We start from the raw sequence: 338,420 nt of genomic DNA, 5'->3' as shown, positions 1-338,420 counted from the left end.
AGCGTTCATCCTGAGCCAGGATCAAACTCTCCATTGTATAAATTCCTACACTTACTCGTAAGTAAGCTGATGTCGAGTGCTGATCCGACTCGTATTAACGAGTAAGTCTCGTTTCGTTGTCGCTTGTTTGGACTCTCTACTCTTGCAAGCAGAAAGCCTTACCTATTTGTCATTTCCAACTATTCAAAGAACGTGTGCCTCACCCTGTTGGTGAAACCGTGCGCTAGCCAGGCTAGCCGTGTTCTACTCTCTATTTTCGAAGCTTGCCCGAGCGTCGTTCCGTTCGGGGTTGCAAAGGTAAGAAGAGTTTTTCATTTGGCAAGCGAGAGAGGAAAAAAATTTGAAGTATTTTTCGTTGCTCGCTTTTCAAACTTCCTGGCTTCCGACCGAAGCGGGGTGCAAAGGTAAGAACCTTTTTTCTTTCTTTCCAACTCCGAAACAAAGTTTTTTTTCGTTTCAGGATTTGTCGAGCCCCTCGATTGGGGAGGACAAAGGTAGCAAACCATTACCGACTTTGTCAAGTCTTTTTTTCGACTTTTTGAAGATTTCTCTTCGTGACAAGGGGCTTAACAATGAGCGCTAAGAAAGAAGTTCAAAAGATGTTTTCATCTTTTATCCCGTACCGCGTTTTGGTTTGGGAGTGCAAAAGTGCACGGTGTCCTTTAGATTTCCAAACCTGACGGCCAACTTTTTCGTTGAAGGCCGCTACTTAGTAGTAAGCTCATCCTACTGTAGGCTGTGGTATAACTACTTGCAAGCTCTTATTGGTTCACAGATAGTCGAAAAAAAATCAAGCTCCAATGAAAGTTGAGCTGTTAGTTAGTAACAAAAGAAAGGCGAGGCAGGGAAAATCTTCCCTGCCTCGCTTTTAAGGCCGTTATCAGCGCCTTTGTCTATGCCATGTGCAGGGTGCTTACCCGGTCGGGGCCCACGCTGACGATGCTGATGGGCACCTCCAACTGAGTCTCTAGGAAGCTTACATAGTCTTTAAGCTCCTTGGGCAAGGAATCCGCAGAGTTGATTTGCTGCAGATTTACCTTCCAGCCGGGTAAGCTCGTGTACACGGGCTTCATGGTTTGCAGGTCGCCGAGGTCGGGAAGCTGGTTGGTTTCCTCCCCTTCCGGGTTGCGATAATGCGTGCAGATACGGATTTCATCGAACTCATCCAGCACATCAGCCTTCATAAGGTGAATTTCGGTTACGCCGTTCAGCATAATGCTATAGCGTAGAGCTGGCAAATCAATCCAGCCGCAGCGACGGGGGCGGCCGGTGGTGGCACCGAACTCGCGGCCGGCGGCGCGGATTTGCTCACCGACCTCATCGTGGAGCTCCGTGGGGAACGGGCCGCTGCCGACGCGGGTGCAATAGGCTTTGCTGATGCCATAGACCTTATCGATGTGGCGGGGAGCAATGCCGAGGCCGGTGCAAGCGCCTGCTACTACCGTACTGGATGAGGTAACGAAGGGATACGTGCCAAAATCAATGTCCAGCAGAGAACCCTGGGCACCTTCTGCTAAGATCTGTTTGCCTTGGCGCAGCAAATCATTGAGCAGATATTCGGTATCGGCGAGCTGTAGGGTGCGCAGGAAGTCGACGGCGGAGAAGAACTCGGTTTCGGCTTGCTCGATATCAAGTTGCTGACCATGGAAGCTGGCCAGGGTAGCATGACGAGCTACGGCTTCGTTGTAACGTTCTTGGAAGTCGGCCAAGAGAATGTCGCCGACGCGCAGGCCGGTGCGGCCAATTTTATCCTGGTAAGTGGGGCCGATACCTTTTAAGGTCGACCCGATTTTGCCACCACCGCGGGCTTCTTCCAGGATTCGGTCGAGGGCGCGGTGCGAAGGCAGAATAAGCTGCGCTTTCTTGGAGATGTAGAGGTTTTTGGCCCACTCCACGCCCCGGTCGGTGAGCTTCTGGAGCTCGACGCGGAACACAACTGGGTCGAGCACCACGCCATTGCCGACGACATTGATAATATGCGGGTGAAAAATGCCCGATGGAACCTGGTGCAGCACGTGCTTGATTCCATCGAACGTGAGGGTATGGCCGGCATTGGGGCCACCCTGAAAGCGGGCCACTACATCGTAGGTAGGGGCCAGTACGTCAACAATCTTTCCTTTTCCTTCGTCGCCCCACTGCAGGCCTACAAGTACGTCAACGGGCATTAGTTAGCAGATTTGAGGGCTTCGGCGGCGGCCGTTTCGTTTTCAGCAATAGTAAAAATGGCGTTGAGCTTGGTCAAGGCCAGCATTTTGCGGGGATGGTCGGCAGGATTAATCAACACCAGTTCGCCACCGCGGCTGCGGAACTTGGTGAGCAAAGAAACCAGAACGCCGATACCGGTGCTGTTGATGTAGCGCACGCCCGAGAGGTCGACGGCGCAGAGCATGACGGACTCACCCAGGTGGTCGTCGACGGACTGCAGAAGCTGTTGGGTGTCGGGGCTGCCGATCAGGTCGCCGGTCAGGCGCACGTGCAGGATGCCGTTGCTTACGGTAGATTCAGTTTTCATTCGCTGGCTGCGCGGGCGGCTGCTTTAGCGCGGCAGTCGCCACAAACGCCGTAGAGGTTTAAAGAGTGGTGCAAGATATGGAAATTCAAAAGCTCCCCGACCATGGTCTGGATGCCGTGGATGCGCGGGTCGCAGAACTCGACGACCTTGTGGCACTCGGTACAGATGACATGGTCGTGCTGGCGGTAGCCGTAGGACTTCTCGTACTGGGCCAGGTTACGGCCAAACTGGTGCTTGCTAACCAGGCCATGCTCGACGAGCAAATCGAGGGTGTTGTAAACCGTGGCGCGGCTGACCTGCAGGCCCTGCGCCTTCATGCCGGCATACAGTTCTTCGACGTCGAAGTGGCCGGTCCGGGAATAGATTTCCTCCAGAATGGAATACCGTTCGGACGTTTTGCGCAGGCCCTTATTTTCGAGGTAAGCGGTGAAGATCTTCTTTACTTCCTCGAACTTCTCTTTATCCAACATTATGTGACCTTATATATAAGGAGTACCAAAGGTAGGGAAAACAACCCGTTTCGGAGGCTATAACCGGCAACGCAACGCATAGTTCCTCACTTACTTTCTCCGGCATGCACCTTTTGTACTGCTTAATACTTTTTAAACTTTTTAGTGCTCTACGACGCAAAACGCTCGACCAGCAGCACCCCGTTCACCTTGGAAAGTCGCTGAATCATCTTGTTGAGATGGTCGGTGTCGTTGACGAACACCATAATTTGTCCCTCGAAGAACCCGTCGTTAGAGTCAATGGTGATGGAGCGCATATTCACCTTCAGGCTGTTGGAGATGATGCGCGTCACGTCGTTGACGAGGCCCACCCGGTCGGAGCCCTTGATGCGGATGCCGGCCAGGAAAGCCAGTTCCAGCTGATCGGTCCACTTGGCGCGCACGATGCGGTTGCCGTAGTTCGACATCATGGCCACGGCTTTGGGGCAAGACGTGCGGTGAATCACGATACCCTGCTCCGTTTCGAAGCCGAAGACGTCGTCGCCGGGAATCGGGTTGCAGCAGGGCGCAATGGTGTAGTCGAACTTCTGGGTCTCCTCCCCTATCACCAGCATGTCGGCCCGCACCCCCCGGATTTTCTGCACCTCCTGATCAAAGGCTTTAGGTTCGAGCATCGATGGGCTGCGCGGGACTTCCTTAGTTGGGTCGAAAAGACTTTCCTTGATTTCGCGACCGTCGAGCTGGCCTATAGCAATGCGGTAGTAAAAATCCTGGGGGTTGTACACGTTGAAGTGGGCCAACATGCGGTTTAGGTTGTCCTGAGTATTTTCGACCCCGAGCAACTCCAAGCGCTTTTCCACGATGAAGCGGCCGTCTTCGGCTTTGACTTTCTTGTCGTCGCGCAGCCACTCCTTGATTTTACCGCGGGCCTTGGAGGTAATAACGTACTGCAGCCACTCCTCGGTAGGCCGCTGCTTTTGAGAGGTCAGAATCTCGACCTGGTCGCCGTTGCGGAGCTGGTAGCTGAGCGGCTCGAGCTTCTGGTTGACCTTGGCCCCCAGGCACTGCAGGCCGATGTGGGTGTGGATGTCGAAGGCGAAGTCTAAGGCGGTGGCTTTATCGGGCAGAATGACCAGCTTGCCCTTGGGCGTAAAGGCGTATACTTCCTTGACGAACAGGTTCTGGCGAAACTCGTCCATGAACTCCAGAGCGCTGGAATTGTTGGTTTCGAGCATTTCCCGCACCTTGGCAATCCAGGCCTCAAGCGTCGATTCGGGCTGCACCGAGCCGGTGTCCTTGTATTTCCAGTGCGCCGCGTAGCCTTTCTCGGCAATGTCGTCCATACGGCGGGAGCGAATCTGGACTTCTACCCACTGCCCAGTGCGCGACATGACCGTGGTGTGCAAACTCTCGTAGCCGTTGGCCTTGGGCGTACTCACCCAGTCGCGGAGCCGGTCGGGGTTGGGCTGGTAGAAATCCGTAACAATGCTGTAAACCTGCCAGCAGGCGGCTTTTTCCTGCTCCTGGGGCACGTCGAGGATGACGCGGATAGCAAACAGGTCGTAGACTTCGTCGAAAGTCACGTTCTGCTTGCGCATCTTGCGCAGGATGGAATAGATGCTCTTGGGCCGGCCTTTGATTTCGAAGCCGAAGCCCTGGGCTTTCAATTCCTCGTCGATGGGTGCCACGAACTCCTTAATAAAGCGGTTCCGGGCGCCGCGGCTCTGGCGGACTTTATTGGTAAGGTCGTTGTAAACCTCGGTGTCGGTGTATTTCAGGTATAAGTCCTCCAGCTCGCTCTTGATGGCGTAGAGGCCGAGGCGGTGGGCCAGCGGGGCGTAGAGGTAAATGGTTTCGGAGGCAATCTTGAGCTGCTTGTGGCGCGGCATCGAGTCCAGGGTCCGCATGTTGTGCAGGCGGTCGGCAATCTTGATCAGAATCACGCGCACGTCTTCCGACAAGGTGAGCAGCATCTTGCGGAAGTTCTCGGCCTGCTCACTGGTGCCGTACTCGAAGACGCCGGAAATCTTGGTCAGGCCGTCGACGATCTGAGCCACGCGGGGGCCGAATTCGCGCTCCACGTCCGAAATTTCCCAGGGCGTGTCCTCTACCACGTCGTGCAGCAGGGCTGCCACGATGCTGGTAGTGCCCAGCCCGATTTCCTCCACCGCAATCTGGGCCACGGCCAGTGGGTGCAGAATGTAGGGCTCCCCGGATTTGCGGCGCATCTCCTTGTGGGCTTCCAGGGAGGTGTTGAACGCCTTTTTAATCAGTTTGGCGTCGTTGCCAGACAGGTAGGGCTTAGCGGTACGCAGCAGGCGCCGGTAGTGGCGAAGAATCTCGTTGCGTTCTACTTCGGGGTCAATCAGAGTGGCCATTATGCGGGGTGAAGCCCGGGGCTTCGGTATTTACTACGCTTACGAAAGTACGAAGGGCGGGGCGGGTTTTACGCCCAAACTGCATTTATAACAAAGCTGAGCCGGAAATCCTTGCTCATTTCAGGAGTGCGAACTTTACAGCGCACCTGAATACCCGACAATCGGTCTGCCCCGCCAACCGCAAAGTTCGCGCTACCAATTTGTTAGCACACAAAAAGAGTCTTTGCCCCTACTTTCTCCACCGATTTCGAGCCGTGGTTTGAATATTCGCCGTGCTTGCGTAGCTTTGCGGCCCCGAGGCAATAGGCCCGGGAACCGCGGATGTGGCGAAATTGGTAGACGTGCCAGACTTAGGATCTGGTGCCGCAAGGCGTGTGGGTTCGAGTCCCTCCATCCGCACAGAATAGTTTTCAACAGTACCCTGAGCCCTCAACCCACCCGTTGGGGGTTTCTTTTTCGCCCCCTTCGATTCCTTTACTTTAACCGACGACCCCGCTTTGAATATCACCTTCGACAAAAACGACGATCAGCTTAGTGCCATCCTGACAGTACACCTGACGGAAGCTGACTACTCGCCCGCCGTGGACGAGAAGCTGAAAGAATATAGCAAGAAAGCCCAGATCAAGGGCTTCCGCCCCGGCAAAGTGCCGGTAGGGCTGGTGCGCAAGATGTACGGCAAAGGCGTATTGGGCGAGGAAATCAACAACCTGCTCGGTAAGGCTGTCGACGGCTACATCAAGGAAAACAACATCAAAATCCTCGGTGAGCCCCTGCCCGTGCCCAGCGACGTGAATTTTGATACCGACAAGGAGTTCGACTTCAAGTTTGAGCTGGGCCTGCTGCCCGACTTTGAGCTGCCCGCCGATCAGTCCATTACCATCGACCGCCACCAGGTAACCCTCGACGAGGCCACGCTGGAAGAAACCCACGACCAGATCGGCCGTCAGTTTGGCGAAAGCACCAACCCCGAGGTTTCGGAAGAAGGTGACTACCTGTACGGTAAGCTGAAGAAAGGCGAAGACGAGGCCACCGAGCGCCCCGTATTGCTGCCCATCAACAAGGTGAAGAACGGCGTGGAGAAATTCATCGGCGTGAAGCCCGGCGACGTGCTGACCTTCGACCTGTCGGATGCTTTCGGCGGCGACGCTTCGGCCATTGCCAATTTCTCGGGCCACTCCAAGGAAGAGGCCGCCAACATCAGCGGCGAGTACACGCTGACGGTGGAGAAAATCAACCGCACGACCAAGCCCGAGCACAACCAGGAGCTCTTCGACAAGGTATTCGGCAAAGACGCCGTGACTTCGAAAGAAGAGTTCGACGAGAAAGTACGCACCACGGTGCAGGAGAACTACGACCGGGAGTCAGACAACCTGGTAAATCGTCAGATAATCGACAAGATGGTGGACGCCACCACGGTGCAGATTCCGACCGAGTTCTTCAAGAAGTGGCTCGTTCGCGCCAACGAAGGCAAGCTGACCGCCGAGCAGGTGGAAGAGCACTACGCCGACTACGAGCGGGAGCTGAAGTGGTCCATGATCCGCAACAAAGTCGTTGAGGAGCAGGGCCTGAAGGTGTCGAACGAGGAAATCATCGAGCGCACCATGCAGAAGATTATGGGCCAGTTCAATCTGCCCGAAATCAGCGAGGAGCTGCAGGAGTCGGTCCGCGGCTTCGCCGACAACTATCTGCGCCAGGAGAACGGTAAGAACTACGTACAGGAGTACGAAGCCATTCTGGCAGAGAAAGTCATCGAAAACCTGCGCGGCAAAGTTGTTGTTAATGACAACCCGATTTCGGCCGAGGACTTCCGGACTCAGGGTGCAAGCTAAACCTTAGCCCGCATCTTGGTTTTGTAACCAACAAAAAAGCCCTTACTTGCCAGTCAGGGCTTTTTTGTTGCCCGACGGGTTCCGTTTCTAATCTTCTCTACCCTACATTTTTCCCATGCTGAATAAACAAGAGTTCCGCAAATTTGCCGTCAAAGGACAGGGCCTCAGCGGCCTGGGCGTGGATCAGTACCTGAACCACGTGGAAGGCCAGGTGCGCTCGGGCATGATGCTGCCCACGGGCATGACCCGCTCGGTAATTGAGGAACGTCCCACGCGCTTCGCCGAAATTGACGTATTCTCCCGCCTGATTATGGACCGTATCGTGTTCCTGGGCACGGCCGTCGACGATTATATTGCCAACATCATCACCGCCCAGCTCCTGTTTCTGGAGTCGGCTGATGCCAAGAAAGACATCCTGCTCTACATCAACTCGCCCGGCGGCTCGGTATACGCTGGCCTCGGCATCTACGACACGATGCAGTACGTGGGTCCCGATGTAGCTACTATCTGCACCGGCCTGGCCGCCTCGATGGGTGCCGTGCTGCTCGCCGGTGGAGCCAAAGACAAGCGTTCGGCCCTGCCCCACGCCCGCGTGATGATTCACCAGCCTTCGGGTGGTGCCCAAGGTCAGTCGACGGACATTGAAATCACGGCCCGCGAGATTCTCAAGCTGAAGAAAGAGCTGTACGACATTTTGGCCAAGCACAGCGGCAAGACCTACCAGGAAATCTACGACAACTCGGAGCGCGACTACTGGATGCGTGCCGACGAAGCCAAAGAATACGGCCTGATCGACGAAGTGCTGGAGAAAAAGACGGCGTAGGTTGTCTCAGATTCTCCAGAACGTCATGTCGAGCAAAGCGAGATATCTCGCGTGCAATGCTAATTAGTTGCTCTGGCAACGACCGCACGCGAGATTCCTCATCTCTGCTTGAAGCGCAGAATGTTCGGAATGACGTTCCAAGTCAGCCTTGACAAATATCCCCAAAGCCCGCTTTCGGTTGACAACCCGAAGGCGGGCTTTTGGTTCTTTTAAGTAGAGACCCGACAGTTAGCAACTTTTTTTGCTGCGTGCGGCGTTTGCGTTTTCGTACCTTTGAGTTGGCTTCGGGCAAAACGAGGCTTTCCTACCCCATCCTGAGAGTCCTAGCAATGGCAGATATAACGTGCTCCTTCTGCGGTAAGAGCAAAAAAGATGTCTCGGTCATGATTTCCGGCATCAACGCCCACATCTGTGAGCGGTGCGTGGGTCAGGCCCAGCAGATATTGAACGAGGAGAACAAGATCCGCTCGAACTCCAAGACGCCCAAGTTCAACCTGGTGAAACCCCGGGAAATGAAGGAGTACCTGGACCAGTACGTGGTAGGTCAGGACGAGGCCAAAAAGGTGATGTCGGTGGCGGTGTACAACCACTACAAGCGCCTGATGCAGCCCAAGACCACCGGTAAGGACGACGTGACGATTGAGAAGTCGAACATCATCATGGTGGGCGAAACCGGTACGGGCAAGACTTTCCTGGCCAAAATGCTGGCCAACATCCTGCAGGTGCCCTTCTGCATTGCCGACGCCACCGTGCTGACCGAGGCCGGCTACGTGGGTGAGGACGTGGAAAGCATCCTGACCCGCCTGCTGCAAGCTGCCGACTACAACGTGGAAGCCGCCGAGCGCGGTATCGTCTACATCGACGAAGTGGACAAGATTGCCCGCAAGAGCGACAACCCCAGCATCACCCGCGACGTGAGCGGCGAGGGCGTGCAGCAGGCCATGCTGAAGCTTCTCGAAGGCACCACGGTAAACGTACCGCCCCACGGCGGCCGCAAGCACCCCGAGCAGAAGATGATTACGGTGAATACCGAAAACATCCTCTTCATCTGCGGCGGCGCTTTCGTGGGTATCGACCGGATTATCAAGAGCCGCCTGAACACGAAGCCCATGGGTTTTGCCAAAACCCAGCTCTCAGACAAGGTGGATACCAACAACTTCCTGCGCTACGTGACGGCCGTGGATTTGAAGGCCTTCGGGTTGATTCCCGAGCTCATTGGCCGTCTGCCCGTGCTGACTCATCTCAACCCGCTGGACCACGCCACGCTGCGCAAAATCCTGACCGAGCCCAAGAACTCGATTGTGAAGCAGTACGCCCGTCTCTTCGAGATGGAAGACATTGAGCTGACTTTCACCGAGGAAGCCCTGGAGTACATCGTGCTGAAAGCCGATGAGTACCGCCTCGGGGCCCGCGGCCTGCGCTCGATCTGCGAGAGCATCATGACCGACGCCATGTTCGACATGCCTTCGGACGCCGACGCCAAGGAGCTCATCATCGACCTGGACTACGCCCAGAGCAAGTTCGAAAAGTCGCCGCTGAAGCAGTTGCGCGCCGCCTAGCGACAAGATAGTTTTAACAGAAAAGCCCCAGTAGGATATCCTGCCGGGGCTTTTCTGTTAAAACTATCTTTCATTATACCAACCAAAAACGCTAATGCGTGGCCCTAGTACGCTAAGCCTGCCCTAGTGCTCTGAGAGCTAAGACGCAACGCTCCAATCCTTAGCCATAATGGTCCAAGACTATGTCACAGTTGTTCAAGATGTGGCCGCAGTCGTTCGGGACTCAGCCAAGCGTTTTCCGACTGCTTACTTCTTCAAATACCCCACCATCAACTCGGCGGCTTTCTTAGCGGCGTTGTTACGACCCAGCTTCTCCTGTAGCTCGGCGTAGCCCGCCTTTTGCTTGGCAATAAACTCCTCGTCCTGCAACACCTTCTTGAGCTCCGTTACGAGGTTGCGGGAGTTGAATTCACCCTGAATAAGCTCTTTGACGACTTCCTTGCCGGCAATCAGGTTGACCAGGGAAATGTAGGGCACCTTGATAACGGCCTTGCCAATGGCGTAGGACACGGCGCTGGTGCGGTAGCACACCACCTGGGGCACGTTGAATAAGGCCGTTTCCAGCGTCGCGGTGCCGCTGGTCACTAGCGCCGCCTTGGCGTGGGTGAGCAGGTCGTAAGTCTGGTCGAAGAGGATGCGGACGTTGTTGCGCTCGAAATTGGCGTAGTAGTTCCGGTCGAGGTTCGTGACGCCGGCCACGATGAACTGGTAGTCGAGAAAGGGCGGAATGATGGCCGTCATTTCGTAGAGCATCTCCTCGATTTCCTGCTTGCGCGAGCCGGGCAGCACCGCAATAATGGGCCGCTGGGGGTCGAGGTTGTTGCGCTGGTAGAAATCGGGGCTGGGTACGTGCTCGGCAATGGCGTCCACGGTAGGGTTGCCGATGTAGTCCACCTTATAGTCGAAGCGCTGGTAGAAGTCGGACTCGAAGGGCAGAATCACGAACATTTTGTCTACCAGGGCCTTGACTTTGTGCACGCGGCCCTGATTCCAGGCCCAGATTTTGGGCGAAATGTAGTAGAAGACTTTGAAGCCCTGCTCTTTGGCAAACTTGGCCACCCGCATGTTAAAGCCGGCATAATCCACCAGAATCACCACGTCGGGCTGGTAGGCCGCAATGTCGCGCTGGCACTCCTTGAGGTAGCCCCGAAACTTCAGAATGCTGGTAGCCGCTTCCCAGAAGCCCATAATGGCCATTTCCTGGTAGTGGTGCACCAGCGTGCCCCCCTGGGCCTGCATCATGTCGCCGCCCCAGCCCCGGAACTCGGCCTGGGGGTCCTGCTGCCGCAGCTCGCGCATGAGGTGGGAGGCGTGGAAGTCGCCGGAACGCTCACCAGCAATCAGATAGTACTTCATTTTACAAGTGACATTTAGCAATTACCATTTAACATTCTGACGATTATCATCAACACTTTCTCAGACCGGATTACTAGGCTGGCAATGGCCCGTCAATCGGTTAAATGTTAATTGATACATGTTAAATGCCTACTCCCCGTAGTATTCTACGAAGTTGCGGGGGGTTTCGTAGAGCTTGATGCAGTGGAGCTGGGCGCTGGAAATCCGGGGAATTTCGCGGGCCAGAATCTGCCAGAAGGCCACGACCAGGTTTTCGGTACTGGCCAGCTGGTCCTTCATGAAGGGCACGTCGAGGTTGAGGTTTTTGTGGTCGACCTGGTCGACGACGTGCTGGCGGATGATGGTGCTGAGCTGCTTGAGGTCGATGACGAAGCCGGTTTCTGGGTCGGGCTGGCCTTTCACGGTCACGATGAGGTCGTAATTGTGGCCGTGCCAGTTGGTATTGGCGCAGGGCCCGAACACTTCTTTGTTGCGCTCCTCGGTCCAGGCAGGGTTATAGAGCTTATGAGCGGCGTTGAAATGCTCCTGCCGGCTGACGTAAATCATTCGATGGGTACTGAGGTGAATGGGGTACTTGTTGATTGCTATTGGTTGATTGTTGAAATCAGGCAGCTTTTGACTGCCCAATGCTGCAACAACAAGCCCCCGGTTAAAGCGCCACGCGCTTTTTGCGCAGCAAATATACGAAGAACGGTACGCCGAATAAGGCCGTGATGAGGCCCACGGGTAAGCCGGCCGGCGGATACAGCAGGCGGGCTAGCAGGTCGCAGCCCAGCAGGAAGTCGGCCCCGAGCAGGGCGCAGAAGAGCAGGTTGGCCCGGCCGGTGACGCCCAGCAGCCAGCGCGTGAGGTGGGGAACCATCAGCCCCACGAAGCCCACCGGCCCGCACAGGGCCACCACGCAGCCCGTGAGGGAAGCGGCCAGCACCACCAGAATCCAGCGGGTGCGGGCCACGGGCACCCCCAGGGTTTGGGCCCGCTCCTCTCCCAACAGCAGCACGTTAAGGTCTTTTTGCAGAAAAATCAGCAGAAACAGCGCCAGCGCCAACGCCCCGGCCGGGTAGGGCAGCACGTCCCAGCCGGCCCGCTCGAAGCTGCCCATGGCCCAAAACACCACCGTGCGCAGCTGGCCTTCGGAGCTGGCCAGAAAGGAAAGCAGGCCGCCCAGGGCCGCCGTCAGGGAGCTGATGGCCACACCGGCCAGCAGCAGTTGCCCGGGAATGAGCTGCCCCCGCTGACTGCCCAGGGCCACTACCAGCAACGTCGTGAGCAGGCCGCCGAGCAAAGCGGCTACCGGCGGCAGGTAAATTCCGGCCACGGTGACGTTGGTCAGCAGGGAAAAGCAGAGGATGGCGCCCAACGATGCGCCGGAAGCCGTGCCCAGCAAATACGGGTCGGCCAGGGCGTTATTGACCATGGCCTGCATCAGGTAGCCGCTCACAGCCAGGCTAGCCCCGGCCAGCAGAGCCATAACGATGCGTGGCAGGCGCAGCTCCACCAGCGCCAATTGGGCCGGATCCTGGGAATTATAATGCAGCAGGGTGCGGCCAATGAAGGCATAGTCGGTGGCGAAGCTGCCGATGCGCAGGCCCAGTACGAGCAGCACCAGCATGAGCACCAGACTGGCCAGAATCCAGGGCGCCGCCGGCCGGCTCATGGCTGCTGGAGTAACCGTTGCAGCTCCCGCACCGACTCCACTACCCGCGGGCTGGGCCGTTCCATCAAGTCACCGGTAATGGCGTAGACGCGGCGAGACTGGTAAGCCCGGATGCGCTTCAGCTCGGGGTAGGTCTTGAAAAACGTACTATCGAGCTTGCCGAAGCTGCCGCCGATGAGCACGTCGGGGTTGAGTTTGAGAATATACTCCCGGGTCAGGGCCGGGTAGGGCTGGGCAAAATGCTCGGTTACGGCGTTCTGCCCCCCGGCCAAGCGGATCCGGTCGGTGAAGAGCGTATTCTCGCCATACACGTAAATCGGGTCCTGCCAGGTAATGGCCAGCACCCGGGGCCGGGCGGAGGAGCCCGGCGGGCGTTGGGTTACCGTTTTCAGCTCAGCGGCCAGGGAATCGGTCAGCTTTTGGGCTTGCGCGGGGCGGCCCAACAGGCGGCCCAGGTCGGTAAGGCCGCGGAAAATGTCATTTACGGTAGTGTAGCGCTGGCAATACACCGGGATGCCGAGCTTTTCGAGGCGGGCAATGTCATCGAGGGACGTAATGCCTTCGGTGGTAAACACCACGTCGGGGTGCAGGGCCACGAGGCCTTCAATATCGAGCGGGTAGCTGTTGATAACGCGCTTGCGCAAGACGGCCTGCGGGTAGTCGCAGACCTGGGTGCGGGCCACGATGGTGCTGGTATCGGCCACGGCGTAGAGCATTTCCGTCATGGAGGCGGCCAGGCTCATAATGCGGCGGGGCTGGGCCGGGATGGTCAGCTGGTGGCCTAAGTCATCGGTGACGTGCTGGGGGGCGGCCCCGGTGGTAGCGGCAGCCGGCTTATCATTCGACTGGCAGCCGGCAGTGAGCAGCAGTGCCGACAACAGCAGCGCCGGCAGCGGAAACGGAAAACGCATCATGGGCCAAAGGTAGTAGCGCGAACTTAGTAGTTCGCGTGAATGAACGATACGCAGCACTGTTTGTCGTTCATTCACGCGAACTACTAAGTTCGCGCTACTCTGCCCTGCGGCTCAGCCCGGCGTTTTTCCCTACTTTTGGCCAAAATATCAGCCTTATGATTGTTGTCACCGGAGCGGCCGGCTTTATTGCCAGCTGCCTTGTTACCCGCCTGAACGCCGCCAACTTCAACGACATCGTGGTGGTGGACAATTTCGCCGTGGAGCGCAAACTCGCCAACCTCAAAGGCAAGCGCCTGCGCGAGTACGTGGACCGCAACGAGTTCTTCGACTGGCTCGACAAAAACCACGAGCAGGTGGAGTTCATCTTCCACCTCGGGGCCCGCACCGACACCACGGAGCAGGACAAGGCCGTTTTCGACTTGCTCAACCTGGAGTATTCGCAGAAAATGTGGCGGGCCTGCTGCCAGTACCAGCTGCCGCTGGTGTACGCCTCCTCGGCGGCCACTTACGGCTCGGGCACCCTGGGCTACTCCGACGACGACGCCCTGCTGCCGCTGCTGCGCCCCCTGAACCCCTACGGCGACTCGAAGAACGACTTCGACAACTGGGCCGTGCAGCAGCCCGAGAAACCGTTTTTCTGGGCCGGCCTGAAGTTTTTCAACGTGTACGGGCCCAACGAGTACCACAAGGGCCGCATGGCCTCGGTGATATTCCACGCCTTCGAGCAGATCCGGCAGCACGGCTCCATGACCCTGTTCCGCTCCCACAACCCCGATTTTGCCGACGGCGAGCAGCAGCGCGACTTTGTGTACGTGAAGGACGTGGTGGAAGTGTGCTACTTTTTGATGCACAACCGCCAGCACTCGGGCATCTACAACCTGGGCACCGGCGAGGCCCGTACCTTCCTGGACTTGACCCTGAACACGTTCAAAGCCCTGGACCGCACCGCCGACATCCGCTTCCGCGACACGCCCGAGGACATTCGCGACACCTACCAGTACTACACCCAGGCCGATATGAGCAAGCTGCGCGGCATCGGCTACGACCGGCCTTTCACCCGCCTCGAAGACGGCATCGACGACTACGTGCGCAACTACCTCGTGCCGGGCCAGTACCTATAAAATTGTGGCCCACGCGGCATTTTTGCCCGTTGAGCTCCGTCATTCCAGCCGCCCGACCGTATGTAGTTTACGGTCGGGCGGTTTGTTTTTGACCACCTGAATTCGGGCTCTACCGCGCGGCCGGATTTTTCAGACCGGATTTTTTCGCGCATTTTCTGGCCCTATTCCGTTCTGCTCCCACCCCACAACCAGCGCCGGTGTCATCAAGACGAACGATTACGATTCTGGGCGGAGGCTTCTCCGGCTCTATGCTCCTGGTCCAGCTGGCCCGCCTGCCCGGCGGGCCTTATCCGGTGGATGTGCACCTAGTGGAGCCCCGGGCCGTACCGGGGCCGGGGCTGGCGTACTCGGCCCGGCGCAAAGAGTATTTGCTCAACGTGCGGGCCCCATTTCTGAGCGCCTTTCCGCAGGAGCCCAACCACTTTATCGACTGGCTGAGGACCAGCAATAACCCGGCGTGTACGGGCGGCTTCTGCTCCCGGCAGACCTACGGCAAATACCTGCAGCAGTTAACTGAAAACGTGCTGGCCTGGCCCGCCGAAAACGGCATGCGCTTTTTTTGCCACCACCAGAAGGCCGTAGCGGCAACCCTGACCGAGGCTGGTGACGTGGCCACCGTACGACTGGCCGACGGGCACGAAATACCCAGCCAGCAGGTTGTGCTGGCCCTGGGCAACTTCCCGCCGGCCCCCGACCTGAAGCTCAGTGCGGCCGTGCGGGCTCATGCCGGCTACCATAGCAACCCCTGGGGCCCGCAGGCCCTGCAAAACATTGCGCCCCACCACTCGGTGCTGCTCATCGGCTCGGGGCTGACGGCCGTGGACGTGCTGCTGGGCCTGGCCGCCGACGGCCACCACGGCCCCGTGACGGTGGTGAGCCGCAGTGGCCGCTGGCCCTCGGTGCACGGGCCGCTGGGCCTTGCCTACCCCAGCTTTTACGCCCCGGAGCTGGCCGGCTTGACTACGGTGGCGGAAGTAGTGCGGGTGGTGCGCCGGCACGTGCGGGCCGCCACTGCCCAGGGTCAGGACTGGCGCCCGGTCGTCGACTCCCTGCGGCCGGATTTGGGCCGAATCTGGCAAAGCTGGCCGGCCCAGGAGCAGGCCCGGTTTCTGCGCCACGTAGCTTCTATCTGGTCGGTGGTGCGGCACCGCAGTCCGCCCCAGAACGCGGCGGCCGTGCAGCAGATGCTGGATGCGGGCATCGTGCGGATGAAGCTGGGCAAAGTGGCCACCATCGAAGCCAGCGGCAGCGACCTGCGGGTGGCCGTGAGCCGGGGCGGGCAGCGCCAGGAGCAGCTAGTGCAGCACGTCATTTCCTGCACCGGCCCCCTACTCGACTACAGCCGCATTCCGGACCCATTGGTGAGCGGCCTGCGCACGGCGGGCCACCTGGTGCCCGATGCCCTGCACCTGGGCGTTACCACCGACGAGCACGGGGCACTGTGCAATGCTCAAGGCCAGGTTTCGAGCGTGTTTTACACGCTAGGCCCCAGCCGGCGGCCGGCGTACTTCGAGTCGACGGCCGTGCCGGAGCTGCGGACCCAGGCAGCGGCCCTGGCCCAGCACCTGCGGCCGTGCCTAGCGGCCGGCTAAAGCACCACAGCCCGCACGGTTTGGGTGTAGCAGCCGTTGGTTAGCTGCAGAAAATACAGGCCCGGGGCCAGCCGTCCGCGCGGCCACCGCATGCGGTGCGTGCCCGGCGCCAAGGGCCCCTGGTGTAGCACGGCCACTTCCCGGCCGGTGGTATCGAGCACCCGGAGCGTGGTTTCGGCGGCTACCGGTACTCGCACTTCAATAGCGGCCGTTTCGGCTACGGGGTTGGGCAGCACCAGCAGGCCGGCGGGCGTGCGGGCCAGGGAGCCGGTTTGCAGCGCAGGCTGCTGCAACGAATACGTATCAATGACTTGGCCGGCCCGGGTCACAAACCGCAGCACCAGGCTGTCGGAGGTGGCGGTGCAGAGCATGGCGCCGTAGTCGTCGTTGTAGCGCACCTGGCTGCCGGGCACGGGCTTTTGCAGGGAGTAAATGCTTTTGCCGCCCAGCCCATTGACGAAGTAGGCTAAACCGTTAACCATAATCCGCTCGTAGAGGTGGTCGTGGCCGGCCAGCACGACGGAGGCGCCCCAGACGCAGAAGGGCCATTGCAGGTCGAGGCTGCTGCCGTGCTCCCCGGAGGAAAACGGCGGGTGGTGCAGGTACACCACTTTCCAGGGCGCGGTGGAAGCGGCCAGACCCTGCTGCAGCCACTGGGCCTGGCGCGAGGTGCTCAGGATACCGTCGGGCTCGGAGGCGTTGCTGTTGAGCACGAAGAAGTGGACGTTGCCCCGCACGAAATCGTAGTAGCGCTCCTGGCCCGGCAGAGTAAAATAGTCCAGGTAAGGCCGGCCTTCGGCGGTATAGGTGTCGTGGTTGCCCAGGGACGGAAAGAAGCGGTTTTCGGGAGCTCCAGCCCCGTATTTACCCTTGTAATTACCGATGTAGTCGTGGTAGTACTGCCCGATGTTGACGTCGATGGTACCGGCCTCCCCGTAGTCGTAGTTATTGTCGCCCAGGGTAATGATAAAATCGGGGCGCCAGCTGTGCACCAGCCTGGCCACGTCTTTTTCGGCGGAGCTGGCCGAGCCGTAGTCGCCGATGGCGGCAAAGCGCTGCCCGAAGCTACGGTGGGCTAACACCAGCAACAGCAGCAGGAATACCGGGGTAAGTGACTGGCGCATACGCGGAAGAAACGGAAGCATACCGGCGCGCAGTGGTGCGGCCCGCTCCTTGTTCGAGTCCTGGCCGGCGGATGTTGTTAGCGCCGAGCTGCTTTCTACCGCCGGCCGGAAAATAACAACGGGTGACTTCCACGCCGGAAATCACCCGTTGGGTAGCATATAGCGGGCCACCCGGCATGGGGTAGCGGCAGTAGCTTAGGCCGCCTGCTCCTGCTCAGCACCCTCAGGATACAACGGCAGCACCGGGGTAGAGCCGCTGGCTGGTACGTACTGGCTGGGCCGGGTATCGTCGGCGTGGCGGCGCAGGGCGCGCATCAGCAAATACTTGTACTTTTCCGCGTCGGCTAGAGCTTGCTCAATGGCGCGCACCGCGTCGTCGTAGGCTACCACCGGCTGCAATTCCTTGCGCGGACGACGGGCTTCAAAAACGTGATTTTCCAGGTACTCATCGGGGTTTTTCATAGTCTTCAGCAGCTTAGTCTAGCGTCTTTCTCTTGGCTGTATAAGTAACGTAAACCCGGGCTGTAACATTCCGAATACGCTGAATAAAAACTGTGTTTTTACCAATTTTTACTACCTGATTTTCAGCACGATCTTACCGAACTGCTGGCCCTCGTCCATGCGGCGCAGGGCGGCTTCGCCTTCGGCAAAAGCAAACACCTGATCCACGACTGGGAGGAGCTTGTGCTGCTCCACGAGGCGAATCATATCGGCAAAATCCTGCTCGGTGCCCATGGTGGAACCCATGATGTTGAGCTGCTTCCAGAAGATCTTGGCCGGGGGCAGATTCGTAATGGCCCCCAACGTGCCGCCGTAGAACACGATGCGCCCCCCGGGCGCGGCGGCGTCGAGCAGGGCCTCGAAGCCGGGCCCGGCGGCACTGTCGATAATAACGTCGAAGCTGCCGCCGGCCTCTTTTACCAGCCCGGTCGCCCACTTCTCGGCGGTATAATTGGCTCCGCCCCGGGCCCCCAACTGCCGGGCCCGCTCCAGCTTCTGGGGTGAGCCCGAGGTGACCCACACTTCGGCCCCGACGGCCACGGCCATTTGTAAGGCCAGCAAAGCCACGCCGCCGCCGATACCGGTAATGAGCACCCGCTCGCCGGCCTGCAGGCGGGCCCGGGTGAAGAGGGCCCGGTAGGCCGTAACACCGCCCAGGGGCAGGGCCGCGGCCTGCTCGAATGACAGGTGCTTGGGCAGGGGCCACACGTAGTGGGCCGCCACGCGCACGTACTGGGCAAACGTGCCTTGCTCGGGCAAGCCCAGAATGGTAAAGCTCCGACTCTGGGCGTGGGGGTTGTCGCCCCAGTTGTGCCCGGGGTTAATTAGCACGGCCTGGCCCCGCAGCGACTCGTCGGCGCCGGGACCCACGGCGGTAATCACGCCGGCTCCATCGGAACCCAAGATGCAGGGAAACCGCAGCCCCGCGTACTGGCCTTTCTGAATCCAGACGTCGCGGTGGTTGAGGGCGGCGGCGTGAATCTCGACCAGGACCTCACCCGCCCCCGGCTGGGGCGTCTCGACTTCCTGCAGGTGAAGGGGCTCATTGATACCGTTGAGTTGGAGGGCTTGCATGAAAAACGGGGAATGAAGGGTGGAAAGGGCGGTAGTATAGGGCAAGACGAAGTAAGCAAATGGCGCCTGGAAAGCCCCTAAGCTAGAAAGCGCTGGCGTAGCTCGGGCGTGGGCAGCAGGCAGGCTTCGCGCTGCCCAAACCACTGGTAGCGGTGCCGGGCCACGAAGCGGTAGGCCGCGTCGCGCAGGAACTTGGGCAGTACTATAAAAATGTAGAGCAAGGCCCAGGGCCCGCCGAGCTGCCGGGCAATGCGCAACACGGCCGTGGAATGGGTATAGACGTGGTTTTGCTCCACCAGCAGCACGGTTTCGGGGCCGGCGGGGCCCAGCGTCAGGCCGTGCTGGGCCAGTAGGGCCTGCCCCGCCGCCGACTGCACCGACGCAAACCGAAAATGGCCCGGGGCATCGCGCTGAATCACGAACTGTACGAAGCCGTTGCACAGATTACAGACTCCATCGAAAAGAATAGTAGCAGCGGGAGCGGCCATATAGTACAGAGTAGGAAGCAGGATGTAGCTGCTAACAACGTAAGTGGCCAAAAGTAAGCCAACCCAGCCGAAGCACAGACCAGCTTGGGGAAAACCCAAACGGCTGTCCAGCTGCTACCAGCCCCTTTTTACCAGCTGGTAGCCAGGCGCATCCGGCTGGCTTCGACCGGGCCTCTACAGCTCGTGCGTAGTTTCCACATCCGGATTTATTCTTGAAATTCAGTATTTATTTTTATACATTTTCTTGGTTATAGCTTATTATCAACCGTATAGCAAGGGCAAAACTATTCTTTCACGATTCTTCTGCCCTACTCCTATGTACAAACCCCGGATAATAATTCTGGCAGCAGCCCTCAGCGTGGGGGCCTTTACGTTTAGCGCCTGCGGCGACAACAACGGCAGCGGTACCGCCGAAAACGGCGGCGGTTCCAGCATGGCCACCGAAGAAGCCACTTCTACCAACGACGCCTCGATGAGTTCTGACTCGAGCGGCACTATGAGCAGCACTTCCGGCAGCGGCGACATGGGCGGCTCCGGCGACATGAGCAGTACCAGCGGCTCGGCTTCCACTTCCGGCAGCTCGACAGCCGGTGGCACCACGGCGGGCACCACCGACGGCTCGACTACGGGCACCACCACGGGCGGTACGACAGCCGGCGGCAGCACGGCCGGCGGTACGGGTAGCACGGGTGGCGGCACTACCGGCGGCCAATAGAACTAGCCTGCCAAAACCAGTCAAAGGGTGATTACCAACCGGTAATTGCCCTTTTTCACGGTTTGCGCCCCGCCTCACTGGTCTGCTTTCTAGCCCACGCCTGGCCTCCGCGCCTTCTCTGGCAGGCCCGCCTAAGGATATGTCGTCTTCTTGATTTGCATTCCTTCCATCCTTCAACCTACTCACCACTTCCTGCTATGAAAAAGAAACCTTTCGCCCCCTGGACCCTCCTCTTGGCTTCGGCCCTGGTAAGCGGCAGCCTGATGACGGCCTGCAACGCCAGCAAATCGGGAATGACCGACACGAGCACCGGCTCCACATCGGGCTCCAGCTCGGGAATGAGCGGCTCCGGCTCCACCAGCGGCAGCACGTCGGGCTCCTACGGCACTACTAGCGGCTCGACTTCTGGCTCGATGACGGACACCTACTCGACGACCAGCGGCAGCACTACCACGAGCGGCTCGACCACCACCTCGGGCACGACTTCGGGCTCCACCAGTGGTTCCATGACCAGCGGTTCGACTTCGGGCAGCATGGGTACGACTTCGGGTAGCATGACCAGCGGCTCGACTTCCGGCTCCATGACGTCGGGTACTACCTCGGGCACGTATGGTACCACGAGCGGCTCGACCACTACCTCGGGCTCAACCACCAGCGGTACTACTTCGGGCTCTACCTCGGGCAGCATGACCAGTGGCTCCACGTCGGGCTCTACCTCGGGTAGCACTTCCGGCTCAACTAGCGGCAGCACGTCGGGTAGCACCAGCGGCACGACCTCGGGCAGCACCACGAGCGGCACGACTTCGGGCTCGCGCCGCACTACCAGCGGCAGCACCACCTCGGGCCGGACTACTTCGGGCACGACCAGTGGCCGGACTACTTCGGGTACTACCTCGGGCCGCACCACCAGCGGCACGACTTCGGGCAGCACCAGCGGCTCCACGACGCGCTAGGCTGCTTTGCGGCTAAAACTGCCGCCGCTACGTAAGGGCGGGAAGACCCACCATCGGCTTCGATGGCGAGCCTTCCCGCCTTTTTGGTTTCACCTTCACCCGCACCCGAGGCAGTTTATGCCCGCAATCCTTACCCTACTCCGCCGTCCCTTTGTCGTTGATCTGCGCGCCCTGGCCCTGATGCGCATGGCCCTGGCCGCCGTCATCCTGCTGGACGTGGGCATTCGCAGCACCGACCTGGAAGCCCACTACGCCAATATGGGCGTGCTGCCGCTGCACGTGCTTTACCAGTACTGCTGGAATCCTTACCAAATCTCCTTGCACGCCATTAGCGGGCTATGGGGCGTGCAGGCCTTGCTGTTTCTGCTTGAGGCCCTGGGCGCCGTGGCCCTGCTGCTGGGCTACCGCACCCGCCTGGCCACCCTGCTGACCTGGGTTCTACTGGTGTCGGTGCAAAACCGCAACCCGCTTATTAACCAGGGCGGCGACGATTTGCTGCGGATGCTGCTGTTTTGGGGACTATTTCTGCCCTGGGGCCGGCTCTACTCCCTGGACGCCCGCGGCCAGGCCCCGCCCGCCCGGCTCACGTACTTCAGTGCCGCCACCGTGGCCTACATCGTGCAGATTGCGCTTGTGTACTGGTGCACGGCCCTGCTGAAAAGCGCCCCGGAATGGACCAGCGAAGGCACCGCCATTTACTACGCCCTGAGCCTGGACCAGGTGCTGATGCCCGGCGGCCGGCTGCTCTACCCCCACGCCAAGCTACTGCACTTTCTCACCTTTGCCACTTACTACACCGAGCTGCTGCTACCCTTCGTGCTCTTCATTCCGTTTCGGGTCACGTGGTGGCGCCTGCTGTTCGTAGGCGTGATGTACGGCTTTCACCTGGGCATCAGCCTGACGCTGTTCGTGGGCCTCTTCTTCCTGATCAACATGGCCTCGGTACTGGGCCTGCTGCCGCCGGTGGCTATGAACTGGCTCGATAAGCGCCTGGCCCGGGGCTCCGAGCGGCTGGGCCCGCGGGTGGGCGCCCGCCTAGACCGGCTGCGGCCCCAACTGGCCCGGTTCCGGATGCCACTGCGCCTGCGCGTGGAGCACCACTGGGACCTGCCCGACAGCACTCGCACCATGCTGCGGGGTGTGCGCAACGCCGTGGTAGCCGTGCTGCTGGGCTACGTCATCTGGTGGAACCTGGACAGCGTAAACCGGCCCTCGCTCTACATGTCGGACTCGCTGCGCTGGTTTGGCTACCTGTTTCGCGTGGATCAGCACTGGGGCATGTTTGCGCCGGCCGTGTTCAAGGACGACGGCTGGTACATTCTGGACGGCACTACCGCCGACGGCCGCCACCTGGACCTGAACCGCGACGGGCAGCCCGTGACCGAGCAAAAGCCCGCCTCGGTGGTGTCCTTGTTCAAGAATGACCGGTGGCGCAAGTATTCGGAGAATTACCTGTTCGTGACCAATGAATTTATGCGGCCCTACTACTGCAACTACCTGCTGCGCATCTGGCACGAAGACCCAGTACACCCGCCCCTGCGCCGGCTGGAGGTGGTGTACATGAAGGAAGTGTCTTTGCCTAACTACCAGGTTGGCAAAGCCCAGCGCGAAGTCCTCTGCATTTGCGAAGCGCCGCCGCAACCGGCGCCTAACCTCGACAGCGCCGCCGATTCGAGGCAGTAAATCCGGCATTTGAGCCACCCAAACCCGGCGGACTGCGTATTCCTGAGCGCGGCTCCGGGTTTGCGCCCGGGCACGCCGGCTGATTTTTCCACCCCACCTCATCCGTATGCCAAACACCGCAACCCGCGCCAATACCCCCGCCCTGCAGGCCGTCGTGCCCGGCGTCTGGGGGCTGCGCAACGTCTTTGTGAATCTGTACTTCGTGCGCGACACTTCTTCGCCCCTGGAGCCCTGGGTGCTGGTCGATGCGGGCCTGCCGGGTTCCGCGCCCAAGATCCGGCAGCACGTGGAAGCCATTTTTGGCCCTAATAATCCGCCGGCGGCCATCATTCTCACCCACGGCCACTTCGACCACGTGGGCGCCCTCAAAACCCTGGCCGAGGAATGGAACGTGCCCGTGTACGCCCACCCGCTGGAGCTGCCCTACCTGACCGGCCGCTCATCCTACCCGCCCCCCGACCCCACCGTGGGCGGCGGAGCTATGGCGGCCATGTCGTTTCTCTACCCCAAAAAACCTATCGACCTGGGTTCCCGGGTGCAGCCGCTACCAATTAACGGTACCGTGCCCTTTCTCTCGGAATGGCGCTGGATTCCAACCCCGGGCCATACGGCCGGCCACGTGTCCTTTTTCCGCGAGTACGACCGGACCCTGATTGCCGGCGACGCCTTCGTGACGGTACAGCAGGAATCGGGGACGGCCGTGTGGGAGCAGCGCCAGGAAGTGCACGGCCCGCCGGCCTACTTCACCCAGAACTGGGCCCAATCAAGGGCTTCGGTGGAAAAGCTGGCGGCCCTCGAGCCCCAGATTGCGGCCACTGGCCACGGCATTCCAATGCACGGCGAGGAGTTGCGCCGACAGTTGCACGACTTGTCGTTGCACTTCGAGCAGCAGACCGTGCCCAAGCAGGGTCGCTACGTAAGTCAACCCGTGGTAGCCGACGAAACGGGCACCGTGTCGGTGCCGCCCGCTACTGAAGCCCCGCTGCCCAAGTGGATTATCGGGGCTGCCCTGCTCGGAGGCCTGGGCTACTTGCTGCTGCGCGACAAAAATAAAGCCCGCCGCGGCTACTCCGAGCACCACGATGAATACGCCCGCCGCCACCGGGATTCGTACGAGTTTTAGCTCCAGGCCTGGCGAAATCTGAATGTCATGCTTGGCTCCGGCGTCCTCTTGCCGAAGCATCTCTACCGTACCAGTAATCAGAATTACTTTGGCAGTAAAGATGCTTCGGCAAGAGGACGCCAGATCAGCCCTAACGTGCCTTTCCTCAACTCCCCAAATTACCTTTCCGCTCTCCGCCCCTTTGCCCCTCCTTGCCCACCCACGCATAGCATTTGTATGGCCGTATCCCAACCCGACGCCCGCCAGGGGTCTGCCGTGGAGGAAACCAGGCACAAAATAGCGTCGCTCCAGCATCTGGATCTGCGCAAACATTCCATCGACGAGCTGGTAAGCCGGGTGCGTGACCTGCTGCAGGGCCACCCGCTACGCCTCATTGAGTTTGGTCCCGGCTTGCTGCTGTACCGCGGCAAAGCCTGCACTGAGCCGCCTACGCACTTGCAGCACGTGTCGTACCCGCCCGCCGAGCTGGTCACCACCGACCAGCGGGCCAACCGCGCGGGTCAGCCCATGTTTTACTGCAGCGCCACCTGGCATCCGCCGTTTTTCGAGGCCAGCGTGCAGCCCAAGGACCAGATTGTCATTACCCGCTGGCAAACCCAAAAGCCCCTACGCCTGGCTAGCTTCGGCTACGCCGACGTGTGCGCCGATGACCCCCACTCCGACCGGGAAAAAGCTTTGGGGCAGGCCCTGCAACAGTTGCCGGCCGAGGTGCGGCCCATTGCCGACTTCCTGACCAAGGCCTTCACCCGCTCCGTGCACGACGACAACCGCCACCACTACCGCCTGTCGGTGGCCATAGCCGAGGCTTGTGAACTGGGTACCGCCTTCGATGGGCTGCTGTACCCATCGGCAGCCATGCCCAGCCCAGCCCACAACCTCGCGTTGCACCCTAGCTGCCTTGATGAGGGCAAGGTGCGCCTGCAGTACGTGGAATACCTGACCGTAAACCGGGTGGAAACCGAAACCATCGACGTACAGTCCCACGACTTTGCCAACACCGTGCAGCCCGACGGCCGCCTGCACTGGCTGGGCCGGCCCGGCAACTGGGTGCTGCGCGAAGGCGGCACCGCCACCGACTGCCGCTTCGACGCCGGGCAGTGGCGGGTGCAGGGCCCGCCGTGCTGATGGTTAGACCGTAGCTGACTCGGCAGGCAGCAGGTCGCAGTACCAGAACCCGGCCTCGCCCCCGCCCGGGGCCGGGTAGGTGCGCCGCACGATTTCGCCCCGCTCGAAGGCAATAGGGGCCCGGAAGTAGGGAGCGGCAAACACGAAGCTGTGGTACTCGCCGTTTTCGCCGCAGGCATCCACACCCGGCGGCAGGTCGCGCAGAAAGTCCTCGTCGAGCAGGCGGCCGCAGAAGCTCTGGTCGAGCCACTGCTCATTGACGCACACGATGACGGCCTGAAAGCCCAGGGCCAGGTACTCGCGCAGAATATCGGCGCTACTGCGCTGCCAGAGCGGAAAGACGGCCTGCATGCCCACCCGGGCCAGCTGTTCCTCACGGTAGCGGCGCAAATCTTCCAGAAAAATGTCGCCGAAAATGGCGTGGTGCAGCCCCTGGGCCCGCAGGGGCGCCAGCGTGGCCTCCATGAGCTGCTCGTAGTCGGCCATGTCGGGCGCCTCGGGCAGCTCCAGCTTGGTTAGGGGCAGGCCAATCTGCCGGGCCTGGGCTTCGAGCAGAGCTACCCGCACGCCGTGCATCGACACGCGCTGGTAGTGCTTATTGACGCTAGTGAGCAGGTGGCGCACCTCGTAGCGGGCGTCGTGTAGGGCGTGGTAGAGCGCCAGGGCCGAATCTTTGCCCCCGCTCCAGTTCATCAGTGCTGGAATGGCCATGGGGCAAAGCTACGTTGCCGGTCAGAATAGTGCCGGGCGCGGGGTTCATTGGCAGCCTAAACTGCGCAACCAGCCCCGCACTTCAGCTACGGAGGGCCGGTTTTGCGTATACCCGTTTTCCAAATCTATCCGTACTCCAAACACCTGAATTATGAAACTCACTCAGCGCTTTGTGCTGGCTGCTGTGCTGGGCGCCGCGGCTTCCCTGACGACGGCCTGCGACCGGGCCGGCACCCCCGGCGACGACCGGCAAAACGTCAACGACTTCTCGACGGCCCCACCCGCCCGCACCATTGAAACCAACATGGACAGCGTAAATGGGCAGCAAAACGCGCCGGAACCCGGCGGTGTAGGCTCGGCCGCCGACCAGGCCCAGTCCACCGACAACGCCCTGAACTCCGCGCCCGGCGGCAACAGCTCGACTTCGCCCCAAGCCGCTTCGGGCACGCCCAACACGGTGGATAAAGTGACCAGCAACAACAGCCAGAACGGCAGCAAGGCCCCGTCGCAAAACAGCACTGCGCCCAGCACGGCCGCCGGCTCCACGCAAAACACGGGCACGGCCGACAAAAACGGCAGCTCAGGCCGCGTGCAGTAGCCCGCCTTACCTTTACAGAAAAGCCCCGCAAGCCAGTGCCTGCGGGGCTTTTTTGCGTTTTAGCAGCGGCTCAGCCGTTAAAACAGGGAAGAATAATTAGCGTGGTAGGAAGGCTGGGTGGGCAAGTGCCGGGGCACGTAGGCGTCGCGGCGGGCTTTGGTAGGTACGGCGTTGTGGCTGGCCGCCCGGCTGCTGCCGTACACCGTGGCATCTTCCACCAGGGCCCATACGGTGTCGGGCAGGTTGGTTTGCTTGCCAAGCTCTTTGCGCAGGTAAAAGCTGCCGTAGGTGCCGGCCACGGCCGAAAGCGCGCCCAGCAGGCCGCCCCCAAACCCAGAGCGGCGCTGCGCCTTATAGAGCACGGCCCCCAGCAGCGCCCCCGACAAGCCCCGGCCTAGCAGGGCGGTGGGTGAAATTCGGTCGGGCATGCCGGGCAGCTTATCGGCCACCATTTCGCCGGCGGCCAGCACGGTCAGGCCCCTGGCCGCCACCCCCGACTGCAGCAGCCGCAGCGGTGACGATGCCAGAGTTGAGGAGCGGTTTTTGGCTAAGGCCGTGCTGAGCACAGCTAGGGGCGTAAGGCTGCGCAGCCCGGCCAGGGTGCCCAGGCTCAGAGTTTTCCAGAAGGGAGAAGCCATATCGGAAGGAATAAGGTGCCAGAGAAAGATGAGCCTTCTTAAACGCACCAGCGCGGCCGGCGTTGGGCCGGCAGCCCGCTTATTCCCGGCCGGCTGCCTTATTTGGGCTGCGGCCCCTGCCCAGGCCGGGCGTAGGCAAACGAGGCCAGCGGGGTTACCTGGTGGTAGCCGTCGAGGCCGGAAATGCACACGGCCCCGGCTTGCTGCAAATCCAGGGTGCCGTCGGGCCGCAGCACGGTTTCGGGCAGGTACACGTGCTCTACCTCGCCCACCAGCAGCACCGTGCCGTTGTGAATGGGCAGCTCTTCCTTGAGGCGCAACCCCAGCCCGATACGGCACTCAGCCGCGTAGGGCGCCGCAAAATCGTCGCGGTACTCGGCCGTGAAGCCGCACTGCGCAAACTCGGACTCCTCACGGGGGAAGTCGGCGGAGGTGTAGTGGGCGGCGGCCACCAGTTCGGCGGGCACGTGGTTGATGGTGTAGCAGCCGGTGGCTTTGATGTTCTCGTAGGTGTGGCGCGGCACGGTGGCGGGCCGGGTCACGATGCCGAGCACGGCCGGATTGGAGCCCAGGTGAATGACGGAGCTGAAGATGGCCAGATTGGTGACTCCCGCGGCCGAGGCCGTACCAATCAGATTGGCAGGTTTGTAGCCAGTAATGGAGTTGACCAGGTTCAGGCGGTAAATCTTGTCGAAAGCGGCAATGTCGGCGGCGGTGAGGTGGCGCATGGCGGGAAGGTTGTACCCAGCAATGACCGTCAACCCCGGCTTTTGTTCAGCTGCCGGCCGGGGGCCGCCCGCCCGGCCGGGGCCAGGGCGCGGTGCGGGCCACGACCAAGACCCGAATTGTGTAAGTAAAATACTGATAACCACCGACAACCCTTTTGAAAAAATGCGGAGGCTGCGTTTTTCGCCTAGTAAATTCCGTGTTTCTTCAGTGGGTCGTAAGCCGGAAGCATCGGTTGGCGGGGCGTATAAAGGGCTGTTTACCAGATCATCTATCACCCTTTAAAACTGTCTTTCTGTATGAAAAAGACTTGGCTTCCACTGCTGACCGGCGCTCTGCTCTGCTCCTCCCTGGCCTTCACCGCCTGCGACGACGACGACGACGATAACACGCCTTCCACCACCTCCGGCAGCACCACTTCCGGTACTACCTCGGGCACTACGTCGGGTACTACGTCCGGCTCCACGTCGGGCTCCACAACCAGTAGCACATCGGGCACTACCTCGGGTACCACCAGCGGCTCTACCACCAGCTCGACATCGGGCACCACGAGCGGTACTACCTCTGGCTCTACGAGCGGTAGCACCACCGGCACCACCAGCGGTACAACTTCCGGCTCTACGACTGGTACGACGTCGGGCACTACGAGCGGCACCACCTCCGGTTCAACCACGGGTACCACCAGCGGCACTACGTCGGGCTCCACTACTGGCACCACCTCGGGCACAACCAGTGGCAGCACTACGGGTACTACTTCGGGTACAACTAGCGGCAGCACTACGGGTACGACCAGCGGCACCACCAGCGGCTCGACAACTGGTACTACCTCCGGCACCACCAGTGGCTCCACGACCGGCACCACGTCGGGTACAACTTCCGGCTCCACCACGGGCACGACTTCGGGTACTACCAGCGGCAGCACTACGGGCACGACCAGCGGTACTACGTCGGGCTCGACGGGCGGCTCAACTACTTGATAGAGTGTATTCTTTGTGTTAGTCCGCAACTCCGGCAGGTAGCCCGGTCTAGTAGGGCCGCCTGCCGGAGTTTTATTATCGGCTTATTTTATGGGTAATGCAAACGGCCCCTGTTCCGACTAGCTAGTCGGAACAGGGGCCGTTTTGCGGGGTATCCCCGGCTACTTCTGAGCGGCGGCCCAGGCGTCCATCTTGCGCTCCAGCACGGCCAGGGGCATGATGCCGTCCTTGAGAAACTCGTCGTGAAAGGCGCGCAGGCTGAATTTCGGGCCCAGCTGCTTTTTGTACTTGTCGCGCAGCTCCTGAATCTTGAGCTGCCCGATTTTATACGACAGGGCCTGCCCGGGAATAGCCATGTACCGCTCGATTTCGGCCGTGGCTTTCTGCTCATTGATGGCCTCATTGTCCATCATGTACTTGATGGCCTGCTCCCGGGTCATGCCCTTGGTGTTCATGCCCACGTCGACCACGAGGCGAATGGCGCGGTGAATTTCGTTGCTGAGGGCCCCCATATATTGGTAGGGGTCGGTGTAAAGACCCAAGTCCTTGCCCAGGCTTTCGGTATAGAGGGCCCAGCCTTCCGAGCTGGCGCTGTAGCCCCCAAACCGCCGAAACTTGGGCAGGGCAGTGTTTTCCTGCTGCAAGGAAATATGGAAGTGGTGCCCCGGAATGGCCTCGTGCAAAAACAACGACTCCATGCCCGGCGTGGTAAACGTGGCGGCATCCAGAATGGGCACGTAGAAAATGCCCGGGCGGGAGCCGTCGGCGGCGGCGCGGTTGTACTCGGCCGAGGCCGAGGCGGCGCGGAAAGCCTCCGTCTGCCGGATTTCAAACGGGCTCTTGGGCTGGCGGCTGAAGTACTTGGGCAGATTAGGCGTAATCCGGGCCTGGATGGCGCGGTAAGCCGTCAGCACTTCCTCGGGGGTTTTGTAGGGCATGAATTGCTTGTCGGTCTTCATGAACTGGAAGAAGGCCGGCAAGTCGCCCTGGAAGCCCACCTGCGCCTTGACCCGCTCCATTTCCGTGCGAATCCGCTTCACCTCCGCCAAACCCGTCTGGTAGATTTCCTCCGGCGTCTTCTCCGTTGTCGTCCAGTTCTTAACGTAGAATTTGTAGAGCTCGGGGCCGCCGGGCACGTCGGCCAGGCCGGTGGTGGTGCGGGCCTTGGGTAGGTATTCCTTTTCGAGGAAATCGGCCAGCTTCTGGTACGTCGGCACTACGTCGCGCAGAATCAGCTGCTGGTAGGCCGTGGTCAGGCGCTGCTTGTCGGCGGCCGAAAAGCTGGCCGGCAGCTTATTGATGGGCCCGTAGAAGGTACTCTTGGCCGGGTCCGTTACTACCAGGGCCCGGGCCTGGGGAATCATCTTCACCACCAGGGCCTTGGGCAGCACCACGCCGGCCTGCATGCCCCGGCGGAAGTTGCCGATGGCCGAGTCGGCCCACACCGGAAACTGCCGGGCCCGCACCAGCCAGTTGTCGTAGTCCTGCACGGTTTTGAAGGGCTGGGCGCCTTCGCCCGAGCCGTACTGCACGAAGGAAATCGGCAGGCCCCAGAACTGCTTGAACGGCGTCAGCCAGGCATTTTGCTTCCAGCCGTTGAGCTCGGTCTGGAGCTTGTACTGGAAGATGTCGTAGCTGATTTTGTCGTTGTCGGACAACTGGGCCCGCTTAAAACTCTGGAGTTTGTTCAGGTAGCCCTGGTAGAAGGCCCGCAGCGTGTCGCGGTAGGCCCGGGTCTGGTCGTTGGGCAGCTGGTCGTTGTAGCGGTTGTCGCCCTGGGAAGTGGCGCTGAGTGGAAACAGGCGGTTGTTGCGCTCCCAATAGGCATCAAACAGCGCGGCCAGGCGCTTATCGTCATCGGCCGGCCGCGGGGCGCGCGGACCAGCACCGGTAAAGGAAGCCAGCAGGGCGCACACGGCCACGCCGGTCAGAAGCGTTTTTCTCATGAGGAAGGAAGAAAATTTCTCCCAAGATAAGCTGCCCGACTTCTAAAAGGAAAGTCCCTGCTTTGCAGTATTAGCTGGCTTAAAGCTGATGTAGGCGCGGGCAAATTGTGGCCGTTGCACAAAAAAGGGAAGCCCGGCGGACTTCCCTTTTTATCACAATTCCCGAAAAGTCTATTTCTGGTCGGCGGCCCAGTCATCCATTTTCCGCTCCAGCACCTGCAGGGGCATCACGCCGTCCTTGAGTAGCTCGTCGTGGAAGGCGCTGAGGCTGAAATGCTCCCCGTTCTGGCGCGGGTACTTTTCGCGCAGCTTGCCCGAGGCCCCGGCCCCGAGCTGCTTCTGGTATTTCTCGCGCAGCTCCTGAATCTTGAGCTGCCCGATTTTATACGACAGGGCCTGCCCGGGAATGGCCATGTACCGCTCGATTTCGGCCGTGGCGCCCTGCTCACTGATAGCCTCATTGTCCATCATGTACTTGATGGCCTGCTCCCGGGTCATATTTTTGGTGTGCATGCCCACGTCCACTACGAGGCGAATGGCGCGGTGAATTTCGTCGCCCAGGGCGCCCATGTACTGGTAGGGGTCGGTATAGAGGCCCAGCTCCTTGCCCAGGCTTTCGGTATAGAGGGCCCAGCCTTCGCCCATGGCCCCGTACCAGGCAAAGCGGCGGAACTTGGGCAGGTCCTGGTTTTCCTGCTGGAGCGAAACTTGGTAGTGGTGGCCGGGAATGGCCTCGTGCAAAAACAACGACTCCATGCCCGAAGTCGTGTTGAAGGTTTTGGCGTCGAGAATGGGCACGTAGAAAATGCCCGGGCGGGAGCCGTCGGGCGTACCCTGGTTATATTCAGCTGAGGCCGAGGCGGCGCGGAAAGCCTCCGTCTGGTGAATTTCGAAGCCGGTTTTGGGCGTGCGCCCAAACATCTTCGGCAGGTTGGGCGTGATGCGCGCCTGAATGCCCCGGAACGCCGCCAGCACATCTTCGGGGGTTTTGTAGGGCATGAATTGCTTGTCGGTCTTCATAAACTGGAAGAAGGCCGGCAAGTCGCCCTGGAAGCCCACCTGCGCCTTGACCCGCTCCATTTCCGAGCGAATCCGCTTCACCTCCGCCAAACCCGTCTGGTAGATTTCCTCCGGCGTCTTCTCCGTTGTCGTCCAGTATTTTACCAGGTAGCGGTACTTGGCATCCCCGGCGGGCAGGCCGCTGATGCCGGTGGTGGCGCGGGCTTTGGGCAGGTATTCCTTTTCGAGGAAATCGGCCAGCTTTTTATAGGTCGGCGACAAGTCCCGCAGGATGGCTTCCTGGTAGGCTTTGGTCAGGCGCTGCTGGTCGGCCGCGGCCAGATCTTTCGGAAACATGGTAATGGGCCCGTAAAACAGGCTTTTGCTCGGGTCCGTCACCACTAGGTCCCGCATCTGCGGAATCATCTTCTCGACCAAAGCCCGGGGCAGCACCACGCCCGCCTGCATGCCCTGCCGGAAGTTGCTGATGGCCGAGTCGGCCCAGACCGGGAAGCCGTGGGCCCGGCCCAGCCAGTTGTCGTAGTCCTTGGCCGTTTTGAAGGGCTGAATCCCGGTGCCGGCTCCGTACTGACCCAGCGAAATGGGCAGGCCGCCAAACTGGGTGAAGGGAATCATCCAAACTGTGGGGTAGTCGGACCCGACCATGATGCCCTGTTTCATGCCGTCGAGGCGCATCTGCAAATCGTACTGAAACAAGTCGTAGCTCACCCGGTCGTTGGCCGACAGCTCGTCGCGCTTGAACTTGCCGAGCTGGCCCAGGTAGCGCTCATAAAACTGCACCAGTCCGTCGCGGAAGGCTTTGGTCTGGTCGTTGGGCAGCTGGTCGTTGTAGCGGTTGTCGCCCTGGGCCGTGGCGTTCAGCGGAAACAGCTTGGCCTGCTCCTCCCAATAGTTGTCGAACAGAGTGCTGAGGTCCTTCACGTCGGCGGAGCCGGTCGCGGCGGCCGTTTGGTCGGTAGTTTTCTGCTGGTTGCAGCCAGCCAGCAGCGCACAGGCGAGCAGGCCGCCCAGGGCAAGTTTTTTCATTCCGAAAGGGAGTGTGGTGGTTGAGGTCTGGAAGGTAAAGCGTTTGACTCAAAAAGACGCAACCTCCACCGTCGGGCTGCGGCCCGATTCAGTGGCTTTGGCTCGGCCGGCCCCTAACGCCAACAGGCCCCCGGAAAATCATTTCCGGGGGCCTGTCGAAAAAGTAACGGGCGGCTAAGTGCCGCGAAACTTAGTTGGTCAGCATTACCCGCTTGCTGACCATGCCTTGGCTGGTCAGGGCCTGCACGATGTAGACGCCACCGGGCACGGAACGGTCCAGGGTTAGCTGCCGGTTGATGCTGCCAGTCAGGCCAGCGGGCATTTGCTCGGTGCGCAGCACCCGGCCCATGTTGTCGAGGACCCGGATGGCCTGGCACACGCCGGCCGTTTGCAGATCTACGTTGAGCAGAGCCGCAGTACCGTACACTTCCAGGGCGGCCGGGGCCGCTGCATTCCCTTGCATATTCACCGTCAGAATGCGCGACAGGGACCAGGTACCATCGGTGTCGGTTTGGCGGAGGCGGTAGTAGTTCAGGCCCGGCAGCGGACGAGCATCCAGGCTGGAGTAGGTGCGCAGCGTGTTGGAGCTGCCCGCGGCCTCCACGGTAGCTACCGGCTCAAACTGGCGGCCATCGGCGGAACGCTCCACGGTAAAGGCCGCCGACCGCAGCTCGGAGGCCGTAGCCCAGCTGAGTAGCACGCGGCCCTCCTGGGGGCGGGCCGCAAAGCTTACGAGCTGCACGGGCAGCGGCGCCGCACAGGCATTCTGGGCTACTTCCTCCAGCGCAAACTCATTGCAAGTCAAGCCCTGAATACCGGTCGTGCCGCAGTCCGAACCCTGACCTTTGATGCAGACCTGCAGGTTATTGCCAAACAAGTCTTTCACCAGGCCGCGGCCGTTGCCCTGGGTCATCACGCAGCCATCAATGAAGACCTGGCCTGCGCCGTCGAGGTTGCCCGATTCGACGCTGTTATTGCCCTGCAGCAAAATAAGGTTGCCGTCGATGTTAACGCTGCTGTCGATGATGAGCGACGACTGGTTGGCCAGCGTGATGCTGCAGGCGGCTTCCAGCGGGGCGTTGATGTCGGCGTCGGCTTTGTAGAAGTTCAGGCTCGATACGTTCAGCACTCCGTTGGTCACCAGGCGCATTTTGTCGGGGCCGCTCTGGCTGCCGAAGCTCAGCGTGCGCCCAGCCACGTCTTGGACCAGCGAGCCGCCAGCATTAATGGTCAGCATGCCGTCGGGCCCAGTCACGGCGTAATCCTGGTTGAGCACCACGGCCGAGTTGATGACGATGACTTCGTTGGTTTCCTTACCGCGGGCAATGGTCGGGTCCGTGGGAACGGTTTGTCCGGTGGTGGTTCCGGTTACCGTCCATGTGGAAGCATCCGTCCACTTGCCGCCGCCGGGCTTGGAGGTAAAGGTAGTTTGGGCGTAGGCTTGACCGAAGGAGGCGGCGCTCAGAGCCAAAAACAGGACAAAAGAAAGTATATGAGATTTCATGGCAGTCAGGGTTTAAGATCCAAAATGTGGCTCTAAAATTTGCTATTCATACGTCATTGCGTATTTTGCGATACAAATAGACCGAAACAAAAGGGTAACTATTTTATTATAATTATATAACTATTACCGTATAAAGAGAATTTAATTAATATAACTTAAGCAACATAAAACATGCTTTAAAATCATTTAAGAGCCATATTTTGTAACTTTTATTATATTAAACAACAGCAATACTGTGGCGCTCCGCTACCGCTACCTCCGATAAAAAAGTAAAGAACAGGCACCCAAGGCGGCCCGCGGCCTAGCTTAAATGAGGTAATTGGGAAGGCCAGGGCAAGGGTTTTCACTTGGTAGCGCCCGAATTCCGGCCCAAACCCAAATGCCGGGGCCCGGTTATACTGCCACACTCCCAATTAACATTCTCCCCTATGGAAGTACTTACCGGCAAAACAGCCCTGGTAACGGGCGCAGGCAAAGGAATTGGCCGCGCCGTTGCGTTGGCCCTGGCTCAGGAAGGCGTGCGCGTGGCCCTGCTCGCCCGCACCCAACAACAATTAGAGGCCGTGGCCCGCGAAATTGAAGCCCAGGGCGGACAGGCTATGGTAGTCACGGCCGACGTGGCCGACCGCGCCGCCGTGGAAGCCGCCGTAGCGCAGGCCCTGGACCAGCTGGGTGGCAGCATCGACATTCTGATCAACAACGCCGGCATCGGCACCTTTGCCAAGCTCGTGGACATGGAGCCGACCGAGTGGGAAAAGATTATCCAGGTGAACCTGCTGGGTACCTACTACACCACCCGGGCCGTACTGCCGCAGATGATAGCCCGGGAAACCGGTGACATTATCAACATTGCCTCTACGGCCGGGCAGCGCGGGGCGGCCACTACCAGCGCCTACAGCGCCTCGAAGTTTGCCATTCTGGGCCTGACCGAGTCCCTGATGCAGGAGGTGCGCAAGCACAACATTCGGGTGTCGGCCCTCACGCCCAGCACCGTGGCCACGGAATTGGCCATCAGCAACAAGCTCACCGACGGCAACCCCGACAAGGTGATGCAGCCCGAAGATCTGGCCGAGTTCATCATTGCCCAGCTCAAGCTCAGTCGCCGCATCTTTATCAAGGAAGCCGGCATGTGGAGCACCAACCCGTAGCCGGGCTGGTAACCAGCCCAACTTAAAGCACAAAAAGCCCCCGGAAGTAGCTTCCGGGGGCTTTTTGTGTGTAAATGGCAAACGGGTTATTTCACTACCCGGCCGTCCTTGTCGATGCGTACGTCGGGCTTGGTTTCCGACTTGCCTTTGGTAACCATCGTACCGAAAGCACCTTTTTTCTCGAAGGACTGAATTACTTCATCCTCCACTGGGGTGCGCTTCACCACCGGGTTGTTGGCCCAGAACTCGGGGTCGTACTTGATGCTCTTGATGGCGGCCAAATCCCGGTCGTCGACGCTGACGCGGGCGTAGGGTACAGTGGTGGGCGTGGTGCTGGTATCGAAGAAGAACGTGAACGACGACACGGTGATTGGGGTGGCGGGCTTGCCGGGCGTGGTCAGGTCGGCGGCCAGGTTTACCTTCATGTATTCGAGCGGGGCCACGTCCTCCACGGTGTTCTGGAACGACATTTCGATGTCGAGCTTGGTGTTGCGGAATTTCTGGTCGGGGTTGGACGTGGTGGCCGTGAAGTTAGGCGTGGTCATGCGGTAGCGCACGATTTTGTAGCTATCCACGTCAATCCAGATGGTGCCTTCGGCCTTGTAGCGCGTCAGCTCGGGGCGGGTTATGAAGTCAATTTCGGCAATGCCACCCTTGGTCGTGTCGGGGCCGGCCACGATGCCTTTGAGCTCCAACAGGTAATTTTTCACCACGTTAGGGCTCAGCAGGGCCAGCGACTTAGTGGTGTCGGCATTGGCGTCATACAGGCCGTAGGACTTGGTGTAGAGCGAGAAGTTGCTGAAGCTGGTAATGCTGGGCTTGGCCGCGTAGCGCCCCTGGGCAATGGCCGTGCCCTCGATGCGGGCCGTGGTGGATTTCACGTTCCAGACTACCTCCTGCAGCTCGGTGGGGTCCCCGGCAATGCGGGTAGTTTGCCGGTAGAAGGCCTTGCCGTAGAACTTTTGACGGTTACTGCGCTGCAGCTGGCGGAAAGCCCGGTCGACGAGGCGGAAGGCGTAGCTGCCCACTTTTACCTCGGGCAGGGTGATGGTGGCCGAAGCCAGGGACACGCGCAGCAGCTCGGCGTTGGAGGTCACGCGCAGGGTGTCGCGCACGTGGCCCAGCTCCGAAATCAGCAGCGTCACGGGCAGCTTGTTGACCCGCAGGGAAAACTCGCCTTCGGTGTTGGTGGTGGTGCCCAGCGTGGTGCCGGGCACCGATACGCTGGCAAACGGCAGGGGCTGGTTGGAATCTTTGTCGAGCACGACGCCCCGCAGCTGCTGGGCCTGGGTTAGCTGGGTCAGGAGCAGCCCGAGCAGCACCAGAAAGAACGAGGGCCGAAACCGGCGGCACCGGGCGGCAACGGAAGTAACGAGAGCAGCAGAAGTCATCAAAACGGCGAAAAAGTGGACGGGAGCAATGCCCCGGGCTTACTGAACGACCAAGCCGGCGGGGTGCGTATGCGGCCTTGCAAAAGTAGGACCGGTTCGGCTATAGACCGGGAAAGTTTTCCAAGGTTGTTGGCCGCCGGGCTGGCGGCGGAGCTAAGCTTAATATATTCTTCACGCCGAAGCGCGGCCCAACCAGCATCTTTGCCCCATGAACTACCGGCTGTTATTGCTTTGCGGGCTTCCCTTACTTATTACCAATCCAGTCCAGGCTCAGCAGCCGAAGGTACTCACGCTGGCCTTTGGCTCCTGCAACCGGGTGGAGCTGCCCCAACCCCTGTGGCCCGTCATTGCCGCCGACAAGCCCGACGTCTGGCTCTGGCTCGGCGACAATATCTACGGCGACACCAATGACATGCAGGTGCTCAAGCGCAAGTACGACGCCCAGTTCAACCTGCCCGCCTACCAGCAGTTTCGCCGGCAGGTGCCCACTATCATCGGCACCTGGGACGACCACGACTACGGCCGCAACGACGCGGGCCGGGAATATCCTTTCAAAACGGAAAGCCAGCAGCTGGCCCTCGACTTTCTGCAGGAACCCGCGGGCAGTGCGCGCCGCCGGCAGCCGGGCCTGTACGCGGCCTATACTTACCGCGTGGGCTCGAAAAAGGTGAAAGTCATCCTGCTCGACAACCGCTACTTCCTCGACCCGCTGGAGCGCAACTTCGACCGGACCTACCAGCCCAACACCACCGGCGACATTCTGGGCGCGGCCCAGTGGCGGTGGCTGGAGCAGCAGCTCCGGGGCTCCGACGCCGACGTGCACATCATCGGCGGGGGTATCCAATTTTTGCCCCAGCAGCACCCCTACGAGAAGTGGGCCAACTTCCCCGCCGCCCGCCAGCGCCTGCTCAGCCTGCTGGTAACCAGCCGGGCCAAAGGCGTGGTGCTGCTCAGCGGCGACCGGCACATCGGTGAAGTTTCGAAGATAACCCTGGCCGGCCGCGCCCAGCCCATCTACGAAGTAACGGCCAGCGGCCTGACGCACTCGGCCACCCAGAATGCGGAAGAGCCCAACCAGTACCGGGTGGGTCCGCTCGTGAATCAGAAGCACTACGGGCTGCTGCGCTTCCGGCAGCAGGGCAAAAAGCTGCTGGCCACGGCCCTGCTCAAAGGCGAGGACGGTCGGGCCTTCTTTAGCCAGGAGTGGGAAGTCAACTAGGTTGGCGGCGGCACGGTTCTTCTTTGGCCGGGTTCGGTCGTTTTTAACATTGGTAAAAAGAAACGCGGGGTCCGGGCCCGACCTTTGCCGGCACACGTTTCCCTTCTGCCATGCCGTGGTTGTATTTACTCAAGCCCCAACACCTAGCCCCTGGCGCTGGCCGGCGCCTTCTTCAGCTGGGCCCGCACCCGGCTGAGCGTGACCTGGGTAATGCCCAGGTAGGACGCAATGTGGCCCAGAGCCACGCGCTGCAGCAGGTGCGGACTTTGCTGCAGCAGGTCGGCGTACCGCTCGGCGGCGGTGCGAAACTGCCGGGCAATGAGCTGCTGCTCGGTTTGGAGCCACACCCGCTCCACCATTACCCGCCCCCAGTTGGCCAGGTGCACATCCGTGTGGTAGAGCTGCTGGAGCCCGGCCATGGGCAGGCGAAACAAGCTGCTGTCTTCCAATAATTCGATGGTTTCGTAGCTCAGGGCCTGCTGGGTGTAGCCCCGAATGGAGGCCAGCACCGCCCCTTCGGCCGAAAACCAGAACGTCACCTCCCGCTCTGCCCGCCGGGCGTAGGCCCGGGCCAGGCCGCGCTGCAACACGTACACGTGCTGGGCGAGCTGGTCGTCCCGAAACAGGCGGGTGCCTTTGGGCAGCTCCACCGGCTCGGCCAGGGCCAGAACTTGCGCCAGCGAGGCGGGCGGCAGCGGATAAGTAGTTTGCAGAATCTCGGCCAGAGTTGGGGGCAGCATGGCAGGAAGTGGAAGCGGCAGGGCCCGCAGCGCCGGCGCACTGGTAGTAGCCACGGCAGCGTCGTGATTGATGACCGTTTTTACAAAGAAAGAAGAAATATGAGCCCGATTACCATCCGGCCCGCCACCGTGCAGGACCTGGCCCAGCTGCAGCAGATTGGCCGCCAAACCTTTTCCGAAACCTTTGCCGCCACCAACTCCGCGGCCAATATGCGCACGTATCTGGAGGAAGGCTTTGCCACGGAAAAGCTGACGGCGGAGCTGCAAAACCCCGACTCGCAGTTTTACTTCGCCGAGCTCAATAACGACGTCATCGGCTACCTGAAAGTCAACACCGGGGCGGCCCAGACCGAGCCCCAGGCGGCCGACGCCCTGGAAATAGAGCGGATTTACGTGCGCCAGGCCTACCACGGGCAGAAAGTCGGGCAGCTGCTCTACGAACAGGCTCTGCGGCTGGCCGACCAGGCCCGGGCCCGCTACGTGTGGCTGGGCGTGTGGGAGGAAAATCCGCGGGCTATCCGGTTCTACCAAAAAAATGGCTTCGTCGAATTCGGCCGGCACGTCTTCACCCTCGGCGACGAAGCGCAGACCGACATTCTGATGCAGCGGCCCATGACGAATAATTCCCACTAGCCAATGCTTCCCCAGCGGCCCCGGGCCCCAAAAGCAAAAACGCTCCGACCTGTTGGCCGGAGCGTTTACTACGGTTGGAACCGGGAAAAGACCAGGGCGCTACTCTTTCACGAACCGCTGGGAGGTAACCTGCCCGTTGCGGGTGATGCGCAGCAAATATACGCCCGGCTTGAGGCCCTCCACGGGCAGCCGCAGCTGCTTGCCTTTCGGGGTTCCCGCTACCCGGTGCTGACTTATTTCGTGCCCCTGCCCGTCGAGAATGGTTATTAGCACGGCTCCTTCGGCGGCGGGCACGGCGACGGTCAGCTCTGTTTGCGCCGGATTCGGGTATGCCGCTTCGGCCGCCGTTGCGGCCTGCCGGCTGGCCGGGGCCGGGCTAAAGCTCCACCAGTTCAGGTTGAAGCCCCCGGCCGGGATGCCAATGGCAATGTCCTGCCGGCCCGCGGGCAGCGTCACGGTGTGCGAAATAGTGGTCCAGGTTTGCCAGCCGCCGGTGGCGGGCACGCTCAACGTCCCCCGCTGGGTGGTGCCGGCGTTCTGCTCCAGGCTGATGCGCCCTCCGCCGCTGGGGCTGGCTACGCGGTACTGAATCAGGTAGCTACCGGCCGCCGGAATATCCACGGTATAGGCCAGCCAGTCGCCGGGGTCCAGCCAGCCCACGTTCAGGCCTCCGCCGGTGTCGGTGGTGGTTTCGGTTTGCACGCCGGCCATGGCATGGAAGCTTTCGGCCTGCACCACCGTGCCAGTGGTAGCCGGCGGAGTGGTGCCCCCGCCGCCCGTGCCGCCGCCGCCTCCGCCCGTGACGGTGCCGTTCCAGTTCTGGATGTAGCCCTTCACCAGAGCGCCCGACTGGGTCAGGAAACTATCCGACCAGGCCGCGCCGGGGCTGGTGCCGGGCTGCAGGGCCGAGGCCGACTCGGCCTTGTCGTTGAAGGCCCAGTTGGCGTGGCTGATGCCGTTCTGCTTCAGAAACGTCATCCACTCCTGGGTGGAGGCGGCATCAATGTAGCCGTTGCCGGAGGCTTCGGTGACGCCGTATTCCGTTACGAACAGGGGCACGCCCCGGCTGAGGGCCGTCTGGGCCTTGTCGCGCAGGCTCTGCTTGTGGGTGGCGGCGTAGAAGTGCAGGGTGTAGGCAATATTAGCGTACCGCGTAATCGGGCTGGCGGCGGCCACGTCCACGTCCTGCGACCAGGTCGGGGTGCCCACCACGATGATATTGTCGGGGTCAATGGCGCGGATGGCGCCGGCCACGGCTTCGGCGTAAGGCTTAATCACGCCGGTCCAGGAAACCTGCAGAGGCTCGTTATACACCTCGTAGATGACGTTGGGCGTATTGCCGTAGGTGCGGGCCATGTCCTGGAAGAAGGCAATAGCCTGGGTCTGGTAGCTTTCGGCGTGGTGGGAGTGCCAGTCGATGATGACGTACAGCCCCTGGGCCAGGGCGGCATCCACCACCGTTTTCACCTTTTGCCGGTTGCCGGTCGGGTTGCTGATGTAGCCGCCCGCGTCTTCCACGCCCATGGCCACGCGCACCACTTTGGCATTCCAGTTGTTGCGCAGCCAGCTCACGGTGTTGGCCGTGTAATATTTTTCGCCGCCCCAGCCGTCGTTGCTCCAAAACAGGCTGTTGCCGGCCAAGCTTACGGGTTGGCTGTTTTTGTCGACTATCTTATTGCCGGCCACCTGCAGCAGGCCGTACTGCTGCACCGGGGTTGAGGTTTGGGCCAGGGCGCCGTGGGCCAGCGTGGCAGCCACGCCCAGCAGCAGGTAGTTGGTCCACGCGTGGCGCGGACGGGGGAGGATGTTTTTCGGGGTTTTCATTGGAAGTACTGAAAGAATAGAGTGAATAGAAAGCGGCTTGCGGCAATAGGTGGTGCTTCTGGCAAGCGGCACTACAAGCCAGACGGGGCCGACGACTTCGACCGTAGCGGATAGGGCATAGCAAATCCCCCTGGACAGACCCAATGGGTTGTTTGGGGGCAATAGTTACGATAGGTAGCGGGCGGGGCCCGGAAGCTGCTGAACAGCCGCCGGCGCAGAGGGCAAGGAGCACGGCGGCTCCGACTGGTGTGGGTCGGGGCACGGGGCGTTGCGAGGGGAATGCCGCGGGGGCAGTAGATGGGGCAGCACTACAGGTGCGGGGAGTATAGCTTCAGAAGCCAATTCTCCCCCTAGAATCCTGTTCTGCCTCAATGTACGGCCCCGGCCGGAAAAAGGCTACGTAAATTGCGTCTATAGACGCAATAATAAAATACTTCCTATCAGTTATTTAAAAAGAACCATCCCGCCCGCTTTCTGGTAGCGGGGTCGTTTCTGACCAGCCCACCAACGGGCTTGGGGCCCCTGCCCTACCAGTGCTTCCAGCGGCTGGGGCCACCGGGCAAGGGGGAAGTGGCGCTTTCCCGTAAATTCGCCGTTTCACTAGCTCTGCGCCTGTTGTGACTTGCTCCCGCTTCTTTCCGCTTCTGTGGCTGCTTCTGGCCCTGCTGTATTCCCCGGACACGACGGCGCAGGGCCGCCGCAAATCCTCGACTTCCAAGAACAAGCCTCATCCGACGGCCAAGCGCGGCAAACTAAGCGCGGCGGCCCGGCGGCGCCAGGAAATCCTGGACTACCAGGAAGCCCAGGCCGCCAAGGCCCGCGCCCGGGCCCGGCAGACGGCTGCCAAAGCCAGTCCGGCTCCCGCCCCGACGGCCGGCCTTAAGCCCGCGGCCGTCAAAGCTGCCCCCGCCAAGCCCCGCGGCACCCAGCCGGTGCCCTTTGCCGCTCAGCTCAGCTCCTCGCGCTGGGTCGACTCGGTGATGAAGACCCTCACGCCCGACCAGCGCGTGGCCCAGCTCTTTATGGTGGCCGCTTATTCCAACCGCAAGCGCATCGACGAAGACTCGGTTTCGGCCCTGATTCAGCAGTACGGCATCGGGGGACTCATCTTTTTCCAGGGCGGACCGGTGCGGCAGAGCAAGCTGCTGAACCGCTACCAGAGCCAGAGCAAAGTACCTCTACTGGTGGCCATGGATGCCGAGTGGGGCGCGGGCATGCGCCTGGACAGCATCGTGAAGTTTCCGTTCCAGATGAGCATGGGCGGCATCCGTCAAAATCAGCTCCTCTACGACATGGGCCAGGAAGTGGCCGCCCAGTTTAAGCGCCTGGGCATGCACGTCAACTTCGCCCCGGTAGTGGATGTGAACAACAACGCGGCCAACCCCGTCATCGGCTTCCGCAGCTGGGGCGAGCAGCGCGAAAACGTGACTGAGAAGAGTTACCTCTACATGCGCGGCATGCAGGATGCGGGCGTGCTGGCCGTGGCCAAGCACTTCCCCGGCCACGGCGACACCGACACCGACTCCCACCTGGCACTGCCCCTGGTGCGCGTGGATAGGCGCCGCCTCGATACACTGGAGCTGTTTCCCTTCCGGGACCTGATGCGGCGCGGCCTGGGCGGCATCATGATTGCCCACCTCAACATCCCGGCCCTCGACTCCACGGGCATGCCCAGCACCTTGTCCAAGCCCATTGTGACGGGCATGGTCAAGCAGCAGCTGGGCTTCCAGGGCGTGATATTCACCGACGCCATGAACATGAAGGGCGTCATCAGCAAGTACCCGCCCGGCGAGGCCGACTTGCGCGCCTTGCTGGCCGGCAATGACATCCTGGAGTTTTCGAAGAACATTCCGCTGGCCCTGAAAATGGTGCGGGCCGCCATTACGGCCGGGCAGCTCAAGCAGGAAGACATTGATGCCCGCTGCCGCAAAGTACTGGCCCTGAAGCAGTGGGCCGGCCTGAACCACTACCGCCCCATCGAGCTGCGCAACCTCTACCAGGACCTCAACCCGGTGCACGCCCAGGCCCTGAGCCAGAAGCTGTCCAGTTTGAGCATCACGGTGCTGCGCAACCAGAAAAACTTCCTGCCCCTGCAGCGCCTCGATACCCTGCGCCTGGCCACGCTCACCATCGGCACCCGGGACACCACCGACTTCCAGCGCCTGGTGGGTGACTACGCCGCCGTGGACCACTACTGGCTGTCGGCCACGGCTACTTTGGATGAGCTGACCCGGATGCGGACCACCCTGCAACGCTACAATACCCTGCTGGTGGGCGTCAACAACCTGGGCCGCCTGCCGGCTACCAACTTCGGCGTGACGCCCGAAACCAACCTGCTGCTGCGGGAACTGACCAGCGCCAAGCAGCGGGTCGTCGTCAGCGTATTTGGCAATGCCTACGCCGTGGCCAAAATCCGGGACCTGGACCGGGCCGACGCCGTGCTGCTGGCCTACCAGGAAAGCCGCAACGCCCAGGAAATAACCGCCCAGGTAATTTTCGGCGGTATCGGGGCCAGCGGCCAGCTGCCCGTCACCGTCACCGATAAGTACAGCCAGGGCTACGGCCTGACCACCACCGGCGGGCTGCGTCTGCGCTACGGCTTCCCCGAAGACGCGGGCATGAACAACAACCTCGAAGCCCGCGTCGACTCCATCGTAAACCGGGCCCTGGCCGCCCGGGCCATGCCCGGCTGCGAGGTGGTCATTGCCCGCCAGGGCACGGTGGTGCTGCGCAAAAGCTACGGCACCTTCAGCTACTCTGACGCCCCGGCCCAGGCCGGCAAACCCAGCCGGGCGGTCCGCAATACCGATATCTACGACCTGGCTTCGCTGACCAAAGCCACGGCCGCCATTCCGGCCCTGCTCAAACTCCAGGAGCAGGGCAAATTCAGCCCCGACCAAACCCTGGGCTTCTACTTCCCCGAGCTCAAGGGCACCAACAAGCAGGATTTGAAGCTGCGCGACGTGCTAACCCACCAGGCCCGGCTCAAGGCCTGGATTCCGTTCTGGCAGGGCTATACCCAGCCCAAGGGCTTCCTGGCGGGCCTGTTTGCCGGCTTTAGTAAGCCCGACCCCAGTAAGAAGCCCGCTCCCGACGCTCAGCTTAGCCGCCGCTTCTTCCGCCCCGATTCCTCGGCCCGCTTCCCGCTGCAGGTAGCCACCAAGCTCTGGGGCCGCAAAGACCTGCCCGAGCAGCTCACCCGGCAGATTGGCGAGTCGGCGCTGAACGACAAGCCGGGCTACGTCTACTCTGACCTGTCGTTCTACCTCTACCCGCTGCTGGTGAAGCGCATCAGTGGCCTGCCCTTCGACCAGTTTTTGCAGCAGCAGGTGTATGGGCCGCTGGGCGCTACCACCCTGGGCTTCAACCCCACCCGCCGCTTTCCGCGCAGCCGCATTGCCCCCACCGAGTACGACTCCCTCTTCCGCCGCCAGCAGCTCCACGGCACCGTTCACGACGAGGGCGCGGCCTTGCTCGGCGGCCTCTCCGGCCACGCCGGCCTCTTCGGCAATGCCAATGACGTGGCCAAGCTGGCCCAGACCTACGCCTGGCAGGGCAAATACGGCGGCCAGCAAGTCCTGAAGCCCGAAATCCTGGCCGACTACACCCGCTGCCAGTTCTGCGACCAGGGCAACCGTCGCGGCCTGGGCTTCGACCGGCAGGCCGCCAAACCCGCCGGCAACACTGCCCACGACGCCTCGGCCAGCAGCTTCGGCCACTCGGGCTTCACCGGCACCTTCTTCTGGGTCGACCCGGAGCAGGAGCTGGTCTACGTGTTCCTCTCCAACCGCGTAAATCCCACCCGGCGCAACAACAAGCTCGGCGAGCTGAACGTGCGCACCGATATCCTGCAGGTGGCCCTGGAAAGTATCCGCAAGGCCCAGAAGGAACAGGTGGAGACTACGGTGGAGGAGTAGAACGCCCCCGTGTCCTTGCGAGGCGCAGCCGAAGCAATCCGTCCTCTGCGCAGCACAACCCGTCCTTTTACCAGACAGCCCTTTCCTACTGCGTGTAGGAAAGGGCTTTGTATTGGCGGAGTGTAGAGACGCAACCTTGCGTCTCGTCGTTGAACGATAATCGCAACAACGACAGCAACGATTGAGACGCAAGGTTGCGTCTCTACACCAGCCAACGAGAAAGGCCTTGTGGGTAAAGGTCAGGACTACCTGCGCAGAGGACGGATTGATTCGCAAGGACACGTAAAACGACCAGCTTATTCCCATATTAGCACATCAGCCCGTTCACCTCCCCTACCCAAACCGTATGCAAGGATTAATGATGAACGAGCCCCTGCGCATCGCCGGGCTCCTGCAGCACGCCGCCAAGTGGCACGCCGACACTGAAATCGTGACGCGCCTGACCGAGGGCGGCATCCACCGCTACACCTACCACGCCGCCCACCTGCGGGCTAAGCAGCTGGCCAATGCCCTGACAGATTTGGGTGTGCAGACCGGGGACCGAATCGGGACGCTGGCCTGGAACAACCACCGCCACTTCGAGCTCTATTATGGCGTTTCGGGTATTGGGGCCGTGTGCCACACGATTAACCCCCGCCTGTTTGCCGAGCAGCTCATCTACATCATCAACCACGCCGCCGACCGGTTCATCTTCTTCGACCTGACCTTTCTGCCCCTGGTGGAGAAGCTGGCCCCGCACTGCCCGCAGGTGGAAGGCTGGGTGCTGCTGACCGACCGGGCCCACATGCCCGAAACGAGCCAGCTGCCCGACCTGCGCTGCTACGAAGACCTGCTGGCCGCCCACAGCGCCGAGTTCGAGTGGCCTACCTTCGACGAGAATACCGCCTCCTCGCTCTGCTACACCTCCGGCACCACCGACCAGCCCAAGGGCGTGCTCTACTCCCACCGCTCCACGGTGCTGCACAGCTACGCCGCGGCATTGCCCGACTGCTTCAACTGCTCGGCCCGGGACGTGATTCTGCCCGTGGTGCCCATGTTCCACGTCAACGCCTGGGGTATTCCCTACCTGGCGCCCATGATTGGCTGCAAGCTGGTGCTGCCCGGCCCCGGCCTCGACGCGGCCAGCTTATTTGAGCTCTTCGAAAACGAGGGCGTGACCTTCTCGGCCGGGGTGCCCACCATCTGGTTTGGCCTGCTCACCTTCATGCGGGAGAAAAAGGCCCGCTTTAGCACCCTCACCAAGATGATTGTGGGCGGGGCCTCCTGCCCGCCGGCCCTGCTGCGGGCCTTCGACGAGGAGTTGGGCGTGACCATTCGCCACGCCTGGGGCATGAGCGAAACCTCGCCCCTGGGCACCGTCAACACGCCCAAGAGCCGGCAGCTGAGCCTGAGCCCCGACGAGCAGTTTGCCGTCAGCACCAAGCAGGGCCGCAGCATCTTCGGCATTGATATGAAGATTGTGGACGACGAGGGCCACGAGCTGCCCCACGACGGCACCGCCTTCGGCGACCTGCTCGTGCGCGGCCCTTTCGTGGCCGGCGGCTACTACCAGTCCGACAACCGCACCCAGTTTACCCCCGACGGCTGGTTCCGCACCGGCGACGTGGCCACCATCGACGCCGACGGCTTCATGAACATCACCGACCGGTCCAAGGACGTCATCAAGTCGGGCGGGGAGTGGATCAGCTCCATTGACCTGGAGAACCTGGCCGTGGCTCACCCCGCCGTAGCCGAGGCCGCCGTCATTGGCCTGCCCCACCCCAAGTGGAGCGAAAGGCCCCTGCTGGTAGTCGTCCGCAAGCCCGACACGGAGGTCAGCAAGGAGGAATTGCTCAACTTCTTCGAGGGCAAGGTGGCCCACTGGTGGAAGCCCGACGCGGTGGAGTTCGTCGACCAGCTCCCCCACACCGCCACCGGCAAGCTGCTCAAGACCAAGCTCCGCCAGGACTTCAGCGGCTACGAATTTCCCACGGCCGGCTAGCGGCAGCCACTTATTTACCCCGTTGTTTTATCTGTCATCCTGAACGAAACGAAGGGGAGTGAAGGTCCTTCACTCCCCTTCGTTTCGTTCAGGATGACGGGCGCGGGAGGACAGGACACACAACCCTGCTCCCGGCCTACTGCTTCGAATCCTGGCTTTGCATCTTCTTCTCGATGAGCTGTTGGAGCTCGGGAATGTTCTGCTGGAGGCGCTCCTGGCCCAGGCGCATGGTGGCCCGCAGCAGCTCGGGCTGCTTGTCGAGCAGCTTCTGCCCCGTCGGCGACTTATAGAAGGCCGTGAGGCTGCGCAGGTCCTTTTCGGTGAACTCGGTGGCGTAGAGCTGCACCATGTCGTCCTTGAGGGTGGCCCAGCTCATGTGCTTGGTCATGAACGTGCGCAGCTCGGGCTCCACGGCCTTCATATCGGGGCGCTGCTGCACCTGCATGGTCACCATCTGGTCGATGCTCTTGTTCGTGTTTTCCTCCATGTGCATCACCTGCAGCAGCTCCTCGGCGGCCTGCTGCTGCTTGGCGGATATGGCCACTACGGGCTTGGAGGCGGTAGTCGGTTGGGCGGCCAGGGGCAGCGCGCAGGTCAGCAGGGTGGCCAGGGTCAGGAGCTGTTTCATACCTGCTGGTACGCAAGGGGCCGCAAAGTGGCGGGCCGCCCGCTCATTTAGGAGCCGCGACAGTTCAGGTCCTGGTTGAGGTCGGGCACCCCAATTCCGCCGCCCGGCCTGGCCCCTGGCGCCGGGGAAGACCGGGAGTAGGTCCAGGGAAAGTGAATATTTCCGCTATACTCCCTCTAAGCTGCTTCTATACTGCCTCTATAGCGCCTCTATCCAAAGTGGCTACTAGGCGGCTTTTAGCGGGCCGCACCCAATTGGACTGGACTAAGACAGTCACCGAAAGCTTTGCCTACAGCGGGTAGCGGGCCAGGGCCGCGTTGCCGGGCCGGTCGGTGGCGCGCACTTCTACCGTGGTGCCGGGCAGGGTTGGAATGAGGGTCTGGGCGGGGTAGAGCCAGTGCAACCCATCGGGCTGGGGCTGGGCGGGGCCGGTTTCCAAGAGCTGCTGGTCGGGGCCCAGGATGCGGATGACCACGGCGGCTACGGCGAAGTTGTCGGTGGCCCGCACCCGGATAAGCTGGCCGGGCTGGCCGTGGTAGGCGCTCAGGTCGGTGGCGGTGATGGTGGGCGCGTGCATGTAGTCGGCCACGGCTACGTGGTAGGGCGCCCCGTGCCGGTCGTCGACGCCGGTGGCGTAGAGGGCGTACCCGGCGGGGTCGAGCACCTGGGCCGTGGCCCAGCGTTTGGCCGCGGCAAAGCGGTCCAGGTGCTCCTGCTGCTTTGGGGAGCGGGGCGCCTTTTTGGGCCCTTCGGCCACGGAGACGATGGTTTGGTCGCCGACCTGGCGGACGGTGATGTTGCCGAGAGTGCCGCTCAGGCCCCGCAGCAGGCTGTTTCCGGTTACACGAGCCATAGAGTAGTAGAATAGCAGGGGAAAGGTGGAGACGAACTACTCCTTAAGGTAGGAAAAGCCGGGCGGATTGGGGCCGGCTTCGGGGCTGTTAGGGGCTGACTAGCAGCCCGCTCCCACTGGGCGCGGCTCAGCTGCCCGGCTGCAGGGGCAGGCTGGCGGCCCCGATGATGCGGCGGGAGTCGTTTTCCTGGACCAGCACCACGGCCCGCAGGTGGGCGGGCTGCCACTGGGGGTTGAGCGGCAGGGCGGGCGTGGCGCGGAAGGTGCCGTCGGGGCGCACGGGGCCCAGGCTGCGCAGCTCCCGCACCACGGGGGCGTGGCGCAAGAGGCTGCCGGCATTTTCGCCCCGGCCCACCTGGGTCGAAAGGCCGGTTTCAGTAATAGCCAGCAGCACCGAGGCCGGGGCCGTGCCGGCGGGCAGGCTTCCCACGCTTACCTGCAGGCCGGTGCCGGCGCGGGTGAGCTGCACGGTGGCCCGGGGGGCCTTGGCGGCCTCGGCCACGGTGGTGGCCAGCTGCTGCTGGCGGCTGCCCACAAACTCGTAGCGCCCATTAACCACGGCCTGGGGCGTGTAGCTGTTGGTGTTGAAGTGGGCCGCGTACTGGCGCTGGCGCTGGGTAAACTGGGGAGAGGAGAACGGGTCCTGCCAGCCCAGGCGGTTCCAGTAGTCGACGTGCTGGCCCAGGGCAATGACCTCCACGCCGGGCACCGACTGGGCCGCTTCGAGCTGGCGCAGGGTGGCGTCGGCGGCGGGGCAGCTGGAGCAGCCCTCGGAGGTGAAGAGCTCCACCACGACCGGCACCCGGGCCGGGGCGGCGGGCGCGGGGCGGAAGCGGGAGCCGCTGAGCAGGGCGGCGGGCAGCAGGGCGGCGGCAAGGACGAGAAGGCGCATGGGCAGGGAAGCTAGAGGGTGGCTGGATAGACTGGTGCCGGGGCTGACGCGGACCGGACCGGAACCTTACGGCCGGCGGGCAAACTATTTGGGGGGTTGGCTGTAAGGAAGGGACGGGCCGGGCGTCTATCCGGTTGCAGGGCCCAAACGAGCCTGACTACCTGTAATTTACCATTCTATGCGCACTCTGTTGTTTTTGCTCGTGGCCGCGGCCCTCTTGGCCTTCACCGTGCTGCGCCCCGGCACCACCCGCCTCTCCGCGGCCGACAAAGCCGTGGCCGATACCTACCCCAAGCCCCGGCCGGTAACGGGCCAGCCTGGTGAGTTTCCGGTGCGCAAGACCGACGCCGAGTGGCGCAAGCAGCTCACCCCGGCCCAGTACTTTATTCTGCGCCAGCAGGGCACCGAGCCGGCCTTCCGCAACAAGTACTTCAACAACCACGCGAAGGGCCGCTACTACTGCGCCGCCGACCACAACCTGCTCTTCAGCTCGGAAACCAAGTTTGAGAGTGGCACGGGCTGGCCGAGCTTCTGGGCCCCGGCTGCCGAGGGCAGCGTGAAGGTTACGGCCGACAACACCCTGGGCATGAGCCGGGACGAAATTGTGTGCGCCCAGTGCGGGGGCCACCTGGGCCACGTCTTCAACGACGGACCCAAGCCCACCGGCCTGCGCTACTGCATGGACTCCGATGCCATGCTCTTCGAAGCCGCCAAGTAAGCTGTGCGCGCCGCTGCCCCCGGGTGGCGGGGCCTTTTCTTTGTCCTTGTCTTTCCCCCTACTCCCCGCTGCCATGAAACGCCTCGTCGCAAAGCACCCGCTGGCCATCCGCTGGTTTCACTGGCTCAACTTCCCGGTTCTGGCCCTGATGATCTGGAGCGGGCTGTGGATCTACTGGGCCAACGACGTGTACCGCCTCGGCTGGGGCCGCACGACGGTGCTCAAGTTCTTCCCCACCTCGTTTTACCAGGCCTTCCACATGGACCACAAGCTGGCCCAGGGCATGAGCTGGCACTTCGTGCTGATGTGGGTGTTTGCCCTGAACGGGCTGGCTTACGTGGCCTACACGCTCATATCGGGGGAGTGGCGCTACCTGCTGCCCACCCGTCACTCCTTCGCCGAGGCCTGGCAGGTGCTGCTCCACGACCTGGGGGTGCGCAAGGCGCCCCTGCCGGCGCGTAAGTTCAACGGGGCCCAGCAGATAGCCTACACGGCCGTTATCCTGATGGGGGCCGGCTCCCTGCTCACCGGGCTGGCCATCTACAAGCCCACCCAGCTGGCCGGGCTGACGGCGCTGCTCGGCGGCTACGAGTGGGCCCGGCTGGAGCACTTCGCTTTGACCATCGGCTACGTGCTGTTCTTTCTGGTCCACATTGCCCAGGTGGTGCGGGCCGGCTGGAATAACTTCCGGGCCATGGTAGCCGGCTTCGAGGTGGTGGACGTGCCCGAGGCCGGGCCCACGGCTCCCGCGGCGCCGGTTTCTTCTCCTACTGCTCCCCTTGCCTAAGCCATGACTGACCAACCCCAACCCGGCCGGCTGCTGACCGACGCCGAGGCCCAACAGGAAGCCGCCCGCCGCTCCCGCCGCTCGTTTATCACCCTGGGTCTGGCCGGCCTGGCCGGACTGGGCGGCTGGGGCTGGCTCGTAACCCGGCCCGCCGAGCAGGGCGTACCCCGGCCTTTGCGCAAGGTACTGGAAGCCAACGGGCAGCTGGCCGGCGAGTACCTGAGCAATGCCCAGCTGGCCCCGGTGTTTGCCAAGAGCCGGGCCCGGATGCCGCGCGTGAATGGGCACGTGGGGTTGAAGGACGAGCTGGACCTGGCCGCCTGGCGGCTGCGGGTGCAGGGCTACGCTCCCGGCGCCACGGCGCCCCGCCGCCAGGAGTTTACCCTGGCCGACATCCGGGCCCTGCCCCGGACGGAAATGACCACCGAGCTTAAGTGCATCGAGGGCTGGAGCACCGTAGTGACCTGGGCCGGGGCCCGGCTCGCCGACCTGCTGGCCCGCTACCCCCTGGCTACTGACCCCAACCCGGCCGCTGGCACCGGGCAGCCCGCCGACCAGGCCCGCTACGCCAGCCTGGCCACCCCCGACGGGAAGTACTACGTGGGCCTGGACCTGGCCAGCGCCCTGCACCCCCAGACCTTGCTGTGCTACGAGATGAACGGGCAGCCCCTGACGCTGGACCACGGCGCCCCCCTGCGGCTGGTTACCCCGCTCAAGTACGGCATCAAGCAGCTCAAGCGCATCGGCACCCTCACCTTCACCGACCAGCGCCCCGCCGACTACTGGGCCGAGCGGGGCTACGACTGGCATTCGAGTCTGTAGGGGGTTGGTTGATTGTTGTTTGCTGATTGCTGATTGCTGATTGTTGATAGTTGATTGTTGTTTGTTTCGTCTGTCATCACAAGCCTGCGAAGGACCTCCCGCACCTACCCCACAGTAGCTCGTGCCAATGTAGAAAGCGCTTTGCCGGCGTATGGGCAGGGCTTTTTTACATTGAACGACCTTTGTCACTTAGGGGAGGCAGGTCCTTCGCAGGCTTGTGATGACAGACGAAACAAACAACAATCAACTATCAACAATCAACAATCAACTACCAACTAAACCGTAGCCGGGTGGTTTTGCGTTAGGTTATCCGGAGCAGGGCCGCCTGCTTGCCTTTTGTTTTACCTGCTGCCCGCCGTGTCTTTGCCGTCCCGCCCGCCTGCTGCCGCCCCGGCGCCTCCCGAACCCCAGCTCTGGCTGACCCGCTACGGCGACGAGCTGTACCGCTACGCCCTGGCCCGCGTGCCCGACGCCGGCAGCGCCGAGGAGCTGGTGCAGGACACTTTGCTCAGCGCCCTGGACGGGCTGGCCGCGTTTCGGGCCGAGGCCTCGGAGCGCACCTGGCTGTTCGTGATTCTCAAGCGCAAGCTCATCGACTACTACCGCCGCCGGTCCCGCCGGGCCGAAGTCAGCCTGGACGCTCTGGCTCCCGCTGGTCCCGATGAGGCCGTCTTTTTCGAAGCTAACAACGGGCACTGGCGGCGCGAGCAGCACCCCAGCAGCTGGGCCGACCGCGCCGACGGGCCGCTGGAGCAGCAGGAGCTCCAGCAGGTGCTGCGCCTGTGCCAGCAGAAGCTGCCGCCCCAGCACGAGGCCGTCTTTGCCCTGCGCTTTATCGAAGAACTTTCCGCCGAGGAAATCTGTCAGGAGCTCGGGCTGAGTGCGGCCAACTACTGGGTTATCGTGCACCGGGCCAAGCTGCAACTGCGGCGCTGCCTCGAAAAAAACGGCCTGGGACGGGCTGCTTCCGCCTAACTGCTTATGCTGCGAATCATCTCCTGCCACCAGGCCACCCTGCTGCTCGAACAGCGCGCCGACCAGGCCCTGCCGCCCGTGGACCGGCGCAGCCTGTGGCTGCACCTGCGCTACTGCCCCTACTGCAGCCGCTACGCCCGCCAGACCGTGCTGCTGGCCGAGCTGGCCCGCGCCGCGGCCGTTGCGCGTCCTGAGCTGCCGGGTTTGTCGGCCGAAGCCCGGCAGCGCCTGCAGGAGCGCCTGCGCGAGGCCGGCCTGGACGGCCCCCGCTGATTTTTTTGGCGCCCGGCTGTAAGGATAGACCCGCGGCGGCGTCTGCCTGCCCGAACCGGCCTTTGAACCACGGCCGGCTTTTCCTGCTAACCCGACTTGCCCTATGAACCTGCTTAAATCCGGCCTCTCGGCCCTGCTTACCGCGGTCCTGGCTTTTACCACGCTGGCCCAGGCCCCCACCCGCTCCACAGCCGGGGCCGCGCCCAAAGACCTGAGTGGCCTGGCCGTAGCCACCTTTGCCGGCGGCTGCTTCTGGAGCCACGAGGAAATCTTCGAGGAAGTGCGCGGGGTGCGCGAAGTCGTGTCGGGCTACGCCGGTGGCACCACCAAGAACCCCACCTACGAGCAAGTAGGCAGCGGCCTGACCGGCCACGCCGAGTCGGTGCAGGTGTACTACGACCCCAAAGTGGTGACCTACGCCCAGCTGCTCGACGTGTTTTTGCTGGGGGCTCACAACCCGACGACCCTCAACCGCCAGGGTCCCGACGCGGGTACGGAATACCGCTCGGTGGCCTTTTACCGCACGCCCCAGGAAAAGCAGCTCATTGAAGGAGCCATCCAGCGGGCCACGGCCGACCGGCGCTACCAGGACCCCATCGTAACTCAGGTCACGGCTTTGACGGACTTCTGGCCGGCCGAGAAATACCACCAGGGCTACTACCGCCTCCACCCCACCCAGGGCTACATCGACCATGTGTCGCGGCCCAAGGTAGAGCACTTCCGCCACATGTTTCCCCAGCTGCTCAAAACCGAAAAGCTGCCCCTGTAACTCCCGGGCCACCTGCTGAGGCAGCACGACCTACCCGTTCGAAAAGCCCCCGGTTGAGTTTTCAGCCGGGGGCTTTGGCGTTTACTTTGCGGTTAAACCAACCCCGGCCGCCGCATGGATTTACCCGCCTACTACGACGAAATGCACCAGGCTGCCCTACCCTTGCTGGCCCGGGGCGCGGTAGTGCCCGACCCGCTGCTGCAGGCGCCCGAGCAGGACCAGCGCCGCGGCCTGACGCTGCTGACCCGCCCGCCGGCCCCGATTCTGGCGGCCCTGACTGGGCTGCTGGCCGATTTCGAGCGGCTGGAACCCGCGCAGTACTACTATCCCGCCACCGACATCCACCTGACCATTCTCTCGATTATCTCCTGCTACCCCGGCTTTACGCTCGACCAGGTGGACCCGGCGGCCTACCAGGCGGCAGGGCAGGCAGTGGTGGCCGGGGTCGGGCCGTTTCGGGTGGAGTACCGGGGCCTGGCCGCCACGCCCGGTGGAATTATCGTGCGGGGCTTTCCGCGGGGGCCGGGCCTGGAGGAACTGCGCCACAATGTGCGGCAGCACTTCCGGCACTCGGCCCTGCCCCAGTCCATCGACCAGCGCTACAGCATCCAGACGGCGCACTCCACCCTCATCCGGTTTCGGGCGCCGCTGCAGCATCCCGCGGCCCTGGCCCGGCTGGTGGAGCACTACCAGGAGCACGTCATCGGCAGCTTTGAGGTACATACCGTGGAGCTGGTCTACAACGACTGGTACCAGCGGGCGGCCAATACCATTCGGCTGGCCGAATACGCCTTATCTGGCGACTAGCGCGCTTTCCGCCGGCTCAGACCTTGATGATAATGCCCCGTCGGTACATCAGCCAGAGCACCCCAAACCAGATCAGCACGCAGACCAGGCCGCCGGCCAGGGAGGCCAGGTAAGGATTGGCAATGAAGGGCGTGAACAGGGTGTGGTACAGCCAGTCTTTCAGGCCCACGGCGCCGTCGGGGCCCGCCACCTGCCACCGGTTGAGGGCCCGGGCCAGCAGGCTGGAAAGAAAAAAGGCAGTAATGGCATTCACCCCAAAAACGACGAAGGGCGTGAGGCCACGCCGGTAGCCCTGCACGTCGATCAGCCAGTAAAAGGCCGCTAAGGTCATGGCCGCAATGCCGCCGGTATACAGCACGAAGGAGCTGGTCCATAGAGCCTTGTTCAGCGGCAGCCAGGTACTCCACACTATTCCCAGCACCAGGGCCGCGCCCCCGGCCACAAACAGCCAGGCGACTTTCGGGGCCGGCGCCAGGGTTTTGAGGCGCAGCAGCTGCCCGGCCAGCAGGCCCAGAATGCCGGTGCCCACGGCGGGCAACGTGCTGAGCAGGCCTTCCGGGTCCCAGGTCTTGCTTTCTTTCCAGAGGTGGGCCTCACCCAGCACCAGCCGGTCGAGCCAGGCGCCCAGGTTGGTTTCGGGGCCGAGGTTGGCCGCCCCAAGGCCGGGCACGGGCACCAGCTGCAGCAGCACGTTGTAGCCCACCAGCAGAGCGGCCAGCGTCCAGGCCTGCTGCCGCCAGGTGGTTTGCACGAACAGCGCACCGCAGACCAGAAATACCAGCGCAATGCGGGCCAGCACGCCCGGAATCCGGACCGTGCCCAGGTCCCAATCCAGGAACAGGGAGGCAAACAGCCCCAACCCAAACAGCACCACCGCCCGCCGCCCGATGCGGCGCAGCAGTGGCCCCCGGGGCCCTGCCCGCCGGGCCGAGTCCAGGGCATACACGATGGACACGCCCACGATAAAGAGGAAAAAAGGGAAAATCAGGTCGGCCAGGGTGCAGCCGTGCCACTCGGCGTGGGCCAGCGGGGCGTAGATGTGGCCCCAGTCGCCGGGATTATTCACCAGCAGCATGGCCATGACGGTCAGGCCCCGGAACACGTCGAGCGACATCAGGCGGCCGGGCCGCTCGGGCGACGCGGCGGGAGCAGCGGTAGAAACAGCAGCGGCAGTGGGCAGACTAGGCATGAGACAGAAAATTAAGGCCGCGGCCGGGCCGGTAAACGCTTCAGCAAACCGCCGGCGCGCCGCCAATTCGCAGCAGAACCAGCACTGCTAAAGATGGCAAAATTCGGCGGAGCGGCAGCGCGGCGCACTTTTCGGCCGTTGCGTTGTTACTGCTGCACCAGCCGCGGAGGCCGCCTAGCCGCGCTTCGGCACCAACCTCGTACTTTTGGCTTCCTCATGGCAACTCCCGACCATATTTCCCTGACTCTTGCCCGCCACGGCCTGCGCCAGACGCCCATGCGCCGCGCTGTGCTCAGCGTGCTCTTCAGCAAGGCGTTTGCCCTCTCCAGCAACGATATTGAGCAAAGTCTGGAGGAAGATACCGACCGGATTACGCTCTACCGCACCCTGCGCACCTTCGAGCAGAAGGGTGTTATTCACCGGGTGCTCGACAGCTCCGACGTTATCCGCTTTGCCGCCTGCTCGGCCACCTGCACCGAGCAAGCCCACGCCGACGACCATGTCCACTTCAAGTGTTCCGTCTGCCAGCACACCTACTGCCTGCAGCAAGTCGCCATTCCGGCCGTGCAGCTGCCCGGCGGCTTCCAGGCCACCCACCGCGACTACCTCATGTCGGGCGTGTGCGAGCAGTGCCATGCGGTGAAGTTGTGAGATGGTGAGATGGTGAGATGGTGAGTCCAGTAAGCACGTCATTCCGAGCTTGGCGAGGAATCTTGCGCGCCGCTGCTGGAAATTAGAATAAGACACCAGCCCGTCATGCTAAGCTTGTCGAAGTACCTTTCCCGCGGGAGTAATCAATTTTACTTTGGCAGTAGAAATGCTTCAACTGCGCAGACGACAGATCAAGCATGACCTATACTTTGGCAACCTCAGCTCGTGAGACGTCTCGCTAGGCTTGCCATGACGGTCAATAAAGTCCACGCAAAAGGCCCGCCCGGTAATCCGGACGGGCCTTTTGCGTGGACTGACTACCAGGGCTAGCGGTAGTTCGGGTTTTGGATAAACTCGCTCTTGTTGGTTACTGCGTCGAGCTGGCGCTGCGGAATGGGGCGCACCGTGTGGTAGTCCTGAATGCTGGCGCCGGCCTCGGGGTTGTTCTTCTTCACGCGCTCCACCAGCTTGTTGGTGCGTTTCAGGTCAAACCAGCGCAGCTGCTCGCCGGCCAGCTCCCGGGCCCGCTCGTCGAGGATGAAGTCCAGGCTCAGGTCGGCGGCGCTGATGCGCATATCGGCCACTTTGCCGGGCAGCGCGGCCCGCTCCCGCACGGCGTTGATTTGCTTGACGGCGTCGTCGGTCTTGCCCAGCTTGAAGTTGGCTTCGGCGGCCATCAGGTACACGTCGGCCAGGCGAATCACGTAGGCGTCACGGGCACTCTGCTCTTCCTGGGCCGTGGGCCGGGTGGGGTCGTCAAACTTGCGCAGGCACACGTACTGCAGGCGGTTTTTGCCGGTGCCGTTGGCATTGTAAATGTCGTTGACGTCGTACACGCGGTACTTCTTAGCGTTGCGCACGGCCGTCGATACCACCTTTTTGGTGGCCAGAATGGCCGTGTCGCCTTTGGACAAGGGCTTGGTGCCGGTCGTCACATCCACGTTGGCCAGCCACACCGTGCGGAAGGAAGCGGTGTAGCGCGAGTCCTTGGTTTCGTCGAAGAGGTTGAGTAGAAACTTGGTGGGCATGAAGCGGTTGAAGGGCCGGCCGTTGGCAATGTCGCGGGTCATGCCGGGCTGGTCGTCGTACTTCATCATCCACACCAGGTGGCCGTTGTTGCCGCCGCGGGGGTGGCCGTCGGGGTAGAGGCCCGTATCCACCCGGTCGTTCAGGGTCAGGTCGCGGGAGTAGTTCACGGCCCACACGATTTCCTTGTTTTCCAGGTTGCTCATCGACCACAGGTCAGCGTAGTTTTTCTGGAGAGAAAAGCCGTAGGTGGCAATAACCTTCTGGGCCAGTTCGGCGGCTTTCTGGTTTTCGCCCCGGGTCAGGTACATCTTGGCCAGGAAGGCCTCGGCGGCGGGCTTGGTCACGCGGCCGTACTCGGTGGCAACCTGGGGCGTGATGGGCAGGTTGGCCACGGCAATGTTCAGGTCCTCGAAAATCTGCTTGTAGAACTCGTCGACCGGCGTGCGGTTGGCCGTCTTCACGGCGCCCAGGGTTTCGGCGGTGGTGAAGTGCACGCCGCCCCAGCTCTCCACGATGTGCCAGTAGTAGAAGGCCCGCAGAAAGCGCAGCTCACCCTCCCGGATTTTCTTCGTCGCGTCGCTCATGCCCGACTGCCCCACCCGGCTGATGCCCGCGTTGCAGACGTTGATGCCAATGTAGAGCTTGCTCCAGAGCGACTCCACGGCCCGGGAGCTGGACTGCAGGGTGGTGTAGTCGGTTAGGTCGGGGTTTACGTCGCCGGCCCCGCGCAGCCACAGGTCGGTGCCCATTTCCGACATGCTGTAGCCGTCTTCCTTACCGTACCACCAGCGGGTGTAGGAGTAAGCGGCATTCACCAGGTTGTCGAACCCGGCCGGCGTGGTATACACCGATTCGGGCGTCAGACCCGAGGGATTATACTCCTCCAGCTGCTTTTCGCAGGAGGTAAGTCCGGCCAGCGTCACGGCGGCCAGGGTGCTATATATGTAGGTCGAGAATTTCATGGGAGCGTTGTTAGTTGTCAGTTGCTCGTTGTTAGTTGTTAGTTGCTCATTGTTGGTTGATGATTGTTGATTGTTGATTGTTCTAGTGGATACCAGCACGACCTAACAACTGACAACTGACAACGAACAACTATCAGCTAACCCCTAAAAACCAAGGTTGATACCGGCCAGCACGACGCGGGGAATGGGCGTGGTAATGGGGCCGCCCCGCTCGGGGTCGTAGTTGTCGATTTTGCTGACGGTGTAGAGGTTTTTACCCTGCACGTAGATGCGGGCCGTGCCCACGCCCACTTTCTCCAGCCAGCCCTTGGGCAGGTTGTAGCCCAGCGTCACGCCGCGCAGCTTGGCAAACGAACCGTCGCGGTACTGCAGCGTGGTGCCGTAGAGGCTGTTCTGCATCGTCGACTTCGAGAGCGAGGCGTCGGGGCGGGGGTAGTCGTTGCTAGGGTTTTCGGGGGTCCAGTAGTTGTGCACGCCGCTGTTTTCGATGCCCTGGGGGTCGAAGATCTGGGCGTACTCGTAGTTGATCATCTGGCCGATGCGGGCGAAAATCTGGAACGAGAGGTCGATGCCCTTGTAGCTGAAGTCGCTGTTGAAGCTGCCGCTCCACTTGGGCACGGCCGAGCCCAGCACGCGGCGGTCGGCGGCGGCCGTAATCTTGCCGTCCCCGTTGAGGTCTTTCACCTTGATCTGGCCGGGCTTCTGGCCGACGGCTTTGGCCGCGTCGGCCTCGTCGGTTTGCCAGATGCCGATTTTCTCGTAGTCGTAGAACACGCGCACGGGGTAGCCCACGAAGCGGTTGTTGACCAGGTCGTCGGCCCCGCCCAGCTCCAGGATGCGCTCCTGGTTTTTAAACCAGGTCACACCCACGTTCCAGCGGAAGTCGGGAGTTTCGTAGGCCAGGGCATTCAGGCCCACTTCCACGCCCCGGTTGCGGGTTTTGCCGATGTTCTCGGTGATGTTGCCCCGGCCCGTGGTCGAGGGCAGAAAGTTGTCGAGCAGCAGGTCGCTGGTCATGGTTTCGTACACGTCGATGGAGCCGGTGAGGCGGTTGCGGATCAGGCCGAAGTCCAGGCCGACGTTCTTGGTCCAGGAAATTTCCCAGTCCAGGTCGGTGTTGCCCACGCGCTTGTCGAAGCCGTAGCCGGCGGCGCTGGTTTCGCCGAAGCTGAAGGGAATGCGCGTCAGCAGGCTCTGGGAGGAGTACGGGGCCACGTCGTAGTTGCCGGCCTTCCCATAGCTCACGCGCAGCTTCAGGTCGGTGACGGGCGTCACGCCCTTCATGAATTCCTCGTCAACGATGCGCCAGGCCACGGCGGCCGAGGGGAAGAAGGCGAAATTGTTGCCCTGATAGAGCTTCGAGGAACCGTCTTCGCGGGCCGTGAGCGTGAGCAGGTAGCGGCTCTTGAAGCCGTACTGCACCCGGCCGGTGAGCGAAATCAGCTTGCTGCGGGTCAGGTTGGTGTAGGGCGTCACGACCTGGGCCGCGTTGGCCAGGGCGTAGTACTGCTGGTAGGGCACCGGGATGCCGCGGCCCTGGGCCAGGGAGTTTTCCTGGTTGAAGGTCAGCAGCGAGGTAACGCCGGTGGCCGAAATGGAATGGTCGCCGAAGGTTTTGCTGTAGTTCAGGATGTTTTCCCAGCTCCAGTTGGTTTCGAAGCCGGTACCGTAGGAAGCCTGGTTGACCTGCCCATTCCGGTCGATGGAGTACTGGCCCTGGTAGATGCCGGTGCGGTCATTGGACAGCGTCAGGCCCACGTTCGAGCGGAAGTTCAGGCTGGGCAGGATCTGGTAGCTCACGTAGGCCGTCGAGAACGTACGGGTCCGGCGGGTGTTGTTCGAGTAGGCGTCGGTCTGCTCGTCGGCCAGCGGGTTCAAAAAGGCCGCGTTGTTGGGGTAGTTCACGAAGTTGCCGTTGGCGTCGTAGGGCGTGAACAGCGGGTTGATTTTGTTGGCCAGGTTGGTGGGGTCCCGCCGGGCGTCGAGGTTGTAGTAGGTCAGCTGGTTTTGCAGGCCGATGCGCACCTTGTCGTTGATGGCCTGGTCGATGTTGGCCCGGAAGGAGTAGCGGTTCAGCTTGTCGTTGCGAAACAGGCCCTGCTCGTTGTAGTAGTCGCCGGAGAGGTAGAACTTGGTTTTCTCCGAGCCGCCGGCCACGCCAATCTGGTGCTCCTGCTGCACGCCGTTGCGCAGCAGCAGGTCGGCCCAGTTGGTGGTCGTGCCGCTGGCAATGGCCTGCAATTCCAGGGGCGTGAAGATTTTCGAGTCGTCGGCGGGGCTGCTCCAGTTGCCGGTGGTGCGGTTGGCTTCCCGCTTCTGGGCCACGTACTCGGCCCCGTTGTTCACCTTGGGGTAGTACACCTTGTCGGTCACGCCGTAGTAGGAATTCAGGGTGATGGTCGTTTTGCCGGCCGCGCCCTTTTTGGTGGTCACGATGATAACCCCGTTGGCGCCCCGGGCCCCGTAGATGGCCGTGGAAGCGGCGTCTTTGAGCACTTCCATGCTCTGAATATCATTGGGGTTGATGTCCTGAATCGAGTTGTACTGCACCCCGTCCACGATAAAGAGGGGGCCGTTGCTGGCCAGAATGGAGCGGTTGCCGCGCACGGCAATATTGACGGCCGCCCCGGCCGAGCCGCTGGCGCTGGTAATGTCCACGCCGGGCAGGCGGCCCTGCAGGGTTTCCATGACGTTGGCAGCCGGAATCTTCTTCAGGTCGGCTTCCTTCACCGACACAATGGCGCCGGTTACGTCGCTCTTCTTCACCTCCCCGTAGCCGATTACCACGACTTCGTCCAGGGCTTTCTGGTCGGTTTTGAGGCGCACTTTTATCGTGTTCGAGTTGTCCACGGTTACCGTCTGGGCCAGGTAGCCCACGTAGCTCAGCACCAGCGTGGGCTCGGTACCGGCCGGCAGGTTCAGGGAGAAGTTGCCGCTGCCGTCGGTGCCGGTACCGATGGTGGTGCCTTTCACCACCACCGTCACGCCGGGCAGACCCTGGCCCGAGGCTTCATCGAGTACCTGCCCGGTCAGCTGCCGGGCTTGCTGGGCCCAGGCGTGCCCGGCCAGGCCGAGCAGCAGCACCATTGTTAGTAACCAGTTTTTCATGGGGTTGGGAGTTGGGTGGAAATTTGACTTGCCGAAGAATGAGCAAGATTAGATTCGCTAGTAGTACTCCCATAAGGTTGCCGTATTCGGGTAAAAACCACAGAATTGCACCAGAATATTTTATGCAAACGTTGTCGGGAACGTTGCCAACGCCCCGGTTTTTTGTCTGCATGAGTAATTACTCACTCCTGGCACTTGTTTTCGGACCCCGAAAAATCGAGCTGCACTCACCTCGGCTACATGCAATTATTGCACTATACAGATACTACCTCATCCATTTCACCTCTTAAAGCCATTTCGCTTATCGGCAATACGCCAAATCAACGACCTCTATTTGCGGTAGCCGATTCTGTGTTAGCGGCTGTTCACCAAGACGTATGAACCCGTTTGACTATGTATTTTATCGATTTGCCAGGCACTACTACAAGAAGGATGGGCGCGACGCCTTCACAGCTCAAATCGTTGTATCACTGCTGCAAAGCCTCTGGGCAATTGCCATTATCTATATGATTCTGAGCGCTACTCTACCCTTCGTGGACAGAGTACAGTTCCTAAAAGCATCTTCTAAATACTTTATTCTCATCTCAGGCCCTATTCTGTATCTCAATTACCGGCGGTACCGCAATACGTATTGGGAGCTGGCGGGCAGGTGGCGCGAAAAAGAAACCGAAGCGCAGCTACTGGTACGAAGCCTTGGCCTTATCCTGTTTGTGCTCCTGCCCGGTATAGTTCTTATTCTGGTTCTCCAGTTTTTTGGCAACAAGTAGCTTCTTCGCCGCACCAGCTACCGGCCAACCCCAAACCCACCGGGTGTAGGCCGATACCCTACTGCACTAGCGCACCAAAGCCGCGGCCCTACTACAATTGCGAAGCCGCGGCTTTGGGGTAAATCAGTTATTCCCTCTTACCGCCGCCCAAACAGGCGGGCAAAGAATCCGCGCTTCTTGGCTTTGACCTTGACTTTGGTTACCCCCGCCGTTTCCGTTTCGGACTTCACCACTGCCGGGCGGGGCGGGGGCACCGGCCGCGGGGCTGCCACCGGCGGCGCGGGAGTTGGGGCGGGCGTCGGCGCCTGGGCCACGATTACCTCGGCAGCCTTGCCCTGGGTCGTCACCCGAACCGGGGTGCTTTCGTTGTGCAGCCGGTCGACGGCGGTGAGGTAGTAGGCGTAGTCGGTGCCGGGCACGGCGCTGGTGTCGACGAGCGTAGGCGCGGTGCCGGGGCGGTGCTGCACCAGGGCCACGATGTTGCGCGGGTCGTCGGGGGTGGGCTGCTGGTCTTTGGTAAAGCGGTAGACCACGAAGTAGCGGGCCACGTCGCCATCGGCAGCGGCCGGGCCGGGCTGCCAGGTTAGGGTCGTCACGGCGCCGGCGCGGGCCAGCACCAGGTTTTGGGCCGGGCGGGGCGGCACGGCGTCGAGCCAGGGCATGGTGGGCACCAGAGCCGGGTAGCGGAACAGATTCTGGCGCAGCGAGTCGCGGGTGTGCAGCGGGTTCGACATCAGGGAGCGGGCACTGAAAAACACGCTGCCGCTAACCTCCGTGGGGTACGAGCGGTTGAGGCGCACTTGCCGCGGTAATTCCCGTGGGTTGCGCCAGGTGGTATCGGAACGGGTGTTTTCCAGCATCCGGTAGGCGCCCTGCCCGATGTAGAGGTGGCGGCCGAAGTGGTTGCGGGTCCACCATTCAAGCAGCGTGGCGTAGGGCACCAGCTTAAAGTTGGTGCTCCAGTAGAGCTGGGGCACGATGTAGTCGATCCAGCCCTCCTGCAGCCACAGGCGGGAGTCGGCGTAGAGGTTGGCGTAGCTGGGCTGTCCGGCGCGGGTGTCGGAGCCCTCGGGGTGGGCCGACTTGTTCATCCAGACGCCGAAGGGCGAAATACCAAATTTGACCCAGCGCTTGGTGTCCTGAATAGTGTCGTGGAGGTGCTCAATGAGCTTGTTCACGTTCTGCCGGCGCCAGTCGGCCAGCTTGAGGCTGTCGGGATTGTACTGCCGGAAGGCCGCCTCATCCTGGATTTTGAGGCCGGGCTCGGGGTACGGGTAAAAGTAGTCGTCGAAGTGCACCCCGTCGATGTCGTAGCGCCGCACCACGTCCAGAATGACGGTAGTAATGTAGCTGCGCACCTCGGGCAGGCCGGGGTTGAAGAGCAGCTTACCGCCGAAGCGCAAAAACCACTCGGGGTGCTGCCGAAACGGGTGGCTGGGGGCCAGGCGGCGCGTAACGGAGTCCATGCTGGCCCGGTAGGGGTTAAACCAGGCGTGAAACTCCATGCCCCGGGCGTGGGCTTCCTCAATCAGAAACGGCAGCGGGTCGTAGGCCGGGCTGGGCGCCTTGCCCTGTTGCCCCGTCAGCCACTTGCTCCAGGGCTCCAGCTCACTCTGGTAAAAGGCGTCGGCGGCGGGGCGTACCTGCACAAACACGGCGTTGATGCCGTTGCGCTGCTGCACGTCGAGAATGCGGCGGTATTCGCGGCGCTGCTGTTCGGGCGTCAGGGTGCGGCTGCTGGGCCAGTCAATATTCTCGACGGTGGCAATCCAGACCCCGCGCAGCTCCCGCTTGGGGGGCCCGTCCTGGGCCCGCAGCGGCCGGCCGGAACCGAACAGCACCAGCAGCAGGAAAAAAACAAACCAAAGAGCAACAGGGCGGGCAGCGGCAATCAATCGGAACATCAGCACGAAAACGGGAAAATCGTCCGCAAATTACGCACCCTACTGCCGCCCGCCGCGGCCCGCCCGTAAAATCCGGCGCGGCCCGGCTTCTTACTGCGCTTCCGGAGAGAAGAAAACCGCTCTGCCGCCCTTAATCAGCCCTTGGGCCCCAGTAGCCGGCCCGCTGCTTTTTACAGCCGGATTTCAAAATACTGGTACAGGGCCCGGTCAAACTCGGCCGGGTCGACCAGCTCAGTTTCGGTTAGATTCGCCCCGTCCTTTATGCGCAGCGTGTGGCCGGTAATGGTAACGCGCCCGGTGAGCGTAGGCCGGGTACACAGCCGCTTACGGGTGAAGTGGGACTCGGGGCTGGTTTGGTGAAAGTGACACATAGCCGCAAATTCGGCTACCTCCCGCGGGGTTTCCTGGAATAGGTACTCGGGCTGAAAGCGGCGGCCATCGAATTTCTCCACCACCAGGTAGTGCGCGTCGTGGCGCCGGAGCCGGAACTGCCCGCGGGGGTCCTCTTGCTCGACATCGAGCGTCAGGGCCAGCGGCCCGAGGCTGAACTCTCCGAAGCCCACATCCACCAGATAATCGGTGCCGGGCAGCGTAACGAGGCAGGCCATATGGTCGAATTCGGGGCCAAATTCGCCGGCGGACGTGTGCACCCGGGCCGAAATCAGCCGGACCGTAAAGCCCAAGGCGCGCAGCAGCTCGGCAAACGCGCCGTTGAGCTCGTAGCAAAAGCCGCCCCGCCCCTGCCCCACGATTTTGGCGTAGCTGCCGGCCAGCTCGATGCGGCGGCCCAGGTGAATATCCAGGTTTTCGAAGGGCACCCGCAGCAGATGTGCCGCCTGCAGCTCCCGCAGCGTGGACAGGTTTACCGCGGGCTGGGCAGTGTACTGCAGCCGGGCCAGATACGGGAGTGGGTTCATCAGAAGCAGGTTAGCAGGAAGGTAAACCGCGCCGCTGGTGGGCCGCGCGGGGTTGTAAAGCTAAGAATTACCAAAACTGCTCCGGGGCCCGGGTCAACGTTGTTTCCGGGCTTAAAACCACCCAAAAAAGCCGCCCCGCTGCTGTTAGCAACCGGGGCGGCTCGTTGTCGGTTCAGGCTTCTGGCTCGAAGCCCTTAGTTATTGTTTTTGCGGGTGTCGTTCTGGTCTTTGTTGCCGGCGTTGCTGCCGCCTTCCATGCCGTTGGTCTGGCTGGCGTCGCCGTACTCGCCGCGGATACCGTCGCCGTTGCCCATGTTGCTCTGGGTGCTGGTGGTGGCGTCGTTTTGCTGGTCCTGCCCTTCCTGCTGGGCCTTCTGGGCGGCGGCGTAGGCCTCGTTTTTCGAGGTACCGTCCTGGCCGTGGTTGGTGGTGCTCACGCGCTTGGCACCGCTGTCTTCGGAAGTATTGCCGGGATTATTGGGTTTGCTGGACATGAGAGTGGGTTTTGGATGGTTGTTGGTTGTTAGTTGCTAGTTGTTAGTTGCTAGTTGTTGGTTGTCAGTTGTTCGTAAGAACGACCGAACAACTGACAACCAACAACTAACAACTAAAGCTGGGGCACTTGGCCGGTTTCGCCGCCCGATACGCCGGTGCCGGCCGAGGTGGAGCTGCCGCCCACGTCGCCGTCGGCCGCGTTGCCGGGCTGGTCGTAGTTGGGGCCGGTGCTCACGCGCTGGCCCTTAATTTCGTGGCCGCCTTCGGTGCCGCCGCTGCCGGAGTTGTCGTCGGCGTTGAGGCCGCGCAGGGCTTCGGTGGTGCCGGGCGCCTGCCGGCCTTCGGGTTGGCGCTGCTCCGACTGCGAGGTGGTGGCCTGCTGGATGTTGCGGCCGTCGGTGGGTATTTCCTGAGGATCTTGCATAAGCTGGGGGCTAGGGTAGCAAAGCACCGCCGCTACGGGCCGTGCCCTAGTCTATACGCCGGGCGGCCGGGCTGGTTAGGCCAGCGTGCTGGTTTTGCCCGCAGTTTTTCTCATCTTACGGGTTGATACTCCGCCGTATAGTTCAGCTTCGCCCATGTCTGCCCCGCTTTCCCCGAATTCCGATTTCCTGCTTTCCAAAACCGACGCCGAGCTGCTGTACCTGGTTCAGAATCCGGGCTTTTACCACGCCGACCTCATCATCCGGGCCCGGCACGAACTCAGCCGCCGGGGCATCTCGGTGGCCCCACCGCCCCTGGCGCCGGCCGCAGCCGAAACTGCGCCACCTTCCGGGGAGGCGCCGGCCCGCAACTGGCTGGCCCCGGCCCTGGGCGCGGGCCTGGTAGTAGCGGCGGCGGCTTTATTTTTCTGGCCCACGGCTCCCGCCAAGCCAGTGGCTGCGGCTAAGCCGACGCCCCCCGCGCCCCTGGCCTCGGTGGCCACGCACCAGCTGCCGGCCTTCGATTCGCTGACCACTGCCCAGCTGCGGCAGATGCCGGCCGCGTTGCCCGCCGCCGAGCGGGCCGATACCACCGCCCAGCGCAAGTTTCTGAACCTGGCCCGGCGGTTCTGGGAGGCCGAAAACCAGTCGAGCTACCTCTTCGACCAGGTGGTGGCCGGGAAAACCGACGCCACCTTTCCCGGGCAGGTGGCCATTACCCAGGACAAATGGCGGCGCCTGACCACTGCCCTGCGCTATAGCCACCGCCTGCAGCCCACGATGCTGCGCGAGTTGGCCCAGATGCGGCGCGTGGCCGTTATCCGGACGACCACCCTGGAAGCCCAGCGCGGGGCCTACGAAGTGGGGGCTCCGGTGCTGAACGAGTACTCCATGCTGCTGAACGACTCGGTGCTCTACCTGCGCCAGGGTTTGCTGGGCGTGCCGCCGGCCCGGCGCCTCACGCCGGGCACCCTCACCAAAACCCGCGTTAAAGTGGCTCCGGCGGTGAAAATTCAAACCCAGCTGCCCCCGACCCGCCCCGGCCACAACCCGGTGTACGTGCTGGACGGGGAGCTGCTGGCCAGCGACGCCCAAACCGGGGAAGCCCCCAGCCAGGTTCAGCAGCTGGCCCCCGACGATATTCAGCGCGTGACGGTCCTCGACGGGGACATGGCGGTGCGGGCTTTCGGGCCCCGGGCCCACTCCGGGGCCGTTATTGTTGTTACCAAAGCGGCGGCCCAGCGGGAGCAGTAGCGGCCTGGCCAAACTTTTGCCGTCCTTCCGGCTTTTAAATTTACTATGGCTGCCGAGTCAACATTTGCGGAGCTATTCGCTCAAAAAACGGACGCGGAACTGCTGTACTTCGCCCAGAATGCCCGCCGCTACCCACCCGCCCTGGGCCAGGCCGCCGTGCGGGAGCTGCAGCAGCGCGGCCTGGTGCCCACCGAGACGGTCGAGCCGCTGCCGCCGGCCCCTGCGGCAGCCCCCATCGAGCAGCCCTGGTACCAACAGGCCGCCGATACGCTCGGGAGCCTGCTGCGGCCCTCGGCCTCCTACTACATTACCCCGCTGCTGCTGGCCCTGAACTTTCTGGTGTTTGCCCTGATGGTACTGGCCGACGTGGATGCCTTTGAGCCCCGGGCGGCCGACTTGATTCGGTGGGGCTCCAACTTTTCGCCCCTGAGCCTGCACCAGCAGCCCTGGCGCCTGCTGACCAGCTGTTTCGTGCACGGTGGCCTGGCCCATTTGCTGCTCAATAGCCTGGCATTGCTGTTTCTGGGCCGGCTCACCGAATCCCTGGTGGGCCCCCGGGCGCTGCTGCTGCTATACCTGGCCAGCGGGGTGGGCGGCAGCCTGACCAGCGCCTGGTGGCACACGATGGGCGTCAACTCGGTGGGGGCTTCCGGGGCAATATTTGGGCTCTATGGGCTGCTGCTGGCCCTGGCCCTCACCGGCGCCGTACCCCTAAGCCGGCCGCAGCGCTACGGTTTGCTCTGGCTAGTTATGCTCCTGGTTCCAAGTCAGTTGCAGGCCGGCCTGGAGGGAGGCGGCCCCACCGACAATGCCGCCCACCTCGGGGGCTTGCTTACCGGCAGCCTGCTCGGATTGCTTTACGCGGCCGTTGCCCGTAAGTCCAAGCCAATAGAATAGCAACCCCTAAAGATGTGATTGAACTTTTTATTTATTAGGTTCTACCTTTGGGCCCTTGGCAACCTTATGCCTTATTCCTTCATCTAGTTTAAACAGCTGTCAGTACCTCATCCTCACTTTCCTCTTTCCTTACGTGCTATGAAAAAAACTTTTTTACGCCTTTTTCTTCTGGCCCTGACCAGTGCCGGAACGCTTACGGCGGCCTCGGCCCAGACCCTGCCCAACGGTAACCTCGAAACCTGGGTCACCCGCGGTACCGCCCTGGCCCCGACGGGCTGGGCCACATTTGATGACGTGCTGATTTCGCTTGGATTTCCCATTCCGACCGGCACGACGAGCCGCTCCACCGATAAGCACGGGGGGCAGTACGCCGCCCTGTTAGAAAATAAAGCCAACCCGCTGCTGGGCGTAACTTTCCCGGGCGTGTTGATTATTGGCTCCAGCGCCGACCTCAATGCCGACTTTCCAGGGGGAGTACCCTTCACGGCCCGGCCCGCCAACATGCAGTTCTACTACAAGCTCACGGGGGCTGCCGCAGCCACCGAAATGGCCGCCGCCCAGGTGGTTCTCACCCGCTGGAATGGTTCGGAATCGGTTATAATAGCTGCCGGCGGAACCGACCTCGCTCCGGCGGCCAACTACACGCTCCAGACGATTCCGCTGGACTACGAATCGAGTGCCGCCCCCGACTCGATTCGCATTCTGTTCGCTTCCAGCACCCAGGATGCGCCCACCGTGGGCAGCGCCCTGCTGATCGATGACGTGGTGATGACCGGCACGGCCCTGGCCACGGTCAACGCGGCCCGCAACGCGGCTATTACCGTGTCGCCGAACCCGAGCAACACGGGCCTCTTTACGCTCAGCACCTCGCGGGATGCCAGCTGGACGCGCTCGGCTTATACCGTGACCGACATAGCGGGTCGGGTAGTATTGCGCGGGGCGGCAGCTCCGGTCAACGCTTCGGGCCAGCGCACCGTAGACCTGCGCGGACAACGGGCCGGGTTGTATACCTTGCGCCTCGATACGCCCGAAGGACCGGTAGTTCACAAACTTCTGCTGCAGTGACCGATGTAACCTCACCTTCCGGTGATTCTTCCGACCGCCCTTCGCGCTGGCGCCGATTTTCGGCGGCGGCCCGAAGGGCGGTTTCGCTTCCAGCCCAGGGCCTCGACTACCTCTACCACACGGGCCAAGCCTACCGGCACTTCACCCTGCCCATTCTCAACGGCGCCATCGGCGACCAGCTTGCTGCCCGCCAGGATGCGCGAGCTATTCAGATGAGCTTCCGCCAGCTGGGTGCCGACGTGGCCGTGGCCGACCTGCACCTGCCCGGACCGCCGCGCACCACCGTGGTGTTTCTGCACGGCCTGATGGGCGACGAGCTGATCTGGCAGGCGGGCAGCCCCGCCGATGTGCCCCGCTACGGCCCGCTGCTGCAGCGCGAGGCCGGGGTGCGCTGCCTCTACGTGCGCTACAACAGCGGCCTGCACATTTCTCAGAACGGCCAGCTGCTGGCCGGGCTGCTAACCGAGCTCCTGCACCAGCACCCCCAGGACGTGGGCGAATTGGTACTGGTAGGCCACTCAATGGGCGGCCTCGTAATTCGCAGCGCGGGCTATTATGGCACCCATACGCCCACTGGCACGCCGGCCGAGTGGGTAAGCCGGCTCCGGTCGGTGTTTTTGCTGGGCGTGCCCAACGACGGCTCGTTTCTGGAGCAGAACAGCCACCTGACCTCCGTGATGCTGCGCAAGATAAACGTGGCCCCGACCCGCTTTCTGAGCAAGGCCATGGACCAGCGCAGCAACGGCATCAAAGACTTGCGGCACGCCTTTCTGGTGGATGCCGACTGGCAAAATCCGCACGCCGACGACCTGTTGATGCCGCCGCGCACGGTAGTGCCGCCCCTGCCCGGCGTGCGCTACCATGTGCTGGTGGGCTCCCTGCTCAAAACCGCTACTTCGGCCCTGCACCACTACTTCGGCGACGGGCTCGTGGGCGCCGGTAGCGCCGTGGGCCGGGTCTTCGGCGACCCGGCCCTGCCGCCCGAGGCCCAAGTGCAAACCCGCGTATTTGCCCAGCAAAGCCACGCCGGCCTGCTGTCGAACCCGGAGGTGTACCAGTACCTGCGGGAGCACCTGTAGTCGGGTCGCAGCAACGCCTCGTCGGCAACCTATAAAAAAATGCCCCAGTCGTAAGTCGACCGGGGCGTTTTTTTATAATTAATAAACACCTAATAAATAATAATACTCACTAATGATAAAAATTGATAAAATAACAATAATTATAATTCAATAAAGCTGTTTATAATTCAAATAATATAAAGTCAAATACATTATTGATAATCATGGTCATTTTATTCCAGTAGCGCTTTTTCATACAATCGTTGTTTGCAGTGCCTTTCTGATGATACAAACATATACCAGGCCTACACCGAATTGAAATTTATTACACCAAGTCGGAGTTTCTAGGGACCAACCTGGCCTTGGAGCAGCTATCTGACTTGGCAGCCACTCTAACGTCAGGTCAGAGGCAGGTACTAGGATTGAATAGGACAGGTCGACATTTGGCGCCACATTCTTTCCCAGTGCGGCTACCACCCGCTGGCCTAGCCAGCCAACGAAGCCGGCCTATATAGACTATGTGACAAAGCAAGAGGCCGGCCCGGGATAACCCCGGGCCGGCCTCTTCATAAAATAATTAATCCTAATAAAATAAGTTATTCACACTAATAATAATTCATACATAAACCAAGCCTAATCTAAAATTTTACTAGCAATAGACATTAATATAAACCCTAATTATCTTTGATATTTATTTTTACATAACCATTGGAACATAAGTCTACTGTCAGCTTAATTACATTCGCATGTACGGCTATTCTGTTTACTATTTCCGTGCTGATGATACAAACATACCTACCACCTTCAGCCCGCTGAAATTTATTACACCAATACCCGCTTTGGCAGGATAAACCCGCCCGATAGCAGGGAGCTACGGGCTGTGGCAAAGCAAAAAGCCCCGGGCCGTTGAATTCGGCCGGGGCTTTTTGTAGGGGAATGATGTCGCACTGGGACGTCCCGCGGGACTTAGCCGGCGCTACCGCTCAGGCTGAGCATGGTGAAGGCGCTGCTCACGCTCAGGGCGGGCACCACGAGTCCATTCTCGGTGGTTTCCTCGGTTAGCACCGCGGCGGCCCCATCAAGTGTTGCTTGCGCCGCCGTGAAGCTCAGCCCGTGCAACAGCACGCGGTAAGTGGCGAAAGACGGGGTGTAGTCGCCTTCAATAGCTTGGGTGATGCTCAGGCTGGTAGGAGTGCCCGCCACGGTGAAGTGGCGCGTGGTACTCTGGCCTTGCTGGTAGCCGTAGCCCTCCCCGCCGTCGTCGTACACCACGCTGGTTTCGGAGCCTTGCTTGAAATACACGTGCAGGGTCAGCTCTTCCACCTGTTTCTCGCCCACGTACTGCATCAGCGGGTACATGGGAATAACGGCGCCGGCTTTGACGAACAGCGGAATCCGGTCGAGTGGGGCGCTGGCCCACACTTCGGCACCGCCGGCTTTGGCCTCGTCGGTCCAGTAGTAGAACCAGTCGCCGCGGGGCAGATACATCCAGCGGCCATCGGCGCCGGCCTGGGTGATGGGGCACACCAGCAGGTGGTCGCCGAGGCTGAACTCGGCCATGCGCAGGTAGGTTTCCGTGTCGTTCTGGTCCAGGAACGTGAGGGGCCGCAGCACGGGCGTACCGTTTTGCACGTACTGCCAGAAGGTGGTGTACATGTAGGGCAGCAGGCGGTAGCGCAACTCAATAAAGGAGCGGGCCAAATCCAGGTACTGCTCGCCGAAGCTCCAGGGTTCCTGGTCGCCGTGGTCACCGCTGGAGTGGGTGCGGAAGAACGGGTGAAAGGCCGCCAGGGCCACCCAGCGCACGTACAGCTCGCCGTCGGGCGTGTCGATGAAGCCGCCCACGTCGGAGCCCACGAAGCTGAAGCCCGAGATGCTCAGGCGCTGGCACTGGATGTTGGCCAGCCACAGATGCTCCCAGCTGGCGATGTTGTCACCGGTCCAGGCCGAGGAGTAGCGCTGCCCGCCGGCGTAGGTGCTGCGCGTAATGGTGAAGGGCCGGTTAGGGTAGCTGAACTGCTTGACGCCGGCGGCCGTGGCCCGGGCCATTTGCATGCCGTAGATGTTGTGGGCCTTTTTGTGGGAAGCCGAGTGCCCGTCGTAGCTGAAGCGTACGTCGTCGGGGAAAGTACCCTTTTCGAACACGGCCGGCTCATTCATGTCGTTCCACACGCCCCGCACCCCGTCTTCCTGAATCAGCCCTTTGAACAGGCCCGCCCACCACTCGCGCACGTCGGGCCGGGTGTAGTCGGGGAAGTTGCACAGGCCGGGCCACACCGAGCCCTTCATCAGGGGGCCGTCGGCGCGGCGGCAGAAGTAGTCGTTTTCGAGGCCTTCCTTAAATACGCTGTAGTTGGGGTCAATCTTGATGCCGGGGTCGATGATGACAATGGTCTTGAAGCCATCCTCGGCCAGCTCCTTCACCATCTTCTTGGGGTCGGGGAAATGGGTGGGGCTCCAGGTAAAGCACCGGTAGCCGTCCATGTAGTCGATGTCCAGATACAGCGCATCGCAGGGAATTTTCCGGTCCCGGAAGCCCTTGGCGATGCCGCGGAAGTTGCTTTCGGGGAAGTAGCTCCACTTGCACTGGTGGTAGCCCAGCGCCCACATCGGGGGCAGTTCGGGCGGGCAGGTCAGGCGGGTGTACTCCTGGGTGACTTCGGTGAGCGTGGGGCCGTAAATGAAGTAGTAGTTCATTTCCCCGCCCATGGCCCAGAAGCTGGTCACGTCGGCCCGCTCGGCGGCGAAGTCGAACGAGGCCTTGAAGGTGTTGTCGAAGAAAATGCCGTGGGCAATTTTCTGCTGCAGCTCCAGATAGAACGGAATGTTTTTGTAGAGCGGGTCCGAGCCCTTGGTGTAGCCGTAGGTATCGGTGCCCCAGTTGGTGAAGCGCTTGCCGCGCAGGTTCATGTTGTCGGGCTTGTCGCCGAGGCCGTAGTAGTGCACCCCACTCTGCACCTGCTTGCTCATCTTGACGATGTCGTTGCCGGTTTCGTAGTCGTACTCCCAGTGGAAGCCTTTTTCATCGGCCGACAGCAAGGTGCCCGAGCGGTCCAGCACCCGGGAAGCGGCGTTTTGCTTGCTGATGGTGCAAATCAGGCGCTCGGTGGTGATGCGGTAGTGGTCGGGCTTTTCGCGAAACTCCAGAAACTCCAGCGCGGCCCGGGGCTGGTCGGCGGGCACGGCGTAGCTGAAGTCGGCGGCAAAGCCGGCTTCGGTGGCGTAACGGAAGCGCAGAATTTTGTCGGTAATGACCTGCACGCTAAGTTGCACGCCATTGTCGCAGGTAAAGAGGAAATCGGGGCCCTGCTGGGCGCAGGAAAGGACTTGACCGGGGAAGAATTCCTGCTTCCCTTTGGCGGCCAAGTCATTGACCATGTAGTTGTTTTCCTGAATCGAATCGGCCATCGATGGGTCGTCTGGAAGAAGTGGGCAAAAATAACTCCGGCCCGGCCGGAAGCACAACAATTAAGCCTGCAAGGTAAAAATGATTCCCGCGAATTTTGCCTAACATTAGCGCCTCAACCGCTGAAACCGTATTACAGGGCTACCAAGCCCTTTTTCTTTCGCTTCTCTTTCGCCGTCACCGCCTGATTCTTATGGAAAGCAATCCTCTCAATGTGTTATTGCTGGGCTGGGATGAGGCGGCGCCGGCGGCCGACGCGGCTTCGGTGGCGGCCCTGGACCTCTCGCGCCAGCTGGCCGAGCATGTTCCCGTATCGGTCATCGTACCTCGGCTGTCGGACTCCGAAACCCTGACTTCCGCCGACCAGGTTATCCGGCTCAACCTGCTCAGCGCCGCCCAGCTGGCCGCGCAGGCTATGGCCCGCCCCGCGGCGGCAGCCGGCTCGTGGCAGGCTCCGGCCGCCCCGTATGCCGGAGCCAGCGCGCCGCCAACAGCTCCCCAGTCTGAGGTAGCGGCGGCAGCCCAGCAAGGTACCGCGGCCCCGGCTTCGGCCGCCACGCAGGGCACGGCCCTTGCGGCAACTCCGTCCCCGGCTAGCCGCTCCGCTACTGCCCGCCCGACGTTGCTGAACGAGGATGACTTTGCCGAAGCCACGGCTGAAATCGGGGCGGATGAGGCGGCCGACATCCATCAGCCGGCCGACAACCTGACGCTGGAGGCTTCGGCGGTACCAACGGCGGCCAGCGTGGCGGGTCAGCCCGCTCCCGCCACACCGGCGGCCGCGCAAACGGCGGCCCAGGCCTCGTTTGTGCAGGCTCTCAACGCCCTGGACAACGCCGAGGACGATGCCGACCTCAACTTCCGCGTCATTCAATACGCCCGGTTTGCCACGCCGCTGGCCGTGAGTCAGCCGTTTGGGGTGGTGTACGCCGCCGACTGGCACGCCTGGCTGGCGGGCCTGGAAATCCGGCAGCTCACGGGCCGCCCCCTGGTGCTGCACGTGCAAACCCTGGCCGCCGACCGGGACTCGCCGGCCGACCGGGGCTGGATCTTGGAGCTGGAACGCTTAGCTTTGCGGCGGGCCGACCTGGTGCTGGCTTCGACCGAGGCCCTGGCCCAGCGCCTGATTTCATTCTACAACATTCCCGCGGCCCGGATTCGGGTAGTGGCGGCCGACGATACCACGGCCCTCAACGACGCGCTGACCCAGGTGACGCCCCGGTCGTAAGTACGGCGGTTCACCCTATTCCCTTTTTCATGTCCGAATCTTTCGAACAACGCTTTTCCGCCGCCCTGGAGCTGGATGACACCGACGGTGGCGTGCAGATCCTGATTCCCTTCGTCCCCGGCGAGACGTTTCAGCAGAAGCCCCCGTTTCACGTGCGCGGCACCATCGACGGGTTTCCCTTCCGCCTGACGCTGGTACAGAATGCCGACGGCGAGTACATGCTGCCCGTGGGCAAGCAAATCCGCCGGGCCATCGACAAAACCTGGGGCCACGACGTGGAAGTCATCATCCAGCTCGACACCGAGGAAGCCTCCTTCGAGCTGCCCGAAGATTTGGCCCGGGCTCTTTCCCAGGCGGGCTACCGGCCCAAGTTCGACCAGCTGCCCTACCCCTACCGCCGCGAGTACGTGCAGTGGATAGAGCGGGCCAAAAAGCCCGACACCCGGATGCGCCGCATCAAGGAGGCCGTGGAGCGGATCAGCGCCGGCAAGAAACTCGACTAACTTGCTGTTGCCCGATGGAGCAGGTGTATTCTTTCGAAGCCCAACTGGTAGGCCACGACAGTGGCGGCAGCTTCTGCATTCCGCCGCTGGATGTACCGGCCACCTTTGGCAAAAAAGGTCAGGTGCGGGTGCGTGGTACTATTGATGGCTACGCGTTTCAGTCGACGCTGGCTCCGATGGGCGGACGCCACCTGCTGATGGTGCACAAGGCCACCCGCGAGGCCATCGGCAAGCAGCCCGGCGAGGTGGTCAGCATCACGATGCAGCAGGATACGGCCGAGCGCACAGTGGAAGTACCCGAAGATCTGGCCCAGGCCCTAGCAACTGTGAGCGGCGCACGGGCGACGTTCGACCAGCTGGCCTACACCCACCGCAAGGAGTACGTCCGCTGGATTACGGAAGCCAAAAAAGCCGAAACCCGGCTGCGTCGCCTGACAGAGGCCGTAGCCCTGATTACTACGGGTAAAAAGCTGAGCTAGGAAAAGCTGTCCTAATTGACTAAAAAAGGCCGTCGGTACCGACGGCCTTTTTTAGTCAATTAGGACAGCTTCCGCTTACACCCGGGCCAGCACCAGGGCCGTGCGGTTGGTTACGTACAAGCTCAGCTTGTTGACCTCATCCTCCTGGAACGTTTCGTAGGTCAGCGAGTCATCCACGCGCTGGAAGCCACCGAACTGGGCTGCGTCGGAGGTGAGGACGATGCGGTAGCGGCCGGGCTGGGGCACGAAGAAGCGGTAGTCCGGGATGCTGGCCGTGACGTGGAAGTTGAAGATGAAGATCAGGCCGGCCCGCTCGAAGATGAGCACCTGGTTGGTGTTATCCTGGTTGAGCTCCTTGGCCGGCGGGGCCGACAGCAGGCGGCGCTGCCGGGCCGTCGTCACCATAGCCTTGTCGAAGGCCTGGAAGTACTGGTACTTCAGGTCGGGATTATCGGCCAACGACCATTGGCGGCGGGCGTGCTGGTAGCTCCAGTTGTTGCCTTGGCGCGGGAAGTCAACCCACTCGGGGTGGCCGAACTCGTTGCCGATAAAGTTGAGGTAGGCTTCCCCGCCCAGGGCCAGCGTCAGCAGCCGGATCATCTTGTGCAGGGCCAGGCCGCGGGCCACGATGTCGCTGGGGTCGTCCTTGTGCATGTTATGGTACACGGCGGCGTCCATGAGCCAGTGCGAGAGGGTTTTGTCGCCCACTAGGGCCTGGTCGTGGCTTTCGGCGTAGGCCACGGTTTTCTCGCCCAGGCGGCGGTTAGACAGCGTGTACCACAGCTCGCCCAGGTTCCAGTCTTCGTCGCGCTTGTGCTTGAGCAGCTTAATCCAGTAGTCCGGGATGCCCATGCCCAGGCGGTAATCGAAGCCAATGCCGCCTTCCGGAATGGGGCGGCAGAGGCCGGGCATGCCGCTCATGTCTTCGGCAATGAGCAGGGCACCTTTCTTGAGCTCGTGCACCAGCGTGGTGGCCAGTTGCAGGTAGAGCACCGCGTCCTCGTCCACGTCGGGGCCGAAGTACTGGTCGTAGCTGCCAAAGGCCACGCCCTCGCCGTGGTGGTGGTAGAGCATGCTCGTGACGCCGTCGAAGCGGAAGCCGTCGAAGTGGAACTCCTCGAGCCAGTAGCGCAGGTTGCTGAGCAAAAACTGCTGCACTTCGGGCTTGGCGTAATCGAAAAGTTTGGAGTCCCAGCCGGGGTGGTTGCCCCGCTCGCCGGGGTGGAAGTACTGCCCGCCGGAGCCGTCGAAGTTGGCCAGGCCCTCGGCTTCGTTTTTCACGGCGTGGGAATGGACCACGTCGAGCAGGACGGCAATGCCGCGGTTGTGGGCCTCGTTGATGAGGTATTTGAGGTCTTCGGGCGTGCCGAAGCGGGAGGAGGCGGCAAAGAAATTGGCCACGTGGTAGCCGAAGGAGCCGTAGTAGGGGTGCTCCATGATGGCCATCAGCTGGATACAGTTATAGCCCAACTCCTGTATCCGGGGCAGCACCTGGTCGGCAAACTCGCGGTAGGTGCCCAGGCGGTGTTCCTCGGTAGCCATGCCCACGTGGGCCTCGTAGATGAACGGCTCCCGGACGTAATTCTGGAGGCGGAATTTCTGGTCGGTCCAGGCAAACGGCGTGTCAGGGCGCCACACCTGCCCGGCAAAGTCCTTGCTGTGCTCGTCCTGCACGGCCCGGCGCAGAGTGGCCGGCAGGCGGTCCTTGCCCCCGTTGGCGGCCCCCACGTGCAGCTTGAAGCGGCTGCCGTGGGTGAGGCGGCCGGCGTAGTCCTTATCGGGCAAAAACACTTCCCAAACGCCATCCGCGCCCTTTTGCAGGGGGTTGGCGCCCCGGTCCCAGCCGTTAAAGTCGCCGATGAGGGACAGGTAGGTGGCAGCCGGGGCCCACTCCCGGAACCAGTAGCCGCGGCGGCGCCCGTCGTAGTTCAGACCCAGGCGCTGGTGGGCGGTGGCAAACTTGGCCAACGAGCCGCACTGGGCGGTAATAGCGGCCAGGCGCTGTTCCAGACGCTGTTGGCGGGCTTGGAGAATAGATTCGTAGGGGGCCAGCCAGGGGTCGTTTTGCACCAGGGGCAACGTGGGCTCGGCGGCAGTCGGCGAAGATGATTCCATAGCAACGGGAGAGGTTGAAGCCAAATCTACGATTCCCGGGGCAGAGCGGCCGGGTGGGCCCAAGGTAGTAGTGGGCCGGGACTGATTGCAAGGCGCCGGGCCTGATTTCCGGTTGTAAACGTTCTAAAAAATTAAATATACACCCGGCCTGAACGATGAGCCGCGGGCATTTTTCACCCATTGCCGCGCCGGGCACTTCCCGCTTTGCTTATCTTCACCGGATGAACTCTCGCCTTCCTTTGGCGGCCCTGGCCGCTTTGTTGTCTTGCGCCCGGGCCTCCACTCCCACTGCTGTTACTGTTCCGGCAGCCTCTGCAGCCCCGGCCCTGGGCGTGACGGCCGCCAAGGCCATGGTGGTATCGGCTCACCCGGCGGCCTCGCGCATCGGCCTCGAAATCCTGCAAAGGGGCGGCAATGCCTACGACGCGGCCGTGGCGGTGCAGTTTGCCCTGGCCGTGGCCTTGCCCGTGGCCGGCAACATCGGCGGGGGCGGCTTCCTGTTGTACCGGGGCAGCAACGGGCAGGAGGGCGCCCTGGACTTCCGGGAAACCGCCCCGACCGGAGCTTCGCGCAATATGTACCTCGACGCTCAAGGTAACGTGGTGCCCGATTTGAGCACGGCCGGCCACCTGGCCGTGGGCGTGCCCGGCACCGTAGCCGGCATGGAGGCCCTGCACCAGAAGCTGGGCAAGCTCAGCTGGGCCGACGTGGTACAGCCCGCCGTGGACCTGGCCGCCCACGGCCTGCCTCTTACGGCGAAGGAAGCCACGGGCCTGAACGCCAACCGGGCCGTTTTTCTTAAGTACAACCCTCAGAAAACCCTGGCCTACCTGGCCCCCGACAACGGTACCTGGCAGCCCGGCGACACGATACGCTACCCCGAGCTGGCCGCCACGCTGGCCCGCATCCGGGACCAGGGCCGGGCGGGGTTCTACGAAGGTCGTACCGCCGACTTGCTCACGGCCGAAATGCAGCGCGGCCGGGGCCTTATTACCAAGCAGGACCTGAAAAGCTACCAGCCCCAGTGGCGCACCCCGCTCCACGGCCAGTACCGGGGCTACGAAGTCACCACGTTTCCGCCGCCCAGCTCGGGCGGGGTGGCCCTGCTCCAAATGCTGCAGATGCTGGAGCCCTACAACCTGAGGAAAGCCGGCTGGCACTCGCCCACCGGCGTGCACTTGATTACCGAGGCCGAGCGGCGCGTGTACGCCGACCGCGCCACCTACCTCGGCGACCCGGACTTTGGCCGGGTGCCCGTAACCCAGCTGCTCGACAAAAACTACAACAAGCAGCGCATGGCCACCACTCTGGCCCACCGCGCTACGCCCAGCAAGGCCCTTACGGCCGGGCCGGGTTTGCCCGCCTACGAGAGTGACCAGACGACGCACTACAGCATTGTGGATGCCCAGGGCAACGCAGTGAGCTGCACCACGACCCTCAACGGGGCCTACGGCAGCAAGGTGGTCGTGGCCGGGGCAGGTTTTCTGCTCAACAATGAAATGGACGACTTCAGCTCGAAACCTGGGGTGCCCAACGCCTACGGGCTGGTGGGCGGTACGGCCAACGCCATTACCCCCGGCAAGCGGATGCTGTCTTCGATGACGCCCGCCATCCTGACCCGCAATGGCAAGCTGCAGCTGGTGGTGGGCACGCCCGGGGGCAGCACCATTATTACCAGCGTGCTGCAGGCCATTCTGCACGTCATCGACTACGACATGAGCATGCAGCAGGCCGTGGCTGCACCCCGCCTGCACCACCAGTGGCTACCCGACTACATCGACGTGGAAGCCGAAGCCCTGACGGCCGCCACCGCCGACTCCCTGCAGCGGCGCGGCTACACCCTGCACCCCCGCGGCGCCTGGGGCCGCATTGACGCCATCCGCATCTTACCCGACGGCCGCCTCGAAGGCGGCGCCGACCCCCGCGGCGACGACACTACCCTGGGGTATTAGGTGAACTGGTGAGATGGTGAGTTGTCATTCGATCTGCTTTTTTATACCGTCTGTCATCCTGAGCAGAGCGAAGGACCTTCCTCGCCTACCCCACTACGGCTAGTACCAACGCACAAAAGCCCTTTACCGCCGACGCGGTAAAGGGCTTTTCACATGTATTGAGCCTTGTTACGCAGGGGAGGAAGGTCCTTCGCAGGCTCAGGATGACAGTCGAAGACAGCCGAACGTCAAACTCACTCATTCACTCATTTACCATTTCACCGCTTAGTCCTGCTTAAGCTGACGGGCGGCGTTAGAGAGGTCCTGGCCCAGCAGGTTGAGGCGGGTGGCCACGACTTCGGTCTGGCCGTCGGCGGCGGCCGTGACGTACTCGCCCAGGGTAAAGAGGGAGTTGCCGATGCTGCCGGCGTCGTTGTTGCTGATGTGGCCCTGCAGGCTGCGCAGCTCGTCGGCAATGGCCGTGAAGACCTGCTCACTGCTGCCGCTCAGGGTCTGAATCCAGTCCTGGATATTGCTCAGCCCGTCGGTGGCCGATTCCTGAATGTTGCCGCGCAGGATGTTGAAGGCCGCATTAATGTGGTTTTCGGGATTATAGGTTGGCGTGGCCATAAGGTAGGGTTTGGGTGAAAGAATAGGAAGAAAAGCCGCCGCTAGGCAACCAACGACTTCAGGTTGCCGGCGGCCATAATCAGCAGCTGGCCCAGGTGGCGCAGCTGGTCGCCGATGCCGTTGTGCAGGTGGGGTCCGGCCCAGTCGTGGGTGTTGCTGGCGGCGCGGGAGGCCTGCTCGCCCAGGCGCTGCATGAGGGTGGCGGCCCCGGCCCGGTCGCCGTTTTGCAGGTAGTCTTTCAGCCGGCCCAGCTCGTTGGCGGCGGCTTGCAGCACGGCGCTGTTGGAGTTTTGGAGCTGCGGGCCCCAGCTGTCCAGAATCGGAATCAGGCCGCTGGGGTCGTGGGCGAAGGTGTGGTTGTTGAACAGGTCGCTCAACGAGAGGTTGGTGGAATAAAGGTGGTCGTTGAGGTTGTCGGAGGAAAGGGCCATGGTCGTAGGAATTGGGGTTGAGCTTTTCTGTACGGACCCGGCGGGCGGGTCGTTGCTCCCAGGCCTTGGGCCGGCTTTATTCGGGGTCGTATCTTGCCGGCCTCATTTGCTTTGCTGCCATGCACTCGTCTTTCCGCCGCGCCGGGGCCTTGCTGGGCCTGTTTCTTGCTTCCATTCCCGCGCTGGCACAGCATGAAGGCAGCGGCCGGCCCGGCCAAGACCCGTTTGCCCGCCCGCAAACTGCAGCCCCCACGCGCAGCATCGGCAACTACCGGAGCCACTCGTACCAAAACGGAATACTCACTATTCAAAGCACCGACGGCGGCACGCTGCGCATCCGGCCCTGGGCCGAAAGCATCGTGCGGGTGGAGTACTTTCCCAAGGGCCAGCCGGTGCAGGAAATTCCCTCGGTGAGCGTGGCGCAAACGCCGCAGTCGTTAGCGCGTTCCTGCAAAGGAGAAGGCTGGGACGGAGGACCTGTAAAAGGACAGCCTTACGTGGGAGCCAGAATTAACGACTCGCCGACAGCCATTCAGTGGCATCTCGATTGTCCAGGCGAAATTATCATCCAGAAAAATCCACTCCGCATCAGCTACCAGCGTGATGCTGAAACCCTGGTAGCGGAAGCGGCCGGCTCGTTTCAGCAGCTGGGGGCAGCCGGCAGTTCAGCGGCTGGCGTGGGCGTGTCGTTCCGGCTCACGCCCGACGAGCACCTCTACGGCACCGGCTCCCGGGCCCTGCCCCTGGACCGGCGCGGCCACCGCCTCAGTCTCTACAACGAGGCCCACTACGGTTACCAGAACGGAGAGTCGACGCTGAACGTGACCCTGCCCACGGTAATGAGCAGCCGGGGCTACATGGTGTTTTTCGACAACCACGCCCCAGGAGTGCTTGACTTGGGCGCCACCGAGAAAAATACGCTGGAATACCGCGCCGAAGGCCTGGGCAGCCTGGCGTACTTCATCATTGCCGGCGACTCCTACGCCGCCATCCTGGACCGCTACACCTGGCTGACTGGCCGGCAGCCGCTGCCGCCGCGTTGGGGCCTGGGCCTGATTCAAAGCCGTTTTGGCTACAAAACCGAGCAGGAAATGCTGCACGTGGCCCGCCGGATGCGGCAGGCCGGCTTCCCGCTCGAGGCCCTGGTGCTGGACCTCTACTGGTTTGGGGGCACCACCCGGCAGGGCGACTTCCGCTGGCAGCCCCAGCAGTTTCCCGACCCCAAACGGATGATAAGCCGCCTCGACTCCAACGGGGTTAAGACCATCCTGATTTCGGAGCCCTACGTGATGCGCACCTCCCTGAACGATTCCCTGGTGCGCCGCCGGGAATTGGTAGGGCGCGACGCGGCGGGGAAATCGTACACGGTTGGGTCATTTTGGGCGGGGCCAGCCACGTTGCTGGACATGGACCGGCCCGCCACCCGGCGCTGGCTCTGGCAGCAGTACGACCGGCTCAAGCAGGACGGCGTGGGCGGCTGGTGGAGCGACCTGGGCGAACCGGAAAATCAGCCCGCCGACATGCTCTACGACCAGGGCCCCACCCGCCAGATTCACAACGCCTACGGGCAGGCCTGGGCCAGCATTCTGCAGGAAGGCTACGCCGAAAAATACCCCCAGGAGCGCCTCTTCAACCTGGCCCGCTCGGGCTGGGCGGGCATGCAGCGGAATTCGGTCTTCCCGTGGTCGGGCGACGTTAGCCGGTCGTGGAGCGGCTTGCAGGCCCAGGTGCCCATCATGCTCAGCATGGGTATGGGCGGCGTGGGCTACATGCACTCCGACGCGGGCGGCTTTGCCGGTTCCAACGTCGACCCTGAACTATACACCCGCTGGCTGCAAATGGCCAGCTTCGGCCCCATCATGCGGCCCCACGGCGTGGTGATGCCCGAACCGTTCTGGTACCCCGAACCCTACCAAAGCATCGTGCGGCGCTACACCCACCTGCGCTACGAGCTGCTGCCCTACCTCTACACCCTGGCCTGGGAAAACGCGGAAACCGGCACGCCCCTGGCCCGGCCCATGAACTACGGCCCCACCAGCCGGGTTACGCTGCCGGTGCCCGTCCAGGTGCGCTCCAGCACGCCCCAGCCCCTGACGGAGGAAGAACGGGCAGCGGGTTTTACGGAGGAAGGCGGCGACTGGAGCTGGAACTCAAAAGCCTCCAGCAGCTGGGGCCTGGCCCGCCTCACGGCCCGGCAGCGCCAGCAGTTCAGGGCTAATAACACCGCGGCCCTGGCCAACGTCAACGACCAGTTTCTGCTGGGCTCGGCGCTGCTGGTAGCGCCGGTGCTGCAACCCGGGCAGCGACGGCGCAACGTGGTGCTACCCCCCGGCCACTGGATTGATTTCTACTCCCACCACACCTATGGCGGCAGTCAGACGGTGGGCATGGCGGCCCCGCTTGCTCAGGTGCCGCTGCTGGTCCGGGCCGGCGCCTTTCTACCCCGGGCCCCCTACGTAGCCAGCACCGCTCACTACCGCCCCGATACCCTGCACGTGCGCTACTACGCCGACTCTACCGTCCCCGAGTCGAGCTTCACGCTCTACGATGACGACGGCAAATCGGCCCCGGCCCGGCAATTGGGCACGTATGAGTCCATTGCGTTTGCGGGCCTGGTGGGCCGGGGGCAAACGGTAGTGCAGATTCGGCGCAGTGGTTCGGGCTACCCCGGCCGGCCGGCGCAGCACGTCATCAACCTGGAAATTCCGCGGGTTACGGCGCCGCCCGCGGCCGTGCTCCTCAACAGCCAGCCCCTGCCCGATTCCAGCTGGCAGTACCACGCCGGGACCCAGCTGCTGCTGCTGCCTATTCGGCTGACGGACCAGCCCGTACGGGTCACTATTCGGGGTCTGGCCTTGAATGAGCAGCTGACGGCCCCGACCCCGGAGCTCCTGACCCTGGAAGCGCCCAGCAACCGCACCTTCGGCGGCCACACCGAGCTGCGCTACACCCTGCACGCGCCCGGGAGCTACGCGCTGCGTATCCGCAACGCCGCCGGCCAGGTGGTCCGCACCTTTGTGCCCGGGGAGCAAGCTGCCGGCCCCCATTCGCTGACCTGGGACGGCACCAACGACCAGGGTCAGCCCCTGCCCGGCGGCGTCTACTCGGCCCACCTGCAAGACCAACACCAACGCCTGATCTTGCTGCGAGACTAGGTTGGTTGTTGGTTGTTAGTTGTTAGTTGTTGGTTCTTTACTCAAAGGCCAACAGAACGACCTAACAACAATCAACTAACAACAATCAACTAAAACCTCCGCAGGCGTTTTTTGCTGAGTTCGTAGCTCAGAATGGCCGGGATGTAGAAGGTAACGTCGGCCAGGACTTTGGCCAGCAGAATGCCGCCGGCCAGGCTGCCTACGGCGCGGGGCAGGTAGTACATCAGGGCCGGGCGCACCAGAAAACTGTCGAACACCTCGGCCAGGCCGAATTCTACGATTAGGGCCCGCAGGTTGCGCAATAGAGTTCGAAAAGTGTAGGGCTGGCCCACGGCCCGGAGCTGCCGGCGCGTCTGGCTCACGTCCAGCCCGAGCAGATAGCCAAAGTAGGCCACGTTGCCGGCCCAGGTGCCCGCCAGGGCCGTACTAACCGAGTTGCGGGTCAGGGTAAAGGCCAGAAAGGCGCCGCCCAGCGTGGCCAGCACCGACAGCACTTCGGCCGGACCGTAGCGCCGCAGCCATTCCCGGACGTTCCACTTCATCGGTCCGCAGTTGGTTTATGGCCCTTCCTACGTGGCACCGTTGCGGCCGGACGAGGCTTCATACTTCGCCTTAGTTGGGCAACAGGGCCAGCTCCTGCAGAATCTGCTCGGCAATAATCTGGCGGCCGGTGATGAATTTCTCGTCGGCGGGCTTGCCATCCTTGGGTTCGGCGTTCAGGGCAAACAGGTACACATTGCCACCCTGCTCGAGCCAGCCCACAAACCAGCCGTTGGTGAGCTTGGCGCGCTGGGTCCAGCCGCTGGCCCCGTAGAGCTTGTACTGGGGCGTCGACTTGAGCAAGAACAGCCGTTTGGTCAGGGCCTGGTTGCGGGGTGCGGGGGGCAGTTTTTCGGCGTAGAGGTGCCGCAGGAAAGTCACCATCTGAAACTGGGAAATGCGCGAAATTCCGCCCATCCAAAAGGTTTGAAGCACCTCGGGCGTCACCACCATCTGCCCAAACTTGAGCCGCAGCAACGCTTGCTGGTAGCGGGGCACGCCTACTTCCTGGGCTATCTGCTGCATGCAGGGCTGGCAATTCTGGCGCAGGGCCGCGCCCAGACGCACCGCCGGAGCCAGCTTCCCGTCGTCACGCTTCTGGTCCTGGGCCGGAAACACGAAGCTGGTATCGGGCAGCACCCCGGTTTCGAGGCCAATCAGCACGTTGGGAATGTTGAAGGTGGCACCCGGCAGGTAGCCCTGGTTGCAGCGGGCCACGTCGTAGGCCGTGTAGCGGTTGGCTTTCTGGTCGTACAACAAAAACGAGCCCCGCAGGCCGTAGCTGTCGAAGTACTTTTTGAAGTCGCGCTCGGTCAGCGCCTGCCCGCGGGCACTAAGGCCGCTGAGCAGCAAAAGAAATAAGGCCAGAAAACGCATCGGGCAACAAGCTGGAAAGGGTGGAGCCACGCAGGCAGAAGGAGCGCCCCGGCAAGCTTTGTGCCCAAATACGGCAATTACCGGCCCCGGCCCAAATGTTGTTGAGCTCCGTCCTCCGTTTCGACCAGCCGCCGCGGCCTAAGGTCGTCGGCCCAGCTCCTGTTTTTCCCAGGGGTAAATTTCCATTGTCAGGCTGCCAGCCTGCACGGCGGGGTCGGCCTGGGTCAGGCGCCGGGCTTCCTCCATACTACTGGCACTCAGAATGTACATGCCCCCCAGGGCACTGTCGGGGCCGGGACAGCGCCCGGCCAAGGTGAGCCGGCCTTCCCGGGTGAGCTGCTGCAAATGGGCCGCGTGCCCGGCCCGGATGGTGGACAGCCTTTCGACATCGGCCTGCCGCTGGGCTACATTTTTGAGCAGCACCAAATAATACGTCTTGGCCGGAGTAGCCGCGGGGCTGCTGGCTTTGCGGGACTGGGCCGCCCCGGGCCGCGCGCCCAGACTCACCATCAGGGCCAGGAGGAAGAAAGTCTGCTTGTTCATGGGAAAGACGTTCGGTGAAGCGTAGCCACGAGGAAATTGTACGGCGAATACCAGGCCGGAGGAGGGAGTAAAACCCGATTTCTGCCCTGCCAACGGTGTTATAAGCTGGCTTCGAATCAGTTATAACCCGGCAATTGGAACTCGGCAAAACAATTTACCCCGCTACCAGTACTACTACGCTGCTGCCCCTGGCAGCGGATTGCTCTTCACCTCTGCTCTTTCCCTCTACCATGTCTTCTACCCGCACCTTGGGTCGTTCCGACCTTTCTATTACGCCGCTCGTGCTGGGCGGCAACGTTTTCGGCTGGACGGCCGACCAAGCTACTTCCTTCCGCATCCTGGACGCCTTCGTGGCCGGGGGCGGCAACGCCATTGATACCGCCGACGGTTACTCGGTGTGGGTGCCCGGCCACGTGGGCGGCGAGTCGGAAACCATTATCGGGCAGTGGCTCAAGCAACGCGGCCGCCGCGACGACGTCATCATTGCCACCAAAGTAGGCTGGGAAGTAAACGCCGAGAACAAGGGCCTGGCCAAGGACTACATCCTGCGGGCCGTGGAAGGCTCCCTCCAGCGCCTGCAAACCGATTATATCGACCTGTACCAGTCGCACAAGGACGACCCGACGGTGCCCGTGGAAGAAACCCTGGCAGCCTACGCCCAGCTCGTGCAGCAGGGCAAGGTGCGCGTTATCGGGGCCAGCAACTTCACGGCCGAGCGGCTGCGCGAGTCCCTGGCCGCCAGTGAGCGGCACGGCTTTCCGCGCTACGAAACCCTGCAGCCGCTCTACAACCTCTACGACCGGGCCGACTTCGAGCAGAACCTGCGGCCCCTGTTGCAGGAGCAAAATATTGGTGTAATTCCCTACTACGGCCTGGCCGCGGGCTTCCTCACCGGCAAGTACCGCTCTGAGGCCGACCTGCAGAAAAGCGCCCGGGGCGGTGGCGTGGGCCAGAAATACCTTAACGACAAAGGCCTACGCATCCTTTCAGCCCTTGACGCGGTGGCCGCCCGCCAGCAGGCCACGCCCGCCCAGGTGGCCCTGGCCTGGATAATTGCTCAGCCCGGTCTGACGGCTCCCATTGCCTCGGCTACCAGCCCCGAGCAAGTTACCGAGCTGCTGAAGGCCACCGAGCTTCAGCTCAGCCCCGACGACCTGACCCAGCTGGGCGAGGCTAGCTCGTAAGCTGGTATTCAGCCGGATAGTAGCGCGAACTTTGTGGTTAGCGTACCTGAATGACCATCGTGCTGGCCCGCGGACTACAACCAAAGGTTGGCCTACCCAAAGTTCGCGCTACTGCCCAGAGCTCCTTATGCAAAAGTCCCGGCCCTAATCTGGCCGGGACTTTTTTGTGGGCGGCAACCTTTAAAATAGCTCGGCAGGCAGCCACGAGCGGGTTCTGTGCGTAGGAAAAAGCCCGTTTCCTTCAGCCCCAACCTCTGCCTGTCATGCCCCGCATTGAATCGTCCGCCCTGGCCTTTTTGGCGCTGCGCTGCCCGCGCTGCCACGAAGGGTCCTTGTTTACTAGCCGGGCCCTGAGCACCAAGTTTGCCCGGATGCCCGAGCACTGCCCCGTGTGCGGACAAGCCTACGAGCCCGAGCCGGGCTTTTATTGGGGCGCCATGTTCGTGAGCTACGGCTTTTCGGTGGCTATTTTTGCCATCAGCGGGGTGCTGTGCTATTACGTGCTCGGCGACCCGGCCGTGTGGGTCTACGTGCTGACGGTGGCCGTGGCCAGCCTCTTGCTCATGCCGCTGGTGTTCCGGTATTCGCGGGCCATTATGCTCTACCTGTTTGGCGGCGTGCGGTATAACCCGAACGCCACCTCCCGCACCCCGCTCAACCAACCGTCGGCTTCCTGACAGTAGGCAAGCAAGTTGCCCACGACTCCCAAACGGTCTTTTGCTCTGGCAGAAGGCCGTTTTTTTGGGCCTTAGCTAGGGCGTAGCCGTCGAAAAACTTTACTTGCCCGCATGCTCCACCGTCCTTTTGCCGCTTTGCTCGGTGCCGGCCTGCTGCTGGCCGCCTGCTCCTCCCCTTCTGCCGACACCACAGCCACCACGTGCGCCGACATTCCGGCCAAGTTCGCGGTGCGACACCCGGAGTGGGCCCAGAACGCCAGCATCTACGAGGTCAATATCCGGCAGTACACGCCCGAGGGCACCGTTAAGGCCTTCGAAGCCCACTTGCCCCGCCTGCAGAAAATGGGCGTGGGAATTCTGTGGCTGATGCCGATTCAGCCCATCGGTCAACAAAACCGGAAGGGCCAGCTGGGCAGCCCCTACTCCATCCGCGACTACCGGGCCGTGAATCCCGACCTGGGCACCATGCAGGACGTGCAGCACCTGGTAGCCGAGGCCCACAAGCTGGGCATGCACGTCATTCTGGACTGGGTGGCCAACCATACCAGCTGGGACAGTAAGCTGGCCCGGGAGCACCCCGACTGGTTTACCAGGGACGCCCAAGACCGGTTTCGCCCGCCGGTGGCTGACTGGCAGGACGTCATCGACCTCGACTACGGCCAGCCCGGGCTGCAGCGCTACATGCGGGAAAGTATGGCCTACTGGGTGCGGGAAGCCGGTTTCGACGGATTCCGCTGCGACGTGGCCGGCCTGGTGCCCACCCCGTTCTGGGAGCAAACCCGGGCCGAGCTGGCGAAAATCAAGCCCGTATTTCTGCTGGCCGAGTGGGACGAGCTGTTTCCGCCGACCTTTCTGAAGCCCGGCGAGTTTGACCCCAACACCCACCTGCTGGAAAAAGCCTTCGACATTACCTACGGCCTGCGCCTGCACGACGTACTCGACAGCGTGGCCCGCCATCAGCGCCCGGCCTACGACCTGAACGCCTACCTGGCCCGGGAGCGGCGAATGTATCCGCCGAGCGTGTACCTAATGAACTTCACCAGCAGCCACGACATCAACAGCTGGGACGGCAGCGAGTATGAGCGCCTGGGCCCCAACGTGCAGCCCATGGCCGTACTGGCCGCCCTGCTGCCCGGCATGCCGATGGTGTACAGCGGCCAGGAAGCCGGCCTAAAAAAGCGCCTCGCCTTCTTCGATAAAGACCTCATCAACTGGGCCAACTACCCGCTGGAAAACTTCTACACCAAGCTGCTCACCCTCAAAAAGCACCACCCGGCCCTGCTCAATGGCGACGCCTGCAGCCAGTTCCAGCCCCTGCCCACCCCCGATTCTACCGATGTCTACGCCTTCGTGCGCCGCAAGAACGGAGCCGCCGTGCTGGTAGCCGTCAACGTGGCCAGCAAGCCCCGGCAGCTGAGTTTGCCGCAGCCCCTCGAAGGCAATTCCCGGGAGCTGTTCAGCGGCAAAGTGCTGCGCCTGTCCGCCGGCACCAAGCTCCCCCTCCCACCCCACGGCTACGTGGTGTATGAGGTGAATGAGTGATTGATTGATTGAGTGAGTGAGTTCTTTGTTCTGTTTTTGCAAGGCGGCCCGACATTCCGGGCCTCACGCAGCGTCACTTCGTCCGCTCAAATGCGCTTAACCTTTTAAGTAAAAAGCCCTTTCTCGTTGCGACGGGAAAGGGCTTTCTGCTAAAAGGGAATTAGCCACTAGCAGAGGACGGATTGCTTCAGCCTTTGGCTTCGCAATGACATGAAAGCACCGTTCGCGCCAGCCGAACAAAGAACTCACTCATTCACTTCTTCCACTGCCCGAATTTGCCGCGGCGGTAGTCGTCGTAGGCCTGGTGGATTTCTTCTTCGGTGTTCATCACGAAGGGGCCCTGGGCTACCACGGGCTCGTTGAAGGGCTGGGCGTGACCGAAGAGCAGCACGCCGCCGGCGGGGCCGGCCTGGAGGTGAAGCGCGTCGCCGTCGTGGTTGAACTCCACCAGGTGCAGGGCCTCAATGGGCTGGCCGCCGGCGGTTATCTGGCCCCGGATGACGTAGAAGAGGATGTTGTGGACGGCCGGCACGGGGATGGTGAGCTGGCCCCCGGGCTGGAAGAAAATCGTGTTCAGCGTCACGTCCGACAGGGTTTCGAAGGCGGCCTGCTGGTCTTCCCAGGCGCCGGAAATCAGGTTGACCGTGACTTTTCCTTCGTCCAGGGTGAGGCTGGGAATGTCCTCTTTCTGCAGGCCGATGTAGCGCGGCTCGGTCATTTTGAGGCGGGCGGGCAGGTTGACCCACAGCTGCAGAATTTCCAGCGGGCCGCCGGTTTGCTTGAACTCCTGGGACGACACCTCGGCGTGAATCAGGCCGCGGCCGGCCGTCATCCACTGCACCCCGCCGGCGGTAATCACGCTTTCGTGGCCGCCGCTGTCCTGGTGCATAATGTCGCCGTCGAGGATGAAGGTGACGGTTTCCATGCCCCGGTGCGGGTGGGGGCCGAAGGGCAGGCCGTTGTTGCGGGGCTTGTACACCTGCGGGCCGTGGTGATTCAGAAACAGGAACGGGTCGACCTGATCGAGGGTGCGCGAGGGCAGCGGCGAGTAGGTAATCAGGTCGGCAATGGGCGAATACCCGGCCCGGTGAATTTTGTGGATGGAGCGCATGAAAAGCGGAAGTCAGAAGTTGCGGCTACTAAACCGGCGGCCGGCCGTTTTGTCGCCGGCCGCTCGGCTTTACCCGATAATTTCTGCTCTTACGCACCGTTTTGCCCGGAAGATGCTGCCTACTGCTTTGCCAGCCCGGTGGCCGCCACCATATCGAAGGCGAGCTGGAAGTCGTTGCGGATGGCATGGTCGCCCAGGTTCTGGAAAAAGGAGCTGGAGTTGAACTGCACCCCGAACTGGGTCCGGTCCACCGAGGCCGTGCCCTGCACCCGCAGCGTGCCGCCCGCCCGCGTGATACGTACTGGGAAGCGCAGGGGCCGGGTGATGCCCTTCACCGTGAGCTGACCCACGGCCTCAGTGCCCACTACTTCGCGCAGCTCGAATACGGCCGTTGGAAACTGCTCCACGGCAAAGAAATCAGTGCCGCGCAGGTGGTTTTGCAAGTCCGGGTTGGGGTGGGCAATGGTGCGCATATCTATTTCAAAACGGCCGTTGCGGAGGGTGTTGCCGCCGTATTCCAGTTGGCCCTGGCGCAGCTGCACCGTGCCCGAGGGCGCCCAGCTGCCCACTTCGGCGTAGCCGGTCCAGGTCAGCTTGCTGGCGGCGGTATCCACGCGGTACACTACGGGCGCCGGCCGGAAAGCCAGGCAAGAGAACAGGAGCAGGAAAAAGAACAGCGTTTTCATAATGAGGAATGCGGAATGAGGAAATGGCGGAGTGAGATGTTACAGAAAGGGCCGTCAGAGCGGCCCTGCTTGCCTTACTTGCCTAGCACGTCGGCTTCGGTTTCAATCAGGCCCAGGCCTTTGTAGAGCTTGCCGCTGGCGTCTTTGGCCAGGATGTACCAGAGCGCGTCGCCGCCGTAGAGGCTGCGGGCACTGCTGGCGTAGCGGTAGTTTTTGGCGAAGGTGTAGGTAGCGCCCGGCTTGAGGCGGCCCCGGGGGCAGTTGAAGAGCTCGGCAAACTCGGCGGGCGTTTCGGTCAGGTTGGCCTGCCAGCCGGCCTCGCTGTACCAGATAAAGCTGCCGCAGGCCACGATTTCGAGCTCCTGCCCGGTGTCGTTGCGCACCATCGTGCTGTGCTTCCACAGAAAATGCCCGGGCTGGGCGGGGTCGGGCTCGGGGTAGTTGGGATTGGGCGTGTGCCAAAGCTGCAGGCCCACCGGCACCCGGCGCAGCGGGTCGGGCAGGGCCCGGCGGTGGTCGGTCCAGACGGTAGCAGCCGGGGCGGCCGACTGGGCAATGGCGGGAATGGTGGCGCCGAGCAGCAGCGCCGGGAGGAGCATGTTCATGACCGTATTCGTGGGGGTTGAAGTACGGTCCAAAGGTGGGCGGCCCGGCGGCCTGAAGCGCCCCAGATTAGCCGGTGGGACGTCCCAAATCCGGATCTGGCACCAGGTTACTCCCGTCGGCCGGCGGCGTACTCGCTCGGTGCAACCCCGGCAAACTGCTTGAAAATGCGGTTAAACGTCGTTTTGGAGTTGAACCCGGACTCGAAGGCAATGCCCAACAGCGTGAGGCGGGCCGCATCGTCGGTGGTAGCCAGGCGGCGTTGCACTTCGGCCACCCGCAGCCCGTTCACGAGGTCGTTGAAGGACTGGCCGAAGCCCTGGTTGACGGTAAACGAAATCAGCCGGGGCGGCAGCCCGGTGTGGGCCGACAGCTCGGCCAGGGTCAGGGTGGGGTTGCGGAACAGCTGCTCGTCTTCCAGGGCCCGCCGGATTCGCTCCTGCACCGCCGCATCTACCACGGCCGGCTCCCGCGCGGCTAGGGTCGTGGGGGCCGCCGGGTCGGCTGCCAGTTCTAGTGCGCCACCCGGGCTGGCCGGCGGAGTAGTTTCGGCCAACGCCTCCTCTTCGGCAGCTTCGGGCACAAACTGCACAGCCTGCATATTGGCCTGCCGCAGCCCGACGGCCCCGATTACGAACACCACGATGCCCAGCAGCTCGGTGGAATAGTCGTAGCGGTAGTACAGGCCGAAAAACTCGCGCAGCACCAGCTCCACCAGCCACTGCAGGCTTACCAGGGCCAGGGCCAGCAGCAGGCCGCGCAGCCACTGCAGCCGCAGCTGGGAGGTTTCGGAAAAATGTTCGGGCAACCAGCGCCGGTACTGTTGCAGCCGCCGCAAGCTCAGCATCAGGTAGATAATCAGCGAAACCCAAGTACCGAGAAACTCCAGCCGGTAGGTGTAGGGCTGGTGCACGTGCTGCCAAAACCAGTTGCGGAAGCTGTAAGGCTGCAGGCTGAGTCCGCAGTACAGGGCGGCCTGCAGCAGCACCGGCAGGAAATGCCCGAGCTGCCGCGGCCGAAACCGAAATTCGTGGTTTATCAGGCTCTGCACGTAGAAATACAGCAGCGGGCCAAAGGCGAAGGAGTAGTAAATCGGCAGAAAATACCACGCCGGCCGCTGGGAGTACACGCCGGCCACCCGGAAAAACCCGTCGAGCAGCCACAGGGCAATGGCCAGCATGAGCAGGGCCAGAAACCGGTTGGGCACTCGGTTGGCCCGCCCAAACCAGAGCAGGCCCGCCGCAAAGCCCGCCTGCGCAATAACGGCAAACAGCAAAGCGGCCAGGGGCGTGAAGGTGAGCGGCATAGGTGGGAAAGATAGTAAACCAAAATGCCCGCGCAACGCTGCCCCACCCAGCCGGGGCCCCTGCTCCCGCCCCACTCGGGTAGCTTCAGCCCCCGCTGCCGCGGCAGTTTGGGCCCGCACAAGCCCGCAGCCGGGGTAAACCAGGCATTTTTTGCCGCTGGGCCTCAGCGCAATAATAGAAATATCCGAATGAATTAATGGTCCCGGCTGAACCTTCGCCGTTGAGCTCCGTTAAAGGCAGCTCGGAGCCGGTCCTCTCTCCTGGGCCGGTTCAATGGTTCAACGAAACTTTTGCTCCCATGAAGAAGCTGTTTGTTTTCGCCGCCTTGCTCGCCACGGGTGCATACTCGGCCCAGGCGCAGTCCTCCACCACGACTACGACCAAGCAAACGACCGTAACGCCGGCTACTCCGGCCGTTCCGGCTACTCCCGCCACGCCGGCCTCTCCCGCCACCACGACCGTCGAATCGACGACCACCACCGTGGAGCCGGCTACGACCGTAACTCAGGCGCCGCCGGTGCAGACCGTACCCAGCGACGTGAAGGTGAAGGACAAGCGCCGCAAGGATAAAATCAAGCCCAAAGACTAGGTTTTCGCCTGTTCCGTAAGCGTACCAACGCCCGGCCGCACTCGTTGCGGCCGGGCGTTGTGCTTTTACCCCGGTTGGTCTTAAGTATTTTCCGGGCGGCGCAGCTGGGTTAGCAGCCAGCGGAGCAACGCCTGGTCGACCTGCTCCCGGCATTCGTCCAGGCCGTGGCGGCAGCCGGGGTAAAGCACCAGTTCCTTGGGCTGCCGGGCCCGGGCATAAATCGTTTCGGAGCAGGCCGCGGGCAGGATTTCGTCGGCGGTGCCGTGCAGCAGCAGCAGCGGCCTCGGGCTCACCTGCGGGGCCAGGTCGGTGCCGTAGGTCTGGCTGCTCATGGCCACCACGGCTGCCACGTCCGGACTCAGGGCCCCGGCCGAAATCACGACGGCCCCGCCGAAGGAATGCCCCACCAGCGCAATGCGGCGGTATTGCCGCTGCTGCACCAGATACTGCACGGCCAGCAGGGTATCGGCCACGCACTCTTCCAGGTAGTTGGGGTGGCGGTAATGAATCCGCAGGGAGGCCATACCGTGGCCGCGGAGCTGCCCCGCCACCCGCGGATACAAACCCCAGGCCGGGCCGTCGAGGCCGCCGCCCGCACCGCCTACCCACACCACGGCGGCGCTGCCTGCGGCAGCCGGGTGCAGCCGGGCCGGCAGCTCGCCCCCGTTGGTGTGCAGGGTGAGTTCCTCTACCTCGTTTACCACGCCGTGCAGGGTCACGGTTTCCAGAATTAGTTCGAATACATTGCTTTTGCGCGTCATAACTCGGGCCCCACGGAAAATTTGCCTTCCCGGAAGTATACTCCGGACCGCCAATTATGATATAGCCGGGCTTCGGTTCCGCCCAACCGTATCGGCGCTTAATTACTACCAAACCAGCCCGGCAGAACCCGACTAGCTCAACGATACGCCCCGACTCTGCGTTAGCAAGCTCAACTATTCCGTTGTGCTATGCTGCTCGCTACTAAGATTGAGCCCTTCGACTGGCAGCGGCTGCTGCTCTCCGACGATGCCCCGCCCCTGTTTCTGCTGGAAGTAGTGCTGCGCTGCGTGCTGACTTACTTAATGGTCATCGGGGCGCTGCGCGTTACGGGCCGGCGCGGGGTGCGGCAGCTGTCCATCTTCGAGCTGAGCATCATCCTGGCCCTGGGCTCAGCCGCCGGCGACGCCATGCTCTACCACGATACCCCCCTGCTCTACGCGGCCATCGTGTTTGCCGTCGTGTCGGGGCTGTATTTGCTCTTCAACTGGCTCACCGAGAAATTCCCGAAGTTCAGCGACTGGCTGGAAGGCAAACCGGTGCTGCTGGTCGAGGACGGGCAGATTTGCCTGGCGCAGTTTCGCCAGCAGAACCTCACCCAGAAGGAGCTGTTTGGGGAGCTGCGGCAGTTGCAGGTCGAGCACCTGGGCCAGGTACGCCGGGCGTATATCGAGGCCACGGGCATTATCAGCACCTATTTCTACGCCGATGAGGACGTGAAGCCCGGGCTGCCCATCTGGCCCGAGCGCCTCACTCAGCTCCGGCAGCAAGCCGCCGCGGCCGGCCCCCACGCCTGCGCCACCTGCGGACAGGTGCGGGAGCTGCCCCGGGCCGGCGTGGCCCGCTGCCCCGTATGCCACGACGACCAGTGGATTCCGGCCTGCGACGCCAAGCGCATATCGTAGCGCCGCGGAGAATATCTGGGCTGATTCCCGTTTCTTCGCCCCAAAAACCGGCCTATGCTCCCGTTGCTCCACGTCCACCACATTGCTCTTATCTGCACCAACTACGCCGCGTCGAAGCATTTCTACACGGCGGTATTGGGCCTGGAAGTCGTCCGGGAAGTGTACCGGGCCGAGCGGCAGTCCTACAAGCTGGACCTGGCCCTGCGCGGCCACTACATCCTCGAGCTGTTTTCCTTTCCCGCGCCCCCACCCCGCCCCACCCGGCCCGAAGCGGCCGGCCTGCGCCACCTGGCCTTCGCCGTAGCCGACCTCGATGCCACCGTGGCCGGGCTTACCCAGCACGGGGTAGCGGCCGAGCCCATCCGCACCGACGAGTTTACCGGCCGGCGCTTCACCTTCATCCAGGACCCCGACGGACTGCCGGTGGAGTTTTATGAGCAGTAACGGGCCTTATTTAATCGAACGTCGAGCCTAGATGGTCAACCTTACTATTCCACTCCGAAGGCGGGCTCAGGGAGTAGATAACGTCGTCGTCGAGTAGGGAATAGGGCTTGTAGACCTTAGCATACACCGCGGAAACATGGGCCGAGGAATCGAAATGGACCCACAGCATGGGGTAGCGCCCCGCCCACGCCACGGGCCGGGTATAGGTTAAGGTCGAATTCCGGTCATGGGCCCGGGCGTCACCCACGTCACAGATATGCACTACCGAATCAGCCGTGGCCCGGCGCATCCAGGCCGCTATATCCAGGGTGTCGGTTACGGCGGCGGCGTACGAGCCTTCTTGGTCATTGCAGCGCACGTTTAGGGTATGCGTTCCGCTTCCTTTCACTGAAAGCATAGTGTAAGGCCGCCCTAGAATTTGGACTACCTGTGCCACGCTCATCCCGGGGCGCACCCGCCGGATGCGGGCTGCTGTGACCTTGCCGGCTACGTCGCGGCGGGAGAAACATTCCAGGCCAAGGCTGGTGCTCACCACAAAACCCAGGAAGCCCAGCACCACGCCGCCTATAATAAAAAGGCCCTTCAGTAAACGTTTCAGCGGCTGTAGCATGGGTGAAGGAGAGTGGCGAAGGTGTAAAACGCCACTCCGCTTGCAAGTATTGACAACAGGCTTCAAGTTCTGACTTTTCTTGGGCTTCCCAATTACAGCTCAGCTAGCCGAAACGCCAACCCCGCGCGGAATACCTGGGAATAGGCCTCCTCCGTGGTGCCCAGCTCACTTTCCCGGTAGTTCGTCACTCCGTAGGAATAGCCCACCGACAAGCCGACTTTCTGGTAGTAGGCCGTCAGGTTGAGGCGGCCGCGCAGGTCGAAGTCGGGCGCGTCGTGGCCGTGGCTGCTGCTGTAGCGGCCCCCGGCCGGGCTCTGGGCTTGGCCTTCCTCCTGGCTGTGCAGCAACAACCCCAGCTCCGGGCCCGCCGTCAGGTCCAGCTGCAGTTCCGACAGCCGAAAGCGCCGGCCGAAAAACGGGTGCACCGTGGCGAAGGAGTTGGTCAGAATAGTTTTGCCATCAACGGGCACCACCATGTTGGTCCGGTCCACGACGCTGACTAACTGCACCCGGCTGCGCAGCTGTTCGTAGCCGGCCTGCACGCCCAGGAGCGTCTGGCTGGCGGCCAGGCGCTGCACCTGCCCGGCCACGCCATAGGAGAAGGTCAGCCGGGAGCCGTACACGTTGCTGGTATACGGCCCGGTGCCGGCCTGGTGAGGCAAAACAATGGAGGAGTTGGCCGCCGCGGCGGAGCCCCGGAAGTTGGCCGCGCCCGAATTCAGGTGGAACGATACTTCGGTTTGCTGCCCGTAGCCGAGGTGGGCGCCCAGGGCACAAAGGAAAAACAGGGTATACTTCTTCATAATCAGGAATGCATAAAGGCTGGTTAGGGTAAGAGCTTCGGCCCGTTGTAAAGGTTGCCAAACCTGACTCAATATTTCCGCGGCGCATTTTTTCCGGTCCCGAATAAGTTTTGTGCCCGATATTACCGCCACTATGCCCCAACTGACCACCTCGCTGCCCTACCTCATCATCGACTTCGACAGCACCTTTACCCAAGTCGAGGGCCTCGATGAGCTGGCCGACATTGCCCTGCAGGGCCACCCCGACCGCTCAACAGTAGTAAGCCAAATCCGGGCCCTGACCGACCAGGGCATGAGCGGCAGCCTGAGCTTTTCGGAGTCGTTGAAGCAGCGGCTGGCCTTGCTGCCGGCCCGGCGTGAGCATTTGCCCCTTCTGGTGCAGCAGCTCAAGGGCAAAGTTTCGGAGAGCATCGTGCGCAACCGGGGCTTCTTCGAGCGGTTTCCCGGCCGGGTGTATATCGTCAGCAGCGGCTTCCGGGAGTTTATCGAGCCCGTCGTGGCCGACTTCGGCATTCAGGCCGACCACGTGCTGGCCAACACCTTCACCTTCGACGACACCGGCCGCATCACCGGCTTCGACCCCGAAAACGTGCTCAGCCGCGACGGGGGCAAGATTCTGCAGCTGCGGGAGCTCGACCTCGAAGGCGACGTGTACGTGCTCGGCGACGGCTACACCGACTACCAAATCCGGGAAGCCGGCCTGGCCAACCGCTTTTACGCCTTCACCGAAAACGTCAGCCGCGAAGCCGTGGTGGCCCGCGCCGACGAAGTTCTCCCCTCTTTCGACGAGTTTCTCTACCAGAACAAGCTACCCATGACCCTGAGCTACCCCAAAAACCGCATCAAGGTATTGCTGCTCGAAAACCCCGACGCCCGGGCCGCTGAGCTGTTCCGCGCCGAAGGCTACCAGGTGGATTCCGTGCCCGGCGGCCTCGATGAAGACGAGCTGATGGCGCGCATCGAGGGCGTGAGCATCCTCGGTATTCGGTCCAAAACCCAGGTCACGCCGCGGGTACTGGAGCGGGCCAACCGCCTGATTGCCATCGGCGCCTTCTGCATCGGCACCAACCAGATTGACCTGACCGAGGCCATGAAGCGCGGCGTGGCCGTGTTCAACGCGCCCTTTTCGAACACCCGCTCGGTGGTGGAGCTGGCCCTGGGCGAAATCATCGTGCTGGCCCGCCGCATTCCGGAGAAAAACCCCAAGATGCACCAGGGCGAGTGGGACAAGTCGGCCAAGGGCTCGTTTGAAATCCGGGGCAAGAAGCTCGGCATCGTCGGCTACGGCAACATTGGCTCCCAGCTTTCGGTGGTGGCCGAGGCAGTGGGCATGCAGGTGCTCTACTACGACGTGGCCGAGAAGCTGCAGCTGGGCAATGCCGTGCGCTGCCGCACCCTGCAGGAGCTCCTGCAGCAAGCCGACATCGTGACCCTGCACGTGGACGGGCGCAAGGACAACACTAACCTCATCGGCGCCGCCGAGCTGGCCCTGATGAAACCCGGCGCTATTTTGCTCAACAACGCCCGCGGCCACGTCGTGGACGTGCCCGCCCTGGCCGCGGCCCTGCGCAGCGGCCACCTCGGCGGCGCGGCCGTCGACGTGTTTCCCTACGAGCCCAAAACCAACGACGAAGGCTTCGAAAGTGAGCTGCGGGGCCTGCCCAACGTGCTGCTCACGCCCCACATCGGCGGCAGCACGGCCGAGGCCCAGCGCAACATTGCCGAGTTTGTGCCCGAGCGGATTATGCAGTACATCAACACCGGCAACACCCAGCAGAGCGTCAACTTCCCCAACATTCAGCTGCCCACCCAGCAGGCTCACCGCCTGATTCACATTCACGCCAACGTGCCCGGCGTGCTGGCCCGCATCAACAACGTGCTGGCTGCCCACCACGTCAACATCCTGGGGCAGTACCTGAAAACCAACGAGCATATCGGCTACGTCATTACCGACATCAACCAGGAGTACGACCAGGAGGTAATCCAGGCCCTGCGCGAAGTGGAGCACACGATTAAGTTCCGGGTGCTGTACTAGAACTGGCTGGGCTTTCACTGCGAACTTTCCGATTACAGTATTTGCTTCAGCTATGCTCAGCTTCCTTTTTGCACTTAGCCTCCACACTTTGGCAGCCCCGCCCGAGCTGCCGCAGTGGGCCCGGCAGCATTGGCAGACCGCCGGTTTGGACAAAGCTTATTCCCGCACAACCTACGTACAGCCGGGTTTTCTGGTCGCCGACTTCAATGGGGATGGCAAGCAGGATGTTGCCGTTTTGGTGGTGAAGAAGCAGAATCACAGCCGTGGCATCGTTATTCTGCACCAGGGTACGCCCCAGCCTTACGTGCTGGGTACCGGCTCCAACCTCAGCAAGGACATGCTGCAGGGAGATTTTGAGTGGGCTACCTATTGGCACCTCTACCGCAAGCCAACCACGTTTGAAGTTACGTTTGACAAGTCGGGCGACATTGCCGGGGACCGAACGGTACGCCTTCGTCACCCAACCATTGAGCTCGGGCAGGAAGAATCGGGGGGCGGAATGATCTACTGGAACGGGCAAAAGTATATCTGGCTGCATCAAACCTGCTGATACCTACCCCCCCTTTGCCGGTCTTGTACAGATACTCATAATTCACAAAAAAGCGTCTCCCTGCGGGGAGACGCTTTTCATTTTTACCTAAGTAGCCCGGCCGTTAGTTGCTACCCAGCGGCGCCGTGGGCACCGGGTCGGCTTTGGGGTTGCGCAGCTGCAGCTGCTCCCGGGTCGTGACGGTGCCCACGGTCATGCGCAGGTTGTAGTCGCCGGCGGGCAGGCCGGTGAAGTCCAGGGTTTGGTGGTGCGCCCCGGCGGGCTGCCGGCGGTAGTCGGATACGCGGACCGGAGCCCCGTTCTGGTTATAGAGCACCCAGCCCATCGGAATTTCCTCGGGCAGCTGGTAGCGCAGCTGCACCACGCCGTTGCTGGGGTTGGGGTAGATGCTCATCTTGTTGGCGCCTACGCCAGGGCGGCTGGTGGCCATATCCTGGGCCGTAGGTTCCTCCGACTTGGCGGGCTTGAGCTTCCACATCTGGTTTTCCTTGCCCGTGTAGCGCCACTGCTGCACGGTGCCCGCCGCCGAGTCGCGGGCGGTCAGGGCCTTATTGCTGTGCTTGGCCAGCAGCTTGTAGTAGCCGTCTTCGGTGGGCTCGATGCGCCATACCTGGTTGTTGCCGCTGTAGTAGGGCCACAGGTCCATTTCGGCCCCGTTGGAGGTAGAGCTACCCAGCACTTCCAGCACCCGGTTGTTGCCGGGCACCACGAGGCGGTAGTAGCCGTCGGCCAGTCGCTCGATGCGCCACTGCGGGGCCTGGTTGCGGCTGTCGGCGTTTTTGTCCACCCCGCCCACGGCGTCGTAGAGGCGGCTGTTGGGGTGGGAAGGATCCGTAATTTCGAGGGCCTTGCCGCTGGTACGCGAGGTCAGCACGTAAATGCCGGGCTCCAGGGCCGGAGCGGCGGGCGGCGTTTCTTTGGCAGCCTTGGCCGCAGCTTTGTCGGCTTTGGCTTTGTCGGCGGCGGCTTTAGCGGCGGCGACCTTAGCCGCGGCAATGGCCGGGTCTGGCTTAGGGGCGGGGGCGGCTTTGGCCACCTCGGCTTTGGGTTGCTCCACTGGGGCCGGGGCGGCGGGCTTGGCTTCGCGGGGCTTGGGCTCTACCTTGGCTTTGGCCACCACCTTGGCTGGCGCGGGGGCGGGCTTGGGAGCCGCGGGGGCAGCAGCTACGGCGGTGCCGGCCGGGTCGGGCAGGTTAGACGAGCCCTGCGGGTACAGATAAGTGGTCGGAATCACCTGGGGCGCCTGGCCGGGCGGGGCCCACAACATCTGAAACTGCGCATCGCCTTCGCCGGCGGCAAACTCAATCTTAATCGTGGTTTTCTCGCCGGCAGCCAAGCCTACGCCGCTACTGCCGGTAGCGCCGATTTTGCTGCCGTTGAAGGTGTCGATGATCTTCTTGCCATTGACCCACACGCGCACCTCGTCCACGGTTTTGCCGATGAAGCGGTAGCTGCCCGTCGAGGGGGCTGCCAGCAGGCCTTCCCAGCGGATGGAGAAGTTGTCGTCGGACAGGTCGGGGCCGGGGGCACCTTTGCCCCAGTTGAAGTTGATGGATGGGTCGAGGCGCTGCTGCAGGGGCATGCCGGCCAGGCTACCATTGGCAAAATAGCTGCCAGTCAGGCCCGTACCCGCGCCCTGAACAGGTAATGAAACCAGCAGTAGCGACGAGGTGCCTGGGGCGTACCCAAGCGTGGTGGCACCTGGAGCCAATGTTGTTGCGCCGGCCCAAAGACCGGTCACCAGCGAGCAAAGTATCAAGCGACGCACAGCGGAGTAATTTGAGGTTAATACAGTTGACAAACCGGCAGACATGTATCTTTTTCCGTCGGTAAGCAGCAAATGGCGGCCTGAATCTACCGATAATCGGGGAGCCATGCCAACTCGACAATGCTTTACCTTGATAACTAATCTACGGTTCTGGATAAAATGCAAATATCAGACTGCCAGCTGATTCCCCGACCCTGATTTGCCCGCTTTTCGGTTCCTGCCAGAATAGCAGGTAGTGGTGGGCCTGCCGAGCGTAGGTAAACAGCGGTTGGCAGCGGTGCTACTGGTCGCCCGCCCGGGTTGCGTAATCGTAATCAGCGAAGGCAACGCGGCCGAAGTCGCGGGTGGTATGGGCGAAGGATTCCACCTTGTCGGGGTCGGTGGCATGGAAGCTCTCGCCGCCCTCCCGGTGCAGAAACCAGGTGCGCCGGGCCGGGTCGTATTTAAAGGTAGTAATGTGCGTCCAGCGCCAGGCGCTGCCCCCGTAATACTCCAGCGAGAAGTAGCCGTTTTTGATGGTAATGCCCTGGTACGGGTCGCCCATCATGCCCCCGCAGCCGGTGCACATCAGGGCTTTATCGTTGCGGACGGCCAGGGTGTACTGCCCGGTGGCCGTACCCAGCAACAGCAGCAAGGGCCGGGGCACCTCGTCGCCCATCGTCGTAGTGTCGGCGTCGGGCCGGCGCAGCACCACAATTTGGTCGGGGTAAGCATCCCGGTTTAAGTTGCCCTGACTAACGTCTTCGACCCGGTAGCCCGCCGGGGTAAAGCGGGCCAGCTCCCGCAGCGAATCGGCCGGGGCAATACGTGGGCCGGCGGCCGACGATGCCGCAGCAGTTGGGGGCATTGGGGCCGAAGCCGGAGCGGGCTTGGCAGCGAGCGGCTCAGCAATGGCCCGGGCCGCGGCGGACTCCGCCGGGTGGCTGCGGTCGGCCGACTGGCAGGCTCCTAGCCCCCAAAGCCCGATTACCAGCCCCAGGAGTTGTAGGTTATGACGCATAAAGACGAGAGAAAGACAAAAGAAATAGTACAAAACTCTTTCGCGGCTCCTTGCTGGGGAGCCGCCGCCTAGAGCCGCTCCCGGACCTGGGTCAGGATAAGCTCCATTTCCCGGCGCACGGCACTGGTTTCGGCCACGTGGTTGTTGTTCATGAAGCTCACGGCCAGCAGCCGGCCTTTGCGGGTGCGCAGGTAGCCGCTCAGGTTGTGCACGTTGGTGAGCGTGCCGGTCTTGCCCCAAAACCAGGGGCCGCGGGCGTCGTGGTAGCCGCGGCGCAGGCTACCGTGCCCGCCCCCGGCGGCCAGCAAACTCAGCAACCGGGCCTCGGGCACTTCCCGGTGCAGCTTCAGAAGCAGGGCAGTCAGGTCACGGGGCGTAGCCAGGTTCAGGCGCGACAGGCCCGAGCCATCTACCCAGCGCGGGGCGTCGGGCAGGTCGGCCAGCCACTGCTGCCGCACTGCTTTGATGACCCGGGCCGTGTTCAACGAATCAGCGCCCAGACGGCTGGCGCACATAAGCAGCAGCTGCTCGGCCAGGAAATTGTCACTCACCTGCAGCATGCGGCGGTAAAGCGAATCCACGGGCAGGCCCGGCAGCGTCCGGATGCCCTGCGGCGGCTGCGGGCGCCAGGGCAAGGCCAGCACCGGGCGCCGCAGCGTGTCCTGCAGCAGCTTGAGCACTAGCTCGGGGCTGGTCCGGAAGGGCGTTTCATCGGTCCAGCTTTGCGCCGCAGGATACACGACGAAGCGGTTTTCGAGCAACGGCCGCCGCACGTGGTCGGGGCTGGTAGCACCGGGTGGCGCGGGCGTCACCAGGGGCGCGAAGAGGCGGGGCGCCACGCGGGCTGGCTGGCCGGGTGCGGCCCGGAAGCGCACGACGTTGCCGTAGATGGGGAAAGGGCTGCGCTCGGGTGAGAAGTAGTAGTTGTAGTCGTCCCAGCTCCAGCCCGGCCCGAAGGCCTCGACGGTAGGAATAGCGGTGTAAAAAAGCTTTTCGGGTCGGCTTTGCAGAAACGTAAATGCCCGGCGCGAAGGCACGTCGCCGTGCAGCAAGGTTGGGTCGCCGGTGCCCCAGAAGATGAGCGAATCGGCACGCACCACGTAGCGCAGACTGGGCAGGGAGTCGCCAAGCAGGTGCAGGCCCGCGTAAAGGCTGAAGAGCTTCATGGTGCTGGCCGGCTGGAAGTATTCCGCGCTGTTGAGCTCGTACACTACCTCGCCGGTGGCCACGTCGGTGATGCTCAGGCCCGTGTGGTGCTGACGCAGTACGGCCGAGCCCGTCACCAGCCGGTTGAGCCAACGCGGGCCCTGACCACGCTGCAGCGCGGTTTCGGTCCCGGTGGCCGCGGCCCGGTTTTGGGCCCGGGCCGCGGGGCCCGTCAGCAATGCGCAGAGCAATAAAGACAGGAGCAACAGGCGGGACATGCGCAGCGGGTTTGGGGCGCGCAATATGCAAACTCAACCACAACTTTTCCGCTTTTTCGGCCGGGGGCCGGCCCTACCGTTGCGGCCCGTTTAGCTGCCGGGAGTTGAAGTAAAGCCTGAAGCAAAAAACGGCTTGTTTCAAGCATTAGCCAGGCTTTATATAGCCCCGCCTGCGGCGGTATAAACCGGGCCAAAATGGATGCTGTAAACCAGTTCGCTCCCAAACAATTCTGCGCAAGATTCCGGCCGGCGGCGCGGCGCGCCCACATATTTGAGTAGCTTTGCGTCCTGTTATGCCAGACAGAACCCCTCCCCCCGCGACTACCGCCAAGTACATTTTCGTTACCGGCGGCGTGACTTCCTCCCTGGGTAAAGGCATCATTGCCGCCTCCCTCGCCAAGCTGCTGCAAGGCCGCGGCTTTCGGGTCACCATCCAGAAGTTCGACCCCTACATCAACATCGACCCGGGCACGCTGAACCCCTACGAGCACGGCGAATGCTACGTGACCGACGACGGGGCCGAAACCGACCTCGACCTAGGCCACTACGAGCGGTTCCTGAACGTGCCGACCTCCCAGGCCAACAACGTGACGACCGGCCGCATCTACGACCACGTCATCCGGCAGGAGCGCGAAGGCGCCTACCTCGGCAAAACGGTGCAGGTAGTGCCCCACATTACCGACGAAATCAAGCGCCGGATGCTCATGCTGGGCGAAAAAGGCGAGTTCGACATCGTCATCACCGAAATCGGGGGCTGCATCGGCGACATCGAGAGCCTGCCCTTCGTGGAGGCCGTGCGCCAGCTGCGCTGGGAGTTGCCCCCGAACGACTCCATCGTGATTCACCTCACGCTGCTGCCCTACCTGGCCGCCGCCGGGGAGCTCAAAACCAAGCCCACCCAGCACTCGGTGCGCGACCTGCGCGAGGCCGGTCTGCAGCCCGACATCCTGGTGTGCCGCTCCGAGCACCCGATTCCGATGGAGATGCGCAAAAAGATTGCGCTGTTCTGCAACGTGAAAATCAACTCGGTTATCGAGGCCCTCGACGCCGACAGCATCTACTCCGTGCCCCTGCTCATGCTCAAGGAGCACCTCGACGAGCGGGTTATCAAGAAAATGAAGCTCACCGGCGGCAGTGCCCAGCCCGACCTCGAAATCTGGAAAGACTTCCTGGGCCGCCTCAAGAACCCGACCGAGGAAATCACCATTGCCCTGGTCGGCAAGTACGTGGAGTTGCCCGACGCCTACAAGTCCATCAACGAGGCCTTCGTACACGCCGGCGCCCAGAATGAGTGTAAGGTCACGGTGCGCAGCATTCAATCGGACCATATTACCCCGGAAAACATCGGCCAGCTCCTCCACGGCGTCGACGGCGTGCTGGTAGCACCCGGCTTCGGCGAGCGGGGCTTCGAGGGCAAGGTGGCAGCCATCAAGTACGTGCGCGAAAACCGGATTCCGTTCTTCGGCATCTGCCTCGGCATGCAGTGCGCGGTGGTGGAGTTTGCCCGCAACGTGCTGCAGCTGGAAGGCGCGTCGTCCACCGAAATGGACCCCGCCTCGCCCTTCCCCGTCATTGCCATGATGGAAGAGCAGAAGAACATCACCCAGAAGGGCGGCACCATGCGCCTGGGCGCCTACGACTGTGAGCTGCGCCGGGGCTCGAAGGCCGCCAAAGCCTACGGCCGCAACCACATCAGTGAGCGGCACCGCCACCGCTACGAGTTCAACAACGAGTTTTTGAAGCAGTTCGAGGAAGCCGGCATGGTACCCTCGGGCACCAACCCCGACACGGGCCTGGTCGAAGTCATCGAAATTCCGAACCACCCGTGGTTTGTGGCCGGGCAGTTTCACCCCGAGCTCAAGAGCACGGTCCAGAACCCTCACCCGCTGTTCGTGCGCTTCGTGAAAGCCGCCATCCAGCACCACAAGAACGAGTTCTAGTAACGGTCAGTTACAATTGGCTGTCATCCTGCGCTTGCTGCGCATAAATGCCGGCACGAAGCAGAGCGAAGGACCTTGCTCGCCTATGTAACGAAGCGTTTTACTAACGTACAAAAGCCCTTTATTCCAGCCGGAGTAAAGGGCTTTTTCGTTGGGCGCAGCGCACGCGCCGGGTCGTTATTATGTTGTGCCAGCTAGCAGGGCTTGGTGGGTAAAGGCCGGTGGGCACACTTCAGAGGACGGATGGCCGCGCTTCGCTCGCCATGACACCCGTTTAAAATCACTTTCTGCCAAATACGCCGACCCGCGAATATTCTTCTGCCATTCCCGACCTTTGGCCCGGCTAGCCGGATTTTTGAGGCAAGCCCGGCTTTCCCCGTACCTTTGTGTTTCGTGGCGCCCCGCGCCCCTCACTTTTTCCCGTCAGTACCCTCCTTCGATGGACAAAAACCAAGCAACCGGCCTGTTTATAATCTCGGCCTTGCTCCTCGTCTACCTGTTCTTCTTCTCGCCCAAGCCGCCGAAAGAACAACCCGCCGCCAAGGCCACCACCGCCGCCAGCAAAACCGGTCCGGCCGCCCCCGCGGCCCCGCTCGACTCGGCCGCGGCGGCCCGCACCCTGGGTAGCTTTGCCGCCGCCGGCCAGGGCACGGCCCAGCAGGTGCAGCTCCAGAACGCCAACCTGACGGTGACCTTCTCCACGAAGGGCGGCCGGGTGGAAGCCGTGCGTTTGAACAAGTACAAGACCTTCTTCGGCAAGCCCCTCGACCTGCTCGACGCCCAGAGCGCCCAGCTCGATACCCGCTTCCGCACCACCGACGGCCGCACCATCAAGCTCTCGGACCTGTACTTCCAGCCCAGCGCCGCCCAGAGCGTGACGGCCGGGGAGCGGAAAGGCCAGCGCCTGACCTTCACGGCCGCCGTGCCCGGGGGCAGCATCGAGGAGGAATACACCTTGTTTGAGGACTCCTACGAGTTGGGCTACGCCCTGCGCATGCCCGGCGTGGCCTCAACCCTGGCCGCCGAGCCGCTGACCTTCACCTTCGACGACCACGTGCGCCAGACCGAGCAGGATGCCAAGCAGAACCGCAACCACTCGACCATCAACCACTACCTGGCCAAGGACGACCACGGCTCGTTGGCCGAAGCCTCGGAGAAGCCCGAGGAAATGACCATCACCGAGCCCGTGAAGTGGGCCGCCCACAAGCACGACTTCTTCGTGGCCGGCATCATTGCCGACAACCAGTTCACGACCGGCAAGTTCAACTCCAACGTTGACCTGGAAGACTCGACTTTCCTGAAGACGATGAGCACCACGCTCACCATCCCGGTGGCCGACGTGCAGGCTAACAAAGCCAACTTCCGCTACTACTTCGGCCCCAACTCCCTGCCCGTGCTGGAGAAGGTGACCCCCGGCTTTGAGCGCAACGTGTACCTGGGCTGGGGTCTCTTCCGCTGGGTCAACAAGGGCATCATTCTGCCCGTGTTCCACTTCCTGGAGCAATTCATCAGCTCCTACGGCATCATCATCGCCCTGCTGGTGCTGCTCATCAAGCTCGTGACCTGGCCCCTGACCTACAAATCCTACCTGTCGCAGGCCCGCATGAAAGTGCTGAAGCCCGAAATCGACCAGCTCAAGGAAAAGTACGGCGACGACCAGACCAAGATTCAGAGCGAGACGATGAAGCTCTACTCCGCGTTTGGGGTAAGTCCGCTGGGTGGCTGCTTGCCCACGCTGCTCACCATCCCAATTCTGCTGGCCATGTTCCAGTTCTTCCCCAACGCCATTGAGCTGCGCCAGGAGCACTTCCTCTGGGCTAAGGACCTGAGCAGCTACGACGTATTCATCAAGCTGCCCTTCTACATCAAGTGGTACGGCGACCATGTCAGCCTCTTCACCCTGCTCATGACGGCCTCCACCCTGCTCATGACCTGGCAGAGCAACCAGGTCAACACCCAGATGCAGGGCCAGATGAAGGTCATCGGCTACGTGATGCCAGTCGTCTACATGTTCGTGCTCAACAGCTTCTCGGCCGGCCTGACCTGGTACTACTTCGTCTCGAACATGGTCACCTTCGGCCAGCAGTTCATCACCCGCAGCTTCGTGGATGAGACTAAGCTGCGCGCCCAGCTCGAAGCCAACAAGGTCAAGAACAAGGACAAAAAGCCCTCGGGCTTCCAGGCCCGCCTGGCCGAGGCCATGAAAGCCGCCCAGGAGCGCGAGGCCCAGGCCAAGCAGGGCGGCTCGGAGCCCCGGGAGCCCAAGGGCGACAAGCCCCGCAAGCCCACCCGCCGCTCGTAGTAGCCGGTTTCGCTTTACCCGTTCTCCCCCAACGCCCTTTCACCCCCCGGTGGAAGGGCGTTGTTCGTTACGGCCCCCCGCCCACCCATCCCGGCTCCCCTGGCTTATCCCCAATTTATCCTAGTTCCGGCAGCTGGGGAGCTGGCTGCCGGCCCGGGTCTTTCCTAGGCCCTGTGTGGACTTTGATTAGCAGAACTATAGAGGCACTATAGAGCCAGTATAGAAGCAATCCGGAACTAGCCTGGGTCTACCCTATACCTACCAGCCACCGCCCATCCGGGTAAAGCACAACTTCGTAGGTAACTGGCGGCGGGCACCTATTGGTTAGTGGCTCGTTTTTTGGAACTTACGGAGCTGCTCACCTTTCCCCCGCCCCTGCCTTATGCGCCTTTTCCTGCTTTTGCTGCTGGCCACCCTGCTGGGCGCCGGCAGCGCCCCCGCCCAAAACCTGCTCGCCGATAAGAATAAGGCCAAAACCAAGACCGTGCTGCTGGGCCGGGAGCCGGCCAAGGGCAAGCTGAAGGTGGTAACCAAGAAGCCTGCGGCGGCCAAACCCGCCACCAAGAAAGTGGAGGCCGTGCCCGTCATCGTCTTTAAGCGTACGCCCTGCTTCGGCACCTGCCCCCACTACGAGGCCACCATCTTCTCCGACGGCCACGTGACTTACATCGGCTACCGCTACGTGCCACTGACCGGCCCCCACGAGCTCAAACTCCCCGTGGCTACCGTCAACACCATCCTCGACGAGGCCCGCCGGCTCAACTTCGCCACCTACGAGGAGCGCTACTCCCAGGGCTCCACCGATTTGCCGGCCACCATCCTGAGCATTCGGCAGCCCAACGGGCAGCTCAAGACCGTGCAGGCCGAAGAAGGCACCCCGCCCGAGCTCGAAGCCTTTATGAAGTCCGTGGCCGCCGAAATCGAGAAGGTATCCGGTGGCACCACCGCCGCGGATAGGTAGGTAGTTGATAGTTGGTAGTTGATAGTTGATAGTTGTTAGTTGTTAGGCCTGTCATCCTGAGGCGGAGCCGAAGGACCTTCCTTGCCTAGCCCACCACATCCAGTACCAACGCACGAAAGCCCTTTACCACGCAAGTAGTAAAGGGCTTTCGTGCGTTGAAAGGCGCTTGTCACTGAGACGAGGCAGGTCCTTCGCTTTGCTTCGCGTCGCTCAGGATGACAGGCCTAACAACGGACAACGAACAACTGACAACTAACAACTAGCAGACAACTACCCTAAAACTCGACGATAAAGCCGATGGTGGGCGTTACCAGGGCGCTTTCGTTGTCGATGAGGATGGGTAGGGCGTTGGTGCCGTCGGGGCGCAGGGGCTGGCCGTCGGTGGTGACGAAGGCCGAGTTATCCTCCGTGCGCTGGAAGCTGTAGCTGGGCGTGGCCGGCGACTTGGCCAGGAGCACATTCTGCACGTCGAGGTAGAAGTCCAGGGTCAGGCGGCGGAAGTTGTACTTCTTGTCGAGGCGGAAATCAACCTGCTGGAAGGAACCCAGGCGCAGGGTGTTGAGCCGACTGTAGTCGAGAATACCGGTGCCGATGGCCGAATAGTTCTGGCGGGAGGCCTCCAAGTCGAAGGGCGTGTAGGGTGAGCCGGCGGCAAAGCGGTACTTGAGACCCAGCTCCCAGTTGCGGCCCAGCTTGCGCCCCAGCAGCCCCGAGACGAGGTGGCGGGAGTCCCAGGCCGAGGGCCGGTAGCGCCCGTCCAGGCCGCTAAACTCGCTGCGGAACACGGTGTACGACACCACGGCGAAGGTTTTGCGGGTCAGCTTCTGCTGGAAGAAGAACTCGGCCCCGTAGGTGCGGCCCCGGCCGGTGCTGGTCACAGCCTCGTTGCCGAGGGCCGTGAAGTCGCCGCCCAGGTTGGCCAGCGAAATACCGTCGCGCACACTCACCGGGTAGTGGCTGTACTTTTTGTAGAAGCCTTCCAGAGTGAAGCGGGTGTTGGGCCGGGGCAGCAGCTCCAGGCCCGCTACGTAGTGGTCGGCGCGGATGTAGCGGTTGCCCTGGTTGACGAGCGTGCCGGCGTTGTCGCGGAAGCCCAGGATGGTGGAGGGCGGAATCTTGTAGTAGCGGCCCACCGAGGCGGTCAGGTTCAGCTTATCGGTCAGGGCGTAGGCGGCCGACACCCGGGGCGAGAGGGTGCGCAGCAGGTTGGCCCCGCCGGTGGTGAAGGAGTTGCCATCGGCCCGTACTCCGGCCGAGAGGGTGAGCCGGCCCGAGGGCAGCAGGGTGCGGGTGGCCTGGGCAAAGAGGCCGAAGCGCACGAAGTCCAGGTCGGAGGCAAACCGCACCGTGACTTCCGGGCTCAGCACCTGGCCCTGCCCGTCCCAGACCTCGTTGCGCAGGCGGCGCTGGAAGCGGTTGTCGTAGTGAATCAGCTGGCCGCTGGCCCCGTAGGCGTATTGCCAGCGGCCCACGGCGTGGTTTAGGTCGAGGCGCAGCTTGTTCTCGGTTTCGCCCGAGCGGGTCAGCAGCACCCGGTTGGCTTCGTCCTTACTTTTACCGGCCTCAAACAAATCGAGCTTGTTTTCGAGCTGGGTCCGGCTCAGGGCCACGTTCAGGTAGCCGTTGGGCAGCAAGTGGCGCAGGGCCAGGCCGGTGGTGTAGTTCCACTGGTCGTAGGTGGGTGTGGAGCGCAGCACGTACTCCTTATCGGGCGAGGAGTTGCGCGGGACGGCCAGCTCGAAGTGGTCCAGGGCGCCCAGCCCCAGGGCCGTCAGCGTGGTTTTGTCGGAGAGCTTGGTGGTCACCTTGAATTGCGAGTCCCAGTAGTTGGGCCGGATGGGCAGGTCGAGGGCCTGGAAAAGCAGCTGCAGATACGAGCGGCGCAAGGACACCAGGAAGGTGGTATTCTTCGCCAGCGGACCTTCCAGGGTGCCGGCTACCTCCGTCCCGCTCAGGCGCACGTTGCCCTGCACCCGCTCGGGGTTGCCGTCGCGCTGCCGGAACTGCAGCACGCTGCTTAGGGCGTTGTCGTAGCGGGCCTCGAAAGCCGAGGAGCTCAGCGTCACGTCCTCAATAAACGACACGTTAAGAATACCGGCCGGGCCGCCGGTGCTGCCCTGGGTGGCAAAGTGGTTGATGACGGGCACCTCGATACCGTCGAGGTAGTACACGTTTTCGTTGGGCGCCCCACCCCGGATGATGATGTCGTTGCGGAAGCCGGCCGTGCCGCCGGTGCCGCCCCCACCCACGCCGGGCAGGCTCTGCACCACCTTGGAGATGTCGAAGTTGCCGCCGGGAAAGGTCTTGATTTCCTCGGTGTTGAGGCGCTGCACGCTGAGCGGAGTTTCGGCCGTGGCCACCCGAATGGCCCGGCTGGCCGTCACCGTAACCTCGCCCAGCTGCTTGGCCCCGGCGCTGAGCTCCAGGTTGATGATGTTAGCGTTGCCGCTGGTCACGCTCACGTTGCTGCGCAGCAGGGCTTCGTAGCCCACAAACGAAGCCCGCAGGTTGTAGGAGCCCGTGGGCACGCCGGCCAGCTTGTAGCGGCCCTGCTCGTCGGTGGCGGTGCCGAAGTCAGTGCCTTCCAGCACTACCGTCACGCCGGGCAAGGCTTCCTGGGTGGCCCGGTCGCGCACCGTCCCGCTGATTTGCCCGGTGGTTTGGGCCCGGAGCGGCAGGGTGAGCCAAAAAAAGAAAAGCAGGAGCAACCAGTAGCGGTGGGGCATGCAAAATAGGGCTGGGTGAATATAGCAACAACCGTTAGCCGGCGGTTGGGTTCAGCGCGCGGCTGAATTCGGCCCACGGAAAGCCCCTGGGAATCCTACTCCTTACGCCCCCGCTCCAGCCCTCCTCCCCCCGCTGGCTACCTAGGCCCCGACATTGGCCGGGTCAGTTAATGTTTCCCCAACGCGCTTCTGCGCAGTGAGAATATACTTCCACCAGTTGCTCGATTATCAAAAATGGTAAATCAAGTAAAAGATATACTGAACCTGCGCGTAGGTCCCGCGAATAGCCGGGTTGGTGTAATTAAATTTTACTCTTTTTACGGCCCGTTATATTTGACATACTGATGCAATGCTAAATAAGAAAATAAGGTTTATTTAGCAGATTGAATTATGCGTTGCTTGAAACTATACTATTCTTTAGATACCTCATTTTCTTTTTTATTTATCCATCCTTAATTATTATCCCTGTATGATTACCAAAGTAAGAGAAACAGTATCCAATCTGCGGTTTATTGCGCCCGTGGCCGCGCACTTTCTGCTGGTTAGCTGCAACAGTGATGTTGTGGCTCCGAAGGGCGCTCCGCGTACCGAAACCAGCACGAAAGCAGCCACTTCGGTAAGCTTTTCGGGCGAGGACCTGTTCCGCGGTATTTTCCTCTTCCAAGGTCCCGTCGCCGAGCGGCTGCCGATTCTGGCCGAAACCCTGCACGCTTACGGTGCCAACAGCGAGGCTGACGGCAACGAAGAGGCCAAGGAATTCAGCAATGAAATGGTGCAGAGCGTAAATAAGCTGGACGAGACCTACTTCGCCCGCCTCAAGAAAGCCGTCGACTCGAAAGACCCCTTCATTGTGCATTCGGCCCTGGAAGAGGGTATGGTGTTGTTCCAGAAAGCGGGGCAGGCCTCGGAAAAATACGGCCCCACCTTTGCCGCCGCCGCCAAAGCTTATGAGTCGCTAGACCTGTCGAAGTACGACACGACCACGCCCGAAGGCCGGGAGCAGCTGTCGACCGACATCAAAAACAACATGGGCGACCAACTGCGCCGGCCCAGCTGGCTTTACATCGAGACGGCCGTTGTGGCCGTTGTGGCCATTGGGGTCTACATTCTGGTGGTGTTCGTTATCGTGGCCCGTCAGGACAAAAACCTGTGGGGCGACGGCCTGGAGAGCGAACAGTTTGTGGCGCAAATAATCGAGAACCTGGCCTCGTAAGGTTCGCCTGTCCGGTCTGCACTATTAGCAAGGCTATAGCTATTCCGTTATAGCCTTGCTACCACCCGGCCTGCTCATTTTATAGTATCCGTTTCGGCTATTATCAGCTACTAATGAATAAGACTCTATACCTAACGCTGTGTTTAGCGCTAAATGCGTTCCTGATATTCTGCGTGGCCGCCAGTACAACGAATACCAGCATTGGTAAAAAATCAATTCTGAATTCGGAAATTAAAATGCTGGTACCCGAGGGCTGGGGCTTTTTCACAAAAAATCCGCAGGAAGATATTGTCGACATTTATCTGGTCGACAATAAGAATCTGCACCGGGTAGTGTACCAAAGCGGCAGCTACCACAATGTATTTGGCCTGAGCCGCAAATACCGGCGCTTGGAGGCCGAACGAGAAATACTCCAAAGCCAGATTACCAAGGACAAATGGACGTACACCAAACCCGTGTCCGCCTCCGATATCCGCCAGCACACCACAATAGTTAGCGCCACCGCGGCCGTCAGAAATCTGCGCGGCACTTATTTACTCTGCAAGACCAAGCGCATTCCCTGGGCCTGGGCTTCCCTGAAAGCGAATTGCCATACCCTGACGCAGTACACCTACGTGACTGTAAAAGGCTGATTATCCTATACTTCCACACGCTACAGCCTGCTGGTGTCGTTATGTTTATCCTGGATAAGATTACCCGCTTACGGACCCGCTTTGAGCGCAACAGCCCTTTCGGGCTCACTTTTGCGCTGGCCCGGGCCCTGCTCGCGCTGAGCACCCTGCTGACGCTGGCGGTCAACACCACCGATACCCTGTTCCCGGCCAGCCTGCTCAAGGCTACCCCGCGCAGCTACGTCGATTCCATTACGCTTTATCACACGCTGTTCTACCAAAACCTGGTAGGCTATAAACTATTCGCCCTGCTGATTCTGGCGGCCGTTATCAGCGGCTGGCGCCCCCGCATCACCGGCGTTTTGCACTGGTGGGTATCCTACACCTTTTTCATGACCAGTGACTTGGTGGATGGCGGTGACCAGATCAATGCTATTCTGTGCCTGATCCTGGTACCGCTAACCTTGCTGGACAGCCGCCCCAACCACTGGAATTTCTCCGTTTTGGCCCAGCAAGCCACGCCCTACAAGAATATAGTGGGCAACAGTCTCATCAGCCTGGCCGGCGTGCAAATGTGCTACCTATACTTCCAGGCTGCCGTCGATAAACTCAAGGTCAGCCAGTGGGTTGACGGCACCTCGCTCTACTACTGGACGACGCACAACGTGTTTGGGGCTCCCGATTGGTTACAGACGATTCTGCATCCCATCACCCACAATGGCGTAACGCTGCTGCTCACCACCTGGCTGGTTTTGGTGCTGGAAGCCCTGCTGGCAGCGGCTATCGTAATGGGCAAATCCCGTAAGCTTTCTTTGCTGGCGGTGGGCATCGTTTTCCACCTTGGCATTGCCCTCACGCACGGCCTGATCAGCTTTTTCTTTTCCATGAGTGGCGGCCTGGTGCTGTATTTGCTGCCCCGCCACAAAAAATACAACGTGCGCTTTACCGAGGTGCGCGGCTGGCTAGTCGAGCTGCTCGCCGCCCTCACTGGCAGCCTGCGAAACTGGAAACTCCAGGGCGCCTCGCTGCTGACTGAGCCGAGCTTACTCAAACGCTTTGGCGCTGCCCTGGCCAAGCCGAAAAAGGCCCTGCCCCGCTAGCCCGGCCCCTATTCCTTGCGCACCCGCTCCAGCACCAGCTGGTTCATGGGGTTGGGCGTGAGGCCCCGGACGTTGTTCTGAGTCAGGCGCACTACCTGGTCGTAATACAGCGGAATGACCGGCGCCTGGGCCACCACCATCCGGTCCATCTGCTGGTAGAGGGCGTAGCGCCGGGCCACGTCCTGCTCCCGGATAGCCTGCTCGTAGAGCCGGTCGTACTCGGCGCTCTTGAAGTGGGTTTTGTTGGGCCCGGCCGGGGCGAAGTTCTTGCTGTAGAACAGGGCCAGGTAGTTTTCCGCGTCGGGGTAGTCGCCCAGCCAGCTTTTGGTGAAGAAGGCCGCCCGACCGTTGTCGACCATTTCCTGCTGGGCCGCCGACTGGTTCACCTCGATACTGACCTGCACGCCCACCTCGGCCCACTTCTTCTGCAGGTACTCGCACACTTCCTTGCGCTCGGCCACCGTGCCCAGCCGCAGCTTCAGGGGGTTCTGGGGCCCGAAACCGGCGGCCCGCAGCAGCTCCCGGGCTTTCTGGGGCTGGTAGGTGTAGCCCGGCACCAGCTGTTCACTGTACGAGGGCAGCGACGAGGGCACGAAGCCCGAATGACCCGGCACGCCCACGTTATTGAGGAAATAGGCCAGCAGCTCGGGCTTGTTGAGGGCGTAGCTCAACGCCTGCCGCACCCGCACGTCGCGCAGGGCCGGGCTGGCCGCGTCCCCGCGCAGGTTGGCCGGGTCCAGCTGGAAGCCCAGGTACTCGGTGTTCAGGTAGGGTGCCTTTTGCAGGCGAAACTTGCCCCGGAAGTCTTCTCGCACGGTGCCGTCGGGGTGCATGATAAGGTCCCGCGAGCCAGCCCGGATGCCCGAGAGAAAGTCGAGCTTGCCCTGCATAAAGGTCAGGAACTCGGTTTTGCGGTCCTGGATAAAGCTGATCTGCACGGCATCGACGTAGGGCAGCTGCCGGCCCTGCTCGTCCTTTTTCCAGTAGGTCGGGTTGCGGTGGTAGATAATGGCGTTGCCCTCGTCCCACTCCTTGAACCGGAACGGGCCCGTCCCCACCGGGTGCTCCCGGAAGTCCTTACCGTACTTGGCCACCGCCTCCCGGGGCACCACGTAGGCGTAGGGCATGGCCAGAATCCCGAGAAACGGAATAAACGGCGCCTGCAAATGAATGCGCAGCGTGGAGTCGTTCACGGCCACGAAGCAGGTATCCGACGGCTCCCCACCCGCTGTTGAAAGCACCTTGCCCCGGAAAATCCAGCCGCCGGGGCTGGCCGTGGGCGCGTCGAGCAACCGTTTGAAGCTATACACGAAGTCCTGGGCTACCACCGCCCGGCCCTTACCGCCGGCGAAGACTTCCGCGTCGTGAAACCGTACGCCCGGCCGCAGGTGGAAGGTGTAGTGCCGGCCGTCGGCCGATATTTCGTAGCGCCGGGCCAGGGAGGGCACCGGCTGTAAAGTCGAGTCCAGCTCCACCAAGCCGTTGTAGAGCTGGGTCACGGCCCAGATGTTGGCCTGCTTGTTGGAAAAAGCCGGGTCCAGGGAAGTCAGCGCCTCGGGCTGGTTGTAGCGGAAAACCCGCCGCGCGTCGGTAGCTTGGTCGCTACGGCCGCAGCCGGCTAACGCCGTGAGCAACGGGACAACATAACCGGCAAAACGGCGGACAGACAACAGCATGGGAACGGGGGAAACGCTTATATTTGTGCAAAACTAAGCGTATAGCTACTAGCTTTCGGCTATTAGTTGTTCTCTTTCCGTCCGGGGTTGCTTTTTACGGCCGCTTTGCTTGCAAAGCTGTTTCCTTAGCCGCTCCCGACCAACCGCTCCTCTATGAACCTGACGTACTACGGCCACGCAAGCTTCCTGCTCGAAACCGGTGGCAGTAAAATCCTCTTCGACCCCTTCATCCGGCCTAACCCGCTGGCCAAGGACATCGACGTAGCCGCCATTCAGGCCGACTACATCTTCCTCAGCCACGGCCACGGCGACCATGTGGCCGACACCGTCGAAATTGCCCAGAACACCGGCGCCGAGCTGCTGGGTATGGTGGAGCTGCTGAGCTGGTTTGGGGAGAAAGGCCTCAAGGCGACCTACCAGATGAACCTGGGCGGCTCCATCAAGCTGCCTTTCGGGACGGTGAAGCTGGTGGCTGCGGCCCACAGCTCCTCCCTGCCCGACGGCTCCTACGCCGGTCTGGCCGCGGGTTTCATCATCGAGTCGGAAGGCAAGACCCTGTACTTTGCCGGCGACACGGCCCTGACCTACGACATGAAGCTCATCGGCGAGCGGTACCAGCTCGACGCGGCCCTGCTGCCCATCGGTGACCATTTCACGATGGGCATCGACGACGCGCTAGTAGCGGCCGACTGGACCGGCACGAGCAAAATCATTGGCATGCACTTCGACACCTTCCCCCCCATTGCCATCGACCACGCCAGCGCCAAGGCCAAGGCCGAAGCCGCCGGTAAGGAGCTGGTGCTGATGCGGGTTGGTGAAACGATTACTTTATAGTTGAATGATGGGAGTTGATTGTTGATTGTTAATCGTTGCCAAGGCTAACAATCAACAACTGACAATCAACAACTAACAATCAACAACTAACAATCAACCATCACCCCTCATGGGAAAAATCATTGCGGTAGCCAATCAGAAGGGCGGAGTAGGCAAAACCACTTCGGCCATCAACCTGGCGGCCAGTCTGGCGGCGCTGGAGTACCGGACGCTCCTGGTGGATGCCGATCCGCAGGCTAACGCCACCTCGGGCGTGGGCTTCGACCCGAAGGACATCGAGAACAGCATCTACGAGTGCATGGTGGATGGCATCAATGCCCAGGACATTATCCTGAACACCAACATTCTGCCCCACCTCGACCTGATGCCCTCCCACATCGACCTCGTCGGGGCCGAAGTGGAGATGATCAACCTGCCCAACCGCGAGGAGAAGATGAAGGACGCCCTGCGCCCCCTCATCGACCAGTACGACTTCATCATCATCGACTGCTCCCCATCCCTGGGCCTGATTACGGTGAATGCCCTCACGGCCGCCCACTCGGTGATTGTGCCCGTGCAGTGCGAGTATTTCGCCCTCGAAGGCCTGGGCAAGCTGCTCAACACCATCAAGATCATCCAGAGCCGCCTCAACGAAGAGCTGGAAATTGAGGGTATCCTGCTCACGATGTACGACGTGCGCCTGCGCCTCTCCAACCAGGTAGTGGAGGAAGTAAAGCTCCACTTCCAGCAGCTCGTCTTCGATACTATCATTCCGCGCAACGTGAAGCTCTCGGAGTCGCCCTCGTTCGGCATTCCCGTTATCCTGCACGACGCCGAAAGCAAAGGCAGCATCAGCTACCTCAATCTGGCCCGCGAAATCGTGGAAAAGAACGTGGAAGCCGCCGGCGCCCCCGAAGCTACCGAAGGCGAAGCGGCGTAACGTTTTGTACCTCTTAAGTAAAACAAGAAAGGCCGGCGAGATTCGCCGGCCTTTCTTGTTTTATGCTTCCCTGGCTTTTTCAGCCATAGTTAAACCAAACTGTCGTGGCTCCTTTGCTTTGTGCATAGTTTAAATGCCGGCTGAAATTTCGCAGGTCCTGCCCAAAGTTATTCCCAATATAGCCTTCGCCCTTATCTACTTTAAAGTCCGAGAAGTAGACTTCGTTATCCAGGGAATCAAAGTCCGTTGGTCGTAACAAAGCCGGCAGACTTGGAATGGTCTCCAGCTTTTCAATTAAGTGGAGCAACATCTGTTTGACCGTATATATATTCCCCGTCAGCCGCTCTTTGTCAGCTTCAGCTTCGGCAATAATCGTGGCTCTCTCTTCTTCTGACTCCGCCACTCCGAGCTGAAACTCCAGAAACTCTTCGCTGGGGTAACTTTCCATATCATATAAGGGTGCAATATCCACTCCTGTTATCCGGCCGATTTGGTCAAGCTCCGTCTCGTGCTCCACTACATTTCTCCTACCCATAAAATGGCAGAACGTCCGGCTTAAGCTGTGCTCGTTAAAATAGTCATCCGCCTCATCCGCATACAGTTCTTCATCCTTATCGGTACTTACACCAATATCTAGGCCCATCTTTTTATTAGTTAGCGTGGTGGTATATCCAAACTTATTTTTCAACGAAGGTACATTGTGCCACTACGTCGGCGGCACCAACTAGTCATCATTTAGCAATCCCAGGCAGTCGCTCGGCTGTGCCGAGTGACCACCTACCCCTGAGCAGCTCCGCTGCGAATCCGTCAGCGACACATGCCCGGTCACTTCGAATTGACGCGAGGTCAGCGGCCATTGACACCTCGTCACGAGGCGTTGTCACCCGGTCACGGTCCCATGACGCCTCGACAGAACGCCTTGTCACGAGGGCAGAACGTAATGACGCCTGGTCAGCATCCATTGTCACCTCGTCACGGGTCATCGTCACGAGGTCAGCAGTCATTGTCACCCGATTACCGCACATTGTGCCTCGGTCATTACGCATTGCGCGACGGTCAGCGGCCATTGCGCGCCGGTCACCAGCCGTTGTGAACCGGACAGAATGTATTGTGAACAAGCCACGAGGCATTGTGAGCCGGTCAACGGTCATTGTGAAGAGGGCAGAAGCCATTATGAACAAGTCACAGGGCATTGTGAGCCGGTCAATGCCTCTTGCTACCCCAACCCGAACCGCCAGCCCCTACTTCCCCACTGCCTCCTTCACCGCCCGCAAGGACGAGCCCCGAATCAATAAATCGGGCTGGAGCACAATGCGGCGGGGCGAAAACAGGGCGCTGCGCTCCTCCAGCATTTCCAGAAACAGCCGCACGGCTGCCTGCCCCATCTGCTCACAGCGCTGATCCACGGTAGTCAGCATGGGTTCCGTCATGGAGGTGAACGTCTCGTTGCTGAACCCGGACAGCGCAATGTCCTGAGGTACCCGCAGCCCCTGCCGCTTCAACTCCTGCAAGGCGCCCACAATGGAAAAGTCACTGGCGGAAAAAATGGCGTCCGGGCGCTTCTTCAGTTGCAGCATGCGCTGCATACCCGTGACGCCGTCTTCCTGGGTCATGTCGCAGTGGTAAATCAGCTCCTCGTCCACGGGCAGGCCGGCCTCCAGCAGCGCGTCGATATAGCCCAGGCGCCGGTTTTTGTAGATATTCAGGTGCAGCGGACCGCCAAAATGCGCAATCCGGCGGCAGCCCTGGGCCAGCAGGTGCTTCGTCGACTGGTACCCCCCTTCCCGGTCGTCAATCACCACCGCGCTGACGTCGAGCCCGTCGAGCACCCGGTCGAAGAATACCAGGGGTATTTCCTGCTTGCGCACCTTGTCGAAATGCCGGGAGTCAAGCGTGTTGCGCGCCAACGACACCAGAATACCCTCGACCTGGGCACTGAGCAAGGACTCGATGTTTTTCTGCTCGTGCTTCACATCCTCATTCGACTGGCAGATCATCACGTTGAAACCCGCCTTGGTGGCTACGGTTTCAATGCCCTTGACGACCATGGTAAAGAAATGACCATCGATATGGGGCACAATTACGCCGAGCAGGTTGCTGCGGCCTTTGCGGAGGCCCGCCGCCATGTGGTTGGGCTGGTAGTGCAGCTCCTGAGCCAGCTTCCAAACCTTTTTCTTGGTGGCCGCACTGATGGTGGGATGGTCGCTCAGGGCCCGGGAAACGGTAGAAACCGAAACTCCCAGCTGCTTCGCCAGATCTGAAATAGAAGCTTTTGTGCGGGCCACAACCGTAATAAATTGAAAATGAAAAAACAGCTCGGGGTACAGGATGCGCAACGTTTTACGCAAATAGCTGGCCAAGCAACGCAAATTTTGCGGAAAGGATGCGCTTTTGTTTCGGGCGGAAGACCCTGCTTACTGACCCTCGGTGCCCAGGCGCGGCCCGCACCGACCTAGGGTAGCGGCTGGGGCGTGTAGGTAGGTCCCTGGCAGCGAGGCCCCTGGGCTGTCCAGGCCAGCTTGTCGATGCAAAGCTGCCGCTCCTTCATGGCCTTGTCCCAGGCATGGTAAACCAGGTACTCCGTTTTACCGTCCGGGCTTAAAACGTGGGAATGATGCCCCGGCCCGCGCACGTGTCCTGCCACGGCGTGCAACACCCGGGGTCCTTTTTCAGCGCCGGCATCCGAGTACGGGCCCATAATAGAATCGGCCACGCAGTAGTCGACTCCGTAGCGGGGCGTCAGGAAGTTAGCCCCGCTGTAGAAGCAGTAGTACTTGCCGGCGTGTTTGCGCACGAAAGGACCTTCCAGGGTGTGCCACTCGGCAAAGGTGCGGTTGCCGTAGAGCGGCATAAGGCGGTTTTTTTCGAACACCGTCCAGTCGTGGCGGGCGCGCATCACCGTACGGCTTTCCCCGGCCAGGCGGGTCATATCGACGAGGCGGTCGACGACCAGGCCAGTACCGGGGCGGTAGCCATTAGCAGAATCAATAAAGTCGCGGGCGTAGAACATATACCACTGCCCGTCCGTGTCCTGAAACGGGTGAGCATCAATGGTAAACTTGCTGTCGGGCACGTCGAGTAGGGCAACTTGCGCGTAGGGACCCTGCGGGGTTTTGCTGGTTGCCACGTGCAGCCGGTGCCCTACGGAGGCACCGATAGCGCCGCCACCCACGGAATAGTACATGTAGAAAGTACCCTGGTGGTAGAGCACTTCCGGAGCCCAGAAATCGGCTCCGGTGGCTCCTTCGGGCGGGGTAAGAGCTCCTCCCACCGGCTTCCAGTCGACCAGATTGGCCGAGGTAAGGACCGTGAAAATGCGCCCATCAGTTGTCCGCCCTTGCCCGGTAGTGCCAAAAGCATAGTAGCGCCCCTGATGACGCAGCACGAAAGGGTCGGGAAACTGCCCCGCGTATACTGGGTTGGTATACGTCCGGGCCGCGGCGCGCGCTAAGGCCTGGCTGTGCAGGGCCAGAGCTGCCAGGCCACTACCGGCTTGCTGAAGGAAATGACGACGGGAGGGCATGTGAGAAAGGTAGGTAGGAAGTGCAGAAAACAGGTTGGGCAACCAAATCAAGCTTTGATCAGACTAGCTAAACAATATGCAAACGTTTGCGTTAATACTTCCGTACACGGGCAATGCTGAGCTAATTCATCATTCTGATAATAAGCCGGGCGCTGGATGCTACTCAGGCAACAAACCTTAAACAGCGGAGCAATGGCAATAATATAGAATATATCTTAGAAAGATAAGAACTATATTCTTGCCACTGGACCACTTCAAAACTCCGAGCAGTTCTCAATCCAATTCGTTACACCCTTACTGTCCGCACGCAAACGTTTGAAATTCCACCCGTTTATTGTATGACGAAGCTGCTACTGTTTATTTCCCTGCTACTGACCTGTGGCAGTGCTTATGCGCAAACGCCCAAGGCCCGGACTAAGAGCCCGGCCAGTAGCGCGGCTCAGGCCGTTGGGCAGCGCTGGACGGCGGAAAAGGCGCAGGCATGGTACAAGGCGCACACCTGGATAAGCGGCGCCAACTTTACGCCCAGCACGGCTATCAACCAGCTCGAAATGTGGCAGGCCGATACTTTCGACCCGGCCACCATTGACCGGGAGCTGGGCCTGGCCGAAGGAATTGGCTTCAACACGATGCGGGTTTTTCTGCACAGTCTGGCCTGGAAACAAGACCCCAAAGGATTCAAGGCGCGTATCAACGCCTATTTGGCCCTGGCCGACAAGCACCACATCCAGACGATGTTCGTCTTCTTCGACGACTGCTGGAACAAGCAGGCCAACACAGGAGCTCAGCCGGTGCCGAAACCCGGAATTCACAATTCTGGTTGGCTGCAGGACCCCGGCGACCCGGCTTCGCGGGACTCGGCCACCTTTATGGCGCTGAAACCCTACGTGCAGGATGTGCTCAGCACCTTCAAGCACGACAAGCGAATCTTACTCTGGGACTTATACAACGAGCCGGGTAACTCGGGCAAGCTCACTACTTCCCTGCCCCTGTTGCGCAACGTGTTTGCCTGGGCCCGGGCCGTAAATCCCGACCAGCCGCTGAGCGTGGGCCTGTGGGCCTGGGACTTTCAGGCTCTGAACACCTATCAGGCGCAGCACTCCGACGTCATCACCTACCACAGCTATGATGAAGTTGCTATTCATCAGCGGCTTATCGAGCTGCTGGAAACCCACGGCCGCCCCCTTATCTGCACTGAGTACATGGCGCGCCCCCGCAACTCGCGCTTTGCCACCATCATGCCCATGCTCAAAACCCAGAACGTGGGGGCCATCAACTGGGGGCTAGTGGATGGCAAAACGAATACTAAATACCAGTGGGACACACCCTTGCCCGACGGCAGCGAGCCAGCAGAGTGGTTTCACGAAGTATTTCGGCGTGACGGTACCCCATACCGCAAAGAGGAAACCGAGCTTATCCAGAAGCTAAACGGGAAGTAACCCAGCAATAGATGGACGGCCCTCCTGACTAGGTTGATTTTTTTACGACCAGACCACACAAAGCTGTGCAAAAGGCAGAGCGACTACTTAAAGCAGTACTCATCTGATTACTACCCTCATCCGTACGGGCTTACTTACAATTGCTCCCTCTAAGCAACTCACACCACCAATGCTTGATTGCAAACGTTTGCGAAAGAAACTGCCGCGGCTAAACACCCGGTGTAACAGCCAATAGTATTCCGATTCGGCCTGAGTAGCAGGACGCACGTACTTGCCGGATCAAGCGCAACAATTGGTTTTTGTTATAAATACTTTATATAATTTCTTGACATTGCTTAAATTAGTCTCTATAGTTACGCAGAAACCCGGGTAGTATTGAGTTGGCCCTACCAATCCCACCCACCTTACCAGGGCCCGTAAAAGTGTCTGATTTCCCCTGCTGAACAGGGACTTTTTCAACTTCTCCACGCAAACGTTTGCAATTGACAATTTCCCTGCAAACGTTTGTAGCAGAATTCGCCTCTTTCCCCTCCATTCCTTCCACTCCTACCCACTCCAGTTATGAAGGACTCCTTACTCAGCTTACGCAGGCTGACTGTACCCGCCGCTACGCTTTGCGGTTTGCTCCTGCTTCCGGCAGTATCCGCCGACGCGGCTGCCTTCGCCCTGCCCCCCACCGGCGCAGCCCCGACCTCCCAGCCGATTGCTACCCCCGTGACTGGGCGCGTGCTTGATGAGAAAGGACAGCCCATGCCCGGGGTGACGGTACTTGAAAAAGGCACCACCAACGGCGTCACCACCGACCCGGATGGCCGCTACTCGCTCACCGTGGGCGACAATGCCACTCTAACATTTTCCTTTGTCGGCTACCTGAGCCAGGATGTGCCCGTCAGTGGGCGCAGTGAGGTGAATGTGGCTTTGGCCGTGGATGCCAAGCAACTCAGCGAAGTCGTAGTGGTGGGGTATCTGACCCAGAACCGCCAGGACGTAACCGGCTCGGTGGCCAGCGTCAGCGCCCAGGAAGTGCGCCGGGCCCCGGTAGCCTCCGTTGGCGAAGCCATTCAGGGCCGGCTGCCGGGCGTGCAGGTAACCAACTCCGGGCAGCCCGGGCAGGCTCCCAACATCAACATTCGCGGTTTGGGCACCATTGCCAGCGGCAGCGGGCCACTCTACGTTATCGACGGGCTGTGGGTGCAGGGCCAGGGTGGCCAGCGCGACTTCAACCCGGCCGACGTCGAATCGGTGCAGGTGCTCAAAGATGCCGCCGCCCTGGCGCCCTACGGAGCCTCGGGCGCCAACGGCGTCATCATCATTACGACCAAGAAAGGCAAGGCGGGTACGACGGCCATCAATTTCAGCGCCACCGGCGGGGTCCAGAACCTGGTCAAACGCCTCGACCTGATGAATGCCTCGCAGTGGGCGGCCGTCAACAACCAGGCGTATGACAATGCCGGGCTGCCCCGCCAGCCCTACGCGGCCAATCTGCCGGCCGGCATCGACACCGACTGGCAGGAGGAATTCTTCAAGCAAGGCTCGATTCAGGATTACAACCTGGGCTTTTCCGGTGGCGGGCCCAACTCGACCTTCAACGTATCGGGGGGCTACTTCAACCAGAAGGGCACCGTGCAAGGGCCCGAGTTTGAGCGCTACAGCTTCCGCGTCAACACCGGCTTTAACCGGGGCCGGTTCCGCTTCGGCGAAAACGCCATGCTTTCCCGCACTAACCAGATCCGCCTGAACGTTATTCCCTTCTATGGCTCGCCCTTTTATAACGTAGTGCAGATGCTGCCGGTAAACCCCGTGTACGACCCCACGGTACCGGGCGGCTACGGCATCGGCAACGCCAATGCCAGCACCTTCGGCCTCAACCCCATTGCCTCCCAAAACCTGCTTAACGACACCGGCACCTCCAACCGCCTGCAGGGCAACGTGTACGGGGAGGTATCCATCTTCGACTTCCTGCGCTACCGCCTCAACCTGGCCACCGAGTTTCACGCCTTCCACGACCAGCAGAAGCGCCAGTACGGCATCTGGCGGCAAAACGACATCACCCAGCTGTCGAATTTTGGCGAAAACCAGGGCACCGAGCTTTTCGGCATGGCCGAGCACACCCTGACCTTCGACAAGAGCTTCGGTAACCACAACCTGACCTTGGTGGGCGGCTACAGCCAGCAGCGCTTCCAGCAGGACTTTACCCGCGGCGTCAACTTTGGCTACGGTACTGGCCCCACCTACTACTGGGCCCTGGACGCGGGCAGTCAGACTCCGCAGGCCATCGGCTCGTCGTATGTATGGGCCAAGCAGTCGTTTTTTGGCCAGGCCACCTACGATTACGACCAGCGCTACCTGCTGACGGCCGCCTTCCGCCGCGACGGTTCGTCGCGCTTTGAGCCGGGCAAGCGCTGGGGCAACTTCGGGGCGGCTTCGGTAGGCTGGCGCGTGTCGAAGGAAGCCTTCTTTGAGGGCATCACCGCCGTTTCCGACCTCAAGCTGCGGGCCTCGTACGGCCGCCTGGGCAACGATTTGCTGGTTGGCGCTTACGGGGGTTCCTACCTGTCGCAGGGCTTTATTAACACCAACGCTAACTACGCGCTTAATGGCAGCGTGCAGAACGGCAACGGCGCCATCCAGACGGCCTACGCCAGCACCGGTATCCGGTGGGAAGACCGCCGCACCACCAACGTGGGCTTTGATGCGGGCTTCGTATCGAACCGCCTGACGCTGTCGGCGGACTACTACGTGTCGCAGACCTACAATGCGCTGATTAACCCCACCTTGCCCCTGACCTTTGGCAACGCCGGGCCGAACCCCTTCCGCAACCTGGGCAAGCTCGAAAACAAGGGCGTTGAGTTTCAGCTGGGCTACACCGACGACCGTAACCCGCTGCGCTACGGCGCCACGGCCAACCTGACGACCATTAAGAACACGGTGCTCGACCTGGGCCGGGCCGGCGGCGAAGGCAGCGGGGCCGCCAACTTCTTCAATGGCGGCCCGCGCGACATCACCCGTACCGAAGTGGGCTACGAAGTGGGCTCCTTCTACCTCTACCAGTTCGACGGCATTTACCAGACCGGCGACGCTAAAATCCCGGCTGGCCTGGCCCCCGGCGACGTGCGCTACAAGGATATCGACAACAACGGCATCATCAACGACAAGGACCGGGCCCACGTGGGCCGGGTGTTTCCCAAGCTGCAGTACGGCCTGAACCTGAACCTGGGCTACGGCGGCTTCGACCTGACGGCCTTCCTGCAGGGCGTGCAGGGCAACGACGTGATGAACCTGTCGAAATTCCTGACCGACAACACGGCCGACAACAGCAACTACCGCGCGGACTTCAGCCCCTGGACGCCCGCCAACCCCTCGTCCACCACACCCCGGGCCATCAAATCGGGTGGGCCGAAGAACGGCGATGCCGCCGGCAACAACGCCCGGTTTAACACCACGCGCTGGCTGGAAGACGGTTCGTACCTGCGCCTGAAAAACCTGCAGCTGGGCTACACCGTGCCCAAGACGCTGCTGGAAAGCACCAAGTACGTGACTTCGCTGCGGGTGGTGGCCACGGCCCAAAACCTGTTTACGGTGACCGACTACACCGGCTACGACCCTGAAACCGTGGGCAGCGGTGGCTTCAACACCCTGGGCAACAACCTGGCCCGCGGCGTGGACGAAGGCTCCTACCCCAACCTGCGCTCCTTCACGCTGGGCATTCAGGCCGGCTTCTAGGCCCTTTCCACTCTCTGTAAAAAATCAGCCTCTGATATGAAAGCTTCCTTTTTAACCCGGCTGGGCCTGGCTAGTGCCTTGCTGCTGAGTGCTACGGCCTGCGAGAAGAATATTCTTGACCAAGTGAACCCCAACCTACCTACCACGGAGGTGTTTTTCAAGACCGGCGACGATGCGGTGAAGGCCGCCAACGCCTGCTACGCCGGCCTGCAAGGCCTGGGCATGTACCGGCGCTGGCTCAACTTTGCCTTCGACTTGCGCGACGACACCGGCTTCAGCCAAAGCCCCTGGGGCGAGCTGGCCGACTTCACGCACTTCATCCAGACGAACTACGACTTTGAAGTGTCGAACAATATCTGGCGCGACCATTACCGCACCATTTACCGCTGCAATCAGGTCCTCGACAAAGTGCCCGGCATTCAGGGCATGGACGCCACCCTGCAAAAGCGGGTGCTGGCCGAAGCCCGCTTTCTGCGCGCCCTGTGCTACTTCAACCTAGTGTCGCTCTACGGCAACGTGCCGCTGGTGCTGGCCACCGCCACCGACCTGAACACCGTGCCCCCGCAAGGCAACGAGACCCAGATATGGAACCAGGTTATCAGCGACCTGCAGGCCGCCCAGGCCGACTTGCCGACTTCCTACACCGGCAACGACGTGGGCCGGGCTACCAAGGGCGCGGCCCAGACCCTGCTGGGCAAGGCCTACATGCAAAACAAGCGCTGGGCCGATGCCCAGGCCCAGTTCGCGCAGGTTATCAGCTCGGGCAAATACCAGCTGGTGCCCAACTACTCCGACAACTTCCGCCACACCACGGAAAACAATGCGGAGTCCATCTTCGAAGTACAGTTTACGGACGAGAAGAAGGGCGGCAACGACGCCGGTGGCGGACCCGATGCTACTTCCTCCCAAGGCGGGCAACGCTCCCAGTTCTGGGGCGTGCCCGGCTATGGCTTCAACGACGGCGAGGTGCGGCCCTGGGTGGTGCGCGAGTTTTTGCAGGAACCCACCACGACCGGGCAGCGCGACCCGCGCCTGGCCGCTACCGTGTTCTACAACCGCAAGGACCAAACCCAGTTCCCCACGGCCCTGGCTTCTGATGCCGATACGCTGGTCTACGGCGTGGGCTTCCTGACCCGCTACGGCAAAGACACTCGCAACCGCTCCCGCGTGTACTGGCGCAAGTACCAGACTGACTACTACCGCGACTTCGAGGACTTCGACTCGCCCATCAACCAGCGGGTGATGCGCTACGCCGACGTGCTGCTGCTCCAGGCCGAGGCCATCAACGAGCAAGGCAACCCCGGGGCGGCCATTCCGCTGGTCAACCAGGTGCGGCAGCGGGCCGGACTGGCCCCCTTAGCCACCACGCTGACCAAGGAAGCGCTGCGCACCCAGCTGATGCACGAACGGGTAACTGAGCTCACGGGGGAAGGAGTCCGCTGGTTTGACCTGCAGCGCTGGGGCCTGCTCACGGATGCTACCAACGTGAACCTGCTCAAGGCCCGCGACCCGGACTTCAACAACTTCATCGTGGGCAAGTCGCGCCTGCTGCCCTTGCTGCAAACCGAAGTTGACCTGAACCGCCTCCAGCAGAACCCGCAGTGGTAGCCAGGATTCCACGTACGCAATGAAAGAGCCGCTCCGGGCCCGTACCGGAGCGGCCCTTTCGTTTTCTATCTTCAGCAGCGCAGCTGCTGCTCAGCCAATGCGCTGCCCTGCTTTGTTCCGCTCCTTATCCCCTTTTCTATGTTCGCCCTTTCCCGCCTGCTGCCCCTGAGCCTGCTGGCCCTCACGCTGGCCTGCCAGAAGGCCGCCGCCCCGGCAGCCCCCGCGGTTACGCCCCCCACGACCACGACCTTTACCAATCCGCTGCTGACGGCCGGCCCCGACCCCTGGGTGATTCGCCGGGGCGACGTGTACTACTACATGCACACCACGGGCAACAGCCTGGCCATTCGCAAAACGGCGAAAATGTCGGACCTGGGCTCCTCGGTCAGCACCGTGGTCTGGACCCCGCAGCTGGCCGGCGTTAATCAGCGCGACATCTGGGCCCCGGAGCTGCATTTCTTCGATGGCAAGTGGTACATCTACTACTCCGCCGACCCCATGTGCTGCGACGGGCACCGCATCAACGTGCTGGAAAACGCCAGCGCCGACCCCACCACCGGCACCTGGGTCGACAAAGGCCGCCTTGCCGTGCCCGGCCAGGACTTGTGGGCCATCGACGGCACGGTGCTGGAGCAGAATGGCAAACGCTACCTGCTCTGGTCGGGCCACGAAGTAGCCAGCAGCCAGGTGCAGCGCCTCTACATTGCCGAAATGAGCAACCCCTGGACGCTCGTTGGGCCGCGCGTCGAGCTTTCCCATCCCGAATACAGCTGGGAGCAGAATGGCAGCCCGGCCGTGAATGAAGGCCCCGAAGTGCTCAAGCACGCCGACAAAACCTTTATCATCTACTCGGCCAGCCACTGCAGTACCGACGACTACGCCCTGGGCATGCTCACGGCCCCGGCCACCGCCGACCCGCTGAAGCCCGCTTCCTGGAGTAAATCAGCTCTGCCGGTTTTCGTAAAAAACCCGGCCGCCCATGCGTACGGCCCCGGCCACAACAGCTTTTTCCAAAGCAAGGACGGCACCGAGGACTGGATTCTCTACCACGCCAACCCGCAATCCGGCCAGGGCTGCGGCGACAACCGGAGCCCGCGCATGCAGAAGTTTTCCTGGAATGCCGACGGCACGCCTAATTTCGGCACGCCCGTCGCCACGGGTACGGCCCTGCCCAAACCGGCCGGCGAATAACGCGTAGCTGACCATCTGTTCTAAGCTTCCAACCTGACTGCTTCCTCCTTTCATGGTTCTACTTCCTAAAACCTCGTCCGCCCCCCTGCTGCTCGGCCTGGGCCTGCTGCTCGGCGCCTGCCAGAGCGCCACCACCAGCGTGAGCACGCCCACCGCTACCACGGCCGAAACTATTGCCGAAGCCGACCTGCCCGCTATTTCCATCGTCAACCCGGTGCTGCCCGGCGACTTTCCCGACCCCTCCATCACCAAGGTCGGTGATACGTACTGGGCCACGGCCACGTCGTCCAACTGGGGCCCGGCCTTTCCATTGCTGCAATCCACGAACCTGACCGACTGGAAGCTGGTGGGCCACGTGTTTCCGGGGGAGCTGCCGGCCTGGGCCGACTACTACTTCTGGGCCCCCGAAATCAGCCAGGAAGGCAACAAGACCTATATCTACTACACGGCCCACAAAAAAGGCGGCAACCTGGCCGTGGGCATTGCCAGCGCCGACCGGCCCGAGGGCCCCTACACCGACCACGGCCCCCTGGTGGCTCAGCCCGACGGCTCCATCGACGCCTTTCCGATGCGGGACGAAAACGGGCAGCTCTACCTGATCTGGAAGGAAGACGGCAACAGCGTGCAGCAGCCCACCCCCATCTGGGCCCAGCGCCTCAACGAGGAACACACCGCCCTGCTAGGCGAGAAAAAGGAGCTGTTTCGTAATACCGCCGCCTGGGAAGGCAACCTGGTGGAAGGCGTGTGCATGATCAAGCGCAACGACTACTTCTACGCCTTTTATGCCGGCAACGGCTGCTGTGGTCATACCTGCACCTACGGCATCGGGGTGGCCCGGGCCAAAAGCCTGCTCGGCCCCTGGGAGAAGTACGACAAGAACCCCATCCTGACCAAAAACGAGAAGTGGGCCTGCCCCGGCCACGGCACCATCTTCAACCGCGGCAAGCGCTGGTACATGCTCCACCACGCCTACGACACGCGCAGCTTTGAATTCGTGGGCCGCCAGGGCGTCATCAGCGAGTTTAGCTGGACCGCCAACGACTGGCCCGATTTCAAGAACGGCAATTCCATTCCCACCAAGGAAGCCCCCCTGGCCCCCCGCAACTTCAAGGACGAATTCGACCAGCCCACCCTGCTGCCGTCCTGGCAGTGGCCCATCGAGGAGCGGCCCACCGTGGCCGTGCAGGGCGGCAAACTCCTGCTCACCGCCCGCCCCCAGCACAGCGGGGCCGTCCTGGGCCAGCACACCACCACCGCCGACTACACCGCTACCACCACCCTGCTCAACCCGTCGAAACTACCGGCCGGCACCGTAGCGGGCATTGCCGCCCACGGCGACCCGGAAAATACCGTAGCCCTGACGGCCGGCAACGGCAAGCTCCAGCTTTGGCAGCTGGAGAAAGGCCAGCAGAAGACGCTGAGCGAAGTAAAGCTGCCCGCTGCCGCCACTGCCCTGACCCTGCGCTTGCAGGCCCAGAACGGCAACCTGTTCCGCTTCTCCTGGAGCTCAGACAACGGCCGCACCTGGCAAAATTTGCCAGGCGTCACGGCCCCCATCAACGGCACCTACCTCCCGCCCTGGGACCGGGGCGTGCGGGCCGGCATCCTGGCCAAAGGCCCCGCATCTGCCACCGTCGCGTTTGAGAATTTTAGCCTCGTAAATCAGCCCACCGTAGCTCGGACTACAGATAACTAAACGAAAAAGGCCGGCGGGATTCGCCGGCCTTTTTCGCGCCTCGGTACCGCGAGGTTTCACCGCGCGAGGTGGTCGCGCCGTCCCGATGCCTAGTCACGTTGTCCTTACCCAATCTTTAAAAGCGTTTCACTCTTAAGCTGAAACGCTTTTTCTGTTCTTGCTGGCAGTTTCTAAGAAGGCAGAAACCATAGCACGTTAAGCGGTATGTGCGCACTGCTTGTGTCAATATCAACGACCGTTTGATTAAACCGTGGACAGCCCGAAGTACTTCATTCACGCTAATTAAGAAGTTGAATCAAGGGAGCATAGGCACTACTGGTAGTGGATATTTCTCAATACCCTTTTTGAATCACGCTCCCGAATCATTTTTCCATTCGCCCATTCTTTCTTAATGTTACCCCAAAGCCCTTTACGGGTCACACTGTTGAGCTTACCTTTTTCATCCCAGCGATGTCGTATCTCGGTGTGAGGAAGACGATTAACAACTATTTGGCGCTTCCCATTTGGGTAGTAGAACACCCATTTTGCTGTGAGACGGCCTATGACGAGGGGCCATCGGGTTTTTCGTTTTAAATGGCCAGTGGAATCATATGAATAGTTTGTGGCCACGAGCAGCCTGTATACATCTCGTCCCACCAACTGGCCAGCATCGCCGTACCTAGTTACTGTCCTAATCGGGTAGAATGGTCCCCATCGCTCAGATAGAAAACCAGAGGGAAGCCTTTGAACCTTCTTCTGAGCCCTAACGCTAGAAATGCCCCCAGGCAGCAACCCCACTATGAGGACAAAAATCAGACAGCAGGTGTAGCAGCGGAGGCTCATGCCGCCAAGGTACGAGGGAAACCCTCCTTTGTCTGAACTGCTGCCCATGCATCTTTCCCGACGTGGCAAAGTGGTCTTGCAGACAATATTGAGTTCAAGAGACTCTTCACTTTTCAACGTTCAGAAAATTCAGCTTTACGATGAGTTTCCTGAATTGCCACGAGGTCAGCAGCTATTGTCACCCCGTCACTATGCATTGTCGCCTGGGCATTGCCAATTGACACCTCACCACTACGCATTGCCACAAGGTCAGCAGCCAATGACACCTCGCCTCTACGCGTTGTCACGAGGTTACCTCGCCTTGTCACCTGGGCAGAGCTGATTGTCACGAGGGCAACAGGCGTTGTCACCTAGGCCGTGGTCATCGACACCCGGTCAACGGCCGTTGCCATCGTTTCGCACTTACTCACGGCAGGGCTTCGGATAGTTCCAGTAAAACCTTGACGGCCAGCTGTCGGCGCCGATGTTCCACGAATATTTCCGGTCCGTGGAACATTTTTTCCGCCGCTTCCCCCGGGTTTGTGTATTTTTGACTCCGCCTTTCACCTGGTACTGGGTGGGGGTTGAATGTCGGTATGTCAGAGAAGAACGAAGAGAAAAACGCTCCGGCGGCAGTTCCCGCAGCAGCCAAACGCAAAATCGGGGGCCTGGGCCGCGGCCTCAATGCCCTGATTGAAGGAAGCTACGAGAAGAAGAGTGAGCGGACGGGCCTCGTGCCCCACCCCATGAACTCGGTGGGCTTTATTCCCGTCGGGCAGATCGAGGCCAACCCCTACCAGCCCCGCACCCACTTCGACCAGGAGGCCCTGCAGGAACTGGCCGAATCCATCAAGATTCAGGGCATCATCCAGCCCGTCACGGTTCGCCAGACCGGCACCAACGCCTACCAGCTCATCTCCGGGGAGCGGCGTTTGCAGGCCTCCAAGCTGGCCGGCCTCGACTCGATTCCCGCTTACATTCGCAAGGCCGATGACCAGCAGATGCTGGAAATGGCCCTGATTGAGAACATTCAGCGCGAAAACCTCAACGCCATTGAAATTGCCCTCAGCTACCAGCGCCTGGTCAGCGAGTGCAACCTCAAGCAGGAAGAGCTCGGCGACCGGGTCGGCAAAAACCGCTCGACCGTCACCAACTACCTGCGCCTGCTCAAGCTGCCGCCCGATATCCAGATTGGCCTGCGCGACACGGTTATCAGCATGGGCCACGCCCGGGCCCTGATCAACATCGACGACGCCGAGCAGCAGCTGGCCCTGTTTCACCGCATCGTGGCCGAGGAACTCTCGGTACGCAAGGTGGAGCAGCTGGTGCGCGCCGGCCTGGCCGCCCCCAAGAAAGCCGACGCCCCCAATGCTCAATCGGTACAGGAAACTCAGGTGCACATTCCCGTGGCCGAGCTGCGCCGCACCGAGCGGTTCCTCTCCGACCGGTTTGGCAGCAAAGTCCTGGTTAAGCCCGGCCCCCAGGGCAATGGGGAAATCAAAATTGCGTTTGACTCGGTAGAAGACATGCAGCGCATTCTGCATATTCTACAACCCGCTTAAACCTCTGTATTTGATGACCGGCAATCGGAGCCAACTCACCGCGGGAGCTACGCTGCTCGCCACCCTGTTGGCCGCCGCGGCTCCCGCCCGGGCCCAGGTCGTGACGGCCGGCCCCGACTCGGCCGTGGTCAGCACGCCGCCCGTCACGGATGCGTCCCGGCGCACGGCCAAGCTCTTTGGCATCGCCATGACCGAGCCCTCCAAGGCGGGCCTGTTGGCGGTTATGCTGCCCGGCGCGGGTCAGATTTACAACCGCAAGTTCTGGAAGCTGCCCCTGGTGTATGGCGCCATCGGGGGCACGCTCTACGGCGAATTTTTCTACCAGAGCCGCTACAAGGAATACCTCACGGCCCTGGACGACTTCGCCAACAAGCGCAAGCCCTCCGGCCCGAATGCGGCCCAGATTCGGGACAGCTCCTACGCCGTGCGCGGCCTGCGGGTGTACCGCACCCAGCGCGACGTATTCATTGCCTACTCGGCTCTGGCCTACTCCCTGACCGTGCTCGACGCCGTCGTCGATGCCCACCTCAAGGACTTCGACATCAGCGACGACCTGGGCCTGCAGTGGCAGCCCACCCTGATCTGGATGCCCACGGCGGCCGTCACGCCGGGCCTCTCCCTTACCCTTACCTTGAATAATACGCGCTCCAGGCGCCCCCTGAAATGAAGCTGCTCCTGATTGGCTACGGCAAAATGGGCCAGGCCATCGAAGCCCAAGCGGTGGCCCGCGGCCACCAGATTGCTGGTATCGTCGACCCCACCCACCCCGAAGCGCGCATCACCGACTTCGACTCCTCGACCGTGGATGCGGCCATCGAGTTTACCCACCCCGACGCGGCTTTTGCCAACGTGATGAGCTGCCTGCAGCAGGGCATTCCGGTGGTGTGCGGCTCCACGGGCTGGCTCCACCACTTCGCCGAGGCCCAGGCTTTGTGCCAGCAGCAGAATGGGGCCCTGTTTTACGCTTCCAACTACAGCGTGGGCGTCAACCTGTTTTTCCACTTCAACGAGTACGTCGCGGCTAAAATGCACCAGTTTGGCGGCTACGACGTGCAGGTTCGCGAAATTCACCATACCCAGAAAGTGGACCAGCCCAGCGGTACGGCCCTAACGGCGGCCGAAGGTATTCTGCGCAATTTTCCCGAGAAGAAAACCTGGCGCAACGAAGCCACCCAGAACCCGAGCGAGCTGGCCATTATTTCGGAGCGCGAAGGCCAGGTAGTGGGTACCCACATTGTGACCTATACCTCCGGCGTCGACCAAATTGAGCTGTCCCACGAGGCGTACTCCCGCGAAGGGTTTGTGCTGGGCGCCCTACTGGCCGCCGAGTGGCTGCCGGGTCACCAGGGCGTATTTGGAATGAAAGATTTGCTGGGATTGTAGTACGAAGGTCGACCCGGACGCCAGCCCAGCGGGCACCCCGAGCGGCGGGGGAGTTATATGCTTCCCACGTAATTATTCAGATATTACAGCGTTTTAATGCCGCCTGACCGGGTGGCAGCTTCGCTTTCATCTTTGCCGACATATGGCTGTTCAATCCTGGGAGGAGCGCCTTGCCGCTGCCAACGCCGCTGCTACTACCCCTACCGACACCTCAAAGCCCCTCAAAAAGCCCAAGGGCTTCTTCCGGGAGTGGGGCGACGCCATCCTGTTCGCCGTGGTGGCCGCCACGCTGATTCGCTGGGCCACGTTTGAGGCCTACACCATCCCCACGCCGTCGATGGAGCACTCGTTGCTGGTGGGCGACTACTTGTTTGTGAGCAAGCTGCACTACGGGCCGCGCACCCCGCAAACCCCGCTGCAGGTGCCCCTGACCCACCAGACGATGTGGGGCACCAGCTGGAAAAGCTATTCCGACGCTATTCAGCTGCCCTCCTACCGCCTGCCCGGCTTCTCGGAAGTGAAGCGCAACGACGTGGTGGTGTTCAACGTGCCCTTCGAAGACCAGCACCCCGCCGACCTGCGCACCAACTACATCAAGCGCTGCGTGGCCGTAGCCGGCGACGTACTCGAAATCAAGGACATGCAGGTGTACGTAAATGGCAAACCGGCCGTGAATCCGGCCCAGAGCCAGAACCGCTACTTCCTGCAGGTGAATGAGCCCGTGCGCGACAAAATCTTCCAGGAGCAGGGTATTTCCGACTTCAACAGCCCCACCGGCGTGCCCCAGGCCCAGATGACCCAGATGGGCCCGGCCTACGTGGTGGACGCCACACCCCAGACGGCCGACTACTTCAAGCAGCAGTCCTTTATCAAGGGAGTGGTGCTGGATAAAGCCCCGGCCGGCCAGGGTGAAGCCGAGGTATTCCCCAATAACCCCGACTACCCGCACAGCACCCCGGCGCTGACCGGCGTTGCCAAAACCTGGAACAAGGACAACTACGGGCCGCTGCAGCTACCCAAGGAAGGCCAGACGGTGCAGCTCACGCCCGAGAATACGCCCATCTACCAGAAAATCATCATGCGCTACGAGCACAACGAGGGCGTGACGATGCAGAACGGCGTACTGGTGCAGAACGGCAAGCCCCTAACCAGCTACACCTTCAAGCAGAACTACTACTTCATGATGGGCGACAACCGCCACGACTCCTTGGACTCGCGCTACTGGGGCTTCGTGCCCGAAGACCACATCGTGGGCAAAGCCGTGCTGATCTGGATGTCGGTTGACCCCTACGCCGACGCCTTCCACAAAATTCGCTGGAGCCGCCTGTTCAACTTCATCCACTAGCCCAAAGCCGGGTCATTGCTTCGGCTGCGCCTCGCAATGACCCGGGATTTTACCACTCAATCGGCGGCTCACCGTGCTGCTGGAGGTAGGCGTTGGTTTTGCTGAAGGGTCGGGAGCCGAAAAAGCCCCGGTCGGCGGCGTAGGGCGAGGGGTGGGCCGAGCGGATGACCAGGTGTTTCTTCTCGTCGATGACTTCGCCCTTCTTCTGGGCATAAGCCCCCCACAGGATAAAGACGACGTGCTCCTTCTGCTGGGAAATGCGTTGAATCACGGCATCGGTAAACTGTTCCCAGCCTTTTTTCTGGTGGGAGCCGGGTTCCTTGGCCCGCACCGTGAGCGTGGCGTTGAGCAGCAGCACACCCTGCCGGGCCCAGCGGTCCAGGTTGCCGTTGGCGGGCGGCGTGCTGGTCGGAATATCGTCCTGCAACTCCTTGAAAATGTTTTGTAGGGAAGGCGGCGTCCGGACCCCATCGGCCACGGAGAAGGAAAGCCCGTTGGCCTGGCCCTTGCCGTGGTAGGGGTCCTGGCCCAGGATTACGACCTTCACCTGGTCGAAGGGGCAGGCGTCGAAGGCGTGGAAAATGGCCGGGCCGGGCGGGTACACGGTGGCCGTGGCGTATTCACCGCGCACGAAATTCAGCAGATGCTGAAAATATGGTTTTTCGAACTCATCGGCGAGTACCTTGCGCCAGCTTTCTTCTATCTTTACGGACATAAGGGGAAAGTTTTTTGCGGATTGGCCGTCCATTTCGGAGTGCCGCTGCGTAGATAAACCAAATTCCGGACACGGTTGTTAGTCCTTCACAGAACCGCACAGGAGCCATGAATACGACGACTACGCAGGGCGTTACCGTTAGCGTTACGACCAATTATTTGCCGGACTATTCCAGCCCGGCCCAGGAACACTACGTGTTTGCCTACAAGATTGATATTCTCAACGGCAGCGAATATACCGTTAAGCTCCTGCGCCGCCATTGGTACATCTACGATGCCAACGGCGTGGTGCGCGAAGTGGAAGGCGAAGGTGTGGTAGGCCAGCAGCCCGTGCTGGAGCCCGGCGAGTCCCACCAGTACGTGTCGGGCTGCAACCTGAAGTCGGGCCTGGGCAAGATGTGCGGCTCTTACCAGATGGAGCGCCTCGTGGACGGCCGCGAGTTTAGCGTTGAAATCCCGGAGTTCACGCTCGTCGTCCCCTACCGTCTGAATTAAGCTTTTCAGTGTTCCGAGCGTAGTGCCTGGCGCTAGGCTCGCACGGTGATTCTACCTCACCAGGCACTATACTCCAGGCACTAAGCACCCGTTCTTGCTTTTCCAGGCTTTCAGTTACATCCGCTTCTTGTTCCGCTCGGGGAATGCACATGGGTTGCATTCCCCGTTCGTTTTTGGGCTCTATGCCCACGTCATCCACCACGACGGCACTTTTGCGGCCTACGCCCCCATCGAGAAGCGCCGGGAGCAGCTGCGCCAGGATAACACGCTCATTACGGTGCGCGACTTTGGGGCTGGCTCCCACACCGGCGCGGGCCGGCAACGGAGTTTGAGCAGCATCGTGCGGGCAGCGGCCAAGCCCCGCCCCTTCGGGCAGCTGCTGTTTCGGCTCGTCAACCACTTTCAGCCCCGCACCATTCTGGAGCTGGGCACGTCGTTGGGCATCACCACGGCCTACCTGGCCTCCCCCGATTCCCGGGCCCGGGTAGTCACCTTCGAAGGCTGCCCGCAGACGGCCGCCGTGGCCCGGCAAACTTTCGAGCAGCTGAACTTGCACAATATCGAGGTAGTCGAAGGCAACCTGGACCAGACGCTGGCCCCGGCCCTGGCTGCTTTGCCCGGCCCACTGGACTTCGCCTTTTTCGACGGCAACCACCGCTACGAGCCCACGGTGCGCTATTTCGAGCAGTGCCTGCCCTACCGCACCGAGCGCAGCGTGTTCGTGCTGGACGATATCCACTGGTCGGCGGAAATGGAGCGGGCCTGGACTACCATCCAGCAGCACCCCGACGTGCGCCTCACCATCGACCTGTTCTTTATCGGCCTAGTGTTTTTCCGCACCAATCAGCCCAAGCAACACTTTGTCCTGCGCTTCGACAACGCCGTGGACAAGCTCCTGAACCGCGTCAAGCAGCTGGCCCCTTAGGTTAGTAGTTGCTCGTTGTCAGTTGTCAGTTGTCAGTTGTTAGTTGTTAGTTGTTAGAACGACCTAACAACTGACAACTAACAACCAACAACTAAACCAAACCCTTACCGCACGGCTTCCCGCACCCGGGTGAGCTTTACCAGCAAGGCCTCCAGCTGGTCGAGGGCCAGCATGTTGGCGCCGTCCGACTTGGCCGTGGCCGGCGTGGGGTGGGTTTCGATGAACAGGCCGTCGGCGCCCACGGCAATGGCGGCTTTGGCAATGGTTTCAATCAGGGCGGGCTGGCCGCCGGTAACGCCGCTGGCCTGGTTGGGGCGCTGTAAGGAGTGGGTTACGTCCATGACCACCGGCACGCCGAAGCTGCGCATGGCGGGCAGGTTGCGGAAGTCCACGACCAGGTCGGAATAGCCGAAGGAGTTGCCACGGTCGGTGAGAATCACGTGCTCATTGCCCGACTGCTTGATCTTATCGACGGCAAACTGCATGGACTCGCCGTTGAGAAACTGGCCCTTTTTCACGTTGACCACCTTGCCCGTCTTGGCGGCGGCAATCAGCAAATCCGTTTGCCGGCAGAGGAAAGCCGGAATCTGGAGCACGTCCACGTACTCGGCCGCCAGGGCCGCCTCGTCGGATTCGTGGATGTCGGTAACGGTGGGCACCCCAATTTCGCGGCCGACTTTCTGCAGAATGCGCAGGGCCGTTTCGTCGCCGATGCCGGTGAAGGAATCGAGGCGGGAGCGGTTGGCCTTGCGGTAGGAGCCCTTGAAGATATAGGGAATCTGGAGCTTGTCGGTCATGTGCTTGACCTTTTCGGCGATGCGCAGGGCCATATCTTCACCCTCAATCACGCAGGGCCCGGCCATCAGAAAAAACTGGCCGGAGTTGGTATTGCGAAAATGGGGCAGCGCGGTGGCGAGGGATTCTATCATGGCAGAAAGCAGAAATGCGGATGTGGTGAGCAACAAGCGGCAGCTGAAAAGTAGCTGACAGCGGCGCCGCAAAGGCCCCGCAAAGATGGGACAAAACCAGCTAGCGAGTTTTACGCCGGAGCCTGGTAACATAGAGCCGGTAGGCCGAAACCAACAAGAGCAGGGTCAGCACCCCACACAGCAACGCCAAGCCGCCCGCCACCGCCACGATATCCTGGCTGTAGCGAATCCCGGTGCGGGGGCTGAGGTAGTTGCCGGCCGCATCATAGGGCAGCACCCGCCGCGCCAGATACAGTTGGGTGGCCCATACCGTCGCCGCTCCGCAGACCAGCAGCAATACCCCATTCAGAACTTTGCCTAACCAGGTAATAAAGGACGGAACGGGTTGGGGACGGGGCATGGCAATCTTATTTTTTTCGCAAGCAGATAAAAAGCTCCTTACCCTGCCGGGGCTTGATGGAATTGTAGGCCGACGCGAAATGCAGGAAGTCGAAGTAGGGCGCAAAGTAGGATTCGTACTCGGGGCGGCTGCCGCCAAACGGTGGGCCGGCCGTGGCAAACTCGGTGTCGAAGAGCAGGCCCATGAGCGTGCCGCCGGGTTGGAGCAGCGCGGCGCACTGCCGGGCGTAGGCAGGTCGCAAGCCAGGGCTCAAGGCGCAGAAAAAAGTTTGCTCCACGATTAAATCATAGGCGGGCGCGGAAGGCAGCGCGAAAAAATCCTGTTCCAACAGGTGAGCAACTGGAAATGAGGGAACCCGCTGGTGCAAGGCACGTAAGGCTTCGGGAGCAATATCGGCCACAAAAACATTCTCAAAACCGGCAGCATGCAGATATTCAGCCTCATAGCCTCGCCCTGCCCCCGGAATCAGGATGCGGGCGGAACCGGGCAGGCTCATTTGCTGAAAATAATCCCGCAGCGGCGGCGTTATCGCGCCAGTGTCTCAGCCGGTTTGGCCGGTGACGTAGCGCCCATTCCAGTAGGCGGCGTCAAGCTCTGAATCCGAATGCATGCGGATGTAGTATTTATTCGCGAAACTTGCCTAGGTAGGCAATCCCTTTATTTTTGTGCATAAAGGTAACCCACCGTCCGGACTGTCCGGGCTTCATTTAACCCTTTCCCGCAATGGAACAAGACCAAAGCACCGAGCCCAAGAACAACAACCGCGTCCTGCTGATAGTGGCCCTGATCCTGGTTCTGCTGGGTATTAACGGCGTGCTGTTTTACATGAACCAGCAAAAGGGCAAACAAAATGAACAGCTCACGGCCGACATCAAAGTCAAGGATGCCAAGCTCGAAGAGCAGATCAAGCAGTACGAAGCCCTGAAAGCCGATTTCGAGCGCCAGAGCCAGGAAGTGCAGGGCATGGGCCTGGCCAATGACTCCTTGGAAGCCAAAATTGCGTCCATCAACGCCGATTTGCTCAAGCTGCGCTCCTTCAAGGCCGGCAGCTTCTCCATTGCCGAGCAACGCCGCTTCAAGCAGCGCGCCGCCAACTTCGAAAGCCAGCTGCGGAAGAAAGACGAGGAAATTGCCCAGCTCAAGAGCGACAACGAAGCTCTCTACACTGAAACCAACACCCTGAAAGAGCGCCAGAACCGCCTCACGGACACCATTACGACGGTGGTGCGCTCCAACCAGGAGCTGACCGAGAAGGTGAATATTGCCTCGCGTCTGCAGGCCGAGAACATCCGCGTGGGCGTGATTAATGCCCGCAACAAGGAAAAGGACGACGACGACAACGAGTTTAAGGCCAAGCGCGTGGAGAAGGTGAAAGTGACCTTCAACCTGGCCCGCAACGACGTGTCGCCGAAGGAAACCAAGGAAATCATGATGCGCCTGATTGAGCCCGACGGCGCGGCCCTCTACAACCTGAGCACCGGCGGCGGCACGTTCATGATTGACGGCTCGGAGGCCTTCTACACGGCCAAGCAGGACATCGTGTTCGACAACACCCGCCAGCCCGTGCAGTTTCTCTACGCCAAAGGGGCGCCCTACAAAACCGGCCTGCACACCGTGGAGCTGTACTCCGGCGGCGTTATGATTGGCAAATCGACCTTCACGCTCAAGTAGGACCACGGATTCCGGCGGCTTCCTTCCCTGACTTAGGATATGCCTCCGCCTCCCCTTGATACCAATAAAAAAGCCCCGACCTGCGTCGGGGCTTTTTTTATTGGCTGCTGCCTTCCTCAGGAGGCTAGCTCCGCCGGAATCTTGGATTCGTACTCATCCAGCTTCTGCAGCGTGGCCTTGATGTTCTCCGTGAACAGCACGATAACTGAGCCCGGCTTGGCCGTCTGCATCACGTGGTCAATGGCGTCCATCTCATCCTCGATGTAGGTGATGGGCAGCTCGGGCTTGTCAAGCTTTAGGCCCCGGATCATAATATCCTTGAGTTCCTCCTTGGTTTTGCCGCGTAAGTCCCGGTCCTGGCGCAGAATTATCTCGTCGAAGATCCGTCCCGCCACCCGTGAGAAGCTGAGTGTGTCCTCGTCGCGCCGGTCGCCCAGACCCGACACCACCCCTACTTTGTGAGTCGCCTCGGTAGCGTCCAGGAACTCGGCAAATTTCTCGATGCCGTGGGTGTTGTGGGCGTAGTCGACGATGACCTCGAAGGTCGGGAACTTGTAGACGTTCATCCGGCCCGGGGTTTTGGCTGCTGAGGGCACAAATGTGCGCAAAGCCACTTTGATGTCGTCCTTGTCGAAGCCGTAGCAGTAGCAGGCTAGGGCCGCGGCCAAGCAGTTTTCGATATTGAACGTAGCCCGGCCGCCAAACGTGATGGGAAACTCGGCCGCCCGGTCGATGCGCAGCTTGTAGCTATTCTTGTAGATGGTGATGTAGCCTTCCTCGTGCACGGCAGCCAGGCCCCCATTTTCGACGTGCTCCCGAATGCGGGGGCTGTGCTCGTTCATGCTGAAGAGCGCCACCCGGCATTCCAGCTTCTCGCGCATGGCGTAGGTGTAGTCGTTGTCGGCGTTGAGCACGGCCCAGCCGTTTTTGCGCACGGTGCGGGGTAGTACGCCCTTCACCTGGGCCATTTCCTCTACCGTGTAGATGTCGCGCATACCCAGGTGGTCGGCCGCCACGTTGGTCACAATGGCCACGTCGCAGGTGTGGAAGCCCAGGCCCGAGCGCAGCATACCGCCGCGGGCCGTTTCGAGCACCGCAAAGTTAACGGTTGGGTCTTTGAGCACAAACTCGGCACTTTGCCCGCCGGTACAGTCGCCGCTCTGCAACTGCACACCCTGAATGTAGATGCCGCTGGTGGTAGTATGCCCTACTTTATAGCCTTTAGAAGCCACAATGTGCGACAACAGGTGGGTCGTCGTCGTTTTACCGTTGGTACCGGTCACGGCAAAAATTGGAATCCGGGCATTGGCGCCGGGCGGAAACAGCATGTCGACCACCGGCTCGGCCACGTTGCGGGGCAGGCCGTCGGCCGGGGAAATGTGCATCCGGAAGCCGGGCGCCGCATTTACCTCGATAACCGCGCCCCGGGTTTCGTTCAACGGAATGGCAATGTCGGAGGTCAGCACATCGATGCCGCAGATGTCGAGGCCCACGATGCCGGCCACGCGCTGGGCCATGAGCACGTTGTAGGGGTGCACCAAATCCGTCACGTCGGTGGCCGTACCGCCGGTGCTGATGTTGGCCGTGCTTTTCAAATACAGCTGTTTACCCTCCGGCAACACCGATTCCAGGGTTAGGTCCTGGGCCTTGAGAATGTCCAGCGTGTGCTGGTCGGCCTTGATGCTGGTCAGCACCTTTTCGTGGCCGATACCGCGGCGCGGATCCTTGTTGACCTCGTCAATGAGCTCCTGGATGGTATTGGTGCCGTTGCCGGTAACGGCGGCCGGGGTGCGCCGGGCGGCAGCAATGAGCTTGCCGTTCACCACGAGCAACCGATGGTCGTCGCCCTCGATGAACTGCTCCACAATAACGGCCCGGGAATACACCTGCGCTGCTTTGAGTCCTTCCACGGCGTCGTCCCAGTTCATGATGCGGATGGTTGCGCCCTTGCCGTGGTTGCCGTCGAGCGGCTTGGTCACGATGGGGAAACCCAGCTCTTCCACCGCGTCGCGCAGGCCGGCTTCCGAGTACACGGTGGTACCGTTGGGCACGGGTACCCCGGAGTCGCGGAGCATGGCCTTGGTGCGGTTCTTATTGCCGGCCACTTCCACCCCCGCGTGGGAGGTGTAGCTGGTTGTGGTGGCCCAGATGCGCTTTTGGTTCACGCCGTAGCCCAGCTGGATGATGCTGCTGTTTTTGAGCTGGATATAGGGAATGTTGCGCGAGGCCGCCTCTGAAACGATACTCCAGGTGCTGGGGCCCACAAACTCGTCTTCCCGGATTTCGTGCAACTCATCCACAATGGCCTTTACATCCACCGTTTTACCCTTGCACAAATCCTCCACGAGTTGCACGGCGGCTTCGGCGGCTACGCGGCCGGCCCGTTCCTCCTGGTAGGCAAACACGACGAATTCCACGCCCGCCTGATGGGCCGGGTACGACTTGCCCCAGTACACGGGCATGCCCGCCATCCGTTGCAGGGCCAGAGCCACGTGCTGAATTACGTGGCCCAGCGGCTCGCCGTCGAGCAGTTGCTCCGTAGTCAAGGGCGGGTGTTTATGAACTGATTTCTCGGTTTCGGTGGCCGGCACCTGGCCCAGCTCGGGCAGCAACGTCGGCAATTGCTCGGCCAAAGCCGGGAAGTGGTTCGACCACACATCGGCCTGCTCGCCCAGGTCGACTTTCATTACAATCAGCTTGTAATGCTTGACGGACCAGTAGCTTGGGCCGCGCATCGTGCGGAGGTCAATGATTTTCATAGGTTGAAAAGGGAGGGAAAGAATAGTTGCGTGCCCGCTTTTACGCGGGAATGAAATGTAGGGATAATGATTTAGGAAACCCTAGTTGAGCTGTTTTTATACCTTCCCCGCAAACCCTTTCAGTTTCAGCCTATCAGCGAGCCGAGCTCCGTATAAATCCCCGAAAAAATATGTATAGTTCGCTATATCAGGTCCCTGGAAAGCAAAAAACCCCGGTCGGGGCTAATCGACCGGGGCACAGAGCTACTGAAAACAGGAACTAAAAAAGAGAGGTGACGAGCGGATTCGAACCGCTGTAGGAGGTTTTGCAGACCTCTACCTAGCCACTCGGTCACGTCACCGGGTGTGGATTGGGTTGCAAAGCTACGGCATATTCTTCCTTTTCCAAATCACCGGGGCGTTTTTCGTTGCTGATATCGGTAAGGCACTGGCTTTCTGGCAAAAGAAATGCCCCGGGACTAACCCCAGCAAGCTGCACTGAAAACCCGGCGCGGCCGGGGCATAAAAAAGGCTCCGACTTGCGCCGGAGCCTCTTCTATTGTCGACTAGTCGAAAGCTTAGGCTTTCTCTTCGTCTTTCTTGTCAGCAGCGTCGTCGCCGGCCAACAGGTCTTTGGCACGGTCAACTACGTCGCCGGCCACTTCCTTGGCTTTCTCGAAAGCGGCGGAGTGGGTAGCAGCGTCGATGGCGTCGCCGGCTACTTCCGATACTTTATCGAAAGCGGCCGAAGCAGCACCGGTTACGGCGGCAAGGATACCACCTTCGGCGGGAGCCTCAGCAGCAGCGGGAGCTTCAGCCTTGGGAGCTTTGGTCTCGGCCGTAGCCTGCAGCTTCTGCTCGCCAGCCTGACGCTCGGTGCCCATCATCTTGTCGCGCAGAGCGGACAGAGCATCCAGGTCACCCAGGGTCGACTTCTCACCAGCGGCGGGCTTCTTCAGGTCGCTCAGCTTGCCTTCACCCTGAGCAGCAGCACCGGCACCGCCGGCGGGCTTCTTCTTGGTGAATTTCGAAGCGCGGCTTTCCTCTTCAGCCTGCTGGTTGTAAGCAGCCGTGTGCGAGAGAACGATACGACGGTCGTCTTTCGAGAATTCAACTACGCGGAAGTCCAGCGATTCGCCGTTCTCAGCCTGCGAGCCATCTTCTTTCTGCAGCGACTTGGGATAAGCGAAGCCTTCGATGCCGTAGGGCAGCTCGAGCACGGCACCCCGGTCGTTCTTTTCGGTGATGGTAGCCTTGTGAACCGAGCCGGGGGTGAATACCGTCTGGAACGTATCCCAGGGGTTTTCTTCCAGCTGCTTGTGGCCCAGGGCCAGACGACGGTTGGCTACGTCGAGCTCCAGAACCTGCACGTCCAGACGGTCGCCCACCTTCACCATTTCGGAGGGGTGCTTGATCTTCTTGGTCCACGACAGGTCGGAAACGTGCACCAGGCCGTCTACGCCTTCTTCCAGCTCTACGAACAGGCCGAAGTTGGTCAGGTTGCGCACCAGACCGTTGTGCTTGGAACCTACGGCGTACTTCGTGCCGAAGTCAGCGCGGGTCCATGGGTCCTCGGTCAGTTGCTTGATACCCAGGCTCATCTTACGGTCGTCGCGGTCGAGGGTCAGGATCTGAGCCTCTACTACGTCGCCCTGCTTGATGAAGTCCTGCGGGTTGCGCAGGTGCTGGCTCCAGCTCATTTCCGAAACGTGGATCAGACCTTCCACGCCGGGGATGATTTCCATGAACGCGCCGTAGTCGGCTACGTTCACGATACGGCCTTTCACCTTCGAGCCTACGCCCATTTCGGCAACCAGCGAATCCCATGGGTGGGGAGTCAGCTGCTTGAGGCCGAGCGAGATACGCTTCTTGGCTTCGTCGAAGTCCAGAACAACCACGTTGAGCTTCTGGTCGAGCTGCAGAACTTCCGAGGGGTGCGCGATGCGGCCCCACGAGATGTCCGTGATGTGCAGCAGACCGTCGACACCACCAAGGTCGATGAACACACCGAAGTTGGTCATGTTCTTGATAACGCCTTCGAGGATCTGGCCTTTCTCCAGGTTGTTGAGGATAGCTTCGCGCTGCTTCTCGAGGTCTTTCTCGATCAGGACTTTGTGCGATACTACTACGTTGTCGAAAGCGGCGTTGATTTTCACAACCTTCACTTCCATACGACGGCCGACATAAATGTCGAAGTCACGGATGGGCTTCACGTCAATCTGCGAGCCGGGCAGGAAGGCTTCTACGCCGTCCAGATCCATGATCAGACCACCTTTGGTCCGACGCTTTACCACGCCTTCGAGAATGGTGTCATTCTCCAGAGCGTCGTAGATAGACTTCCACGCCTGCTTGATCTTCGCCTTCTTGCGGCTCAGGATCAGCTGACCGTTGGAGTCTTCCTGGTCTTCAATGAATACCTCCACCTGGTCACCGATTTTGAGGTCGGTCAGGTCGCGGAATTCCGACAGGGGCACCAAGCCGTCCGACTTGAAGCCGATGTTCAGGATGACGTCGCGGTCGGTGATACCAACTACGGTACCTTTTACCACTTCTTCTTCCTGCACAGTCGTCAGCGTGTCGCCGTACATCTGCTCCATCTCGGCGCGCTGCTCAGCGGTATAGTTACCACCGAACTGCGAAGCTCCGACGTTGTCCCAATCGAAGTTGTCAACTACTTCTACTGCCATAATACTGGTTGATCCTACTATACACGGCCGGCTTAGGATCAAATCCGGGTCCGCGTTATGAGTAACTTCCTGAAGCACAGCCCCAGACCCCGCCACCCTGGCGGGGCGGCAAAGATACGGAGTTTACGGGAAGTTTACTAGAGGCCGAAGCACTTGAAAAGCACTACTTTGACGGCATGAAGAACGGGCTGCTTCTGGGGGTGTTGGTCGTACTGCTCGGGGCTTGCACGAAAGCGCCCGATATCCACTCCCCGGAATCGGAGTACTACCGCCAGCAGGAAGCGCAGGTGTTGTTAGACGTATTTGACGAGGTTGTTGCAGAGGGCGCCGTACTGCTAGTGCCACATAACTTCGAGCGCAACGCAGAGGTTGACACAATTCAATTCTCACTCTACCTGAACGACTCTTTGGTAGTAGCCAAGGCCATACATGATGATCTACCGCTTGGCGTGTCTGCTTCAGCCGTAGAAAACAGCATTCTGACGAAGCTCAACGACTCAATTCCAACTGCTGCTTCTATTCCTAAAAAGCTACTGCCGCTTATTAGGCAGCATAATTTTCGGTTGCTTTCAGGATCTGCATCCATTAAATCTCTTCCTGAAGACGAAGGCAAGCCTAATGCTAAGCTGACTATCTCCCGGATAAGTTTCAACGAAAACTTTACTCAGGCTTGCTTTATAAGGAGTTATGGGTGTGGCAGATATTGTGGTTCAGGCACGCTGCTATTTGCCCGCAAACAAAAAGGCCGCTGGGTGATTACCCAGCGGCACGGTCTGTGGATGGCCTGACGAAGCCCTTGGATTGGGCCCGCGGGGTGCGGCTAATCGTGGTGGCGCACGTCGAGAATCATCACGCCGCTGGACTCGACCTGGTACACGCGCCAGCCCAGGCTGTCGGCGTAGGGCTGGTTCTGGGTCCGGAAAGAGCCCAGGAAATAGCGGTTCTTATTGGAAGGCGTGACCGTAAACCGAGCGCGCTGCTCGGGCTTGAGGATGCCCAGATTGTTATCGAGCAGCAGCGTGTTGGGGGCATAAATCCGAATGGGCGTATTGGGCTCATTTTTCAGTAGCCACTCCAGCCCTTGCCGGTACGAGAGGCCCCAGTAGTCGCGCTCAAACAGCTGCTCAGTAGTGGCTGGGGGTAGAAAGGAGAAGTACACCTGCTGCTGGGGGTGGGAACGGACCATGCGCACCAGCGTATACACCACTTCGGCCCCGAACACCAACCCTAACACCAGGGCCACGCCTTTCAGCCAGACGTTGCGCTGCCCGGCCTGCGCTACGGCCACTATGCCGCGCACGGCCAGCAGCAGAAACCCAGGGTAGATAAAGTAGAGGTGGCGCCACCCGTCGTAAATGACCGAATCGAGGAAGATAATCATCAGCACGGGCAGAAAGAACCAGCCCATAAACAGGATGTCCAGGCGGCGCTCAAAGCTCCACAAGCCGGCAAACCGGCGTTGCACCAGGGCCACTATGGCGATGAGCGTACCAATGACCAGCGCCAGCGTGTAGGTCACGGGCGTAGTTATTAGAATCCAGACGGTGGCGTAGTGCCAGGGCAATTCTGGAGCGGGCATAATCTGCCCCATGTAGAGTACTTCACCGCTCCAGCGGTAATGCTTCAGGTTGTTGTAGGCGTGCACAAAATTGCCGATTGGGTTATCCCAGAGGTAAGGCCAGCCCACCACCGTTACCAGGGCCGTAGCAACCAAGTAGACGCCAAATAGCAGCAGCAATTTCCGCCAGGTTGCTCTTTCTTCCCGGCCAAACAAAGCCTCCAGCACCAGCATGCCGAAGGTGAGCCCAATGAGCAGAATGCCCAGAATACGCAGGTCGATGGCAACGGCGGTGGCTACGGCGTGCACCAGCGCCCGGCCCAGCGTAGGGCGTTGCAGCAGACGCACCAGCGTATAAATTCCTACGGTAAATAACACCAGGAAGCCTATATCCTTCACGTTGTAAAAGGACTCGGCAAAAAGCCGGGGCGAGAGCAGCAGCAGCGTCACCACGGCCAGCCCGATACGCCAGTCGCTGAAACGGATACGGCCGATATTATACAGGGCCCAGCACCCGAACATAAAGAGCAGGAAAATGCCCAGGTGGCGCAGCATGTAATAGTCGTGCAGCTCGGTTACGCCCAGGTTGAGCTTGACGATGGCCAGGGTCATTTCCAGAATTGCGCCGTGGTCGTTGTCGTCGAAGCTGTAGAGGTCGGGCACGTCCTTAAAGCTGTCCTGCTCCCTAATCCAGTTCGGAAAAAAGCGGCCACCGGCATACTTGGTGCTCACCATGCCGTTGAGGTGGTCCAGGGGTTCGTCCCACGCTACGCCGTAGTCTTTGTGCAGCACTAGTCCCAACAGCAGCAACAGCAGGAAGTAAGCCCCGACAAACCACCGGCGGCGGGAAGGAGTAACTGGGCTGCTGCCGGATTGGGGCGAACGTGAAAAAAGCATAGTAGGGTATTAACAAGCAACGGTTTTGAGGAGGTAGTACTAAGGGAGTGGCAACAGAGCAAACCACGCTACAAAGTAGGCAGTCCGGTTTGGTAATTCCGCATGCCGGCCCTAATCGGCCAATTAGCCCCGGGGGTTAAGCTGGGGTGGACGGCCGAAATACTCGGAGCCTTCCTCGGCCAGGTCCGTATCGTCGATGATGTAGAGGGGGCGCTGCCGGGAATTAGCCCCCAGCCGCGCGATATACTCGCCGATGATACCAATGGCCATGAGCTGTACGCCGCCCAGAAACAGCACGCTCACCATTAAAGAAGGCCAGCCCACGCCGTAGTTTTGCATAAAAAAGCGGGCGTACACGGCGTACAGCATCACGGCGAAGGCCACTCCCGACACGGCAAAACCGCCAATTGAGGCAATGCGTAGCGGCAGGTCGGAGAACGAGGTAATGCCATCCATAGCCAGCCGAATCAGCTTGCTGTAGGTGTAGCCCGGCGTACCCCCGGCCCGCTCCGACCGGTCGAATTCCAGGAAGGTCTGACGGTAGCCAATCCAGGAAATCTGGCCCCGGATAAACTTGTTCTGCTCCGGCATCTGCTTGAGGGCCCGCACCACTTTGCGCGAAACAATGCGAAAGTCCCCGGTATCGAGCGGGATATTGACGGATGTAATACGAGCCAGCAGGCGGTAGAAAAACTTGGCCGTCAGCTTTTTTACGGCACTTTCGCCCTGCCGGGAGCGGCGCTTGGCGTACACCACCTCATAGCCCTCCTGCAACTTGGCGTAAAGCTCGGGAATCAGCTCGGGCGGGTCCTGCAGGTCGCCATCCATTACCACAACTGCCGCGCCCGAGCAGATATCCAGACCGGCGGTAATGGCAATCTGGTGCCCGAAGTTGCGACTGAAGTTCACGTAATGCACGCGCGGGTCGTGGGCGGCCAAGTGGCGCATCAGTTCCAGGGACTTATCCTGCGACCCATCGTTGACGTAGATAATTTCCGCCTGCAGGGGCAGGGTATTCAGTACGGCCGTCAGGCGGGTATTCAGGGCAGACAGGTTCGTTTCCTCGTTGTAAATCGGAATGACGACGGATAGATCCACAGTAGTGCGAAATGGAGTGATTAGGCAGCCGGCAGCTTGCGAGCCAGGGCAAATACGCTCACGCCAACGGGGGCATTGAGGCGTTGCAGTAGCTGATTTTCGGCCGTGATAAAGCCGCTGAGCAGCTTGTTGAGCAAAGGCGGAGTGGCAAAAAAGTCATCCTTGGCGGGCTTGTTGTCGGCGGGCAGCACTCGTTTGAGCAGGCGCACGGCGGCCGTAGGAAAAAACAGTCCCACGTTCCAGTAAGAGCCCCGCTCTACCCGCAGGCCGGCCCCCACCAGCCCCTGCGCCAGCTGGCTTTTCGTGTAGCGCCGGAAGTGTTGATTAACTTCGTCGTGCTTGCCCCACAAGAAAGGAAAGGCCGGCACAAATACCAGCAGCTGGCCGCCGGGGCGTAGCACCCGCGCCCATTCGCGCAGGGCCTGGGCCTCATCCTCGATATGCTCGAGCACGTCGGAGGCAATAACTAGGTCGAAGGAGGCATCGGCAAAACCGAGTTGGGCGCCATCCATGCAGGAAACGTTGGGAATGCCACGCTGCTGAGCCACGGCAATGCCGGCTTCGCTAACATCAATGCCGGTAAGGGCAGAGTAGCCGGCTCCCCGCAGGCGCTGCAGCAAAGGACCGCCCGAGCAGCCAATTTCCAGAATGGCCGCCGAAGTGGGCAGGTGTAAATCCTGAATCAAGCGAAAAACCATGTCCCGCCGCGCCTGAAACCACCAGTAGTTTTCTTCGATCTGGTGATACTTTAATTCGTATTCAAGATTCATGGGGGCGCAAAAAACCGGACATTTCACCTGGGTGAGCAGCCCCGGCCAAGCTCCGGACAACTGCCCAATGCGGGTGTTGCAGCTTGGCCAAAAAGGTAGTTTAGAAATACTGCCTCCGCCTGCGGGGCCGGAGAAATAGCAAAGATAAGCTCTTGCCTGAGGATTGCATGCGTTGGCCGGACGTGGACGGCCGTGGCAGCAGTGGCGCGGGTAGCCTAACAAGGGCCCGGCCAGTGCTGCCAATGGATGATTTCTTGCCTAACGTAATGGCGGGACGGTGTGTAAAATTTTGTCCAGCACATTTTATTTCGCCCGCCCTACGGCTGGGTTTAACGCCCTCCCCACGGGGTTGGTCTGAAAACGGGGCTTGCGGCCTGCTCAGCGCCGAATTGGCGTAATAACCCGGCCGCAGCAGAAGTAGTATCTGACTACTCTAATCCTTTATTGCACTTCCCTAATTTTTCGCCCCATGAGCTACATTACCGCCGGCAAAGATGCCAATGGCCACGACGTTAAACTTCACTACACCGACCAGGGCCAGGGTAACCCCGTGGTTTTGATTCACGGCTGGCCCGCCTCCCACGAAATGTGGGAATACCAACTGGCCGAACTGCCCAAGCACGGCAACCGCGTTATTGCCTACACCCGCCGCGGCTTCGGTAACTCGTCCAAAACCTGGGAAGGCAACGAGTACGACACCCTGGCCGACGACCTGAAGGCCGTGCTCGACGAGCTGGACCTGCAGGACGTGACGCTGGTGGGCTTCTCGATGGGTGGCGGCGAAGTAGCCCGCTACATGAGCCGCCACGGTGGGGCCCGCGTCGGCCGTGTGGCCTTCGTGGCCGCCGTAACGCCCTTCCTGCTCAAAACCGACGACAACCCCGACGGCGCTCCGAAGGAAAACTTTGACAAGATGATTGAGGGCCTGCGCAAAGACCGGTTCGATTTCCTCTCCACGTTTGGCAAGCAGTTCTTCGGCGTGGGCACCCTGAGCCACCCCGTAAGTCAGGCCACGCTCGACTGGATGCAGGCTATGTGCCAGATTGCCTCGCCCCGGGCCACGGAGCAGGACGTGTACGCCTTTGCCGCTACCGATTTCCGCCAGGATCTGCAGAGTATCAAGGTGCCGACCTTAGTTATTCACGGCAGCAACGACGAAACCGTACCGGCCAAAGTAAGCGGGCAGCGCATGACCCAGTACCTGCCCCACGCCCAGTACATCGAGTATGACGGAGCGCCGCACGGCCTGTTCGTCACCGAAAAGGACCGCCTGAATCAGGACCTGCTCAACTTTATCGGCGTGCAGTCGAAGGTAGGCACGGCTGGCAACCGGTCTTTTTAAAAGTCAATTGTAATCATAGGTAATTAAAAAAGGCCCGCTCTGTGAGCGGGCCTTTTTTGGTAGCGTAAGCCGGCAGCCGAAGCTTAAGCCGCCCGTCCCATCTGGCGCAGGAAGGAGACGTGGGAGGCCACGGCGTAGCGCATCTTGGGATACTCGATGTACTCAATGTTGAACTCCTGGCACATCTGCTTGATGATCTTGCTGATGGCCGGGTAGTGCACGTGCGAAATCTTGGGAAACAAGTGGTGCTCGACCTGGAAGTTCAGCCCGCCCACCAGCCAGCTGATGACCTTGTTGTCGGTGGCGAAGTTGGCCGTCGTCTTGATCTGGTGAATGGCCCACTCGTCTTCCATTTTACCGGTGGTTTCGTGGGGTACCGGGAAAGCCGTATGCTCCACGGTGTGGGCCAATTGAAACACCAAACTCAGCACCAAGCCCGCAAAGCAGGTGGTAACGGCAAAGCCCGCCAGCCAGCCCAGGAAGCCGACCGTGTAGATGGGCAGGGCAATGTAGAGGAAGAGGTTGAGCACTTTGAAGCCCCAGAAAATGAGGTGGTCGGCCGTGTCCATCTTCTTGAGCGGCATGGCCCCGATTTTCTTGGTGAAGTACTTCTGGTAATCCATCACGAAAATCCAGGAAATGTACAGCATGCAGTACAAGAACCAGAAGTACAGGTGTTGAAAGCGGTGCAGCTTGTGGCGGGGCTGCCCCACGCTCATCCGCATCCAGGGTTGGATGTCAATGTCGTCGTCGGCACCTTCGATGTTGGTGTACATGTGGTGCACCACGTTGTGCTTGGCGTTCCACATATAGCTGCTACCACCCAAGATGTTCAGAGTAAAGGCCGCAAAGTGGTTGAGCCACTTGTTGTTGCTGAACGAACCGTGGGCGCCGTCGTGCATTACGTTGAAGCCGATGGCGGAAATGACGCCGCCCATCAGCACGCACTCCAGCAGGGCCCAGGCCGTGGCGGGCGTGAAAAACACCAGGTGCACGTACAGCAGCACGAAGGCCGAAGTCAGCAGCAGGGCTTTGCCGGCAATGCGGAAGCCACCAGTGCTGGACTTACCGGCTTCTTCGAAATATTGGTTGGTACGGGCTCGTAACTCGGCGTAAAAGTTACGCGGAGGAGCAAACTTGGGAAGCGACATCAACAAGGGAAATGGGTTGTGCAACCCGGCTCAGAGCCTGGGTCAGCGGCGCGGCAAGAGGCCGGCGGCGCTTATTCTGACGTCCACACCTTGCGGATATCTATTCTGCTTTTGACCCGAAAGTCAACAATACCAACGCAAAAGCCCGGCTTTTGCACTTTTTTTCGACCAGCTTAGGCCCGTCCCATCTGGCGCAGGAAAGAGACGTGGGAGGCCACGGCGTAGCGCATCTTGGGATACTCGATGTACTCAATGTTGAACTCCTGGCACATCTGCTTGATGATCTTGCTGATGGCCGGGTAGTGCACGTGCGAAATCTTGGGAAACAAGTGGTGCTCGACCTGGAAGTTCAGCCCGCCCACCAGCCAGCTGATGACCTTGTTGTCGGTGGCGAAGTTGGCCGTCGTCTTAATCTGGTGAATCGCCCACTCGTCTTCGAGCTTGTTAGTCGTCTCGTGCGGCACGGGGAAGGCGGCGTGCTCCACGGTGTGGGCCAGCTGGAACACGAGGCTCAGGCAGAAGCCGGCCACGCAGCCAAACACGACAAAACCTACCAGCCAAGCCCAAAAGCCGACCAGGTAAATCGGCATAGCCATGAACAGAAACAGGTGCAGCACCTTGAAGCCCCAGAACACGCCCTGGTCGGTGGCCGTCATTTTCTTAATCGGCACCTCCCCTATCTTGCCCTTGAAGTACTTCTGGTAGTCCATGAAGAAAATCCAGGCAATGAAGAGCAGGGCGTAGAAAAACCAGAAGTACAGGTGCTGAAACCGGTGAAAGCGGTGCCGGGGCTGGGTGGCACTCAGGCGCAGCCAAGGCTGGGCATCGATGTCGTCGTCGAAGCCGTCCACGTTGGTGTACATGTGGTGAATCAGGTTGTGCTTCATGTTCCACATAAAGCTGTTGCCGCCCATCACGTTGAGGGTAAAGGCGGCAAACTGATTGATCCACTTCGACTTGCTAAACGAGCCGTGGGCCCCGTCGTGCATCACGTTGAAGCCAATGGCCGAGCCCACGGCGCCCATCAGGGCACATTCGACCACGGCCAGCAGCGCCGTTGGAGTAAAGAATACGACGTGCACGTACAGGGCCACAAAGGCCACGGTCAGCACAATAGCCTTGACAAACAGGCTGGCAGTGCCCGTCTGCTCCTTGCCCGATTCCTCGAAGTAGGCGTTGATGCGGTTTTTTAACTCGGTATGAAAAGAGCGGGAAGCCGCAAACTTGGGTACTGCTGACATGAACTGATGCTGGGTGGATTGCTGCAAAGATACCGCTCTTAACAGCAGCTGCACCGTAATTGGTGCGCCACGCCCACATTTTGTACAATTCCGCCCTGCAGCCCAAGCATTGCCAGCTTCAGCTTCCGCCTGCAAATCTGGTAGTTAGCCAGCCCGCGCCAGTATTCAACCTACCTACTATATACGGCCTACAACACGCCCTTTCGGCCACTACGGGAAACCCCGCGGGCAAAAAAAAGCCGGAAGCTGCTGCTCCCGGCGTTAGTTAGTAAGATAGGCATGCCAATTTTGGTCGATGGTGCCGGCACTGAGCCTGAGGAAACCCGACAGCGTCGGTTTCTTGGGCACCTGCCTGATGGTGAGCCCGGCTTCCGAGGGCGTGCGGTGACCCTTGGCGTGGTTGCAGCGGGCACAGGCCGTCAGCAAATTGGTCCACGACGACTCGCCGCCGCGGGACCGGGGCAGCACGTGGTCCAGGGTGAGGTTTTTGGTGGAGCCGCAGTACTGGCACTCGAAATGGTCCCGCTTCATAATGTTATGCCGGCTTAGGGCAATGCCCTTGTAGGGCACGCGCACGTAGCGCTGCAGGCGAATGATACTGGGCTTGGGATAGGCAGAAGAAATGGTACGCAGCACCCCGTGGTCCGACTTGGCTATCATCTCGGCTTTGTCGAGGAAGAGTAGCACGAAAGCCTTCTGCACGCTGCACAGCGTAATGGCGGTGTAGTCGCCATTGAGAACTAGCACTTTTTGGTCCATACGCTCGGTGAAAAGATCATCTGATACAGCGAAAGCTAGATGATTCTAAGCGTATTAACAATACCCGCCAGCTTAAGTTTCCTCCGGCGAAAGAGGGATTAATGTGCGAATGTGGAGAATGTGCTAAATGTGGAAAATGTGTCCTTGCGAGGCGTGAGCCGTGGCAATCGGTCCGCTGAAATGTGCCGAACTCTCTAAACCGAAAAGCCCCTTACTACCGCGTGTAGTAAAGAGCTTTCTGATAAAAGGAAGTTTGTCACTAGCAGAGGACGGATGGCTTCGCTACGCTCGCAATGACACATTCTATACATTCAACCACATCAGCTACATTCAACCACATTCGCACATTAATCCAGGATGCGCTTGATGAGGCGGAGCTTGTGGGTGTACTTCTGGGTTTTGCGGTTGAAGATGCCGTTGTGGTCGAGGGGGTCGATGCGGACCTCGCCGCTGGCGTGCAGAATCTGCTGGTCGTCGAGAAGCAGGCCCACGTGGATGATGTTGCCGTCGGCGTTGTCGAAGAAGGCCAGGTCGCCGGGCTGGGTCTGGGACACGAAGTGCACGGTGCGGCCGTGGTCAATCTGCTGGCGGGCGTCGCGGGGGAGCTGCACCCCAATCAGGCCGTAGAGCTGCTGCATCAGGCCCGAGCAGTCGACGCCAAACAGGCTGCGGCCGCCCCAGAGGTAGGGCGCCTTGAGGAAAATCTGGCCGGCTTTGAGCAGTAGGGCCAGGCGCTTGTCGGTGGGGCCCTGCAGGCCGTGGCCGTTCTGAGGGTTGGTGGCGGCCCCATTGTAGAAGTACGTCTCCTCCCCTACCCGCAGCGTCATACCGTCGAAAAAGGGCAGCCGGGCCCCGATGGTGACCGGGATGCGGACCTGGGCGTTGCTCACCACCTGCACCACGTCGAGGCTGCGGGGGTGGTCCTGGGCGCTCCAGGCGGCCAGGTACTCGCTGGTCACGGGCTGGTGCTGCTTGGGGTCCATCCAGCCCACGTAGTTGTCGGCCGTGGTCCGGATTTGCTGCCAGTTGCCCTGGGTGATGAGCACGGTGTAACAGTCGCCGAAAATCAGCTGGGTGACAATTTCGGCTTTATCCGCAGGCTCGGCCCGCACCGGCACGACGCTCAGCGCGCAGATTCCGTGGTTCAAGGGGGAATGAGTGAATGAGTGAATGAGTGAGTTGTCGTTCTGGTATTTCACCCACGTAAATTTCTATTTCGGCGAGCCGTACGCGAAGCTCTCCTTTAAATATCAGTCAGGCAAACAAGCGCTGCAAAAACTGCCTTCACTCCTTCACCACTTCGCTCATTCGCCTAGTATTCCCGGGCGCGGTCCATTTCGCGCTTCTGGTCTTTGGCCTTGATGTCGTCGCGCTTGTCGAAGAGCTTTTTGCCCTTGGCCAGGGCTATTTCGAGCTTGGCAAAGCCCCGGTCGTTGACGAAGAGGCGCACGGGAATAATGGTGACGCCCTGCTCCTGGGTTTTATTGGCCAGCTGGCGCAATTCCTTTTTGTTGAGCAGCAGCTTCCGCTCCCGCTTGGGCTCGTGGTTGTTGTAGGTGCCCAGGGTGTACTGCGAAATGCTCAGGTTGTGGACCCACAGCGAGCCGTCGGGGTGGAAGGTGCAGAAGCCGTCCTGCATGTTGACGTTGCCTTCCCGGATGCTTTTGATTTCGGTGCCCTGTAGCATCATGCCCGCGTCGTATTTGGCCAGGAAGCTGTATTCGTAGCTGGCGCGGCGGTTCAGGATGTTCACGCGCTTGGGCGTATCGTCTTTTTGTTTGGCCATGATGGGGTGCAAAAGCCGCCGCGCAGCCGGAGCCGCGCGGCGGGTACTATATAGAGTAGCGTAGGTACGCAAATTAGCCGGCTTGGGCCATTAGAACGTGGTGGAGACGCCAACTTGCGGCTCGCCGTTGAACGATGGACAATGCATAATACGGCAGTACTGAGCAACTTCAGCAACGATTGAGGCGCAACTATGCGGCTTTACGTGAGCTTCAGGCGCGGGTCGGGGCTGACAAGCGGGCTGGCAAAGTCCTGGGCCTGGTACTGAAAATGGGCCGTCATGGCCACCATGCCGGCGTTGTCGGTGCAGAACTCGAAGTCGGGAATAAAGACCTCCCAGCCTTTTTCGGCGGCCAGCTCGGTCAGGGCGGCGCGCAGGCCGGAGTTGGCCGCTACGCCCCCGGCCAGAGCCAGCTGGGTCAGGCCATTATCCTGGGCGGCCCGCACAAACTGGCGCAGCAGGGTTTGGATAATCGTGTGCTGAATACTGGCGCAGAGGTCGGCCAGGTTTTCCTGCACGAAGTTGGGGTTCTGGGCCGTTTGCTGGCGCAAAAAGTAGAGCACCGACGTTTTCAAGCCGCTGAAGGAAAAGTCGTAGCCGGGCATGGCGCCCACCGGAAACGGAAAGCGCGTGGGGTTGCCCAGCTTGGCCTGCCGGTCGAGGTGGGGGCCGCCGGGATAGGGCAAGCCCAGCAGCTTGGCGGTTTTATCGAAGGCCTCCCCGGCCGCGTCGTCGATAGTTTGCCCGATGACCTGCATGTCCATCGGGCTGCGCACGATGACGAGCTGGGTGTGGCCGCCGCTGACGGTCAGGCACAAAAACGGAAACGCCGGCCGCGGGGCCCGGATAAAGTGGGCCAGGATGTGGGCCCGCATGTGGTTGACGGCAATCAGGGGCTTATCCAGGGCCTGGGCGAAGGTTTTGGCGAACATACTGCCCACCAGCAAGGAGCCCAGCAGGCCCGGCCCCTGGGTGAAAGCCACCGCGTCGAGGGCGGATTTGTCTACCTTTGCCCGGCGCAGCGCCTCCTGCACCACCGGAATCAGGTGCTGCTGGTGGGCGCGCGAGGCCAACTCGGGCACCACGCCGCCGTATTGTTCGTGCACTTGCTGCGTGGCTACCACGTTGGCCAGGATTTCACCGCCGGCCATAACGGCGGCTGACGTATCATCACAGGAAGACTCGATGGCCAGAATGACGGGGGAATGCATGCGTATCGGAAAGGTTAGAAGCGGCCCGGCCAGCCAGTTGACGGCGGCGGGCTGCATAATTTTACTACAAAGGTCGTTTAAAACACGTAACCCCGCTGTTTGTCCCGGATTCGGTTCCTAGTAATGAGCGAAGGCCGCCGCCGACGCGGTTTTTGAAAACTACGCCGCGGCCCAGGCAGCCATTGACTTAAAACCCGCATCTTCGTACGCAAGCCCAACATTTTCCAGTTCCCATTCCGTGCCCCGGTTCGTCTCCATCACGCTTAAAATTCTGCTGAGCCTGCTCCTGCTCCTGGGGCTGGTGGTGGGCGGCGCGTTAGTGGCCCTGCGGATTCCGAGCGTGCAAACCAACCTGGCCCACCGCGCCGCCGCCATGCTCACCGAAAAGCTCGGGCAGCGCGTCATCGTGGGCCGCGTGGACGTGCGACCCTTTACGCGGGTGGTGCTCGAAGGCGTGCGGGTGCTGGACCGGCAGGGCGGGGAGCTGTTCAACATTGGCAAGGCCGACGCCGACATCGAGCTGTTTTCCATCTTCGACCCCAGCCACCTGCACGTGGGCAAGCTCACGCTGGAAGAGCCCCGCTTTGCCCAGATAACCTACGCCAACCAGCCCGATTCTACCAACCTGTCGCAGTTTCTGGCCTCGGTCAAGCGCCTGATTGGGCCTTCCGACACAACCAAGGTTTCCAAGCCCTTCGACTTTCAGATCAAGGAAATCGGGCTGCGCAACGGCCGCTTCGTACTCGATAGGCGCAACCGGCCCCGGGCCGCCACCTACGGCCGCAGCATCGACTACGACCACATGTACATCGACAGCATCTACGGCGACGTGTCGCAGCTGTGGTTGCGGGCCGACACGATTCACGCCCAGATTGACGGGCTGCGGGCCGTGGACACGCCGTCGAAAACCCGGCTCAAGGAGCTGACGGCCAACATGACCTATGCTGACAAGTTCTGGGAATTTGCCGGCCTGGATTTGCGGGTGGGCAACAGCCGCCTGAAGCCCTACGTCAAGTTCGACTTCAAGCACTTCCTCAACTTCGTCGACTTCAACGACTCGGTGAAAGTCACGGCCCGCCTGGATTCGTCGCGGGTGTACTCCGACGATATTGCCCTGTTTGCGCCCCAGCCCTTTATGCGGGAGCTCAAGGAAACGGTGCTGATTTCGGGCGAGGCCAAGGGCTACGTCAAGAATTTCACGACCAAGAACCTGGACGTCGTCTACGGCCGCAACACCCGGGTGCGGGGCAACATCAACGTGCAGGGCCTGCCCAACCTGAAGGAAAGCTTCGTGGAAATGCGCCTCAAACCCTCCGTTATTGACGGGCGCGACATCCGGCGCTACATTCCGGCCTCGGGCTGGCCCTACGTGGCCCGTCTGGGCACGGTACGGCTCAACGGGCAGTTTCTGGGCTTCTACAACGACTTTGTGGCCAACGGCGCCTTCCGCACGGCCCTCGGTGACGTCGTCTCCGACGTGAATATCAAGTTCAAAAATGACCCGGCCTACTCCACCTACGAAGGCGAGGTCAAGACCACCGCTTTCCAGCTGGGCAAGCTGCTCGGCGACGAAACGATGGTGCGCGACATTACCATGAACGGCCGGGTCGAAGGCGTGGGCTTTACGCCCGAGCGGGCCCGGCTCAAGGCCAATGCCAGCGTGCAAAGCATCTGGCTCAACGGCTACCGCTTCCGCAACATCACCACCAACGGGCAGTTCAGCCGCCAGTCGTTTGCTGGCAAGCTGGCCGTGAATGACCCTAACCTGCAGATTGACGCCAACGGCACCATCGACCTGAACAAGGCCCGGCAAGCTTTCGACGTGAAGGCCCGGGTGCGGCGCGCCGACCTGCGGGCCCTGGGCCTGACCAAGCAAAGCGTGGTGGTGGCTACCACCGCCGACGTGAAATTCGAGGGCCTCAAGCTCGACGACCTGATTGGGCGCATCATTCTGCGCAACTCCCGCCTGAGCTTCGCCGGCCGCACCGTGCCCATCGACACGCTGGACGTGGTGAGCCAGCGCACCGGAGCCCAGCGCCGCGTGACGGTCCGCTCGGAAGTGCTCAACCTGACGGCCGACGGCAACTTCCACTTCAGCACCGTGGCCCGCGACGTGCAAACCCTGCTGACCGAGTACCAGCTCAACTTTGAAAGCAACGACGCGGCCATTGCCAGCTACTACCGCCGCAAGCAGCAGCGCCCCATTGCCGACTACCAGATTGCCCTGGACTTGTACCTGAAGCAGGCCAACCCGGTGCTCCAGCTGTTTGTGCCCAGCCTCACGCTGTCCGACTTCTCCCGCATCGAGGGCTCCTTCCGCAACGGCCCAACGTCGATTTTCTCCCTGGCCGGCCACTTCAATGGCATTCAGTACGACAGTGTGCGGGCCGTGAATACCGACTTCGAATTCAACACCAGCAAGCTGCCCTATAAGCCCGAGGTGCTGGCCCAGGCCAACATTACCTCCGAGCGGCAGGTGCTGCCGGGCCTGGGCAACACCGAGAAGTTCTATGTGGAAGGCGTCTGGGACCAGGAGCGCATCAACTTCTCCACTTCCCTGGCCCAAACCAACACCACCAACAAGGCCGCCATCAACGGTTCGTTGGCCTTTTTGCCCGAAGCCGTGCAGATTGTCTTCCGGCAGTCGGGCGTGAACCTGCTGGGAAAGGACTGGAACATTGCCGCCGACAACTCGGTCATCATTTCGGGCGGGGGCAAGGAATTCAACATCCAGAACTTCACGCTCAGCAACGGCCCGCAGAGCATCAGCGCCCAGGGCTTTCTGTCGACCGACCCCAGCAAGCAGCTGCAGTTGGCCGTCAAGGATCTGGACCTGACCACGCTCAACTCCCTGACCAACCAGGATATTGCCGGCCGGGTAAATGCCGCCGGTACCATCAGCGGGGTGTACGGCCCCCTGAAAATCAACAGCACCCTGGGCATCGACTCCCTGCAGTTTGATAAGGTGCTGATTGGCAACGTGCGCGGCAGCAGCGAGTGGAACAACCGCAACGGGCAGCTGCTGGTGGATGCCGACGTGCTGCGCGACCAGCAGCGGGTGGTGCGCGTGGCCGGTACTTACGCGCCCCAGGCCAAGGAGCAGCAGCTCAACCTGACCGCCGTGCTCGACAATGCCCCCGTGAAGCTGGCCGAGCCCCTGCTCAACTTCCTCTTCAAGGACATGGGCGGCACGGCCGCGGGCACCCTGCGCCTGACCGGCCGCCTGGCCGCGCCCAACCTGATTGGCAACGTGGACGTGACCAACGGCAAGCTCACCTTTATCTACCTGGGCACCACCTACACCTTCTCCGACCGGATCCGCTTCGGTGAGGACCGCATCAACTTCCGGGAAATCAAGCTGCGCGACCCGCTGGGCAATACCGGCGTGCTCGACGGCAACATTTTCCACCAGGGCTTTAAGAACATGCGCCTGGGCTTGCGGGCCGACTTCACCCGCCTGCTGGTGCTCAACACGACCCGCAAAGACAACGAGCTGTACTTCGGCACGGCCTATGCCACCGGCAACGCGGTAATCTTCGGGCCCTCCGACAACCTGGTGGTGAACGTACGGGCCCGCAGCGACGCCGGCACCCGCCTGTCCTTGCCGCTCGATAACGCCGCCAAAGCCGAGCAGGCTAACTACATCAAGTTTGTGAACCGCAACCTGCGCGACACCACGACGACCGTGAAAGTGCCCACGGCCTCGGAGGGCAAGATTGACTTGTCGGGCCTGCGCCTGAACATGAACCTGGACGTGACGCCCGACGCCTACGTGGAAATTCTGCTCGACGAAAGCACCGGCGACATTATCCGGGGCTCGGCGGCCGGGCAGCTGCGCCTCAACATCGACACCCGCGGCGACTTCAACATGTTCGGACAGATTGAGATTGTGCGCGGGGCCTACAACTTCACCCTTCAGGGTCTCATCAACAAGGAATTCGTGGTGCGGCCCGGGGGCACTATTTCCTGGAACGGCGACCCGCTGGCCGGCGAGATGAACGTCACGGCGGCCTACACCCAGCGCACGTCCCTGGCCCCGATTCTGGGCCAGGCCGCCCTCAACAGCCGGGCCGTGGTGCCGGTGACGGCCGTAATGAACCTGACCGGCCCGCTGCTGCTGCCCGTAATTCGCCTGAGCCTGGAGTTCAACGACGCGCCCTCGTCCCTGGAAGGCGACCTGACGGCCTTTACTTCCTCGCTTCGCAACGACGAGCAGGAGCTCAACCGTCAGGTATTCAGCCTGCTGGTATTCAAGCAGCTTTCCCCGCCCGGCCAGTTTACCCAGATCAGCCTGCGCGGCAACGACAACACGGTCCAAAATAGTCTGGGCCAGATTCTGAGCACCCAGCTGGGCTTGCTCACCTCCCAGATTGACCAGAACCTGGAAATCGACTTCAACATCAACGGCTTGTCGGCCGAGCAGCTCCAGGCTCTGCAGGTACGCCTGAGCTACAGCTTCCTCAACGGCCGCCTGCGCGTGACTCGGGAAGGTGGTTTCAACAACGGCGCCGCCACGAATGGCACCGGCACCGGTACGGGCACGGGCACTGGTAATACGACTGGCCAGGCCTCCCTGCTCGGCGACCTGAGCCTGGAATACTACCTGCGGCCCGACGGGAAATTCCGGGCCAAACTGCGCTACGAAACCACGCCCCGCGACTTCAGCGCCGACGAGTCGGCGCTGACCAACCAGGCCCGGGCCGGCGTCAGCTTGGTCAACACCGAGCAGTTCGACTCCTTCCGGGAGCTGTTTTCGCGCAAGCGCCTAAGCCGCCGCGCCGCCGCCGCCCGCAAGGCCCGCGAGGTGCTCAACGTGGACGACGACCCGCGCACGGTCCTGTAATTCTGAGGCTGCTTGTTGATTGATGCTTGTTGGACATCGAACAATAACAATCAACTCCCAACAATCACCAATCAACCTTACCTTTGCCGCATGGCCCAAAACCGCCCGACTCGTAAGAAAAAGCTTGGTAGCTACCCGCACCTGATGGTGGTGTTCAGCATCACGCTGTCCTTACTGGTCATCGGTTTGTTTGGCCTGTTGCTGATTCACGCCCACAAGCTGAGCAACCTGGTCAAGGAAAACATTGAAATGCAGGTCTACCTCGACCGGGACCTGCCGGAAACCCAGCTGCTGCGCCTGCAGCAGGATTTGAGCCGCAAAAAGTACGTGGCCTACAAGAATGACCAGCCCCAGGTGCGGTTCCTGTCGAAGGAAGAAGGCGCCAAGCAGTTTCTGGACCAGACCGGCGAAGACGCCGTGCAGTTCCTGGGTGATAATCCGCTGCGGGACGCTTACCTACTGAAAATCAGCGCCGAGTATACCGATTCGACCCAGATGCGGCGCATCGTGCAGGAGCTGCGGGCCGAGCCGGGCGTGTACGAGGTGGAATACGTGCAGAGCTTTATCGACTCGGTCAACAAGAATCTGCGCAAAATTAGTCTGGTGCTGCTGGGCTTTGCCCTGGTTCTGACGCTGGTGGTAACGGTGCTCATCAACAACACCATCAAGCTGGCCCTGTTCTCGCAGCGCTTCCTGATTCGGAGCATGCAACTGGTGGGCGCCACCTCGTTTTTCATCCAACGGCCCTTTCTGCGGCGGGCTACCTGGCAGGGCTTTGCCAGCGGCACCATTGCCGCGCTGCTGCTGCTGGCCCTGCTCCAATACGCCTACCTGCAGCTGGAAGAGCTGCGCCTGCTGCGCGACGAGCGCCTGATTGCCGGCCTGATGGTGGGCATGGTGCTGCTGGGCTGTGGCATTGGCTTTCTGAGTTCCTACCGCGCCGTGCGCAAGTACCTGGGCATGTCGCTCGACGATTTATATTGATTTTTCTAGTTGTTAGTTGCTGGTTGTCAGTTGTTAGAACAGAGCCGACCAGCAAAACAACCTAACAACTGACAACCAGCAACTAACAACTAACCATGGAACCCACGCAAACTCCCCGCTTTGCCTTCGGCAAGCGCAACTACCGCCTGATGTGGCTCGGGCTGGCTATTCTGGCCGCCGGCTTCATCACCATGACCCTGGACTCAGCCGATTACGGCGAAGGGTTCCTGGGCATCACCCTGGGCCCGATTCTGCTGGCCGTGGGCTTTATTATCGAGTTCTGGGCCATTATGGCCAAGCCCGGCGACGCCGCGCCCGTGGCTACCGACACCGTTACCCGCGCCGAAACCACGCCGCAGCCGAGTGCTCCCGCCGCACCGGTGGCTCCCGCTCCCACGGCTCCTACCTACAAGCGTTCCTAAATGAACTACTGGCACGCCCTGATTCTGGCTATTGTCGAAGGCTTAACCGAGTTTTTACCCGTTTCCAGCACCGGCCACATGATTATCGTGGCCAACCTGTTGGGTATCGGCCAATTGCCCTTTACTGAAACCTACATTACCTCCATTCAATTCGGCGCTATTCTGTCGGTGGTGGTGCTCTACTGGCGCCGCTTCCTGCAGAGCTTCGACTTCTACGTGAAGCTGGCCGTGGCCTTCGTGCCCTTTGGCCTGCTGGGCTTTCTGCTCAAGGACGTCATTGCCGAGCTGCTCAAAAGCGTGACGGTGGTGGCTTCCTCACTGGTGGTGGGCGGCATCGTGCTCTTGTTCGTGGACCGCTGGTTTAGTGAGTCGCGCAAGCAGGTAACCACGCCGAGCACGCTGCAGGCTCTCAAAATCGGCTTGTTTCAGTGCCTGGCCCTGGTGCCCGGCGTGTCGCGCTCGGCGGCTACCATCGTGGGTGGTCTGGCCCAGGGCTTCGACCGCCGCTCGGCCGCCGACTTTTCCTTTTTGCTGGCCGTGCCTACCATGTTCGTGATTACGGCCTACGAGATGTACAAAACCTACAAGGTCAACGCCCCCGTGGCCGGCGACCTGAAAGTGCTGGCCTTCGGCAACGTGGTAGCCTTTATCGTGGCCCTGCTGGCCGTGAAGTCGTTCGTGAACTTCGTGTCGAAGTTTGGCTTCCGCGCCTTTGGCCTCTACCGCATCATCGTGGGCATCACCATTCTGGTAATGATTGCCTTGGGCATTAATCTGCAATTAATATGAGCTCGGAAGAGACGCCCCAACAACGCCGGTTCGACTTCGAAGCCGGTGAGGTGCTGCTGCTCGACAAGCCCCTGACCTGGACCTCGTTCGACGTGGTGCGCAAGGTCAAGAACACGCTGCGCATCAAGAAAATTGGCCACGCCGGCACCCTCGACCCGCTGGCTACCGGCCTGCTGATCTTGTGCACGGGCAAGAAAACCAAGCAGATTGACTTGATTCAGGCCCATGAAAAAGAGTACACCGGCACCTTCCGCCTGGGCCAGACCACGCCCTCGTTCGACCTGGAAACCCCGGTGGATGCCGAGCTGCCCTACGCGCATATCACGCCCGAACAGCTCCAGGAAGCCGCCCGGGCCTTTACCGGCCCGATTCAGCAGACGCCGCCGCTGTACTCGGCCGTCAAAATCAACGGGGAGCGGGCCTACGAGGTGGCTCGCCGCGGCGACACGGCCGAAATAAAGTCCAAGGAAGTCACCATCAAGGAGTTTGAGCTGACCGGCATAGCGCTGCCCGACGTGCACTTCCGGGTGGTGTGCACCAAGGGCACCTACATCCGCAGCCTGGCCCGCGACTTTGGCCAGCACCTGGGCTGCGGGGCCCACCTGACCAAGCTCGTGCGCACCCGCATCGGGGAATACCGCGTGGAAGATGCCCTGACGATGGAAACCCTGGAAGCCCTGCGCCCACCGCGGCCCGAGGGTGAGGCCAGCCGCCCACCGCGCCCGGCCAAAGCCCGCCGCCCCGAGCCCCGCGCCGGCCTGGAGTATTATCAGGCCCAGACCAATCCGGCGCCCGACTCAGACCCGGCCGCCCCGGCTTCGTAAACAGCTACCCGGGCGAGACTTTGCTCATTCACCGCTTCACTCATTCACCGCAGATGGAAGTCTTTCACGACCCGGCGCAGTTTCCTCACCTCGGCAATGCCACCGTTACTACCGGCACTTTCGACGGCGTGCACCTGGGCCACCAGAAGATTTTGCGCCGCCTGCTGGAAGTAGCCCGGCACACCGGCGGCCCTTCGGTGGTCATTACCTACTGGCCCCACCCCCGCCTGGTGCTCGAGCCGCCCCTGACTCACCCCCAGCCCCTGAACATTCAGCTGCTTTCCTCGCTGGAAGAGCGCACCCAGCAACTGGCCGACTTCGGGGTGGATTACCTGCTCATCGTGCCCTTTACTAAGGAATTTTCGGAGCTGACCTCGGAGCAGTACATCCAGCAGATTCTACTCGACACCGTCGGGGCTCGTAAGCTGGTGATTGGCTACGACCACCGCTTCGGCAAAAACCGGGAGGGCAGCTTTGAGCACCTGCGCCAGCACGCCGACCGCTACGGCCTGGAAGTAGAGGAAATTCCGCGCGAGGACGTGGACGCCCTGGCCGTGAGCAGCACCCGCATCCGCCGGGCCCTGCAGGCCGGCGACGTGCTGACGGCCAACCGCTACCTGGGCTACAGCTACCCGCTCACCGGCACCGTGGTGCGGGGCAAGCAGCTGGGCCGCACCATCGGCTTCCCCACGGCCAACATGCAAGTGGAGGAACCCTTGAAGCTGGTGCCCGCCCGGGGCGTGTACGCCGTCATGGCCACCACGGCCGCCGGCACCCACCACCAGGCCATGCTCAACATCGGGGTGCGCCCCACCGTGGCCGGCAACCTCGACCAGACCATCGAAACTCACCTGCTCGACTTCGACGGCGACTTGTACGACCAGCCCCTGACCGTGCAGCTGGTAGCCCGCCTGCGCGACGAGCAGAAGTTCAACGGCCTCGACGAGCTCAAAGCCCAGCTGGCCAAAGACGCCGAGGATGCCCGCCAGCACTTGGTCGGCGGCTGACCTTGTTTATTCTGTCATCCTGAGCAAAGCACAGGACCTTCCTCACCTAGCCCAAGACGGCCTGCTTAAATGCCAAATCCCTTTCCCGCGCCGCCCGGAAAGGGATTTGGCATTTAAGCAGGCTTGTCACTCAGACGAGAAAGGACCTTCGCCTCCGCTTCATGCGCGGAATGTGCAGGATGATAGATAGGAATGCCGGCCTAGTTTGCTTCTCAGCGGACCGGGCGGCTTCAGTTCCCGGGCATCTTGCTATTTTCGACCCGCAAACCCTCCTTTCCCACCCCATGATCAACAAAGTAGTAGCCGATGCCCAGGCGGCCCTGCACGGCCTCACCGACGGCATGACCCTGATGCTCGGCGGCTTCGGCCTGTGCGGCATTCCCGAAAACTCGATTCAGGAAATCCTGCGCCGGGGCGTCAAAAATCTGACCTGCATCAGCAACAACGCCGGCGTCGACGACTTCGGCATTGGCCTGATGCTGCAAACCAAGCAAGTCCGCAAGATGATTTCGAGCTACGTGGGCGAGAATGCCGAGTTTGAGCGGCAGCTGCTCTCGGGCGAGCTGGAAGTAGAGCTGATTCCGCAGGGCACGCTGGCCGAGCGGTGCCGGGCCGGTGGCGCGGGCATCCCCGCCTTCTATACCCCGGCCGGCTATGGCACCGAGGTGGGTGAAGGCAAGGAAAGCCGGGAGTTCAACGGCAAGATGTACCTGCTCGAAACCGCCCTGCACGCCGATTTTGCCTTCGTCAAGGCCTGGAAGGGCGACACGGCCGGCAACCTGATTTACAAGGGCACGGCCCGCAACTTCAACCCGATGATGGCCACGGCCGGCAAAATCACCGTGGCCGAAGTAGAAGAGCTGGTACCGGCCGGTGAGCTGGACCCCAACCAGATTCACACCCCCGGCATCTTCGTGCAGCGCATTTTCCAGGGCAAAGACTACGAAAAGCGCATCGAGCAACGCACGGTCCGACCAACCTAATGTGCGAATGTGAGAAATGTGCTGATGTGCTAAGGGCTAGTGGCCGGCCCCACGTTCCAGCATCTTTTCCCTAATCCTTTCCCACAGTTTCACATTAGCAATTCACCACCTTAACATCATGCTTGACAAACACGGCATTGCCAAACGAATAGCCCAGGAAGTAAAAGACAACTCCTACGTCAACCTCGGTATCGGCATTCCGACGCTGGTGGCCAACTACATTCCCGAGGGCATCAACGTGGAGCTGCAGAGCGAAAACGGCCTGCTCGGCATGGGCCCCTTCCCCACCGACGACCAGGTGGACCCCGACCTGATCAACGCCGGCAAGCAAACCGTGACGACCCTGCCCGGCTCCAGCCTCTTCAGCTCGGCCGACTCCTTCGGCATGATTCGCGGGGAGCACGTGGATCTGACCATCCTGGGGGCCATGGAGGTGTCCGAAAACGGGGATATTGCCAACTGGAAGATTCCGGGCAAAATGGTAAAAGGCATGGGCGGCGCCATGGATTTGGTGGCCTCGGCCAAGAATATCATCGTGGCCATGCAGCACGTGGCCAAAGACGGCAGCAGCAAGTTGCTGCCCGCCTGCACCCTGCCCATCACGGGCCTGCGCTGCGTGAAGAAAATCGTAACCGAGCTGGCCGTGCTCGACGTGACGCCCGACGGCTTCGTGCTGCGCGAGCGGGCCCCGGGCGTAACGGTGGAGCAGATTCAAGCGGCTACGGCCGGCAAGCTGGTGATTCCCGAAAGCGGCGTGCCGGAGATGAGCCTGTAAAACGTTGGCAGGTCCGCGCTGCGGGGCGTATCTTGGAAGGAAACTTTCTCTTTACGCCCCGCAGCCGCTGCCTATGCGCCCTACGTTTTACTCTTTGTTGACCGCCGGGCTTATGCTGGCAGTTGCTCCGGCTCGGGCCCAGGTGTCGCCCATCATTACCCGCACCGACATGCCAGCCGTAACTACCCAGGTGCCCGTCGACTCACTGCGCCTGAGCCAGGTCGCGGCGCTGCCAGCCAGTGCCCCGCCCCTAAACCAACGCGGGGCCAACCAAACGTGGAATTACGCCGGCCTGCTGCCCACGGCCCAAACCGTGGACCGCTACGTAGCCGTCAGTGCCACGGCGCCCATCTACCAGCTTTCCTTCGGGGCTTTTGCCGGCCCGAACCGGGCCACGGTGGCCGCCCCCGAGCCCCTGCCGGTAGCCGCCACAGGCCTGTTTCCCATCACCGACCCCTACCAGTTTTACGCCGTAGCAGCTGCTACGGCAACCGTGCAGGACTACCGCTCGGTGGGCTTTGGCGGCACGCTGGCCGGCCTCACCGTGCCCGTGACGTACCGCAGCACCGCCGAGCAGGACGTTATTTACCGCTTTCCGCTCAGCTACGCCAGTGTACCCGATTCGAGTCAGTCGTTTTTTGAAACGCCCACTGCGGCCGCCGCTACCGGCTATCTGAACCGCAAGCGCAAGCGCGTAAACAAGGTAGATGCCTGGGGCACGCTCACCACGCCCTTCGGCACGTTTCAAACCATCCGGGTGGTGAGCAAGCTCCTCGACCACGACAGTATTGCCATCGGCGGCGCGCCCGGCCTGGGCTTCGCGGTGCCCGTCACGCGGGAGTACAAGTGGCTGGCCAAAAATCACCACGTGCCTCTGCTCACCATTACGACCCAGGAAATCGGGGGTGCGGAAACGGTGACGGCCGTGCAGTACCGCGACGTATACCGCCGCCTGGTGCTGAGCCGCACTCCGAATGCTACCCTGGCCGCCGTAGCTGCTTACCCCAACCCCGCCGCGGCAGGTGAGCCGCTCTCCGTGCGGGTACCCGCCGGGCCCCTCACGCTCCGGGCCACCGATTTGGCCGGCCGCCTGCTGTTTGAGCGCCAACTCACGGCCACCGGTGCGCCGGTAGTGGTGCCGGCCGCGGCCTTTGGCACCTTCCGCGGCTCGGCCCTGCTTTGTATCGGCACCCGTGAGGGCACGGTGGTGCGGCGGCTCGTGCGCCAGTAGCCTTACCGGCGCAAACCAGCCCGGGGCCCAGCCGCGTAGGTTGGCTTCTTTTCTTTTCCTGCCGTTTACACCTTGCCTATGCTTTACCTGCTCTTTCTGGCCGTGCTGCTGCTGACTTACTCCAACGGGGCCAACGACAACTTCAAGGGGGTGGCCACGCTCTGGGGCAGCGGCACGCTGGCCTACCGCCCGGCCCTGGTTTTGGCCACGGTAGCCACGTTTGCCGGCTCGGTGTGCTCGTATTTCTTTGCCTCCGAGTTGGTGCAAAACTTTTCCGGCAAGGGCCTGGTACCCGACGACATTATTCAGTCCACGGCGTTTATTCTGGCCGTGGCCCTGGCTGCTGGCATTACGGTGCTGCTGGCCACGCGCCTGGGCTTTCCCATTTCCACCACCCACGGCCTGGTAGGCGCCCTGGTGGGTGCAGGACTGGTGGCGGTGGGCCCGGCGGTAAACTTTGCCAAGCTGGGCACCACGTTTTTCCTGCCCCTCATTCTGGGCCCGGTGCTGGCCGTGGGCGTGGGTAGCGCGGTGTATCTGGGGCTGCGGCGGGGCCGGCAGGCGGCGGGCATCACCCAGGAGTCGTGCGTGTGCGTGGGCAGCACCTGGGTGCCCGTGGCCGCGCTGGATGCCCCGGCTTTTGCGGCCCTGCCCGGCGTGCAAACCACCCACGACACGCTGACCAACTGCCAGAGCCGCTACCAGGGCACGTTTTTCGGCCTGAGCTTTCAGCCCCTCATCAACAACCTGCACTACCTGAGCGCCGCGGCCGTGAGCTTTGCCCGGGGCCTCAACGACACGCCCAAGCTGGTGGGCCTGCTGCTGGTGTGCCGGTTTTTCTCGATGCCGGTCAACGTGCTGCTGCTGGCCGTGGCCATGGCCGTCGGGGGCCTGCTCAACGCCCGCAGCGTGGCCGACACGATGAGCAAGAAGATTTCCAGCCTCAACCACGGCCAGGGCTTTACGGCCAACATGGTTACCAGCCTGCTGGTCATCTTTGCCAGCAAGCTCGGCCTGCCGGTGTCGACGACCCACGTATCGGTAGGCAGCATCTACGGCATCGGGCTGGTCAACAAAACCGCTAATTCCCGCGAAATTGCCCGCATCGGCCTCTCGTGGGTGCTGACGCTGCCGGTGGCGGCCCTGCTGAGCGCGACGCTGTATTTCCTCATTCATACCTTCACTACCTAAGCCCGCCTCCGTGGCGGGGCGTCCCGGTTTCAACCAACTTTCCATGCGGCACTTTCTGCTTGTAATACTCCTGGTGCTGCAGTTGCCTGCCCGGGCCAGCCAGATTGCAGTGGGCATCTGGTCGAAGAACTTTCTGGCCTGGGACGTGTGGGAGCAGCAGCCTTCCCGGCTGATGCATCAAATGCTGCTCTACAATAAGGCCTCCCACGAGGTAGCGCTGGAAGTGCGGCTGCTGCGCTTCCGGGAAGTTAATACGCAGTTTGAAACCGTCCCCACGAGTAAAGTACTCTTTCGGGTGAAGCTCCAGCCCGGGCAGTTGCAGCAGCTCAAATACCCCAAGCAAGGCACCGGGCACGACTACATGGAGTTTTTCGAAAACGGCCAGCGCGTGGGCGTGCAGGAACTAAACGGCACCCCGCCGCCCGCCGCGGCAGTGCAGCCCGACTTCCGGTTTTACTCTGCTTCCAGCGCCAACTCCGGCCAATTGGGCTACTGGCTGGCCCTGGAGTCGCTTTACCAGCAGCCCGGGGCGGCGCGCTTGGCCCTGTTCATTCCCAAGGGCTACGACGAGGAATACCAGTTGGTGCGCATTACGGCGGGCCAGGATACGCTCGGCTCCCACCTGCCCAACCTGGACTCACTGCGGGTAATAGATGCCTCTATCATCCGGCTCGACAACCAGAACCGACGGGCCGTGGTGCCGCGCCCGGCCCTGCCGGTTTCCGCCGCCCCGGCCCTGTTTACGCTCGAAACCCAGTACATGAGCAATTCCTACTATTACGACGAACAAAAGGTGCGGCACCCGCGGCTGGAATCAGGGGGTGGGGCCCGGCGCTTCATTCCGGTGTTTGCCCGGCCCTAGGCCCTGCTCGCCGGATTCCGAGGGCCGGATGAGTCATTTTTCCGCCGAAGTTGTTGTAGGGCCGTAAAATACCAACCAGTGCTGTCCAGCCTGGTATCTTTGCCTCTTCTTCTGACCCCTTCTTTCCTGACTTATATGGCCACTTCTGCGAATGGCAAAACCGGCAGCCACGCCAAAAAACAAACGCTGCCCGGCATGCCCACAACCACCGAGCTGCTCACGCCCACGGCCGTACCGGCCCACAAGCTGGTACTGCGCACCCTGCGCCGCTCCGACTTCAAGGCCGTAAAGGCCATCATGGACAAGGTGTACTCCAACATGGAAGGCGCCTGGTCGGCCGAGGAATTCGGCGCCCTGATCCGCAAGTTTCCCGAAGGCCAGATCTGCATCGAGGACAACGGTGAAGTGGTGGCCGCCGCCCTGGCCATCATCGTGCAGTACTCCGACTTCGGCGACCGGCACACCTACGCCAAAATCACGGGGCACGGCAAGTTCAACACCCACAACCCCGACGGCGACACGCTCTACGGCGTCGACGTATTCGTGGACCCCGAGTACCGCTCCCTGCGCCTGGGCCGCCGCCTCTACGACGCCCGCAAGGAGCTCTGCGAAAACCTGAACCTGCGGGCCATGGTGGCCGGCGGCCGGATTCCGGGCTACGCGGCCTACGCCAACGAAATGACGCCGGCCAAGTACGTGGAGATGGTGCGCAACAAGGAAATTACCGACCCCATCCTCACTTTCCAGCTCTCCAACGAGTTTCACGTCCGCAAAATCATCCGTGGCTACCTGCCCTACGACTCCGAGTCCAAGGCCTTTGCTACACTCCTGGAGTGGATCAACGTGTACTACGAGGAAGAGGAAAAGCTCATCGGTAACCAGAAAAGCAACGTCCGCATCGGCATCGTGCAGTGGCAGATGCGCGCCACCCGCAGCCTGGAAGACCTCTTGCAGCAAATGGAATTCTTCGTGGATACCGTTTCGGGCTACAAAGCCGACTGCGTGATGTTCCCCGAGTTCTTCAACGCCCCGCTCATGGCCCTCACCAACGAGGACTCGCCGGCGGTGGCCATCCGGGCTATGGCCGCGTTTACCGAGCCCATCAAGGCCAAGATGATGGAGCTGGCCGTGAGCTATAACATCAACATCGTGGCGGGCTCGATGCCGGTGTACGAGGACGGCAAGCTGCACAACGTGGCCTACCTCTGCCGCCGCGACGGGACCGTCGACGAGCAGTACAAGCTGCACGTCACCCCCGATGAGGCCTCCTACTGGGGCATGCGCGGCGGTGACAAGCTCAAGTGCTTCGACACCGACTTCGGCAAAATCGGCATCCTGGTGTGCTACGACGTGGAGTTCCCCGAGCTGGCCCGCATGCTTTCGGACGAGGGCGTGAAAATCCTGTTCGTGCCCTTCTGGACCGACACCAAGAACGCCTACCAGCGCGTGCGCATCTGCGCTCAGGCCCGGGCCATCGAAAACGAGTGCTACGTGGCCATCACTGGCTCGGTCGGCAACCTGCCCCGGGTCGAAAACATGGACATCCAGTACTCGCAGTCGGCCGTGTTCAGCCCCTCCGACTTCGCCTTCCCCCACGACGCCATCGTGGCCGAGGCCACGCCCAATACGGAGATGACCCTGATTGCCGACCTCGACCTGGACCTGCTCAAGGACCTGAACACCAGCGGGGCCGTACGCAACCTGCGCGACCGGCGCAAGGACCTCTACTCCCTGAGCTGGACGATCAAGAAGTCGGACCGCGACGAGGAGCTGCTAGCCCAGGGCTCCGACGAGCGTCACCCCCGCGTGAGCAAGCGCAAAGCCATTGCGGCCGGGTAAAGCTGGCTTGTAGGTAAGCAAAAAGCCCCGCGTCCTGCGCTAGGATGCGGGGCTTTTTTGTGAGTAGTCAGTAGTGCCCGTCGCGCGCACTTTGTAGTGCGCATACCCCGCGCCGTTAGCATTATTCTGGCCCGCGAACTACAACCAACAGTCGGGGTAGCCAGTGCATCTCAACTATTAGCGCTCAAGTAGGATTTCTGCCCCTAGAATTACCATATCTACCCGGCCTTTCAGCGTCTGGTCGATGAAGGGCGTGTTCTGGGATTTAGATTTCATGAATTCCCGCGTGAAGGTTGTTTCCGCTTCGGTATCGAACAAGAGACAATCGGCTGGTTGGCCGACCTCAATGGCGGCTACTGGTAAGCCCATCAGGCGGCGGGGCTCCGCCGAATAGCGCTTGACCACCAGGTCCCACCCGAATTTTCCGGGCTCGACGAAGTGGTGATAGAGCGACACCAGGGCCGTATCCAGGCCGGTGATGCCATTGGGCGCGCTGATGAAATCCTGGGCTTTTTCGAACGGCGTGTGCGGCGCGTGGTCGGTGGCAATGAGGTCGAATACGCCTTCTTTGAGCCCTTCGAGTAGGGCATCACAATCGGCCTGCGTCCGCAGCGGCGGGTTCATCTTATAGTTCGTGTCGTAGTCGCCGATGTGCTCGTCGGTGAACATCAGGTGGTGCGGGGCCACTTCCGCCGTGACTTTCACATCACCGCGCGACTTCCACCAGCGGATGGTTTCCATGCCGAGCTTGCTGGACACGTGCTGGATGTGCACGTGCGCGCCCGCCGCCCGGGCCAGGCGGATGTCACGGTCAATGATAATTTCCTCCGCGCAGGCCGGTGAGCCCTTAATGCCAAGGCGGTAGCTCATCACCCCTTCGTTCAGGGCGCGCGGTCCGGCCAGTTCCGGCACTTCGCAGTGGCTGGCGAAAAACATCCCAAACTCGGTGGCGTACTGCATTGCCCGCAGCAGCACCGCCGGGTCGGCGGTGGTGTCGCCGTCGTCGGTGAGCATCTTCACCCCGAGCGTGCGCATGCCCTCGATTTCGGCCAGTTCCTTGCCCTCGCGGTTCTTGGTAACACAGCCGGAAGTGTACACCGGAATGCGGGACCGGTGTGTAGCATTTTCCAGCACGGTGGCTATGGCCGTCGCCGAGTCGAGGGCTGGGCGGGTGTTGGGCATCATGACCACACCGGTAACGCCGCCATTGATGGCTGCTTCGCTCCCCGTGGTAATGGTTTCCTTGTTCTCAAATCCGGGGGCGCGGAAATGGACGTGGGCATCAAACATGCCCGGCATCAGAATCCGACCGCGCGCGTCGATAATACGGGCGCCCTCGGGAATGGCTAGGCTTTTGCCGATGTCCTGAATTTTACCTTCGACAATCAGGACATCGCCTTCGAGCAGTACGGGTGAGTTTTCGGTGGCGATGCGGGCGTTTTGAAGGAGGAGCATGGATGGAGGAGTGCTGTAAACCGGCAAGAGATGGTGGGTATTCTGGCTGTTAGAAATGAAAATACACGGGTTGGCCGCCGCGTCCGGCGTTTAGGGCACAATCACCGGCGGGCTGGTTCGTTGCTGGGCGGCATACGCTTCCTGCCGCGGGAATTCCCCGCCCGGGGTGAGCCAGTCGAGTACGGCCATGCGGATGGAGATGCCATTTTCGACCTGGTTGGTGATGAGGCTACGCTCATAGTCCATAACGGCGTCGCACAGCTCGACTCCCCGGTTCACGGGGCCGGGGTGCATGATGTAGAGGCCCCGGTCACGGATTTCTGCCAGCCGGGTGTTGGTGATGCCGTAGACCCGGTGGTATTCCCGGACGCTGGGGAAAAACTGCACGTCTTGGCGCTCCATCTGCACGCGGAGCAGGTACACCACATCGGGCGCCCAGGTCATGGCCGCCTCGTAGTCGGTGAAGCGGCGGATGCTTGCCGGGACATACTTGGGCACCAGGGAACCGGGACCCAGGTAAGCGACTTCGACGCCCAGCTTTTGCAGCAGCGTGCTGGTGGAGCGCGCGACGCGGGAGTGGAGGATATCGCCGATGATGAGGACTTTTTTACCCCGGGGGTCGGGAAATTTCTCCTTAATGGTAAAGGCGTCCAGCAGGGCTTGGGTGGGGTGCTCGTGCGCCCCGTCGCCGGCATTGATGACTGACGCCGTGGTTTGGCGGGCAATCATGCCGGGCAGGCCGGAGTGACCATGACGAACGACGATGTAGTCGGTGCGCATGGCCTGGAGCGTCTCGATGGTCTCGCGCACCGACTCGCCCTTGGTGATGGAGGAGTGGTCGACGTTGAAGTTGGTTACCTCCGCCGAGAGGCGTTTGGCGGCGACCTCAAAGGAAGAGTGCGTCCGGGTGCTGGCCTCGTAGAACAGCATAAGCACGGACTTGCCCTCGAGGGCGGGGATTTTTTTCACCGAGCGGGTGAACAGTTTTTTAAAGGACGTGGATTGGTCGAGCAGGAACTCGATTTCCTCACGGTGAAGGGATGCGATGTCGAGCAGGTCTTTGCGTGCCATACCAAAGTTGAGGAAAGTAAGTACGTGGTCAGAATGAGGGACGGGTAAGACTATCTGTTTTTGATGGTCTTACACCACATTTGAGTTATGAAGTGCGACTTAGCTGTGGGGTAACTAACGAACTCAGCGGACATAAAAAAACCGTTTCGGAATCCGAAACGGCGGGGCAACACTCAGAAAAAACAACGGAAATACCAGTGGCAAAATCGGGAAAACAGATGGCGGCGAAGACCTTCCGGTCCTCCCACGGTTCCCTGCCGAGCAGGGTTCCGCGCTTCATCAACTGGTATTTTGGTTGAAGCATGACGCAAAGCTACGGAATTGTTAAGCCTGGCAATTCATCGGTAATGTTAAGTTTTTATTGCACCCTCTTTCTCAAGTTTTATTTCCGACCTAACGAGCTAAGCCACGCCCTTTTTGTCATCCTTTTCCCCATCAAAAAAAATTATGGCTTGCGTAACCAATTGCTTTGCAAGCACAATCCACCTTAACTTTAGCTCTTTATTCCGCAGGCTCAGCTGGCGGCTTACCACTTTCCGGTGGCAAACAGCCCCTCAAAAACTCAGTGTTTCAGGGGCGGCTTCGTTTTCGGGCGGGCCCCATTGGTTTCGGTTACACTGCCGTTCCGGTCGCATTCAAGAAAGGACTTGGCAAGAAAATCAACCCTTTCTGATGCCCTGCTCCTCCCCGCGCCAACGTCTGATTAATCCGGCTTACAAGCGCAGGGCCTCCGTAAATAAAGCCGGTGTACAGCTGCGCCCGCAGCTAGTTTTCCCTGCGCATCGGCCGCCGAGCGGCCACTGTCGGTTCTAGCGCCGCGCCAGCCGCGCGACAGTGGCCGCCGGGACGCCATTATTGAACCCCGTGCGGTTTACGAATGCTTAGCCGGGTATAGGGACGAAAGCTATAGGCCAAGCCAGTGGAACAGGGCGTTTACGAGCAGTAAGTAGAAGGCAGTGGCCAGCAGGGTGTAGAAAGTGTAGCGGGTAACGCGGTGTGCGGCCAGATCATGTCTCCAAGAATTCGTATTCTTCGCCACGTCGGCCACGTGCGTACGGGCTAAATAATCACCTAACCGCCTGCCTCCACTAACGGTCACCACGAGCACCTCCACGGGCCATATAATGACTGAAATGTTGCGCAAAAACGACTGCCACTCATTTGCGGGAGCTCCTGACGTCTCTTGCACCTGCGTATCGAGCAGGCGTTTTAGTGGGCTTTGACCGTTGAGAAAATCCTTGTTCAGATAAAGCACAAGCAGGCCATGGAACCCCCAATTTCCCCCAGCCGGAAAAAGCACCATTGGAAGCACGCCAATCATACATAGAAAAACATGTTCCCCTAACATGGAGAGCAAGCGAAACTTTCGGTTAACAGGTCTTTTTAGCAAGACGGGCGACGAGGTTGATAATAGCGAAACGGTGGTTAAGATATATCACCCGAACCACAGTGCCCTCCCCTTTCCCCTCGCGCAGTCGCTCGGCTGGGCTCTAATGGCCCAGCCAGCACGGGACGTTCGGAGCCCAGCCCCTTAATTCGGCAATAATCGAGTGACTGCCAGGGGGCTCTGAGGAGCGCTACCGGCGTAGTACAACTATTGCGGCACAGCTAACTGCCGCGTGCATTGATCCAGCCACCGCCAAGCTGGCAGCAACGAGTAAAACACCTTGGACTCGAACTGCTGATCGAACCGCATTAGTAGTTGGGTGTTGGAATAGGGCCAGGGCCGATCGGCGGCGAGCAGAAAGGCAATGCCGCGCAGGTTGGGGCACTTCGCTTTAATCTTGGGCATCCATTCGTACTCTATCCAGGCACTGGCCTCGCCCCACTCGCCGCTGCCCCCCCGCGTATCGTGAAACAGGCCCAGGGGCTGCCATTGCTGATTAAGTCGCAGCCCGACCTGAGCCGCGCGCACCAGCTCGTCGCTCGTCATGTGGCCATGCCAGCGCACGTAGAGCACCTGGTTGCGGGGGAAAAAGGTGTATTCGGCCACAACTGCCCCAAATGAATCATAGGTCGTGTGAACGTGCTGAGCCCTGCCGGGCGGCAGCGCTACGAGAGTAGTTGCCTGTGCCATAACCATGTATTTACTTTAATATACTGATTAATTCACTACATCGAAAGCCTCGTGGCTCGGCCGTGCGCGTCCCGCTCTATAAGCTCATTCCTGCGGCGGGGCTAATTCGCAGCAGAGGTGCTACCTCTTAAGGGTGACTCGGCACAGCCGGGCGACTGTGCGAGCAGTCCAGGCAATTCTTCCGGTAGCCTTTCGGGTATATTTGCCGAACAACTTTCTTCTAATTCCACGTGCGTTTCTATTTCGCAACTCTTCTCGTATTGCTGGCCCTGCCAGGCCTGGCTCAAAACGGCAGCATTGAAAAGGTTAACACCAAGTTTGAGAAGGGTACAGTTACTGATAATCGGCGCACCGGCCGCTGGGAATACTATGATGGTGCGGGCAGGCTAGAGCTGATTATGAATTATGATTCCAGCCGCGTTGCTTATATGCCCGCCGACACCGCGCATTATATCGTTTGGCTGGATAATGCGTGGAACTCTATTGTACCCAACCGCCCACCTCGCATGATGGCAAGCACGGTTGAGTATTTACTAGAAGCTGGCAAAACCATTCAAATCCCCCAACCGCAGACAGAGGGCCGCGTGGTGTACTCCTTCGTTGTGAATGAGCAAGGCCGGACGGAAGACCTAACCGTAGAGGAGGCTATGCCCACTCCCTTTATGGAACAAACGCTCCGGGCCTTTCAAAAAATGCCGCCCCAGTGGATACCGGCTATTGCCCGGGGCAGGGCCGTTAAAACGCGCTGCTATTTTGTTGTGTACTTTCTAAAGGGCAGCAGCTCTAAGCTTGAGAAGCTGAGCAAGTCGCTACCGAAGCTACCCAAAACATACCGTTCGGAGATAGTAGTCACGGCGCTGAGGTAATAACACGTCTGCCCCGATAGGAATGGCGAGACGCAGCTAGACGCTTCTACCTGGGCGTGGGTGGATGGATACCGGGCTTCTCAGTTGCCTTGCCTAGGGGCGGCGTTTCCGGCCGAGGTCGACTTCAACCAGGTCGACGTGCAGGCCCGCCACACCGCGCTGCCCGCCTTAGCCGGTTTCTATTCCGACCGTTCGGAACTTCGGCCCGGACGTTTTTTTTGCATTCGTACCGCCTTTGCGGCCCTTGCTCCCGCGTAATTTCTGCTCATCTTGTAGGCTAACTTTTAATCAACTTTATGCAACAGGACTACCTTGATCAAGACTACACCGACGACCGGGTTGAAAACCCTTCGGTATTTGCCGATCTGCTCGACTCTCCCCTGGCCCTGACCCTGGCCACCTCGGGCCAGCGCTTCGCCAACTCCGTTATTGACACCATTGCCTTTTACATGCTTTTCTTTGCCCTGGCCGTAGTCCTGGGCATTTTGTCGGCTGTTATCGGCAACGCGGCCATTGTTGACAGCCTGGATGGGCCCCTGGGTACGCTGTTGAGCCTAGGCGTGCTGTTTGCTTACTATTTTGGTATGGAGCTGCTCACGGGCCGCACGCTGGGCAAGCTCATCACCCGCACCCGGGTGGTAATGGAAGATGGCACCAAGCCCACGGCCTCGGCCATTGCCAAGCGGACCCTGTGCCGGATGATTCCCTTCGAAGCCTTCAGCTTTTTGACCGACGGGCCCGGCATGCACGACCGGCTGTCGAATACCCGGGTCGTGAAGACCAACTAAGGCTGCCCCGTTCTAGTGCCGCCACAAAAAAGCCGGTCGGGAACGTTCCCGACCGGCTTTTTTGCGCCTCACGGGCTTGTTCATTCCCAATCCGGCTTTTATTTACCTAAACTTCCGGGGGCAAACCCACTTTTGCCCTCGGTTTCGTCATTGTATTCCCTTAAGCTCTCCACCCATGAAATCTGTGCTTATCACCGGGGCCAACCGCGGCCTGGGCCTCGAACTCACCCGGCAGTACCTGGAGCGCGGCGACCAGGTCTTTGCCGCCACCCGCCAGCCCGAGGGCGCCACCGACCTGCAGGCCCTGGGCCAGCAGTACCCCGGCCAGCTCGTGGTGCTGCCCCTGGACGTGACCCGGGCTGAGTCGCTAACGGCGGCCTACGAGCAGGTGGCCGCCGCCACCGACCACCTCGACATTCTGATCAACAACGCCGGCATCCTGCCCGGCCACCCCGGCTCGGGCATCGACGACAGTTCCGAAACCCAGAAGCTGGGCCAGCTGCGCTACGACGACGCCATGCAGGTCTTCGCCACTAACGCCGTGGGGCCGTTGCTGGTGACCCAGCAGTTCTTACCCCTGCTCAAGGCCGGCCATAAAAGCCGGGTGGTGAGCTTGTCGTCGGGGCTGGGCTCGTTGGAGCTCAAGGCCTCGGGCAGCCACTACCACTACAGCGCCAGCAAGGCAGCCATGAACATGTACATGCGCACTCTGGCCGCCGAAGCGGGCCACTACGGCATCATCTCCATCATGGTGGACCCGGGCTGGATGCGTACCGACATGGGCGGTACCGGCGCGGCCCTGCCCGCTGCCGACTCGGCCCGGGGCATCATCCGCCTCACCGACCAGCTTCACGCCGAGGAAAACGGCAGTTTCGTGACCTGGCAGGGCAAGCCGGTGGCCTGGTAATTCCGGCCAACTGCTCATCACTACAGACGAGGGCAGCTTCCATTGGAGGCTGCCCTCGTCTGTTTAGGTCCCTCGCCGAACGGCGCCAAACCTCGGCTACAACAAGAGCTGCCAAGTCGGCTCCGTATTAAAAATTAATTAATTCAATCCAAAGTCGCCCGGATACCCGTAGAGGTCCAACAACCACATCCGGGCCGGTGGCTACCGGCCTTCAATTCTTCATCCCCAGTTGCCATTATCATGAAAAAAAACGTTACAAACCCATTGCTGGCTTTTAGCAAAGCCTTACTCGGTTTCACAATCGTAGGCCTGACGGCCGCTGCCGCCCCGGCCGCCGCCCAAACCGCCTACGCACTCACCATAAACCAACTCGGGGACTACGGCCTGGGCACGTTCCAGATTGCGACGCCGGGCACATTTACCCCCTCGTTACCGATTACCGGCCTGGGCGCCGACCAGGAGCTGGTGGGTATTGATGTGCGGCCGGCCACGGGGCAGCTTTTTGCCCTGGGTTACAACGACAACGTTACGACTAACAACGCCCAGCTCTACACCCTGGCTCCCACGGGCGCCCTCACGCCGGTGGGCGGTCTGATCAGCCTGAACCTGGGCCGGGACGGCGGCACCCGCGTCGGCTTCGACTTCAACCCCACCGTGGACCGGATCCGCGTAACGGCGGGCCTGACCCAGGCCAACTACCGCCTGAACCCCGTGACCGGGGCCGTGGCCGCCACCGACGGCAACCTGGCCTACGCGGCAACCGACGCAAATGCTGGTCAGGTGCCGGGCGTGGGCTCGTCGGCTTACACCAACTCCTACATTGGGGCCACGGGCACCACGCTCTTCAACCTTGATGATAAGTTTAACCGGCTCGTGCGCCAGGACCCGCCCAACAACGGTACGCTCAACACCGTGGGGCCTTTGGGGGAACCAATCAACACTAACTTCCAGGTATCAGACCTCGATATTTACTTCAACCCGACTTCGGGCCAAAACGAGGCCTACATGTCGGTATCGACGATTTCCCCAACTACGTTCACGGCTACCAACCTCCTTTTCTCGGTCAACCTGACCACCGGCGCTGCAACGGCCGGCCGCACCTTGGGAGCCAATAACGGGTTCAGCGTAGTAGATATAGCTCTGGCTATCAGCCGGCCCACTACCTTGCCGGTCATTACCGGTCAGCTGGTGTACGCCCTGGCGGGTACCAACCTGCTTACCTTCGACTCGGCCCAGCCCTCGTTGGTGCGCACGGCCGTGGGCATTACCGGCGTCGATGCGGCCCAAACCCTGGTGGGCCTCGACGTGCGGCCCCTGAATAACGCCCTGTACGCCCTGGGCTACAACTCTACGGCCCAGACGGCCCAGCTTTACACCATCAACGGCACCACCGGCGTGGCTACCCCTACCAGCGGCGTGTTTGCCCTGGCCCTGGGCACGGGCGGCGTCAGCTTCGACTTCAACCCCACCGTGGACCGGATTCGGGTGGTGGGCGCTAACCGTAACAACTACCGCCTCAACCCGGTAACCGGTACGCTGGCCGCCACCGATGGCCCCGTAGCTTACACTACTGGCACCAACACGCCTACCATCGGCGCCGTGGCTTACACCAACAGCTTCGCGGGCTCTACCACCACCACGCTCTACAACTACGACGAAGTCCTGAACCTGCTCAACACCCAGAGTACGGCCAACCCGCCCGCCGACGGGCAGCTGACCACCGTGGGCAGCTCCGGCATCGTGGCCAATACCAACCCGGCCAACGTGGATATGGATATCTACAGCACCGCCGGGGGTACCAACTCGGCTTACTTGGTGGCTACCACGGGCACATCGGCCAATAGCTCCTTCTACACCGTGAACCTAACTACCGGTGCGGCCACTTCCGTGGGCGTCATCGGCAACGGGATTACCGTCCGCGACATTGCCGTGGCCGCCGCCACGGGCGTTACCACCGGCACCCGCGAGCGGACGGAAGTAGCTGGCCTGGGCCTCTACCCCAACCCGCTGACGGCCGAAACCCGCCTAGCCTTCACGCTGGCCGCCCCGGCCCGGGTGACGCTGGTCGTGACCGATGCCCTGGGCCGGCAGGTCGACCGGATTGAAGCGGGCCGTTTGGGCGCTGGTACCCAGGGTATCCGCTGGAACAGCACTTCAAACCTGCGGCAGGGTGTGTACTTCTTCCAGCTGCTGCTCGATGGCCAGGCGGCCGGTACCCAGCGCGGCGTCCTGCTCGACTAAGTTTCGCTACGGTAGCTGAACACTAAAAAAGCCCCTTCGCAAGTTGCGAAGGGGCTTTTTTGCTTTTCAATACGGACCGTCTTAGCTTCCCTGGGCGGCCAGGTGGGCGTGGTCACGCAGAATAGTGCGCAGAAAGGCTTCGTCGTTCAGGTCGGTTTGCACGCCGGTTACTTGCTTGACGCGGTTGGCCACTTCGTTGATGAATAAGTAATTATCCCGCTCCAGCCCTTTGGCCAGTAATTGCCGGATGGTAGCCACGTCGTGGTCGGCGAGCAGGGCTGCCTGGGGAAACACCACCACGTAGTTGACGTCCGTCAGGTCGGGAGCCAGCAGGCTGCCCACGTTCTGGCGGGGGCGGGTACTGACCACGCAAGTACCCGCGGCCAGGTCGCCGACGCGCTGCCCTTTGCCGTTAGCCAGAATCACGATTACCGCCACCAAGCCGCCCATAAAGCCCATATCCACGATGCGCAGCACCCAGCGCAGCAGGTAGTCGCCGATGCGGGGCGGGGTGCCGTCGAGGCGGATAACCTTGATGTGCCGGGCTTTTTTACCCAGGCTCTGGCCATTGAACAGAATTTCGCAGAGCAGGTGGTAAAACATGTATGGCAGGCCTACCAGCAGGGCCACGATTAAAAACATAGCCTCCTCCTTGATGTCTAGCAGGGTAAGCAGCAGCACCCAGGCCACTGCCCAACCAATGATAATCAGGGTATCAACGATATTGGCCACGATACGCTCCCCAACGCTGGCCACCTCGTATTCGAGCGTGACGTTCTGGGTGGTCTGGACGCGAATGGTACTCATAACAGGACAACGGGAGAAAAGTACTAATTGCAGAAAAAGCCCAAGGGCACGCCAAGGACGGAATTTAGTCCTTATGTAAAGGCAATCAGGTCGAAAAATTTACCAATCTTCGCAAATCCGGGTCCGGTTGCGTACGGTCCCGGACCGGGCCTGATGCATTCGGAAAAGCCGGGCTCCTCCCGGCCTACCGGGCCCCAGCCACGCCGGTCGGCCGCTTGAAACGATGCTTGTTAGTTATGAACCCAGTATATGCGTGAGGCGGTATTTCTTCGGCAAAATGAAGCAAAATGGCGGCGCTACGAAAATGAGCCCCCCGCTGGTCCCGACGAGCTGGCCGCCCGCTTTATCGAGCTGACCGATGACTTGGCGTACGCCCAGACCTTTTACCCGGCTTCCACCACCACGCACTACCTGAATGAGCTGACGGCCCGCCTGCACCAGAAGCTCTACAAAAACAAGAGCGAAACTACCACGCGCTTCGGCCACTTCTGGCGCCACGAGCTGCCGCTGCTGGTAGCCCAGCACCACCGCAGCATGGCCTGGTCGCTGATCCTGTTTACGCTTTTCACTCTGCTAGGCGGACTCTCGGCCGCCTACGACGACACCTTCGTGCGCGTCGTGCTCGGCGACGAGTACGTGAACCGCACCCTGGAGAACATCGAGCGGGGCGACCCAATGGCCGTGTACAAGGGCGCGAGCGAGGCGCCGATGTTTCTCTACATCACCATCAACAACATTTACGTGGCCCTGACGGCCTATGCCCTGGGGGCTACGCTGGGTTTGGGCACGGTCTGGGCCCTGTTTCGCAACGGGGTAATGCTGGGCTCCTTCCAGTATTTTTTCTACCAGAAAGGGGTTCTGCTGCCCTCTTTGCTCACCATCTGGATTCATGGGACGCTGGAAATCTCGGCCGTGGTGCTGGCCGGCGGCGCCGGGCTGGTTATGGGGCGCAGCCTGCTGTTTCCCGGCACCTTCTCCCGGGCCGACTCCTTCCGGCAGGGCGCCCGCGACGGGCTGAAGCTGGCCCTGGGCCTGGTTCCGATTTTTATCGTGGCCGGCTTTCTGGAAGGCTTCGTGACGCGCCACACCGAAATGCCCATGCTGCTGAGCCTGCTGATTATTGGAACTTCGGCCGCTTTTATCATCTGGTATTTTATTCTGTATCCGCGGCAGCTGGCTCGCCGGGTCCGTACTTCCTGACCTGCTCTCTCCCTATGAAGTCGACTTTTACCACCGCCGCAGATTTTCGGCAGGAACGGGATTTTGGCAATAAAATCGCGGCCACCTTCGAGTTTATTACCAGGCACTGGCGCCCCCTGGGCAAATGTCTGGTGTACTTCGTGCTGCCCGCCACCCTACTCATGGGGGTAGGCCTGGGCCTTTTCACCAATATCGTTTTCAACCTGGCCGGACAGGCCGGTACCGGGAGCCAACTCGACTCGTCGGCGATACTCACGCCCTCTTATTTTTCGGGGGTGGGGCTCACTATGCTGGGTGCTCTGGCCGCCGGCGTGATGCTGATGAGCACCGTGTACGGCTACGTGCTGGTGATTCTGACCACCGAAGCCGTGCCCACACCCGCGCTGGTTTGGCAGGTTATCAAGCGGCGAGTGGGCCGGATGCTGGCGGCCTTTGGCCTGCTCTTCGGCCTCTATATCCTGGTGATGGTGACAATGGTCAGCCTGATGGCCATTACCTCGTACTTTGGCCTGCTCTTCCTGGTCATTTTTCCGGTCCTGCTCTACGTAACGGTGCCTCTAACGCTGTATTTCCCCATTTTGTGGCTGGAAGACGGCAACGTGTGGGACAGCCTGCGCCGCGCCTTTTACCTGGTACAGGGCAAGTGGTGGTCGACGATGGGGCTGCTCCTGGTCACGGGCATGATTCAGGGTATGCTGTGCTTCGTGTTCGTTCTGCCGCAGTACGCCGTCATCATTGGCAAGATGCTCAAAGTCCCGGGCCTCGACTCCGACGTGCTGGGCATCCTGACTCAGTGCGTGTACGCGCTGGGCATCATGTTTACGTATGCCATTCCGCTGTTGGCCACCGCCTTCCAGTACTTCAACCTGGTGGAACGCAAGGAAGGCCTGGGCCTACGCTCCCTGATTAACAACATCGGGCAGGGCATTGCCCCGTTGGCCTACAACCAGACCTACCGCGCGGATGAGGAAGGCGAGTATTAATTCCGGCGGGCCAGCTGTTGCCGCCTTATTTTCCCGCCGGGGTCCCCGCGGCCTTAGCACACTCCGCTTCGTTTTTTCCTTGCTAGTGCCTTTGCGTTATCACCTGCGTTTGTTCTGGACAAGTGGCTTGCTTCTGCTACTGCTGGCCGCTCCAGCCGGTTGGGCGCAGTCTACGCCGGCGGCCCGGCCCGCTAGCCGCGCCCAGCTTCTGCCCGCCGACCAAAGCTCCGCCGTGCGCCTGCGCCAGCCGGCCCCGGGCCACCTGCGGGAGTTGCGGGGCCAGCGCGAGTTTCAGTACGTGGAAGTGAAAAGCGAGCAAAGCGCCTGGAGCCTGTTCTGGCGCCGGGTGCTACACTGGCTCGACGGGGTACTCTCGACGCCCAGCGGCAAAGTAGTGTGGGAATACGGCATCTACGCCCTGCTGGTAATAGCCCTGGTGTTTGTGGTGCTCAAGCTTATGCAGGTCGACCTGACCCGCGCTTTCGGCCGGGCCCCGCGCACCATGCCCCTGCCCTACGATACGGCCACGGAAGACATTCACGGGCTGGATTTCGACGCGCTGCTGACCGAAGCCGAGGCGGCCGGCAACTACCGCCTGGCCGTGCGCCTGGGTTACCTCTACGTGCTCAAGCAACTCACCGACCAGGGCCTGATTCAGTGGCAGCCCGACAAGACCAACCACGACTACCTGCGCGAGCTGACGGCGAGTCAACTGCGGCCCGCTTTCCGGGAGCTGACCCAACAGTTTGAGTACGTTTGGTACGGGGAGCAGCAGGATTTGCCCCCGGCTCACTACAAGCTGGCCCGGGAAGCCCGCGTGGCCTTCCAACGCCAGCTCTCCACCGTGCCCCACGCCGCCTAGCTTTTCTATCTTTATATGACGACTTTCCGCTGGTATATACTGGGCCTGCTGCTCCTCTTTGGCGCCTACGTATCCGTGGAGTACAACCGACCCAAAGCTCTGGATTGGCGGCCTACTTACCAGAACAAGGATAAGATTCCCTACGGTACCTACGTGCTCTATCAGGTGCTACCCGAGGTGATGGGCGTAGCGGCCCGGGAAGTGAAGCCCATCCGGCTGCCCGTGTATAGCCAGCTCGAAGGGGAGGACGAAGTAGATCCGACTTCAACTACTGAGGAAGTGTATCTGGAGCAGGATGAGCAGGCGGAAGCTACCCCCGACAGCACCGCGGCGCCCACCGATTCGCTGGCGGAACCGGGGCGCGCAGTAACGCCGGCAGCCGACACCACCGAGGAAAGTGACTATGCCCAGGGCCTGGCCGAATCGGATTACCCCAAGGCGACTTACCTGTTCGTCAACGACGGCTTCGACCTGAGTTCGGCCGACACCCGCGCGCTGCTGCGGCACGTGGCCCGCGGTAACGACGTGTTTATTGCCGCCGAGCAGTTCAACTCCCGGTTTGCCGATACGCTCGGATTCCGAACCCAGGCCTTTCTAGGCCAGCCCCGCCTGCGCCGCAACAACTCCCAAGCTCTGCTCAACGACTCAGTTGAGATTTTTCTGAGCAATCCGCGGCTGGCTCGCCCGGCGGGCCGGTCTTTCCGTTTCCCCATTCTGGGCGCCTCCTACCGCATCGTGCCCGACAGCGCCCTGCAAGCCACCCAGCTGGCCGCCGACGCCCAGGGCCGGCCCGTGCTGGTCCGGATTCCGCACGGCCGGGGCCACGTCTACATCTGCTCCGTGCCGCTGGCATTTACCAACTACTTCGTGCTGCAGCCGCCCACCAGCAACCTGGCTTTTGCGGCCCTCTCCTACCTGCCCGCCGGCCGCCCCGTGTGGTGGGATGAGTACCAGAAGCAGGGCCGGCTGGGCGAGCAGTCCTTGCTGCGGGTGCTGCTGGCCCACGACGCCCTGCGCCGGGCCCTGTACCTGGGCTTGTTTGGGGCCCTGCTGTTCGTGCTGTTCGAGGCCCGGCGACGGCAGCGCATCATCCCAATTCTGAAGCCCCTGCCCAACACGACCCTGCAATTCACCCGCACCGTGGCCGGCCTCTACCGCCAGGGCAGCAACCACACCCTGATTGCCGAGAAAAAAATCGGGCTGTTCCTGGAGTTTCTGCGCCAGCGCCTCAACGAGCCCGGCCTCGACTTCAACGACGCCGAAGCCCGGGAGCGGGTAGCGCAGAAGTCGGGCGTGCCCGTGGCCGCGGTAGAGCAACTCGTGCGCCGCATCAATCTAATCCGGACGGCGCCCGAGGTATCGGACACCGAATTGCTGCTGCTCAGCCGCACGCTACACGAATTTCGCCAAGCCGTCAGCAAATAATTGTACTATGCTACAAAATAGAACTTTACCACTTTTCCACTATTCCGGCATGAGCTTCATTTGCGTTAAACTCCTATTTTACTTAAGCATAGCTCGTGGCTAATTAAATAATTCTCACCCTAATTTACTCTCACGCTCCGCTTAATCTTCGCATGGAAAATACGTTTGAACCCGAATCCAATTCCGTTGAGCCAATTGAGCCGGCTACTGCGCCGGAAACTGCCGCCTTCGTACCTCGCACCAATTTAAGCGGCCTGAGCCGGCACGCCGAGGCCATCCGCGGGGAGCTGAGCAAGGTCATTGTGGGCCAGCACGATTTGGCCGAACTGCTGCTGACGGCCGTGCTGGCCGATGGCCACGTGCTGCTGGAAGGCGTGCCCGGCGTGGCCAAAACCCTCACGGCCAAATTGCTGGCCCGCACCCTGGCCGTGCCATTCAGCCGCCTGCAGTTCACCCCCGACCTGATGCCCTCCGATGTGCTGGGCACGGCCGTGTTCCGGCCCAACACCTCGGAATTTGAGTTTCGACCCGGCCCCATCTTCGCCAGCATCGTGCTGATTGATGAAATCAACCGGGCCCCGGCCAAAACCCAATCAGCCCTGTTTGAGGTGATGGAAGAGCGGCAAATAACGCAGGACGGCACCCGTTACCCCATGGCCGACCCGTTTGTGGTGCTGGCCACCCAAAACCCAATTGAGCAGGAAGGCACTTACCGCCTGCCCGAGGCCCAGCTCGACCGGTTTCTATTTAAGCTCCACGTGGGCTACCCCACCCAGGAGGAGGAAGTGGCTATTCTGCAGGGCCACCACGCCGGCCTGGGCAGCACCGCCCTGGAGCAAGTACAGGCCGTACTGACGGCCGCCGACCTGCGGGAGCTGCGCCAGCAGGTACAGCGCCAGCACGTGGAGCCCCAGCTGCTGGAATACATTGCCCGCCTCGTGGGCCAGACCCGGGCCCACAAAAGTCTGTACCTGGGAGCTTCGCCGCGGGCTTCCCTGGCCCTGCTCAACGGTGCCAAAGCCCTGGCCGCCCTGCGCGGCCGCGACTTCGTGACGCCGGAAGACGTGCAGTACCTGGCGCCCCACGTGCTGCGCCACCGCATCTTGCTCACGCCCGAGCGCGAAATGGAAGGCCAAGCGGCCGACGACGTGGTCAAGCAGATTGTCCAGCAGATTGAAGTGCCACGCTAGCCCGGCTACTGGTTCTGTCAACCCGGAGTAACCCTTTTTGCGCTTCGGCGCCCGTTTTCGTCTGTATTTCGTGAAATCCCTGTTTCTGACCCTGCGCTTTTTCCTGCTGCTGATGGCCGTGGTCTTCGGGCTGGTAGTAGCCTTTTTCTGGCCGGCCCTGCTGGTGCCCATGCAGCTGCTGCTGGGCCTGCTGGTGGTGCTCACGCTGGTCGACTGGCTGCTGCTCTTTGCCCCGGCCCGCACCGGGGCCGGCGGGGTTTTCGGGCGGCGGGTGCTGGGCGATAAGCTGGCCAATGGCAGCGACAACGACGTGGCCATCTACCTCGAAAACACCTACCGCTTCCCGGTCACGACGGAAACCATCGACGAAATTCCGGTCCAGTTTCAGCGCCGCGACGTGCTGTTTCGGGCCGCGGTGCCGGCCGGCCAGACCAGCATTATTCAGTATCAGCTGCGGCCCGTGCGCCGCGGCGAGTACCAGTTTGGGGCCCTGAATGTGTTTGTTAAGTCGCCGCTGGGACTGGTACAGCGGCGCTTCCGCTACGGCCAAGACCAAGTGGTGCCGGTGTACCCGTCGTTTTTGCAGATGCGGCAGTACGAGCTGCTGGCCATCAGCAACCGACTCACCGAAATCGGGGTAAAGCGCATCCGCCGGGTGGGCCACAGCATGGAGTTTGAGCAGATCCGGCCCTACGTGGCCGGCGACGACCCGCGCACCATCAACTGGAAAGCGACGGCCCGCCGCGCCGGCACCGGCACCGATACGCTGGTCGTGAACCACTACCAGGACGAGCGGGCCCAGCAGGTGTACTGCCTTATCGACAAGGGCCGGGTGATGCGCATGCCGTTTGAGGGTTTAAGTTTGCTCGATTACGCCATCAACGCCACGCTGGTCGTGAGCAACATTGCGCTGCTCAAGCACGACAAGGCCGGCCTGCTCACCTTCGCCGACCGGCTGAGCACGGTGGTGCCGGCCGAGCGGCGGGCGGGCCACATGCAGAAGATTCTGGAAGTGCTCTATAAGCAGCGCACCCGCTACCTGGAAACCGACTACCAGCTGCTGTATTCCAACATCAAGGCCAAAATCCGGCAGCGCAGCCTGCTCATTTTGTTTACTAACTTCGAAACCCTCAACGGCCTCCAACGCCAGCTGCCCTACTTGCGCGGCCTGGCCAAAGACCACCTGCTGCTGGTCGTGTTCTTTGAAAACACTGAGCTCCAATACTACCTCGACCAGCCCGCCACCAGCACCGCCGACGTCTACAACCAGACCATTGCCGAAAAATTTGCCCAGGAAAAGCGCCAGATTGTGCGCGAGCTGCAGCGCTACGGCATTTATAGTCTGCTCACCCCACCCCAGCAACTCACCGCCAATACTATCAACCGCTACCTGGAATTTAAGTCCCGGGGCCTGATTTAACCAATGGAGGCCGGGCTGTTTCTCGCCGAAAGGCAGTGGTGTGACTGAACCCAGCCGACTAACTGGCTGCCTTGCCGTCGGCCACAGCACACGTAACACCGGGCTCAGAAACCCCGGTAGTCGGGCGGAGCGGTAAGGAGCCGCTGGAGTAAGGATGATTGTTCAGCAGTCGAAAAAATGCCTCTGGTAGCGCCTAAGCCCGGTTTGGTGCACTTAGGCCCGGTCGTTGCGTACCTTTAGCGTCCGTCGTTTTCCCTGTTTATGCTGACTCGCTCCTTGTTGTCCCGATTTGTAGTCACGGTTTTACTCTGCGGCCTGGGAATGTATCCGTTGGTCGCCCAGAACCCTGCCCTAGCCGATACCCGGGGGCTACTGCCGGTGCCGACTACGGTGCAGTGGGGCCAAAGTCGCCTGACGCTGAAAGGCCACTGGCGGGTGCGGCTACAGGGGCCCCAGGCCGATTCGGCGCTGCGCCCCGTTCTCACGGAGTTTGGCACCTGGCTAAGCCAGCAAACCAGCGACAAACGCCTGACAACCCAGTTTGTGGCCGCTGGCGCCCCAGCCGACCTGACCATTGCCTACGGCCGCCTGGGCCAACTCGCTACCCTCGGCGACGAGGAAATGTACAGCCTGCGCGTGACGCCAATGGGCATTTCTTTGTCGGCCAACACGCACCGGGGTATTCTGCACGGCCTGGCCACGCTGCGCCAGCTGCTGAACACGGAGAAAAAGGACTATCATTTTCCCGAGGTCGACATTGCCGACTCGCCCCGCTTTCCGTGGCGCGGCCTGCTCATTGACGCGGCCCGGCACTTTATGCCCCTGCCCGTGCTCAAGCGCAACCTCGACGGCATGGCCGCCGTGAAGCTCAACGTGCTGCACTGGCACCTTTCCGACGACCAGGCTTTTCGGGTCGAAAGCAAGGTCCTGCCCCGCCTGCACCAAGTTGGGGGGCAGTTTTATACCCAGGCTCAGGTGCGCGAGGTGGTGCGCTACGCCGCCCAGCGCGGCATTCGGGTGATTCCCGAGTTCGACATGCCCGGCCACACTACCAGCTGGATGGCCGCGTATCCGGAGCTGGCCTCCATCGACTCAACCTACGGCCCGGCCCAAACCTGGCGCACGCTCAACATTGCCCTGGACCCCACCAAGGAAACCACCTACCAGCTGATCGACAAGATGCTGGGCGAAATGACGGCGCTCTTTCCCGACCCCTACTTCCACATCGGCGGCGACGAAAACGACGGGCGGCAGTGGCGACGCAGTCCGCGCGTGATGGCCTGGGCCAAGGAAAACGGCTTTCTCAAAACCAACGGCCAGCTTGACAAGCACGCCCTGCAGACGCACTTCAACCGGCGCATTCTGCAGTTTGTGACCAAATACCAGAAGAGAATGGTGGGCTGGGACGAAATTTTGGGTCCGGGCCTGCCCGAAGACGCCGTCATTCAGAGCTGGCGGGGCCGCAAGGGGCTCTATGATGCCGCCAAGCAGGGCCACGCCGCGCTGCTCTCCAACGGCTACTACCTGGACTTGAACCTGTCGGCCGCCAGCTCCTACCTCAACGACCCGGTGCCGGCCGATGCCCCACTCACGGCCAGCCAGAAAAGCCTCATTCTGGGCGGCGAGGCCACTATGTGGTCCGAATTTGCCGACAGCGTCATCATCGAAAGCCGCATCTGGCCCCGGGCGGCGGCAGTGGCCGAGCGACTGTGGTCGGCCAGCGACGTGCGCGACGTGCCCGATATGTACCGCCGCCTGGGCGTGGTATCGGCCGAGCTTGAAACCCTGGGGCTGCGCCACCGCAAGGCGCCCGAGCAGCTATTAGCGCAATTGGCCGGGGGCCGCGACGTGGCCCCACTACGGACTCTGGCTGGCGTGCTGGAACCCGTGAAAGAGTATAAACGTCATTTTCAAGGCTTTACCTACACGCCTTCCACCCCGCTCACCCGCCTGGTCGATGCGGCCCCGGCCGAGTCGGAAGCAGCCCGGCAATTTGGCGTGGCCGTGGAGGGACTGAGCCAGTATTTGGAGCTGGCCCCGGCGGCCGAGCGGTTTAAAGGAGCTAGCTCCAAAGCGTTGCTGGCCTTCCTGAACGCCCAACTGCGCACCTGGGAAAGCAACGACCAGAAGCTACAGCCCCTGCTGCTGAAGGGCTCCAGCCTGTGGGAATACGCCCCGCTCTCCACTCAGCTGCGCCTGCTCTCGACCTTGGGCCTGGAGCGCCTGCAGATGCTGGAGAAAGGGCAGAAACCGTCGGCGGCCTGGCAGGCCACGGCCCTCAAGCAGCTGGACGCGGCCAAAGCCCCGGCGGGTCAGGCCGAGCTGGCCGTGGTAAGCCACCTGCGCAAGCTCTTGACCTTGTAAGCCGAGCTCAGCCCCATAGCCGCGGCGCACTGACTACTACTGGTCAGCGCGCTGCGGCTTTTTGCTTGCAATGTGGGAAAATACTTGGTTCTGCCATTAGGCGTTGGTGTAGCAGCCAGCTTTAAAACAGCACCGACACCTGCATGCGGCCGGTATGAATCGGGGCCAGGCCGTTGGGCTTGCGGCCGTCGTAGGCTACGGTGATGTTGAGGCCGTTGCTGAGGCGCTGCTCCAGGTTCAGGTTCCAGGTAAAGTTGCTGCCGGGCCGCAGGGCATTCAGGATTTCCAGGGCCACGAGTGAGGTTTGGTCGGCGTCGAAGCCCACGCGCACGTAGCGCGCCGTGCCGCTCACGGTGCGCTTGCTCACCTGGCTAATGCGCGTTTCCAGCCCCAGTTCGTCGAACACGCCGCGGATGTCCTGGTCGGGGCCGGCGGTGTTGCGCTTGTCGAGGCGCTGGTAGGTGCCGGTGAAGCGCAGGGTGCTGTTGGGCTGGTAGCTGATTTCGGGCGTCACCTCGTAAATCAGAATCCGGAAGTTGCGGGTCGGCGAATAGTCCGAAATACTTTCCCGGATGCTGCGGGCCGTGTTGAGCCGGCCGGTGAAGCTCTGGGCCAGGGTGCGCCGCAGCAGCACCGACTGGCTGGCCAGGTTGCGCACGTCGAACCCCTGGGTGAGCAGCACTTTCTGCTGGGTTTGCTGCACCGTGAATTCGGCCCCGAAGATGGGGTTGGACCGGTTGAAGTAGAGCGTGTTGCGCAGCAGCTTATTCAACGACAGCAGCAACGTATCCTCGGTTTGGAAGGCAAACGGGTTGAGGCGGGAGCCCAGATCCTTGTCGATGGTGCGCCGGTCGAGGGTGACGCTGCTGATGGTGGAAAAGCGGGCCAGCAGACTGCGCCAGCCGGGCTGCTCCCGCCACTGCCGGGGTGCGTTTAGCGTGAGCCGGTAGCCGAAACGGTTGGTAAAGGCAATGATGTAGTCGTTGGTCGGCAAAAACACCTTGATATAGGTGCGGTACTGGGCCTCGGGCGTTTGGGCCTCAAAGAACTCGTCTTTCTGCTGAATTCCGTCGCCGTTGGTGTCCTGGTAATAGTGCGTGCCCTGCCCGGCCACCACGGCAATAAAGGAAAAGTCGCGGCGCAGCTCCCGGCCCGTGGCTACGCTGTAGCTCAGCTCCGAGCGCAGCACGTTCTGCAGAAACGTGGCGTTCCAGTCGAGCTTGCCCAGCACGGTGCTCTGGCGGGCCGAGTCGCGGGCACTCAGGGCGCGGTAAGTGGCCAGCAGGTTCAGGTCCTGGTTTTTGCCCAGGCGGGCGGCCAGCAGGCCCTGCCAGGTCTGGGCCTGCCCGCGGGTGCGCAGCTCGTTGAGCAGGGGCGTCTGGTCGCGGCGGTAGGTGTAGTCGAGGCGGAAACGGGTTTTGGCGCTGTCCCGGCTTTGCACAAACACGTTGTGCTCGTCGAAGTAGTTGGCCGAGCTCAGCGAGTCGCCGCTGGGCAGGGCCACCCGGTTTTTGTCGAAGCGGTAGGCGTAGCCGGGCACCAGTGGGCCGCGGGCGTAGCGGGCCGCGGCCTCGCCCCGGGCCCAGGTAGAGCGGAACCGGCCGGCCTCGGTGCTGAGCAAAAACAGGCCGGCGCGCAGCTCTACGTCGCCGAGCTTCTGGGCCACGTCCAGCCAGTTCTGCAGCCCGTTGACTTCCCCGGCCCGGTAGCGCCGCGTCACGCGGTAGTTGATCAGGTTGTTGGCGTCCTTCACGGCGCCCACCGAGAAGTTGAGCACATTATCCTCCCGGGCCACGCGCCGGGTAGCATTGCCCTGCACAGTGCTGGTCGTGCTCCAGTTGCGGTCAAACTCGATGTCGCGGTACCGGTCGATGGGCGCGAAACGGTGGCTGGTGTACTCGTAGTCCAGGGCGCTGCGAAACTTGTACGCCTTCAGAATCGGCAGGGCCAGGGCGCGGTCCAGCACGGTGTAGCCCACGTGCAGGGCCTGGCCCTTATCGGCCTGGGCCGAAAACCGGTTGAGGTCGAGGTCGGTGGAAGCCACGTCCACGAAGACCGTGGTGGTAGAGTCGAGGCGGTAGTTGGCGCCCACCGAAATCATCTGCTTTTCCAGGGGCGTGGGCAGCAGCCGCTCGTCGAGGTAGCGGCCCCGCCCCTGCCCCACGTACTCGAATACCCGGCCGTTGGCGTTGGTGTAGCGCGTGCTCAGGTTGTAGCTGCCGCCGCCCGTGCCCTTATCGGTAAAGCGCACGGTGTACACCTGCCGCGTGGAGTCGGGCGGGTAGGTGAAGACCCGGACCAGCTGCTGGGTTACGGGGTCCAGCACTTCGGCCTGGTTATACTGCAGCTTGCGCCGGTCGTAGGTTTCGGCCGTGGCCCCGGGCGCGCTTACCTGGCTCACGTTTTCGGTTACGCGGCGCAGCAGGGCCCGGGTGCTGTCGTCCAGGGTCAGGTTGGGCGAGTTGTCGGGGTTGTCGGCTTCGCGGTAGTAGTTGGCGTGCACGCTGAGCTTGCCCAGCTCCTGGTAGTGACTCAGGTGGTAGAGCGAGCGGGAATAGTTGAAGTCGGAATACTCAAAGTCAACCTTGATGCGGGAGTTGCGGGTAATCAGGTGCTGGGGCGAAAACGTCACCTCGGCCTGGTTGTAGTCGATGACGTAGTCGAAATCGAAGCCCCGGGTCAGCAGGCGGCCGTCGAGGTAGACCCGCTCGGAATTGGCCAGCACGATAATAAACTGCTCGCCGTTGGGCCCGCGCAGACGGTAGGGTCCCTGCACGTTTTCGATGGGCGCAATGTCGATGGAAGCAAACTTGCCCTTGGCCACGCCCGCCGCCACGGTGGTGTTGCTGCGGCGCCCGACTTTGGTACCCAGGTTGGTTTCGATGGCGGCGCCCTGCACGTTTTTGTAGAAGCGCAGAAAGTAGTCGGGCTTGTTGCGCAGCACCACGTCGCCGGCCGTCAGGTTCCAGCGCGGGTGGGTCAGGGTGATGTAAATCCGGTCGAATTCCTGGAGCTGCTGGGTGTTACCCTCGGGCTGAAACGGCACGTTCTGGTCACTAATAGCCGCCGTGAGCGTGATGTCGTCGGTGAGCTTGCCGTCGAGCTGCAGGTTGAGCGAGGAGTTGACAAACACGTTCTGGGTGTTGCCAAAGGAAATGCCGCGCGAGAGGTTGCCGGTTTTGTTGATGCCCGGCGTGCTCAGGATCTGCTCCTTCACGGCAAAATCCTGCAGGCCGAAAGGTCGGCGGCCAAAGCCCACGCTGTCCATCAGGGCGCGGGGCCGGCGGTAGCGCGGGGCCGTGAGCTGAAACGGCAGCACCCGGTAGCACACCAGCACCGAGTCGGTAGCCAGGCTCCCGCCGCCCGCCGAATCGGGAGCGGCGGCCGGCACGGGGCGCACCAGCTGGTAGCGGCCGGTGCGGGCGTCATAGGCCACCGAGCGGCCCGCCACGCTCACCGACGACGGCACGATGGTCACTGAATCGGTCAGGGCGAAGCTGGTCGTGTCGCGGCCCGGCGCCAGGCGCACCCAGCGGCAGCGCCTGGACGAAGGCACGTCCCGCTGCTGCTGGGCCTGGCCCCCCAGGCTGAGCAACAGCCCCGACAGAAGCAGCAGGCAAATGCGCAGGATATAAAGCGTATTGCTGCTGATCATTCGGTACTGGCAACGGGGGAGTTCATCTTCGGCAAGCGGGCAGGTGGCTGGACAACGCTAAAAGCCATGGATTTAGTTTTTAGTTGTTCGTTGTCAGTTGTTGGTCTTGGCAAACAGAACCCTAACAACTGACAACGAACAACCAGCTTACGCCGGCGCCAGAGGTAGTTCGATGCAGAAGGTGGTGCCTACGCCCTCCTCGGTTTCAAACCAGATTTTGCCGCCCGCGCTTTCGATACCGCGCCGGGCCACGGCCAGCCCGATGCCCGAACCAGACTCCTTGGTCGTGAAGTTGGGCACAAACACCTTTTCGCGCACGTCCAGCGGTATTCCGGCCCCGTTGTCCTCGATGCAGACCCGGACCCGGTCGGGGCCCACGGCTTCGAGCTGGGCTTTTATCAGCGGCTTGCGGGCTTCGGGCACGGCCTGCAGGGCATTAATCAGCAGGTTGTTGAAAGTGCGCACCAGCAGGTTCTCGTCGGCAAACACCACGTACTGCCCGTCCTCGGCTTCGGGCGTGAGTTCCAGCTCGATGCTGCCACCCCGGGCCCCACCCTGGTGCAGGCCCACACAACGGCGCAGAATCGAGGCCACGTCGAGGCGCTCGGGGCGCATGGCGGGCAGGTTGGTGAAGTTGCTGAACGAGGTGGCAATGTCGCTGAGCACGTCGACCTGGGTTATAAGGGTCTGGGAAATCTTGCCGATGAGCTCTTCGGCGTTGGGCCGCTTTTCGGCAATGGCCTTCTGCAGAAATTGCAGGCTGAGCTTCATCGGCGTCAGCGGGTTCTTGATTTCGTGGGCCACCTGCCGGGCCATTTCCCGCCAGGCGGCTTCTTTTTCCTGAGTGGCCAGCTCCTGCTTGCTTTCCTCGAGCTTGAGCAGCATGGCGTTGTACTCGCGCACCAGCAGCCCGATTTCGTCCGACGACTCGTAGGCCAGCATTTCGTTTTGCCCGGTCAGCGTCGTGTGCTTCAGCTTTTCGGTGAGCACCTTCAGCGGGGCCGTCAGCATGCGCGAGGCAATGAAGGTCAGGACCAAAAACAGGATGAACATCACGGTGAAGATGTTCAGAATGGTCGAAATCAGCTCGATAAGCTTGTTGTCCAGCTCTTTTTCCGAGTCGAAGAACGGAATGCCCACGTAGCCCACCACCACGTTGGCCCGCTCGGGGCCCAGTACCGTGCGCAGGGGCAAATACAGCGAGTTGAACGACAAGGTGCCGGCCCGCTCGGTGAGCAGCACCCGGGGCTGGGCCTGCTCGGCCAGGGCGGCGGCAGCCTGGGGGTTCATCAACGGGCTCAGCAGGCCCGACTCGAAAATCAGGGGCTGGCTGCTCACCAGCAGCACGCCCTGGGCATCGTAGAGGTTCAGGTCGGTTTCGGTCAGGCTCGACACGTTTTCGGCCAGGTCCACGAGGGCCGTTCGGCTGGCGGTATCGGCCAGCACGCCGCGGTTTTTGAGCAGATTTTCCTGTACTGTGCGGCCCCGCCGCTCGTAGGTGCGCAGCAGGTCACGCTTGTAGGAGTTGGTCACCTGGCTGGCCGTGGCAATGCTGACCACAATGAGCGGCACCAGAATCCCGAAGTTGAGGAAGAGCTGAATCTTGGTGCTGAAATTGGTGCGGAACGCCTCAAAATACCGCCCCCGGGCCAGCATATAGACCCCAATGCAGAGCAGCCAGAAAAAGGTGTGCAGCAAAAACAGGAAGGAAAAGTTGGCCAGCCAGTCGGCCACCGAGTACGTGGCCGTCGTCACGACGGCCGTGCGGTTCTGCGGGCCGCGCACGGCCAGGTGGTGGAAGCCGTTGACCGACAACCCGGTGCTGTACAAGCGTGGGTCGAGCAGCTGCTGGGCCGGGAGCTGGTTGACGTAGTCGAAGTCGCCTTCGTTGTAGACCAGGCGGCCATTTTCGTAACCCGCGTAGCTGAGCTCGGGCCCCAGACTGGGCTGAAAAAACTTCTGGTCCACGAGCAGCTCGGGCACTACGCTGTAGGCCGTGAGCTTCTTCAATGACAGCTCCAGCAGTACCGTGCTGTTGCCCCCGCGCGGACTCGGCACGGCCACGAAGGCCACGTAGCGCCGGGTGCTGAACGAGCTGGGGTTGCGAATCAGGTACACGTTGGGCTGGTCGGTGGCCATGGCGGTGCGCAGCAGCTGGCGGCGCGTGGCCGGCAGCTGCCCTTTGGATTTGGGCTCCTGAATGGGCTTGCCGGCCGGGTCAAAGAGCGTAACCTGCACCTCGTACTTGTCGAAATAGTCGCGCAGGTAGTACTTCACAATCTTCTGGCGCACCACGTCCTGGTTGCTAAAGGGACTGGCTAGCATGGTCCGGATCAGCGGGTCGGCAGCCATTTCGCGGGTGCGCTCGGCCAGCAGGTACTCGCCCTGCAGGTCGTTATCCACCAGCAGGTTGCCGGCAATTTTCTGCTTGGTCAGCACTAGCTGCCGGTCGAAATGCTCGTAGAGGGCCAGGGCGCCCACCGCCGAGCTAATCCCCAGCATCAGGAAAATGAACAGGTACACCTGATAAGGCACAATGGCGGCAATCTGCTTGAGCCCGGTAATGCGCACCACCGTGAAAAACAGCAGCGTCAGGCCCAGCAGGATAGCTGTCGATTCGCCCAGCACGATGCCGGTCGGCAAAAACAGCAGCGTGGAAAAGGCCAGCAGGGAAGCGCCCAGCCGTCGGGTGGCGGGTCGGCTAATGGCAATGAAGAGCTGGGACAGAATATAAAACCCAACCAAATAGCCGCCCGTGTGCAGCACAATAGCCAAACACAGCAGCAGCTTGAAGCTCGACAGCTGAATATTCTGGGTGATGTCGAGCACCAGCTGGGAGTTGTTGAAGCTGTTGGCATAAAACTGAAACAGCATGTGCAGCAGCCCCCAAAACGCCATAACCACCGCCGCCCCGCTCACAACCCGGCCCATGAAGCTTTGGGCGTGCCGCATCTGCCGCACCACGCCGTAGCGCCGAAACAGCAGCAGCACGTAATACGCCGTCAGCGTCAGCAGCAGGGCGTTAATCAGCAAGTCGCCCAACGAGGGCGACAACCACGACGCCGCGTACAGGCGCGGGTCGAACAGGGGCAGCTCGACGATGGAAAACGGCAACCCCAAGTACAGCAGCACGGCCCGGTAAGCCGCTAGTGGCACCACAATGCTGGCTGCCCCGGCCAGTACCCGGCCCTGGCCCAGCAGGCGGCGGGCCAGCAGCAGCCAGCCCACGATATACAGCCCCGAGCCGAACCCCAGAAAAGCTAGCAGCAGGTATTTTCCGGTTATGGGGTTGGTTTGCAGGCTCTCGACCGAGCACAGGTACTTGCCTTCCTGGGAGCGGAGCCACGGCAGGCGGGAGCCGGGCATATTGGCCATAATCCGCACATTAAGCCCCCGGAACAAGGCCTTTTCCGCGCCCTCCCGTAGGTACCGGTTGCTGATACCGTAGCGCTTTTCCAGCGGAATATAAGTCAGCACGACGTAGGGCCCGGCGGTTTGTCGAAACGCCAGGTAGTAGCCGAACTTCATTTCCACCAGCTTCTCGTGGAAGGACTGTCCCACGTTTTCAGGCTCGGGCCGGGTGGTGTGGTCCGACCAATACAGGAGCTTGTCGCCGCGGAAAACGAAGCAGGGGTAGGTAGTGCGGCCCACCAGGGTGCCAAAGTTGAGTTCCCCGCTTTGCAGGCGCCGGGCTACGTCGGCCCCATCCCGCTGGGCCACCTGCTCGGCACCTTCCACCAGGTTTTGCAAGCGTACCACGTCGGTGTGCAGCAGTACGCCCGAAGCGCGTGTCCCGTAGTGGTTGCTCAAGAAAGCCCCCACAAAGCAGAGGGCCGCCACCAGCAGCACGATAAGGGGAGAAAAGCGGGACGACTTCAACAGCGAAACGAAAGGTGAAAGGCTACAAAACGTAAAAATCTGGGTGGAAACCCAAACAAAAATGCCGCCAAAGGGCGGCATTTCCTATTCTTAGAACTTCCCGTAGCTCTTGCTCAGGACTGGGGCCGATACCGGATACCGCCGAAAAAGTACAGCATCACGGCCCGGGCGTAGCGAAACAGCAACGGCGTCAGCAGCAGTATGGTCAGGGCCACCGTCGTCACGTACACCCACACGGGCGGGTCGTGCGCTAGGTAATACAGTAGCACACCCACTGCCACGACAATACCGACGGAAAAGCCATAACTCACGTACATGGCGCCCCAGTAAAAGCCGACTTCCGGCTCGTAGTGCTGCCCGCATTCCAGACAAGCCTCGTACATGTCGTCGAACCTAGTCAGGTGCAGGGCCGAGTACTTGAACAGTGGCCCCCGGTGACAGCGCGGGCACCTCAGGGCCAGCAGCGCCACTGCCGCGGAGGATTCGGCCACTACTTGTTTTTCTTGTGGGTATTGCGGTACCAGAAGTACCCTATTGTGCCAATGAGTAGGTAAGGCACGGTCATCAGGTATACAATACCTTTATTTAGACCCGAGGTATCATACGAATCTTTCTCAGTGCGGGCGGCTTCCACCTGCGTTTTACACATGGTGCACTGCGCCTGCGAGGCCAACGGGGCCAGGCTCAGTAGCACGGCCAGCACCAGGGCGAATAATCCAGCTCCTATCTTTTTCATCTCTTTGAAAACCAACTACGTGAAGAAAAGTTGCCTGCAACTCAGGTGTAGTACGGCGAAATCATGAAGTACACGATAACGCCCGTTATGGAAACGTAAAGCCAGATGGGAAAGGTCCAACGGGCAATGCGGCGGTGCTTGGCAAACTGCTCGGTTAGGGCGAAGTAGAGCGTAAACAGCACCAGGCCCACCGTCACGGCCGCCAGCAGGATGTGGCTGAGCAGGATAAAGTAGTAAACGCCCCGAATCAGGCCTTCCCCCCCGAATTTGGTGGACTCGACCTGGGAATGATACACCACGTACGACACCAGGAACAAGGCGCCCAGCCCGAAGGCGGTACCCATCATGGCCCGGTGCCGGAGCACCTGCTTTTGCCGGATAAAGTAAAAGCCTAGTAGCAAGCACACCGCCGTCAGCGAATTCAGCACGGCGTTAACGGCCGGCAGGAACTTCACCTGCGCGCCGGCAATATGAAACGACTTGGAGAAAAAATGCAGAATGGCTACTACCACTGGTATAGCCACTCCCAGGATGATCATAAGGGCCTTAATCCGGGCATTGCTGCCCGCAGGGTTAGCGGCCGGACTTGTCGTGGTCATAGGTGTACAGCAAAACGCTGATTTCGGTGATGAGGCGCTCTACCTCCCGCGGCTTGGTACCGTCGTAAATGCCCCGCACCTGGTGGTTACGGTCCACTAAGTACAGGTTCTGGCTGTGCACGATGCCAGGGGCTGCCCCCGAGGGGGCGGGCAGGCGAAACTCCTCCGTTGCTAACCGGTACAGTTCCGCTTTGTTGCCGGTCAGGAAGAACCACTTGCCGGCAATAGCGCCGTACTGCTCAGCGTAGCGGGCCAGCACCGCCACCGAGTCGTGCTCGGGGTCGACGGTGAAGGACACGAGTTTGACGCGGGGCTCCTTCCGGTACTTTTCCTGCACCCGCATTAATTGGCTGTTCACGCGTGGGCAGGCCCCGGGGCAAGTGGCAAAAAAGAAACTGGCCACGTACAGCCCGCCCTTCACGTCCTGCTGGCTCACCACGCGCCCCGATTGGGACGGCAGCCGGAAATCGGGCAGGGTATGAAAAACAGTATCGCGCTGCCACTCCCCCCCTACCAGCGTCGAGTCGACACGGTCGGGCAGGTAAGTTGGCAGCGCGAAACGGTTGGTACCGAAGGTTTTGAGAAACAAAAACGCCAGTACCGGCAAAAGCAGAATGAGGCCCAGAACCAGGGTTTGCTTGGGCCGCATTCGTTTACTTGAAGGCGTTGTAAATAGCCTCGCCAATAGCCGAACCTTCGGTAATCAGCGCGACCATCAGCCAGATCAGCAGGGCCATGGGCACCAGAATCGACCAGATCAGACCCTTGGTCTCATGCTTGAGGTGCATGAATTCGGCCACGATGAAGAAGGCCTTGAAGATGGTCAACACAATCAGAATCGAGTTCCGGAAAGTGCTGGGGTCCATGATGAAGGTTACGGCAAATTCAAGGGCCGTAACACCCACCAGGACGAAGAACGTTTTCCAGATCCAGCCCGTGACGGGGCGCGGAATCTCACCGGTTGGCTGGGTGTGGTCAGTTGCGTGATGAGCCATATGAGTAAGGAAGTAAAAGCGAAGGAAAAAAGACGAGCCTAATTCGTATTAAACGAGGTAGAAGAAGGTAAATACGAATACCCACACCAAGTCAACGAAGTGCCAGTACAGACCGATTTTCTCGACCATTTCGTAGTGGCCGCGCTTCTCGAAAGTACCATTGGTAGTAGCAATGAAAGCCCAGGTCAGCAGCACCAGTCCGCTGAATACGTGGGTACCGTGGAAACCGGTGATAAAGAAGAACAAGTCGGCGAAGAGCACGGGGCCGTACTGGTTCATCTGCAGGTTGGCGCCGTGGAAAATCGTGCCGTCCAGCATCTTGGTGCCTTCCTCCGTGCCGTGGATAAAGTGGCTCCACTCCCAGGCCTGGCAGCTGATGAACGTAGCGCCGAAGAGCAAAGTCCACAACAGCCATTTCTGCACGTCGGCCTTGTCCATGCGGTGGCCGGCTTCTACGGCCAGTACCATCGTCACGGAGCTAAAGATCAGGATCATCGTCATCAACGCTACGAAAGCCAGCGGCAGGTCCATGCCGTGCAGGCCAGGGAACGAGTTGAAAACGTGGTCCGGGATGGGCCAGTACGCGGTGGAGAACACAAAATCTTTGTGGTCACCGGTGTACGCCAGGTGGCGGTGGCGCATCAACCCGTAGGTCGTCAGGAAAGCGGCAAACGTGAAGGCATCCGACAGCAGGAAGAACCACATCATCAGCTTGCCATAGCTAGCCTTGAAAGGTTCGTTGCCGCCATCCCAGGTCCCGGAGCGGGGCCGCTCGATGGAGGCGTTGTTGTGAAGCGTCTGCGTCGTGGAGGTGGTGGACATAACGAGCGAAGTAAAAACGAAATCAGTGGTTCAAAAGTAGGAACAAATACAGGTACAACCAAAGCGCCCCGAGGAAGTGCCAGTAGATTGTGGCATTGCCAATGGAGAGCATCTGGCGGGAATGTACCTGATAGTTCAGGCTTTTACGTAGTACGATGAGCAGAAAGATCAGGCCTGTAATTAGGTGAAAACCGTGCACGCCGGTCAGCACATACAGGAAGGAGCCGGAGGGGTTAGCATCTACGCCGCCGAAAAAGATCTTGTTGTCGACCAGGTCGCCCCAGACGTTGTACTGCCCTACCAGGAAAATCAGGCCCAGGACAAAGGTCAGAAACAGACCGATTTGCGCCCGCCGCACCTCGTCCTTGCGGGCCGAAAAATACGCCCACTGCATGGTAGCGCTGCTGAGCAGAATAACGACGGTGGTGTAGAGCAGGCCCGCGGGCAGGTCAAACTCCAGCCAGTTGCCTTCCTCCCGGCGCACGATATAGGCGCTGGTGTAGGCGGCAAAAATCATGGTGATGCTGATCATCATCAGCCACAGCAGAAGCCGCTTGGGGTGAGTACCCGTGCCGGCTTCTTTGTCTTGCAATATTTCGGAAGTTGCCATCCTGAAACGTTAAATTTTGTCGAAAACCAGCGCAATCTGCACGATTGGCAGGTACAAAAACGACCCGAACATGATGCGCATGGCGGCCTTTTTGGAGCAGGTCCGCATCAGGTAAAAGGTCTGCATTAGAAACAGCACCCCGCAGACCACGGCAATCAGGGCCGAGGTTTTGCCCGCCATGCCCAGCTGCAGGGGCAACAGGCTCAGCGGAATCAGCAGCAGGGTGTAGGTCATGATCTGGAAAGCCGTCCGCAAATCCTTGCCGCCGGGGGTGGGCAGCATCTTGAAGCCGGCCTTCTTGTAGTCTTCATCTAAAACCCAGGCTATGGCCCAAAAGTGCGGAAACTGCCACATGAATTGAATACCAAACAGCACCCAGGCCTCGGTGCCCAGCACGCCCGTAGCAGCTACCCAGCCCAGCAAGGGCGGCATCCCGCCCGGAATGGCCCCCACAGCCACGCAAATGGGCGAAATGGTCTTAAGCGGGGTGTAAACGAAGCCGTACAGAATCAAGGACAGCAGGGACAGAGCCGCCGCCAGGGTATTGAAAAAGTACCCGAGAATGAACAGCCCAACCGCGCCCATGATGAGGGCAAACACCCAGGCTTCGGTTCGGTTCAGCACGCCCGTCGGCAACGGCCGCTTGGCCGTGCGCTTCATGAGCTTGTCGAGGTCAATTTCGTGGATCTGGTTGATGGTATTGGCCGAACCCGTAACGGCCAGGCCGCCCAGCAGCACCAGCAAGGCCCGGCTCCAATCAAACTCCTGGGCGCCCAGCAAATAGCCGATGGCGCTGGAAAAGGCCACCGTTAATGCCAGTCGGAATTTGATTAACTGGAAATAGGCCTTGGCTTTCGTCATTCTTACGCAATCAAAACTCCCGACAGATCAGCCTCAAACGGGGCCGCAAAGTTACGCAACAACGCCCGGATAAGCGGCCTGCCGTTCGAATTTCGTTGCCCGGCTATGCAGAACAATGGTCAGGAACTGGGTTCCGAACAATACGGTAGCCAGCGTGAGGTGAATTGGCTGCACCAAAGCGGGCAGGGCAAAGTAGGCCAGCGTGACACCCGCCAGGATTTCCAGCCCGATCAGGCCCATGTTGGCCAGCGCCATGCGCCGCAGCTGGCCCGAAGGCAGCTTGTAGAGTTGGTAGGCCACGTAGGCATTCAGCAGCAGCAGCAGCGCCGAAAAAGAGCGGTGAAATTTGAAAATATTGCCCAGCTGCTCTATCCAGGCGGCCCGGTTCAGGTAGTTAGCGGCAAAAGCCACCATATCCACTTCTTCCCGCACCTGAGTGCCAAGCACAATCTGCACGAAAGTCAGCAGCGTAATCAGCCACAGCCACGGGGTCAGGCCGGGGGTAGTGGGCACGGCCTCCGGATGTGTAGTCTCGCGCTGGGAGCGAATCACCGCGTAAATCAGCATGGCGACAATCACCAGGGCCAGGCCCATGTGGATAGTGACCATGACAGGCAGCAGGTTGGTCGAAACAACCAAGGAGCCCAAATAGCCCTGCACGCCCGTCAGCAGAAATGACCAGAAGGCCAGCCAGAACACTGGCCGGTCGCGCCGCCAGTAGGGCAAGGCAAATACCACCGTCAGGAACACGAACAGGCCAATCAGCGCACCAACCAGTCGGTTGACGTACTCAATCCACGTTTTAGTAACGTTGAAGTCGGTTTCGATGTACTGGGTGGGGTGGGCAAAAATGTCGCTAGCCACCTGCTTAAAGCCCAGCCGCTGCAGCGTTTTAGCCAGCTTCTGGTTTTTGGCCACCCGCTGCGCCGTATAGATTTCCTTGTAGTTGGCCGGTAGCTGACTAGCCTCAGTGGGCGGCACCCAGGTGCCAAAGCACTTGGGCCAGTCGGGGCATCCCATTCCGGAGCCCGTACTGCGCACGATGCCACCAACCAAAATCAGAACGTACACGGCCACCACAGTGACGATGCCGATAAGGCGGAAGCGGCGTACAAATGCGGGTACTATCATATTGTGTTATGAAGACTTATGCTGCCAATAAAACAATCGAAAAGACGGTTTGATTAGACAGCCAAACGGGGAAACCCAGCCGGTGATGCCGGTACCGGATTTCCCCGTTATTGGGTAATAAAAAACGGGCCGCCGTGGATACAGCGGCCCGTTTTACTTGCCAGTTAAACGACTATTCCTCGTTGTCCTGCTCGTAGGGCAGGTTCGACGACTGCGTCTGCGAGTACGGTACGTTCTGCGGGATGAAGTCCTCAGCTGCACCGGGCTTGCTGTAGTCGTAGGGCCAACGGTAGACAGCGGGAATCTCGCCGGGCCAGTTGCCGTGACCGGGAACCACGGGCGTCGTCCACTCCAGGGTGGTCGAGTTCCAGGGGTTCTCCGTAGCGCGACGGCCGCGGAAGATGCTGTAGAAGAAGTTGAAGATGAAGATAAACTGACCAAAGAAGGCCAGAATAGCCGCGGCCGAAATGAATTTGTTCAAGTCAGCAAACTGGCTGAACGAGTCGAAACCAGTCCAGGCGTAGTAACGACGGGGGAAACCGGCAATACCTACGTAGTGCATCGGCATAAATACCAGGTATACGCCAATGAACGTCAGCCAGAAGTGGATGTAGCCCAGCTTCTCGTCGAGCATACGGCCGAACATCTTGGGGAACCAGTGGTACACCCCGGCAAACAGACCAAAGAAGGCCGAGCTACCCATTACCAGGTGGAAGTGAGCTACCACGAAGTACGTGTTGTGCATCTGGATGTCGATGGCGGCGTTACCGAGGATAATACCGGTCAGACCACCCGAGATGAACAGCGACACGAAGCCAATCGAGAACAGCATGGCCGTGGTGAAGCGGATGTTACCGCGCCACAGCGTGGCCAGCCAGTTGAAGGTCTTCACGGCCGAAGGAACGGCGATGATCAGCGTCAGGAACATGAACACCGAACCCAGGAAGGGGTTCATGCCGGTTACGAACATGTGGTGAGCCCACACAACGAACGACAGCAGCGAAATGCCGAGCAGCGAGCCAATCATAGCGCGGTAGCCGAAGATTGGCTTACGAGCGTTGGTGGCCAGAATTTCCGACACCATACCCATGGCAGGCATGATAACGATGTATACTTCGGGGTGACCCAGGAACCAGAACAAGTGCTGGAACAGAATCGGGCTACCTCCCTGGTGGTTCAGCGCCTGTCCGGCAATGTAGATGTCCGACAGGAAGAACGAAGTACCGAACGAACGGTCGAAGATCAGCAGCAGAGCCGCCGAGAACAGCACCGGGAACGAGAGCAAGCCCAGGATAGCCGTCAGGAAGAAAGCCCAAATGGTCAGGGGCAGCTTCGACATCGACATGCCGCGGGTACGCAGGTTGATTACCGTGGTGATGTAGTTAACGCCACCCAGCAGCTGCGACACGATGAACAGCGCCATCGAAACCAGCCACAGCGTCATGCCCAAGCCCGAACCAGGAATAGCCTGGGGCAGGGCGCTCAGCGGCGGGTAGATTGTCCAGCCGGCAGCGGCCGGACCCGTCTCAATGAAGAGCGAGGTGAACATGATAACACTGGAGATAAAGAAGAACCAGTACGAAAGCATGTTCATGAAGCCCGAAGCCATGTCGCGGGCCCCAACCTGCAGCGGAATCAGGAAGTTGGAGAACGTACCCGACAAACCGGCCGTCAGCACGAAGAATACCATGATGGTACCGTGCATTGTAACCAAGGCCAGGTAGAACTCGGGGTTCAGCTTACCGGCTTCGATCCATTTGCCCAGGAAGGGCGAAAGCCATTCGAAGGTCGACTCGGGCCAGCCGAGTTGCAGACGGAACAAGCTGGAGAGCGTACCACCAATGATAGCCCAGAAGATACCCGTAATCAGGAACTGCTTGGCAATAACTTTGTGGTCCTGGCTGAAGACGTACTTGAACAGCCAGTGCTGGTCATGGTGCTCGTCGTGGTGCAGGTGCTCGTCGTGCGTGGTGTTTGGCTCGGTTACCCCGATGCCACCCTGCACTTGCGAGTGAGTAGGAAGATTAGCAGCCATAAAAGAGAGCGTGCGTTAAGTAAGAATTAGAGCGAGGCCTTGGCAGCCGGAGTTACAACAGCTGCAGCAGCTGAAGCGTTTTCCTTTTCTCCCAATTTGTCCGATTTCTGCTGGAAGCTAGCCAGAACATCAGGGTTCTGCTCCGAGAAAGACTTTTGCTGAGCAAACCAAGCCACGTAATCGTCCGGCTCGTCTACTACAATGTTCAGCTTCATAGCGAAGTGACCACGGCCGCAGATCTGGTTGCAGGCCAGCTCGTAGTTGAACTTGGGGTTGCCCAGCTGAGCGCGCATCTCATCGGTCGTCTTGGTGGGGGTAAACCAGAACTTGGTCGGCATACCGGGCACGGCGTACATCTGCACGCGGAAGTGCGGCATGTATACGGCGTGCAGCACGTCGCGCGAGCGAATCTTGAGCAGTACGGGGTGGCCCTTGGGCACGTGAATCTCACCGGCTACGAAGTCATCCAGACCGCTCTTGTCGCTGAGGTCGAAGCCGAACTCGTTGGTAGCATCAATCAGACGGTAGTTAACCACGCCCAGCTTCTGGTCGCGACCGGGGTAACGTACGAGCCAGTTGAACTGCTTGCCCATTACTTCCAGCACTACCGAATCCTTGGGAGCCGGACCGGTGATTTTGGTCCACTCTTTCCAGCCGGCGAATACCAGACCAGCCATTACGATGGCGGGGATTACCGTCCAGATAATTTCAATCTTGTTGTTGTGGGGGAAGAAGTAAGCGCGACGCCCTTCCTTGTGCTGGTACTTATAGGAGTACACAAACAGGGCAATGTGGGTCAGGACGAACACGATGCCAATGATGATCATCGTCGTCCAGAACAGGCGCTCCATCTCGTGGCCGTGAACCGACGCAATCGGCGGGTTCATCTTGCCATAGTTTTCGATGAAGGAATACGTAAACGCGGCTCCCCCAACAATCATGAAGATGATGAAGAGAATAGCGTTGACGCGGTTACTCGTGCCAATCTCGCGCGCCGAGCTGCCCGAGAAAATGGAAGTCAGAATCTGGATGCGGAACAGCAGGCCGAACACGACCAGCAGCAGCACGAGCACCAGAAGAATACCAAGAGCAATCATTAGTTGAGTGAAGAGGTGAGAGTTGAGAGGTTAGAAGTGAGAGTTCCGTTACACATTACAGTCTAACTTCTCACTTCTCAATACTCATGTCTAATTAAGTCGTGTGGTGCACGCTTTCGTCCAGGAACGGGTGGTTGACCGGTACCAGGGAGGCTTGCGCCAAGCGCTTGGTAAACAGGATCAGGAAGCTGCCGAGGAAAATCAGGGCAACGCCAATCTCTATGATGAACCCATTCTCGCCCTTCATAGTTGCAGGCTCCAGCATTAAGTAGAAGTCTGACCAGTGACCAATCAGAATGGCGATGCTCACGATTTTGAGCATGATCATCTGCCGCTTAGCATCCCGACGCATCAGCACCAGGAAGGGGAACACAAAGTTGATTACCAAGTTGAAGAAGAACATCCAGGTATAGGCGCCGTTGAAGCCGCCCAGGCGCTGGTTGTAGTACACGGCTTCTTCGGGCAGGTTGGCGTACCAAATCAGCATGAACTGCGAGAACCACACGTAGGTCCAGAAAATGCTGAAGCCGAACATGAACTTGCCCAAGTCGTGCAGGTGGTTGGCATTCACGAATTTCAGGTAACCGGCCTGCTTCAGGTAAATAGCCGTCAGCGTAGTAGCAGCGATGCCCGATACCCACCAGGAGGCGAATACGTACCAGCCGAACATGGTCGAGAACCAGTGCACGTCAACCGACATAACCCAGTCCCAAGCCGACATCGACGAGGTAACGGCGTAGAGCACCAGAAACAGGGCCGCTACGTTGATGCTCTTATGGAAGTACTCAGTACCACCGTTCAGGTCTTCGGCCAAGGACAGCTTGCGCAGCCGCTCGGTGAAGAACCACCAGATACCCAGGTACACGACCATGCGAATCAGGTAGAAAGGCATGTTCAGGAAACCACTCTTGCCAGCAATGATGGCGTCGTAGTTTTCCGACTTGGGGTCCATGATGCCGTCGTGAGTCCAGTGGAACAGGTCGTGACGACCCACGAAGAATACAATCAGGAAGATGGCGAGGCCGGGCAGCAGCCAGGCGCTCATGGCTTCGTTGATCCGCTTAATTACTACCGACCAACCAGCGTAAGCTACATATTGCAGCGCGACGAAGAAGGTACCGATGGCCGACACCCCAACGAAGAAAACGTTGTTGTGCCACAGGCTCACCAGAAGGCGCTTCAGCCACGCCGGGCTGCCTTCATGGTGAGCAGCGCCGGCTCCAGCCTCCGGACCAGCCGCGTGGGCTGCGCCGTGGGCAGCACCAGCCGCTTCGTGTCCGCCGCCATAGAAGGCGGCCATAATCAGACCTATTACCAGCAGTACGACCCCGGCAACGATGATGCCGATGAAGGTTCTGCGGGTTTTCGGCGAAAGCTCCAGGTATTCAGCCGTGGCGCTTTCGTGATGCGTCAGAGTTGCCATAGTTATTTCGCCGTTCCGTTTCGAGCCTGGTCACCTTGACCGGGAGTAGTTGAAGCTTTGTCGGCCTGAGCTTCCAAAACTGGGGATTGAGTAGCGCGGTCCGTCATTTCGCTGGAGTCGCGGCTAACCTTTACCAGATCAGCCAACCCGTCGGGACCTTTGCCAGCTTGCAGTACGCGGACGTACATGGCAATCTTCCAACGCTCCTCGGGGTTTACAATCGAGCCGTGGGGCATCATGCGGTTACGTCCCCACTGAATCACGTGGTAGATGTGCGCATCGTTCATCGTTTTGTAGGCACCAGCCGAGTAGTTCGGCACGCCCTTGAACTTCTGCCCTACCGGACCCTGACCGTCGCCCTGCTCACCGTGGCAGTGGGAGCAAATGCGAGTGTAGAGCACCTTGCCTTCTTCCAAGTTAGCCTTGGTGTAGGCGTAAGGGTTTCGCAGGCGGCGCTCAGCCGTGCCCACACTATCCTTGGGAATGTGCGAGTAGTAAGCCAGTTTACCGCTGGGTACCGTGCCCACCACCGGGGTGCGCTCATTGATACCCATGGGGTTCACCGTATTGGTGTTTACTTGGCGCAGCGGGTCGTACGGAATCGATTCGTACATCTGCGGCGCATACTCCAAGCCCGTGTCATCAGCTTTGTTACAAGCTGTAGTCAGCACCGAGGCAAATAGAATAGCCGACGCTTGCAGACCTAGTTTCAGCGTGTGCGTCATTAGTTCTTAGTCATTTCTTTTTCGTTCACCTCCGAGGCGCCATTCTCGCGCAGCAGCTTGCTCAAGTTATTGAGGTCAGTGCTTTCGTTGATCTCAATGGCCATTACGAACTTGTCGTCCGTCGAGCGTACATCCAGGACCGGAGTTCTCCAGCGGGGATACAGCTTGCTGATCGTGTAGAAGGTAATTACCATGCCGTGGCAGGTAAAGAACACCGTCAATTCGAAGGATACTGGAATGAAGGCGGGCAGCGCAATGTGGGGCTTACCACCAATAATCATCGGCCAGTCGAAACCCAGCATGTAGATCTGCATCCACAGGGCGAAGGCCAAGCCACACATGCCGTAGAAGAAAGCGGCGATGGGCAGGCGGGACCGTTCGATACCCAGAGCATCGTCGATGCCGTGGATGGGGAACGGGGTAAACACTTCGTAGATTTTAACACCCGCCGCGCGGACGTTCTCAATGGCGTGCATCAGCACGTCTTCGTCGTCGAAGATGCCGAGGGCGAAGCGCTTAGTCATGCTTGTTGTAGTTTACCGGAGCATTGGCAGGCACTCCGTGGGTGGTAGGCTTGTGAATCAGGTCGTGGTGCGGGTCGTGACCGGTGTAGGTCGGACCGTTGTCCACCGTGTATTTCAGCACGGTCTTCACTTCAGCCATGTTTACCACGGGGAAGAACTTGGCGAAGAGCAGGAACAGCGTGAAGAACAAGCCCAGCGTACCCACATAAATACCGATGTCGATAATCGTGGGCGAGAACATTACCCAGCTCGAAGGCAGGTAGTCGCGGTGCAGCGAGGTAACGATAATTACGAAACGCTCGAACCACATACCGATGTTAACAATGATCGAGAGCACGAAGGTCAGCGGGATGCTGTAGCGTACTTTGCGAATCCACACCAGCTGGGGCGTAATTACGTTGCAGGTCATCATCGACCAGTAAGCCCACCAGTACGGACCGGTAGCGCGGTTGATGAAAGCATACTGCTCGAACTCAACCTGCGAATACCAGGCAATGAAGAACTCGGTGATGTAAGCTACCCCTACGATAGAGCCGGTAATCATCATGATTTTATTCATGAGGGCGATGTGCTCCATCGTGATGTAATCTTCCAGCTTGAATACGACCCGGGTGATAAGCATCAGGGTCAGTACCATGGCGAAGCCCGAGAAGATAGCACCGGCCACGAAGTAGGGAGGGAAGATGGTGGTGTGCCAGCCCGGTACAACCGAGGTAGCAAAGTCCATCGATACAATGGTGTGTACCGAGAGTACCAGCGGAGTCGAAACACCGGCCAGAATCAGCGACACGGTTTCGTAGCGGCTCCAGTGCTTGGCCGAACCCGTCCAGCCCATGCTCAGCAGCGAGTAAGCTACTTTGGCAATCGGACCTTTAGCCCGGTCCCGGATGGTAGCGAAGTCGGGTACCAGACCCGTGTACCAGAACACCAGCGACACGGTGAAGTAAGTCGAGATGGCGAATACGTCCCACAGCAGGGGCGAATTGAAGTTCACCCACAGCGAGCCGAAGGTGTTTTGCAGGGGGAATACCCAGTAAGCGAGCCACGGACGGCCCATGTGCAGTACCGGGAACATGGCGGCGCAGATTACGGCGAAGATCGTCATAGCTTCTGCAGCGCGGTTGATGGAGCTCCGCCACTTCTGACGGAACAGCAGCAGAACTGCCGAAATCAGGGTGCCGGCGTGACCGATACCTACCCACCACACGAAGTTGGTGATGTCCCAGGCCCAGCCGACGGTTTTGTTCAGACCCCATTCCCCGATACCGAACCACAGGGTGCGGTACACGGAGTACAGGAATACACCGAGGAAAAAGAGCGCTACGCTCAGGGCGGCCATCCACCGAACATTGGGGGCGGCTTCTACCTGGCGGCACACGTCTTGAGTGACGTCGTGGTACGATTTCCCCCCGGTTACGAGCGGCTCCCGTACAGGCGATACGTGCTGCATAGTTTTAGTTGGTTAGTTGGGGGTCTTGGGAACGTAGGGTTTCTCGTTTGATTCGAACCAGCGGTTGAACAACTCCCCTACCCTACGTTCCTAAGCTCCTTGACCCTGTTATTAAGCGTTGCGAACTTCAGTTTCCGTGTTACGGATCTTGGTCAGATACGTGATGTTAGGTTGCACGTTGATGGCATCCAGCACGTGGAAGCCACGCTCGCCATCTTCCCGCTTGATGATCTTCGAAATCTGCGACTCCGGATCCCGCATGTCGCCGAATACGATGGCCTGGGTAGGGCACGACTGCGCGCAGGCGGTTACCACTTCCCCATCTTTCGGGCGACGCTTCTGCTTCTTGGCTTCCAGCTTACCGAGCTGAATGCGCTGCACGCAGAACGAGCATTTTTCCATCACACCCCGAGCCCGGACGGTTACGTCGGGGTTCAGTACCATGCGGCCCAGATCGGTGAACATGTGGCTGTTCACGTCCTCGAACTTCTCATTTGAGTAGTACGAGAACCAGTTAAAGCGACGAACTTTATAAGGGCAGTTGTTAGCGCAGTAACGGGTACCAACGCAACGGTTGTAGGTCATCTGGTTGAGACCTTCCGAGCTGTGGGTAGTAGCCAGTACGGGGCACACCGTTTCGCAGGGAGCGTGGTTGCAGTGCTGGCAGAGCATGGGCTGGAAAATTACCGACGGGTTTTCCGACGGATCTTCCATGGCCTTGTAGGTGTCCAACTTGCCTTTCTCGGCGAAATCTTCCTTGCTGGCATCCGAGCTGTAGTAGCGGTCGATACGCAGCCAGTGCATTTCGCGGCGGTTGATTACCTCCTGCTTGCCGACTACGGCAACGTTGTTTTCAACCTGGCAACCTATCACGCACGAGCCGCAGCCGATGCAGGAGTTGAGGTCGATAACCATGCCCCAGTGGTGGTTCTTGTACTCGTAGTCCTGCCACAGCGAAACCTTGTTGGGTTTCTCCAGGCCTTCCGGCGTGGCAATCTTGTCGTACTCGGTTACCTCCTTGGGATTCTCGATGTATTTAGCCAGCGTCGACTCCTGCACCACCGGCTTGCGGTCCATGATGGTGTGGTGGGTCTGGGTCTGGGCGATGGGCGACTGAGCACCCGTTTTCTCCAGCGTAACGGTGTTGGCGTAGATGATGCTGTTGTCGCGCAGCGTAGCCATGGGGTACACGTTGGCACCCACGTTGTCGCCAACCTTGCCAGCCATCTTACGGCCGTAGCCAATGGCGATGCTTACGGTATCATTGGCCTGGCCGGGCTGAACCAGCACGGGCAGCTCAATCGAAACGCCGTTGGCGGTTACTTTCAGCACGTCGCCCTGCTCCCAGCCGTTTTTGACGGCCATGGCACGGGGAACGGCTACGTAGTTGCCCCAGGTAGCTTTCGAAACCGGGTCGGGCAATTCCTGCAGCCAGGGGTTGTTGCCTTCCCAGTTGCCGGGGCCAACACCTACTTTTTCGTAGATGGCCAGCTCAACGCCCGAACCCTTCGGAGCCGAACCGATAGCGGCTACGGCCTGAGCGGCGCTCATGGCGGGAGCAACCTGGGCTACGGGAGCCGGCGAGAGGCTACCAACGGCCACGCCGTCGTGCACGGCCTTGTCCCAGCCAGCCTGGAAATTGCCTCCCAGCAGCCCGCGCCACGAAGCGCGCAGGTAGTTATAGTAGCTCTGCGGATTGCCAGCCCAGGTCAACAGGCTGTCTTGGGCCTGACGGGTAGCAAACAGCGGCGAAATAGCGGGCTGAGCCAGGCTCAGGAAACCACGCTTGGGCTCGTAGTCATTCCACGATTCCAGGTAGTTGTGGTCGGGGCAAGCGTAGTAGCACAGCGAGCCGGTTTCGTCCAGACGGTCGTTGAGCGAGATGCTCACCGGTACCTTGGCGATGCCCGACTTTACTTTCTCGGCCAGCGGATGGTCGTAAGCGGGGTTGGCGTGATAGAAAATCACGGCGCCCACGCTGCCGGCGTTCATGTCGTTTACCAGGCGGATCATGCGGGCATCGTCGCCCTGGCGCACCATGGAAGGAGCAGTCAGGTCAACGGCGGCACTGCCGAGGGTCTGGTTGATGGCGGCTACCAGCGTCTGGATGGCCACGTCGTTGGATCCCGATACGACCAGGCCCCGGTTTCCAGCGGCCCGCAGTTCGGCGGCAGCCTTCTTCAGCTGAGCCGAACCGGCAGCGGCACCGCCGCCTACGATGGCGTTGTACAGGGCCACGGCCGTAGCACCCATTTCCGAAGGCTTAACTGGTACGCGCACGTCGGCGTTGGCACCCGTCAAAGTCATAGCCGTTTCGAATTGGAAGTGACGGTTCATCGTCTTCTTCTCGGCCGAAACTTTGCGGTTGGTGATATACTGCTGGGCGTATTCCACCGGCGAGAGCCAGGTACCGAGGAAGTCGGCGCCCAGGCTCACGATGACGGCGGCCTTGCTGAAGTCGTACGCGGGCAGAATGCCACCGTTGGCACGCAACAGGGCCGACTGCGAGTTGGCGTCGTACATCACGTGCTCCGTGTTGGGGTAGCGCGCGGCAAACTCAGCAATTACCTTCTTGGTCGTGGGGCTGATGATGGTCGGCGACACGATGGCAATACGACCGGTGGCACCGGCCAGCTTCGTGCGGATTTCCTGGTCTACCTGGTCGGTAGCAGCTTTCTTGCCTTTGATGGCGAAGTGCTGCAAACGGCCTTTGTCGTAGAGGCTCAGCACCGAGGCCTGAGCCCGGGCCGACAGGCCGCCGCGGGTGATGGGCGAACCGGGGTTACCTTCCAGCTTGATCGGACGGCCCTCGCGGGTTTTTACCAACACAGCATTGTAGTCGGTACCGTTGAAATAAGTGGAAGCGTAGAAGTTGGCAATACCTGGATCAACCTCTTCGGGCTTGTTGAGGTAGGGAATTGCCTTGCGGACCGGGGTTTCGCAGCTAGCCAAAGTGGCGGCGGCAATACCAAAGCCCATGAGTTTGAGGAAGTCGCGACGCGGGGCTACCGCGGCGTCGGAAGAGCCGTGGGATTCCTTCACCGGCAGGAAGTCGGCAAACTCGCTAAACGCGTTTTTGACGAACTCCGGTGAGCTTTCCAGTTCCTCAATTCCCTTCCAGTACTTAGGCGACTCTTGCATCGTGTTTTTTGGGGACTAGGGTCTTAGGGACTTAGCGACTTGGATTCAAGGTCCGGTAAGTCTCTAAGTTGGTATGCGGGTTTTGTAAGAAGAAAACAGGTCTTAGGCGCACCGGAGGCCGCAGCAGCGGCGGTCCGGGCACCTAAGACCTCTTATGCTAGTAGTGGCACTTCGAGCACTCCGTACCGCCGTTCGACGATACCGTGAAAGGAGCACCAGCGTTGGCTTTATCGTGTAGCTTCACCAGGTTGGTGTAGTAGCCGTTGCCCTTCGTGTTGAGGGGCGTTTCGCGGTGGCAGTTGATGCACCAGCCCATGGTCAGGGGCGAGTACTGGTATACTACCTCCATGTTCTGGATCGGACCGTGGCAGGTCTGGCACTCAATGCCGCCCACCTGGGTGTGCTGCGAGTGGTTGAAGTAGGCCAGGTCGGGCAGGTTGTGAATGCGTACCCACTGGATAGGCTGCTTCCGCTCGATGGCACGGTAGATCTTCTTGATTTCGGGCGACTCCGTCTTGATCTGCGAGTGGCAGTTCATACAGATGTTAGCCGAAGGAATGTTGGCACTCTTGCTCTTGTAGACCGACGTGTGGCAGTACGAGCAGTTGATCTGGTTTTCACCGGCGTGCAGCTTGTGCGAGAAGGCAATGGGCTGGGTAGGCTGGTAGCCCTGGGCCAGACCGATGGCCATTACGCCCTGCACCGACTCGTAAAGAACAACCAGTACAAACAACGTCAGGGCCAAGCCGCGCACTACGGGCGACTTATAAATCTTGGCCAGGTCGAAGCGCGACTCGATTTGCTCTACGTCGCGCCCGTCGAGGTCTTTGCGGCCGCGCAGCACGTCCTTCATGATGTTGGCGATGATAACCAGGGTTACCACCAGCACCAGCAGTACGACTACCAAGACAATCAGCAGGATGTCGATAGTGCTGTTGCCCGTGCCAGCGCCAGCAGCAGCGCCACCTTCCTGACCGTCAACTTTCTCGGCGTTACCCGCAGTGGCGCCACCCGCAGCAGCGGTGGCCGGCTTATCACTTTCGGCCGCTACGTAAGAGATAATCGAGGTGATTTCAGCGTCGGAGAGCTGGAAGCTCGGCATCTGCTGCTTCTGGTACTGGTTGAAGAGCTTCACCGCGTACTCGTCGCCGCTGGCCACAACTTTGCTGGAGTTCTTCACCCATGGAATCAACCAGGAGATAGGACGGCGCTTGTGCACGTCTTTGAGGGCGGGGCCTACTACCACATCATTAATGGCGTGGCACTGGGCGCAGTTTTGCGTGAACAGTGCGGCACCAGCGCTGATAGCAGCAGCATCACCGGTGGTGGCACCCGCAGCGGCGGCTGGGGCGGCGGCAGCAGTAGCGCCGGGCGTCACGCCATCCTTGCTAGCGGCCGGCGCCGTGGCTACCGGAGATGCTTCGCCTTGCTGGGCGGTGGAAGAACCCACCGCAGCAAATGTCAGAAACAGAGCTAGAAAGAAGTGGGAAAGTGGACGAAGTCGGATGCTATTCATAGCACAATATGACTGGGAAAAAGAAAGGCAGGGGTACTTCAAGGCCACAAATGTAGGTCGGGAATCGCAGACCACAAACCCAGTTGAGCTAATTTTCGCCCATTCCAGCTTGCTTAGAATCATTCTAAAAACCATCCCAGCGCGGCACCTTATATATATAGGTTGCCAATCCCGCACTCTACACCTGAGCTCTCGCTTCCCCGGATTAATACTACTCTTTATGCTAACTTATCTTAGCTTCAAAGGTTTGGCACGGCTGCCCCTTAGTCACTTTAATTTCAGGATCTAACATAAATTTCGAAGGCATCTTGGGGAGAAGCCCGGATTAATAGTATCTTTGCGCCCTGATTCATTTTTTCATTTAATTTTTTCATCCCGTCTAATGGAAGTAAGAAATTACGAGACGGTCTTCATCCTGACTCCCGTGCTGAACGAGACGCAGGTGCAAGAGACGATCGAGAAGTTCTCGCAGGTGCTTAAGGAAAATAGCGCCGACATTATCCACACCGAAAACTGGGGCCTCAAGAAGCTCGCTTACCCAATCCAGAAGAAAAACACCGGATACTATTTCCTGGTGGAGTTCACGGGTTCGGGTAACATCGTTGACGTACTCGAGCTGGCCTTCCGCCGCGACGAGCGCATCATCCGCTTCCTGACCACCGTCCTCGACAAGCACGCGGTGGCATACAGCCAGCGTCGTCGCAACGGCGAGATGAACCAGCAGAAGGCCCAAAAACAATCGGAAGCCGTAGCCCAGTAAGACCATGAGCCTAGCCAACGAGAAAATCCACAAGCAGGATACCCGTAAGAAATATTGCCGCTTCAAGAAGAACGGCATTAAATACGTGGACTACAAAGACCCGAACTTCCTGCTGAAGTTCGTGAACGAGCAGGGTCGCATTCTGCCCCGTCGTATCACCGGCACCAGCCTGAAATTCCAGCGCAAAATTGCCCAAGCCGTGGCCAAAGCCCGTCACTTGGCTTTGATGCCCTACGTAACCGATTCGTTGAAGTAAACCTTTCTTACAGAGACTGACATGGAAGTAATTCTGAAAGACGACGTAAAGAACCTGGGCTACAAGAACGACATCGTTACTGTAAAGCCCGGCTACGGTCGTAACTACCTGCTGCCGCAGGGTCTGGCCATGCTGGCCGACAAGACCAACAAGAAAATCGTTGCCGAGAACGTACGTCAGGCTGCTCACAAAGCCGACAAGATCAAAGGTGACGCGCAGGCCATTGCCGACAAAATCGGTGACGCGGCTTTCGAAATCAAAGCCAAAGTGGGCGAAACCGGCAAGATTTTCGGCCGCGTGACCACCCTGCAGTTGGCCGAGGCACTGAAAGCCAAAGGTGTAGACGTAGACCGCAAGCGTATCTCCTTCGACCAGGAGCCTGCGTCGGCTGGTGAGTACACGGCTACCATCAACCTGCACAAAGAAGTGAAGCACCAGGTGCGCTTCAACGTAGTAGCCGAGTAAGCTGCTGCCACTTCAAGCCAAGCAAAAGCCTGACTACTGCGGTAGTCAGGCTTTTTTGCTCTGTGCCGTAGTATATTTCTTTCCCGAGGAAAAATAGGGCAAGCCGCATCTTGTAGCACTGCAGAAACGTCTTCTGGGTGAGAGGTGTATATCTTTGGCAGCGGGCACCGCTAATCCAACGGCGGCCCGCTGCCGTACCCTTTCCGGGAGTTCCTCTCCTACCGGGAGTTATTACCGGTTTTGGCTGAACGCACAGAGTTGAGTAGGTTGCCTGTTCGTTGGCCCTTGTTAGGCCTTATACCTGTAGAATGTTTCGTACTGAATTACCGCTTACGCCGCACCCCCAACAGCTGCCGCTCTCGACCCGAGTGCTGACGGTGGGCTCGTGCTTTTCGGACACTATCGGCCTCCGTTTGGCGGAAGCCAAGGTTAACACCCTGGTAAATCCTTTTGGCACCGTGTTCAACCCTTTGTCGGCGTGCCAGCTGCTGCGCGCGGCCGCCGGCGAGGATATGGACTGGCAGCAGCACCTGGTAGAAGCCCGGGGCCGCTGGCAGAGCTACGACTTGCACGCCACCATCGGGGCCGACTCGCCCGTGACGCTGCTGCAGCGCATTCAGGGGCTGGTGCAGGAAGTCGGGGAGTTTTTGCAGCGCACCGACGTGGTAGTGCTGACCCTGGGTACGGCCTACGCCTACCGCCTGCTCGAAACCGACGAGGTAGTGAACAACTGCCACAAGGTGCCGGCCGAGAAGTTTGAGAAGGTGCTGCTGACGCCCGACGAAATCATTAATGCCGTGGCCGAAACCCACGCCTACCTGCGGCGCGCCAACCCCAAGCTGCGCTTTATTCTGACGGTAAGCCCGGTGCGCCACCTCAAGGACACGCTGCCGCTGAACTCGGTGAGCAAGTCGGTGCTGCGCGTGGCCTGCCACTATTTGAGCGAGCTGCTGCCCGACGTGTCGTACTTCCCGGCTTACGAGCTGCTGGTCGATGATTTGCGCGACTACCGCTTCTACGCGGCCGATATGCTGCACCCCTCGGACGTAGCCGAAAACTACATTTGGGAGCGGTTCACCCGTACCTACTTCGACCCTGCCTTTGGTCGTTTCCGCCGGGAGTGGGAGGCCGTGCGGCAGGCGCTGGGCCACCGGCCTCTGTATCCGGAAGCGCCGGAGCACCGCGAGTTTTTGGAAGCTACCCTGGCCCGGTTGCAGCGTTTGGCCAGCCAGGTGGATGTGCGCACCGAAATCCGGGAAGTAGAGCAGCAATTAGCCGAGCTACCCTTGCCCAAACCCCAAGCCCTGCCCGAGCCGGAACTGGACGACGATGAAGAGGAGCGTATCGACATTGGCGAGCCGGCTACTGAGCTTACCGAGGCCGTAGCTACCGTCGTACCCGTAGCCCGACCAGCTGCTGCGCCTGTACCGGTGCCAGTTGAGGAGCCGGAAGAGGAAGACACGGAGGAGGATGAAGACGCCGTAGACGAGCCGGAAGAAGGGCTGGGCGTTTCTCTGGAAAGTGAGGCACCGGTGTTTGCCAAGAAAAAGCGCCGCAGTCGGGGCGGAGCCAAACGCACGGCTCGCAAACGAGCCGCTCAACAAGCTGCCGAAGCTGCTGCCGCTGCTTCCGTTTCGGCATCAGTCACGACGGAGCCGGCGGAAGCTGGTTTGCTGGTATCTGAAGACGCAGAGCAAGGTGCTACGCCTACGTCAGTTCCGGAAGTGCCAGCGGCGGAACCCGCCGCTGAGTTGGCCCCGCCGGCAGAAGCTACGCCGGTGGAGGCTCCCGCGCCAGTTATTCGACCCACTGCTCCCAAGCCGGCTCCCGCGCCGAACGTGGACTGGCTGCAGCCCATGGATGAGCCTGAAGAAGAACCGGAGCCCCGACGCCGCGGCCAGAAGTCACGCGGCAAAGCGCAGGCCGGCGCCGAAAAGAAGCCCCGGGATACCAAGGACCGGATTATTACCACGCCGCCGAGCAGGTCACGCCGCAAGCCGGCCCCCTTGTACGCGGAGCCGGCGGCCGCACCCGGGGAACCTGCCGAGTTGGTTGAGCCGATAGTAACGGAAGCAATAGTCCCGGAAACCGCCCCGGTTGAGCCAACGGCACCCGCTCAAGTTACGGAGCCCACGCCCGCGGCTCCTGCGCCTGCTGAGCCAACTTCCGTGGAAGCAGCGCCGGTAGCAGCAATAGTGCCCGAGCCCGTGGCAGCAGTGCCTGCTCTGGCCACCCGTAAGCCGCGTCCCTCACGGGCCAAAGCTGCGGCAAAACCGAAGGCTGCGGAAAAGGCTCCGGAAGCGGAAGCTCCCAAGCCGGAAGCAGTAGCCCCGAAAAAAGCTGCGCCAAAGAAGGCCGCGCCGAAAAAGCCCAAGGCGCAGGCTCCCGCGCCAACGCCTCCGGTGGTAGAGCCCCCGGCGGAAGCGCCGAAAAAGCGGAGCCGCCCGCCCCGTAAAAAGCCCGCGGCGCCCGACGAAACGCCGTCGGCTTCGTAAACCAAAACCCGGCCCCAACAGGCCGGGTTTTGTCTTTTTCACCCCAGCCCCGCTCCTATGTCTACTCCGCAGCCGGCCCACACCAACCGCCTCAGCCAGGAAACCAGTCCGTATCTGCTCCAGCACGCCCACAACCCGGTAGACTGGTACCCGTGGGGGGCAGAAGCCTTAAACCGCGCCCAAGCCGAGCAGAAACCCATCATCGTTAGCATCGGCTACGCGGCCTGCCACTGGTGCCATGTCATGGAGCGGGAATCGTTCGAAAATCCACGGATTGCTCAGCTGATGAATGAGCATTTCGTGTGCATCAAGGTCGACCGGGAAGAGCGGCCCGACGTGGACCAGGTCTACATGGACGCGCTGCAGGCCATGGGCGTACCGGGTGGCTGGCCGCTAAATGTGTTTCTCAACCCCGACGCCAAGCCGTTTTACGGGGGCACGTACTTCGCGCCCCGCAGCTGGGCGCAGCTGCTGGAAAGCATTGGCGAAGCCTACCAGGGGGAGCACCGGACCGAACTGGACAAGTCGGCCGAGGAGTTTGCGCGGATTCTGCGGACCAGTGACCTGGAAAAGTATGGCGCGGCCCCAGCTGATCTGGCTTTATCGGAAGAGCAGTTTAGGCTGCTGGTGTATAATCTGGGGGTGCGGTTTGATACGGAGAAAGGCGGCCTGAACCGGGCTCCGAAGTTTCCGATGCCCAGCATCTGGCGGTTTTTGCTGCGCTGCCACGCCCGCACCGGCAGCCAGCTGGTGCTCAACCAAACCCTGCTTACGCTGCGGGAAATGGCCTGGGGGGGTATCTACGACCAGGTTGGCGGCGGCTTTGCCCGCTATTCAGTAGACGCCGAGTGGCTGGTGCCCCACTTCGAAAAGATGCTCTACGACAACGGGCAGCTGGTGAGTCTGTATTCCGAAGCCTTCCAGCTCACCCAGGACCCGCTGTTCCGGGACGTGGTGTACGACACCGTGGCCTTCCTCAAGCGGGAGCTGACGAGTCCGGAAGGTGGGTTCTACTCGTCGCTCGATGCCGATAGTGAGGGTGAGGAAGGCAAGTTCTACGTCTTTACCAAGGAGGAGCTCCAGGCTATTCTGGGCGACGAGGAAGCCCTTTTTTCGGCGTATTACAACTGCACCGCGCTGGGCAACTGGGAGCATGGCCGCAACATTCTGCACCGCCGGCAGTCCGACGCCGAGTTTGCCGCCGAGCACGAGCTGGAAGTAGCGGTAGTAGAAGCCGTGGTTGCCGATTGGAAACGCAAAATTATGGCCGCCCGCAACCAGCGGGTGCGCCCGGGCCTCGACGACAAAATTCTGACCGGCTGGAATGCCCTGATGCTGAGCGGGCTGGTGGATGCCTACCGGGCCTTTGGGGAAGCGGGCTTCCTGGAGCTGGCTCTGCAAAACGCCCATTTTCTGCAGCAGAACCTGCGCCAGGGGCCCCGCCTGCGCCGCAACTACAAAGCCGGCCGCGCCACCATCGATGCCTTTCTGGAAGACTACGCCCTGGTTATTCAAGCTTACCTCGGCCTCTACGAAGTGACCTTCGACGCGCAGTGGCTGCACGAGGCCGAAACCCTAACCCAGTACGTGCAGGCCCACTTTTTCGACCCCGAGGAAAACCAGTTCTTTTACACCGACGACGCGGGGGAAAAGCTCATTGCCCGCAAAAAGGAACTGTTCGACAACGTCATTCCCGCTTCCAACTCGGTTATGGCCCACAACCTGCTGCGGCTGAGCCTGCACCTGGAAAAGCCCGAGTACCGCGACCTGGCCGCTGTGATGCTGGGTCAGGTGCAGGAGCTGGTGGTAAAAGAGCCGCAACACCTAACCAACTGGGCCTCGCTCTATGCCGCGTTGCTGCAGCCCATGGCCGAAATTGCCATTGTCGGGCCCGAAGTGGAAGCCGTGCGGGAGGAACTGAGCCGGCACTTTTTGCCCCACGCCGTGGTGGCCGGCGCCCCGGAAGCCGGGGAGTTGCCGCTGCTGCTGCACCGCACCGCCCAGAACGGCAAAACAACGCTCTACGTGTGCTTCAACCGGGCCTGTCAACAGCCGGTATATAGCGTGGCGGCGGCGCTGGCCCAGCTGCCCACGCCAGGCGCCGGCTAACTTTTACTGGTTGGCCCTGACCCACATAAGCCGAATTGCAAAGCCCGGAGAAACCTGCGGCCCGCAATTCGGCTTACCTTTGCGGTCCTGTTGTTAGCTGATCTGTCCGTTGAGCCTTTCCTTTGACTTTGCCCAGCCGGAAGCCGCCGGAGCCGACCGCGTCACGCTGTTCGTGGACGTGATTTTGCCCCTGCCGCTGCCCAAGCTGTATACCTACCGCGTGCCCTACGAGATGAACGACGAAGTTGTCATCGGGGGTCGTGTGATTGTGCAGTTCGGGGCCAAGAAAACGCTCAGCTGTATTGTGGCCGCCGTGCACGAAACGCCGCCGGCCCAGTACCAGGCCAAGTACATCCTGGAGTTTATCGACGACGCGCCGGTGGTAACCCAGGCCCAGCTCAAGCTCTTCCGCTGGATGGCCGACTACTACATGTGCACCCTGGGTGAGGTGATTAACGCCGCCCTGCCCTCGGCCCTAAAGCTCAGCTCCGAGTCGCGCATTCAGCTGCACCCGGCCTTCGAGCCCGAATCCAACCCCTACCCGCTTAGCGAGCAGGAACAGCGCATCGTGGAAGTGCTGAGCTCCGAGGACGGCAAGGCCCTAACCTTTACCGAAGTCGGGGATTTGCTGGGCAGCGCCAACTTTCACAAGGTCATTAAATCCCTGATTCAGAAGGATGTCATCTTTCTGTTTGAGCACCTGGCCGATAAGTACTCGCCCAAAGTGGTGAAGAAAGTCCGGCTGGCCCACCATTTCGTGGAGGAAAACGTGCTGGAGGAGCTCTTTGCCAAAATGGCCGGCAAGCCCAAGCAGCTCGACGTGCTGATGCGCTATTTGCAGCGGGTGCCAGTGTATCAGAACGTGCACAGCAACCACCAGGGCATGGAAAAGGCGGCCCTCACCAGCAGTCCTCACCTCTCCCCTTCGGCCGTCAATACCCTCATCAAAAACGGGGTTCTGGAGCAGTTCGACGTGATTGTGTCGCGCTTCCCGATGGACGACTCGCCGGAGGCCAAGATGCCCTTCACCCTGAGCGAGGCCCAAATGGCGGCCCACGACGAAGTGCTGCGCCTGTTCGGCGAGAAGGACATCGTGCTGCTGCACGGCGTGACGGGCGCGGGCAAAACCGAAATCTACATCGAGCTGATCCGCAAGGCCCTGGAAGGCGGCGGACAGGTACTCTACCTGCTGCCCGAAATTGCCCTCACGGCCCAGATTGTCACCCGCCTGATGCGCGTGTTTGGCACCCGCCTGGGCGTGTACCACTCCAAATTCTCCGACAACGAGCGGGTGGAAGTGTGGAACGGGGTGCTGTCGGGCCGTTTTCAGGTGGTGGTGGGCGTCCGGTCGGCCGTGTTTCTGCCCTTCGATAATATGTCCCTCATCATTGTGGATGAGGAGCACGAATCGAGCTACAAGCAGTACGACCCGGCCCCGCGCTACAATGCCCGGGAAGTAGCCCTGATGATGGCCAACTTCCAAGGGGCCAAAACCCTGCTGGGCTCGGCCACGCCGGCCGTGGAAACCTACTACCAGACCCGGGCCGGGCGCTGGGGCCTGGTCACGCTTACCAAGCGGTTTGGCGAGGCCGGTCTGCCCGAAATCGAGCTGGTGGATACCCGCAAACAGCGCGAGGCCAAGAAGATGCTCAACCACTTCACGCCTGAGCTGCTGAGTGAAATCGAGCGGAAGCTGGGCCTCAAGGAGCAAGTCATTCTGTTTCAGAACCGCCGCGGCTACTCACCCTTCATTTCCTGCCTCGACTGCGGCTGGATTCCGAAGTGTAAGAACTGCGCCGTGAGCCTCTCTTACCACAAGCACGCCCACGAGCTGCGCTGCCACTACTGCGGCTTCCACGACCGGATGCCGGTGGAGTGCCCCGCCTGCGGCTCCCGCAACCTGAAAACCGTGGGCTTCGGCACCGAGAAGATTGAGGACGACCTCAAGATCATGCTGCCCCAGGCCAACGTGCAGCGCATGGACCTGGACACGACCCGGGCCAAGAACTCCTACCAGCAGATTATTGCCGATTTCGAGCAGCAAACCACCAACGTGCTGGTGGGCACCCAGATGGTGACCAAGGGCCTGGACTTTGCCAACGTGAGCCTAGTGGGCATTATTAACGCCGACAGCATCATCCATTATCCGGATTTCAGAGCGCACGAGCGGGCTTTCCAGATGTTTGTGCAGGTAAGTGGGCGGGCGGGCCGCAAGGGTAAAAAGGGCAAGGTTATCATCCAGACGGCTGACCCGGCCCAGGTAATTTTCGACAAGGTAATCCGCAACGACTACCTCGAATTCTACGAGTACGAAATTACCCAGCGCCGCGAATATGGCTTCCCGCCGTTTATGCGCGTCATTCGGCTCACCGTGAAGCACGTAGACCAGCTCGTGGCCGAGCAGGCCGCCATTCTGCTCACCCAGGAGCTGGTTTTCCGCCTGGGCCGGGAGGCCGTGCTGGGGCCGGAAGCGCCCTACATTTTCCGAATTCGCAACTTTTACCTCCAGGAAATTACCATTAAGCTCGACCGGGAACACACGGTGCTCAAGCACGCCAAAGGCCAGATTATGGAAGCCATGAACGTGGTAAAAGACCAGAAAGAGTTCAAGCAGGCCCGCCTGGTGGCCGATGTGGACCCAATGTAAAAGGCAGCTTACTGAGCCGGCTAGAATAACCCCGCTAAAAGCAACACGGCGCCAACTATAAAAAACAGGAGTCCACCTTGCAAAGCTCCCAGCAAGCCCAAGACAACGCCCACCAAGCCTAATACTATACCCCAGCGCCGCAAACCTCTGCTGCCATTGGATTCAGTAGCTGCGTCGGGAGCCTGCGGATGCCGGGCCGCCCGGCGGGCTTCCCGACGCAGACGCCCCCGCCCATTTTTGCCCTGAAAGAAAAGCAAGGATACGCCTACAGCCAGGGCTACAAACCCCATGAAAGCTTCGAACAAGCTGCCCCAGCCGGAAGGGTTTCTTTCCCGGGAAGCATCGGAGAAGGCATACAGCATGATTCCTACTCCCGCCGCCCCGACGGCGCCCCCAAGCATGTTTATGCGGGTGGTAAATGGGTCCGCGCCGGCACCGGGCGCTGGCCCCGTAGCGCGCGTCAGAGCGGTATCGGGGGCTACTACCACGGGCGACGGGCTGGCGGGGACGGTATAAGTAGGCTTGGACGGGAGCTGGCGCGTGGGATGTTCAACACTTGGGGTCGGGGCGGCTACTGTAGCCGTAAGCGGCGGCAGTGCCCTATCAGCTGACAGGCTTGAGACGCGGGAACTCGGCTGAACCTCCGCGGGACCATATTCCCGAACCGTCGGCAGCGTAGCGAGCCTGGCACTATGACAGCCCGCCAGCAACAGGCAGCTGAACAGGATACTCAACAGGAAAAATTTCATAGCCGCAAGAGCACAAATGGATTATATCACAGTTGAGAAAAGCTAGTCCGGTACCCGAACATAGTTAATAATAGGTTTCGAACCTTGCCGCCGTGAGTCATAACCTCTTGCCTGGTCTCAACAAAGCAGCCGGGTAGAACAGAAAGCCCTAAAAAAGCCCTGCCGGTAATTACCAGCAGGGCTTTTTTAGGGCTTTCAAAGCACCGGAAGCCTATATCTCGTCGAGCAGGCCCAGGATGATGAGCACTACGCCAATCAGGGCAATTATAGCGCCTAGCAAGCCGATGATGCCACCGAAAATACCCAGCAGCACACCAATCAGCAGCAGGATGATGCCCGTGCGCAGGTTACCGCTGAGCTTGTTGACGCTGGCCGTCTCGCTGTGCTTCCGCACCTGCGTCTTGCTGGCCAGCTTGTTGGCCTGTTTGGTTACTTTCGCTACCAGCGTCCGCTCTACCAGGTTCAATTTCCGGCCGGCCTGGGCTTTGGCTGGAGCAGCGGGTTGCACGGCTGCCACGGGCTTGCTTACTGGGGCAACTACCGCCGGCGCTACGGCTACCGTAGCGGGCTGGGTAACTGGGGCAGCTTCTTCGGCCGGCGCAGTGGCTGCCGGAGCAGGAGTAGCCACCACCGATTCGGGCTTCACGCTCACGGCCCGGTTGGCAGCGCCGTGGTAAGAGGAAGTCTTGGGTAGCATGGCATATTCAGCCCGATTACAGCTGCTGAGCGCAACGACAACAGCCGCGAAAGCGGTCAGCTTGTGTAGGAGTCCGGATACGTGTTTCATGTGGTTAGGAAATTGGGTGAAGAGTTCAAAACAGGCTTTCTACGGGCCAAAATATAAATAGTGAGCCAACTTTGTCATCTTAAAACTGAATTTCATCCTCTTTCCTGCGGCCAACTGCTTCAGCAAGACGGCTTTTAATAATATAAAACATATCTCATATTTCTTATCAGCTCAACGGCTACGGCCCGATCGAACCCTTCCCCCCGCATGGATGTTTGCCCGAACACAGTTTATTTGCACCTGTGCGTATGACCATCCCTTCCGTTTTCTTTTGGGGCTCCTGGGCTCTGAGTACCGTCCTGTTTCAAAGCTGCACCCAACCGCTGAGCGAAAGCACGGCCGCCACGGCCGCTGAGCAGCGGCGGCAGTCGGCCGTGCCCGACACGACCGGCTACGAAATCCGCCCGCCGGCCGACCCCAACGGCATCAGCCGCTACTATCTGGGCCGGCAGATTGCCCACGTAATGGGCCACGAGGGCGCCGACTGGCTGGAACGCTCGGGCCGGCAGCAGGAGGAAGGAACCGACGTGCTCCTCAAAGCCCTGCGCCTGAAACCTACCGACGTGGTAGCCGATATCGGTGCGGGCACGGGTTACTTCTCGTTTCGGATGAGCCCCCTGGTGCCCCAGGGCAAGGTTTTGGCCGTGGATATTCAGCCCGAGATGATAACCTACCTACAGGACAACAAGGAGCGCAACAACGCCCCCAACGTGGAGCCGGTGCTGGGCACGGTGCAAAACCCCAACCTGCCCGCTAACAGCGTAGACCTGGCCCTGATTGTGGATGCCTACCACGAGTTTGACCACCCCCGGGAAATGATGCGCGCCATCAAGGCGGCGCTGAAGCCCAACGGCCGGGTGGCCCTGGCCGAGTACCGGGCCGAGGATGCCAAGGTGCCTATCAAGCGGATTCATAAGATGAGCGTGGAGCAGGCCCGCAAAGAAATGAAGGCCGTGGGCCTGGAGTTCGTGGAAAGCATCGAAACCCTGCCCCAGCAGCACCTGATGTTTTTCCGGCGGCCGAAGTAGCTGCTTGCGGCAACCTACTGGCTAAGCCGGCGCCCGGTCCTACCTTTGCGGCTATGTCTGCCACTCCCGACCCGCGCCTGCTTTCCATTTTCGATTACACCTACGAGCTGCCCGCCGCCCGTATTGCCCCCGAGCCCCTGCCCCACCGCGACCAGTCGCAGCTATTGGTGTACCGCGCCGGGGCTATAGCCGATAAGCGCTTCACGGACCTGCCCGCCGAGCTGCCCGCCGACGCTCTGCTGGTGTTCAACAACACGAAAGTGGTGCGGGCCCGGCTCTTTTGCCAGAAACCCACGGGCGGAGTGGTAGAGCTGTTTTGCCTGGAGCCCGTGGCGCCCCACCGCTCGGTGGAGCTGGCCATGCAGCAAACCGGCAGCTGCGTCTGGAAATGCCTGGTTGGGAATGGCAAGCGCTGGAAAACCGGCCCGGTGGAGGTGGCTTTTTCCTTGCAGGATACGCCCGCGGTGCTGAAGGCCGAGCGGCTGGAAGCAGCCGAGGGCTATTCCCTGATTCAATTCAGCTGGCAGCCGGCTGAGGTGCCGTTTGCTGAAATCCTGCGGGCGGCCGGCCACTTGCCCCTGCCGCCCTACCTGAACCGGGAAGATACCGACGTGGACGCCGTGCGCTACCAGACCGTGTACGCCGCCCACGAAGGCGCCGTAGCGGCGCCTACAGCCGGCCTGCACTTCTCCGACGCCGTTTTTGCCGACCTGAAAGCCCGCGGCATTGCCACCGCCGAGCTAACCCTGCACGTGGGTGCGGGCACGTTTCAGCCGGTGAAAGCCGCCCAGATGGAAGGCCACCCCATGCACGCCGAGCCGATTTCGGTAAATGCGGCCCTGCTGCGCCAGCTGCTCAGCCACGCGCCCCGGCCCATTATTGCCGTGGGCACCACCAGCCTGCGCACCCTGGAAAGCCTCTATTGGCTGGGCACCCGACTGGTGCGGGAGCCCGACAGCGCAAAGGAGCCCGTTTTTCACGTCACGCAGTGGCAACCCTACGAGGAAGGGGCCGAAGTGACGTTGGCTGCGGCCCTGCAAGCCTTGCTGGACTACCTGGTCCGCACCGGCTCCGACACCATTCAGGCCACGACGCAGCTGCTGATTGCGCCCGGCTACACCTTTCGAATTATACGGGGCCTGGTCACCAACTTCCACCAGCCCGAAAGCACCCTGCTGCTGCTGGTAGCCGCCCTTATCGGGCCCGACTGGCGCCGGGTGTACGAGCACGCCCTGGCCCACGAGTACCGGTTTTTGAGCTACGGCGACAGTTCCCTGCTGCTGCCCTAAAAGCTCAGCCATTCCTTCACGGCTTCTTCATAGCACGGGGTGAATATTCTCTCATTATTCACCCTCACTCCTTTTTGCCTGATGAAAAAGCTCAGCCTACTGCTCGCAGCCGTGGCCTTCGGCGCCCCCGCCTTCGCCCAAAACGGCACCAAGACCGAAACCAAAACTACCGCCAACGTGGCCACGACGAAAAAGGCCACCGGGCACCACAGCGGCCCGGCCAAATCGGGGGTGACTACGACTACGGTCAAAAAAGCCACTCCTACGACTAAAACCACGACCACGCATACCGAAACGGCAAAAGAGAACTGAACCGTAGGCTAGTGCCGCGCATTTGCCAGCCCACACCCGGGCTTGGTACAACCTATTCTGCGGGGCGCGTATAAGGACCTAGAATTCCCCTATTTCTAACGACTCTCGACCATGAAAAAGATAACTCTGCTGCTCGCTATGGTAGCATTTTCGGTTGCTGCCCACGCGCAGGACAATAAGGCTGTAGTTCGCGACAACGCTACCGGCGCCAAAACCACCGCCGAAGTGCGGGACAACGGCACGGTGAAAGTGGAAAGCCGCTCGGGCCGCACCAAGGCCGGCCAGGCTGCCTACAACACCAAGGAAGACGCCAAGTACGCTGGTAAAAAAACCGGCCACGTCGTGAAGAAAGGCGCCCAGAAAACCGGCCACGCCGTGAAAAAAGGCGCTTCGGCCGTAAAGAACAAAGCTGAGGACGTAGTAGATTAGTATACTGCGCTTCCGGCAAAAAAGCCCTGGTCAAGCAATTGGCCAGGGCTTTTTGGTGGTAGATAGGAGTCGGTTTTATTGCCCCACGAAGAACAAGGCATTGCCGAAGAGCAGCTTACCGCCCTGCCAGAACCCGCGGAACAGGGGGTTGTCGGCGAGGTACACCACCTGGCCGCGCCCCAACTCCTGGGTGCCCAGCACGAAGGTGTCGGCGAGCTTGCGGCGGGCACTGCGGCCGGTGAAGCCGGCGGCGTAGTTGTCGCGCTTGAGGACGCCCACGTTCCAGCCCCCGGTTTCCAGGAAGCGGTAGTTGAGTGTGTCGCGCACGAGGGCAAAGTAGGTGCTGCCGTAGCCGAAGGCCAGCGGGTGAGTATTATCGAGCTGCACGCGGTAGATGCTGCCCTGCACCCGCTCCCCGATCTGCTGCCGCTCGGCCTCGGCGTAGCGCCGCAGCTGCTGGTAGGGGTTGCGGGCTTTGGCGGTGCTGTCGGCAGCTTTGGTTTTGAGCAGGAAGTCCTTCTTGTTGGCCAGAAACGCCGCCGCGCCTTCCATGGCAATGAGCTTGCCGCCGCCCCGCACCCAGGCTTTCAGGGCCTCCAGGCTTTTCTCCGGATAAATACCCGAATAGTCACCGTCGGGCAGGATGAGCACGTCGAACTTCTGCAGGGGTACCGTGCGCAGGTAGTCGGTGCCCAGCACCGTGACGGGGTAGCCCAGCTGCTGCTCGAAGAAGTGCCAGACTTCCCCAAACGCCGTAGCCGACACGCCTTCCCCGGCCACTACCGCCACGGTGGGCCGGCTCACGTAGCGCACGTAGCCCGAGCCCAGGTCGGCGCCGGTGGTGGAAAAGCCCGAGCGCACGGCCTGCACCTGCACGCCGGCCGAGTCGGCCTGGGCCCGCACGAGCTGGTCGAAACGCGCGCCCAGGGCCTCGTTGCCGGTGCGGGTCAGAATCAGGGTGCCGGGCTGGTACTTCTGGCCCTCGGCTTCGAAAGCCCGCTGGGCCACCCGCACCTTCACGCGCTGCTGGAGCAGGCGGCTCAGAAACCGCAGGTCCTGCAGGCTGCTCCAGCGGGCCACGTAGGCGTAGGGCTGCTCCACTGCCGCCGCGCTGCCCGTGACGCTACTACTTACTGCGCCTTTCCCGCCGGGGAAGTCTTTCATGCTCCGGCCTTCCAGCTTTTGGTTCAGGGCGTAGGCATTCAGCCCGAAGGCGTAGGGCAAGGCCCAGGCGGTAATGTCGTAGGTGAGGGAGTCTTCCAGGGCCGGGCGGGGCTCAAAGAGCACTTTGACCAGCGTCGATTTGGGCTGGTACATGCTCACCACCACGTCCTGGGGCTGAATCTGCACGTTTTCGGTTTTGCCGGTGGCGTAGCTGAAGGCCCGGGTGCTGAGCTTACGGCCCGCGTAGCCGTACTGAATCTGCTGCCGGTCGAGGTACTGGGTAAAGGCCCGCAACTGGCCCGGGTCCGCGCTGCCGCTGAGCACGAAGGTCTTGTAGGGGCCTTTGGGCTGGGTCCGGGCCGTGGTGTAGTACTTCTCAAACTCCCGCACCAGCTCGGGCTGCCGGTCGGAGGCGGCCTGAATGGTGGCCAGGCTGGCGGCGTGGTGGTGGGCAATGCGCTGGCTGAGCGTGAGCGTGTCGCCGTCGGCCTTGGCTACGCGCACCCCGGCCCGGCCCGAGCCACCCTGCTCGTAAGTCATGCCGATGGCCCCGTTGAAGCTGGGGTAAGTGTCGCCGTAGCTGGGATAAAACAGGTCGTAGGTTTCGCGGGTGAAGTACAGCCAGTTGTTCTGGTCGAACACCTTGCGGTTGTAGTCGCCGATGACGTTCTGGAAGGTGCGCTGCCAGGGGGTAATATCCTCGTGGAAAGGCTTGGCGGCCGGCGAGAAGTAGTACGGGTCGTCGATGCTCATTTCGTGGAAGTCGGCGTGGACCTGGGGCAGCCACTGGTTGTAGAGGGCCACCCGCTGCCGGCTTTCCTGCTGGGTTTGCCAGGCCCAGTCGCGGTTCAAATCGAAGAAATAGTGATTGTAGCGCCCCCCGGGCCAGGGCTCGTGGTGCTCCCAGGCGTAAGGCGAGGCGTTGGGCTGCTGGTTGCGGGCCCGGTTGTACCACTGCACGTACCGCTCGTGCCCGTCGGGGTTCACGCAGGGGTCCACGAGCACCACCACGTTCTGCAGCCACTGCTGGGCCTGGGCGTTCTGGGGGTTGGCCAAATCGTAGAGCACCTCCATAACGGCCTCCGACGACACGGCCTCGTTGCCATGAATGTTGTAGCTAAGCCAGACCACGGCCGGCATCTGCTTCTGCACCGCCCCGGTTTCGAGGCCGGCCCGGCGCAGGTTGTTGCGCCGGATTTCCTCCATTCGAGCCAGGTTTTCGGGTGTGCCCACCTGCACCACTTCCAGGGGCCGGCCTTCGTAGGTGCTGCCGTAGGGCTGCACCCGCAGCCGGCCGCCGGAGTTCTGGGCCAGCTGCTGCACGTAGTTCAGCAGTTGGGCGTGGGGCGTGAAGCGGCTGCCCAGCGGATAGCCCAGAAACTGGGCAGGCGTGAGCCGGCCGCCCGCAACTGGCGCCTGGGCCGATACCCGGCCGGCCAGCAACACGAGCGGAAGCAACAACAAGGCTCGAACCAGAGCCGGCACGTTAGAATAAGGCATGAGTGGCAAGCAAGGAGAAGAAACGGCGGGAAAATCGGGTGGGCAGGTCAAACCTATTGATTCTGCGGCTACTTTAGCCCGCCCGGTTTCGGCAAAGATATTGGCCCGCCGCCAGCCGGAACATCTATTCTTGCCCGCCTCCCCGCCTATGGAAATTACCCTGACCACTCCGGCCCTGCTGTTTCCGGCCCTCTCGCTGCTGCTGCTGGCCTACACCAACCGCTTTCTGGCCCTGGTCAACATTGTGCGCACGCTCAAAACCCAGTACAAGACCACCCACAGCCCCCACCTGATGCAGCAGATTCACAACCTGCGCCGCCGGGTGGAGATGGTGCGCAACATGCAGGCCGTGGGCACGGGCTCCATGCTGGGCTGCGTGCTGGCCATGTTCCTGATTTACGCGGGCCTCAACGCGGCCGGGGCCGTGGTGTTTGGCGGCAGCCTGCTGGCCTTGCTCGTGTCGCTGGGCATGTCGCTCTACGAAATCCAGATTTCGGTGGTAGCCCTCCAGATTGAGCTCAACGACCTGGAGGAAAACGAGGAGGAGCGCCTCGCCCACCAGGCCCACGCCAAGCACCACTAGCCGCGCCGCCGTCGCCTAACCACCGCCGCCGTCGCTCGGCATAGCCGAGCGACGGCGGCGAGCAGCGCTTGGCTCACCATAGTGCCACCAAACCCGCCTCCAAGGCACCGGAAAGAACGACCGAAGCGCTATCCGTACCACCCGAAGCGGCGCCAGTAGCAACCGAAGAACCAACCGTACTACCCGAAGCTTCAGCCGCAGCAACCGAAGCCCCGGCCGTAGTGCCCGAAGCCTCATCCGTAGCGCCCGAAACGTTAGCCGTAACGACCGAAGAGGCATCCGGTAGCTATTTTCACTGCTTCGGGCACTACGGCCGGGCTTTGGGTCTATAGCAGGTGGCCTTAAGCTGGACCCGAGGCAGCTTCGGCCCCGGCCTGCTTGCCTTCCGTCGGGGCCGCGTCCTTCTCGCGGATCTGGTAGAGCACACTTTCCGCTACGCCCCGGCCAAAGAGGCTGATGCCGGCATTAAACACGCCCAGGGCCAGCGTACCGGCCCCCACCCACTTAGCCGCGGGCTGGCCTTCCTGCTTGAGGGCCGTGGCCCACTGAATCAGGCAGGCGCCAAAGCCAATTACCATTAGTCCGGAGGGAGCAAAAACCAGCCATTTCGTTTTGTGCGTCATCGGTGCGAAGAGTTTGTAGGTGATACAGAAGAATTGGTAGGGGCTAACCACGCGGCGAGCCGTAAAGTTGGCGGTGGGCCGGGCCCCACGCCGCGAAGCTTCTTCTGCAATCGTACCTTTGGGCCTTCGGGTTGCGGGTGGCCGCTAATTCCCGCCGTTTAATTTGGCTGCACCTCTCCCGTTAGTCGGGTGCGGCCCACTACGTTTCCTTGCCTAATGAGCACCACTGCCTACGAACAGCTCCTGCGCGAAGCCTTCCGCACCGAGGCCGAAGCCGCCCAGTACCTGTCGGCCGCCGACCTTTCGGCCTATAAAACCTTCGAGCAGGCCGGCAAGGCCGACCTGGCCTTCCGCTTCGAGCGGGTGCGCCTGGCCGTGGCCATGAGTATCCTCAAGCTGCTGGCCGACCTGGGCGACCATGAGGAAAGCCGCAAGGTGATGGACGTGCTGCACCGGGCCCTGAAAGCCCGCTCGGTCCAGGAAATCGACGCCACCATCACCAAGGACGCCAAGCTGTTCGAGAAGCTCTACACCAACCTCTACGTGAATGACGACGGGGAGCTGCTGCTGGGCCTCTTCGAGCGCACCCTCGACGCCGACACCAAGGCCCTGATGGAGGAAGTCATTCAGGAAGCGCTGCACGTGGCCCGGGAGCTGGATTTCAGCCACCACGACGAGGACGACGAGGACGAAGCCTAGCCCGTAGCGCGGAATGCCGGGTAAAGGCTTACCTTTTCGGGGCTTTCCGTTGAGCTTGGTGCCAGCGCCAACGGGAGCCGGCGGGCCAGGGGGCCACGCGGCTGCTTCCACCCTACTTTTCGCGTCATGACGTTCGTTTTTCTGGGAGTGTTGCTGCTCCTGCTGGGTTTCAATGCGGCCCGGGTTTCCGAGCGGCTGCTGCGGGTGCGCGGCGGCCTGATCTTCGGCGGCCTGCTGCTCACCATTCTGGGCTTGGCCCTGAGCACGGTGGTCCAGATTGAGCCGGGGCAGGTAGGCGTGCAGGCGTTGTTTGGCCAGATTCAGCCCCGGGTGCTGACCAGCGGCCTGAACGTGGTGAACCCCTTCGTGGACATCACCCGCTTCGACACCCGCACCCAGAACTACACCATGTCGGCTGACCACAGCGAAGGCCAGCGCGCCGGCGATGACGCCATCCGGGTCTTGTCGGCCGACGGCCTGGAAGTGGTTATCGACCTGACGGTACTCTACCGCGTGGTGCCCGAACGTACGCCCCAGGTGCTGGCCACCATTGGCGAAAACTACCAGGATGCCATTGTACGGCCCGTTACCCGCACCCGCATCCGCGACAACGCCGTGTACTACGACGCCGTGGCCCTGTACTCAACCAAGCGGGACGAGTTCCAGAACCGCATCTTCGCCACCATCGAGCAGGACTTCAAGAAGCGCGGCCTGCAGCTGGAGCAGCTCCTGATCCGCAACATTCAGCTCCCGGCCTCGGTCAAGCGCAGCATCGAGAGCAAGATTTCGGCCGAGCAGGACGCCCAGAAAATGCAGTTTGTGCTCCAGAAGGAGCGGCAGGAAGCCGAGCGGAAGCGTGTAGAGGCCCAGGGCATTGCCGACTACCAGAAAATCATCAACGCCGAGCTCAGCGACAAGCTCCTGCAGTACGAAGGCATCAAGGCCAACCGCGAAATTGCCACCTCGCCCAACAGCAAGGTCATCATCATGGGCGCCGGCCGGACGGCCCCGCAGGTCATGATTTCGGATAAGTAAGCCGGCCCAGCCGATGCGGAAGGGCCATGCGGCACGGTAAGAGCCTTTTTTTCTACTTTGCGGAGCCTAAGCGGCGGCCGGCCTACGTGCCCCCGCCGCTCCCGGCAGCGTGAATCGGTGCCCGATTGGTTTTGCTTGCCCGGGCTGCCTACCTTTACCAAAATGGCTTATGCCATCATCCAGCGGCTATTTGGCTGCCTTTCTATTTGCCTGAATGTCTACACCTACAATTCACTACCTGACTACTGCTGCCGAGATGCAGCAGGCTGCTGATGCTCTGCAAGCTGCCAAACGCCTGGCGGTAGATCTGGAATTCGACGACATGCGTCACCGCTACGGCCGCAACCTGGCGCTGATTCAGATCTTTGACGGGCAGGTAGTGTATCTGCTCGACCCCATTCCGCTGACCAACCCGGCCCAAGACCTGGAACCCATCTGGGCCCTGCTGCGCGACCCGGCCGTGGAAAAGGTGTTCCACAGCTGCAAGTCCGACATCCTGCTCCTCGATGAGCTCTACGGGGTGCACGTGCGCAACATTCTCGACACCAGCGTGCAGTATACCCTGCTGGGCGAGTCGGACAATAACATTTCCCTGGGCCGCCTGATTCAGGCCGAGCTGGGGCTGGAAGTAGACAAGGGCGAGCAGAAGTCGAACTGGCTGAAGCGCCCCCTCACCGAGGCCCAGAAAGTGTATGCCGCCAACGACGTGCTCTACCTTTTTGAGCTGGCCGACCGCCTCCAGGCCAAGCTCGCCGAGCTGGGCCGCACCGAGTGGGCCGAGCAGGAAAATGCCGCCCTGGAAGAAGTACGCTACACCCGCGACGACCGGCCCTACCTGCGCATTGCGGGCAAATACCGGATTCAGCCCGCCGAGCTGCCCCTGTTCCGCGACCTGTATATGCTGCGCGACCAGGTGGCCCGGCAGCTCGACAAGCCGCCCTACATGGTCTTTGCCAACGACCGGCTCTCGGAGCTGGTGCGCGCCACCCCGCGCGACGCCAACGACTGGAAGAACACCCGCGGCCTGCACCCCGAGCTTAAGCGCGCCCCCTACCTGGAGCAGCTGGCGGCCCTCTCGCCCGACAACTTCGTGCCCATACCCGAACCGGCCCAGACTGGTGAGCAGCGCCGCTTCCCCTTCCGCCGCCGCCTCACCGGCGACAAAGCCGCCAAAGCCGACGCCCGCGAGCAGCTCCTGACCCAGCTCAAGGGCCTGATTACAACCGATATCAACGGCTACGTGGCCAATCTGGTGCTCTCCAACCGCCTCGTGGCCGACATCATCGAGCTGGGTGCCGACCAGGTGTTGCGTCCCTGGCAGAAGACCATTCTGCAGGACGCCTGCCAGCGCCACGGCCTGGACTACGAGCAGATAGCCCAACCCTTCGCGTAAGCGCTGGCTTCGGCCATCTTCCCCAGCTTCAACAGCAAAGGCCACCCGCCCTGGGTGGCCTTTGCTGTGTTATGGCCTATAGTAAGTTGTCCTAGGAGCCGCCGGTTGAAATGTGACATAGGCATGTCACGTCAGTGACATGCCTATGTCACCTCGATGACATCAGTATGTCACGTCAGTGACATACTGATGTCGGCCGAAGGAGCACTTGGCAGCCTGGGCAGAACGGGCCGTTGTTTCTTTGAAATCAACTGGTCGATTACAAAAACGACGGGGCCTTTCAGCTAATTCAACGGGTCCCTTGGAAAGGCTACCCGAGGAGGTAGCTAGTGGCTAAACTGGGCTTCCTCCGTGGAGCCCACCAGCGCTGCGGTACTGGCTTTGCCCGAGGACACGACGCTCTGCACGGCGTCGAAGTAGCCGGTGCCCACGAACGACTGGTGCTTGACGGCCTTGAAGCCGTGCTGCTGGAGGGCAAACTCCCGTTCCTGCAGCTCCGAGTAGCCGGCCATGCCCCGCTCCCGGTAGGCCCGGGCCAGCTCAAACATGCTGGTGTTGAGGGCGTGGAAGCCGGCCAGGGTGATAAACTGGAACTTGAAGCCCAGGGCCGCCAGCTCCTCGCGGAAGGTTTCCATCTGCTCCACGCTCAGCTTCGAGGCCCAGTTGAAGGACGGGGAACAGTTGTAGGCCAGCAGCTTGCCGGGATATTGCGCGTGAATGCCTTCAGCAAAGGCGCGGGCCTGCTCCAAATCGGGGTGGGACGTCTCCATCCACAGCAAGTCGGCGTAGGGCGCGTAGGCCAGGCCGCGGGCAATGCAGGCCTCCACCCCGGGCCGGACGCGGTAAAAACCCTCACTGGTCCGCTCCTCGTCACTGAGCACGAAGGGCAGGTCCCGCTCGTCCACGTCGGAGGTAATCAGGTCGGCAGCATCGGCGTCGGTGCGGGCCACTACCAGCGTGGGCACGCTGAGCACGTCGGCGGCCAGGCGGGCGGCTACCAGCTTGTTGATGGCCTCCTGGGTGGGCACCAGCACCTTGCCGCCCAAATGGCCGCACTTCTTGGCCGACGACAATTGGTCCTCGAAGTGCACCCCGGCGGCCCCGGCCTCAATCATCATCTTCATCAGCTCAAACGCGTTGAGGTTGCCCCCGAAACCGGCCTCGGCATCGGCCACGATGGGTACCAGCCAGTGCACGTGGCCTTCCCCACTCAGGTTCTGAATCTGGTCGGCGCGCAGCAGGGCGTTGTTAATGCGCCGCACCACGCTCGGCACGCTGTCCACGGGGTAGAGGCTCTGGTCGGGGTACATCTGCCCGGCGCCGTTGGCATCGGCGGCCACCTGCCAGCCGCTGAGGTAAATGGCGTTCAGGCCGGCCTGCACTTCCTGCACGGCCTGGTTACCGGTCAAAGCCCCGAGGCCCGCCACATACTGCTCCGAATGCAGCAGGTTCCAGAGCCGCTCGGCGCCCTGCCGGGCCAGGGAGTACTCAATGCGGAGGGAGTTCTGCAGCTTCACCACGTCCTCGGCCGAATAGGGCCGCTCCACGCCTTTCCAGCGCGGATTCGTGGCCCAGTCGTGCTTAATGGCGGCAATACGTTCTTGCTTGTTCATGGGAGAGTAGATTGAAGTGAAAGGAAGAGGTGAAAAGGAACTGAGAAGCCGGAGGACAAGGCAAAGCGGGGCCCGGCAGGCTGAAAAGCCGCTTTTTGAAAGGGAACAGGAAAAGAATGGAGCTGCCATTCCCCTCCTTGTTGAAAGGAGGGGTGCCCGAAGGGCGGGGTGGTTCGGCGTTGTTTAGTTGTTATCCTAGCCCGTCACGTCGAGCAGCGCGAAGCATTTCGCGGGCTGACGTTGCAATGGCATTGTCATGCTGACTCCTTAGCCCGGCAGCTGCTCGTAGGCCGGCACGGTCAAAAACTCGACGAACTTCTCACTGGTCACCAAGCTGTCGAACAACCGGGCGGCTTGCAGATACTGGCCGCCGGAGTAGCGCTGCTCCCCTACCAGAGCCCGGATTTTCTCCAGCTGCTGGGGCACGTACGACCGGTACAGCTCCACGGTAATTTCGCGGCCGTCGGCCAATGTGGTACCCGGCGTGTGCAGCCACTGCCACACCTGGGCCCGACTAATTTCGGCCGTAGCCGCGTCTTCCATCAGATTATAAATCGGCACGCAGCCGTTGCCGCCCAGCCAGGCCTCGATGTACTGAATGGCCACATCGATGTTGAGCTTCAGCCCGTCCTCGGTAATCGTGCCCTGGGGTGCTTGCACCAGGTCGGCGGCGGTTACTTTCACATCCTCGCGCTTGTTGTCAATCTGGTTAGGCTGGGGCATCAGCTCGTCGAACACGGCCAAGGCCACCGGTACCAGGCCGGGATGAGCCACCCAGGTGCCGTCGTGGCCGTTCCGGGCCTCACGCACCTTATCGAGCCGGACTTTCTCAAGAGCTGCCTCGTTGGCTTCGGGGTCGTTCTTAATCGGAATCTGGGCGGCCATACCCCCGATGGCGTGCACCCCGCGGCGGTGGCAGGTCTGGATGACGAGCTGGGAATAAGCGGCCATAAACGGCACCGTCATCGTGACCTGGGCACGGTCGGGCAACCGGAATTCGGGCTTCAGCCCCAGGCGCTTGATGTAGGAGAAAATATAGTCCCAGCGCCCGCAATTCAGGCCCGCACTGTGCTCCCGCAGCTCATACAGGATTTCGTTGAGCTCGAAGGCCGCCGGCAGGGTTTCAATCAGCACCGTGGCCTTGATGGTGCACTTGGGCATTTTCAACGACCATTGCGCAAAGCCAAAGATATCGTTCCAGAGCCGGGCTTCGAGGTGACTTTCAATTTTGGGCAGGTAGTAATACGGAGCGCTGCCGCGGCTGCACAGCTCGTGGGCGTTGTGGAAAAAGTACAGCCCGAAGTCAAACATGGACGCGCTGATAGGCTCCCCGTCCACTAGTACGTGCTTCTCCACCAGGTGCCAGCCCCGGGGCCGCACGACCAGCGTGGCGGTTTGCTCGTTGAGCTTGTACTCCTTGGTCGGGGTGCTGAGCGAAATGGTCCGGCGCACGGCGTCGCGCAGGTTGCGCTGCCCCTCGATGACGTTACTCCAAGTCGGGGAGTTAGAGTCTTCCAAATCGGCCATGAACACCTTGGCCCCCGAGTTCAGGGCATTGATAATCATCTTGCGCTCCACGGGCCCGGTGATTTCCACCCGGCGGTCCTGCAAGTCGGCGGGTACGGGCGCCACGGTCCAGGGCTTGTCCCGAATCATTTGGGTTTCGGGCAGAAAGTCGGGCAGGATGCCGGCCTCGAAGTCGCGCTGCCGGGTTTCGCGGCGCAGGAGCAGCTCCCGGCGGGTCCGGTCGAAGCGGCGGTGCAGCTCGGCCACGAAAGCCAGGGCCGAGGGCGTCAGGATTTCGGCAAACTCGGGTGAATAGGCACCCACCACTTTCACCCGTTCGGGCGTGAGGTAGGCGGGGGGAGAAACCAGGGTTTGGGGCTCAGCGAAAGGTGACATAGGCTTAGGGTTTTGGAGAGAAGCGGGAAAGAATATAACCAAACATACGTCAGCGAATTTTATAAGTCAAGCGAATATTCGCTAAAATTTATAAAAGTTGGTTTTTACGTATTTTTGCCAGGCTTTTAGCCCAATATCTTTTCTCCGTAGTCGTTTCCCGTTGCCGGCTTGTGCAACGAGGAGCCTGCTTCTGTATTCCCACTATGCTCAGTCACGGTCAGGTTGTCCGGTTAATTTTCGGTTTGAAACTGCGCGAGCTGCGGCAGGAACGCGGCTTTACTCCCGCCGAGCTAGCCCGAGCCTGCGACGTGTCGGTGTCGTACCTGAATGAAATAGAGAAGGGCAAGAAGTATCCCAAAGCCGATAAAATACTGAGCCTCAGCAAAGTGCTGGAAGTAAGCTACGACCAGCTGACCTCTCTGACCCTGAGCCGCAAGCTGGAGCCCATTTCCGAGCTGCTGCAGTCGGATTTGCTCAAGGAGTTTCCCCTGGAAATGTTCGGACTGGACCCGGTGCGCATCGTGGAGCTGATTTCGGACGCCCCGGCCAAGATGAACGCCTTCATCGGGACGCTGTTCGAAATTGCCCGCAACTACGAAATGCGGCAGGAGCACTTCTTTCTGGCGGCCCTGCGCTCCTACCAGGAGATGCACGACAACTACTTCGAGGAGCTGGAGCAGGACGTGCGGACCTTCATTGGCCAGGAAAAGCTGATGGTGGCCGCACCCTTCGCCACCCGGCAGCTGGAGCGGGTCCTGACCGAGAAATACGGCTACACCGTGGACCGCACCAAGCTGGGTGAATACGCCAGCCTGGGCCGGCTCCGGTCGGTATTTCAGCCCAAAACCAAGCGCCTGCTGCTGCGCCCCGGCCTGACGCGGGCCCAGGAGGCCTTCGTGCTGGGCCGGGAATTGGCCTTCAACTACCTGAATCTGCGGGAGCGGCCCTACGTGAATGCCTCCTTCCCGGTGCGCAGCTTCGACGAGGTGCTCAACAACTTCAAGGCGTCCTACTTTGCCGGGGCCCTGCTCATGGAAGAGGAAAACCTGACCCGGGACTTTCAAAAGCTGTTTGCCGGCAAAAAGTGGGACCCGTCGGCCTTTCTGGACCTGATAACCAAGTATGACGTGTCGCCGGAGATGTTCATGCAGCGCATCACCAATCTGCTGCCCCGGCACTTCGGCCTGCAGAGCCTGTTCTTTCTGCGCTTCGACCAGGCCAATGCCAAAGCGGGCTTCTTGCTGACCAAGGAGCTGCACCTCTCCCGCCTGCACAACCCCCACGGCAACGAGCTGCATGAGCACTACTGCCGCCGCTGGGTGTCGTTGCGCCTGATTTCGGAGCTGCGCCAGGAGCCGCTTTCGGGTACGCCCAATACCGCCATTTCGGCCCAACGCTCCCACTATTTCGGCACCGACGACGAGTACCTCTGCCTGACCCTGGCCCGGGCCGGCGCCCCCGACGAGCCCGCCGTGAGCGTCACCGTGGGCCTGCTCTGCGACGACAACCTCAAGCAGAAAGTCAGCTTCCTCGACGACCCGGCCATTCCGGTGCGCATCGTGAACGAAACCTGTGAGCGGTGCGCCATCTACGACTGCGAAGTGCGGGCCGCCGCCCCCATCGAAATCGAGCGGAAGCAGCGCACCCAGGAAATCGAAGCCGCCATTGCTACGCTGGTCAATGGGGGGTAGGTTTTAGTTGTTGGTTATCAGTTGTCAGTTGTCAGGTAGAACGTCCTGTCGAGCTGCGCGAGACATCCCGCGGGCTGACGTTGCAGAACTATTTACTATGTCGTGCTTGATCTGGCGTCCGCTTGTCGAAGCGTCTCTCTTGCTAACATAAAATCATTTACTGTTGCGGTAGAGATGCTTCGACAAGCGGACGCCAGATCAAGCATGACAGCTACCATTGCACGAGAGATGTCTCGCGGTGCTCGACAGGACGTTCTACCTAACAACTGACAACTACCAACCAACAACTAACTATGTCTTCTGCCAAAGAACAGTTTGACCGCCAGGCCGCGCACTACAACACCCAGTGGAACACCTGGAGTGAAGAGTTGCTGCGGTGGCTGCTGGAGCACGCCCAGGCCCAACCCACCGATACGGTGCTGGACGTAGCCACGGGCACCGGTTTCACGGCCCTGGCTTTTGCCCCGCACGTGCACGCAGTAGTGGGCCTGGATGTATCGACGGGGATGCTGGCCGAAGCCCGCAAGCGGCAGCAGGAACAGGGAATATCTAACGTAACCTGGCAGGAAGGCCCGGCCGAAGCACTGCCGTTCCCGGACGCCTCGTTCAGCATCGTAACCTGCCGGGTGGCGCCCCACCATTTCGACTCGGTGCCGCAGTTTCTGGCCGAAGTGCGGCGGGTGCTGCAGCCCGGTGGCCGGTTTCTGCTGGCCGATACCTGCGTGCCCGACAATCAGCCGGAGCTCAACGAGTGGCAGAATTACGTGGAAAAGCTCCGGGACCCGTCGCACGCCCGCAACCTGGAGCCCCGGGAGTGGCGCGCCGCCATTGAAGAGGCCGGCCTGCAAGTGGAAACGGTGGCAGAAGCCGCCCCCGACGGAGCCATGCAGCTCAACGACTGGCTGACCAAAGCCGGCTGCACCGGGGAAACAGCCGAAGTGGTCCGCCAAGAGTTCCAAAACGCTTCGGCCCAGGCCCGGCAGCAGTTTCAGATTCGGGAGCTTCCGGGCGCAGACTTTACCTTTGTCTGGCAACGGGTGGTGGCCAAGGCCGTTAAGCCCTAAAACAAGCCGTATTTCAGCGTTTTGAGTCAACAATCTTCTTCTGCGTCTACTCCGCTCTGGTGGCGGGTCGGGCGAATTTTGCTTTTGCTGCTGCTGCTGGCCGGTGGCTTCGGGGGCTTTAAGGCCTGGCAGCTGCTGTGGAAGCCCAACGTGGCCCCGTCGGCCTTTGGCCCGGCCTACCTCTACATCCGCACCGGGGCTTCCTACCAGGCCGTACTGGATTCGTTGGAGAAGCACGAGCTGCTGCGCGACCCGGAAAGCTTCCGGCAAGTAGCCCAGTGGCGCGACTACCCCGCCCATGTGCGCCCCGGCCGCTACCTGCTCACGCCGGATTTGGGCAATTCCGCTTTGCTTGACAAACTCAGTCAGGGACCCCAGGACACGGTAGCCTTCACCCTCGACGCCTTTAAGTACAAGCCCCAGCTCGTGCGCCAGGTAGCCCGGCAGCTCGAAGCCGACTCCGGCCAGCTGCGCCGCTTGCTCAACGACAACGGCCTGCTGCTGCGCCGCTACCACCTCGACACGACCACCATCCTGACCATGTTCCTGCCCGGGCCCTACAAGTTTGAGTGGAACACCTCGGCCGCTCAGTTTCTGGACTCGGCCGCGGCCGTGCACGGTCGGTTCTGGACGCCCCAGCGCCGGCAGCGGGCCGATTCGCTGGGCCTCACACCCACCCAGGTGCACGTACTGGCCAGCATCGTGCAGCGCGAAACCTCCGAGCCCACCGACAAGCCCATCATTGCCGGCGTCTACCTCAACCGCCTCAAGCACGGCATGCGCCTGCAGGCCGACCCCACCCTGCTCTGGGCCATCGGCAACTTCGGGGTGAAGCGGGTGCTCAACAAGGACAAGCTCGTGGACTCGCCCTACAACACCTATAAGCACAAAGGCCTGCCGCCCGGCCCCATCACCTCGGCCAACCGTAGCACCCTGAACGCCGTGCTCAAGCCCACGGCCCACCAGTACTACTTCTTCTGCGCCCGACCCGACCACAGCGGCTTCTCCGACTTCGCCGCAACCTACGCCGACCACAAGCGCAACGCCCGCAAGTACCAGCACACCCTCGACAGCCTGAAGATTCTGCGCTAAAAAGCCCGTAGCGCAGTAGCGCGAACTTTGTAGTTCGCGTGCCCCGCACCTCTGCAACGGTTACCGTTCAACCACGCGAACTACAACCGGAGGTCAGCGCCGCCACGTCTGGTTTCCAGACTTGCGCCCCTACCGGAGCCGGTAGAGCCGCAGATGCGCCCCGCCGCTCCGCTTGACCCTGTGCTGGAGCTTTATCGTTTCCTTCATGCTCAGCCCCGTGTATTCCGAGTGTTCCAAGAACAGCAGCGGCGCGCCCAGCATCGGCTCCGGCCACTCCGCCACCGGTTGCTGCCGCCGCAGCGAGTCGAACTGCTGCACGTTGGTCACCACGTAGTAGTCGTCCAGCAGCACGTACTGATAACCGCGCTGCCGGAACTGCGCCAGCTGCTTTTCGGACGTAATGGCCACCACCGAATCGACCCCGAACGGGGCCAGGCCCAGGCCCACCGTACTGACCACCTTCGTAGTGTGGTGTTGCCGTAGCCACTGCGCCACCTGCGGGTAGCTGCTCGGTGTGTAGGCATATACTTCCCGCTCAATCTTGTTTAGGTTAAAGGCGCAGGCAACCAGCAGCAAGGCCGCCAAAAGCCAGCCTTTTACATCGCGCCGCACACTCAGAAAGGTCAGCGTGTAGAACAGTCCATACGCCAGCAGCAGCCCCCGGGGCGCCTTCAGCAGCAGCGACATGCCCGCCAGATAGGCGTAAGCCCACACGGCCAGGTAGCGCACCAGATTAATGCGCCGCAACTCGTGGAACAGCTCTTGTTTCCACACCAACGGCAGGGCTATCAACCACATCAGCACGACTCCCGACGACTCATACTGCAGCAGAAACCACGGGTAATACGCCAAATCGAGCTGCACGCTGCCCTGCCGCCCGGCCGCGTTGGCCGCCCCCGGAAACAGCACGTTGTAGTACACCGCCGGCCACCGGTACCAGGGCAGCCCGGCCAGCACCCCAAGCAGGCCGAACACCACGAACGGCGCGGCCAGAATACCCACCACCCGCAGCCAGTTGCGCCGCTGCCCGAGCAGTCCGTCCCGCTGCAACAGCTCAAAAACCGCCAGAATCGGCAGGGTCAGGATAAACTTGTAGTTGATGCTCAGCCCCAGGGCCAACCACAGCGCGGCCCGCCGCAAGTGCTGGTCCGTGGGTGTTTCCAGCCGCCGGTAGTACGCCCGCAGCAGCCCGGCAAACACCAGCAGGGAAGCCGAGCCCATGGTAAAGTCGCGGCCCGAAAAGGTCAGAAACACCGAGGTGCCGATAAAGAGCGTGAGCAGGGCCGTTTCCCAGGGCTTCAGCCGGGCTATGTCGGCCACAAACCACGCCAACGCCCCCACCGCCGCCACGGCCAGCAAGGCATTGAGGTGCTGAAAGACGTGGAAGTTGGTCGTCACCCAGGCCACCGGCACGTAGAGCACCGAGAAGCCCGGACTGCCGTGGTGAAACAGGTTGCGCAGATTGCCGTGGGCTATTTCCTGCACAATCTGCCAGTTGCGCACCGAGTCGTAGTCGGGCAGGGCGGCCTGGCCCAGGCCGTAGAGGCGCACGGCGGCCACCACCAGCAGGGCCAGCAGCACGGGCAGGGCATTTTTTAGGGACAGATTATCGTTCTTCGTGGCCGTCATGCAGCAGGTGCGGGTGCCGGTTGGCTTCGCGAAGTACGACAACCCGCTCCAACATTCAGCTTTTCCGCCCCCTTCCTCCCTCCGTCCCATGCGAGTAGTCATTCAACGCGTCAGCCAGGCCAGCGTCACCGTCGAAGGCCGCATTACCGGCCAGATTGGCCCCGGCCTGCTGGTGCTGGCCGGCTTTGCCCCCGACGACACCACCCAATCCCTCGACTGGATTGCCCGCAAGCTGGTGCAAATGCGCATTTTCGGCGACGAGGACGGCAAGATGAACCGCAGCGTCCAGGACATTGGCGGCCAGGTGCTGGTCGTGAGCCAATTCACCCTCCTGGCCGACGCCCGCAAAGGCAACCGCCCCAGCTACACCGGCGCCGCCCCGCCCCCCGTCGCCATTCCCCTCTACGAGCAGTTCGTCCGCATGCTCGAGCAGCTCCTGGGTCAACCCGTCCCCACCGGCGAATTCGGCGCCGACATGAAAGTGGAGCTTCTAAACGACGGCCCCGTCACCATCGTCCTGGACTCCCCGGAGCGGTGAAGTGGTGAAATTGTGAAATGGCGAGTTGTCGTTCTGGCTGCCCGACACGCGTGTCATTGCGAGCAACGCGAAGCAATCCGTCCCCTGAAATGTACCGAGCCTTCCAAACTGAAAAGCCCCTTACTCCCGCGTGTAGTAAGGGGCTTCATGGTAAAAGAACGTGACTACCTTCGCAGAGGACGGATTGCCACGGCTGCGCTTCGCAATGACGCACCATTCGCGCCAGCCGAACAACAACTCACCATTTCACAATTTCACAATTTCACAATTTCACCACTTCACCACTTCACCGTATGTCCATCGAAGAAGCCCAACAAACCGTTGATACCTGGATTCAGACCACCGGGGTGCGGTATTTCAATGAGCTGACCAACATGGCCATGCTCACCGAGGAAGTCGGGGAAGTCGCCCGCATCATTGCCCGCCAGTACGGAGAGCAGTCCTTCAAGGATTCCGACAAAGACAAAGTGCTGGCCGACGAGCTGGCTGACGTGCTCTTTGTCGTCATCTGTTTGGCCAACCAAACCGGCGTCAACCTCACGGAAGCCTTGCAGCGCAACCTGGAAAAGAAAACCCAGCGCGACGCCACCCGTCACCAGCAAAACGAGAAGCTCCGCTAGCTCCTCCGCGCTCCTTACTAGCAATCGACACCGGTTCAAGGTCGTTCGACACCGTACTTCGAGTGTTCGTCACCGCTTCGGGACCGTTCGACAACGCTTCAGGACCGTTCGTCACCGCTTCGGGGCCGTTCGACACCATGCTTTGAGCGTTCGACGCCGCACTTGAGGCGTTCGACACCGCACTTATAACCTTCGACGCCGTACTTCAGGTGTTCGATAAGCCAACAGGGCGTCCGGAAGCTACTTCCGGACGCCCTGTGTTGTTTCTGTGGCGCATAAGGCTAAGCATTGACCACCAGTCGCCCCTCCCGCCAGATGGGCAGCACCGAATGGGTATCGAGCTGCACGCAGTACTCAAAATCCTGGTTGGCCTCCAACGAGTTGAGCCGCCGCACGTGCGCCGATGCCAGCAGGTAATCCGCCAGATCGGGCTTGGCCTGCTGCCACAGATGCAGGGCCGCCAGCGTTGCGTCGCTGCTCGCCGTGTCGAAATCAGCGGCCAGCCGCTCGGCCAGGGCCCCGCCAAACACGGTGTCTTCGAGGTTGAACATCCCCTTCCAGCCGGCGCACACCACCACCACATCCTTGTTCTGGGCCCGCACAAATTCGGCCACGGCCGCCAGATTCAGAAAAGCGCCTATTATCACGGCATCAGCGGCCAGGGAAAGATGCAGCGCCCGGGTTCCGTTGGTGGTCGTGATGGCCACGCCCCGGCCCCGCACCGGCAGCACCCCATCGAGGTAGCCAAACGGGGAATTGCCCAGATCAAAGCCCTCGGCCTGCCGCCCGTCGCGCTCCGCTGCCGTCAGGTAACCTGCCGCCGCCCACGCCCGGCACTCGTCCAGCTCGCTACAGGGCACAATATCCGTCACGCCCGCCGCCAGGGCCGTCACAATCGAGGAAGTAGCCCGCAGAATATCCACCACCACGGCCACCTTCCCTTCCAAGCGGTACAACGGCAACAGCTCCGGACTAAAGCAAATATCAACTGAGGGCATTTGAAAAAAGGTATTGAGTAATCAGAAGGGAGAAAGAACGAAAAGAAACAAGAACGTCATGCTGAGCTTGCCGAAGCATCTCTCCCGCAATAGTAATCAAGTTACTTTGGCGGGAGAGATGCTTCGGCAAGCTCAGCATGACGCTACTAACAGAAAGGCAAAAGTTCAGCCGCTTACGCCTCTTCCGTGCCTTTCACAAACGGCAGTTTCACCACCGTAGCAGGGAAGTTCTTGCCCCGCACCTGCACGAAAATCTGACTACCGGGCGCGCTAAACTCGGTTTTCACGTAGCCCAGCCCGATGCCCTTGCTCAACGACGGCGACTGGGTACCGGAAGTCACCTCCCCGATTTTCTCCCCGGCCTCGTTCACCAGCTCGTAGTGGCTGCGCGGAATCCCGGCCCCGTCCATCAGGAAGGCCACCAGCTTGCGGCTCACGCCCTGCTCCTTCTGGGCCTTCAGGTTGCCGGAGTTGGTAAAGTCCTTGGTAAACTTGGTAATCCAGCCTAGGCCGGCTTCCAGCGGGGAAGTCGAGTCGTCAATGTCGTTGCCATACAGCGAGAAGCCCATTTCCAGCCGCAGCGTGTCGCGCGCGCCCAGCCCGATGGGTTTCAGGCCAAAGGGCTGACCCGCCTCCATAATCTTGTCCCACACCTGCTGGGCGTGCTCATTCGGGATATACAGCTCGAAGCCGCCGGCCCCGGTGTAGCCCGTGGCCGAGATGATGACGTTCGGGGCCCCGGCAAACGTGCCCTGCACAAACGAGTAGTACGGAATGCTCTTCAGGTCAGCGTCGGTCAGGCTCTGCAGCGCGTCGGCGGCTTTGGGACCCTGCACGGCAAACAGGCTGGTCTGGTCCGAAATGTTTTCCAGCTCGGCCCCGCCGGTATTGAACTGGCTGATCCAGTTCCAGTCCTTGTCAATGTTGGAGGCGTTTACCACCAGCATGTAGTCTTCGTCGGCCAGCTTATACACCAGCAGGTCGTCCACGATGCCGCCGTCCTGGTTGGGCAGGCAGGAATACTGGGCCTTGCCGTCGGTGAGCTTGCTGGCGTCGTTGCTGGTCACGCGCTGAATCAACTCCAGGGCCTGGGGGCCGCGCACCCGGAACTCGCCCATGTGCGACACGTCGAAAATGCCCACGGCGCGGCGCACGGTGCGGTGCTCTTCCAGGTCGGAGGAGTAGCGCACGGGCATGTTGTACCCGGCAAAGGGGACCATTTTGGCACCCAGCTGCTGGTGCACGTCATTGAGGACAACGGTTTTGAGTTCTTCGGCCATGGGGCGGGTTGGGAGGTAGAAGGGAGGTTTTGCGCAGGTCCGGGAAGAAAGGACCGGGCGAAATTAGCCAATTCCACCGGCCGGACCGTACAAGATCAACCACTCCAGCCGGATTTGTACGATGCAGGCGCCGGGGCCGGGCTGGGTTTTTCGGGGCTGCTTACCTTTGCCCCTCTTTTGTAGCATGCCCCCGCCGGGCAGTTCCCATGAATTTAGATATCAAACAGGACTTTGAAACGGCCATGCTCAAGCATGTGCTGTTCAAGTCCAAGCTCCGCTCCTTCCTCTACGGCAGCGCCCTGGCCGAAGGTCCGGCCCGCGACCCGGACCAGTGCAGCCTCGGCGTCTGGATTGCCGAGCGCCGCCGCAGCGCCTGGGGCTCCGTGCCCGAGTGGGCCGCCCTCGACCGGACCCACCGCCAGGTGCACCAGCAGGCCAATGCCCTCATGGATATGTACCTGCAGGGCTTTACCGAGCAGGCCCGCGAAGGCCTCACCGACCTGCTGCCCCTCACCGACCGAATCACGGACCTGCTGCAAACTATCCAGAGCAAGCTGCGTACGCCTCGCTAACTCTCCCGGTCCTTTCCGTAGCGGCGCCGCATGAAGCTCAAGCTTTCCACCAAACTTTTTGCTGGTTTCCTGGTCATTTCGGCCTTGTTTGCCCTGGTCGTGTTCGTCAACTACCAGCTCTCGCGCCAAGTGCTGCGCAACTCCGAGCGGGTGCAGTCCTCCCAGCTGATTACAGCCGAAGCCTCGGCCCTGTTCCGCAATATCATTGATATGGAATCCGGCTTCCGGGGCTACATGCTCATTGGCAGCGAGGCCGTGCTCCAGCCTTATTATCAGGGTGAGCAGGAACTGCTCCAGCAGTTTTCGGCCTTGCGCAACCAAATTGCTGCCGACGACCCGCAGTATGCCCGCATCGTCCGGATTCAGCGCCTCTACCACCAGTGGTCCGCCTACTCCCACCTGTTGATTAGTGAGAAGCGCGAAGCCCGCCGCCGCAACCCCGACCAGGTCGGGATGCAGGGCATGGTGCACCGCAACCTGGCCGAAAGCCTGACCGGCAAGCAGATTATGGACCAGATCCGGGTGCTGTTTGCCGGCTTCGAGCGCACCGAGCTGGCCGACCGCGACAAGGTGCGGCAAAAGCTGGAAGACAGCATCCGCCAAACCCGCCTGATTTCGATTATCGTCACGGTGCTGGCCATCGGCATCGGCTTGCTCTGGGCATCTTACATCACCCGCCTCATTGCCCGCCGCATCGAAATGATGGTGGGCCTCTCGACCCAGATTGCCACTGGCGACTACAACACCCGCATTCATGATCCGGAGCAGGACGAGCTCAGTGAGCTGGCCGACTCGCTCAACGTCATGGCCCGCACCATCGACTCGACCATCAACCAGCTGGAGCGCCGCAACCAGGAGCTCGACCAGTTTGCCTACGTCGTGTCGCATGACCTGAAAGCGCCGTTGCGGGGCATCGAAAGCGCCTCCCGCTGGATTGAGGAAGACATGGGCCAGGATGTGCCCGACCACATCCGGGAGTTTCTGGTACTGATGCGGACGCGGGTGCACCGCATGGAAAATCTGATTAGCGGCATCCTGGATTTGGCCCGCATCGGGCGCACTAAGCAGGCCGATGAGCGCATCAACGTGCGGGAGCTGCTCAATGAAATCGTGGACTCCCTGGCCCCGCCGCCCGGCTTCCGGGTAGAGCTGCCCACGTATCTGCCCACGATAATGTCGAACCGGGTACAGCTCCAGCAAGTATTTACCAACCTGATCAGCAACGCCCTCAAATACCACGACCGGCCCGAGCAGGGTGTAGTACGCATTGGCTGCCGCGAAGACCGTCAGCAGTATACCTTCTCCATCGCCGACAACGGCCCCGGCATCGACCCGGAGTATCACGAGCGGATTTTCGTCATTTTCCAGACCCTGGTGGAGCGTGACACGCTGGAAAGCACCGGCGTGGGCCTGGCTATCGTCAAGAAAATTGTGGAGCGTCAGGGCGGCACCATCCACGTCGAATCCACAGAAGGCCAGGGCGCTACCTTCACCTTTACCTGGCCCAAGGAGCGCGCCCTGCAGGCTGAGCGCCGCAATGCGTCCGCCCAAACGGCACCTAAAACCGTCTGAATATTAAAACTTCCGTATAGAAGGTAGTTTCTGACCTGAACTTCCTTTCCACCCCCAATATGTCAACCGCCGAACTTGCCCCCAGCATTCTGCTCGTCGAAGACGACCAGATGGACATCATGAATGTGCAGCGGGAGTTACGCAAACACGATATCAACGTCCCCCTGCACATTGCCAAAAACGGCCGTGAAGCCCTGTCCCTGCTCAAGGGGGAAGGCGGGCAGAACCAGATTCAGAAGCCCAGTGTGGTTATGCTCGACATCAACATGCCCCGCATGAATGGCCTGGAGCTGCTGGAAGCCCTGCGTTCCGACCCCGAATTCGTGGGCCTAAACGTGTTCATCATGACCACCTCCGACCTGGAAACCGACCGCCTCAAAGCCCGGGACCTAGCCGTGAGCGGCTACATCATCAAGCCCCTGAACTTCGACCAGTTCGGCGAAGGCGGCTCTACCGTCGACGGCTTCAGCCTCTTCCTAGACCTGCTCCGCCTGAAGGATTAAGTGGTGAAATGGTGAATTTGACGTTGTAATGGCGCGACAGGCATGGTCTGGGTTATGGCGAGCAACGCGAAGCCATCCGTCCTCTGCGCAGCACGCCCCGTCCTTATTACCAGAAAGCCCTTTCCCGTATCGAACGAGAAAGGGCTTTTCACTTTAGGAAGCTCAGCACATTCCGCCCATTCTCCACATCCCAACACATTAGCACCCTAACCCAGCACACTGACTACAGCAGCCGGAAGCCCATGCGGTGGTGCTCACTGGGGCCGTACTCCCGGATGGCGGCGCGGTGCTTTTCGGTGGGGTAGCCCGCGTTTTGCTCCCAGCCATACATGGGGTACTCCAGGGCCAGCTCGTGCATTCGGTCGTCGCGAAAGGTTTTGGCCAGCACCGAGGCGGCGGCAATGCTGCGGTAGCGCCCGTCGCCCTTCACGAAGCACGTGTGCTCGATGCCCGGGTAGGCGCGAAACCGGTTGCCGTCCACAATCAGGTGCTGGGGCGCCTGAGGCAGCTGGGCCACGGCCCGGTGCATAGCCAGGTAGCTGGCCTGGGCAATATTGATGGAGGCAATTTCGGCCGTATTGGCTTCACCTACCGCCCAGCTCACAGCTTCCCGGCAGATTTCCTTGCGGATGGCCTCGCGCCGCCGCGCCGTCATCAGCTTGGAGTCGTTGAGGTAGGCGGGAGCAAAGTCGGGGGGCAGGATAACGGCGGCGGCGAAAACCGGGCCGGCCAGACAGCCGCGGCCGGCTTCGTCGAGGCCCGCTTCCAGCGGAAGGTTGGTGTGGGAGGCAAGCAGCATAGGGGCGGCGAAGGTACAACCCCGCGCCGCGCCGGCCCAACCCCATTGCCGAGTCAGCTATAAATAAAAAGGCCTCCCCGGCAGCCGCAGCACCCGGAGAGGCCCTTTTCAGAAAAAGTAAGCACAAAGTAAAACGGAGAAGTAGGCGTTGATACCAATGCTCTACAAGGCTCTGGAACAACAACTCACCACTTCACCACTTAGTGGCGGCCGGCGGTAGTGCCAGCATCGGGAGCGTCAGGCTCGCCGCGGCGGTTGCCCTGCTTGTCACGAGGGCCTTCGTCAATGGCGTCGTCCTCGTCGGAAGTGACATATACGTTGGTAATCGGGCCGAGGCCACCCGTGTTCTGGGCTAGCTCCGCTTCGGCCTGGGCGTGTTTCAGGTTGAACAAAGGGTCTCCGGGCTGGGACTGGGCGGACTGGTTTTTGGGTTGATTTGCCATAAAAATATCCGGTACCGGCTGGGATGTAAACAGCCAATTACTGACTGGTACGCACCCCGTAGCGTTGGGGTTGAGGTCGGAGCGGCCGGAAGCCAAACAAGATTTTGGCGTGGGCACCGAAAATGTTTGGGCACAAAAAAAGCCGTTGCTCTGGGCAACGGCTCTTAATTTTGCACCGACCGGTAGAAATTCATCCACCCTACTCCTTAGCCCGGTCGGCTTGTTACACAAGACAGAGACTTCCTTTCCACAACCTCTATCTGTGCTGGTTCCTTTCTACGACAAAACTACTTGGTGTCAGGCGTTTATTAGGGTGTTTTTGTCAAACGAGGCTTCTTACCCGACTAACCCTGCTTGTAGCCCGATGGACGTGAAAAGGCCTTCCGGGCTGGCCGTGAAATTGTACCTTTGCCCGGTTGGGTAGTTTTCAGCAACTTGAATATAATGAGTCATATTCCCTCTTCCGACTTCGACGAGACCCGTAACCCGTGGCAGATTCTGAGCTCTGAGCCCAAGTACCAGAACCCCTGGATTCGGGTCCGGGAAGACCAGGTAATCAACCCCAAAGGCGGCCGGGGCATCTACGGCGTAGTTTCGATGCAGAACAAGGCCCTGGGAATCGTGCCCGTGGACGCCGAGGGTAACACCTGGCTGGTAGGCCAGTACCGCTACCCGCTCAACGAGTATTCCTGGGAAATTCCGATGGGCGGCGGTCCGGTAGAATTGGACATTCTCGAATCGGCCCAGCGGGAGCTCAAGGAGGAAACCGGCTTCACGGCCCGGCGCTGGACCCGCATTGCCCGCCTGCACACCTCCAATTCGGTGACCGATGAGGAGGGCTTTGTCTATCTGGCCGAAGACCTGGAAGCCGGCGAAGTAGAGCCCGAGGAAACCGAGGAGCTGCGCCTCTGGAAACTGCCCCTCTCGGAAGCCGTGGCCATGGTGATGGACGACCGAATTACGGACGCCATCAGCGTGGCCGGCCTGCTTAAGGCCGAAAAGGTGCTGCAAAGCCGGCAACAGCTGTAATTGGAAAACCCGCCGCCAAACGGCTTCTAAGATTATAGCTCGTATTTTTGCCGGTATGCGTCGACTGTTGCACTACCTCTGGCACCGCATCTACACTACCTGGAGCACGTTCTGGTTTGTGCTGCCCTTCGTGGTTACCTACCCCATTCAGGTGCTGCTGGGTCGCAAGCCGTCCTTGCACCGGCACCTGCACAACCTCAACCGGGGCTGGTCCACGTTTGCCATCCGGATGTGGGGCATGCCGGTGGATATCGTCCGCAAACAGCCGCTGCCGGCCGCGCAGCCCTGCATTTACGTAGCCAACCACAGCTCCTATATTGATATTCCGGTGCTGTTTAAGGCCATTCCCGGCTATTTGAACATCATCGGCAAGAGCGCCCTGGCTAAAGTCCCGCTCTGGGGCCCGATTTTCGGCAGCGTCTACATCACCGTGAACCGCAACAGCGCCGTGAGCCGGGGCCGGGCCATGGTGCAAGCCAAGCAAAGCCTGGAAGCGGGCCGCTCGGTGGTGATTTTTCCCGAAGGCACCATTTCCAAAAAGCCCGGCGAGGAAATGGGTCCGTTCAAGGATGGGGCCTTCCAGCTGGCCATTGCCACCGGCGTGCCCATCGTGCCGGTTTCGATGCCGTTGAACCACCGCTTTATGCCCGATGTTGGCGGTATCCGGGTGCGCTACACGCCGCTGCAGGTCGTTATTCACGAGCCCATTTTCACTCAGGGCCTGACCACAGCCGACGTGCCCCGCATTCGGGACGAGGCTTTTCGTACTATTGCCAGCGCGTTTCGGCCCGAAGCCGCCGGTATTCCGGGTCCGTCCCGCCTGGGCAAGCCCAAACCGGAACCGAGCCCGGCCCCGCAGGCCAACCCGGAGCTGGAGCTGCCCAAGTCTTAAACTGAACTTCCCTTTTTCCTTTTACCCGTGAGCACCGATTTATCAACCCTGCGCAAACTGGCTCATCTGTCTCGCCTCGAATTTGACGCTACCAAGGAGCAGCAGATGCTGGGCGACCTGAACAAGATTCTGGACTGGGTGGCCCAGCTCAGCGAGCTGGACACGACCAACGTGGAGCCCCTGGTGCATTTGTCGCACGAAATCAACGTGCTGCGCCCCGACGAGGCCCACAACTCGGTGAGCCACCAGGAAGGCCTGCGCAACGCCCCGCGCAAGGATTCCGACTACTTCCGCGTGCCTAAAGTGCTGGAATAACCTTCTGTCTTGACGCTCCCGCTTTCTTCTCCCCGCTTTTCCGGCTGGCGCCTGATCCGCTGGATTCTGGGCCTGCTGGCTGGTCTTGCCCTGGCCCTGGCCCTGTATTATTACTTCACCGGCGACGACTACACGCTGCGGGTGCAGGAAGTAGCCCAGCTCAAGCCCGTGCCCACCGTGCTCCAGCACGTGCGTATTGGCCTCGATGAGCTGCCGGTGCGCGTCAATGGCTACCTGGTGAGTGCTACCCACGACGTGACCGGGCCCTTCGTGCGGCCCGACGCGGCCGTGGCCTTGCTGGGCCTGCTGGCCGTAGCGCTGGTATTTTACCTGGCCGTCATCAGCACTCTGCCGCGCCTGTCGTTTGTGGCGGGCATGGCCCTGCTGTTTTTCCTGCTGATGTCGTTTAATGCCGATATGCTCGGCGTTTTCGATTCGCGGGAGCAGTATTTCCTAATTCTGAGCCTGCTGACGCTGGGCGTGCCGGCCTACGTGTTCCACGCCTTCTGGACCGACGTGCCCCAGGGCCGCCGCCTCCTGACCTTTGCCTTACTAGTAGCGGGCCTGGCCGCGCTGCTGTTTCAGCGCAGCGACAACCCAGCCGATACCACTGCTCTGCACCTGGTGAGCTACGCTACCAGCAGCGGGGCTGCGGCCGTAGCCTTGCTGGTGCTCTGGCTCAGCTTTGAGAATATCTACGGGCTGCTGTGGTTTAATTCCCAGGCCGAAAACCCGGGCAGCCGCTTTGGCATTTTACCGTTTCTACTGGCCAGTGGGCTGTATCTGGGCACTCTGCTGCTTTATTACTGGAACAACGGTGAGCTGCTGATTCTGCCCGGCGTCAGCCTCGACCCCCTGGTACTGCTGCTGCCGGCGGCCGTTATCAGCTGGCTGAACCTGCGGCGCCGGGCCGCTACCTACGGGGAGTTTGTGCCTTTTGCCGCGGCGCAGCTGCTGTTTCTGGTGCTGCTGACCGTGGCAGCGGGCTTTTTGGGCTTTGCCTTTGCCACCGCCAACGACCCGCTGCTCAGCGCCGCCCGCGACTTTACGGCCCTGGCTCTGCTTTGCGTGGGCACGGCCTTTCTGATTTACGTGCTCTTCAACTTCGTCACCCTGATTCGCCAGAAGCTGCGCGTGTTCCGGGTGGTGTACGAGCCCAGGCGTCTGCCCTTCTACATCGTGTACGTGGTGGGAATTGGCAGCTTGCTGGCCGTGGAGATGCGCAACAACTTCTTTGTGCTCGACCAGGTGCAGGCCGGCTACTTCAACAACGTGGGCGACCTAACCCGCCTGCAGAGCGAGGAGCAACCTAATGCCGATGGACTGGCCTTGCTGGCGGAACGCTACTACGCCGAAAGTGACGTGCTCGACCAGCACAACCACCGCGCCAGCATGGGCCGGGCGGCGCTCTACCACTTCCGCTCCCAGCGTCAGAACGAAATAAACGCCCTGCGCCGGGCCTTAAGCCGGGCACCTTCGGAAAAGATTTCACTGCGCCTGGCCGCGCTCTACAATGAGCCCGGCGACTTTTTCGACCGGCTGGCCGTTTTGCGCCAAGGCATCAAAAATACGCCCCGCAGTGCCCGCTTGGCCAACGACCTGGCCCAGCTTTACACCCGCTCCACCCTCACCGACTCGGTAGACTACTATCTGCAGCGGGCCGAGGCGCTGGCGCCCAATAGTTCGGCCGTGGAAACTAACCGCTTGGCGTTTCTGCTGCAAAACCAACAGGTTGCGGCCGCCCGCCAGTTGATTGCCGAGCGTAAAGGCGGCGCCGACAATGCCGCCTGGGACAGCAACGTTTCCCTGCTTTACCTGCTAACGGGTAAGCCCCAAAAGCCAGCCCCAGTGGAACTGCCTTCGCCGGTGCTGACCACGGCCGGGTTTGCCCGCCTCTACCACGACGCCCTGCACCGCGCCGCGCTAGCCGATACCAGCCAGCTGCCGCTGCTGGCACGCCTGGCCCAGCAGCCCGACAACAGCGCCTACGCCGACCAGCTGACCTTTCTGCGCGCTCTAACCCAGCACTACGGGGGCCAGACCGTGGCGGCCCAAAATACCCTGCTGCCGCTGACGACTGGCAACTCCGCGGGCAGCGCCTACTACCAAAACCTGTGGGGTTTGTGGCTTCTGGAACAGCAGCAGTACCGCCCCGCCGCGGCCCGCCTCGCCGATGCCCACCGCAATGGCTACGCGGAAGCCGCCCTGTTCCGGGCCTACGCCCTAGCGCTCCTAAACCAGCCCGATTCGGCCCGCTTTTCGGCTCAGCAGGCATTACCCGATAAGACCTTTGGCACCAGCCGGCGGGCCCAGCGGCTGCTCTCGGTGCTGAACTTGGACTTCAACACCCAGTACCCCGCTGCTCCCGACTCGGTGAAGGCGCAGTATCTGGTGCTGCGCGGTGGCTCGCTGTATCCGGAAAGCCTCGTGCCCCGGGCTGCCGGCCTGAGTACTGCCGCTTCCCGCGAGGCTGCCCTGCTGGCCCAGATTCCGCGGGCACTGCTGGCTGGCCAGCTGCCGGCGGCCCAACAGGCCCTGGAGCTGTTTGCCCCGAAACCGGCTACGGCTACGCCCACCGGCTCGGCCTGGAACGTGCTGCGGGGCCAGCTTTACCTGCAAAGCAAGCAGCTGCCCCAGCTGCGCACCGTCGTGCAGCAGGGGTACTTCAGCCGCCTCGACCGGCCCTACCAACTGTATTATCGGGCGGCGTTGGCGCAAGCGGAAAACCAAGCTCCCGCGGCAGCCAAGTTCTACGCCCAGGTGGTACGCGAAGCCCCGTACCTGGAGCAGGCTGTACTGGCTGCCGCCGACTTCTACCTGAGCCGCCAGCAGGATATGCCCGCCTATAACGCCCTGCTCAAGGGCCTGGAGTACAACCCGGAGTCGGTGCCCCTGCTCAAGGCCTACACGCTGGCCGCTATTCCGGCGGGCCTGGGCGAATACGCCGCAGCTTCTCTGGAAAAGCTGCGTCCGTTGCTTTCACCCGCGGAATACAGTACCTTTCTTTCGCAGTATAACGCCCGGCGGGCCACTCAAACGGCTGCCGCTACCCCCTGGAATTAGGACCAAACCCCGCTGCTCATGTTACAGCCTGTCATTGAAACCCACGACATTGCGAAGGAATACCAGATGGGCACCGAGCTCATCCAGGCACTGCGGTCCGTTACCATCACCATTCAGCGGGGCGAGTATGTCGCCTTCATGGGACCTTCGGGCTCGGGCAAGTCGACGCTAATGAACATCGTGGGCTGCCTCGACACGCCCACGCGGGGTACTTATATTCTGAACGGCAAGAACGTGAGCAGCATGTCGGACAACCAGCTGGCCGACGTGCGCAACAAGGAAATTGGCTTTATCTTCCAGAGCTTCAACCTGCTGCCCCGGGCTACTTCCCTCGACAACGTGGCCCTGCCCCTGATTTACGCGGGCTACAGCAAGTCGGACCGGGAAGAAAAGGCTATGATGGCCCTTAAAAGCGTAGGCCTCGACACCCGGGCCAAGCACAAGCCCAATGAGCTTTCCGGTGGTCAGCGCCAGCGCGTAGCCATTGCCCGGGCCCTGGTCAACGACCCTAGCGTGCTGCTGGCCGACGAACCCACCGGCGCCCTCGACTCCAAGACCAGCCACGAAATCATGGATTTGTTTGAGGCCCTCTACGCCAAGGGTAATACCATTATCATGGTAACCCACGAAGAGGATATTGCCAACTTTGCCCACCGCATCGTGCGCCTGCGCGACGGGCAGGTTGAGTCGGATGTGCCCAACCAGAAAGTGGCCTCCCACATCCTCAGCTGACTTTCCAAGGACGAGCTGCCGACATTGAGCTGACTTTTTTGTTCTTGTTTTTTCTGCAACCTCAGCTCCCGCCCTCTGTCCTTCGCTCACTGCATGAAGATCTACACCAAAACCGGCGACAAAGGCCTTACTTCGCTTATCGGCGGCACCCGGGTTCCAAAGTCCAGCCTGCGCATTGAGTGCTACGGCACCGTCGACGAGCTCAACTCTTACCTGGGCCTGGTGCGCGACCAGGACGTAAACGCCGGCCGCCGCGACCTGCTCAAGGAAATCCAGGACCGGCTCTTCACCATGGGCGCCTCCCTGGCCTCTGACCCGGAGAAGTCGAAGATGAAAATTCCGGACCTGCACGAGGAAGACGTTCTGCTGCTGGAGCGCGAAATGGACCGGATGAATGAAGACTTGCCCGAGCTGCGCGTGTTTATTCTACCCGGCGGCCACCCCTCAGTTTCCTACGCCCACGTAGCCCGCTGCGTGTGCCGCCGCGCCGAGCGCCTGGTTATTGCCCTGCGCGAAGACTCCTTCGTGGCCGACCTGGTGGTCATGTACCTCAACCGTTTATCCGACTATTTATTCGTGCTCAGCCGGCAGATGGCGCACGAATTAAAGGCCGAAGAAGTTACCTGGAAACCGCGCCTGTCCTAGGCCCGTTTCAGGGATGCTCCCTCTTTCTCCCACCCGCTCTTTTCCCACTCTCCCACTATCCTGCTTATGCTCGACACACTCACTATTCGGACCCAGCGCACCACGGCTTCCCGCCTTCAGGAGCTGGATCCTGCCAACCTTGAATTCGGCAAGGTATTCTCCGACCACATGTTTGTTGTCGACTATCAGGATGGCGAATGGCAGGAGCCCCAGATTGTACCCTACGGCGACATGGCCGTGAGCCCCGCCAACTCGGCTCTGCACTACGGCCAGGCCATTTTCGAGGGCATGAAGGCCTACAAAAATCCTCAGGGCGAAATTGCCTTGTTCCGCCCCTACGACAACCTGCAACGCCTCAACCTTTCGGCCGAACGGATGTGCATGCCCCAGCTGCCCGAGGAGCTGTTCATGCAGGGTTTGTCCCAGCTGATTCGCCTCGATGCCAACTGGGTGCCCAAAGCTCCCGGCAGCGCCCTCTACATCCGCCCCTTCATGTTTGCCACCGACGGCTTTATTGGGGTGCGGCCTTCGGACAACTACCGCTTTATGATCTTCACCTGCCCCGTTGGCTTGTACTATAACAAGCCACTGCGGGTACGTTTCGAAGAGAAGTTCGTCCGCTCGGCCGAGGGTGGCGCCGGCTATGCCAAAGCCGCTGGCAACTACGGCGCGGCCATGTGGCCCACCAAGCTGGCCCAGCAGGAAGGCTACCACCAACTGCTCTGGACCGATTCGTCGGCTCACCAGTTCATTGAGGAGTCGGGTACAATGAACGTTATGTTCGTTATCGACGGCAAAGTCATCACCCCGGCCCTGAGCACCTCCATTCTGGACGGCATTACCCGCAAGAGCGTGCTGCAAGTGGCCCGCGACCTGGGTATGCCCGTGGAGGAGCGCAAGGTATCGGCCACGGAAGTAATGGCGGCCCAGGCCAACGGCACGCTGCAGGAAGCCTTCGGGGTAGGCACAGCGGCTACTATTGCGCCCATTGCCACCATCGGCTACCAAGGCCAGGATTACAGCCTGCCCACGCCTACTACTAACTCCTTTTCCCAGAAGGCCAGCGCTATTCTAAGCGACATCCGCACCGGTGAAGCACCCGACACTCACCACTGGATGGTGCAGGTATAACGGCCTAAAGCGGCCTTCTTCGGGCTACGCCCGCCGCCGATAGGTATTCGGCGGCGGGCGTTTTGCATTACTTATCTTTGCCCTACACCCATTTTTTCAACATTCATCTTTTTTTCCAATGACCCAAGACCAGGTTAAGGAATTGAAGGGCCGCGCTGAGGCCTTGAGGAGGTACCTTTGACTACGACAACCGCAAAGCCCAGGTCGTAGAAACCGAAAAGCAGACCACCGCCCCCGGCTTCTGGGACGATTCCAAGAAAGCTGAGGCTATTTTGAAAGATATCAAATCGGTTAAAGTCTGGACCGACGATTTCGAGAAAGTCGAAAAGGCCGTTGGCGACGTAGAAGTTCTGTTTGAATTTTACCGCGAAGGCGACGTTACCGAAGCCGAAATCCAGCAGGAGTTCGACGCGGCGCAGCAGCTCGTGGAGCAGCTCGAATTCAAACGCATGCTCTCCGACGAGGAAGACCAGCTTTCTGCCATCATCGACATCAACCCCGGCGCCGGCGGCACCGAAAGCCAGGACTGGGCCGAAATGCTGATGCGCATGTACATCATGTGGGGCGAAAAGCACGGTTTCAGCGTACGGCAGCTCAGCTACCAGCCCGGCGAAGGCGCCGGCATCAAGTCGGCGTCCCTGGAAATTGACGGCGACTTCGCCTACGGCTACCTCAAAAGCGAGATTGGCGTGCACCGCCTCGTGCGCATCTCTCCCTTCGACAGCAGCGGGCGCCGCCACACGTCCTTTGCCTCGGTGTTTGCCTACCCGGTCGTTGACGAAACCATCAACATTCAGATCAATCCGGCCGATATTACCTGGGACACGTACCGAGCCGGCGGCGCCGGTGGGCAGAACGTGAACAAGGTCGAAACGGCCGTGCGGCTCACTCACGCTCCGTCGGGTATTATCATTGCCGTTCAGATTGAGCGCAGCCAGCTCATGAACAAGGAGCACGCTCTGCGCATGCTCAAGTCCCGGCTCTACCAGATCGAGATGGACAAGCGCCACGCCGAGCGCGACAAGATTGAAGCCGGTAAAAAACGTATCGACTTTGGCTCTCAAATCCGCAACTACGTGTTGCATCCCTACAAGCTGATCAAGGATTTGCGTACCGGTATTGAGCGCACCGATGTACAGGCCGTATTGGACGGTGACCTGGACGAGTACATTAAGGGCTTCTTAATGCAAAACTGACCTGAGCTCTATATTGCTGAAGGTAAATATACTAGCTCTACGCGGTCCAAAATCTGTTTTTACGGGCCGGATTCAGTAACTTGTACATATCCGGTGCAGCTTACAATTGCCTCCGCAAACGCATGGACGAGGTAGTTGGCAACAGAAATTAGTGAGAAGTAGCGGCTTCCCTATGTTTCCTAAAAGTTGCTAAATGCCGTTTTTCCCGCTATACTTGCCCTATTCGCCCACTTTCACAACTATCTCTTTACCTTTTCACTCACCAAACCAACAGTCAAATGAAAAAACTCTTATTTATGGTCATCCTGCTGATGACTAGCCTGTTGCAGCAGGCCATCGCGCAGGATCGGACCATTTCGGGACGGGTCACTGACCGGGCCAACGGTCAGGGATTGCCCGGGGTTACCGTGCTGGTGAAAGGCACCACCGTTGGTGCTTCCACCAACTCGGATGGTACCTATTCGCTGAGTGTACCGGCTTCGGCCACTACGCTTTCCTTCACTTCTATTGGCTACATCTCCGTTGATCGTCCGATCGGCGGCGCCACTACGATTGACGTCGGCCTGGGTGCCGATACCAAGACGCTGGGCGAAGTAGTAGTAACCGCTCTGGGCGTTGAAAGAACCCGGAACTCGCTGGCTTATTCAGCCACGACGGTAGAAGGCGAAAACATTACCAAGGCTCGTAACCCCAACTTTATCAACGGCTTGTCGGGTAAAGTTGCTGGTCTGGACATCAAGCAGAGCAACACGCTCGGCGGTTCGTCCAACGTAGTTATTCGGGGCAACAAGTCGCTGTTTGGTAACAACCAGGCGCTGTTCGTAGTGGACGGTGTGCCGATCAGCAACGCTAGCACGAACACGACGACGGCTGCCAGCTCGGCTAGCGGTGTTCCCCAGGCTACCGGTGGTGGTGGCTACGACTACGGTAACGCTGGTGCTGACATCAACCCTGATGACATTGCCACGATGACCGTACTGAAAGGTGCCGCTGCTACCGCCCTGTACGGTGAGCGTGCCTCCAACGGTGTAATCCTGATTACGACCAAGAAAGGTCGTAAAGGTCTGGGCGTAACCATCAACTCGGGTGTAACCCTGGGCCGCTACGACAAGAGCACTTTCATTAAGTACCAGGACAAGTATGGCGCTGGCTACGGCAAGGCCTACGGTCCGAAGGGCAATGAATATTTCAACCGCCTCGACAACGGCAGTGAAGTAGTTCCCACCCAGGAAGATGCTTCCTACGGTGGTCCCTTCGACGGTCACTTGGTATACCAGTGGGATGCCTTCTCGCCCGGTAGCCCGAACTTCGGCAAAGCTACTCCTTGGGTAGCCGCTGCCAATGGCCCTTCGACCTTCTTTGAAGATGCCGTATCGACCCTGAACTCTATCAGCGTTGACGGTGGTAACGACCAGGGCTTCTTCAAGCTCGGCTACAACAACAACGTGGACAAAGGCATTCTGCCCAACAGCAAAATCACCAAGAACATGGTGAACTTCGCTGGTTCGCTGAACCTGACTCCCAAACTGACCACCAGCGCTTCGGTTAACTACACCCGCATCGATGGTCTGGGCCGCTACGGCACGGGCTACGGCTCGGAAAACGTAATGACCAACTTCCGCCAGTGGTGGCAGACCAACGTCGACGTTAAAGCCCAGAAAGAAGCGTACGAGCGTACCAATCAGAACGCGACCTGGAACTATGCCGACGTTACCACCGGTGACCTGTCGCCGATCTACTGGAACAACCCCTACTTCGTACGTTACCAGAACTACGAAAACGACAACCGTAACCGTATTTTCGGTAACGTGATGGCCACTTACAAGTTCACGGACTGGTTTAACGTCCTGGGCCGCGTAACGGCTGACACCTACGACGAACTGCAGGAAGAGCGCTCCAACGTAGGTAGCACGCAGTCGAGCTACCCTTCGTACTACTCGCGCTTCAACCGCACCTCGCGCGAATACAACTACGACCTGATCGGTAACTTCAACAAGAACATTACCGAAGACTTTAGCTTCACCGGCTTGATCGGTGCCAACATGCGTCGTCAGGCGTTCAGCTCGATCCGTGCCATCACCAACGGTGGTCTGGTTGCTCCCGGCGTATACTCGCTGGCCAACTCGCTGAGCCCCATCGAAGCTCCTATCGAAATCGAGCAGCGCGTTGGTGTTGACGGTATTTTCGCCAGCGCTACCTTCGGCTACAAGCAGATGGTGTTCCTGGACCTGACCGGCCGTCGTGACAAGTCGACGACCTTGCCCACGAAGAGCAACACCTTCTTCTATCCCTCGGCTGCTCTGGGCTTCGTATTCTCGGAAGCTCTGAAAGAGAAGACGCCTTGGTTGTCGTACGGTAAGCTCCGTGGTAACTACGCTGAAGTAGGCCAGGGTGCTATTCCGCTGGCTGTGTACGATACGTACCGTCAGGGTGCTCCCTTCGGCTCGGCTCCGATCTTCTCGGTAGCTGGCACCAAAAACAACCCCGACCTGAAGCCCGAAAGAACGACGAGCTCGGAAGTAGGTATTGATATGGCCTTCCTGCAGAGCCGCGTAGGTTTCGACTTCACGGTGTACAAGCAGAACACGAAAGACCAGATCATCCCGCTGAACCTGTCGACGGCTACGGGCCAGAACTCGCGTTACGTAAACTCGGGTGAAGTACAGAACAAAGGTGTTGAAATCACGGCCTTCGTTTCGCCCGTGAAAACGGACAACTTCAACTGGACGGTGAACCTGAACTGGTCGAAAAACCAGAACAAAGTTCTGTCTTTGTTCAGCGACCTGGACAACATCGTAATTGCCAACTACCAGGGCGGTGTAACCTCTAACGCTTCCGTCGGTCAGGCCTTCGGTGTACTGCGTGGCTCGGGCTTCGTATATGATGCCAATGGCCAGAAAGTAGTTAACCCCGCTACCGGCTACTACCAGCAGGCTACCAACGCCATCATTGGCGATGTGAACCCCAAGTGGAAAGGTGGTATCTCGAACACGGTTTCCTACAAGTCGGTATCGTTCAACTTCCTGATCGACATCAAGAAGGGTGGCAGCGTATTCTCGCTGGACCGTTACTACGGTCTGGCCACCGGTCTGACCCCCGAAACGGCTGGTCTGAACGACCTGGGTAACCCCTCGCGTCTGCCCATCGCCGAAGGTGGTGGTGTGATTCTGGACGGTGTTAACCCCGACGGCACGAAGAACACCAAGCGCGTAAGCAACACCAACTTCGGTCTGTACGGCTACCGTCGTAACCCTGCCGAAGCCTTCGTGTACGACGCTGGTTTTGTGAAGCTGCGCGAAGCTGCGCGAAGCTGCGCTGACCTACTCGCTGCCCAAAGTATGGCTGTCGAAAGTTGCTGCTGTAAAAGGTATCGATTTGTCGCTTGTAGGACGGAACTTATGGATCATCAGCAAGCATTTGCCTGATGCAGACCCCGAAGAGAACCTGGGTGCCGGTAACCTCGGCCTCGGCTACTCGATTGGCGCTTATCCTACTACCCGTACTATCGGAGCTAACGTTCGCATCAGCTTCTAAACATCAAGACAATGAATTCACTGAAAAAAGTTGTCCTTGCTGGCCTTCCCGCTTTGTTGCTCGCAACATCGTGCGTCGACAGCCTGGATGAATATAACGTTGACCCGAAGAACCCTTCGTCGGCTCCGGCAACGAGCTTTTTCTCGAGTGCCCAGCGCAGCCTGGCGCGTACCATTTCGAGCTCGAGCGTTAACCTTAACCCGTTCCGCTTCTACGTACAGTACTGGACGGAAACGACCTATACGGACGAAAGCAACTACGACATCGAAACGCGGGTAATCAATCGCAGCTTCTGGAATGCGATGTACCGTGACGATCTGCGTAACCTGAAGGAGGCGCGCGACCTGACCAATGCTAACGCTTCGCTCGATGCCAAGGTGAAAGCCAACCAACTGGCTGCCATCGAGGTGATGGAAGTATACAGCTGGTCTGTTCTGGTCGACACCTATGGCAACGTGCCCTACACGGCTGCTCTGGACGTGCTGAATCCTCAGCCGAAGTACGATGATGCCGCTACCATCTACGCCGATATTACCAAGCGTTTGGATGCTGCCATTGCTGCTTTCGACCCCAGCGCCGACGGATTCGGGAATGCTGACATCATGTACCAAGGTGACGTTAGCCACTGGGTTAAATTTGCCAACTCCCTGAAGCTGCGCCTTGCACTGACGCTGTCTGACGTAGATAAGCCAAAGGCCACGACCATGGCTACCCAGGCCATGGGCAAAGTGTTTACGTCTAACGACGACGACGCTCAGATTACGTTCCAGGGCAGCTTCCCCAACACCAACCCGGTGTGGGAAGACCTGATTCAGAGCGGTCGGAAAGACTTTGTTGGTACCGTTACCTTCATTGATGACGCCCTCGTGCCGCTGAATGACCCCCGTCTGCCGGTTTACTTCAAACCCAACAAGAACGGGGAGTTCACCGGTGGCGATGTTGGCTTGATCAATGACTACGCCTCGTTCTCGGCTCCCGGCGCTAAGCAGGAAGAGCCTACTCTGCCCGGCGTACTGCTGTCCTACTCGGAAGTTGAGTTCCTGCTGGCTGAAGCAGTAGAGCGTGGTTTGATTACCGGCTCAACTGCTGCCTCGCACTACAAAGCAGGTATTGTTGCTTCTATTGAGGACAATGGTGGCTCGGCCGCAGATGCGGAGAAGTATTACAGCCAGCCCGACGTGACGTACGCTACGGCGAAAGGTGATTACAGAGAGAAAATTGGCTTCCAGAAGTGGATTGCTCTCTATGACCAGCCCGTAGAATCGTGGAAGGAATTCCGCCGCTTGGATTCGCCCGCTCTGGAGCCGGGTGAAGACGCTCTGTCGGACATTCCGTTGCGCTTTACGTACCCCACGACGGAGAAAAACCTGAATGGCGTGAATAACACGGCTGCTGCTACCGCTATTGGTGGCGACAAGGTTTCCACGAAGATTTTCTGGGACAAGAAATAGTTCTCTCTATTTCTCTTTTGCAAGAAGGGCTGCCAATCATGGCAGCCCTTCTTTTTTGCTTATTCTGCTCCCAACGCCACTGCGTAACCGAGCGTGCCCCACCCGATTTGGTCGGCCACCCTGCCCATTAGAGTTGTGCTAATTAGGCTTGCTTACTGCCAAATAGGCTACAGAGGAGAAAGAAATTATATCTATTTTTAGGATCACGATTTCGCCCTAGTACACGCTTATTTGTTTCATTCTCACTTTACCCTTTCATGAAAAAACTCTTACTACTGAGTTTATTTCTGTCATTAACCTTGATTGGAAGCGCCTGGGCGCAGAATCGGGTTATTTCAGGACGAGTACTCGATGTCACTACCAATGAAGGTTTACCAGGAGTAAGCGTATTGGTCAAAGGTACCAGTGTTGGTACCGCTACAAATGCGGAAGGCACCTACACGCTGTCCGTCCCAGCGGATGCCACCACTCTTATTTTCAAGCAGTTGGGCTATGGCTCACAGGAGCGGGCCATTACCAACAGCAACACAATTGATGTTACCCTGTCGGTAAACACGGAAGAACTAAGCGAAGTAGTGGTAACGGCCCTGGGCGTATCGCGCGAGAAGCGGGCCCTGGGCTACGCAATTGCGGAGATTAAGCCGGATCAACTGGTTCAGAAGTCGGAGCCGGATGCCTTGCGTGCCCTTGCAGGCAAAGTGACGGGGGTAAGCGTAACTAGCGCCAGCAGCACGCCGGGCGGCTCCACGCGCATTATCATCCGCGGCAATACCTCCCTGACCCGTACCAACGGGCCGTTGTTCATTATCGACGGTGTACCATTTGACAACCGGCAGTTCGACTCGGATGATGTACTGGTCGAAGGTACCGTCAACTCGAACCGAGCTATCGATATCGACCCGAACAACATTGAGTCGCAAACTATCCTGAAAGGCGGTGCTGCGGCAGCCCTGTACGGTTCGCGGGCTGCGGGGGGCGTTATCATCATCACGACCAAAACAGGTAGCAGCGCGCGCGGTGCCAAAGGCATTCAGCTGGGCTATACCTCTTCCTTCTCCCTGGAGAAGGTAGCGGGCTTGCCCGACTATCAGAACAGCTACGGCACGGGCGCCAACTTCGTGGGTCCGTTTACGACCAACGGTTCTTGGGGCCCGCGCTTTGGCAGCCCCGAGGCGCCGGTCTCTATTCCCCACCCCCAAGCTGGCAACGCCAACTTCCCGAATATCCCGGCTGGCACCACCATTCCGTATCAGGCAGCGCCTAACAACGTAAAGGACTTCTTTGATACCGGTCGGCAGTTTGACAACTCCATAACGCTGACGGGCAACAGTGATAACGCCAAGTTTGCCGCGGTGCTTTCGCGCTCCGACAACACGGGTATCATTCCCAACTCATCCTTCGTGCGCAACAACGTTAGCGCAGGTGGCTCGGGCTTTTACAACAAGTTCACCATCGGTGGCAACGTGACCTACACCAACTCGGACCAGCGGGGTCCGCTAATCGGGGGTAGTAGCGCGCAGGGTGGCTCTTCCGCTTTGTCGCGTTTGATGTTTATGCCCCGCAACCTGGATCTGCAAAACCTGCCCAACACGGACCCGATTACCAACGGCTCCGTATTCGGCTGGCTCTCGACGCAGGCTGACAACCCAATCTGGTCGACAACCAACAACTCGTACACGTCGCGGGTAGACCGGATAGCGTCCAGCATTACGGGTTCCTATGCCATCAAAGAATGGCTCACGCTGGCCTACCGTGGCGGCTTGAATACTTATACGGACTCGCGCCGCTCGACTATCCGCCCCGGTAACACGGGCAAATACGGCACCGGCCGTATTGTGGAAGACCACCTGCAGAACACGGAGCTGGAGCAGACTGTGTCGTTGACGTTTGATAAGAACCTAACGGAGGACATTAGCCTGCGGGCCCTTATCGGCAACCAGATCAACCAGCGGCAGTTTGAGGCAGCTTCTTTCCTGGGCACCGGTATCATCATCTTCGGCATCGACAACCTGGGTAATACCACCGCAGTTCAGCCCTACGGCCCCCAGTTTCAGAAAAAGCGCCTGATGGGCCTGCTCAGCGAAGCCACTCTGGGCTACAAAGACTGGGCGTTCCTGACCGGTAAGCTCCGTCGTGACCAGTCCTCGACGCTGAACAAGAACGGTGAAATCGGCAATACGGGCCGGGGCTATTTCTACTACGCCGTCGAAGGCTCCTGGGTATTCTCCGAGGCGCTGAAGCTGGACCTGCCGTGGTTCTCCTCCGGTAAAGTTCGTGCTAACTACTCCCGGGTAGGTAACGATGCCGATCCGTATTCCGCTGGTCTGACGCGCTACATCAACAACCCGCGCTACGGCAACAACGTCGGCACTACCGACTTTCCCTTCGGCGGAGTACCAGCCCTGGCGCTGAGCTCCCAGATTGGTAACCCTGCCCTGACGCCCGAATTCACCAACGAGTGGGAATTCGGTGCCGACTTGAACTTCCTGAAAAACCGACTGATCATCAACACCTCAGTTTATGACCGTCGGACCACCAACCAGATTGGGGAGGTGACTCTGCCTTCGGCTACGGGTTACGGAGTGCTGCTGACTAACTTCGGGGAAATCTCCAACAAAGGCATTGAGCTGGCCGCTACTGTCATTCCGGTAGACCTGCGCGGTTTCCGCTGGACCAGCACGTTCAACTTCACCCATAACAAGAACATGGTGGAGAGCCTGACCGATGGCCTCGACCTGTTGGTTATTGAGCCGGGCTTTGGCTCGGGCCTCATCCAGCCGATTCTGCAGCCGGGCCAGCCCTACGGTGCCCTCTACGGCTCCAACGCCGACCGCGACGACCAAGGCAACCTGCTGATTGACCCCAGCACGGGCCGTCTGATTCCGGCTTTGAACCCGAAAATCCTGGGTAACCCGAACCCCCAGTTTCAGATGGGCTTCATCAACCAGTTCACTTACAAAGGTCTCACGCTTAATACGCTGATTGACTACCGCAAAGGCGGCAGCATCTACTCGACCACGCTGCAGCAGGAGCTGGGCCGGGGCGTAACCAGAGACACGGAGGACCGGGAACGACTGGTTGTTATTAAAGGCGTGAAAGGTGACCCCAATACGCACCAGCCCTTGCGTGATGCCGACGGCAACACGATTCCGAACAACACGGCCATTTCAATCAACGACTACTACTTCGGCGTAGGTTCAGCAGCCTTGAGCGGCACCGCTGAGCAATCTTTGTATGATGCCACCACGGTTCGTCTGCGCGAAATCACACTGGGCTACGACCTGCCCAAGTCGCTGCTGCAGAAAACTCCTTTCGGCAGCATCAACGTTTCTTTGTCGGGCCGCAACCTGTGGTGGTATTCTCCTAACATTCCGAAGTACACCAACTTCGATCCTGAAACCAGCACTTATAACTCTGGTTCCAACGTGCAGGGCATTGAATACACTAACTCTCCTTCGGTGCGTCGTTACGGCATAAACCTGCGGGTTAATTTCTAGTCCTGACCTTCTTGCTTTTTCTGATATGAATTTACGTAAAGGTACTGCTGCCCTGGGCCTGTTAGGCCTGTTGGTCGCCACCCCGGGCTGCAAAGATTTCTACGACATCAACGTCGACCCCCTGAACCCCACTTCGGCGCGGCTGCAGGAAATTCTGCCCGCCTCCCAGGGCTCTATGAGCGTGTATCTGGGCCTGAGCGCCCTGGGCCTCAGCCAGGCTACCTCGACGCTGGTCAATCAACTGGCTAGCACGCGTGACGTGGGCTCCTACACCCCCGACGGCAGCTCTTTTAGCAACCAGTGGGCCGGCTTGTATTCCGACTGCCTGATCAACAACGAGCAGGTTATTAAGCAGGGTACTGCTTCGCAGAGCTGGGATTATGTTGGCATTGCCCAGATTCAAAAGGCTTTCGTGGTCAGCCAGATGGTTGATATGTGGGGCGACATTCCTTACTCCGAAGCGTTGCAGGGATCTGCCAACCGGGCTCCGAAGTACGACAAGGACTCGGATATCTATAAGGACCTGCTCTCGCTGATCGATGCGGGCTTGGCCAACCTGGATAAAAAGACGACCTCGGCCGGGCTGGGTACAGCTGACCTGATCTATAAAGGCAACCTGACCAAGTGGGCCCGCATGGGTCGGACGTTGAAGCTGAAGCTGCTCAACCAGATTCGGCTGAACCCGGCTCCCGTACTGGGCTCGGAGTCGTTGAGCGCCAAGGTAACCGACGTGTTGAAGCAGGACCTGATGACGTCCAACGAAGACGACTACGAGTTCAAGTACAATGCTTCCACGACGCCGGAAAACCGCAACTTGGGTTACATTGCCGACTACGTAACGGCGAGCCGGGAAAACCTGATTGGCCGCTTTTTCTATGTCGACATGATGCTGGCCAATGCCGATAATGGCAATGCCGCCGACCCCCGTCTGCCTTACTACTTCTACAACCAGGTATCGACGACGGCCACCCAGCCCTTGGCTGATTTTCAATTGGGCCGCTTTATCACGGTACTCGTTGGCAGCTTTGGTCCTAACCGGAACCAGAACAACTCCGACATCCGGACTTTGCCGGGCCTGTATGCCGTTGGGGGCAAGTATGACAACGGCACTGGCGGCGCCGCCAACGTTAACTCCGGCAAAGGAGTTGTGGCGCAGCGCTTCCTTACCTACCCCAGCCGCCGTTTCACCGAAGCTGAAGCTCAGCTGACCATTCTCAACAGTGCTGCAGCCGCTCGTACGGCGCTAGAATCAGGCATCCTGGCTGCTTTCGACAAAGTGAACCTGATTGCCAGTGCCGATGGCAGCCCGCTAATTCCGGCTGCCAGCATTACCAACTATGCAACTGCAGTGCTGGCCCGCTACGACGCCGAAACCACCTCGGCCGGCAAGCTGCGTATTATTATGCAGGAGAAATACAAAGCGGGCTGGGGCTTCGGGGAAGATGTTTACACCGACTACCGCCGCACGGGCTATCCGGCTATTACGTTGCCCGGTAGTGAGCCCCACACGCAGTTGACCGGCGGCTACCCCCTGCGCTTGCCATACCGGCAGGACGACTTGACATCTAACCCCAATGCGCCAAAGCAGGTGAATGTCTACACTGACCGAATTTTTTGGGATATAAACTAGAGCTTGCTCTATTGTTCAACTCTCACAACTCAGATTTCCATGAAAAAAATAGTTTTTGGCCTGCTCTTACTAGTTTCTTGCGGCGGAGCACTCAGCTCGTGCAAGGAAGACAGTAAGTTGCCCGCTCCGGCCTTCGAGAGCCTGCCCGCAATTTTTCCCAAAGCAACTCCTGGCAAAGATTTCTTCGATGCCACCGCCGCCAAAGCGGCAGCGTCCACCAACCCAACTCGGCCCATATTTGAGTTTACGGTTGATCTGGGTAAGGAGCGCGACATAAAGATTCGGACGATAGAAGTATACAAGTCGTTTGGCCGTCCTGCCTCCAGCGGCCTGACTCTGGGCCCACGCGTAAAAGTGGGTGACTACAGTACCTTCCCTTTCACGGTCTCCTTGACTAGTACTGAGGCACTGCGGGATTTGAAACGGCTGTCGGGCACCGCTCCGAATATCAACCTGCTGCCCGTTGTCCCCGCCAACCCAGATGCCTTCAACAATATTGTGCAGGCTAACGATGCTGTCGTCTTCACCTTCGAAATAATAACCCAAGACGACCGACGCATTGTTTTAACCCAACTCAATACCTACGGTGCGCCTACCGGCACACAAAGCTTGGCTCCGTATGCGGCAATAGCCGTATTTCGTAATTCCTAAGCGGGCTACAGAGCTGAGTTAATTGAAAGGGCTGACTTTACTAAAAGTCAGCCCTTCTTTTATATAGATAGAAAGGAAAGATTAGTGCTGTATTAAAATTCATATGGCAATTCCAATAATACATTATAATAAGATACTATTAAGTGTCAACGCCATCCTGTTAATAGTATATAGGATTTTTTGCAGGGGACAGCAAGAATTTACTGTCAGCGAAAAAAAAGTATTCAGACCGTTTAGTTTCGATTAACTGTGAGTATTTTTAAGAAGTTAAAGCGGCTTTTTCGCCCCCGCTTATAGTTCAACCCAAACTTTTTTCTGCATGAAAAAAATTCTATTCATGAGTTTCTTACTCATGTTCACCTTGTTACAACAGGTGACCGCCCAGAATCGGAATATTTCCGGTCGGGTTACCGACCGCCAGTCAGGGGAAGGCCTGCCGGGTGTGACGGTACTTTTGAAAGGCACCACGAACGGGGTTTCTACAAATTCTGATGGTACCTATACTCTCAGTGTTCCGTCAACGGGGGGCACCTTGGTGTTCAGCTCGATTGGTTATATACAGACGGAGCGTGCTATTGGCACGGAAGATCAACTTAACATCGGCCTGGCTGGTGATAGCAAGCAACTAAGCGAAGTAGTAGTAACGGGTTACGGTACGCAGGAACGCCGTGATGTAACGGGCTCTATTGCGTCGGTTCAGGGCGAAGCTGTTGCTAACCTGGCTACGCCCAGCTTTGCCCAGCAGCTTGCTGGTCGGGCCGCGGGTGTGCAGGTACAGGCTCCTTCGGGCCTGTTGGGTCAGCAGCCCCGCATTCAGATTCGGGGTACCAACTCGATTTCGTCGGGTACTTCCCCTCTTATCGTAGTTGACGGTCAGCCAATTTTCACGGGTAACACCAGCGCCCTGGGCAACGGTTTCTCCAACGCCCTGGCTGACATCAACCCTGCCGACATCGAGTCATACGAGGTACTGAAGGACGGCTCGGCTACGGCTATCTACGGTTCGCGTGCTGCTAACGGTGTTATTCTGATTACGACCAAGAAAGGTCGTCTCGGCAAAACTGCGGTTTCGTACGACACCTACATTGGTGTAGCTCAAACCCTGAAGCGCTACGACGTACTGGGTGCTGAAGACTTCGTTACCATCAGCAACGAGAAGCAGCGCAACGCTTCGGCTACGCCGGTTACGACTCCGCTGGCAGCTCCCTTCTATGATGCTAGCGGCAACTTGGTAAGCACCGATTGGCAGAAAGAGATTTTCCGCACGGGCTTCCAGCAGAACCACGTAGTATCGGTTTCGGGTGCCAACGAAAAAACCAACTATTACTTCTCGGCCGGTTACACCGACCAGGATGGTGTAGTTAAAAACAACTCGCTGCAGCGTTTCACTTTCCGCTCCAACTTGGATACGGAAGTGAAAAAATGGCTGCGTTTGGGTATGAACCTGGGCCTGTCGCGCACGCAGACGCTGGGTCTGAACACCAACCCCCAGGCTCTGTCGGGTAACGTAACCAACGCTCTGTCGTTGTTCCCCAACGTACCCGCTCGGAACCCCGACGGCACGCCCTACCAGGATGCTGGTGGCGCTATCGGCCAGGGCAACAACGCCACGGGTATCTCCTTCGCTTACACCAACATTATTTTCCCGCTGGAAAATAACATCTTCCGCTCGATCGGCTACCGTATCCTGGGCAACACGTATTTGGAAGTTGAGCCTGTAACGGGCCTGCGTCTGCGCTCCCAGATCGGTACCGACACTCAGATGAACGACGACTTCCAGTACCTGGACCCCCGGGCTGGTGACGGCCGGAGCTCCGGTGGCTCGGTATTCCAGGGCTTCGGTCCTTCGGTTCGCTGGAACCTGTCGAACACGGCAACCTACAGCACCACCTTCGCTGAGGCGCACAAGATCAACGCTGTAATCGGTACGGAATATCAGAAGACGACCGACTATTTCTACCAGGCAAACGGTACCGGTCTGTCGGACCGCGCTCTGGGCCCGAACAGCATTGTATCGGGTACCCTGACGACCCCCACCATCTTCGGTGGCAACGGCCAGAATGGTCTGTCTTCGTACTTCGGCCGCTTGAACTACTCGTTCAAAGACCGTTACCTGATCAGCGCCACGCTGCGTGCTGACAAACTCTCGTCGCTGCCTGCTGCTACTCGCCTGGGTTATTTCCCCGGTGGTTCGCTGGGCTGGCGCGTGTCGGAAGAGCCTTTCTTCAAGAGCTCGGGCCTGACTTCGTTCTGGAGCGACTTCAAACTGCGTGGTAGCTACGCACAGGTAGGTAACACCGACCTGGGCAGCAACTTCCCCTACGCTGGCCTGTACGGTGCCGGCAAATACGGCTCGCAAGGTGGTCTGGCTTACACGCAGTTCGGCAACGACCGTCTGAAGTGGGAGACTTCCAAGAAAACCGACTTCGGTATCGACTTGGGCTTCCTCAACAACCGGATCAACCTGAACGTTGACTACTACCGCAACAACATTGACGGTGCTATCCTGGCCGTTCGTACGCCCCTGTCGCTGGGTGTTCCCGGCAACAGCTCGTACCGCGCCAACGTTGGCTCGCTCTACAACCGCGGTCTGGAAGTAACGATCAACACGCAGAACATCCAGAAGGAAGGTTTCACCTGGTCGACCAGCTTCAACTTCTCGACCAACAAGAACCAGATTACCGCTCTGAGCAACAACGAAGACATCGTGAGCCCCTACAACATCACCCGCGTTGGTGAGTCGATTGGTGCTCTCTACGGCTACGATTACCAGGGTGTAAACCCCTCGAACGGCTACCCCATCTACAAGCGCGGTAACGGTACCCTGATTCAGGCCAGCACCGACCGTGGTGCTCGTCAGAGCCAGTACTACCTCTACGACGCCGGCAACCCTGGCGCTGCTTTGGTCGCTACGGCTCCCTTGGCTACGAGCGACAAGTTTGTACTGGGCCAGACCAACCCGAAATACTTCGGCGGTCTGTCGAACACTTTGACCTTCAAAGGCTTCGATCTGGACGTGTTCCTGCGTTACAGCGGTGGCAACAAGATCTTCAACCAGACCCGTCAGCAGTTGCTGCGCATGGACTTCGTAAACAACTCGACCGAAATTCTGGACCGTTGGCAGAAGGAAGGTGACGTCACCAGCACGCCTAAAGTTGTACAGGGCAACGGTGCATTCATCAACCAGGAAAACAACGCCCTGACCCGTTTCGTGGAGAAAGGCGACTTCATCCGTCTGCAGAACGTGACCCTGGGTTACACCCTGCCCCAGCGTTACACGAGCGTTGTGAGCCTGAGCCGCGTGCGTTTGTTCGTACAAGCTCAGAACATTGCAACTATCACGGGCTACAAAGGTGTTGACCCGGAAGTAAACTCGAACTACTCCAACTCTTCGAACAACACCATCATCAACCAGCAGGCTGGCGTGGATTACAACAGCAACCCGCAGCAGCGTGTGTTCACCGGTGGTATCAACGTTGCCTTCTAAGCTTGGTTTCTGAAATCATATGAAACAGTTCATCAATTCTTTCCCTAAATCCCGCTTCGCGGTCTTAGCTTTTACCGCCACGTTGGGGTTGAGCGCCTGCGATAAGGAGGTAACGGACCTGGCTCCTCAGAACTCTATTACTGAGCAGTCTGCATTTTCTGATCCCGCTCGTATTGCCTTGGCTGTAACCGGTGTGTACAACGCCGCACAATCGGGCTATTACGACCCATTGAACGGTACTGGTCTGGCAGTTCGGGGGTATCCCTTCGGCGCCGCCGCCAGCTCTCTGGATGACGCCCGTGGCGAAGACATCTCAGACATGGCCGGCTTCTACGGTCTGGTTTTCGCTAACACGATCAACCCATCTAGCCCGAACGTGGTGAACATGTGGTCGAACCTGTACTCGGTAATCAACCAAGCCAACGTTACCATTGACGGCCTGCGTAAGGCAGCCGCTAGCGGCGTTATTACGGCAGCAGTTGCTGCTGACTACGAGGGTGAAATGCGCTTCCTGCGTGCCTTGGCGCACCACGAGCTCCTGATTCACTTCTCCCGTCCTTACTCGGACGGCAAGGGCAGCCAAGTTGGTGTTCCTTACCGCGACGTTCCGGTTAACACCATTGCCGGTCTGGAGCTGGCCAAGGCCCAGGGCCGCGGCACGGTAGCCGAGGACTACACCAAGATGCTGGCCGATCTGGACTATGCCGAAGCTAACCTGCTGGCAAACCGTGGCAGCGGTACTACCGCTTACTACCGGGTAACGCGTGCCACCAAAGGCGCGGCCATTGCCCTGAAGCAGCGTTTGCGTCTGCACCAGGGTGAGTGGGCCGAAGCTGTCAAAGAAGGTGATAAGCTCATTGGTAAGACTGTCACTAGTGGCACTACCTCGTTCACGTACGCCCTGGCAGCTACGCCCCGGGCCGCTTTCCCTGGTGGAGCTAACGTGACTGCTGAAAACATCTTCTCCATCGAGAACAGCTCGGATGACAACCCGGGTGTGAACGGTGCCTTGGCTAACGTTTTTGGCTCGTCGGCAACTATTCCGAACGGTGGTATCAACGGCCGGGCTCTGCTGGCTATCAGCCCCATCCTCTACAATGCTCCCTTCTTCACCTGCGCCGACACCCGTCGCACGGAGTTGATGCAGCAGGATAAGGGTCTGCGGGTAGCGGCTTATGTATCGAAGAAGTACACCGATGCCACGAACAGCACCGACTTCGCCCCGATCATTCGCTACGCCGAAGTAGTGCTGAACCAAGCCGAGGCTCTGGCCCGCTTGGGTGGTGCTAACGAAGTGCAGGCTCTGACTTACCTGAACAGCATCCGTAACCGCGCAGTAGCTACTGCCGACCGTTACGCTCCGGGCTCTTTGACCGGCAACGCTCTCATCCAGGCCATCCTGAACGAGCGTCGGATCGAATTGGTAGCAGAAGGCTTCCGTTGGGATGACATTCACCGCCTGTCGGGCGAGAAAACCTTCAGCACCGTTCCCGGTGGTGGTATTCCCGCTAAAATCGACGGCAACGGTGGTCAGCTGACCAAGTACGACTTCTACACCTGCGGTTCTACTACGGCAGCCCCAGCTCCGGCTATTTCGGCTGTACCGTATTCGAGCCCGCTGTTCCTGTGGCCCATCCCGGCCAGCGAACTGGTGACGAATCCGAACATTACGCCGAACCCTGGTTACTAAACAGGATTCACCCTTCATAAAAAAGCCCCGGTCACACGACCGGGGCTTTTTTTGTCTTTACAGATCCGCTAAACGAAGCAACACCTGTTTAGAATCTCCCATTGGGCGTTGCAGCCAAGCCAAGATTTTGCTGGCTACCTGTTCCGCTGAGGCTAGCTGACCTTGGGTGTGGTAATCGGCGAAGCGGGCGGCCTCGCTGAAGCTCGTGGGGTCGGCGGCCCGGATGTGCTCCTGCATACCCGTATCGATGACGCCCGGCGACAGGCTGCGGACCCGGACGCCGGAGCCGCGCAACTCCTGCTCTTTGTGGGCGGTGGTAGTCAGGGCTTCTAATGCCGCTTTAGAGGCGCAGTACGCAGCCCACCCATCGACGGGGCGCTGGGCGGCCCCGCTGCTGATGTTGAGTACCGTTCGCGCTACGCTCAGGCCGGAATAGGCGCTTAGAAACGTATTCATGAGCATGGCCGGAGCCACCAGGTTTACGTCAAATACGAAGTTGTAGTGCTCATTGGCCTGCTCACCCACGTAGCCGATTTCACCCACCACGGCCGCATTGTTGATCAGCGTAACACTGGCGGCATCCGGCCAGCGGGGAAATACCTTATGCAGGTTATTCTCGACGGCAGCAATGTCGGACAAATCCAGGGGCTGGTGCTGGTACCGCTCATGCTCGATGGTAGCATGGCGCGACACGCCAACTACGGTAGTACCGGGCTGGCGCAGGATAGATTCGGCCAAGGCTTTACCCAACCCTCGGCTGGCCCCGGTAATAATATAATAGTGCATCGGTGAGATGGTGAGATGATGAAATAGTGGGTGCCGTTCGACGACTGCCACCGACATCTACTTACGCAGGCGGCCGGTCGCCGTTGAACGGCACTCACCATTTCACTATTTCACCATCTCAGAGAATATACTGGCTCAGGTCACGGTTGCGAACCATGTCACGCAGCCTTTCCTCAACCAAGTCCTTGGTAATCTGAATCTGAGCGTGGGCGCCGATAACGTCGGGCACGTCGAAGAGAATGTCGTTGAGCAGGCGGCTCATGACGGTGTGCAGGCGGCGGGCCCCGATATTCTCGACTTCAGAATTGACCTCAAAGGCAATTTCGGCCAGACGCTCCAAGGCTGCGTCATCAAAGGAGAGCTGCACCTCCTCGGCCTGCAGCAGGGCTTCGTACTGCTTGGTCAGCGCATTCTTGGGGTCTTTCAGGATGCAGAAGAAGTCGTCCTTGGTTAGGCTCTGCAGCTCGACGCGAATCGGGAAGCGGCCTTGCAGCTCAGGAATCAGGTCGCTGGGCTTGGCTACGTGGAAGGCGCCGGCGGCAATGAACAAGATGTGGTCGGTGTGGATAATGCCGTACTTGGTGCTCACGGCGCTGCCCTCCACGATGGGCAGCAGGTCGCGCTGCACGCCTTCCCGGCTCACATCGGGCCCGCCTCCCCCACCCTTGCCGGCCCGGCTGGCGACTTTATCAATCTCGTCGATGAAGATGATGCCGGCATTCTCGGCTTGGCGGATGGCTTCATCCTTGACCTCGTCCATGTCGATGAGCTTGGCGGCTTCCTCGTCGAGCAGAATTTTGCGGGCCTCGGCAATGGTGACTTTGCGCTTGCGGGTTTTCTTGGGTAGCATGCTGCCCAGCATATCCTGCAGGCCGGCCATGGAGGCCTCATCCATGCCGGCCGGGCCGCCCATTACGCCAATGCCCGGCGTATTGTTCTGCTGTACCTGGATGTCAATTTTGCGGTCTTCCAGCTCGCCGTTGCGGATTTTGAGGCGAAACTTTTCCCGGGTCCGCTCATTAAGCTCGTAGTCGGAGTCGGGCAGGGCGCCTTCCGCACCGAAGCCCACGGAGGGCTTGGTAGCAGCTAGGCCACTGCCCGTCACGGGCGGAATCAGGGCGTCGAGGATGATGTCTTCCACGGCCTGGGCAGCCCGGCTCTTGACTTCCTCCTTGCGGCGCTGCTTGACCATATTGACCGACTGCTCGACCAGGTCGCGCACCATGCTTTCCACGTCGCGGCCCACGTAGCCGACCTCGGTAAACTTGGAGGCTTCAACTTTGGTGAAAGGCGCGTTGGCAATGCTGGCCAGGCGGCGGGCAATTTCGGTTTTGCCGACCCCGGTGGAGCCAATCATCAGGATGTTGTTGGGCACGATTTCGCGCTGCATATCCAGCGGGGCGTGCAAGCGGCGCCAGCGGTTGCGCAGCGCAATGGCGACGTGGCGCTTGGCATCGTGCTGGCCGATGATGTACTTGTCGAGTTCGGCCACAATCTGGGCCGGGGTGAGAAACGTGGCGGAGTCGAGCATAGGTGGAGAGGAAGGCGGACTACTAAAAAGAGCGCAGTTCCTTGTTACCAGGAACTGCGGCGAAAGGTTGGCAGGAAACAGGCCAGAGGCCCGGAAGGTTACGCCGCCGGCAAAGGTGCGCCGTTGGCGGCAAAAGAGTCTATTGCGCGTCGCTTTTCTTGAAGAGCGTGTCGATGTTGCGGGCCACGGTGAAGTAGTTGGCCGCGCCCGAGGCGTGGTAGCCGGCCCGGGTGTAGTCGAGCTGAAACTGGCTGATGCGCAGCATTACCCCGAAGCTGATACCGGCCCCGCCCGCGGTATTGTCGAGGCGGAGCTCCCGGCGCTGCAGGTGGTTGTAGCCCAGGCGCACGTTCAGGTTTTTGCCCAGAATCAGCTCCCCACCCACTACGAAGTGGCGGGCAATTTTGTCGCCCAGGCTTTTCTTGGGCTTAACTTCGTTGCCATCCTCATCGAGCTGCCCGCGGATGTTGGGGTCGAGGTACACAATGTCGAGCTGCTGCAGGTGGTGGGCCGTGATGGAGATGCGCAGGGGCATGTGCTCGGGCTTGAAGGAAGTACCCAGCTGCACGTCGAGGGGCATAGGCTCCCGGGCGGAGCCGGCGTAGGGCTTGAGCTGAATTCCGGCGTTGCGCACCACCAGGCCCACGTTGAAATCCTGAGTAGGATGCTTGAACAGCGCGCCCACGTCGGCCAGAGTAGCTACGGAGTGGTTACCGGCAATGCCCGACACGGCCAGCTTCAGAGTCCCGGCCAGGGTGAAGTTGCCGCTGGTATAGGCATCCGACACGCCCAGGGCGTATTCGCTGACCGAAAACTGCCCGAGACTGTTGCCCGCCGCGTCGACCTGCTCAAACTGTCCGTAGTCGAGGTACGTCAGGCCCACGCCGAAACGACCGGCCCGCTCGGTGTTAAACACGTAGGTCGCAGTGCTTTGCTTGATATCAGCCAGAAAATCGACGTAACCCAGGGCCAAACGTCCGTCCATTTCCTTGTTGAGCAGGGCCGGATTGCCGTAGAGCATGGTGCCATCGGCGTCGCGGGACGACACGTTGACGCCCCCCAGCCCGGCCAGCTTGGCGCTGGGCGGCAGATTCAGAAAGGAAAAAGCCTGCTGCCCGCCAATCTGGGCGGCGGCCGGCCGGGCCAGCAAACTGCCCAGGCCAAGCAATGTAAAGCCCACGAAAGCCGAGCGGCGTAGCAGTTGATTCATACCTCTAAGATAGGTGATTGGGAAGCATCCCGGGTAAGACGTCCGGACGGCTATTTTATTGTACCAGGAGTTGCGAGAACTCCCCCTGGGCTTGCAAACAAATGTTTCCGGGCTCGGGAACATTCCGCAGGGCTCTACAACAAGCGTGGGAAGACCGGGAGGACTTTCCCAACCTTCCCACGCGTTTCATCAGCTAGGGCTAAAGCTTAGGCTACTTCCACACTGGCCGAAGCCGCCATAGCCGGTTCGTCGCGCACGGTAAGCTTGATGGGGTGGGCCACTTTCTCCTGGAGTAAGGCCACCTTGAGCACGTCGTCCACCCGGTCGGCGTAGTGCACGGTCAGGTCCTTGAGGTAGTCGGCCGGGATTTCCAGGATGTCCTTGCGATTCTTCTCGCAGAGGATTACGTCCTTGATACCGGCGCGCTTAGCAGCCAGAATCTTCTCCTTGATGCCCCCCACCGGCAGCACCTTGCCGCGCAGGGTGATTTCGCCGGTCATGGCCAGGTGGCTGCGGATTTTGCGCTGGGTAAAGACCGAGGCAATGCTGGTGAAGATGGCAATACCGGCGCTGGGACCGTCCTTGGGCACGGCACCCTCGGGGAAGTGAATGTGCAGGTCGTACTGGTCGAAGACGCGGTAGTCAATGTCCAGCTCCTCGGCCCGGCTGCGCAGGTAGCTCAGCGCCGTAATGGCCGATTCCTTCATTACGTCGCCCAGCTGGCCCGACAAGGTGAGCTTGCCCCGGCCCCGACTCAGCAGGCTTTCGATGAAGAGAATGTCGCCGCCCACGCTCGTCCAGGCCAGGCCCGTGACCACGCCGGCCGTTTCGTTGTCCTGGTACAAATCCCGGTCGAAGATGGCCGCCCCGAGAATTTTGCTGACGTCCTTGGGCTCCAGCGTTTCGGGGAAGGGCTCCTTCATGGCCTTGTTCTTGGCAATGTTGCGGGCCACGGCCCCGAGCTTGCGCTCCAGGCTCCGCACCCCCGACTCGCGGGTGTAATCGTCAATTACACGCTGCAAGGCGGGCGTGGTAATGGTCACGTCCTTGAGGCTCAGGCCGTGCTCGGTGAGCTGCTTGGGCCAGAGGTGCTTTTTGGCAATCTGGGTTTTCTCCTCCAGGGTGTAGCCGGTCAGGTCGATGATTTCCATCCGGTCGCGCAGGGCGGGCTGGATGGTGTCGAGCGAGTTGGCCGTGGCAATGAAGAGTACTTTTGAGAGGTCATACTCCACCTCCAGGTAGTTGTCGGTGAAGGTCGAGTTCTGCTCGGGGTCCAGCACTTCGAGCAGGGCCGAGCTCGGGTCGCCACGGAAGTCGGAGGCAATCTTGTCGATTTCGTCGAGCACGATAACCGGATTCGAGGCGCCGGCCTTCTTGATTTGGGCAATGATGCGGCCGGGCATGGCTCCCACGTAGGTTTTGCGGTGCCCCCGGATTTCGGCCTCGTCGCGCACCCCGCCCAGGCTCATGCGCACGTACTTGCGGCCCAAGGACTTGGCAATGGAGCGGCCCAAGGAGGTTTTGCCCACGCCGGGCGGGCCGTAGAGGCACAGAATCGGGGCCTTCATGTCCTGCTTGAGCTTGAGCACGGCCAGGTACTCGATGATGCGCTCCTTCACCTTTTCCAGGCCGTAGTGGTCCTGGTCGAGGATTTTCTTGGTGCGTTTCAGGTTGAAGTTGTCCTTGGTGTAGTCGGCCCAGGGCAAGTCGAGCAGGAACTCGACGTAGTTGACGCTGATGGGAAACTCGGCGGCCTGCGGATTCACGCGGGCCAGCTTTTCAAGCTCCTTATGGAAGTGTTTGGCCACGGTTTCGGGCCACTTCTTGTCCTTGGCCCGCTGCCGCAGCTTCTCGATTTCCTGGTCGGGCCCGTCGAAGCCCAGCTCATCCTGTAGCACCTTGATTTGCTGGCGCAGAAAGTAGTCGCGCTGCTGCTGGTCGATGTCGGTGTGGACCTTGGTCTGGATTTCGTGCTTGATTTCCAGGAGCTGAATTTCCTTCATCATCATCTCCAGCAGCATCGTGCCGCGCTCCACGCCGTCGTTGATTTCGAGCAGCTTCTGCTTGAGGCCGACTTCCACGTTGATGTTGGAGGAGAGGAAATGGGTCAAAAAGGCCGGGGACTCGATGTTATCCAGGGCCACCTGGGCTTCCTGCGGAATTTCGGGGTTGAGCTTGAGCATTTTGGCTGCCGCATCTTTCAGCGACGACACCAGGCCCTTGACTTCCTTGGAGTTCTTATTCGGGAACGTTTCGGGGAAGTAGCTCACCCGGGCCGTGAGGTAGGGCGTGTCCTGGGTTTGCTCCTCGATGCGGAAGCGGCTCTGGCCCTGAATGATGATGGTCGTGTTGCCGTCGGGCAGCACCAACAGCTTCAGAATGCGGGCCATGGTGCCTACCTCGAACAGGTCGGCCAGCGTAGGGTCGTCGCTCTGGGTATTTTTCTGGGCCACGACGCCCACAATCTTGTTGCCGCGGTAGGCTTTGCGCACCAGCCGGATGCTTTTCTTGCGCGTAACCGTGACGGGCAGCACTACGCCGGGAAACAGCACGGTATTGCGCACGGGCAGCAGCGGCAGCAGCTCCGGCGACTCCTGCTCCGACAAGGGCTGGTCCGGGTCGGTGGCCACGATGGACACCATTTCGGCGGGGTCTTCGGTCATGAGTAGGGTAGTCGTTTTGGGCTTGCGCGGATCGTATGAACTCATAGGATGTGTATCAGGGATAGGTGGGCGGTGCCAGAATGACAGCCAAAGCTGGCCAGGCGCGGAACGAAGCGAGCGAGCCTCCGAATATACGGCTTTGTCAAGTGCTATGCCACGGCCCGGGAAAGGTAATTTAGGCAAGCTGAACCGGCCAAGGCGGCACACCAAGCCGACACTCCGGCAGCAAACCCAACATGCTGTTTGCATGAGAAAATCCCTATTTTTGAACTTTCTCCGTGCCATTTGGGCTGGAGTTCGTGCTTTATTGATTTATGCCCCGCTCTCTACGCCCGCTGCTCACCGTTTTGCTCTTTTTTAGTTTCCTCGGGCTGGGGCATGCCCAGCACAAAGCGACGCCCCCACCCACGCGTAAGCTGACTGGCAAAGTGACGCGGCAGCTGCGGGTGCGCCCCGACGGCACTCCCGACTTTATCAACGTCAACAAGCTGGCTTACTTTCAGGACAAGAAAGCCCTGAAAGCCATTCAGAAGGCCGAAAAGCGCCGCAACTACAACCAGGCCCGCAGCTTGCTCGAAGCCTACGTGTCGCTGTTCGGCATTCAGAACTTTGCCAAGGACACGCCCCTGCTTTGGCGCCTGGCGCAGCTTTGGGAAAAGGCCGGCAACGAGGAAAAGGCCAAGGCCTACTACCGCCTGGCCCTGAAGCACCACCGCCAGGACGTGAAGAAAATTCAGCTTTACTACGACTCGCTGGAGCAGAAGGAGGCCGACCTCTACGTACCGCTCAAGGTGTATTACGACATCGTGGAGTACCGCAAGAGCATTGCCACGTTTCACCCGCCCAAGGGCGTGTACACCAGCATGGGCGACGCCATCAACTCCAAGGCCGAGGACTACGGCCCCACGCTGAACTCGGGCGCCGACCAGCTAATCTTCTCCTCCAAGCGCAAAACCCGCGGTATTCAGGACGCCGTGGACGAGGATTTGTACACCTCCCACAAGGAGGGCGTGTCGTGGACCGATGCCGAGCCCCTGCCCAAGCCAATTAACTCCCAGTACAACGAGGGTTCGGCCTGCATTACCAAGGATGGCAAGACCCTGTACTTTGCCCGCTGTGAGTGCCCCACCTGCCACGGCAACTGCGACCTGTACACCTCCACGTTCAAGGACGGGCAGTGGACCACGCCCAAAAGCCTGGGCACCACCGTCAATTCCCCGGCCTGGGACTCCCAGCCGACCCTCTCGCGCAATGAGGACACGCTCTACTTTGCCTCCGACCGGCTCGGCGGCTTTGGGTTGTCGGATATTTGGTATTCGGCCAAAAACAAGGCCGGGCAGTGGACCAAAGCCCAGAACCTGGGGCCGGTGGTGAATACCCGGGAAAGTGAGGTGAGCCCCTACTACCACCCGCTTTACAACGTGCTCTACTTCTCTTCCCGCGGGCAGCTGCTCAACTACGGCGACTTCGATATCTACAAAACCTACCGCGTGCGGGGCCGCTGGCAGGAACCGCGCAACATCGGGCCACTGGTAAATGGTAAAGGCTCGGAATATTACTTCACGATTGACTCGGAATCGACCAACCTGTTTTATGCCCGTTCGGAGGCCAAGGACCTGAAAAACCTGGACCTCTACTCCTTCCCGCTGCCCATGGAAGCCCAGCCCCTGGCTACTACTCACATCGAAGGCTCGTTGGTCGACTCCGTTAGCAGTAAGCCCCTCAATGGCATCGTTAGCATTATCGATACCGATAATGGCATCGAGGTGGCCAGCAAATACGTGCGCCCCGACGGGTCATTCGACTTTGACCTGATTGAAGGCTCCCACTACGTGCTGCTGATTCAGAGCCCGGATTACTTCACCGTAGAGAAGCAGTTTGAACTCAAGGGCGACACGGTGATGAAGCTCATGACCAACTCGATTGACTACCGGCTGCCGCTGATTTTTAAGAACATCGAGTTTGACCAGGACAAGGCCAACATCCGCCCGGCCATGCACCCGATTCTGGACCGGATTGCCCTGTTCATGGTCGACCACCCCACTTTCCGGCTCAGCATAAAGGGCCACACCGATTCCAAGGGCGACCCGGATTTCAACGAAAGCCTCTCGAAAGATCGGGCTGAAGCTATTCGCCACTACATTGAAGTCAAGGGCAAGCTCAAGCCCAACCGTATCGAGAGTATGGGCTACGGCAGCACCCAGCCCCTCAAAGAGGAAATAACCGAGGAAGATGCCCGCACCAACCGCCGCGTCGAGTTCCGCCTTATCAAGCCCGATGACGAAAAACCCAAGCCTGGCGACGATAAAAAGCCTGTTGACGGCACGCTGGACTGGAAGTAATGTGGCTCAGGTACTAATGTGGGAAATGCGCTGAGGTGCTAATTCTCCCGTGTCATTACGAGCAGAACGAAGCCATCCGTCTTTTGCTAGTGCTAACCGTGCTTTTACCAGAAAGCCCTGACGTCAGCTTAACGTCAGGGCTTTTCAATTTAGAAGACTAGCCGCATTTCAGTAGACGGCTAGTCGCGGCAAACGCCTTGCCAGGCCCGAAGCTTAGCCCCGCGGAAATACCAAATCCCCCAACGTTGGCTGCGTTGGGGGATTTGGCAAGAACCAGTGCTACTTAGCAGCCAAGGATTGACTGGTAGGCACAATACTCAGGAAGGGGTCAAAGGCCATTTGCGTCCCATCAATGCTGAGCACTACCGAGTACTGCGTGTTACTCGTGGGCAGAGGGCTTGGCGCTACAACCGTGCCCTTCCAGGTGAGGCCTTCACCATCCTGCTTCTTCGGAATACAGATGTTTTGGGTAACAATATCGCCGGTGAAGCTACTGATAACAACGTTGATGCCGGGGTCGATGGGGGCCACAGTCCAGACGATAGTATCCTCATCATGACAGGAGGTGACCAGCTCAGAATTACCTTCCGCGTTTGACCCCATAAACTTGTTGGTGTCGATAAGATAAACGTTGCCTTGCAGGTTACCCGAAACCACTGCCCCAAGGGCATCTACGGCAATTAACACATTGATTTGACTCATGACTTAAGGGTTACAACAATGATTCTTTACTTACTCTATTCAGGCTTTTCAGTATCCGCCTTGTTTGTCGACCTCACAAAGGAAAGGCGGTTTGAAGCCGTAATTGCGGGTATAAACCCTTGATCTTTAAGTTCAGGTATTTCTACCCGGGGCCCCACCGCCCCTGCTGCCTGCTTCTGCCGCACGCTTCATGAACCAGTATAAGCTCATGAAAAAGCCCTTCACTATTCTGATAGTAAAGGGCTTTCTGGTAAAAGGGTGAGTCGTAGTTCGTGGAGGATAGACTATTGCGCCTCGCAATGACAGAACTACCTGAGCACCTGAGCACAGTAAGGATGAGGACATTAAAAACTCAGTTTCTGCTCCTCGTTGCCTTCCCGAAACAGGGCGCTTTGCTTTTTGCCGCCGGCGTCGAGGTTGACGATGTTCATCTGGTCGGCGAAAGTTTCGGTGAGCAGCTTATGGCGCAGCAGGAGCGTGTTGGTGGGTTTGGGCAGCTTCACGGCCAGGTAGAGCCAGTGGGCTTCGTGGTCCTTCTCGAAGCCGATGAGCTGCAAGGGCAGGGTTTCGCCGGGCCGGGTACTGAAGGCCAGGGACTTGCGCAGCAGCTCGGTCGTGAGCTGAGTGACCTGGGCCCGGGGCGTCGTCTCGAAGCTAATGGAGCGGGGCTGGCCCACCGACAGGGCTTTTTCAAAGTCGTCGGTGAAGACTTTCAGGCTGATTTCGAGCTGCTGCTTCTGGGTGTTGTAGCGCACCTCCATGATGCTGGCGTGGTAGGCGTGGGCCAGGGCCGCGAAGCTGAGCAGGGTGAGCAGGGCCGCCAGCAACAGCCCGCGGGGCGAAAATTTCAGTTGTTTATTCATGGGGTAGCAAGCAAAACTAGCGGGCGACAAAAAGCCGTGCCGCAGGACAGCGGCACGGCTTCAGGCAAAAACAATTCCAAGCTAGCCGCTGCTAAAACAGCTTGAGCACCTGCTTGATAATCAGAACGTAGGCCATCAGACCCAGAATCATGACCATGCCCACTTTCTGGGCATTTTCCATGAAGGTGTCGGAGGGCTTGCGGCCGGCAATCATCTCGTAGAGCAGGAATACCACGTGGCCGCCGTCGAGGGCCGGAATGGGCAGCAGGTTCATAAAGGCCAGCACCATGGACAGCATGCCGGTCAGGGTCCAGAACCGCTCCCACTCCCACTGCCCGCCGTACTGCTGGGCAATTTCGACGGGGCCGCCAATCGACTTGCTAAACGAGGCATTACCGCTGAAAATCTTTCCGAAGGCCTTCATCTGGGTCGTGATGACGCCAAAGGCTTTCTTGGTGCCCACGGGCAGCGAAGCGGCCAGACCGTAGGTGCGGGTGGCTTCCTTCAGCAAGGATTTAGGCATAAACCCGATGTGGCCTTCTTCGTCCACGGCAATCTGCAGGGTCACGGGCTGCCCGGCGCGGGTTACTTGCACCGGTACGGTTTTGCCGGCATTGGCTTTCAGAGCTTCCTGGAGCTCGGGGAAAAACTGGGTGGTTTTGCCCGCTACGGTGAGGATTCGGTCGTTGGGGAGCAAGCCGCCCTTGGCCGCGCCGCTGCCCGACACCACCTGGCCCACCACGAAGGGGTTCAGGGGCAGCACGAAGGGCGTCTGGTCCTTGTCGGAGAGGCGGTCCATGAAGTTCTTCGGAATGGCAATATCCAGCAGCTGCCCGTTGCGGTCCACGGTGTAGTAGCTGTTGTTGCCCAGCATCACGTCGGGGCTGTACACCTGGTCGAACTCGGTGAAGGGCCGCCCGTTGATCTTAACGATTTTGTCGCCGGTGCGGAAGCCCATTTCCTCGCCCAGCTTGTTGGGCACCACGCCGTAGCGCACTTCGGAAGCGGGCAGGTAGCTTTCCCCGTAGTTGGCGGTCAGGGCGGTGAAGATGAGAATGCCGGTGATGACGTTCATGATAATGCCGCCCAGCATCACAATCAGGCGCTGCCAGGCCGGCTTGGCCCGGAACTCGTTGGGCTGGGGCTCGGCCGAGAGGCTTTCCGCGTCCTGGGTTTCGTCGATCATGCCGTGAATGGCCACGTAGCCGCCCAGCGGAAACCAGCCCAGGCCGTACTCCGTCTCCCCGATTTTCTTCTTGAACAGGGCGAAGTTCATCACGCCCGGCATTGGAAAGAGGAAGTCGAAGAAGATGTAAAACTTATCGACGCGAATCTTGAAGTACTTGGCGGCGGCGAAGTGCCCGAATTCGTGCAAACCCACCAGAATAGAAAGGCCCAGCAACATCTGGCCGGCCATGATTAATACTTCCAAAGCGAAACTTGGTATTGAGGAGAAAGGGAAATAGATAAGTCGGTGTCATGCTGAGCGCAGCCGAAGCATCTCTGCCGCCAAAGTAATCGAATTACTGTTGCGGCAGAGATGCTTCGACAGGCTCAGCATGACGTGCATATTCCAGACAACACTTACCGGCGGCCAACCAGTTCGTGCGCCACGCGGCGCGTTTCCTGGTCGGTCAGCACGTAGTCGTCCAGCGACGGTTCGGCAAGGTACGAAACCTTCGTGAGGCAGCTTTCCACCAGGCTCGGCATTTCCAAAAACCCGATTTCGTCGCGCAGAAAGGCCGCCACGGCAATTTCGTTGGCCGCATTGAGTACGCAGGGCGCGTTGCCGCCCTGGCGCATAGCTTCGAAGGCCAGGGGCAAATTGCGGAAGGTGGCGCGGTCGGGCTGCTCGAAGGTCAGGTTAGGGTAATCTAGAAAAGAGAAGCGGGGAAAGTCACTTGGCAGCCGCTCGGGGTAGCCCAGGGCGTACTGAATGGGCAGCTTCATATCGGGCAACCCCAGCTGGGCCTTCAGGGAGCCATCCTGAAACTGCACCAGGGAGTGAATAATGCTTTGGGGGTGCACTACCACGTCAATCTGGTCGTCGTTGAGCCCGAACAGCCACTTGGCCTCAATAACTTCCAGGCCCTTGTTCATGAGCGAGGCCGAGTCGATGGTGATTTTGGCACCCATGTCCCAGTTGGGGTGCTTCAGGGCCTGGGCCTTGGTCACGGAAGCCAGCTGCTCGGCCGTGCGCCCCCGGAATGGTCCGCCCGAAGCCGTCAGGATGATTTTCTCAATCGGGTTGCGCTCTTCGCCCACCAGGCACTGAAAAATGGCCGAGTGCTCGGAATCCACCGGGTAGAGGCCCACGCCGTGCTCTTTTACCAAGCGCGTAATCAGCTGCCCGGCCACGACCAGAGTTTCTTTGTTGGCCAGAGCAATGTCCTTGCCGGCCCGGATGGCGGCCACCGTGGGCAGCAAACCCGAATAGCCCACCATGGCCGTCAGCACGATGTCGGTATCGGGGCGGCCGGCTACTTCGGTGAGGGCCGCACTGCCGGCCAGCACCTCGGTGCCCTGCCCGGCCAGGGCAGTTTTGACGGCCTCGTGCTTTGCCTCGTCGCCGATGACTACCACGGCCGGCCGAAACTCCCGGGCCTGCGCAATGAGCAGTTCTGCGTTGGCGTGGGCCGACAGGGCGGCAACCTGAAAGCGGCCGGGATGGGCGCGGATAACGTCGAGGGCCTGGGTGCCGATGGAGCCGGTGGAGCCCAGCAGGGTGACGCGTTTCAAAGGAGAGGACATGAGCAAGACGGAGCTACGGGCAGGGTGGGGTTGCCCTGGACAAAAGTAAGCCGAACTTTGAGTTCGTGGTACTCGGTGGCCCTGCCGCACGCCGGAACGGCGTACTTTTGCCCCGTCGTCTTCTTTCCCTTGTATGAGCACCCCCACTCCCGCCCCGCTTTCTGCCTTCGATAAAGCCCGCAACGGCTTGTGGACCAGTCTGCAAAAGCACCTCGAAACCGTGTACGCCGCCGAACGAAGCTTCCGCGCCGCCACGGCCTTTACCACGTCCTTTCCCTTTTCGGCGGCCCAAACCGAGCCTGAGCAGCTGGCCAACTACCAGCAGCAGCGCCTGTATCTGCGCGACCTGTTCATCGACGAAACTAACCAGCTCGACAGCCTGGTGAAGGCCGTGCGCACCAAAAGCTACCAGGAAGACGAAAAGAAGCTGCTGCTGCTCATGATTCTGGGTTACATCGACATTGCCGACAGCATCTTCAGCTTGCTCGACTCGCAGCGCCCGAGCAAGCTCGATAAAGACGAGGAGCTGGAAGAAACCACCGCCAAGTTTGAGCGGGTCAGGAACTTCGTGCGGCTCAACATCAAAGGCATTTCGGGGCTGCTGCCCAAGCTGTAGGGCCCGGTCAAACTAGCCGCCGGCAGCTTACTTCTTGGCCGGCGAGAAAGAGTAAGGCGCGGCCGCGGGCTGGGTGCCGCGGCTGGTGTTGGGCGTGGCGCGCATGTCGAAGTCGAGGACTGCGCCCTGCAGCAGGGTCTCGTGGCTGAGCCAGTTCTGGTCGTACACCTGCCCGTTGAGCGTGAGCTGGTGCACGTAGCGGTTCTGGGCCGAATTCTGGGGCGCATTGAGCACCACGTCTTTGCCCGAAGGCAAGTGCAGCGTGGCCTTGGGGAACAGCGGGGCGCCGAGCACATACTGATTGGTAGCCGGGCACACGGGATAGAAGCCCAGGGCTGAAAACACGTACCAAGCCGAGGTCTGTCCGTTGTCTTCGTCGCCGCAGTAGCCGTCGGGCGTGGGCAGGTAAAGGCGGTTCAGGGCCTCGCGCACCCAGTACTGGGTTTTCCAGGGCTGGCCGGCGTAGTTGTAGAGGTAGGGCATGTGCTGAATGGGCTGGTTGCCGTGGGCGTAATTGCCCATGCCCGCAATCTGCATTTCCCGGATTTCGTGGATGACCTCGCCGTAGTACGAGGCATCAAACACCGGCGGCAGGGTAAAAACGGTATCCAGCGTGGCCACGAATTTCTGCCGCCCGCCCATCAAATCAATCAGGCCCTGCACGTCGTGAAACACCGACCAGGTGTAGTGCCAGCTGTTGCCCTCGGTGAAGGCGTCGCCCCACTTGAAGGGGTTGAAGGGCGTCTGGAAAGTACCGTCCTGGTTGCGGCCCCGCATCAGGCCGGTTTGCTTGTCGAACAGGTGGCGGTAGTTCTGGCTACGCTTGGCGTAGAGGTTGATTTCCTTTTTCGGCCGGTTCAGGGCCTTGGCCAGCTGGTAGATGGCGAAGTCGTCGTAGGCGTATTCGAGAGTACGGGCCGCGTTTTCGTTGATTTTGACGTCGTAGGGCACGTAGCCCAGCTTCTTGTAATAATCGATGCCGGCCCGGCCCACGGCCGTCAGCGGCCCGGCATTGTTGGCGCCGTGGGTCAGGGCTTCGTAGAGCACGTTCATATCTTGCCCCCGGATGCCTTTCAGGTACGCGTCGGCCACCACTGAGGCCGAGTTGTTGCCCACCATCACGTTGCGCAGGCCCGGACTGGCCCACTCCGGCAGCCAGCCGCTTTCCCGGTAGTCGTTGGCCAGGCCCTGCTGGATTTCGGCGTTGATTTCGGGGTAGAGCAGGTTGAGAAACGGAAACAGGGCCCGAAACGTGTCCCAGAAGCCGGTGTCGGTGTACAAATAGCCCGGCAGCACCTGCCCGTTGAAGGGACTGTAGTGCTGCACCTTACCAGCGGCGTCCAGCTCGTAGAGCTTGCGCGGAAACAGCAACGAGCGGTACAGACAGGAGTAGAAAGTGCGGCGCTGGTCGGTGGTGCCGCCCTCCAGCTCAATGCGGCCCAGCGCCTGGTTCCAGGCGGCGCGGCCCTGCTGGCGTACGGCGTCAAAGTCCTGGTCGCCGATTTCGCGCAGGTTGAGCTCGGCCTGCTCGGGGCTGATAAACGAGGAGGCCACCCGGGCATTCACTTGCTCCCCCTTGCGCGTTTTGAAGCCCACGACGGCGCCGGCGTGGTCGGCCGTTACTTCCAGCACGCCGCCGGCCAGTTTCTTATCTTGGTACAGGGCCGTGCTGGTAAAGTCGTGGTCGAATTCGAGCACGAAGTAGTTTTTGAAGTTCTGGGGCACGCCGCCCCGGTTGCGGGTGGTGTAGCCAATTACTTTGCGCTGCCCGGGCAGCACCTTCACGTAGGAACCCTTGTCCAGGGCATCAATGACGACGTAGGCGCTGTCGGTTTGCGGGAAGGTGAAGCGGAAGCGGGCGGCCCGCTCGGTGGGCGCTATTTCGGTTACCACGTCGTGGTCGGCCAGGTAGACGCGGTAGTAGTTGGGCTCGGCCACCTCGGCTTTGTGGGAAAACCAGCTGGCCCGGGCGTCCTCGTCGAACACCCGCTGCCCGGTGATGGGCATCAGGGCAAACTGCCCGTAGTCGTTCATCCAGGGCGAGGGTTGGTGGGTCTGCTTGAAGCCCCGCAGCTTGTCGGCCGAGTATTGGTAGGCCCAGCCGCTGCCCATTTTGCCGGTTTGCGGCATCCAGAAGTTCATGCCCCAGGGCCGGGCTATGGCCGGGTACGTGTTGCCATTCGATAGTTCGGGCTTGGAATCGGTGCCCATCAGCGGGTTGACCCACTGGGCCGGGTCAGTCGGGGCCGACTGCGCCCGGGCCGGGCCAACTACGGCCAGCCAACAAGCGGCCAGCCCGAAAAACGTTTTCAGCATGGGAAGAACAGAGGATCAAGAACGAGTAATGAAGCCACGAGCCGGAGCCCCTGGTAACTGGTCCGGCAACTCATCGGGCGCCAATATCCGGATTTATTACACCTGACCAAGTCTGCTTAAACATTTTAGCACTCCGCCTAGTAGTAAGGCCCGCCCAAATCAGCATTCACCCGCCGCGGCTTACAGCGGATGTTCAGTAAGCCTTGAGGCCCCGCCCAGACCCAGCACCCACCAGCCGTCAGGTTTCACCCGCTTATTCAATGCTAAGCACACGTACGGGTTTGCCATTGAACCCGGCCTCCTCCCCCACCCGCTTGCCACTCAGGGCCGCCGCCACCGGCGCCGCCGCCGATACGGCGAAGTAATCGGTGCCGGCCACGGGGAGCTTGCCGGCGCTGATGCTGATAAAGAACCAACCCATGCTCGTCTGGACCAGGGCCCCGGGCCGCACCGTGTCGCAGGGCTTGGCGGGGTCGATGCGCTGGAGCTCGGCCTGGAGCTGCCGGGCCTGCTGGAGCTGCACCAGGTTTCGGTCCCGCTCGTTCTGGGCCATGGCCCGGCCGGTTTCGTACTTGTCGCCGGCGCTGCTCTTGGTTTCGCTGTTGGCCGATTCCTGGGCGGCCTGCACGGCGGCTAGCACCGTGTTGAGGCGGTCCTGAACGTATTGCTCACAGAGGGCGTAGAGGGCTTGTTTTGTCAGCTCGTTTGGGCTTCCCATACTATTTCCGAATCATGTTTAACCTGCCAGCCTAATAAAAGCTGACCCAGTTTGTTTAGTGACGCTGCTTCAGCTCGAATCGAGAATTCCATCGTGCATCGGTCGGGCAGCTCAGCATGGTTATCTGTCGATACCTTAAGGGCTGTATGCCCCGCCGCATCATAGCAGTAGGCAACCAGGAGCAAAGTGTCTCTGTAAACACCGCCCTCCACGTTAAAAACGGCGGTAGCGGCGGCGCTGCTTGGAAACTCAAGTAGCTGCGTGGCAAAGCTCTGCCACGTATCGACTGCGCCAAAGAAGGTCACGTGCGTTTCCACGTTGGCTTTGCGTACGACAACGTCGAAGATGCAGTCCTCATCCTGGTCTACGCTGGCCGCAAGTTTAATTTCTGCTTTCATATGGCACTGGGCTTATAGTCATGAGCGTCCACTCCTAAGGGCCCGGTAGTTGGCCAGATGGGCCTGCACCAGTTCGGCAAAGGACCGGTAGCGGGCGGCGCCGGGTATCCAGTTGGCAAAATGCCAGGCTTCCCACTCGCCCTGGTGCTGCACGTCGGGGTTGAGGGCCAGAAACCCCGCGTCGCCCCAATCGGATATCAGCAGCAGGCCCCGGAAATACTCCCCGCGCACCTGCACGTCGTTTTGCTCGTCGCCGTAGATAAAATACTCCTCATCCGGCACGCTCGGCACGGTTTCGACGTCTATTTCCCACCTTTCTACCAGGTCGGCTTCCGTTTTTACCAGCCAGTCAACTTCCGCGCTGGGCTTGAGCCGCCAGATAAAGTAGTCGAGTGGGCCAAAGCCGTTGGAAGCCTGCAAAAACGCCCGGTACGACGGTGGCAGCGTAGTGTGCAGGCGGGTTTCCAAAGCCGACAGCTCCTCTTCAGTTGCGCCCGGCGCTCCCAGCCACTGGATCTGGCGCTGTTCGGGCGTCACCATGGAGGCCAGATTCCCGGTGTGAAAGTCAGGGTCAGCCAGAAGCTCCCGGCTAATTTGCTGCAGAAGCTCGGTCCAATTCAGGCTGTTGGTCATAGCGTCACGTTGTTAGGAAAGCACGTTTACTCCGGGCTGCCGGCTCCAGGAGCCGTTACCAAGCCTTCGGCCACCTTTCGGTCGTTGCTCAGCCGCGGCACTTTATTTTGGCCACCGAGCTTGCCCAGGCTTTTCATGTAGCGCTGAAACGAGCCGGCCGGTAGCGGCGTGAGCTGCAGCGGCGCCAGAATATTGCCCGCCAGCAAGTCGTCGTAGTACACGTTGCGGCGGCGCAGGCCCGCATCCAGGGCGGCGGCAAAGGCGGCAGCATCCTGGGGCGGGCGGGCAAACTCCACCAGCCACTCGTGCCGACTCGGCTCCTGCGGGTCACTGCTCACCCGCGGGGCCACGGTGAACTCCACCACTTCCACTTCCGGAAACCGGCTCATGGCCTCGCGCAGGGTCTGCTCGACTTCCTCCCCGATGACATGCTCACCGAAGGCCGACAAAAAGTGCTTGATACGCCCACTGACCACCACCCGGTACGGATTGAGGCTCACGAAGCGCACCGTGTCGCCGAGGCTGTAGCCCCAGAGCCCGGCGTTGGAGTTGAGCACCAGAGCGTACTGCCGGTCCAGCTCCACTTCGCCGATGGTGAGGCGAGGCGGGTTGGGCTCGAAAAACTGCTCGGCGGGAATAAACTCGTAGAAAATGCCCGCGTCGAGCAGCAGCAGCAGGCCGGGGTTGCCGGGCTGGTCCTGAAACGCCAGAAAGCCCTCGGAAGCCGGAAACAGCTCGATGCTGTCCACCGAGCGGCCGATGGTTTCGAAGAGCTTGGCCCGGTAAGGCTCGAAGTTGACCCCGCCGTAGACGAACAAATCGAACTGCGGGAAAATGTCCTTGACCGGCTTGCCCGTAAGCTGCACTAGCTTGTCGAAATACATCTGCACCCAGGGCGGAATCCCCGAAATCAGGGTCATGTTTTCGGGCAGCGTTTCCTCTACGATATGGTCGAGCTTGGTTTCCCAGTCCTCGATGATATTGGTGCGGTAGGTGGGCAGCTGGTTGCGGCGCAAATACGCTGGTACGTGGTGGTTCACGATGCCCGACAGCCGCCCGGTATGGATACCGCCCACTTTTTCGAGCTCCGGACTCCCCGACAAAAACATCAGCTTGCCGTCCAGAAAGCGGCTCTTACCGGTAGCGTGGATGTAGTGAAACAGCGCGTCGCGGGCCCCGTTGATGTGGTTGGGCAGGCTGTCCTTGGTCAGGGGAATGTACTTGGCCCCAGACGTGGTGCCCGAGGTTTTGGCCAGGTATTCGGGCCGGCCGGGCCAGAGCACGTCGGCCTCCCCTTGCTTGACCCGCTCGAAGTACGGGGCCAGGGCTTCGTAGTCGCGCACGGGCACTAGCCGGGCCAGGTCGACCGGCGTCTGGATGGAGGCAAAGTCATGGTCGCGCCCGAAGGCGGTGTGGCGGCCCTTGGCAATCAGCTCCCGGAACACGCGCTGCTGGGTGGCCACGGGGTCTTGCTGCCACTGGTGGTAGCGGCTGGTAACAAAGGCGGCCAGCGGGCGGCTCAGGGCAGATTTCAGACCCATGCGGTGAGATGGTGAAATAGTGAGATGGTGAGTTGTCGTGCTGCTGGCGCGTAATTCAACGGTAGTGCTCTTCCGGAAAGCGGGCCGGGTCGGCGGGCTCCACGTGCTGCCAAGGCCCCCACAGCGGAGTGATTTTGACGACCCGGTATTGCGTGCTGGTAGTGGCTAACCCGTCGCGGTACTGCTGCACGATACATACGGGCGGGTTGGCCGCCTCGTAGTGCACCAGCTCGTCTTCCCACACCGCGCTGTCTTCTACTATCACTAAGAAGCCGCAATACAGCCACCAGGGAAAAATCAGCAGACACAATCCCAAATTAAGGGCACTCCGAAGCAGCCCGGTTAGTCGGGGCTCGAGCTGCAGCCATACGCCCAGCGGCCACAAGGCAAACAGGATGTTTTTGGTGACATCGAAAGTCCGCAGCAGCGTGTGGTTAGTGGTTTCAAATTGCTCACCATTCGATAGTTCATTTGCAACGAAGAGCACAAATCCCAGCCAGCCCAGCCCGATGAAAAGCGGCCTGGAATGGGTTAAGGCAGTAGGTTGGGCCGAAGTGAATGAGCTCATAGAAGCTGAAAAGTAGGCAAGATGGGGCGCAAAGTGGAATTGCACCAACTCCGCCGCCCGCTAATGAGTATATTCAGCTACTCAACCTCATCTATACCAACACCCCCATGATTAATCAGCGCGGAAATGCCGTTTGGAACGGCGACATTAAAGGCAGCGGCGAAATTTCAACCCAGAGCGGCACGGTAAAAGCGCCCTACTCCGTTGGCGCCCGATTCCAGGGAGAGAAAGGCACCAACCCCGAGGAGCTCATCGGGGCGGCCCACGCGGGCTGCTATACCATGTTCCTGACCGGGCAGCTGACCAAAGCCGGGGCCCAGGTCAAGCAGATCCGGACTGAGTCGAAAGTGACGCTCGATACCTCGGGCGACGTGCCGAAGGTGGTCAAAATCACGCTGACCACAGAAGGCGAAGTGGAGGGCATTACCCAGGAAGAATTCCAGAAGCAGGCCGAAAACGCCAAGGAGCACTGCCCCATTTCCCAGCTGCTCCAGGCCGTGCCCGAAATGGAGCTGGCCTCGGCGACGTTGAAGTAGTTGTTAGTTGCTAGTTGTCAGTTGTCAGTTATTCGTAAGAACGACCTAACAACTGACAACTAGCAACTAACAACTAATAACGAAAAACCGGCAACGGCCCGTGCCTTGCCGGTTTTTCGCTTACTTTGTGGTCAGACCTCTACTTTTCTATGCCCCGCGCTACCAAAACCACCCGCATCCGGCTGCGGCCCGCCGACACGTCCAAGGTTCCGTTCTGGGGCCAGCTGCTCATCGGCTTCCTCTGGATTGCCTACACCGTGTTCCTGATTGCCTCGGGCCAGGGCGAGCAGGATTACCACTTCCTGCACTACGTGTTCCTGGTGTTTAGCCTAGTGTACATCGGCTACGTGCTGGTGCATAACGCCCCGATTTTCGGCACCCAGAGCTATTTGGAGTTTACGCCGGGCTACATTGTGCACAAAGGCGGCCTGTTCCGGCCCAAGCAGGTATTTGCCGCCGAGGAAATCGAGGCCATCGACCTGGCGCCCATGCAGCTGCGCATCCGCCTCCGCTCCAACGACCTCTACACGCTCAACCTACGGGAAGTGAAAGGGCCCAAGCGCCGGGAAAACTTCCGCAACGAAATCCGCCAGTTTGCCGCCCAGTACAACATCCTACTGCGCGAAACGGCCCCGGCGCCCCGCATTTAGCGGACGTCGCCGTAGAAATAGAAAAAGCCCGCTGAGTAGCGGGCTTTTTCTATTTCCGGGCAGCTTGCTTGCTTCGCACACTGTCGACTCTGGTGCGCAGAAACTTTCCCTGTGGCGTAACGGAGTAGTCGGTTACCACGGAGTCCCGAACCCCGGCATCGGCATCAGCCTCACTTTCTTGCCGCAGTTCCGTAACGCGCAGCCGAACTTCCTGGGTGCGCATCGTGGCCGTGGCTCCCCACGTGCCATCCGCTCCCGTGTTGGCAATAGTGGCCCAGTCGATAACCTTTTTCCCGTCGGCGCTAAACGTCACGTAATACACGTCGGAGCAGCAGTCCTCGTGCCGGTACAGATACGACACGATACGAAACTCCTGGCAGCGCACCGTATCCAGGGCGTACAGCTCCCAATACGGATTGTAGTGCTTGAAAAGAGGCGGCAGCCGGGGATTCTGGCGCACCATCCGGGCTACCAGCGCGGGGCTTAGCTTGGCTTTCTCAGCAGTTTTGGGCCCTGCCTCAACCATTTTCAGGTCGTATTCCGGCAGCAGGCAGGGCGGAGGGTCACTAGGAGGAATAGCGGCTACCGGGACTTGTGCAGCTTCTTTCACGGCGCCGGGCTGCTCGTCGGCCGGACCACTGCAGGCCGCTACGGTCAGGCCAAGGGCGACAGACACCAGTAAGAAAGTATTGCGGCGGGCTCTCATAGGTCAGCCTACTTGCCCGCAAACTTCTTGCGCAGGTCCACTATCGTGTTGCGGAAGTTTTTGTCGCTGTCAATCAAATCCGACACGGTCTGGACGGAGTGGATGACGGTGCTATGGTCCCGGCCGCCGAAGTGGAAACCGATGCTCTTGAGCGAGTGGCTGGTGTGCTCCTTGGCGAAGTACATGGCCACCTGCCGCGCCGTCACGACTTCCTTCTTGCGGGTTTTGGCCTTGAGCAAATCCAGGGAAATGCCGAAGTACTCGGCCACGGTTTTCTGGATAAAGTCCAGGTTCACCTCGGCCTCCACTTCCTCAATGATGTGGCGCAGGGCCTGCTTGGCCATTTCCAGGTCAATTTCCCGGCGGTTCAGGCTCGACTGGGCCACCAGGGAAATCAGCACGCCTTCCAGCTCCCGCACGTTGGTATTCACCGAGTGGGCCAGGTACTCCACCACCTGGGGCGGAATGTCGATGCCGTCCTGCTCCATCTTGTTCTGGATGATGGCCATGCGGGTCTCGAAGTCGGGGCTCTGCAAGTCGGCGGTGAGGCCCCACTTAAAGCGCGACAACAGCCGGTCCTCCAACCCGTTCAGGTCGCGCGGGGGCCTATCGGAGGTCATCACGATTTGCTTGCCGGCCTGGTGCAGGTGGTTGAAGATGTGGAAGAACATCTCCTGGGTTTTGTCCTTGCCCGAGAGAAACTGCACGTCGTCCAGAATCAGGATGTCGACGAGCAGGTAGAAGTTGGCGAAGTCCTGCACCCCGTTGTTGCGCAGGCTCTCGATAAACTGGTTCGTGAACTTCTCGGCCGAGACGTAGAGCACGAACTTATCGGGCGAGGTGGCCTTGATGTGGTTGCCGATGGCCTGCACCAAATGGGTTTTGCCCAGCCCCACCCCGCCGTAAATCATCAGCGGGTTGAAGCTGGTCGTGCCGGGCTTGTTGGCCACGGCGAGGCCGGCCGAGCGGGCCAGGCGGTTACAGTCGCCCTCCACGTAGTTCTCAAACGAGTACGTGTTGTTGAGCTGGGACTTGACGTAGTTCCGGTCGATGGCCTTGGTGGCTTCGAACGGGTTGCGCAAGGTGTTGCTCATGTCGGGCGAGGCGGCCGCGGCGGCCACGTTGCGGGCCGAGCCGGTTAGGGCGCTGGCGGCAATGGCGGCGGCGGGCGTCGCGGCCTGGGTGGGCGCGGCCGCCTTGCGGGCCGTGGGGATATTAACCGTGCGGGGCTTGTTCTGACTGTTGCCCTGGTCAACGACAATGGAATACTCTAACCGCCCCTCCGGCCCGAGCTCCTGGTAGATGCCTTTCTTTAATACATCGACATAGTGCTCCTCCAGCCATTCGTAGAAAAACTGGCTGGGCACCTGGATGATCAAAACGTTATTGTGGAGCTGCACCGGCACGATTGGCTCAAACCACGTGCGGAAGCTCTGCTCACCAATATTAGCCTTGATGACGCGAAGACAGTTGGCCCATACGGTTCGGCAATCCTTCAGCATCAATTAGTTAAGACAAAAGCAACAAGTGCTTAGCGGGCGGACAATAGGGTCAGGAACGGCTCAAAGTTGAGCCGTTTTTTCTAGGGGGAGACAAAAATGTGGAAAACTCACGATACAAAAAAACGCTGTTTTCCTTGCTTTTCTCACGCCGTCGTCACAGGTACTACGGCTGAGCTGGCCACGGCCAAACGTTTGGTGCCGTGCTCGAAGCTGTAGTCGAGCCGGCCCAGGTTGATACCCGACCAACCCACCTGGTTGATCAGCGTCTGGTGGCCGCCGGAACCCAGGATGACGTCGGGCTTTTCCAGGAAGGTGTGGGTGTGCCCGCCCAGGATCAGGTCGATGCCGGGCACCTGGGCGGCCAGCTTGTGGTCGTCGATTTTGGCGCTTTCGTACTTGTAGCCCAAGTGCGAGAGGCAAATGACCATGTCGCACCGCTCGGCCCCGCGCAGGGTGGCCACCATAGTTTGCGATACGGCCACGGGGTCCAGGTACTTGGTGCCGCCGATGTTGCGGTCCGCAATGAGGCCCTGCATTTCGATACCGATGCCGAAGACGCCGATGCGCATGCCGGCTTTTTCGAAGACTTTATAAGGCTTAAACTGCCCGGCCAGGATGGTCTGGGAGAAGTCGTAGTTGGCAATCAGGAAGGGAAAGCCGGCGTTGGGCAGCTGCTTTTTCAGCCCTTCCAGGCCGTTGTCGAAGTCGTGGTTACCCAGGGTGCTGGCGTCGTAGGCCATCTGGGTCATGAGCTTGTACTCCAGTTCCCCGTTGAAGAAGTTGAAGTAGGGCGTGCCCTGCCAGATGTCGCCCGAGTCGAGCAGCAGCACGTTGGGCTCCTGCTTGCGAATCTGCTCGATCAGGCTGGCGCGCCGGGCCATGCCGCCCATACCGGCCCACTGCGCGCTGTTGTCCGGAAACGGCTCAATGCGCGAATGCATGTCGTTGGTGTGCAGAATGGTCAGGCGCACGTTTTTAGTATCCCGGCCCACGGCCGGCAGGCTCAGGCCCAGCAGCCCCAGGCTGGCAGCCCCCAACGACGTATGCTTGAGAAAATCGCGACGATTCATGGCGTTAATGTGCTAATGATTAATGTGCGGATGTGCCAATGCCTAATGCGAAGAATGTGAGAAAGGTAAAAATGTGCTGGTGAGCTACTCATTACTGATTAATGCTGAATTAGCCGTAATTCATCTGGTTCATCAGCACCTGAGCACATTCCCACATTAGCACATCAGCCTCACATTACTTTCACTCTTCCCTCGACTTTGGCTTCGACGGGTTTGCCGGCTTTGGTCAGGCTGCGGATGTGGTCCACGATGGCCGTGCGCAGCAGCACGCCGGTGCTACGGGGCTTAATGGCTTTGAAGAACACCATTTGGTCGCCACCGCCGGCCAAGTAGTCGGAAATGGCAATGGTGTACGTGCGGGTCGGGTCAAAGGGCTTGCCGCCGATGAGCACGTTGGAAGGCTTGCCGTCGGCGCCCACGGTGTAGGTCACGTTTGACAGGGCCATTTTGATGCGGGCCGCGTAGTTGAGCATGTCCTGCATCACGGGGCCGGGCGTATCGAGCACCACCAGCTCGTTTTCGAAGGGCATCAACTCGAAGATGGAGCCCATGGTGATGGGGCCGGCGGGCAGGGCTGCGCGCAGGCCGCCGTTGGTCATCACGCCCGCGTCGATGGGCTGGCCCAGGGCTTGGCTAGCCCGCTCCCGCTGAATGTCGGCCACGAAGTTAGCCAGCGGCGACTCCCCGCTGTTTTTGGTGACGGCCACAGGGGCCACGCCCAGCACCTCGTTCATTTGCTGAGTCACGCGCTGCTTGTAGGGCTCAATAGTAGCGGCGGCCCTGGGCTCGTCGGGCAGGGCTTTGGTTACGGGCTGGCCCGTAACGGGCGCCAGGGCGGGCGTGGCCTGGTAGGGGCCGCGCTGACAGCCGACGGTAAGCGAGGCCGCCAGCAAAAAGCTCAGAGCCGAGGCGGGGGAACGGAAGAAAGACATGCAATCAGGAATAGGCGGAGGGCAAAGGTACGGCGGCGACGGGTATTTGGTAAGCTTAACGCCTAACAACCCTTGGTAGTGCCTGAGTTTAGTAACCGGGCAAACTCTCGCCCCGGTCCCGCCAAAAACGGCTTTGCGCCGTCCGGGGTGGGGTACTGCAGTTATGGATTTCGTCTTGCCGCGTGTTGCCGCAGGGCGTAAGGCTCCTGCCGGGCCGGAAATCCGCTGGGACCCGGGCCTTGGCCAAACGTGTGGCCCGGCCTAGTACCAGCGCCTCTAAACCCTTCAATGTGAGCAACCAAAAGTCAACCGCAAGAGCGTAGGCACGGAGCGAACCATTGCCAGACCGGCCCAGTCGGGGCGCCACCAGCGGCGGCTACCGTGCGTGGGCGGTGGTCGTTCTGGCCCCAATCCGGTATCTTTAACCCGTCCGATCCGGCAGTTCCGTTTTCTGGCTTCACCTCCCTCCCAATGGCCGACACCCCGCGCGCTACGCCCGTTTCCTTTTCCGAATTTGACCCCATCAGCACCGCAGCTTGGCAGCAGCGCATCAGCCGCGACCTGAAGGGTGCCGACCCGGCCTCACTGGAATGGCACACGCCGGAGGGCCTGGTGGTGCAGCCCTTTTACCACCGTGAAGCCCTGGAGGCACTACCGGCTACCGAAGCGCCTACCAGCACCTCTCGCGACTGGCTCAACCTGCCGACCTACACCGTAGGCGCCGCTGACAAGGGCCACACGGCCATCGACCGGGCCGCCGACGCGCTGACCCGGGGTGCCGATGGGGCCTATTTCGAACTAACGGACGCCGCGGCTTTCGACGTGGCTTACCTGCACGAAAAGCTGCCGCTGGCTACCTCTTACGTGGGTTACTCCATCCGGCTCGGGGCGGTCAGCTTCGTGGAGCGGCTGCTGGCCACGGGCACGCCCACGCTGCGGGGCTTTCTACGCTTCGACCCCGTAACGGACCACTCCCCCGACCTGGCCCATCAGTTGGCGGAGCTGCGCACGGTTCTGACCCTGACCAAAGCCATGCCCGAGTTTCGGGCTCTGACGCTCAATGGGGCCTTCTTTGCCAACCGCGGCGGGACCGTTACCCAGCAGATCGGCTTCGTGCTGGCCGCGGCGGCCACGTATCTGGAGCAATTACCTTCGGCCGACGTGACGGTGCAGCAGGTGGCCGCGGCTTTGCAGGTGCAGGTGGCTCTGAACCCGAATTACTTTTTCGAAATAGCCAAGCTGCGGGCCCTGCGCCGGCTCTGGGCCACGCTGCTGCACGCCTTTGGCTTGCCCGCCGACCTAGCTCCGGCCCTGCCCATCTTTGCCGTTACCTCCACCTGGTCACAAACCACGCTCGACCCGCACACCAACCTGCTGCGCGTCACGACCGAAACCATGGCCGCCGTGCTGGGCGGGGCCACAGCCGTCAGCGTAGCCCCCTTCGACCGAATTTATCAGTCTCCAAACGAGTTTTCCAGCCGCCTGGCCCGCAACCTGCCCGTGATTCTGCGCGAGGAAGCAGGTCTGAACCGCGTGGCTGATCCGGCGGCGGGCTCCTATTATCTGGAAACGATTACCGACCAGCTGGCCCGCGAGGCCTGGGCGCTGTTTCAGCGGGTGGAAGCCGCTGAGGGCCTGCCGGCCGCCCTGGGCATGGTGCTGCAAGAGCTGCACGCAGTGGCCCAAAGCCAGTTTCAGCGCATTGCCGCCGGCGAGCAGGTCATTGTGGGTACCAACCGGTTTCAGAACTCCCAGGAGCATTTCGACTACAACCCCAAACGCCTGCTGCGCAGCAAGGACTTCGACTCGACGCGGGCCGCTTACCCGTCGGAAGTGCTGCGCCTGGCCACGGCCCTGCACTTTCAGCGCCGGGAGAAAAAGCGCCGCCGGGCGGCCGTCGTACTGCTGGGTACCCATACCAACCAACTGATTCTGGAGTCGTTTCTGCGGCTGCTACCCTTGCAGGAGCGTCTGGCCCTGAAAGCCAGCCACCCGGAAGGTACGCTCTCGGTGCTGTTTTCGACGCCCGAAGCCGCCACGCTGATGTATGCCACGCCCGACCAGTTTGGCCACTTTGCCCGGGTAGTGTGCCGTGTGCCCGTGGATGAGCCCGACTTCATCCCGCCCACCCTACTCACTGCCGACCTGGCCACGATGCAGGAGGCCGTCACCCTATTCGGCTTCAAGGAATTCAACGTGGAGGGCTACAGTACCGAAGACGTACTGGCCCGCCTGCAGGGCCGGCGTTGACCACCACCCACAAAAAAGGGCCCGTTGCCGAAGCAGCGGGCCCTTTTTGTGGGTGAAACCTGACTAGTGACTAGTGAAGCATCGGCACTGAGGTCAATACCTGAGCATTAGTAGAGGCAGCTAGCGGCCCAGGGTATAGCCAACCAGTACGGCAAGGCTGGTAACGGCAGACCGCTCCGTGAATTTGGCTGGTCCCGGCGTTGCGGCGGCCCGTATGCCAAGCCAGAGCGTATTCCCGGCGGGCATCGGCGCTTCAATCCCGACCCCGGCTCCACCGCCGAGGGTGAGGTAGTGATAGTAACCGATCAGCTTCTCATTGTAGGGCTTGCTGCCCGAAGTAGTTGACGTAAACGTGAGGTAGTCCTGCTTGACGCGGGTAATGATATTGAGGGCCGGGCCGGCCTCAAAATACGGCCGCAGGCGGTGCTGGCCGAGCCGGTAGCGCAGTATCGTCGAAAATGACACGTAGTCGAATTCCAATACTGCCTTTTTGTTGTAAGACTGCTGGGGAAAGAAATTGCGCTCAGAAGTAAACGTGCGCCCCGGCTCGTACAGCAACGTAGCCCGCACCGTCAGGGGAGCTCCTTTGAAACCGGGCGTAAACACCGCTTCCAGTCCGCCCCGGAAAGTATTCTTCCCGGTGTAGTCCTGGTTGAAGTCGTCGGTATTATCCCCGGGGCCCAGGGTTAGCTGATCAAAAATGCTTAGGCCCCCAATGATTCCCAAACCGAAGCTGCCGCGTTTGGCCGCCTGCTTACCAACCGTTTGCGGCGCCGCGCACAAGTTGTAGCCGCGTACCGCCTTTTCCAAATCGGCCAGCCGGAACTCGGCAATGGCAGCCCGCTTGGCCTGGGCCGGGCAAGCCTGAAAAGCCTGGGCCAGCGTGTCCTGATACAAGCGCTGCTTGGCCAGAAACTGCTGGGCACCCCGCTGCACCATGGCCGTGCGCAACTCCAGCTCGACGAGCTTGCCGGGTCGGTAGCCCGCCAGAAAAAACCGCTCGGCGTTGCCACTTTGCAGTACGTACAACGTCAGGGCACCTCGCGTCACCACTTCCAGAAATACCGGCTGGGGGACGGCAGCGGCAGTTAAGGGTAGGGCCTGACTTTCGTAGCTCTGTCCGGCAGCAGTGCCGTAGCCCCGCAACTCAGCAGGGCTGTACTGCTTGGCCGTTGCCTGACCCGCCGCCTCAAACTCGCAGGCCTGGGCATTGCGCTGGCCGCGGTTTATAATCACCGTACCCCTAATGGTGTCACCAGCTAAGGGCACGATGTAACCCGGCTGGCGCCCGGTTTGGGCTTGGGCGGGGGTGGCCAGCAATAAGGTGGCGGCCAACAGGGATAAAGCACAAGAATACCCCGAGAGTAAGTTTTTAAACATTCACTTATTGAATAATGAGTAAGGGATAAGAATAGTCAAATATAGAATATTATTCTCTGCTTGCTAATAGGATTGGAAAAATTCTTTCCATCTAAACCCAGTATCTTTCCTGCCTCATTTCGTCTCTGCCCACCCGGCCTACCGCTTGCCCGATGAAACCCGACTTCGCCCATATTCCCTATAACGCCGCTCCCCTCCCCGCCCCGGCTCCCGCCACCGACGGCACCCCTACCCCCGAGGGCATCACGGTGAAAAGCCATTACTCGGCCCAGGACGTGGCCGGCCTCGACCACCTGGGTTTCGGCGCGGGCGTGGCTCCCTATTTGCGCGGACCCTACGCCACGATGTACGTGCAGAACCCCTGGACCATCCGGCAGTACGCGGGCTTTAGCACGGCCGAGGAATCCAACGCCTTTTACCGCCGCAACCTGGCCGGCGGCCAAAAGGGCCTGTCGGTGGCCTTCGACCTGGCCACCCACCGGGGCTACGACTCCGACCACCCCCGCGTGGAAGGTGACGTGGGCAAGGCCGGCGTGGCCATCGACTCGGTGGAGGACATGAAGATCTTGTTCGACCAGATTCCGCTGGACCAGATGTCGGTGTCGATGACCATGAACGGGGCCGTGCTGCCGATTATGGCCTTTTATATCACCGCTGCCGAGGAGCAGGGCGTGAGTCCCGAGAAGCTGGCGGGCACCATTCAGAACGACATTCTGAAGGAGTTCATGGTGCGCAACACCTATATCTACCCGCCCGAGCCGAGCATGCGCATCATTGCCGACATCTTCGCCTACACCGCGAAGCACATGCCCAAGTTCAACTCCATCAGCATCTCGGGCTACCACATGCAGGAAGCCGGGGCCACGGCCGATATTGAGCTGGCCTACACCCTGGCCGACGGCCTGGAGTACGTGCGCGCCGGCCTGGCCGTGGGCATGGACGTAGACCAATTTGCGCCCCGCCTTTCCTTCTTCTGGGCCATCGGCATGAACCACTTCATGGAAATTGCCAAGCTCCGGGCCGGCCGCCTGCTCTGGGCCAAGCTCATGAAGCAGTTTAACCCCCAGAACCCGAAAAGCCTGGCGTTGCGCACCCACTGCCAGACCTCGGGCTACTCGCTCACCGAGCAGGACCCCTTCAACAACGTGGCCCGCACCGCCATTGAGGCCCTGGCCGCGGCCCTGGGCGGCACTCAGAGCCTGCACACCAACGCCCTCGACGAGGCCATTGCCCTGCCCACCGACTTCTCGGCCCGCATTGCCCGCAACACCCAGCTGTATTTGCAGCACGAAACCGACATTACCCGCGTCGTGGACCCCTGGGGCGGCTCCTACTACGTGGAGAGCCTGACCCACGAGCTGGCCGACAAAGCCTGGGCCCTGATTCAGGAGGTGGAAAGCCTGGGCGGCATGGCCAAGGCCATTGAAACCGGTCTGCCCAAGATGCGCATCGAGGAAGCCTCGGCCCGCAAGCAGGCCCGCATCGACTCGGGCAAGGAAGTGGTGGTGGGCGTGAATAAGTACCGCCTCACCGACCGGCAGCTGGGCCAGGAGCAGCAAATCGACGTGCTCGACATCGACAACGCCGCCGTGCGCGAGTCCCAGATTGCCCGTCTCACCAAGATCAAAGCCGAGCGCGACAACGAGGCCGTAAAAGCCGCCCTGCAAGCTCTAACGGATGCCGCCCGCGCCGGAGGAGCCAACAATCAACAATCAACTTCCAGCAACCTTTTAGAACTGGCCGTGCAAGCCGCCCGCCTGCGCGCTACCCTGGGTGAGATTTCCGATGCCCTGGAAGCCGTGTACGGCCGCCACCAGGCCACTATTCGGGCTATTTCGGGCGTGTACTCGGCCGAGATGAACTACGATGAGGAGTTTGCCAAGGCCCGGGCCGCCGCCGATGCCTTTGCCGCCGCCGAAGGCCGCCGCCCCCGCATGATGGTGGCCAAAATGGGCCAGGACGGCCACGACCGGGGCTCCAAGATCATTGCCACCTCCTTTGCCGACGTGGGCTTCGACGTGGACATCGCGCCCCTGTTCCAGACGCCCGGCGAAGTAGCCCGCCAGGCCACCGAAAACGACGTGCACGTGGTGGGCGTGAGCAGCCTCGCCGCCGGCCACAAAACCCTGATTCCCCAGCTGATCCAGGAGCTGCGGCAGCTCGGCCGCGAAGACATCCTTGTCATTGCCGGCGGCGTCATCCCCGCCCAGGACTACGACTTCCTCTACTCGGCCGGCGTCGTCGGCGTGTATGGCCCGGGAACGGTCATTGCGGTGGCGGCCCAGGAGATTCTGCGGAAGTTATAGGAGCAGAATTAAACTATTTTTGTTTCAATCAAATTTCAATTTTTAACTAATTATTATGAACGCGAAATTTTTCACATCCAAACAATTCATCATTCTTTTATTGGCCTTCATAGTTATACTTGGCTCAGAGCTTTTTAAATCAAAAAATCCTAATAGCGACGCAATACCTTACATTAATATATTGTCAAATGTTTCAATTGCTATACTAACTGGCGTACTAGTAGGACTATATTTTGAAATATTCACAAGAGAAGAAGTTTATAATAACATGCTTCAGCATTTCAATATTTCAAAAGAGGTAATCAATGCAGGTCTAACAGAATATTACCCGAGCTTTAGCGACTTTAATTTCAGAAATTATCTTGTCAAGTCGAACAGAGTTGATATGTATTTAACCTATGGGCAGACCCTATTCAACACCTATAACGACACACTAATAAATATTGCAAAACAAAAAGGCAAAGAGTTAAACATATATATTTATCACCATGACAACATATTCATTGATGCACTTGAGCAACACTGGGCTAATGGAGGAACAACTAGCAACACACGCCAGAAAATACTCGACACTAGAAACATGCTGGTTCTGCAGTTCAACGACTTAAAGGCTAGAAAACAGCTTAAAGCAAAAGTCAGGCTGATTTTAATGAAACGCCATCCTGTATTCTACTCGTTTTACAGGTTTGATGATAGCATATTATTCTGCCCCTCTAAGATCTCACATGTAAAAGCTGTCAAACCATTCGCCTTTTTGTTTAAAAAGACAAATAATGATGAATGCGTTTTCAATAAATGCATGACTGAACTGGAAAGCGTTACAAGCGACCCCAATTTTTTTGAAAAGTATGAATTCTAAAAAACTGAAGTTTTTCGACACACCTGTGTGTTTTATAGATTTTGAAACAACCGGTATTGACCCATACACTGATGAGCCAATCGAAATTGGGGCCATACTATCTGATGAGTATGGGAATATTCAAAAAACATTTACTTCAAGAATTAAGATAAATCATGAACTAAAAAATAATGACGCCACAAAAATACATGGAATTGAATATCAAACCTTAAAAAGCAGCCCTAGTCAAAAACAAGTTTTGCAAAAGTTTTTTACTGAATTCGGCTGCAATTATTGTTTTGGCGCTTGGAATATAGGCTTTGATGTCGCATTTTTCAAAAAAATGTGCACAAATAACAACATGGATACTTTATTCAAGCAAATAAAGTATCGCCATCTAGATGTGCAATCTGTATCTAAAATAGCAGCTTCTTTAAACGTAATAGATGAAAATATAAAATCCCTAAGTGACTGCACTAACTATTTTAATATAGAAAGATCCGAATATCATAATGCACTAGAAGATGCAGAACTTTGCCACAAGGTTTATATAAACCTCTTTCGCCGATTCCTTACCTACAAGTCATCAGAACTTTGATAATACCAAGGAGCCCTTTTTAACACACATGTATAATTCCGGCCTGCCCACCAGCGGGCCGGTTTCGTTTCTCCCCTCGCCCCCGCCGCCTCTGCGGCCACTGCCGCTGCCCCTGCGATGCTTGCCGGCGGCTCTTAGGTCGTTGCCACCGTCTCTTTAATCGTTGCCACTGTCCCTACGATGGTTTCCACCATCCCTTAGATCATTGCCACCGTCTCTGCGGTCATTGCCACCGTCTCTGCCCTCATTTCCACCGGCCCTGCGATGGTTTCCACCGGTGGCGGGCAGTAGCCGGCTATAGGTTATGAATCAGATATTTAGTACTGTTGAGCATCTATTCATTTACCTCTTAACCAACTTATTACGCGTATGAAAAAGAATCAACCCGAGGAGCGCCAATACTCTGGCCCCGACAGCACCATGCGCCAGAACATGCGCACCATGCACGGGCATTATCTCAAGGATGTGGCCGCTTTCACGGCCTTCGACCCCAAGCTTACCGCCGCCTTCGGTACCCAGTGGCTGGCGGCCCTGGACCAGGCCGACAAGGCCACCTCCGGCACCACCCTGCGCGGGGGCCTGAAGGAGAATACCCAGGACGTGGAGGCGCTCATGGAGCAGGCCCGCACCCAGGTGCAGGCCCTGTTTTACTACGTGGAGCAGGCTTACCCCAACAACGCCGGCCGCCTCGACCAGTACGGCAAGAAGCAGTATGTCCCGGCCCGCAAGAAGCACGATAAGATGCGGGCCCTGCTGGAAACGGCCGTTGCTACCGCCACCCGCGACCTGGCCGACCTGAGTGGGCACGGCTTCGGGGCCCCGAAGCTGGCCACGCTCAAGCAGCTCAGCCAGGATTTGAACCAGGCCGATACCACCCAGGAGGTGCGCAAAGGCTCGAATACGGAAGGCTCCCAGGACTACGTGCGCCTCCAGAACCAGGCCTACGGCTACGGGCAGCAGCTGAGCAAGGCCGCCAAGCGGGCCTTCCCCACCGACCCCGTCAAGCAGAAGCTCTACCTCCTCACCGACGCCCCGCCCGCTTCGGAAGCCTAGCCCCGCGCGGAGCTTTGCTAAGCCGCGTTTCTGCCTAGTGCAGAGGCGCGGCTTTCTAGTGCCCCCCCCCGGAGTAGGGTTCCTGCCGTCGCCCGGCGATGCGGCGTGATGGCGCCGCTGCTTCAGCTACTACCGGTGCTTAGCACGAGCTTTCCGGGAGTACCGCCTTCCGCTGAACTCCCGGAGTATCTTTGCGGCGGACCCTACCTCCCCCTCCCCTATGCACATCGACGAACTAGACCAGGAAGACGCCGACATTGATTGGTTTGCCGTGGACGCCGAGGGCCACATTCTGCACGTGGCCTCGGGCGGCGGCATTCTGCCCGAATCGGTGGCGGCCTCCCAGGAAGTGCTGCTTGAGCTGCACCACTACTTCCTGACCCTGCCCGACACTACTGCGGCCGAGGCGGCGGAAGTAGAAGACGGGGCCGAGGCGGCCGGCGGCTACCAGAGCTTTGCCCGCTACGCCCGCCGGGGGCTGTTTTCCTTCGAGAAGACCCGCCTGCACGAGCGCGCCGACTCCCGCTACCACCTCGTGGCCCGGCCGGTGGTGCCCCTGCTGGTGAGCGAGCTGCCCAAGAAGCTGGCGCAGCTGCTGGGCCGCACCCGGCTGCCGGGCAGCGTGGGCGGGCAAACGGCCCTGGACAGCTCCCAGATTCTGTAGACGGCCCCAGTCGGGCGGGTTCATTCCCTGCGGTTGTATGCCGGACGCTGACCTCAGCCGACCGGTTATGCGTAGAGGGAAGCTACCACCTCACTTTTTCTGCATGGAACCCAACCCGATTATTCCGGCCGGCGTGTTTGCCCGCCTCGAGCACCAGGGCCAGGCCCTGACCGTCGTCAAGATTCAGGAAGCCTACCCGGGCGACGTAGCCCGGCTGCACCAGGAGCTGAGCACGGCCCTGCAGCTCGGGCCCGGCGCCCCACTGCTGGTGCTACCCATCGAAGGCAAGCCGCTTATCAGTCAGGGCCAGGCCGAGCAGCTCTACAACGACTACCTTTCTACCAACACGGCGGCCGTAGTCGAGCAGCCCTGGCAGCCCATCTGGGGCTAGGCCGGCAGGATTCTCAACAGCACAACCGGCCCGGCTATATAGAAAGCCGGGCCGGTTGTGCTGTTGCTTTTCTACTACCGCCTACTGCACCTGCAAAACGGCGGCGGCTAGCTGACCAGTGCTGAGCGGAGCGCGCACCTGGTGGATACCCGGCTTAAGATCTGCCACCGATAAGCGCTGAGGCTGGGCGGCAGCGGCAAAGGTTTGCTCGCGCACGGTGCGGCCCAGGGCAGCCACGGCCAGGAGGCGGATAGAAAACAACGAAGGCGTAGCCGCGGGCACAGGCAGTTGCCATAAGTACACAGGGAAGCAGCAGCAAGGTATTGGATAATGCTCCGTGCGGCGGCAAGCTTAATAACATAAGGATAAGGTAACGACCGGGCGCAGTGCGGGAACCGGGCAGAGTGTACCTTGGCCTACTTTTCTCTCCTGACCTATCTGTTCTATGCGCATTGTTACCCTTCTGACCGGGCTATTGCTTGGGACTACCTTCGGGGCTTCCGCCCAAGTTGCCACCCCCACCCGGCAGCTGCCCGAGAGCCGCTCGCGCCAGCTTTTGCATGCTGCTCCGGCTTCGGCGGCCGGTAGCGCCCCGGCCCTGCGCCACGCCACCAGCCTCTCGCAGCCCGGCCGGGCCGTGCACCACAGCTGGAACTCGACGAACAACAGCTGGACCAAGGCCACGGTGGAAACCTACGCCTACGACGCCCAGGGCCGCCTGACCCAGGAAGCCGTGGCCGACTCCGCCACCCAGGCCCCCCTCTACCGCAGCCTCTACAGCTACAACGGCCAGGGCCTGAACACCGAGGAAGTATACCAGACCTGGAGCGGCACGGCCTGGCTGAACACGGGCCGCTACGCGGCCACCTACGACGCCCGCGGCAGCATCACCGAGGCCCTGTACCAGGAATGGACCGGCTCGGCCTGGCTTACCAACGACGGCAACCGCTACCAGCTGACCTACAACTCGGCCGGCGTGCTGCTCACCCAGGTAGTGCAGGACTTCGACATGGGCACTTTCGTTAATTCGCAGAAGCTGACTTACTCCGTATCGACCAACAATGAGTGGACCTCAATGGTGGAGCAGCGCTGGGAGCAGGGGGCGTGGCAGGATCAGGCCCGCTTCACCTACACCTGGCACAACTGGAGCAAGCGGCAATACGCCACGGTGCTGCAGGAAACGTGGCAGGGTCAGTGGCAACCCGCCACGCGCTTTACCTACGTGTTCGGGGCCAATGACAGCTTCACCGTTACGGCGGAAGAAAACGTGCGTGGCGGCAGCTGGCAGAATTTCTTCCGTGAAAAGCTGACTTACGACGCCCAGCACAACAACACGGAGTATACCTCGGAGGAATGGCTCAACAATGCCTGGAGCCTGGAGTACGGCGAGCGGACCACCCGGCGCTACGCCTCGACGGGCGAACTGCTGCGCCTGCTCACCCAGGTTTACGAGCCCAGCCGCACGGCCAGCTACGTCAACTCCGACCTCTACACCTACTCGGCCTTCGTGCTGCTCAGCAATACGGGCCCAGCCGCCAGAAACCTGGCGGCCGAAATTTACCCTAACCCCACCACGGGCCTGGTTACGCTGCGCTGGAACGGCGCCGCCCGCAGCGCGGCAGTGCTCAATCTGCTGGGCCAAACCGTGCGCACGGTGCCGCTGCCCGCCGGGGCTACCACCCACGCCCTCGACCTGAGTGCCCTGCCCGCCGGCGTGTACAGCATCCGCCTGCAAACGGCGGCCGGCAGCGTAACTCAGCGCTTGGTCAAGCAGTAAGCGCAGCCCAAGCCCGGGGTAGTTCTGGCCGCCTAGCTACAGCTCAGGCTAGGTTTACCAGAAGCCCCGGGCTGGATTTAGAAGCCGAATTCTCCCCTCCTATGCCTGCTTCCTCCCAGCTGCAGTTGCTCGGCCACGCCAGCTTCCGCATCACCACGCCCGAAGGCCGGGTTATCCTGCTAGACCCGTGGCTAACCGACAACCCCTTCGTGCCGGCCGAGCTGCGGGAGCCCGAGCGGGCCGACCTGGTGCTCATTACCCACGGCCACGACGACCATTTTGACTCCGCCCTACCCGCGCTACTGGCCCGCACCGGGGCCCGGATAGTGGCCCCGGCGGCGGTGCGGTTCTACCTCTACGAACAGGGCGTTCCCGCCGCGCAGTTTGAGCCCATGAACGTGGGTGGCGGCATCGATCTGCTGGACCTGCGCCTGACCATGACCCTGGCCCAGCACGCGGCCCACGTGGACCTGCCCGGCAACAAAACCGGCTTTCGGCACGAGGCCGTGGGCTATATCCTGGCCCTGTCGGACGGCGTAGTAGTGTACTGCGCCGGCGACACGGCCCTGTTTGGCGACATGCAGCTGCTGGCCGAGCTCTACCAGCCCACCGTGGCCCTGCTGCCCATCGGCGACCGGTACACCATGGGTCCGCGGGAGGCGGCCGTGGCGGCGCGGCTGCTGGGAGTGCGCCACGTGGTGCCGTTTCACTACGGCACGTTTGCGTCGCTGGTGGGCACGCCCGAGCAACTGCGGCAGCACCTCCCGCCCGCGGGGGCCGTAACCGTACACGCCCTGCAGGCCGGCGAAACGCTGAGTTTGAGCCGGCTATAAAGCCCGGCCAGCGGTAGGGCAGTAAGCCGCTAGCCCCAGCCCGCGGCCTTACCTTATCCGCCGCCTGATTGGTATTCCAAGCCCTTTCCCACTGCCGGGACGGGGCTTGGCGCATTATGGACCACTAGTTGCGTGGCTCACCGAGCCAGCAATGGGGCCCAGGCCGGGTAAGTGCGCCGCTGATTCAGCGGTGGGTAAGCCGAACACTAGAATGGTCCAAACGGGTGAGGCCAAAATTCTTTTTTCTTGGATAATGCCGTTTATAAATAAGATTTAATAATTTCATTTTTAGGATAAGCAGTTGGATCGTGGTACCCGGCTCCGAACAGGTCAGTATTCGGAGCTTGGTTAGCAGGCGGCAAGGCATTTACCGCCCGCAATAGTGCAGGTAGCAGATTAATAACTCGTTAGCAAATACTCTACCCGTTGGCGAAACGGGTGAATCTGATACGCGCGGCGCGGGTCTTACCGGGCCTCCCTCTTTTTTTCCGTCGAATGCGGCCCACCCCAGGGCCGGCAACTGTCTTAGTGGCTTCACCAAAACCTAAATCATATTTTTTCCCTCTTTTCTTCCATCTCTCACCCGCTCCGTGCTGCTATGAAACAACTATTCCTTGCTCTCGCTCTGTTTGCCTGCCTGACTGCCCGGGCCCAACCCGCCACCTGGAACTGGGTCCGGGCAGTGGCCGGTAGCAACCCTATTATGGCGCTGGCTACTGATGCCAACGGTGATTTTTACATTACCGGTAATTTCACCGACCGACTGCAGCTGGGTGCTACTGAGCTCACCAACCCGGGCCCCTGCCTGTATATTGCCAAGCTCAATGCGGCCGGCACCGTGCTGCGCGCTACCACAATACCGGCCAGCCTGCAAGTGCTGCCCACCGGCCTGGCCCTGGACGCGCTAGGCAACTGCTACCTGACGGGCCTCTTTCAGGGCACACTCACTTACCCGGGAGGCAGCATCACCTCGCAGAGCAGCTACGGACAAGACGTGCTGGTTCTCAAATGCAGCCCGGCCGGCCGGGTGCAGTGGGCACGCCAGATAAGCAGTACCAGTCAGGACCGCTACGGCGCCGGCAATGCGGGCTGGGCCATAGCCGTAGATCAGGCGGGTAACAGCTTTGTGACGGGCAACGTGAGCGGCACCACGGTGCAGATTGGGGAGCAGAGCTTCACGAACCGCCAGGGCCAGGCCTTCGTGGCCAGCTACTCGCCCCAGGGTGCGGTGCGCTGGGCCAAAGTGTGGAACAAGCCGGCCGACTACGCTTTCAGCCAGGGCCGGGGCGCGGCCGTAGACGCGGAGGGCAACTGCTACGTGAGCGGCAACTTCTTCGGCACGCTGGCCCTGGATGGCACCACGGTGCAGCCGGCTGGCTACGACAACAGCGTCTTTATGGCCCGCTTCGACGCCCGCAACGGGCAGCTGCGCTGGCTGCAGGCGCCCAACGGCAACGGTGACGGCAAATGTCTGGCCACCGACCGGGCCGGCAAAATATACGTGGCCAATGGCTTCAGCGGTACGGCTACGCTGGGCGGCACTACGCTCACCAGCACCGGCGACAACGATATCTACGTGGCGCGCTACAACCGGCAGGGCCAGGCCGAGTGGGCCACGCGCCTGGGCGGGGCTAATTATGACTTTCCTACCAACATTGCCGTCGACAAGCACTCGGGCAGCACCTACCTAACCGGCTCCGAGAGTATCACGACGGCCTACCAGGGCTTTATTGCCCAGTTGCTGCCCAATGGCAAGCTGAAATCGACGGACCTGGTGGGCGGCCCGGGTACCAGCACCGGGACAGTCCTGGCCCTGGACGGCCACAATACGGTATATACCTGCGGCATTCTGACGGGTAGTTGCCAGTTTGGAGCCCGCACCATCACCACCGAGTTTACGGAAACCTATCTGGCCCGCTTCGGACCGAGCGGTACGGGCAATCCGGGCTGCGTAGCGGCCCGGCTGGAGTCGAGCGTGTTTCCCAATCCCGCCCAGGGCCGTTTCACGCTCCGCATTCAGGCCCCGGCTACCGACCAGTCCGTAAAGGCGACGCTCTACAACCCCTTCGGACGCATCGTGGCCCAGCAGACCGTGCGCCCCGGCCCGGGCAGCACCGACGCCACGTTTGATACGGCCGGCCTGCCCAGCGGTTTGTACGTGCTCAACCTGGAGCATAATCAGCAGGTCACGACCCAGCTCGTCACGGTGCGGTAGGCAGCCGGTATTCTTCCGGATGGGCTTATTCTCTGCCCGTCCGGAAGAATACCGGCCAGTGGTAGCGGCTGAGCCCGGCCGAAAGACAAAAGCCGGGGTGGGTGGTTTAGAGAGGAATTTATCTTTTGCCTGCTCATTCCATGGACTTACAACTCACCAATAAACTGGCCCTGGTCACGGGCTCCACGGCCGGTATCGGGCTGGCCATTGCCCAGCGTCTGGCCGCCGAGGGCGCCGAAGTAATTCTGACGGGCCGCACCAGTGCTCGTATTGAGGAAGCCCGGGCGGCTATTCTGGCCGCCACGCCCCAAGCCCGGATCCGCGGGGTAGCCGTCGACTTTGGCCAAGCCAACGAAGTGCAGCACCTGCTGCGCGAAGTGCCCACGGTGGATATTCTGGTCAACAACGTGGGCATCTTTGAGCCCAAGCCCTTTGCCGACATCACCGACGAGGAATGGCTGCGCTTTTTTGAAGTCAACGTGCTCAGCGGCGTGCGGCTCTCGCGCCAGTATTTCCCGCTGATGCTCACCCGGAACTGGGGCCGGATTCTGTTTATCTCCAGCGAGTCGGGCCTGCAGATTCCCGAGGAAATGATTCACTACGGCACCACCAAAACGGCCCAACTGGGCGTGGCCCGGGGCCTGGCCGAACTAACCAAGGGCACCGGCGTAACCGTCAACTCGGTGCTGCCGGGCCCCACGGCCTCGGAAGGCGTGCAAGAGTTTTTGGCCAAGCTTTCGGTTGCGGGCCAAACCCCGGAGCAGGCCGAGCACGACTTTTTCCAGAATGCCCGGCCCTCGTCGCTGTTGCAGCGCTTTGCCACCCCCGACGAAATTGCCACCATGGTTGCCTACCTGGCCAGTCCGCTGGCGGCCGCCACCAATGGCGCCTCGGTACGGGTAGACGGGGGCGTAATCCGCAGCATCGCCTAGTACGTTTCAGCTACGCTAAAAAAGGCTTTCCGGCACCGGGAAGCCTTTTTTTGTAGTCTTACAGCCCTAGGGCACTTGCCTAAAACCAGATCAGCACGACCAGGGCCACAACGGCCAGCAGGGTGCCCACCACTGCCGCGTTGACGCGCAACTCGGGGGAGCGGCCCGGCAGCAACCCCAGCACCGCCACAATGAGCAGCACCACGGGCAGCAAACCGAATGAGCCGTAGATATTGCCGCCCGAGGCCTTAAAAACGGGGGATTCGCCGGCCGTGGTGGGCGGGGCGCTAACCCGGCGCACCACGCCCAGCAGCGGGGTTTGGTACACCGTCAACGCCGTGCCTTTGCGCACCCGGTGCCCGTAGCGGCTCGGCACCCGAAAAGCCGTGCGGGGCGTGGTCACGTCGTAGGCCATCTGCGGGTCGGAAGCCGACGAGGATACGGACACAATTTGCCGGAGTAAGACCTGCTCCCTGGTAATTTGCCGCAGGGGCAGCACCCAGTCGAGGCCCAGCAGCAGGCAGAAAGCAACCAACGCCGCATTAAGCCAGCGCGCCGCCGGGGCGTAGCGCGCCATCAGCTCCGCCGTCGGATCTGGGGGCACGGTGGGCGCGGGCTCCTGGGCCAGCAAAACGTTGTAAGCCAGCCGCCGGCCCGGGTGGGCCAGGATTTCGTAGCCCGTGTGCACTTCCCGCAGGCGGGCCTGCATGGCCGGGTCGGCAGTGCGCCGGCTCAGCCGGGTTTTCTGCCGCTGATAGGCCAGCTCAATTTCAGCCGGCGAGGCCGTAACGGCTACGCCCAGAAGGCGGTAATAATCCTGCATACCCGGATTCGTTCAAGGAAAGCCTTAAAATAACGAACCCCGCCGGATGACCCTATAGCCCAGCCGCTTAATTTACCGCAGAACCGGCTTACTTGCCGAACAGGGCCAACACCCCTCCGCGGTGGGCGGGCCGCTGATACTGCTTGTACATGGGCCGGTGCACGTAGCGGCGGCCCCGCTGCCGGGCGCGCTGGAAGGGCGTATCGGCCAGGGCGCTGAAAGAGGCGCAAAGCAGCAGCAACACGGCCACGAAAGAGGAAACCCGGCGGAAAGTAGAAAGACGCATGGCAAAAGGCGGTAGAAGTGAGAGAAGTGACGACGCTCATTCCCAGCGCCTTATTTCTCTCAAAGAGAAGCATCTATTTGCCGCGCCGCCGGTTATTTGGCTTAACCCCACCTTTTCATCTGCCAACGGCTATATTCTGTATCCGAAGGGTGCGGCAACTTACTGTGCTGCCGTTTCCGGGGAGCCGCCAGCGTTGGCAGTAGCGGCTGGCCGGTGCAGGATACGCCGGAGCTTGCCCACGTTGTCCACCTCGTAGGCATCGGGGTTGGCAGCCACCAGGCGCTTGATGGCGCCGGAGGAACGGGCTCCGAATGTGACGACGGCCAACCCGGCGGCGTGGGCCTGCGCTACGTTTGCGGGTGTCGTCAGGGTCTCATTAAGTACCACGGCAGCCACTTTTTCCTGCCGGGCCCGGGGCAGGTTGGCCGCGTAGGCGTCGGTAATTTCGTAGCCCAGGGGCAGGGCCGGCCACAGCTGCCGGAAGCGCCGCAGGGTACTGACCTGGTCGGACACGATGAGGATGCGGCCCGCCGGCACGCCGTAGTGCCGCAGGCGCTGCACCAGCTGCCGCGCCAAGGCCGCCGAGTTGCGCTGGGCCTGGGCCGGACTCAGGCAAGGTAGTGCTTCGTGCAAATCCAGGTGGAGGTAAGGAAACTCGGGCCGCCGGGCCAGGCGGGCCAGCAGCGTGTCCAGGGTTACCAGCTTTTCGTGCTGAAACCAGTCGTAGGGCCAGCCCCCGCGAAACCGCAGCTGCACCAGCTCGGCCGCCGAATGCTCATTGGTGCAGCCCCGGCCGGTTTTGGTCATGGTGTCGAGCGTGGTGTCGTGGTAGAGCACCGGCACGCTGTCCTGGCTGAGCTGCACGTCGATTTCCAGGCCCTCGGCCCCGTCGTGCAGGGCTTTTAACTCACTGCGCAGGCTACTCGGCGGCAGGGGGTTAAACGGATTGAGCGGGGTAAAGAAACCCGAGCCGGCGTGGCCCACCACAACCATCTGCCCCGGAGCCCGCCGCAACGACTCGGCCACCTGCTGAGCCCGTGCCGCCGACCCGGCCAGAGCCAGCAGCAAAGCCAAGCGCCAATGTGTACTTTTCATCTTGCCAGCGCCGGCCCGGGAAAGTATGTCGGCCGACTTGGCTATAACGGCCCGCCCGCGCGGTGGTTGGCTTATGCTTCCCGGCCGGGCAAAGCGTGGCCACCTGAAGCCGAGAAGAACATTCTGCCGAGCCCAGCGCTACACCTTACGGACCAGCTTAACCGGTCATGCTGAGCGTAGCGAAGCAGCTTTCCCACTGCAGGACCTCTCGTAACAATATGGTTAAAGGCGTTGAATTATGGTTGTCACTCAGGTCAGGCAGGTCCTTTACTGCGTTCAGGCTGACAGACGAGGTCCGGCAGCACCTTGTTCAGCCACTCAAACAGCACCTGGTACACCCGGGCCCGCACCGCCGGCCGCGACAAAACCAGGTCGTGAATGCCGCCCGCAATGGCCTGCACCGTAACGCGGGGCCCCAGCCGGGGGCTCAGCTCCCGGATATGACACACGTTGAGCACCCCGTCGGCTTCGAAATATTGCTCGCTCCACCCCGCCTGAGTCACGGTTTGGTCGGAGTGCAGCACCAGAATGGGCTGGGCAAGGTGCAAGCCCCGGGCCACGCGGCGGTGGCCGGCATGAATGGCCCGCAGCCAGCCCAGCTTCACCGGAAACACTTCGATGGGCTTCCAGGGCAGGTGATAGTCCCACTCGCCCTGGTACTGCCGGTGCAGGCTGCGGCCGTATTCGGTGGGCAGGTTGGCGGGCAGCTGCACGTCGGGCAACCAGCGGCCCAGGCGCGCTGCCAGCGGCACGCCCACGGTGCGGTTGAGCCAGTTTTGGTGCATGTCCAGAAACGGGCTATTCAAAAACAGGGCCGCCAGGTGCTGGCGCTGGGTGCCATCCTGGGCGTACAGGGCCGCAATGAGGCCGCCGGTGGAGTGGCCGCTGAGCACGATGGTAGCGCAGCCCTCGGCCCGCATCAGGGCCAGGGCGGCGTCGAGGTCGGGGTAGTACTCGGCCAGGTCGCGCACGTTGTTGGCCGTTTGGTGGGGCCGCCACGAGCGGCCGTACTTGCGCAAGTCCAGGGCGTAGAAGCGGAAGCCGTGGCGGTGGTACTCCCGGGCCATGTCGCGCTGGAAGAAATAGTCGGTGAAGCCGTGCACGTAGAGCACCGCCCGCGGGCCCGGGGCCTGCTCGCGCAGCCGCACCAGGGTGCATACCACCATCCCTTCGTAATCCGCGGGCTGCTCAATGACGCGCTGCTCGAAGTCGGGACCCAGCACGTCGGGTTGATAATGTGATTCAGCCATGATACGGGAAAGGGTATACGGAACGGGAAAAGGTGGGCCAAAAAACGGGCGGCTGGTCGGACTACGGCTTTCTACGCTCCTACGTGGCGTAAGCGCAATAATCAGCTCCGGTGGGAAACGTATTTTTTCTTCTATATACAAATACTTTCGAGTAGGAATCTTCCGTTCTTTGACGCTACCCAGCTGAGCCGTGGCCAGTGCTTATACGGCTTACGCGGGAGCCCTCCGTCCTATGCGCAACATTTTTCTGGCCGCCAGCCTGTGGATGCTGGTGGCCGCCTGCCCGCCCAACCCGGCTTTCCGCGACTATCAGCTCACCTACCCGCGGGTAAAGCTGGCCTACGCCCGCAAGTGGCCCCAGCTCCAGACCCTGCTGCGCGGCCGCCGGATTGACCCGGCCCGGCTGGAGGTCTTTTTCCGGGTGTTCAAAGTGGGGCGGCGCCTCGAAGTCTGGGCCCGCAACCAGGGCGACGCCACGTTTCAGCTGCTGCGCACCTACCCGCTGGCCGCCACCTCGGGCACGCTGGGCCCCAAGCGCAACGAAGGCGACAACCAGGTGCCCGAGGGCTTTTACCACATCGACCGGTTCAACCCCATCAGCACCTACTACATGTCGTTGGGCCTGGATTATCCCAACGCCTCCGACCGGGCCCTGGGTGGCCCCAACCCCGGCACCCACATCTTCGTGCACGGCTCCAACGTGACGGTGGGCTGCCTTCCCATCACCGACGACTGTATTCAGGAAGTGTACTTGCTGGCCCTCGAAGCCCGCAGTGCCGGCCAGCAGGAATTGTCGATTCACGTGTTTCCCTTCGAGCTGACCGCCCAGAATATGGAACGGTACCAAACCAATAAGCACTACAGCTTCTGGCAGAGTCTGCAGCCCGGCTTCGCGTATTTCGACCAGCGTTTGACGTTGCCCACCGTGGAGGTGGCCGCTACCGGCCGCTACGTAGTGCGGTAAGACAACCTTACCCCTTGCCAAAAAAGGCCCCAGTACGGCTTAAGTGGCCAGTCGGCTGGCACCAGGAGTTACCACCACTGTTGCTGCCAGGCCGCGACTACCTGAGTGCCGGTAGCAAAGTCGTCCACGACGACGATGAGCTGGTTGGCATGGTCGCTGTACTGCACCAGGATGTTGACCCCGGCCTGGGCCAACGCGCGGCAGAACTGGCCCAGCTGGCCCGGCACGTCCTGCCGCAGCTTCAGCACCAGCACGTCATGAATGCCGACTACGCGGATGCCCACCGGCTCCAGCACGGCCCGGGCCCGCTCGGGCTCGGCCACCAGAAAATGGGCAATGGCCGTGGAGCCGGTCTGGAACACGCCGCCGCCCTCCAGGCTGATACCGTGCTGGCCCAGCGTTTCCCCGAACAGGGCCAGAGCGCCGGGCGTGTTTTCGAGCAAGACTTCCAGATCTTTCATGAGCGGGCAGCGTCGGGGATGGTAATGGTGGGCTGGTGCCGCACGGGAAAGTTGACGGAGTTGGCAATGAAGCACAGCTGGTGGGCGCGCTCATGCAGGGCCGCGGCGGGGGCCTGCATATGGGCCGCGGCCACCGTCACCAGGGGGTGAAGCGTGACTTCGCGAAAGTGCCCACCCCCATCCGGAGTTTCTGCCATGATGCCCGTGGCGGTGTCGGAGTACGCCACCACGATGATTCCGGCCTCGGCGCAGAGGTGCAGGTACCACAGCATGTGGCAGGAGGCCAGCGACGCCACCAGCAGGTCTTCCGGGTTGTAACGGGTGGCGTCGCCCCGAAACGCGGGGTCCGAGGAAGCCAGAAGTGGCGGCTTGGAGGCGGCCTGAATGGTGTGGCTGCGCTCAAACTGGCGGTAGCCCGACGTGCCGGTCCCGCTGTTACCCGTCCACTCGACGGTAAGCTCGTAGGCGTGTTCTTTGCTCATGGCGGCTTTAAGAGGAAGTGCTGTTGACAGAATCCAGTACCCCGGCTCGGGCTGACCGGGCCGGGCCAGTTACGGAGCAAAAGTGCGCAGGAGTTTCAGCAAACAGTTCCGGCCGGCCTGAACTATGACGGGACGGAACAACCGGCCGGCCAGTGGCAAAATGGCTCCGCCCGCGGGGCCGGCTTTTGTCGGCCGAAAGGCTTTCTTTGTAGCTGTACTGCCTTTCCCCTGCCAGGTGCCATGGAAGAAAACTTTGTGCGGGCTGCGGCCTTGCTGGGCGAGCCCGCCCGGGCCACGATGCTCTGGAACTTGCTGGATGGCCGGGCCTACACGGCCCGGGAACTGGCCCTCTGCGCCGATTTGTCGCCGTCGGCGGCCAGCAACCACCTGAGTCAGCTCGTAGCGGCGGGGGTGCTGCGGGTGGTGAAGCAGGGGCGGCACAAGTACTTCGGCTTTGCCTCCGACCATATGGCCGGCGTGATTGAGGGCGTGAGTACGCTGCTGCCAGCTCCGAGCCCCGGGGCCGCCGCGCGGCGGCAGGGGCTCTGGTATTGCCGCAAATGCTACGACCACCTGGCCGGCCACGTCGGGGTGCTGATTACCGAGGCCCTGGTGGCCCGGCAGCTGCTGCTACCGGGCGGGGCGGAGTTCCAGGTTTCGTCCCTGGGCCGCACGTGGTGCGAAACGCTGGGCCTGCAGGTGCCCGCGCCGGGCCGGCGCCCAGTGGCCAAGCCCTGCCTGGACTGGAGTGAGCGGAAAAGCCACCTGGCCGGCGCCCTCGGGCAACTCCTGTTCAACCGGCTTCTGGAGCTGGGCTGGCTGCGCCCGACGGCCCACAGCCGGGAAGTCGTGGTGACGCTGGCCGGGGAACGGGGCCTGCTGGACACCCTGAACCTGCGGCTTCCCCGCCGGGAGGACTGAGCTTGGCTGCCGCCGGCGCTTAGGGGGCCGTGCTCTTTCGCAGGGTGCAGTGGCCGTTGGTGGGGTCATGGTGCAGCTGCCAGCCGGGGTTGAGGGTGAGCGTGTAGCCCGGCCCCTGCACGGTGGGCTGCTCCGCGGTAGGATAGGCCACGGTAACTTTTTCCCAGTGGGCCCCCATCAGCGCCCCGGCGGAGGCTTCGAGCACGCCCCACTCGTCGGTAACGCGCAAGGTGGGGTACACCGTGCCGGCGGCACCTAGCGGCATGGCTGTGCTCGGGTTGAAGGCCATGTTCATTTTGCGCAACGGAATTTCGAGGTGGGGAGCTTCCAGAAACTGGTGCCGGTACAGGACCAGCTGCTGCTGCCGGTGCCGCTCCCGGGCTTGCTCCCGCCGCAGTAGCGCCGTGCCACCGTAGCGGGGCAGGGCCGCCTGAGTCTGCGCCCGCAGGTCGGCGGGCAGAGTGGCCCCGAAAGCCTTGCCAAACAGCGCCGTCAGGTCGGTGCGGGCCGTTACTGCCCGGGTCCAGGTGGGCTGCTGCGGGCGCAGCAAGAAACCGTACAGCGGCACGGTGTAGTAGGCGAAGGAGCGCACAAAGGAGCCGACTGTATCCTGGGTGAAATAGTCCAGGGTGTGCAGCAGCCGGGCCGTGGCCTGGGGGCGGGGGCCGGCGCCCACTACCTGGCCGGTGTATTCGGCCAGGCCCTCGTTCAGCTCCAGGGTATTCTCGTTGGCCCCGGCGGCGGGAAAGAGCTGGCGCCGGTAAGCCCGGAAAGCCAGGGCGGCCTGCACGTGCGGCCGGGCCGCGGCGGCCGTCGGGGCGGTGAGAGCCTGGCGCAGGGCCGCCAACTCCAGCAGCAAGTACACACGCCCCTGCTCTTCGTCAAGGTGGGCGTTGTCGGCTTCCGGCAGCCGAAACCCGAGCTGGGGCTGCAACCGGTGAAATGCTTCGTGGGCCAGCAGCGTCAGCCGGGCCGCGTCGTCCTCCGGCGGGGGCCACACCTGCAGGGGCCAGCGCAGCATCGACCAGCGCCGGCCGCCCCACTGCACGGCCGTGTTGGCGATGTTTACGGCGGCGGGCAGCTGCCCGGTATAGAGCCCTGCTTCGGCGTGGAGCAGGCCGGCCGAGTCGGGCACGTTGGCCAGCAGGCGCCGCGAGGCCGGCTCCACCAGCAGCACCGGCCCGTAGAGCGACTTGCCCCAGGTGCGCCCTGCTTCCCGCCGGCAGGCGGCTTCGAAGGAAGCCAGCTGCTGCTGGGCCAAGGCTACGTCGGTCGGCTGCTGGCCGTAGCTGCTGGCCGGAAGGAAGTTCAGGGCCAGCCCCAGGAGCCAGCCGCCCTTGCGCACGTATCGAACCAGGAAAAACATAGGCTTGTAAGGATAAGGCGGGTAGTCACTACGAAAGCGGGCCCGTGGCCGGCGACTTAAGGTAGTGTATGTCAAGCTATTTTCGCCTCCGGCTAGCTTTAATACTGCTGGAAGCGGGGCTACCGAATGAGGCTCAGGTTGCTTCGCGCGTGCCTAGCTGGCACTTCGTGTGGCGGATCCGGGCCGGCGGGTGCGGCGCATAACCGCGTCTGCTACTCCCTCCTCGCTGCGCTGCCCGCCCCATGGCATGTTCGGGCCCGAGCGGGAGCCCGCCAAAACCGGCGCGGTTGCCCGGCTGTTATCTTGCCGCCATGAATACACCCACTGCCCCTGTCCTACGCGAATCAGCCGTTATTGTGCCCGTGTACCGGGATGCCACCGGGGAGTTGCAGCTGGTACTGGTGCGGCGCGGGGAGCGGGGCATCCACGGCGGGCAACTGGCGTTTCCGGGCGGCAAGCGCGACCCGGAAGATGCTTCCCTGCTGGCTACAGCCCTGCGTGAGGCCGAGGAAGAAGTGGGCCTCAAACCGGCCGATATTCGGGTGCTGACCCCGCTGCCCGAGCTCAGTACCTTTACCGGCGGCTTTCACATTGCTCCGTTTCTGGCCAGCATCCGGCGGCCGGCGGTGTGGTGGTGCCAGCAGCCCGAAATTGCCGAGGTGCTCGAAATCAGCCTGCGCACCCTCGCCGACCCTGCCACTCACGTCCAGGAATGGTGGCAGCTGCCGGGCTGGGAGCAGCGCATGCTCGTCGACTACTACCGCGTGGGCCCCTACCAGCTCTGGGGCGCCAGCTACCGGATTATTCAGCCCCTAGTGGCGCGGCTACTGGCCGGCGAGTGGGAGATTTGAATGCCCCGGCCCGCACCGCTGGCTTCTCCGGGGCCCAAACCAAAAACTCCCGCCCAGGCAGCGGGCCCGGACGGGAGTTTGGCGTTGCAAACAGGACGTGTAAAAGTGCGGTGCTACGGGCGGGTTTTGCGCAGGAGCTTGATGCGAAACTGGCCCTCGGTAATAGTTTTCGTTTGGTTGGCCGTGTTGCGCACCGGCCCGCGGAAGGTCCCGGTCAACACGTCGTTGTCTTTGCTGAGAACCTTCACCACCAAGTTATCCTTCGCCAGGGTTGACCCGGAGTACAGGTTTGGGTCGGGACCAGACACCGGACCCTTACCCACCGAATAATCCCCGAAGGAGAGAGAAACCCAATTAGTCTTATCGGCGGAGGTAAACTCGGCCGGCACCGTCAGGGCGTCCAGGTCCACCCCGCCGAAGGTCAGGATAAAGAATTTCGAGCTGCCTGCCTGGGCGTTTTCCAGGCGCATAATGTCGATTTGCTGCAGGCGCTGGGTGCTGCTGACCCAGAAGTTCCGGTAGCCGTTGAACAGCGTGTCGGGCACGGTGCCGTTGCGCCGGTACACGTCCTGGCAGTCGGTGTACTGCCCATCAGCCTTGGCACTCACAAATTCGTCGGTGCGGGTGACCCTTGCTTCGGGCTGGGGCTCCACGTCCTTGGAGCTGCAGGCGGCCGAGGCAAGCAACAAGCCGCCCAGGGCATAGGTAAGGAGGTTCTTGACCATAAAAAATGGGAGTGTAGAGAAACAGAAATAAGGAGGCGAGGCCGCAACTCTTGCGTAACGGCCGGATGACCGGGCCCGGCGCCCAAGGGTTGCATGGCCACGCCGCCGCTTATGGAGCTGCTTTGGAAGAGTAAAAAACCAAGGCTGGCCGGCTGTAAGCCAGGCTAACTTCCGGGCGGTACAGTTTGGCACGGAATTCAATTCTTACTTTGCCACTACGCAGCCCCCAACTACTGGCTTGCGTAGAGCTCAACGTATATGAAACGTCTGTCCTTTTTTCTGCTTTTCCTGGCCAGTCTGGCCGCTTCTGCTCCCGCCCGCGCCCAGGGCGAGCAATCCATCTGGTACTTTGGCGGCCAGGCCGGCCTGAAGTTTTCCGGCACGGCCCCGCCCACCCCCCTGCTCGATGGCAAGATGAGCACCTACGAGGGCAGCGCCGTGGCCACCAACCAGCAGGGCCAACTCCTGTTCTACACCGACGGCGAGGTGGTCTACAACCGCAAGCACCAGCCCATGCTCAACGGCAAGGGCCTGATGGGCAGCAAATCCAGCGCCCAGAGCGCCCTGATTGTGCCCGACCCCGGCAGCGGCAACGTGTTCTACATCTTCACCACCGCGCCCCAGGGCGGCAAGAACGGCATGCGCTACTCAGTGGTCGACATGACCCGGGAAGGTGGCTTCGGCGACGTGCCCCGGGCCAACATGCTGCTCATTTCGCCGGTAGCCGAGAAGTTGGCCGCCGTCAAGCACAAAAACGGCCGCGACATCTGGGTGGTGGGCCACCGCTGGAACTCCAACGCCTTCGTATCGTACCTGGTGACGCCCGACGGGGTAGAAACCAAGCCCATTCTGAGCAACGTGGGCAGCATGAACGCCGGGCCGGGCCGCAACGCCATTGGCTGCCTCAAATTCTCGCCCGACGGCCACAAAATTGCCTCGGCCATCTGGCGGGAAAGCAACAAATTTGAGGTCTTCGACTTCGACAACACCACCGGTAAAGTCAGCAACCCGCGGCAGTTTGGCACCTACGAGGAAGCCTACGGCGTGGAATTCTCGCCCGACGGCACCAAGCTCTACGGCACCTGCAACGGCAAAGGCGGCGGGCAGGCCGAAGTGTGGCAGTTCGACCTAGTCACCAAAAGCAAGGACAACGCAGTGAAAGTCGGTACCTCGGCCAACCGCAAAATCGGGGCCCTGCAACTGGGCCCCGACGGCAAAATCTACGTGGCCCGGGAAGACAACCCTTTCCTGGGCGTCATTCAGGACCCCAACGCCGCCGGCAAAGCCTGCAACTACGTGGACGACGGCCTGAAACTGGGTGGCCGCCGCAGCAAGCTCGGCCTCCCGGTTTTCGTACGGTAGGTCTTAGTTGTTCGTTGATAGTTGCTCGTTGTTAGGACTGTCATCCTGAGCTGGCGAAGGCCCTACCGCCCCTACCCCATTACAGCTGCTACCAACATGCAAAAGCCCTTTTCCAACCGCTGGAAAAGGGCTTTTTGCATGTAAGGCAGCGTATTACCAAAGCGAGGAAGGTGTTTCCCTCCGCTACGCTCCTTTCAGGATGGCAGCCGACCCAGCAACGTCACATGCAACCATCTTAAACTGAATCAGCTAGTCCTTGATTTCACCGAAGCGGAAGCGCACGAAGCCGGCCGCTACCGAGGCGTAGGGGTTCTTGTCGGCGAGCAGGCCCGGCAGGTCCCGGGTGCTGACGCCGAATTCGTAGAGGTTGGTGGTGAAGGCCACGCCCAGGGGCAGGGCAAAGCCGTAGCCGGCCCCGCCGGCAACGCCGCTGCTCAGGCGAATAAACTTGTTGGGCTTGAAATCAATACCGGCACCCACAAACGGGCTGGTGATGTTGCCGGCTACCTCGTTGAGCGGCACGGTCACGTCGAGGCCCACTTCCAGGCGGTTGGTGACGCGCAGCCCGGCCCCGGCGCGCAGCTTGGTGGGCAGGCTGGCGGTATGTTCCTGGCTGGGCTGGTACACAAAGACGCTGTCGGTGCCCGAGGCGAAAATCTTGGTGGCCTCGCTCAGAAAGTCGTAGTTGTCGACCCCGTTGGAGCGCAGCTTCTTGAGCTTCTGGTCGGAGGCCGTCAGCAGATTGCCTTCCCAGGTCATGTGGCCCAGGTCGGTGAGGGAAAGGCTGGCGCGCAGCATTTTGCCGGCTTCCATAGCCAGGCCCAAATCGAAGCCGTTGCCCTTGCCCACCGGCTGCAGCCCGTTGGCCCGCTTTTCCAGGTTAAAGGAAGTGCTGTTAACCACCTTGCCGTAATCAATATCGAAAAGCGGCGACATGGCGCTGTAGGCCTCGATTTTGCCCGGCTCGATGCGCACATCGACGATGCCCACGCCCTGAATGTAGCGGTAGCCCACCCCGCCCGAGAGGCGGAATAGCGGCAGCGTAATCAGGCGGCGGGCAAAGGCGAAGTTAAACTCGTTGTACCAGGTGCCCTGAAACTGGGTGCCGGCCAAAGACTCCGTTATCAGCGGCGAGGTGGTGGGGTTATAGTTGGCATAAATCGGGGCTTCCTGACCCAGAAACAGGATTTCGGCCGCGTTTTGATTCAAGGCCATGTGGCCCGAAAGCCGCTGCCGGTTGCTGAAGGCAAAACTCCCCAGCACCGGAAACGAGGCCGACACGGCCACCGTCGTCACGTCGGCGTTGAAGTTGAGCGTGTTGTCGGAAGTAAAGGCCCGGGCCAGTTCCAGCTTGTCGGCCCGGGTCAGGGTCTGGTCGGTGTTGCGCAGAAATTTCCAGACCTGGCTGCGCGTGAGCGAAGCCGAGCTGACGCCCACGCCGCCCTCCCCGATGGAAAAGGCCACCACCGCGTTGTTCATCCGGGCCATGTTGGCCGGGTTGATGCCAATGGCCTGATAGTCGCTGGCAAAGGTGTTGGCTACGCCGCCGCGCCCCACGATGGAAAAGGAGTTCAGCTCACTCTGGGCGCGCAGGCTGGTGGCGGCCAGCAGCCCCAGGCCGGTAAGCAGGGCAAAACGAAGATTTTTCACGGGGAGCAAGGCGCTAAGACGAAATCGGTGACAAATAAGGCGCAAGCTAGGGCCGGCAGCCGCTGTATCATACGGCAGAGGCATTACCTTCGCTGAGTCTGCCCAAATTATGGTTGGAGCCCCTAATTTGCGGGCCGGCCGTAGGTATCCGAACGGCAAATGTAACCGACTAGTGCCCGCGGCAAGTTGCCGGCGGCGGGTTTGCTGGCAAAATTCCTTTCCCTTGGCCAAACGCTTTTCCGCTGACGAGTACGCCGCCGGCATCCTGGCCGGCAACCGGATGGTGCTGAGCCGGGCCATTACGCTAGTCGAAAGCACGCTGCCTTCCGACCAGCGCCTGGCCCAGCAGGTTCTCGACCAAGTGCTGCCCCATGCGGGCCGCTCGGTGCGGGTGGGCATTACGGGCGTGCCGGGCGTGGGCAAGAGCACCTTTATCGAAGCCCTGGGTTTGGAGCTGCTGCGGCAGGGCAAGCGCCTGGCCGTGCTGGCCGTTGACCCGACGAGCCAGCGCAGCGGGGGCAGCATTCTGGGCGACAAAACCCGCATGAACCAGCTGGCGGCCCAGGAGCAGGCTTACATCCGGCCCTCGCCGGCCGGCCGCAGCCTGGGCGGCGTCACGCGCAGCACCCGCGAGGCCATGATTTTGTGCGAAGCCGCCGGCCACGACGTCATCTTCATCGAAACCGTGGGCGTGGGCCAGAGCGAGACGGCCGTGCACGGCATGGTCGATTTCTTCCTGCTGCTGATGCTGGCCGGGGCCGGCGACGAGCTGCAGGGTATCAAGAAGGGCATCATGGAAATGGCCGACGCGGTGACCATTACCAAGGCCGACGGGCAGAACGAAATTGCCGCCAAGCTGGCCCGCCGCGAGTACCAGAATGCGCTGCACCTGTTTCCGCTGGCGCCCTCGGGCTGGAACCCCAAGGTTACCGTTAGCTCGGCCCTCACGGGCCGGGGCGTGCCGGAAGTGTGGCAGGTGGTGGAGCAGTACGTGCAGCAAACCCAGCAGAGTGGCTACTTTCAGCGCCGCCGGCAGGAGCAAAACCTGCACTGGCTCTACGAGGCCATCCGGCAGGGCCTGGAAGAGCAGTTTTACGCCAAGGCCAACGTGCAAGCCCAGTTGCCGGCCTTGCGGCAGCAGGTTATTGAAGGCAGCAAGTCAGCCTTTGGGGCGGCGGCTGAGCTGTTGAGCCTGTAAGCAAGGCCGCTTGGCGAAAGTCAGCGGCAGCCCGATTAGCGCACTCCGCGCGGACTCACGCCAAACTTTTTCTTGAACGCGGCGCTGAAGTGCTGCAGCGAGGAGTAGCCCAGCTCGAAGGCCAGTTCACTGGCCGTTTTGCGGCCCTCAATCAACTGCGCCTCCGCCTCGGTTAGGCGGTAGTCGGCCAGGTAGCTGAACACCGGCTGGCCAAACATTTCCTTGAAGCCCTTCTTGAGCTTAAACTCGTTCAGACCCGCTATGCGGGCCAGTTCCGGGAGCGTAGGCGGCAGGTGCAGGTGCTGAATGAGGTAGTCGCGGGCGAAGAGCAGGCGCTCCTGGTCGTACTCGGTGCGGGCGAAGCGGGCGGGCGGGCGCTGCTGTTGCTGCTCGAAGGCCTCGGCCTGGAGCACCAGGATTTCGAGGGCTTTGGCGTAGAGAAAAAGCTTCTTGAGCGGCCCCTGGAAGCGGCAGTTCAGCACCTCCCGAATGGCATTGTGCAAGCCCAGGCCCAGGGTCAGACTTTGCTCCCCCAGCACCAAGGGCTGGCCTTCGAGCACCCGCTCCCCGAAGCGGCGCAACACCCCATTGGCTTGCTCACTCAGGCGCAGGAAGATGGGCCGGGTAAACTGCACCATGAAGGTTTCGGTTTCCAGCTCCTGGTTGCGGCTCGTGCCCTCGAAGCCCGGCGAGTACATGATATTGTGCTGGTAGGAGCCCATCACCAGCGGCTGACCTAGAAGCTGGTGCTCCAGAATAACGCGGCCGCGCAGGTTGAAATGCAGGTGCACTACGTCGAGTTCGGAGCGCCACTGCTGGGTGGTATACTCCCGGAAGTGCCAGCGGGCATGGCCCATCCGAATACCGTCGAAGTACCAGTGCGTGAGCTTCCCGCGGCCCGCGGCAAATTCCAGCTCCCCGCTCTGCTCCACCAGCTCGGGCACGTCGAAGTCCTGGGCCACGTGGGGGTTGGCGTGAATCAGGGTGTTATCAGCAGCATCACGAACTTCCAGGGGCATGGCATGAAGATAAACGTTTGGGGTATACCGCGGGCAGTCGGCAGTCTGTACAAAGCTGCATTCGGAAAGCCTGCGAACGATTACAGCTGCCGGAGCCGGCCTTATAACTCCGGGAGTTTTCTGCCTGGCCCGGTGCGCTGAACTAGGCTAGGATTTCTGCTCGTGAAAGGCGAAGTTGGTAATGCTGACTACAACCCGGCAAGCTTCTTCTGAAATCAAAATTCCCTATTATATAAGTCTGGCTCCCAATTCTATAACGTCGGCCACCCCGGCATCCTGCACCTTTGTATCGTTGGCGCGGCTGTATTTCACTCCTAACCCCGCGCTGCCAACGCCCGATGCTGGACCTGGAAGTTTTTCGCACCACTGTTGATTGTCCCGTAGCGGCGGCCGCGCTGCGGGGGCACCTGCTGGCGCGCTTACCCTGCCCGGCCCGCATCAGCTTCGACCTCGACGACTGTGACCGGGTGTTGCGCGTGCACACCCCCGGTCAGTGGCTCGACGTCCAGACCGTAGCAGCGGTTTTGCGGGAAAGTGGCTACCATTGCGAACCACTCCCCGACTAGCCCTGCTAACCTTAATCCTGATGCTCTCATTCAAACAACTTCGTCAGATGATGCAAGTCCAAGGCAGCGGCGTGCTGGTCAGCCGCGATTATCCCGTATCCTCCTTCACCCGTTTGCACCTGAGCATTCACGGCACCGTGGAGCTGCTCTACGGCCCGGAAGAAAAAGTCGTGGTGGAAGCCGACGACAACCTGCTCGAACACCTGGAGGTGGTCAACTCGGGGCGGACGCTCTACGTCACGAGCGAAAACAAACTGCGGGCACCCGCTTTCACTGGGCTGCGCGTCACCGTGCATCTGCGCCAGCTCGACACGCTCTACTGCGCCTGCCACGGCAACGTAGTCAGCCGCAATACGCTGGTGGCAGCCGGCCCGCTGGAGGTTAAAATCCACTCCCAGGGCGACACCACCCTGCAGCTCGAAGCGCCGGCCCTTACCGTAAGCCTGGCCTGCCAGGGCAACGTGACGCTTAGCGGCGCTGCCGGCGACGTGCAAATCAAGAATGCGGCGGATGGCTACATCAACACCCGCGCCCTAGTGGCCCAGCACCTGCGCCTGCGCAACCTGGGGGCCGGCAACATCGACGTCTACGCCGAGCAAACCATCAACCTCACGCACATGGGGGCTGGCTACCTGCACTACGCCGGCCCCGCCCACCTGACGGACGTGCGGCAGTACGGCGCCGGCGACATCCGGCACGTGGAGTAGTTAGCGGGAATTTTCCTATTCTATAGCTCATAGCCCGCGCTGCACTTCCAGCAGGTCCCATTTATTGCCGTACACGTCCCGGAACACGACAACGTGACCGTAGGTTTCCGGGCGCGGCTCCTCCAGAAACTGCACCCCGCGGGCCTGTAGTCGGTGGTAGTCGGCCCAGAAGTCGGTAGTGTGCAGAAACAGGAAGACCCGCCCGCCGCTCTGGTTGCCGATGGCTCCGGTCTGGGCTTCGCCCTGGGCCTGGGCCAGCAGCAGCCCGGTTTCGGCCCCGGGCGGCGCTATGCGCACCCACCGTTTGCCCTGGCCCAGGTCAGTATCCTCTAACAGGGTAAAGCCCAGCACCCCGACGTAATAGCCCAGCGCCTCGTCGTAGTCGGGCACCAGTAAGGCAATAGAACCTAACTGCATCATTGAAAATTGGCTAAGTCGTGGTAGCTGCTTTTTCGTGTCATTCGCTCGACACTGCAGCGTGTCGGCGGCAAGTTCGCCGGAGCGTCACATGAGCCGGACGTTCTTAAAGGTACACTACAAAAAGAGCCCACCTTTTCAGGCGGGCTCTTTCATTCAGGCAGTGGTAAACAGCTCGGCTAAGCCCGGCCCGACCGGCGGAGGCGGCGGAGGCCGTAGGCCGCCCCCGCCGCCAGCAGCAGCGAGGCACCGCCATCAATGGGAGCCGTGGTAGCGCCGGGCTGCGGACCACCAAGGCCGGGCCCCTGGGCGCTGGCTGGTCCACTCGTCAGGCCGAGGATGGTTAGGGCTAGTACGGTGGAAGAAAATAGATACTTCATGAGTCTTACGGAACAAAGGAGAATAAAAGCTGGCCTCGCAATGAGGCCAGCTACACAGTATTTTATTGAATGACCACGCGCTTAGCCACCGTAGTAGCCCCGGCCCGCAGGCGTATGGTATACACGCCCGCTTTCAGGCCTGTGGCATCAATGGTGAGATTGGTGCCGGCGGCGGGCAGTGCGGCACTGTAGTGCCCCACTACCTGGCCCAGAACGTTCACCAGGTCAGCTTCCACTTGAGTGGCGCCGCTCACGGCCGGAACCAGCACCAAAAACTGCTGGTGAGCTGGGTTCGGGTACACGCTCACGCTGGTGGCCGCAAAGCCGTTAGCAGCAGCCAGAGGGCGCAGGGCGCCGAAGCTCAGGGCGAAGCGGCCGGTAATCAGGGCCGCGTTGCTGGCCGAGAAGCGGTAAGTGCTCTGCTGCCGCAGGTCCACCTGCTGGCCCGTTACGGCGTCGAGCA

General features: G+C 60.7%; 282 protein-coding genes and 2 tRNA genes. 148 read left to right on the top strand and 136 right to left on the bottom strand.

All coding sequences use genetic code 11. The annotated features are described in order from the left end of the window. Positions 1-893: 893 nt before the first annotated feature. From CLV45_RS24085 to CLV45_RS24070, 4 genes are all read right to left on the bottom strand, one after another. On the bottom strand, positions 894-2,165 hold the full coding sequence (locus CLV45_RS24085) for an adenylosuccinate synthase (RefSeq protein ID WP_100339050.1): 1,272 nt from the start codon (positions 2,163-2,165) through the stop codon (positions 894-896). Then, positions 2,165-2,512 carry an STAS domain-containing protein gene (locus CLV45_RS24080; protein ID WP_100339049.1) on the bottom strand — a complete coding sequence of 116 codons (348 nt, stop codon included), beginning with the start codon at positions 2,510-2,512 and terminating at the stop codon, positions 2,165-2,167. The genes CLV45_RS24085 and CLV45_RS24080 overlap by 1 nt, the downstream gene beginning before the upstream one ends. Then, complete coding sequence (locus CLV45_RS24075) at positions 2,509-2,982, bottom strand: Fur family transcriptional regulator (RefSeq protein WP_394338493.1); 474 nt, start codon at positions 2,980-2,982, stop codon at positions 2,509-2,511. The genes CLV45_RS24080 and CLV45_RS24075 overlap by 4 nt, the downstream gene beginning before the upstream one ends. Before the next feature lie 149 nt (positions 2,983-3,131). Continuing rightward, positions 3,132-5,339 carry a RelA/SpoT family protein gene (locus CLV45_RS24070; protein WP_100339047.1) on the bottom strand — a complete coding sequence of 736 codons (2,208 nt, stop codon included), beginning with the start codon at positions 5,337-5,339 and terminating at the stop codon, positions 3,132-3,134. 317 nt (positions 5,340-5,656) lie between these two features. On the opposite strand from CLV45_RS24070, the gene CLV45_RS24065 reads away from it, so the two are divergent. From CLV45_RS24065 to clpX, 4 genes are all read left to right on the top strand, one after another. Further along, a tRNA-Leu gene (locus CLV45_RS24065) sits at positions 5,657-5,738 on the top strand. A 98-nt stretch (positions 5,739-5,836) separates the two neighbouring features. Further along, positions 5,837-7,168 carry a trigger factor gene (gene tig, locus CLV45_RS24060; RefSeq protein WP_100339046.1) on the top strand — a complete coding sequence of 444 codons (1,332 nt, stop codon included), beginning with the start codon at positions 5,837-5,839 and terminating at the stop codon, positions 7,166-7,168. Positions 7,169-7,283: 115 nt separating this feature from the next. Beyond that, entirely contained in the window at positions 7,284-7,991 is a 708-nt protein-coding gene (locus tag CLV45_RS24055; protein ID WP_100339045.1) for a ClpP family protease, read from the top strand. A 329-nt stretch (positions 7,992-8,320) separates the two neighbouring features. After that, complete coding sequence (gene clpX / locus CLV45_RS24050) at positions 8,321-9,550, top strand: ATP-dependent Clp protease ATP-binding subunit ClpX (protein WP_100339044.1); 1,230 nt, start codon at positions 8,321-8,323, stop codon at positions 9,548-9,550. Positions 9,551-9,796: 246 nt separating this feature from the next. On the opposite strand, the gene lpxB is transcribed toward clpX, so the two are convergent. The 4 genes from lpxB to CLV45_RS24030 all read right to left on the bottom strand — a co-directional run bounded on the left by lpxB (position 9,797) and on the right by CLV45_RS24030 (position 13,477). Then, a complete protein-coding gene (gene lpxB, locus CLV45_RS24045; protein WP_100339043.1) occupies positions 9,797-10,906 on the bottom strand; it encodes a lipid-A-disaccharide synthase in 1,110 nt (369 codons plus the stop codon). Between the two features lie 129 nt (positions 10,907-11,035). Further along, positions 11,036-11,452, bottom strand: a complete 417-nt coding sequence (locus CLV45_RS24040) for a 6-pyruvoyl trahydropterin synthase family protein (protein ID WP_100339042.1) — start codon at positions 11,450-11,452, stop codon at positions 11,036-11,038. 103 nt (positions 11,453-11,555) lie between these two features. After that, positions 11,556-12,563, bottom strand: a complete 1,008-nt coding sequence (locus CLV45_RS24035) for a FecCD family ABC transporter permease (RefSeq protein ID WP_100339041.1) — start codon at positions 12,561-12,563, stop codon at positions 11,556-11,558. Beyond that, complete coding sequence (locus tag CLV45_RS24030; RefSeq protein ID WP_100339040.1) at positions 12,560-13,477, bottom strand: ABC transporter substrate-binding protein; 918 nt, start codon at positions 13,475-13,477, stop codon at positions 12,560-12,562. The genes CLV45_RS24035 and CLV45_RS24030 overlap by 4 nt, the downstream gene beginning before the upstream one ends. Positions 13,478-13,632: 155 nt before the next feature. Between CLV45_RS24030 and rfaD the strand changes: the two genes are divergently transcribed. Further along, the gene (gene rfaD, locus CLV45_RS24025; protein ID WP_100339039.1) at positions 13,633-14,598 is read left to right on the top strand and encodes an ADP-glyceromanno-heptose 6-epimerase; all 966 of its coding nucleotides are present in this window, start codon (positions 13,633-13,635) and stop codon (positions 14,596-14,598) included. A gap of 197 nt (positions 14,599-14,795) precedes the next feature. Then, positions 14,796-16,190, top strand: coding sequence for an FAD/NAD(P)-binding protein (locus CLV45_RS24020; RefSeq protein ID WP_262496909.1), 1,395 nt, complete (start codon positions 14,796-14,798; stop codon positions 16,188-16,190). Here the strand turns inward: CLV45_RS24020 and CLV45_RS24015 are convergent. From CLV45_RS24015 to CLV45_RS24000, 4 genes are all read right to left on the bottom strand, one after another. Further along, positions 16,187-17,314 (bottom strand): metallophosphoesterase family protein, encoded by a 1,128-nt coding sequence (locus CLV45_RS24015; RefSeq protein WP_100339037.1) that lies wholly within the window; start codon positions 17,312-17,314, stop codon positions 16,187-16,189. The two genes, CLV45_RS24020 and CLV45_RS24015, sit on opposite strands and share 4 nt — an antisense overlap. Before the next feature lie 195 nt (positions 17,315-17,509). After that, positions 17,510-17,776: a hypothetical protein gene (locus tag CLV45_RS24010; RefSeq protein ID WP_100339036.1), complete on the bottom strand. Its 267-nt coding sequence runs from the start codon at positions 17,774-17,776 to the stop codon at positions 17,510-17,512. Positions 17,777-17,887: 111 nt separating this feature from the next. Then, positions 17,888-18,889 (bottom strand): zinc-binding dehydrogenase, encoded by a 1,002-nt coding sequence (locus CLV45_RS24005; protein ID WP_100339035.1) that lies wholly within the window; start codon positions 18,887-18,889, stop codon positions 17,888-17,890. A gap of 77 nt (positions 18,890-18,966) precedes the next feature. Continuing rightward, positions 18,967-19,377, bottom strand: coding sequence for a thiol-disulfide oxidoreductase DCC family protein (locus tag CLV45_RS24000; protein WP_100339068.1), 411 nt, complete (start codon positions 19,375-19,377; stop codon positions 18,967-18,969). A 316-nt stretch (positions 19,378-19,693) separates the two neighbouring features. On the opposite strand from CLV45_RS24000, the gene CLV45_RS23995 reads away from it, so the two are divergent. The 5 genes from CLV45_RS23995 (at position 19,694) to CLV45_RS23975 (ending at position 24,976) form a co-directional block, all read left to right on the top strand. After that, positions 19,694-20,092, top strand: a complete 399-nt coding sequence (locus CLV45_RS23995) for a hypothetical protein (protein ID WP_100339034.1) — start codon at positions 19,694-19,696, stop codon at positions 20,090-20,092. A 197-nt stretch (positions 20,093-20,289) separates the two neighbouring features. Continuing rightward, complete coding sequence (locus CLV45_RS25255; protein ID WP_211289992.1) at positions 20,290-21,045, top strand: hypothetical protein; 756 nt, start codon at positions 20,290-20,292, stop codon at positions 21,043-21,045. A 117-nt stretch (positions 21,046-21,162) separates the two neighbouring features. Beyond that, positions 21,163-22,728 carry an HTTM domain-containing protein gene (locus CLV45_RS23985; protein ID WP_100339033.1) on the top strand — a complete coding sequence of 522 codons (1,566 nt, stop codon included), beginning with the start codon at positions 21,163-21,165 and terminating at the stop codon, positions 22,726-22,728. Between the two features lie 106 nt (positions 22,729-22,834). Beyond that, positions 22,835-23,851: an MBL fold metallo-hydrolase gene (locus CLV45_RS23980; RefSeq protein ID WP_100339032.1), complete on the top strand. Its 1,017-nt coding sequence runs from the start codon at positions 22,835-22,837 to the stop codon at positions 23,849-23,851. A 216-nt stretch (positions 23,852-24,067) separates the two neighbouring features. Continuing rightward, on the top strand, positions 24,068-24,976 hold the full coding sequence (locus tag CLV45_RS23975) for an RES family NAD+ phosphorylase (protein ID WP_157807766.1): 909 nt from the start codon (positions 24,068-24,070) through the stop codon (positions 24,974-24,976). Positions 24,977-24,979: 3 nt separating this feature from the next. On the opposite strand, the gene CLV45_RS23970 is transcribed toward CLV45_RS23975, so the two are convergent. Continuing rightward, positions 24,980-25,687 carry a Dph6-related ATP pyrophosphatase gene (locus CLV45_RS23970; protein ID WP_245882982.1) on the bottom strand — a complete coding sequence of 236 codons (708 nt, stop codon included), beginning with the start codon at positions 25,685-25,687 and terminating at the stop codon, positions 24,980-24,982. 151 nt (positions 25,688-25,838) lie between these two features. Between CLV45_RS23970 and CLV45_RS23965 the strand changes: the two genes are divergently transcribed. Beyond that, positions 25,839-26,285, top strand: a complete 447-nt coding sequence (locus CLV45_RS23965; RefSeq protein ID WP_100339029.1) for a hypothetical protein — start codon at positions 25,839-25,841, stop codon at positions 26,283-26,285. Positions 26,286-26,362: 77 nt separating this feature from the next. Here the strand turns inward: CLV45_RS23965 and CLV45_RS23960 are convergent, their stop codons facing one another. Both CLV45_RS23960 and CLV45_RS23955 read right to left on the bottom strand, forming a co-directional pair. Next, complete coding sequence (locus tag CLV45_RS23960; protein WP_100339028.1) at positions 26,363-26,923, bottom strand: DUF4126 family protein; 561 nt, start codon at positions 26,921-26,923, stop codon at positions 26,363-26,365. Positions 26,924-27,021: 98 nt separating this feature from the next. After that, the gene (locus CLV45_RS23955; RefSeq protein ID WP_100339027.1) at positions 27,022-27,651 is read right to left on the bottom strand and encodes a flavin reductase family protein; all 630 of its coding nucleotides are present in this window, start codon (positions 27,649-27,651) and stop codon (positions 27,022-27,024) included. Between the two features lie 297 nt (positions 27,652-27,948). Here CLV45_RS23955 and CLV45_RS23950 point away from each other — a divergent pair, with 297 nt between their 5' ends. After that, positions 27,949-28,626, top strand: a complete 678-nt coding sequence (locus tag CLV45_RS23950; protein ID WP_211289991.1) for a hypothetical protein — start codon at positions 27,949-27,951, stop codon at positions 28,624-28,626. Between the two features lie 161 nt (positions 28,627-28,787). On the opposite strand, the gene CLV45_RS23945 is transcribed toward CLV45_RS23950, so the two are convergent. From CLV45_RS23945 to CLV45_RS23935, 3 genes are all read right to left on the bottom strand, one after another. After that, positions 28,788-30,572 (bottom strand): DUF885 domain-containing protein, encoded by a 1,785-nt coding sequence (locus tag CLV45_RS23945; RefSeq protein WP_100339026.1) that lies wholly within the window; start codon positions 30,570-30,572, stop codon positions 28,788-28,790. Between the two features lie 171 nt (positions 30,573-30,743). After that, positions 30,744-32,618 carry a DUF885 domain-containing protein gene (locus CLV45_RS23940; RefSeq protein WP_100339025.1) on the bottom strand — a complete coding sequence of 625 codons (1,875 nt, stop codon included), beginning with the start codon at positions 32,616-32,618 and terminating at the stop codon, positions 30,744-30,746. Between the two features lie 190 nt (positions 32,619-32,808). Beyond that, on the bottom strand, positions 32,809-34,122 hold the full coding sequence (locus CLV45_RS23935) for a hypothetical protein (protein ID WP_157807765.1): 1,314 nt from the start codon (positions 34,120-34,122) through the stop codon (positions 32,809-32,811). Positions 34,123-34,550: 428 nt separating this feature from the next. Between CLV45_RS23935 and CLV45_RS23930 the strand changes: the two genes are divergently transcribed. Beyond that, on the top strand, positions 34,551-35,270 hold the full coding sequence (locus CLV45_RS23930) for a 3-ketoacyl-ACP reductase (RefSeq protein WP_100339023.1): 720 nt from the start codon (positions 34,551-34,553) through the stop codon (positions 35,268-35,270). Positions 35,271-35,356: 86 nt separating this feature from the next. On the opposite strand, the gene CLV45_RS23925 is transcribed toward CLV45_RS23930, so the two are convergent. After that, on the bottom strand, positions 35,357-36,661 hold the full coding sequence (locus CLV45_RS23925; protein WP_100339022.1) for a carboxypeptidase-like regulatory domain-containing protein: 1,305 nt from the start codon (positions 36,659-36,661) through the stop codon (positions 35,357-35,359). Between the two features lie 208 nt (positions 36,662-36,869). Here CLV45_RS23925 and CLV45_RS23920 point away from each other — a divergent pair, with 208 nt between their 5' ends. Beyond that, positions 36,870-37,880, top strand: coding sequence for an alkaline phosphatase D family protein (locus tag CLV45_RS23920; protein WP_100339021.1), 1,011 nt, complete (start codon positions 36,870-36,872; stop codon positions 37,878-37,880). A gap of 143 nt (positions 37,881-38,023) precedes the next feature. Here CLV45_RS23920 and CLV45_RS23915 read toward each other — a convergent pair whose 3' ends face one another. Continuing rightward, positions 38,024-38,620 carry a Crp/Fnr family transcriptional regulator gene (locus CLV45_RS23915; RefSeq protein ID WP_100339020.1) on the bottom strand — a complete coding sequence of 199 codons (597 nt, stop codon included), beginning with the start codon at positions 38,618-38,620 and terminating at the stop codon, positions 38,024-38,026. Between the two features lie 99 nt (positions 38,621-38,719). Between CLV45_RS23915 and CLV45_RS23910 the strand changes: the two genes are divergently transcribed. Then, on the top strand, positions 38,720-39,253 hold the full coding sequence (locus CLV45_RS23910; protein ID WP_100339019.1) for a GNAT family N-acetyltransferase: 534 nt from the start codon (positions 38,720-38,722) through the stop codon (positions 39,251-39,253). Positions 39,254-39,352: 99 nt separating this feature from the next. On the opposite strand, the gene CLV45_RS23905 is transcribed toward CLV45_RS23910, so the two are convergent. Continuing rightward, positions 39,353-41,077: a cellulase family glycosylhydrolase gene (locus tag CLV45_RS23905; RefSeq protein WP_100339018.1), complete on the bottom strand. Its 1,725-nt coding sequence runs from the start codon at positions 41,075-41,077 to the stop codon at positions 39,353-39,355. A gap of 617 nt (positions 41,078-41,694) precedes the next feature. Between CLV45_RS23905 and CLV45_RS23900 the strand changes: the two genes are divergently transcribed. Both CLV45_RS23900 and CLV45_RS23895 read left to right on the top strand, forming a co-directional pair. After that, positions 41,695-44,994 carry a glycoside hydrolase family 3 N-terminal domain-containing protein gene (locus tag CLV45_RS23900; RefSeq protein WP_245882981.1) on the top strand — a complete coding sequence of 1,100 codons (3,300 nt, stop codon included), beginning with the start codon at positions 41,695-41,697 and terminating at the stop codon, positions 44,992-44,994. Between the two features lie 346 nt (positions 44,995-45,340). Continuing rightward, positions 45,341-46,975 (top strand): 3-(methylthio)propionyl-CoA ligase, encoded by a 1,635-nt coding sequence (locus CLV45_RS23895; RefSeq protein WP_211289990.1) that lies wholly within the window; start codon positions 45,341-45,343, stop codon positions 46,973-46,975. Between the two features lie 136 nt (positions 46,976-47,111). Here the strand turns inward: CLV45_RS23895 and CLV45_RS23890 are convergent, their stop codons facing one another. From CLV45_RS23890 to CLV45_RS23880, 3 genes are all read right to left on the bottom strand, one after another. Then, a complete protein-coding gene (locus CLV45_RS23890) occupies positions 47,112-47,603 on the bottom strand; it encodes a DUF2059 domain-containing protein (protein WP_100339016.1) in 492 nt (163 codons plus the stop codon). 289 nt (positions 47,604-47,892) lie between these two features. Further along, a complete protein-coding gene (locus CLV45_RS23885) occupies positions 47,893-48,456 on the bottom strand; it encodes a hypothetical protein (protein ID WP_100339015.1) in 564 nt (187 codons plus the stop codon). 127 nt (positions 48,457-48,583) lie between these two features. Continuing rightward, positions 48,584-49,348, bottom strand: a complete 765-nt coding sequence (locus CLV45_RS23880) for a DUF1223 domain-containing protein (protein ID WP_100339014.1) — start codon at positions 49,346-49,348, stop codon at positions 48,584-48,586. A 178-nt stretch (positions 49,349-49,526) separates the two neighbouring features. On the opposite strand from CLV45_RS23880, the gene msrB reads away from it, so the two are divergent. The 7 genes from msrB to CLV45_RS23845 all read left to right on the top strand — a co-directional run bounded on the left by msrB (position 49,527) and on the right by CLV45_RS23845 (position 54,499). Further along, a complete protein-coding gene (msrB, locus tag CLV45_RS23875) occupies positions 49,527-50,066 on the top strand; it encodes a peptide-methionine (R)-S-oxide reductase MsrB (protein WP_100339013.1) in 540 nt (179 codons plus the stop codon). A gap of 73 nt (positions 50,067-50,139) precedes the next feature. After that, positions 50,140-50,853 carry a cytochrome b/b6 domain-containing protein gene (locus tag CLV45_RS23870; protein WP_100339012.1) on the top strand — a complete coding sequence of 238 codons (714 nt, stop codon included), beginning with the start codon at positions 50,140-50,142 and terminating at the stop codon, positions 50,851-50,853. Positions 50,854-50,856: 3 nt separating this feature from the next. After that, entirely contained in the window at positions 50,857-51,675 is an 819-nt protein-coding gene (locus CLV45_RS23865; RefSeq protein ID WP_100339011.1) for a molybdopterin-dependent oxidoreductase, read from the top strand. Positions 51,676-52,032: 357 nt separating this feature from the next. Then, on the top strand, positions 52,033-52,650 hold the full coding sequence (locus tag CLV45_RS23860) for a sigma-70 family RNA polymerase sigma factor (RefSeq protein ID WP_157807764.1): 618 nt from the start codon (positions 52,033-52,035) through the stop codon (positions 52,648-52,650). Positions 52,651-52,656: 6 nt separating this feature from the next. After that, positions 52,657-52,923, top strand: coding sequence for an anti-sigma factor family protein (locus CLV45_RS25250; RefSeq protein ID WP_100339009.1), 267 nt, complete (start codon positions 52,657-52,659; stop codon positions 52,921-52,923). Positions 52,924-53,026: 103 nt separating this feature from the next. Next, complete coding sequence (gene msrA / locus CLV45_RS23850; protein ID WP_100339008.1) at positions 53,027-53,692, top strand: peptide-methionine (S)-S-oxide reductase MsrA; 666 nt, start codon at positions 53,027-53,029, stop codon at positions 53,690-53,692. Positions 53,693-53,806: 114 nt separating this feature from the next. Then, entirely contained in the window at positions 53,807-54,499 is a 693-nt protein-coding gene (locus CLV45_RS23845; RefSeq protein ID WP_100339007.1) for a 2'-5' RNA ligase family protein, read from the top strand. 16 nt (positions 54,500-54,515) lie between these two features. Here CLV45_RS23845 and CLV45_RS23840 read toward each other — a convergent pair whose 3' ends face one another. Then, on the bottom strand, positions 54,516-55,688 hold the full coding sequence (locus tag CLV45_RS23840) for an acyltransferase family protein (RefSeq protein WP_100339006.1): 1,173 nt from the start codon (positions 55,686-55,688) through the stop codon (positions 54,516-54,518). Positions 55,689-55,904: 216 nt separating this feature from the next. On the opposite strand from CLV45_RS23840, the gene CLV45_RS23835 reads away from it, so the two are divergent. Continuing rightward, positions 55,905-56,339 (top strand): Fur family transcriptional regulator, encoded by a 435-nt coding sequence (locus CLV45_RS23835; RefSeq protein ID WP_157807763.1) that lies wholly within the window; start codon positions 55,905-55,907, stop codon positions 56,337-56,339. 326 nt (positions 56,340-56,665) lie between these two features. Here CLV45_RS23835 and CLV45_RS23830 read toward each other — a convergent pair whose 3' ends face one another. Then, positions 56,666-58,330 (bottom strand): RagB/SusD family nutrient uptake outer membrane protein, encoded by a 1,665-nt coding sequence (locus CLV45_RS23830; RefSeq protein ID WP_100339004.1) that lies wholly within the window; start codon positions 58,328-58,330, stop codon positions 56,666-56,668. 144 nt (positions 58,331-58,474) lie between these two features. Beyond that, on the bottom strand, positions 58,475-61,438 hold the full coding sequence (locus CLV45_RS23825) for a SusC/RagA family TonB-linked outer membrane protein (RefSeq protein ID WP_100339003.1): 2,964 nt from the start codon (positions 61,436-61,438) through the stop codon (positions 58,475-58,477). 377 nt (positions 61,439-61,815) lie between these two features. Here CLV45_RS23825 and CLV45_RS23820 point away from each other — a divergent pair, with 377 nt between their 5' ends. After that, positions 61,816-62,205 carry a hypothetical protein gene (locus CLV45_RS23820; protein ID WP_100339002.1) on the top strand — a complete coding sequence of 130 codons (390 nt, stop codon included), beginning with the start codon at positions 61,816-61,818 and terminating at the stop codon, positions 62,203-62,205. A 137-nt stretch (positions 62,206-62,342) separates the two neighbouring features. Here CLV45_RS23820 and CLV45_RS23815 read toward each other — a convergent pair whose 3' ends face one another. The 4 genes from CLV45_RS23815 to CLV45_RS23800 form a co-directional block, all read right to left on the bottom strand. Next, positions 62,343-64,109 (bottom strand): glycoside hydrolase family 10 protein, encoded by a 1,767-nt coding sequence (locus CLV45_RS23815; RefSeq protein ID WP_100339001.1) that lies wholly within the window; start codon positions 64,107-64,109, stop codon positions 62,343-62,345. Positions 64,110-64,279: 170 nt separating this feature from the next. Next, the gene (locus CLV45_RS23810; protein WP_100339000.1) at positions 64,280-65,026 is read right to left on the bottom strand and encodes an arylamine N-acetyltransferase family protein; all 747 of its coding nucleotides are present in this window, start codon (positions 65,024-65,026) and stop codon (positions 64,280-64,282) included. Between the two features lie 194 nt (positions 65,027-65,220). Further along, a complete protein-coding gene (locus CLV45_RS23805) occupies positions 65,221-65,520 on the bottom strand; it encodes a hypothetical protein (RefSeq protein WP_100338999.1) in 300 nt (99 codons plus the stop codon). Positions 65,521-65,633: 113 nt separating this feature from the next. Further along, positions 65,634-65,945 carry a hypothetical protein gene (locus CLV45_RS23800; RefSeq protein WP_100338998.1) on the bottom strand — a complete coding sequence of 104 codons (312 nt, stop codon included), beginning with the start codon at positions 65,943-65,945 and terminating at the stop codon, positions 65,634-65,636. A 154-nt stretch (positions 65,946-66,099) separates the two neighbouring features. On the opposite strand from CLV45_RS23800, the gene CLV45_RS23795 reads away from it, so the two are divergent. The 4 genes from CLV45_RS23795 to CLV45_RS23780 all read left to right on the top strand — a co-directional run bounded on the left by CLV45_RS23795 (position 66,100) and on the right by CLV45_RS23780 (position 70,238). After that, positions 66,100-67,197, top strand: coding sequence for a hypothetical protein (locus CLV45_RS23795; protein WP_100338997.1), 1,098 nt, complete (start codon positions 66,100-66,102; stop codon positions 67,195-67,197). Positions 67,198-67,242: 45 nt separating this feature from the next. Then, complete coding sequence (locus CLV45_RS23790) at positions 67,243-68,094, top strand: rhomboid family intramembrane serine protease (protein ID WP_100338996.1); 852 nt, start codon at positions 67,243-67,245, stop codon at positions 68,092-68,094. A 138-nt stretch (positions 68,095-68,232) separates the two neighbouring features. After that, a complete protein-coding gene (locus CLV45_RS23785) occupies positions 68,233-69,159 on the top strand; it encodes a T9SS type A sorting domain-containing protein (RefSeq protein ID WP_100338995.1) in 927 nt (308 codons plus the stop codon). After that, positions 69,156-70,238 carry a lipase family alpha/beta hydrolase gene (locus tag CLV45_RS23780; RefSeq protein ID WP_100338994.1) on the top strand — a complete coding sequence of 361 codons (1,083 nt, stop codon included), beginning with the start codon at positions 69,156-69,158 and terminating at the stop codon, positions 70,236-70,238. The genes CLV45_RS23785 and CLV45_RS23780 overlap by 4 nt, the downstream gene beginning before the upstream one ends. Before the next feature lie 945 nt (positions 70,239-71,183). Here the strand turns inward: CLV45_RS23780 and CLV45_RS23775 are convergent. Further along, positions 71,184-73,625 (bottom strand): glycoside hydrolase family 31 protein, encoded by a 2,442-nt coding sequence (locus CLV45_RS23775; RefSeq protein ID WP_245882980.1) that lies wholly within the window; start codon positions 73,623-73,625, stop codon positions 71,184-71,186. A gap of 191 nt (positions 73,626-73,816) precedes the next feature. On the opposite strand from CLV45_RS23775, the gene CLV45_RS23770 reads away from it, so the two are divergent. The 3 genes from CLV45_RS23770 to CLV45_RS23760 are packed head-to-tail and all read left to right on the top strand — an operon-like array spanning position 73,817 to position 75,833. Further along, positions 73,817-74,851 carry a glycosyltransferase gene (locus CLV45_RS23770; RefSeq protein WP_100338993.1) on the top strand — a complete coding sequence of 345 codons (1,035 nt, stop codon included), beginning with the start codon at positions 73,817-73,819 and terminating at the stop codon, positions 74,849-74,851. 29 nt (positions 74,852-74,880) lie between these two features. After that, a complete protein-coding gene (locus CLV45_RS23765) occupies positions 74,881-75,354 on the top strand; it encodes a YdeI/OmpD-associated family protein (protein ID WP_100338992.1) in 474 nt (157 codons plus the stop codon). A gap of 14 nt (positions 75,355-75,368) precedes the next feature. Beyond that, positions 75,369-75,833: a YdeI/OmpD-associated family protein gene (locus tag CLV45_RS23760; RefSeq protein ID WP_100338991.1), complete on the top strand. Its 465-nt coding sequence runs from the start codon at positions 75,369-75,371 to the stop codon at positions 75,831-75,833. A 75-nt stretch (positions 75,834-75,908) separates the two neighbouring features. Here CLV45_RS23760 and CLV45_RS23755 read toward each other — a convergent pair whose 3' ends face one another. Then, complete coding sequence (locus CLV45_RS23755; protein WP_100338990.1) at positions 75,909-77,948, bottom strand: alpha-amylase family glycosyl hydrolase; 2,040 nt, start codon at positions 77,946-77,948, stop codon at positions 75,909-75,911. Positions 77,949-78,169: 221 nt separating this feature from the next. On the opposite strand from CLV45_RS23755, the gene ggt reads away from it, so the two are divergent. Then, positions 78,170-79,900, top strand: coding sequence for a gamma-glutamyltransferase (gene ggt / locus CLV45_RS23750; protein ID WP_100338989.1), 1,731 nt, complete (start codon positions 78,170-78,172; stop codon positions 79,898-79,900). Between the two features lie 264 nt (positions 79,901-80,164). Here ggt and CLV45_RS23745 read toward each other — a convergent pair whose 3' ends face one another. Beyond that, positions 80,165-80,509 (bottom strand): hypothetical protein, encoded by a 345-nt coding sequence (locus CLV45_RS23745; protein WP_100338988.1) that lies wholly within the window; start codon positions 80,507-80,509, stop codon positions 80,165-80,167. Positions 80,510-80,550: 41 nt separating this feature from the next. Then, positions 80,551-80,940 (bottom strand): hypothetical protein, encoded by a 390-nt coding sequence (locus tag CLV45_RS23740; protein WP_100338987.1) that lies wholly within the window; start codon positions 80,938-80,940, stop codon positions 80,551-80,553. A 119-nt stretch (positions 80,941-81,059) separates the two neighbouring features. Here CLV45_RS23740 and CLV45_RS23735 point away from each other — a divergent pair, with 119 nt between their 5' ends. Next, a complete protein-coding gene (locus tag CLV45_RS23735) occupies positions 81,060-84,095 on the top strand; it encodes a TIM-barrel domain-containing protein (RefSeq protein ID WP_100338986.1) in 3,036 nt (1,011 codons plus the stop codon). Between the two features lie 89 nt (positions 84,096-84,184). Here CLV45_RS23735 and CLV45_RS23730 read toward each other — a convergent pair whose 3' ends face one another. The 3 genes from CLV45_RS23730 to CLV45_RS23720 form a co-directional block, all read right to left on the bottom strand. Continuing rightward, complete coding sequence (locus tag CLV45_RS23730) at positions 84,185-84,637, bottom strand: hypothetical protein (protein ID WP_100338985.1); 453 nt, start codon at positions 84,635-84,637, stop codon at positions 84,185-84,187. Positions 84,638-84,707: 70 nt separating this feature from the next. After that, positions 84,708-85,511: a penicillin-binding transpeptidase domain-containing protein gene (locus CLV45_RS23725; protein WP_100338984.1), complete on the bottom strand. Its 804-nt coding sequence runs from the start codon at positions 85,509-85,511 to the stop codon at positions 84,708-84,710. A gap of 138 nt (positions 85,512-85,649) precedes the next feature. Then, entirely contained in the window at positions 85,650-86,054 is a 405-nt protein-coding gene (locus CLV45_RS23720) for a YciI family protein (RefSeq protein WP_100338983.1), read from the bottom strand. Between the two features lie 230 nt (positions 86,055-86,284). Between CLV45_RS23720 and CLV45_RS23715 the strand changes: the two genes are divergently transcribed. From CLV45_RS23715 to CLV45_RS23705, 3 genes are all read left to right on the top strand, one after another. Continuing rightward, positions 86,285-87,238, top strand: a complete 954-nt coding sequence (locus CLV45_RS23715) for an aldo/keto reductase (protein ID WP_100338982.1) — start codon at positions 86,285-86,287, stop codon at positions 87,236-87,238. Between the two features lie 263 nt (positions 87,239-87,501). Continuing rightward, positions 87,502-87,915, top strand: a complete 414-nt coding sequence (locus CLV45_RS23710; RefSeq protein ID WP_245882979.1) for a DUF983 domain-containing protein — start codon at positions 87,502-87,504, stop codon at positions 87,913-87,915. Positions 87,916-88,026: 111 nt separating this feature from the next. Then, positions 88,027-89,457 carry an alpha-amylase family glycosyl hydrolase gene (locus CLV45_RS23705; RefSeq protein ID WP_100338981.1) on the top strand — a complete coding sequence of 477 codons (1,431 nt, stop codon included), beginning with the start codon at positions 88,027-88,029 and terminating at the stop codon, positions 89,455-89,457. A 253-nt stretch (positions 89,458-89,710) separates the two neighbouring features. Here CLV45_RS23705 and CLV45_RS23700 read toward each other — a convergent pair whose 3' ends face one another. From CLV45_RS23700 to CLV45_RS23685, 4 genes are all read right to left on the bottom strand, one after another. Then, positions 89,711-90,568: a pirin family protein gene (locus tag CLV45_RS23700; protein WP_100338980.1), complete on the bottom strand. Its 858-nt coding sequence runs from the start codon at positions 90,566-90,568 to the stop codon at positions 89,711-89,713. Between the two features lie 119 nt (positions 90,569-90,687). Continuing rightward, positions 90,688-91,254, bottom strand: a complete 567-nt coding sequence (locus tag CLV45_RS23695; protein ID WP_100338979.1) for a YceI family protein — start codon at positions 91,252-91,254, stop codon at positions 90,688-90,690. Positions 91,255-91,328: 74 nt separating this feature from the next. Then, entirely contained in the window at positions 91,329-91,859 is a 531-nt protein-coding gene (locus CLV45_RS23690; RefSeq protein WP_100338978.1) for a hypothetical protein, read from the bottom strand. Between the two features lie 107 nt (positions 91,860-91,966). Further along, a complete protein-coding gene (locus CLV45_RS23685; RefSeq protein ID WP_100338977.1) occupies positions 91,967-93,163 on the bottom strand; it encodes a helix-turn-helix domain-containing protein in 1,197 nt (398 codons plus the stop codon). Between the two features lie 299 nt (positions 93,164-93,462). Here CLV45_RS23685 and CLV45_RS23680 point away from each other — a divergent pair, with 299 nt between their 5' ends. Beyond that, positions 93,463-93,753, top strand: a complete 291-nt coding sequence (locus CLV45_RS23680) for a hypothetical protein (protein WP_100338976.1) — start codon at positions 93,463-93,465, stop codon at positions 93,751-93,753. An 80-nt stretch (positions 93,754-93,833) separates the two neighbouring features. Here CLV45_RS23680 and CLV45_RS23675 read toward each other — a convergent pair whose 3' ends face one another. Beyond that, positions 93,834-94,514 carry an alpha/beta hydrolase gene (locus tag CLV45_RS23675; protein ID WP_100338975.1) on the bottom strand — a complete coding sequence of 227 codons (681 nt, stop codon included), beginning with the start codon at positions 94,512-94,514 and terminating at the stop codon, positions 93,834-93,836. Positions 94,515-94,703: 189 nt separating this feature from the next. Between CLV45_RS23675 and CLV45_RS23670 the strand changes: the two genes are divergently transcribed. Further along, positions 94,704-95,417, top strand: a complete 714-nt coding sequence (locus CLV45_RS23670; protein WP_100338974.1) for a DUF421 domain-containing protein — start codon at positions 94,704-94,706, stop codon at positions 95,415-95,417. 54 nt (positions 95,418-95,471) lie between these two features. Continuing rightward, a complete protein-coding gene (gloA2, locus tag CLV45_RS23665) occupies positions 95,472-95,861 on the top strand; it encodes an SMU1112c/YaeR family gloxylase I-like metalloprotein (protein ID WP_100338973.1) in 390 nt (129 codons plus the stop codon). A gap of 10 nt (positions 95,862-95,871) precedes the next feature. Here the strand turns inward: gloA2 and CLV45_RS23660 are convergent, their stop codons facing one another. Next, complete coding sequence (locus CLV45_RS23660) at positions 95,872-96,471, bottom strand: hypothetical protein (protein WP_100338972.1); 600 nt, start codon at positions 96,469-96,471, stop codon at positions 95,872-95,874. A 92-nt stretch (positions 96,472-96,563) separates the two neighbouring features. Next, on the bottom strand, positions 96,564-97,274 hold the full coding sequence (locus tag CLV45_RS23655; protein ID WP_100338971.1) for a hypothetical protein: 711 nt from the start codon (positions 97,272-97,274) through the stop codon (positions 96,564-96,566). Positions 97,275-97,407: 133 nt separating this feature from the next. Between CLV45_RS23655 and serA the strand changes: the two genes are divergently transcribed. Together serA and CLV45_RS23645 are read left to right on the top strand one after the other, a co-directional pair. Beyond that, a complete protein-coding gene (serA, locus tag CLV45_RS23650; protein ID WP_100339064.1) occupies positions 97,408-99,309 on the top strand; it encodes a phosphoglycerate dehydrogenase in 1,902 nt (633 codons plus the stop codon). A gap of 52 nt (positions 99,310-99,361) precedes the next feature. After that, positions 99,362-99,859, top strand: coding sequence for an FG-GAP repeat protein (locus tag CLV45_RS23645; RefSeq protein WP_157807762.1), 498 nt, complete (start codon positions 99,362-99,364; stop codon positions 99,857-99,859). 103 nt (positions 99,860-99,962) lie between these two features. Here CLV45_RS23645 and CLV45_RS23640 read toward each other — a convergent pair whose 3' ends face one another. The 3 genes from CLV45_RS23640 to CLV45_RS23630 all read right to left on the bottom strand — a co-directional run bounded on the left by CLV45_RS23640 (position 99,963) and on the right by CLV45_RS23630 (position 104,051). Beyond that, positions 99,963-101,600 carry an RICIN domain-containing protein gene (locus CLV45_RS23640; RefSeq protein WP_170061925.1) on the bottom strand — a complete coding sequence of 546 codons (1,638 nt, stop codon included), beginning with the start codon at positions 101,598-101,600 and terminating at the stop codon, positions 99,963-99,965. Positions 101,601-101,907: 307 nt separating this feature from the next. Then, entirely contained in the window at positions 101,908-102,627 is a 720-nt protein-coding gene (locus tag CLV45_RS23635) for a hypothetical protein (RefSeq protein ID WP_100338968.1), read from the bottom strand. Positions 102,628-102,695: 68 nt separating this feature from the next. Then, complete coding sequence (locus tag CLV45_RS23630; RefSeq protein WP_100338967.1) at positions 102,696-104,051, bottom strand: D-alanyl-D-alanine carboxypeptidase/D-alanyl-D-alanine-endopeptidase; 1,356 nt, start codon at positions 104,049-104,051, stop codon at positions 102,696-102,698. Between the two features lie 293 nt (positions 104,052-104,344). Here CLV45_RS23630 and CLV45_RS23625 point away from each other — a divergent pair, with 293 nt between their 5' ends. The 3 genes from CLV45_RS23625 to CLV45_RS23615 all read left to right on the top strand — a co-directional run bounded on the left by CLV45_RS23625 (position 104,345) and on the right by CLV45_RS23615 (position 109,254). Continuing rightward, entirely contained in the window at positions 104,345-105,991 is a 1,647-nt protein-coding gene (locus CLV45_RS23625) for a CTP synthase (RefSeq protein WP_100338966.1), read from the top strand. 439 nt (positions 105,992-106,430) lie between these two features. Next, positions 106,431-108,293 carry a membrane protein insertase YidC gene (gene yidC / locus CLV45_RS23620; RefSeq protein ID WP_100338965.1) on the top strand — a complete coding sequence of 621 codons (1,863 nt, stop codon included), beginning with the start codon at positions 106,431-106,433 and terminating at the stop codon, positions 108,291-108,293. A 382-nt stretch (positions 108,294-108,675) separates the two neighbouring features. After that, positions 108,676-109,254, top strand: a complete 579-nt coding sequence (locus CLV45_RS23615; RefSeq protein ID WP_100338964.1) for a DUF6438 domain-containing protein — start codon at positions 108,676-108,678, stop codon at positions 109,252-109,254. A gap of 275 nt (positions 109,255-109,529) precedes the next feature. Here the strand turns inward: CLV45_RS23615 and CLV45_RS23610 are convergent, their stop codons facing one another. Beyond that, positions 109,530-111,980: a TonB-dependent receptor gene (locus tag CLV45_RS23610; RefSeq protein WP_100338963.1), complete on the bottom strand. Its 2,451-nt coding sequence runs from the start codon at positions 111,978-111,980 to the stop codon at positions 109,530-109,532. Positions 111,981-112,449: 469 nt separating this feature from the next. On the opposite strand from CLV45_RS23610, the gene CLV45_RS23605 reads away from it, so the two are divergent. The 3 genes from CLV45_RS23605 to CLV45_RS23595 all read left to right on the top strand — a co-directional run bounded on the left by CLV45_RS23605 (position 112,450) and on the right by CLV45_RS23595 (position 114,904). Further along, positions 112,450-113,193, top strand: a complete 744-nt coding sequence (locus CLV45_RS23605; protein WP_100338962.1) for a hypothetical protein — start codon at positions 112,450-112,452, stop codon at positions 113,191-113,193. A gap of 113 nt (positions 113,194-113,306) precedes the next feature. Further along, positions 113,307-113,825, top strand: a complete 519-nt coding sequence (locus CLV45_RS23600; protein ID WP_100338961.1) for an SdpA family antimicrobial peptide system protein — start codon at positions 113,307-113,309, stop codon at positions 113,823-113,825. A 41-nt stretch (positions 113,826-113,866) separates the two neighbouring features. Continuing rightward, positions 113,867-114,904: a sporulation-delaying protein SdpB family protein gene (locus CLV45_RS23595; protein ID WP_100338960.1), complete on the top strand. Its 1,038-nt coding sequence runs from the start codon at positions 113,867-113,869 to the stop codon at positions 114,902-114,904. Between the two features lie 8 nt (positions 114,905-114,912). On the opposite strand, the gene CLV45_RS23590 is transcribed toward CLV45_RS23595, so the two are convergent. After that, a complete protein-coding gene (locus tag CLV45_RS23590) occupies positions 114,913-116,580 on the bottom strand; it encodes an ABC transporter substrate-binding protein (RefSeq protein ID WP_100338959.1) in 1,668 nt (555 codons plus the stop codon). Between the two features lie 153 nt (positions 116,581-116,733). On the opposite strand from CLV45_RS23590, the gene CLV45_RS23585 reads away from it, so the two are divergent. Beyond that, complete coding sequence (locus CLV45_RS23585; RefSeq protein WP_100338958.1) at positions 116,734-117,414, top strand: metal-dependent hydrolase; 681 nt, start codon at positions 116,734-116,736, stop codon at positions 117,412-117,414. A 109-nt stretch (positions 117,415-117,523) separates the two neighbouring features. Beyond that, a complete protein-coding gene (locus CLV45_RS23580) occupies positions 117,524-118,333 on the top strand; it encodes a ParA family protein (RefSeq protein WP_100338957.1) in 810 nt (269 codons plus the stop codon). Between the two features lie 79 nt (positions 118,334-118,412). Here CLV45_RS23580 and CLV45_RS23575 read toward each other — a convergent pair whose 3' ends face one another. The 3 genes from CLV45_RS23575 to CLV45_RS23565 all read right to left on the bottom strand — a co-directional run bounded on the left by CLV45_RS23575 (position 118,413) and on the right by CLV45_RS23565 (position 121,856). Next, positions 118,413-118,976 (bottom strand): hypothetical protein, encoded by a 564-nt coding sequence (locus CLV45_RS23575; protein ID WP_100338956.1) that lies wholly within the window; start codon positions 118,974-118,976, stop codon positions 118,413-118,415. A 598-nt stretch (positions 118,977-119,574) separates the two neighbouring features. After that, the gene (locus CLV45_RS23570; RefSeq protein ID WP_170061924.1) at positions 119,575-120,681 is read right to left on the bottom strand and encodes a LacI family DNA-binding transcriptional regulator; all 1,107 of its coding nucleotides are present in this window, start codon (positions 120,679-120,681) and stop codon (positions 119,575-119,577) included. A 104-nt stretch (positions 120,682-120,785) separates the two neighbouring features. Continuing rightward, entirely contained in the window at positions 120,786-121,856 is a 1,071-nt protein-coding gene (locus CLV45_RS23565; RefSeq protein WP_100338954.1) for a glycoside hydrolase family 43 protein, read from the bottom strand. Positions 121,857-122,194: 338 nt separating this feature from the next. On the opposite strand from CLV45_RS23565, the gene CLV45_RS23560 reads away from it, so the two are divergent. The 9 genes from CLV45_RS23560 (at position 122,195) to lepB (ending at position 136,604) form a co-directional block, all read left to right on the top strand. Continuing rightward, positions 122,195-123,295 (top strand): glycoside hydrolase 5 family protein, encoded by a 1,101-nt coding sequence (locus tag CLV45_RS23560; RefSeq protein ID WP_100338953.1) that lies wholly within the window; start codon positions 122,195-122,197, stop codon positions 123,293-123,295. A 561-nt stretch (positions 123,296-123,856) separates the two neighbouring features. Continuing rightward, positions 123,857-127,018: a SusC/RagA family TonB-linked outer membrane protein gene (locus tag CLV45_RS23555; protein WP_100338952.1), complete on the top strand. Its 3,162-nt coding sequence runs from the start codon at positions 123,857-123,859 to the stop codon at positions 127,016-127,018. A 36-nt stretch (positions 127,019-127,054) separates the two neighbouring features. Continuing rightward, the gene (locus CLV45_RS23550) at positions 127,055-128,626 is read left to right on the top strand and encodes a RagB/SusD family nutrient uptake outer membrane protein (RefSeq protein WP_100338951.1); all 1,572 of its coding nucleotides are present in this window, start codon (positions 127,055-127,057) and stop codon (positions 128,624-128,626) included. 138 nt (positions 128,627-128,764) lie between these two features. Further along, a complete protein-coding gene (locus tag CLV45_RS23545; RefSeq protein WP_100338950.1) occupies positions 128,765-129,817 on the top strand; it encodes a glycoside hydrolase family 43 protein in 1,053 nt (350 codons plus the stop codon). A 52-nt stretch (positions 129,818-129,869) separates the two neighbouring features. Then, positions 129,870-131,513, top strand: coding sequence for a family 43 glycosylhydrolase (locus tag CLV45_RS23540; RefSeq protein ID WP_245882978.1), 1,644 nt, complete (start codon positions 129,870-129,872; stop codon positions 131,511-131,513). Positions 131,514-132,910: 1,397 nt separating this feature from the next. Next, positions 132,911-133,876 (top strand): ParB/RepB/Spo0J family partition protein, encoded by a 966-nt coding sequence (locus CLV45_RS23535; protein WP_100338949.1) that lies wholly within the window; start codon positions 132,911-132,913, stop codon positions 133,874-133,876. Between the two features lie 13 nt (positions 133,877-133,889). Continuing rightward, entirely contained in the window at positions 133,890-134,543 is a 654-nt protein-coding gene (locus tag CLV45_RS23530) for a DUF5683 domain-containing protein (protein WP_100338948.1), read from the top strand. Then, positions 134,540-135,259 carry a 4-hydroxy-tetrahydrodipicolinate reductase gene (gene dapB, locus CLV45_RS23525; protein WP_100338947.1) on the top strand — a complete coding sequence of 240 codons (720 nt, stop codon included), beginning with the start codon at positions 134,540-134,542 and terminating at the stop codon, positions 135,257-135,259. The genes CLV45_RS23530 and dapB overlap by 4 nt, the downstream gene beginning before the upstream one ends. 142 nt (positions 135,260-135,401) lie before the next feature. Then, entirely contained in the window at positions 135,402-136,604 is a 1,203-nt protein-coding gene (gene lepB, locus CLV45_RS23520) for a signal peptidase I (protein WP_100338946.1), read from the top strand. Positions 136,605-136,653: 49 nt separating this feature from the next. Here lepB and CLV45_RS23515 read toward each other — a convergent pair whose 3' ends face one another. After that, a complete protein-coding gene (locus CLV45_RS23515) occupies positions 136,654-137,319 on the bottom strand; it encodes a uracil-DNA glycosylase (RefSeq protein ID WP_100338945.1) in 666 nt (221 codons plus the stop codon). Positions 137,320-137,426: 107 nt separating this feature from the next. On the opposite strand from CLV45_RS23515, the gene apaG reads away from it, so the two are divergent. Together apaG and CLV45_RS23505 are read left to right on the top strand one after the other, a co-directional pair. Beyond that, the gene (apaG, locus tag CLV45_RS23510; protein WP_100338944.1) at positions 137,427-137,813 is read left to right on the top strand and encodes a Co2+/Mg2+ efflux protein ApaG; all 387 of its coding nucleotides are present in this window, start codon (positions 137,427-137,429) and stop codon (positions 137,811-137,813) included. A 154-nt stretch (positions 137,814-137,967) separates the two neighbouring features. Next, positions 137,968-138,738, top strand: a complete 771-nt coding sequence (locus CLV45_RS23505; protein ID WP_245882977.1) for an O-methyltransferase — start codon at positions 137,968-137,970, stop codon at positions 138,736-138,738. Positions 138,739-138,842: 104 nt separating this feature from the next. Here CLV45_RS23505 and kdsA read toward each other — a convergent pair whose 3' ends face one another. From kdsA to CLV45_RS23490, 3 genes are all read right to left on the bottom strand, one after another. Beyond that, positions 138,843-139,667 (bottom strand): 3-deoxy-8-phosphooctulonate synthase, encoded by an 825-nt coding sequence (gene kdsA / locus CLV45_RS23500; RefSeq protein ID WP_100338942.1) that lies wholly within the window; start codon positions 139,665-139,667, stop codon positions 138,843-138,845. A gap of 100 nt (positions 139,668-139,767) precedes the next feature. Then, positions 139,768-140,067, bottom strand: a complete 300-nt coding sequence (locus tag CLV45_RS23495; RefSeq protein ID WP_157807760.1) for a hypothetical protein — start codon at positions 140,065-140,067, stop codon at positions 139,768-139,770. 7 nt (positions 140,068-140,074) lie between these two features. Then, positions 140,075-140,596 carry a TPMT family class I SAM-dependent methyltransferase gene (locus CLV45_RS23490; RefSeq protein WP_262496910.1) on the bottom strand — a complete coding sequence of 174 codons (522 nt, stop codon included), beginning with the start codon at positions 140,594-140,596 and terminating at the stop codon, positions 140,075-140,077. Between the two features lie 194 nt (positions 140,597-140,790). Between CLV45_RS23490 and CLV45_RS23485 the strand changes: the two genes are divergently transcribed. Further along, on the top strand, positions 140,791-141,738 hold the full coding sequence (locus CLV45_RS23485) for a hypothetical protein (protein WP_100338940.1): 948 nt from the start codon (positions 140,791-140,793) through the stop codon (positions 141,736-141,738). 116 nt (positions 141,739-141,854) lie between these two features. Here CLV45_RS23485 and cphA read toward each other — a convergent pair whose 3' ends face one another. From cphA to rpsA, 3 genes are all read right to left on the bottom strand, one after another. After that, positions 141,855-144,497 carry a cyanophycin synthetase gene (gene cphA / locus CLV45_RS23480; RefSeq protein WP_100338939.1) on the bottom strand — a complete coding sequence of 881 codons (2,643 nt, stop codon included), beginning with the start codon at positions 144,495-144,497 and terminating at the stop codon, positions 141,855-141,857. Positions 144,498-144,767: 270 nt separating this feature from the next. Next, positions 144,768-144,838: transfer RNA gene (locus CLV45_RS23475), tRNA-Cys, on the bottom strand. Between the two features lie 216 nt (positions 144,839-145,054). Continuing rightward, complete coding sequence (rpsA, locus tag CLV45_RS23470; protein ID WP_245882975.1) at positions 145,055-147,163, bottom strand: 30S ribosomal protein S1; 2,109 nt, start codon at positions 147,161-147,163, stop codon at positions 145,055-145,057. A 176-nt stretch (positions 147,164-147,339) separates the two neighbouring features. On the opposite strand from rpsA, the gene CLV45_RS23465 reads away from it, so the two are divergent. After that, positions 147,340-147,951 (top strand): hypothetical protein, encoded by a 612-nt coding sequence (locus tag CLV45_RS23465; RefSeq protein WP_100338938.1) that lies wholly within the window; start codon positions 147,340-147,342, stop codon positions 147,949-147,951. Between the two features lie 32 nt (positions 147,952-147,983). Here the strand turns inward: CLV45_RS23465 and CLV45_RS23460 are convergent, their stop codons facing one another. From CLV45_RS23460 to CLV45_RS23450, 3 genes are all read right to left on the bottom strand, one after another. Continuing rightward, positions 147,984-149,618, bottom strand: a complete 1,635-nt coding sequence (locus CLV45_RS23460; RefSeq protein ID WP_157807759.1) for an ArnT family glycosyltransferase — start codon at positions 149,616-149,618, stop codon at positions 147,984-147,986. Between the two features lie 123 nt (positions 149,619-149,741). Beyond that, on the bottom strand, positions 149,742-150,716 hold the full coding sequence (locus CLV45_RS23455) for a glycosyltransferase family 2 protein (RefSeq protein ID WP_100338936.1): 975 nt from the start codon (positions 150,714-150,716) through the stop codon (positions 149,742-149,744). A gap of 20 nt (positions 150,717-150,736) precedes the next feature. Continuing rightward, positions 150,737-151,486: a class I SAM-dependent methyltransferase gene (locus CLV45_RS23450; RefSeq protein WP_100338935.1), complete on the bottom strand. Its 750-nt coding sequence runs from the start codon at positions 151,484-151,486 to the stop codon at positions 150,737-150,739. A 469-nt stretch (positions 151,487-151,955) separates the two neighbouring features. Here CLV45_RS23450 and CLV45_RS23445 point away from each other — a divergent pair, with 469 nt between their 5' ends. Beyond that, the gene (locus CLV45_RS23445) at positions 151,956-152,828 is read left to right on the top strand and encodes an alpha/beta fold hydrolase (protein ID WP_100338934.1); all 873 of its coding nucleotides are present in this window, start codon (positions 151,956-151,958) and stop codon (positions 152,826-152,828) included. A gap of 83 nt (positions 152,829-152,911) precedes the next feature. Here the strand turns inward: CLV45_RS23445 and CLV45_RS23440 are convergent, their stop codons facing one another. The 6 genes from CLV45_RS23440 to tsaD all read right to left on the bottom strand — a co-directional run bounded on the left by CLV45_RS23440 (position 152,912) and on the right by tsaD (position 158,976). Then, positions 152,912-153,979: a fatty acid desaturase family protein gene (locus CLV45_RS23440; protein WP_100338933.1), complete on the bottom strand. Its 1,068-nt coding sequence runs from the start codon at positions 153,977-153,979 to the stop codon at positions 152,912-152,914. A 173-nt stretch (positions 153,980-154,152) separates the two neighbouring features. Continuing rightward, positions 154,153-155,220 carry a fatty acid desaturase family protein gene (locus CLV45_RS23435; protein ID WP_100338932.1) on the bottom strand — a complete coding sequence of 356 codons (1,068 nt, stop codon included), beginning with the start codon at positions 155,218-155,220 and terminating at the stop codon, positions 154,153-154,155. A 261-nt stretch (positions 155,221-155,481) separates the two neighbouring features. Beyond that, entirely contained in the window at positions 155,482-155,979 is a 498-nt protein-coding gene (locus CLV45_RS23430; RefSeq protein WP_100338931.1) for an HNH endonuclease, read from the bottom strand. 347 nt (positions 155,980-156,326) lie between these two features. Then, positions 156,327-157,127 carry a C40 family peptidase gene (locus tag CLV45_RS23425; RefSeq protein ID WP_245882974.1) on the bottom strand — a complete coding sequence of 267 codons (801 nt, stop codon included), beginning with the start codon at positions 157,125-157,127 and terminating at the stop codon, positions 156,327-156,329. 164 nt (positions 157,128-157,291) lie between these two features. Further along, positions 157,292-157,765, bottom strand: a complete 474-nt coding sequence (smpB, locus tag CLV45_RS23420) for an SsrA-binding protein SmpB (RefSeq protein ID WP_100338930.1) — start codon at positions 157,763-157,765, stop codon at positions 157,292-157,294. Positions 157,766-157,965: 200 nt separating this feature from the next. Continuing rightward, positions 157,966-158,976, bottom strand: coding sequence for a tRNA (adenosine(37)-N6)-threonylcarbamoyltransferase complex transferase subunit TsaD (gene tsaD, locus CLV45_RS23415; protein WP_100339061.1), 1,011 nt, complete (start codon positions 158,974-158,976; stop codon positions 157,966-157,968). Positions 158,977-159,214: 238 nt separating this feature from the next. On the opposite strand from tsaD, the gene CLV45_RS23410 reads away from it, so the two are divergent. The 12 genes from CLV45_RS23410 (at position 159,215) to CLV45_RS23355 (ending at position 174,726) form a co-directional block, all read left to right on the top strand. Then, complete coding sequence (locus CLV45_RS23410) at positions 159,215-163,819, top strand: translocation/assembly module TamB domain-containing protein (RefSeq protein ID WP_100338929.1); 4,605 nt, start codon at positions 159,215-159,217, stop codon at positions 163,817-163,819. Positions 163,820-163,909: 90 nt separating this feature from the next. Beyond that, complete coding sequence (locus tag CLV45_RS23405; protein ID WP_100338928.1) at positions 163,910-164,803, top strand: cell division protein FtsX; 894 nt, start codon at positions 163,910-163,912, stop codon at positions 164,801-164,803. 95 nt (positions 164,804-164,898) lie between these two features. Next, a complete protein-coding gene (locus tag CLV45_RS23400) occupies positions 164,899-165,225 on the top strand; it encodes a DUF3098 domain-containing protein (RefSeq protein ID WP_100338927.1) in 327 nt (108 codons plus the stop codon). Continuing rightward, positions 165,226-166,014, top strand: a complete 789-nt coding sequence (locus CLV45_RS23395) for an undecaprenyl-diphosphate phosphatase (RefSeq protein ID WP_100338926.1) — start codon at positions 165,226-165,228, stop codon at positions 166,012-166,014. Then, entirely contained in the window at positions 166,011-166,838 is an 828-nt protein-coding gene (gene truB / locus CLV45_RS23390; protein ID WP_100338925.1) for a tRNA pseudouridine(55) synthase TruB, read from the top strand. Before CLV45_RS23395 ends, truB begins: the two co-directional genes overlap by 4 nt. A 53-nt stretch (positions 166,839-166,891) precedes the next feature. Beyond that, positions 166,892-167,845 (top strand): bifunctional riboflavin kinase/FAD synthetase, encoded by a 954-nt coding sequence (locus CLV45_RS23385; protein ID WP_100338924.1) that lies wholly within the window; start codon positions 166,892-166,894, stop codon positions 167,843-167,845. Between the two features lie 284 nt (positions 167,846-168,129). Further along, positions 168,130-168,828: a CoA transferase subunit A gene (locus CLV45_RS23380; protein ID WP_100338923.1), complete on the top strand. Its 699-nt coding sequence runs from the start codon at positions 168,130-168,132 to the stop codon at positions 168,826-168,828. Between the two features lie 118 nt (positions 168,829-168,946). Then, positions 168,947-169,603: a CoA transferase subunit B gene (locus tag CLV45_RS23375; RefSeq protein WP_100338922.1), complete on the top strand. Its 657-nt coding sequence runs from the start codon at positions 168,947-168,949 to the stop codon at positions 169,601-169,603. Positions 169,604-169,715: 112 nt separating this feature from the next. Next, a complete protein-coding gene (locus CLV45_RS23370) occupies positions 169,716-170,834 on the top strand; it encodes a hypothetical protein (RefSeq protein WP_100338921.1) in 1,119 nt (372 codons plus the stop codon). Between the two features lie 78 nt (positions 170,835-170,912). Further along, positions 170,913-172,025 (top strand): inorganic phosphate transporter, encoded by a 1,113-nt coding sequence (locus CLV45_RS23365; RefSeq protein WP_100338920.1) that lies wholly within the window; start codon positions 170,913-170,915, stop codon positions 172,023-172,025. 43 nt (positions 172,026-172,068) lie between these two features. Continuing rightward, complete coding sequence (locus CLV45_RS23360; protein WP_100338919.1) at positions 172,069-172,887, top strand: hypothetical protein; 819 nt, start codon at positions 172,069-172,071, stop codon at positions 172,885-172,887. A 195-nt stretch (positions 172,888-173,082) separates the two neighbouring features. After that, positions 173,083-174,726, top strand: a complete 1,644-nt coding sequence (locus CLV45_RS23355) for a bifunctional GNAT family N-acetyltransferase/carbon-nitrogen hydrolase family protein (protein ID WP_100339060.1) — start codon at positions 173,083-173,085, stop codon at positions 174,724-174,726. A gap of 177 nt (positions 174,727-174,903) precedes the next feature. Here CLV45_RS23355 and CLV45_RS23350 read toward each other — a convergent pair whose 3' ends face one another. The 4 genes from CLV45_RS23350 to CLV45_RS23335 all read right to left on the bottom strand — a co-directional run bounded on the left by CLV45_RS23350 (position 174,904) and on the right by CLV45_RS23335 (position 179,245). Continuing rightward, complete coding sequence (locus CLV45_RS23350) at positions 174,904-176,181, bottom strand: dihydroorotase (RefSeq protein WP_100338918.1); 1,278 nt, start codon at positions 176,179-176,181, stop codon at positions 174,904-174,906. Positions 176,182-176,271: 90 nt separating this feature from the next. Continuing rightward, the gene (locus tag CLV45_RS23345) at positions 176,272-177,252 is read right to left on the bottom strand and encodes an aspartate carbamoyltransferase catalytic subunit (protein WP_100338917.1); all 981 of its coding nucleotides are present in this window, start codon (positions 177,250-177,252) and stop codon (positions 176,272-176,274) included. A gap of 904 nt (positions 177,253-178,156) precedes the next feature. Continuing rightward, on the bottom strand, positions 178,157-178,573 hold the full coding sequence (locus tag CLV45_RS23340; RefSeq protein ID WP_100338916.1) for an RDD family protein: 417 nt from the start codon (positions 178,571-178,573) through the stop codon (positions 178,157-178,159). Positions 178,574-178,846: 273 nt separating this feature from the next. After that, positions 178,847-179,245, bottom strand: coding sequence for a hypothetical protein (locus tag CLV45_RS23335; RefSeq protein WP_157807758.1), 399 nt, complete (start codon positions 179,243-179,245; stop codon positions 178,847-178,849). A gap of 314 nt (positions 179,246-179,559) precedes the next feature. Between CLV45_RS23335 and CLV45_RS23330 the strand changes: the two genes are divergently transcribed. The 4 genes from CLV45_RS23330 (at position 179,560) to CLV45_RS23315 (ending at position 184,131) form a co-directional block, all read left to right on the top strand. Then, positions 179,560-180,195 carry an energy transducer TonB gene (locus tag CLV45_RS23330; protein ID WP_100338914.1) on the top strand — a complete coding sequence of 212 codons (636 nt, stop codon included), beginning with the start codon at positions 179,560-179,562 and terminating at the stop codon, positions 180,193-180,195. A 296-nt stretch (positions 180,196-180,491) separates the two neighbouring features. Next, on the top strand, positions 180,492-180,983 hold the full coding sequence (locus CLV45_RS23325) for an RDD family protein (protein ID WP_100338913.1): 492 nt from the start codon (positions 180,492-180,494) through the stop codon (positions 180,981-180,983). Between the two features lie 175 nt (positions 180,984-181,158). Continuing rightward, positions 181,159-181,890, top strand: coding sequence for an SDR family oxidoreductase (locus CLV45_RS23320; RefSeq protein ID WP_100338912.1), 732 nt, complete (start codon positions 181,159-181,161; stop codon positions 181,888-181,890). Positions 181,891-182,130: 240 nt separating this feature from the next. After that, positions 182,131-184,131 (top strand): DUF4394 domain-containing protein, encoded by a 2,001-nt coding sequence (locus tag CLV45_RS23315; protein ID WP_100338911.1) that lies wholly within the window; start codon positions 182,131-182,133, stop codon positions 184,129-184,131. Between the two features lie 81 nt (positions 184,132-184,212). Here the strand turns inward: CLV45_RS23315 and CLV45_RS23310 are convergent, their stop codons facing one another. Beyond that, positions 184,213-184,938 carry an RDD family protein gene (locus tag CLV45_RS23310; protein ID WP_100338910.1) on the bottom strand — a complete coding sequence of 242 codons (726 nt, stop codon included), beginning with the start codon at positions 184,936-184,938 and terminating at the stop codon, positions 184,213-184,215. Positions 184,939-185,187: 249 nt separating this feature from the next. Here CLV45_RS23310 and CLV45_RS23305 point away from each other — a divergent pair, with 249 nt between their 5' ends. The 7 genes from CLV45_RS23305 to CLV45_RS23275 all read left to right on the top strand — a co-directional run bounded on the left by CLV45_RS23305 (position 185,188) and on the right by CLV45_RS23275 (position 194,382). Next, positions 185,188-186,138 (top strand): stage II sporulation protein M, encoded by a 951-nt coding sequence (locus CLV45_RS23305; RefSeq protein ID WP_100338909.1) that lies wholly within the window; start codon positions 185,188-185,190, stop codon positions 186,136-186,138. A 14-nt stretch (positions 186,139-186,152) separates the two neighbouring features. Next, positions 186,153-187,121, top strand: a complete 969-nt coding sequence (locus tag CLV45_RS23300) for a hypothetical protein (RefSeq protein WP_100338908.1) — start codon at positions 186,153-186,155, stop codon at positions 187,119-187,121. Positions 187,122-187,248: 127 nt separating this feature from the next. Further along, a complete protein-coding gene (locus CLV45_RS25415) occupies positions 187,249-187,983 on the top strand; it encodes a DUF4129 domain-containing protein (RefSeq protein ID WP_245882973.1) in 735 nt (244 codons plus the stop codon). Positions 187,984-187,998: 15 nt separating this feature from the next. Further along, the gene (locus CLV45_RS23290) at positions 187,999-189,408 is read left to right on the top strand and encodes a DUF4350 domain-containing protein (RefSeq protein WP_100338907.1); all 1,410 of its coding nucleotides are present in this window, start codon (positions 187,999-188,001) and stop codon (positions 189,406-189,408) included. A 152-nt stretch (positions 189,409-189,560) separates the two neighbouring features. Beyond that, positions 189,561-190,598 carry an AAA family ATPase gene (locus CLV45_RS23285; protein WP_100338906.1) on the top strand — a complete coding sequence of 346 codons (1,038 nt, stop codon included), beginning with the start codon at positions 189,561-189,563 and terminating at the stop codon, positions 190,596-190,598. 61 nt (positions 190,599-190,659) lie between these two features. Then, on the top strand, positions 190,660-192,018 hold the full coding sequence (locus tag CLV45_RS23280) for a DUF58 domain-containing protein (RefSeq protein WP_100339058.1): 1,359 nt from the start codon (positions 190,660-190,662) through the stop codon (positions 192,016-192,018). 321 nt (positions 192,019-192,339) lie between these two features. Then, positions 192,340-194,382: a beta-N-acetylhexosaminidase gene (locus CLV45_RS23275; protein WP_170061923.1), complete on the top strand. Its 2,043-nt coding sequence runs from the start codon at positions 192,340-192,342 to the stop codon at positions 194,380-194,382. A 121-nt stretch (positions 194,383-194,503) separates the two neighbouring features. Here CLV45_RS23275 and CLV45_RS23270 read toward each other — a convergent pair whose 3' ends face one another. The 19 genes from CLV45_RS23270 to CLV45_RS23180 form a co-directional block, all read right to left on the bottom strand. After that, a complete protein-coding gene (locus tag CLV45_RS23270) occupies positions 194,504-198,037 on the bottom strand; it encodes a hypothetical protein (protein ID WP_100338904.1) in 3,534 nt (1,177 codons plus the stop codon). Between the two features lie 147 nt (positions 198,038-198,184). Then, positions 198,185-201,916: a sensor histidine kinase gene (locus tag CLV45_RS23265; RefSeq protein ID WP_157807757.1), complete on the bottom strand. Its 3,732-nt coding sequence runs from the start codon at positions 201,914-201,916 to the stop codon at positions 198,185-198,187. Between the two features lie 113 nt (positions 201,917-202,029). Further along, a complete protein-coding gene (locus tag CLV45_RS23260; RefSeq protein ID WP_245882972.1) occupies positions 202,030-202,407 on the bottom strand; it encodes a DUF983 domain-containing protein in 378 nt (125 codons plus the stop codon). Beyond that, a complete protein-coding gene (locus CLV45_RS23255; RefSeq protein WP_100338902.1) occupies positions 202,407-202,652 on the bottom strand; it encodes a hypothetical protein in 246 nt (81 codons plus the stop codon). Before CLV45_RS23255 ends, CLV45_RS23260 begins: the two co-directional genes overlap by 1 nt. 41 nt (positions 202,653-202,693) lie before the next feature. Beyond that, complete coding sequence (locus tag CLV45_RS23250) at positions 202,694-203,251, bottom strand: DUF420 domain-containing protein (RefSeq protein WP_100338901.1); 558 nt, start codon at positions 203,249-203,251, stop codon at positions 202,694-202,696. Then, positions 203,226-203,900 carry an SCO family protein gene (locus CLV45_RS23245; protein WP_100338900.1) on the bottom strand — a complete coding sequence of 225 codons (675 nt, stop codon included), beginning with the start codon at positions 203,898-203,900 and terminating at the stop codon, positions 203,226-203,228. The genes CLV45_RS23250 and CLV45_RS23245 overlap by 26 nt, the downstream gene beginning before the upstream one ends. A 4-nt stretch (positions 203,901-203,904) precedes the next feature. Continuing rightward, positions 203,905-204,246, bottom strand: coding sequence for a cytochrome C oxidase subunit IV family protein (locus tag CLV45_RS23240; RefSeq protein ID WP_100338899.1), 342 nt, complete (start codon positions 204,244-204,246; stop codon positions 203,905-203,907). Between the two features lie 48 nt (positions 204,247-204,294). Next, positions 204,295-205,068: a cytochrome c oxidase subunit 3 gene (locus CLV45_RS23235; protein ID WP_100338898.1), complete on the bottom strand. Its 774-nt coding sequence runs from the start codon at positions 205,066-205,068 to the stop codon at positions 204,295-204,297. Between the two features lie 22 nt (positions 205,069-205,090). Beyond that, positions 205,091-205,678: a cytochrome c oxidase subunit 3 gene (locus CLV45_RS23230; protein ID WP_100338897.1), complete on the bottom strand. Its 588-nt coding sequence runs from the start codon at positions 205,676-205,678 to the stop codon at positions 205,091-205,093. Between the two features lie 9 nt (positions 205,679-205,687). Next, the gene (cyoE, locus tag CLV45_RS23225) at positions 205,688-206,539 is read right to left on the bottom strand and encodes a heme o synthase (RefSeq protein ID WP_100338896.1); all 852 of its coding nucleotides are present in this window, start codon (positions 206,537-206,539) and stop codon (positions 205,688-205,690) included. A gap of 51 nt (positions 206,540-206,590) precedes the next feature. Beyond that, positions 206,591-207,670 (bottom strand): COX15/CtaA family protein, encoded by a 1,080-nt coding sequence (locus CLV45_RS23220; RefSeq protein WP_100338895.1) that lies wholly within the window; start codon positions 207,668-207,670, stop codon positions 206,591-206,593. Between the two features lie 172 nt (positions 207,671-207,842). Further along, positions 207,843-209,705, bottom strand: coding sequence for a cytochrome c oxidase subunit I (locus tag CLV45_RS23215; protein WP_245882971.1), 1,863 nt, complete (start codon positions 209,703-209,705; stop codon positions 207,843-207,845). A gap of 26 nt (positions 209,706-209,731) precedes the next feature. Beyond that, positions 209,732-210,802 carry a cytochrome c oxidase subunit II gene (locus CLV45_RS23210; protein WP_100338894.1) on the bottom strand — a complete coding sequence of 357 codons (1,071 nt, stop codon included), beginning with the start codon at positions 210,800-210,802 and terminating at the stop codon, positions 209,732-209,734. 94 nt (positions 210,803-210,896) lie between these two features. Next, positions 210,897-212,225: a quinol:cytochrome C oxidoreductase gene (locus tag CLV45_RS23205; RefSeq protein ID WP_245882970.1), complete on the bottom strand. Its 1,329-nt coding sequence runs from the start codon at positions 212,223-212,225 to the stop codon at positions 210,897-210,899. A 2-nt stretch (positions 212,226-212,227) separates the two neighbouring features. Then, positions 212,228-212,950, bottom strand: coding sequence for a c-type cytochrome (locus CLV45_RS23200; protein WP_100338893.1), 723 nt, complete (start codon positions 212,948-212,950; stop codon positions 212,228-212,230). Continuing rightward, positions 212,950-213,474, bottom strand: a complete 525-nt coding sequence (locus CLV45_RS23195) for a DUF3341 domain-containing protein (protein ID WP_100338892.1) — start codon at positions 213,472-213,474, stop codon at positions 212,950-212,952. The genes CLV45_RS23200 and CLV45_RS23195 overlap by 1 nt, the downstream gene beginning before the upstream one ends. Beyond that, positions 213,467-214,924 carry an NrfD/PsrC family molybdoenzyme membrane anchor subunit gene (gene nrfD / locus CLV45_RS23190; protein ID WP_245882969.1) on the bottom strand — a complete coding sequence of 486 codons (1,458 nt, stop codon included), beginning with the start codon at positions 214,922-214,924 and terminating at the stop codon, positions 213,467-213,469. The genes CLV45_RS23195 and nrfD overlap by 8 nt, the downstream gene beginning before the upstream one ends. A 111-nt stretch (positions 214,925-215,035) precedes the next feature. Beyond that, on the bottom strand, positions 215,036-218,065 hold the full coding sequence (locus CLV45_RS23185) for a TAT-variant-translocated molybdopterin oxidoreductase (RefSeq protein WP_100338890.1): 3,030 nt from the start codon (positions 218,063-218,065) through the stop codon (positions 215,036-215,038). Between the two features lie 157 nt (positions 218,066-218,222). Continuing rightward, positions 218,223-219,581 (bottom strand): cytochrome c3 family protein, encoded by a 1,359-nt coding sequence (locus CLV45_RS23180; RefSeq protein WP_100338889.1) that lies wholly within the window; start codon positions 219,579-219,581, stop codon positions 218,223-218,225. Between the two features lie 382 nt (positions 219,582-219,963). On the opposite strand from CLV45_RS23180, the gene rpsF reads away from it, so the two are divergent. The 6 genes from rpsF (at position 219,964) to priA (ending at position 228,313) form a co-directional block, all read left to right on the top strand. Next, positions 219,964-220,341 (top strand): 30S ribosomal protein S6, encoded by a 378-nt coding sequence (gene rpsF / locus CLV45_RS23175; protein WP_100338888.1) that lies wholly within the window; start codon positions 219,964-219,966, stop codon positions 220,339-220,341. Positions 220,342-220,345: 4 nt separating this feature from the next. Then, entirely contained in the window at positions 220,346-220,597 is a 252-nt protein-coding gene (gene rpsR, locus CLV45_RS23170; RefSeq protein ID WP_100338887.1) for a 30S ribosomal protein S18, read from the top strand. Positions 220,598-220,618: 21 nt separating this feature from the next. Then, the gene (gene rplI / locus CLV45_RS23165) at positions 220,619-221,062 is read left to right on the top strand and encodes a 50S ribosomal protein L9 (RefSeq protein ID WP_100338886.1); all 444 of its coding nucleotides are present in this window, start codon (positions 220,619-220,621) and stop codon (positions 221,060-221,062) included. A gap of 308 nt (positions 221,063-221,370) precedes the next feature. Next, positions 221,371-223,557: a GSCFA domain-containing protein gene (locus CLV45_RS23160; protein WP_100338885.1), complete on the top strand. Its 2,187-nt coding sequence runs from the start codon at positions 221,371-221,373 to the stop codon at positions 223,555-223,557. A 57-nt stretch (positions 223,558-223,614) separates the two neighbouring features. Further along, a complete protein-coding gene (locus CLV45_RS23155) occupies positions 223,615-225,666 on the top strand; it encodes a thioredoxin domain-containing protein (RefSeq protein WP_100338884.1) in 2,052 nt (683 codons plus the stop codon). 109 nt (positions 225,667-225,775) lie between these two features. Next, the gene (priA, locus tag CLV45_RS23150) at positions 225,776-228,313 is read left to right on the top strand and encodes a replication restart helicase PriA (RefSeq protein WP_100338883.1); all 2,538 of its coding nucleotides are present in this window, start codon (positions 225,776-225,778) and stop codon (positions 228,311-228,313) included. 960 nt (positions 228,314-229,273) lie between these two features. On the opposite strand, the gene CLV45_RS23140 is transcribed toward priA, so the two are convergent. After that, positions 229,274-229,759: a hypothetical protein gene (locus CLV45_RS23140; RefSeq protein ID WP_100338881.1), complete on the bottom strand. Its 486-nt coding sequence runs from the start codon at positions 229,757-229,759 to the stop codon at positions 229,274-229,276. A gap of 338 nt (positions 229,760-230,097) precedes the next feature. On the opposite strand from CLV45_RS23140, the gene CLV45_RS23135 reads away from it, so the two are divergent. The 4 genes from CLV45_RS23135 (at position 230,098) to CLV45_RS23120 (ending at position 232,907) form a co-directional block, all read left to right on the top strand. Further along, a complete protein-coding gene (locus CLV45_RS23135) occupies positions 230,098-230,877 on the top strand; it encodes a class I SAM-dependent methyltransferase (RefSeq protein ID WP_100338880.1) in 780 nt (259 codons plus the stop codon). A 53-nt stretch (positions 230,878-230,930) separates the two neighbouring features. Then, a complete protein-coding gene (locus CLV45_RS23130; RefSeq protein WP_100338879.1) occupies positions 230,931-232,166 on the top strand; it encodes an S-adenosylmethionine:tRNA ribosyltransferase-isomerase in 1,236 nt (411 codons plus the stop codon). An 81-nt stretch (positions 232,167-232,247) separates the two neighbouring features. After that, positions 232,248-232,478 (top strand): hypothetical protein, encoded by a 231-nt coding sequence (locus tag CLV45_RS23125; protein WP_100338878.1) that lies wholly within the window; start codon positions 232,248-232,250, stop codon positions 232,476-232,478. Between the two features lie 111 nt (positions 232,479-232,589). After that, positions 232,590-232,907 carry a hypothetical protein gene (locus CLV45_RS23120; RefSeq protein WP_100338877.1) on the top strand — a complete coding sequence of 106 codons (318 nt, stop codon included), beginning with the start codon at positions 232,590-232,592 and terminating at the stop codon, positions 232,905-232,907. A gap of 75 nt (positions 232,908-232,982) precedes the next feature. Here the strand turns inward: CLV45_RS23120 and CLV45_RS23115 are convergent, their stop codons facing one another. Then, positions 232,983-235,571, bottom strand: coding sequence for a M14 family metallopeptidase (locus CLV45_RS23115; RefSeq protein ID WP_100338876.1), 2,589 nt, complete (start codon positions 235,569-235,571; stop codon positions 232,983-232,985). Between the two features lie 148 nt (positions 235,572-235,719). On the opposite strand from CLV45_RS23115, the gene CLV45_RS23110 reads away from it, so the two are divergent. Next, positions 235,720-236,154: a DUF2721 domain-containing protein gene (locus CLV45_RS23110; protein ID WP_100338875.1), complete on the top strand. Its 435-nt coding sequence runs from the start codon at positions 235,720-235,722 to the stop codon at positions 236,152-236,154. A 341-nt stretch (positions 236,155-236,495) separates the two neighbouring features. Here the strand turns inward: CLV45_RS23110 and CLV45_RS23105 are convergent, their stop codons facing one another. Next, positions 236,496-236,777: a hypothetical protein gene (locus CLV45_RS23105; RefSeq protein ID WP_157807756.1), complete on the bottom strand. Its 282-nt coding sequence runs from the start codon at positions 236,775-236,777 to the stop codon at positions 236,496-236,498. Between the two features lie 216 nt (positions 236,778-236,993). Between CLV45_RS23105 and CLV45_RS23100 the strand changes: the two genes are divergently transcribed. From CLV45_RS23100 to CLV45_RS23090, 3 genes are all read left to right on the top strand, one after another. Further along, complete coding sequence (locus CLV45_RS23100; RefSeq protein WP_100338873.1) at positions 236,994-237,476, top strand: hypothetical protein; 483 nt, start codon at positions 236,994-236,996, stop codon at positions 237,474-237,476. A gap of 126 nt (positions 237,477-237,602) precedes the next feature. Further along, entirely contained in the window at positions 237,603-238,511 is a 909-nt protein-coding gene (locus CLV45_RS23095) for a prohibitin family protein (protein ID WP_100338872.1), read from the top strand. A gap of 214 nt (positions 238,512-238,725) precedes the next feature. Beyond that, positions 238,726-239,904 carry a ribonuclease D gene (locus tag CLV45_RS23090; RefSeq protein ID WP_100338871.1) on the top strand — a complete coding sequence of 393 codons (1,179 nt, stop codon included), beginning with the start codon at positions 238,726-238,728 and terminating at the stop codon, positions 239,902-239,904. A 326-nt stretch (positions 239,905-240,230) separates the two neighbouring features. Here CLV45_RS23090 and aceA read toward each other — a convergent pair whose 3' ends face one another. Together aceA and aceB are read right to left on the bottom strand one after the other, a co-directional pair. Beyond that, positions 240,231-241,517: an isocitrate lyase gene (gene aceA / locus CLV45_RS23085; protein ID WP_100338870.1), complete on the bottom strand. Its 1,287-nt coding sequence runs from the start codon at positions 241,515-241,517 to the stop codon at positions 240,231-240,233. Between the two features lie 267 nt (positions 241,518-241,784). Further along, positions 241,785-243,419 (bottom strand): malate synthase A, encoded by a 1,635-nt coding sequence (gene aceB / locus CLV45_RS23080; protein WP_100338869.1) that lies wholly within the window; start codon positions 243,417-243,419, stop codon positions 241,785-241,787. A gap of 242 nt (positions 243,420-243,661) precedes the next feature. Here aceB and CLV45_RS23075 point away from each other — a divergent pair, with 242 nt between their 5' ends. The 3 genes from CLV45_RS23075 to mltG all read left to right on the top strand — a co-directional run bounded on the left by CLV45_RS23075 (position 243,662) and on the right by mltG (position 247,266). Beyond that, on the top strand, positions 243,662-245,110 hold the full coding sequence (locus tag CLV45_RS23075) for a helix-turn-helix domain-containing protein (protein WP_170061922.1): 1,449 nt from the start codon (positions 243,662-243,664) through the stop codon (positions 245,108-245,110). A gap of 293 nt (positions 245,111-245,403) precedes the next feature. Beyond that, positions 245,404-246,174, top strand: a complete 771-nt coding sequence (locus tag CLV45_RS23070; protein ID WP_100338867.1) for a class I SAM-dependent methyltransferase — start codon at positions 245,404-245,406, stop codon at positions 246,172-246,174. Between the two features lie 84 nt (positions 246,175-246,258). Further along, positions 246,259-247,266, top strand: a complete 1,008-nt coding sequence (gene mltG, locus CLV45_RS23065) for an endolytic transglycosylase MltG (RefSeq protein WP_157807755.1) — start codon at positions 246,259-246,261, stop codon at positions 247,264-247,266. A gap of 129 nt (positions 247,267-247,395) precedes the next feature. On the opposite strand, the gene CLV45_RS23060 is transcribed toward mltG, so the two are convergent. Further along, entirely contained in the window at positions 247,396-248,895 is a 1,500-nt protein-coding gene (locus CLV45_RS23060; protein ID WP_100338865.1) for a hypothetical protein, read from the bottom strand. Positions 248,896-248,983: 88 nt separating this feature from the next. Here CLV45_RS23060 and dtd point away from each other — a divergent pair, with 88 nt between their 5' ends. Then, positions 248,984-249,433, top strand: a complete 450-nt coding sequence (gene dtd / locus CLV45_RS23055; protein ID WP_100339054.1) for a D-aminoacyl-tRNA deacylase — start codon at positions 248,984-248,986, stop codon at positions 249,431-249,433. A 293-nt stretch (positions 249,434-249,726) separates the two neighbouring features. Further along, positions 249,727-250,053 (top strand): nucleotide pyrophosphohydrolase, encoded by a 327-nt coding sequence (locus tag CLV45_RS23050; RefSeq protein ID WP_100338864.1) that lies wholly within the window; start codon positions 249,727-249,729, stop codon positions 250,051-250,053. Between the two features lie 281 nt (positions 250,054-250,334). On the opposite strand, the gene CLV45_RS23045 is transcribed toward CLV45_RS23050, so the two are convergent. Together CLV45_RS23045 and gcvT are read right to left on the bottom strand one after the other, a co-directional pair. Beyond that, positions 250,335-251,051, bottom strand: a complete 717-nt coding sequence (locus CLV45_RS23045; protein ID WP_100338863.1) for a 2-phosphosulfolactate phosphatase — start codon at positions 251,049-251,051, stop codon at positions 250,335-250,337. Between the two features lie 173 nt (positions 251,052-251,224). Continuing rightward, positions 251,225-252,331: a glycine cleavage system aminomethyltransferase GcvT gene (gcvT, locus tag CLV45_RS23040; protein WP_100338862.1), complete on the bottom strand. Its 1,107-nt coding sequence runs from the start codon at positions 252,329-252,331 to the stop codon at positions 251,225-251,227. 206 nt (positions 252,332-252,537) lie between these two features. Between gcvT and CLV45_RS23035 the strand changes: the two genes are divergently transcribed. Genes CLV45_RS23035 through CLV45_RS23025 form a run of 3 tightly spaced genes read left to right on the top strand, consistent with a single transcriptional unit; the run spans position 252,538 to position 254,978 of the window. Further along, a complete protein-coding gene (locus CLV45_RS23035; protein WP_100338861.1) occupies positions 252,538-252,903 on the top strand; it encodes a CZB domain-containing protein in 366 nt (121 codons plus the stop codon). Positions 252,904-252,933: 30 nt separating this feature from the next. Beyond that, positions 252,934-254,475, top strand: a complete 1,542-nt coding sequence (locus CLV45_RS23030) for a sensor histidine kinase (RefSeq protein ID WP_100338860.1) — start codon at positions 252,934-252,936, stop codon at positions 254,473-254,475. A 59-nt stretch (positions 254,476-254,534) separates the two neighbouring features. After that, entirely contained in the window at positions 254,535-254,978 is a 444-nt protein-coding gene (locus CLV45_RS23025) for a response regulator (protein ID WP_100338859.1), read from the top strand. A 223-nt stretch (positions 254,979-255,201) separates the two neighbouring features. Here CLV45_RS23025 and CLV45_RS23020 read toward each other — a convergent pair whose 3' ends face one another. Together CLV45_RS23020 and CLV45_RS23015 are read right to left on the bottom strand one after the other, a co-directional pair. Further along, positions 255,202-255,777: a ribonuclease HII gene (locus CLV45_RS23020; protein ID WP_100338858.1), complete on the bottom strand. Its 576-nt coding sequence runs from the start codon at positions 255,775-255,777 to the stop codon at positions 255,202-255,204. A 200-nt stretch (positions 255,778-255,977) separates the two neighbouring features. Beyond that, a complete protein-coding gene (locus CLV45_RS23015) occupies positions 255,978-256,220 on the bottom strand; it encodes a hypothetical protein (RefSeq protein WP_157807754.1) in 243 nt (80 codons plus the stop codon). A gap of 444 nt (positions 256,221-256,664) precedes the next feature. Here CLV45_RS23015 and CLV45_RS23010 point away from each other — a divergent pair, with 444 nt between their 5' ends. From CLV45_RS23010 to CLV45_RS22940, 15 genes are all read left to right on the top strand, one after another. After that, positions 256,665-257,249: an NUDIX domain-containing protein gene (locus CLV45_RS23010; protein ID WP_100338856.1), complete on the top strand. Its 585-nt coding sequence runs from the start codon at positions 256,665-256,667 to the stop codon at positions 257,247-257,249. 55 nt (positions 257,250-257,304) lie between these two features. Further along, positions 257,305-258,141, top strand: a complete 837-nt coding sequence (locus tag CLV45_RS23005) for a lysophospholipid acyltransferase family protein (protein WP_100338855.1) — start codon at positions 257,305-257,307, stop codon at positions 258,139-258,141. Positions 258,142-258,168: 27 nt separating this feature from the next. Next, on the top strand, positions 258,169-258,456 hold the full coding sequence (gene gatC / locus CLV45_RS23000; RefSeq protein WP_100338854.1) for an Asp-tRNA(Asn)/Glu-tRNA(Gln) amidotransferase subunit GatC: 288 nt from the start codon (positions 258,169-258,171) through the stop codon (positions 258,454-258,456). A 9-nt stretch (positions 258,457-258,465) separates the two neighbouring features. Continuing rightward, the gene (locus tag CLV45_RS22995; RefSeq protein ID WP_100338853.1) at positions 258,466-261,519 is read left to right on the top strand and encodes a tetratricopeptide repeat protein; all 3,054 of its coding nucleotides are present in this window, start codon (positions 258,466-258,468) and stop codon (positions 261,517-261,519) included. Between the two features lie 18 nt (positions 261,520-261,537). Continuing rightward, positions 261,538-262,251: an ABC transporter ATP-binding protein gene (locus CLV45_RS22990; RefSeq protein ID WP_100338852.1), complete on the top strand. Its 714-nt coding sequence runs from the start codon at positions 261,538-261,540 to the stop codon at positions 262,249-262,251. 93 nt (positions 262,252-262,344) lie between these two features. Beyond that, positions 262,345-262,896, top strand: coding sequence for a cob(I)yrinic acid a,c-diamide adenosyltransferase (locus CLV45_RS22985; protein ID WP_100338851.1), 552 nt, complete (start codon positions 262,345-262,347; stop codon positions 262,894-262,896). Between the two features lie 66 nt (positions 262,897-262,962). After that, positions 262,963-264,027 carry a branched-chain amino acid aminotransferase gene (locus CLV45_RS22980; protein WP_100338850.1) on the top strand — a complete coding sequence of 355 codons (1,065 nt, stop codon included), beginning with the start codon at positions 262,963-262,965 and terminating at the stop codon, positions 264,025-264,027. Between the two features lie 118 nt (positions 264,028-264,145). Further along, positions 264,146-265,223 (top strand): peptide chain release factor 2 gene (prfB, locus tag CLV45_RS22975; protein ID WP_100338849.1). Its coding sequence is split into 2 segments (ribosomal slippage): positions 264,146-264,196 and positions 264,198-265,223, totalling 1,077 coding nucleotides; the frame shifts between segments, so codons are not numbered across the junction. A 278-nt stretch (positions 265,224-265,501) separates the two neighbouring features. Continuing rightward, positions 265,502-268,648, top strand: a complete 3,147-nt coding sequence (locus tag CLV45_RS22970; protein ID WP_317045134.1) for a SusC/RagA family TonB-linked outer membrane protein — start codon at positions 265,502-265,504, stop codon at positions 268,646-268,648. Between the two features lie 120 nt (positions 268,649-268,768). Continuing rightward, positions 268,769-270,208 (top strand): SusD/RagB family nutrient-binding outer membrane lipoprotein, encoded by a 1,440-nt coding sequence (locus tag CLV45_RS22965; protein ID WP_245882968.1) that lies wholly within the window; start codon positions 268,769-268,771, stop codon positions 270,206-270,208. A 257-nt stretch (positions 270,209-270,465) separates the two neighbouring features. Further along, a complete protein-coding gene (locus CLV45_RS22960) occupies positions 270,466-273,705 on the top strand; it encodes a SusC/RagA family TonB-linked outer membrane protein (RefSeq protein ID WP_100338848.1) in 3,240 nt (1,079 codons plus the stop codon). A gap of 25 nt (positions 273,706-273,730) precedes the next feature. Then, the gene (locus CLV45_RS22955) at positions 273,731-275,335 is read left to right on the top strand and encodes a SusD/RagB family nutrient-binding outer membrane lipoprotein (RefSeq protein ID WP_100338847.1); all 1,605 of its coding nucleotides are present in this window, start codon (positions 273,731-273,733) and stop codon (positions 275,333-275,335) included. 39 nt (positions 275,336-275,374) lie between these two features. Beyond that, the gene (locus tag CLV45_RS22950; RefSeq protein ID WP_100338846.1) at positions 275,375-275,986 is read left to right on the top strand and encodes a hypothetical protein; all 612 of its coding nucleotides are present in this window, start codon (positions 275,375-275,377) and stop codon (positions 275,984-275,986) included. Between the two features lie 319 nt (positions 275,987-276,305). Beyond that, entirely contained in the window at positions 276,306-279,473 is a 3,168-nt protein-coding gene (locus CLV45_RS22945) for a SusC/RagA family TonB-linked outer membrane protein (protein ID WP_317045133.1), read from the top strand. Between the two features lie 178 nt (positions 279,474-279,651). Further along, entirely contained in the window at positions 279,652-281,163 is a 1,512-nt protein-coding gene (locus tag CLV45_RS22940; RefSeq protein WP_245882966.1) for a RagB/SusD family nutrient uptake outer membrane protein, read from the top strand. 57 nt (positions 281,164-281,220) lie between these two features. Here CLV45_RS22940 and CLV45_RS22935 read toward each other — a convergent pair whose 3' ends face one another. From CLV45_RS22935 to lon, 4 genes are all read right to left on the bottom strand, one after another. Beyond that, on the bottom strand, positions 281,221-281,949 hold the full coding sequence (locus tag CLV45_RS22935; protein ID WP_100338844.1) for an SDR family NAD(P)-dependent oxidoreductase: 729 nt from the start codon (positions 281,947-281,949) through the stop codon (positions 281,221-281,223). 118 nt (positions 281,950-282,067) lie between these two features. Then, on the bottom strand, positions 282,068-283,480 hold the full coding sequence (gene hslU, locus CLV45_RS22930) for an ATP-dependent protease ATPase subunit HslU (protein WP_100338843.1): 1,413 nt from the start codon (positions 283,478-283,480) through the stop codon (positions 282,068-282,070). 139 nt (positions 283,481-283,619) lie between these two features. Further along, the gene (gene porQ, locus CLV45_RS22925; RefSeq protein ID WP_100338842.1) at positions 283,620-284,690 is read right to left on the bottom strand and encodes a type IX secretion system protein PorQ; all 1,071 of its coding nucleotides are present in this window, start codon (positions 284,688-284,690) and stop codon (positions 283,620-283,622) included. Positions 284,691-284,896: 206 nt separating this feature from the next. Further along, positions 284,897-287,398 (bottom strand): endopeptidase La, encoded by a 2,502-nt coding sequence (gene lon / locus CLV45_RS22920; RefSeq protein WP_170061921.1) that lies wholly within the window; start codon positions 287,396-287,398, stop codon positions 284,897-284,899. A 269-nt stretch (positions 287,399-287,667) separates the two neighbouring features. On the opposite strand from lon, the gene CLV45_RS22915 reads away from it, so the two are divergent. Beyond that, positions 287,668-289,695 (top strand): OmpA family protein, encoded by a 2,028-nt coding sequence (locus tag CLV45_RS22915; protein WP_245882965.1) that lies wholly within the window; start codon positions 287,668-287,670, stop codon positions 289,693-289,695. Positions 289,696-289,974: 279 nt separating this feature from the next. Here CLV45_RS22915 and makC read toward each other — a convergent pair whose 3' ends face one another. The 4 genes from makC to CLV45_RS22895 all read right to left on the bottom strand — a co-directional run bounded on the left by makC (position 289,975) and on the right by CLV45_RS22895 (position 294,011). Continuing rightward, positions 289,975-290,397 carry an alpha-pore-forming tripartite toxin MakABE regulator gene (gene makC, locus CLV45_RS22910; protein ID WP_100338840.1) on the bottom strand — a complete coding sequence of 141 codons (423 nt, stop codon included), beginning with the start codon at positions 290,395-290,397 and terminating at the stop codon, positions 289,975-289,977. Between the two features lie 344 nt (positions 290,398-290,741). Then, complete coding sequence (locus CLV45_RS22905) at positions 290,742-291,260, bottom strand: DUF6702 family protein (protein WP_100338839.1); 519 nt, start codon at positions 291,258-291,260, stop codon at positions 290,742-290,744. A 91-nt stretch (positions 291,261-291,351) separates the two neighbouring features. Next, a complete protein-coding gene (rseP, locus tag CLV45_RS22900; RefSeq protein ID WP_100338838.1) occupies positions 291,352-292,692 on the bottom strand; it encodes an RIP metalloprotease RseP in 1,341 nt (446 codons plus the stop codon). A gap of 152 nt (positions 292,693-292,844) precedes the next feature. Then, the gene (locus tag CLV45_RS22895) at positions 292,845-294,011 is read right to left on the bottom strand and encodes a 1-deoxy-D-xylulose-5-phosphate reductoisomerase (protein WP_100338837.1); all 1,167 of its coding nucleotides are present in this window, start codon (positions 294,009-294,011) and stop codon (positions 292,845-292,847) included. A 133-nt stretch (positions 294,012-294,144) separates the two neighbouring features. On the opposite strand from CLV45_RS22895, the gene CLV45_RS22890 reads away from it, so the two are divergent. After that, positions 294,145-294,627 (top strand): hypothetical protein, encoded by a 483-nt coding sequence (locus tag CLV45_RS22890; protein WP_100338836.1) that lies wholly within the window; start codon positions 294,145-294,147, stop codon positions 294,625-294,627. A 27-nt stretch (positions 294,628-294,654) separates the two neighbouring features. Here the strand turns inward: CLV45_RS22890 and CLV45_RS22885 are convergent, their stop codons facing one another. The 6 genes from CLV45_RS22885 to CLV45_RS25180 all read right to left on the bottom strand — a co-directional run bounded on the left by CLV45_RS22885 (position 294,655) and on the right by CLV45_RS25180 (position 300,498). Next, on the bottom strand, positions 294,655-296,943 hold the full coding sequence (locus CLV45_RS22885) for a GH92 family glycosyl hydrolase (protein WP_100338835.1): 2,289 nt from the start codon (positions 296,941-296,943) through the stop codon (positions 294,655-294,657). A 253-nt stretch (positions 296,944-297,196) separates the two neighbouring features. Continuing rightward, positions 297,197-297,661, bottom strand: coding sequence for a 3-oxoacyl-ACP synthase (locus tag CLV45_RS22880; RefSeq protein ID WP_100338834.1), 465 nt, complete (start codon positions 297,659-297,661; stop codon positions 297,197-297,199). Continuing rightward, positions 297,640-298,059, bottom strand: coding sequence for a hypothetical protein (locus CLV45_RS22875; RefSeq protein WP_100338833.1), 420 nt, complete (start codon positions 298,057-298,059; stop codon positions 297,640-297,642). The genes CLV45_RS22880 and CLV45_RS22875 overlap by 22 nt, the downstream gene beginning before the upstream one ends. An 18-nt stretch (positions 298,060-298,077) precedes the next feature. Further along, positions 298,078-298,692 carry an SMI1/KNR4 family protein gene (locus CLV45_RS22870; RefSeq protein WP_100338832.1) on the bottom strand — a complete coding sequence of 205 codons (615 nt, stop codon included), beginning with the start codon at positions 298,690-298,692 and terminating at the stop codon, positions 298,078-298,080. Positions 298,693-298,718: 26 nt separating this feature from the next. Next, positions 298,719-300,233, bottom strand: a complete 1,515-nt coding sequence (locus CLV45_RS22865; RefSeq protein ID WP_100338831.1) for a GH3 family domain-containing protein — start codon at positions 300,231-300,233, stop codon at positions 298,719-298,721. Between the two features lie 55 nt (positions 300,234-300,288). Next, positions 300,289-300,498 (bottom strand): hypothetical protein, encoded by a 210-nt coding sequence (locus tag CLV45_RS25180; RefSeq protein ID WP_170061920.1) that lies wholly within the window; start codon positions 300,496-300,498, stop codon positions 300,289-300,291. Between the two features lie 410 nt (positions 300,499-300,908). Between CLV45_RS25180 and CLV45_RS22855 the strand changes: the two genes are divergently transcribed. Then, on the top strand, positions 300,909-301,337 hold the full coding sequence (locus tag CLV45_RS22855; RefSeq protein ID WP_100338829.1) for an OsmC family peroxiredoxin: 429 nt from the start codon (positions 300,909-300,911) through the stop codon (positions 301,335-301,337). 149 nt (positions 301,338-301,486) lie between these two features. Next, positions 301,487-301,987 carry a hypothetical protein gene (locus tag CLV45_RS22850; RefSeq protein ID WP_100338828.1) on the top strand — a complete coding sequence of 167 codons (501 nt, stop codon included), beginning with the start codon at positions 301,487-301,489 and terminating at the stop codon, positions 301,985-301,987. A gap of 49 nt (positions 301,988-302,036) precedes the next feature. Here CLV45_RS22850 and CLV45_RS22845 read toward each other — a convergent pair whose 3' ends face one another. The 4 genes from CLV45_RS22845 to CLV45_RS22830 all read right to left on the bottom strand — a co-directional run bounded on the left by CLV45_RS22845 (position 302,037) and on the right by CLV45_RS22830 (position 306,197). Then, complete coding sequence (locus CLV45_RS22845; protein ID WP_100338827.1) at positions 302,037-302,663, bottom strand: hypothetical protein; 627 nt, start codon at positions 302,661-302,663, stop codon at positions 302,037-302,039. Positions 302,664-302,701: 38 nt separating this feature from the next. Next, positions 302,702-304,195 carry a chromosomal replication initiator protein DnaA gene (gene dnaA / locus CLV45_RS22840; protein ID WP_100338826.1) on the bottom strand — a complete coding sequence of 498 codons (1,494 nt, stop codon included), beginning with the start codon at positions 304,193-304,195 and terminating at the stop codon, positions 302,702-302,704. Positions 304,196-304,338: 143 nt separating this feature from the next. After that, a complete protein-coding gene (locus CLV45_RS22835; RefSeq protein ID WP_100338825.1) occupies positions 304,339-305,265 on the bottom strand; it encodes a bifunctional metallophosphatase/5'-nucleotidase in 927 nt (308 codons plus the stop codon). 170 nt (positions 305,266-305,435) lie between these two features. Then, positions 305,436-306,197: a 5'-nucleotidase C-terminal domain-containing protein gene (locus CLV45_RS22830; RefSeq protein ID WP_100338824.1), complete on the bottom strand. Its 762-nt coding sequence runs from the start codon at positions 306,195-306,197 to the stop codon at positions 305,436-305,438. A gap of 471 nt (positions 306,198-306,668) precedes the next feature. Here CLV45_RS22830 and CLV45_RS22825 point away from each other — a divergent pair, with 471 nt between their 5' ends. After that, complete coding sequence (locus CLV45_RS22825) at positions 306,669-308,447, top strand: methylmalonyl-CoA mutase family protein (protein WP_100338823.1); 1,779 nt, start codon at positions 306,669-306,671, stop codon at positions 308,445-308,447. A gap of 120 nt (positions 308,448-308,567) precedes the next feature. Here CLV45_RS22825 and CLV45_RS22820 read toward each other — a convergent pair whose 3' ends face one another. Next, the gene (locus CLV45_RS22820) at positions 308,568-309,782 is read right to left on the bottom strand and encodes a porin family protein (RefSeq protein WP_100338822.1); all 1,215 of its coding nucleotides are present in this window, start codon (positions 309,780-309,782) and stop codon (positions 308,568-308,570) included. 197 nt (positions 309,783-309,979) lie between these two features. Between CLV45_RS22820 and scpA the strand changes: the two genes are divergently transcribed. The 6 genes from scpA (at position 309,980) to CLV45_RS22790 (ending at position 315,677) form a co-directional block, all read left to right on the top strand. After that, entirely contained in the window at positions 309,980-312,133 is a 2,154-nt protein-coding gene (gene scpA, locus CLV45_RS22815; RefSeq protein WP_100338821.1) for a methylmalonyl-CoA mutase, read from the top strand. A gap of 55 nt (positions 312,134-312,188) precedes the next feature. Further along, positions 312,189-312,992 carry a hypothetical protein gene (locus CLV45_RS22810; protein ID WP_100338820.1) on the top strand — a complete coding sequence of 268 codons (804 nt, stop codon included), beginning with the start codon at positions 312,189-312,191 and terminating at the stop codon, positions 312,990-312,992. Beyond that, positions 312,982-313,569, top strand: a complete 588-nt coding sequence (locus tag CLV45_RS22805; RefSeq protein WP_100338819.1) for a 3'-5' exonuclease — start codon at positions 312,982-312,984, stop codon at positions 313,567-313,569. The genes CLV45_RS22810 and CLV45_RS22805 overlap by 11 nt, the downstream gene beginning before the upstream one ends. Before the next feature lie 369 nt (positions 313,570-313,938). Then, positions 313,939-314,622: a hypothetical protein gene (locus CLV45_RS22800; RefSeq protein WP_100338818.1), complete on the top strand. Its 684-nt coding sequence runs from the start codon at positions 313,939-313,941 to the stop codon at positions 314,620-314,622. A gap of 220 nt (positions 314,623-314,842) precedes the next feature. Further along, positions 314,843-315,286, top strand: a complete 444-nt coding sequence (locus CLV45_RS22795; RefSeq protein WP_100338817.1) for a hypothetical protein — start codon at positions 314,843-314,845, stop codon at positions 315,284-315,286. Positions 315,287-315,389: 103 nt separating this feature from the next. Next, the gene (locus tag CLV45_RS22790) at positions 315,390-315,677 is read left to right on the top strand and encodes a hypothetical protein (RefSeq protein ID WP_100338816.1); all 288 of its coding nucleotides are present in this window, start codon (positions 315,390-315,392) and stop codon (positions 315,675-315,677) included. 81 nt (positions 315,678-315,758) lie between these two features. Here CLV45_RS22790 and CLV45_RS22785 read toward each other — a convergent pair whose 3' ends face one another. Beyond that, positions 315,759-315,980 carry a hypothetical protein gene (locus tag CLV45_RS22785; protein ID WP_157807752.1) on the bottom strand — a complete coding sequence of 74 codons (222 nt, stop codon included), beginning with the start codon at positions 315,978-315,980 and terminating at the stop codon, positions 315,759-315,761. A 142-nt stretch (positions 315,981-316,122) separates the two neighbouring features. On the opposite strand from CLV45_RS22785, the gene CLV45_RS22780 reads away from it, so the two are divergent. The 4 genes from CLV45_RS22780 to CLV45_RS22765 all read left to right on the top strand — a co-directional run bounded on the left by CLV45_RS22780 (position 316,123) and on the right by CLV45_RS22765 (position 321,434). Continuing rightward, a complete protein-coding gene (locus CLV45_RS22780) occupies positions 316,123-317,454 on the top strand; it encodes a T9SS type A sorting domain-containing protein (RefSeq protein ID WP_100338814.1) in 1,332 nt (443 codons plus the stop codon). 101 nt (positions 317,455-317,555) lie between these two features. Then, positions 317,556-318,287, top strand: coding sequence for a metal-dependent hydrolase (locus tag CLV45_RS22775; RefSeq protein ID WP_100338813.1), 732 nt, complete (start codon positions 317,556-317,558; stop codon positions 318,285-318,287). Positions 318,288-318,885: 598 nt separating this feature from the next. Continuing rightward, positions 318,886-320,502, top strand: coding sequence for an SBBP repeat-containing protein (locus CLV45_RS22770; RefSeq protein ID WP_100338812.1), 1,617 nt, complete (start codon positions 318,886-318,888; stop codon positions 320,500-320,502). 140 nt (positions 320,503-320,642) lie between these two features. After that, positions 320,643-321,434 carry an SDR family NAD(P)-dependent oxidoreductase gene (locus tag CLV45_RS22765; protein ID WP_100338811.1) on the top strand — a complete coding sequence of 264 codons (792 nt, stop codon included), beginning with the start codon at positions 320,643-320,645 and terminating at the stop codon, positions 321,432-321,434. A 79-nt stretch (positions 321,435-321,513) separates the two neighbouring features. Here CLV45_RS22765 and CLV45_RS22760 read toward each other — a convergent pair whose 3' ends face one another. The 4 genes from CLV45_RS22760 to CLV45_RS22750 form a co-directional block, all read right to left on the bottom strand. Next, entirely contained in the window at positions 321,514-322,257 is a 744-nt protein-coding gene (locus tag CLV45_RS22760; RefSeq protein ID WP_100338810.1) for a J domain-containing protein, read from the bottom strand. A gap of 88 nt (positions 322,258-322,345) precedes the next feature. Then, entirely contained in the window at positions 322,346-322,543 is a 198-nt protein-coding gene (locus CLV45_RS25125) for a hypothetical protein (protein ID WP_157807751.1), read from the bottom strand. Positions 322,544-322,702: 159 nt separating this feature from the next. Further along, positions 322,703-323,638, bottom strand: a complete 936-nt coding sequence (locus CLV45_RS22755) for a glycerophosphodiester phosphodiesterase (protein WP_100338809.1) — start codon at positions 323,636-323,638, stop codon at positions 322,703-322,705. A gap of 254 nt (positions 323,639-323,892) precedes the next feature. Then, positions 323,893-324,888 carry an alpha/beta hydrolase gene (locus CLV45_RS22750; protein WP_100338808.1) on the bottom strand — a complete coding sequence of 332 codons (996 nt, stop codon included), beginning with the start codon at positions 324,886-324,888 and terminating at the stop codon, positions 323,893-323,895. A gap of 232 nt (positions 324,889-325,120) precedes the next feature. On the opposite strand from CLV45_RS22750, the gene CLV45_RS22745 reads away from it, so the two are divergent. Further along, positions 325,121-325,852 carry a L,D-transpeptidase family protein gene (locus CLV45_RS22745; protein WP_100338807.1) on the top strand — a complete coding sequence of 244 codons (732 nt, stop codon included), beginning with the start codon at positions 325,121-325,123 and terminating at the stop codon, positions 325,850-325,852. A gap of 68 nt (positions 325,853-325,920) precedes the next feature. Here the strand turns inward: CLV45_RS22745 and CLV45_RS22740 are convergent, their stop codons facing one another. Beyond that, entirely contained in the window at positions 325,921-326,313 is a 393-nt protein-coding gene (locus CLV45_RS22740; protein ID WP_100338806.1) for an amino acid-binding ACT domain-containing protein, read from the bottom strand. Next, positions 326,310-326,795, bottom strand: a complete 486-nt coding sequence (locus CLV45_RS22735) for an OsmC family protein (protein ID WP_100338805.1) — start codon at positions 326,793-326,795, stop codon at positions 326,310-326,312. The genes CLV45_RS22740 and CLV45_RS22735 overlap by 4 nt, the downstream gene beginning before the upstream one ends. 240 nt (positions 326,796-327,035) lie before the next feature. Here CLV45_RS22735 and CLV45_RS22730 point away from each other — a divergent pair, with 240 nt between their 5' ends. Then, entirely contained in the window at positions 327,036-327,716 is a 681-nt protein-coding gene (locus CLV45_RS22730) for an ArsR/SmtB family transcription factor (RefSeq protein ID WP_100338804.1), read from the top strand. 19 nt (positions 327,717-327,735) lie between these two features. Here CLV45_RS22730 and CLV45_RS22725 read toward each other — a convergent pair whose 3' ends face one another. Further along, the gene (locus tag CLV45_RS22725) at positions 327,736-329,082 is read right to left on the bottom strand and encodes a hypothetical protein (RefSeq protein ID WP_100338803.1); all 1,347 of its coding nucleotides are present in this window, start codon (positions 329,080-329,082) and stop codon (positions 327,736-327,738) included. Positions 329,083-329,393: 311 nt separating this feature from the next. Here CLV45_RS22725 and CLV45_RS22720 point away from each other — a divergent pair, with 311 nt between their 5' ends. Then, positions 329,394-329,933, top strand: a complete 540-nt coding sequence (locus tag CLV45_RS22720; RefSeq protein WP_157807750.1) for an NUDIX hydrolase — start codon at positions 329,394-329,396, stop codon at positions 329,931-329,933. 113 nt (positions 329,934-330,046) lie between these two features. Here CLV45_RS22720 and CLV45_RS22715 read toward each other — a convergent pair whose 3' ends face one another. Continuing rightward, entirely contained in the window at positions 330,047-330,658 is a 612-nt protein-coding gene (locus CLV45_RS22715) for a hypothetical protein (RefSeq protein WP_100338801.1), read from the bottom strand. A gap of 258 nt (positions 330,659-330,916) precedes the next feature. On the opposite strand from CLV45_RS22715, the gene CLV45_RS22710 reads away from it, so the two are divergent. After that, a complete protein-coding gene (locus CLV45_RS22710; protein WP_100338800.1) occupies positions 330,917-332,020 on the top strand; it encodes a YncE family protein in 1,104 nt (367 codons plus the stop codon). Positions 332,021-332,269: 249 nt separating this feature from the next. Here the strand turns inward: CLV45_RS22710 and CLV45_RS22705 are convergent, their stop codons facing one another. Next, entirely contained in the window at positions 332,270-333,670 is a 1,401-nt protein-coding gene (locus tag CLV45_RS22705) for a DUF5723 family protein (protein WP_157807749.1), read from the bottom strand. Between the two features lie 223 nt (positions 333,671-333,893). Between CLV45_RS22705 and meaB the strand changes: the two genes are divergently transcribed. Continuing rightward, entirely contained in the window at positions 333,894-334,868 is a 975-nt protein-coding gene (gene meaB / locus CLV45_RS22700) for a methylmalonyl Co-A mutase-associated GTPase MeaB (RefSeq protein ID WP_100338798.1), read from the top strand. Positions 334,869-334,903: 35 nt separating this feature from the next. Here meaB and CLV45_RS22695 read toward each other — a convergent pair whose 3' ends face one another. Further along, entirely contained in the window at positions 334,904-335,887 is a 984-nt protein-coding gene (locus tag CLV45_RS22695) for a helix-turn-helix transcriptional regulator (RefSeq protein WP_100338797.1), read from the bottom strand. Between the two features lie 338 nt (positions 335,888-336,225). Between CLV45_RS22695 and CLV45_RS22690 the strand changes: the two genes are divergently transcribed. Further along, positions 336,226-336,453, top strand: coding sequence for a hypothetical protein (locus tag CLV45_RS22690; RefSeq protein WP_100338796.1), 228 nt, complete (start codon positions 336,226-336,228; stop codon positions 336,451-336,453). Between the two features lie 47 nt (positions 336,454-336,500). Then, positions 336,501-337,160, top strand: a complete 660-nt coding sequence (locus CLV45_RS22685; RefSeq protein ID WP_157807748.1) for a head GIN domain-containing protein — start codon at positions 336,501-336,503, stop codon at positions 337,158-337,160. Positions 337,161-337,187: 27 nt separating this feature from the next. Here CLV45_RS22685 and CLV45_RS22680 read toward each other — a convergent pair whose 3' ends face one another. The 3 genes from CLV45_RS22680 to CLV45_RS22670 form a co-directional block, all read right to left on the bottom strand. Then, positions 337,188-337,580: a VOC family protein gene (locus CLV45_RS22680; RefSeq protein WP_100338794.1), complete on the bottom strand. Its 393-nt coding sequence runs from the start codon at positions 337,578-337,580 to the stop codon at positions 337,188-337,190. Positions 337,581-337,756: 176 nt separating this feature from the next. Next, entirely contained in the window at positions 337,757-337,957 is a 201-nt protein-coding gene (locus tag CLV45_RS22675; protein ID WP_100338793.1) for a PID-CTERM protein-sorting domain-containing protein, read from the bottom strand. A 62-nt stretch (positions 337,958-338,019) separates the two neighbouring features. Next, a partial coding sequence (locus CLV45_RS22670) for a T9SS type A sorting domain-containing protein (RefSeq protein WP_157807747.1) occupies positions 338,020-338,420 on the bottom strand: 401 nt, incomplete at its 5' end.

This window comes from Hymenobacter chitinivorans DSM 11115 (assembly GCF_002797555.1).
Classification (GTDB): Bacteria; Bacteroidota; Bacteroidia; order Cytophagales; family Hymenobacteraceae; genus Hymenobacter; species Hymenobacter chitinivorans.
This window is presented reverse-complemented; position numbering and strand designations above follow the sequence as displayed.

Bases quoted from the DNA above. Each gene is read 5' to 3' on its own strand.
- CLV45_RS23305 (WP_100338909.1), top strand. From the start codon at position 185,188: ATGCGTGAGGCGGTATTTCTTCGGCAAAATGAAGCAAAATGGCGGCGC.
- CLV45_RS23630 (WP_100338967.1), bottom strand. From the start codon at position 104,051: ATGTCCCGCCTGTTGCTCCTGTCTTTATTGCTCTGCGCATTGCTGACG.
- CLV45_RS23375 (WP_100338922.1), top strand. From the start codon at position 168,947: ATGCTTGACAAACACGGCATTGCCAAACGAATAGCCCAGGAAGTAAAA.
- CLV45_RS23010 (WP_100338856.1), top strand. From the start codon at position 256,665: ATGAGTCATATTCCCTCTTCCGACTTCGACGAGACCCGTAACCCGTGG.
- CLV45_RS22970 (WP_317045134.1), top strand. From the start codon at position 265,502: ATGAAAAAACTCTTATTTATGGTCATCCTGCTGATGACTAGCCTGTTG.
- CLV45_RS23590 (WP_100338959.1), bottom strand. From the start codon at position 116,580: ATGCTGTTGTCTGTCCGCCGTTTTGCCGGTTATGTTGTCCCGTTGCTC.
- CLV45_RS25125 (WP_157807751.1), bottom strand. From the start codon at position 322,543: ATGCGTCTTTCTACTTTCCGCCGGGTTTCCTCTTTCGTGGCCGTGTTG.
- CLV45_RS22685 (WP_157807748.1), top strand. From the start codon at position 336,501: ATGATGCAAGTCCAAGGCAGCGGCGTGCTGGTCAGCCGCGATTATCCC.
- CLV45_RS22710 (WP_100338800.1), top strand. From the start codon at position 330,917: ATGAAACGTCTGTCCTTTTTTCTGCTTTTCCTGGCCAGTCTGGCCGCT.
- CLV45_RS23365 (WP_100338920.1), top strand. From the start codon at position 170,913: ATGCTTTACCTGCTCTTTCTGGCCGTGCTGCTGCTGACTTACTCCAAC.
- CLV45_RS22745 (WP_100338807.1), top strand. From the start codon at position 325,121: ATGCGCAACATTTTTCTGGCCGCCAGCCTGTGGATGCTGGTGGCCGCC.
- CLV45_RS23735 (WP_100338986.1), top strand. From the start codon at position 81,060: ATGCACTCGTCTTTCCGCCGCGCCGGGGCCTTGCTGGGCCTGTTTCTT.
- CLV45_RS23395 (WP_100338926.1), top strand. From the start codon at position 165,226: ATGAACTACTGGCACGCCCTGATTCTGGCTATTGTCGAAGGCTTAACC.
- CLV45_RS24000 (WP_100339068.1), bottom strand. From the start codon at position 19,377: ATGGCCGCTCCCGCTGCTACTATTCTTTTCGATGGAGTCTGTAATCTG.
- CLV45_RS22830 (WP_100338824.1), bottom strand. From the start codon at position 306,197: ATGTCTTTCTTCCGTTCCCCCGCCTCGGCTCTGAGCTTTTTGCTGGCG.
- CLV45_RS22990 (WP_100338852.1), top strand. From the start codon at position 261,538: ATGTTACAGCCTGTCATTGAAACCCACGACATTGCGAAGGAATACCAG.
- CLV45_RS25250 (WP_100339009.1), top strand. From the start codon at position 52,657: ATGCTGCGAATCATCTCCTGCCACCAGGCCACCCTGCTGCTCGAACAG.
- CLV45_RS23775 (WP_245882980.1), bottom strand. From the start codon at position 73,625: ATGGCCGATTCGATTCAGGAAAACAACTACATGGTCAATGACTTGGCC.
- CLV45_RS22905 (WP_100338839.1), bottom strand. From the start codon at position 291,260: ATGAATAAACAACTGAAATTTTCGCCCCGCGGGCTGTTGCTGGCGGCC.
- CLV45_RS23355 (WP_100339060.1), top strand. From the start codon at position 173,083: ATGCCCACAACCACCGAGCTGCTCACGCCCACGGCCGTACCGGCCCAC.
- CLV45_RS23360 (WP_100338919.1), top strand. From the start codon at position 172,069: ATGCGGCACTTTCTGCTTGTAATACTCCTGGTGCTGCAGTTGCCTGCC.
- CLV45_RS23125 (WP_100338878.1), top strand. From the start codon at position 232,248: ATGAAAAAGCTCAGCCTACTGCTCGCAGCCGTGGCCTTCGGCGCCCCC.
- CLV45_RS23610 (WP_100338963.1), bottom strand. From the start codon at position 111,980: ATGCCCCACCGCTACTGGTTGCTCCTGCTTTTCTTTTTTTGGCTCACC.
- CLV45_RS23300 (WP_100338908.1), top strand. From the start codon at position 186,153: ATGAAGTCGACTTTTACCACCGCCGCAGATTTTCGGCAGGAACGGGAT.
- CLV45_RS22780 (WP_100338814.1), top strand. From the start codon at position 316,123: ATGCGCATTGTTACCCTTCTGACCGGGCTATTGCTTGGGACTACCTTC.
- msrA (WP_100339008.1), top strand. From the start codon at position 53,027: ATGAACCTGCTTAAATCCGGCCTCTCGGCCCTGCTTACCGCGGTCCTG.
- CLV45_RS23830 (WP_100339004.1), bottom strand. From the start codon at position 58,330: ATGAAATTCTCGACCTACATATATAGCACCCTGGCCGCCGTGACGCTG.
- kdsA (WP_100338942.1), bottom strand. From the start codon at position 139,667: ATGATAGAATCCCTCGCCACCGCGCTGCCCCATTTTCGCAATACCAAC.
- CLV45_RS22935 (WP_100338844.1), bottom strand. From the start codon at position 281,949: ATGCACTATTATATTATTACCGGGGCCAGCCGAGGGTTGGGTAAAGCC.
- CLV45_RS23930 (WP_100339023.1), top strand. From the start codon at position 34,551: ATGGAAGTACTTACCGGCAAAACAGCCCTGGTAACGGGCGCAGGCAAA.
- CLV45_RS23935 (WP_157807765.1), bottom strand. From the start codon at position 34,122: ATGAAATCTCATATACTTTCTTTTGTCCTGTTTTTGGCTCTGAGCGCC.
- CLV45_RS23960 (WP_100339028.1), bottom strand. From the start codon at position 26,923: ATGGCTTCTCCCTTCTGGAAAACTCTGAGCCTGGGCACCCTGGCCGGG.
- CLV45_RS23915 (WP_100339020.1), bottom strand. From the start codon at position 38,620: ATGCTGCCCCCAACTCTGGCCGAGATTCTGCAAACTACTTATCCGCTG.
- CLV45_RS22735 (WP_100338805.1), bottom strand. From the start codon at position 326,795: ATGAGCAAAGAACACGCCTACGAGCTTACCGTCGAGTGGACGGGTAAC.
- CLV45_RS22765 (WP_100338811.1), top strand. From the start codon at position 320,643: ATGGACTTACAACTCACCAATAAACTGGCCCTGGTCACGGGCTCCACG.
- CLV45_RS22730 (WP_100338804.1), top strand. From the start codon at position 327,036: ATGGAAGAAAACTTTGTGCGGGCTGCGGCCTTGCTGGGCGAGCCCGCC.
- CLV45_RS23975 (WP_157807766.1), top strand. From the start codon at position 24,068: ATGGCCGTATCCCAACCCGACGCCCGCCAGGGGTCTGCCGTGGAGGAA.
- CLV45_RS23910 (WP_100339019.1), top strand. From the start codon at position 38,720: ATGAGCCCGATTACCATCCGGCCCGCCACCGTGCAGGACCTGGCCCAG.
- CLV45_RS23025 (WP_100338859.1), top strand. From the start codon at position 254,535: ATGTCAACCGCCGAACTTGCCCCCAGCATTCTGCTCGTCGAAGACGAC.
- CLV45_RS23315 (WP_100338911.1), top strand. From the start codon at position 182,131: ATGAAAAAAAACGTTACAAACCCATTGCTGGCTTTTAGCAAAGCCTTA.
- CLV45_RS23940 (WP_100339025.1), bottom strand. From the start codon at position 32,618: ATGAAAAAACTTGCCCTGGGCGGCCTGCTCGCCTGTGCGCTGCTGGCT.
- CLV45_RS23615 (WP_100338964.1), top strand. From the start codon at position 108,676: ATGCGCCTTTTCCTGCTTTTGCTGCTGGCCACCCTGCTGGGCGCCGGC.
- CLV45_RS23540 (WP_245882978.1), top strand. From the start codon at position 129,870: ATGGTTCTACTTCCTAAAACCTCGTCCGCCCCCCTGCTGCTCGGCCTG.
- CLV45_RS23695 (WP_100338979.1), bottom strand. From the start codon at position 91,254: ATGAAAACGCTGTTCTTTTTCCTGCTCCTGTTCTCTTGCCTGGCTTTC.
- CLV45_RS23130 (WP_100338879.1), top strand. From the start codon at position 230,931: ATGTCTGCCACTCCCGACCCGCGCCTGCTTTCCATTTTCGATTACACC.
- CLV45_RS23820 (WP_100339002.1), top strand. From the start codon at position 61,816: ATGAACCCGTTTGACTATGTATTTTATCGATTTGCCAGGCACTACTAC.
- CLV45_RS23765 (WP_100338992.1), top strand. From the start codon at position 74,881: ATGTCCGAATCTTTCGAACAACGCTTTTCCGCCGCCCTGGAGCTGGAT.
- CLV45_RS22985 (WP_100338851.1), top strand. From the start codon at position 262,345: ATGAAGATCTACACCAAAACCGGCGACAAAGGCCTTACTTCGCTTATC.
- CLV45_RS23980 (WP_100339032.1), top strand. From the start codon at position 22,835: ATGCCAAACACCGCAACCCGCGCCAATACCCCCGCCCTGCAGGCCGTC.
- CLV45_RS23865 (WP_100339011.1), top strand. From the start codon at position 50,857: ATGACTGACCAACCCCAACCCGGCCGGCTGCTGACCGACGCCGAGGCC.
- CLV45_RS22720 (WP_157807750.1), top strand. From the start codon at position 329,394: ATGAATACACCCACTGCCCCTGTCCTACGCGAATCAGCCGTTATTGTG.
- clpX (WP_100339044.1), top strand. From the start codon at position 8,321: ATGGCAGATATAACGTGCTCCTTCTGCGGTAAGAGCAAAAAAGATGTC.
- CLV45_RS22870 (WP_100338832.1), bottom strand. From the start codon at position 298,692: ATGACCAACAGCCTGAATTGGACCGAGCTTCTGCAGCAAATTAGCCGG.
- CLV45_RS24055 (WP_100339045.1), top strand. From the start codon at position 7,284: ATGCTGAATAAACAAGAGTTCCGCAAATTTGCCGTCAAAGGACAGGGC.
- CLV45_RS23180 (WP_100338889.1), bottom strand. From the start codon at position 219,581: ATGAATAGCATCCGACTTCGTCCACTTTCCCACTTCTTTCTAGCTCTG.
- CLV45_RS23645 (WP_157807762.1), top strand. From the start codon at position 99,362: ATGCTCAGCTTCCTTTTTGCACTTAGCCTCCACACTTTGGCAGCCCCG.
- CLV45_RS23320 (WP_100338912.1), top strand. From the start codon at position 181,159: ATGAAATCTGTGCTTATCACCGGGGCCAACCGCGGCCTGGGCCTCGAA.
- CLV45_RS22895 (WP_100338837.1), bottom strand. From the start codon at position 294,011: ATGTCCTCTCCTTTGAAACGCGTCACCCTGCTGGGCTCCACCGGCTCC.
- CLV45_RS23060 (WP_100338865.1), bottom strand. From the start codon at position 248,895: ATGACGGCCACGAAGAACGATAATCTGTCCCTAAAAAATGCCCTGCCC.
- CLV45_RS24075 (WP_394338493.1), bottom strand. From the start codon at position 2,982: ATGTTGGATAAAGAGAAGTTCGAGGAAGTAAAGAAGATCTTCACCGCT.
- CLV45_RS23595 (WP_100338960.1), top strand. From the start codon at position 113,867: ATGTTTATCCTGGATAAGATTACCCGCTTACGGACCCGCTTTGAGCGC.
- CLV45_RS23015 (WP_157807754.1), bottom strand. From the start codon at position 256,220: ATGGCAAATCAACCCAAAAACCAGTCCGCCCAGTCCCAGCCCGGAGAC.
- CLV45_RS23700 (WP_100338980.1), bottom strand. From the start codon at position 90,568: ATGCGCTCCATCCACAAAATTCACCGGGCCGGGTATTCGCCCATTGCC.
- CLV45_RS23310 (WP_100338910.1), bottom strand. From the start codon at position 184,938: ATGAGTACCATTCGCGTCCAGACCACCCAGAACGTCACGCTCGAATAC.
- CLV45_RS23100 (WP_100338873.1), top strand. From the start codon at position 236,994: ATGAGCACCACTGCCTACGAACAGCTCCTGCGCGAAGCCTTCCGCACC.
- CLV45_RS22810 (WP_100338820.1), top strand. From the start codon at position 312,189: ATGAACGCGAAATTTTTCACATCCAAACAATTCATCATTCTTTTATTG.
- CLV45_RS22865 (WP_100338831.1), bottom strand. From the start codon at position 300,233: ATGGGTCTGAAATCTGCCCTGAGCCGCCCGCTGGCCGCCTTTGTTACC.
- CLV45_RS23870 (WP_100339012.1), top strand. From the start codon at position 50,140: ATGAAACGCCTCGTCGCAAAGCACCCGCTGGCCATCCGCTGGTTTCAC.
- CLV45_RS23370 (WP_100338921.1), top strand. From the start codon at position 169,716: ATGCTGGCAGTTGCTCCGGCTCGGGCCCAGGTGTCGCCCATCATTACC.
- lepB (WP_100338946.1), top strand. From the start codon at position 135,402: ATGGCTGTTCAATCCTGGGAGGAGCGCCTTGCCGCTGCCAACGCCGCT.
- CLV45_RS23250 (WP_100338901.1), bottom strand. From the start codon at position 203,251: ATGACCACGACAAGTCCGGCCGCTAACCCTGCGGGCAGCAATGCCCGG.
- CLV45_RS23660 (WP_100338972.1), bottom strand. From the start codon at position 96,471: ATGCTACAGCCGCTGAAACGTTTACTGAAGGGCCTTTTTATTATAGGC.
- CLV45_RS24070 (WP_100339047.1), bottom strand. From the start codon at position 5,339: ATGGCCACTCTGATTGACCCCGAAGTAGAACGCAACGAGATTCTTCGC.
- CLV45_RS23945 (WP_100339026.1), bottom strand. From the start codon at position 30,572: ATGAGAAAAACGCTTCTGACCGGCGTGGCCGTGTGCGCCCTGCTGGCT.
- CLV45_RS23655 (WP_100338971.1), bottom strand. From the start codon at position 97,274: ATGAAGAAGTATACCCTGTTTTTCCTTTGTGCCCTGGGCGCCCACCTC.
- CLV45_RS23670 (WP_100338974.1), top strand. From the start codon at position 94,704: ATGCTGCTCGCTACTAAGATTGAGCCCTTCGACTGGCAGCGGCTGCTG.
- CLV45_RS22980 (WP_100338850.1), top strand. From the start codon at position 262,963: ATGCTCGACACACTCACTATTCGGACCCAGCGCACCACGGCTTCCCGC.
- CLV45_RS24040 (WP_100339042.1), bottom strand. From the start codon at position 11,452: ATGATTTACGTCAGCCGGCAGGAGCATTTCAACGCCGCTCATAAGCTC.
- CLV45_RS23625 (WP_100338966.1), top strand. From the start codon at position 104,345: ATGCCAGACAGAACCCCTCCCCCCGCGACTACCGCCAAGTACATTTTC.
- CLV45_RS23845 (WP_100339007.1), top strand. From the start codon at position 53,807: ATGGATTTACCCGCCTACTACGACGAAATGCACCAGGCTGCCCTACCC.
- CLV45_RS23950 (WP_211289991.1), top strand. From the start codon at position 27,949: ATGAAAAAGACTTGGCTTCCACTGCTGACCGGCGCTCTGCTCTGCTCC.
- CLV45_RS22775 (WP_100338813.1), top strand. From the start codon at position 317,556: ATGCCTGCTTCCTCCCAGCTGCAGTTGCTCGGCCACGCCAGCTTCCGC.
- CLV45_RS23880 (WP_100339014.1), bottom strand. From the start codon at position 49,348: ATGCGCCTTCTCGTCCTTGCCGCCGCCCTGCTGCCCGCCGCCCTGCTC.
- CLV45_RS23575 (WP_100338956.1), bottom strand. From the start codon at position 118,976: ATGGGCCTAGATATTGGTGTAAGTACCGATAAGGATGAAGAACTGTAT.
- CLV45_RS22790 (WP_100338816.1), top strand. From the start codon at position 315,390: ATGGAACCCAACCCGATTATTCCGGCCGGCGTGTTTGCCCGCCTCGAG.
- dnaA (WP_100338826.1), bottom strand. From the start codon at position 304,195: ATGCTGAAGGATTGCCGAACCGTATGGGCCAACTGTCTTCGCGTCATC.
- dapB (WP_100338947.1), top strand. From the start codon at position 134,540: ATGAAGCTGCTCCTGATTGGCTACGGCAAAATGGGCCAGGCCATCGAA.
- ggt (WP_100338989.1), top strand. From the start codon at position 78,170: ATGAACTCTCGCCTTCCTTTGGCGGCCCTGGCCGCTTTGTTGTCTTGC.
- CLV45_RS22855 (WP_100338829.1), top strand. From the start codon at position 300,909: ATGATTAATCAGCGCGGAAATGCCGTTTGGAACGGCGACATTAAAGGC.
- CLV45_RS23515 (WP_100338945.1), bottom strand. From the start codon at position 137,319: ATGTCCGTAAAGATAGAAGAAAGCTGGCGCAAGGTACTCGCCGATGAG.
- CLV45_RS22950 (WP_100338846.1), top strand. From the start codon at position 275,375: ATGAAAAAAATAGTTTTTGGCCTGCTCTTACTAGTTTCTTGCGGCGGA.
- CLV45_RS22955 (WP_100338847.1), top strand. From the start codon at position 273,731: ATGAATTTACGTAAAGGTACTGCTGCCCTGGGCCTGTTAGGCCTGTTG.
- tsaD (WP_100339061.1), bottom strand. From the start codon at position 158,976: ATGCATTCCCCCGTCATTCTGGCCATCGAGTCTTCCTGTGATGATACG.
- CLV45_RS22755 (WP_100338809.1), bottom strand. From the start codon at position 323,638: ATGAAAAGTACACATTGGCGCTTGGCTTTGCTGCTGGCTCTGGCCGGG.
- CLV45_RS23380 (WP_100338923.1), top strand. From the start codon at position 168,130: ATGATCAACAAAGTAGTAGCCGATGCCCAGGCGGCCCTGCACGGCCTC.
- CLV45_RS23585 (WP_100338958.1), top strand. From the start codon at position 116,734: ATGAACCTGACGTACTACGGCCACGCAAGCTTCCTGCTCGAAACCGGT.
- CLV45_RS22750 (WP_100338808.1), bottom strand. From the start codon at position 324,888: ATGGCTGAATCACATTATCAACCCGACGTGCTGGGTCCCGACTTCGAG.
- CLV45_RS23350 (WP_100338918.1), bottom strand. From the start codon at position 176,181: ATGCTCCTCCTTCAAAACGCCCGCATCGCCACCGAAAACTCACCCGTA.
- CLV45_RS24010 (WP_100339036.1), bottom strand. From the start codon at position 17,776: ATGAAAAACCCCGATGAGTACCTGGAAAATCACGTTTTTGAAGCCCGT.
- CLV45_RS23030 (WP_100338860.1), top strand. From the start codon at position 252,934: ATGAAGCTCAAGCTTTCCACCAAACTTTTTGCTGGTTTCCTGGTCATT.
- CLV45_RS23200 (WP_100338893.1), bottom strand. From the start codon at position 212,950: ATGACGCACACGCTGAAACTAGGTCTGCAAGCGTCGGCTATTCTATTT.
- CLV45_RS23755 (WP_100338990.1), bottom strand. From the start codon at position 77,948: ATGGAATCATCTTCGCCGACTGCCGCCGAGCCCACGTTGCCCCTGGTG.
- CLV45_RS23920 (WP_100339021.1), top strand. From the start codon at position 36,870: ATGAACTACCGGCTGTTATTGCTTTGCGGGCTTCCCTTACTTATTACC.
- CLV45_RS23995 (WP_100339034.1), top strand. From the start codon at position 19,694: ATGTACAAACCCCGGATAATAATTCTGGCAGCAGCCCTCAGCGTGGGG.
- CLV45_RS23970 (WP_245882982.1), bottom strand. From the start codon at position 25,687: ATGGCCATTCCAGCACTGATGAACTGGAGCGGGGGCAAAGATTCGGCC.
- CLV45_RS23740 (WP_100338987.1), bottom strand. From the start codon at position 80,940: ATGGCCCTTTCCTCCGACAACCTCAACGACCACCTTTATTCCACCAAC.
- CLV45_RS23385 (WP_100338924.1), top strand. From the start codon at position 166,892: ATGGAAGTCTTTCACGACCCGGCGCAGTTTCCTCACCTCGGCAATGCC.
- CLV45_RS23605 (WP_100338962.1), top strand. From the start codon at position 112,450: ATGATTACCAAAGTAAGAGAAACAGTATCCAATCTGCGGTTTATTGCG.
- truB (WP_100338925.1), top strand. From the start codon at position 166,011: ATGAGCTCGGAAGAGACGCCCCAACAACGCCGGTTCGACTTCGAAGCC.
- CLV45_RS22795 (WP_100338817.1), top strand. From the start codon at position 314,843: ATGCACATCGACGAACTAGACCAGGAAGACGCCGACATTGATTGGTTT.
- CLV45_RS22760 (WP_100338810.1), bottom strand. From the start codon at position 322,257: ATGCAGGATTATTACCGCCTTCTGGGCGTAGCCGTTACGGCCTCGCCG.
- rfaD (WP_100339039.1), top strand. From the start codon at position 13,633: ATGATTGTTGTCACCGGAGCGGCCGGCTTTATTGCCAGCTGCCTTGTT.
- CLV45_RS23045 (WP_100338863.1), bottom strand. From the start codon at position 251,051: ATGCCCTCAGTTGATATTTGCTTTAGTCCGGAGCTGTTGCCGTTGTAC.
- CLV45_RS23790 (WP_100338996.1), top strand. From the start codon at position 67,243: ATGGCTGCCGAGTCAACATTTGCGGAGCTATTCGCTCAAAAAACGGAC.
- CLV45_RS22770 (WP_100338812.1), top strand. From the start codon at position 318,886: ATGAAACAACTATTCCTTGCTCTCGCTCTGTTTGCCTGCCTGACTGCC.
- CLV45_RS23450 (WP_100338935.1), bottom strand. From the start codon at position 151,486: ATGAATCTTGAATACGAATTAAAGTATCACCAGATCGAAGAAAACTAC.
- CLV45_RS22725 (WP_100338803.1), bottom strand. From the start codon at position 329,082: ATGTTTTTCCTGGTTCGATACGTGCGCAAGGGCGGCTGGCTCCTGGGG.
- CLV45_RS22690 (WP_100338796.1), top strand. From the start codon at position 336,226: ATGCTGGACCTGGAAGTTTTTCGCACCACTGTTGATTGTCCCGTAGCG.
- aceA (WP_100338870.1), bottom strand. From the start codon at position 241,517: ATGAACAAGCAAGAACGTATTGCCGCCATTAAGCACGACTGGGCCACG.
- CLV45_RS25255 (WP_211289992.1), top strand. From the start codon at position 20,290: ATGAAAAAGAAACCTTTCGCCCCCTGGACCCTCCTCTTGGCTTCGGCC.
- CLV45_RS23760 (WP_100338991.1), top strand. From the start codon at position 75,369: ATGGAGCAGGTGTATTCTTTCGAAGCCCAACTGGTAGGCCACGACAGT.
- CLV45_RS23405 (WP_100338928.1), top strand. From the start codon at position 163,910: ATGGCCCAAAACCGCCCGACTCGTAAGAAAAAGCTTGGTAGCTACCCG.
- CLV45_RS23155 (WP_100338884.1), top strand. From the start codon at position 223,615: ATGTCTACTCCGCAGCCGGCCCACACCAACCGCCTCAGCCAGGAAACC.
- CLV45_RS22850 (WP_100338828.1), top strand. From the start codon at position 301,487: ATGCCCCGCGCTACCAAAACCACCCGCATCCGGCTGCGGCCCGCCGAC.
- CLV45_RS23120 (WP_100338877.1), top strand. From the start codon at position 232,590: ATGAAAAAGATAACTCTGCTGCTCGCTATGGTAGCATTTTCGGTTGCT.
- rpsR (WP_100338887.1), top strand. From the start codon at position 220,346: ATGAGCCTAGCCAACGAGAAAATCCACAAGCAGGATACCCGTAAGAAA.
- CLV45_RS23465 (WP_100338938.1), top strand. From the start codon at position 147,340: ATGAAGAACGGGCTGCTTCTGGGGGTGTTGGTCGTACTGCTCGGGGCT.
- scpA (WP_100338821.1), top strand. From the start codon at position 309,980: ATGAAACCCGACTTCGCCCATATTCCCTATAACGCCGCTCCCCTCCCC.
- CLV45_RS23020 (WP_100338858.1), bottom strand. From the start codon at position 255,777: ATGCTGCTTGCCTCCCACACCAACCTTCCGCTGGAAGCGGGCCTCGAC.
- CLV45_RS23205 (WP_245882970.1), bottom strand. From the start codon at position 212,225: ATGGCAACTCTGACGCATCACGAAAGCGCCACGGCTGAATACCTGGAG.
- CLV45_RS23785 (WP_100338995.1), top strand. From the start codon at position 68,233: ATGAAAAAAACTTTTTTACGCCTTTTTCTTCTGGCCCTGACCAGTGCC.
- CLV45_RS24030 (WP_100339040.1), bottom strand. From the start codon at position 13,477: ATGATGCGTTTTCCGTTTCCGCTGCCGGCGCTGCTGTTGTCGGCACTG.
- CLV45_RS23690 (WP_100338978.1), bottom strand. From the start codon at position 91,859: ATGAACATGCTCCTCCCGGCGCTGCTGCTCGGCGCCACCATTCCCGCC.
- CLV45_RS23185 (WP_100338890.1), bottom strand. From the start codon at position 218,065: ATGCAAGAGTCGCCTAAGTACTGGAAGGGAATTGAGGAACTGGAAAGC.
- rpsF (WP_100338888.1), top strand. From the start codon at position 219,964: ATGGAAGTAAGAAATTACGAGACGGTCTTCATCCTGACTCCCGTGCTG.
- CLV45_RS22680 (WP_100338794.1), bottom strand. From the start codon at position 337,580: ATGATGCAGTTAGGTTCTATTGCCTTACTGGTGCCCGACTACGACGAG.
- CLV45_RS22675 (WP_100338793.1), bottom strand. From the start codon at position 337,957: ATGAAGTATCTATTTTCTTCCACCGTACTAGCCCTAACCATCCTCGGC.
- CLV45_RS23345 (WP_100338917.1), bottom strand. From the start codon at position 177,252: ATGGCACGCAAAGACCTGCTCGACATCGCATCCCTTCACCGTGAGGAA.
- lpxB (WP_100339043.1), bottom strand. From the start codon at position 10,906: ATGAAGTACTATCTGATTGCTGGTGAGCGTTCCGGCGACTTCCACGCC.
- CLV45_RS23895 (WP_211289990.1), top strand. From the start codon at position 45,341: ATGCAAGGATTAATGATGAACGAGCCCCTGCGCATCGCCGGGCTCCTG.
- CLV45_RS23285 (WP_100338906.1), top strand. From the start codon at position 189,561: ATGGAAAATACGTTTGAACCCGAATCCAATTCCGTTGAGCCAATTGAG.
- CLV45_RS23810 (WP_100339000.1), bottom strand. From the start codon at position 65,026: ATGAACCCACTCCCGTATCTGGCCCGGCTGCAGTACACTGCCCAGCCC.
- CLV45_RS23090 (WP_100338871.1), top strand. From the start codon at position 238,726: ATGTCTACACCTACAATTCACTACCTGACTACTGCTGCCGAGATGCAG.
- CLV45_RS23435 (WP_100338932.1), bottom strand. From the start codon at position 155,220: ATGTCAGCAGTACCCAAGTTTGCGGCTTCCCGCTCTTTTCATACCGAG.
- CLV45_RS23115 (WP_100338876.1), bottom strand. From the start codon at position 235,571: ATGCCTTATTCTAACGTGCCGGCTCTGGTTCGAGCCTTGTTGTTGCTT.
- CLV45_RS23545 (WP_100338950.1), top strand. From the start codon at position 128,765: ATGTTCGCCCTTTCCCGCCTGCTGCCCCTGAGCCTGCTGGCCCTCACG.
- CLV45_RS23325 (WP_100338913.1), top strand. From the start codon at position 180,492: ATGCAACAGGACTACCTTGATCAAGACTACACCGACGACCGGGTTGAA.
- CLV45_RS23890 (WP_100339016.1), bottom strand. From the start codon at position 47,603: ATGAAACAGCTCCTGACCCTGGCCACCCTGCTGACCTGCGCGCTGCCC.
- CLV45_RS23835 (WP_157807763.1), top strand. From the start codon at position 55,905: ATGGCAACTCCCGACCATATTTCCCTGACTCTTGCCCGCCACGGCCTG.
- CLV45_RS23600 (WP_100338961.1), top strand. From the start codon at position 113,307: ATGAATAAGACTCTATACCTAACGCTGTGTTTAGCGCTAAATGCGTTC.
- CLV45_RS23815 (WP_100339001.1), bottom strand. From the start codon at position 64,109: ATGTTCCGATTGATTGCCGCTGCCCGCCCTGTTGCTCTTTGGTTTGTT.
- CLV45_RS23430 (WP_100338931.1), bottom strand. From the start codon at position 155,979: ATGGACCAAAAAGTGCTAGTTCTCAATGGCGACTACACCGCCATTACG.
- CLV45_RS23340 (WP_100338916.1), bottom strand. From the start codon at position 178,573: ATGATTGGCGTGCTTCCAATGGTGCTTTTTCCGGCTGGGGGAAATTGG.
- aceB (WP_100338869.1), bottom strand. From the start codon at position 243,419: ATGTCACCTTTCGCTGAGCCCCAAACCCTGGTTTCTCCCCCCGCCTAC.
- CLV45_RS23220 (WP_100338895.1), bottom strand. From the start codon at position 207,670: ATGATAGTACCCGCATTTGTACGCCGCTTCCGCCTTATCGGCATCGTC.
- CLV45_RS23905 (WP_100339018.1), bottom strand. From the start codon at position 41,077: ATGAAAACCCCGAAAAACATCCTCCCCCGTCCGCGCCACGCGTGGACC.
- CLV45_RS23050 (WP_100338864.1), top strand. From the start codon at position 249,727: ATGTCCATCGAAGAAGCCCAACAAACCGTTGATACCTGGATTCAGACC.
- CLV45_RS23770 (WP_100338993.1), top strand. From the start codon at position 73,817: ATGGAAAGCAATCCTCTCAATGTGTTATTGCTGGGCTGGGATGAGGCG.
- CLV45_RS22945 (WP_317045133.1), top strand. From the start codon at position 276,306: ATGAAAAAAATTCTATTCATGAGTTTCTTACTCATGTTCACCTTGTTA.
- yidC (WP_100338965.1), top strand. From the start codon at position 106,431: ATGGACAAAAACCAAGCAACCGGCCTGTTTATAATCTCGGCCTTGCTC.
- CLV45_RS22960 (WP_100338848.1), top strand. From the start codon at position 270,466: ATGAAAAAACTCTTACTACTGAGTTTATTTCTGTCATTAACCTTGATT.
- CLV45_RS23195 (WP_100338892.1), bottom strand. From the start codon at position 213,474: ATGACTAAGCGCTTCGCCCTCGGCATCTTCGACGACGAAGACGTGCTG.
- CLV45_RS23270 (WP_100338904.1), bottom strand. From the start codon at position 198,037: ATGATCAGCAGCAATACGCTTTATATCCTGCGCATTTGCCTGCTGCTT.
- CLV45_RS23635 (WP_100338968.1), bottom strand. From the start codon at position 102,627: ATGCGTCATAACCTACAACTCCTGGGGCTGGTAATCGGGCTTTGGGGG.
- CLV45_RS22875 (WP_100338833.1), bottom strand. From the start codon at position 298,059: ATGAAAGCAGAAATTAAACTTGCGGCCAGCGTAGACCAGGATGAGGAC.
- lon (WP_170061921.1), bottom strand. From the start codon at position 287,398: ATGAGTTCATACGATCCGCGCAAGCCCAAAACGACTACCCTACTCATG.
- rplI (WP_100338886.1), top strand. From the start codon at position 220,619: ATGGAAGTAATTCTGAAAGACGACGTAAAGAACCTGGGCTACAAGAAC.
- CLV45_RS22800 (WP_100338818.1), top strand. From the start codon at position 313,939: ATGAAAAAGAATCAACCCGAGGAGCGCCAATACTCTGGCCCCGACAGC.
- makC (WP_100338840.1), bottom strand. From the start codon at position 290,397: ATGAGTCAAATCAATGTGTTAATTGCCGTAGATGCCCTTGGGGCAGTG.
- CLV45_RS23135 (WP_100338880.1), top strand. From the start codon at position 230,098: ATGACCATCCCTTCCGTTTTCTTTTGGGGCTCCTGGGCTCTGAGTACC.
- gloA2 (WP_100338973.1), top strand. From the start codon at position 95,472: ATGCTCCCGTTGCTCCACGTCCACCACATTGCTCTTATCTGCACCAAC.
- CLV45_RS23235 (WP_100338898.1), bottom strand. From the start codon at position 205,068: ATGTCCACCACCTCCACGACGCAGACGCTTCACAACAACGCCTCCATC.
- CLV45_RS23795 (WP_100338997.1), top strand. From the start codon at position 66,100: ATGTCTGCCCCGCTTTCCCCGAATTCCGATTTCCTGCTTTCCAAAACC.
- CLV45_RS22805 (WP_100338819.1), top strand. From the start codon at position 312,982: ATGAATTCTAAAAAACTGAAGTTTTTCGACACACCTGTGTGTTTTATA.
- CLV45_RS22880 (WP_100338834.1), bottom strand. From the start codon at position 297,661: ATGGGAAGCCCAAACGAGCTGACAAAACAAGCCCTCTACGCCCTCTGT.
- CLV45_RS23965 (WP_100339029.1), top strand. From the start codon at position 25,839: ATGAAACTCACTCAGCGCTTTGTGCTGGCTGCTGTGCTGGGCGCCGCG.
- cphA (WP_100338939.1), bottom strand. From the start codon at position 144,497: ATGAAAATCATTGACCTCCGCACGATGCGCGGCCCAAGCTACTGGTCC.
- CLV45_RS23215 (WP_245882971.1), bottom strand. From the start codon at position 209,705: ATGGCTGCTAATCTTCCTACTCACTCGCAAGTGCAGGGTGGCATCGGG.
- CLV45_RS23160 (WP_100338885.1), top strand. From the start codon at position 221,371: ATGTTTCGTACTGAATTACCGCTTACGCCGCACCCCCAACAGCTGCCG.
- CLV45_RS22695 (WP_100338797.1), bottom strand. From the start codon at position 335,887: ATGCCCCTGGAAGTTCGTGATGCTGCTGATAACACCCTGATTCACGCC.
- CLV45_RS23275 (WP_170061923.1), top strand. From the start codon at position 192,340: ATGTATCCGTTGGTCGCCCAGAACCCTGCCCTAGCCGATACCCGGGGG.
- CLV45_RS23290 (WP_100338907.1), top strand. From the start codon at position 187,999: ATGACGACTTTCCGCTGGTATATACTGGGCCTGCTGCTCCTCTTTGGC.
- CLV45_RS22715 (WP_100338801.1), bottom strand. From the start codon at position 330,658: ATGGTCAAGAACCTCCTTACCTATGCCCTGGGCGGCTTGTTGCTTGCC.
- dtd (WP_100339054.1), top strand. From the start codon at position 248,984: ATGCGAGTAGTCATTCAACGCGTCAGCCAGGCCAGCGTCACCGTCGAA.
- hslU (WP_100338843.1), bottom strand. From the start codon at position 283,480: ATGCTCGACTCCGCCACGTTTCTCACCCCGGCCCAGATTGTGGCCGAA.
- CLV45_RS23230 (WP_100338897.1), bottom strand. From the start codon at position 205,678: ATGGCAACTTCCGAAATATTGCAAGACAAAGAAGCCGGCACGGGTACT.
- CLV45_RS23715 (WP_100338982.1), top strand. From the start codon at position 86,285: ATGTCTTCTACCCGCACCTTGGGTCGTTCCGACCTTTCTATTACGCCG.
- CLV45_RS22965 (WP_245882968.1), top strand. From the start codon at position 268,769: ATGAATTCACTGAAAAAAGTTGTCCTTGCTGGCCTTCCCGCTTTGTTG.
- CLV45_RS23245 (WP_100338900.1), bottom strand. From the start codon at position 203,900: ATGCGGCCCAAGCAAACCCTGGTTCTGGGCCTCATTCTGCTTTTGCCG.
- CLV45_RS23730 (WP_100338985.1), bottom strand. From the start codon at position 84,637: ATGAAGTGGAACGTCCGGGAATGGCTGCGGCGCTACGGTCCGGCCGAA.
- CLV45_RS23035 (WP_100338861.1), top strand. From the start codon at position 252,538: ATGAATTTAGATATCAAACAGGACTTTGAAACGGCCATGCTCAAGCAT.
- CLV45_RS24080 (WP_100339049.1), bottom strand. From the start codon at position 2,512: ATGAAAACTGAATCTACCGTAAGCAACGGCATCCTGCACGTGCGCCTG.
- msrB (WP_100339013.1), top strand. From the start codon at position 49,527: ATGCGCACTCTGTTGTTTTTGCTCGTGGCCGCGGCCCTCTTGGCCTTC.
- CLV45_RS23550 (WP_100338951.1), top strand. From the start codon at position 127,055: ATGAAAGCTTCCTTTTTAACCCGGCTGGGCCTGGCTAGTGCCTTGCTG.
- CLV45_RS23110 (WP_100338875.1), top strand. From the start codon at position 235,720: ATGGAAATTACCCTGACCACTCCGGCCCTGCTGTTTCCGGCCCTCTCG.
- CLV45_RS23805 (WP_100338999.1), bottom strand. From the start codon at position 65,520: ATGTCCAGCAAACCCAATAATCCCGGCAATACTTCCGAAGACAGCGGT.
- CLV45_RS23445 (WP_100338934.1), top strand. From the start codon at position 151,956: ATGAGCTACATTACCGCCGGCAAAGATGCCAATGGCCACGACGTTAAA.
- CLV45_RS23685 (WP_100338977.1), bottom strand. From the start codon at position 93,163: ATGCCGCTCACCTTCACGCCCCTGGCCGCTTTGCTGTTTGCCGTTATT.
- CLV45_RS23210 (WP_100338894.1), bottom strand. From the start codon at position 210,802: ATGATTGCTCTTGGTATTCTTCTGGTGCTCGTGCTGCTGCTGGTCGTG.
- CLV45_RS23675 (WP_100338975.1), bottom strand. From the start codon at position 94,514: ATGACGCGCAAAAGCAATGTATTCGAACTAATTCTGGAAACCGTGACC.
- gcvT (WP_100338862.1), bottom strand. From the start codon at position 252,331: ATGGCCGAAGAACTCAAAACCGTTGTCCTCAATGACGTGCACCAGCAG.
- CLV45_RS22885 (WP_100338835.1), bottom strand. From the start codon at position 296,943: ATGCTGAAAACGTTTTTCGGGCTGGCCGCTTGTTGGCTGGCCGTAGTT.
- cyoE (WP_100338896.1), bottom strand. From the start codon at position 206,539: ATGACGAAAGCCAAGGCCTATTTCCAGTTAATCAAATTCCGACTGGCA.
- CLV45_RS23560 (WP_100338953.1), top strand. From the start codon at position 122,195: ATGACGAAGCTGCTACTGTTTATTTCCCTGCTACTGACCTGTGGCAGT.
- CLV45_RS23240 (WP_100338899.1), bottom strand. From the start codon at position 204,246: ATGGCTCATCACGCAACTGACCACACCCAGCCAACCGGTGAGATTCCG.
- CLV45_RS23800 (WP_100338998.1), bottom strand. From the start codon at position 65,945: ATGCAAGATCCTCAGGAAATACCCACCGACGGCCGCAACATCCAGCAG.
- CLV45_RS23725 (WP_100338984.1), bottom strand. From the start codon at position 85,511: ATGCGTTTTCTGGCCTTATTTCTTTTGCTGCTCAGCGGCCTTAGTGCC.
- CLV45_RS23825 (WP_100339003.1), bottom strand. From the start codon at position 61,438: ATGAAAAACTGGTTACTAACAATGGTGCTGCTGCTCGGCCTGGCCGGG.
- CLV45_RS23840 (WP_100339006.1), bottom strand. From the start codon at position 55,688: ATGCCTAGTCTGCCCACTGCCGCTGCTGTTTCTACCGCTGCTCCCGCC.
- smpB (WP_100338930.1), bottom strand. From the start codon at position 157,765: ATGGCCAAACAAAAAGACGATACGCCCAAGCGCGTGAACATCCTGAAC.
- CLV45_RS23955 (WP_100339027.1), bottom strand. From the start codon at position 27,651: ATGCGCCACCTCACCGCCGCCGACATTGCCGCTTTCGACAAGATTTAC.
- CLV45_RS22915 (WP_245882965.1), top strand. From the start codon at position 287,668: ATGCCCCGCTCTCTACGCCCGCTGCTCACCGTTTTGCTCTTTTTTAGT.
- CLV45_RS22740 (WP_100338806.1), bottom strand. From the start codon at position 326,313: ATGAAAGATCTGGAAGTCTTGCTCGAAAACACGCCCGGCGCTCTGGCC.
- CLV45_RS23535 (WP_100338949.1), top strand. From the start codon at position 132,911: ATGTCAGAGAAGAACGAAGAGAAAAACGCTCCGGCGGCAGTTCCCGCA.
- CLV45_RS23400 (WP_100338927.1), top strand. From the start codon at position 164,899: ATGGAACCCACGCAAACTCCCCGCTTTGCCTTCGGCAAGCGCAACTAC.
- CLV45_RS22835 (WP_100338825.1), bottom strand. From the start codon at position 305,265: ATGAATCGTCGCGATTTTCTCAAGCATACGTCGTTGGGGGCTGCCAGC.
- CLV45_RS22825 (WP_100338823.1), top strand. From the start codon at position 306,669: ATGGCCGACACCCCGCGCGCTACGCCCGTTTCCTTTTCCGAATTTGAC.
- CLV45_RS23255 (WP_100338902.1), bottom strand. From the start codon at position 202,652: ATGAAAAAGATAGGAGCTGGATTATTCGCCCTGGTGCTGGCCGTGCTA.
- CLV45_RS24035 (WP_100339041.1), bottom strand. From the start codon at position 12,563: ATGAGCCGGCCGGCGGCGCCCTGGATTCTGGCCAGTCTGGTGCTCATG.
- CLV45_RS23005 (WP_100338855.1), top strand. From the start codon at position 257,305: ATGCGTCGACTGTTGCACTACCTCTGGCACCGCATCTACACTACCTGG.
- CLV45_RS23460 (WP_157807759.1), bottom strand. From the start codon at position 149,618: ATGCTTTTTTCACGTTCGCCCCAATCCGGCAGCAGCCCAGTTACTCCT.
- CLV45_RS23580 (WP_100338957.1), top strand. From the start codon at position 117,524: ATGGGAAAAATCATTGCGGTAGCCAATCAGAAGGGCGGAGTAGGCAAA.
- CLV45_RS23705 (WP_100338981.1), top strand. From the start codon at position 88,027: ATGCTCCACCGTCCTTTTGCCGCTTTGCTCGGTGCCGGCCTGCTGCTG.
- CLV45_RS23985 (WP_100339033.1), top strand. From the start codon at position 21,163: ATGCCCGCAATCCTTACCCTACTCCGCCGTCCCTTTGTCGTTGATCTG.
- CLV45_RS24005 (WP_100339035.1), bottom strand. From the start codon at position 18,889: ATGCAAGCCCTCCAACTCAACGGTATCAATGAGCCCCTTCACCTGCAG.
- nrfD (WP_245882969.1), bottom strand. From the start codon at position 214,924: ATGCAGCACGTATCGCCTGTACGGGAGCCGCTCGTAACCGGGGGGAAA.
- CLV45_RS23710 (WP_245882979.1), top strand. From the start codon at position 87,502: ATGCCCCGCATTGAATCGTCCGCCCTGGCCTTTTTGGCGCTGCGCTGC.
- CLV45_RS23565 (WP_100338954.1), bottom strand. From the start codon at position 121,856: ATGCCCTCCCGTCGTCATTTCCTTCAGCAAGCCGGTAGTGGCCTGGCA.
- serA (WP_100339064.1), top strand. From the start codon at position 97,408: ATGCCCCAACTGACCACCTCGCTGCCCTACCTCATCATCGACTTCGAC.
- porQ (WP_100338842.1), bottom strand. From the start codon at position 284,690: ATGAATCAACTGCTACGCCGCTCGGCTTTCGTGGGCTTTACATTGCTT.
- CLV45_RS23885 (WP_100339015.1), bottom strand. From the start codon at position 48,456: ATGGCTCGTGTAACCGGAAACAGCCTGCTGCGGGGCCTGAGCGGCACT.
- CLV45_RS23485 (WP_100338940.1), top strand. From the start codon at position 140,791: ATGGAACAAGACCAAAGCACCGAGCCCAAGAACAACAACCGCGTCCTG.
- CLV45_RS24015 (WP_100339037.1), bottom strand. From the start codon at position 17,314: ATGCGCCAGTCACTTACCCCGGTATTCCTGCTGCTGTTGCTGGTGTTA.
- rpsA (WP_245882975.1), bottom strand. From the start codon at position 147,163: ATGGCAGTAGAAGTAGTTGACAACTTCGATTGGGACAACGTCGGAGCT.
- CLV45_RS23680 (WP_100338976.1), top strand. From the start codon at position 93,463: ATGAAGAAGCTGTTTGTTTTCGCCGCCTTGCTCGCCACGGGTGCATAC.
- CLV45_RS23925 (WP_100339022.1), bottom strand. From the start codon at position 36,661: ATGACTTCTGCTGCTCTCGTTACTTCCGTTGCCGCCCGGTGCCGCCGG.
- CLV45_RS23745 (WP_100338988.1), bottom strand. From the start codon at position 80,509: ATGGCCACGCCAACCTATAATCCCGAAAACCACATTAATGCGGCCTTC.
- CLV45_RS23105 (WP_157807756.1), bottom strand. From the start codon at position 236,777: ATGACGCACAAAACGAAATGGCTGGTTTTTGCTCCCTCCGGACTAATG.
- CLV45_RS24085 (WP_100339050.1), bottom strand. From the start codon at position 2,165: ATGCCCGTTGACGTACTTGTAGGCCTGCAGTGGGGCGACGAAGGAAAA.
- CLV45_RS23530 (WP_100338948.1), top strand. From the start codon at position 133,890: ATGACCGGCAATCGGAGCCAACTCACCGCGGGAGCTACGCTGCTCGCC.
- CLV45_RS23555 (WP_100338952.1), top strand. From the start codon at position 123,857: ATGAAGGACTCCTTACTCAGCTTACGCAGGCTGACTGTACCCGCCGCT.
- CLV45_RS23495 (WP_157807760.1), bottom strand. From the start codon at position 140,067: ATGCCCCGTCCCCAACCCGTTCCGTCCTTTATTACCTGGTTAGGCAAA.
- CLV45_RS22890 (WP_100338836.1), top strand. From the start codon at position 294,145: ATGAGCACCCCCACTCCCGCCCCGCTTTCTGCCTTCGATAAAGCCCGC.
- apaG (WP_100338944.1), top strand. From the start codon at position 137,427: ATGAATACGACGACTACGCAGGGCGTTACCGTTAGCGTTACGACCAAT.
- CLV45_RS23070 (WP_100338867.1), top strand. From the start codon at position 245,404: ATGTCTTCTGCCAAAGAACAGTTTGACCGCCAGGCCGCGCACTACAAC.
- CLV45_RS23140 (WP_100338881.1), bottom strand. From the start codon at position 229,759: ATGCTACCCAAGACTTCCTCTTACCACGGCGCTGCCAACCGGGCCGTG.
- CLV45_RS23095 (WP_100338872.1), top strand. From the start codon at position 237,603: ATGACGTTCGTTTTTCTGGGAGTGTTGCTGCTCCTGCTGGGTTTCAAT.
- CLV45_RS23440 (WP_100338933.1), bottom strand. From the start codon at position 153,979: ATGTCGCTTCCCAAGTTTGCTCCTCCGCGTAACTTTTACGCCGAGTTA.
- CLV45_RS23720 (WP_100338983.1), bottom strand. From the start codon at position 86,054: ATGAACAAGCAGACTTTCTTCCTCCTGGCCCTGATGGTGAGTCTGGGC.